The organism is Siphonobacter sp. SORGH_AS_0500, from assembly GCF_031453245.1.
In the GTDB taxonomy this organism is placed as follows: domain Bacteria; phylum Bacteroidota; class Bacteroidia; order Cytophagales; family Spirosomataceae; genus Siphonobacter.
The window spans coordinates 3,548,744-4,010,116 of the sequence record NZ_JAVIYT010000001.1 but is presented as its reverse complement, the minus strand read 5'-3'; the positions used below and the strand labels follow the sequence as shown (position 1 = coordinate 4,010,116).

The following is a 461,373-nucleotide window of genomic DNA, read 5'->3' as shown; positions in this document are numbered from 1 at the left end:
CCGGGCCGGTTACCTAATGCAGAACGAAGGTTACTAGAGACTTGCAGCTAGTTTGAAAAGGTTAGATTTTTTTGGAGTGGATAAGGGCGTTTTCGTTCTCAAACACTCCAACAAAATCTAACCTTTCTAAACACTACTCAAACCTCTCAAACTTCAACTCATTTCTATGGTGTACGCTGGGAAAATCTCTACCTTTACTGGACGAGCTTATTTTCTTTCCCATGATAAAAACCGTGATTTTTGATATGGACGGGGTGATCGTTGACACCGAACCCGTGCACCGTTACGCCTTTTTCAAACATTTTAACGAGTTAGGCATTCACATTACTGACGAAGAATATTCGACGTTTACGGGTTTATCCACCCGAAATGTATATCAGGGTTTAAAAGCAAAATATAACCTGGCCGATGAAGTAGAGGCGATGATTCAGCGGAAGCGGTCTATTTTTAATGATGCTTTTGACGAAAAAGAGGACCTAGACCTGCTTGAAGGCGTACGTACATTGATTGAAGATTTACATCAGCATGATTTTCAGTTAATTCTGGCTTCGTCAGCTTCGAAAGTAACCATTGCCCGTGTCTTCAAACGCTTTGGCTTGTCTCCTTACTTTACGCATATCGTCAGCGGAGAAGATTTCCCAAAATCAAAGCCCGATCCGGCCATCTTCGAGTATGCGGCTTCGCTTTCGGTAGCCCCTAAATCGCAATGCATCATCATTGAAGATTCGACCAACGGTGTAAAAGCCGCCAAAGGAGCGGGGATTTACTGCGTGGGTTATAACAGCGAGCATTCCGAAATGCAGGATTTAAGTCTGGCCGACCAGGTGATTAATCATTTCTCGGAATTAAACGCCGAAAAAATACGAGCTATCGAACCGTAGATGTACAATTCATTACGTCTGTCAAATAACTTCCCGAAAGTTTCAAACTTTCGGGAAGTTCCATTTTTAGCCAAAGCTATTTATGGTATGAACTATTAAAATCTAGGCCTTGGCTGGTGTCCTCACCAGACACTTGATGGCGGCTGGTGAGGACACCAGCCACGGCTTGAGGCTTGAAGAATTACAAAATACCCATTCTTAAAACCCGCGTATTCTTCACCAAAATCAAGGGGAACCCTTATTTTTGATGTATGAAACGCTTCATTCCCCTATGTGCGGCTGTACTGGCTTCACTTACCTCTTACGCTCAAAAACCTTTTCAGACGGGTAATCAACACTGGGCCGATTCGGTTTTTGCCCGCCTGACGCTCGACGAGAAAATCGGGCAGTTGATGATGCCCCGTGCTAATTTTACTAATCAGGCTTACGACCAGGAAAAGCTGAAAGGCTGGGTTCGTGACTATAAAGTCGGTGGATTGGTATGGTTTGCCAATCAGCCCACGCGACAGACGGCCATGATCAACGAGTTACAGGCAATTTCAGCCGTACCGATGATGATGGGAGAGGACCTGGAATGGGGCCTTACCATGCGACTGGACAGTGCTGTTCGGTATCCGTACGCTCTGACGCTCGGAGCCATCCGGCAAAATGACGACTGGTTTTACCGCATGGGGAAACAGATTGGCGAGCAGTGCCGCCGGGCAGGCATACACATTAACTACGCTCCCGTGGCGGATGTAAATAATAATCCGAATAACCCCGTCATCGGTTTTCGTTCGTTTGGGGAAAATCGGGAAGAAGTGCTTCGCAAAGCCAAAGCATACATGCGGGGCATGCAGGATGCCGGGTTAATCACCTCGGCTAAGCACTTTCCTGGTCACGGCGATACGGATGTAGATTCTCACGCAGATTTACCCGTGATTAACCATTCCCGGACCCGACTCGATTCGCTCGAATTATATCCCTTCCGGGAGTTAATTAAGCACGGTCTGAATGGCGTGATGATTGCTCACTTGAGCATTCCTGCTCTTGACTCTACGCCTAATCAGGCCTCGACGCTTTCCAGACCCATCGTAACCGATTTATTACGCAAGCAAATGGGTTTTGAAGGGCTCATTTTTACGGATGCGATGGAGATGCAGGGCGTAGCCAAACATTATCCTCCGGGCGTAGCGGGCGTAAAGGCCTTATTAGCCGGAAATGACGTGCTGGAAACCTTCACGGATGTGCCCGTTATGTTTCAGGCTATTAAAAAAGCTCTGGTTTCAGGAGAAATTTCCCAGGCCGATCTGGACGATAAAGTACATCGCATCTTGCGGGCTAAGGCTTGGTTAGGGCTGGATAAATATCAGGCGGCTCCTTTAACTAACTTACTGCAAGACCTTAACAAGCCCACCGCCGAAGCTTTATCACGCCGAATGTCGGAAGCTAGTTTGACGGTATTGAAAAACGAAAATGGGACATTACCCATCAAAAATCTGGCTACGGCAAAAGTTGCCGCCATTAGTGTAGGAACGCCCGCCCAGGGACCTGTCAAACCAACGGCTTTTCAGGGCATGTTGATGAATTACCTGCCGGTAGATACCTTCCAGGTAGATATAAAATCGTCGGCTCAGCAATTGCAAGCCATTAAAGACAAGCTGGCTGAATATGATCTGGTAGTGGTAGCTCTGCACAGTCCGTTTTTACGCTCAGCCAATGCCTGGCCAGAGGCAAATCTGAAGCTGGCTCAGTCGTTTGTAGGCTTACCCAATGCCGCTTATCTGTTCTTCGGAAATCCTTACGTGTTGAATAAGTTACCCGGCATTGAAAAGTCAAAAGCTTTGGTAGTTACCTATCAGGAAACGACAGTCATGCAAGAGTTGGCTGCTCAGTTAGTAGGAGGGGGTATTGGAGCCAATGGGCAACTTCCAGTTACCGTGAATCAGGAGTTTAAATTTGGAAATGGCTTACGGGTTGAACCACTGGGTCGCTTCAAATATGGAATGCCGGAATTAGCTGGAATAGATTCAAGAATACTGAATACCAAACTGGATTCCATTGTCAATCAGGGGTTACAGGAGAAAGCCTATCCCGGAGCTTCGGTGGTGGTAGCGAAAAACGGAATGGTGATTTTCAAGAAAGCCTACGGAACGCAGACGTATGAAAGCAAACAACCCGTGCGGGAAACGGATTTATACGATCTGGCTTCGGTAACGAAAGTCAGCACGTCTATTCTGGCTCTGATGCGTTTGCAGGATGAGGGTAAATTCAGGCTGGATATGACGCTCGGCGAGTTTTTTCCGAAATGGAAGAACTCAAATAAGGGTAAGCTAAAAATGATTGACATCCTGACCCACCAGTCGGGACTGAAAGCCTGGATTCCGTTCTGGATGACGGCTAGAGATTCAACGCGTGAAAGTGGCTGGAAACCCCGGACGTTTAGTAATGAGCAGAGTCGTCGTTATCCCATCGCCATCGCCGACCATTTATTTCTGCACCGTCGGTATCGTCGGGAGTTAATGCGTCAGATTGAAGAGTCTCCCGTAAATCCAAAACAGGGGTACGTCTACAGCGATCTTTCGTATTACCTCTATCCGCAGATTGTTGAGAAGATTACCGGAGAAAAATGGGAGGATTATCTGAAGAATACTTTCTATCGTCCGATGGGGGCTACGACCTTAACCTATAATCCCCGTGAACTATATGCATTGGATCGAATCGTACCGACGGAATATGATTCTTTATTTCGGAAAGAACTGATTCATGGTCGCGTACATGATGAAGGAGCAACCTTAATGGGAGGTATTTCTGGTCACGCGGGCTTATTTGGAGACGCCAATGATCTGGCGAAGTTATACCAGATGTATCTGAACGGAGGTATATACGGTAACCAGCGTTTTATCAGCGAAAAGACCATAAAACAATGGTCATCGTATCCATTCCCGGTTGAAATTAATAGCCGTCGCGGCATTGGTTTTGATAAACCTGATCGTAACAAACCCGGCCTCTCTGGACCTCCTTCCGCAAGTGCTGAAAGTTTTGGTCACTCAGGTTTCACCGGAACCTTTGTGTGGGTAGAGCCGAAAGAAAAGATGTTATACATTTTCCTGGCAAACCGGGTATATCCCACTCGTAACAACTCCAAAATCAGCAAACTTAATACCCGAACGCAGTTTGGTGAAATGATTTACGAAGCCATTCGTAAGTCGAACGTACCTGGATTTTAGAGGATAGTTAGGGCTTAATGATTAATAAGCATCCCGAAGACTGTATGGTTTTCGGGATGTTTTTTGTTTGAAGCCTTAGAAGAAAAGATGGATTGTAATCAGACTAATACCTTTCGAGAAGTCTTACTGCCGCTGCCATCATGGTCGCTGCCAGCTTTTCCGCTGGCAGCACTATGTTACGTCCTTTGGGAAATTGTAACCTATTGATTCACTAAATAATTAGGTAGGACCAAGGCAAAATGCTGCCAGCGGAAAAGCTGGCAGTAATGGGATTCAGCTTTTTAAAACAGAAATCTCTATAACTAAGTCCCTACCATCATGGCCGGGCCACAGGGGTAGCGGAAAATAACAAGCTCTTGTCTCTACGAATGGGAAGCGAATAGTAACTTTAATTACAGTGAAGAAATCTGAAGCAAACTATAAAGTCGCTCTCTGCCATGTAGTCCAATCAGCTTTTGTGCTAGGGTAAAACACCACACACTCCCTCTAAAAAAGAACTTCCCGAAAGTTTCAAAACTTTCGGGAAGTTGATAAACAACTGACAACACTATTTCACAATCTGGCTGCTTAGTCGGTATAATTCAATTTCAGACACCTTGGCGTTATACTGAGCCTGCAAAAGTCGAATTTCGGCGGCTACGAAATTTCGCTGAGCTTCCCGTAATTCCAGTGGGGCAGCTACGCCAATTTTATACCGTTCCAGAGCAATGTTTACGTTCTGCTGAGCCGTTTTGGTGTTAATAGATTCGAGGTCGAGTAGATTAAGATTATTCCGGTAGTTTTCGTAAGCCTGCCGTAAACCCGACTCGACCTGTACTCGCAGATCTTCTTCCTGAAGCTTAATAATCTCCTCGTTGATTCGGGCTCCCTGAATGCGTCGATGCTGATTCAGCCCATCAAAAATAACGGCTGTTACCTGTACTCCTCCCGTAATGTTACCAACTGTACCACTTCTTACCCCGAAACCAGAACCGCCGTTTCGAAGTCGGTTATAAGTATATCCTCCCAGCAAATTCACATTGGGCCACAGCAGAGCCTTCTGGTTCTTTACGTCCAGATTGGCAATGGTGCTGTTATGACGAGCCAGCATCAACTGAGGATTTTGTGATAGGGTTTGCTCTTTAAGGGTTTCGTAAATGAGGTCCCTGTTTACCAGTAAGGTATCCTGCGGGTTAAAATTGATGTCCAGCGATCGGGCCAGTAGCTGGTTAAGCTGGGTTTTGGTATTGGTAAAGGACAATTGCTGGGCAATCAGGGTGGCCGTGTCGGCGTTGAAGTCAACCTGTGCGGTCAGGTATTCCACTTTTGAACCCTGACCAATATCGTAGCGGTCTTTAGCCAGACGACGACGCTCCCGAGAGATGACCAGTGCATCTTCTAAAAAACGGGTCTGCTGTCCTTGTTGCACGGCGGCATAATACGCATTCGTAACCTGAGCAATCGTACTTTCGATGGTTACCTGAGCCTGAGATTCCCCCGCCCGAACGAGTTCTTCCAACCGATCTTTCGTAATGTACATACTTAAGCCATCAAAGATGGTCCAGGTGGCCGTAAGATTGCCCTGAACGTTACGGTTGAAGACGCCCCGTTGGACAAGTGGAGGGCGTACCGCATCGAAAAATCGCTGATTCGTGTAGTTAATCAAACCATTGGGTTGTACCACGGCTGTGACCAGCGGAAGCATACCCGCATTACCTCTGGTATTGTCATTTTCAGCCAGACGAACCTGGTTTTTAGCTACTTTAATCGCGTAGTTTTTATCTAAAGCGATGGTAATAGCATCTTCCAGCGTAAGATTTTCGGATACGGTCTGAGCAAAGAGAGAGAAATTAATAGCAAAACAGCAGAGGAAATAGGCTATTCTTCGACGCATGGAATTTTAATAGATTCGGGGGTTTCCAGAACGGAAAATAGGTAAATTATTCCCGTTGTTGGTCTCAATTCTCGTATAAAATACGACTACTTCTTACGAAGGTAACCGGGCAATGAGGGCACTTCAGATAATCTGAGATAAATCATGCAAAAGCCGCGACGAAGAAACGAAGCTAAAGGCTGATGGCACAAGAACTTAACTTTTCAGTAATGGGTCCTTCACAGTCCAATCAGGGTAGTGCTTTTTACCTCTTCCATCACGAACGAACTACTCATGTGCGAGACGCTGCTCAGGACGCTCAGTTTACTTTGATAAAAGGTGTTATACGCTTCCATATCAGCGACGATTACTTTCAGTAAATAATCGAAATTACCGGATACGACGCTACATTCCAGCACCTCGGGTAGTTTTCGAATCGCTTCATTGAATTCCTGGAAACTTTCCTGACGCTGTTTATCCAGGGTAACGAAGCAATACACCATCATCCCGCGACCAATCCGTTTCCGATCGACCAGAGCCACGTATTTTTCAATGATCTTCTGGTTTTCCAACTTCTTAATCCGGTCGTGAACGGGGGTAATACTTAAGTGAACACGTTCAGCTAATTCACGAACCGTGAGAAGAGCATTGGCCTGAAGAAGATTAAGTAACTGCCGGTCAATTGCATCCAGTTCCATGGCTTTTACAGATTTTGAAGGTTGAAATAAATGACTGTATTTTTAAAGTAAATCTCTACTGAAAAGTTATGAAATAACAAAAATGACCTGCATCTACAATCTTAAAGTGAGAAATAAATGATTAATAGGAAGCAAATAGGGTAAAAATGAACGTGCCGCTTTAGGGATAGCTGATCGATGCTTTTAAAAAAGGGGTACTGAAGCACAGAAATTTTTTCGGTTTTTAAAAAGGAATAGCTTTGATAACAGTAAAATAAACGAAAATATAATAACAAATCAAAACAAATTTCTTATTTATTTGATGAATAGCGAAATCTATTCTGAATGCATGAATTTTGTAGTCACAACGGGTACTCGTTGCAGCATTCATTTCATTAGCAGACTTCCTCCAAATTAAACTTGTTACGATCATGATTATTGGTGTTCCAAAGGAAATCAAGAACAACGAAAACCGCGTCGCACTAACGCCTGCGGGAGTAGCCGAATTCAAAAAACACGGTCACGAAGTCTACGTGCAGGCTACGGCTGGTGTTGGTAGTGGTATCAGCGACGAGGAATACGTTCAGGCTGGAGCAACCATTCTTCCTACTATCGAAGATGTGTATGACATCGCCGAGATGATTGTGAAGGTGAAAGAACCCATTGCTGCCGAATATCCGCTGATCAAAGCAAATCAATTACTGTTCACCTATTTCCACTTTGCTTCTTCGGAAGAGTTAACCTACGCCATGCTGAAAAGCGGAGCGGTTTGTTTAGCTTATGAAACGGTAGAGAAAAACGATCGTAGTCTGCCCCTGCTCGTTCCGATGAGTGAAGTAGCGGGTCGTATGGCGATTCAGGAAGGTGCAAAATACCTCGAAAAACCAATGGGTGGTCGTGGTATTCTGCTGGGTGGCGTTGCGGGCGTAAAACCTGCCAACGTATTAGTTTTAGGAGGAGGTATCGTAGGAACGCAGTCGGCGAAAATGGCCGCTGGTTTAGGAGCAAACGTAACGATTGTAGACATTAGCCTGCCTCGTCTGCGTTACCTGGAAGACATCATGCCCGCCAACGTAGATACCGTTATTTCCAATGAATATAACATTCGTCAGTTAATCCAGACCACTGATTTGATCATTGGTGGTGTGTTGATTCCTGGAGCTAAAGCTCCTTCGCTGATCACCCGTGATATGTTAAATCTGATGCGTCCCGGAACCGTAATGGTTGACGTAGCTATCGACCAGGGTGGATGTTTTGAAACGTCTCACGCGACTACTCACCAGGATCCTACGTTTGTTGTAGAAGGAATCGTACATTACTGTGTAGCAAACATGCCCGGTGCGGTGCCTTATACGTCTACCTTAGCCTTAACGAATGCGACTTTACCTTATGCAATTCAACTGGCAAATAAAGGCTGGAAAAAAGCCTGTCGTGAAAACGAAGAGCTGAAAAAAGGTCTTAACGTAGTGAATGGCAAGACGGTATACGCTGGCGTAGCGGAAGCCTGGAGTTTACCATTAACTCCTGTAGAAGATGTACTGGGGAAAGTTATCGTCGCTTAGTCTCACTTCTGGGTAAGAATAATAACAAATATCAACAACTGAAAACTGGAAACCGCTCAACGTTTTGAGCGGTTTTTTTATGCCTCAGACGGACGAAACGTATATAAACAAAATTACCGGCCCGCAAAGCAGGCCGGTAATCATCGTTCAACCTTCAACCTATCTGTCTTTTCTTTTTTTTAAGCTTTTTTCCGATTAAAACTTTGTTCAGTGACAGTAATCAAATCATGTACGTTTCGTACTGTCGACAAGGAATGATCGGGAATATTAATGTCGAATTGTTGTTCAATCATTACAACTAACTCGGTCATTTCTAAACTATTAAACCCAAAATCATTTTTAAAAGTTCGATTCAACTGAAAATATTCAGGGTTTATAAAAAAATGCTCCGTAACTACTTTTCGGATCGCCTGAGCGATTGCATTTGTGGTTTTCATGGCTCTATGGGCGACTCAGTTATATAACGTATCTCCTAAGAAAATAGTTTGTATACGTTACATCAAAATTTCATACCAGCGTTAATAACTGTTAAGTTTTGGGTTGTGAGTTTTGTGTTTAGAGTTCACTATAAAAATAGTGTGCTTCGATGAATAGAAATGATCAAATAACTCCCAACTCTAAACTCGCAACCCAAAACTCTACTACCAGATTTTTGTGCCTAGCAGTCGGTTTACTTCTAAACGTGCCAGGGCCTGCTGATATTGGTACTGGATACGTTGAAATTCTGCTTCTTCCAGAGCCGTTTGTGCGGACTGAATTTCCAGTTGGGTAATGACTCCGTTCTGGAAGCGAACGTCCGCCAGTTTCAGACCATACTTGGCTTCTTCTAGCTGGGTTTCTGAAAGTCGCAGTTTCTCAGAGGTTGAACGTAATTCTGATCGAGCCTGATCCAGTTGGGACTGGACAGCCACGGAAGCCGCTTCCGTGCCGTACTGACTCATTTGAAGATTTTTGCGGGCGATGTCTTCCTGAATGATATGACGCTTGCCGGAATAAATCGGAGCGGATAAATGGAAACCCAGGCCACCATTGAAACGGAACTTATCAATTTCGGGCTGGAAACCGTTTTTAAAGCCCGTATTGCCTACGAATGAGAGCGAGGGTAACTTGGCAGCCTTCGCGGCCTCGATGTCCTTCTCAGCGACCATTTCCTTCGTTTTCGAAACCCGAATGTCCCAGTTATTGGCTAGGGAAACGGAATCTTGTGAAGTCAGAGTAGCCAAATCAAAGCTGCCCGTGGTAGGAATGTCAGCGTGAACATCTTTCCCCACCAAAGAACTCAGCAGAATGAATTGACGGTCCAGTTGGTTACGTAAATCAACAATACGGGTTCTTACGTTTTTGTAACGAACGTTCGTAGCCACCAGGTTATAGTCAATTTCATCCCCGCTTTTGATCCGGTTTTCAATAACCTTTGCCGTTTCGCTCACCAGTGATTCCTGGGCTAGCTGAACGGTAATGGCTTTTTGCAGATAGACAATACTGAAGTAAATCTGAGCAACCTGATAGGCTAGCTGATGAGTAGCCTGTTCTACGTTCTGCTCGGATAAAATGCTTTCGATACGAGCTTTATCAATGGCTGCATTCGTTTTTCCCCAGTCATACACGGTTTGACTCACGGAAACGCCTACGTTATAGTTATTCCGGGGAGCAAACTGAATGGCATTGGAACCTAAGCCGGGAATTTCGAAAGCCACTTTCTGCAAAGGCCAGATGTACGTGTAGCTCGCGTCTCCGCTAACAGTGGGCTTATTACCCGATTCAGCTAATTGCGTGCGGCTCTGGCTCAGAGAAACGGCCTGGCGTTGTTGTTTCAGTTGGGGGTAATAGGCAATCGACTGACGAATGAGTCCATTCAGAACCTCGTCATTATTTTGTTGAGCAAAGGCCGCCGTACTCGTCAAAGCTACGAGGGCCAGTACTGGGAAGAATTTCATGATTAGTTGAGAGTTTGGGGTTTTGAGTTTTGAGTTTAGGGTTCGGAGTACATAACTCAAAACCTTCAACTCGAAACTCTAAACCTATTAATGGGCTTCGGCCATGGCGGCTGCGGCTGCGGCGATTTCTTCGGCTGATTTTTTCTTTTTCTGACGTAAGACTATCGTTAAGGGCAGAATAAGGATGAAGAACAGACCAACTACCCGGAACGTGTCCAGATAAGAAAGCAGATAGGCCTGCTTGTCAACGGCGAGTTCAAGCATTCGGTAAGCTCGCATGGTAGCTCCGCCCATGGCCTGCAAACGTTGCGTCAGTAAAGGATTTCCCTCGTATAAATTGGCTACTAAATCCGAGCGGTGCTGAGCATAACGGATGGCTACGAAGTTGTTGGCCAAGGCTACACCGAAGGCTCCCCCTAACTGCCGAATCATGTTATTGATCGCGATGGCATTGGGGTATTCTTTTGGGGTAAGTCCGGCTACTGCCTGGTTAGTCAGGGGCAACTGAAGCAGAGAAATCCCGATTACCCGCATCATGTGAGCGGGGAAAAACTGCCATTGACTCGTGTTATCATCGAAAGTTCCGGCGTAAAAACCGAAGGCAATCATGAACAGAATACCCGTGATAATGAAGGGCAGGGGAGAAGCTCCCGCTGATAACCGTCTTCCTACAATCGGCATCATGAAGACCCCGATCAGCGTCGGCCAAAGTAATGACAAACCCGTCATCGTTGGGGTATATCCGTTAATCCGTTGCACCATTACGGGGTACACAAACATGGCCGTGAATAGACCAATACCCGCCACGAAGCTAAAGATTGTGGTTACTCCCAGTGTTCCTTTAGCCATTACCCGTAAGTCAACGACGGGGTGATCGGTGGTTAATTCCCGCCAGATGAATCCCACCATGCCAATGGTGGCGGTAATGGCTATCATCACAATAAGTCGGGACTCAAACCAGTCTTCTGATTCACCTTTTTCCAGCATAAACTGAAGGGAACCAATACCGACCATCAACAGAATAATACCGATGTAATCAATTTTAATTTGATCTTTCTTCTGGCCTTCGCCTTCTTTCTTATCAATGTAGAGCATGGTTAACACTGCCGCCAGAATACCGACGGGAATGTTCACCAGGAAAATATTGGCCCAGTGGTAATCTTCCACAATAATACCCCCTAATACAGGACCAAAGGTAGGGCCCATGATGATACCCATGGCAAAGATACCAGAAGCAATACCGCGTTTTTCGGGAGGGAAGGCATCAAAAATGATGGCCTGCGAGGTAGAAAGCAAGGCTCCACCCCCCACACCCTGAATGAAACGCCAGAATACTAACTCCCATAAATCCGTAGACTGACCGCAGAAATAGGAAGCAATGGTAAAGATGACAATGGAGGTGAGGTAATAGTTTTTCCGGCCAAAGTACTCGGCCAGGAAGCCCGTCATCGGAATGATAATTACGTTGGCGATGGCGTACGAGGTCACTACCCAGGCAATGTCCTCGATGGTTGCTCCCAGCGATCCGGCCATCTGGTTCAATGCCACGTTCACAATCGTCGTGTCAATCAACTCCATGATGGCAGCGGAAATTGCCGTAGCAACAATAATAGCCCGCTTAAATCCGGTTGGATAGGTTATTGCCATGTCTTTTGGTTTTCAGTTGACAGTTGTCGGTTTTCAGTTGCTCGTGATACTTAATCATTGACTAATAAAAATTGACAACTGTCAACTAGTTGGTTCTCAGTCTTCAGTTTATAATCTTCAGTTAGCCGTGATACGTTTTATCACTGACAACTAAAAACTGACAACCGAAAACTACTTGGTTTTCACGCTAACTTCCACGTTCATACCGGCACGGAGTTGCTGACGGTATTTGGGTAAGTCTTCAATTTCAATTTTCACGGGAATCTTCTGGGTTACTTTTACGAAGTTACCGGAAGCGTTATCGGGAGGTAACAGGGAGAATTTGGCACCGGTGGCTTCACTGAAAGAAACGATTTTACCTTTCATCGGCTGATTAGGGAATGCATCTGCTGTGATGATTGCCTCAGCACCCATGCGTAAATGTTCTACCTGCGTTTCCTTGAAGTTGGCAACCACCCAAAGCGTACTGTCCTGCACAACGGTCATTACCGTTTGTCCATTCTGAATATACTGGCCGGGTTCTACGCTCTTGCGGCCAATCCGGCCTGACGAAGTAGCGTATACTTTAGAATACGTCAGTTTCAGTTTTTGCTGGTCAATCCGGGCTTTCTGAACGTCCAAAGCAGCTTCGGCTTTGTGTAACGCTGAACGTAGTACGTCCAGCCGCGAACGGGAAGCCAGAATATCGGCCTGACCGGCTACATACTGTTGTTCAAGAACGTCCGCAGCGTTGCGGCTGTCGTCCGACTGCTTACGGGTGATGGCTTTATCCGCTAATAGACGAGCGTCGCGTTCGGCGTCTGATTTTGATTTATCCCGACGTAAAGCCGTTGCTTTCAGGTTCGATTCCTGAGCCTTGATTGTCAGCTCGGCGTTGCGTAGGCTGGCTTTAGCGTTTTCTACGTCCGTTTCCATCTGACGATACGTAGCCTCCATTTCCGCCAGTTGCAGTTGATATTCATCAGAGTCAATCTCTAATAACAACTGTCCTTTTTCTACTTTGTCGTAATCATTGACGTTTACTGACTTTACGTATCCAGAGATACGGGGAAGCACGGGAACGAGGTAACTTTCAATCTGAGCGTTGTCGGTTTCTTCGTGTGTTTGAGCATGCTGGTAAGCGGAAAATCCGAACCACGCACCCACACCCAGTACAACGACCAGAATAACGCGGGGTAACATTTTGCGAAGTGAAGATTGTTCTGGCGTAGCCATAATTACGTCTATTTATAAGTGGTTTTAAAATGGGATGCGGACCCGTATACTTTAATGAGATAGTCAACTAAATTGACAATGCAAATGTAAACTTAGTTGACTAAAAAAGTCAAGTAGGTTGACTATTATTTTTTTATAACTATTTTTGCATAGGATTTGTGCCTTAAAGACCAAAGTTCCTCAAAGACTACGGCCTATAATGGCGATTATTATTATTAAATGATTGTAAATCAATTATTTGTGTTTTGGTGATTGATTTTGTAGAAAATGTTCCTAGAAACATAAATTGAAACCTATGATTTGTATTTTGTACTTTTTTAATTAATATTAAATTTACATTAAACTGAAAAAGAAAAGATTTTCGAATATTTTGAAATCTTTTCTGAGCATATAAAGTGATGGACAAGGAATTAAAAGAAAGGCTCGAAGCGTTTAAAGCTCACCGGAACCGGATCATGGGACGGTTACTAAGTAGGGCTTTCAGAATAGTGGTGGATGTTTCAAGCCAGAAATTGGCGGAATCGGGCCATGAGTCGTATCGACTGGGACATTTGGTATTAATGGTACATATTGATTTGGACGGTTCGACTATTAATGAGCTAGCCGCCGTCCTGGGTATTACCAAACAGGCTGTTAGCAAGATTGTGAAGGAGTTGCAGGAGCAGGGATACGTAGAAACGGAAAAGCACCCCGACGATGCTCGTTCGGTATTAGTAAAAATTACCAATAAAGGAGCTCGTTTTACACTGGAATGGCAGTCATGCACGAAGGTGGTTGATCGAAAGTTCGAGGAAATTCTGGGAGCGGAACGATTGGAGATACTAAAGGATATTCTGGTGGATTTGGCTGATTATCACGAAAATAAAATCAAGGAAGAACTAACCGAAGCCTCTGAAGGTCGCCGGACGCAGTGGCTGGAAATATTGCAGCAAAAAACTGTAAACTACCCCCTGCAATCGGTGCCGAAGGGAGACAAGAAAAAATAAATCTTGAAGATTAACTTATGAAAGCGGCGTTTCAGCACGGAAACGCCGCTTTTGTATATACTTCACTTACTCAACCGTAAGTATGGCGATGCTGGTGCCGCCGATATGACGAAGCTTGCGGAATGTTAGATTTCCAGACAGATAGTAGTCATTGAGAGCCCGTCGAACGCCTTCCCAGTTGGTATAGTCATGCCAGAGAATCGTACCGCCTTTGCGAACGAGTTTGAGGGCATTTTCGGTGTCACTCAGTAGGTATTCATACGCGTGCGAACCGTCGATAAAGACCAGATCCATACGATTATGATACGGCGAATAATCAAACGTAGCCGAGTCGCCGAACACCTGTGTAATTTTATACGCCTGTGGGTGGCCTTTGAAACGTTCGCCCGATTCTGATTTCTGTACGTACATTTCTTCCGTTTTTTCAATCTGCATTTGCGTGTTATTCAGGTCTGCGGGGGGAAGATCCAGCGTAATAATGCGGGCGTCTTCGGGACTGTTGAGGGCCATGTTCAGCGTAGTTCTGCCCTGAAAGGTACCAATCTCAAACATACACCGGGGCTGTAACTGGCTGACAATCTGGCTAATTACTTTTACTTCGAACTCGGTAACGTGTCCGAAACCGCATTCGTTAACACCTTGCAGCGTAAGATTTTTGTCCAGGTTGGATAATTCAAGAATATCCGTTTTAGGTAATTTGTACGGATCTTCGGGTAATAGCGAAGCAGCGGCAGGTGGACTGTACAAAGCGTACAACTCTCCGAGTCGGTTGCGTTCATGAGCGTCAAATGGGCTCAGAACAGCGGTTCGGGCCACGCGTTTCAATACTCCCAGATACAAGGTGAAGAGAGCGGTATTCATAAAGTAAAGAATTGGTTGTTAGTGTAGGTTATAAAAGGCAATAGCTAATCTTACAAACGGGCTTTCTGAAAATTAAAAGTCGTTCAGGTGGAGAGAATCAGTGAAGGCTTGAAAGAAGGCAATAGTTTGATTGATAGTTAGTTAAAGGATAGGTGGCTGAAAGATAAAGACGATCGCAAAATAGAAAAAGCCGATTAATAAAAATCGGCTTTCGTAAGAAGTTACTCAAAAAAATCACTGTGAAAATTCACTAGAAACACTTCCAGGCTGGCCCGCGTCATGGCGGTATATAACCATCGGACAAAGTCAGCATTTACCTGTTCCAGCGTCAGGTAACCCTGATCAACAAAAACGGCACTCCACTGGCCGCCCTGCGATTTATGGCAGGTAAGAGCATAGGCAAATTTCACCTGCAAAGCATTCAGATAAGGGTCTTTCCGAATCTCCTGCATCCGCTCGCGTTTGGAAGCAATGTGTTCATAATCGGCAGACACCCCATCGTAAAGCATTTTATTTTCTTCTTTACTCAACGAAGGTAAGGGACTGTCGAGGGTATTAAGGGTAATTTTGGCATCAAACGGCGGTTGATCGGGATAATCCGAAAGTTGCAGCAGACAATTGGCAAAACGTAGACCGTATTGTTCTTCGTAGCCTCTGATTTTCAGAACTTCCACAAAATCGCCATTGGCCAGAAAACCCGCTGGAGAATCTTCGTCCAGCACGGTATAATTATTCCGAACCACCATCAGCCGGTCGCCCGTTGAAATTTCATCTTCCTGATACTTGATCCGGGCTCGAATGTATCGGTTATAAGCTACCGCCGTTTTGTTGGAGCGGGTAATGACAATGGTATTTTCCTCGCCGTATTTCCGATAAGCATAATTCAAACCGTCTTCCAGTTTCTCGCCCGTCATGCGGTAGCAGTCCCGGAAACCTTTAGTGATGAGACGAATTTCAGGAATTTTATCCCAGAGAATTTCCCGTAATCGGGTCGCATTGGCCAGAATTCCCGAATCGTTATCCTGACGCATAACCTCCGTCATTTCCACTTCCATCACGGACATGTGAAAGTTGTCTCGTAAATAGGAAGCATCCAGAGCCGGACTATCATCTTTACCTACGGGAGGTAACTGGGCCAGGTCACCCACAAAGACCAGTTTGTTAGGGTCTCCTTCTTCATTACCAAACGTGTATTCCACCAGGTCAGTTAACAAACCCTGCATGCCGCCAAAATCAGCTTCGTCAGCAATCATGGAGGCCTCATCAACGATGAAAACCGTATTGGTATGGTAGTTATTCTGACGACGAAATTCCAGGCCGCCGCTGTATTTATTCGTGACCTGACGATAGATTTTTTTGTGGATCGTCGTGGCTTTTTTTCGGGAGTACGTCGCCATAACCTTGGCTGCTCGTCCAGTAGGAGCTAGCAATACCGTTCGAAAACCCAGTTTAGGCAGACTTTTCACCAACGTGCTGATGAGCGTGGTTTTCCCCGTACCCGCATATCCTTTCAACAGAAAGGTCTGAGCATCGTCATTGGATAGAAATTTTTCCATCAAATTAAAAAGCTCCAGCTGACCTTTGGTGGGCTGAAAAGGGAACTTCTGCCGAAGCAGAAACGCGGGCGTTGGGGTATCAGATTTCGGTGTATTCACAAAAACAAAGATAAGAAATTTGGGTCGGAAGAATAGGGAACCTTACCAGTAGAGACGCGATTAATCGCGTCTGGTCGGGGAATGAAACTACTTTCAAATCAATCAAAATGTCTTTTACCCAGACGCAATCAACCAGCCTCTCTACTGGAGGCCGTAACCACCGGGTTGAAGTAAGGCTTCCAGCGACTGGTATTTATGGAAAATGGAATGCACATGATCAGCAGGCAGGGCTTTCAGTTCTGACCAGGATAACCAGGCAGCTTCTTCCATAATCTGTTGGGTAAACTCTGGATCATGGCCCAGTAATAAGTTTCCCGAGATAACAGAAACGCGGAAAAATAATTCCAGCGTATGCAAAGGCGAACGGATAAACTCATTCACGAAAAGTAGCTCGCCTGCTTCAACGGTTAACTGCGTTTCTTCCTGAAATTCACGGATTAACGCTTCTGGAATGGACTCCCCAAATTCCAGACTACCACCCGGCGGCGACCAGAATGGACCGTCATGAAATAAGGCTTTATGTTTGATGACCAATACTCGATCTTCCTGCACGGCAATGCCACACACTCGCACCCGCACGTAACCGCCGAATTTTTCTAATACTTCTGTACTCATGATACCTAGCTCAACTTTTTGGACAATATACGTGTTTGAATAGTATAAAGGAAAGCTCAGGAGGTTGCCGGCAGGATTTCGGAAAGAAAGCCTAGAATGTCGCTGGCCAGGCCACGCTGGCAGCGATTCCGTAGAGAGGATATTCACCCGAAAACCTCAGGGAAGCTTTCTAAAAACCGCCTGAAAATCCGTACCTTTGCACTTTGAAAACCAGATACTAGATGCTATCAGTAAGTAATATTTCGCTCCGCTTCGGAAAGCGGGTTTTATTTGAAGACGTAAACTTAAAATTTGTTCCGGGTAACGTGTATGGCCTGATTGGTGCCAACGGAGCTGGAAAATCTACCTTTGTAAAAATCCTTTCGGGGGAAATTGAACCCACCACGGGCTCGGTAACGCTGGATCCCGGTGAGCGGATGTCGTTTCTGAATCAAAACCAGAATGCCTATGATGATCAGACCGTCCTGAACACGGTAATCATGGGTAACGACAGGCTGTATAAAGTAATGATTGAAAAGGATGAAATCTACGCAAAAGCAGATTTCACCGAAGAGGACGGTAACCGGGCGGCTGATCTGGAAGCAGAATTTGCCGAAATGAACGGTTGGGAAGCTGAGTCCGATGCAGCAGCTTTATTATCCGGTCTGGGTATCAAAGAAGACACCCACTACACGCTGATGGCTGACATGAACCCTTCCGAAAAAGTGAAGGTGCTGTTAGCTCAAGCCCTGTTTGGTAACCCTGATATTCTGTTACTCGATGAGCCTACGAACAACTTGGACATTGATTCCATCCTGTGGCTCGAAGAGTTTTTAATGAACTTCAAGAATACGGTAATCGTAGTCAGCCACGACCGTCACTTCCTGGATAACGTTTGTACGTATATTGCTGACCTTGACTTTGGTAAAATCCAGATTTATGGGGGTAACTACACCTTCTGGTACGAATCAAGTCAGTTGGCCGCTCGTCAGAAAGCCGATCAGAATAAAAAGGCTGATGAAAAGCGTAAAGAATTGGAAGAGTTCATCCGCCGTTTCTCGGCCAACGTGGCGAAATCTCGTCAGGCAACGGCTCGTCAGAAGATGTTGGATAAACTTCAGGTGGATGAAATCAAGCCTTCCAGCCGTCGGTATCCTTACATCGGTTTCAAACCCGAACGTGAAATTGGCGATCAGGTATTAAGTGTAGAGAACCTGAGTTATGTACTAGAGGACGGTACGACCCTGTTCAAAAATCTGTCCTTTAATACCCTGAACGATCAGAAAATCGCTTTCCTGAGTAAAGACGGTCTGGCCGTTTCGGCTCTGTTCGACATTCTGATGGGCGAGCGTAAACCCACCACCGGAACGTTCAACTGGGGAGTAACCACCACGCAAAGTTACCTGCCTAACGATAACACGAAGTACTTCTCAGACGGAAGCCTGAACCTCGTGGACTGGTTACGTCAGTATTCGGCAGAAAAAGACGAGACGTTTGTGCGTAGCTTCCTGGGTCGGATGCTCTTCTCGGGTGAAGAAGCCCTGAAGAAGTCTACCGTATTATCCGGGGGTGAAAAACAACGTTGCATGTTCTCGAAAATGATGCTCTCGGGAGCGAACGTACTCTTACTCGATGAACCTACCAACCACTTGGACCTGGAGTCAATTCAGGCCCTGAACAAGGGAATGGAAGACTTCCCTAGTGTGATGTTGTTTGCCTGCCATGACCACCAGTTAACGCAAACCGTAGCCACCCGGATCATCGAGTTAACGCCTAAAGGTTGTCTGGATAAACTCATGACCTTCGATGAGTACTTAACCGATAACCGCATCAAAGAACAACGCGAAGCCCTCTACGGCGAGAAAGTATAATTTTGGGGTTGGTTGTTGTTGGTTAATAGTTGTTAGTAAAACAAAAGACTATCAACCAACAACAACCAACTAACAACTAAAAAAAGATGGCAAAGAAGAACTATACCGGCGTAGTGTATTCAACAGATCCTGATTTTCAGTATCAGTCTGATGAAGCTTCGGAGGCGGCTACCTTGCCACCCCAGCAGCAGAACCTGAAAGTGCAACTGGACAAGAAATTACGCGGGGGTAAACAGGTAACTTTGGTAACGGGTTTCGTTGGAACGGAAGATGATTTAGCGGATTTAGGCAAGAAACTAAAAACGCTTTGTGGCGTAGGCGGTTCGGCCAAAGACGGCGAAATTATCGTGCAGGGAGACCAGCGGGACAAAGCCTTGAAATGGTTACTTGAAAAAGGATATAAAGCCAAACGAGTAGGTTAATCTACCTTTTATAAGTCTTAGAGATCAATTAATAAAAAGCTGTTGATGCAAATCGACAGCTTTTTTAGTTTTGGTAATACGCTATCTATTGGTTTTATGGAATTTGTATTTATAGCCATAATAAGGGTAGGTAAAGAATTGATTAAGATGTTAGGTAGAGTAGTAATGAGCTTGGTATGAATAGATTTTATAAGGGCTGTTATTAGCTATTTATTCTAGTAAATAAGAAAAATGATTTTGTGAGTATAGAGGACATGATGAAACGAATCGAGGGTTATTTTTTGTTGGCAGCCCTAGGTAACCCTTTGTCCTATGAAGCCATACGCGTCATTGAGTATATGGCTGGCAAGTGGGAGCCGGGCAAGCAAAGAGGGCAGGCGGTTAAGTCAAGATATAATCTTCCACTTAGTTTTATGCTTGACTAAGGTTAGAGAGATTTTCTCTTACTTCATTTTACTTGTGAATGATGAAAAATACCAACTACCTAAACAGCTTAAGTGTTTGGATAGTTGGTATAACTTACACATTATCCGTACTCTTCAAAGCCCAATACACCAGTAAAGGTTGGAATAACAAACGGACCAATCGTTTATTATCAGTATCGAGTCCGAAGGCATTACGAGAGTGGGTGTATTGAGCGATATTGCCCGGGAAAACAGCCGTAAAGAAGGACGCAGCAATTTTACCAACGGCCTTTTTATTTTTCTTATTCGTTAAAAGAAGGCTAGCCCCTAAAGCAATTTCGGCGTAACCCGAATACACTACCGTATCGTCTTTTTTGAGAGGGACCCAGTTAGGCACCTGAGCTTTAAAATCTTTTCTGGCAAAGGTTAAGTGACTGATTCCGGCGAAAACGAGGGAACCTCCCAGAAGTAATCGAGCTGCTGTTGTTAATTTTTCATTTTCCATACTAGCGTTGATAAGAGTGAGTATGCGTATAAATCAATAAAAAAACGGGCCTCAGTTCAGTGGCTGAGACCCGTTTTTAGGTAGGGGATTGGTAATGAGTAAATTAACCGCTATAGAGGATTGATTGAAACCTAAGTAATGAAAGGATCGTACGGGGTATTCTTTAGACGGTACGTAACTTACAATTGCAATGAATACGCCATCTTTTCATCAATTTTATCAAGCTTGAAACTGAACGTAGTTCCTTTGTCAACGCGACTCATCACGGTAATTTTCGATTTATGAGCATTGACAATGTGCTTTACAATGGCCAGCCCGAGTCCGGTGCCGCCTTTTTCTTTGGAACGTGACTTTTCTACACGGTAAAAACGTTCGAAAATGCGATTCAGGTGTTCGGGAGGAATGCCCGGGCCGTCATCTTTCACCTCGATGGTCCAGTCCTTTTTATCTTCGGTAAACGTTACATCCACCTTTCCTCCATCGCGACCATACTTAATGGCATTGTCAATAAGGTTGGTCAACGCTTGTGAAATGCGGTAGGCATCGGCCTTGACAAAGATCTGATTATGAAACGTATGAAGCTTTACCTTGATGTTTCGCTGATTGGCTCGCGGTTCCAGCTGTTCAATTACCTCCTGCGTAACCTTAATCACATCTACGCGTTCGCGGTGCATTTTAATTTCACCCGCTTCAATTTGAGAAAGGGTTAACAGGTCAGCTACCAGTACATCCAGGCCATCAAGACTTTTCGCGGCTTTTTGCAGGAATTTATCCCGAACGCGTTCGTCGTCTTTGGCTCCGTCAATTAACGTATGAATGAAGCCTTGAGCGGCAAAAATGGGCGTTTTTAATTCGTGTGAAACATCGGCCAGAAACTCCCGGCGAAATTGTTCCATCCGACGGAGTTCGTCAATTTCCCGCTGCTTCTTAGCGACGTAAACGAAGATGTCGTTGTTAAGCTTTTTCAACGGATTGACGCTCTTGGCTACCTTCTTTTTCGAAAAGCTAAAATCACTGAGTTTCAATCGCTGAATCGTGTCGTAGATTTTATTGATTTCTTCGAAAATCAGATAATCCAGCACGTAAAAAACCAGAATGAGTGTAGCAAAGAAAGAAGTGGCTCCGGCAATGAAGATCGTGCCGCCGGGCGTACCGGGAACGAACCAGAGAAACCCGCTGGTAATCGCCGAAATCAAAACGGCCAGCAGCAAAGAAATTACCTTAGGATTTAGGGGGGACATTCTTTTTAGTTTTCAGTTTTTAGTTTACTGTTTTCAGTTCTTGCTAGGAAGGTTCATGAAGAAGATTAACCACAGAGCTGCTCAGAGTTTAGCACAGAGTAACTCTGCGTAAAACTTGGTGAAACTCTGTGGTTAACAGCAATGGAAAACTGAAAACAGTAAACGGAGAACTAGCCTTATTCGCCCTCGGCGTTGAACATGTAGCCTACGCCTTTTAGGGTTTTGATGTATGTTTCACCAATTTTTTCGCGAAGCTTTCGAATGTGTACGTCTACGGTACGTTCCAGCACATAGATGTCGGCACCCCAGATGCGTTGCAGTAACTCTTCCCGATTGAAAACTTTGTCTGGGTGCTGAGCCAGGAAAAACAGCAGTTCAAATTCTTTTTTAGGCAGAACCACCGAACCAAAGTTACCCGTCACCGTATAGTTTTGTCGGTTAATAGACAAACCAGCCGTTTCGATGCGATCACCGGGATCGGTTTTCTGAGCTTCCCGGCGGAACAGGGCCTTAATCCGGCTCATCAGAGCCCGGGGTTTGATGGGCTTGGTGATGTAGTCGTCGGCTCCAATTTCGAAGGCCGCAATTTCTGAATACTCCTCCGAACGGGCCGTCAGGAAAAGAATGTAACTGCCCTTCATTTCGGCCAGCTCACGCAACTGGCGAGCGGTTTCGATGCCATCCTGCTGGGGCATCATGATATCTAACAATACGAGGTCTGGAGAAAAATTTCGGGCAATTTCAACGGCTTTTTTGCCATCGTAGGCTGATTCAATGTCGTATCCCTCTTTTTCAAGATTATATTGAAGTAATTCAATAATGTCGGGATCATCGTCCACCAAAAGGATTTTGTAGGCGGGCGTAGTGCTCATGGGGAAGTATTTTTAGCTCCATACAAAGTTAAATGAAATTTATGGCTTTAAAAGAGTGTTATCCTTTCATGAAAATTACTTTAAGGTAAGATTAATAATTCCATAACATACGCTTTATGTAATGGTAACAAACGATGATTATCCTTCGTATTTATTCATTGGTAAAGCCTGATTTGATCCCTTCATTACTTTTGAGGGTAAAAATATAAATACCTGATTCACTGATAATAAATTCCACCTAGTCCTATTTGTAAACATAGCTTTTATGTCATTAATGATTTCAACGAAAGAGCAGGTTCTCAAGCAATATTTTGGTTACGATCAGTTCAGACCCCTTCAGGCTGATATTATCGATACGGTTCTGGCGGGAAAAGATTGTCTGGTACTGATGCCCACGGGTGGTGGAAAGTCGGTTTGTTACCAGGTGCCGGCAATGGTGCTGGACGGTCTGACGATTGTCATTTCTCCGCTCATTGCTCTCATGCAGGATCAGGTGCAGGGGCTGGTGGCGAATGGCATTCCGGCGGCTTTTCTGAATTCTACTTTGAGTAACTCCGAGCAGGAATCGGTCATCTGGAAAGTAAAACTTGGCGAGTTGAAATTATTATACGTTTCTCCCGAGCGTTTGTTCGCCGGTAATTTCCTGAATTGGCTGAAAGAGCAGAAAATAAGTCTGTTTGCGGTGGATGAATCACACTGTATTTCCTTCTGGGGGCACGACTTCCGGCCAGAATATACGCAGTTACATCGCATTAAAGAAAGTTTTCCCGAAGTACCCATTATTGCTCTGACAGCCACTGCCGATAAGGTTACCCGGAAGGATATTCTTCATCAATTGGGTATTCCCGACGCTCCTACGTTTCTGGCTAGTTTTGACCGTCCGAATTTGAGTTTGACCGTATTGCCAGGACGTAAACGCCTGCAACAAATTCAGGATTTTCTGGACGAACACCCCAATCAGCCCGGAATTATTTATTGCCTGAGCCGGAAGTCAACCGAAACCGTGGCGGCGAGCTTGCAGAAGGAGGGGTATCAGGTAAAGTATTACCATGCGGGTTGCGATGCAGCTTACCGAACGCAAACCCAGGCAGAGTTTCTGAAAGATGACATTCAGATTATCGTAGCGACGATTGCCTTCGGCATGGGCATTGATAAATCGAACGTACGCTGGATCATTCATTACAACCTGCCCAAAAATGTCGAAAGTTTCTATCAGGAAATTGGCCGGGCGGGGCGAGATGGATTACCTGCCGATACCGTACTTTTTTATAGCTACCAGGACGTTGCCCAACTGACCGAAATGATTATCAAATCGGAACAGAGTACGGAGCAGAAAGACTTGCTCAAAGCAAAGCTGGATCGCATGAAGCAATACGCTCAGGCGGACATTTGCCGACGCCGGATTCTGATTAGTTACTTTAACGAAACTGTTGAAAAAGACTGTGGTAATTGCGATGTATGCCGGAATCCGAGAACGCTCATCGACGGAACCGTTATTGCCCAGAAAGCACTCTCAGCTATTGCCCGAACGGATCAGAAAATTGCGATGGGAATGCTCATTGATATTCTGCGAGGTAGTCACAATCAGAATATTCTTCGTCATGGGTATGATCAGTTGAAAACCTATGGAGTCGGACGGGATTTGAAGACGGAGGAGTGGGTGGAATTCATCGGGCAGTTACTCAATTCGGGGATCATTGACATTGCCTACGACGAAGGCCATGCCTTTAAACTGAATGAGATGAGTACGCAGGTATTACGTGGGAACCGGCCCGTTTCTCTGGTGCAGTTTGTGCCCTTTGAAAAACGTAAAAGTCAGGAAATAGAAGCCGAAGAAAAAGCTTCTAAAACCAAACGCGAAGTGGTTCGGGATGCCCTGTTCGAACGCTTACGTACACTCCGTAAACAAATTGCCGATTCGCTGGGAATGCCGCCTTTCGTGGTTTTTAGTGATGCTACTTTATCCGACATGGCTCAGAAGCGTCCCCTGAACCACGCTCAGTTTTTGCAGATTTCGGGGGTAGGTGAGCAGAAAGATCGGCAGTTTGGCGAGGTTTTTATTAACGAAATTCTGGCGTTTATTCAGGAAAATCCGCAGGCCGTTCGAACCGAGAAAGGGCAAACCTATGCTTTAACCCTGGAGTTATACAAGCGGAATTTATCCATTGAAGAAATGGCTGAGCAACGAAGCCTGGCCATATCTACCATTTTTAGTCACTTACAAAAACTAAAAGCGGAAGGTGAAACCATTGATTTAACGAAGTTTATCTCCGAGCGGACGAAAGAGACCATTCTGGAAGCGGCTCGTCAGCTAGGGATTCCCATTGCTGAAAATGCTCCCATTGGGCCCTTACTTGAAAACTTTGGCGATACCTATCAATCTTGGCAGTTACGTCTGGCCTTTCTCATTGCTGGGGAAGGCGTTCGGATGGATGTAGAAGCCTGGCGGGAAGAACGCGGCTTACCGCCACGTCCGGTAAAAGAATAGGGATTTTTAAGAAAAATTAGGTTATTTACGGCAAACAAACATTCGTGGAAGTGAATCAGACGGTTGTAGCTCAACAGAATACCGTATCTAAAAATCAGACCACTAGGGGAGTCAAAATCATTGGTATTGGTGGAGCGGGATGCTCGGTTTTAAAAAAACTGGCTACGCTGAATTTGCCCGGCGTGGAGCTCATTCCCTGTCATACTGATTTTTCAATGCTGAAGGGTTTCGACCGAACCTTACCGCTCGGTACCATCGGAGCCGGATCGGGCCTGAACGATCAGCAAGTACGTCAATGGGCTTCTACTCAGAAACCCGCCATTCGGGAGTTACTGGATAGCTCCACTGGGGCAGTGATACTCGTGACGGGTTTGGGGGGTGGTACGGGTTCGGGGGCGGCTCCGATTATTGCCGAAATTGCTCGTCAGCAGGATTTGTTGACGGTAGCCTGCGTTACCATGCCCTTTTCTTCGGAGGGGTACGAAACCATTCAGGCTGCCGAAATTGGCCTAAAACATCTGGTGCTTTACTGCGATTCGGTCGTTGCGTTTTCGCTCGATAATCTGGAGAAAACCTTTGCGGATGACTTGAGTATTACCGAATTCTACGCCGCTGCCGATGATTTAGTCTTGCAGGCTGCCCGGATGATTCCCGACATTGTCATTACTTCTGAAGAAATCAATACCGATTTGAACGATGTTCGGGCCGTATTAAGCAAAAGTGGGCCTGCTTTCTTCACGCAAGTAGTTATTGATTCTCCTACGCGTCTGGACGCATGTCTGTCACAGCTAAACCAGACCTTTGAAGGCAGTCGTTCACAGCCCATTCGTCGTATTCTTCTCCTGATCAAAAGCAGCTCTAAAAAGCCTGTGACCATGTTGGAAACTCGAAGCATTGTTCAGGCATTAACGCAACTAATTGGTAGAAAAGCCGAGTTATTTAAAATTGCGTTGGTTACGGATGAAAGTCTGGAAGAACGTCTTCAGTTAACGATTCTCACGGGTGGTTTTATTGAATTGGACGAATTGAAGTAGAAGTAGGATAAATAGGCTTTTATGCTTAATTTTAATAAATATTAATTTAAGGGATTATAGCATAAAATATAATGTTTAGGGCTGTAAAATTTGAGTGATTTTCTATAGTTTTACGGCACTTACTTTTCTCCCCATAACTTTATATTTTACGGCTCTATGTTTCCCATAACTCAGAAGCGTCAGTGTCCTTACTGTCGCTCGACGTCCATTGAACGTCAATCACGACCCGTACTCGTCCGTTTCTTATTCTTTTTCACCGATGCCCGTTATTATCAATGTGAGCGGTGCCGACGTTATTTCGTGAAAGTGAACAATAAAACTTCTAAGCGTGAGTCCAGTCTGAGTCAGTAGACCCTTCTTAAATCGTATATTAGGAAAAACAAGGGTATAAGTTATTTCTTTCGTTAGTCGTTATTTTTTTGGAAATAAGAAAACCGACGTTTAATTACGTAGGGTAGTGAATCGATTTCCCTTTCAAAATGCATTTTGAAAGGGAAATCTTTATTTTTACTCCCGACGTTTCATTTTTTAGGGAAATCCATGTGTATTAAAAAACTCTTTATACTTCTTCTGTTCTCCTCCCGTGTTTGGGGGCAGTGGCAGGTTCAACCCTCGGGAACTGACGCCAGCTTTAGGGCTGTCTGTGCCATTTCTGCCCAGGTATGCTGGGTAGGAGGTACCAAAGGGCAGGTGTTACGAACCCAGGATGGAGGTCAGAGTTGGGAAATACATCACGTTCCCGGAGCAGAATCTCTGGATTTTCGGGACATACACGCTTTCGATTCGGAGGTAGCTGTTGCGATGAGTGCTGGAGACGCTGATAAAGGAGCGGCCCGGATTTACCGAACGGAAGATGCCGGAAAAAGCTGGAAAATGGTTTATCAAACCAATCAGAAAGGTGCTTTTCTGGATGGAATCGAATTCTGGGATAAGGATCGGGGGATTTGCTTCGGCGATCCCATTGACAAAAAATTCTTTGTATTAACCACTACCGACGGCGGCAAAAGCTGGCATGAAGTTGCTCGGGATCATTTTCCTGCCATTCAGGACGGCGAAGCGGCTTTTGCGGCCAGCGGTACGTCAATGGTCATTGCTGGCAAAGGCTGGGCCTGGATCGGTACCGGCGGTTCTCATCATGCCCGTGTCTTTCGCTCGAAGGACTATGGTCTTTCCTGGGAAGTCACAGAAACCCCTCTGAACGCCGGGAAAACCTCGGGTATTTTTGGCCTTCATTTTTATAATCGGCTACGGGGCATTGCCGTTGGGGGTGATTATCTGCATGTGAGTGATTCTACTCAAAATGTAATGACTACTCAGGACGGCGGTAAAACCTGGCAGTTATTAAACTCAACGACGCCCCCCGGTCTAAAAGAAGCCGTCACGGTTTTTCGGCAGGAATACCGCGGCATAGGTGGTGAAGCAACGGGTAATGCCCTTGTAGAACGGCTCATTGCCGTTGGGCCTTCTGGCACGGGATATTCCATGAATGGCGGAAAAAGCTGGCGAAAGCTGGACGATTCTCCCTTTCATGCCGTTAGTTTTGCAGGAAAAGATGGCTGGGCGGTAGGAGCCAAAGGTCTGATTTCCAAATTTGAAGGCTTTCGAACGACGGACCTCAAGAAGAATGCTGGATCAAAAAAGAAGTTCGTTAAGCCCAGAAGATAGTTTTAATAAGCAGGATGAAATGAAGAAAGTAGCGGTGTTTTGTGGAGCCAGTTCCGGCTCCGATCTGATTTATCGGGAGGTAGCAGCAGCGTTGGGCACTTATTTGGCAAATCGTCAACTTACTTTAGTGTACGGAGGAGGAAACGTGGGGCTAATGGGTATAGTGGCAGATGCTGCTCTGGCTGCCGGAGGCGAAGTGATTGGGGTTATTCCTGATTTCCTCAAAAAATGGGAAGTAGGTCACGAAGGAGTAACTGAGCTGATTGTTACCGAAAACATGCATGAACGCAAAGCACGCATGGCTGAACTTTCGGACGGATTTATTACCCTTCCGGGTGGTTTTGGTTCGATGGATGAGTTGTTTGAAATTCTGACCTGGAAGCAATTACAAATCCATAAAAAACCGGTAGGATTACTGAATATTAATGGATTCTATGATCTGCTTATTGCTCAGATGGATCGCATGGTGGAAGCCGGATTCCTTCGGGATTCGAATCGGGATTTATTAGTAATTGCTGATTCCATCGAAGAATTGATAGCCTTGATGCAAACGCACGAACCCATCGTAGCCGAAAAGTGGGTAGATCGGAAGAAAATCTAAGCCTCATTGATGATACTTTCGCGGCTTGTCTTTCGTTCATTTACCTAAGTCTACCGAGCCAGCCCCAATCATACCTAATGAAACGTCTTTTCCCTGCTTTTATACTTTTTATTCTTCATAACTCCGTCTGGGCTCAGGCTCCGGAAAATCTGGGCGATCGAATTAATTCAGAGGTTGCAGAAATACAGCCGGTTATTTCTCCAGATGGTCGTACGCTATATTTCAGCCGGGTTAACCATCCTCAGAACGCTTCACAAAAAAAAGGCAGTCAGGATGTCTGGATGGCGGTTTCCTTATCACCTACGCTCTGGACAAACGCCAGTCGTATGCCTAGCCCGGTAAATGGGGAAGAGCATAATGTCATTTACAGCATCACGCCGGATGGGAATACGATCCTGACGCACTGGGTGGAAAAGGAGGGAGAGGATTTAAGAATCCGTGGTTTTGCGACCATGAAAAAGAATGCCACGGGCTGGGATCGTCCCAAAAAACTGGATATTCCCGGGTTGGAAGGGATGAACAAAGGTTATTATCAGTATGGGTACCTTGCCAACGACGGTAAAACCTTATTGCTGGCCTTTTCAGAGAAAAAAAATAGCCGAGAATCCGATCTTTATGTCAGTCTCCAGGATCGCAGCGGAAAGTGGACGCGGCCTGCTTCATTGGGTAATGACATAAACACCAGCGGTGACGAAACAACGCCCTTTCTGGCGGCAGATGGCGAAACGCTTTATTTTTCAAGTAACCGCGAAGGTGGTTTAGGCTCAAATGACATCTGGATGTCTCGTCGGCTGGACAAAACCTGGAAGAAATGGAGCAAGCCCCAAAACCTGGGAGAGTCAATCAACACTCCTGAATTTGATGCATACTTCACCATCCCTGCTTCCGGCGAATGGGCGTATCTCGTGACGGCTACGGGTGGCAAAGGGAAAGCGGATATTGTGCGGGTGAAATTCCAATCCCAAACCCCACCGCCAACGCAGGTTCCCCCTACGATTGCGGAAACTACTGGTCAGCCCACGCCTCCCCAAACGGCTCAGGTTTCGCCTTCCCAGTCCACGGCTAAGTCAAACTCGGTGGTGTTATTACAGGGAAAACTGCTGGATGCCAAAACTGGGAAAGTGCCCGAAAACGCTCGTATTATCTACGAAAGTTTACCCGATGGAACAGAACTGGGAACGGCCACACCGGACCCAAATACGGGAGAATACAAGATTGTGTTACCCTACGGTAAAAAATACGGAATCCGCCCTGAGATTGATGGATACGTAGGTAAAGCTCAAAACCTGGATTTAAGCAAGCTGGGAAATGGGGGATATCTGGAACTGAAAGATCGGGATTTAATGGTGACTAAAATCGAGCAGGGAGTGAAAGTGGCTCTGAATAACGTATTCTTCGAGACGGCCAAAGCAACCCTGCAAACCGAGTCTTTCCCGGAACTTAACCGGGTGGTAGAGTTAATGAATAAGCAAAAAGCGATGATCGTTGAAATTGATGGTCATACCGACAGCGACGGAACCGAGGAGGCTAACCAGAAGCTGTCTCAGGATCGGGCTGAGTCCGTGCGGACGTACCTGATTTCCAAAGGTATTCCCGAAAATCGCGTCGTTGCGAAAGGCTTTGGTGAAAGCCGACCCATTGCTACGAATGATACGCCCGAGGGCAAGCAGCAAAACCGTCGCGTGGAGTTCGTGATCTTAAAAAATTAATTTGATAAGCAAAGGTTTTTAAAACACTTTAGCTTTGTTCAGCAGTATTAACTTCCGTCAGCATCGACGATGTTAATACTGCTTTTTTATGAACCATCCGAAGAAATAAACAGCATCCATGAATCTCGAAACCCTAGCTATACAAGTCACCCGCTTTCACGACGCCAATGCTTCCGCCGTTACCACGCCGATTTACCTCAGCACTACCTACGAACGAGACTCGGAAGGAAACTTGCCCAAAGGATTCTTATATGCTCGTGGAAATAACCCCAATCGTGATTTACTCGAAAAAAGCATTGCCGTGCTTGAAGGTGGGGCCGTGGGTTTCGCTTTTGGTTCCGGTATGGCTGCTATCGCAGCTTTGTTTCAGGCTCTGAAACCCGGCGACCACGTCATTACCACGCCTTTTGCCTATTACGCAGCTCAGCGATTATTAGTAGACGTGTTTGAACCCTGGGGGCTGGAATTCACGCTGGTTGATACTTCTAGCATTGAAGAAGTTGAAAAAGCCATTCGACCCAATACAAAGCTATTCTGGCTGGAAACGCCAAGTAACCCTTTATTACACCTGACGGATGTAGCAGCTTTAGCGAGACTGGCTCATTCCGTGGGAGCAATGTGTGCAGTGGATAATACCTGGGCTACGCCCGTGCTACAAAACCCGATTGCCCTGGGAGCGGATGTGGTGATGCACTCCACTACCAAATATTTCGGGGGGCACTCTGATGTTCTGGGGGGAGCTCTGGTATTGGCTCAGGAAGGAGAATTATCTCTGAAACTTCGCCAGATTCAGAACTTGACGGGTGGGATACCTTCGCCATTTGATTGTTGGTTAATTACCCGGGGAATTCAAACCATGCCTTTGCGGGTAAAAACGCAGTCGGCGAGTGCCTTACCTATAGCTCAGTGGCTGGAACAACACCCTGCTGTCGAGCGAGTGTATTACCCTGGTCTGGAAAGTCACGCTCAGCATGAACTGGCGGTATCGCAAATGAAGAATGGTTTTGGAGGTATGCTGTCTTTTGAAGTAAAAGGAGGCTTACCCGGAGCAAAAAAAGTAGCGGGAGCTTTGAAGGTATTCACGCAGGCGACTAGTTTGGGTGGGGTGGAAAGCCTGATTGAGCCCCGGAAAATATATGAAGGCCCTGATAGCCCTACACCTGACGGATTACTACGGGTATCTGTAGGGTTAGAGCATACTCAGGACCTGATCGACGATCTGGAACAGGCCTTGGCTCAGGCGTAGGATGCAGAAGTGTTAATAAGTCCTAAAATACTGGCTTACAGGCTACGATGGCTGTTTCTCTGACAATTTCAGGGGAACAGCCATCGTTTTTTTAGTGTTCTATTTATGAATCAAATTCGATTCAAACGCTAAGAATAGGATTCCTTTTAAGCCAGTTGTTTAGATATATGAAAACAGTAAGCAAACTTTTGAGTGCGGTGGCCCTGGTAGGTATGTTGGCTTCCTGTGCCCCTTCCGTGATGGTGCGTTCAGATTATGATCGGACGGCCAATTTTTCAAAATATCGTACGTACGCCATTGCTCCAGTAGCCAATGGTAATAATGACCCAGTAATGGGTAGCCAGTTAATGCAAAAGCGAATCAGCCAGGCTTTGGACGTAGAAATGCAGGCTCGCGGGTATAAAAAAGTGGAAAAAAATGCAGATCTGATTGTAAAGTATGACACCGACGCCCGCAACCTGCAGCAAATTCAGTCGAATAACATGGCTCCCATGTGGGGTTGGTGGTGGTACGGTCCCAATAATAACGTCAGCTCGCGTAATTACGAAGAAAACCGACTGATTGTCAACCTGGTGGATGCCCGAAATAATGAGTTAGTCTGGCAGGGATGGGCAAAAGGAGAATTAAACGCTCGTCGTAAAAATCGGGATGAGCTCATTCAGAAAACAGTAACCAAAGTAATGGCCGAATACCCCCATCGAGCCGGATTAAACCAAACGGAGTTAATCTCCAATGGTGAGTAGTTGAATTAATTTCCTGTTTGCAAGAGTGATGAAAAAGAGGTCGAGCTGTTTCGACCTCTTTTTTGTTGGGACTCTCCGATCGTATTACTTTAGCCCTTAATAAAGAGTTGCGATGGAAAATTTTCTAAAGTCATTCCAGGTATTAACGGAAGCAGAAATTGATCAGTTTCTAAAACTGGGGCAGCATAGAGTACTAAAAAAAGATGAGTTTTTTATTCAGGAAGGACAGGTGTGTAAGAAAGTAGGCTTCGTTACCTCTGGTCTGCTGCGGTCTTTCTATTACAATTCTGCGGGTGAGGAAATTACCTATTGCTTTACCTTTTCAAATGATTTTGTGACGGCTTATTCCTCTTTTATAACTCAAAACACCGCCGCCGAAAGCATCCAGGCCTTAACGGATGTCGAATTATTCATCCTCACCAAAGAAGATATTACTCAAATGGAAGAATCGAGTCTGAACTGGATGAAGTTTTCTAAGATGATGGCCCAACAGGAATACATGACCTTAGAAAAACGAATGTTTCTCTTACAAAAAGAAACCGCCGAGCATAAATACAAAGATCTGCTTGAAAATTATCCTGATTACCTGAAGCTGATTCCATTGAATTACTTGGCCTCTTATTTGGGTATTACGCAGCGTCATTTGTCGAGAATAAAAAAATCATATCCAGCATAGACATTTGTCCTTTCAGCGGCTCATCACTGACTTTTTCTTTGTAATAAAAAAAGAGTGAAGAAAATCTTGATTATAAACGGACATCCAGACCGGGAAAGCTATAATTACGCTCTTTCGGAAGCTTATCGGACCGCGGCCATTCGTGCGGGAGCCGAACTTACGCAAATTAATATTGCTGACTTACAATTTGATCCTAATCTACGGTTTGGTTACCGAAAACGAATGGAACTGGAGCCAGATTTAGTAGAAGCCCTGCAAAAGATAAAAGAAGCTGAGCATATCGTGTGGTTTTTTCCGATGTGGTGGTACAGTTATCCGGCAGTCATGAAAGGTTTCGTTGATCGCTTATTTCTGCCGGGAATAGTGATGAAATTCATAGAAGGAAAACCTTTTCCTGAAAAATTACTAAAGGGAAGAACGGCCCGAATCGTCATTACAGCGGATACGCCCTCGTGGTACGATCGTTTTTTTATGGGCCGTCCAGCGATTAATCAATTCAAAAAAGGAACGCTTGAATTTTGTGGGATTCATCCCGTTTCAGTAACCTATATCGCACCCATTAAAGCATCTAGTGAGCGATTCAGAGAAAAGTGGTTGGCAAAAGTATCTGCACTAGGCTTAGCCTTAAAATGATTTGATATAAATATTCACAAATAACGAGCAGGTCATTTGTGAATATTTATATCAAATCTACCATTTGTAATTTCAACTACTTGACTAGGGTCTTTTACAGAAACCGCTTTAAAACTAAAGGTTCCGGCTATAATGCCGTCTGTATAATGTCCGGAGTGGGTAATCGTAACTTCTCCTGTGTATTTAGTATCAGTTACGAAATACGTATCATTCTTATAATAGTAACCGTAATTTTTGGGAATTCGATTAAATGGCTTTACTGAAGTTTCTTCATTTAGCTTATAATTTCCTTCCTCATCTCCATTAAGAAAAAAAGAAACCCGTTCTCCATTTTTCATAGAGCCTGTTAATTCGATACCTACCCTTGGTGGAGTGTCTGGAATTTCATAGTACCCTCCCGTAATAGCCTTATCCCCCATAAAGCCCGGGCCTCCGTTAGGTATCCAAACTTTTCCATTTACCTTACAGGCAAATGTATTGTTTCCTGACTGCGTTTCAGGAGGAAGTTTCTCCTGATTACAATTAGTTACCAGGAGAAGGATAGCCAAAGCCCAATGATGTTTTATGTCCATATGTATGAAATAGTTATAAATCAATTGATGTTTGAATTCTTTAGAACGAGCTAGCTAACACACTATATACGATATATGTTACTGGATACCTAATTTAGGTATCCAAGATGATTTTTGCTAAAATTAATACTTAATGTAGTAATTATTAGGACTTGTATTAGGTCATATTATGAATAAAATTTAATTATTAGTTATGATGAATAAAAAAATAGGCACTTAAACAAAAAGTATGGAATAAATTATAATAGTCCATTATATTAATGATCTAATTCGATACAGGTAAATAATAGATAGGAAGATTTATAGACTTACAGATTAGTTGAATCTACTAGTGCAATACTAGTTACTTTTTTATAAAAACAATAAATACTAAGTATTTATTGAAAAATAAATGTGCCTTTAGATAGGATTTTGCAGAAGGAATGAAGCTTATGTTTATTTTTAAATATTTTAAAATAAGCTCTGGCTTAGCTTTGATTAGTGCTTGAATAGTCTATAGGATAGGTAGTGCTCATTTTAAACTAAAAGCCAAAGTAAAGATAGGTTTAGATATCGTACGAAATATACTATCTATAATAGACATGCTGCGAATTGATTGCCAATTAATTAACTAGATAAACCCGTTGTGCATATAAACAAAATCGGAGATGGCTGGCGGGCGTTTGGACAGCTAATCGCTGTATTTTATATCAAAATGATCAGCCTATTCGAAAGTTTTGCGAGGGGAAAGGTTTAGATTTAGTCTTGTTTCATGCCTTTATCCTGATGGAATGGTTATATGCACAACGGGTTAGATAAAGATTCTATAAAGTAGCACATACGCCAAGGATCGTATTTAGCCTAGAAGTTAATTTTAAACGATTTCTTTCTACTAACACGATATCGTTTGATTTTACCGATCACATGTTCAATGATTACTTGCTCTTTAGCCTGAATTTTATTGTATTTTTTTGATCATTCGTCAGTAGAATTGATTATCTTTTTTTTTGATCGGAATATGTAGCTCCGCACAAGAATAGGCGTTTAATAACCCTTGGAAACCGCTGTCAACGCTTAGACGAATTTCCTCAAACCAATCCAATGCGGGCGTGAATTCTTGATGAAAGAGAGTTAAGTCAAGACACTTGCCTGGATAGTAAGCACTGATGTAGCGTCTTTTGCAAGACTTATTGCTGATAATCAAATGTTTGTGTGTATGTCTTTTTTCTGCCTGAATAATAATCGGTTTGTACTTGAGTCTGCGAAGGCCGATGGGTAGCCTGCTTACTACCATCAAGAATAATTTCCGTTTCTCCGGCAACACACGCTTTAAATTCATCGACACTAGCAAAATTCCGACAAAGCATAACTCCTTGTCAGTCAAGCGTATATTCTAGTAGCTTGCGAAATTGCCCATAGTTCCGCTGAGCATTAGATCAGTCCGTATGAATCAGTAATCCTAAGTTACCGTAACTCAGGTTATTTTTTATTGGTCAATGATTTAAGTTGTAATAAAGCCAATTTCCTTTTTTCGGAAGAAAAATCTAATTAAATCAGGCCTGCGATGCAGCTGATTAATTTGCTTTAGAACAGCATGTTGCAGTTGGTTCAAGTCAGTAAAGACCAGGTTCTTTAGGCTTCGTTTAAGGTGACTCCAGACTAGTTCTACTGGATTCAGGGTGGGGCTGTAAGCCGGCAGGTATTCTAAATGAACTCGACCAGGCTTGTGGCGTAGGAAAGCTTTAACGGCTTCACTGCGATGGATACTAGCTATATGCTAAATCACCCGTAGATTGCGTTTGCGGTAACGTCGGCAGAGTTGGGTCAGAAAGTCAATAATGTCGTCTCCTGAAAACGGTTGATCTTGCCCAGCCACATAAAGCCGACCCGTGGGAGTATAAGTATAAGATTCGATTGTATATGACTTGCGTTTAATTATATTTTTTTGTTAGTGTACGATTTATTTTCAGTAAAGTACTAATGTTTAAGCGTTTTTTTCTAGTCATCATATTTTGTTTTTTATGTAATCTTATAGAAGGTAATTCGATGAAATGATGAATACATGAACACAAAATAAGTAATGGCAAAACACAACTTACAATGACTAATCCATAAGCAGTGTCAGATAAATGTTTAGTTTTATCAAAACCTAATAAAAATTTAAATACGACGTAAATAAAAAAGCCATGGAATAAATAGATAACATATGTACATTGACCTAAAAATAACGAAAAAGATCTGGTTAATAATCCAAAGATGTCGTTTCCCAAAGCAATAAGGGTAAATACTATTGAAAGTAAAAGTAAGGTGGTCAATGGGTTGGGATTCCTTAGAGAAATAGCTGCTCCGTAGCATCCAAGAATTATAAGTGTGGCTAGCTTACTCCTTGCGAATAGTTTAAATTCAGATTTTTTTACCAAATACACTGCTGGAAGTCCCATAAGAAAGGCAGCTATCAGAACATAGTCAACGTAGTGGGTAGCAGCTATTGAAATGCTTAATCCGGTTGCTAAAATTAGTACTATTCGTGGTACATTAACCTTGAAAAATAGAAATCCAATTAAAGGTAGCATACTATAAAACAACCACTCATAAACTAAAGTCCAGGTTACCCCTGCTAAAATGAGCAGAGTATCATGAACCTGATTAATATACGGAGCTTCATAAAGTGTAAAGAGAACCCAGTTTAAACATTGAGTAGTTACACTAAAAAAGGAATCATGAAGTTCCCCTTGAGATAGGAATGCAACTAATAGGAAGAGAAAACTTATTGCTAAAAGATACACAGGACCTAATCTAAGTAGCCGCCCCCGATAAAAATGAAACCAGTTTATAGATTGCTTTTTACTATCTTTTAGTTTAGAAAAAAATAAAAAGCCTGTTATCATGAAAAAAAGCATGACACTATGGGCTCCTAAGCCAGCGAATAATCTGGACTCAGGAATTTGCCATTGTCCTTTTTGGAGGTAAACTCGCCAACAATAAGTATGATGTAAGAAAACAGAAAAGGCTAGGTAGCCTCTTAACCCATCGATGGACTGATATCGCCCGCTTTCCTGTGAAGAAGGAAACCAACGCTGAATGATCCAGGCCGTAGTAATAGCCGTAAGTAAAGCGTAGAAAATAAATAATAGTGGAGACTGGAGCATAAGGCTAGGCGGATAAAATAGGTTTTTTAAATGAGAGAAGAGCTTAAGCCTACTTCCATTTAAAAATAATGTTATTGGCTGTATAACAGATGTTAGAGCGTTAGATAAGGCTAATGACGGAAAGCCTAATAATAATTTATGAGGATGTTAATGAAGGTCACAAGAGGAATGTATCAAATATGGATTTAGAGGTAGATAATCAGGGTTTGGCATGATCAGTAGATTAGAATGTGCAATTAAACAAGACTTGAATAATTAACATATACAGAGGTTAATAGGCTGAAAATTGCACCAAAGTAATGCATAAAGAATAGCTAATACCGATGTGTCTGGTAATCTTGCTTAATCAAGAAATAGCATTTAACCCATTGATTATTACGCCAGGGTTGAAACCAGCACAGGCCCATGTAAGATGGATGACCGCTCATAAAAATACAGTTTAGCTAGGTATATTGATACAATAATACAGATTTATATGAAGATAAAAAACAGCAACTGCTAAGTAATTAAAAATGAATACAATTGCTTATTATTATGTGCTATATAATGGAAATTTATACTTAAGTTATAAAAAGGCTGAAGAAATTTTTCTAGTTCCAACTAAAAGTTAACAAATGGGTAGTAGTGAACTTTCAAAACTGCAGTCAATTAGAGCCTGGCTAGTAGGATAACGTATTTAAAGATGGACTACGCTCTCTATACGTCTGGGCTGAATGATCGAAAAAGCTGGTTTACTCATGCAGATTATAGGTTCTACCAAATCTTTAGGCCATCGATGAAAGGGTTATACTTCCGTTGGTATAGAAAGGGGCAATGCTGATCCTCTAAAAGCAATACCCTCCTTATAAAACAAATAGTGATTTTATAAGGAGGGTATTTATGAATGAATAACTAACCAAATGATTAACATTCACCTGAACCTAAATCACAGCTATCAGCCTGAGCAATAACTTGTGGTTTAGACTCTTCGATTACCTGCCGTAGGGCATTTACGAACGTTTCGCTGGGCTGAGCCCCTGATAAAGCGTATTTATTATTGAGAATAAAAAAAGGAACCCCTGTCACGCCTAACTGACGAAAATAATCCATTTCCTGTTCTACAGAATCACGGGCGATGTCTGATTTTAAAATCTCCAGGGCTTCTTTTTTGTCCCAACCCGCCGACTCCAGCACCTGTAATAAAACGGCTTCCTGGGTTAAATCAATTCGGTCTACAAAATAGGCTTTCAATAAAGCTTCTTTGGTTTCTGCCTGATTGCCGCGTTCGTATGCTACGGTTAATAAACGGTGCAGATCAAACGTTGAAATGGCTTTAGGAAGCTGACTGAAATCAAAATCAAGACCTACTTCATTGGCAACCTGTTCTACGCGTTGAAACATACTTTCGGAGCGTCCCGGACCGAATTTCTTTTCCATGTGTTCTGAAAAAGAAATACCTTGTTTAGGAACACTCGGATCAAGTTCGTAAGGGTGATAAACAATTTCTGCCTTTACCTCTTCGCCCAGGGTTTGTAAGGCTGACTCCAGCCTTCTTTTTCCAATATAACACCAAGGACAAACAACATCAGAGACAATATCAATACGAATAGGAAGAGCCATAATCGGTTTGTTTATTTTTTAAATATATGCCGTTACACAAAATAATTTTAGACTAATTTCTTAACTTATTAGTGCTGAAAATAATTCCGATTAATCGCATAACTTGGTATCTAGTTCACCCCAACGGAAAACCTTATCCATACCCGCTAATTATATGATTACTGTACCCGCCTGGCTGGAAGAAATGCTTAATTCCACGTATGAGCTTTCTCAAGAAGACTGGATTTTTTTAGCTACCCATTTGCAGAGGGTGACGTTCAAAAAGAAGGAAATTATTCTGGAATACGGGCAGATGGAACAATACATGTATTTTCTAGAAAAAGGGCTGGTTCGCCTATTTACAGAAAAAAATGACCGTGAAGTTTGTCTGGACTTCATTTTTGAAAAGCAGGCATTTAGCTCTTTTATCTCGCTTTCCACCCAGAAGCCTTCTACCTTATGTATACAAACCTTAGTACCTAGCACGGTGATTCGTTTACCCCTTGGAGCAATGCGGCAGTGGCTAGAGGGTTCCGATTCCGCGGAAAGGCTGGTGCGTCGACTGATTGAAAATCGTCTGGTTGACAAACTTCAGAAAGAAATCAAAATGTTAACCATGACAGCAGAAGAAAATTATGAAAGCTTGTTGAACGAATCACCCAATATTGTTCAACAAATACCTATTAAAGACATGGCTTCTTATCTGGGTATTCATCCTGATAGCTTAAGTCGAATTCGTAAGCGGACGATGCTTCCCTGAAATTGAAAATTGGCACTTTTCTGACAATAATCAGAAATTTACTCTGAAGAAATGCTCATTTTTGTGCCTGGCTTTTTTGTAAAGAAAAGCTTTTTTGAACACGAGAGGTGGCGGCCTCCCGTGTTTTTTTATTCTACAATTCGCAGTTTAGCGAAGCTGAGTAATAACGTTTTCTCTCCCTGACTATCAAACTGAATGACGGCCTTCGCTCCGTTCTGATCGTTGGAAATTAATTTTACTATGCCAAAGCCGAATTTTTGATGTTCTACCCGCTGACCAGAAGCTAGCTTTCTAGGATCTGAAGCTTTAAAATCACTGCTCGGTACGTGCGTTGAAATAGGCGTATTAGAACGGGTAGGAGGTGTTTTAGCCTGAGAACCCCCGTTCTGAGCCGCCCGATTGGCTACATTCCGAAGGAAAGCTGCTGGGGTTGGGCGATCGGAATTTCGCTGAGCCTCGGCCATACGCCGAGCGGCCTGCCGACTGATGCGAACGTATTTTTCATCAATTTCATCCATGAACCGGCTAGGCTCACAGGGTTTCAGTCGACCGTATTGGTAGCGGGTTTCAGCATAACTCAGATACAGACGTTTTTCGGCCCGGGTGATCGCTACGTAAAACAAACGCCGCTCTTCTTCCAGATCCTCGCTTGACTGTAACATCATCTGGCTGGGAAATAAATCTTCCTCTAAACCAACAATGTAAACGACTTTGTATTCCAGTCCTTTCGCCTGGTGAATGGTCATCAGCGTTACCCGATCGCTATCACCGTCCTCGTCTTCCTGATCAGCATTGGTTAACAAAGAAACGGTCTGTAGGAACGCTCCGAGCGATTTATCTTCGTTTTCGGGATTGTCTACAAACTGTTTAATGGAGTTCAATAATTCCTGTACGTTTTCGTAACGGCTGAGCCCTTCGACGGTTTTATCATCATATAACTCCTTCAACACGCCCGATGCTTTCGCGACGTGACTAGCCACTTCGTAAGCATCCTTGGTATCAATGAGCAACTTAAATGACTTAATTAGATCGGCGAAGCCTTCAATAGCCGAGCCCGAACGGCCCGTGTTATACTGCTGAATATTAGCGACAACTTCCCAAACTGGAATAGCCTGTTCGGCAGCGGTAACGGCAATTTTTGCAATGGTCTGATCGCCGATGCCACGTTTGGGCAGATTAATGATTCGTTTGAAGGCTTCTTCGTCACTCTGGTTGAGCGTGAAGCGAAGATAGGCCAGTAAGTCCTTGATTTCCCGACGCTGGTAGAAGGATAATCCACCGACAATCCGGTATTTGATATTCAGTTTGCGAAGCGATTCCTCGAACGAACGCGACTGCGAGTTAGTGCGGTAGAGAATCGCGAAATCGTTGTTACTGAGGCCGTGATTCAGTTTTTCTTCGAACAGGGATGTGGCTACCAATCGACCTTCCTCTACGTCGGAAGCGGCTTTAATAACCTCGATGAGATTACCGTTTTCATTTTCTGTGAAAACTTCCTTGCGTAACTGCCGTTTGTTACGGGCAATGACCGAGTTCGCTGCTTCAACAATAATTTTCGTCGAACGATAGTTCTGTTCCAGACGAATCGTAGTCAGATCCGGGTAATCTTTCTCAAAGTTGAGAATGTTCTGAATGTTGGCTCCCCGGAAGGCATAGATTGACTGGGCATCGTCACCCACCACGCAGATATTCTCATGAATGGCCGCTAGTTTCCGGGTAATCAGGTATTGAGAAACGTTGGTATCCTGAAACTCGTCCACCATTACGTACTTGTAACGGTGCTGATACTTATTAAGCACCTCCGGAAAATCCCGAAAGAGAACATTGGTATTGAATAACAGATCGTCAAAGTCCATGGCATTGGCCTTGAAGCAACGATCTACGTATAACTTATACAACCGACCGATTTCGGGCAAGCGGGCTGCCGCGTCATCCGCCTGAATAATAGGATCAGCGATGTAGGCATCCGCCGAAACCAGCCGGTTTTTGGCCCCGGAAATTCGGTTAAAAACGACGTTAGGTTTATAAATTTTATCATCCAGCCCCCGTTCCTTAATAATGGATTTGAGCAAGGACTTGGAGTCATCTGTATCATAAATTGAAAAGTCGGAGGTATAACCCAGCGACTTCGCTTCAAAACGCAGAATCTTCGCGAAGACACTGTGGAACGTACCCATCCAGATGCCCCGAGCTCCGGTTCCTACTACCTTTTCAATCCGGGCCCGCATTTCTCCGGCGGCTTTGTTGGTGAAGGTCAGGAGTAGAATGGAAAAAGGATCCACCCCCTTTTTGATGAGATGAGCCGTACGCTGGGTAAGTACCCGAGTCTTGCCCGAACCTGCTCCGGCAATAATCATCAGGGGGCCTTCGGTATGTAAAACAGCCTGAGCCTGAGGCTCATTAAGGCCTTTTGTGATATCTTCGAACATGGCAATAAGGAAAAAAGAGGGAACGAACTAAGTCCGTTCCCTGAAAGCATAGTCAAAGATAATAAATTGTTGGGGGCTATGGAAGTATCTCTTAAAGTAATGGGATTTGAAGATTGATGGAATAACGTCTGGCATTGTGAGCCCTGCAACGGGCCAGCAGATCAGATAGATGCATGGGTGGTTGCTTTACACAGGGCGAAATGCGGAATATACGTGAAGGGTTGCCCGGCTGGTGAAAAATTTCGAAATTACCTGCCAATTCTTAGCGATCAATGCCATGACTCATTATACACGAACCCTGTTCAGCGTAGGTTTTCTTTCCATAACCTCCTTCACTGCCTTCGCTCAGTCACCTGAGTTGGGGCTGAGAACTACTCAACAGTCTCAGGTAACTTCCGTTAAAAATCAGGGAGGAACAGGTACTTGCTGGTGCTTTTCGTCAACAGCAATGATCGAATCGGAGTGTCTGCGGAAAAATCTCGGCGAATTTGATATTTCGGAGATGTTTACCGTTCGGAATATTTACCTTGAAAAAGCTCGTAATTACGTGCGTCGGCAGGGAAAAGCTCAGTTTGATGAAGGGGGGCTGGGTCACGATGTGCTGAACGCCATTACTTTATACGGTGCCGTTCCCGAATCGATGTATTCCGGTTTGAAAAACGGCGAGACGAATCATAGCCATGGGAAACTGGTAAAAGATTTGAAAGCCTATCTGGCAGAGGTCATGAAAAAGTCACCCATTGACCCGAACTGGGAAGAGGGCTATACGAAGATTCTGGATGAAAAATTCGGAACAGTGCCTGCCTCATTTGACTATAAAGGAAAAACCTATACGCCCCGCGAATTTGCGGATCAGGTATTGCAGTTTAATCCTAACGATTACGTTAGCCTGACCAGCTTTACGCATCATCCTTTTTACAAGTCTTTCGTACTGGAAATTCCCGATAACTGGGCTAACCAACGTTACCTGAACGTACCGCTGGAAGACTTAACTGCCGCAGTAAAACAGTCGCTCAGTCAGGGGTATACCATCATGTGGGATGCTGATATTAGTAATCTGGGCTTCAAACAAGACAAAGGTTTTGCGGTAGCCGTAATTGATAAAAGTGACAAAGCCGATTCGCCGGATGTGAGCGAGAAAAAAATTGATCAGTCGTTTCGTCAGCAGTTATTCGACAGTCAGATTACCGTGGACGACCACCTCATGCAAATTGCCGGAATGGGCACTAACGCAACGGGAAAGAATTTCTATTTAGTGAAGAATTCATGGGGTGACAAAACAGGACCCTACAAAGGATACATCTACGTTTCTGAACCCTATTTTGACCTGAATACCATCAATGTTATTCTGCCGAAAGCGTCCTTGCCCGAGGCTATCAAAAGCAAAGTGAATCTTTCAGAATAAATAGTTGATAGCAATTGCCGCTACGGTTGTCAGTGGTTCGATTGATAGTCAACATTTTATAACAAAAAGTATATTATTCTCTTATTACAAAAACTTAAAAGGAACAAAATCCGATGATTTTGTTCCTTTTTTTGAATGAGGTATTAGTAAGATATATCTTTTGTACTGCTTGCTGCCAGCCAAACACATTCAGTTTTGCTGAAGAGGTAGTTCGCTTATGCCGCTGGCAGCGGTAAATTAGAGACTTTTTTGAGGAATAAATTTATTTGATAAACAACTAACAACCGCAGCCGCTAACAACCACTTACCCCTTAAAATGTTCGTTCCCAGAAGTCAACCGTTTTTCCTAATACATCGATATAAGTAATCGAACTTTCTTCGTCTCCGTATTTCCGAATTTCGGGTAAGGGTGTATGACCGACAATCTGGTGAAAACCTGATATATAATGCCCTGCCGTCTCCCGCTGATCGGCCCAGACTAGCCCGCCCGTAGCACCCGGATTTCCGCCGCGAATGGCTCCGCACTCAAACAAGGCTTCCCGACCAGCAGCCGTTTCCTGTAAGGCATTCAAGGTATCTGCTAAATGGTCGCCTTTAATACCATGCTTACGGGCCCAGAGACGGGATACCCCCGCGTGCGTAAACAAATAATGATCAAGCTGGTAAGCGACCTGAAAAGCCGACTGATGCTCCCGGTAAAAAGCCGTCCATTTCTTTTGCATGTAAAACCGAAAACCCGAGCAGGGATGTTCTGGATAATGCAAATAAGCCACGTCGTGATTTCCCAGTAACAGCACAAACTTCTCCGGTTCAGCTTCTTTTAAAGCTACAATTTGCTTTAAAACCTCATCCGTCTGTTCATCCGAAAACTCTTTGGAATCAACGTAATCGCCCATGAAAATGACCTTATCCGCTGCGGCTATTGGGGCTTGCTGCCAGTTGGTTCGTCCGTGAATATCACCAATCGCTAATACATTCATGAAAGCATAGTAGAAAAGGATGTTCCACTACTTCTTTTTGCGTTGCTCTTTCTGGCGTTTGCGATTATTGTCCAGCAATTTTTTTGCCTCGGCTCGCTGAGACGTTTTCTTGTCCGCAAAACGGATCACTTTTTCGTAATACTGCTTCGCTTCCTCCAGATTTCCTTCGCCATCAGCAATTTTTCCGAGGTTCAAGAGAGCCGACGTATGGTAACCCGATTCGGTAGCTCCATTCATTTCCGCAAAAGCAATTGTGCGTTTGTAATACTCTTTTGCTGCCGGAATATTATGATAAAAAAAGTGATTGTAATACGCCAGAATATACGCGGCGTAACGACCACTGACAGGCTCGTAGCCAAACTGACGGTTGTCATAGCGTTCCAGGATGGCTTTCGATGCCACATCGGCTTCGTTAATATGCCCCGTTACGAAACATTCGCGGGCATACATGCGGTGAAAATAGGGATTCCAGGGATAGGTGATGTGCAGGTAACGAGCCAACTGATACCCCTTTTCGTGCTGATTTTCAGAAGCATAAATCTGAAGTAAAAAGTATTGAGCTTCCGTTCGGCTGTAAAAGGCATTGCGGGAAACCCATTCCAACTGACCGATTCCTTTTTTCTTATCACCCTCGTGGAAAAACCAGAAAATGGGTTTTAAAGCCGAGTAATTTTCCGGTACCCATTGTCGGTAATAATTATACAGACCGTCGCCGAAGGCCATTTCGGGAGAAAAATCTTCGTGACCTTTACATTTTTCAAAATACTTCAATGCGTTTTTTCCGGCATTACTCGCTTTAAGCCATTTTTTCCGCTCAGCGTACATTCGGGATTTGAAGGCATACGAGGCGGCTAGAAAGAAACTGGCTTCAATTTCCTGATTCCCACCCTGATCATACAATTTTTCGGCTTTTTCAATGGCTTCGTCCATGAATAACTCGCACTTCGCATCGTACATATCGTTATCCGTGTTCGGAACGATTTTCCACCATTCTGCCAAGCCAAACAGGAAATAGGGGAGCGGATGCTCAGGGTAACGAGCCCGCAGGTAACCAAACTCCTTCAGAGCTTCTGGAAAGTTATAGTTATACATAGCGTTAATCGCGTCGGTCGCTTCGATCTGCACTTCGGTGCGTTTCAGGAGCATTCCACCCGAGCGGGCCTGCTCATTTTTCTCCGCCGTTTCAAACCAGGATTGTGCCGAAGAAGTAAGGGTAATTAGGACTAAGAAAAAGGTTACTAAATTGATTTTCATGGCTTTGAAAAAAGCTCTCACGGGATTGTACGTTACAGAGTAGCTGTGGTAAGATCAACGGCAATTATTAAAAAGTCGTTTAAATTTAATCTGAATTTTTTTCGTTTTGACACTTACAAAGATAGGAAAGCTAATTTTGGGTTTTCAATGAATGAAAAATTGACTTTTCCTTTGAAGATCAGCGAGCCTTCAGGTAAAGGAAAGCGTACGGTTTTATTGGTTTCTCCCTGAAGTAATTCTTGTTTGCCCCGTGGAAAGGCAGTCTTTATGTACTCAAACTTTCAAACGAAAGCAAACCTGAAACGTACTTCCCTAATCCCAACTCAAGTGATACAGATTCACGATAAACATTTTGACATTTTTATTGATCAGGAAACGCTGGAAGCACGAATTGCGAAGCTAGCCGAGCAGATTGATCACGATTATGCGGGGCGGTGTCCCTTATTGATTGCCGTGCTGAATGGCTCGTTTCTGTTTGTGGCCGAATTGATGAAAAACATCAGGATCGATTGCGAAATTACGTTCATTCGCCTTAATTCTTACGAAGGTACAGGCACGACGGGAAAAGTGAAGCAGATCCTGGGTTTAAGCGAAGAAATCAGCGGTCGTGATGTGATTATTATCGAAGACATCGTAGATACGGGTCATACCATGGCTGAGTTACTGGGTCAGGTAACGGCGAAAAAGCCCCGGTCCATTGAAATTGCAACAATGCTTCACAAGCCCGAAGCGACCCGCATTCCGGTAACATTGAAGTATGTAGGCTTTGCGATTGAAAATAAGTTCGTGCTGGGCTACGGACTGGATTACGACGGTCTTGGCCGGAACCTGCCCTGTATTTATCAACTGGCGGAGTAGATAGAGTGGTTAGTGATGGGTTGAGGGTTGTTAGGAACTTTACTGTGGTCTGTGATTGGTTTCACAGGCCACTTTTGTTATAAAGCAAATGGTAATGAGAGTTGTTAGTCATTGGTTGCTGGTTGTTAAAAAGTACGTAATGCGATGTCATTTTATCTCTAAAACGAACAACTAATCACTAACAACTAAATCACCAGCGTCTTGCCCGTTTGGTAAGGAGCCAGAAGACTGGATTCGGGCGAAAGTTCGGTAACCAGGTAATCGATTTCTCGCAGATCTGCCACTTTCATGGACATAACACTGTTCATTTTCTCAGATATTGCAAGAATTGCAATCTTTTCGGAGGCACGAATCATGGCTTTCTTGGCCTGTACTGTTTCCCAGTTTGAATCGGTTAGCCCTTCTTTAGCGTCTAATGCGTTGGTTCCCATGATACACAGGTCTACGCGAATCTCTGACAACCGTTGATATACGTCGCCGCCCACGGCCATCTGGCTGTAGCGGGAAATGGGGCCGCCAATCATTATAATTTCCAGATTTGGCTTATCCAGTAATTCTACGGCTGTTAATGGATTGACCGTTAGGAAAGTAGCTTTCAGCTCATTCGGGATCATCTTGATAAACTCCCGAATGGTCGTACCACCGCCCATCAAAACCAGCATTCCGTCTTTTAATAAGGAAACTGCTTTTTCTGCAATGAGTTTTTTGCTGTCATGGGCGTAACTCTCTACGGGTTGCGAAGAGTAGTGATAAGCCTTAGACATCGCTCCACCCCGTATTTTAATCAATTTTCCCTCGTCGGCCAGGTCATTAATATCCCGGCGAATGGTATCCTCCGAAACATTAAGGGTATTGGCTAAATCCGTAAGGGTGATACGGGTATGAAGGTTCACTTGGTTTATAATCAGATCCTTACGGTCTTCTTTTAAGAAAACGACTGACATTCGTTAAGTGGATTACTGTTGAATAAACAAAGGTAAAAAAAATCAGCAGGGAGTGGCTACCGTTTGCTGGCTACTAGTGAAATTCCTGAATCTTAAAAAGCATTAATAGTATCGTAATATATCTAAAAATGCATATTTTGCAATTAATAATGCTGTAAAAGTAATATTTTATGGTTGATAATGCATGATAATGGTCATTTTGTAAAATTTTATTTGCAAAGTCGATAAATAAGTGCCTATATTTCGCAAAAAATGCAAATAGCTTGCAAGTTATGCGGATTAACCTGGCAAGTCCATTTGGAAAATCCTTATCCTGTACTTCTATGAAAATTCTACCCTCCTGTTTTCCTGGCCGTTTCGGAAGGCTCTTTGCTTTCTTCTGGCTCATCGGAATTCCTGCGATAGCCCAGACTATCACCGGAAAAGTAACCAATGCTGGTGACGGAGCTCCGTTACCCGGCGTTACGGTTGTCGAGAAAGGTTCTACCAAAGGAACTGTTACTGACGCTCAGGGACAGTTTACCCTGATGGCGGCTGAAAATGCAACATTAGTATTCTCTTATGTAGGATTTCTGTCACAAGAAGTAGCCGTTGGCGGACGGACGAATCTGGAAGTGGCCATGAAAGAAGATACCAAAAGCCTGAACGAAGTAGTCGTAACGGCCTTAGGTATCCAGCGGGATAAAAAAGCTCTGGCTTATTCGGTAACGGAAGTAAAAGGCTCTGAGTTTACCCAGGCTCGTGAAAACAACGTAGCCAATGCCCTTTCTGGTAAAATTGCCGGGGTGAATGCTACGGGTCTTTCGACAGGACCTGGCGGGTCGAGCCGTATTATTATTCGTGGGAATGGTTCATTAACGGGAGCGAACCAGCCCCTTTATGTAATTAACGGGATGCCGATTGATAACACTACTCCTGGTGGAAGTGCGACAGCCAACGGTGGGCAGGGTAACGTGGACCGCGGCGATGGGATTGGCGGAATTAACCCCGACGATATTGAAAGCATGAGTGTTTTGAAAGGTGGTACTGCGGCTGCTTTATACGGCTCACGGGCTGCTAACGGGGTTATCTTGATTACCACCAAGAAAGGGCGTGCTCAAAAAGGCATTGGTGTCGACTTCAATTCAACGTTCACCACAGAAAGCATCGCCGTTGTGCCTGATTGGCAGTACGAATACGGACAAGGAGACGGAGCAGCAAAACCAACTACGCAGGCTCAGGGCATTGCCTGGGGTCGTCGTTCCTGGGGTGCTAAAATTGATGGTTCTGATTTCGTTGCCGCTGATGGCTTAACTCATCCTTACGTTGCCCAGCGGAATAACCTGAAAAACTTCTATCAGACGGGTAAGACTTTTACTAATACGTTAGCCGTCAATGGTGGAAATGAGAATGTTAACTATCGATTCTCCGTATCTGACCTGGACGCTAAAGGCATATTGCCAACGCAGACTTATAATCGTAAAACGGGTAACCTGAACTTGAATGGCCGATTTGGACCTAAAATTGCGGTAGAGGCCTTGGCTCAATACACCATCGAAGCTAACAACAATAAAACGGGGGCGGGGGATGCTTTGGGAAATCCCAACTGGACTCCTTATATGATTGGTAATACCTCAGACATTCGCTGGCTGGCTCCAGGGTATGATGCAAACAATAATGAAATTGCCTGGAATGATGCTTCCATTGCTTCCAATAGCTACTTCGTTATCAATAAATACAAGCAGAACGATACGAAGAACCGTTTTATCGGTCAGTTTGGTTTGACTTACAACATCCTGGATAACCTGTATGTGAAGGGAACGGTTAGCCGCGACTTCTTCAACTATCAGTATAAATACATCCTTCCGACTGGAACTTTATACGTTCCTAACGGCGAGTATAACGAACTGAAGACCGACGTAAGCGAAACCAATGCAATGGTAACGGCAAACTATAATACCAAGATTGCTTCTACTATTGGTCTGTCGGCTCTCGTTGGAGCAAACCGTCGTGATTATAACTACAACCAAATCAATATTGCGGGTAGTAACTACGTACTTCCTTACTTCTACAGCTCTACGAACTTAAGAACGATCACTACTACTCCGCTGAATCAGAGAGTACGTACGAACTCGGTATTTGGATCATTAGATTTAGATTACAAAGGCATTGCGTTCTTAACCATGACGGGTCGTCAGGATTGGTTCTCTACCTTGAGTCCTAAAAACAACTCTATTTTTTACCCATCCATTGGTGGTAGCTTCGTTCTGTCGCAGGCAGTAGAATTACCCCGGGCGATTGACTTTGCCAAGATTCGGGCTTCCTGGGCTCAGGTAGGAGGGGCTACGCCTGATCCTTATGCCATTAATCTGACGTATTCAATGGTACCTAGTTCAGGACAACCCTTGCAGAACGTAACCAGTACGGCTATTACCAATGCAGGGCTGAAACCTTTGACTTCTACCACTTATGAAGTGGGGGTTGACTTACAATTCCTGAACCGCCGGGTAGGGTTAGACCTGACGTATTATAACCGTTCTACTACCAACGACATCGTGCAGACGAGCATTAGCGAAACATCTGGCTATAATTCGGTGTACATGAACGTAGGTAAGATGAGTAACAAGGGTATTGAAGCCTTAGTAACGTATAGCCCTATTCGTCGGAAAAATTTCGGTTGGGACATCAGCTATAACGTAGCCTATAACGACAGTAAAGTAATCAAACTGGCGGATGGTATTACGTCTTTACAAATGGCTACATCGGTAGGAAACTGGGCTTACATCAACTCGATTGAAGGCCGTTCGTACGGAACAATCGTGGGTACGACTCGTCAGCGGGATGCGAATGGTAACATTATCTACGATCCAACGACGGGTTATGCTTTAAAATCAAATCTGCATGAATTAGGCAAAGGGGTACCTCCGTTAACGATGGGATTAACTAACGAATTTCATTACAAAAACTTCTCGTTTAACTTCCTCCTTGATGGTAAGTTTGGTAACAAAATCTTCTCTGTATTAGAGGTATATGCGAACCGAATGGGTAAACTGAAAAGAACCCTTGACGGTCGTGAAAATGGCTTGACGGTAACGGGTGTGACGGCAAGTGGAGATGCCTTTACGAAGACGATTGCTAAGGAAAATCTGCGTCCTTATTATGACAATGATAAAAATTACACGGAACTCTTCCTGCATGATGCCAGCTTTGTTAAGCTTCGTCAGGCCATGGTGAGCTACAACATTCCGGTAAAAAACTTCAAACTCCTGAAACTTCAGTCAGCCAGTATCTCATTTGTTTCACGGAATATTCTGACGCTGTATAAAAACACGGACAATTTTGACCCTGAGCAAAGCTTTACGAACAGTTCGAACCAAGGTTTTGAATCGATTGGCTTGCCCAGAACCAGAAGTTATGGTTTGAATCTTCTCTTGAAATTCTAATTACCGACTACGATGAAAAAAAGATTCTATAAAATATATGCCTGTTTACTGGTATTGACCGCATTGCAAAGCTGCGACAAAGGCTTTGAGGCCTTGAATACCAACCCGGATGCTTCCAGTACGATCAACGGAGATTATGTATTCACGAAAGCTCAGTATGATGCCGTAGGAAACATGATCACGGGTTTACAAGGCACCATGCAATACACGACCAGCTACAATGACGTGGCAGGTTGGGGCTCTAAATACATTTTCAATCAGGGAACGGCCCCCTATGCGGTATTTAGTAGTGCCTATACGAAAGAGCTCAATGAAATGGGCGAAATCGTACGAGCTTTTGAGAAAGATCCAGCTCTAGTTAATAAACTGGCTATTGCTAAAATCTGGCAGGTGTACTGTTTCTCAAAAGTTACCGACTTATACGGTGATATTCCTTATAAAGAGGCTGCTCTTGGTTACGTATCGAGTAATTACAAGCCCATTTACGATTCACAACAAAGCATCTACACCGATCTTCTGGCTCAGTTAGAAACAGCAGTAGGCATGTTTGATGCGACGAAGACGACGTTTGGTGCTGCCGATATGATTTATGGTGGAGACCTGACGAAGTGGAAAAAATTTGCGTACTCTCTGATGTTACGCATGGGTATGCGAATGACTAAAGCCAATAGTACGCTGGCTGAGACCTGGGTGAAGAAGGCGATTGCAGGTGGCGTTATTCGTGATGATGCGGATCTGGCTAAAATCTCGTATCTGGCTTCTGGACAGATCATTAATCAAAATCCGTTGGCCTACTGGATGTTGAACAGTGATTATATCCTGGCTAATGGTAATAGTAACCCTGAAGGGGGCAAGTACGATAAGGTTTTTATTGATTACCTGAAAGCAACGAATGATCCGCGTCTACCCGTAATTTCCGTGGTATACGTGAATGGAAAAGCCAGTAATGACCCCTCCATTCAGAAAGGTATGGCTCACAACATTGCCAACACAAAACCTAGCGATTTCGTGACCTACTCAGAGCCTAACCAGAATACGCTTCTGAAGTTAAGTGCTCCGATGTTGGTATTAACCAATGCAGAAGTAAATTTCTATCTGGCAGAGGCAGCACTTCGGGGTTGGTATACTACTGAAACGGCAGCAAACCTGTATGCTTTGGGAACTCGGGCAGCGTTACGTCAGTGGTCGTTGTATGGTAGCGATGGCGTTATCTCTGATGCAAACATTAATGCTTATGTAACGGCACAAGCTCTGAAAACGGGCACTGTGGCGGCTCAGATGGAACAAATTCATACGCAGTTCTGGGTATCCGTATTTCCTAACTCTCAGGAAGTATTCCTCAACTGGAGACGTACGGGTTACCCCGCTCTGGTGCCGAATAACTACGCGGGTAATATCACCGGAGGACAAATTTTCAGACGAATGTTATACCCCGCAACGGAAGAAAACCTGAACGCTGAAAACTATTATAAAGTAGTGGCAGCTCAGGGAACCAATGAGTTTATGACTCGAATCTGGTTAGATAAGCAGTAATAATTTTGAAGGAGTGAATGATAGAATGAGTGAGTGAATGTAGGCAGCGTATTACCTTGAGGCCTCACTCATTTGAATAGTTCAGGAATGAAATACCTAGTAACCATAGTACTTTTCTTCATTGGTTTTGGAAATGGGTTCGCTCAAAGCGGGCTCATTCCTCAACCGGTAGCCTATCACCGGAACTCGGGCGAATTCACGCTTACGGCCTTAGCGAAACTTTCGTCCGATTCCGGTGTGCCGGCTGCTTTACTGAAACTGACCCAGGAGCAAATCCGCTCGTTGACCGGATTTACCTTGCCTGTGTCCTCTACAAATGCCTCTATTTCCCTGAAAATTGATTCGCTGAAGGTGTCCCATCCGGAAGGTTATCACCTGCGAATTCAACCCAAAAGCATTGAATTGATCGGGCACGATCAGGCCGGACTGTTCTATGGCGTACAATCGCTCGTTCAGTTGATTAGTCAGTCTTCCGACCTGCGATTACCAGCCTGTAGTATTAAGGATTATCCCCGGTTTTCGTACCGGGGTATGCACTTGGATGTCAGCCGCCACTGGTTCCGGGTGCCTTTTATTAAAAAGTATATTGATCTGCTGGCTCAGTATAAGTTCAACACCTTTCACTGGCACCTGACGGACGATCAGGGCTGGCGAATCGAGATCAAGCGTTACCCACAATTGCAGGAAACGGCGGCCTTCCGCAGTCAGACGCTGATCGGTCATAAACGCGAACTTCCTCACCGTTTCGACGGCAAAAAATACGGCGGCTATTACACGCAGGATGAAGTCCGCGAGGTCGTTCGTTATGCGGCCCAACGCCACATTACCATCATTCCCGAAATCGAAATGCCCGGTCACGCACTGGCGGCGTTGTCGGCTTTCCCGGCTCTGGGTTGCACGGGCGGGCCTTATCAGGCTGCTACCTTCTGGGGGATTTTCGATGACGTGTATTGTGCAGGAAACGACAGCACGTTCACTTTTTTACAACATGTTCTGGACGAAGTTGTCGAGTTATTTCCTTCAAAGTACATCCACATCGGTGGTGACGAATGTCCGAAGACCCGCTGGAAAAGCTGTCCGAAATGCCAGGCCCGGATGAAGCACGAAGGGCTGAAAGATGAGCACGAGTTGCAGAGTTATTTCATACAACGAATGGAGAAATACCTGTTGACGAAAAACCGTGAAATCATTGGTTGGGATGAAATTCTGGAAGGGGGCTTGTCGCCCGGAGCGACCGTAATGAGCTGGCGGGGAACCGAAGGAGGTATCGAGGCCATGCGTCAGAAGCATAAGGCCATTATGACACCCGAAATGTTTGTCTACTTCGATTTCTACCAATCCTTATATCCTCAGGAACAAGTAGCCGCTGCCTGGTATACGCCGTTAAGTAAGGTCTATAGTTACGAACCCGTTCCTGATTCATTAACTCAGGAAGAGGCCTCGTATTTACTGGGCGTTCAGGGAAATGTCTGGAGTGAATACTTATCGACAGATGCCAAAGCCGAATACATGATTTTTCCACGGGCACTGGCCGTGGCCGAAATAGCCTGGTCACCGAAAACGGGACGAACGTATACCGATTTTTTAAGACGCTTACGGAAAAATGAATCTTTACTTAAACGACTGAAGGTAAACTATGCGAAGGTTTTCGACGAAATTACGGACACCGTTTTAGTGACGGCACCGGGGAAAATTCAGCTTCGGTTAAAGACCACTTTACCTCAGGCAACCATTCGGTATACCACTGACGGAAGTGAGCCGCAAGCGACGAGTTCGGTCTATACTTCAGCATTATCCATTCCGAAAACGCAGACGATCAGAGCGGCGGTTTTTCAGGGTAAAGTTCAGCAGGGCCGGGTGTTCGAAAAATCATTCACCATTTCCAAATCCACAGGTAAGCCCCTTTTGCTGGCGACGGCTCCGAAGGGTAACTTCATTCCCTCCAGTTCACTCGTAGCGGTCAATGGTGTTCAGGGAACGGCTCGTTACAACACTGGCGAGTGGTTAGGATTCTTGGGTGAGAATGCTGAGTGGACGCTGGATTTACAGAAAACGGAAATGGTTTCCGAAATCAGCATCAACGTCTTAAAATACCACTGGCAGCGGTTTTGGGAACCCACGGCCCTGCACATGCTGGTTTCAGAAGACGGAAAAAATTACCGGGAAGTGTATCAGCACAAAGACTTCCCAATAAACGGAATCAACGAAATCAAAGGACAGTTTCAGCCCACCAGAGCCCGATTCGTCAAAATCAAAGCGGAGAATAAAGGAATTGTCCCCGCAGGCGAATATGGAGCCGGTAATAAGGCCTGGCTTTTGATGGATGAACTGATTGTGAATTGAGTTTAGAGTTTTGGGTTTAGGGTTACTGCCAATGCAGTTTTGAGTTATTCAGAAAACGGAATAGTAACCTTGACAAATCCCCAACACAAAACTCTAAACCCTAAACCCTAAACTAATAATGCGTCGATTATCCTGCTTCCTCTTCCTGTTTTTATTTGCCCTGGCTGGTTACGCTCAGGAAACTGAGAATTTTGGTGCCAACCATAACAAGCCCGAACGTGAGGAGTGGCTGAAAGATGTGGGCTTTGGGATGTTTATTCACTGGAACGTGGATACACAACTTGGCGTCGTCATCAGCCACTCGCTCGTGGGAGCTTCACCGGATTATGTGGAGCGTTACATCAAGGAACTGCCTCAAACCTTCAATCCCAAAGACTGGGATGCTGAAAGGATCGTGATGCTGGCAAAAAATGCGGGCATGAAGTACATCATGTTCACGACCAAACACCACGCCGGATTCTGCATGTGGGACACCAAAACCACGGATTTCAACGTGATGAATACGCCTTACAAAAAGGACATCGTAAAGCAATACGTGGACGCTTGTCGGAAGTGGGGGCTAGCCGTTGGTTTTTATTATTCGCCCGAAGATTTTGTTTTTGCCTACAAGAATGGCATGAAAGACATTACCCGCGATGACCACTGGGAGAAGGCGAAGCCCTTTCAGGCTCAGTACAAGAAATTCGTAGTGGAACAGACGAAGGAATTAATGACCAAATATGGTCCGGTAGACCTGTTCTTTATTGACAGTGATGTGTTGAAAGAAGAGGTTAAAGAAACGGTCTGGAAATACCAGCCGAACTGTCTGATTACTCGCGGAGCCTTACCTACACCTGAGCAGTATTTACCTGGAGAGACGTTAGTGACGGCCTGGGAAAGCAACATGACGATGGGAACAGCCTGGAATTACAAGCCTACCAACGAACACTATAAATCAGGCACGGAGTTACTGAACATTCTGATCGAATCACGGGCAAAAGGGGGTTCTTATCTACTCAATGTAGGACCTACCCAATGGGGCAATCTGAACGAAGGTCAGGAAGGTCGTTTGATGGAAATAGGAGCCTGGCATTTCATTAATCAGGAAGCGGTGCATAACGTTCGCCCCTGGATTGTTCGCACGGAAAATGACATTTGGTTTACGAAGAAGAAAGACGAAAATACTGTTTATGCGTACCTAACGAACATGCCCGATTGGCCTCGCGGCGAGCGTCGGGAATTCTTGATTCGTTCGGTAAAAGCAACGGCGAATACGGAAGTTTCAGTATTAGGACAAACGGGTAATATCGTGGAATATAAACCTAACGTGGATGGTCGGGCTCGCTTCGAGCAAACGCCTGAAGGATTGAAAATCTCAGTTGTTCGGGCTCAGCGGATTTATAACAATCACAAATGGCCTAATCCCATCGTAGTAAAACTCAAAAACGTAGAAGCGGCTGTGACGCCCATGCAGTTCCGTACGGTAAGTGCTGAAAAGCTGAAAAACGGTAACCTGAAATTGACGGCAGATGTCGTAAGAATGGGTTCAGGAAAAGAGTATCGCATTGGCTTCGAGTATCGTCCCGTACAAAGTTCGCTGAACGAAGAATTCAATGAAAAATGGAAGTCAACGGATATTTATCCCGTAACCAATACCGGCAAAATGACGCTGGAATTAGTGAAAGGTAATATTCAGTCATACAACGAAATTGAATACCGGGCGGTGGTCTATCAGGACAACATGCGAATTGAAGGCAATACTCAGAAGATCAGTACCCTGCGTCTCGAATAGCAAAACTAGTGGTTTGGGGTGCCGCCTAACGCTGCCATCAAGGTCGCTGCCAGCTTTTCCGCTGGCAGCAAAAGCCGGGAATTTGGCTTGGTCGGTAGGAATGGAGTAGTGTTGCCAGCGAAGAAGCTGGCCGGGCTACGATGGAAGCTTGAAATAACCGCTGCCAGCAAAAGCCGGGACTTAGGCTTAGTTGGTAGGAATGGAGTAGTGCTGCCAGCAAAAAAGCTGGCCGGGCCACGATGGCAGCGGTGTCGATAATAGTTAACTCTTAAAAACCAAAGGTTACGTTTTCACTGAAAACAGAAAACCGCAAACGGATCGAATGCTTAGTGTTGCTGCCTGTATTGTTTTACTAGTGTTACTTATTGTCTGGGCCAAAGTCAATCCCTTTTTAGCCTTTCTGCTAGTTTCGGTTTTAGCGGGCTGGTTATTAGGTATTCCTCTGATAAAAATCGGACAATCCATACAGAAAGGAGTTGGTGATACCCTGGGTTCGCTGGTATTAATCATTGCCCTCGGAGCCATGCTGGGAAAACTGGTGGCCGAAAGCGGAGCCGCTCAGAAAATTGCCTCAGTGATGATGGGGTTGTTCGGCGAAAAATATATTCACTGGGGACTAGTCTGTACGGGGTTTATCATCGGGATTCCTCTGTTTTACGGCGTTGGCTTCGTGTTGATGGTGCCACTGATTTTTTCGGTAGTGTACCAATACCGTTTGCCCGCCGTGGCCATTGGGTTGCCTATGTTGGCGTCCCTGTCAGTGGCTCATGGGTTTTTACCGCCACACCCTTCGCCAGCGGCCTTAGTTGGCCAGTTTCACGGGGATATGGGACTGACCTTAGTATACGGATTAATCATTGCTGTACCCACTATTATCCTCGCTGGTCCGGTTTATGCTTTAACCCTGAAAGGCATTCATTCAGAGCCATTAGTAACTTTTCAGGCCAGTTTTATTCCTGAAGAAGAGTTACCCAGCGGCTTTAGCAGCTTTTTTACATCGTTACTCCCCGTCGGCTTATTAACCCTGACCACGCTGTCGCATTTTTATCCGGGTAACCCCTTCGAAGGCGTCTTAGGCTTCATCGGAGACCCGACGATTGTGATGTTGATTTCTGTAATCGTAGCCACTTTTACGCTTGGAATCAGTCGGGGGAAAAGCATGACCGGAGTCATGAAAACCTACGAAACTGCCGTTAAGGACATCGCCATGATTGTCCTAATCAGTGGTGGAGCGGGAGCCTTAAAGCAGGTATTAACTGACAGCGGGCTGAGCACCGAAATTGCCAGTCAGCTCCAAAGTCTGGAAATGCCACCGTTATTTTTAGGCTGGCTTATTGCAGCCATCATTCGAGTCTGTATTGGTTCAGCTACGGTCGCCGGACTAACCGCAGCGGGCATTATCGCTCCGTTGATGACTCAGCAGGCGATTAATCCTAACCTGATGGTATTGTCCATCGGAGCGGGAAGTTTAATGTTTTCGCACGTGAATGATCCGGGGTTCTGGATGTTCAAAGAATACTTTAATTTATCCGTCAAAGACACCATTCGTTCCTGGTCCATGATGGAAACCCTCGTCGCCATTGTAGGTTTAGTGGGGGTATTACTTTTGAATCAAATCATATAGCAAATGCCGTTTTGAGTTTAGGGTTGTGAGTTTGGGGTTATTAAAAACGAACTCAAAACTCACAACCCTAAACTCAAAACATCAAAAACTAATAACTAAATTTTAATCTCATGAGCACAGCCGCAACAACTGTTGAATTACTTAGCCCTGAAGCTGCCTTTGCTAAATTAGGACTTTCGTTACCCCCCGCCCCTACGCCGCTAGGGGTTTATAAGCCTTACCTGATTGACGGTAAATACCTTTACGTTTCTGGTCACGGACCCGTGCAGGACGACAAGAGTCTGATCATTGGCCGGATTGGTCGTGAAATTGATGCTGAAGCGGGTAAAATGGCCGCTCGTCAGGTAGGATTAACCATTCTATCCACCATCAAAACGCACGTTGGTAGCCTTGACCGTGTCAAGCGGGTAATCAAGGTATTGGGCATGGTCAACTGCGTTTCCGAATTCGAGCGTCATCCTTATATCATCAACGGTTGCAGTGAGTTATTTGCTCAGGTTTGGGGTGAAGAAAACGGCATCGGCGTTCGCTCCGCCGTAGGTTTCGGCTCCCTCCCCGACAACATCCCCGTCGAGATCGAGGCTTTGTTTGAATTAGTTTAATTTTCCGTTTTCGGTTTACAGTTTTCAATTTTTATTACTTATCAGTAATTCAATCACAGGGTTTCACTAAGTTTTACTCAGAGTTACTCCGTGCCTAACGCCGTGAAACCCTGTGGTTCATTGAAAACTGCAAACTGCAAACTGACAACCGAAAACTGAAGATGTTCATTTTTGATGCTCACCTGGATTTGAGTATGAATGCGATGGAGTGGAACCGTGATTTGCGATTACCCGTCGAGCAGCTCAACGCCAGAGAAAAAGGCTTAACCGATAAGCCCGACCGGGCGAAAGCAACGGTTTCCTTACCCGAACTTCGGAAGGGAAACATTGGAATCGTCGTAGCCACGCAGATTGGTCGTTACGTAGCTCCCGATAACCATCTGCCGGGCTGGCATTCGCCCCAGCAGGCCTGGGCCCAGACGCAGGGCCAGGTTTCGTGGTATAAAGCCATGGAAGATGAGGGTGAAATGACGCAGATTACCGACTGGGCTGGGCTGGAAAAGCATCTGGCTCTCTGGAACGATGGAACTCCCAACGACCAAAAGCCGGTAGGGTATATCCTGAGTCTGGAAGGAGCTGACTCCATTGTTACCATTGACCATGTGGAGCGAGCCTATAACTACGGCCTTCGTGCCATTGGTCCTGCTCATTACGGGCCGGGACGTTACGCTCAGGGAACCGATGCCACGGGCTTCATGGGCAAAGCCGGACAGGACTTACTCAAAGAAATGGAGCGTCTCAACATTATTCTGGATGCAACCCACCTGTGTGACGACAGTTTCTGGGAAGCAATGGATCACTTCAACGGGCCGGTTTGGGCAAGTCATAACCTGTGCCGGACGCTGGTGAACCATAATCGTCAGTTCAGCGATGATCAGATTCGTGAACTTATCAGTCGCGGAGCGGTTATTGGCGGTGCTTTGGATGCCTGGATGATGGTGCCTAACTGGGTCCGTGGCGTGTCTACGCCCGAAGGCATGAACTGTAATCTGGACGTATTAATTGACCACCTCGATCATATCTGTCAGATTGCTGGCAATGCCGACCACATTGGCATTGGAACGGATCTGGACGGAGCTTTCGGTCGGGAGCAGTGTCCGTATGATCTGGAAACGATTGCCGATTTGCAAAACATTCCGGGCTTACTGGCCAAGCGGGGGTATAGCGAAGAAGATATTAAGAAGGTAATGCACGGAAACTTCTTACGTTTCCTGAAGAATGCCTGGAAATAGAAATAGGTTAAGAATACTGTTTTGTTGAAAAGCTCTCACCTGTTAGGTTTGAGCTTTTTTGTTTTACTGCCGTTCCAGCATAAACTCACCCGTTTGTAACGTTCGGTTATCAGTTACTGGATTTAAAATCAGTCGGTTATTATCCAGAAAAGTTGCCTTAAATAACTTGCCACTCAGCGAAGACATGCAGGGAGCTTTGATTAACAAATAGGAATCTTCCAGCGTGAACGTACCATTTCCGCAACCCAGAAAGGCATAATGAATAGGAAGGGTATTCTTGTATTCTTCCTTGAATTCTCCCTTTTGATTGAGATTAAGCAGAACGATTTTATCGTTCGGGACGGCCATGGGCGTGCAGGTTGAGTCAGTCTTAGGCTGGCAATAGGAAATTAGCCGCCAGCTTCCCTGAATGGGCGAGACGGCCTGATGGGAACAGGACATTAAAGCCAGTAAAAAGAGGGCAAGCAGCAGCCCATTCAGAGACAGTCTGACGTTTACCATTTTTTGAAGATAAAAAACACGGCAATAACCAGAAAGATAAAGCCTACAAGGTGATTCCAGGCCAGTTTATCCGTTTTAAAAAGGTACACGGCCATGAGTGTAAATACCGTTAGCGAAACGACTTCCTGAATGATTTTTAGCTGAAAAAGGGTGAAGGGGCCACCCGTTTCTTCGGAGCCAATGCGATTGGCCGGAACCTGAAAAACGTACTCAAACAGAGCCAGGCCCCAGCTTAGAAAAATAACGCCAAAGAGTGAAAGTTTGGCTAACGAAGGCCATTGTTTGACCTGAAGGTGACCGTACCAGGCCAGCGTCATGAAGACGTTGGAGACGATTAAAAGCAAAATGGAATAAATGCCACGCATATAGAAAGAGAGAACCAGCGAAAGGTTAGGCCAGCTATCTCTTGCGAAAATAAAGAAGTTTTACGGAGAAACGAATGACAGAGTTATACAGCTTTAGTCAATCGGGCTGATTAGCTTTCCAATTGGATTTAATGCTTATGGGAGTAACTGAAGCAATCTACACTTCATAAAAAATGCCCCCAAGTAGTAGCTAACTTCTTGGAGGTATTTTAACCCTGCGACTCATTTTATAGAGTCACAGGGTTAATAAAAAGATAGGTTGAAATTTTTAAAAGATGTATTCTTTGTTCCACTACTTCACGTAGGAGGTCATGTTAACAGTAATGGTATTTGAGCCTGCATCATACGTTACATTTCCTTTGACATCTTTATCATTAATGGTCATCGGTAATTTACTTGGATCGAACGTAATGAGCGTTTGCTGCCATTTTTTATCGTAGTAAGCACCTACACTGTAGGTCCCATTCTTAATGATCTGACTTACCCCGTTTCCGGTGTTAACGTACATGTTCACATTAGTTCCGGGCTCCCACCAGTTACCCGTAGTTTTGTTCATATAAACCCATCCTGAAGGTTTGGTTAATATTTTACTACTTGAACTGTATACAGAAAAATTGAAGGTCAGATTTACAAAAGTTGGAGGAGCCGGAGGGTTTACATTTACGGTTACATTATCAATTGAACAAGGATTAAATAAATTCGTTTGTCCAAGCTGCTTAGATCCCCACATATCATACACTACAATTTTTACTTTACTATAAGCTGGAGATTGGGGAAGGGTAACACTAAGCCCATCGTATACCTCTTGACTATGCAAGCCAGCTAAATAGGCCCCGTATTCGGTCTGAAGCTGTACTTCGTAAGTGTTTCCTCTGGTCTTAATTGTATTTGATTTAAAATTTATGGTTAGTTTTTTACGCTTACAATCTTTCATACCATAAAACAATCCCCAATCCAAATTCCAGAATGATAAGTGAGCTGCTTTAAACTGAGCGGTTAATTTTCCGTCTGAGCCAGCACTAATGGTGGCAGTGCCTTCTTCTTTCCATTCGCCCGTTTCTTCATTCAAACTCCAAACGGGTACAATTTCTCCCGCTTTTATGGATTCACCAGTCGTTGGATTAATCAGACTTTCATCTAACCCAATTTTAACGTCTACTGGTTTGGAGAATTTTTTAACTTCGGTACTTCCTGCAAACATATCAACCGCCACAAAACCAGCCGTGATGAAGGTTACTGGATCGGTTGCCTGTCCATTGGCATCGACTACGTTTTCAGCGATAAATCCTCCAGGAAAAGCAACGACTGACTCCTGAGAAGAGGGGGTGTAATGGACGACATTCATCTGAACCTGACCCGAAGGAACGGCCTTTCCTGTCGCATCCTGCATTTGGGTGCCCGGAGCAATGCTAATCGTTGCTACGTCGGGTTTCGTTGCGGTTTGCGGGGCCGTAATGGTTACGGTTGATGACGTTGATCCATTGGCATCAAGATTGGTTTTAACAACTGCGGCAGAGGTACCCTCGGCTGGATTGGCAAACTCCACCAATGGAATCTGAATGGTACTTGCATTGTCATCGGTTAACGTGACGTTGTACGATACGGGGCTAAATCCCGGAACAGTTGCCGAGATTGTAAATTTCAGCGGTGCATCGGCGGTGGGCTTCACTTTCGAACGCATCCCCAGGGGTAATAATCCGTCTGTCACTTTATAATTTTGGGAGCCATCACTCATAAATACTACGCTGGAGTTAGGACCTTCAATAGTTACATTGAACGAGGTAGGCTGGTTGACGGCATCCACATTCGCATTTACGAATTTAATCATCACCGGAGCCACGAAGGGATCTGCGTTGATGGTGAATTTTACGTCTTTTAACGGATCAAGACTCATCATGTCTTTTAAATCCTGACAGGCTATCGCAATACCTCCGATGAACAGCATGCCTAAGCTTCCCCGTAGAAGACGATTCTGTAGAAAAATAGATTTGAAATTCATAACTAGGCGGTTAGTTATTTAACAAGGGGTTATTTATTTAAACGGTACGAAAGACCAAAAACCAGCACAGGATAATACTTCAGAGGCTGTAAGTTTTTTTCAATGACAGGACCCTGATTTTCAGAAGGCTGGAGCATTTTAGTAGCAACCAGCGAAATCATGGGTGATTGTTGATAAAAGAAGCCTATATCAGCATTGAACTTCAGGCGTTTTCTTAAAAAGGGTTGCCCGAATCCGAAGCCTATGTAAGGAGCAACTTTGCTGAATTCAGCTTTACCGGACAGAGAGCCAACTTCCTCTACTGTAAATGATAAGTCTTTAAATTTGACATCTCTGGTGGGAGCACCATCGAAGTTTACTTGATTTAAGTTTACCATTAATCCCCCGGTAAGGCGTAACCCCACTCGTTTAAATGGATAGTAGTCAAGTAATGCGTTGATCGTATTTAATTTGATTTTACCATTCAATCCAATCTGGATATCATCCGTAGCAGAACCTGATACAAAACGAGCATTATAATTGAATGCACTTATCCCCAGACGTGCATCAAAGCGTCGATTGATGGATCGATAAATATCCAATCCCACACCGCTAGTTCCTACCTTTAAGCCCACAGCGAAGCCATTGGTATATTTAGGCAAAGGACGTTCGGGCTCCGGTTGGTCTACGGTCTGCCCCCAGCTTTGAAATGCTATGATTAGCATAACAGGAAATAAAATTTTTCTCATGGACAATGATTAGGTTTAATGGGGTGATAATTGGGAATAAATTAAAATAAACGCTGGCGGTTAAATCATATAGTGGGTTTTGATTTGATTTTTATTGAACTAATGATAGATGAAAATATATAATTACGTGAGTAATGGCGATGGTTTTATGTATGCTTATTAATTTATTTGACTTGTTAAATAAGTAGGTTTTTATTAAATGTTATCTGTATTTGGTAATTAAAAAAAACATGATTAGTATGACAAATGTGTTACTGTATCTGCGTAGATACGTTAACTGACATCGTTTTATATGAATGATAATTAGCTTTCAAAATATTAGGTTTTATGCTATACTACTGCTGGAATTAATAGTGCTTTTATACTAAATGAATTGTAGTATAATGTCCTGCTATTAAGTCGTTTATGATGCAAGGTATAAGTCTCGTATAAATATATAAATACCCATAAATGGGGGTTGATTTTTATTTAAATATTTATATATAAATAAAAAGATATCATTGGTTAATGTTTAATATTTTTAATTTTGTTATATATGATATTTAATAGCATTTTTTATATAAATCATATGTTTACATATTATTTATTATTAAGAATTGTACAGATAATAAATTCTGTTTTTTTAAACTAAATTATTTACTGAAAATTTGTTCTTGATTTTTGATTATATATGTCGTGTATAAGTCGATATTATCTATGATTTGTACTGTTATCGATCTATAATATTATTTTAATAAAGTAGAATAGTATAATGGAAATGTGTGGTTTTCAAGTAGTAAAAAATCGATTAATAACCTTTTAAAAGAGTATGGATGGATATGAAAAGCTAAAGTAGAAGGTAAATCAGAAAGGTATTTTAAAGCCTAATTTCAAAAAGATTCATTAGTGAGAGAGACTAATGCTGAGAGACGCATTTTGTTGAGGCAAGAAGGTTCTACTGAAAAAAAACGTCCCGAAAGTAAGATGCTTTCGGGACGTTAAATAAACCAGAAGGAACAATAAGCCTACAATAAATCAGGCTGATAAACCTTAACGGTTCCGTCGCCTTCGCTGCTTACAACCAGCATGCTACGGCCATTCGGGCTCTTATCTGCTGAAATGAATAAAACACCTTCGGGAGCATCACCCGTGGCAATGAGTTGCAGGAATTTCGGAGCTGTAGGATTGGTTACGTCGTACACCGCGATGGCATCCGCACGTTCCAGACCAACGAAAGCAATCGTCTTCCCATTTACGATACCTATTGTAACGCCTTCAGGTTCAACACCTTTATCGTCTGAACGAGAATCGTCGTATTTGCCTGCTTTGATTACTTCTTCTTCCAGAGCTTTACCAATCTCGAAGACCTGCTGACCCGTTGAAGCGTTGAAAATACTGAAACCACGCCCCCCAAAACCGTACAGTTCTTCGTACAGACCTGCACTGTTTTTTCCCGCAGTCGTCGTAACATTCAAACGGCCCAGGTTTTCATTTTTCTGTAATTCAGTCGCATTCGGGAATTTTGATGGATCAAGTTTCAGCGTGCTGACGCGAGCTTCTTCCTTGAAAGCCGTGTAATCGCGAGCGTCGCCTTCATTGGCAGTAATCAGGTAACCCGTTCCACCGATTTTGAAGTAAGAAATGGCATCGGGCATGTAATAAGATTTTACCGGCCAGGTTTTTAGCTCGATTTTACCATCTGCATTGGACGCATCAATGGCATTCATCGCTACGCTATAATCCTTCGTTCCCAGGGGATTGATTTTTAGAATTGTACCCGAAATCAGATCAACCTCAGCAATAGCATTGTTTTCCTGAAGCGTAACCCAGGCCTTTTTAGAATCTTCTGAAATGGCTACGTATTCAGGCTCAATATCTTTAGAAAAATCGCCCGCATTGGGGCCAAATGTACGGAAGCCACCAGCCACTAACTGTGACTGAAGGCTGGCGAAAGCTGTGAAGTTAACGGTCTTTACGCTGTAATTATTCGTAACGTCAATGATCGAAACAGAACCTTCAGGATCGTTCGTATAAGCTGCGTTTGGTTCTCCTTCGTTGGCCGTAACGATGTATTTCCCATCGGGGCTGAAGATTACCATGTCGGGTAGGGCACCTACCGTAATTTGTTTGAGTTCAGTCAGCGTGCTGGTATTGATAACAATCACTTTACCATTGGCCTGCTTGTTGGTTGCTTCCAGAGCAACGGCCAGTTTACCATCCGAAATGGCTACGCTATTGGCTACGCCGCCCAGAGCAGAAATATCGATAGATTGGATTTTCTTGGCGGGGAAGGAAGAGAAGTCGAGAACGTCTACCAGAGCTTTGGACGCGTTGTTAACCGTAAACAAACGCTTCGTAGCGGGATCATAAGCCGAAATCTCAGCGGCGGCCTCACTACCTAGGGTTGTGGTAGAAACCTCACGGAAGGCGGCGGCGTTTTCGGAAAGAACGGGCTGAGGGTTGTGGTCTTTAATACAGGCGTTTAAAGCCATAGCAAGGACGCCTAAGGCCAGCGTCCATTTGTTCCGTATCATATTCGTTTATAGTTAAGAATTAAACAAAAATAGATGACGGAACTCTGCTTATTCGGGCTCTAAATAAGGGTAATAATTATTTAATAAATAGCCTCTTTTCGTAATAAATGGGTAATAAAGTTTTCAGTTTTCAGTTTTCAGTTTTCAGTTGGCAGTTGGCAGTTGGCAGTTGGCAGTTGGCAGTTGGCAGTTGGCAGTTGGAAAGTGAAAACTAATAAAGGTAGGCAAGACTTTTTGAAATGGGAGGCATAACCCCGGAAGGGTTCAATATGGATAGCCCCGGATGATAATCCGGGTGTTAACCGAGGAGTCCTGTGTTTCCTATGATCCGCAGGTAGGAATTTGAAAAAGGGAAGAACTCTGTAAAATGGAGAAGACGTTTTGAAATGGAAGTAACAACTTCATCTCCTCGCCGTGGCTGGTGTCCTCACCAGCCGTTACTAAAAGCCTATCGTTTGGTGAGGACACCAACCACGGCGGATGAAAAGTCTAGATTTTAAAATATCCTCAAAACCGCCTCTTTCCCAGACACGATGAAGTCGCGTCTGGAAAAGGATGGGTTAATACCGACCCTCGGCTAAGGCAGTTTTGATCTGTTTGATCCGTTCGTTGAAGGAAACGTTAGGATAGTCCACACCTTCTACGGTGGCTATTTTCAAAAAATGGGCAATGTCCTCCTGATGCGTCATGCGTTTGCCATTTAGAACAGAAACGTATTTCATCGTGGACCATAATACATTTTTCAATTCCGTCTTATTCTCATTCGTCATCACGTATTCCGTTACCATCGTATCATCATCGTAATAAATGATACTGGCAATGATGGTCACCCATTCACTAACGCGGGCGGGGCGGACGTAACCAATCTGATGGTTGTACACTACCCAGGCAGATTGATACTTGCGGAAAGGATAATCTATCGTGAAACCGTAAATCGAAAAAAGCTGGTCTTCGCGGGCGTTGAAGTAATAATCTAGATACTTGGCATTATTCAGATGCTGCATTGGGTCGCAATCCTGAAAACGAATAAGGGAATGGGATTCAGTTTTTTTAGGGTAATTGCGGTCGGGGTCGAGTTGAAACATGAGATATTTTGGGTTTTGAGCGGCCGCCGTTGCGGTTTAGCGTTTTGAGTCAAGGCATATACTTAACTCAAAAGGCCAGCCTTCGGGGAGTTATAGCATACAAACCAAGCTAGACCCAACTAAGTTATAAACGTCAAAAGAGAATTCACCAGCAATAACTGAAAATTCCCTACCGGGGCATGGATCGTCAAGAACTATAAATAATTGTGGCTGGTGTCTACACCAGCCACGGTAAATGAAGAACAATAATAACACAAAACCCTACCGATCTACCTCGCCCATTACCAAATCCAGCGAACCAATGATGGCTATTAAATCAGCCATTAAAGCTCCGCGACTGATTTCTGAAATAACCGAAAGATTATGATACGAAGGCCCGCGTGACTTCATACGAATGGGAACGTCCGATTTTCCGTCCGTACGAATATAGAAACCTAGTTCACCTTTGGCTCCTTCGCCGCGAGCGTAGAAATCCATAGCTTTCGGACGAATCTTCTTTGGAACAACCGCCTGAGGATCAAAGTCTTTGGTACGAGTATACTTACCCGTTAGTTGTTCCAGACATTGGTCAATGATTTTAACGGATTCCCAGCATTCCAGCACCCGAACGTAATTCCGATCCCAGCAATCACCGACGGTACCCATTTTTCCCTCACCAATGGGAATATCGAAGTCCAATTCTGGATATACTGAATAGTTATCCACTTTCCGTAAATCCCAGCGTAAGCCCGAACCGCGAAGAACGGGCCCGGTACAACCGTAATCAATCGCTAACGGCAGAGGCAATACCCCTACCTTAGCCGTACGGCGAACGAAGATTTCGCTTTCAATTACCAGTTGCTGTAGCTCAATCAGTTTAGGCTTCACGTAGGTAATAAACTCGCGGCAGCGATCCTCAAAACCCACGGGTAAGTCGTAAAACAAGCCTCCAATCCAAATGTAGTTGTAAAGCATGCGGGCACCCGTCGTCCATTCCAGCATTCGCTGAATGTGTTCGCGGTCCCGCATGAGCCAGAGAAAAGGCGTATAGGCCCCAATATCCAGAGCATACGTACCGATGGCGACAAAATGCGAAGCCAGACGGTTCATTTCCGCTACCAGAACCCGGATGTATTCCACCCGCTTCGGAATATCGTTTTCAATGCCCAGCATTTTTTCGATACCCATCACGTAAACGTGTTCGGAATTCATTGCCGCCAGGTAATCCATCCGATCCACAAAGGGAATGGTCTGGTTAAAGGGCAGGTTTTCCGCGTGTTTTTCAAAGCAGCGATGTAGGTAACCCAGGTGAGGAACCACATCGACGATCACTTCGCCATCACTGATGACTTCAAGACGCAGTACCCCGTGAGTAGAAGGGTGCTGAGGCCCCAGACTCAAAATCATTTCTTCCGATCGCAAATCCTCCAGTTTGTACTTGTTGGGATCAGAGCGAAGGTGATTGTCTGGTTTGTATTCGTATTGGATAGATGACATAACGGGAAGGTCAATACAGGATTCTTCAAAATTAGAAGGAAAGCCCGGAATCAGGCCGAAAAAATCCCAGAAAGCAGTAACGTTTTATTGGGTTTGATTTAGTTAGATAGAGTTTGATTTAGTTAGAAAAGGGTTCAACGTTCGTTGAATTCTTTTTCTACTTTCAAACGCCTCAAACAAAATCAAACTTCAAACCCTTCTAACCACCTCAAACGTTACTCTAATGACCCTATGACGACGCCTTTTCGGCCTGTTTTTTCACGTACCACTGTTTACCTTCGGGATAGTCCTGTTCCAGAAATTCCTCTACCTTACTGACAATTTCTTCCACACTTAGGTTCGAATCAAAACGAATAGGTTCTTTAAAAGTAACCGAAAGCTGAGTGCCCCGTTTTTTGAGCAATAATCCCTTTTTATCGAACGCCCGGCGGAAACCATTAATCACCACCGGAACCACGATGGGATTGTGATCTTTAATCAAATGACCCGTACCTTTTCGGATTGGGGCGTAAGGGCTGGTGGTACCCTGGGGAAAGCTAATAACCCAGCCATCCGAAAGAGCTAAGCCGATTTTGTCAGTGGCCGAATGATCTACCTCTCGTTTGACATCCTGTCCTTTGGCCCGCCAGGAACGGTTAATGGTAATAGCCCCGGCCTGAGCAAAGATCTTTGGGATCAGGCCGCTGTCTTTCATCGTTTCTGATGCCGCCACGTAATACATCCGGGCCCGTGGAGCGAGTAGGTAAATGGGGAGGCCAATCCAGTTCCGAAAGCCCCATTTTACACTGCAAAAGATGTGATAGAGGCAGGTTGCATCGGCAAAGTAGGTTTGATGGTTGGACAAAAACAGAACGCCGTTTTCGGGTAATTTTTCGAGGTATTCTGTTCCTTGAATTTTGGTTTTATTTACCCACATCAGCCGACTCCAGGTTAGGGAACCCAGGCTGGCAATGAGCAGACGTTTGGTAAAAAACAGGTTTCCGAAAGGATCACGTTCGAAAAATCCGAACACGTCGACCATCTTCAGAAATTTCCGAATAATAGATTTCATAGGTTCAGATGATGGAATGGATTAATGTTTTCCGGGCAAAGGTGTACATAAAAACTGTATAAGTCCGTGCCAGTTACTCAGGCAGCGGCGATTTACTTGTCTGAAAGCAGGCGTCTAAATTAATTTCAGATTGTTTCCAGAATTTGAACCCAATTTTAAGCTTTAATTCCAATCCAATGAAACTATTATTGATCGAAGACGAGCCCGGACTATATCAGACGATTTCCAGTTTTTTAATCAACGAAGGTCACGTCTGTGAGCTTGCCACGACCTATGAGGAAGCCGAGGAGAAAATTGGTGTCTACGCCTATGATTGCGTTTTGATTGATATTATGCTTCCCGGCGGTAGTGGGTTGGACTTACTCAAAGAGCTGAAAAAGTTACATAAAACGACGGGAGCCATCGTCATTTCGGCTAAAGATTCGCTCGATGATAAACTAAAGGGACTGGATTTGGGAGCAGACGATTACTTGCCTAAGCCCTTTCATCTATCGGAGTTGAATGCTCGTTTGCGTTCGGTGTTACGTCGTTTAAAATTTGAAGGGTCGGATGAAATGCAGGTCGGCAGTCTAACGATTGATACTACTGCCCGAACCGTTTTTTATGAGGGAAAAGAAGTGATTCTCAATCGTAAGGAATTCGACCTATTACTCTTCTTCGTGACGAACCAGAACCGGGTTATTAAAAAATCAGCACTAGCCGAACACGTTTGGGGCGATAACATCGACCAGGCCGATTCGTATGATTTTATTTATTCACAAATCAAAAATCTGCGTAAGCGTTTTAGTCAGATGGGTTATGAGTTAAATATTCAGACGGTGTATGGGATTGGTTATAAATTTTCGCCCCAGTAAAAACATAGAGACGCAATGGATCGCGTCTGATCCCCTACGATTACCTGTAAACGAGTTCCAATAGATACCCGAACGCGATCAATCGCGTTTCTACAGAGATTTAATATGCGACTATTAACCCGTAGTAATCTGATTAGTACCCTTGTTTTGCTAATGGCTTTGGTTATTAGTGGGCTATATATTTACGATCAGGTAAGCGAAGAAGTACGGGATGAAATTGATGAAGAGCTACAGAACCGAAAGCTGGAAATTCTGGCAAGTTTACCTGCTTCGGGTTACCCTGAAAATTCAACTTTGAAAGCCGATTTTCGCATTAATCCGATTAGTCCTTCGGAATACAAAAAGCTAAAAGAGCATTACGAAGATATTGAAGTCTACGAACTGGTTGAGACCGAAATTGAGCCTCATCGGCAGCTCGTAACCAAATTTGAGCATCAGGGGAAGTATTACCAATTACAGATTGAAACGTCATTGCTGGACTTGGAGGACATGGGTGAGGTGATTACCCGTAGCACAGCCTGGGTTTGTTTAGGACTGGTTCTGTTAGCGTTCATAGTGAATCTTCTCCTGCAAAAAAGGCTTTGGCGATCGTTTTACCAGACGCTTGAGCAACTGAAAAACTTTCGCGTGGATCATCAGGATCATCTACTATTACCCCAAAGCTCAATCTATGAATTTCAGGAATTAACGCAAACCGTAAGCACGCTGGTCGAGGTAAACCGAAAATCTTACCAGCAACAGAAACAGTTTGTTGAGAATGCTTCTCATGAGATTCAGACGCCTCTGGCGATAGCTCTGAATCAAACGGAACAGTTAATCCAAAACCCGGATTTAAAAGAAGAAGATGCCTTAACAATTGGGTTATTAACCGAACAACTCGAACGTTTATCAGCTTTAAATAAGGCTTTGTTATTAATAACGAAGATTAATAATCAGCAGTTTGGGGAGCAGGAATCCGTAGAAGTTAACCCCATGGTGATTCGTCTGATTAATGAATATGAATTTCTGGCGGAAGATAAACAACTGGATATTCAGGTAAAGGATGAGCAATCAATCATTGTTCAGGCTAACGAATATCTGATTGAAATTCTGGTTCGAAATCTTATTCGTAATGCCTATTTGCACACGCCGGAAAGTGGTTTTATTAAAGTTCAGTTGAGTACTAATAAACTGGAAATTCGGAATTCTGCCAAGGCCATTGCTGGTAAAACAGAAGATTTATTTGACCGATTTACCAAGCAAAGTACGCATCGACAATCGTTGGGGTTGGGTTTATCCATCGTCAAATCCATCTGTGATGCGTACGGCTATCAACCCAAAATTTCTTCAGATCATGAAGAATTTATGATCAGTATTCAATTCTAGAATTTATTCCAGATTCGTTCCAGAAACGGGTCTGAGCTTTGGCGGTATAATCGACAAAGCCATGAAAAAGCTACTGACCTTCTTCGCTATCCTTTTTGCCTATCATACCCAAGCTCAAACTTCGGATTCCAGCCGGGTATTACCACCGGTAAAACCCGTTAAAATCTCCCACGCCGAACCTCTATATCTGGATTTGGTACGTGATTTAGGAGCCCGCAAAGGCGAACGGGAATGGAACGTAGGAACCTCCTTCAGCAAGCACGGCGGGGCGGCTCACTGGCATCCTTTCGTCGAATATGAATTTGCTCCCATTAACCGGCTGGGCCTGGAAGTAGAAGTGCCGCTACAGGCTCAGGTACCCATGACAGACGATATCCCGAGCAGTAGTTTGAATATGAAAAGTCTGAAAACCTCCCTGCAATGGACGTACGCGGTGATAGAGCCCTGGCAAACTTCGCTGGCGGTGGGTTATACCAATGAGTTATTAATCAATCACGAGTCGGGAAAGTTGTTTTCGGCTGAATTAGGCTTTCCGTTTATGGTTGCGGCCAAAAAGTGGGGCTCGCAGGTACACACGCTGGTATACGCGGCTCTGGGCGGGGAGAAAAAATGGGGGAAATCACTGGAGCCAACGGGGTATGAAGTAAACCTGGCTTTGCATTACGTTATTCCGCATAGCAAGGCTTTTGTTGGCGTGGAGTTATACCATAGTCAGAATGGTCCCGTCTATGAAAACGCGATTCGTCCGCAGGTACGCGTTGCTCTGAAGAATAATCTATTGGTAGGGTTTGTAAGCAGCTTCTCGCTGAAAAATTCCGATCCGGTAAGTTCTTTCATTCGGATCATCTACGAGCCAAAGAAACGGAAGTAAGGCAGAAAAAGTGGAACGTTGCAATAAGCCCCCTATTCCAGCCTGTCGTCTCAGACGAAGTGAGAGCACTTACTAAGGTTGTGAAAAGTGACTTACTGATAACAAAGATGCTACTAAAAACAATAAGGTTCTTCGCTTTGCTCTGAATGACAAAGAGGGGGCTTATACTGGTAAAAGAACTGCGATAAACCAATAACAAACAACCACAAACTAATCACTAACGAATGGCTGAAACAGGCAAAGTAGGAGCCTGATGCCATTCGATCATAGCGTTGAAAAGGCGGATTTCTTTAAAATAACGCAAATCGTCAGCGGCGAGTCTTTCAGGAATGATAATTCCGCTGGCTAACAGAGCTGCCCGCCGTGTTCCTAACAGCAGAGGCTGGTGCGGCGTATACCATTCCTGCCCGTCGGATAAAGCAATATTTGTGTAGCTCGTATCGGTAATCAACCCATTTTTTACAATCAACACTTCATCAGCTTTGGCCTGAGCAGTTAACGCGTTCAAAGAGGTACGATCAGAAAATTTGTAGTTATACTCCAAGGCATCAGCGGTAACTAATTCCAAACTTTGAATGAAGCGGATGGTGTAAGGAATGAATTCAACCAGCGTAATACCCTCTGACCCGTAAATCACCCGGCACCGATAAGTCCGTTCAGCATCAAGATTTGCAGGAATGGGAATCATCTCCTCTAAATCCCAGCGATCATTCAGACCAAACAATTCCTTCCGACTCCGATGAATCCGTTGCTGGTGGTAATACAGATTTTCCAGTTCTCCCTGATGAAAGCGAATGGTTTCTAGAAGCATTTAGGGTTTAGGGTTTAGGGTTTAGGGTTTAGGGTTTAGGGTTTAGGGTTTAGGGTTTAGGGTTTAGGGTTTAGGGTTTAGGGTTTAGGGTTTAGGGTTTAGGGTTTAGGGTTTGAAAGGGAAAACCCATAAAGGTAAGGGATTTGTTTGAAATGGGAGGTATAACCCCGGAGGGGTTCAATATGGATAGCCCCGGATGATAATCCGGGTGTTTATCTCTTTTTAGGAATCTGCCTTTAAAACGCGGACTCTCCGCCGTGGCTGGTGAGGACACCAACTACGGCGGAGAGATCGCCCTAAATGAATGACAATCTGGGTTTGTATTACCTGTAAACAGAAAATGTCAAACACTAAACTCACCAAATCGGCACGTATACCTTATCAATCAACTCCTGGTATTCCTTCCTCGATTCACTGCGGAAGGTAATGCCACCGCCGGAGCGGAAAAAAGTGCCTGACGAAGTTTGCTCCAGAAAACGAATCATCACACCCGTATCCAGATTTTTACCGTCAAAAATGCCGACAATTCCCGTGTAATACCCACGTGGTTCGGCTTCGGCTTGCTGAATGATCTCTACCGTTTTAGGTTTGGGAGCCCCGGTAATCGAACCGGCAGGTAATAGTCGCAGGAGCAAGGTACCTAACGCGTCGGTCCAGTTTTCGGGTAACCGACCTTTGATTTCCGAGCTTACCTGCAATAGCGTCTTATCGTGCGTTTGCACTTCATCGATGTAGCGAAAGCGTTCTACCCAACGTTCGATTGTTACCTGAGCCAGATCATTCCGAATCAAATCCACGATAGTGGCATGTTCGTAGCGTTCTTTTTCATCGGCTAACAAGTGCTCCCGAGCATTAGGCAGGGCCGCATCCAGCGTTCCTTTCATGGGGTAACTGGAAATGAAATCATCCTGAACACGAACGAAAATTTCCGGCGAAAAACAAACGATTTCCTCTACGTCAGAATCATTCGAAAGACGTAACCACACTTTATACTTCGCCTCACTTCGCTGGAAAATTTCCTGAAAACTCAGATTTGTCTCCACGCGAGTACGAGCCGTTAGGTTCGTCAGAAATGAATTTCCAGCTAATAATTCACGATGTACTTTTTGAAACTTCTGATCAAACTCCTGAAAAGAGAGGGGGAATTTGTGAAAATAAAAATCCGAAGAAGCGGAGATGTTTTCTGAGGTGTTTGAAATTCCGTTCAGATTATACCAAACCGAATCCTGCGGCACTTCGTCCAGGGGCCAGAGTAGAGGCCGCCGAAGCTCAAAATCAAGCACAAACAAACAGGGACGACGCTCGCGACCCCAGATGTTCAATTGCTCTTCAATGGTTTTCATGGTATACACCTAACGCAGATGAAGCAGGATTCCGTTCCGAATACCCTGTTTCATCTGCGTCGGTAATCAGTCTACGTTAAACGCGTTCAGCAGTTTGTTCAGCCAAAATAGCGATGCCTTCGGTAAAGCTACGAGGTTCGTAACCCAGCACATTCCGAGCTTTATCAAGGATGAATCCTGTACGGGGAGGACGCTTCGCGGGTTGCGTGAAGGTGCTCGAATCAGCTTCGGTAATAAATGATTTATCCAGGCCAAAGTAATCTGCCGTGGCAATCGCCATTTCGTAAGGCGTCATTACCTCTTTTCCGGAAATATTATAGATGCCTAAAGCTTCTTTATCTGCAATCAGCCAGCAACCCATCGCCAAGTCTTCAGCCAGCGTTGGAGAGCGGAACTGATCCGTAACTACCTTAATCGTTTTTCCCTCTTCAAGTGATTTTTTCACCCAAAGAATGATATTACTCCGACTCATGTCCGCCGCAATGCCGTAGACGAGAACCGTCCGGGCAATGCCCCAGCGAATATTCGAGCGTTTCACGACTTCTTCAGCCGCATATTTACTCCAGCCGTAGAAACTTAAGGGGCTAGGAATGGCGTCTTCGGGGTAGGGACCGTTTTCACCGTCAAAAATGAAATCGGTAGAGACATGGCACAGGAAGGTATCATACTTTTTACAGGCTTCTACCAGATATTCTACGGCCAGCACGTTCATTTTCCAGCATAATTCTTTCTCGAATTCACACTGGTCCACATTCGTCATCGCTGCCGCATGAATAACCGCGTGGGGCTGAACGGCTTCCATTACTTCAGCTACCTGAGCAGCATCGGTAATGTCCATTTCCCGGTATTCATACCCATCCGTAAAAGGCAGGCGATTGGCTCCACGAGCGGTAGCAATCAGTTGAACATCTGGGTTTTTATGTAAAAGCGTAATCAGTTTTTGACCCAGCAGGCCATTGGTTCCGGTAATTAAAATCTTTTTGGGAGTCATAGTTAAAGACAGCGGAGAAAGACGTACAAAGTAGAGAAGTTAATGGGCAAAAACATAACCATATCGACGGGTTATTTTTTTCTTACTCATTTTTTTAGCTGTAACCTTCATCATCGAAATATCAACGTTAGGACGATCGGCTTCATTTCGGGGTTGAGCTGCAATGCTATCTACGGCGGCCATTCCGTCAATTACTTGTCCGAATACGGTATAATTCCCATCTAACCGGGGAGTGCCTCCTTTGGTTTTATAAACTTCTTTCTGAGCATCAGTAAGAGGACGACCGGCCCGTTTAGCCTGCGTTTCCAGGGTTACCTCATCATAGGTTTTCCCCTGAACAATATAAAAATGACAACCCGAAGAGGCTTTGGCCGGGTTATCTTCCCGGGCAGCACCTACAGCACCCCGTTGATGAAACAATTCGGGCACGAACTCTGCCGGAATGGTATAATCCATATCTCCCGAGCCGAGGATCGCGTCGGGCGTTGCTTTTTTTGACTCAGGATCACCGCCCTGAATCATGAAAGTCGGAATGACACGGTGGAATAATATGCCGTCGTAAAAATGCTCTTTTGTTAACTTCAAAAAGTTGGCTTTATGCTTAGGCGTCTGATCAAACAAAATCAGCCGAATAGGGCCGTATTTGGTTTCAATAGTTACCAGTTTTTCTTTGCGTTGAGCAAAGCTTGGGAGAGCAAGCAACAAAGCTAACCCGAGACCCATCATAGAGGATGATTTTCGCATGGTATTATAAATTGGCTCGTATTTCTCTTACCATATTATTACCTCCCTGAGAGGCGATTTTATCGGCCAGTTTCTGAGCCATACTATTTGCCTGAGCGGTATCAGCAATTTCGGTGCGGCGTAACTCCTTCTGACCATCCAGTGAGACAATCCCAGCCGTTAAGCTAATGCGACCATTCACGTGCGATGCCAGTCCAAACACTGGAATGCTGCAACCGCCCTGTAGGGTAGCCAGAAAAATACGCTCGGCCCGAATGCAGCTTTCCGTTACGGGATCGTTCAGTAACTCACGAATGCGTGCTTTTTTATCTGCGTCCAGGCTAGTAGCACATTCAATGGCTACGCTACCTTGGCCCACGGCGGGAGTGAAGGTTTCCGTTGATAAATGCTCGGCAATGTATTCTTCGTAACCCATGCGGTGCACACCGGCGTAAGCCAGAATGAGGGCATCGCAAACACCGCTTTTCAATTTATCCAGACGAGTTTGCAGGTTACCCCGCATGTCTACTACTTTGATGTGCGGGTAATACCGTTTCAGCGTAGCGATGCGACGCGTGCTGGAAGTACCTACCACAAAAGTTTCACCCGATTCCAGCGATAACTCTGGATTGAAACTGATTAATACATCATTGACGGCTTCGCGGGGTGTGAAGGCGATGATTTCCAGGTCATCTGCCAGCGAAGATTGTAAATCTTTAGCAGAGTGTTGGGCAATATCAATGGCACCCGTTCGGAGTTGTTCTTCCAGCTCTTCCGTAAAAACGCCTTTGGAACCAATTTTAGATAGAGAGCGATCTAGAATTTTATCGCCTTTGGTATCAATCACTACGATTTCGGGTTCCATGCCACCCAGCCGGAGTTGTTCGGCCACGTATTCGGCCTGCCAGAGGGCCAGCTTCGATCCCCGTGATCCAATTCTAACTTTCATACGCGTATGCTATCAAACAGCTCTTACTTCCGAAGAAGTTTGGCCAGTGTTAATGACAAATCCAGAAAAATCATTTTAGCCCGAACATTTCTTTCCAATTGGAAAAAGGCCGTGTTCAACTCCTCTGTAATCAGAGGTAAGCGTTCGGGGGGAATTACTTTCGAAAAATTCTGAACGAAGGTAAGCTCATCGCCTTCCAGTCGCACAAGAGCTTCCACGCCATTTTGCCAGAGCATCAGATCCCGAAAGACGCTCAGGCTATATTCCATCATCCCTTTTTGTTGCTCTTTGGGCTGACTATCAAACTCATCGGCCATTTTTAGCATATCACCAAAGGCTGGAATGCCTCGGTAACAATGCCGCATCCACTGAGCAAACCAGGGATGTTGCTCGTTGCCTTCACCTTTGGCTAGCTCCAGAGCATAACCCAGATTTCCCTCCGAAAGGTACGCTACGTGACGAGCCTGCTTTTCTTCCGTTCCCAGTTTTTGCTGAATATAAGATGATACTTCCGTTTCAGTAAAGGCAGGAACGCCAATGCGTTGGGTACGGGAAATAATGGTGGTGAGTAGACGATTGGCATCGGTGCAAACCAGTAGGAAAATGGTCTTGGCGGGTGGCTCTTCCAGAATTTTCAGCAAAGCATTGGCCGAATAGACATTCAGTAACTCAGGTTGCCACAGAATGAGAATCTTGTATTCACCTTCGTAGGCTTTCAGTGAAATTTTTCGGATAACGTTACGGGCTTCTTCCGCCGAAATATTACCCTGCCGATTCCCTTCTACGCCAATAAACGTCAACCAGTCGGACAGCGTGCCGAAAGGATGAGCGTCGATGAACTCCCGCCACAAGGGCATAAAAGCATCCGATTCATTATCCTTGATTTTCTTGGTTACCGCTACCGGAAAGATATAATGTACATCCGGGTGAGCCAGTTTTTTCATCTTCACGCAGGAAGCACAACGCCCGCAGGAATCGTCTTCCTGCCGGTCTTCGCAGTTCAGGTACGTGGCATAAGCCAGAGCCAGAGCCAGATTCCCACTGCCTAAAGGCCCATGAAATAGCTGGGCGTGGGCAACATGCTGACTCTTGACGGACTGAATCAGGGTGTTTTTTAAATCTGATAAACCGGGGACTTCTCGAAAAAACAAGGATGTAATAAATAGATGATCCCTACAAAGGTAAGGCCTGAAACCCGCATGTCGGCACGGAAAAGGACAAAGAGAAAATCTTAATTTTTTAATAATTACGTAACCAAATAAAAAATAAGGCAACGAAAGCAGTTTAATTAATTATTCCGTTAAATGCTATGAAAAGCCAGTGAAAATAGACGATATTTGCAGCCCTTTGAAGAAAAAGGGCCTTTCTACGCTGAAAATCAAGTTCATAAAGGAAACATATTTGTTTAGTAGATAGCTTTTTTATTGGGATTTTACACTAATTTTTTAGGATTAAAAAAAATTATATTTTACGATTGTGCTTATCCGCGGTATTTTTATGAAATTTGCCAGCGAAAGTCAGGCTATCCACCAAATAATATTTTCGCTTACTGCGTACTACCATATGAACACACTTCAGAAACTGGATCACATTGATCGCAAAGTCCTTGAAATACTGCAATCCAACGCAAAAATTACCAATGCTCAACTCTCGAAAGAAATTGGTTTATCGCCTGCTCCAACGCTGGAACGGGTAAAGAAATTAGAGACGTCAGGGATTATTCAGAGTTACCACGCTCAACTCGATCGTGAGAAAGTAGGGCTGGGAGTAACGACTTTCGTTCAGATTACGCTGGTTGGTCACAAAAAGCAGGTAACAGATTCTTTCGTTGAAAAAATCAATGAAATTCCCGAAGTAGTAGAATGCCACCACATCACGGGTTCTGGCGACTTCCTGTTAAAGGTAATTTCAAAGGATATTGCTTCGTATCAACGCCTGATGCTGGAAAAAATCAACGAAATCGAAGAAGTAGCCAGCACGCAAACCATGGTAATTTTGTCGACATTCAAAGAAAGCAAAGTGTTACCTATTCCTTGATAAGTAAGAGTTTTAGCCTTTTACAAAGTCGTTATCTGAGAGTCAAAATTCAGGTAACGATTTTTTTATACCTCTCAAATCTATAGTCACATGTTATTTCGTTTTCTTTTTATCATAATCTGCTTCACAGGTATGAGTAGGGCTGCTTTTGCTCAGGAGAAATTAGGCATTGTCAAACATAATCACCTGGCTTTGCAAGTGGCTGATCTACCTGCTTCTACCAAATTCTATTCCGAAATTCTGGGTCTTGAGCGGCTGGAAGTCCCTGATAATCTCAAAGCGATCCGCTCCTGGTTTAAAATTGGCCCAGATCAGCAGATACATTTATTGGCCGGTCGTACAGTTCCGGTGAATAATGATCGAAATGGGTCTCACTTTGCCGTCTTTGTGGAGTCGATGGATCAAGCAGAAGCTTTTCTGAAAAGTAAGGGCTTAGCTTATCACGCTCAGGTTCGTTTTGATGGAGTGAAACAGATTTACTTACCCGATCCTGATGGTTACTTGGTAGAATTAAACGAGTGGAAAGACCCCGCGAAGAAATAATTTTCGCTGATATTAACAATCAATTATATACCTAGTACCTGAATTGATTATCCTAAGGTAGTGCTGCCAGCGAAAAAGCTGGCAGCGGCAATGTTAACAATTAAACATCTAGCGTAACCACTATCGGTATAGCCCGCCTTTTATTCTGGTAGCATTGTATTAGATAGGCCTCTGAATCGTTATTGCGAAGTGGTTGCTAGTAACGAATATCCGAAGTGACCGCTGCCAGCTTTTTCGCTGACAGCACTAATTGTAGGCTAACCCATTAATTCAGATGCCCAGACAGATAGTAAAAGGATAGCAAGGGTTACGCTAGACATTTAATCTTTAACCTCAACTAATCTCAGTAAATCCCGGTGAATGCCCGACCAGTGCTGATTTAAGTCCAGCGTTTGCACCTGAATTTGATGGGCTTCGTCGGAAAAGAAAGCGGAAACGGATTGCGTAACCGTTGGATATAATAAAATGCCCCGAAGCTTGCCGGAAGCCGGATAGTTTTTCAGGTAAGCAAACAACTGGTATAAATGCGGCGAATGTACCTTGCGGGATTCAAAATGTCGTTGAAACGTTTCGGCGTAATACTTCGTATCCAGAATGATTTTCTGATCTTTTTGCTCCAGGGTTAAATCGGTTTGCATGAGAGGTAACAACGTGCGATCCTGTTCACTGGCGGTTAATTTCCAGTGAATGGTTTCCCGTCGTACTTTCCATTGTGGTAATTCGTGACGATAGAAATTTCGAACGAATGCTTCAAAAAGAACCGCCATTTGCCGCTCGTCCCGCCAGAAATCCTTGAACTGGTAGGTACCCTTTTCTTCGTTAACTAGTAAGTTTTTGTAAAGTAACTCACACACATTCAGCACAAAACGATAGGTAGAAGGATGCCTTGGAATGCTTGCCTTAGTGAAAATCGTTTCATTAAGTTTGATTTCCTCGACATCCGTCATGCGGATGTGCAGATGACGAATGCGGGACTGTTGTGGTAAAGAGGGGAGACGTAATAAAGAGTTGAGCGTCGTCTTTAGAATCTGATTTACGGGCTGATTCGCTGAATAAACATCCTGCTCACAGATGGCTCTTCCCTGCCGGAATTCATTTTTCTGTAAGCTTTCCGTCAGTAATAACTTCCCACGAATGCCCGCCAGTTGTACTTTTTCGGATTGATACGCATGAAACAAACCTTGCCTGAAAAGACGGTGAGTGGCTGTGATTAATACTTCGATTAGTAAATCCAGCAAACTAATCTGGTCGTCAGCGGCGACATGAACCAGTTCACGTTCGTCGAGTTTGTCCCAGGCGTAACAAAGCAGATAATAGATATTTTGAACCGGAATTTTCATAGGTATGATTCAAAACTAAAAAAAGCTGCCGGATTATCCGGCAGCTTTTGTGGTTTTCGTAATGGGAGTTATTTTTTGAATAGACTCTCGACGAAGGTTTTTTTATTGAATACCTGTAAATCCTCAATTCGCTCACCTACGCCAATATATTTTACAGGAATCTTAAACTGATCAGAAATACCAATCACTACGCCGCCTTTAGCGGTACCGTCTAACTTGGTAATGGCCAGCGAAGTCACTTCCGTAGCTTTCGTAAACTCCTGAGCCTGAATAAATGCATTTTGTCCGGTCGAGCCGTCAAGCACAAGTAATACCTCGTGTGGAGCTTCCACAGAGAATTTCTGCATAACCCGCTTGATTTTCGAAAGCTCGTTCATCAGGTTCACCTTCGTGTGTAAACGTCCGGCGGTATCGACGATTACAACGTCTGCTCCAGTTTCAGTACCCTGTTTCACGGCATCATAAGCTACCGAAGCAGGGTCGGTGTTCATGCCGTGGTCAATTACGGGTACGCCTACGCGTTCACCCCATAATTTTAACTGTTCTACGGCGGCGGCCCGGAAGGTATCACCTGCCCCTAACACCACTTTCTTTCCGGCTTTGTGATATTGGGCGGCCAGTTTACCAATGGTCGTCGTTTTCCCCACACCATTTACACCCACTACCATGATGACGTAGGGTTTGGTGCCCAGGGGCGTTTCAAAATCTCCCGAAATATCGGTAGACTGGTTTTCAGACAGCAAAGCTGCGATTTCCTCCCGAAGGATGGAGTCCAGCTCACTGGTATTCATGAACTTATCTCTGGCAACGCGGGCTTCAATCCGGCGAATAATGTTGACGGTGGTTTCTACCCCCACATCCGAAGAAATCAGAATTTCCTCCAGTTCATCCAGCACTTCGTCATCTACTTTGGATTTTCCGACGACGGCCCGGCTGAGTTTAGAGAAAAAGCCATCTTTGGTTTTTTCCAGACCTTTGTCCAGCGACTCGGCCTGTTCTTCCTGGATTTGCTCCTTTTTCTTCGTGAAAAAATCGAATAAGCCCATTTTTGGTTTGATTATCTATGCTTAGGACCCGGCTATTTTGGTCAACTGAAGTAGTCTGAGTCACTAATACTCCAAATCTACAACAAAAAATCCCCCGAAGAACGTTCGGAGGATCATAATAAGACTTTTGAGTCTCAGCAGACTAGTTTTTCAGAGCTGCTTGAGCTTCGTCCTGAAGAACGATTTCTTCTTTGAAGGTATAAGCACCTGTGGTTGGGTTTTTCACCGCCTTGATGATTTTAGCGTATTTAACGCCACCTTCTTTTTTCAGGGTCGCTACTACTTTCTTTGCCATTTCAGTAAAATGTTATACAGTGGATCACTAACCAGTTGACAGTTATCGCCGGACTAGGAACCACCTAAACAACGAATAACTGGGGTCTGAAATTACTTGATTTCCTTGTGAAGCGTATGCTTTTTAAGGAAAGGGTTGTACTTCTGGAGTTCAATACGAGCCGTAGTATTCTTCCGGTTTTTCATCGTGACATATCGTGACATGCCAGGAACGCCAGAAGTCTTTTGCTCGGTGCACTCGAGGATTACCTGAATGCGGTTGCCTTTCTTAGCCATGAGCTTATTGCGTTATTTAAATCAGTGCTTTTCAAAAATTGGAACGCAAAAGTAGCAATATTTCAGCGAGTGGACAAGCTTACCGTTGAAATTTGTTTTACGTTTCTATTTAGAAGTATCATTATTTAGATTATGGATGACTAAATATTCTGATTTATAGGTTATTAAGTAATGTAAATAATATTAGGAAAAAACCGTACGCAGAATCTCCAGAGACCGAACTTCACCCATACCATCGACGTGAAGCTCATAAAACTTCAAGACCATTTCCAGTAAATAGTTGCGGGATGATCGACCTATGCGGATTTCCGGGTTCACATTCAACTCATCCAATTTCCGTAATTCCGACTCGTCGTGGATGGGATAACCTGCCAGTCTTAACTCCTGAGCCAGTTGCTGGCCCGTTGTGGGTTCGAAACCCAGATAAAAACTCAGCCGAAGCAAAAACCAGAGGTGAAAATTTTCGTATCCTTCGGTTGCCTGATCCAGCCAGATTAGGCTTTCCCGAAGAAATTGAAATAACCGTGGATTACCCGCTTCCTCCTTCAGCGTTTTGCTGAGTACTTCGGTAATAAAAAGGGCAATGGTTGACTTGGTAATATCAAAAGGAATTGTACTGTACGGGTGGTTGACCTTAATTTCGGAAATCCGCTGAATTCCGGCACTGTCTTTGAAATAGACAACTAAATCCAATAAGGTAAGGGGCTGAAAAAGAGCAATTTTGTTTTTGCCTTTACTGCTCCGAACCCCATTTTCGATATACGTCTGAACGCCGAATTCCTCGGTATAAATCTTGACGATGATCGACGTTTCTCGGTAACGCAGGTAATTAAGAACTAAGCCGCGGGTTTTTTGAAGCATGTACAAAAATACGATTTTTTGAGGCGATTTCGAGGAGATTACCCCATTTTCAGACCTGCAAATTTTCGTCCCAAAATTGCTTCTGATGGAACATCCAGCCAGCGATCCAGCAAAGTGGCATATACATCGCGGAAGTCAATGGTATACTTTAAATCTCCCTGATCCGTATCCGTCAGGTTAGGGGAAGCCGTCAGACTGGCGTCTGGTTTCAGCAACGAGCCTGCCAGAAATAGCACATTGGCGGCTCCGTGATCCGTTCCGTTCGATGCATTTTGTTTAATCCTGCGACCAAACTCGCTAAAGGTCATAACGACCACGTTATCAAGCTGACCCTGCGATTTTAAATCCTGTAAGAAGGAGTCGAGAGCTTCGGCGTATTGAGTTAATAAGTTATGCTGCTGAGGTTGTTGATTCACATGCGTATCAAAACTGCCGTGCGATACGTAATAGACACGAGAATCCACGCCCGTGCGAATAAAGTTAGCAATGGTTTTCATTCGACGACCTAATTCGTGGGATGGATAGGTGGTGGAAGAACTGGCAACTTTCGTCTTGGCATGAATATAATCGGCGGAAGAAATCGTTTCAGCCAGCGTTTTATAGAGGTAGTCCACGTTTTCATATTCTTCGTGATTAACCCGGGCCAGTTGCTGATAAAAACTGTTTTGCGTCTGATTGTACAGGCGTTTCGGGTCTGACACTGCTAAGCCTTTTACCTGAGCACCCTTCATGGATAGACTTAATTGATCATCAATTTCCAGAGCCTGATAAGGTTGGCATTGACCAGAACACTGAGAATCGAGGTAACGCCCAATCCAGCCTGTTTTTAGGTATTCATTAGAGTTACTGGCGGTATGCCAGATGTCCATCGACCGGAAGTGCGAACGGTCAGGGTTAGGGTAACCCACATTATTGAGAATGGAAAAACGCCCGTCATCGTACCAACGGCGAAGTTTTTCCAGAGCCGGATGAAAGGCTAACTCATCGTTAATTTTCAGGACCTTACCCTCAGGAATGGCCAGTTTGGGCCGCTCGCGGTAATAAATATCGTTTCGGTAAGGAATGATGGTATTTAGCCCATCATTTCCACCGGAAAACTGAATGATTACCAGCGTCTTCCGGGAAGAAGGCGTCTGTCCCAACTGATGCTGTTCATACGCTTTAACAAAGTCGGGAATAAGCCAGGTGCCTACCGTAGCCAGAGCCGATTGACGAAGAAATTCTTTACGATTCATAAAGCATTATGTCTAGGGGTGGAAAGTTTAACCCAATTGGTACTCCGGCAGGGTAAGTAAAGCCAGCGTATAATCTTTCAATTCCGATTCTTTTTTTCGCTTCAGAATCAGATTTTGCTGAGTTGAGCGAAGCGGACGTTGCAGTAAGTGCGTGCTTAAGGCGGTTACCAAAGCTTCGCCCTGAAGGCCTTCGAAGGCGGTGCCAAAAGCTTGCCAGTTGAGTTCGGCCCGCTCAAACTGTCGTCCTTTTTTCTGCGTGAGGTAATCGGTATTTACATCGCCGTCGGCTTTTGCTTTGAAGTTTAACTCAGCCGAATTGAAGATGACTTCGGGTAACTTCATCCGCAGAAGCAAGCTGGAGGAATCAATCCAAGCCGTGCCACCCGGCCAGCCTGCTACGTTAGGTGGGTAAAATAGTACCTGATCCAGAGCTTTCTGAATGTACAAAACGGACTGCTTGCTACCGTAGGTTAATCCAAACGTGCGTTGCAAGCCGACCAGAAACTCCACGGGAGATTTAATTTTTGTACCAATATTCCTGGGGTCGTAAAACCAGTCGGAAGAAAAAATTTCCTTCATTAGCCAACTGATGTCGTACTCCTTTTGATGAAAACGCGGAGCTAAGTGATTGATAATGGCCTGGTCGGGTTGGTCATTTACAAAAAAGCGATAGATTTTAGTTACCAGAAAAGTAGCCGTTTCGGGTCGTTCCAGTAATAAATTCAGGGTATCTTCTCCGCTGAAGTTTCCGGTTTTTCCGAAGATGGTTTTCGGGCCATCGTCGTGCTGATTTTTCCGAAAAACAAACTCGCCCCGACCATTAAAGCCCCAACCTGTAAAACTGCGGGCGGCTTCCTTAATGTCTTTTTCGGTATAATTACCCCGGCCCAGCGTAAATAACTCCATGACTTCCCGGGCAAAATTTTCGTTTGGACTCTGCTTGCGATTCTGCTGGTTGTTCAGAAACTGAAGCATGGCAGGATCTTTGGAGATGGCTCCGAGCAAGTCCCCAAATTTGCCCAGAGCATTTTCGCGAAGGACATTATTCTGCTTTTGAACATAAGCTGGATTCAGGCTGCGGCAGGCAAAATGGCCGTGCCAGAAAAGCGTCATTTTTTCTCGTAAAGCTTCCTTCCCTGAACCCATTTGATTCACCCATGCGTAGTTAATGTCACCAATCTGCTCCCGATTTTCCCGCAGAATCTGCTGTGCCATCTGTTTTCTCTGATCCTGCGATAAACTATCTCTTTGCATGACCATTTCCAGCAGCGTTTTACGGGTGTAACCCAATTGCTGGGGATCTGCCACATGCAGCGGAGAGCTGGTTTGGGAGTCTTCAAAAAGATGATTCACCGCTTTGGAAAGCGAATGGCGGCTGGCTTCCTGTAACGCTGCCGGGCTGACTCCGAAACCCGCCCGCAGGTATAAATGCTTTAGCTGACTGAGGTTACTTTTCATCGATTTATTAAAAACGAGATGTAGTAAAGAATAAGCTCATAGTCAGGAAGATGGTACGGTATTGAGACTGATTTCCGGCCGAGGAAGTTTAATCAGGGATCTAATTTTAATTTTCAGGAATAGCCAATAAAAAAGGTTACCTCCGTCTCAGGGAAGTAACCTTCATTGCGGTGCCTCTGAACCAAACTAAACCCGTGGGCAACGTTTGAATTCTTTCGTGCGATCAAAGAGGTAACGATAGGTAATGTAACTCTTATCAATGCGGGTGCCTAGTTGCGAAACGAAGCGATTCATACGGGGATTGAAATCACCCACCCAGTTCATATCAATGGTATCGTATTGGTAATCAGGATTGTCACGACCTGCCTGACGGAAACGTAGGGCGATGGCGGATTCTACGCCTTTACCTTGATAATCAGGAATGACGCCGAAAATAAGGCCGCAGGTTCGGGTAACTACTTTCTTCCATTTCAGCAGATACAACAGTTTCAGTTTCTGTAATAACCCAAATTTGCCGTTTAAATGCTTGACAATCTGATTCAAATCAGGAATGACAATGAAGAAAGCAATGGCCTCACCGCCTGCGTAAGCGAACCAGATTAACTGTTCATCAATGATGGGCTTCATCGAATTAACCAGCGAGCGGGCCTGTTCGATGCTCATTTCTTTTACACCCGGAAACTTGGCCCAGGCTTTATTATAGATACTGCGAAAATCTTCGGTGTATTTAGCCAGGTCTTTCTTTTCGATGTGCTGAAAGGTAAACTCGGGGTTTGCATAGACCCGCTGAGCTTTTTCCTCCACATTAGGAGAAACGACTACTTCCCGAATGGGAGAAGTGTAGACAAATTGCTTGAAGTAATCCTGAAAGCCGTACTTCTCGAAGTAGGCGATGTAATACTCCTTCGTCCAGGGCATTTTGTAGGTAGGTTCGAAGTCCCAGCCCTGCACCATTAAGCCCCACCAGGCCTCGCGTTCACCGAAGTTAATGGGGCCGTCCATCGCCTCCATACCTTTGCTTTCGAGCCAGTCTTTGCAAGCCTGGAAGAGCAAAAAGGCGGCTTTTTCATCTTCAATGCACTCAAAAAAGCCCATGCCGCCCGTAGGCTGGTCTTCTTTGTGAGCTTTATCATAATCGATAAAAGCAGCCACGCGACCGATGGTTTGTCCGGCTTCGTTCTGTAAAATCCAGCGAATGCATTCACCGTGTTTGAACATCTTGTTTTTCTTCGGATCGAAAACATCTTCAATGTCCTGATCCAAAGGGCGAATCCAGTTCAAATCATGGCGATACAAACGAACGGGAAACATCAAAAACTTACGTTGGGCACTAGGGTTAGTACCGACTTCAAACAAAAGCATAACGATATCGGGAAAGAAACCTGGGTCAAAGATAGGGGAGTTTTGGGTTTTGGGTTTAGAGTTTTGGGTTTTGCGTTGTGTAGTTGCCAAAGAGAGGTGCGTTGTGCATGAGTTACAATTCTGTAAATGAGCTTAGTATTTCAAATTCTCGTAAACTCTGAACCCAAAACTCAAAACCCTAAACTCTTTTCCTTACTTTTGCAATCAAACCTTTTATGACGTGGCACAAGCTTCTTTTTCTTACCGCGTATTACGATGTTGGAACGGTCTGTAATCTTCGACGGTTCTTATTCGCATGTGCTGATTTTTCAGTACTGATCTCATTCAATTATTTTTTGCATGCAATCCCTGAAAATCTACAATACCCTTAGCCGGGAGAAAGAAGTTTTTCAACCCCTTCATCCGCCACATGTTGGCTTGTATGTCTGCGGTCCAACGGTTTATAATTACGTTCATTTAGGAAACGTTCGCACATTCCTGACGTTCGACACCCTGGTACGTTACCTGCGTCACAGCGGTTATAAAGTTCGTTACGTGCGGAACATCACCGACGTAGGACATTTAACGGGCGATAGTGACGAAGGCGAAGACAAAATTGGTCGCATGGCTCGCCTTGAGCAGATTGAGCCAATGGAAATCGTTCATCGGTATACTGACGACTTTCATAAAGTGCTGGAGCAGTTTAATATTCTGCCTCCTAGCATAGAACCAACCGCTACGGGGCACATTGTCGAGCAGATTGAAGCTGTAAAGACATTACTTGATAAAAATTTAGCTTACGAATCGAATGGTTCGGTCTATTTTGATATTGAACGCTATAATCAGCAACATAAGGATTACGGAAAATTGTCAGGTCGGATTCTGGAGGACTTATTAACCGAAACCCGCGATCTGGATGGGATTGGGGAAAAGAAAAGCCCGCTGGATTTTGCCATCTGGAAAAAAGCCGCTCCCGATCACCTTATGCGTTGGCCTAGTCCCTGGGGGTCCGGTTTTCCCGGCTGGCACTTGGAATGTACCTGCATGAGTACCAAATACTTAGGAAAGCAGTTTGATATTCACGGTGGGGGTATGGACTTGAAATTTCCACACCATGAATGCGAAATCGCTCAGGGCACGGGACTGAATGAAGTATCACCCGTGAAGTATTGGATGCACTCGAATATGCTGACGGTTAATGGTCAGAAAATGTCCAAATCTCTGGGTAACTCGTTTTTACCGAATGAGTTATTTGCGGGAAGTCACCATTTGCTGGAACAGGCTTATTCGCCGATGACGGTTCGCTTTTTCATGTTGCAAAGTCAGTATCGCTCAACGCTGGACTTTTCTAACGAAGCTCTGAAAGCAGCTCAGAAAGGGTATAAGCGTTTAATTAATGGACTGCGGCTGATTCGCGATATGGAATTTGTGGCAGACGAAACCATTGCTGTGGATGTGAAACAGGTTGAAGAAGTAGAGAAGGCCATCGAAGGTGCTTATGAAGGCATGAATGACGACCTGAACACGGCAGTTGCCATTGCTCATTTGTTTGCGTTGCTGAAGAAAATCAATCAGTTATACATGCTTCAGGTGAAGCCCGCTCAGTTAGGCGAAGAGGTTTTCAACAAACTGAAGACTACGTATATGACTTTCCTGGCGGATATTTTGGGTCTGGAGGAAGAACGTAACCAGGCGTTTGAGCCGCTGATTGATGGTCTGCTGGATTTGTATCGTGATTTCAAAACGCAGAAGCAATACGATAAAGTGGATCAGGTTCGTTCCGTATTTAAACAGAATGGTCTGGTTATTAAAGATCTCAAACACAAGATCGACTGGGCTTACGAAGAATAAAGGCATCGGCGTAGAGAAACTCTCTACGCCGATTTTCAAACCATACCTCATGAAACGTTTATCAACTCTGGCTCTGCTCCTTGCTCTTGGGGCAACGGGTTTACTGGTTCAGTCCTGTGACGATAAATCAGGAAAAAGCGAAAGCACTACCAGTACCGAAGAACCTAAATTAGCTCCGGCTCCTACCTTCAACGCCGATTCAGCCTATGCTTTTGTTCAGAAACAGGTAGATTTTGGCCCACGGATTCCTAATTCCAAAGCTCATCAGGCTTGCGGCGACTGGCTGGTTGCCAAGCTGAAAAGCTACGGATTCGCGGTGACCGAACAGAAATTCACCGAAACGGCTTTTGATGGAACCAAGCTTAATGCCCGTAATATCATTGGCAGCATCAACCCCGATGCGGCCAAACGCATTTTGTTGACGGCTCACTGGGATACCCGCCCTTTTGCGGATAAAGACACCGTTGCCCAGTATAAAAACAAACCTTTCGACGGAGCCAATGACGGCGGTAGTGGCGTAGGGGTATTACTGGAAATTGCCCGTAACCTTCAGGCGAAACCGCTACCAAACGTGGGTATTGATATTATCTTCTTTGACATCGAAGACTGGGGTGAAAAAGAAGGAATGCAGCCTTCACAGGAGCGATCAAACTGGGCCTTAGGTTCGCAGTACTGGGCGAAAAATCTGCATAAGCCGGGTTATTCCGCTTACTATGGCATTCTGCTGGATCTGGTAGGAGCGAAAGGGGCTCAATTCCCTCAGGAAAGTTATTCTTTACAGTATGCCCCGAGCATCGTTCAGAATATCTGGAATATAGCCGGACGTTTAGGGTATAACCAATACTTCCTGCCCGTACAAGGCGGCGGCTTAACCGACGATCACGTAGCAGTTAATGAAGTAGCCAAGATTCCGATGGTAGACATTGTGGAAATGAAAGTAAACAATCCGAAGACTTTTGGAGATTATCATCATACACACAAGGATAACATGGAGGTAATCGACAAAAACGTCATGAAAGCCGTCGGCCAAACCGTAACCCAAGTGCTTTATCAGGAAGAATAATGAGTTGTCCGTTTGCAGTTGTCAGTTTTCAGTGAATAATTGACAACTGCAAACAGAAAATTGAAAACTAAAATGCGATTTCGTTCCCATTTTTTGCTTTATCTGGTACTAGCCGTAACGGATGCTTGGTTACTGTCCCATCCTAATCTGATTGGGCGTATTGGCATCTGGTTATATAAATACGCGTATATTAAAACCTTTTCCCGGGCTCTGGTTTTTGTACTGATTCTGGTAGGCCTGTCGATTTTGGTGAGTGAACTCGTCAAAAAATACTTACCCATCCGAACGGGTGTATTAGTACTGGCTTTGATGCTGGTTATTGCCTCAATGGCGTTTATGAATGTTTTTATCCAGTTTTCTTCAGGAACCTACCAGTTCACGGGGAAAGGATTCATCTGGGGAGCTCACTTATTACCCATCATTCTTATTCTCATTTTTGCTCAAAGTCTGTACGAGCTTTTTCGGACGGGTAAATTGGATAGTAAATAAAGCGTAAGAGCCTGCCCGAACATGACTAAAATAGGGCCCTCTCGTTTCTACTCTAACGGCAGGTAGGATCTTACCTTTATTCATTTTAAGTCTATTACTCAGAGCAGAGTGAAGGTCTCTGTTGGTTTGAGTAAACAGGTGACTTTCTCCACTTCATAAGAGGGCTGCCAGCGAAAAAGCTGGCAGCAATAATAGAGTTTTGCACTATTAGTCCGCGTTATCAACGTGGATACGTGAAAAAAGCGTTGGTAATGCTTAGCGTTATAGACGCTTTCTTCAGGTATTTGTGACACAGATCCAACGATTATAAATGTTAGATGATCGTCTTTAAAGTAGGGGCTTTATTTGCCTCCAGCCACTACTTCAACCAAATCTTTCCACTGGAAATGAGTCTGGGCCATGGCCAGTACATCCTCCTTCGTAACGGCTTTAATTCGCTCAATGAATCGTAAATGATAATCATCGGGCAGGTTATTAAGAATGCGAACCTTGTGCCGATCAGCAATTTCAAAAGGCGTATTTAAAGAGCCAATGAATTGCCCAATCATGTAATTCTGAGCCGTTTGTAATTCCGTTTCCGAAACGAGTTCCGTTTGCAGGCGTTCGCTTTCTTTTTTGATTTCGGCCAGCGTCTGGCTGGTAAATTCTTTATTAACATCGGTGCCAATCACTAACTGACTCGCCTGAGCGAAGTTATTCATCTGCGAATAGATACCATAAGTAAAGCCTTTTTCTTCCCGGATATTCTTCATCAGGCGGGAGCCAAAGTAACCCCCAAAGATTTCGTTGGTAACCAGTACTTTATAATAATCAGGATGAACACGATTAATCATACGTTTACCCATGCGAAGAGTCGACTGAGTCTTTTCGGGTAACTCAATGAGGACTTTCGCTGGATTGGCATCAATGGGCAGCTCAAAAGACCGACGTTCGGGTTGGGGAAGAAGTGCCTGCTGACCAAAAATCTCATTCACTAATGCTACTTCTCGTTCGTCAACCTGTCCCGAAATGAAAAGCTGAAAAGCATGACCCGCAATGTGATTTTGGTAGAACGTAACCAAATCTTCCCGGCTGAAAGCCTTCAGGTTCTCCTGTGTCTGGTTCTTGCCATACGGATGATCTTTCCCAAATAAGGCTTCGCGGAAGCCCCGAGAGGCCAGAAATGACGTTTTTTCTTCATTAACCTGAAGATTCTGCAAGGCAATGGTTCGCTGCACTTCCAGTTCTTCGGCCGGGAAAGTAGCTTCCTGTAATAACTCCTGAATGCGGGGTAACAGGACTGGAAGGTGTTTTCGAAGGGCGTACAGGGTTACGGTAGAACGATCAGCAGAAGCACCTAATTCCAGAAATGAGCCGTACTGATCAAAGAATTCGGCTAATTCGGCTCCCGTGTACTGCTGGGTTCCTTCGTTCAGCATCCGTAAAGTAAAGGTTGAAACATTGGGTAACGCTTCATCCCAGCCGCCTGCTTCAAACACCCATTCTACGCGGGTAACGGGCTGTTCACCGGCGTCAATGACATATACCGGAATATGGTTATCAAGGGTATAGGCTTGAACTGGAAGCAGAGAAACGGTATCCGTCAGGTGAAAATCAGGAGCTTGCGTACGATCTAATTGTATCATCATCTTTTATTAATCTCTTCAGGAAGTCAGATAGCTGGTTTTCCTATGGGCGAAAAGCCAAGGTACTACTTCTCTCGAAATAGAAATCATGGGATATAATAAAAAATGGCACCCCGTAGAATGCCATTTAAAAAAATCGGGTAAAAGAATCCTAGAAATCGTCCCGGGGAGCTTCGCCGATGCTTTGTTTTTTATTGAACAGGTAAGATAACGTTACCCGCAGGGTGTTATTGAGCGGATTGATCTGACCGCCGCCCTGGAAAAGGTAAGCAAAATCAAGACCCATTTGCTGGTAGTGAACGCCAAAACCTGCCGTTACGTAGCTACGATTTCCTTTGTTAGGATTTTCGTAAAAGTAACCCAGACGAGCCGCCAGAATTTTGTTCCAGTTGTATTCCAGACCCGCCGAAACGGTTACTTCCTGAAGTTCTTCTTTCAGGCCACCGGGAGCATCCGTGAACGAACCGAATACGCCTTCAAACAAGCTACGGTCCGCCACTGGTTTCTTCCCATCTAAAGGCTTGCCCGTGGTTACGTCGTAACGAGGGGGCGTTGGTACCATTAATTTATTCAAGTCAACCGTGAGGGTTAATGAATTTTTATCGTCCAGACGGTTGGTAATGGCCGTACCTAATTTCAGGTTTGTAGGAATGAAGTAAGGAGCCTGAGCCGTTCCACCGTAGTTAATTTTACCACCGAGGTTTTGGATCATTAATCCGTAGTTGGCAAACCACTTTTTCTCGGGGCTGTAGCCATTGCGGAATAAAGCGATGTCACCCGCGACGGTTTGACCAGGACGTAAAGCCACGCCTGCTACTACCTGATCGCCCGTAAGATTGGAGTTAATGTATTTCAGGTTAATACCCAACGATAACTGATCCGACAGTTTCAGAGCGTAAGAACCCGTGGCTGCGTATTCTTTTGAATCGAAGCTACCCGTAGTTACGCCCTGGTCGTTGGTAAAGATGATATTACCCAGATTAAAATACTGAAGGGAAAGACCAATTACCTGGTTTTTACCAATTTTTTTATAACCAGTAAAATGGCCCAGCCACATATCACCGATCAGGTTACGAAGCCAGGGTGTATAGGAAACAGAAACACCAGCATCCTGTTCAGCATAAACTAATTTTGACACGTTCCAGTACGTTCCGCTAGGATCGGTGGGGCTAAGAGCTACACCCGCATCACCGAGGGCGGCAGAGCGGGCATCGGGTGTAATATTAACAAAAGGAACAGCAGGAATAGGAATTCGATCACTGTTGACTTGCCCAATCACTGTGCTACCGCTTTGAGCCATTGCTAAGGTTGAGGAGCTAATGAAGGCTGCAACGGTCAAAATACGGGTTTTAAGTCTTTTCATCCGAGATTGGGTTAAACGTTGAGGGGCCGGGGCTACGCCTTCCGGTGAAAGTATACTAGAGACAGGACCTGTTTTAAGGCGATGATAACTACGCATTCGTGGGATGTATTTAATCGCAAAACTAACAAAAGTCATTTGATGTAGGAAATCTTTCCGCCTCCAGTTAGGGAACGCCCCGTAGAAAGAGAGCGTACAAAAATACGATAAATGTATAAACCCGTATTCAATTCTGGTTTTTCAAGTACTAAATCTTCGTACGGAGAGGGCGTAACGTAACTTTGAAGGCTCTGTTGATGGAGCAATCGACCGGAAAGATCGTACAGATAGAATGTAATTTCGGTATCATCGTCCTGAAAATCATGTTCGAAGGTAAAACGAGCCTTTTGCGTGAAGGGATTTGGCATAGCCGTAACGTTGCGAAGATACGTTTTCGTACTTGGAACTACGTAAAATTCTATGCTTTGATTAACCCGATTTCCAAATACATCATAGGCCTGCACCTGAAGGCGGTGGGAACCAGGGGGTAAATGCTTGAAAGGATAGATTACCTGACCCAATTTAGTACTTTCCGGGAAGTAATAGGAATTCAGATTGATGGTTAACGTATCATTTAAAACCGCAGAAATAGGGTTTAATTCCGTGTACGAAAGCCCTGAATCGTCCGCTAATTGAGCGAATAATATCGGACTGTCATCCGTTTCTCCACCGTTCTTAAAGTCACTTGTATTCATGAATAAGCTCAAGGTCGGAGCTGTATGATCAGTGATGGGGGTTGAATTTTTACCATTAATGAACGGTCTGGCTATTCCTAAAGCACTTCGTTTTCCGTCAGTGGCCTGAGCGTATACTCGAATCAATGCCCGGCCCGATCCGGTTTCCAATGACGTAGGTAAGATAAAACTGCTGCTGAATTGCTTTTGGGTGATGCTGATTTTGCCCTTATAAAGCAAACTTTTCCGATCCTTATAACTGAATTTCGGATTTTCATCGCCCAGAGTTTGATAAGTTCTTTCCTGATCGTAAACCTCCAGCCAGCCTTCGCCATCAAACGAAGTCGAGCCGGATAGGGTAACCTGCCCGCCGCCTCGTAATGTATCAGGACTTTGGATTTTCAGGGAATCGCTGGCATAAGCTAACCGCATGGAAGGGTCGCCCAGAAGGGCAAAATTGCGATTAATTCGGCCCGCCAGACTATTGTTTTTAGTTTGACGGATGAGATCGCCCAGCCGAGGCAGTACGCCGTTGATGGGCTGAAAGGCGGCTTTCATAAAGGCCTCGCTTACCAGCGAATTAGAACTGGCAAAAACGGGACGAGCAGTGGTGATTAATCCAATAGCACCACCCTGAGCATTCAATAAAGCCAATTCAGCCCCGGAAACGACTCCTGGATCGTCGTAACGACCAAATTCACAGGTGGCAGTTAAAAAGAGTGGTAAATGATCGCGGTTTCGCCAGCCGAGAATATCCCGTAACATCAGAATCTGCTCCTGCGTCCAGCCCGATACACCGCCGTGCCCCGCAAAGGCAACCAGCAGTCGACCATCGTTCATGGCTGAAGTAATAGCCTCATTTGCTTTGGGGCTTTTCTGGTCCAAGCCTGTTCCTATTTGCGGAAAGGCATCCAGGTAGATTTTCTCGGCTTGGTAAGGCGTTTTTTCAAGGAATTGAACCAATCGCTCGGCATCTTCGGCGTGAACGTTGTAATCCCCGTCATCAGCTACGAAAGTACACTTGCTTTGCCAGGTCCCTTGGGTTGCCGGGTCCTCGTAATGCATGAGTTTATCAACAACCTGTTTGGCCTCAGAAAGGTATTTGACTGGCAAACGCCCGATGCCAATGTCAACGGTCTGATCTCCAGCGTAATCTTCCGACCATTCGCCTTCTGCATCTTCCAGAAAGCCAAAGTAATCATCCGAAGAGTAGCTATAAATCGGATGCAGTGATTCCCGGCTTTCGTACACCGGAACGAAAGACTTGCCCTGATTTTCCTTCAGAATATTTCTGTAATCGTAAGTGGCGTCGCCAAACAATAACAGGTACTTTAAGGTACCCGGCTTTTTCTGATAGAGATACCTGGCGTAATCCCGGAGAGCCGTTGGGTCCAGTTTCCCGGAAGAAAACTCATGGAAGACTTCCTCCGTTGAGACTACCAGCACCCGTAATTGATCATTTTTTCGGCGAAAATCAGCCAGTCGTTCAGCTTCTGTTCGTAAAGCCGGAGCTGTGATGATGAGTAAATCTGGCGTTTCCTGCTGGTGTAAATGCTGGTTGGGAATGCTTTGCAAGGAAACAGGCAAAAGACTCTTAGCATACGTGAAGGCCATACATTCGTGTACTTGGCCTCCGGGCTGGTAACTGAAGGTACCGTTCGAAACATTCAGTAACGTTTGGGTACTAAGGTCCCAGACTTGTATATCTGCCGGAGCATTGGCAATGGTCATCTGCACTGCGGGCAAATTTCGACTCGCCAGCGAACGGAATTGAAAGTTATCACCCTGCCAGTGAAGCGAACGCTGCAACTGAATGCCGAGGTAATTCAAAACCCCCTGAGCAGCATTATCTCCATTTCGATTGTAGGTAACCTGAATGGAAAACTTGCCATCTGAAGGCACGCTGTTTAAGGTCGTTTGAAAGGTATTTACGGCATCAATTCCCTTAAAATCATAACGTTCGTAAGTGGTAGCCCGGATGGTTTGAGAACCAATACTTTGACCATTTAAGGAAAAAGTAAAATTCGTTGGAACAGAAGCATAACCCAGGGTGGCCGCGGTAACCCAGAGGGGCTGATTAGGTAAGGCTCCGGGAATGCTGAAGGGAATGGTTCGGTCGGTATAAACATAAAAACTTTCACCGTACCAGACGCGACCCGATTTAACCCGGTTCATTTCTTCTACTTCGTGAAAAATATAATCATCGTAGGTGGTCAGGAGGGGGCCTGACCCAGAGGTCGTCGCTAGCTGAACTCGTTTTCCAGGGGTATTGCCGACGGTAAGAAAGTAAAAAGTAGTATCCGAATAGGGATTAAGCTGGTGTGAAAATCTTCCGGCTAGGGTATCCAGTTTTATTTCGTGAGGACTCTTTCCAATGAAATAAAGAGCATCGCTAATATCGAAAGACCCATCGCTTTCACCCGTTACCAGAATGGAATTTTCCAGTAAATCCATCGGGCGGGGCGATTGGTTAGCCTGAGGCAGCGGGGCTCCTCCGTTGCCATACAATCGCAAATGCTGGGGGTTAATCTGTGTGGGATTCCAACCGGCTTTTCGAAGAGTGGTGGCGTCAATTTTATAAACTCCGTCTTGAGTTACGCCAATTTTTAGCCAGGGACCGTTAGCTAATACGGACGACTGAGCCCTGACCAGAGCACTCAGGAAAAGGATAAAGAATAGGGTAGTAAACAATCGAATCATAAAGGCAGAAAACCGGACGTATCAATAACGTTGATTTTACTCAGGTCGTACATCAGAGAGCTGAACCAGGGCTTCCGCCGGAACGGTGTACTGACGACCGTTTTGCTGATCGGTGCATAAAAACCGGGTTCGGCGTCGCTGGTGTTTCATAAAGGTACGATTCCCCAGCAAGAAAATCTGATTTTCCGGTACCTCTGAAAGCCGTAACGTTCCTTCGGGATGTCGGTCGTATCGTCTCAGAGCCTGGTATAGGGGAGCATGCGAGGCCGTAGCTGCCTTCGGATCGCGGGAATAGTCCAGTAAAGGTGCCAGAATATCAACGGGGAAAATGGATTCCGTTATGACCGGCTTTAGTAATTCCCGAAACGTTTTTTTCCAGGATCTTCCGTGTGGGGCTACGCGGGTTCCCCATTGCAGACACACCCGCTGGTGAGCCACTTCATGGAGATAGGTAATGAGAAAGGCGTAGGCATTCATATTACCGTTCACTGAAATGCGATGGCCTTTGCTGGAGCAATAGCTATAGTCACCAAACTTCGTGCGTCGGGGCCGAGAAACGTGGAAATGAAAAGGATGTTCCTGCCAGAGCTGCAGGCAATAAGAAACGGCAAGGGAGGGAAGATGCTGGCGTAAGAGAGATTCCATCCGGTAAAAAACGACAAAGCCTCACCTGAAGGCAAGGCTTTGGCTGTGTTCCTAATCTACAAAATTATTTTTTTGCAGTGTCAGCAGCAGTAGTGTCAACAGCAAGAACTGTGTCAACAGCAGTAGTAGTATCAACAACTACAGCAGAAGAATCAGCAGATTCAGCAGAATCAGTTTTCTTTTCTTGGCAAGCTGCCAGAGAAACCATTGTGCCAAGAAGGAACAGGGCGAACAATTTTTTCATTTTTGTGATGATTTTAGGGTTTATTGCCGAGACAAAGTTGAACCCGAATTCTGAATAAAGCAAGTGGGCTTTTAAGGTTTTTTTAAGGATTTTAACAAAAAGCACACATTATCTTTATAATGACCTATGAATTCTGTAAATAGTTCTATTAATTGGCTCCTGAAACCTTAAAATTTGATAAATTTTTTTAAAACGCTCATTATGGAAGAGTAACCAGAAGGGCGTTATTCAGGAATACCTTTCAGATAATCCTTGATTCGGTCATAAAAGCCGGTTGATTTGAAAGTAAAGGTTTTATGCAATATGTAGTTACTTACGAAGCTAAGGCCCATCCCAACCAGTAGCCCGCCAAATTCCTTCACATTGATGTTGCGTGATTTTTCAGAAAGAAAATCCAGTGGAATGCGGTAATAGAGATCACCGGGATGGGAAGCATTCAGTAAGTGAAAACCCAGACTTGATCCACCTACAGTAATGAAGAAAGAAACAACCGCAACCAGCCCAAACTTGACCATCTCCCGCCGGGTCTGGCCTGATTTCTTGGCATCAAAGGCAAAAAGTTTAGTTAAGGTAAATCCTACAACGAAAGAGACTACGTAACCGCAGGCAACAGAAGCATTGTAACTCATAAACTCCCGGAAATAACCACCAGCAATAATCTGAACGGCAGCTCCGGTTCCGGCAACTAGAAAGTAAGCAACTAAATCACGAATGTTAAGTAATTTAGACTTTTTTTTCTCCAAAGGTTGAGCGAGGGTTGTTTTCAAGTGTTGAAAATTGACGTTAATACTAAAAGAATCTATTCACCAGGTCCGGGAATAATCCAAATAGGAGCGTCAGAACCGTAGTGAACAGCAAAGTTAGTTTAAATCCACTGCTTACGATAACTCCTTCGTTGTCACTTGGTTTTAAATACATGGCAATTATTACCCTGAAATAATAATAAATGCCGACACATGACATCAATACTGCGATGACTAACAGGGCGGTAAGATTAGCCTGAACCGCTGCGGAAAAGATAAAAAATTTACCCCAGAAACCTGCCGTTAGTGGAATTCCTGCCAGGGAAAGCATCGAAACGGTCATAATAAAAGCTAGTAGTGGATTGGTTTTAGCCAGACCGTTAAACGCATCATAACGTTCGTCGGGATTTCCTTCATAAGGTTTTCGCTCCGAAACAGCGATTAATACTCCAAAGGCAGAAATAGTGGCAAGTGAATAGGCCAGTGAGTAAAAAAGAATAGCCGATTGAGAACTGGGCACTTTAGCAACTACGGCCAGCAGCAGATACCCCGCATGAGAAATGCTGGAATAAGCCATCATGCGTTTGAAACTGATCTGATACGCAGCTGTAATATTTCCGATTAATAAGGTTAAGATGGCTAATACGGCCAATGTCTGGGCCCAGAAACCGTAAGAACTGGCAAAAGCGACGGAAGCGAGTTTGTAAAGAGCCGCAAATCCAGCCGTTTTAACCACGGTTGACATATAAGCCGTAAAGATCGTAGGTGCTCCTTCGTATACGTCTGGGGTCCAGAAGTGGAACGGTGCTACGGACACTTTAAACAACATGCCAAAAAACAGCAGTAATAACCCGATGTAGAGCAGGGGAGAAACCGAGCGATACTGGGTTGCCGTTTGTACGTAAGTAGCGATGGCTCCGAGTTTAAAAGAACCCGTGGCTCCATAGATCATGGCTAATCCGAAGAGTAAAATACCCGTGGCGAATGAGCCCATGAGGAAATATTTTAAAGCGGCTTCGTTGGAACGTAGGTTCCGTTTGTCCGTTCCGGTTAGAACGTACATGGCAACCGAGAGAATTTCAACTCCAATGAAGAGCATGATGAGGTTTTCAAAACCAATCATCATCAAAGCACCCGTGACCGAAAAAAGAATAATGGAATAATATTCGGCTGGGTGCGTATATTCTATATCGTCGCCAAAATTTCTGGAAATCCCGACGACTAATACCGTAGTAAGCAGAACAATGACCGAGAAGCTGACGAACAGGTTATTCACCCGTAGCATATCCGAAAAGTATAGAGCCTGCTGGTTCCATTCCTGCGTAAGTAGAGCCAGAGCTACGAACAGAAAAACAAGCGTAGCAGGCAGCAGAATCCGACGGGATTTCAGGAAACCAAGGAATAAATTTAATATGCCAAAAAGAGACAGAGATATGATCGAGAGCATGTCTTGAATGCTTGAGAGTAAATGAAAAAATACCGCTTCGTCTTACTTCAGGGTGCGTAGCAACTCGGCAACGGCTGGTTCGGTTAGTTTCAGAAATGCATTAGGAAACAGACCAATCCAGAATACAAAAACAGCCAGCGGAAGCAGAACCAGAATTTCATTAAGGTTCAGATCCGTGAATTGCTCGGTAGCGGTGGTTTGCAGTCCAAACATGGATTTCTGAACCATACGAAGCATATAGACTGCACCGAAAATAATGGTCGTTCCGGCCACGATACCGATCCAGGTATTATAAGTAAAGACGCCTTTTAGCAGCAGAAATTCACCAATGAAACCATTCGTCAAAGGCAGGGCTACGCTACCTAATACCATGATGATAAAGAAGACACTCAATACGGGAGAGTTTTGAGTAATGCCTCCTAACTGGCTCAAATCCCGGCTTTGCGTGCGGCTGAAGATGATTTCGATAATGAAAAACAGGCCGACCACATTAATACCGTGAGCAAGCATTTGAATGAGGGAGCCTTGTAACCCGTCGAGGGTTAAGGAGAAAATACCTGCCGCCATCAAACCTACGTGAGCGAAGGATGAATACGCTACGAGTCGTTTCATATCCTGTTGCTGAATGGCAATAATAGAACCGTATACAATGCCCGTTACGGATAAAATCACCGCTACCAGCCCCCATTCCTGAACCCCTTCGGGAACGATAGGTAATACGATTCGGATGAGTCCGTAAGTACCCATTTTTAGCATAATTCCGGCCAGTAGCATAGTCGCTGGCGTGGGCGATTCCACGTACGTATCAGGCTGCCAGGTGTGGAAAGGGAATACGGGCATTTTAATGGCAAAACCAATGAACAAAGCCCAGAATAATACGCTCTGCTGAGCGGCTGAAAGCTTTAACTCATAAAAAGCTGAAAGTAAAGAGCTATGCGAACCAGGCGTCTGGAGGTACAAATAAACCAGGCCCAGTAACATGAATAATGAACCGAAAATGGTATAAATGAAAAACTTGAACGTTACCGGAATTCGATTTTCTCCGCCCCAGGAAGCCGCAATGAAATAAATGGGAATGAGGGCTGCTTCGAAGAAGAAGTAAAACAGAAAGGCATCTTTTGCCACGAAAACCCCAACCAGAGCCGATTGCATCATTAAAATGAGGGCATAAAAGGCGGAAGGATTGCGGTAACTGTGATTAAAAGTGGAAAGAATAATCAGCGGTACCAGTAACGTGCTGAGTAATACCAGCAGTACGCTAATGCCATCGATGCCAATAGCAAACTGAATACCAGCGGATGAAATCCAGTCATAGCTTAAGGAAAACTGACTCGATGTATCGGCTTTAAAGATGGAAAGAACGTAAACGGCTAAGGCTAATTCAACCAGTGAGGCGATCAGAGCCACTCGCTTGACGGCTCCGCCACGTAAACCCAGCAAAACCGCTGCCAGGACCAGAGGAATCAGTATCAGGATGAGGGTAAGCATATCTTTATTTTGCTTATGCGTTGAAAATCAAAGACCGAAGGCTATAAATGAGAATGGCAGCAATACCCGTCACCATGATGAAGAGGTAAAAGCTGGTGGTACCGGTCTGTAATAAGCGGAACTCATTGGAAAGGCCTTTAACAAAATTACCCAGACCTTCAACGCCCCCCTTATTTAAAATGATCTGGTCGGTAACGCGGTAGAAAAAGCCGGATAAGGCCTGCGTTGGTTTGACGAAAACGGCGTTATAAATCTCATCGACGTAGTACTTATGGTAGATGAGTTTCTTAAGGCCCGTAATTTCTTCGTCGGGTTCGGGAACGGCGTTACGACTGACGTATAGGACAAAAGCTACAATGATTGAAAGCACAGCTCCGGCTACTGAAACGCCCATGAGTGTTAACTCCGTTGAATGATCCAGATGAACCCCTGCAAACGCTTCAGGATTAACCCGTTTGGAAAGTTCGAAAATGGGGTCGAGGAAAGCGTCGAGTTTAGCGGAACCACCAAAGATGGCAGGCACATTCAGGAAGCCACCTAATACGGATAAAACTGCCAGCACCATTAACGGTAAGGTCATGGTAAGGGGCGATTCGTGCAGGTGATGTTCCTGTTCGTGCGTTCCTCTGAACTCGCCGAAGAACGTCAGGAAAAGCAGACGGAACATATAAAAGGCCGTCATCATGGAACCAAATACCGCCAGTCCCCACATGAGTGGACTGTGTTCGAATACATGAGCCAGAATCTCATCTTTCGAGAAGAAACCCGCAAAAGGAGGAATCCCGGAGATAGCGATGGTTCCTAATAAAAACGTCAGAAAAGTAATGGGTAGTTTCTTGCGTAATCCTCCCATCGAACGAATGTCCTGCTCGTCGCTCATGGCGTGAATAACCGAGCCTGCACCAAGGAATAACAAAGCTTTGAAGAACGCGTGAGTCATCACGTGGAAGAAGCCCGAACTATACGCTCCAACGCCCAGACCCAGGAACATATACCCTAGTTGAGAGACGGTAGAGTAGGCCAATACTTTCTTAATGTCATTCTGGAAGAGGCCAATTGAAGCCGCTAATAGAGCCGTCGCCAGAGCTACCCAGGCAATGAGGTGAAGCGTATCAGGAGCGAGGGTATAAAGAATGTTGGAGCGAACAATCATGTAAATCCCGGCAGTTACCATCGTGGCTGCGTGGATCAGTGCCGACACGGGCGTTGGACCTGCCATGGCATCGGGTAACCAGGTATACAGTGGAATCTGGGCGGACTTACCCATTGCTCCGATGAACAGACAGATGGTAATCCAGAAAATTCCCTGATCGCCAATGCTTAACTGAGCCGCGGCTGGAAAAACACTGGAAAATTCCAGACTCCCGAATTGGTTAATAATCAGAAAAATCCCAATCAGAAAGCCTAAGTCCCCAATCCGGTTCATCACAAAGGCTTTGCGGGCGGCATAACCGTAGCTTGGATTCTGATTCCAGAAACCAATGAGTAAATACGAGCAAAGGCCCACGCCTTCCCAGCCAATGAACATGATGAGGTAATTAGAACCCATCACCAGCAGGAGCATGAAGAAAAGGAAGAGATTCAGGAAAGCGAAGAACTTGCCAAACCCTTCATCGTGGTGCATGTAACCGATGCTGTAAAGATGAATGAGCGAGCCAATTCCGGTGATAATCAGCATCATAATCAGCGAAAGCTGATCGATCTGAAAAGCAAAGGAAATATTCAGGTTACCAACCGTAAACCAGTCGTAAAGAGGAATGGTCTGAGCTTCGCCCGAAAAATTAAGGAATAGGCTTGCTACGATCACAAAAGAAGCCAGCGAAGCTCCGGTTCCGATGAGGCCTACCAGAGATTTAGGTATCCGGCGGAAGCCTAACCCATTAATTAGGAATCCGAGGAAGGGTAATAAAGGAATGAATAAGGCTAAATTCATAGTTCAGTGGAGGTAAAGACGTACCTGCTTACTCGTTAGTGAAGGGGCCGAAAAACAAAGGATTTACCACTTGATTTTATTCATCAAGCCCACATCCAGCGAACGGATGTTTCGGTACAGCATAACAATAATGGCCAGACCAACGGCCACTTCCGCTGCGGCGACGGCCATAATAAAAAACACAAACACCTGCCCATTCGGATCGGAACGGTACGTTGAGAAAGCGATGAGTAACAAATTAACGGCATTCAGCATTAACTCCACCGACATAAAAATAATGATGGCGTTGCGACGGGTAAGCACTCCAATAATGCCGATAATGAATAAGGCCGAAGCGAGGTAAATGTAATATTGAAGCGGAATTTTCTGGACAACTTCTGGGATCATGCCTTCGCTAATTGAGGTTACGGCGTAGAAAGCTATGAAACACTTCTTTACGTACGCTGTAACGAGTAGAGGTTTTTTCTCAATGAGAAGTTACAAACTGGAAATGTTATAACTACACTTTGAATAGTGATGTGGCAAAAATAGTAGTTTTCCCCAAACCGTCGCAATGCTCTGTGAGCTTATTGGACAGTTTTTTTGCAAAAGAGTAAGAATAGAATGGATATAAATAAGAATTGTACTAAACGCAGAAAATAGCTCAGAAAGGCAAAAAAAGCCGAAGTGGGCACTTGCCTACTTCGGCGTAATAAACATAATTCTATCTAAATCAGGCTCAAATTGGAGAGGTGTTTGTTGATGACACCTATCTCTTCTGGCGATAATGAAATGTGAATCGACTGAGCATTCTGGATGGCTTGTTCCGCATTGCGGGCACCCACCAAAGCAACGGTAATACCGGGTTGTTCGATAGTCCAGCGTATGACTAACTGAGACAAAGTAGCCCCTTTCTCTTGAGCCATCGGACGAATTTCATCGAGAAAAGCGTTGATTTTTGTCAGGTTCTCAGGCTGGTAAAATCTTGATCCCGAGCGGGTATCACCTTCACCAAACTGATGCCCAGGCTTGATTTTACCCGTCAGAATGCCTCGTTGCAGGGGGCTGTAAGCAATGATCGCTTTCTGACGAGCCATGGCATAAGGAACCAGTTCTTTTTCGATGGAACGCTCTACCATGCTGTAAGGTACCTGATTAGAAGCCAGCGAGAGCGTTTCTTCGGCTTCCATAAACTGAGCCGTGGAATAATTACAAACTCCGGCGGCCCGAATTTTTCCCTGTTTTTGTAAAATGTCCAGGGCTTCCATCGTTTCACTGATCGGTGTGGTGCTGTCGGGCCAGTGAATCTGGTACAGGTCGATATAATCCGTTTTCAGACGACGAAGGCTGTTTTCGCACTCCTGAATGACGCTATCCTTGCCAGCGTATTTATAGACGTCAATTTCCTGGCCATCGTTGTTCTGCGTGTGAAAAGCAAAATCGCCCTGCTTCACGTCCCAACGCATGCCAAATTTAGTCAGAATCTGAACCTTATCACGGGCAACGCCCTGAAGTGCTTCTGCAACGATTTCTTCACTAACCCCCATACCGTATACGGGAGCAGTGTCAATGGAGGTAACTCCTTCATCGAGTGAGGCCTTAATGGCTTCTACGGCTTCTTTTCGATCGGCTCCGCCCCACATCCATCCGCCAATGGCCCAGGCACCAAACGTTATGGCTGATACCTGCAAGGCTGATTCGCCTAATTCTCTGTACTTCATGTGACTTGAATTAGTTTGAGGTTTAACGTTTCAAAGGGGAGTAAGGTTTGAGAAAATGTAAATTGCCGTGTTGTGTGGAGTTTAAGGTTTGAGTGTGTTTGATTATGGTTTGATGATGTTTTAGAACTGTTTCGGGAGGTTTGATCTCATGATTAAATTCATCAGTAAAAGAGTTTACCCAACTCTAAAACCCATTGACCAAAGGCATTCAAACCATAATCAAACACACTCAAACTTTATTCCAACAACTCTTTATTTCACTTCTCGTAAATCCAACTGCTGGATTAGGGCCGGGTTTTCGGGGGATAGGGTGAAATACACCAGTACTTTTCCTTGCTCACCTTCCATGATGAAAGTGCCTCGTAGCTGATTTTCAGGAATTAAATCGCCTACTTTTACAATTTTTCCGACTTTGCTGAATAACTCTTCGGAAGCCTTCTTGCGTAAAGCCAGTGATTTGTCAGGAAAGAAGTTTTCGGCAAAAATGGGGTAATGGCTGGCCTGATTCCAGTCTTTCAGCACCGAAACCAGGTCTTTTTTTCGCTGATTCAGGATTTTGGAAACAGGTAATTGTCGTTTCTTCAAATCAGCCGAAGCCAGAAGCGTTTCAATGATTTTGGTATTAATCAGGCCCGCGTTGGCGTAGGTAAGGTTAGCGTAGGTAATGACGCCGATGCCGTATTCGGGTAAAATCCGCCAGTTGCTGCCAAAGCCGGGTAAGCCTCCGCTGTGCCCAACGGTAGTAATCGCGTCTGAATCCCGGGTCCAGCGAAGGCCATAGGCGTAAGCTGAGGAAACGGAGTAAGGCGTGCCATTGGCTTTTAGAGAGGTACTTAAACCAGCAAAATTGGCTGGTTGCTGCATCTCCCGCACCGAACTCCGACGGATCGGGCCGGTGCCGGCTTCACTGCGAGCGGGCCAGGCCGCCAAATGAAAAGAGACATACTTACTGAAATCTTCTATCGAAGTTAATAAACCGCCCATGGCTCCGTAGGCACCATCCGGTAATAGTTTCTCTTCGACAAATTTTTCGTTTTCCCAGCGATACCCGTGAGCCAGTAACTCAGGCTCAACTTTGGAAAAGTCCCATACGGTATGGGTCATACCTAAGGGTTTAAGAATTTCCTTAGTAATGTATTCCTGATAAGGCGTTTGGGTAACGACGGTGATAATGCGGCCTAACATGGCAAAACCCATGTTGCTGTATTCGTACGTTATACCGGGAGGGTTTGACAAAGAAACGCCTTTCCCCAGCATTTTCAGAAAATACGCGTCGGCAATGGCAAGCTGACGATCACCCCAGGGGTTATCTTCGGGGAAACCAGCCGCATGGGTTAGCAAATGCCGGATTGTAATAACCGGAGCATCGACGGTTAACGCAGGCGTTTTTTTGACTTCAGGAATATATTGCTGAACCGGATCATCCAAACGCAGCTTGCCTTCATCGCGAAGTTTAATGATAGCCATGGCCGTAATACTTTTGGTCATGGAGGCAATTCGGAAGAGCGATTTTGAGCTAGCTGCCGTCTTCTGAGCCAGGTTGGTTGAACCGAAACTATGGCTGTCTATCAACTGCCCATCGACAACAATGCCGTAGGTTAAGCCTGGGAAGTTATTTTTCCGAAATTCTTCCTCTACCTGTTTTTCGATGGCAGGTAAAGCACTTTTAATTTTTTCGAGACGGTCTGGGTCCGTAAACACCGGAGGCTGGTATAAAGTCTGAGCCTTGCTGGTAAGAACCGAACCGAAGAGGAGAAGGGTCAGGTATCGTTTTTTCATAAGGGAAGTTTGAATGATAGGCGAATCTACGATCTAAATCTGTTTTATCCGCAATTCCATCAGCTATGGATTCTTTACTAAAAGTTATCGTCGGAACCTGGTTCATTTGCAGTACCAATTTCCCCATGTGGCTGAAAGGCAATAAGCATAACCCCACCTTCACCTATACCCCCGTTCCTGAAAAGCCCGGCGTCTTGCTCGACGAGGTAAAGTATCAGAAAAAAGGAAAGAAAAAAACGATTACGGGTTATGATTATCCTGACGAGAAGAAACCCAATGCCTTTATTTGGCGGGGAAAGGGCTTATTGGGTTTACTGAAAAGCAAATGGGAGGTTCGGTTAATCGACCCTCAAGGGCAATGGGCCGTGATTTACTTTTCAAAGACCTTATTCACGCCCGAAGGTGTGGATATTATCAGTCGGCAACCCCAACTTTCACCGGAGTTACTTCAGGAAATTAAAAGGCAAATGGCCGCTGACTCGTTGCTACGTGCTCAGGTATCTTCACTGAAAGACCTCTAGTAATGTTTAGGGTTGCAAAAGCTGTACTTTACGGTTCATAAGGCACGTGATGAATCACATTTCTGGTGTAAGCTTTCTGTAAATCAAGCACAAACACTAGATAAAAGCGAAGGTTGAACTTCTGCTACGAATCGAAATAGTATTACATCAGGAAGGAATCGTGTTAAGAAAATAAGTCTTACCTCCCTGAATTATTTCGGGATTTAACTCTCTTTTCTTGACGATAATAGTGCTTGGTATCGCTGGATCAAAATCGGTCATAGTTCTGATTCGTTCCAGCTTTATTTTGGTATACATATCGAATTCGAGCAGATTAATGATGTGCTGATCGTCCTGAAAAAAATCACTTTCCAGTAATAATTTCCGACCTAATCCTTCTCTTAATAACTCCGCAAATTTCTGATTAGCAAATAGATTTTCTTTTTTGTGAAAATAATCTTCATTCAGAATAGTGTAGCTGGCTTTGATCCAACGGGCAGACTCTTTGGAAGTTACTACCATTCGGTTTTCATGAACCGATAAGTGGGAAAGAAAAAAATCAATTTCAGTCGAGTTTATTAACTCAGCGTGATACAAATCCCGTAAAGTATAGTCCACCCGGTCGGCACATAATCGGGGCAAAGGCTGTTCAAGTAAGGGAAAATTTTCTTGAATGAATTGCTGGGAAGTATACCCGTTTGCTTGAAGAATAGAAGAAATTTCAGGATAAGAGACAAAGGTTTCGTACCATTCTTCGTGAAAAGATTCGTCCCTAATGTCTAAGACATAATCAATTACGTGCGAGAAAGCCGTATGGGAAATGTCGTGCAAGAGGGCTGCAATCTGTTCTTTTTCGTCACCACCAAGCCTCCTGATTAGTAACATGACACCAATGGAATGCTCATAACGGGTATGCTGTAAGCGGCTGTCTACCAGAAAATTAGCCCCGCCCTGATGAATGGTTTTTAATCGCTGGAATAGTTTACTCTGAATGATTTCTGCACAAACGCCCTCAATTTCATAGGAACCATATATCGCATCTGTATACTGCATATTTTCTCGACTAAGGATAAGATTAAAATTTACGTAAAATGGTGAGAGACAGCTTTACGTCTTTTTCTTCTTGCGTTATATCAATCCATTGTCCAGGGTTTTAGTTCTGTTAACTCCCTGAATGAACGTTCTGGCTAGCATTTTTTGGAAATAAATTCACTGATTCTAAACTATTACTTCTCGTCATGAAAAAGATTTATTTGCTGTGCTTCGCTTTACTAGGTCTGACAACGGTCCATGCTCAGATCCGCCTGGATGTAGAATCAGGGCTGGTTTTAGGAACAAATTATAACAAGATTCGCATACCCAATCAGGGCGGTACACTGGTGGATATTGCCAAAGAACTGAATGTAAAACCTAAAGTATTCTTCCGCCTCCGGGCCGATTACATTATTGATAACCGCCATCATATTTCAGCTTTATATGCTCCGTTGACCGTTCGTTATGACGGGAATTTTTCCCAGGATGTTCGTTTTAATGCTACCACTTTTGCGGCTAATCGTCCCGTTACGGTTGACTATACATTCAATTCCTACCGCCTGACGTACCGCTATGATTTTGTGGCCAATGAACACTGGCGAATAGGGGCGGGTCTGACGGCCAAAATTCGGGATGCGAAGGTGCGTTTTAAGAACGAAGGACAGGATACGTATTTTGATAATTTTGGTTTTGTCCCCCTCATTAACTTTTATGCAGGCTGGAAACCTACCGAACGCTGGGGCTTACTGATTGAAGGCGATGCCTTGGGTTCGAAACAGGGACGGGCGGAAGATATTTTTGGTGGTATTACCTATGCGTTAGGCGAGCAGGCAAACCTGAAACTGGGTTACCGGGTGGTAGAAGGAGGAGCAGATGTAGATCGGGTATATACGTTTAACTGGATTAACTACGCCTCGGTGGGGATTGTGGTAGAATTTTAACGCTCTGCCTCAACGGTGAGAAAGTCTGCACATTTCAAATAGCTCTGGATGACAATCCGGGGCTATTTTTTTGTGTCGTTCGTTAGAAGTATTTCAATATTAAAAGATTATGAAGCCGCTTAACGAAAAAATAACTTGGTTAAGCCTGGATTAACGCTTCAATTTTGTGGGGTAAACACATGCATTACTACGCCATGCTTCCCAAGTTTTTATTATCAATGCCCGCTGATACAGACGTTGATTACGTCCTGCACACGGAACAACCTTCGTTTTTGATTCGCGTTGAAAAAAACGAAGAAGATCAGCCCGTTCTTACCGAAAAAGCCATCGTTCGCTGGTATGATAGCAAGCCTGCCCAGTCGGGTGTGCTCGATGAGATTCTCGAAGAAATGATGGAGTTTCTGCTCGAAGAGTACGACTTTATTTCTGACGAAGAAGACTGGATTGAATAATACGTTCCTCTGATTTCTGAATAAAATTCTATGTTAAATCGACTGATTGCGTGCGGAATTGGTACGCTGTTGTGTGGTTCAGTTTTTGCTCAGGGCCAGGTAAAAGGCTTTGTATACGAAGACCAGAACGGTAACGGCAAGAAGGATAAAAAAGAAGCAGGACTTGCGAAAGTGGCCGTATCTAATGGTCGTGAGGTAGTTTTGACCGATGCTCAGGGTAAATACGAGTTACCCTTAGGTCAGGATCAGACCATTTTCGTGATTAAGCCCTCCGGGTATCGTCTGCCGGTGAATGAGTTTAATCTGCCTCAGTTTTACCGTCATCACAAGCCGCAAGGCTCGCCCAAAACGAAGTTTGCGGGTGTAGCAGCCACGGGAGCCCTTCCTAAGTCAGTGGATTTTGCGTTAATGAAGCAAAACGAACCTACTGATTTCAAAATTCTGGTTTTCGGAGATCCTCAGGTATATTCCGAAGAGCAGGTAAGCTTTTTCAAGAAAGGAATTATCGACGAAGTAAAGACCAAAACCGAAGGTGTTCGTTTCGGCATTAGTCTGGGGGATGAAGTAGGGGATAATCCTGAACTATATCCTTCCTATAAGAAAGCCATCCAGCAGTTGGGGCTGCCCTGGTTCAACGTCATGGGTAATCACGACATGAACTACGATGCTCAGGCGGATAGTTTGTCGGATGAAAGCTTCGAAGCCGCTTTTGGTCCGAATAATTACGCTTTCAACAGCGGAGATGTTCACTTTGTCGTGCTGGATAACATCCTCTATCCCGATCCTCGGGACGGGAAAGGGTATTTGGGCGGTTTGCGTCCCGACCAGTTAGACTTTATTGAAAATGATCTGAAACTGGTTCCTAAAGACAAGCTGATCGTTTTCTGTTACCACATTCCTCCCATTGAAGAGTTTCGCCCGGAAGACCGTCAGCGGATGTTTAACGCTCTGAAGGATTTTCCTCATACGCTCTCCCTTTCCGCACATACGCACTTCCAGTTACACCATTTCTTTGGTAAGGAAGAAGGATTTACCCGTGAAAAACCGCACCACGAGTATAACGTAGGAACAACCTCGGGCGACTGGTATTCCGGTGAAATGAACGAGAAAGGTGTACCCGTTTCAATGATGCGGGATGGCACCCCGAAAGGTTATATGTTCCTTTCATTCAAGGGGAATGAATATGCCTTTGATTACCGCGTGGCAGGACAGCCGGAAGATTATAAGATTGGCATTCATGCTCCGAAAGTGATTGCTCGTCGCCAGTCGGCAAAGGGCGAGGTGTATGCTAACTTCTTTCAGGGCAGTGAAAAAGATCAACTGGAATATCGGCTGGATGATGGAAGTTGGAAAGCCATGACCCAGGTGGCAGAACCCGACCCCATCATGCTGAAAACTCGCTTACGCTGGGATGAGGCTACGGAACCTTTGAAGGGGATGCGTCCATCCAATCCGGTAACCTGTACGCACTTATGGAAGGCAGCTCTGCCCGGTAATATGGCGGAAGGCAATCATACGATTGAGGTTCGGGCGAAAGATGCCTATGGTCGTACGTTCACCAATACACAAAAAATACAGGTTGTCGCTTCGGCTGAATAACCATGGATTGATGTAAAAATTAAAATCCCGGAAGCTCAGCTTTCGGGATTTTAATTTTTAGGAGCGACTGTCTAAACGTGATATGCTAAGTAAAGCAATTTCCCCCGCAGTCGCTCGGCTCCAGCCGAGTGACCACTTAGCTCCAGGCCTCTGGCCGGTAGGATGCGAATCAGTAATGGGTCAGAGAACAACTTCCCTAACAAAAACAGACTTGCCACCATCGGCCAGAGGCCTGCCAAGCTAGATTGTCACTCGGCTAGAGCCGAGCGACTGCGAGGGTCTTGGACGGTCTCTGAAAGGAAAATAGATCAATCATACCCGTACTTTGATTCAATCAAATTACGGGTATGATCAGGAGGTACTTACGAAATCTTCGAATGATGCTGATAGGTCATGTAAGTATGGGGAATGCCGTCTTCGATATATTCCATTCCCGTAGAGATAAAGCCTAAAGAAGTATAGAACTTCACCAGATGGGTCTGAGCTCCAATTTTAATCATGTGTGGACCAAACAGGCGGCGGCAGTAGGCAATGGAAGCTTCCATCAAACGCTTGCCTAAACCTGAACTACGAACGGCAGGAGAGGTAACTACGCGGCCAATGGCTGTATAGCCTTTAAAACAAACGTCGCGATCAAACAGACGGGTGTAAGCAATAAGCTTTCCGGTGTCGTCATCCTTGCCCAGGCAATGCCAGGCTTTGGGGTCGTTTCCGTCAATATCCTGATAAGGGCAATTCTGTTCAACCACAAACACTTCGGAACGAAGTGCTAAAATTTCATACAATTCCTGGACGGTGAGTTCGTGAAATTGCTTTAAGTCAAATTGCATAGATGGAGAAGATACGTTAAGAATAGGGGATTCTAAAAAGACAGTGCCGAAGTATTTTTAATAAGGAGAAGGACTTACGCTGGTCCAGCCGCCGTCTACCACGAGTGTCTGGCCCGTAATATGACCCGCTTCGGGCGAAGTTAAGAACAAAACTGCTGCTGCAATGTCTGCTACCGTAGCGGGTTTTTTCAGAGGCGTAATCCGCGACCAAGTGGAGGTATAATCTGGGTCATCGAGTGTTCGTTCGGTAAGGGTTGCTCCGGGAGCTACGCAGTTGATCGTGATACCATAGGGCGAAAGCTCCGTTACCAGTGACTTCGCCAACATTTGAAGGGCTGCTTTGGTCATGCCATATGCCGCAAGATACGCATGCGACTGTTGTCCTGTTACCGAAGACATCAATAAAATTCGTCCCCCCTGACCTTGGCTTCGCATTTGTAAGGCGGCCTGTTGCGTGAGAAAAAAGTTACCCCGAATATTGAGATCCAGCAGTTTTTGAAGGGATTCGGGCTGGTACTCAAAGAAGTCGCCAAAGGTAGTGATTCCTGCGTTGGCTACTAAAATATCCAGCGATCCAAACTGGGTAACTGCGGTTTGAACCAGTCGTTTGATGAATTCAACATCGGAAGCGTCGCCCGCTAGAATCTGACAATTTCCGCCTTCTGACCGAATTCGGGCCGCCGCATGCTGAGCCATGATTTCGTCAATGTCATTCAGCAAAACGGAAGCTCCGCGAAGAGCCATTTGCCGACAAATTTCAAAACCAATGCCCTGAGCGGCTCCGGTAACAATAACATTCATAGTGTAAAGAGGTATAAAGCGGCTCGTAAAGATAAAGCCTTAACTAAGTAATCATAAAAAGAGACGAGTGTTCACCCGTCTCTTTTACAAACTAAAAACCCGTTTTCTTTTCTGCCGGTTTTTTTACCGGAGCGGCTTCTTCGGTTTCTGAAAGCGAAGTAATCTTTTTGGTTTTGGTAGAATCGCTGGCTACCGGCTTTTTCACCGGAGCCTGCACGATTGCCTTTTTATTCTTCGTTTTGGATTTTTTACTTTTCGGGTCTTCCAGAATTTCTTCTACAGGCTGATCGTCCGATTCTGCGGCTACTTTCTCTTCGCTAACGGCTTCTTTTTTAGCTGCTTTGGGTTTTTCGCCCGTAACCTGTTGAGGGACTTCTGTCGGCTCTGCTTTTTCCTCTTTGGGCTGAGCCGCTACAACGGGTTTCGGTTTACGGGGCTGACTGCTCGAACGAGGGCGATACATGGTGCTGAAACGGTCTACGAAGTTATTTTTATCTTCCTCCGAAGCGATTCTGATTTTATTATCCTTGCCCGTTTTAGCCTGTAACTGTCCGTTGAAATCCTGATCCGAACTATACACTTCCGTAGTGCCCTGAACCAATGCCAGGTAATACCAGACATCTGGATTTAGCTCAAGGTAGAAGAACAAGTCATCCATACCACCCGGATTTTTTCGAATTTCCAAGGCTCCGTCAAACTGCCCGTTAATGTCGGTGGTACCGAGGTTAGATACCCCGATTTTACCAACATTATAAAAGGCCTGATTTTCGGGATTATAACGCATACTCAGATTAGATAACACCGCTGTAGCTGCAAATTTCGGCGAAAGGGAAGCCAGCGGAACGTTCGCTCCATTGGTCGATTTCTGCGTGAATTGTTCGGCAGTTTTGCCACCTGCCACGTTTGCAATTTTCAGTAATAAACGATCAAAGTCGGGCTCGGCGGCTTCCTCGCTAATCTTTTCGTCTAGATTGGTTTTGACAATTTTGTCTCCGGCAATGTTCATCACCGCCGCCGCAATGGACGTATTCAATACTAACAAGGTATTGAAAAGATACTTGGTGGAATCGGGAACGAGCCGTGCGTAACCTGCCGACTGTACGGCTGTAGCCGGCGAGAATAACTGAATAGGCCCTTCAAACGTAATTATCTTTTTATTGTCATTGAGAACGTATTTCGGACCCTCCAGTGTTTCGTCATTCGCCCGAACGTCGCTGGCAATTGTTAACTGATTCGTCTTGACATCATCCCGCAAACGACCACTGGCGGTGAAAATATCCGCATCCTGAGGATTAACTTTTGGTGAAAGGAAACTCAGGTATAAACCTTCGCCACCAAAGTGCAGACCCGTATACAGAGGGGTCTGACCATCTTCGGCTTTCAGGCCATCCACGCTCAAACTCAGACTGTCACCCGTAGAACCTTCGAAGGGAATCCAAGAGGGCTCGGCAATTTTACTTTTCAGGCGTGTTTGAATGGCTCCCTTGAAGGTGAGGCCCGGATTGGCCGCTACCATCGTGATATCGCCTTTGTAAGCCAGTCGGGGCGTGAGCAGGAAGTTATTCTCTTCGCTAACTCCTGAGCGGGCCACTGTTCCATAGCTCAGACCGGAATGAACGGTTTTTTCGGCTTTATTCTTACGACTTGGTTTAGCCGAAGCAACGGCCTGACTGTTAGTGACTTCCCGGAATTCGAAGGCATCAATTTTTAACTTAGTCGTATCGCCTTTGGAACGGATGTATTGGTAAATCGCATCACCTTCGAATTTCTTAGCTGAAAGAATCTGAATATTTCCGTCGGATAAATGGTGGAATTCATTAACCGTATCCGCCACTACGCGAGCCTTTTTCAACGGAATCATCTCTGCATCCTGTTTGATGGATACCAGCCCTTTGTTAGGAATGATCTTGGCATCCGCTGACTTGATGTAAGGAACTCCCTTAATATTCAACGTCATTTTATCAATTTCGTACAGTGCTTCCGCTCCATTAAAGGCCAGCCCCTCCTGCGATGGATTCGTCGAAATGAAAGTCGAACTGTTTACATTACCTTTCATGGTAATTGTCTTTTTGGCAATGTCCCAGTCGGCCCGGTTAATGGTAGTAGTGTAAGCCGCGTAAGGGAAAAACAGACTTGACGAATCTTCCAGCGTCGCGTTTTTGGGCGTTTGAATGAGGGCATTCTGAGCCGCTGTATTGAAGGTGACGTCTACAGCCCGGCCCAACAGGGCAGGTTTCTCCCCAGTGCCAATCTGAATCTGAGCCCGTTGAGCAATAAACTGGTTTTTGTTAAAGGAGAAATTTTCGGAGCTGATTTCCGAATCTTTTCGCTTCATTACCCCTTCGCCAAATAGACCAGTAGAACGCACTAACAAGCTTCCTTTCAGTTGTGAACTTCCATTATAAAAGTCCAGCGAACTTTCTTTTTCTGTAATAACCAGGCTATCTACCTTAGGTAACCATTTCATTTCGTAGGATTTGAAAGCTACTTCGGGGAAATAAGCTTTGCCAACGGTTCCTTCCTTAATACGCCCGGAAGTACCCGTAAAGCTAACGACCGAGTCGGGGGTTAACACAAACTGTTTGCCTTCCAGCGAGGTCGTCAACGTGCTTAAAACACCATCGGCTTTCAGGCCATTATTGTCCATCGTCAGCGTGCCGGTTACTTTCAGATTACCCTTGCCTTCGTACAGTTTCAGGCCCGCTTCGGGGACTTTATAGGCAAAGCCGAGGGAGTTATCGGGCATGGTAATCAACTTCGTCTGAATGGGGGGCAGAACGCCATCGGAGTAGAAGGTTCCTGAAAACTCAATGTCCTTACTTGTTAAGCTGTCCTGATCAATTTTGGGAATTTTGAAGTAAACCTTTCGGTTATACGCTCCGGCGAGTCGGGTGGTATCATCAAAGTAGATGTTAACCCCATCCTGCACAACCAGTCGTGGAGCACTGGGTTTTTTCCCGGATTTATTATTGGGCTTTCCGAGGTAAAGTTTACCCGAACCGTATTTCAAATCCTGACCAATTTCCTTCGAGTTTTTCTTCCCTTTCATCTGTTGAGGAACGAAGGTTACGGTATCAAGTTTATCGAGATTTACGTAAAACTGCTCGTAATTAAAATTAAGATCGCGGCCTTTAAAGCGGAAATTATCCAGCTTCATTTCGCCATTGAAAACAAACGAGCGGTTTTTACCTACCCGAACTACCTTGTCGGCGGGACGAATGAAAATCTTCAGTGAATCACTCACCTTGAAGGGAGCTACACCGCGAATAGTCAGGAAGTTATCTTTGAAATTGATGGAAGCATTGGCTAAACTATCCCGATCAGAACCAGCCTGTGTGGAGAGAATGGCGAGGTTATCAAAATCCTTTTTCGCCAAGGCTACCTGCAAGTAATGTTGACCTTTCGAACTGAGCCTGACCTGATCGGTATCAGGATTATAGTCAATAAAACCTTGCTCAATGGGCGGAATCAAAGCGTCCCGCATAAGCTTGCCATCGCGTTTGTAATGAGCCGCGAGTTCGTCCACGGTAATAGCCGAAACGCCTTTTTGCTTGAGGCAATTAGCCAGAATGGTAACGGGGTGAAAACCCTGCGGACTGGTCAGTTTTTCGTATTGGGTGGATTCATAATAATCCACCGATTCGAATCGGGCAGGGACGGCATTTTGTCCCGAAATAATATCAAACTCCAGGTGTTTGCTGGGTAAACTCCATTTTGCCGCATCGGCCCGAATGGCAAATCCGTGATAACTATCGCTGAAGGATGCACTGCGATACCCCCCGCGTTCCTGACGAGCCAGACGCAACTGCTTGGTCTGCGTGTTATACGTCATGCGAATGGAAGGGTGCGTGAGTGTATCGCCCGTGGGATAATAGCCCGTAAACTGCACTGCGGGGCTGTAAATCAGTGAATCACTTAACTCAAAACCTTTACTCTGTGCTTTGAAGGCTACTTGCCCATCCTGCTGAACGGTAATAATAGCTCGTTTCCCATTGGCGGCAGCACCGTAAGCTTTCGACCCAATGAGAGCAAAGCCTCCGCGATACGTAAGGTCTTTCCCCAGGTTTTTGATTTCTACATCCGCCTCTTCTGACTGAAACTGAGGCTGGGTGACAGGTGCATTCGCGGGACGCTTCCGGCTTTCAAATCGGAAGTTTCCTTTCACGGGGGTACTCAACCGTTCTTTATAGGTCAGTGTGGCTTCATCGGCGAATAATCGTGGCGTCTTTACTAAAATTTTATAGGATTTCAGATCAACGCCCGCCTGATTCAATTCCCCAATATTCCAGGTATAATGACCTGATTTACCGTAAATTAATCCTTCTTTGATCCCTAAACTCAGTGTCGCTTTGTCAACCACAAACGAATCCTGAGCAGTGACCATCGAAAAGGAAGCATCCTGTAAATCAAGTACGGGCCCGGCAGCGAGCGTTTGGGGCTGTGGAAGAGCCTTAACGGCCTCGGTAACGGCTACGGGCGTGTCCCAACTGGAATCATCCCAGCTAGTAGTATTGCCCCAGCCATCATCTGTAGGCTCGTCAGCGGGTTTGTTTTCGGTAGGAGTGGTGGGTTTGGCTGCCTCGTCCGTTTTTGAAGTGCGATAATCGAGCGGCTGGTCAATGAAACGAAAATTAAACTTGCCGCCTGAAGTATAAAGCTTATTAAAGTTTGACGTAAAAAGTTGTCGGGAAGTTAAAAACAGCCGCGAAAAATTGAGGTAACTAAGATAGCCTTTGCTATCGCTGGACTTAAAGGTTTTTTCGGTGACTGTTAGGAAGTTACTTAAATCCGTGCCCTTCATTTGCTGCGTCTGCACGGCTGCGTTCAAAGCCTGAAACCAGGGTAGCAAATAAGGCGGCTGCTTCATATTTTTCGCAATCATAGCTTTAGTAAGAGCCATTACCTGCGTTTTCTGATCTGAACTCATGCTGGCCCAGGCCGTATTGAAGTCGGCTCCCAACTGAGCTTGCCCAAACGAGGTCAGAACAGTCTGAACGTCCTGAGCAAAAGGCTCGGGCTGATCGGAAAATTTAACCTGCTGAGCCAATGAAACATGCATCGTCAGGCAAAAAATAAAAAGTAGTGCTACTCGCATAAGACTAAAGGGTTGGCCTTCCATACCCTGGAAAACAGTCGAAAGCTATTTCTGTTTCCAGTACGATTCTTTTCTTAAACGTGAAACTGAAGGGTTTTCGCCAAGAAGGCAACAAAAAAAGCTTCAATAATACCATTGAAGCTTTTTTTGTATTGATTATGAATGACTTATGTTTGAAAATGGACGGTTAAACCACATACGTGAAACGAGCGGCTGCCCAGCCATTTCGGGTTTTAGTAACGGCTAATTCCAGACCAACGGACTGTGCAACGGTTTCAATCTCAGGCAAATCCTGTTCGTAAAAACCACTGACGACCAAAACCCCACCGGGTTTCATAAACTCCTTGTAGATGGGGATTTCCCGTAAAAGAATATTCCGGTTAATATTGGCCAGAACAACATCATACAAGGCGGCGGGTTCGTCTTCAATAGTGCCCTGACGAACGTGAACGATATCGTTTAAATGGTTGAGAGCTACGTTTTCAATGGCGTTTTCGGTAGCCCATTCTTCAATGTCAAAGGCAGAAACGTAGGACGCTCCGCGTAACCCCGCCATGATAGCCAGAATGCCCGTGCCCGAACCTACGTCCAGCACCAGCTTATCTTCCTGATCAATTTCCAGTTGATGAGCCAGCATCATCCAGGTAGTTTCGTGATGACCCGTGCCGAAAGACATTTTGGGATTAATAACGATCTGATACTCAAAACTAGAGGCATCCAGTTCGTGGAAGCTGGCCCGAACCAGCACGCGGCCCTCGACGTCGATAGGCGTGTAGTTTTTCTCCCACTCCGCATTCCAGTTTTCTTTTTCAATAAACTTGATGGAATACTCCAGCGGGCCGGTAATGGATTCATACCGCTGAATGATCTCCTGAATGGGTTCAGGGTGAAAACCTTCTTCTGGAATGTACGCCAGAATATACGTATCCTCTTCTACGAAGGAATCAAAACCAATTTCTGCCAGTTCAGCCACAAAAATATCCGCAAAACCCGGCGAAACGTGAAGCTGTAGTTCGTAATAGTTCATGAGACAAAGGTAGAAAACGAAAAGCCGTTTGTCGTACTAACGGTTTAATGTTAATACATTATAACAACTGTAAGTACATGCGGTTGTCCTTAGCTGAATAAATGAATTTACAGGATTCAAACTTAGGAGATTTAATCTTAGGACGATAATTCTGTGAAAAGCAGTAGGGTTCTTTGGGTATTCCCAGAAGATTGGTGTTAAGCTTCCCATCCTTATTTTCATCCTGAAAGATGGCCACCGCGTATTCGCCGTAAGGTAGATCGTCGGCAAAAAGCGTTGGAGAGGAGCCGCCGTTCGGTTCAAGCGTGTAGGACTTGAAGGGCTTTTTCAGAAATTCATCAGTCTTCCTGAATACAGCAATTTTAAGTGGAGCACGCGTATTCTTGAGATTGGTAATCGTAATGGCGAGTGGTTCTTGTTTGGGAGGGGATGTCAAACCTAGTGTAAAAACAAACTGACTGAGAATGAGTAAAACTTTCATAGCGGTAAAGTATACTTTTCAAGTGATTTTGGATTAAAAAAAATTGGGCAGTTGCAAAGCCACTGCCCAATAACGTTCAACCTTCAACCTTTGTCTGTTTTGGATTGAATTGAGATCGCTCTCAAATCCAACCAGACATTCAGACGTCGTTAAACATCCGAACATTACAAAAATAGATAAATTTATTAAATAATGTTTACGTGTATTGCGTTGTATGCAAATAACTATGATTCTGTCAATTGAATTATTGTCGGAATATTGTTTTGCTTATTTGCGAATAATTAGTATTATATGCTAATGGATTGCAGTAATAGATTATAAAAATAATATAATTGTTATTACACATAATATAAAATTCTGTGAACCGTTGGATAAATACTTAAGACTTACACCTGAAGTATTCATCCAGGTGTAAGTCCAGGGGTGCTTTGACGAGCAGAATTATTCTTTTGCGGTTCCTGATTTTACTTCCATTTTGGAGAGTGTCTGCTCTACTTCCTGAAGTTTATTTAAAGCTCCTACCAGCATCTGACGCTTTTTATTAAGCTCCATACGGCGAGCCTGTGAAGGCGAATTTTTTAATTCCTGATCCACTGCGTCTAATTGCTGACTTACTCTAGTCATTAAATTATCAGAGCCCGAAGTAGTATTAGCGATAGAGCGTTCGGTATTAACGTTCATGGCCGTCATGGCTTCGGTAGCATTTACGCCATTACGTTGACCGGGTGTCGTCATGGCTTGCGAGCGTTGCAATGAATCAGCAGTAGGAGGAGCTACGCTATTTTCTGGATTATTAGGTAGTGATTTACCCGAAGTGTTTCCTGAACGCGAAGATTGACTTAAGTAACTATTGACTGTCGGAGCCGACTCTTTGCTAACACTATTCGATTCAACCCGGTCTGGCATAGCGGCTGTACGATTCATGGCCGTACTGCTCACGATAGATGAGTTTGAACTCGTAGAGTTATTAACATTAGGCTGACTCGTGGTTGTTTTTTGATCACGGTTGTCGGAGCGGGCAAAAGAGTTATTAGGCACCATTCCTGCTTGTTCGACTACACCCGTATTCGTAGTAGCAGGTGTGCTGGCACCCGGTGCGGTGCTGAAATTACTGCTGTTGTTCATGTTATTCATCTGCGTTGAAGCAGTGGACAACGAGTCTGAACGACGATCGCCTGAAGGAGTTGAACGACTACTTTGACAGGCATTGAGACCCATAAGGGCAAGGGCGGTTGAGAGTACAATTATGTTCTTTTTCATGACTTTAAACGTGAGTTGTATAGTCTATAGAAAAAAGAATATTCCAAAAGTAAGAATGGGGAGGTTTGAGGAAAAAAATAGGTAGAAATGAGTAGCTTTTATCCAGTATAAGCTTTGATAACCAGATCATTAAAGTATGGATTCATGCGTCTTCTCTTCGTTTGTGTAAGTGCTGTCTGTCCTTATAGATCTTTACAGGAGAGAGCATGACCGATGCTTTTTCCGAATTTTTGTAAGTAGAATTTTAAAATTAATAGGCAAGATCTATGGCTTCTATTTAGTGGGTGTTAGTAAGGTTTTAATTTATGATAAAGTGTTGATAAATAGTATAATATGGACGATATTCAGCTATTATCTAAAGGTTAAAGAATACATTTTCTAAAACTCTAAACTCGCTGAATCGTTAAGTATAAAGCCAACCCAGAAAAAACATTTCCATAGAATTATTCATGTTTACTTGTCAATCGCTTGGACAAGGCTACTTTTGCACTTTCTCGTGAAAGCAATCTTTGCCGTATGAATTACCATTTAGATCAAATCCCTGACCGCACCCAGAAGCCCCGCACGCACGGCCTGACTATGGCTATGGATAAAGGGTTAAGTATCAGACAAACAGAAGATTTCCTGGACGTTGCCGCCGACCACGTAGATATTGTAAAGCTGGGTTGGGCAACCTCATACGTTACTCCGAAGCTCAAGGAGAAATTGAAAGTTTACAAGGACGCAGGTATTCCGGTTTATTTTGGCGGAACCCTCTTCGAAGCTTTCGTGATCCGGGGACAATTTGAAGACTACCGCCGTCTGTTGGATAACTTCGATTTATCTCACGCCGAAGTTTCTGATGGATCTATTGATATGCCTCAGGATGAAAAACTTCAGTATATCAGCACCTTATCTAAGCAGGTGACGGTTCTTTCAGAAGTAGGGTCTAAAGATGAAGCCAAAATTATTCCTCCTTATAAATGGATTCAGCTCATGAATGCCGAGCTTGCTGCCGGTGCCTGGAAGGTAATCGGAGAAGCTCGTGAAGGGGGAAATGTAGGTTTATTCCGTTCTTCAGGTGAAGTTCGTCAGGGGCTGGTGGAAGAAATTCTGACTCAGGTTCCCGCTGAAAATGTCATTTGGGAGGCTCCTCAGAAAGCTCAGCAAGTTTGGTTTGTCCAATTGCTGGGAGCCAACGTTAACCTGGGAAACATTGCTCCTAATGAAGTCATTTCAGTAGAAACCATTCGCTTGGGCTTACGCGGAGATACTTTCTCGCATTTTCTCAATCTGGATAAAGATTGCTAATTTCCCATTTCACTAAAATCTGTCTTTCAACTTTATTGTATGGAACTTATTAAAGGACTGCTAGACTTCCTTTTGCACCTGGATCGATACCTGGATGTTTGGATTCAGGAGTACGGATTACTGGTTTACGGAATTCTTTTCCTGATTGTGTTTGTAGAAACGGGCCTGATTGTCATGCCTTTGTTACCCGGCGACTCTTTGTTATTCGCTGCAGGAGCTTTGGCCGCCCGTGATACCAACGATTTATCCGTTTGGGTAATTATTCCGCTTTTAATTTTAGCAGCTCTGTTGGGTGATAACGTCAATTACTTCATAGGAAAGTATTTTTCAGGCATCATCCGTTCCCGCGAACGAATTCTGTTTTTCAAACGGGAATACCTGTACAAAACTGAAGAATACTATGCCAAGTACGGCGGACAAACGGTGATCATTGCCCGTTTTGTACCTATCGTTCGGACGATTGCTCCTTTCGTAGCCGGAGCGGGTAGTATGACGTATGCCCGTTATATTTTCTTCTGTATCTCAGGAGCAGTCCTTTGGGTAACGAGTATTAGTTTGCTGGGTTACTTCTTTGGTAACCTGGAGTTTGTGAAGAAAAACTTTGAAATTGTGGTTTTTGGAATCATTGGACTTTCGGTATTACCCATCCTATGGGGTATTGTGAAGGAAAAATTCCTGACGAAGAAAGCTGCCTAATTAGCACTATTTGAAAGCGTAAAGGCCGGATGTTTCATTCGACTTTACGCTTTTTTATTAACTAGCAAGCAAAACCCTAAACGCATGATGAACTTATACGCCTTGATTGGTTACCCGCTGGGACACTCGTTTTCCAAACGCTACTTTACTGAAAAATTCCAGCGGGAAGGACTTTCGGAGACTCACGTTTACGAACTTTTCGAGCTACCTGAAGCAGATGGCTTACCCGCCTTACTGGCTCAATGGCCCGAACTTAAAGGATTAAACGTAACGATTCCGCATAAAAAAGAGGTATTGCCTTTCTTAACCGAATTGGATCCCTTAGCCGAGCGAATTGGTGCGGTGAATGTAATCAAGGTATTGCCAAATGGCGATTTGAAGGGCTATAACTCTGATTACTGGGGTTTTCGGCAGTCGCTGGAGCAATGGGAGCCTTTTCAGCAGTTACAACCTCACAAAGCCCTGATTTTGGGGGATGGGGGTGCTACCAAAGCGGTTCGAGTTGCACTGGAAGATTTAGGAATTGTCTACAAGACCGTTTCCCGGAAAGATTCCATTGAATTTATCAATTACGCGGATTTAAACGAAGGGTTACTTTCGGAGTATCAGTTGATCATTAACTCTACACCGCTGGGTACGTATCCTAAGGTAGATACGTGCCCAGACTTGCCTTACGAAGGATTAACGGATCGAAACCTCTTGTATGACCTGGTCTATAACCCTGAAGAAACCTTATTCATGAAAAAAGGAGCTGAGCAGGGTGCAGCTACGCATAACGGCTACCGAATGCTGGAGTTACAGGCAGAAAAATCCTGGGAAATCTGGAATAGTTAGCGTTTTGAGCGGCCGCCGCTGCGGTTTTGAGTTTTGAGCGACCGTCGCTACGGTTTTGAGTTTTCAGTTTTCAGTTTTCAGTTTTCAGTTTTGAGTTTTCAGTTTTCAGTTTTGAGTTTTCAGTTTTCAGTTTTCAGTTTTCAGTTTTCAGTTTGAAAGTGAAAACCCGTAAAGGTAGAGGAGAGGTTTGGAAAAGGAAGTGATAACCCCGGAGGGGTTGAACTTGAATAGCCCCGGATGATAATCCGGGGTTTCTTGTTGAGATATTTATTGTTTTGAATCTGAGTTACTCGACAAGGGCAAGCGACTGCCAGAAGTAGAGACGGTCAATGTTACTTTAGGGATTATAAATCCCTAACAGATGGCTTTCGGATTGCAAATCCGAAAGAGCGTAGTAGGGGAGAAGTTTGGAAATGAGAACCATAACCCCGGAGGGGTTCAACATAGATAGCCCCGGGTTTTACCCGGGGTTGCATCGGGGTTACCTACTGGATGGACCCGGTCTGGATGGACCCGGTCTGGATGGATCTGGATTTTAATCCGAGGTTTTCGTTTAGTTAGATGGATTTGAATCCCTTACTTCCACCATTTAGCAGAGCCCAGCTACTACGAGTGCTCTATCCTAGAAAGAATCCTGAAAATAAACCGTTAGCTCATCCTTCAGTAGAAACTCATGGCTGGCGGGTTTGGCTGAAAAAGCGGGAGCCACTATTCCTTCATGAATGCGATTGGGGCTGCGGAAAATCCGAATCTCATCCCAGAGATTTTCGTTGATAAATGATTCCAGTAATCGGGTTCCTCCTTCGACGACCAGGCTTTGAATCGAACGCTTTCGAAGATCCTTCACGACAGAAGAAAGGGTCCATTCTTCTGGCACAACCCACTCCGTAGTAGATGTAGCCTGCCGCTCTGAAGTGCTATAAATCAGCGTGGACTGAGAGTCGTCGAAAAAATGAGCATTGCGAGGTAAACTCAAGGTTCGATCCAGCGTAACCCGAACGGGATCTTTCCCTTTCCAGAGCCGAACATTCAATTGCGGATTATCATAACGAACCGTATTTGTTCCGACCAGAAAGGCATCCTCTTGCGTTCGCCATTTGTGAAGCAACCTTCTAGAAAGAGCATTTGAAATGTGCAGAGGCTGGTAATCGGGCCCGGCCAGAAAACCGTCAGCGGTTTCGGCCCATTTCAGAATAATATACGGTCTGTTTTTCTCAAAATACGTAAAAAATCGACGGTTCATGAGTCGTCCCTGAGCGGCTAATACGCCCGTTGTCACTGCAATACCAGCGTCACGTAATTTTTGAATGCCTCGTCCGGCAACCAGCGGATTGGGATCATCATTACAGATAACCACCCTTTTTACCCCTTCATTTACCAGCCGGTCGGCACAGGGAGGCGTTTTTCCAAAATGGGAACAGGGTTCTAAGGTGACATAAACCGTTGCTTCGGGTAGTAAATGACGTTCCGCTACAGCATTCAAGGCATTCACTTCCGCGTGAGCCTGACCGTATTTTTGATGCCAACCTTCTCCAATAATCCGGTTATTATGAACCACAACGCAACCTACCATCGGATTTGGCGATACCGATCCCTGTCCTAACTGAGCCAGTTCGAGGGCTCGCTGCATGTATAATTCGTCCATCCGATTTATCATCAATAATCACTACGAAGCTAAGGTATAAAACGAAAAAACGCTGAGTCAATGGCAAAACCATGGAATCAGCGTTTTAGTAATGAGGCGTCTGAAAGATTTGATAAAATTTTATTTCATTCAAACACTCAAACATTCAAACATTCAAACATTCAAACATTATCCTATTCTCAAACTATTGTTTCAGTAAAGCCTCCGCCTGACTTTTCGCGGATTTCAGTTCGCTTTGAATCTGCTCAATATTTTTCTTGATTTCTTTCTGAATTTCAAGGTGTTGCTCTGGTGTAGCATCAGGAGCTTTCTTGTGTTCGTGGTGATGGTGTTCGTGCTCGCCGTCTTTATGCTCATGTTCGTGTTCATGCTCAACGCCGGGAACCGTCACCAGATTTTCCTCCCATTCCTTGAAATCAGTTTTGACCTTATTCAGGGACGCGATACTGGCAGCTACCGCAGCAGTATCCGTAACGGCTATTTTTTTGTTAGCTAACTGTGATTGAAGACTATCCAGCGAAGCGATTTCAGGCTCAATGCTTTCCATAATCTCATGGGCTTCATTGTGAATAGCCGCGGCTTCTTTCAATTGTGGATTTTCTTTTTCCTGGCAGGAAGCCATCATAAACCCAATGGTCAGGGCCGAAAGGGGGAGAAGAAGTTTACGCATAATCAGAAGTTCGGATGAGTGAACGATGTATAGCAAGCGAAAATCAAAGCTACGCGGAGATCGCGATTATTGGTAACTTATTTCAGACAACTGCAAACCTTTTCGGCGAAGTTGTTCGAGTAATTCATCTTTACTAATCTGCCGAAAATCATAACGTACCGAAATGACGCCTGCGTTGAGAGGTTTGAGTTGCAGGACACCAGTCACGTTTTCCAGGCTTTGTTCTACCATTTGTGGCGTAGTTTCGTCATCCAGAGCTAAAGTAAGCTTACGAGCATTGAAAACCCGCTGCACCTGGGCCGTTGCCATTTTCTGATCGTTAGACATCAACCATTCGTGAGGGATACTCCAGGCGGCAATGGAGAAAACCAGTAACATCCAGAACGTGGCCTTTTCCCACTTCAGACGCGTATCTGATTTATGCTGAAAATATAAATGATAAAAAGACCAACTCATCAAAATGACTTGCCCTCCCACCAAATACCAGCGGTAATCCAAAGCCCACTTTAAAATCGACGAAGAACCGCTCAGGCCCATGACTGCCGCCATCAAAGGCAATAGGCAGCATAACCAGTGAGCAATAATTGTGACTAAAGACGTGGACGCATATACAATCGATTTCATAGCTTCTGCAACTTGGTTGCAAAATTACAATATTATTCCCCAACAAGTTCCCTTTTTCTAAAAAAATCGGACGAATAGGGTATTTTACAGAAAGAGGATTAGTGGGGAAATTTTGCGGGAAGAAGACAAAAAAGACCTTGTAAAGCATAGTCATCAGTAGCTATCTTTGTTTTCTATCCCATTTTAATTTCGCCCGTTACTACCCTAATGCGGCTAGAACGCTCTTAATTACCCATTATTATGGCTCGTCCAGCGAAGGAAGGTACCGTGAAGCCGGAGAAAGAAACCCCTCTGAATCGTCAGTATAATCAGATCAAAGCCCAGTATCCGGGAGCTATTTTACTTTTCCGGGTGGGTGATTTTTACGAAACGTTTGGCGAGGATGCCGTGCGAGCCAGCAAGATTTTAGGGATTACCCTCACTAAACGAAACAACGGTGGTTCAGGGGAGACGCCACTCGCCGGTTTTCCGCATCATTCCCTCGATACATACTTACCTAAACTGGTACGGGCGGGGCAACGGGTAGCCATTTGTGATCAATTGGAAGACCCGGCAACGGTAAAGGGTATTGTGAAACGGGGCGTAACGGAGCTGGTTACTCCCGGCGTTTCTTTCAACGATAATGTACTGGATGTTCGGCGGAATAACTACCTGGCTGCCGTTCATTTTCACAAAGATATCATTGGCATCGCCTTTCTTGACGTATCAACGGGAGAGTTCCTGACGACCCAGGGAAATGCAGCTTATATTGAGAAGTTACTGCAAAGTTTTAGTCCAGCGGAGGTGTTATTCTGCAAGAAAAACAAAGCGGAATTTCAGGGAAATTTTGGTGACCAGTTTAATACTTATCAGCTTGAAGACTGGGCCTTCACTCAGGATTTTGCCTATCCTTTATTAACCGGGCATTTCAAGACTACAACCTTGAAAGGGTTTGGCGTTGAGAATCTGTCCGAAGGAATTGTGGCGGCGGGTGTTATTCTGCATTACCTGGCCGAAACCGAACACCGGGAAATCAGCCACATTACCAGACTGAATCGCTTAGAAGAAGAAAAATACGTCTGGCTGGATCGCTTTACCATTCGAAATCTGGAATTGGTGTCGGCCCAGCAGGAAAATGGCGTTCCGCTGATTAATATTCTCGATCAGACGCTCACCCCGATGGGTGCCCGGATGCTACGCAAGTGGCTGGTCTTACCGCTCAAGGATTTAAAACCTATTCAGGAACGGCTAAATACGGTCGAACTGTTATTGAACGATAACGAGTTGGCTGAAACACTGGACCTTCATCTGAAACAGATTGGTGATCTGGAGCGTCTCATTTCCAAAGTAGCCGTACGGCGGATTAATCCCCGCGAAATGCAGGCTCTCAAGCGGGCTTTAACACACATCGCTCCGATTCGAAACTGGTTATTACAACAAAGTGCGACGCAGCCGCTACTCAAAAAATATGCTGAGCAGCTTAATCCCTGCGAATTCCTACTGGATAAAATTGAAAAGGAATTACGCGAAGATCCGCCATTGGTAACGAATCTGGGCAACATGATTAAATCCGGTATTGATGAAAAACTGGATGAGTTACATCAGATTGCTTATGCCGGGAAGGATTTTCTGGTCAATATTCAGAATCGGGAGGTTGCCAATACCGGAATTACTTCCCTGAAAATTGCCTATAATAAAGTTTTTGGTTATTACCTAGAAGTAACGAATGCTCATAAAAACCGGGTTCCGGCGGAATGGATTCGAAAGCAAACCTTGGTAAATGCGGAACGTTACATTACGCCTGAACTCAAGGAATACGAAGATCAGATTCTGAATGCAGAAGATAAAATCTTTGTGATTGAACAACGGATTTTCAATGAGTTAATACAAACAGCAAGTGAATATGTGGGTCCCATTCAGCAGAATGCTCAGGTATTGGCCGTGCTGGATGCGTTGCTGAGTTTTTCTAAAACGGCCCGAAAAAATAACTACGTCAAACCATCAGTAAATGACGGAAACGCAATTCAGATTACGGCGGGTCGTCACCCCGTTATTGAACAGCAGTTACCGCTTGGCGAAAGTTATGTTCCTAACGACGTGCGGCTGGATGACGAAGAGCAACAGATCATTATGATTACGGGACCAAACATGGCCGGTAAATCAGCCTTGCTCCGGCAAACGGCTCTGATTGTGCTCATGGCCCAAATGGGAAGTTACGTTCCGGCAACGGCTGCCGAAATCGGTTTGGTGGATAAGGTATTTACACGGGTAGGGGCGTCTGATAACCTGAGTCGGGGCGAAAGCACTTTCATGGTCGAAATGACGGAGACTGCGAGCATTCTTAATAACCTGAGCGATAAAAGCCTGGTATTAATGGATGAGATTGGTCGGGGAACGAGTACCTATGACGGAGTAAGTATTGCCTGGGGAATTACGGAGTACTTGCATAATTTACCCAATGCCCGTCCGAAAACGCTGTTTGCTACGCATTACCATGAGCTGAATCAACTGGCGGAAGATTTTCCAAGAATCAAAAATTTCAATGTTTCGGTGAAGGAGTCAGGAACGAAGGTAATCTTCCTCCGAAAACTAAAACCGGGTGGTTCCGAACATAGCTTTGGCATTCACGTAGCCCAAATGGCGGGTATGCCGGGAGCGGTAGTAAATCGGGCCAATGAAATTCTGGCTCACTTAGAGCAGGATCATATCAAGGAAAAGAACAAAGAATTGATTCGGGACATGCCCAAGGCCATTCCGGCTTATCAGATGAGTCTGTTTGGAGCAGAGAAAGATCCGCGTTTTGAGAAGATCGAAGAGTTATTGTCTCGGGTAGATATCAACGCACTGACGCCGATAGAGGCCTTGCTGAAGCTGAATGAGATTAAGAGGATAATGGAGTAATATTACGTATCGCTGTTTTTTATAAAAGCCGAAGAATAAGCTAAGAAATTATCTTGCATGCCGCTGGCAGCTTGTGTTTATAGGGTAGCTATTTGGTAGAAAGGAGCATTGCTGCCACCGAAAAAGCTGGCAGCGGCGGGAGTAACTTGTGAGTAGCTGATTGAAGTGTTTTATAGAAGCTAAATAAGTGTAAGAATTATCTTGCATGCTGCTGCCAGCTTTTCCGCTGGCAGCTTGTGTTTACAGGGTAGCTATTCTGTAGAAAGGAGCATTGCTGCCAGCGAAAAAGCTGGCAGCGGTGGGAGTAACTTACTGGGTAACTAGTTGAAGCTTCGCAAAAGCTGAATAAGCTAAAAATTATCTTGTATGCCGCTGCCAGCTTTTCCGCTGGCAGCTTGTGTTTGTAGGGTAACTATTTGGTTGGAAAGAAGTATTGCTGCCAGCAAAAAGCTGACAACGGTGCGAGAAACTATTAAATAAATAACGCTCAAAATTTAGCAAGCGGTATAATCTTAACCTGGGATGATGAGTATTTTTATCTAAAAAAGATGATCATACCTAAAATAGATTATTACCCTCCCATGCTTGCGGGGCAATTCTATCATATCTACAACCGAGGGAATAATCATGAAAACCTATTTTATTCCCACGAGAACTATCGGTATTTTCTGGAGAAGTGGCAGCAGTATCTAACTGATTACGTTGATACTTACGCGTATTGCCTATTACCGAATCACTTTCATTTCTTGATACACGTCAAAGACTTTAAAGACTATTCGCCTGCTAGTTTATCAGGGAAGTTTAGAAGTCTTTTTCCGAACTATGCCGAGAAGATTGATAAAGAGGAAGGCAGACAGGGAAGCCTGTTTCAGAAAAACTTTAGAAGAAAAATTGTAGTAACGGATCGGTACTTGACAGAATTAGTCTATTACATCCACGCTAATCCTCAAAAGCATGGGTTTTGCTCCGATTTTAAAACCTACAGCTATAGTTCTTACCTTAAGATCCTCGAACAAACTAAAACCTCCTTGCAGAAAGAATATGTGCTGAAGTGGTTTGGAAGAAGGCAGGAATATTTAAAATGCCATCATCAGTATGAGCCCACCCAAGGTTGGCCTAATTGGATACTTGATTAATAAATGGGTCGTAATCTAATAAAAAAGCTGCCAGCTTTTCTGCTGGCAGCAATACATAACTTATACTAGAAGCATAGGTTACTTCCGAGCCTTATTCCAGGCGAAGAAAGCTAATCCTGCTGCTGCTCCATAAAGCAAACCTTTGGCTACCCAATAGGAAACGGGCTTGGGCATGGAAACAATACCATTTTCATCGGTATGAGCCGGGTTATTGATATAACGACTTCTCCAGGGTAAGGCACGGGTGTCAAATTCATCGGATAACTCCTGAATTTTGGCCCGCCATTCTTTTCCGTGCAGGGCTTTTCCGTGTCCTGTTCCAACGGCACTGGGCTTAAGTTCTGCCAGTTTCCGAACGGATTTTTTAGCCGCTCGCCAGTCACAGGTAAAGTACGTTGGAGGTCCGTGCAGCGTAAGCTTCTGCGTCATGACACTAATGGCCGAACTTTGATCGGTGGTGACAAATGCATCACCTGCAATGAGGACTTTATCTTTATCCCGGAATAATGATACGTGTCCGGGTGAATGACCTGGGGTGTGAATAAACCGCCAATCGGGTAATTCATCAATAAAGCCATTGTGAGGAATCGGTTTAACCTTATCCTTCAGGTTGAGGGGACTCGTTGGGAAAAGAAACGAAAATGCTGACATCGCTCCATTACCCGCTGTTGGATCTGGTGGTGGGTAGTGCGACTTACCTGTTAGGAAGGGCATTTCCAGGGGGTGAGCGTACACCGGAACGTTCCACACTTTCAACAAGTCTTCCAAAGAACCCCGGTGGTCAAAGTGGCCATGCGTCAAGACAATGGCTTGTGGCGGATTGTCTTTACCAAACCGTGCCTCAGCCTCTTTAATAATTCGGTCTGCTGAGTTGGGAATGGCTGCATCCACTAATACCCAGGGGCTGCCTTCTTCCTGCTTGCCAATCATGTAAATGTTGACGAAGGCAAACTTCAACCCGGCCACATCTTCTGCGACATCGTACTCCGACGACATCGTAAGACTTTGTTTTTCAATCAGTTCTTGTTCCATAGGTTGGATATTTGGGAAGCATCTCTGAAAAAGCTGTTCCATTCCAACCTTTGAATCAGTTGATTCCAGGAATAGGAAAGTCGGTGGTCTGATATGGGGATGAACCACTACAAACCGCCGACTTTTATTCCTTATTAATTAAAAATCAGAGTATTACTTCTTTTTCAAAGCTTCGGCCATTTCCAGGGGCCGATCGGTGGACATGATGTCGGCACCGTTTTGGGCGAAATTAACGTATACCTGATCTCCTTTAGCCTGAGCCATTTTATCCAGGTTACCCAGCGTGCCCAGAATGCAGGGAATACCTTTCTGGTGTAAAAACTGGTAATGCTCAGTCGAGGGTTCTCTGGTTCCTACGAACGCTACCATCCGGTTATCAGGAATGCCTAATTCATGATGACGCTGGTACTCGGCTTCATTCCGAATACTTACCGAAATCATCAGGTTTGGGTCCAGCTTATACACTTTTGCCGCATCCTGGGCATTATAGGTAATGATGACGCTAACGTCTTCAGTGTGCGTTTGATGAACCATATCAACCACTTTCTCGAAAGGAACGCTGCGTTTTACATCCAGCGTATACACTACCTTGCCCTTACCCCAGCGAAGAACTTTTTCCAGGGTAGGCATGCGGAATTTAGTCACCGTTCCAGCATTATCCTTCAGGAAGAGACTTTGGGTATAATCATAAGTAATCGCATTCAGTTTGCCTTTCCCGGTCGTTGTACGGTCCAGCACATCATCGTGTAACATGACCAATACGCTGTCTTTCGTCAGTCCAATGTCACACTCAATAATCATGGCTGCTTTATTGGCCAGATACGCGAAAGATTCTATGCAATTTTCAGGATAACCCGGATAATCGCCACCGCCCCGGTGAGCACTGATCAAAGTAGGTTTACCCGCTTGAGGTTTCAGAAACTCAGTCAACCCGTTCTTCGGAACGCGGAGGTATGTTTTAGAACTACTACAGCCTAATACAAAGGCCAGGCAAAGGCTTAACAAGCCGAGACGTTTAAACATCATTTAGTTTTCAGTTTGCGGTTTATAGTTTTCAGTTGAGAAGAATACCAATTCTGGATAACCCAAAACTGAAAACGGACGACTGAAAACTGTAAACTGAAAAATCCCCGCTCTAGCGTTACCAGAGTCGGGGATTTGTTCTTGAGTATGGTTTGAGGACTAGACGTCTAATAATAAACGAGTAGGCTCTTCTAATAACTGCTTCACGCGAACTAGGAAGCTTACGGATTCTTTACCGTCAATGATGCGGTGGTCATAGCTTAACGCGATGTACATCATCGGGCGAATCACGATTTCCTTATTTACTACTACGGGACGCTCAATGATGTTGTGCATACCCAAAATAGCTACCTGAGGAGCGTTAATGATAGGCGTAGACATCATCGAACCGAATACGCCACCATTGGTGATGGTAAACGTTCCTCCGTTCATGTCTTCGATGGTCAGTTTGTTGTCACGAGCTTTTACGGCCAGATCAACAATGCCTTTTTCGATACCCGCGAAAGTTAAGTCACCTACGTTACGTAACACAGGAACCACTAAACCGCGAGGCGTAGAAACGGCTACGGAGATATCTACGTAATCGTGGTAAACAATTTCATCACCGTCAATGGAAGCGTTCACCGCTTCGAATTCTTTCAGAGCCACGGTAACGGCTTTCGCAAAGAAGGACATGAAGCCTAAGCCTACGCCGTGTTTCTCCTTGAAGCGATCTTTGTATTTCGAACGCAGATCCATGATCGGCTGCATGTCTACTTCGTTGAAAGTAGTCAGCATGGCCGTTTCATTTTTCACCGCTACCAGACGACGGGCAATCGTTTTACGAAGCGAAGTCATGCGTTGACGACGTACGCCACGCTCTTCGGTAGATGCTGGTTTAGCAGCAGGAGCGGCTTTAGGAGCTTCAGCCTTGGCAGGAGCAGGAGCCGTAGATGCTTTCAGGGCGTCAGCTTTCATGATTTTGCCACCTTCACCTGAACCCTGAATATCTTTAGGATTAATACCTTTATCCGCTAAAATCGCAGCAGCTACGGGAGTAACGCCACTGGCTTTATCAGCCACAGGGGCCGATGCAGTAGCCGCTGGTGCTGCTGCGGGAGCTGGGCTAGAGGCAGGAGCAGAAGCACCCGCACCTACTGTAATGGTAGCAATGACAGCACCAATTTCCAGCGTAGAACCAGGTTCCGCAATGATATGTAACGTTCCGGCAGCCTCAGCGGGTAACTCAAACGTAGCTTTGTCAGATTCCAGTTCGCAAAGGATCTCGTCCATTTTCACGACGTCACCTTCTTTTTTATTCCAGTTTGCAATGGTAGCTTCGGTTACCGACTCACCCATTACCGGAATTTTAACTTCAATGGTTTTGGTCTCTTCCGATTTGGCTTCCGCAGCAGGAGCAGCCTGAGGGGCAGCTTCAACAGCAGGAGCGGCTTCCGCTTTAGGAGCTTCTGCGGCAGGGGCAGAACCTGCATCACCATCCGTAGAGATAGAACAGATAGGAGCTCCGATCGCCAGCGTATCGCCTTCTTTAGCCAGAATACGCAGAATACCTGCGGCTTCAGCCGGAAGTTCAAATGTAGCCTTGTCAGACTCTAATTCACATAATACCTCATCCATTGCTACCGTATCGCCGTCTTTTTTGTTCCAGGTGGCGATGGTAACCTCAGTGACGGATTCCCCTACAACGGGGACTTTCATTTCGATGATTGCCATGATTAGGTACTTCCCCGAAGGGAGGATTCGTTCTTATTATATAATCAAAATGGCCGGATTCAGAAGTTTCCCTGAATCCGGCTCGTTAGTTATTAAGCAAAAGCTTCCTGAATTAAGGCGGCCTGTTCTTCGCTGTGGGTCTTTAAGAAACCTGTAGCGGGTGAAGCCGAAGTTTTACGCGAAATTACGTCTAACTGGCCACAACCAAATTCACGTAAAATATAAGTCCAGTAACCCATATTTTTAGGCTCTTCCTGAACCCAGTAAATTTTGGCTTTCGAGAACTTCGCCAACTCCTGCTGAATTTGTTTTAACGGTAGCGGGTGCAGTTGTTCAACCCGAATGATGGCTACATCGTTGCGACCATCTTTCTGTTGTTTGTCCAGCAGATCGTAATAGATTTTACCCGTACAGAGTAATACCTTTTTCACTTTCTTCGGATCAACAAAGGTATCGCCGATTACTTCTTTGAAACCACCTGTAGTCAGATCTTCAATCGGAGAAACGTTCAGCGGGTGACGTAACATCGACTTGGGTGACATGATAACCAGCGGCTTACGGAAGTCCCAGGTTAATTGTCTCCGCATCAGGTGGAAGATGTTCGCTGGCGTCGTTACGTTTGCGACTACCATGTTGTAATCGCCGCACAACTGCAGGAAGCGTTCGGGGCGGGCATTTGAGTGCTCGGGACCCTGACCTTCGTACCCGTGAGGTAATAACATCACCAGACCATTTTGCAGACCCCACTTCGATTCGCAGGAACTTACAAATTGGTCAATAATAATCTGAGCACCGTTAGCAAAATCACCAAACTGAGCTTCCCAGATGACCAGAGCGTGAGCGTTGGCCATGGAATAACCAAACTCAAAACCTAAAACACCGTACTCAGAAAGCAGGGAGTTGAAGATTTCCATCTGCTCCTGACCTTCCTGAATATTATTAATCTGCGTATACGTCTTGTTCGTTTCGGCATCGTGAAGAACGGCATGACGGTGACTAAACGTACCGCGTTGCACATCCTGACCCGTCATCCGAACGTTTTTACCTTCCAGTAATAGGGAGCCGTAGGCCATTAATTCAGCCGTAGCCCAGTTAACCTGACCGTTATCCTGTAACAGTTTTTTACGGTCGGTAATGAGTTTATCAATCTGTTTCAGGGGCTTGAAACCTTCGGGAAGCGTGGTCAAGGCCGTGAAAATTTTATCGACTGTTTCGCGGGAAATAGCAGTTACGGGCGATTGCTCGAAATCTTCCGCCGAACCATAGCGAAGTTTCTTCCACTCTTCGTCTAATTTCAACGGATGGAAAACGGGAGCTTCAGCCTGTTTCACCCCATCCAGACGATCCTGGAGGAATTGCTTGAATTCCGCTTCCATGCTCTTCGCCAGCTTCGCGTCTACTTTGCCACGGCTCACGAGTTGTTCGTTATATAACTCCAGAACGTTCTTGTGCAGTTTGATCTGAGAGTACATCGTGGGCTGCGTGAACGAAGGCTCGTCCGACTCATTATGACCCCAGCGACGGTAGCAAATCATGTTAATGAAAACGTCCTGGTTGAATTCCTGACGGTATTCAACGGCCATTTTCGAAACGAACATAACGGCTTCTGGATCGTCACCATTCACGTGGAAAACGGGAGCATCGATGATTTTCGCGATGTCCGTACAGTAAATAGCCGAACGGCCTTCTACCGAGTCCGTGGTGAAACCAATCTGGTTATTAATCACGAAGTGAATGGTACCACCCGTTTTGTAGGCGGGAAGTTTCGCCATTTGGGTTACTTCGTAAACAATGCCCTGACCAGCAACGGCGGCGTCTCCGTGAATCAGGATCGGCATTACTTTATCGTAATCACCTGCGAAAATTCCATCCGCCCGGCTACGTACGAAACCTTCTACTACAGGGTTAACCGTTTCTAAGTGAGAAGGGTTAGGAGCCAGCTTTAAGCTTACATCTTTACCCGATGGCGTTCTGTGCGTGCTGGAATAACCCAAGTGATACTTTACGTCACCGCCGAAGTTAATATCGTTAGGCAGGGTATCTTCCAGCTCCGGCACTTGTCCCACGAAACCACTGATGATCTCGTCGTACGACTTGTGCATGATGTTCACCAGGACGTTCAGACGGCCCCGGTGGGCCATCCCGATCATTACTTCTTCTACACCCAGATCGGCGGAAGTATTAATGATCGTATCGAGCGAAGGAATCGTTGCCTCGCCACCTTCCAGCGAGAAACGTTTCTGGCCTAAAAACTTGGTATGAAGAAACTGCTCGAAGGTTACTGCTTCGTTTAGTTTCTTTAGAATACGTTCTTTTTCTTCTTTTGTAGGATCGAAAACCAGAGCTGCTTTTTCAATTTTATTACGCAGCCACTCTTTTTCAACCATGTTCCGAACGTACATGTACTCGAAACCGATGTTACCCGCGTAAATTTTTTCGAGGGCAGCCATGATCTCGCGAAGTGTCGCCGAACGGCCTAAAAGAAAATGACCTGCTTCAAAAACGGTATCGAGGTCTTTTTCAGAAAGTTTATAGTCTTCTAAAGTTAAGCGGGCTTCCAGGTCACGCTCGTAACCCAGAGGGTTAGTTTTAGCCAATAAGTGACCGCGAGAGCGATAGGCTTTGATCAGGCTTAAAACGGAACCTTCCTTTGCAATAATACCTGCGTCGGCGGGTTTGGCTTGTCCGTTGCCGTTTGAAGAAGGAGCTACGGCGGCAGAATCACCTTTTTCACCGTAAAGAACAGAGAAATCGTAGCCTTTGAAGAAGTTTTGCCAACTGGTGTCTACACTGGTTGGGTCTTGTTGGTATTTATCGTACAAGTCGGAAATGTAATCCACGTCCGCATTGGCGATATAAGAATATTGGTCCATATCAGAAAAACTGCTCGAATAATTGGGCAAAGTTAGGGGTTGCAAAAGACTGAGACGGAAAATTTTCTGAATTTTCCTGAAAATTTCCGCCAAAAAAGTATAGCTATAGAAAACGCGATTTCCAATTGTAAGAAAAACGGCCTGAAAAGAGCTTGCTCAACGGGCTAAGGGTAATGCATAACGAATGAGTGATTGGATGAATAAAGAACAGGTTTAGATAGATTTATCGGGTCATTTTCAGCGTAATGAATCTTTTCATGTTCTAACGTTATGGCTAGACTTTTGTTCATTATTTGTTGGATTCCTGAAACGGCCCTTGTCGAAACCCCAACGAAGCAGTAGGACAGTTCATTTTCTTTTACTGGTAACGCAGGTATACTTCATGGTTCATTGAATTACTAGTTCAACGTATCAAATGAAGAGGCTGGTAAAAGAATCGCTCAAAAAAATGAAAAAGCCTTACGGAATAGACGATCTTATTCAGGACATCCCTACCCAAAATTGAATCGCTTCACTTCAGGAACTTATCTTCATACTTTCGGGAATGATCGATATGCTCATGTGGCTAAGTTCATACCTCGCAGAATATTATTACATTGCTGATGAAATTTGCGATATAGTTATACACTTTTTTCCCAACGAATATGAAGAAGATTTTCCTTGCGTTGCCGCTGGTGTGCCTTGGTCAGACCTTATGGGCTCAAGATGATGCCAAGCTCATCGAAAAAGCCAAGAAGATTCACGCTAAGGTTTTCACACTCGACACACACGCCGATACGCCCATGCGGATGGTGGGGAAAGATTTTGATATTTCGAAGGATAATAGCAAAGATGGGAAACTGCCCGATTCTAAAATCGACTTTCCCCGCATGAAAAAGGGTAGTGTAGATGGTATCTTCTTTGCGGTATATCAGGGACAGGGACCACGCACGCCGGAGGCAAACGCGAAAGTTCAGAAGATGGCGATGACCATTCTGGATTCCATGTACGCCCAGATCAACCGTCACCCGGAAATGGGTAAGATTGTAACGACGCAGGAAGAGGCCTTGGCTCTGGAAAAAGCGGGAAAAAGCTCGATTTTTATCGGCGTTGAAAACGGGTATCAGATTGGTAACGATCTATCTTATATTCAGAAATTTTACGATCGCGGAGCTCGGTACATGACGCTCTGCCACTCTTCCAATAATGACATTTGCGATTCATCAACGGACCCCAAAGGACCGGAGTTTAACGGCCTGAGTCCTTTCGGAGAAAAGGTGGTTGCTGAAATGAATCGTCTGGGCATGATGATCGACATTTCTCACTTGTCCGACAGCACCGTTTGGGATTTGATTAAGTTATCTAAAGCTCCCATTGTAGCAACGCACTCGGATGCTTACGCCGTGCTGGATCATCCCCGGAATTTGAATGACGATTTACTCCGGGCTATTGCTAAAAAGGGGGGCGTGGTGCAACTGAATTTATTAAGCAGTTACATTAAAGCAAGTCCTAAAAATCCCGAACGCGAAGCAGCAGTAGCGGATATTCGGAAGAAGTATACTTCGGGCGGAGCCATGTCAGACGAACAGATGAAGGCCATGCGTACTGAAATGCGGGAATTGAACAAGAAGTTTCCAGTACCGCTGGCGACAGTGAAAGACGCGATTGACCATTTGGATCATTTCGTGAAAATCATGGGTGTTGACCACGTAGGGATCGGTGGTGATTATGATGGGGGAGGGTATCTGGCTGATTGCTTTGATATTGCCGAATACCCAAACCTGACTATCGAAATGGTTCGTCGGGGTTATACGGAGAAAGATTTGAAGAAAATCTGGGGCGAAAACTTCTTCCGGGTAATGAAGGATGTACAGAAAGTAGGAGCGAAAATTCGTGCGGGTGATATGGCTATGAAATAGTTGTTAGGAGATGGGTTTTAGAAGAGACATCCCTTGTGCACGACGGCCTCTTCTAATGGCCGCTTCCAGCTTTTCCGCTGGAAGCAACCAGCCTACTAGTAAATATGTAGAGAGGTCCATTAATAGCTTCTACCACGTTCTGATTTAGATGGCTATGTTGTTGGTAAGTAATTAGCTAATCCTGAAAATTGTCATAATCCGAGTAGGAGACGCGATAAATCGACGTCTCTACCATAAAAAAATAAAAAGGTACAGCACTAGTAATGCTGTACCTTTTTATTTTTTAGTAACCATTAGTAGGCATACGTACATTAACGGCTTATACCACGCTATGATCCACATAATTACGTGGTTGGGAAGTGGTTAGCTAATCCTGAAAATTATCATAATCCGAGTAGGAGACGCGATAAATCGACGTCTCTACCATAAAAAAATAAAAAAGGTACAGCACTAGTAATGCTGTACCTTTTTATTTTTTGTAACTAACAACTAACAACTAACAACTAACAACTAACAACTAAATCAACTTATCAGGCGTAATAGGTAATTCTCTAATCCGTTTCCCGGTGGCGTTATAAACGGCATTGGCGATAGCCGGAGCCATGCCAATAATGGCGATTTCGCCCAGACCTTTCGAACCCATAGGTGTGGTATACGGATCTTTTTTATCCACGAATAATACATCTACCTCAGGAACGTCGGCATTGACGGGGACGTGGTAATCGGCGAAGTTATTATTGACGTAACGTCCAAAACGGTGGTCAATCACGGCCTCTTCGGTTAACGCCATGCCAATGCCACCGACGGCTCCGCCCATCATCTGGCTGCTGGCTGTTTTATGGTTTACGATGGTTCCCGCATCGGCCAGAGCTACGGCGTGTTTTACTTTTACAACGCCAGTGGTGGGATGCACATGTACTTTCACGAAATGGACTGAAAAGGAATACATCGCAAATTTCTTCTGCTGGTCTTCGCTCAGTTTGGACTCTTTGATTACTTCCAGTTTCGGTAAGTTATTTCGCTTCAATACTTCAGCATACGTAATGCTGGCCGAGCGGTCTTTGGGTGAACTGATTTTTCCATCCTCGTAGACCAACGTATCGACTTTCGCATTTTTCAAGGCATTCCCTGAAAGTTCCACCAGCTTTTGCCGTAACTCCATACAGGCTTCGTGTACGGCTGAACCTACGGAAGCCACTGTTGCCGAACCACCCTGAATCGGGGCATCGGGTAAATTGGATTCCCCCAGTTCGAATTTGATTCGATTAGCTGGAATGCCCATCACATCTGCCGCAATCTGAACCATAGCCGTTCCAGTACCGGGACCAATATCACTGGCGGCACTCTGCACTAGTAACGTTCCGTTGGCATTTAGGCAGGCTCGGGCCGTGGCGGGCCGACGATGGGCTCCAAAGGTGCCCGTGGCCATGCCATAACCCACCCACATGCCATCTTCCATTTTGGCTTTTGGTTGATTACTTCGATTTGACCAGCCAATTTTATCCGCCCCCATTTTATACGCTTCTCGAACGTAGTTACTTGACCAGGGTAAATCCCGTTCCGGATCTTTTTCCGGATAATTCATGATACGTAATTCAATGGGATCGACATCCAGAGCATAGGATAACTCATCAATGGCCGATTCCAGGGCAAATGCCCCCGTTGCTTCGCCGGGACCACGCATGGGAATGGGCGAGCAAATATCCAGTGGCACTACGCGATAAGTCGTATTTACGTTCGGGATCTGGTACATGAACTTGGTCATGGCTACCGTCGCTTCCGTAAACTCCTCGTAATTACTATTCTGCACATTCGCCCAATGCGAAATGCCTACTATTTTTCCTTCTTTCGTCGCTCCAATACCAATCTTCTGATGCGTATGGGGACGATAACCGGCAATGGTGAACATTTCATTGCGAGTTATAACCAGCTTTACCGGACGGTTCACCTTTTTCGCGGCCAGAATCGTAGCGATTTCGTGGGGCCATACCCGAAGAGACATCCCAAAGGCTCCGCCTACAAATTGCGAATGCACCTGCACGTTTTCTTTCGGTAGCTTAAAGGTTTCTGCAATGACCTGCTGCGTCATCTTTACACCTTGCGTTTTGGCGTAAACGGTAAGTTTGTCCGGCCCATCCCACTGAGCCAGAATCCCGTGTAACTCCATGGGGTTATGAACCTCGCTAGGTAGGACATATTCTTCTTCCAGATTTACCGGAGCGGTTTTGTACGCATCTTTCTCGCCCCGCTGGTAATCCTGCAAAGACTTGTTGGTCTTGGGTACATTACCTTTGGCGAGGTTCGCTTTTAAGTCGGTCTGGTGTTTTTGTTCCTGATACTCAGCCTTCACTAAGGACGCCGCGTAAGTTGCCCGTTCAAATGTATCGGCAACGACCATCGCAATAGGCTGACCGTTGAAATGGATTTCATCATTGTGAAAAGCCATCATGCCCGGCCCACGACCCGAGCTGGTCTTGCTGGGCTCTTTCGCTTCATAGGCTGGAACTTTGGGTGCGTTTACATGCGTAAGTACGGCTAGAACACCCGGAGCACTTTCGGCTTTTTTTGTATCAATATTTTTAATCCGACCTCGGGTTATGGTGCTGGGTACCAGCACGCCATAAGTCAGATTCGGGACTTCGTATTCAGCAAAATAAGTAGCTCCTCCAGTTACTTTCAACACAGCATCGACGCGACTCATACGTCCGCCGATCTTTTCGTCTTTATTTTTCATACGATCATGCGGTTAAGCCAGCGGCGATTTTGAGTGCTTCGACTATGGAATTGGGGGCTAGTTTCAGTTTAAATGAGTTGTACTCATAGCCTTTAGCTCCAGTCATGGCGACTTCAGCCGCTTTCTGGAACGTGGCTTCCGATACGGTTTGACCTACCAAAGCCTTTTCTGCTTCCAGCAATCGCCAGGGCTTATGAGCGACGCCGCCCATGGCCAGCCGGGCCGACTTAATCGTTTTTCCATCTAGCTCCAGAGCCGCCGCAACAGATACCAAAGCAAAGGCGTAAGACGTACGGTCGCGGACTTTGAGGTAATGAACGTTCTTGGCATAGGGCGAGTCGGGGAGGGTGACAGCAGTTATTAACTCTCCCTTTTCCAGCGTATTATCTTTTTCAGGATGATCGCCGGGAAGGCGGTGAAAGTCGGCAAATGGAATTTTACGTTCGCCTTTAGGCCCCTGTACAATAACGGTGGCATCCAGAGCGGCCAGGGCAATGCACATGTCGCTGGGATGTACGGCAATGCAATGTTCGCTGGTACCAAAAATGGCGTGCATTCGGTTATAGCCTTCTTTGGCTCCGCAGCCTGAGCCGGGCTGACGTTTGTTGCAATCCATTTCAGTATCATAAAAATAGCCACAGCGGGTTCGCTGTAGCATATTTCCACCTACCGTCGCCTTATTGCGTAACTGAGCCGACGCTCCGGCGTTCAGAGCCAGCGAAAGTAAAGGCCATTTTTCCTGAATCAGCTTATCATCGGCAACCTGACTATTCAATGCCATCGCTCCGATGCGAACGCCCGAACTTTCTTTTTCAATTTTAGTATAGGGTAACCGACTGATGTCAATCAGTTTATCTGGCTCGGTAACCCCGCGTTTCATTAAATCGACCAGATTGGTTCCTCCGGCGAGAAACATGGCTGAGGGGTCTTTGGCTAAGGCCTCGATGGCCGATTTGGCCGTGGTGCTTCGGACGTATTGAAAGGCTTTCATACCGTTTGTCCTCCTTTCTTCACTTCCATAATCGCATCGACGATGTTGGGATAAGCTCCACAGCGGCAAATATTTCCGCTCATGTATTCCCGAATTTCATCTTCGGTATCAGCATGCCCTTCGCGAATGCAGGCAATGCCGGACATGATCTGACCCGGGGTGCAATACCCACACTGAAAACCATCGTGTTTGATGAAGGCTTCCTGCATGGGGTGTAAGTCATCCCCTTTCGAAATGCCTTCAATGGTAGTGATCTTCTTTCCGTCTTCAGTAACGGCTAATGTCAGGCAGGAATTGACTCGCTGACCATCTGAATGAACTGTACAGGCTCCGCATTGACCAAAATCGCAGCCTTTTTTGGTGCCCGTCAGGTGTAACTGCTCGCGTAATAAATCCAGTAGAGTGGTGCGAGGCTCAACGCTAAGGTTGTGTTTTACACCGTTCACTTCCAGTTTTAACGCGACTTTTTCGAAAGGGGCGGCCACTTTTTCATCCCATTCGGGATCTTGTACGGCTTTGCCCGGAGAAAGAACTAATGCAGACAGCACGGACGATTGCTTGAGGAAATCACGCCGGGCTTCGTTTTCAACCTTTTTTTTGCTCGTTTTCATAAAAAAGGATTATGTAAGACAATTCTTCAGTGCGGGAAGAGATTCATTTCAAGCACAAAGAGGACTTGAAATGGGTTTTACTTAATAAATTCAACGGATTAGCGTAGGTAATGTTTATTCAAAATTTGGCCTTTAAAGTTGCAGGTGAAGCTTCGCTAAACATTAATAGTAGAGACGCCAATTGATCGCGTCTAGTCTCTATTGACAAACTGGTTACTTGTTAACGTATAACCATGCTGATTTGGGAAACGCGGTAAATCGACAATTCTTATTAACCACCGAAAGAGGCAGACTTTCTGCCTCTTTCGGTGGTTATGATGTTACGCGGAAAGCGTTTGAAATTCGTCGTCGGTTAACTCAATTTCTGAAGCCTTCAGGTTTTCCAGTAAGTGTTCAACTGAACTCGTTCCCGGAATTAATAGAATATTCGGGGCTCGTTTCAGTAACCAGGCCAAAGCGATTTGGGCGGTAGTTGCTTCGTGTTTCTGAGCGATTTCCTGAATTTTCTCTTTCATTTTATCCGGTCCCGAAGCTAATGGAAACCAGGGGATAAAAGCCATGTTGCGTTCGGTAGTATAGTCCAGTACATCCTCCCAATGGCGGTCACCGAGGTTATACAAATTTTGAACAGAGACAATAGGAACCACCTTCTCTGCCTGCTTGATCTGATCAATGCCTACTTCGGATAAACCGACGTGCTTGATTTTTCCCGCCTTGACCGCGTCTACAACTGGCCCGAGCGTTTCTTCTACGGGAACTTTGGGGTCAAAACGGTGCAATTGCCAGAGGTCAATCACGTCCAGTTTCAGGCGTTGCAAACTGCCCTCAATTGCTTCCCGAATATGATCCGGGTGGCCATTGACGGGCCATTGGTTAGGACCGGTTCGTTCCAGTCCGCCTTTAGTGGCGATTACTAAGCCTTCTTTGTACGGATACAGAGCCTCCGCAATAAGCACTTCGTTGGTGTGCGGCCCGTATGAATCAGCCGTATCAATAAAGTTAAGACCGGATTCAACCGCAGTTTGTAATACTTTTTTAGCTTTTTCACGGTCAGGAGCATCGCCCCAGACGCCGCTGCCTGTTAATTGCATTCCGCCGTAGCCCAGGCGATTCACTTCAAATTCACCTCCGATTTTGAAGGTATGTTTTGTGGTATTGGAAGTCATGATCTCAAAAACGATGAATAGTAGATTTGATTACTGATTAACCCAAGTTGAATAACTCAGGAAGCGTTGCCCCGAACGAGTTTAACTCAGGAAACTTTCAGGTATAACACTTCATACGGGTAGATACTAAAAGAATATGCCGCCCTAGATTTCATGATAGGCTAAAAGAAGAGCCGTGAAACTAAAAAAGCCGATGAACAGGAACGCTCATCGGCTTTTCAGGACAATTTCTCATGAATTACTTCACTACATACGTTTTTTTATCAACGCCTATTCCTTTCAACGTAAGTGATTTCCAATGTTTGGGAAGTCGCGTTTTCAGTTGAATAATACCCTTGTCGGTAATATCCAAGCCTCCAAAGCCCGCTAACAGCGTCTGAAGATAGCCACCTGCACCCGTTGCGAAATACGGATTGGTGCCACCCGCCGTTTCGGCTAATACACCAAACGGAGGAACCTCATTGGGTTTGTAACTATCCATGTATAACTCGTAAGCTTTATCCGTTTCTCCCAGTCGGTTATAAAGAATAGAGAAAATGCCGTGAGCCATGGCTGGCGATTGCCCCTTACGTCCCGGTTGGTTATCGGCTAAAACTTTCCAGTAATAATCTAAATCCTTTTTAATGTCCTTCGGATCCGTTACTTGTTTCATGGGATAAGCCAGCAGGTTTACGTCTCCCTGCTTGATGATCTCTCCATTGTAGGTAGCGTATTCTTTCGTTACGCCATCTGGGAATTTATAAATGACCAACCCTTCTGCTACTTCTTTCCAGCGGCTGTTTTCTGGGAAGCCTAGTTCGCGGGCAGCCTGATTGGCAAAGCTTAACACTTCACGGGCCATGCCGTTCGTGTACGCATTGTCATCCACGTTTTCAGCCCATTCATCCGCACAGACTACATTGATAATGTGATACTTGCCATCCTTTCCTTTTTCCGCCCGACTCACCCAGAAGTCAGCTACTTCTTTTAAAAGTGGGTAGCCTCTGTCTTTTAGCCAGGCTTTATCCTGGGTAACTTGATAGTATTTCCAGAATGCAAAACCTACGTCGCCAGTAATGTGGTGTTGAAAAGGTCCCGTAAGAGCCCAGACGGGTGTAGCTTCCTGTCCTTTATCGTCGGATTCCCAGGGGAACATTACTCCCTGATACCCGTGTGACTTTGCATTCTGCCGGGCGGCATCCATTCGTTCAAATCGATACTCGAGCAGAGATTTGGCAATTTCTGGGTGCATGAGTAAAACGGGGGGATACATCCAGATTTCGGTATCCCAGAATACATGTCCGTTATAACCCAGACCCGAAAGGCCCATGGGAGATAAACTGTAGGCCTGACCTTCCCGGCAAAAAGAATAAAGATGATAAAGCGAGAAACGAGCGGCCCGCTGAGCTTCTGGATCGCCTTCGATGATAATGTCCGACTCCCAAAGCTTATCCCAGGCTTCGTTATGACGCTGGACTAGCCGATCCCGCCGTTCAAGAGCTGCAAAAATGGTTAGTCGTTCTGCCTCGTTATGCGGGTCTGGAGTATGTTCGGTGGAGATAACAGACCCTACAATGCTAAACCGATAAGTTTCACCGGCTTTCAGCTTTTTACTGAACTTGAGCCGATGAAGCCCTGAATCCCATTCTTCGTGAATCAAAGCGGGTTCTTTACCCCGAGGCTCGTTGAAAATGATGCTGTTGGAAGCCGCTACCAAGTGCTTTCCCGTGGGCGATTTGGCTACCGAAGTCATCAAAGGAATTAGCGAATGGGGGCGGTCAATGGTATGATAGAAGTTTTCAACGTCCCTTAATAAATCCGGGGAGGATAGTACGCTGTGCGGAGTAATTTCAACATCAGCTTTCGCCTGAATTTCAACATCAATTAAAGCCGTATGAGGTAAATGCCGGAGAGCCCTAATGGACTCTTTTACGACTACCTTATTGCCGAAAGTAAAGCTGGTGGTAAGGGTAGCGTGTTTCATATCCAGCTCTTGCTGATAATGCTGAATGCCGGTTCGATCCACTCGCTGACCATCAACTTCCAGGTCCATATTGGCAAAATCAAACACCTTTAGAATGTTAGAAACACGTCCTCTTCCGTAGCTGTCGAAAGTCCCATTCAGAACGACATCATTCACTTTCAGAGGAGTGGCCGAAGAAACAATGCCAATCATTCCATTGGCTACACTAACGCCGTAGTAACGGTTCGGGTTAATATCCTGAGCTGTAATAGTCCAGCCCGGGTCTTGTGCCTGTAGCCAGGAAGAACTGAGAGCTGTACAAAAGAGAAGTAATGATTTGGTTATATTCATATATTTTATTGAAATAAATAAAGAAGTAAAGTAAATAAAATCTGATTACATACGAGTGGATGAGTGTAAATACTTAGGTAACTATTTAGTAACTGGCTTATCAGCTCTGGCATTAGGAGTTGAATTTGTGTTTTCCTAAAAGAAACCCTAAGGCAAATCAGGGCAGGAGTAAGTCTACTGTTTGGGTAGAAATGAGAGGGAATTTTTAGAGGTTGAAAAGAGTAACTTCTACCTCTGTCATCTCGAACGTAGTGAGAGACCTTAGGTAGAATGGGGCGGGTTTGAGGTTATTGATGATACTTCTGTTCCTAACATTGTTCCGGGATGAAATCCGGGGAAGCACCAAGTAAGGTCCTTCGCTTCGCTCTGGATGACAGGCTCTGATGATGAAGTAATTATGTATCCTTAGAGTTTATCTATCGCAAACCTGTTTTAACAATAACCCCAGCGGGGTTCAATGTAGATAGCCCCGGATGAAATCCGGGGAACACAAGTAAGATCCTTCGCTTCGCTCTGGATGAAAGGTTGTGGGTAGTAATCTAAAATGCCATTCATACACAGCCTGAAGGGCATCTAAAAACGCAATGCAGAAACCTTTCATCTCATTTGTATAGCAGAAGTGCCCGAAAGCGTTTAATTTTAGAGATTTGATTTCCATAGATTCACTTCATGAAAAAACTCCTTACCCTGTTGGCAATGAGTCCGCTGGCGTTTGCTCAGGCTCAGAATCCAACGAAATTTGCCGCATCTATTACGGCAGCAGACCTCAAAAAACACCTGAGCTATCTGGCATCGGATGAGCTGGAAGGTCGCGGAACCGGAACGCGTGGTCAGCACAAAGCTGCTGAATACATTGCCAATCATTTTAAGAGCTTAGGACTCAAAGGCATTGGCCCTAACGGTAGTTACCTCCAGCCCGTGGAATTAGTTGAATTAGGCTGGGGAGACGTATACGTGAAGACGACCAGCGGAACAAAAGAACTCCTCAAGGATTTCTACGTGACGGGATCAAGTAACTTCTCAAAGGAAGAAACACTCGACATCGTTTTTGTTGGATACGGCATTGACGACGAGAAATACTCTGATCTTAAAGGTCTGGATTTAAAGGGTAAAGCCGTATTAATGCTACCCGGCGAGCCCAAAAAAGAAGATGGGACTTACCTGATTTCGGGCACGTCTCAAGCTTCTTCCTGGTCAAAAAATCCCGAAGCTTCCCGCAAGAAAATGGCTTTGCTTCAGGAAAAAGGAGCTCGTTGCGTGGTCACCATCGCTCCCGGTTCGGATGAACAAACGGATAAATTATACGCTCGGATGCGGGCCTACTCGCCCCGAATGAACCGTCTGACATTCAAGGATGAAGAGCGTCCGGCTTCAACTTTATTAACCGTTCAGTTAAAACAGGGCTTAGCCAAAGAAATTTTAGGTCTGGATGATCAGCAACTGGCTGATTTAATGGCGGGTAAGACGCAAGCAAGGGATCTCAACCATACCATTACCCTGAAAGCAGTTGAAAAACAGACGCCGATTGAGACTTCTAACGTGGTTGGTTTTCTGGAAGGGACGGACAAGAAAAATGAAGTACTGGTAGTAACGGCTCACTACGATCACATTGGTATTTCGGAAGATGGCAAAATCAATAATGGAGCGAATGACGACGGTTCGGGTACGGTAAGCGTTATGGAACTGGCTGAAGCATTTTCAAAAGCAGCAAAGTCAGGAGCCCGTCCGCGTCGGAGCATTCTGTTCATGACCGTAACGGGTGAAGAAAAAGGCCTGCTAGGTTCAGAATATTACGTAAATCATCCGCTGATTCCGCTCGAAAATACTATTGCCGATTTAAACATTGACATGGTGGGCCGGGTTGACAAGGCTCATGAAGGCAAGCCTGATTACATTTACGTGATTGGCTCGGATAAGCTTTCTTCGGAATTGCACGCCATTAACGAAGAGGCTAACAAAAAGTACATTAAAATGGATCTGGATTATACCTTCAACGATCCTAACGATGTAAATCGGTTCTATTACCGTTCCGATCACTACAACTTCGCGGCGAAGAAAATCCCCATCATTTTCTACTTCAATGGGGTTCACGATGATTACCACCGGCCAACGGATGACGTAGAAAAAATCGAATTCGATAAGGCTGAAAAAACGGCTCGATTGGTATTCTATACCGCCTGGGATTTAGTCAACCGTGATAAACGCATTGTGGTAGACTCTAATAAGCCTTAATTCAGTAGTACCTGAAAAATGAATCCAGCCGTTTGTCTAACAAAGCGGCTGGATTTTTTGTAAACACTTGTAGGTTGGACTGGTAATGATTTTTGACGGAGCATGCCGTAAAAACAAAAGCTTCAAAAAGGCTGAGTTGAAATTAAAAAATGATATTAACCAAGCAAAAAGATACCAAACAAGCGTAAGCCATTCGTATGAATAAACAACTATTCAAAACTTCTCAATTCATTAAATCCTTTTCTGAAAACGGACAATTAGGAGGTATTTTACTGCTGTTGGCGACGACGGTTTCGTTAGTAATCACTAATTCCAGTCAGGGAGAATCTTATCTGCACTTTTGGGAAACAACGATAGGAACGGGGTCTTTAGCTTTGTCGGTTGAAGCGTGGGTAAATGATGCCTTAATGGTCGTTTTTTTCTTTCTTGTGGGAATAGAAATCAAGCGGGAATTGCAGGTAGGGGAGCTTTCGAGTATGAAGCAAGCTCTATTACCCATCGTAGCGGCCCTTGGAGGATTAATCACGCCTGCTCTGATTTTTCTGGCGTTCAATCATGGAACGTCAGCAGCCAGCGGCTGGGCTATTCCCACCTCTACGGACATTGCTTTTTCACTGGCCGTGCTCTCGTTAGTAGGAAATCGGGTGCCGCTAGGGTTGAAGGTCTTTCTAACGGCTCTGGCTATTATTGACGACCTCGGAGCCATTCTGATTATTGCTTTTTTCTACACTGAACAATTGCAATGGGTCTATCTAGCCCTTGCTGCGGCTATTACTACGGTTTTGATTGTATTAAGTCGACTGAAAATCAGAACCTTATATGCTCACTGGTTTTTGGGAATTATACTATGGTACTGCATTCTTCAGTCAGGAATCCACGCTACGCTGGCAGGTGTTATTCTGGCTTTTACCATTCCGCTGGAGGCTATTTCGGGGCTGGAACATCGTTTGAACAAACCCGTTAACTACTTATTACTGCCCCTTTTTGCTCTGGCTAATACCACGATCCATTTATCAGCCGAAGCTTTTCAATCCTTGCTGGAGCCGATGGAATTAGGCATTTTTCTGGGTTTATTACTGGGAAAGCCGCTGGGTATCAGTCTGGCATCTTTTCTATTAATTCAGTCGAAAGCGGCTGCTTTGCCCTTGCATACCAACTGGAAACAAATGACAGGAGCGGGAGTAGTCGCAGGTATTGGGTTCACGATGTCCATCTTTTTGACTAACCTTTCTTTCAGCAATCCTGAATTTTTAAATGGAGCCAAATTATCCATTATTCTGACCTCATTTACAGCAGGACTACTTGGGTTTATACTCCTGAGATGGGCAACGAAACCAATGCCTTATGAGGGGTCTTTCCGCAAAAAGTAAATGGTTAACTCCCGACTGGGCTGATATTCATGGTAGACTTCGAAGCCTTTATGTTGATAAAGGCTTACGTTTTGAAGGGTACTGGTTTCCAGCAAAACCGGGATTTCTTCATTCTGGGCTTCCAGTAATAGGGGGTCAAGTAATGAACTAGCAAAGCCTTTTCCCTGAAATTGAGGATGAACGCCCAGCATCCACAGGTAGAGGTAAGGGTATTGGGAGCGTTGCTTCTCGACGTAAGCTTCCGTTTTCAAAATGCGGGGAATGGGTGCTAGCCCTAGCTGACTCACTAATTGAAGACTCAAAAGCGAATCCCGCAAAAAATCCCCTTTCGCTGGGTATCGTTTCCAGATGGCTACGCCTTCCTGCTGGGGTGTAGAAAAGACTTTTCCGTGCCGAATGCCATAATCAAAAGTGTAAGCAACGAGCGGCTGAATCCGTTTGGAAGCCTGCGTTTTTCCGGTTGCCAGCCAGTTTAAATGATTATTGGTATAGAAAGCCTGATTTAAGGTTTCAAGGATTTCTCTTCGGTTTTGGGGGGTAGCCAGTAACATGAGGTTTCCAGTTGTAAGTCCAAAAATAAAAGTATTTCTACCTAATTTGACTTAAAATCCTGAAAACAATACTTAACAAAAGATGCCAGCTAAGCTAGCTGGCATCTACGCAATCAGGCACATCTATGATGAACTATATACACACTATTTATTCCAGGTAATTTTCGCCGTTTTCACTTCGCTGGAGTTCGTTCCAATGTGAACGTGAAATTCACCGGCTTCCCAATCGTACTTCAAATCGCTGTTATAGAATTTAAGCTGTTCGGGAGTAATGTCAAATGTTACGTCTTTGCTTTCGCCGGGTTTTAAACTGATTTTCTGAAAACCTTTCAAATCTTTAACCGCCCGGGTCACACTCGCAACAGGATCGCTGAGGTAAAGCTGAACGACTTCTTCTCCGGCATATTTTCCTGTATTAGCGACGGTTACGGTAGCTTTCAGCGTTTCGTTTCCTTTCAAGGTTGATTTACTTAGCTTGACATCGCTGTAACTGAAAGTTGTATAACTCAAACCGTAACCGAAAGGAAAGAGTGGATCATTGGAAACGTCCAGGTAACGCGACTTGAACTTGTCCAGTAACACGCCTTCGTAGGGACGACCCGTGTTTTTATGGTTGTAATAAATCGGAATCTGACCGACGTTGCGGGGGAAAGTGGCCGTGAGTTTTCCCGAAGGGTTATAGTTGCCAAACAGCACGTCCGCCACGGCATTACCCGATTCCGTTCCACCAAACCAGGCTTCCAGCATAGCATCCGCGTTTTCGTTTTCCCAGGTTAAGGTCAAGGGACGACCACTCATTAACACCACCACCAGAGGCTTACCCGTCTTTTTCAAAGCTTTCAATAAGTCTTTCTGATTATCGGGAATACCGATGTCCGAACGGCTGGAGGCCTCGCCTGACATTTCCTGGGCTTCCCCAACAACCGCTACAATAATATCCGACTTCTGAGCCGCCTGAACCGCTTCTTCAATCATGGCTTCAGGGGAACGGGGATCTACGTCTACCAAACCATTCTGAGCGTTCAACCGCTGAATCAATAGCGTATCCGTCGTGAAATTGGCTCCCTTGGCGTAGTTAATCTTTACCTTTTCGCCCGCTACATTCGTAATACCTTCGGCTACGGTAACGGCTTTTTTCCAGTCGCCCGCGATGTTCCAGGTACCGAGCATATTCTTACGATCATTCGCTAAAGGTCCAACCAGAGCAATGGAGCCCGACTTTTTCAGCGGTAAGGTCTGATGGGCGTTTTTCAATAATACCTGACTCCGAACGGCCAGTTCGCGGGCAAAGGCCCGGTTTTCAGCCGTGAAAATATCTTTGGCCGGACGTTTTTCGTCGAGGTAACGATAGGGATCATCAAACAAACCCAACTTGTACTTGGCTTCCAGAATCCGGCGGCAGGCGAGGTCAATTTCCTTCTGAGTAACCTTCCCTTCTTTCAGGGATTTTTTCAGCGTGGTTAAATACCCTTCACCCACCATGTCCATATCCGTTCCGGCATTAAGAGCTTTCGCAGATACCTGTTGCAAATCACCCAAACCGTGAGCCGTCATTTCATTAATAGCCGTGTAATCGGTTACCACCAGCCCTTTGAAGCCCCACTGCTTGCGAAGTAAATCCGTCATTAGCCATTTGTTAGCTGTAGCAGGAATGGCATCAATTTCGTTAAATGAAGTCATTACACTCGCCACGCCCGCATCAACAGCGGCTTTGTAAGGCGGCAGGTAATACTCAAACATCTTGATCCGGCTCATGTCGGTAGTGTTATAATCACGTCCGGCTTCGACTGCTCCGTACAGAGCAAAGTGTTTGACGCAGGCTAATACCGTGTTGGTACTTTTCCAGTCTTTACCCTGATACCCCCGCACCATCGCTTTGGCAATCAGTGAACCGAGGTAGTGATCTTCCCCGGAGCTTTCTGAAATACGGCCCCAGCGGGGATCGCGGGCGATGTCAACCATTGGTGAAAAGACCCAGTTCAGACCGTCAGCCGTAGCTTCGGTAGCGGCAATTCGGGCACTTTTTTCAATGCGTTCCAAATCCCAGCTCGTTGAAATAGCCAGGGGAATGGGGAAGCTGGTTTTATGTCCATGAATAACATCCAAGCCAAAAAGCAGTGGGATATGCAGGCGGGAGTTCTTAACAGCGAGTTCCTGCGGCTTACGAACCAGAGCTGGATCATAAATCCCAAACAGGCCACCTACTTTACCAGATTTAATATTTTCTTCCACGTTCTGAGAAACCGTAGCTCCCGTCGCGGTGAAACCTCCGGGCGTAACCAGATTCAACTGACCGATTTTTTCGTCGATCGTCATCTGGCCCATGAGTTTGTTAATGAAAGCGTCCATTTTGGCATCCTGAGCCTGCACTTGCAGACTGAACAGTCCTGCCAGTATCAAAAGGGAAGTTTTTTTCATAGGTATTATTGTTAAAACCGGGTAACTGATATTAACCAGTTACCCGGTCCTTGTCATACTTATCGCAGAAGCAGCGTCAGCGTTTTCTTTACGGAACCCTGCGTAAGTGTGGCGGTGTATTTGCCAAAGGGAGCATCAAATGAATGCGTATGCGTACCGGGGGTTAAAACCTTATTATCCAGTAATTTAATAACGGTTCCCGAAGCATTCTTCAATTCTAGGCTTACTGGTTCGGCCCCCTGAACGGCAAAATCCAGAGGAAATAATCCTGAATCGGTGTGCTTTAATAAGCTCCATTCGCCCGTTTTAGGGTGGGGCTGATAGGCGTAAAACCCAGTAGGGTAGTAGGGCTTTTCAATACCCATCTTCTGCAAGCCCTGTTTGATCTCCTGAATACGTTCGCCTACTTTCCAGATCAGTCCTGTTCGGTAGTTTTCCATCATGACCACAATCGGTCCCTGATCAATGGCGAGGTATTGGTTAGAAAACCAGTTCTTAGAAGCATTAAATGCATCATAAAACCCATATTCCCCGAAGAGACGATTCCCCTGTTTCAAATAGAAATACCGCAGAGCCTGCCAGGACTCATAAGGCGAGTAGGGGAAAGCGGAAAGAGCGGCGGTCGGCGTAATGGTACCGTTATCGTTCGTGGGTGAGTGAGCGTCGTAGAAGTTATAATCGTCACTCGCAGTCAGTCCCCAGTTTTCTTCGGAATAACCGTAAGCTTTTGGAGCTTTCTCGGCACAGTACGCCCAGTTCATCAGGGTGTGAGCCTGATTCATTTGCCAGTAATTGGTATGCTTGTCCTCCATTTGGCGAGGGTCCATACTTAAGTACGAGTAGTGGGTAAAGAACAGAGGCCCGCCGTAGGGAAAACCAATCTTCAACTTGTAGCCCATGTACTCATTACCATTGGTAAAATGGTTGGACTGCTTCCAGGTGTTCGCGTATACTTCTGGCTTAATAGGGTGCGTAGGTGAACCCAGGGCCAGCACGTAGGTAACTAAACACTCATTATAACCTTCGATGGGCATATTCATTTCCCATCCGTATTGCTTGGACCAGTGCCAGCGTAGTTTGCCATCATGCACGTACCAGTCCCATTCTACGCCTTCGTATAATTGGGTAATCTGATTGCGAAGTTTTTTCTCGGCTGCATTCGTACCATTGAAGTACTCGCGAGCTACTAACAAACCGTTCGTGAGAAAAGCCGTTTCAACGAGATCTCCGCCGTTATCTTTTTGTCCGAAGGGCACTACCTTGCCCGTATTGCCGTCCAGCCAGTGGGACCAGGCTCCGTGAAAACGGTCGGATTTTTCCAGAAAGTCAGCGATTTTCTGAACCCGGGCTACCGCCTGTTCGCGAGTAATCCACTGGCGTTCGGCGGCTACGACGATGCCCATAATTCCAAAGCCAGTCCCGCCAGTAGTAACAATGTTAGGCGTTGCAGTACGTTCGGGAGCCATGCCGGAAATCGGATGAGCGAAATCCCAGAAATACTTAAATGTAGCTTTCTGAACTACATTCATGTATTCATTTTTTTCAGTGGGAGGAGTTGTTGATGAAGTGTTTGAAGTGGCAGGAATCGACTTCGTACAAGAAACGGTAGACAAAGCCAATGCCAGAACTCCCCAGGAAAGAGTTTTCAGTAGCGTCATAAAGCAGGAATGATTGGGCGGAGATGAGAAGAATAAAGACCGTAATCCAGTAAATGGATTACTGAATTACGGTCCAGTCCAATAGCGATTAATAGCCAGGATTTTGAGTTAAAGCCTTACCACTCAAATCGATTTGCGTTTGAGGAATGGGAAACAAATCGTGTTTACCATCTACGTAAGGAAGGCCCAAAGCCCGGAGAACCGTACCCGCACGACCCTGACGGCGTAAATCAAACATACGGTCATGTTCAAAAGCTAATTCTACACGACGCTCGTTCCAGATTTTCATGCGTAAGTCGGTTTGAGTGGTCGTCGTTAAAGCCGCCAGACCTGCCCGAACGCGTACTTTGTTCAATGAAATCAAAGCATTAGCTGGCTGACCCAGCTCATTAGCCGCTTCGGCATTCATTAATAACACTTCTGCAAAACGCAGGATACGCATGTTTTTATTTGTTTCTGAATCATTACCGTTATACGTTTCAGCCACGCGGCTTACGTAAGCTTTCTGGTTGTAAGCCCGGTTAGGTGCCGAGGCTAACACTTTCTGACCATCCCAAAGCGTCTCACCAGGGTACATAAAGGTAGCGTCTTTTCGCTTGTCACCAGCCTCATACGCTTTCTCTAAATCAGCCGATGGCGTATTAAAACCCCAACCCCATTGACCACGTACGCTCTGACAGGTAGAGTAGTTATTGATGCCTTTGTTAGGCGTAGTTCCCTGAGCCTGAACTTCAAAGATAGACTCAGCATTGTTTTCGCCTACTTCACGCCAGATCGTTGAATAATCTTCCACCAACGAGTATTTACCACCCGCTATGATCGTATTCGTCAGCTCCAGTACTTTGTCCCATTTCTTCTGATACATGGAAACTTTAGCCAGCAGAGCCTGGGCAGCACCTTTCGTGACACGACCTACAGGCGTGTTCCCTTTTTCAGGAAGGTTATTGATAGCAGTAGTCAAATCGGCTTCAATCAACGCATAAATTTGCGTTGCCGCTACCCGGGTACGTCCTGCTTTCAGATCATCCTCATTGGTAGGATCGGGAACCTTGGTAATCAGAGGAACGCCACCAAACGTACGAACCAGATTGAAGTAAAAATACGCCCGTAAAAAGCTCGATTCACCGATCAGACGATTTTTCGTAGCCTCTTCAATGGTCAGGTTAGGCAGGTAGGTAAGGGCCTGATTAGCTCGGGCAATACCCTGATAGTTTCCTTGCCAGATGTCATTGAACGAACCACTCGTTGCCGAGAAGGTGAAACCATCCAGTTCGTTTTTATCGGAACCCGTATCTCCGGGATCGCTGCCTTTATCGGCATCATCCGAAGCAATGCTGGTGATCCCAATCCACGAGAAAGAGTGGATATTCCAGTCCAGCATTTTGTTATAAATCGCCGTTACAATCCCTTCTGAAGCCTCTGGGTCAATAGAAAGGTAATCGGGAGTAAGTTCGCCCTGAGGCTTTACTTCCAGGAAATCCTTACAAGCCGTTCCGCTCAGGGTAAGTCCCGCGAAAAGTCCAGCTCTTAAAATATATTTATTGATTTTCATTGTATCGTATCTTTTGTGTCTTCAGGACTAGACCGGGATGAATGAAGTCTAGTCCTTCGAGGTCGTACCTTAGAAATTAACGGTTAAGCCTAACAGGAATGTACGTGGCGTTGGATACGCATCCAGTTCAATACCTGAGGATAATGTACCTGCGGTCTGATCAGTGCTATTCGCTAGTGTTCTTCCGGGAAGCTCAGGAGTAAAGCCTGAGAATTTCTGGAAGGTTACCAGGTTTTGAGCCGTAGCGTACACGCGAATACCCTGCATTTTCCAGCTATCTGTTAACGTTTTAGGTAAAGTGTACCCTAACGAAATGTTATTCAGTCGCAGGTAGGAACCTGATTCGATGTAATAATCAGAAGCCAGAGCTACGTCGTTTGAAGGACGAGGGTTCGTGCTGGAGGTATTGGATGGCGACCACCAGTTCGTTACCGAAGCTTCGATGTTTTCATTACCAAAACGCTGGGCTTTCTTACCGTTGTAAATCTGGTTACCCAGGTTACCCGCAGCCGTTATGCTCAAATCGAAGTTTTTGTAACTTAAACCACCCGTCAAACCGAAGTAATATTTAGGCTGATACGAACCTTTGTACACCCGGTCATTGCCATTGATGATGCCGTCACCGTTGGTATCTACGTAACGAAGATCACCTACTTTCGCTGATGAAATGTGCGGGTAGGCATCTAACTCAGCCTGTGACTGGAAAATACCATTGGTCTGATATACATAGAAGCTACCGATGGGCTGTCCTTCAGCGGTTTGAGTTGTGATCTGACCGTTACCTAAGCTACCCGCTTGGATGGGAAGACCGCCGTTCACACGTTCAATTTTGTTATTATTAATCGTTAAGTTAACGCCAACGTTGTAACGGAAATCGCCTTTCTTTTCATTCCAGTTCAAGCCAAACTCAATACCACGGTTACGGATGTCAGCCGCGTTGGTTAAGTATTGTGAATCATTATCACCGAAAATGGCGTCAATAGGCTTGTAAATCAAAGCGTCACGGGTAAGCTTATCGTAGTAGTTTACTTCTCCCGTCAGACGGTTATTCAGCAAACCAAATTCCAGTCCTAAATCTTTCTCCGTTGTTACTTCCCAACGCAGGTTCAAATCCTTGATATCCTGAATCGTATAACCAGAAGCTAACTGACCATCAATTTGGTAATCCAGGTTAGAAGTCAGCGTATATAAGAAGGCGTTCGGAACGATTTTGTCATTACCTACCTGACCCCAGCTAGCCCGCAGTTTCAGCGTAGAGAATAGGTTCTGACCTTTCATGAACTCCTCGTTACCAATTTGCCACGCCGCACCAACGGATGGGAAAATGCTGGAGCGGTTATTGGAAGGAAACTTGCTCGAACCATCCTGACGAATCGTAGCGGTTAATAGGTAACGATCATCGTAGTTATAGTTTAAGCGACCGTAGTAGGACAAACGTCTTTCCAGCCCCATGCCGTTTTCATTCGTAGCCGTAGCCTGCGTACCCAAATTCAGCACCCAATAATTCGGATCATTCGGAACATTCAGACGAGAACCACCGAAGAAACTGGTTTTGTAACGTTCGCCCGTGAAACCCACCAGAGCATTGAAGTTATGCTTCTCGCCGAACGTTTTGGTATATGTTAACGTGTTATCCCAAACCCAGCGGTTGGCGTTATCATCGCGAAGCGTCAGTTGGCTGGTATTGTTCTGCTGATTACCCGATACTACATAAACCGGATTGTATTTGCGGTTATTGAAAGAACGGTTTTCAACGGCGAAGTTAGAGCGGAATTTCAGATCATCGGTAAGGTTCCATTCGGCGAATAAAACCCCCTGTAAACGTAAGCTAGTGGTATGATCGTTCGTGTAATTCAACTGAGCTACGGGGTTGGCTACGTTGTTCCGAAGGGTATAACCATAGCTGCCATCTTCATTATAAACCGGAACGATAGGAGCCTGCTTGTAAGCACTGGTAAAAGCGGAGTAAGGCTTGTTTTCGTTATTCTCCTGAGCCAGGTTAAGCGAAGCTCCAATTTTGAAGGACTTGCTGATCTGATAATCGTTGCTGGCACGGAGGCTTAAACGGCGGTAACCGTTTCCTTTCAGAATCCCATCATCGTAGAGGTAACCCCCACTCAGAAAATACGTACTTTTTTCAGAACCACCCGCTAAAGAGATGTTGTGGTTATGAACCAAAGCCGTGCGGGTAATGGCATCAAACCAGTTGGTATTCGCCTTAATATCAGCACTCGTGAAAGAAGGTTGCTGACCGGCCCGAATTAATGCCTCGTTTGAGAAATCAATGTATTGCTGAGAACCCGCCATAGGCACTTTACGCGAAGCCTGACGAACCCCAACGTAACCATCGTACGTCACACGAATAGCACCCGACTGACCGCGTTTGGTGGTTACTAAAACCACCCCATTTGCTGCACGCATCCCGTAAATGGCCGTTGCCGAAGCATCCTTTAGTACGTCCATTGAAGTGATATCCTGAGGGTTGATGTTCCGAATATCATCCGTAATTACTCCATCCACTACGTATAAAGGATCTGCACCAGCGAGCAACGTACCCGTTCCGCGGATACGAAGGGTAGGTACGCTACCAGGTTCCCCGGAAGAAGTAACCTGAACCCCCGCCAATTTACCCTGCATGGCTTGTGTTGCCGAAGCTACGGGTTGATTGACCAGATCGGCCGTTTTTAGGGAAGCTACTGCTCCGGTTAAATCTTTTTTACGAGCCGTACCGTAACCGATGGCTACTACTTCGTTTAAAGTAGAAGCGTCCGATTCCAGCGTGATCGTTACGTCAGTCGTTGCATTAGTTACGGTAACTTCTTTTGGTTTCATTCCTACGAAACTTACCGTTAGAACATCTCCTGCATTGGCATTAATGGAGAAACGTCCTTCAGCATCTGAGTTGGTACCACGGGTTGTACCCTTTATAGCGATAGTAGCACCGGGCAAAGCCTGATTGTCGTCGGCACTGGTTACTCGGCCAGTGATGCGACGTGCCTCCTGAGCATGACCTTGAGTCAGGATTAGGAATAGCATACAAAGCAACAAGTAATAAGCTTTCTTCATGTTAAGGAATTGTATTATTTGATGAGCAAAATTAAAATATCCAAGTAGGTGACCCCAAATAAAGCACCACATCATTACCACATCATTTTGATTCCTGGACTTGTATAGACCACATCATTCTTTCATATTTGTACTTATTGATGAGAAAATTGTTTTCAGAATTGGCTATAAATAGCATTCAGATAGTGAAAGAATGGATTAGAGAAAGAATGAGAGCGAATCAGGCCGTGCGGTGGTTCATCATTCTATGGTGTTGGAGTATAAGTGGCTACGGACAGGGATATATCGATCAGTTACAAAAGCTATGCCTTCCAGCAGTGCTCCATTTTTCGGCCAATGATTATCAGGCCCAGCGTCAAAACTGGAGTATTGCCCAAAATTCGGCCACTCGATTCATGTATGTGGGTAATTCCAAAGGCTTGCTGGAATACGATGGTCATACCTGGAAAAACTATGTACTTCCTCAGCGTCAGATCATTCGCTCTGTTGCGGTGGCCGATAATCGGATTTATACCGGAGCTTTGGGGGAGTTTGGGTATTGGCTGGCAGACTCGTTAGGAAGTTTAAAGTATCATTCGTTAACCCCTTTGCAGAAAGACAAGCGTTCCCGGCAGGAAGAAATCTGGAATATCTTACCGATGCAGGATGCCGTCTATTTTCATTCTTTTGCTTTTTTGTATCGTTATCAGAACAACCAGATAACTACCCTGCGAACACCCGGAAATGTGTTTTATGCCTTTCAGATTGACAATCGTCTGTTCGTTCAGATTTTTGAGAAAGGCCTCTATGAATGGATTGACGAACAATTTGTATTTGTAAAAGGTAGCGAGTTTCTGGGAAAAGAATGGGTGAGAAGTATACTCAAGGCTGGGGGCAATACGCTACAAATTGGTACGGATCGGGCCATGTATAGCTATGAGCAGGGGCAATTCGTTCGCCAGCATACGCCGGCGAGTCAGTTTCTGGCAGTAAATCAATTGAATAAAGCCATTCGAATTGATGAACATACGTATCTCTACGGTTCGGTGCTGAATGGGGCCATTATTACCGATGAAAACGGTCAGATTCGCTCGTATCTGAATCAAAAATCAGGACTTCAGAATAATACCATTCTAGCCTTACATCTGGATGCCGACGGGAATGTCTGGACGGGAACCGATAATGGAATTGATGCCATTCTGTTTAGTTCGCCGGTTCGTCATTATCAGGATCAGTATGGTTTGCTGGGAACGGTCTATGATGCGGCCCTTTACGAAAATGAAGTATACGTAGGGACTAATCACGGGGTATTTAAGGTAAAGAATGGCTCAAATGGGCCTGATATACAAATGGTTTCCGGGAGCCAGGGACAGGTTTGGGATCTGGAAGTAATTGATGGGAAGTTATTCTGTGGTCATAATGAAGGGACGTTCGTGCTGGAAGGCAACGCTTTTCGTCAGTTGTCCCATCTGACGGGTGGACTGGTGCTTCACGCCTTTGCTCAACATCCAGACGTATTAATTCAGGGAACGTACACCGATTTAGTGATTTACCGCAAGGAAAACGGACAGTGGAAATTCAGTCATACGCTATCGGGTGATTTTGCTTTAACTGATAACATCCTGGAATTAAAAGATGGTACACTTTGGCTAAAGCAGAAATACCGGGGCATTCGGGCCATCAAGTTGTCTGCTGATTTCAGGAAAGTAATCAGTAATATTTCCATCAAAGGTTTTCAGGATGCCGTTTTATCTGAAGTAGAAGGAGAGCCAGTGGTTAGCACGCAACGGCGGGCGTATTATCTTCAGAAATTCAGTCTGAGTACGATTCCTATTCTCGGTAATCAGGGGATTAAAAACATTTTTCCCATTGATTATAAATCGTACATGGTGTTGCGGTCGAACGGGTCGTTGGCTTATTGGGTACCCGGACAGCGAATCTCTGAGTTATACTTAAAGCACGTGCAGTGGGTGGAAGGCTACGAAAATGTGGTAAGCCTGGACCCGAAAACCCTGTTGATTTGTGGGGATGATGGCTTTTCCATTGTGCCCGTTTCCTACATCAATCATGGCAATAAGTTGCCGTATGCCCGGCCTAACATTCGGAAAGTAGCAGCGGAGAAATTTCTCAGCCGTTTTTATCCCAATCAGCCTGCGAATGAGCTTATACTTAAGTATTGGCAGAACAACCTCTCAGTTACCTATGCTTCCACTCAATTTGAAGCCGATATTTCCTATCAGTATCTGATCGAAGGAAAAATGCAGAACTGGTCGGCTTTGACGAAAAGTAATGAGCTGAATACCGGCCCTTTGGAACCGGGCTCTTACGTGTTAAAGGTGCGTTCGTCGGTTTCGGGGGAAGAGACAGCCTTACCCTTCGAAATTCGCCCGCCCTGGTACTGGAATATCTGGAGTCAGCTGGTTTACTTACTGATCATTACCATTGGCGTTTGGGTAACTTATCAGATTTATCTGAAGCGAATTCAAACGCATCAGCAGCGAATTCAGTCTAAAATGCAGAAGCAACTGGAAGACGAACAACGGCGTAATGAGCAGACGCTAACCGAAATTCGAAATGAACAGTTAAAAAAAGATGTAGATCGGAAATCAGAAGAGCTGGCGAATTCAGCCATGAACTTGTTACATAAAAACGAGTTACTCGAAACCATCAAAGAGGAACTGGATAAGCTACGGAAAGAAATGGGTCCTGATTTGGGCACAAAGCAGTATCGATCTTTAGTGCAGCTCATTGACCGAAATCTGGCTGACGAGCATAGCTGGGACATCTTCGAGTCGAATTTCAATGATGTGCACGACTACTTCTTCAAGAAATTGCTTGCCTCGTATCCCAATCTGACCTCTGGTGATTTAAAGCTGGCGGCTTATCTCCGCATGAATCTATCCAGTAAAGAAATTGCTCGCTTATTGAACATTACCGTAAGAAGTGTAGAACTGAAGCGGTATCGGTTGCGAGGCAAACTGGATTTGCCAACTGAACAAAATCTGAATGAATTTCTGATTAAGATCTAAATCAAAAAAGCCTGATGAAATCATTTCATCAGGCTTTTTTATACTTGAAACGTGATTACCGAAGTTTCAGCGTAACCAGCGTAAAGACGGCCAGAATAATGCTGATGATCAGAAAACGCATGACAATTTTAGGTTCTGGAATGTTCGATTTCTGATAGTGGTGGTGTAAAGGCGACATCTTAAAAAGCCGGTGCAACTTGGCATATTCCAGCCCATGACGCCGCTTTTGGTACTTAAAGTAACTCACCTGTAAAATAACCGACAGCGATTCAATCAGGAAAACGCCGCATAAAATCGGAATTAATAGCTCTTTCCGTAAAACAATGGCCAGCGTAGCAATCACACTACCCAGCATCAAACTGCCGGTATCTCCCATGAAAACCTGGGCCGGATAGGTATTGTACCAAAGGAAGCCGACGCAGGCTCCCACAAAGGCTCCGCAAAAGACGACGAGTTCGCCCGAAAGCGGAATGTAATATATGTTCAGGTATTGAGAGAAAATCTTGTTCCCTGATAAATAAGCCAGAATCCCCAGGGTCAGGCCGATAATGATGGAGTTACCCGCCGCCAGACCATCAATTCCATCCGTAATGTTTGCTCCATTGGAAACCGCCGTTACAATGACGATGACGATGAGGGTGTATAAAATCCAGGTGTATTCGTCGGGAAGAATCGAGTCGGGCAGGATTTTTGAATAATCAATTTCGTTGTTTTTGAAAAAAGGAACGTTCGTCAGGAATTCCTTGGTATCCGTAAATTTCCGAAGTTCGGCAAAGCCCGTCGGGGTGTTAATCCGTGCTTCTTCATAGACCCGAATTTTAATATCCGGGGAATAATGCATGGTCAACCCAATGAGAAGCCCGATTCCAACCTGACCCACAATTTTGAAGCGGCCCGGTAAGCCTTCTTTATTTTTTCTGAAAACCTTAATGTAATCATCCACGAAGCCAATTAGACAAGTCCAGACGGCAGAGATAAGCAAGAGGATGACGTATATGTTATCGAGCTTGGAAAACAACAGTACCGGAACGACAATGGCTAGCAGGATAATGAAACCACCCATCGTAGGGGTTCCTTTTTTCTGCATTTGTCCTTCGAGGCCCAAATCACGAATGGATTCACCGATTTGCAGGCGTTGCAAATACCAGATGATTCGTTTTCCAAAAACAATTCCAATAATTAATGACGTAACTGTAGCCGCTGCCGTCCGGAAAGTTAAAAATTGAAAAACCCCCGCTCCCGGAAAATTGAAGGTTTTATCGAGATAGTCGAAAAGATAGTAAAGCATACTAGGCTACAAAATGATAATGTGGGTACTAAGTTCTGTAAAACGCGGCAAATCGCCTTACTCAACTTTTAAAATACCCGAATTTTGGCAGATTTATACAAAAAAAGCCCGCACTTGCGGGCTTTTTCAGGAGATAAAAAGGACTATTCTACGTCAAGATGAGTGATTTTGTACACGTAACGGTCGATTTGGAAGCGACCCGTGCCTTCTTCGCCAATAACGTCGAAGAGTTCCAAGGCACGACGAGCGTTGATTTCTTCTTCTACTTGTTCTTTCACAAACCACTGTAAGAAGTTCTCTGTTGCGTAATCTTCAACCCGGCGGCAAAGGGTAACCAGACGGTTGATGGAATGCGTAACGTTGATTTCGCTTTGCAGAGCCGCTTCGAAAATGCTACGGAACGAAGGGTAATCGTGAGGAACGGGTCCTACTTCTGGTGAATAAGCCATCACGCCTTGGTCTGCCAGATAGTGGAAAATCTTTAACATGTGCTCACGCTCTTCTTCAGCTTGTTTGTAGAAGTATTTCGCAGAGTACAGGTAACCATTTACTTCACACCATGAAGCCATGGCCAAATATTTTGAAGAAGCCTCAGCTTCCATTTTTACTTGTGCATTTAATGCTAATTCAACTTCCTCTTTTAATGAGGTACGGAGGCGTTGCAAATCTTTCATGGGTACTTTATTATGTTTCTAATGAGATAGTTCAAAAAAGTATGCTCGTTGCTATGGTCTTGTGCTTTTTTAAGAAGTGTGCAAGACTTTCTACACCACAAAAGTAGGGGTGCAAGGACAGAAAGCAATACTAACTAGTTGAAAAAGAGTAATTTAGAAAGAATCTCATTATAAAACTAAATAAGGCCCGATTGAACGAATCCAATCGGGCCTTATCTTAAAATCAAGTATGTCTTTCTAGCTTAGGAAGCGTAGGTATACAAAGCTTCGTGAAGCATAGAGTTTAAATCTAAAGCAAACTGAGTGCCTGAAAGTAAGTCACGTAACTGAACCAGATCACAGAGCGTCAACACTAATTGCTGATTGGATTTGGGAGCTTCGATTACTTCGAAATCATAGGCATCATCCAGATTGAAAATCATGTCGTGCAGATTCACGCGGTCTACTTTACGACGGAACGAGACAAAATCAAGGTAACGAAAAGCGATAACCTGTTCTCCAAAAGTTAAAATAATCCGATTAGTCAAATCACATTGTTGCGTAAAGCCTTTAGCCGTACGGTACAGTTCATGAAGGGTAAAAGAATCTTTCAAGGAAGTACTGATTTAATCGTGCGTGAAAATCTTCTACAAAGATAGGTCACAAATCCTGATCAGAACAAATTATTTAGATTGAATAAAAATTATTTCAAAATTATTTGGATTGAATCTAAATAATATACTTCCTTTGTGGTGTCTAAGATGGACTAATGGTTAGGGGACAGCTTTTACATCTTAAGCACTCCATCGTTTTTTTGCTCGTTGTTATTAGGAAAAAGCCTTCGCTCTGCGAGGGCTTTTTTTATGAAGGCCCCTTGGTTGCCCTCTTTCTTTCTTAATCATCTAGCGATTTTATAGATCCCATGAACAACAACTACCTTTTGTCTTTAATGCTGTTGCTATGCAGTACGGGACTTTGGGCACAATCTGGCCGCATTCAGGGTGTAATTACCAGTTCGGATGGAAAACCTTCAGAGCAGGTAACGGTCACCATTAAAGGTCGTTCCAACGGAGTTACTACGGACGAGTCAGGGCGTTATGCCTTCGAAAAAATAAAAGTAGGTACGTATACGCTCAGGGTTAGTTTTATCGGCTTAAAGACGCAGGAACGTCAGGTGGAAGTTCGTGAAAACGAAACCACGCAGGCCGACTTTACCCTGGAAGAAACGTCGGAGCAATTGCAGGAGGTAATCGTCACGGCTGCTAACAAATACGGTAAAAAGGAGAGTGAATTTGTGGCTCGTCTTCCTATCAAAAACCTGGAAAACCCGCAGGTCTATTCCACGATTTCGAAAGAGTTACTAAAGGAGCAGGTCATTACCAACTTTGATGACGCTTTGAAAAATGCTCCCGGTATTGACAAGCTCTGGACTTCAACCGGACGTGGGGGAGATGGTGCGGCGTATTTTACCATGCGTGGCTTTACCCTTCAGGCCAGCATGATTAACGGAATTGCGGGTTTGTCGAACGGTGGGCTGGACCCTGCCAATATCGAACGGATTGAACTCATCAAAGGTCCTTCGAGTACGCTTTTCGGCGGAAGCCTGGTTAATTTTGGCGGATTAATCAATATGGTTACCAAAAAACCTTACGAAACGAAAGGCGGTGAAATTACGTATACCGGCGGAAGTTTTGGTTTGAACCGTCTCACGGCTGATATTAACACTCCTCTGACAGATAAGGTATTATTCCGTTTCAACGGAGCCTATCACTATGAAGGAAGCTTCCAGGATGCTGGTTTTAAACGTACGGGTTTTGTTGCTCCCTCAATTATTTATAAAGTTTCTGATCGCCTGACTTTCCACCTGAATACTGAATTATATACATCGGAAGCTACCAATCCTCTGATGGTATTTCTAAATCGTTCACGTCAACTAATTGCCAGAACTCCTCAGGAATTAAATATTGACTGGAATCGCTCATTCACTGCCAACGATATTACCGTTAAGACGCCGACGCTTAACGTCTATGGTCAGATGAACTATAAATTGTCGGATCAGTGGACTTCCCAAACGAATGTTTCCAGGAGCGTTCGCCGTTCGGTTGGTGTGTATTCTTACGTAATGTTCCTGGATGCAACGAGAGTTCCAACGGATACGCTGTTGAGTCGTTACGTGGGTGATCAGAATTCTACGAGTACCACCACGGATATTCAGCAAAACTTCATTGGTGATTTCAAGATTGGAAGCCTCAGAAATCGTCTGGTCGCTGGTTTGGATTACCTGAACGTGAAGTCAAATAATTATTCATCTTATGTTTTATTTGACAACGTGAATAGCGTTCGGGTGAATGATCCTCGTTACGGGCGTCTGACCCGCTCGGCTATCGATGCAAAACTGGCTACCGGAACTCCTTCCAGAAGTACTACAGATGCCTCTACCTACAGCGTATATGCCTCCGACGTATTAAACATCACGGATCAGTTACTGGTCATGGCGAGTCTGCGTTTTGATCACTTTGATAATAAAGGAAGCTATAATGTAAGCACCGGAGTTACCTCAGGAGCCTATACCCAAAACGCCGTTTCTCCTAAACTAGGGGTGATTTATCAAATTCTGAAAGATCGCCTCTCCGTTTTTGGTAACTACATGAATGGCTTTCGTAACGTGGGCAATACCACTCAGCCCGACGGAACAGTGAGTGTATTCAAACCTCAGCAGGCGAATCAGTGGGAAGGTGGTTTGAAAATGGAGATTTTGAAAGGCAAACTATCAGGTAATGTGAGCTACTATGACATCTACGTAACTAACGTAACTCGCCCCGATCCTGATCGTGTAAGCTATACGATTCAGGACGGTAACGTTTCTAGCAAAGGGGTTGAGGTAGATATTACGGCAAACCTATTACCCGGACTGAATCTTATTACGGGTTATAGTCACAATGATAGCAAAAACGAGAAAACTGATGCTGGAAGTGTGGGGCGAAGACCTGTAGGAGCAGGCCCCGCCGATCTGGTAAATGCTTGGATTAGTTACAGCCCCACAAAAGGAGCTTTGAAAGGTTTTGGGATTGGCGTAGGCGGTAACTACGCCGGAAAAAATAGAATAACCAATTCTGCGGCAACGGGTGTTTTCACAATCCCTGCGTATACGGTTCTGAATGCTTCTCTGTTCTACAATACGCCTGCGTTCCGTTTTGCATTGAAGGCTGATAACTTTACAAACCAGCAATATTGGAGAGGCTGGACGACGGTTGAAGTACAGAAACCTGCCAGCGTTTCGGCTAGCATTGCTTTTAAATACTAGGCTACTTTTTTCGGACAGAAAAAACTTCCTGAATAAATATAATACCTATCTTAAAAACCCTGCCCGACTAGGCGGGGTTTTACTTTATATTAGCCATCCATACGGGTTTTTGTTCGCTCAAATGGCTTTTATGCGAGTTAGGCATCAATTCAGTTGTACTTTCATAAAATTCCGAACAAGTTCGCGTCGTTCTCTAGTTCGGGAGTTTAGAAACCCTCCACAAGCATTTTGAAATCTATGCGTATTCTCTGGTTACGAACCTTCTATTTTTCAGCATTATCAGCTTCGGTACTTTTATTAACCCAGTGCAATAACGACGGTGGTCGTAAAAGGGGGAATCAAGGGGTCGAATCTGACCCTGTTACCGAAACAGCGTCAGTGACGGAAGCTCCGGCTGATAAACCCGCCCCTAAAAACTTAAAAGCCAAGTTATACCTCGAAGCCAGTGGCAGCATGTTTCCTTACGATGCGGCGGGTAGTACGGGTGAATTTGACGAAGCTTTACAGAATTTATTAACGCCTTTCGAAGCCCAGAAACCCGGCTCGACGGAATTGTTCGTGGTGAATGATAACGTGTACCCAATGGGCGTTAACTTCCAGCAGTTAGTAGAACAGCCGAATGTTTTTACGCTGGCAAAAGACAAAGGCGATTCTCGCCACACCGACTTTAGTCTGATTTTCAAGACCATTCTTTCGGATTTGAAAGAAGGAGAAGTAGGCGTATTATTCTCGGATCTGATTTATTCGACGGAATCAACGGCGGCTCAGTCTTCCGCTAAAATTCTGGCGGATGTCGAGACCTTAATGCAAACGACTTTTGCCGGAAAAACGAAAGATAAATCGTTATTGATCCTGAAGTTAAGCGGAGCCTTCAAAGGAACTTATTACCCGCACAACGGGGGTGGCAAGCCTTACAATGGTTCTCGTCCGTATTACATCGCTTTGATGGCGAATAATGCTACGATGAAAGCCTTACTGTCGGATGAAAAGTTTGAGTCTTTAGCCCGTTTCAAAGACCTTCCCGGCTTTGAGTCGTTTCATTACTTCACCAGTGCAAGCGATAATGTTCCTTTCTATACCATTCTGTTGAAAGATGCCGAACAGGCCGGACAGTTTGAGCAAAGTCGTCAGGAACGAAAAGAAAGCAAAGAGGCTATTCACACGATTGAAAATATTGAGGCCGACCGCAAAACTCGCGGCTTAACCCTGGCCGTTGGCGTTGATCTGGGAGGTTTTTATCTACCTGATTCCTATAAAACAGACCCTAAGTCGTACGAAATAGAATCAGATGAAGGGTTTAAAATTCAGAAAATTGCAGCCGAAAAGGGCCCGGAAGGGTACACGCACAAGTTTTTACTAACTACCGCAGAACCACAGGGTGGGGGAAAACGGGAAATTACGCTCCGACTGAAACGCAAGTTTCCACCCAGCTGGATTACCCAAACCACTACGCAGGATGATAGTAACCCTAAGTCGGATGATTTCTCGGAAAAGACTTTTGGAATCCTGAACTTTACCCGGGGTATCGAGAAAGCCTATAACCCTCAGCAAGCCAATACCTACTTTACGATTACGCTCAATCTACACTAATGGAAAATCTGCTTTACGACTTTTACGCTCTCTTTACCGAACGCTCGCTTCTGGATGATTTGTATGACGAGCATTTGTTAACCTCCCTGACTACCACCCTGGTGGTGTTTGTGCTGATTGGGATTGGAGCTTATTACTTTGGCATGAACAAAGTTCGTTATGCCAAAGCATCGACCTGGTTACTCGTTTTGGGTAGCAGTGCGGTATTAACCATGATTGTAGCGATTGTTACCTGCTCCCAGAAAGCAGATCAGGAAATTCCCCGCCGCAAAGGCCATCCCGAACTGGGACGCTACTTTGATCAGGGCGGAAGTGTGTTTTTTGGCTTTGGGTTTGAAATGTTTTTACTGGCTGCGGTACTCTTTTTCATACTATCACTAGCCGTAAAAAACCTAAGCACCAACAACCGAAAAATTCCATTTTAGAGTTTAATGTTTTGCGTTTGGGGTTTTGAGTTTAGGGTTTTGCTAAATAAGTTAAATTACAAATCCAGAACCACTATCATAGGATAGCTTAACACAAAATCACTACAACAGGAACGAGTAAAGAGTTTGGTTCGAAGTGTTACGAGGTATATTAACTCAAAACCCCAAACTCAAAACGACAAAAGAACTCCTATGTCTCGACTTTTTTTATTTGCGATTGGCGGTACTGGAGCTCGGGTGGTCAAGTCGTTGACTTACCTGCTGGCTTCAGGGGTAAAACTCCGCAATACCACGCAGGTGGTTCCTATTTTGATGGACCCACACGCTGAAAATAAAGATCTGAAACGAACGAAAGAAATTCTGAATTATTACCAGAATGTTCGTTCCTCGCTCCAGAATCCTCCGGCTGCGGGATTGTTCGGCACGGATATACAAACCCTGAAACGTCAATTACCCAGTGCGGCCATTTCCGATTCGTTTCAGTATGAACTGAAGGGAGTAAGCGATGAAAAATACGGCAACTACATTGGTTACGACTCGCTCGATGAAGCGAACGAAGCCCTGGCCGGATTGCTTTTCTCCAGAGAACAACTCGATACCAAAATGGATATTGGCTTTGTCGGTAATCCTAACATCGGGTCGGTAGTATTGAACCAGTTTCGGGAATCTGAGGAGTTCAAAGCTTTTGTAAGTTCGTACAAGAAAGAGGATAAAGTCTTTATCGTCAGTTCTATTTTCGGCGGAACGGGAGCTTCAGGGTTTCCCCTGATCCTGAAAAACATTCGGGGATATGGCGGGTCGGATGCTAAAGACGTTCGCGAAGCCCGGATTGGAGCCGTGTCGGTACAGCCTTATTTTGACGTGTATTCGGCGGGTGCTCAGGATAAAGCGATTGATAATGCTACGTTTATTTCAAAAACCAAAGCAGCTCTGGGGTATTACCAGAATAGTCTTTCCAACAAGGAATACCCGAAACTGAACGCCCTGTATTACATCGCTGAAAGTTACCGCAGTCCTAATGAGTATGATCCCGGAGCGGGTGGGCAGCAAAACGACGCTCATTACGTGGAAATGATCTCGGCTTTATCGATTGTCGATTTTTGCGAACATACCAGTGAGATGGAGTGTACCGTTCGGGACGGACAGATCATTGCCCGGAACCCTCGCTATGCCGAATTTGGACTCAACACCAGCAACTCCCGACTCAACTTCACGGATTTCGTGGATCGGTCCCGGCAGGTTTTTGCCCAGCCTTTAACCAAGCTGGCCATTTTAAGTCAATACCTGAAAACCCGCGTCGAACGGGATAGCATTCTGGGTAGTAACAGTGCTCCCTGGACAAGTAAGGAAGCTCCGAAAATTGGTTCTGATTTTAAGCAAACGAAGTTCTACCGGAATCTGCACGATTTCAATGAAAACTTCCGGGCGTGGTTATCGGAAATGAATGATCAGGATCGGAATATCTTCAATAAGCGAACCTTCAGACCTTTTAATCTGGCGACGGAAGATCTGGGTAAATTTATACCAGGCTTTGAGCGAACGAAGAAAAACTTTATTGGTAAGACCGTTGATGTTCAGATTGAAATGAACAAGGGTGATTTTGATGAGTATCTCAATGCCGAATCGAAAGGAAAAACCTTTGTTACGGCAGAAGATAAATTCCTGAGTCTGATGAATACCTGCACGGAGCAGTTCGTGCAAAAAGAATACCCACAACTAGCCGCTAATTAACAGAGCCGCTGCCAACGTGGCCCGGCCCGCTTTTTCGCGGGTAGCCCAGGATTTTGATTCAGCAAAACCCCGCTAGTTGTTGCACGAAAATAGATTGAGACTTCAATTTGAAAGAAGCTATGGCTGATCAGTCACTTAAACGCGAACTTAACCTGCATGATCGTTCGGCTTCGGTCGATGGTCACTGGTTCGTGTCGCAACCTTATACTACGGATTTAATCGAAGCCATTGAAGACAAAGCCAAGGGCGATACCGAGAAAGATCCGACGTCGATTCCCAGTCCATTCGCTCGTTTCGATCTGGTAAAATCGGCCTTTCGTAATTTGATTTTATACAGCGATCTCAAGGGTTCCCTGAATGACGAACGTCTGGTTTCGGCTTGTTTTGACGTGGGAGAAATCTTCTTCAATTTCGATAAATTCAAGTCGCCCAAAGGCCCGCTTCGCATCATTACCTGGGATCGGGAGCAGGCTCTTCGAACCTTACAGAATGGTTCACGTAACCATCAGCGGTTAGGTTCGGCTCTGGATTTATACCTGCGGGAAGATGCCGCCAGTTATAACTTCACGGGTTTACGCAAGCTCTTTATTTTGCAATACCAAAGCCGCGAAGGAACGGGGGTAATCGGAGGAACTTCTCCAGCTACACTCTTTTTCAACGCTCCTAATCACCTGGAATTTGTGAACATTCATTTCGGTAATCACCGGGTGTTTGATCGCAATAATCCCGTTCCTCTGCATGATCGGGACGTTGAATATCAGGTGTTTTGGCATGGATTGAAACGCTTTATGCCGGGTTTCCGGGAAATGTATCCAGAAGTTTCAGAATACCTGAGCCGTAGTCTGGAATTACTGCACGCCCGCGATTACGAAACCTGGCAACGCATTGGAGCCAATGGTCAGAACCTACGGGAAGAGGCCTGGAACTCCGATTTCCCTGAACTGGAATTCGATACTAATTCCATTGTTGAATTTGCTTCGTTGTCTTCAGGGCCAGCGTTCAAAATGCGGAAAGCCGCGTCAGGACCAGAAGTTATTCAAGGCTTAAGCCATTTCCTGATCAGCCCGACCGAGGAACTCGACGAATACGGGGTTCGTAAACAACGATATACCGATCGGCCTGCTCCGATGGTGTTATCGAAAGACTTTTTCGAACCTATTCCTTACACCCGAATCCCGTGGCGGGATTCGATTGAGGTGAAACATTATGTACCGGAAGACTGGCGAACCAATCAGCGGCAGTTACCCGGACAGGCAGATTTTTATCCGTACCTGACTACCAGCGATTTCCTGGAGCCCCATTTGATTCGTCTGGTGTATCCTATTAACTCGCAACGCTTTTTCGACGGCGGTTTACGACACGTTCAGAAAAGTTATTTATTACCTCTGAAACCCGATTTCTTCGAGTTTTTCTCGGCTCAGGATTTAATGCGGGGTGGGGAAGTAAGCATTCAGATGGAAGAGCGGGCCGGAGGTTCGGTGCGGGTTACGCTTCAGATTCCATTAGGTAAATGGGATGCCTCTCAGCAGAAAGTAATTTCTACGGGTCGTTTCCTGAAGCTTTCGCGGATGTATTACGATGATCCGACCAAAACGCCGAGTGAAGAGAAAAACGAAGGGGTTATTGCGGAACATCAGTTTGGATTAACGGTATTCCCTTTTGTGAAAATGAAGCGGGTAACCATGCCGAACTTCAAACCGATGTACCGGGTACATCTGGTGGACCGCGATGTATCGGCTCAAAGCTTCAAAAACGAGTATAAACTAAGTTTTTACGACGAAAAAAATAAGCTAATTACGGTTCCTCAAAATCGGATTCGTCCGCGTAGTCAGAAGGATTTGAATAAGGGGGCAAAGTCAGAAATTCAGGTGATTGAATCTGATTTTGAGCGGATAACCGTGGAAGTAGCCGGACATCGGGGCGTTATATTACCGAAGTTTGAAGTGCGGGAAATGAAGGATACCTTCTTCCGCTTTGCCGTTGACTTTGGGACTACCAACACACACGTAGAGTTCACCACTTCGGAAGATTTTCAGCCCCGGCCCTTTACTATCGACGATGACGTTCAAATCGCTACCCTCATCGATCCCGGCAGTACGGAGGCTCTGAATAGCCTAAGGGCCAACGACATTACGGAGCTGGTTCCGCAGGAGCTGATACCCGAGCATTTGGGCGATGCATATTTGTGTAAATTCCCGCAACGCACGGCTCTGATTGAAAACCGCCCTAATTTCTCAGGTGAAAATCTGTATGGCTTTGGGGACTTTAATATTGGATTCCTGTACGAAAAACGGAATATTCCAAAGGACGATTACACGGTTTCAACGAACCTGAAATGGTCGGATTTTAGCAAGAACATCAAGGCTCAGAAGCGGATTGAAGGCTTCCTGCAATCGCTGTTATTACTCATCCGTAATAAGGTTCTGATTAACGGTGGTAACCTGGCTCATACGGAATTACTCTGGTTTTATCCGTTGAGTATGCTTGAAAATCAGCGTAATTACTTCGAAGGTCTTTGGAACAAGCTCTATGCCGAAACCATTACGCAGGAGCGAATGCCACGAAAAGTGCCTGAAAGTATTGCTCCTTTTTACTGGTACAGTCGGGGCGGCGGAAGTAGCCAATCTATTGATTCTAACATTTACCCCACGGCCCTGATTGACATCGGAGGGGGTACGGCAGACGTGGTAGTTTTTGAGAAAAATCAACCTAATGTGCTCACATCGGTACGTTTTGCGGGTAATGCGGTGTTCGGCGACGGTTTTGCCCGGGACGGAGCAGCGGCCCGAAATGGATATGTCAAAAAGTATGATCCTGAAGTAACCGCTCACCTGTCTGCTAACTTTAGCAACCTGGGGGCGGCATACAAGGCAATCAAGGATAATAACCGTTCGGAAGATATTGTAGCGTTTTATTTCTCGTTGAAAAACAATCGTGATTTAAGCGAAAGAGCGGCTTATGATTTCAACGACCGTCTAGCGAACGACTCTGATCTGAAGATTGTGCCGCTGGTGTTTTACACGGCTCAGATTTATCACCTGGCCCGATTAATGAAAGCTAAAGGCAAAGACATGCCCCGGTACATTGCTTTCAGCGGAACGGGTTCCAAGATCCTGGATATTCTGACGCCTCGAAATGTAGCACTGTCTGATCTGGCCATGTTAATCTTCGAGAAAGTGTACGGACAGCCGTACCATGCCGATGGGCTGGACATTGTTCGGGAGCGTAATTCTCCCAAAGAATCGACCTGTAAAGGAGGTCTCAAAATGCCGGGCTTAAGCTTTATCCGCGAAGATGACGGACGATTGGAAGCGGATATGGATAAGATTAAAACGGTATTGCTCGGTACTAAAGAAGATCGCTTGATTGTGAGAGGAGATACGTACCAGAAGATTGATAATGAGGTATTGCAAGGCGTAGCCGATGAGGTTCGGGAATTCGTGGAAATGCTCTTTGGCCTTGAATTCTCCTTCAGTGGAAAATTTGGGGTAAATGAGGGCCGACTCGAACAATACAAGAGCACGTTGTTAAGAAATCTTCTGCAAAATGTACACAGTGGCTGGGAGATGCGACGCGAAGGACTGGAAAACCCTAACACTCCGATTGAAGAAACGCTCTTCTTCTATCCGCTGGTTGGGGCCCTGAACCAGCTCGCCTGGGAAGCTGCCAATTAATGTAGTTTTCAGTTTTCTGTTTACCGTTTGGAAGTTAACCACAGAGTTTCACGAAGTTTTACACGGAGTAACTCTGAGCAATACTTTGTGAAACTCTGTGGTTAATATATTCCTTTACACAAATCATAATAGAAAACTAAACGAACAACCTCAATTCTTAGAAAATATGCGTCGATTATTGTTATTAACCTTGGCTTTGTGCTACACGACCTTAGCCTTTGCCCAAACCCCTCTGGCTACTCAGAAAGATATATTTAAGGAAGCAGGAGGTAAAAATACAACGGCCACGTACGGTGAATTTCACAAAAAGTTGAGTACTTTCTTTAACGGAAGTAAAGCATTACCCAATGTCTCTGGCCTGCTTGATCAACTGAAACCCTACCTGCAAAAGCCTCTGGATGATCAGGATAAACTTAAAGTGGAGAAAATTCTGAACGATCTGGAAAACCTGACAGAAAAAGATGCCAAGGGCCAGAAGGTGTCTATCTTACAAACGCGGGTGGCTCTGGGCAGTTTCGTCGAAAACCTGCGGAACAACCTGGATGGGCAGGATGCCATGATGGACAGTGATACTACTTTATCCGACGGAACGGAAGTAATGCCTGATACGGCGGCCCATGCGGCCCTCGACGGCGTTCCTTTCATTGTGGGTAAGTCTCAAGACTCACCCTGGGTTTGGTGGATTGTTTCAGGCGTGAGCATTCTGGCCGCTATTGGATTAGGCTATCTCTATTGGGATGAGAAGAAAAAACGTGACCATCTGGAGCGGCAAATGCTGAATACTTCCAGTCAGGCCAGCCAGAGCTTCGTAAAAATGCAGCAACTGGAAAAACAGGTTCCACAGTTAATTTCCAAGATCAAAGAATATGAAAAGGCCCTGGCCGAATACGACCGGGCTTTGAAAGAAAGTCAGGAAAGAGGCGAAAACGAACGGAAACGCTGGTTGCAGGAAATACAGAACCTTCAGGCCGCTATGACACCGCCGCCGGTTCATCCTACACCCACACCGCCTGCCTTTACATCGGTGCCGCCGGTTTCACCCGTGCCTCCGATTGTGGAAAAACAACCCGAAGAAATACCGCCAGTGATAGAGCCTCAACAGGAGCCTTTGCCTGACGAAGATCCAACGTTGGAAGAAACATGGGCAGAAGATGTGCGTAAAGAGCCGGAAGCCTTTTATCTTTCTACTCCGAATAAAGATGGTTCGTTCCGGGATGTCAGAAGCGTTCAGTTTGACCCTTCTCAATCTTTGTATCACGTTCGCATCACAAGTCCTTATAACGCAGAGTTTGAATTCGTGAACGATCCTGCCTTGGTCAGTGAAGCTCTACGGTATCCCGAAACGTTTCTGGACCCGGTTTGTGAGTACGGCGGAGGCATTGAATTCGGAGCCCGTAATATTACCACAATCCAGAAAGGAAAATTAGTGAAAACCGACTTCGATTCCGATCGCTGGGAACTACAACATAAAGCAATCATTCGCTTTGAAAATTAGAGGCGTTTAGGGTTTTGAGTTGGGCGTTTAGGGTTGATGATCTATAAGATTCACTCCTCGAACAAAAACTCAAAACTCTCAACGCTAAACTCAAAACACATCATGGTTCAAATTATTGAAATCGTTATTATTCTGGGAATTCTGGCGGCTCAGGGCTGGGTCTGGCAGAATACACGGGGGAAGATTAAACGATTTCGTGAGTTAATACCCGAAGGCTCCGCTTTTACGTTACGACGGTTTCGGGTTTTACGTCAGGATTTAGAACAACTTTCTACGCGTGAAGTACTGACGCAGATAGATAGTCTTTCCCAACGGACGCAGGTAACTAGTCTGCAACTCGAAGAATTGACCCGTCGGGAAGATCAGTTAGTGGTTTTATTATCGAAAGAGCTACATGACGTGATGCGTCAGGAGGCGGAAGAGGAGCTACGGCAAATTCGGGAAGACATCTGGAATTTCAAGACCATGCATCCGAGCCGTGAAACCATTGAAGTGCCTTTGATTCTTTCCAAGGATAAGTCGGCAGGCATCAGCAAGATTCTGGAGAGCATGAATACCTACCTCATTCGGAACCGAACTTCACTGGCAGATTTTAACCTTCTGCGTGACATCACAGATCGAAACCTGGATGCTGAAGAGGAGGGAATCAGCCTGACCATGCCCATTCCGCTTTACCTGGGCCTGATGGGAACAATGGCCGGGATTGTCATTGGTTTGTTTGCCATGCCCAACGTAGGTTCCGCGAGTTTTCTGGATGGCGATGGACTGAATAACCTGATTGGCGGTGTGAAAATCGCGATGCTGGCGAGCTTGGCAGGTTTGTTGTTAACGGTGTTGAATAACTGGTCTTTTCGGGATGCGAAATCTACACTGGAAGCTCAGAAACAGACGTTTTTCTCTTTTCTGCAAACGGAATTATTACCTATTTTATCGGAAGGCGTTAATACTGGTATTTTCACGACGCTGAACCGAAGTATCCAGGAGTTTAGTACGTCCTTCCGGGACAACGTACAGGAACTAAGTGGCATGGTCGACAAAAACCATGCATCGCTCATGGCTCAGCAAAAAGCTCTGGATATGTTACAACAGGTAGACCTGAATCGGGTAGCGAGCTTTAATGTGCAAGTATTGAGTCAACTGGATCAGAGTTTGAGTGCCCTTGAAAAATTTGGGTATTACCTCAATCAGTTGAACGGACTGGTGGATAATACGCAAAAAATTGTGGAGCGGACTCAGAATGTAGAAGACATATCCGTTCAGATTTCCAAATCATTACAACAATCTCAGGATTTATATCTGTATCTGACGAGCCATTTTAAACACCTCGATCAGCACGGCCAGGCCTTCAACAACAAAGTAGGGCAATACGATGATTTGATTGATCAGAGTTTGAAATCGCTGGATCGTACGATTCACAGCCAGTTGAAAAGCATTGAGGATATTAAAATCCGGGAGATTAATGCGACGGACGAATACTTCAGTCAAAACCGCGATAAACTTAGCAAGCTGGATTATCTGGAGTTACTGGAACGAAATGCTACCGATTATCAACGCAAAGATTCCATTCGTCAGGAGCAGATCCAACAGCAACTGGAATCCCTGGGTCGCCAGCAGGCTCAGACGTTACAACTGCTGGAGCGGATGGCTAAACGTCTGGAAAAAGGAACGTGGGGACGAATGTTTTCGGCTAAAAGTTAAGTAGTTGATTGTTTTTAGCGGCTGCGGTTGTCGGTTGATAGAATACTAAAAACTATCAATTACTTAACTCAGGTAGCTCCCTACTGATTTACAAAGAATGTATCCTGGCCGTTCTATGGAAGCAATAGAGGCCGCATTGAATTATCTTTCGTGAAAACCAAACATCCCGACTTCTTCTGGCCTAGTTATACGGACTTAATGACGAGTCTCTTTTTCGTCATGCTGGTGCTGTATGTGCTGACGGTGGCGATCCTGAAATCCAAAGAACGGGGTTATTTGAGCGACGCTCTGAAATACCAGCGGATTCAAACCATTGAGCGGGCCTTGCAGGAGCTAAACGGTACATATTTCAAGTACGACGAGAATAACAAACGCTTTCGCCTGGGAGTAGACGTCAATTTCCGCCCTAATAAAGCCGATATGGAGGAACTGGATTCCCGTACCCGTCGGGAGTTACTGGAAGCCGGAAGGGTATTATTCGGTAAAATTAAAAAGGTCGCGAGGGAAAACCCTGATGTTAGTTACATGGTGGTAGTAGAGGGAAATGCCCAGCGAGCCAACGATAACTGGCAAAGTGCTTTTGGCCGACAAAATGGCTACGAGTTGAGTTACCGAAGAGCTCTGGCTCTGGTGGATTTCTGGAAACGGAACGGAATTAATTTCGACCAGTTTAAAAATTGTGAAGTATTAATTGTAGGCAGCGGCCACTTTGGAAAATCACGTGATCCACGGAACGAAAATGCGAACCGTCGGTTTACCATACAAATCACCTCCAAAGTCGGTAAGTCCCTATGAAAATCTATTACCTTTCGCTGCTGTTACTGGCAGGATTAACCAGTTGTGCGGGCTGTTCAAAAACGGGTAACCACCGTCACCGACCTGATTCGACCCAGCGGAATTAACGCTCCAGAACCTTATTGGAGGGCTCGGGGGCTAACGCCGCTAATCGTCTTTACCATGATTTCATTCCCAAACGCAAAAATTAATTTAGGCTTATACATCACCGAAAAACGGCCTGATCGGTTTCATAATCTGGAATCTGTATTCGTGCCCGTGGGCTGGACAGATGTATTGGAAATCCTTCCCGCAGAAGAAACCAGTTTTCGTAGTTCGGGCATTCCCATTCCCGGCGATGCTTCTACTAATCTGTGTCTGAAGGCCTACGAAAGCCTGAAAGAAGACTTTTCATTACCGCCCGTGTGGATTCATCTCCATAAAGTAGTACCCATCGGAGCGGGTCTGGGAGGAGGTTCCTCGGATGCTGCCTTTACGCTTAAAATGTTGAATGAGCTTTTTGACTTAAAGCTTACAAATGATCAGCTAGAGGCTTATGCTCGCCCTTTAGGGAGCGATTGTGCCTTTTTTATTCGAAATGAAGCAAAATTCTGCTCTGGTAAAGGAGACGAATTCTCGGAAATCATGCTTAATTTAGCTGGAAAGTCAATTATTCTGATTTATCCGAATATTCATAGTTCAACGGCGGAAGCCTATGCCAGCGTTACCCCAAAGGCAGCTCCAACTGACTGGCAAGAAGTTTTGCAACAATCCGTTGATACCTGGAAAGACGTGGTTCATAATGATTTTGAAACGTCCTTATTTCCTCTATATCCAACCCTGGAACAACTTAAGCAACAGCTTTACGAAGCGGGGGCTAGCTATGCAAGTATGTCTGGATCAGGTTCAACGGTATTCGGTATTTTTGACAATGATATTCCAGACGGTCTGGGAATGGGTTATACCTGCTGGAAAGGAAAGTTGTAAGATATTACCACTGAATGATTCTTTATTTTTCAAGAGGGAATTTGCATAAAACCGCCAGCTGCCCATGAAAGACGAGAAAAAACAACTAAAAGCCAAAGACGGTAAACGTTCAAATGATTCGATGAACTGGCTTACCAAACGAAGAGAACCCATGGGATTTATGCTCCGTCTGTCAATGATGGGGAGCGTACTATTCTTTCTCTTTATTATTATTGCCTATATGCTTCGCCGTCATGGCGACGAACAGTGGAGTGAGGTAACCTTGCCTCGTATTTTCTGGTTTTCAACCACCGTTATATTAACCAGTAGCCTGACTTTACATTCGGCGGTGAAAGCCTTCCAGAAAGAACATTTTCTCAATTACCGAATTATGCTCGGGCTGACGCTGGCTTTGGGAATCGCATTTGTCGTTTTTCAGATCATAGGCTGGCGGCAAATGTTCGTTCGGAATACGTCGATTCAGGATAATGTAGCAGAGGGATTTATTTATATTATCTCTGGTTTACACGTATTACACATTCTGGGTGGATTGTTTTTTATGCTTCGTAATTTCATACAGGCCATTCGTAACCACAAGTATCTGGATTCTTACGTGTATAGCGTTAATCCTCCCAATCAGTTAAAAATCCGGCTGATGACTTACTACTGGCATTTTGTCGATGTCCTTTGGATATTGCTGTTTGCTTTTATGGTTTATAATCACCGACGATAATAGAAAAGGTTCGCTTCCCAAAGCGGACCTTTTTCATAAATCAGGGTCTTAAAAGGGCATAGATATGTTCATCACACACCTTTTTATTTTTGATAACTGCTTGCTTTAAGATGGCTTCTTTCTGAAAGCCTGCTTTTTCCAGCACTCGCATGGAAGGTTCGTTATAAGCCAGCACGCCAGCCCATAAACGACGAGCGTCGGGAGCAATAATCCATACCTGTTCGATCCATTGTTGTAAGGCCTGGGTCATGATTCCTTTTCCCCAGAAAGGCTCGCCGAGCCAGTACCCCACCTCTACGCTAATGCGGTGAATGTCATTACCCACCGCCGCTCCGATACAACCCGCCAGTTTTCCATTGACAACGATGGCCTGATTGGTGTGAGGCTTTTTCTTACTGGTAGCAAATTCAATCCAGGCACGGGCGTCGTCGAGGGTATAGGGAGAAGGAAAGATATCCCGAACATTTCTAAAAATACGGGGATTATCCGCCAGTTTAGCCAATTGTACTTCATCTTCAGCAAGAAAAGATCGGATACAAACATCCATAAACTTAGATTCAAAAAGTAGAGCTTATATAGTGGATAGTAACTCATGCGATTTAGAAAAGATCAGGCATTTCCCGAGTAGCTGGCTTAACTTTTTTTTGAGAAAAGTAATCTAGAACTCATCCATATGCCCGAATCGCAACTCTTTTCTACAGCTCAGTTAGGAGCAATTGAACTTTCCAACCGAATCGTGATGTCACCTATGACGCGTAGTCGGGCAACGGTTGACCATGTCCCGACGGAAGCGATGGCCGTCTATTATGCTCAGCGGGCTTCGGCAGGATTAATCATTACAGAAGGAACGGGTCCTTCGATCAACGGAACCGGTTATGCCAGAATTCCGGGGATTTGGAATGAAGAGCAAATTCTGGCCTGGCGAACGGTTACGGAAGCAGTACACGACCGGGGTGGTAAGATCTTCCTTCAGCTCATGCACACGGGTCGGGCTTCGCACGCCCTGAACATGCCGGAAGGTGGATTGATTGTAGCCCCTTCGGCGATTCAGGCAAAAGGGAGTATTCAAACCGACCAGGAAGGATTACAGGCATTTGTGGTCCCCAACGAAATGACGGTAGGGGAAATTCAGGATGCCATTAAAGAATTTGTACAGGCGGCCACTAATGCCATTACCGCTGGTTTTGACGGTGTCGAATTGCACGGAGCCAACGGGTATCTGATTGAGGAATTCATCCGTCCCAGCAGTAATAAACGAACAGATGCGTACGGGGGAAGTACGGAAAATTACGCTCGTTTTTTACTGGAAGTAGCGAAAAAAATAGCGGAGGTTATTGGCAAAGATCGGTTAGGAGTAAAGTTATCGCCTTATGGGGAAGGAAATGACATGCCTTACGACCAGTCTTATGACGAGATCTATAAATACCTGGCTGACCAGTTAACGGAACACGTTACGTACGTTCATCTCATTAGTAAAGGAGAAGAAACACAGGCCTTAGAAAGCTATTTTCGTCAGCACTTCAACGGAACTCTGATTCTTAACGGAGGGTATACCAAAGAAAAGGCGGAAGAGGATATAGCGAAAAACAACGCCGACCTGATTTCCTTTGGGCAGTTATTCATCGCCAATCCTGATTTACCGGAACGTTTCCTGCAAAATGCTCCGCTAGCCGAGGCTGATCCGACTACTTTTTACACCCCCGGTGAAAAAGGCTATACCGATTACCCCAAGATGGACGAGGAGTAATAATTGTCAAATGAATTGACAATAGGAATCATGCCGATTTTTACTTAGGTCTGCTTAGACCGCTAGTCCTATTTTTCGTTCATTTTAGTCTTTTCAGCCAGAGAATACCTCCAAACTTAGGGGAGTATCTTAACTACTAAGTTCAGGAGGTATTCTCGTTTGATAAGCCTTCCTGAAATTCTCCCGCAGTCGCTCGGCTCTGGCCGAGTGACTACCTGGCTCTAGGCCTCTGGCCGGTAGAGTTCGAAATAGTAGAAGGCCAGAGAACAACTTTTCCCAACCCAAAACAGGCTTGTTAATAGCGGACAGAGGCCTACCAGACTACCTCGTTACTCAGCTCTAGCCGAGCAACGGCGAGGGAATCTTATGATGTAGTAAACGCCGTTTAACCCGAAATTTTGGTTTTGAAAGGGTAGAGGTGCGACTTTATCGCGTCTGCCTCTTCCCGCCATGGTTGGTGGGACACCAACCACGGTTTGCGTATAAATAGGCTTTTTCTACGGTTGTCAATCCTACGCTAACTATTTATTGTTTTGATTACATATTCTTAATGATTGGCTACTTATCGTAATAGATCGTTCATACTTTCTTCAATTTCAGCTAAAAGTTGATGCAGAACTTTGTGGGGCAAATTATAGCTCCAAACAACTTCCCTCATGCAACATCTTTTATTTAAGCCCCAGCGATCATTGGGTTTTTTATCCCTTCTGATTGCTTTGTGGTTTGGTCTTTCGTTGCCTACGCAGGCTCAGGATCTAACCATCACCGGAACCGTAATCAGTAAAGACGATCAGAAACCTCTGGTTGGCGTAGCGGTACGAGTTAAAAATTACAATAAAGGAACCACTACCAATTCGGATGGTACCTACCGACTGTCCGTTCCTGCCGAAAGTAAAACGCTTATCTTCACCTTTGTAGGCTACACTACGCAGGAAGAAACGATTGGTAATCGTACGCAGATTGATGTTACGCTGGCCAATGACGAACGATTGCTGGAAGAAGTAGTCGTAACTTCCTTAGGGATTACTAAAGCCAAGCGGGATATTGCTTACGCGACTCAATCCATCAAAGCACAGGATCTGGTAAAAGCTCGTGAACCCAACCCGGTCAATGCTTTAGTTGGAAAAATAGCAGGTCTGAACATCGGGGCCAGTGCTGAACTACTGCGTGCACCACAGGTATTGCTTCGTGGAGGTCGCCCTTTGTTTGTCGTAGATGGAGTACCCATTATATCAGATACTTATAACATCAATCCTGACGACATTGAAACGTACGATGTCATCAAAGGACCCTCAGGCTCGGCTCTGTATGGTTCTCGGGCTACCAATGGGGTTATTATTATTACGACGAAAAAAGGTTCGAAAGATAAACGTGGTTTTTCTGTAGAAGTCAATTCCAGTACTATGGTGGAAAATGGCTTTCTGGCCATTCCCAAAGTACAGGATGAATACGGCCCCGGTAACAAAGGTACGTACTCGTTCGTGGACGGACGTGGAGGTGGAATCAACGACGGTGACTACGATGTATGGGGACCGAAGTTTGAAGGTCAACTGATTGCTCAATACGACAGCCCTATCGATCCTAAAACGGGTCAGCGGATTCCTACTCCCTGGATTGCTCGCGGTAAAGATAATCTGAAGCGTTTCTTACGTCCCGGAATATTATCTACTAATAGCGTTGCGGTTTCTGCTACTTCTGGAAAAAGCAACCTGCGTTTCGGCATTACCAATCAGTATCAGCAGGGAATGGTACCTAACACTGAACTGAACAGTACTACCTTCAGTGCTACGCTGGGGCAGCAGATTTCAGATCGTGTACGTTTTGAATCGAATTTCAATTTCAGCCGTCAGGCTTCTGCCAACTATCCTGACGTAAACTATGGGCCTAACTCTCTGATTTATAATACGGTTATTTGGGCCGGAGCTGATTGGAGCGTGGACGACATGAAGCAAATCTGGCAACCGGGCAAAGAAGGTATTCAGCAGATTTACGCTGAATACCAACGCTATAACAACCCCTGGTTTGTTTCGAAAGAATGGTTGCGGGGTCATTACAACAATACGTACAATGGCTACGCTTTGATGAAATTCGATATTCTCAAAAATCTGGAACTCCAAGCTCGTACACAGGTAACGGGTTACGAACTGTTCCGAAATGAGAAAATGCCTTATTCGGCCACTACCTATGGTCGCGAACAGGCGAAAGGTGACTACCGCGAAGACCGTCGTTCACTTTTGGAGAATAATACCGATGTCCTGTTAAATTATAACAAGACGTTTGCTCACGACATCAGCGTTCGGGCTGTGGGTGGTTTTTCAGGTCGGTTTTTCAAGTACAACGGAAACTATGCCTCAACGGATTATCTAAGTGTTCCTGGGGTGTATAGCTTCGACAACTCACTTAACCCCACTCGGGCCTATAGCTTCAATTCCAGTATGCAGGTATTAAGTGGTTTGTATAGCTTAGATGTAAGCTTAAGCCGCTATGCTACGCTTTCGACGACGGGTCGCTGGGATAAAAACTCCACCTTACCTGCGGACCGAAACGTTTATTTTTATCCATCTGCTGGGGTGAGTTCGGTAGTATCTGACTTTGTTCAGATGCCTACTGCGGTTTCATTCGTGAAGCTGCGTGCTTCGTATGCTAACGTGAAAGAAGCCTTTACCCAACAAAATGTATACACGGCGTATGCTCCGCTGGGCGGAAGCAACCCCATGGGATACGGTCAGACATTTGCCTCTCCTTACGACGGTCCTTCTTACGGAACTACAGTAGCTTATGCTATTAGCCGTCCGTATAATAATGAAGCTGCGGCTGATTACTCCGACGCTCTGGTGGATCCCAATTTGAAGCCTTCCTCGCGGACAAGCTTTGAAACAGGGCTGGATATTCGTTTCCTCAAAAACCGGATTGGTTTGGACGTTGCCTACTTCAGTTACCTGGATGGTCCCCGAATTTTTGGCCTGACTTTACCGGAAGCTACGGGTTATAATTCGCTAACAACGAATGGTATTAAATCGCAAAAACGCGGTCTGGAGATAGCCCTGACGGGTACGGCTTTGAAAAGTGCTCGTGGTTTGAACTGGGATGTCACGCTGAACTGGAGCACGTTCCAGGAGTATCTGCGGGAGATTTATGGTTCACAAACCCGACTAAGCCAGTTCTATAAAGTAGGTGATCGTCTGGATGCTTATTACGGCAGAGCGTTTGCCCGTACTCGTGATGGACAAATTATTAATGATGCCAGTGGTCGGCCGATCTATAACCCTGTAAGTCAGTTCCTCGGATACACGAATGCAAACTTCGCTTTTGGTTTCATCAATAAGTTTAACTACCGCAATTTCTTCCTGAATGTTCAGGTTGATGGCCGCGTAGGTGGTGTTATCGAAGATTATATCCAGAAACAAACGTTTCGCGGAGGTCGGCACATTGCTACGGTAGAAGGTAAAATGGGCGAAGCCCGCTATCAGGATTACAAAGGCGTAGCCTCCTGGGTGGGTCCCGGTGTAGTACTGACTAAAGGCTCGATTCAATATGACGTGGATGGCAATATCACTAATTACGATGCTTTGTCATTCAGCCCTATGTCAGACGCTAACAAAACTTACCTTCAGGATTGGATCAGTAGGTATTATAACTCCAACGAAGCCAACATGATTAGCCGAAGCTTTGTCAAGTTACGCGAAGTGACCTTTGGTTATCAGGTACCAGAGCGTTTGTTGCAGGGACGTATGGGCTTTGTGAAGTCTGCCAGTATTTCCTTCGTCGGACGGAATCTGTTGTACTGGGCCGAGAAGAAAGACTTGGATGTAGAGCAATTTGTAAGCTACAGTGACCGGGGGTCAAGTCTGCAAACGCCTACGACACGTCGGTACGGGGTAAACATCAATCTGATTTTTTAATCATTAGCTACCAATGAAAAAGATACTTTATAGTCTGGCATTGTTGATCAGCTTGGGAAGCTGCCAGAAATTCGAAGAACTCGAGAAAAACCCCAACCTGCCCGTGCAGGTACCCGCCGATCTGGTACTGAAAAATGTATTGATGGACATGTATGAAGGGACCTGGAATAAGGATTCCCGCTACAACCAGTATTACACGGTCAATTACAACTACTACGGCAATAACGAATACGATTGGACTACGGCTTCGCTTCGTTACACAACGTTGAAGAACGTAGTGAAAATGGAAGAAGAAGCTAAGAAAAATCTGAACACCGACACGAATGCATATGCAGCGTTGGGTAAGTTTTTCCGGGCCTACTTCTGGTTCTGGATGACCGAACGCGTAGGAGATGTACCTTTAAAAGACGCTCTGAAAGGCGAGGCTAACATTACACCCCGCTACGATACTCAGAAAGAGGTTCTGTTGCAAGTTTTGACCTGGCTGGATGAAGCCAATGCTGATCTGGCAAGCTTGCAGGCGGCGGGGCAAATGACGTTACCGCTCAAAGGAGACATTTATTTAAATAATAGTTTGAACGCCTGGCAGAAGACCGTTAATTCGTTTAAACTTCGGGTGTTGATTAACCTGAGTAAACGTACCGACGATGCCGATTTAAAAGTGGTAAGCCGTTTTGCGGAAGTCATCAATAACCCAACCAAGTTTCCGTTGTTTAGCAGCAATGCCGACAATCTGCAATTCATTTACAATGCGGTTTATAATAAATACCCCACTAATCCAGATAATTTCGGTAATGACGCAACCCGTCAGGAAATGTCGGCGACACACGTGGATTTGCTTAAACGTTTCCAGGATCCTCGCTTATTCGTAACCGCCGAACCTGCTGAGGCCCAACTGAAAAAAGGGATAGCAGTGACAGATTTCAATGCTTACGTAGCCCCAAGTCCGGGGTTAAGTCTGGATTTGATGTCAACGGGAGCCAACAATGGAGAATATTCATTTTTGAATCGAAACCGGTATTACAAAAGCTACACGGCTGAACCTACGGTCATTTTAGGTTATTCTGAGCAGTCCTTTACGATTGCCGAGGCCATTAATTTAGGCTGGGTAGCAGGCAATGCCGACGATTATTACAAAAAAGGAATTATGGCTAACATGGATTTCTTTGGTATTAAATCCGGTACCAACACAGTAGTGTTTGAAATCAAGAACAATGGAATTCCTACGTCGCAATCCTTCACAATCACGTTCGATCCAACTACGTATATGAACCAATCGTTGGTTAAATACGCCGGAAATAATGCCGATGGACGTAAGCAAATCCTTAGTCAGAAATACCTGGCGATGTTCATGACTTCAGGTATGGAGCCTTTCTTTAATTGGCGACGGACGGGCTACCCCGATACCTTTGCTACTTCGGGAGCTGGCATCGGTTCGCGTTCCATTCCCCGTCGCTGGCAATATCCAGTATCGGATCGTCTGTATAACGAAACTAATTACAAAGAAGCCTTGAATCGTCAGTTTGGTTCTGCCACTCGAGATCAAGTAGAAGATGAACTTTGGATGCTGAAGTAACCTCTAGCAAGAAACCAGAGCCTGTCCTGATTGGGGCAGGCTCTTTTCTTTTGAAGACATATACGTGAAAGCTATTGAGCGAATAATTTGCTTGAAGCACTTTTATACCCCACCAATGAATATTCTGGCATCTGGATTGAAACACTTCTTAACTAGGTCGGAAGTAAAACGAATGCCCTTAAGGGACATGTAAACGGGCGTTAATCAAGCTCTTGTAGGCCATGAGTAAGAACGCGATTGCTATTAAAAAAGGTAAGCAACACCAGAAAGTCCTCGTGTTGCTTACCTAAATCCGAATTTTTCTCGGTTTTATCTTTCAGAGCTTCGGTATACTTCCTCTAATAACCCAGCACTCGAAAGGCCAAACAATTAAGGATTACTGAGCCATTAAGCTAGCCTGATGAGCCATTTCCAGCGAACGTAAGCCATTTTCTTCGGTACTTCTGCGTTTGTCTATGCGGCCCCGGAGGTAATCAGATTGTTCCGTGAAAAAGTTACGTAATAACTCACCGTATAAATGCTGCTTATCGGTTTCGTGACCGAAGTGTAATTCAATCTTCTGAAAGGCTTCAAAGTCCTGATGCCGTCCGCGTTGCTTACGGTCTGGCCCACCATAGACCGCTGAAATGTCAAACCCTGCTCCCGGAAAGATGTCCAGTAGTTGTTGCATCTGTTCTTCATTCACAATACCCCGAAGCTTCAATCGCGTCGGCACCCATTCCTCCAGGGTAATGTCACCATGCTCAAAGACAATCCGTAACTCCTGTCGATCCAATCGACCGGGTTGCGTGAAGCCGTGGTAAAAGTTAACGAGTACGTCATTTTCATAACGAACAGTCGCCTGTACCTGTTCTTCCAGTCCACTGCCCGGACGCAACACCCGTTGAGCTCCCACTACATGGCCCGAACCTAGCCAGTATTCGAATAAATCGAAAAAGTGAACCCCGTGTTCAATAAAAATACCTCCGCTGATTTCCCGATTCCAGAACCAGTGCGAAGGGCTTAATCCTTCATCGCTGGCGTAGTTTTCAAAGTAACCGTGAAGGGGCTTACCCAAAAGATTTCGCTTGATGATTTGCTGCACCCGGCCAATCATGGGATTATACCGTTGCATAAGATTAGTAATTACCAATAAGCCCTTTTCTTGGGCAAGGGCCAACATTTCTCTTCCCTGGTCGGGCGTTAATGCCAGTGGCTTTTCACAAATCACGTGTTTGCCATGATTCAGGCATAATAAAGCCTGCTGGTAATGCAGGGAAGGTGGCGTAGCCAAATATACGACATCGATGTCATCCCGGCTAGCAAGCTCTTCCGGCGTTTCGAGGATATCTGCTTTGAATCGGTGAGCGGCCTGCTGGGACTGTTCACGAAAGGTTCCGGCAATAGCAATAAGCTGAGTATCTGGAACCTGTAAAAAATGTTGAGTAGCGAAGAGGCCGAAACCGCCCATGCCGATAACGCCGAGCCGGAGGGTCTCATAGGGAAGGGAAAGCATGTATTGTCAAGATTGTTGATGGGTAAACTTCGAAAAAAGCCGTACCCATCAACCTTTACACCAATTCTTCGATGGATACAATGGCATCCCGATTGAGCGGGCCATAGAGGTGCGGGAAAAGCTCGCCGCCAGTAGAGGGCTCAAATTTTAACAGAGCTTTAAAGCGGGTTTCGTCCAGGTGTAGCAGCAGTAAGGGACGTACGTTTGGGTAGTAGCGTTCCAGTACACCAGCGACTTGCGACTGAGTACTCAAATGAATAAATCCTTCTTCAGAGAAAGTCTCGGGGGTATAAGCTTCCTGAATTTCGTGCGATTGCCAGTAATCTGGCTTAACAATGTGATAGAGCATGGTGGGAGTTTTGAGCGGCCGCCGCTGCGGTTTTGGGTTTTGGGTTTTGGGTTTTGGGTTTTGGGTTTTGGGTTTTGGGTTTTGGGTTTTGGGTTTTGGGTTTTGGGTTTTGGGTTTTGGGTTTTGGGTTTTGGGTTTTGGGTTGAAAAGAGAAAACCTATAAAGGTAGGGGAGAAGTTTGAAAAGGGAACAATAACCCCGGAGGGGTTGAATATGGATAGCCCCGGGTAAAACCCGGGGTTACTTATGGGATTACTTAATGGATGGACCCGGTCTGGATGGCCTCTAACAGGCACTTCAACGGAATTTCTCCCGCCCTGGCTGGTGTCTTCACCAGCCATTACTACAAAGCATAGAGGTTGGTGAGGACACCAACCAGGGCGGAGTTTTTGAGTTTACAATTCCCAATAACAGGCGATCATTCACGTAGAGACGCGATGAAGTTGCATCTGGGTAAAAGGCGGTAGGGATTATAAATCCCTTACAGAGGGCTTTCGGATTACAAATCCGAAAGAGCGTCGGATGTTTTAAAATAGAAGATACAACCCGGGGTTTTATGCCATATACCAAAAACTTGGATGACAACTCAACACGCAAAAACCTTCAAAACTTCACAGTTAAGTACTTTTTAAGGATTCATTAAGGTGAGGCTAAGGCTTGGGACGTAGATTTGTTAATAGCACCAAACCAGTACACCATGATAGTTGAACCGATTCATGTATTAGCCTGGTCTAGGCTTCGCCGTCGTAAAATACGCCATTTACGTCTGCTTCCCACTTCTGAAAGCTCGCCCTTATTAGGCGTTATTACCTTAGTAGCAGGTATCCTGTATCTGCTGATTATGGAAGGAATAGCTTGATAGTTTCTTCTTCGCTCCAGATTAGAAATGCCTAATCTGAATGAATTAGCCTGGCTAAGATGCATGCCAGAGCATTTAATAAGTAATCTTGTCAAACCGGGTGGAACGACATTCTTGAAGGATGTATGGAATGACTCGATTAGACAGGTTATCTCATATAACTAACTCTTTAAAAGGATACAACCATACCTTTAAAAATTAGGAAAGTATTCCTCATTTTTTCCCAATATGCCTGCGGAGTGGGCATTAAATGGTCGTGTAGCCTTGGAACTCAATCCGCATTTGAAAATATGAAACGACTTATCATTGTATCGAATAGGCTACCTATTCAACTCCTGCGTCAGGAATCCGGTGTGCAGTTACTGGAAAGTGCAGGAGGACTCGCCACCGCCCTGAAAAGTTATTTACAAGCTCAGGATCGGTCTTCCTTCAATCCTGAAGAAGTAATATGGGTAGGAAACGCCGATTTTTCTCCAGAGTTATGGGAAGAATTCAACGAGACGAAGCAGTCGACAGGTACATTTAAAATTGCTCCTCTCTGGCTGGATAATGAAGTAAACGATGGCTTTTATAATGGTCTGTCCAATTCAACGATCTGGCCTTTATTTCATTACTTCCCAACCTTTGCGACCTATAAAGATTCTGATTGGCAGGCTTACCAACAAGCCAATGAAGTTTTCGCCGATCGTTTAGCTGAACTCTATCAACCTGGTGACGTTCTATGGATTCACGACTACCACTTGATGTTATTACCTAAATTAGTTCGGAGCCGTCGTCCCGATGCAACCATAGGATTTTTTCTGCATATCCCTTTTCCGTCCTTCGAGATTTATCGGATGTTACCCGGCCCCTGGCGGGAAGGATTACTGAATGGGATGCTCGGCTCGGATTTAATCGGTTTTCACACGAACGATTACGTACAGCATTTCGAAAAATCAGTACACCGGCTCATTGGTAACGAAAGCAAGCTGCGTTCCATTCAGGTAGGAAACCGTCCGGTAAAGGTTGATCTCTTTCCCATTAGTATTGACTACGAACGATTCAACTCGGCTTATACGCTCCCTGAGGTAGTAGAAGAACGTAACAAGATTCGAGAGCAATTGCAGGACAATAAGCTCCTCTTTTCCGTAGATCGTCTGGATTACACCAAAGGTGTGCTGAACCGATTACAAGGGTACGAGAAATTCCTGGAGAGACACCCTGAATGGCATGGACGCATCTCTTTTGTCATGGTGGTCGTTCCTTCACGGAGTGAAATTTCTTCGTACGGAGAACGGAAACAGATGATCGAGGAAAACACGGGCCGTATCAACGGACGTTTTGCCACGATGAGCTGGCAACCCGTTGTTTATCAGTATCGTAGTCTTTCCTTTGAGCAATTATGTGCCTACTATACCGCTTGCGATGTGGCTTTAATTACCCCCATTCGGGATGGTATGAATCTGGTTGCAAAAGAGTTTGTAGCCACACGTCAGGACGAGCAGGGGGTATTGATCCTCAGTGAAGTAGCCGGAGCGGCGGCAGAGTTGGGAGAAGCCTTACTTATCAATCCAACGGATCGTGAAGGCATGGCTCAGGCTATTGAACGGGCTTTATCTATGTCCCCGCAAAACCAGAGCGAACGTATGCGTCTGATGCAGACCCGAATTCGGGAATATGACGTGGTCCAATGGGCAGATGACTTTTTAACTCAACTATTCAACGCGAAATCGCAGCAACATCAATGGGAGGTTAGAATATTAAATGTTGCCCTGCGAAAACAAATTATGGAAAAGTACCAAAACGCTCAGAAGCGACTTTTACTCCTTGATTATGACGGAACGCTCGTTCCATTTGCTAAATTCCCGGAACTGGCCCGTCCAAGCGAGCGGGTAGTGGAGTTGCTGAATGAACTGGCTGCCGTACCCCAAAATCAGGTGGTGATCATTAGTGGCCGGGATAAAAAAACACTGGAAAACTGGTTTGGATCATTGGCGATTCAACTCGTGGCCGAACACGGAGCAGCCGTTCGTCAACCGGACGGAATCTGGCAGGAGAATCCTGACGCTTTTCACCCCGAGTGGCGAGCTAATATCCAGCAGGCTATGAATCTGGCGGTACAGCGGTGTCCAGGTACTTTTGTTGAAGAAAAAACGCATTCGCTGGCCTGGCATTATCGCAATACGGCCGATGATTTAGGCTTTGCCCGTTCTCGTGATCTGATTGACACGCTTCATGGATTAACGGGGCACCAGTTACAGGTAATCGACGGAAATAAAGTGGTGGAAGTACGGGTAGCAGGGGTGGATAAAGGCAGTGTAGCCAGCCGCATCGCATCCGAAAGTAATTATGATTTCATTATGGCCATTGGCGATGATCGTACCGATGAAGATATGTTCCGGGCCTTATCGGATCGGGCTTTGACGATAAAAGTAGGGCAGCAAAAGACGCTGGCCCGCTACAGCCTGCCCGATACCGGAGCGGTGTTGTCATTCCTGCAACGTTTTACGGGAATGGAAAACAACGGCGAGAATATTGATCTCACACCCAATACTGAATTAACTTCTGCCTAGCCTAAACTAGTACATTTTTGAGAAGGGGAAAAGTCGTACTTTCCCCTTTTTTGATACCCTTATTAATCACAGTTTCAGCGTTAAGCAGGCGGTAATACTTCTATCAGAAATAATACCCTTCGTCGCTTTTTCCGGCGGAAGTTGGATTTATTCGGGTCCATTTCTTGAAATTCTAATGAAAATTTAATTCCTTTGGACTGTTTTGTTACTGAAATTTCATTAAAGAAGGCTAAGCCGACAGAACAATAATGAGACTACTGCTTTGTTTAACCTTATTTATTCTATGCGTACAGACAGCATTTTCGATTCCGGTTTGGGTAGAAAATAATTGTACTTTAGATAGAAATATTTCGATTATTAAAGCAGATGAAACTTCCGGTAGCCTCAAAATTAAGTCTTTACAAAGTGATGACTCCGACGATGAATTCTACTTCGAGGCGGACCCTCAGGATGACCATCACACGCATCACGAATGGTATCCACAACATCTGGATGCAACCTTACCTGCTCATACCGATCGGAATTTCTGGATCTGGTATTTACTAAAGCCTTTTCATTTCCCTCCCCGCAATTTCTATCAGTCTATTGAGGCCATTCTAAACACGCCACCTCCTCAGTTGTAGTACCATGTCTTTCCTGAATTTCAGATCCTTACTCTGAAAGATTGCTCTATTTACCTACTATAAACTGTCGGTAAACAGTGGTTTGTTGCTGCTGTTTGACCCAAAACTGCTATGATTGATAAGCTAATTGCATTTAGCGTCCGAAGTCCGTTTACCATCGGTCTTCTCGTGCTGGTAATGGCGATTTGGGGAGGTTACTCACTGAAAACACTTCCCATTGATGCCGTACCTGACGTTACCCAACCAACAGGTAGACGTCATTACGAACTCCCCTAATTTATCGTCGCTTGAAATTGAACGCTACATTACGACCCCGCTGGAAATGGCTATGGCTAATATTCCGGGTCTGGTGGAAGCTCGTTCGTACTCCAAATTTGGCTCTTCCGTGGTCAAACTCATTTTCACGGATGACACCGACATCTACTGGGCTCGTCAGCAGGTGTTTGAACGCCTCACTCAGGTGCAGGCCGAGATTCCAGAGGGAGCGGGTACCCCCATCCTGGGACCGGTTTCAACGGGTTTAGGTGAGATTTATCAGTATGTGATTCGTCCCAAAGACTTAAACAATAGTCCTTACACACTTACCGAAATCCGCACGATTCAGGATTGGGTCGTTCGTCGCAAGTTATTAGGCTTACCGGGCGTAGCTGACGTGAGTGGGTATGGTGGATACGCCAAAGAATACCAGGCTCAGATCAAGACCGATCGCATGAAAGCTCTGGGTGTGAGCGTAGATGAATTATACGAAGCCCTGAACAAAGGCAACAGCAATACCGGCGGTGCTTACATCGAAAAAGATAATAAAGCCTTTACCATCCGAGGCATTGGTTTGGCTCAATCGCTGGAGGATATTGAAAATGCCGTAATCAAGAAAAATGGGAGTGTACCCATTTTAATAAGAGACGTGGCCGATGTGGAGTTTGGTCATGCCCTGCGTTTTGGTGCCTTGTCAAATAATGGCGAAGGCGAAGTGGTGGGTGGCTCAATCCTGATGATGAAAGGGGCGAATGGTAACGAAGTCATTACCCGATTGAAAGAAAGATTCGCTGAAATTCAGAAAGAGTTACCTCCAGGGTTAACCATCGAACCATTCCTGGATCGCTCGAAACTGGTAAACGCCGCTATTTCAACGGTAGCTAAAAACCTGATCGAAGGGGCCGTTATCGTTATGATTGTCATTCTGGTGTTTCTGGGTAACTGGCGGGCCAGTTTACTAGCGGCTTCGGTTATTCCGTTAGCGATGCTTTTCGCTTTCATCTGGATGAAACAATTTGACGTAGTGGGTAACGTCATGAGTCTTGGAGCCATTGACTTCGGGCTGTTAGTTGATCCGGCCATTATCGTCGTCGAGTCCGCCGTGCTTTTGCTGGCCCTTTCGCTCAGCAAATTTGCGGGTAAGAAAATGACCTATAAGGATCGTCAGGAAGTAGTCATTTCGGCGGCAGCAGAAGTAAAAAAATCCGTGATTTTCGGGGGATTAATCATTCTGATCGTATACGTTCCCATTCTGACGCTTCAGGGAATTGAAGGAAAAATGTTCTCGCCAATGGCCAAAACGGTAGCTTTTGCCATCATCGGAGCCTTGATTCTGGCCGTTACGTATGTCCCCATGATGTGTGCGGTATTACTGCGTCCACCCAAGTCGGTGCATCACGATGGATTCTCTGAAAAGATTGTTCAGTTCTTCCTCAAGGGTTTACGTCCCGTGATCCGTTTAGGCCTGCGATATAAGATCGTAGTTATTGCGTTTGCACTGGTGGTATTAGCCGCTGGAATCATTGGCTTTGGAAGAATTGGTGGTGAATTTATGCCTCAGATTCAGGAAGGCGATATGGTAGTCGATATGGATTTACCCGTGGGAACAACGTTGTCAGAATCCATTCGGCAAAGCCAGATCTTCCAGGAGGGAATCATGAAGGAATTCCCGGATGAAGTAGAAGGAATTGTTTCTAAAATCGGTACGTCTGAGGTAAAGGTCGATCCATTACCACTGGAGTCTCAGGAAGTGTACGTTGAATTAAAAGATAAAAAATACTGGACGAAAGCCCACGATCAGCAGGAGTTAGCCATCAAGGTTAATGAATACATGGCTCAGTTCCCAGGTCCTTTATATGCCATTTCCCAACCCATTGAAAGCCGGGTGAATGACATGATTTCCGGGGCCCGGACGCAGGTGGTGGTGCAATTGTACGGAACGGACCTAGATACGCTGGTAGCAAAAACCAAGCAGATCATTCAAATTGTTCGGAATGTAGACGGAGCCGTTGATGTAAAAGGAAGCAAAGTGTTTGGCTTACCGCAACTGAATATTAATTACGATCGCCAGCGAATGGCCGTGCACGGAATTAAAGTTGAGCAGGTGAACCGGGCCATTCAAATGGCTTTTGGAGGAGCAACCGCAGGGGTGGTTTATGAAGGCGATCGGCGTTTTGATGTAACGCTTCGCTTGACGGGAGAAGACCGGACGCGTCCTGAAAATATTGAAAACCTGTTAATTAACGATCAGAATAATAACCCGATTCCACTGCGTGAAATAGCGAAAATTACGGAAAGCGTTGGACCTTCTGAAATCGTTCACGAAAACATGAAACGGGTGGTTAACCTCGGCTTCAATGTTCGCGGTCGTGATTTACAGTCGGTGGTGGACGATGTAATTAAACAGGTGGATGCGAAAGTGAAATTGCCCAAAGGGTATGAGATAAACTACGGAGGAGATTTTGAAAACTTTGGTCGGGCGAAGGCTCGTTTATCCATTGTTGTTCCAATTGCCCTCCTGGTCATCTTCGGATTACTCTTTTTAACCTTCCGCAATTTCCGCGATAGTTTTCTCATTTATGCCGTTGTTCCTCTGTCAGCCGTAGGAGGGGTGTTCTCGCTGCTTTTACGCGACATGAACTTCAGTATCTCGGCGGGGGTCGGTTTCATTGCTCTGTTCGGGGTAGCCGTATTGAACGGAATTTTATTAATCAGTCACTTTAATACTCTGGGCGACGAAGGCATGGATGATCCGAACGAGCGGGTCATGAAAGGAATTGAGGAACGTTTCCGCCCGATTCTGATGACTTCGTTTGTAGCTGCTTTGGGCTTTATGCCCATGGCCTTATCCACCAGCGTAGGTTCAGAGGTACAGAAACCTCTGGCAACGGTGGTAATCGGTGGATTGTTAACGGCTACTATTCTGACCTTACTCGTATTACCCATTCTTTACGCCATTTTCGCGGGTAAATCAAAAAAAGGCGGGTCTGTAAAGAATAGTGCGATTCCCGCTACTGCCGTAGTTGCCCTGCTCATCGGAGCGTCTTTCCTGACTACTAACGCCTCTGCTCAGACGAAACCGGAAGTTCCCGAAGTGGAGGATGTCCGGGAGTTAACGCTGGAAAAAGCGTTAGAATTAACGAAACGAGGGAATCCGCAGACGCGTCTGGCGGATTTACGGATTGAGAAGGAAAGAGTATTACTTCCCGCTACGTTCAATCTGGATGCTCCGCGTATTTATACCCAGGCTCCCAGTGGTACGGATTACCGCCTCGGTTTTTTCCAGAACTTACAATTTCCTACAGTTTATACCAACCAACGGAAAGCCCAGCGTCAACAGATTAAACTCAATGAAGCGGAGAAGGGGGTAGTCTTCAACGACTTGTCTTATCAGGTGCGTTCGATTTATAATGACATTTTGTATTACAATCGGATGATCACCAATTACCAGCAGCAGGATAGCTTACTGGCTAATTTTGTGAGAGTAACGGATGTTCGGCTGAATGTAGGACAGATTTCCAGAATCGAGCGACTCAATGCCGAGGCTCAATACCGGGAGAATGCCATCTACCTGAAGCAGTCGAAAGCCCGCTTGCGGGGAGCCCGGATACAGTTATGGATTCTGACGGGTTTAGCCCCCGATAGTAGCCGAGTGATTTTAGGGGATTTCAAACGATTAACCTATGGGTCAGCCATTTCGGCTGCGGATACTTCCTTCTCGTCAAATCCGCGACTGGCTTTTTATGAACAAAACCGAAAGCTCAATGAAAGCATGCTGAAGGTTGAAAGAAGTCGTGCCCTGCCCGGCATTTCTTTTGGGTACATGAACCAGGGGGACCGCGAAACGAATGTGCGTTACCGCTGGGAGTTTGGCTTAACGGTGCCACTCTGGCAATGGCAGTATAAATCACGTCAGGCCGGAGCGAGAAAGGATATTGAAATTGCTCAGCAGCAGATTTCGCTCAACAGCTACGAACTGCGGGGAGCTTACGACAAAGCTGCTTCCGACTACCGGGCTTACAGCGAAGCTCTGGATTATTACGAATCATTTGGGCTAAACCAGGCCAACGAGATTATCAAGGCTGCTCAGGATAGTTACCGTCTCGGAAGCATTGGTTACTACAACTTCCTGTTAAACCTACAGGAAGCCTTCCGCATTCGGGCTGAGCACCTGGAAGCGATCCATAACGTGAATAATTCGATCATTACGATTCAATATCTCAAAGGAGAATAAATCAATGAAAAAGACATTTTTGCCCCTGCTGGCACTTGCTATATTAAGTGTATCCTTATCCAGTTGTTCCGAAAGCGAAGCGGAATCGAAAGAAAAAGGGGAAGGTAAACGGGAAGTCGCCAAGAGTGCAGATTCGCTGAATCTGTCCCTGCAACAATTGCAATCGGTAAACGTAGAGTTGGTAAGTTTTGAAGACCGCCAGCTTCGTCCGGTTATTAACGCGAATGGAAAGATTAAAATATTACCTGACAGTAAATCAGAAGTTCATAGCGAAGTAGAAGGTCACGTAGATGCGATTTATGTTCGGGAAGGTCAGTTCGTCAAAAAAGGTCAGCCTTTACTGAAGCTGACAAGTATGGAATTTCTGGAACTACAAAACCAGTACATCGCTGCTAAAAGCGAAGCCGACTTCCTGGAAATTGAGTTCAAACGACAAACCGAACTGAAAAAAAGTAACGTCGGTGTGCTGGCGGATTTTCAGGCAACCGAGTCTAAACTCAATGCTGCTATTGGTAAAGAAAAAGCACTGAAAGCAAAGCTGGGTTTACTGAGTTTCAATACCGATCATTTGAGTAATATCCGCAAGGCAGAGATTTCACCCGTGGTGATCATTCGGGCTCCCATCAGTGGTTCTGTTTTTAAAGTGTATCAAAATCTGGGAAAACTGGCTAATCCAGCGGATCCTCTGGTGGACATTATTAGTACCGAACAGCTTCAAGCCCAGGTATATGTCTATGAAAAAGATGTCGATATGATTCAGGAAGGACAGTCTGTGGAGTTAACCTTTCCCAGTCAGGCTATTCCGGCAGTTCAGGGGAAAGTAGCAAGCGTAGCTCGGGCCCTGGATACGGAAAACGGAGCCATTACCCTCTACGTGAACTTCAAAAGACCCCAGACGAAAGAAACCATTTTCTCGGATATGAACGTACGGGCTCGCGTAGTCGGTTCGACGGAAACGAAAAGCTCCAATACCTTGCCCCGCACGGCCATTCTGGATGATGGCGAAGGCCTATACATCTTTGCAACGAGCCAGCCGAATGCTCCTAAAATTCCTTTACGCAAAACAAAAGTGGAGATCGAGCGGGAAGGAGAAGACTACGTTCAGGTAAAAATTCTGGAAAAATTGCCTAAAGGAATGAAAGTAGCCAATAAAAACATCCTGGCTCTGGAAGCCGAACGGAAGAAAAACGAGTAGAATTTTTGATGATTTATTGCTAGATAAAAAGCTCGTCCATTTGGACGAGCTTTTATTACATTAAGGATCCAAATGAGAATGGCCCCATAGAATTTAATGCAGATTCAACGAGCCATATAAATAAAAAAATCATTATTGCGTAGTATAAAACAGACACAATTCCAATATTAGCCCACATCTTTCCTTTGTACCTATTAATGTTTAAACGTAGTCTGACTAGTGATAATATACCTGTAGTCATGGCTATGATAAATGCTATTCCAAATACCGTAGAGCTACTCAATAATAAAGCTAACGGCAGAGACGAAACGCCAACAATTGTGCTGGTAATAGCAAGAGGCTCTAACTTTCGGGAATCTTTTTGGCCACTTACCTTTTTCTGAAACTTCCGAATGCTCTTATTAACTTGTTTATGAAGTAAGAGAGTAGTCTTTTTCTGAAAAGAAGAAAAAGTTAATTCTTTAGGACTAAGTAAAGGAGGTTTATCAATGTAAACCGGAATACTAGGATCTGATACTAGAGATGTTTGTAAGGCGGATGAGTCTGAGTGAGCAGTAAGGTATTTTTGATGCTCTCTTACAGGAGTTAATGATGTATTGGACTTTAAAAAAGGAGTGTAGGTGAGTTTACGGCATGAAGTGAAAAGTAAAGCTCCTAAGAATAGATAAAGAATAAATTTCATAAGTCAGGTCGTTTAAGTTCATGGATAGAAATATAGAAGGAATGAAAGGATAGTAGTACCTAATATGATGAATTAGCAGCAACATTTATTAAGATAATAATAAAAACAAGTAACTCCAGAAAACCTAGTACTAACCCGGCAATGGCTAGTCCGCGACCTTCGAATTCTCTCGGACGCCGGTTGATTTTACTCAGAGCGACAAATCCCCCAATAATGGCTAGAAGCATACCTACAAGAAACAGAATACCCGTATGAAAGGCAATTAGGTCAAAGAGGGCTATTAACCCCGCAATAGTAGCGAGGGTAGCAATGGGATCCGTTTTTCGCTCAGCGGTACGCTGAGCTTTTGCCTGCATTTTCGCAACCTTTTTTGCGACCAGTTTTGTAACAAACTTATGTTTGAAATTTTGCTGATGTTTCGTTTGCAGGTAAGAGGGAGCAGGTACTAGCTTTTCTTCAAACGTACGGCCTGGCAAGGAAGGCCCTTCCACTAAAGATGCCGTTAATGCGGAAGAGTGAAGGTTCGTATCCGCGATACTAACTGAATTTTGGACTGGCGAAGCGAGGTTTACTTTTTTGCGTTCAAAAGAAGGAGCAGTGGATTTCGCAAAATAGGGATAAGAAGATTTCTGACAGGCAGAAAGCCCTAACAGACCCAATAGGGCCAGTGTAAATAATTTTTTCATGAAAATGGACAGGGGGTCGTCGCTTTTGCTTAGGTTTTTTACTCTTGTTAATTAAACTCTACTACACTCAGAACTTGCGAACTCAGATAGGGCTTCAATACGATAAGCAGTACGAGGAAGTCCTCGTACCGCTTTACCGAATTATTTCCAAATCATAGTCTGGAAAATGGATTACTTATAAGGACCAGGAGGCAAGGACGATGATAGCAATAATCAGAATCAAAAGTTCGAGGAAACCCAACACAAGACCTGCAATGGCAAACCCGCGACCTTTAAGATCTCTTTCATGACGATTGATTCGACCTAAACCAACAAATCCGCAGATGATTGCGGTTAACATTCCCAGAAGGAAAAGTACTCCAGTTCCAATCAGAATACCATCCAGTAAAGCCAGAGCACCCGCCGCAAAAGCGATAACCGCAATGGTATCATTCTTTCGGTAATCACCGGCACGTCTGATTTTTTTCTCTAGTCTCTGAGACTTTTTGAGAACTAGCTTAGTGATTAGTTTTTGCTGGAAACTTGTTCTTTTACGAGTAATGCTACCTGAAGTAACCTTAGTAGTCGAAGCATTTTCCAGTGGAGTTACCGAAGTAGCAAGAGGTAAACTGTTCGCAGAAGAAGCTGTAAATGAATGCTCAACCGTACTGGAATCGGAGCTGAAGGAAATAGGCTTAGCTTCTGTAGCTGTTACCTGTTTACGCTCAAAAGCAGGTGCCGTAGACTTAGCAAAATAAGTGTAAGAAGGTTTGTGACAGGCCGAAAGACCTAAAAAGCAAAGTAAACCAAGGGTAAATAATTTTTTCATAAAATTGGACAATGGTGGAGTATAAACTTGGTTGAAGCACGAAGATGTAAATCAGCGTTGTTATTTCCTAGTTTAGCAATGTTAAAAACAGGTAACTACGCGACTTCATCGCTTCCAGACTAAAAATACGAATGTTGGGCTTGCCTAATAAGGTAAGTTTGTCAATTAACAATAAATAATTAATCAAAAAAAAGACGCGATAAAGTCGCGTCTCAATGGGAAGTAATTTACTTTAAAGCCCGTTTTATTTCCTGAATTGTGCTGCTATACTCTGCCAGTTTCTGGGCTTTCTGGTAATAATCTTTCGCCTGTTTATTTTGGCCATTTCGCTCTGCAATTCGAGCGAGCCCGCAGTAGGCCATTGCGTGATAATCCTGCGTGTATTGTTCACTCATTTTATTGAGCACTGCCTTCTGGTAATAGGTATGGGCAGCGGCGTCATTTTTCTTCGCTTTTTCAAGAATTAATCCAATGAATACTTCTCCAGCGGTTTTGAATACGTAATGTTTTTTCTGAGCTAGCTGTTGAGCTAGAGGTTCCGCTTCGTTGTAACGCCCAGCCAGCGTTAGGGCTTCGGCATGGCGGGTCATATAAACCGGGTTATTCGAATATTCTTTGTATAAAGGCGTAGAATAACTTAGTGCTTTTAACGGATTATTCTCGTGCTTAATTAACACATAAGTCAAATAATAGGCCGCTTCGGTTTTGGTAAAAATTCCCTTTTGATAACCCGTTTCCATCTGCTTTAAACCCAGGTTTTTATTGCCATCCTGAAAAAAGAACATGATAGGTTTCACCACGGGATGATCCTGCGGATACTGCTCCCGGTAATAGTTGTAAAGTCCGGTTGAAAAGTAGAATTCTGGGTTTTGCTCCATTAACTTAAAACCTTTACGCATGTAACCGTAGGTACGTTTGGCTTCGGCCCCGGCTTTCATGAACTCACCCCGATCAGACTCCAGCATGGCGAGGTAACTATGCGTCGCCAATAAAAAAAACGTAGCCTCAGTGTCGTGCTTGTTAGCCGCCTTCATTTTTTCAGCTAAGTCTAACGACTGATTTAGGTAAGACTGGTACCGACTGGCAGCAGAGCCATTTTCAACTACGGGCAGGTATTGCCAGAACGTTTGAATGGCTTCAAGCAGCGGGTTAACCGGGTGAGCCGGGTAACGGGTCTTGATGCGTTGCTGGTAAGGTTCGGCTTCCTTAAACTCAAAATTATAAATGTGCTTTAACGCATGAATAACCTGTTCTTTCGTTTCAGCGTCATTTAAAATCTGAGCTTTTAAGCTAAACGGAAGGATAAAACAAAACAGAATTGAAATCAGGAAGGTTGAATAGAAACGAGTTTTCATGGCTGGTGTATGCGACGATTCGAATGAATCGTTGTAAAATTAACGAATATTGAAGCCTTAAAGATAGGAAGCTTTTCAAGCAGTGCCGTAGATTTGCCGGAATGAAACGGATGATTTGGCCGTTGGCTCTGAAAAAGTAGATCCGTATCCTGACTATGATTCACTATCAAACCTTTACATTGGATAACGGCCTTCGGGTATACGTGCATGAAGATGCCACGACTCCCATGGCAGCCGTTAACATCTTATATAACGTAGGATCCCGAGACGAAAACCCTGAGAAAACCGGCTTTGCTCACTTGTTTGAACATTTGATGTTTGGCGGGTCTCAACATATTCCCGATTACGACACCCCACTGCAACGCGTAGGCGGAGAAAATAACGCCTTCACTTCGGCAGATATTACGAATTATTACATCACCCTTCCGTCTTCAAATCTGGAAACGGCTTTCTGGCTGGAATCAGACCGAATGCTGTCGCTTTCCTTTGATCCGCAAGTGCTGGAAGTACAGCGAAATGTAGTGATCGAAGAGTTCAAGCAACGGTACCTGAACCAGCCCTACGGCGATGTCTGGCTAAAATTACGACCGCTGGCGTATCACACCCATGCGTATAGCTGGGCTACGATAGGGAAGGAAATCAAACACATCGAAGAGGCAACGCTGGAAGATGTTCGGGATTTCTTTTTCCGGTATTACGTGCCCAATAATGCCTTGCTGGTGGTAGCGGGAAACGTAACAGTGGAGCAGATTAAGGAACTGAGCAAAAAGTGGTTTGAACCCATTCCGGCGGGTGAGCCTTACCAACGGAACCTGCCGCAAGAGCCTTTGCAAACCGAAGCCCGTTTTCTGGAAGTATCAGCCAAAGTTCCGCTGGATGCTTTGTATAAAGCCTATCACATGCCCGGACGTTACGAAGCAGGTTATTATCCAGCCGATTTAATGGCGGATATTCTGGGTCGTGGTAAATCTTCCCGATTATACCGGAAACTGGTCAAAGAAAAAGCTCTGTTTAACTCCATTAACGCTTATCCAACGGGAAACCTCGAACCGGGTTTATTTATCGTTCAGGGTAATCTGAACAAAGGAGTAAGCATTGAAGAAGGCGAGGCCGCCGTGCAGGAAATTATTGATGAGTTACTGGGAAAAGGTCCGCTGGAGTCGGAAGTGCTGAAAGTGAAAAATCAGGCCGAAGCCACGCTCGCTTTTTCGGAAGTGGAGTTACTGAACCGAGCCATGAATCTGGCCTTTGCCGCTAACGCGGGTAATGCTGAATGGGCTAATCTGGAAGCCGAACGTATTCAGTCGGTAACGTCTGAGTTGATCCAGGCCGCTGCCCGCAATATACTTCGTCCCGAAAACTGTTCAACCTTATATTACCGGGCTTCAGCTTAAGGTGGTTGAGCCGCAAGGTTCGCAAAACTGCCCACTGAAGACTGCAAACTGAAAACCGAAAATGTTAGAATCTATTATTCGTCAGGAATTAACGGAAGCCCAGCAGGTATTGGACCACTTTTTATCAGACGAAAAACACGTAAAAGCTATTGAAGCGGCGGCACAATTAATGTCCGAAGCCATTCAGAATAATAAGAAGATTATCTCCTGTGGAAACGGGGGGTCCCACTGTGACGCGATGCACTTTGCCGAGGAGTTAACGGGCCGTTATCGTAACGAACGCCGTTCTCTACCCGCCATTGCCATTTCGGACGTGAGCCATTTATCCTGTGTCTCTAATGATTATGGATACGAATACGTGTTCAGTCGTTTTGTGGAAGGCATGGGCTTTGAAGGCGATGTATTACTGGGAATCAGTACGTCAGGTAATTCTGGTAATGTGATTAAGGCCGTAGAGGCAGCTCGTGCCAAAGGAATGAAAGTAGTTATCCTGACTGGAAAGGATGGAGGTAAACTAGCGGGCCAAGCCGATGTAGAAATCTGCGTTCCTCATTTTGGTTACGCCGACCGCATCCAGGAAATTCACATCAAAGTCATTCACATCCTGATTTTATTAATCGAAAAACTGGTGGTGAATGTGAATTACTAGGGTTTTGAGTTAGATTGTTTTGGGTTTTGAGTTAATAATAAGCACAGAGTCACACTAAAATCCCGGTGTAGGCTCTGTGTTTTCGTTTGAATACGCTTTCTTGCAAAAATTATAGTATTACTACTCTAAACACTAAACGAGAAACATAAAAACTCTGATGGAGGAGAAAAGAAGATATCGCTCGCAGGACTGGTTTGGCAAGACCGGAAAAGATGGATTCATTTACCGGGCCTGGATGAAAAACCAGGGGTTCCCGCACCATGAATTCACGGGCAAACCAGTCATTGGCATTTGTAATACCTGGTCTGAGTTAACGCCTTGTAACGCTCACTTTCGGGAATTGGCCGAATGTGTGAAACGCGGCGTTTGGGAAGCGGGTGGGTTTCCGGTAGAATTTCCGGTCATGTCGCTGGGCGAAACACTAATGAAGCCCACCGCCATGCTGTATCGAAATCTGGCGAGTATGGATGTGGAGGAATCCATTCGGGGTAATCCCATTGACGGCGTTGTGCTGATGTGCGGTTGTGATAAAACAACGCCTTCGTTAGTAATGGGAGCCGCCAGTGTAGACTTACCCAGTATTGTGATCTCCGGTGGACCGATGTTGGCAGGGCACTTCAAAGGCCGGAAGATTGGTACTTCCGACGTATGGCGTTTTGCCGAGGCCTATAAAATGGGTGAGCTGTCGCAGGAAGAATTCATTGTAGCTGAAGGATGCATGGCTCGAAGTGCGGGGCACTGTGCCGTCATGGGTACAGCGTCAACAATGGCTTCGATGGTAGAGTCTTTGGGCTTAACCTTACCCGACAATGCTTCGATTCCGGCAGCCGATTCACGTCGGAAAACGATGGCTCACATGACGGGTCGCCGCATTGTGGAGATGGTTCGGGAAGATTTAACCATGTCTAAAATCCTGACTCGCAAAGCCTTCGAAAACGCGATTATGGTAAATGCTGCCATTGGGGGTTCAACTAATTTTGTAATTCACCTCATGGCCATTGCGGGCCGAATGGGAGTGGAGCTGGACCTAGAAGATTTTGATCGCCTGTCAGAAAACATCCCGTTCATTGCTAATATTCAGCCTTCAGGAGAACACTTCTTCGAGGATTTATATTACGCGGGCGGACTTCCAGCGGTGATGAAAGAGTTATCCAACTTCCTCAACCTGGATGCATTAACCGCAACGGGGCAAGTCCTGGGTGAAAATATTGTCCTTTCCAATGCACATGACCGGGAGATTATTGCTTCGGTGGACGAGCCTTTCAAACCCAGCACCGGTTTGGCAGTATTGAAGGGAAATCTGGCAGTAAATGGAGCGGTGTTGAAACCCTCTGCAGCCAGTCCGCATTTGATGACGCACACCGGGCGGGCGGTGGTTTTTGAAGATATTGACGACTACAAAGCCCGCGTCGATGATCCTGATCTGGATATTGATGAAACCTGCGTGATGGTCTTGAAATACGTAGGACCCAAAGGTTACCCTGGCATGCCTGAAGTAGGAAACATGGTATTACCCAAGAAGATTCTGGAGAAAGGCGTGCATGACATGGTTCGTATTTCGGATGGTCGGATGAGTGGAACGGGCTTTGGAACGGTGGTCTTACACGTTTCACCCGAGGCCGCCATTGGGGGTACCCTGGCTCTGGTAGAAAATGGCGATTTAATTACCCTGGACGTTCCAAACCGCAGTCTTCACCTGCATGTATCAGACGAAGAGTTAGCCGCTCGTAAAGCCAACTGGAAACCGCTGGAGTTAGGTTATGATCGGGGATATACCAATTTATATCTGAACCACGTTCAGCAATCTCATCAGGGAGCTGATATGGATTTTCTGGTGGGTAAGTCCGGTACCTGGAAACTGCGGGAATCGCATTGATTTTCTTTAGTTGTTAGTTTAGTTATTAGTTGATGGTTGTTAGTTCAATAATACTGTCACAAGCCCCCTATACCGCCGCTGCCAGCTTTTTCGCTGGCAGCAATAGCTAAGCTGTTGATAATAAGTTTGCTTAATAGTTAACCAAGTGCTGCCAGCGAAAATGCTGGCGGGGCCACGCTGGCAGCGGTTATATGGGGTAGAGCAGCAATAAAATACAAATCCCGGCCTTCGCAGGTCGGGATTTGTATTTTATTGACTTTGTGACGATTCGGGACGATCTTCCGGTCGGGCTGGTAAGTGAATCGTTTTTTTGGGTTCGAAGAGGGTATCTCCAGTAATCGTATCAGAAGCGACGGTACCGGGGTACATCGTGCTTTTCTTGTCTTTTATAAAAATCAGACTGCCACCAATGGCAACGGTCATTAGTACGACTAATAGTATAATTGCCCATCTAAACAGGGAGCCAATCCTCCACCATTGCTTCATTTTTGACCAATTGCTTTCCTTATTGTTAGTAGAATCCATAGCTGTTTCATGTTTGAACACATACTGAAGTAATCAAAAGAATTATCCCCTTGAGTGTCATTCATAATCGTGGGGTTTGCCGACCCTATTTGCGGACGTTATACCCCTGATTGTGATTAGAAAATGATTAGAAAAAGCTAGTTACCTACCTAAAAGAGCCGTGAGTGGAATGAGCTTTTCACAAGATTAACCAGAAGGGTTATTCGATCCTTTAAATGGGTTAACCATTTGTTGTAACCACAGTCCTCACACGCCTTATGAACACACCTGCCTCACGCTTCCCTCTGATTGCTAAAGTAATTTTCGGAGTTTTATTCTTTTGTTTACTGGTGGTCATATCGCTTTGGGTCGTAGGTGTTTATTTTCTTAAGCCTATGGTAGGCGACAAACTAAGCAAGAGCGTATATGAGAATTCCGATCAGTTGTATCAGCTTACGTTTGAAGATATAACCTATAATCCTTTTTCGGGACGGGGAAGTATTCGGGGGCTAAGCATTCAGGCCGATTCGGCTCGGCGACGGCAATTGATTTCTTCCAAAGACATAACGGATCTAACGCTGGATGCCACCATCCCTGAGATTAGTCTGCAGGGAGCAGAGTTATTTACGTACCTTCTGCATAAAAAGCTCTTTATTGACGAAATAGCCATTAATCAGCCTCGTCTGACTATCCGGCAGTACCCCTCTTCGGGACCGAAGAAAAGTGAAGAGAAAAAGACCTTACATGAACTGCTGCAAAAGCAGTTTAAGGAGGTAGAGATTGGTAAGATCAGACTAATAGAAGCGAAGATTACGCACGATAATCAGACCAGTGAAAAACCAATCACGAATTCAATCCAGCAGCTTTCCATTGAAGTTCAGCAGATGCTGGTAAACCCGGAGAGTTACCGGGACTCAAGCCGGGTTTTTTATGCAAAAAATATAGAAGTACAGCTCGATTCTTTGACTATGCCTAGCAAGGACCAGTTATCGAATCTTCAGGTTGGCAAACTCAACGTATCAACCCAGACGCGGACCTTAACTATAGAGAACCTCGGGACAATTCCAGCTTACCCACGTCAGGAATACGTTAAACGTTCGGGTGGTGGTAGTTATACCAAAGCAGTTTTATCGCATTTGCACGTGACGGGGATGGACCTCTCGCAACTGGAACAAAAACAGAAGGTCCGCATTAATAAAGTGGAACTGGAAGGAGGACGAGTGGATGCGTTTGAAGTGCGAAATCGGAGTAGCAAAATGTCAGGACCCCGGAAACCTTTTCCCCACGAACAATTTCAGAAAATTCCGTTTGAATTAACCATTGATTCGGTCATAACCCGGAAAATTGACCTTTACTACGATGAGTTAAACCCTAAGACCGAGCAAATTGGAGGAATTAATTTCCGTAACATTCAGGGGGTAATCACCAACCTAACCAATGACTCACTGACATTACTAAAATCGCCCACGGCAAAAGCTCATTTTCAAACGATGTTCATGGGAGCCAATGCTCTAAACACGCATTTTACATTTAACATGGCGGCCAATAACGGTGAATATACCTGCCAGGCCGAGTTAGGGCCAACGAATTTAGTAACCCTGAATGCTACGTTTAAGCCGCTGGCCTTAATGGAAATCGAATCGGGACGAGTTAATAATTTGAAATTCAAATTCTCTGGTAATAATGTGCAGAGCTGGGGTAGTGGCGTCATACTTTATCAGGATCTGAAAATCAACATTCTAAAAAAGGATGAGGAAAAGAAACGGTTCCGCATTCGTGATCTATTCACCTTTGCGGCTAACAAAATTCTTACTTACGATAGTAACCCCATGCCGAAAAAAGAAGTGCGGACTGGGAAAATAGAATATAAACGGGTTCCGGGAGAAAGTTTTTTTGGCATTCTCTGGCGAAGTATTCGCTCCTGTCTTTCCGATTCTGTTTTGAAAACCTAGATCTATTCAGGTTTATGCTTGGTAAATAAATATTTACTAGTTCTAAAAAAAGTCAATTTAAAAATCAGTATAAAAATATTTTGATACCCCTGAAAACCAGGGGTATCAAAATATCGTATGTGTATATATAATAAGTAATGAATAGCCCCGCTTTTAAACAATTAACCCCATTGTTTACTTTACCTTCTATCATGAGCCTCTGGGTGAACTCTTAAAAACTTCTTAATTTTTTAATTATTACAAGAAGAGAAGTATCTAGAGAGGCAATAGCCAGTATCTTTGTTTTTCACGCCAGTAGAAAATTGTCTTACAATTTTTCCATTCAATTTGGGTTATTAATCATCTGAAATGACATTAAGCGTATTATTAGCAGGTCTTTTGGCCTACCTGTTAGGTTCTGTTCCCACGTCCGTTTGGTATGGACAGGCATTTTTTGGTATCGATGTTCGACAACACGGAAGTGGTAACGCCGGTGCAACTAATACGTTTCGTACATTAGGAAAAAAGGCCGGAACCATTGTTCTGTTGATTGATGTGTTGAAAGGCTGGTTAGCAGCCAACCTGGCTCTGATTCTTTTTTACCTGAATGAGATTACGCTGGACGAACGTGTAGGCATGAAGCTGGCGTTTGGAATTATCGCAGTTATTGGGCACCTGTTTCCGGTTTTTGCCAATTTTAAAGGTGGAAAAGGCGTAGCAACTTTACTGGGGATGGTCTTAAGTATTCACCCGGAAGCGGCGGGCGTTTGTATCGCTGTTTTCTTATTAGTGATGCTTTCGTCGCGATACATTTCGCTGAGTTCAATTGTTGCCTCGCTGGCTTTTCCGCTGATTATGGTTTTCAAGCTTTTCGGCCCAGAAAGTAACTTACTGACGATCTTCGGATTTATTCTTTTCGGATTGATTGTCTATACACACCAGAAAAATATTGGACGTTTACTTCGCGGCGAAGAATCCCGAGTTCCCATTGGTCGTCGTCGCAGCAGATAATACGTTTTTGATTCATAACTAAAGAAAACCCGGACTTCCGTTCGGGTTTTTTCTTTTGCATCCGTGCTTTCCTTTACTTTTGTACGAGAAATCCTGATAATGATATTTCTATGCAAGATTATTTAGAGGCCAATAAAGGCCGCTTCCTCGACGAACTCCTTGATTTATTACGTATTCCTTCGGTAAGTGCTGATTCGAAATTTAAAGGCGATGTGCGGAAAGCCGCAGAATTTGTCCGTGAAAGTCTGGAAAAAGCTGGTGCGGATGTAGCTGAAATTCACGAAACCAAAGGCCATCCGATTGTATATGGCGAAAAGATAGTGGATGCCAGCAAGCCAACGGTATTGGTTTATGGTCACTATGACGTTCAACCTGCGGATCCTTACGAACTCTGGACTTCGCCTCCGTTTGAACCTGTGATTAAGGACGAAAAAATCTACGCTCGTGGTTCAGCCGATGATAAAGGCCAGTTCTTCATGCACGTGAAGGCGTTTGAAGCCATGATGGCTACCGATTCGCTGCCCTGCAACGTAAAGTTCATGATTGAAGGGGAAGAAGAAGTAGGTTCTGACAACCTCGGGACATTTGTAGCCGAGAATCGCGAAAAGCTGAAAGCGGATGTCATTCTGATTTCAGATACGGCGATGATTGCCAATGATGTACCCTCCATTGATACGGGTTTACGCGGCCTGAGTTATGTAGAAGTAGAGGTAACCGGCCCCAATCGTGATCTTCACTCGGGGGTTTACGGTGGGGCGGTAGCGAACCCCATCAATGCTTTGGCAAAAATGATTTCTAGTTTGCACGATGAAAACGGACACATCACAATTCCGAATTTTTACGATGACGTCATTGAACTTTCAGCGGAAGAGCGGGCGATGCTGGAAGCAGCTCCCTTCGAACTGGAAGAATACAAATCAGATTTAGCGATTGAAGACGTACAGGGCGAAGCGGGTTATACCACCCGCGAGCGGGCCAGTATCCGTCCTACGCTGGACTGTAACGGTATCTGGGGTGGTTACATTGGCGAAGGAGCCAAAACGGTATTACCCTCGAAAGCTTACGCTAAAATCTCCATGCGTCTGGTGCCTAATCAGGACTGGAACAAAATTACGGAACTGTTCAGCAAGCATTTTCTGAGCATCGCTCCTAAATCGGTAAAGGTAAAAGTAACGCCTCACCACGGCGGCCAGCCTTACCTGACTCCGCTGGAATCTGCCGCTTATAAGGCTGCTGAAGCGGCTTTGGCGGAAAGCTTTGGTAAGAAGCCCGTTCCGACGCGGGGTGGTGGAAGTATCCCCATCGTGGCTTTATTCGAAAAAGAGTTGGGATTAAAAACCGTATTAATGGGCTTCGGTCTGGATTCTGACTCGATTCACTCGCCCAATGAACATTACGGACTGTTTAATTTCTACAAAGGTATTGAGACGATTCCTTTGTTCTTCAAACATTTCGCTGAGTTATCTAAGTAATGGTTTTAGCCGGAGTTTAGGTAACTAAGCTCCGGTTTTTTAACTTTCTCTATGCGTTCGATCTTTACCCTGACTGGGGCTTTCTTCCTGTTGATCACTGGAGCGTTTGCTCAAACCAAAACTGAATTTCTTCCTAAAGGTCGTTTGTTTGATCCGATCTTGCTGGACCCATTGGAGGCTAAAACCAGTGCGTTTCTCATCCGACGGACGGAAGATGGTGTTAGCAAAAAAGGACTTTTTGCTCCCTTCTCCATTGGGATTCAGAAAAGTTTTTTCCGCTGGAGTAAAGACGAAGGGCACGCTTCCGAGCTGGCTTTGGATGTGGTAGCAAACACGCAGTTCGAGATGTTTCACGACAGTAAGGAAGATCGTTTTCGTCGCTACATGTATAACGTCGATTACCGCGTCGGATTGATGTATAACCTCAGACGAGACCAATCCAGCTGGCGTTTTCGGATTTTCCACCTGTCTTCGCACCTTGGCGATGATTACCTGATTCGAAATCAGTTGATTTACTTTACACCAAATGCGGTGAACTATGAGCAAATAGATGCTTTGTATTCTAGAAATATTCAATCCGTTCGACTTTACGGGGGGGCAGGAATGAGCTTACGTCCCTCCTCGGAGCGGAAGCGGTTGTATACGCAATTGGGTTTGGTCTGGAAACAGCCCTACCGTCAAAAATCTCGCTGGTGGGCGGGATTGGATGCCCGCATGATTGAACAAACGAATTTTCATCCGGGGATAACGGCTGCATTTGGTATCGAGCTGGGAGAAGCCGAACGGGGCCCCTTGAGCATTGCTATACAGGCCTTTCACGGTCCATTACCTTTCAGTGCTTACGAACAACGTATTAATAACTGGGTTGGTCTTGGCTTTTATCTCAATCCTTTTTAAACGGGTTTGGTTTTGATTTGAGATATTTTGGGCTGGATTCTGTCTGGTCATAACAGGTAAATAAGTAGTGAGTTAGCCTCCCGAAAGTTTTAAAACTTTTGGGAGGTTTTTTATAGGTTTAGAACAACTTAGAGTAGGCCGTTGCCAGCTTTTCTGCTGGCAACAATTAAGCTGCCTGCCACACCTATCAGCAAGTTTACCGCATTATTCAATCAACAAGATTTCCACTCGTCGATCTTTCTGCCGATCTGCTTCGGGACGATTGGGGTTAACCTGAGCTTGAGAGCTGCCTAACGATTCCAGCTCAATCGGGACATTAACTTTCCCTTCCTGCATTAAAAATAACTTGACCCTGGCCGCTCTCTTTTGAGAGAGTAATAAGTTCGGCTCGGATTCTCCCACCGCATCAGCATACCCTATTATACGAATTCGCGAAGGTTTTTCCTGACTCATGTGCTGAAGTAAACGTTGCAACACTTCCTGCGATTCTGTCGATAAGTCAAAGGAGCGGTAATCAAAAAAAAGGGTACTTCTTCTTAAAATAACGGGTTGATTAGTGGTGGTAAGTGGGGCCGTGGAAGTGAGGGAATCAATGGAGTTCGTTTTTCTGAAAAGCTTACCAAGAGAAGTAACCATCAAGTCACTGTGCACGGAATCTACGGAAGCCTGCACGTAGTAAACCGTTGAATCTTTAGGGTGAACGGAGAAATAGGCTTCAAAGCCCGCCGTATTAATACCCGTCAATGGTTCGGGTTCTGACCAGTTTTCCCAGGAATTATCCAAACGTTTGCTTCGATATACGTCTGCATTACCAGAACGGTCACTCGAAAAATATAAGTAAGGAGCCAGCCAGAATGGAGCGAAATCGTGGCTCGATGAATTGATTTTTTTGCCTAAAGCGATGGGCTCCCTCCATTCACCAAACGTATTTTTTCGGGTAATGAATAAATCATCATCCAGCCGCCGGGAATCGGGCATGGCCAGGAGTAATAGCGAATCATGAACCAGGTGAAAGCCAATATGCCCGGAAGAGCTATTTAAAGCCGGAATGGGTACGGATTCTGGAGATGCCCAGGTATTTCCCTGACGCGTAGTAACTGATAAACCCGGTCGGACTTTCTTTCGGAAGTATTGATTGGCCAAATAAAGTTGCGAGCCCCTTTGAGCGACGATACCGTCATCGGCATTCGTATTCAGGGGAAAAGCTTGCGGAGTTTGCCAGTAACCCTGCGGTGAGCGAATACTAAACCAGCTATCCTGTTTTCGCTGATCGTGGTAATCCCGAACGAAGTATAAGGTATCTCCACTGGGAGAAAAAACCGGAGCTAATTCATCAGCGGAGGAATTGGGAAGCTGAGCCTGAGTAACAAAAGAAACAGGCAGTAAAATCACCATTAAATACCGAATGATTCTACTGCCCATTGTTTTGCTGAAACCCATTATAGCTTAGGGAATTTCATTTTATAATCTACCCGCACATCACCTTTAGTAATGTTGGAAAGCTTCTTTTTCAATAAAGTACGTTTCAGCGGAGGCATGTAATCCGTGAAAAGAATCCCTTCGATGTGATCATATTCATGCTGAATAATGCGAGCCGCAATACCGTCATATTCTTCCACGTGCTGATTCCAGTCCAGATCGTAATACTGAATTTTTACGCGTTCGGGACGATTCACCTCCGAACGAATGCCGGGAATGGAAAGGCAACCTTCCTCGTAAGCCCATTCTTCGCCGTCTTCTTCCAGTATTTCGGGGTTAATAAACGCCTTCTTGAAACCAACCAGACTAGGGTCAAAATCCTCGCTGTCTTCCTCTTCACCGTCAATAATAGGGGTACCATCCACGACAAACAAACGCAGACTCAGACCCACCTGGGGGGCGGCCAGTCCAACGCCGGAGGCTTTGTACATGGTTTCAAACATGTTATCGACCAATTGCTTGAGGTCGAGATCGGTATCTTTAGGAATGTCGGCGGCTTCTTTCCGTAAAACGGGGTCACCGTAAGCGACGATCGGCAGAATCATAATCGATTATAAATTTCCGTTTCAGTACTAAACGGACTGATAAACGGTTTGTTGAGAATAGAAAGTACAAAATTCGTGAAAGGAGACGGCTTTTCCGAACCTGATTTTGGGATTGTAAATTTTTGAAGAAAAGGGAAGGCCCCTTCGCTGGAATTTTGTGACTGATAATGAGGCAATGGTGCACTGAAATAGCATCTTGTTTTTACTTTTGTTATTGAATTTCTCCATTGTTGAATCTATCTATGAATCGCCGTAAAGCTATTAGCCAACTTTCGTTGGCTTCGGTCGCTATGTGCACAGGCTGGGCTTTTAACCGAACCCGCGTTATACACTCGCCGAGTCAGGATCAAACGTTTCCAATTGTTATTCAAAAAGGCTCGGTCTTTACGGAGGGGAGCTTGCAGAAACTCAATGTAGGCGTGACCGAAAAGGGAACGCTTCATCTGAGTCCGCTGGAATTATCGGGAACTCAGGTTATTAATGCGGAAGGTAAAATTGTTAGTCCGGGATTTATCGATATACTAGCCGATGGCCCGAAAAATTTGACTAACGATTACCACGTTTTCGAGCGATTTAAACTAACCGACGGCGTTACGACGACTCTGCAATTGCACGGTGGTCGGGAAAATCCCGGGGAGTACCATCGCTTCTTTGATCCGAAGCCGCATTACACGAATTATGGCGTTGGTATTTACGTCATGGGTATTCGATTGGCCGAAGATCTGCCCCACCGCCTGAAACACGTAGAGAAAATGCTGGCGGAGGGAGCCTTGAGTGTCTCACACAGCCTGGAATATCAGCCCACGCCTTATTGGGAAGTGAAAGCATACGCTAAGCTGGCTAAGCGGTACGAGCGGCCCATGTTTCTGCACTTACGTTACTCCAATAAGGAAAATGAGTTAATGGGGGTGAAAGAAGCCATTCGGCTGGCTCAGGAGACGGGTGTTCACCTGCACATTGACCATCTTCATTCCACCGGCGGAACGTTCCACATGCCCGAAGCTCTGGATCTGATCGACAAAGCCCGGCAGTCAGGTCTTGCCATCACGACTTGCGTCTATCCTTATACCTACTGGGCAACCTATTTGCATTCTAAGCGATTTGATGAGGGCTGGCAGCAGCGGTATGGTCTGGATTATAATGACTTACAGTTAGTAGGGACGAACCAACGCATTACTCCAGAATCCTTTCAGTATTACCGCAAACATCCGGGGTATCTGGTGGCGGTTCCCGAAGGAGCGATGCCTTTCGAAAGTACCATTGATCTGGCTCTACAAACGGATTTCTGTATGATTGGCTCAGACGGAGGCATGGCCTCGATGGAAGCGGCCAACTCACATCCTCGGGGAGCGGGGTGCTTTGCTACTGCTATTCAGCACGCCCAGTCAATTGGTTTACCTTTGGAAAAAATACTACCCAAGATCACACAAATGCCTGCCGATCTGATTCATCCGGCGGTTCGAAATCGGGGAGAAATCAAGGAAGGAGCTATGGCCGATGTCACCATTTTCGACCCTAAGACCATTCAGGGCCGGGCTACCGTAGAATTTCCTAATCGTGATTCAGCAGGAATTGAAGCTGTTATCCTGAACGGAAAAGTAGCTTATCTACAAGGTCAAATTCTAGCCGAAAACGGATTGCCGATTCGAAACACGGCTGTTTAATTTTAAATGAGTGAATGATAGAATGAGTGAATGCATGTATCATACCTGCTTACGTTTAGCACAAGATGCATAGCTCGTACTAATAGTGATTTACCAGGCCGCTGCCAGCTTTTTCGCTGGTAGCGGGCTATACGAACCATAAGGGATTATAGACTATCCATAAAATAAATGAGTGAACAGGTTATCACACCTATTCACTCATTCTATCATTCGCTCATTCAATATTGAGTATCATTCTCTCACTCAAAACTAACTAAGCTACCGTGAAGCCAGAGAGCTTAACGAATTGTTGAATGCGAGCGTCTACTTCTTCTTTGGAAAGACCCAATAAACGTTCGGTACCAAATTTTTCTACGCAAAACGAAGCCATGGCCGAACCGTAAATAATGGCACGTTTCATATTCTCGAAACTAATATCATCCGTTGCCGCCAGGTAACCGATGAAGCCACCCGCGAAGGTATCACCCGCTCCGGTAGGATCGAATACTTCTTCCAACGGCAGGGCAGGAGCGAAGAATACCTCTTCTCCCTGGAATAATAAAGCACCGTGTTCGCCTTTTTTGATAATCAGGGTTTTAGGACCCATCTCCATAATCTTGCGAGCGGCTTTACGTAAGCTATATTCCCCCGAAAGCAACCGGGCTTCTTCGTCGTTGATGCTTAGGACATCCACTTTTTTCATTACTTCTTTGAGATCGTCCATCGCAATTTCCATCCAGAAATTCATGGTGTCCATCACCACCAGTTTCGGACGATTTTTCAGACGGTTCAGTACCGTCATCTGCACCTGAGGCGTCAGGTTACCCAACATCAGGTATTCGCAATTCTGGTACGATTCGGGGATAATCGGATCAAAATCAGCCAGTACGTTCAGTTCAGTAACCAGCGTATCACGGGTGTTCATGTCGTTATGGTACTTACCCGACCAGAAGAACGATTTTTCACCGGCTTTGATCTGTAAGCCTTCGGTATCAACGCCCTGATTCTGGAGTAACTCGATGTATTCCTGAGGAAAGTCATCACCCACTACCGCCACCACATTGATAGGTTTGGTGAAGTAAGAAGCGGATAATGAAATATAAGTACAGGCACCACCGATAATTTTATCCGTTTTTCCGAAGGGAGATTCCAGGGCATCAAAGGCCACCGTACCGATTGCTAAGAGACTCATTTATTGAAGTTTACAGTTTATTCAGTTTGTTATGGGATCATCATTTTACTGAAAATCAGGCAAAAATACGCAATGATGAGCATATCCACGAAAAAGCCCCGACCTTAATCAGGATCGGGGCTTCTGGAATGAGTAATCGGTTACTTATTTCTTCTTGGCAGTACCATTTAAAGAAACAATCCACTTCGCGATTTTCATAGCCTCATCTTTAGGAACCTGGGTCATCGGTGCCATTGGAGGGTAACCGGGCCAATGGGAAGGCTCAGGCTTATAAATCAGAGCTACAATTTGCTCGGGTTTGTATTTCTTCTTAGCCACGTCCGTATAGGCAGGACCTACTAAACGTTCGTTAACTTTGTGGCAGGTAAGGCAAATGTTTTTTTGCAATAAAGCCTGAATCTCAGCGGGCGGATCGTTTTTACTCTGTGCGGAAGCCTCCGTGCCAATGAATAGGGCGGCAAGCAGACCTACCATGGGAAAAAGCGTTTTTTTCATAGTAAGCGTATAAAAATTAAAAAATTTGCTCGTTGTATTTAATCGTTAGAACGCAAAAGTAAATAAAATTATACCGACGTTCTGTTAATAAATGCAAAAGAATCGACTGAAATAACCCGAAATGCTTACTTATTGTTGTCCGGCTTCTACTGCTTTTCTAACGCTGCCGTGACGGGCCAGTAAATCTTCCGCTATTTCCCGGGTTGTATGCAGTTCATCTATTACCATCTGAATGGCCCGGTTCACCAGCTTATAGTTGGATAGCTGCATATCCACCATTCGGTTACCCTTCACGCGGCCCAGTTGAATCATGGTGCTGGTTGAAATCATATTCAGAGCCAGTTTCTGAGCCGTACCGGATTTCATACGAGTACTGCCCGTAACGAACTCGGGCCCCACTATCAATTCCACCGGATATTCAACGGCAGCCGCTACGGGGCTTCCCGCGTTACACACGATGCAACCCGTTAGGATGCCTTTTTCGCGGGCCGTTTTCACCCCACCAATTACGTAAGGCGTGGTGCCCGAAGCCGCGATACCGACCAGGGAATCCAGCTCGTTAATATCATATTCCAGTAAATCCTTCCAGGCCTGTTCGGCGTCGTCTTCGGCGTTTTCAACGGCTTTGCGAATGGCCGTGTCACCTCCGGCAATGAGGCCTACTACTAATCCGAAAGGAACGCCGTAGGTAGGAGGGCACTCCGAAGCATCCAGAATGCCGAGGCGACCGCTCGTGCCGGCACCGATGTAAAACAGGCGACCGCCTTGTTTCATACGGGCCACAATTTCAGTAACCAGGGCTTCAATTTGAGGTAAAGCTTTTTCAACGGCGAGCGGAACCGTTTTATCTTCATTGTTAATTCCCTCCAGTAACTGGCGGACCGTCATTTGTTCCAGATGGTCGTAGTGTGATGAGGATTCAGTCGTAAGCATATGACAGTACGAAGGCGAAAATCATTAAATATTAAACGCTAAAGTTAGCGGATATTCCTGGACTCATCTCAGTGTTTAGGGGTCTATCTACAGAAAAGAGACTTCCCGCTGGCCGCTGGAAGTCTCTTCACTACTGAACAATTACAGCAAAATTTATTTAAACCAGTATCCAAAACGAATGACCAGCGGGCTTCCGCTGGAAGAATATACATTAATATCATCGTAATTGACCTGATAAAGCAGAGTGATCTGGAAACCGGGCTCACCAGCAGGAACTCCGTAACCACCCCCGACTAAGAAACCGGTGTTATACTGCCCTCGGCCCTGTTTAACTCCGGCTAGCTTATAAGAGAGGATCTGAAATTGTTCAGCTTCGCCCCATAAAAACAGACCCGGAATTGTGTTTTGTAAGAAATTGAGGTGTTGCTGAACAAATAATCGACCCCCTAACAAACTGGCTTTCAAACGAGCACTTCCCTGATTAGTAAAAACGGGCTGACTAAAATAACTGTAAGTAGCACCTATACCAGCGGTAGTACTGGGCGTTACCCGAATGCCAGCCATTGGAGAAATATCAAAACTGAAATAGCTATTACCTCCGAAAAAACTCAGGGAAGGGGTAGTAATATTTAAACCATAGCGAAGTTTATCCTTAAATGGACGAGCATTCCAGGGAAGCTCCTGCTGACGTTGATAACTCTCATCGAGCGGTTGTTGCTGGATAATAACCGGACGGTCGGTGGGACGTGGAATGGTATCGTATTGAGCGGAAGCAAAGGGGGTAGCGGCAACCACAAATAATAAAGCAGCCAGTACGGATCGAATCATGGATGTAGTGTTCATGGACAACTTAAAAGAAGTTGTATAGTAAAGAACTCGATGGCGAAAATAGTGGTTATTACCCTAGCACCAACCGAATTCCCTTCTTACGTTTTCAAAAGTAACGGTCTTTGCCACAAATTCTTGTATATCGACCTTATTCCCGCGATGGAACGGGTCTTTTTTATCGACGTTAACGGTTTAATACCTCGGATTAGAAAACATTAAAACCATCTTTTCTTCCCAGCCCGGAGAGAATTATCTTTGTAGAATGAATCCAATCGAAACGCTAGGACGCCCATCGGTCGAATCTTTAGACCCCAAGCAGTATATTCTTATTAAAGGAGCTCGTGTTAATAACCTTAAAAATATAGACGTTTCGATTCCCCGTAATAAGCTGGTGGTTATCACGGGTTTATCAGGCAGTGGCAAATCTTCACTGGCTTTTGATACCCTGTTTGCTGAAGGACAGCGGATGTACGTGGAAAGTTTAAGTAGTTACGCCCGTCAGTTTCTGGGCCGGATGGAAAAGCCGGAAGTAGACTGGATTAAAGGCGTTTCGCCCGCCATTGCCATCGAGCAAAAGGTAAGCACCAAAAACCCACGTTCGACGGTCGGTACTACCACTGAAATTTACGATTACCTCAAGTTATTATTCGCCCGCATCGGGAAAACGTATTCGCCCATTTCCGGTCAGGAAGTGCGGAAAGATACCGTTACCGATGTTGTTGATTTCATTCTTTCGCAGGAAGAATCGACCCGGGTTTTGATTACCACACCTTTTTTACGTAAAGGGGGCCGAAGTCTGGTGGAAGAGCTGAACGTATTACTTCAGAAAGGCTTCACCCGGATTGTAGCAAATGACGAAACGATTCAGATCGAAGACGTTTTAACGGATACCGAACTAGCGAGTCGGATAGATCAGCAGCCGCTTCATATTCTTATTGACCGTCTGGCGGTGAAGAAAGAGGATGAAGAAACGCAGTTCCGCTTGGGAGATTCGGTGCAAACGGCTTTTTTTGAAGGCGAAGGGGTTTGTTTCGTCCAGATTCTGGGAGGCGAACGCCGCGAGTTTTCGGATCGGTTTGAGCTGGACGGCATTGTCTTTGAAGAACCCAGCGTTAACCTGTTTAGCTTCAATAACCCCTACGGAGCCTGCAAGCGTTGCGAAGGTTTCGGAACGATCCTGGGGATTGACCCTGATCTGGTTTTCCCAGATCGGAATCTTTCCGTTTTTGAAGGAGCCATTGCTCCCTGGCGGACGGAGAAAATGGGCGAGTGGTTAACGCCTTTGTTACGCAACGGCATTCGTTTTGACTTCCCTATTCATCGGGCCTATAAAGAACTAAGTCCCGAAGAAAAAGACTTGCTCTGGAAGGGTAATAAATTCTTCGGCGGTCTGGATGACTTCTTTAAAATGCTCGAAGGAGAATCCTATAAGATTCAGTATCGGGTATTGTTGAGCCGCTACCGAGGTCGTACGGCTTGTCCAGAGTGTCGCGGTTCTCGTTTACGGAAGGATGCCAGTTTTGTGAAAATTGCGGATAAATCGATTGTAGATCTGGTATTACGTCCGATTTCAGAAATTGCTGAGTTTTTCCGAAACTTAGAGTTACCTGATTATCAGGAAAAAGTAGCCCGCCGGATTCTGACCGAAATTCAGAACCGCCTGGATTACATGGAGCGGGTTGGTTTAGGGTATTTAACACTGAACCGATTAACTAACTCTCTGTCAGGTGGTGAGTTTCAGCGAATTAAATTGGCGACTTCCCTGGGAAGTGCCCTGGTTGGTTCGATGTATATTCTGGATGAACCCAGTATTGGGCTTCACCCCCGCGATACCCAGCGACTCATTTCGGTGCTTAAATCCCTGCGTGATTTAGGGAATACCGTAATCGTTGTAGAGCACGAAGAGGAGGTAATGAAGGCCGCCGATGAAATCATTGACATTGGCCCGGATGCCGGAACGGGTGGAGGCCAAGTAGTCTTCCACGGCGACTGGAATACCATTGAAGATTTACGCGGGGAAGCCTCTGTTGAAGGTGAGCTGCATTCCCATACGCTGGCTTTCCTGACGGGACAGGACCAGATTCCCATTCCCAAATTTCGTCGTCGCCCCACGGGTTGGATCGAACTGAAAGGGGCTCGTGAGAATAACTTACGGGAGATTAATGCCCGTTTCCCTTTGGGTAATCTGACGGTTGTCACGGGTGTGAGTGGTTCGGGTAAATCAACATTAATTCGAAAAATTCTGTATCCGGCTTTGGGTAAAATGCTGGGGACGTATTCAGATGAATCGGGCAAGTACTCCGAACTGGTAGGAGATTTGAAAGGACTGGCGGCGGTAGAAATGGTCGACCAAAATCCAATTGGTAAATCAAGCCGTTCGAATCCAGTTACTTATGTGAAAGCGTATGATCACATCCGTCAGCTCATGAGTGATCAGCCTTTAGCCAAAGCCCGGACGTATAAACCTAGTCATTTTTCTTTCAACGTTGACGGCGGTCGTTGCGAAACCTGTCAGGGGGAAGGGCAGGTAAAGATAGAAATGCAGTTCATGGCGGATATTTACCTGACCTGTGAATCTTGCCACGGCAAGCGTTTCAAACACGAAATTCTGGAAGTAAAGTATCAGGATAAAGATGTTTCGGAAATTCTGGACATGACGGTAGACGAAGCGGTCGTTTTCTTCCAGGGCAATCCGAAAATTTACGAAAAACTGGTGCCTTTGCAGGAAGTAGGGCTGGGATATGTAACCCTCGGCCAGTCTTCCAGTTCGCTTTCAGGAGGGGAGGCCCAACGGGTGAAACTGGCCAGTTTCCTCGGAAAAGGAAATCCAAACGTAGGGAAGACTTTATTCATTTTTGATGAACCTACCACGGGCTTACACTTCCACGATATTCGGAAGTTATTGAAATCCATCAACGCTTTGGTAAATCAGGGCGATTCAGTGATTATCATTGAACATAACACCGAAGTAATCAAATGTGCTGATTACATCATTGATATTGGCCCGGATGGGGGAGAAGCCGGGGGCTTAATCACGTTCACGGGAACGCCAGAAGAAATGATTGAAATCGGTGACGAAAACCATACCGCCCGATTCCTGAAAGAGAAAATGCAGGAGTAATAAAGCACGAAGAAGCCCGGAATAATCCGGGCTTCTTCCATTTAAGTAATCAATGAAAAACGCTTAAGAAGCGTCGGTAGAGCGTTTTCGCTTTGGCGGCTAAGGGTAACTCCGGCTCTCGTAGCGGTCCGTCGAAAGGTTGCCCCCGGCGGAGGTAATACTTCGACATGGTCCCTGATGTTATTTTCCATTTATTAACGAAGACATAATAACCATCGTTTTTCTTGATCCGGTTTACAGAGATGGAGCCGAAATGATAAACCCGACTGGCTGAAACGCCTTTAAATAACCGGATACCGACCTGCCAGAGTTTCATGGAAAAATCGGGATCTGAATACATGCCAGGCGAAAACTCTACGCTATACCCACCCACTAAATCCCAGATTTCTTTGTGTACAATATTGGGTGGCCAGGTTGAACCCTGCCAGTCGCCAATGGGTAATGTGGAAAACTCCTTGAGTAATTTTTCTTCGTTGAAGGTATGAATATCCTTGCCAAAGTCCTGAAGAATAGAACAGGTGGTTTCGGCAGTGGCCTCAATGGTGGTAGCTGAAATAAAGAAGCGATTGTGGCCGATTTCCTGAATGGTATCGTATAAGGCCTTATCCCAGTCGGGGCAAACGTACATATCATCATTAATGAAGAGGATGTAATTCGTCGTTGCCAGGGAAGCCGAGATATTCAGGGCATAACAAACGCCAATGTTCTCAGAGCTAACCGAGTAATCAATATCCGTTTGTTGGCGAATCCAGTCCAGCGTTCCATCGGTTCCTTCGTTAACGTGAACAATAATCTGATGCGGAAAGTGAGAGTTCTTACGAATACTTTCTACGCATAAGCGGAGGTAAGGCAGATTATTCCAGGAAGGAATCAGGATGGAAAAGAGGGCTTGGTCGTTTTTAGTTGCTTTGACAATAGAAATGGGTTCTTCAATCATGTATCAAGAAGTACTTGTCAGGAAAATTGGGTTGGACAAAGATATTTAGGAAAGCCCATACAACCAGATGGGATGATCCTAAGAAGGAGAGAAAGAGAGGTAAAAGACAGGAAATGAGGCGAGGAAGAGAAAAACTTGGATAGGTTGATTTTTTCAGAGCGAAATTATGAATGGATTTTTTCTGTTTTTTCAAATAAACCTTTGATATACAGGAATAAACCAGCTATATTTGCACTCCCTTTTTCAGCTATGATGCCCAAAAGTATCTGAAAATCAAGAGGAAACAATCAAAGACAATTAATCGTGGATCAGTTAAGCTACAAAACTATCTCGGCAAACGCAGCGACCGTAACTAAGGAGTGGGTCGTTGTTGACGCTGAAAACGCGATCTTAGGTCGTCTGACCAGCCAGATCGCCGCTATCCTGCGGGGTAAGCACAAAACGAACTACACTCCTCACGTCGATTGTGGTGACAATGTTATCGTAATCAACGCAGACAAAATCCGTTTAACGGGTAACAAACTGACCGACAAGCAGTACGTTCGTCACACCGGTCACCCTGGTGGACAACGTTTTGCGACGCCTCGTGAAGTTCTGGAAAAGATCCCTGCTCGGGTAATCGAATATGCCGTAAAAGGTATGTTACCTAAAACTCGTCTGGGTCGTCGTCTTTTTACGAACCTGCACGTGTACGCTGGACCTAACCATCCACACGAATCACAACAACCGAAGAAAATCGAATTGTAATCATTCGTTGTTCGTGAATGGTTCGTGGGGTTTTAGTGAAGATCTACTAACACTTCCAGAAACTAGGTTACGATTAACGGTTAACGAATACCAAAAATGGCAGAAGTAATTAATACTCTCGGTCGCCGGAAAACTGCCGTAGCTCGCGTTTATTTAACGCCAGGCAACGGAGCGATCACGGTTAATGGCCGCGATTTCAAGGAGTACTTCCCTTCTGAAGTTCTTCAAATCATTGTAAATCAGCCTTTCACTACTACTAACACGGTAGGTGCTTACGATATCAAAGCAAACCTTGATGGTGGTGGAATCGCTGGTCAGGCAGAAGCTCTGCGTATGGGTATTTCCCGTGCGTTAGACAAACTGAACCCTGAGCACCACACGCCGCTGAAGAAAGTTGGCTTCCTTACTCGTGATGACCGTATGGTTGAACGTAAGAAACCAGGTCGTCGCAAGGCACGTCGTCGTTTCCAATTCAGCAAGCGTTAATAATGTGGTTCTTAGTTGTTGGTTCTTAGTTTTTCGAACGAGCAACCATCAACTAAAAACTGACAATAATTACTCGCCTCTGATTCATGCTTGTAGTGTCCGACGCAGAATCAAGCACTTTTCATCATCCTTTTTGACTTAACAACAAAATGGCACAAGTATCATATAAAGAACTCCTCGATGCCGGCGTACACTTTGGTCACTTGACTCGTAAGTGGGATCCGAAGATGGCTCCTTACATCTTCATGGAGAAAAACGGCATCCATATTATCGATTTGAACAAAACGGTAACCCTTCTTGATGAAGCGTCTACCGCCATCAAATCAATCGTTCGTTCAGGCCGCAAAATCATGTTCGTAGCTACGAAAAAGCAGGCTCAGGAGATCGTTTCAGAAGAAGCACGTCGCCTGAAAATGCCTTACGTAACCGATCGTTGGTTAGGTGGTATGCTGACTAACTTCGCGACGATTCGCAAGTCGCTGAAGAAAATGACTCAACTTGAGAAAATGCTTAAGGATGAGACTACGTCTGCGAACCTGAACAAAAAAGAAAAACTGGTCCTTACTCGCGAAAAAGATAAATTGGAGCGTGTATTAGGTGGTATTGCTGATCTGACTCGTCTGCCTGCGGCTCTGTTCGTAATCGACGTAAAGCGTGAGCATATTGCCGTTGCTGAAGCTCAACGTTTAGGTATTCCAGTATTCGCTATGTGCGATACTAACTCTAACCCCGAGTTAGTTGACTTCCCTATTCCTGCTAACGACGATGCCTACAAATCAATCAGCCTGATCACTTTGGCTATTGGTAAGGCTATCGAAGAAGGTTTGATGGAGCGTAAGCAAGATAAAGACGATGCTCGCGTTCAGGAAGAAGAAGAAGCTAAACGGGCAGTTGACTCTGGAGCTGAAGTAGCTGAAGCTCCTGCGGCAACTACAGAGGATGAAGCCTAATCTTTTATTAGATCTTTGATCCTATTGTGAATAGCCCGGAGCTTTGCTTTGGGCTATTCCGTTTAGAAAAATTTGAGCAGGTTTGATGAAATAGTTAGAGTCGATTCGCTAACGTTTGAATGGTAATAAAATACATTTCCAAACGTCTAAGCTTCAAACCTCAAACGCTCAAAGACTTCTTAACAAAAGCTTAATTTTCTTATTTGGGGGATTACCCCCAACTTCACGATAAATAAACAAACTCACTACAATGGCTGCAATTACCGCTGCTGACGTGAATAAACTCCGCCAAATGACTGGTGCGGGTATGATGGATTGTAAGAAGGCTTTGTCTGAAGCTGATGGCGATTTCGAAAAAGCAATCGAAGTGTTACGCAAAGCAGGCCAGAAAGTGGCTGCTAAACGTGCTGACAACGCTACTTCAGAAGGTCTGATCCTGGTTAAATTAAGCGAAGACGGTTCTAATGGTAAACTGATTGCTTTAGCTTGCGAAACGGAGCCCGTTTCTAAAGTTGAAGACTTCCGTAACCTGGCGAACGCGATCATCGACACGGCAGTTGAGAAAAACCCTGCTTCAATCGAAGAATTATCAGCTTTACCTTTAGCGGATGGCCGTACCATTCAGGAAACCATCACTGAACTGGTTGGTAAAATTGGTGAGAAAATCATCATCGCTACTTACGAAAACATTAACGCTGAGCAAGTAGTTAGCTACATCCACTCTAACGGTAAGTTAGGTGTATTGTTAGCGTTCAACAACGTACAAGGTGCTGACGTTCAGGAAGTAGGTAAAGACATCGCTATGCAAATTGCGGCTATGAAACCCGTAGCTGTAAGCAAAGACGAAGTAGATCCTGCTTTAGCAGAGAAAGAACTCGAAATTGGTCGTGAGCAAGCTCGTGCGGAAGGTAAGCCTGAGGCTATCCTGGATCGTATCGCTCAAGGTCGTCTGGAGAAATTCTACAAAGAAAACACCCTGCTTTCTCAGGAGTTCGTGAAAGATAACTCGATCACAATCGCTCAGTTATTAGAGAAAACGCAGAAAGGATTAACTGTAAAAGAATTCAAGCGTGTTGCTTTAGCTTAGTCTTTTATCGTTTTGATATAAATGGAAGTAATGTACGATACCCGTATGTTACTTCCATTTTTTATTGGCATGCATCGTCAAAGCTGTACTCAACTTCGCTTATTTTAGACCTAAGGGTAATTTATTAACCTATGGATTGTGCTTTCATAGTATTATAAGTAATTTTGCCTATCATTCTATCCGACGACTTATATGGTATCAAAAAAACTACTTCTTTCCATTTTACCCTTTTTATTTTTCTCTGTTGTTTCATTTGCTCAAACCACACCTTCAGCAACGCCTGCCATTAAAGACACCACTTATTGGAAGACCAAGAAAGAGTTTGGTCTGAATTTTAATCAGGGCTCATTCAGTGATAACTGGCAGGGCGGGGGTGTTAATAACCTGGGTTTAGGATCTTTCTTTAATGCCAAAGGCGAATACCGTAAGGACCGCGACAGTTGGGTTAATGACTTTCAAAGTCAGTTTGGTTTTCAGAAAATTAAAGGACAGGAATTTCGTAAAAGTATTGACCGTTTATTTTTTGATTCGAAATACGGCAGAAAATTAGGAGCTAAAGCCGATACGCAATGGTCTTTTATTGGTAGCCTTAACGTTCTGACGCAGTTTGCTAATGGTTTTGATTATAATTATCGATACAGCAATCAAACGTCTCCTTTGATTTCTGGATTATTCACTCCGATATACATCACAGAAGGGATTGGTTTTGAATGGCGTCCGGAAACGTTCTTTACTATGAGTTTCTATCCAGGTGCAGTTCGTCACACTATTCTGGGTAATAAAAATTTATATCAGGCTATTGATGCCCGGAATGCTTCCGAATTAGAAGCGGGAAATAAACCTTACGAATTTCTGAATTATGGGATTGCCAAAGGTAAAAGAGCGTTAACGGAAGTAGCGATTATGCAGTTAGTAGCCAACTTTGATCGCGATATTGCCAAAAACGTTAACCTGAAATTTCGTTACCAGGCGTTTGCCAGTTTCAGAGACTTAGCGGCTATTGATAACCGTATTGATGCCAAATTAACGGCAAAAATTAACCGTTATCTGAATTTTAATTTCGACCTTATTGCTCTTTACGATCAGGATCAGGTGATGAAAATTCAATATGCTCAGTCGATGGGTTTAGGATTTTTGTATACATTCAAATAACTTACCATTTATTAAGTATATTATTTTGTTTCATATCCAAAACCCTTTTGACATGCTAAAAGAATTCAGACAGTTTATCGCTCAGGGTAATGTCCTTGACCTGGCAATTGGTGTTGTAATTGGTGCCGCTTTTGGAAAAATTACAACGGCTTTGGTCAACAATATTATCATGCCTCCCATTGGCTTATTACTGGCAGGTGTGGACTTTAAGGATGCAAAATGGGTACTAAAGGCTGCCGACGAAGCCACTAAACAACCCGAAGTTGCCATTACTTATGGAGCATTCTTTCAGGTAGTTATAGAGTTTTTAATTATTGCATGGGTATTATTTCTGGTCGTAAAAGCAGCCAATCATTCTGGATTAACAGCTAAAAGAGCCGACGAAAAAGCATAATAGTTTATAAGAATTTTGAAGGGTTTGACTGAAAAGTCAAACCCTTTTTTGTTTTCATTTAGGCTGGCCCAATTGTTTTTTGTTGTTTCGCAGTTTTTATATTCTAAATGATTTGAATTCGTATGATTAAGAGCTTTTTCTCGTTCATCAAACGTGGAAATGTCATTGATTTGGCAGTTGGGGTCATTATTGGTGCTGCCTTTGGTAAAATTGTAGATTCAGTAGTGAAAGACCTGATCATGCCCCTGGTTAGCATTCCAGGCGACGTGGATTTCAGCAATCTGTATGTACCCCTTTCAAGTAAAGTTCCGAAAGGACTAGCCTTAGTCGACGCCCGCAACATTGGCCCTGTTTTTGCCTGGGGTAACTTCGTAACCGTGGTCATTAACTTTTTTATTCTGGCATTCATCGTTTTTGTGTTGAGTTCGCTTGTGCAGAAGCTGGTGAAGAAACAGGAGGCCGAAGCCAAAGCAGAGCCACCCACGCTCAGCAAAGAAGAAATCCTGCTGACTGAAATTCGGGATGCTCTACGCGAACAGAATCAGCGATTGAAATAGCTGAAATAAGGGGTATAGCCCTTAAATTCGCCCCAAACAGATGTAACTCTAGACATGGCACAAAAGATAGTGGTGTTGGGTGGGGGCGAAAGCGGCGTAGGAGCGGCCTTGCTGGCTCAGGCTAAAGGATTTGAAGTATTCCTTTCAGATAAAAGCGAACTTGGTGAAAAATACCGTCAACAGTTGGTGGATAACAAGATCGAGTTTGAAGAAAAACAGCATACGGAATCCCGGATTTTTGAGGCGGATGAAGTCATCAAAAGTCCGGGTATTCCCGATCAGGTGCCTTTGATTAAAGCTCTTCGGGAAAAAGGAATTCCGGTGATTGGGGAAATCGAATTTGCCGCTCGCTATACCAAAGCTAAATTAATTGCCATTACGGGTTCGAATGGAAAAACGACGACCACCTTACTCACCTACCATTTACTGAAAACGGCAGGCTTGAATGTAGGTTTGGCTGGCAATATTGGGGATAGCTTTGCGAAACAGGTTATTGCAGATGCATACGATTATTACGTTCTGGAGATCAGTAGCTTTATGCTGGATTCCATGTTTGATTTTAAAGCAGACATTGCCTTATTAACTAACATTACACCTGACCACCTCGATCGTTACGGCTACAATTTCCAGAATTACATTGATTCCAAATTCCGTATTCTTCAGAATATGGATGCTGCCGGAACCTTCATTTACTGGCAGGAAAGTGAAGCTATTCACCAGGAGTTAAGCAAACGAACCATCGTTCCCCAAACCTTACCCATTTCTACGGAGGTTGTGTTGGAGAAAGGGGGCTCTATTCGTAATCAGAAAATTCAGGCTCAAACACCGAACGGTTCTTTCGAAATTTCGCTGGATGAGTTACCCATCGCCGGAACCCACAATGCTCTGAATGCAACTAGTGCGATTCTCGCGGCATTGTCCGTAGGCGTTTCCCCCGAAAAATTGAAAGAAGGGTTATTGTCCTTCAAAAATGCCCCGCATCGACTGGAACCCGTGGGCGAAATTAATGGCATCCGTTTTGTAAACGATTCGAAAGCCACGAATGTTGATTCTGTTTTCTTTGCTCTGGGCAGTTATACGGATCCACTGATTCTAATCATTGGCGGCGTAGACAAGGGCAATGATTACACCCAGATTGAGAAACTGGTGGAAGAAAAAGTCAGAGTTATGATTTGCTTGGGTACGGATAATGAGAAGCTCAAAAGTTTTTTTGCAGGTAAAGTTCCGCTCATTCTGGAAACCCAAGACGTTGCTCAGGCTGTTCAATGGGGTTTTGAATACGGAATAAGCGGGAATATAGTATTACTTTCTCCAGCCTGTGCAAGTTTCGATCTGTTCAAAAACTACGAAGACCGAGGCAATCAATTCCGAACGCAGGTGCAGGAATTAATCTTGCGGGAGCAGCCGAAAGAAATCTAGTTAGATGGTCATTAGGAAAGTTTTGGAAACACACGGCTGATTTTAGCCCCTGATACAAAGCATCATGAAAAAATACGCTCTAATCTTTTCCTGTCTGATCACTGGGACGCTCTCGGCTCAGGTAAATACGAATCAGTTTGGGACAAACCAGATTGAAGGTAGCAATCAGATTGCGGTAGGCACTTACACGGAATATGAAAACCAACCCTACGTTTCTGCGGATTGGAGCAAAGGAATCCTGTTAGCTGCCGATGGAAAACGCTATATGGTGCAAAAACTGAATTACAATGCCTATAACGACCGACCGGAATACCAGGAGCAGGAGAAAACCTTTCAACCTAGGTTTGAGGTAAAGGCTTTTGTATTAGGGGATACCATTACAGGGGCCAAGTATCGGAAAGGTTTCGCGGCCATCGATCAGCAATCGCCGAAAAGTTTTTATGAAGTTCTGGTAGATCGTCAGGTAAAACTTTTAAAGTATACGAAAGCTAGTTTATTGGACGTAACTAGTTTTAACTCAGCCACCAGGCAGAAAAAATTTGATTTCAACACCATGTATTACCTCGTAAAACCCGATCAGAGTATTGTTCGGATTAAGAAGGATAAAAAGTCAATTTTGGAAGCGTTACCTGAGCAGGCCGAGCGAATTGAAGAAATTGCGAAAGAGCGTAAATCGAAAATGAAAAGCTGGGAAGATATTCAACAGGTACTAGCTGAGTTATAAGAAGATGTTTTTATGTTAGTAAAGCCGTAAAGCTCCACCGTCGTGGAGCTTTACGGCTTTGTAGAGATAGTTGCTTCTAAAAAAGGGCAGGAGATCAAAGTCAGCTTGGACTGAAAGCAAAAAAAAGAAGAGGAAAGTCCTCTCCTTTTTAAGTAATCTGCTCTATTATTATGAAACTGCTTTTACTAAATGTATGAGTATGTGGGAGATGAATAGACCAACGTATGGTTTAAATGAGCTAGTGATTTTTGAAAAAGGGAACTAAAAAACCAACTTCTAAAGGTTGGGATAAAGGGGGACCCGAAGGCAATTTTTTACTATTGGTGTTATTTATAGTAAGGATGGGCAATAGGTTCGTTTCGGTAGCTGATAGGAGCTAGGCTAACGATGGACTGCCCGGAAAATTCGTTGAAATAATAATCGCTCTGGCTTGTAATCAAACGCTGAGGAATAGTAGAAACCCAAAGGCTGATTGAGTTGAGTCTGCTCAGAAAGGCAGTAGTCACCAGGCGGAAATCAGAGGGAAATAGTTTCATATTGATGTGGAGCAATAGGATTATTTAGAGCAAAGTCAGCATTGGCACATAAAAAGAATGCTCTGGCATTTTTTGCCTTTCGACCCCTCAAAGATGGGGGGTACAACATGACCATTGATTTAAATTCGATCAAGTGTATAAAAAACCAGGTAATTGGTTTAGGTAGGAGGTTAAATGAAAACCAGGGATTATTCAGAAGCTGACTAAACTGTACAAAATGACGCTTTCCCAGTAAAAACAATCAGATAATTCAGGTAGGTTCTATTTATTTTCCGGGTACCTACCTGAGTAACTGTTCAACGAAAACGAGGAGTAATAAGGCGAAAAGGGCGGAAGAAATTTCAGCCGACGGCTTCGCGAGGCTAGGCTCTCATGCAGTCACTCGGCTAGAGCCGAGCGACTGCGAGTAACTGCATGAGTTTCGCTCTGGATGGCAGGCTTATTCTGTCAACTGTCATCTCGAACGAAATGAGAAAACCTCTGTAGAAGGGAAAGGGGTAAGGTTAGTAAAGTTTCCCAGAAGCCAAGTAATCTGGTGAAGTCAATAAGATCCTTCGCTTCGCTCTGGATGACAGATCGGAAGTGGGTTAGATAGAACGAGATGGAGTCTCCCACCACGAATGAAATAGGCTGTTAGTTAAGGCTAGCAACTTTACCTTCCAACAAAAAAGAGGAGCCTTACCGCTCCTCTTTTGTAGTTAGTAATAAGCAAACTATTTATTAGACGTCGCAGATTAAAACCCCCTGCTTTAAGGATGCTAGCATTCCTTCTTTATCCTTCGGCGTAGGCACAAATTCCTGACCGATGTAACCCTTATACCCCGTTGCTACAATTGCCTTTACAATGGCAGGATAATAGATTTCCTGACGATCATCAATCTCTGTCCGGTTAGGCATTCCACCCGTGTGGTAATGACTGATGTACTGGCCATAACGTTGAGCATTACGAATATGATCTCCATGCATAGACTGCATATGGAAAATGTCATAAAGAAGCTTAAATCGTTCTGAACCAACGGCTTCGCAAAGTGCGGCTCCCCATTGTACCGTATCGCACTGATAATCGGGGTGCGAATGGCGGGAACTTAATAACTCCATCGTAAGCGTCACCCCGTTTTTCTCGGCTGTGGGCATGATACGCTTTAATACTTTCTGGCAATTTAGAATGCCCTGATAATCATCAAGTCCGTTACGGTTTCCTGAAAAACAGATCAGGTTGGTAACGCCCGCCGCTTTTGCCTGAGGGATAAGCTCTTCGTATAAAGCAACGAGTTTATCGTGATTTCTGGGATTATTAAAGAAACTGGTCAAACCTGTACCGTCAGGCCATCTATCAGCCTGACCCAGAGCAGAGGTTAAGCCATATTTAGCTAACGTAGGCCACTCGCTGGGGCCGGTCAATTCAATAGATTCGATGCCAATGTTTTTGCAGGCCTGAGCAAACTCATCCAGAGGAATGGAGCCGAAGCACCAGCGGGAAACTGAATGCTTGATATTACCTTTTAACTTAAGAGGAGCGGAAGCCGAAGCATCCAACGCCGATCCGATCGTGGGAAGTGCTGCCACGGTAGCTGCTGAAGCCGTTTTCTTCAGCATGGAGCGTCTGTTCATAAATAGGTTATAAAAAGTAAAAACAATGGACTTAAGTTCGCTATATATAGCATAGAGTAATAAAGGACATTTATACCCTTCATGCGTAGAGGTTAATCAGCAATTTTAAGCATCTGCCTTGATTAAGAACCGATTTAATGGGTTTAATGCCTACTCAGAATGAGTAACGTTTTATAAGTAATAAATCGCATATCCAAGTAAAAAACAATTATAGAATGGCTTCCCTAAAGGGTTTGATTTCAACGCGATCCCATACGTTTTGTGTTAAATAAGGTTCAGTTTCGAGCCATTTCATGAGTTGAAATTCTTCGGGGAAATTCATGATAACAACGGAACCGATCATTTGACCCGCTTCCGATAATAAAGCTCCTCCGAATAGAAAATTTCCGCTCGCTTTTAACTCCCGCATCCGGTCTAAATGAGCGGGACGGGCCTGTAAACGTCGTTCGGGAGCCTGCTCGTCAGTAAAGTCATAGGCTTGAATATGATACTGCATATTATTCCAGATTAACCTTGATCCGCTCTGCAATGGCTGCCATTTCCTCCGCAGGAAGCTGAAGTTTAGGGTTAGCAAAATTCATATCCCGCATGGACTGCATTGGCACGAGGTGGACATGTGTATGCGGAACTTCCAGTCCGATCACGGTGACGCCCAAACGCAAACAGGGGCAAGCCTTTTTGATGGCCGGAGCAATTTTCTTGGCTACCAGCATCAAGCCCGCCAGCGTGTCGTCGTCAAGGTCAAAAATATAATCAACTTCTTTTTTCGGAACGACCAGTGTATGGCCCGGAACCAGAGGAAAAACGTCCAGAAAAGCTATAAATTGATCGTCTTCGTAGACTTTATGAGCGGGGATTTCTCCCTGAATAATACGGGTGAAGATAGAAGCCATAGCTAAAATGTTTTACGTGACAGAGCATCACATGATCTCAAAAGTAAGGAGAAGAAGTTCAGAAAAATAGTAGGGACACAAAAAACGAGGCCCAACGTAATGTCGGGCCTCGTGCGTATTTCAAATCGTTAGGATTAACGAGTGATTTCTAATACTTCAAATTCAGCTTTACCATTAGGTAAAAGAATCTCAGCGAATTCGCCTACCTGTTTTCCTAACAAACCTTTACCAATGGGTGACTGAACGGAGATTTTACCCGTTTTTACGTCAGCTTCCGTTTCGGCAACTAATGTGTAGGTAGCAACCATATTGTTCCGCTTGTTTTTAATCTTCACGGTTGACATGATGGCCACTTTAGAGCTATCAATAATGGACTCGTCCAGAATTCGGGCGTTGGCCAGTAATTGTTCCAGTTTAGAAATTTTCAATTCGTGCAGACCCTGAGCTTCTTTGGCTGCATCGTACTCAGCATTCTCTGATAAATCTCCTTTATCGCGAGCTTCGGCAATTTGGTGGGCAATATGTGACCGACCTTTTGTTTTCAGTTCGTGTAATTCTGCTTTTAGCTTATTCAGCCCTTCCTCGGTATAATAGGCTATATTTCCCATATCCAGTAATCTAAATTTATAGGTTTGACTTTAGTAATGGCCTTATCATCCTCAGCCACAGATGAAATTAGAAAGCGGAAGCACAGGAAAAAAAACAGGTAGTTGTGATGGTAACAGCCTGTTTTTCAGTGTTCCTGTGCTTCGGTACTTCTAACGTAATGACAAAAAAAAAGAACGGTGACAAGACCGCTCTGGTTACTCAAAAAAATTTTATGAGTGCAGAATCAATCTTCTCGCCGAAAAGTTCCTTCCCTACAGATTCCGTAGAGATTGGTTGAACAAAGTTAGCACATTCTACAGCAAAAGCAAGCAAAAATGAAAGTCTTTTCCCGGCAGAAAGGGTAACTCGATGAGTCTTAACGTCAGAAAGTATTTAAGTTTGCATTTCTGCATGGTAACAACAGGGTAGCATCCCTTTCGTTGACTTATCTTTAGAACAAGTAAAGGAACTTATGCGAATTATATTTTTAGGAACGCCTGAATTTGCGGTAGAAAGCCTACGGGTCTTAGTCGAAAATCAGTGCAATGTCGTAGCCGTAGTAACGGCTCCCGACAAACCCGCTGGACGCGGACAGCAGCTTCAGCAGTCGCCCGTAAAGCAATATGCGGTTTCTGCTGGAATCCCAGTATTGCAGCCTGAAAAACTGAAAAATCCTGAATTTCTGGAAGAACTGAAAAATTACCAGGCTGACTTACAGGTGATTGTTGCTTTTCGGATGTTGCCGGAAGTGGTCTGGAATATGCCACGGCTGGGAACGTTCAATTTACACGCTTCTTTATTACCTCAGTACCGGGGAGCTGCTCCAATTAACTGGGCCATTATGAATGGTGAAACGGAAACAGGAGTAACCACGTTTTTTCTGCAACACGAGATTGATACCGGTCCACTGATTTTTCAGGAAAAAGAGCCGATTTCGTACAATGATACCGTCGGTGAAGTGTATGAACGTTTAATGAATTTGGGCGGAACGCTGGTGTTAAAGACCGTGCGGGCTATTGAATCAGGCGAGTATCCGCAAATTCCGCAGTCGGAGACAGAAGAAATCAAAATGGCTCCCAAGATTTTCCGGGAAACCTGTGAAATTCAATGGAATAAACCATCCGAACAAGTACGTAACCACATTCGGGGATTATCGCCTTACCCCGCCGCCTGGACGACTTTACTTGGAAAAACCTGCAAAATTTACCGGGCTTCGGTCGCGGAAGTAAACGAAATTGCCGAACCGGGAACGTACCGTACCGATCACAAAACCTATTTGCAGTTTAAAACGAAGGAGGGTTGGTTAGCCATTGATGAGTTACAACTGGAAGGCAAAAAACGAATGGGTATCGAAGAGTTCCTGCGAGGTATGCAGGGGAAACTTTAGAGGCTGGTCTGAGTGTTAAGAGGTAGGATACCTTTTCTGAAAAAAGCAGGTTAAAAAGCAGGTTAATTTGATTTGTTTTTAGAAATAGGTAACTATTAATTGAGAGTTAGTAATTTTCTTCATCAGCATCTATAAATGAGCGGCGAACAGCCATGATCACCACCTCTGTTTTTGACCTATTTAAAGTAGGACCGGGTCCCTCCAGTTCTCACACCATCGGGCCCATGAAGGCCGCTTATGATTTTTTGCAGGAGATCAAAAATCACCCGCAGCCGGGCCAGCACGTCGAGATTCACTTGTATGGCTCACTATCGGCCACGGGTAAGGGGCACGGAACGGATAAGGCCATTTTAGGCGGCCTACTGGGATGGTTACCCGACACGGTTGATCCGAAAGCTTTGCTGGATCTAATGAAATTGCCCGAGCAAACCTATGAGTTACCCGTAGGAGGCATATGGACGGGAGAAAAGGATTTTATCTACCATCGGGGTAAAACCGATTTCCCGCATCCCAATACCATGATTCTCAAGCTGACGGATGGCGAACATAACGTCTTGCTGGAACACGAATACTACTCGGTAGGTGGAGGCTTTATTCAGCGAAAAGGCCAGCCAATGGAAGGTACCCGCAGTACGCAGCCTCTTTTTCCGTACGAACACATGGACGAGCTGAAGAGTCAGTTAAAAACCTCGGGACTTACGCTGGCAGCTCTGATGATTCAGAATGAAAAGTCTTTAACGGGTTTGAGTGAAAAGGAGATTAACCGCAAGCTTGACTTTATTCTGGAAGCGATGGAAAAGGCCGTGAAACGCGGCCTGCGGGCGAAGGGAAACCTACCCGGCAAAATTCAGTTGAAAAGAAAAGCACCAGCGGTCTACGAGCAAGCCAAAAAACACTCCTTAACGTCCGACAGTTTTCTGATGTTTCTGAATGCTTATTGTCTGGCGGCTTCAGAAGAAAATGCAGCCGGTAGTATCGTCGTGACGGCTCCTACCTCGGGAGCTTCGGGCGTTTTTCCGGGGCTTACCTATCTAATGAAACATCACTTTCATTACTCGCCTCAGAAAATGCGGGAAGGGATGCTGGCGGCGGCGGCGGTTGGTTTTCTTGTGAAACATAATGCCAGTATTTCAGGAGCTGAAATGGGCTGTATGGGTGAAATCGGTTCGGCTTCGGCGATGGGTGCGGCTATGCTGGTATACGCTGCTGGCGGAAGTATTAATCAGGTGGAAGCTGCCGCTGAAATTGGTATTGAACATCACTTGGGCATGACCTGCGATCCCATTGGGGGTTACGTACAAATTCCCTGTATTGAGCGAAATGCGATGGGAGCAGTAAAGGCCTATAATGCTTACTTATTGGCCTTGTCCAGCGACGCTTCGTATCAAAAAATATCCTTAGACAGCGTCCTGAAAGTAATGCGGGCCACGGGCCGGGACATGTCTCAGAAATACAAAGAAACCTCCGAAGCCGGACTAGCTCTGAGCATGACGGAATGTTAAACGAGTTGTCAGTTTGTGGTTGTCAGTTGTCAGTTTTGTAAGAGGAACCAACTGAAAACTAAAAACTGACAACTGACAACTAAAAATACATGGTACATCTAGTAGTGGCTGTAGCGGAAAATGGGGCTATTGGTAAGGATAATCAGTTGATTTGGCATCTGCCGGATGATCTGAAGCAGTTTAAAAAAATTACCTCGGGTCATACCATTGTGATGGGACGGAAAACCTATGAGTCCATTGGAAAACCATTACCGAATCGCACCAATGTAATCATTACCCGAAATCCGGCCTATCAGGTGGAAGGCTGTCTGGTCGTTACTTCTTTGCAGGAAGCGATGGAAAAGGATACTGATATTTATGTAATTGGCGGGGCTGAAATCTACGCTCAGGCCTTACCTGCTACTGACGTTATTCACTTGACGGAAGTGCATATGGCTGTAGATGGCGATGCCTTTTTTCCGAAATTAGACGCTGGCGAGTGGGTAGAAGTAAGCCGGGAAAGTCACTCAGCCGATGAAAAACATGCTTATTCCTTCGATTTTGTAGAATTGAGAAGGAGCGAAGTAGAAAAAATACAGGCGTAATGGTTCGTCCTTAAGTTGATTATGTAGTGGAGATTGCAGAACAAAGTTTAATCCTGAAGGCTTTTCCTTAACTTTGCGAAGAATCAATGCAGAAGCATTAGCCGGAAAGCCATTAATTAAAGGAACTCGTCTTTCTGTGCAGTTGGTAGTGGGTTTGTTAGCTAGTGGGTCAGATATTTGAAGAAATAAAAGAAGAGTATCCCTACGTTACTAAGGAAGACATTTGAGTTTGCAAAAATGCTATAAAATCTACTGATTTCGTTTTTAAGTCGGAAGCTTTTTAAAGACTTTCGAATAACCCATAACGCAAAAGCATTTTATGGTTTTAACCGAAAAGTGGCTCGCGTTATTCATATCCGTTCAAAAGAAAAAACTGATGCTTAGTATCAACCATTTTCTTTTGGATTTCATTAATGAAGATTCCGTTTTAGCAAGAAAATCATGTCACAAAAAATTGTTCGCGTCGGGGATATTGAATGTGGATCAGACGAGTTGTTTCTGATCTCGGGTCCCTGCGTTATTGAAGACGAAAAAATCATGATGACCGTTGCCGAGAAACTCAAAGAGATCTCGGAACGCCTGAACATCAAAATCATTTATAAATCGTCTTTCCAGAAGGATAACCGTTCCAGCCTGGATTACTATTCGGGTCCTGGTCTGGACGCAGGTATCAAAATTCTGGCGAAAGTGAAGGAGCAGTTCGGCTTCCCACTCTTGACGGATATTCATTACCCCGATCAGGCGGCTCCCGTGGCTGACGTGGTAGACGTACTCCAGATTCCAGCGTATCTGTGTATGCAGACCACGCTAACGGTTGCAGCGGCTCAGACGGGTCGGGTAGTGAACGTAAAACACGGTCAGTTCCTGGCACCTGAAAACATGAAGCACCCGGTGAAGAAAATTGAAGATGCGGGTAATGACCAAATCATTCTGACGGAACGCGGCTATTCATTTGGTTACAATGACCTCATCGTCGATCCTCGTAGCTTCTATCACATGGCCCGTACGGGTTATCCCGTAGTGTTCGACGTAACGCACGCCATTCGTAAATATGGTATACCTTCTAAAGATTCTAAAGGGGGTGCTCGCGAGTATCTACCCGTATTAGCCCGGGCAGGTGTCGCTGCGGGTGTGGATGGTTTATTCGTAGAGGCTCATACCTGTCCCAGCGAGGCTCTTTGCGACGCAGCTAGCCAACTGGACATCACGCTGCTCGAAGAATTCCTGAAGCCATTGATCGAGCTGCACGCCGTTGAAGTGAAATATCGCCATTCCTTACCCGAACTGGCATAACAATTTTGAACGTTTTCTGACTCCCCGAGTCAGTCATTTAAACCTCGGAGCGATCTCCGAGGTTTTTTTGTGCGGAGCCCATTCTTAAGAAAAACGGTACGTCTATGGCACATCCATCCAGCATACGGCCCGTTCTGGAGAAAATTTCCCGGAACCTTACGCCGAATTTTTATATCACGAATGATGATGAAGAAATTATTGATGCCTTAGTCGATAATGGAAAGATGATGCAGGATTTCTCTGTAAGTCAGGTTACTTCTTTTCTGGCTGATCAAGACTTTTGTCTGGCTTTTTATTTCGCCGACGAAGTAGATCGGGGTTTCAGTATGTACATCATCCGTGATTTTTCGGTGAACATTCGGGAAATGATTCAATTGGAATACGTTCTCGATCAAATCATGGATCATGGTTACAACTATCATCTTTTTCACGCCGCCCGTAGCAAAGTCGATGAAATGCTATACATGGCCCCCACTTTCCGGGCCATGTGGGAGAAAAAAGATAAAACAGAGGAGGAGTGATCTTAAGAGTCTATCTTAAAAGTAGGAAGATCGTGAGTAGGCCTCTCGCGGCGTTTGAGACAGTTTAGGAGTTAATGGCAGGGTTAGTTCGCGTTACAAACGCAGATTCTCGAAAAAAGCGTTTGATAACGCCAAGCGTCGCAAAAGCTTTTCTCAGGCATCCGCAACATGGTCGCGGACAAACGATATTGCGTTTACTTACTTATACCCTGATCTGTCATCCAGAGCGAAGCGAAGGACCTTACTTAGCCTCGGGAAGGTTTGTAATTGACATGCATGTTGCGTCCCCGGATGAAATCCGGGGACACTTTTTTATGACCTTTTTCTAACGTATTAGGTCATGAGGTATTAGTAATAACCTAAGACCCGCCCATTCCACAGAAGGTCTCTCCCTACGTTCGAGATGACAGTTTAGCGAACGATTAGTTATAAAGGTTTACATCAGCTTTCCCCGGATTATCATCCAGAGCTATTAAAAACTGGCCTATAGGTAATCTTTCTTATCAAACCACAGCGGGGTTAAATTCGAATGGAGCCAAGGAACTTACTTGCCTTGCGATTGTAAATTTTAGACGATCGATAAGTCTGTAAAAAAAAACAGTCGGATGCTTTGAGACACCCGACTGTTTTTAGTAATAAAAGCTTCTTAGGATCATCCCCATTTAGCCTTCTGAATATTATCAATACTGGTTTTGATACATTCCAGCGGTGGACGTTTGCAAACATCCTGCTCTACAAAGTACTGTTTCAGACCCGCTTTCTTGGCATCCTTGAAGATTGCACCGAAGTCAATGCTTCCCGTACCCACTTCTGCGAATTCCTGCTGAGGCGTTTTCGCCATGTCTTTCACGTGCCATAAAGGGAAACGACCGGGATATTTGGCGAAGTATTCGGATGGTTTTTCTCCGGCCTTCGCTACCCAATATAAATCCATTTCCATTTGCACAGGCGTGTTTTTCAGCAGTAAATCGTAGGGTTTTTCACCATCTATTTTTTGCGTAAACTCAAAATCATGGTTATGGTAACCCATAATCAGGCCTGCTTTCTTGGCCGTCTCGGTGCTTTTATTGAGAATACCAAAGAGGTTTTTATAATCTTCTGCCGAACGTTCATCGTCTACCAGGTAAGCTAATACCACGTATTTCTGACCAATCGCAGCGGCATCATCTACTGCCTTATCCCAGTTTTTAGTCAGGCCATCGCCCGCTCCGAACTTTTGGGAACGTGCCGTCATGTAGTGACCACTGAAAGCCGTCAGGCCATTATCTTTCAGGATTTTAGTATACTCAGCGGGCGTTTTGCCGAAGAATTTACCCTGGTTATAGCCGAAATTTTCAACCTTCTTGTAACCCAGTTTGGCGACTTGTTCCAACACTTTTTCGATACCCTGTTTCTGAATATCGTCACGTACAGTATATAGTTGTAAGCCAACTGATTTGGCTTGCGTGGCGGCTAAAGCATCAAGACCAGCCAGTGAAAGAGCTCCAAGTCCCAGTGAGGTATGGAGAAAATTTCTGCGATTCATAAAAAGCTAGCGTATTAAGTCTAAAATGGACTTTCGTATCAATCCTCTGATGTCAACGAACGGGCTAATGTATGAATCGCAGGTTAAAAAATGGAAATATGACAATAATAAATTTAATTATTAATCTAATACTCTGATGCTCAATCAGGCTTGCCCCAGCAGGCGTTTCACGTATTTCCCAACAATATCAAATTCAAGGTTAACCGAGTCGCCCACTTTTAATTGGGAAAAGGTAGTATGCGTATAGGTATAAGGGATAATGGCAACGCGGAAAGAAGAGGCTTCTGAATTAAAAACCGTCAGACTAACGCCGTTAATACAGATCGAACCCTTTTCTACGGTAACGTTTCCAACGGAGGCATCGTACTCAAAATCAAATAACCAGCTTCCATTCTCGTCCTGAATCTGCGTACAAATGGCGGTTTGATCAACATGGCCCTGCACGATATGCCCATCAAAACGACCATTTGCCTGCATGCAACGTTCAAGATTAACCAGTGACCCGACTTGCAAATGCCCCAGGTTACTTTTCTTCAAGGTCTCATCTATGGCCGTTACCTGATGCACGCCATCACCCAGGGCTATTACGGTTAGACAAACGCCATTGTGCGAAACGCTCTGGTCAATTTTTAACTCATGGGAAATCGGAGACTCGATACTGAAGGTGACATTAGTACCTTCCGTGTGTAATTCTGTAATCACTCCCGTGGCTTCGATAATTCCGGTAAACATATTTTATTGGCTTTTGCCGTTAAGTTGTAGATTTTTGCAGGATAACACCATTGCATCGCAATTTGCACCCGGAAATAGTTAATTGTCGATAGTTTTTTGGTTTTAGTTGTTTGTTGTCTGATAATTAACGAGTCATGATCAGAATTCGAGCAGTAACTCAAAATCCTAAACCCCAAACTCAAAACCAATAATGAATAGTCGAAAATTACTTTTAGTAGCCATTGCTGTACTGATTGTCGGTATTGTAGTGTATTCCCTAAGTACGGGTAAAACGACTTCCTATGCTGATGATCTGCGGGCGGAGCGGGCAGAAAAAGATGAGAATTACCGTACTTCAGCCGAATCTCCGATTAAGGACAAAGCCAACTTCAAAGGCCTGAATTACTTCCCGGCGGATTCGAGTTATGAAGTATTCGCAAAAATTGAAGAGCTGGATGAAACGAAGACCTTTGCCGTACAAATGACGGGCGGCCAGACCGAAAACTATACGCTTTTTGGTAAGGCAACCTTTGAGTTACAGGGTAAAACCTGTACGTTGCTGGTCTTTGAAAGCAACGAAGCCCGAACGCTGTTCATTCCCTTCAAAGATGTAACGGCGGGAAAAGAAACCTACGGCGGTGGCCGTTATCTGGATATCCCTGAGGGAGATATTACCGGAAATCGGGTTACGATTGATTTTAACAAAGCCTATAATCCTTTCTGTGCGTATTCGCCGGAATACACGTGTCCGGTGCCTCCGAAGGAAAACAACCTGCCCATTGCCATTCGGGCAGGGGAGCAGAATTTCCATGAATAAACGTAACCTGCTATGAAAACAACCTATCAGATTAAATCAAGTAACGCTGGATTTGAAATTTATAATGAACACGAGAAGTTACTGACGACGTTTCGTTACGATGGCTGGTTTTCGAGTAATGGGAAAGCCGAATTGCCGGATAAACAACTGTTTCTGAAACCTAAAAATATCTGGGCTTCGAAGTTTGATATTTTTATAAATGAGATTGATAAGGGAGATATCGTCTTTAACTGGAAAGGACAGATTATTATTAGAATTGATTATGATGGAAAAGAAAAGATATTCCTGCTAAAAGGGCGGGGTTTGATGAACCATCATTTTATCCTTGAAAATGAAATGGGAATCGTTACGCTGGCTTTCATGCCCAGGTTCAACTGGACCTCATTCAGGTATGAATATCAGGTGGAGGTAGAGCCCAATCAGGAATCGCCTTTGGAGTTACTGATTTCCTGTCAGTTTGCCATTAACCTGTACATGACCATGACTACAGCCGCTGCCGTTTAGAGAAGGGGACCATAAAAAAGCTCTGCAACCATCGTTGCAGAGCTTTTTTATGGCATTAAGCAATCTTTTAATACTTGAAGACTTTGTTACCCGCCATAACTTCCTGCGTTTTTTCGTCGAACGTAACCCGAAGGCCCGTGCGGTACGCTGCGTTGGACATGATGGTGGCAATGGAGTGCTGGTAACCCGCTTCAATCGGAGCGTTTGGCGTTTTACGACTCCGTACGCATTCCATCCAGTTTTTAATGTGGTTGAACGTCAGTACGTCGCCGCCAGTGTTCGCCCCCGTTTCTACTTTAGGTCCTTCCAGTTTGGCAGAAGCCAGCAGATTGGCTTGCATTTTCATGTCTGCTGCATCCCGAGCCGTTAACCCACCCGTAGGTGAAATCATGTTGGTGTCGAGGTTCAGCTCTCCACCGTTGGAGTAATAAATCTCTTTTGTGCCTCCTGCCGAGTTACTGAAACGGCTGGCAAACGATACCTGGAAACCAGTCGTAGGGTCGGTTAGCGGGCCGTAATCGAATACTACCGTCAGGGTATCGGCGTTTTTACGACCGTCTTTCCACTGGTAAATGCCTCCATTCGCTACGGCTGAACGGGGGTGAGGCAGGCCGGTAAACCAGTGCACCGTGTCAATCTGGTGACTCATCCATTGACCGGGAATTCCCGAAGAATAAGGCCAGAATAGGCGGTACTCCAGGTATTTACGAGGATCAAAAGCTTCTTTTGGACGGTTGAGTAAGTAACGGTTCCAATCCAGATCTTCCTGCTTACACTGAGCTACCAGCTCAGGGCGACGCCAGCGACCGGGCTGGTTTACGTTCCACATTAATTCAACCATAGTAATAGGACCGAATTTACCGGATTTGATGAATTCTTCCGCCGCGTGATAATTCGCACCACTGCGACGTTGCGAACCAATCTGAACGATTTTACCCGAGGCTTTTACGGCTTTCAATACCGCACGGGCATCTTCCATGGTTTCGGCCAGTGGTTTTTCGGTATAGGTATCGCAGCCCGCTTTTACCGCATCAATCGTGTGGATGGCGTGCTGGAAATCGGCTGTGCTGATGAATACGGCATCAACCGCTTTGGCATCGTAGAGTTCGTCGTTATTGCGATAATCTTTAATGGTTCCGCCTAATTGTTTTTCCAGGAAAGCTTTACCTTCTTCCCGGCGACGCTTCCAGATGTCAGAAACCCCCACCATCTCGAAGTTCATTTCCTTCGCCAGAGCTTTAAACGGAGGGACGTGTGAAGCCCGGAAACGATCGGAGAATCCTACACAACCCACACGAACGCGGTCGTTAGCTCCGAGGATTTTACGATAACTGGCTGCAGACATCGCATTCACGCTCAAAGCCGTGCCCGCAGCAGCCAATGATACTTTCTTAAGAAACTCTCGACGATTTTCCATAGTCTAAACCGAAGGTTAATCGGCTTTTTTATTAGGTTATTAATTGAGTTTGTGAGTTTGGTGTTTAGCGTTTGGGGTTTAGAGTGATTGCTGTTGTAAGCGAATACGTTACGTCAACCTTATAACTCAAAACCATAAACGCCCAACCCCAAACTTATTTTAATTCCCGAATCTTTATACTTCTGAAATTGACGATGTCGTGGTGATCCTGAAGGAGGATGGGGCCTTTTTCGGCTGCACCAAAACCTTTGAATGGAGCGTATTTCGAACGTTCGATCAGAGCTTTAAAAAGTGGGGAGTTTCGCTCGTATTCCAGCACTTTAAACCCATTCAGCCAGTGCTCCACGTGATTGTTGGGATATACAATCACCCGGCCTTCATTCCATTCCCCAATTTTCTTGACGGCGGCTTTGTTAGGGCCTGTCTTATCCGCTGGAATCAGGTCATATAACGAACCAATCTTGCGGTTACCACCCGCTCCGAGTTTAGCATCAGGGTGTTTTTCGTCATCTAACACCTGAAATTCCGGCCCAACCGTTGCTACACTTTTTAGGGCATCCGCAGGGATGGTAGTAGGCGATTGATTAGGCTGGTATTCGTAGGTATCAGTTACCCATTCATTCACAAAGTATTTGACTCCGGCATTGGCTGCTTCCGTTAACTTGAACTGGAAGGTCAGCTCAAACGCTCCGAATTTTTCAGTAGTCAGGATGTCTCCACCACCGCCGGAAGCTACATCCAGCGTTAACTCCCCATCCTTCATAATCCATCCTTTGGTAGGAAAATTAGGTTTACCTGCCCCACGCCAGCCATTGGATGTTTTCCCATCCCACAAAAGTTTGAAACCTAACGCTTTTTCCTGTTCAGAAATGGTGTTGGGAATCAGGTTAATAACAGGAGTGTTGTCAACAGGAGAGGGCTGTAGATGATCCGTCTGGATACGAATGTTTTTCCAGCGAATGGTCTTTCCTTCATGCGAAGCATCTTTACCAATGCTATGCACCTGTAAAGCAATGTATCCTTTAGGAGTTACATCATCCACCAGATTTGAAACGGGAACGCCATTGACGAAGGTGCGGATGGAGTTACCTATGGCTTCAATGCGGTATTTATTCCATTCGCCTCTTTTGAAAGCCGCTTTACCAGCCGGATTATTATTAGGATTACACAGCCAGCCTCGACGAGCTTCGTCATAAATGCCGCCGCTCCAGCTACGTTCGGCGGGGTCAATCTCCATCTGATAGCCATTGACGCGGCCATCGCCTTCGCGTTGCAGGCTGCGGAACTGAATACCGGAATTGAGATCGTTATCAATTTTTACGTCACATTCAAAAATGAAATCGCCGTACTGCTGTTCAGTAAGAAGAAAGGTATTGGGCGTATTCATCTGAGAAATACCGATGATTTCTCCGTTTTTGATTTCATAGTTAGCCTTACCCGAAGCCGATCCGTCAGCTATCTTCCAGCCTTTCAGGGTTTTTCCGTCAAATAAATTTTTCCAGGTGCCCTTGGGAGGATTGGTGGCATACGTTAGGGTATGACTGGAAAGTGCCAGCGTTACTAAAAGTACTGATAATCTTTTCATGTTTAATGGTTTAATGGTCCACACGGGGAAGGTGATCCAACCGCTCAGAATCATTCAGGCACACTTCATTTAAATGACCCCGTTTTTTGGATTTACCCTGAAAAATAGAGTTCATTTATAGAGAAAGCTTACCGTTTCGAAGAAAGTAGGCCGGGATTATCCCTATTGAACTCCTCTGGGGTTAGCTAGAGTAGCCACGCTCCGCTCTTTCGGATTGCAAATCCAGAGTAGTTAAGAACGGTCATTAGGTAGAGACGCGACTCTATCGTGTCTGGGTAAGAGGCGGTTTTTATGACTAGTTAGTTTTTCTCATCTCCCCGCCAGATGCGATGGGTCTTTTGTTCTTTAATGAATTTAGTAGGTTAGAACGGGTTATTAGGTTTACTATTGACTCATGCTGCCAGCTTTTTCGCTGGCAGCGGTCTATAAGCTAGTACGTCGGTAGGTAGTAAAGGCGTTAAGTAGTGTAACTGAGAACCAACAACGGAAAACTAGCTTAGCTGATGGCAATCTTTTGCTCCTGCAAAAACTTTTTGCTGGTTTCGGCACAGGAAAGAGCGGTTTTCCCCTGGTCGGGAACGCCGTCCAGTTCGATGATTCCCCAGCCTTTGAAATGAATCTCGTTTAAGGCTTTGAAAACCGCTGGAAGGTTAACGTTTCCCTGACCCAGTTCAACGAATTTATAGGCTTTCGGATCGGGATTACCGGGTAAAGGACAGCGAACGTCTTTCAAATGCAGAGCATGAATCCGGTCTTTGTATTGATGAATTGCTTTGGCCGGATCGCCACCGCCCTGGTGATAATGGGCTACATCAAGTAATAATTTTACATACTTCGGATTCATCTCCTGAACGATAATATCCACTTCCTCTGGCGTTTCGCCCAACTGGTGCATGTGGTTATGATACGTGGCTTGAATGCCCATGGCAGCCGTTTGTTTGCCAATTTCGTTCATAACCTGTGCTAGTCGCTTCAATTCTTCTGTCGTTGGTTTCCGGTCTTTCGGTCGAGCATTATTGGTTAACTGGATGCTGCTTCCACCCAATGCCTTCACAAAGCTGGCGTGAGCCGTATGCATGTTGATGGTGCTTTCTTCTTTATCCGGGTCAATTTCTACGTTGCCACTAGAAAACATGACCAGTTTCAGTTGATGAGCGTCGAGCTCAGCTTTAAGTTCACTGGGTTTGTTACGATAGGGGCCAAAGGCATTGGCTCGAAGCTGAATGCCCTGAAAACCGAGGGAGGAGATATCCTTGATAGCATCGGTATCCTTACCTCCCCAGGTAATGGCCGAATAACCAATCTGTAATCCTGATTTTTTGAAAGCAAAAAGGCCAAGAGAGGAGCCTAAAACAGTGGCCGATGTAAGTAATCCGGCCTGTTGTAAGAACGACCGGCGGGAAAGCGAAGATTTCATAGATGTCAGAGGTTTTTCTCAAGACGGAAATTTAGTCTGAAACCCCTGACTTTCTGAAGATTTACTTTAAAACTAAGGGATTTGACTCGATTTTTCGGAAAGCTCCTGAAGTTGACGTTTAGCTTTACGATGACGAACCCGCTGACCAATATCCAGCCTGATTTTTGTTTCTGAACCTTCGTCTTTAGCCCTTAAGTTGAGCGTCCAGCCGGGCGTATGTTCTTCATCGTAACGCACCAATTCATAATCTTTATCCCGTTTGCGAAGGTTACGCAGAGGAATCTGAACGAATAAATCCGTCTGATTCCCAAAGCTGTAAGTTCCTCCAACAAATAAGGTCAGGGCCGTTGACTCAATGGCCATTTTATCCATTTCAATTTCACGTCCTTTAAAACGGAACTGACTCGTTAATGGAGCAAATTTGATATGGTCAAAATCCCGATTTTTAAAGATGAATTTCTGAATGCCTTTAATAGGTTTGAAACCAATTAATTCCCCATTCCGAAGGTTGAAATTAAGGTAACCTGAAAACGTACCCGGAATTGGGGTGTAATCCCGGCGTAATTTCATTTCAATTTTCCCTTCCGAATTCCATAAGCCTCGAATGTTTCGATGCGTAATGGTTTGTTGCTGAAAGTCGTCAAAAGCCCAGAATAGCTCCTGAATATTGGTATTTCGCAGAGCACAGGCCACACTCAGTCGAGCAGGGTTGCTCTGCACATAATCAATTTGACCATTGAAATTGAAGTTTCCTCTAAAGGCATTCATCGCCAATGACTTGATTTGCATTTTTTTATTCGTCAGGTTAAGCTTTCCACTGACCTGACTGGCTTTGAAATGGCGATACTGGAATTGGTCAAATCGTACATCAATATCGGTTTCTAACTGGTCAATGATCCGATCTACTTTAGCGATTAACTGCTTGCGGGCTTGTTTCCGGGCCAGAGCAGAGCCTTTGGGCTTCAAAGGCATAATTTTAATCGCATTGAAGTTCAAATTAGGCGAATAAATAGAAGCGTTAGCGTACAACCGAACATTGGAGGAAGTAAGAAAAGGGATTAACCTTTTAATTTGCCCCTTCACCGTTAACGGACTTTTGTTGAGACGTGTGTTGATGTGATGAATCAATAAATCTTTTTCATTAAAGCTGGCTTTCATGTTTAACTGATCGAAAATCAACTGACGATTCAGGTAACGAAAACTGCCGTTTTCAACTTTCACAAAACCAGTTAATAAGCCTGATAAATCACCCGTTTTAGGGTCAATAACGTTTACAACGCCCCCTCTATACTGAGCATCGAGGTAAATTTTACCGTTTTCAAGTACAAAGTTACTTGCGTTGATATTATCGTTTAATCTTGAAAAATCGGTATCAATATGGGCGGTGATATAGGCTCTGGATTTAATGAAATTATGAATAATCATCTTGCCACTGACGGGCAGACCATCGTCCCAGTTGGCGGTGTATTCATCAAAAAATACTCGGGAATTTTCATTACCCGTGGGGAGTGAACCGCTGGCATGATTGGTAAAATGCCCCTTTACCCGCAGATTCGTTAATAAACCCAGCTTGGATTCAAAACGGCCCGGTCCTGTGGCAAAGCGAACGTCAATTTGGGGTTCGATACCCGCTCCGGTCGAACCGTTCACCCGAACAACAGCACTTTCAATTTCCGGGTAATATTCAAATTTCCCGATGGACGCTGCCAACTGACGGGGCATTAAGTCGAGAGCTTTGGTAAGAGGAAGCCGATTCAGATGAAGATAGATATTCATATTCGGCGGACGTTTCACAAAAAACTGAAAACGGCCATGAGCCCGCAGGGTATCTTTTTTCTCGAAAACCAGGCGGGAAGGCTCAAGGGTTAAGACTCGAGTAGCCGTATCAATGCGAAGGTTCAGCTTGAGTTCCGTTTCCTGATTGGTACCAAAGCTACCCTTATTGGGATTAAAGGCCAGCCCATCCAGATGCATAGGTCCCCGAACGCCGATTTTGAACTGATTTTTTTTATGGGAAATCTGGCAGACGATGTCTTTGAATAAACCACCGTACCATTTATGATGAAGCGAATCAGCGAAGTGCACCTGAATATTTTCGAGGCGAACCTGCTTAATATCTACCAGAAAACCTTTTTTTCGGGCCTGAGCCGTTTTTTTAGCGGGATCTTTCGGCTCAAATATGCTCCAGTTGGCGTAACCATCCTTGAGTTTAAGAGCATTAACCGTTCCATCTACCAAACGAATGTGGCGAATCTGAACCTGCCGCCGGAAAAGATCGATTAGGTCAAGTCGAACGCGTACCTGCCGGACGGTCAGAAAATCAACATGATGCAGATCGTGTTTTAAATCTTCAAGCCTGACGTTTTCCAGCGTTATGGTTAAGCCCGGAACGCCACCTTCCCAGAAAACGATGTTGAAGTTATCTGCATAAAAGTTGCCCTTGATCTGATGACTGACTTCGTGCTTGATACGGTCAAAAATCCGATCCCTGTAACTATAAATAGCCGCCATTAGTATAAGCCCTAGAACGAAGAAAAGGGCGAATACTCGTAAAAAAATACGTTTAAGGCGTTTGAAATTCATAGAGTTTTAGGGCAATAAGGCGGTAAATAAATGGTTTGGGGTACGGGCACCAATGTACTCAGATTTTTAAAAATCAGCCGCGGGATTAAACGAATTTAATGCGAAGGATTTTATCTGGTATTAGGGCAAGGTGACTGGGCGTAACGACCTGAAAGGTAGTGAAAAAGATCTTGCCAGCTTGAAAGTGAAGGGAAACTGAGAAAGCGAAAAAACCAGACTTAGTGAAAGTCTGGTTTTAAAAAAAGAAATCATCAGGCGGGTTCTTCCCGAAACATTTCATCAATAATCTGAGGTACGTTGGTTTCCCGGACTTCGCCAAGCCAGAGGTTAGCGGGCTGAATGGCGATTACGGGACCCTGTTTGCAGCGACTGGTACATTCCATCTCCACTAGTTCAACTTCCCGCTTCAGACCTCGCTCTTTCAGTTCACTTTTAAAGGTGCGTCGCAGATCTTTCTGGAGTCGGCTGCATTTACTTCCCTCGCAAATCATAATGACCCAGGGACAGGTATCATGTAATTCTCTCATGGCTGTTACGGATAATAACCAAAGCTATAAATGATCTTTTGTGATTGTGTAGTGAAATGTTGGAAGTGCAGGAACAAATTACCCACCGATGGTGGTCATGGATTCATGGACGGAAGTGCTTCGCAACTGTTCTGCTTCGTATCCATCTTTGGGCCGATTTCGGAAGGCCTGAATAAACTTAAGGGTGAGTTCTTCGTCCGAAATATCTTTCCGTAACAAATCCCGAACGTCCATTACCCCATCGTCGTAAAGGCAGGTTTTCAGCGTTCCCTGTGCCGTCATTCGAATGCGGTTGCAGGTGCCGCAGAAAGTCCGGGAAAAAGCGGCGATGATGCCAATGTTTCCTTCAAAACCCGGAATCTGGTAATGATAAGCCGTAGAATTGAGCGGATCGATTTGTTTCTGAATATCAGGAAATTCAGTTTTCAAATGATCCAGAATTCGACGATAAGTCCAATGAAGAATAGGATAATGGGAACCTTCGCCATTAAAAGGCATTTCTTCAATAAATCGAACCGAAACGGGATATTTCTCGGTAAGCTGGGCTAGTGGAATCAGGTCTTCAATGTTACGGCCTTCCATGACCACGGCGTTGACTTTTACTTCAAAGCCCGCTTCCAGTAACTCGTATAGGCAGGCTTCTACTTTGGTAAATTCATCCCGACGAGTAATGTCATAAAATCGCTGCCGATCCAGCGAATCCAGGCTGAGGTTAATCGTTTTAACGCCTATTTTTTTTAAGTCTGGAATGTATTTTTGAGTGAGAACACCATTGGTAGTAATGGCGATTTCCTCAATACCTTCGATGTCGGATAACTGATAGAGAAACTTCGTTAGATCGTGCCGAACGAAAGGTTCACCACCCGTAATACGAACTTTCCGAACGCCCAAGCCTGCCAGCACGGTTGAAATGCGTAACATTTCTTCGTAACTCAGCAGTTGTTTTTTGGGCAGATAGGGGATACCCTCTTCGGGCATGCAGTAGAAGCAGCGAAGATTGCAACGATCGGTAACCGCCAGTCGTAAATACTGGATGGGCCGCCCGTGGTTATCATAAATGAGAGGGTGAGTTGTTGACATCTTATACAAATAAACGAAAAAAAGCCTCGCTTGTTCCCGAAGCTTTATCAACTTTGAAATATGGAATTGACAATACATTTATACGGCATTACCCGTGATATTATGGGAAGCTCAAAAAAAAGCGTCCAGCTTCCCGAAGGTGCCCGCGTGCAGGATTTATTAGAATTGATTCGCCGGGACTATCCCTCACTGGCTGAACTGAAATCATTGCTAGTAGCGGTAAACGAAGATTATGCTGAAACGGATGTAGTACTGACCGAACGCGATGAAATTGCTCTGATTCCCCCCGTGAGTGGAGGATAGCCTTTGGGGTTTAAAGTTTTGAGATCAGTGTTAGACGGATCATCCTTTGGGCTTACCTCTAATTTCGACACTGATCGCTAGCAACCAACAACGATTAATAGCAATAAAATGATAGAAATAACCGATCAGCCTATTGAGGTTCAGAGCTGTATTGACGCGGTTCAATCCGAGCGGGCCGGGGCCGTTGATGTTTTCATTGGCACCGTTCGGAATCATAATAAAAACAAAGAAGTCGTTCGACTGGAATTTGAGGCTTTCGATACGATGGCGGTGAAGAAAATGAAGGAACTGGCAGATGAGGCGTCCCGCCGCTGGCCAGTAGAAAAAATTGCTATTGTTCACCGCAAAGGCGTTTTGGAAATCGGAGCCATTGCGGTGGTAATTGCCGTAGCCACCCCACACCGCAAAGATGCTTTCGACGCTTGCCGTTGGGTGATTGATACCCTGAAAGAAGTAGTACCGATCTGGAAAAAAGAGATTTATGAAAATGGAGAAGAATGGCTGGAGGCCCACCCATAGTTTAGTTGTTGGTCAATAGGTATTGGCTTTAGGACCATCGGAGACCGCTCAGCGAGCGGTCTTTTTTGTTACCAGTAATCTTAAATTTTTTAGGAAACTCTTGTCAGTTCCAAATCATTTTTACCTTTGTATGAAATTAGATTAAATCTAAATAAATATAATTTGCTCAATTCGTACCTCCGTGGCTGTCCATTCAATCATTCGATATGTATTCTTCTTTAGCCTGACGATGGGTCACGTCTGGGCTCAAATGGGCCGTGTGGTAGGTAAAGTAACCGACGAAAAAGGGGAGGCGGTTGAGGCGGCTTCCCTCGTTGTGAAAGGCACTACATACGGCGTCATTTCTGATGAGCAGGGGCGTTATCTTTTCAAAGACTTAAAACCCGGGGCTTACAAAATCCGGGTGAGTCGGGTGGGAATGAGTAGTCTTGAATTGCCCGTGAAAGTTGAAGGAGGGCAGACCCAAACGCTGGATATTCAACTCAAATCCGAGTATACAAATTTTCAGGAAGTGGTTGTAACGGGCCAATTTGAGCCTCAGTCACTCAAGCAATCCGTTTTTCAGGTACGAACCATCGATCTGGAACGAATTCAGGCCCGGGCGGCTACTTCGCTCGTGGGGGTTTTGAATACCGAGCTTGGTATTCGTTTCTCCAATGACATGGCTCTGGGCACGTCCGACATTCAGTTGATGGGTATGACGGGTCGTAACGTCAAAATTCTGTTGGACGGCGTACCCATGCTTGACCGGGGTGATACCCGCGAAAGCCTCAATCAGATTGATATTAATACCATTGCTCGCATCGAAATCGTAGAAGGTCCCATGTCGGTATCGTATGGTTCAGATGCACTGGCGGGAGTTATTAATATTATTACCAAAAAACCGGGAGCTGAGAAATTATCCGTGATGGCTCGGGTGCAGGAAGAAAGTGTGGGGAAAGAATACGAGTTAGGCCGGGGCCAAGGTTCGCATTTAAATAGCTTTGGGGTAACGTGGCAACGAAAAGGCTGGTTTGCGTCCGTAGGCGGAAGCCGCAATGATTTTGGCGGCTGGCAGGGATATTCTCAAACCCGCATGCCCGATTGGCAGGCTAAAAATCAGTGGTTAGGGAATGGAACCCTCGGCTACCGGAACGATAACTTCAGCATTCGCTATCGGCTGGATGGGTTACAGGAAACCATCCAGGCTTTGGGAGCCGCGAATGCTAACACAAATGTCGCTCGTGACCAGAACTTCATTACCAAACGCCTCATGCATCAGGGGCAAGCCGAATGGAAGGCTAACGACCGTTTGAGTTTGAATGCCATAGCCGCCTATACGGATTACAGCCGCCGTACCCAAACGACTCAAATTGATTTAAACACAGGTCGCCGGACGCTTTCGCTTGGGGAAGGGGAACAGGACGTAGCCAGTTTCGATAACTTCATGTTCCGGGCTACGGCTCAATATCGGCTGAATAATCAGTGGTCGTTTCAGCCGGGCGTAGAGTTGAATCGTGATCAGTCTGCCGGAGCCCGAATTTCAGCGAATGATGGAATATCCGATCTGGCTTTTTACGTTTCTTCGGAATGGAAACCCGTGGAAGCAATAGTCATTCGACCCGGGTTACGCTTCATTCATAACTCCGTGTATCAGGCTCCGCCCGTCATTCCTTCCATTAATACCAAGTTTGCCCTCACGAAAAAATTGGACTTTCGGGCTTCGTACGCACGTGGCTTCCGGTCGCCAGCTTTGCGGGAATTGTACTTCAATTTTTTTGACGCCAGCCATTCCATTCAGGGTAATCCCAATCTGAAAGCAGAATACTCGAACAGCTTTAATGGATCATTTTCCTGGGAAATGCTGCGTAGCAAAGCGGGTTATCTAAATCTGGTTCCGGGATTTTTCTATAACGATTTCCATAATCTGATTTCCTACGGTAATGATCCGGTTGATCCTCGCATCATGCGTACGGTTAATATCGACCGTTTCAAAACTGCTGGAGGAACCCTGAATACGGTATTGCAATGGAAAGATCTGCAAGGCTCTGTGGGTTACTCTTACATCGGTCGTTTCAATCAGCTTTCGACAGATGCCCGCATTCCCGAATTCAACTGGGCTTCTGAATTTAATGCAAACCTGATTTACATGGTCAAAAGCATTCATACCAAACTTAACCTCTTCTATAAATACACCGGAAAACGTACCAGTTACCAAACGGCCGCCGATCTCAGTGTGCAACTGGCCGAAACGGCTGCTTTTCACTGGATGGATTTCTCCATCAGTAAGCCTTTGTTCCGCGTATTGACTCTTAATGCCGGGGTGAAAAATATCCTCGATGTAACCCGACTCAATAATACCGCTACTGATTCTGGTAGTGCTCACAGCAGTAGCGGTCCGATACCTCAGAGTTATGGACGTTCGTACTTCTTAGGCTTGACCTTTAACTGGAGTAACTAACGCCTCATCAAAAGCTAGTGACCACATCAAAATTCCTCCTATTTAAAACCCAATGAAGCTCATGAAGAAGCAGTTTTTATCTCTATTATTCGTAGTAAGCATGGCAGCATTGATTCCGGCCTGTAAAACCGACGAACCTCCGCTGCCCGATAACACCGTTCAGTTTGAATCGGCTGAAAAAGGTTTTTCTTCAGATTCTTCTTCCGTTACGGTTCATTTAAATCTGGATCGTGCCGTAACGGCGGCTACCAATGTAGTGGTGGACCTAACCCCAACGGGTGTTACCTATGGCACGCATTTCACGACGGCCCCGGCAGCAACCAATAACTCGATTACCGTAACGGTTCCAGCGAACAGTAAAACAGCTTCGATCAAGGTTACGAAAGTAGCGAACATTTTCCTGACGGGTTCAGAAACGATTGATTTCACCATTAAATCGGCGAATAACTCGGTCGTAAATGGTGCTACCGCTACGCAAAAACTGAAGTTCTCTTCCATCATTTCCAGCGGTTCAGCTCTGAAACTGAACGGTGGAGCAGGGGGAGCCAGTGCGGTTAACTCGGTATTCGTTGATTTTAGCTCGAATAGCCAGACGGCTGTAGCTCGCAATAGTTGGGATTTAGGGTTTTACAACGGAACGGACTTCCGCGTAATTCTGAATGCTACGACTGGAGCTACCGCGAAAGCACTAACCAAAACCGATTTAACGCAGGTAACCGCCGCCGATACTACCGCTCTAGCCAGCGTATTAATTTTAGGAACGGGGCAGGGCACGTTTGATTTGGTAGATAACATCGACGGTGATCTGAGTAAAACGGTCATCAAAGCCGTGTCCGCTACGGATGCCGAAAATCCGGTATATATCGTGAACCCTGGTAACGCTGGAACGACGCAGAAACCCTGGTATAAAATTCGAGTGCTTCGCAAAGGGACAGGTTATACCGTGCAATATGCTCGTATCACAGAAACGACGTTCAAAACGCTGGATATTACCAAAGATTCAAACCTGAATTTTAGCTACATGTCTTTCGCACAGGCCAAAGCGGTTTCTGTAGAACCCACGAAAGCAAACTGGGATCTGGTTTGGAGCTTAACGACGTATAAGGCTACCGAGACGATTCCTTATACCTACTCAGATTTCGTTCAGATTAACTATCTGGCGGGCGTAGAGGCAGCTGAAGTGCTGACCAGTACAGTTAGCTACGATGCCTATGCAGAAGCTAATATTGCCAGCTCTTCTTTCAAGAAAGAACGTAACGTCATTGGTAGCAACTGGCGTACGTCAGCGGGGCCTGGAGGAGCGGCAGCAGGCGTAAAAACGGATCGTTTCTACGTAGTGAAAGACGCTTCGGGTAACGTTTACAAGCTGAAATTCGTGAATTATACTTCAACGGACGGCGGCGAACGCGGTTACCCAAACATCGAATATAAACTGGTAAAGAAGGGAAGCTGAGTGTCTTTTCAGTATGATTAATAAAACAAAAGTCCACTGCACCTTCCTATGCAGTGGACTTTTGTTTTATTAATCTACTATCAATAGGCATATTCTACCTCAACCGGAAAGTGATCGGAGCCTTTAATATCTCGGCGAACCTTGTGACTCAAGACTTTAAAGTGATTGCTATGAAACTGATTATCGATTCGAATAAACCAGGGGCTACGATTAAGGGTAAAGCCAAATCCGCGGCCAGCCTCTTCAAAACTGTTTTTCAGGTAACGACGGGTTTTTCCGTAGGCAATTCCCGTAGGTACTTCGTTGTAATCTCCACAAAGAATAACGGGATAAGGACTGTTTTTAACTATTTTAAGGACTTCTTCAATCTCAGAATTATGAGCAATGAATCCCTCTTTAAGCTTATGTAGAATGGACCTGGTTTCTGCTTTGGCAACCTTGGAATTTTTGGCCCGAGCTACATTTCCTACCCGAACGCCCATCGAGTAGAGATGAATACTAATAACCCGAATGGTATCCGAATCTTTTTTAATGTCCGCCATAACGAATCCATTATGCCCGCCAGCATTCTCAAAAACGTGGTAACTCTGATTAACAATGGGATATTTTGAAAACAAAACGGGCCCTAAAAACCCCTGGTCGCTTTTCCGAAGATCGCCGCTATACCAATTCAATTCTTTAAAGATCACTTTATACCGATAACCCCTTGTCCGAAGCTGGTCATTCAATTTAAATTCGTCAGGTAAATACGAATAATCCCAGCTATAGTATTCCTGCAAGCATAAGATATCTGCATTTGAAGATTTAAGCCAGTTTAGCATGGAGTGTAAAGGGCGAATATCCTTATTCTCCATGTATTCACTGACTCCAAAGGCTGTGGTATTAAACGTAGAAACTCGTAGGGAATGAGAAAGATCCCCGGGCTGATGACTGGTGTGGAAACCAATGGTGCGAAGCCAGAACGGCCAACCGGCCAGAAGGAAAATCAGGGGAATCCAGGCCTTTCGAACATTTCTGAAAAACCAGAAGACTGTCAGTAAAGCCAGCAACATCATTACCCAAGGCAGAACTAATAATAAAAAGCCAGTGATCCAGTGCGTCCACCAGAGCGTATAACCCAAGGTGTACCCAATGATCAGGTAAAGACAGAGAGCATAGGTAATCAAAGAAAAAAGAGAGGTGAAAAATCCACCGGTATGATTTCGGGAAGTCATGGAACTCTTTTTCAAATACAATGAAGGTTGTTTGGAGTGCGTGTAAAAATGGGCGATAAACTTAAAACTCTCGATAGAAAACGAATATAATATTGCTTATGATAAGAAAAAAGTGTTAATTTGCATTAGATTTCAACGGAAAGAAGAGGGGCCTATCACTCCTCTTCTTTGTTTATACGAGTTTTTCGTTGAAAATAACAGGTTTAGCCGAAGGGTAAACGTATCCTGAAAGCCGCCTACTGCTGATGTGGTATGAATCTGAAAGAAAAAATTACAGAGCTGGCTGCGGCCTTATTACCAGACGAAAGTTATTATCTGGTAGATGTGCAGGTGAGTGAGTCTCGTATCAAGTCAAAAATAACCATTTTGGTAGATAGCGACGCAGGCATCAGCATTGATGAATGTGCCGCTTTGAGTCGTGAATTAGGGCATCAGATTGAGGAACTGAATTTAATTGAAAATGCTTATACATTAGAAGTATCCTCTCCTGGTGTTGATTTTCCACTGACCCAAACTCGCCAATACCAACGGAATATCGGCCGGAAACTTCGTGTTCAGTTCAAAGACGGAAGTGAGAAAATCGGCTTGCTGAATATCGTAAGTGATTCAGACATTTCGATTACCACGGATGGGACCAAGAAAGAACCAGCCGTAACGCTCGTTATTCCGTATGTCGAGATAAAGAAAGCTCAAGTGCTGGTATCATTTAAATAATCCTTAAGTGGGCATTTCGCCAGCTGGGCAAGTCTAATGAAGTTAGGTAGGAATGAACCAAGGCTTCGTGACTGGAAACCAACAAAAACTATGACGAACCGATGAACAGTGCAGAACTGATCTCTTCCTTCGCCGATTTTGCGAGAGAGAAGAACATTGACCGTCCGACGATGATCAAAATTCTGGAAGATGTCTTCCGGACGATGATTCGTAAGAAATTCGGTACTGATGAGAACTTTGACGTAATCATTAACCCTGACAACGGCGATTTGGAAATGTTCCGGACGCGGGAAATCGTGGATGATGATTCTGAAGATATTTGGGATTACGATAAAATTCCACTGGCGGACGCCAAGAAAATCGAGAAGGATTTCGAGGTTGGCGAAGAGGTAGTGGAAGAAGTGAAGCTGGAAGACTTTGGTCGCCGGATCGTGCAGACGGCTCGTCAGACGCTGATTCAGAAAGTAAAGGATATGGAGAAGGAATTGCTCTATTATCGTTACAAAGATCAGGTAGGTGAACTGTTAACGGTTGAGGTATACCAGGTGCTGGGTCGTGAGATTATTTGTCTGGACTCGCAGGGCAATGAATTAAGCTTACCCCGCGACCAGCAGATTCCCCGTGACCGCTTCAAGAAAGGTGATTCAACGAAAGCCGTTATTCACAAGGTGGAAATGAACAATGGTACACCTAAAATTTCGCTTTCACGGACTTCACCCGTTTTTCTGGAACGTTTGTTTGAGCAGGAGATTCCTGAAGTTACGGATGGCCTGATTATGGTTCGCAAAGTAGTACGCGAGCCCGGTGAACGAGCCAAAGTAGCCGTAGAATCGTACGATGATCGGATTGATCCCGTAGGTGCCTGCGTAGGTATGAAAGGTAGCCGGATTCACACGATTGTCCGGGAAATGAACAACGAAAATATTGACGTGATTAACTTCACAGATAATATTGAGTTATTGATTGCCCGTGCCCTGAGTCCTGCGAAAATCAGCCGCATGAGTATTAACAAGGACGACAAGCGGGTATCAGCCTGGTTGAAGCCCGATCAGATTTCACTGGCCATCGGAAAAGGCGGTCAGAACATTAAATTAGCAGGTAAATTAGTCGGAATGGAAATCGACGTCTTCCGGGAAACCGAAGGGCCGGTAGATGACGATGACGTTGAACTCAATGAGTTCTCCGACGAAATCGAACAGTGGGTACTCGACGAACTACACCGCGTCGGTCTGGATACAGCCAAGAGTGTTCTTGCTATGGGCAAGGAAGATCTGGTTCGCCGGACTGAATTGGAGGAAGAAACCGTAGATGACGTACTGGAGATCTTGAGTCAGGAATTCGATTAATGCAAACGCAGGTTTATTAGGTTACGAACCAGGGGATATGGTGCGTAACCCAAGAACAAAGACCGTTATGCATCATATCTAATTCTACAAACACCCTAAACTCGTACATTATAAACCACTCGTTTTGACGAATTCAGACAGTAAAGCATCCAACATGGCAGAAGAGATCCAAACAATGCGTTTAAATGTGGCGGCACGAAAGATCAACGTGGGCATGGGAACCATTGTGGATCGACTTTCGGCCAAAGGATTTAAAATTGACAGTAACCCGAATACCAAGCTAACTGGCGAACAGTTGCAGGTATTAGCGAAAGAATTCAGTGCCCCTGATCTTGTGAAAGAAGGGCCTAAACCTTCCGAACCCGCCGCGACGGCCCGTCCGAAAGGTGACGACGACCTGCCTCTGTATTTCCGTCAGAAATCAGAAGAGGCAGCAGCTCCTGCTGAAGTAAAAGCAGTAGAAGAAAAGACTGAACCTGCGAAAGACGAGAGTCGCTTGCAGGGATTAAAAGTACTTGGAAAAATCGACCTAACTACTGGTAAGCCCATCGTGCCCGTTCAGGAAGCTCCTAAAGCTCCCGTTGCAGAAGCACCCAAAGTGGAGACTCCCAAAGTAGAGCCACCCGTCGCTGAACCTGTGAAAGCAGCAGCCCCTGTGGTGGAAGCACCGAAGGCCGAGCCGGTAGCTGAAAAGCCCGTAGCTCCTCAGCCCGTAGTGACTCCTCCAGTGGTAGAAGCGAAAGTGGAACCCAAAGTAGAAGTACCGGCTCAACCCGCGAAGCCCGAAGTGAAGGCAGAGCCTGTTGCCGAACCTAAACCAGAACCTACTGTCGTAGCGACTCCCCCGGTGGCTACTGTGGTAGAGCCCGCACCCGTTGCGGCCGCTCCGAAGCAGGAGCCTGAAATAAAAGCTCAAACGCCTCAGCCGAAAGAAGAACCTTCGAAGCAACCACAGCAGGCCAATCGTCCCGCTGACCAGCAGAAGAACTTCCAGAAGCCAAGGCATGAACAGAAACAAGAACCAAAGCCAGAGCCAAAACCGGAAGTGAAGACAGAAACACCTTCAGCTACGCCCCCTGAACTGATCGAAGCGAAAGCCGATCGATTGAAAGGGTTGACCGTACTGGGCAAAATTGAATTACCCTCGAAGAACGATAACCGCGGCAATAATAACCGTGATAATCGGGGTGGTAACTCAAACAATGAGAAAAAGAAACGCAAGCGTATTAAGCCCGTAGAGCAGGACCGTAATCAGGCCCGTTCTAATGGTAATGCTAACAACGCGAACAATAACGAACCTAATAACCGTCAGAATAATAACCAAAATCGTCAGGGCGGAAATCAGGGGAATCAGAATTCCAATAACCAGGAAAGAAATCAGGGACAGGATCGCAATCATAACAACACGAATGCGAACAACAACCAGTCTCAGAATAACAACCAGGGCGGAGGTAATAACAACAACAACAATCGCAACAATAACAATCGGAATAATAACAACCGAGGTGGTAACCGTCGCGATGAGCCTTCGAAAACGGAAGTACGTGACAATGTAAAAAATACGATGGCCCAGATGGGCGGTGGTGGTGCCAAGAAGCAAAACTTTGGTGCAGACCGTCGTCGGGAGCGTCGCCAGGATCGGGCCCGTCGTCGGGAGGAAGCCGAACAGCACGAACTGGAACAAGAAAAAATCCTCAAGGTAACCGAGTTCGTATCGGCCAGCGATCTTGCTTCGTTAATGGATGTTTCCATCAACGACATTATCCAGACCTGTATGAACATGGGTATGTTCGTATCGATCAACCAGCGTCTGGATGCAGAGGCAATCGCGATCATCGCGGATGAATTTGGATTTGATGTTCAATTCATCTCTGCTGAAGAAGAAGTGGAATCTGCTCTGATCGAAGAAGAGGATGCTCCAGAAAGCTTAGTGCCCCGTGCTCCGGTTGTTACAATCATGGGTCACGTTGACCACGGTAAAACCTCCTTACTTGATTACATCCGTAAAACGAAAGTTGCTTCGGGTGAGGCCGGTGGTATCACGCAGCACATTGGTTCTTATAAAGTAAAAACGAACGACGGTCGCGAAATCGCTTTCCTTGATACACCTGGTCACGAAGCCTTTACCGCTATGCGTGCTCGGGGAGCCAAGTTAACGGACGTAGCCATTATCGTTATTGCAGCGGACGACAGCGTGATGCCTCAAACTCGCGAGGCTATTAACCACGCCCAGAATGCGGGTGTACCGATGGTATTTGCGTTCTCGAAAGTAGATAAGCCCGGTGCTAATACAGAGAAAATCCGCGAAGGACTTTCTCAAATGAATATCCTGGTTGAAGAATGGGGTGGACGTTACCAAACGCAGGAGATCTCTTCGAAAAGTGGTTTAGGTATCGACGAATTGCTGGAAAAAGTATTGCTCGAAGCCGAGTTACTTGATCTGAAAGCAAACCCCAACAAACGTGGAGTGGGTACTGTCGTAGAAGCTTCGCTGGATAAAGGTCGCGGTTATGTAGCAAACATTCTGGTACAAAATGGTACGATGAGTGTGGGTGACGTAATGCTGGCTGGACCTTTCTTTGGTAAGGTGAAAGCCATGTTTGACGACAAAGGTCAACGCGTAAAATCAGTTGGCCCCTCAACGCCCGTACAGGTGTTAGGTCTGAGTGGTGCTCCTACGGCTGGGGATAAAGTGAATATGATGGAAACGGAGCGTGACGCCCGTGAAATTGCTAACAAACGTGAGCAATTACTGCGTGAACAGTCACTCCGTACCCGTAAGCACATTACACTCGAAGAAATTGGTCGCCGGAAAGCCATTGGAAACTTCAAAGAGCTTAACGTCATCGTTAAAGGGGACGTGGATGGTTCTGTGGAAGCACTTTCCGATTCGCTGCTTAAACTCTCGACGGCTGAGGTTAATGTTAACATTATCCATAAGGGCGTAGGTCAGGTAACTGAATCCGACGTAATGTTAGCATCTGCCGGGGATGCCGTAGTAGTAGCCTTCCAGGTTCGTCCTTCGCTCAACGCTCGCCGTCTGGCCGAACAGGAGCAAATCGAGATTCGGAATTACTCCATCATCTACCAGGCAATCGAGGACATCAAGAAAGCCATGGAAGGTCTGCTGGAACCCGAATTCCAGGAAGTGGTTACGGCCAACATCGACATCCGCGAAGTGTTCAGGATTTCGAAAGTGGGTACCGTTGCGGGTTGCTATGTAACCGAAGGTACGGTGAAACGGAACAACAAAATCCGCGTGATCCGCGACTTTATCGTGATCCACGAAGGAGAGATTCAGGCCCTGAAGCGTTTCAAAGACGATGTTGCCGAAGTGAAATTCGGTTACGAATGCGGTCTGAGCATCAAGAACTTCAACGATCTGGAAGTAGGCGACACTATCGAATGCTTCGAGTTACAGGAAGTAAAACGTAAGTTATAAGTTGAGTTAATCGTTGCTGGTTATAAGTTGATAAGTAGTAGCGAATATCCATAGAAAGAAGCCTTCATTCAGTTTTGGATGAAGGCTTCTTTGTTATACACCAGAATTAATAACGGCTTATGTGCTCACTGGAGAAGGATAATCACTAACAAGCAACTATTAACCCACAACCGATCAACTAAAAGGCTCTTTTTTCGTTTATAAGGTAGATTTTCGTTTATTTAGGAATTATAGCGAGTTTGCGGCACCTAGCTCATCCACGTTTCATCATTCGCCTGTAAGAAATTCATGCAGTTCCTCTATCCTGCCTTTCTATGGGGGCTTCTGGCCGCTGCCATTCCGGTTTTGATTCACTTGTTTAATTTCCGGCGAATCAAACGGGTTTATTTTACCAATGTTAGCTTTCTCAAACAGGTTAATACGACTACCAGTAGCTTCCGTCGGTTGAAACACTGGCTGATTATGGCGGCTCGTATAGGGGCTCTGGTGTGCTTGGCTCTGGCCTTTGCCCAGCCCTTTATTCCGGCCAGCAAAAGCATGGGTGTTAGTCGCGATGGTATTACCAGTATTTATCTGGATAATTCCTTATCCATGCAAAATCTGGTGGACAACCGCCGTTTGCTGGATGTGGGCGTTAGCAAAATCGAAGAATTATTGAATTCCTTTCCTAATGCCCCAACGCTGCAACTGGTTACGAATGATTTTGGAGCCCAGGAGCACGCTTTACAGGGAAGTCAGAAAATTCGGGATCGGTTGGCTACTGTCGATTTTTCGCCGTCCGCCCGTTCGTTGGAAAGCATTTACCGTCGACAACAGCAGTTAGCTTCAGCTCATAGTGCTGGCAAAAATCAACTATTCTGGTTATCCGATTTTCAGAAATCTACCGTTGGCGATTTACAGAAAATTAAACCAGATTCCAGCACGCAGCTTTTTCTAGTGCCCGTTCAGGGAACAACAACGCAAAACGTTTTTGTCGATACGCTTTGGCTGAATACGCCTTTTATCCGTGAAATGCAGTCGAATGTAGTAACCGTTCGGTTACGAAATTCAGGGACAAATCCAGTGGAAAATCTGAGTGTGAAGTTATTACTGGACGATAAACAGGTGGCCTCACAGATCGTATCGATTCCAGCGGAGAATTACGTGCAGACAGCGTTTAACTTTACCGTTCGCGGGAAAGGATTCAAGAAAGGGCGGATAACTTTCGAAGATTCTCCGGTCACTTTTGACAACGATTATTACTTCGTTCTCAACGCAGCTCCGCGTATCGACGTTCTGCACGTTTATGGCCAGAAAACAAAAGACTACGTACAGAACGTTTTCTCCAATGACAGCTTGTTCCGTGAACAAAGCTTCTCCGTGAACAATGTTGACATTGGCACTTTCCAGTCGGCTAACCTGATTGTACTCGAAGGAGTAGAGCGAGTGGAGGGAAGTTTAAGGGCGGAATTACAACGTTTTGTTGATAAAGGAGGAAGCCTGTTAGTCATTCCTCCGGCACGGGTTAGCGATGCCTCCTGGTTAACTGCTTTGGGGATTCAGAATATCAGTAGTGTGCAGGGCGAACCCTCGACACCCACCATTCTGGCTGAACCTTCGAGACAAAATCCATTTTTCAGTGATATTTTTGACGAAACCACGCAGAAGGAACAGTTAATCATGCCAGCGGCTTCGTCCGTCTGGAGTTGGCGAATGGTTGGGGAGAAGCTTCTGAATTTTAAATCTGGCGAACCCTTCCTGACTTCTTCCAAAGCTGGGCAGGGGAGAGTTTACCTCATGGCTTCATCGCTTGATCCAAGCTTAGGTGATTTTGCCCAGCATGCTTTATTCCTGCCTATTCTTTACAAAATAGCTTCGCTGAGTGTGCGTCAGGAGCCTATTGCGTATTCCTTTGAAAGTCCTGACATTCAGATTGATGCCCCAGGCTCGCCGAAAAATGCCGTATTTAAACTCCGAAAGGATAAGTTGGAGCTGATCCCTATTCAGCGGATGAATGGTAATCAATTAACTTTCGAGTTACCCAAAGCAGAACAGCTTACCAATGGTCAGCCCCTTGAATCAGGGTACTATGAACTAATATTGAATGGAAAAGTAACCCAGTTATTGGCATTCAACCATGATGATAAAGAATCAAACATGCAGGTGTACTCCCCACAGGAGCTTCGGGATTTGTTTAAAGGTAACCGCAATGTTCAGGTTTTTGATAATGTGAATCGGGCTGATGTAGCTACGGCCTACAAAGAGCAGCACGTAGGAAAAGACCTTTGGAAGTATTTTATCATAACGGCTTTGGTTTTCCTATTATGTGAAATTGCCATCGTCCGATTAATGAAAGCGTAATACACAGAGACAACAAATACAAAAAGCCCATACTTTCTGGTGCTTGGGATTGCGTTCTCTAATCAAGCTTACAGAACCTCGAGAGATACATAAGTTCCTTCGCTCTGGAGGACAGATACAGATAGCAGAGGTAACCCCAACTACTTCAGCCCAACCGATGCCAGCGAAAAGGCTGGCATCATTCGTCTAACGCTTCATACCTACACCCGTAGTTGTTCGGCTAGAGTCCAGCGACTGCGGGTGGAAGCTGATTTGAATGAACTGCTAGCTAGAAAGTGTTATTCAATCCTAAGTAAGGTCCTTCGCTTCGCTCTGGATGACAGGAGGGAAGGGCGTTATTGCTGCCAGCTTTTTCGCTGGCAGCCCTTGACTATCACCTCGCTTACTATCCTAACTACATAAAGGCCTTATTTGGAATAGAAACGCGTTCGGTAATGGACGTAAATTCCTTTTGCTCTAACTATTCTCCAAACACAAATAAGGTCCTTCGCTCTGAATGGCAGAGCTCGGTATAAACTAATTCTTCCAACGGTTATCTCGAACAAAGTAATAGATAAACGCACGGATGCTCGTTCCTGTCAAAAGGAAGACTCTGACCGTTAAATCTTATTTATTTAATTATTCAGATAAATAATTTATGATACATCCGATTTGCTAAAATTATTTCTTGAAATTATTCAAAATTAATAGGGGTAAAGGTGTTTGGTTCAGGTCCTGTATTTGATACTGACTTATTCTACGAAAAACTTGAACAAAACCATTACATCTATGAGAAACTTATTACTAAGTCTTTTCTTTTTGGGGCTTGGTTGGAGTGCTTTCGCTCAGGATCGTCTCATTAACGGACGAGTCACTGGAGACGACCAGCAGCCCATTCCTGGAGCCAGTGTAGCAGTAAAAGGAACGACACGCGGGGCGGTTACCAATGCCGAGGGGAAGTTCTCATTAAGCGTTCCTGAAAACACTATTCTGGTAGTGTCGTCAGTGGGGTATCAGACCCTTGAATTCCCCGTAGGAAATCAGAATTATCTAGAATTAGTGATCCCTTCCAGCACGTCTGCCTTAACGGAAGTCGTCGTCGTAGGTTATGGTACCCAGAAGAAGAGTCAGTTAACAGGGGCCATTTCATCCGTAAGTTCCAAAGAAATTGCGGAGTTACCAATTACCAACGCCCGTCAGGCCTTGCAGGGCCGAGCTGCCGGGGTGGATGTAGTTCAGGCTGGGAGTAAGCCAGGTTCTGGTGTTACCGTCAGGATTCGCGGACGTCGCTCTATCAATGCTTCTAATGATCCCCTGTATGTAGTAGATGGAATTCCATTAGCAGGAGGAATTGATGATATTAACCCCAATGACATTCAGTCCATGGAGGTTTTAAAAGATGCTTCGGCCACGGCCATCTATGGTTCAAGAGGAGCCAATGGGGTAGTCATTGTCACGACTCGTCGTGGAACTACGGGTAAAACGATTGTAAGCTATGACGGATATTATGGCGTTTCAAAAGCTCTCGGCCGTATTGAAGTCATGAACGGGGCTCAGTTTGCGGAATACAAACGGGAATCACGCCGAGCGGTGGGTCGTTATGATGATGCCGATCCTAATGCGGATAGTAAGATCTTCGAAGCCGTTGAGTTGGATGGCATCGCTACTGGTCGTTCAACGGATTACCAGTCATACATCTATCGTACGGGACATATTCAAAGCCATCAGATAGGGGTTCAGGGGGGTAGTGAGAAAACTCAGTTTTCTATTTCGGGTAACTTCTTTCAGGATAAGGGAATCATTAAGACTCAGGACTTTACTCGTTATAGCTTTCGGGTTAACCTGGATCACCAAATTGGTAAACGTGTAAAAGTAGGTACGTCAACCTTCGCTGTTTATAGTGTTAATAATGGCGGAGATACTTTCTATCCAGGCGGTGGGAATGGTTTTAACCCCTTAGGGTTAACGCTGCGTGAAAATCCGCTGGGTAAGCCTTATGATGATAACGGTAACCTGATTTTCCTGCCTACCTCGGATGGACTTCAATCCAATCCTGCGGCTGAAGTAGTACCCGGTGCGAATATTGCCGAAACCAAAACCATCCGGGTTTTCAATAGCTTGTATGGCGAATGGAATATCACAGACGGTTTGAAGTATCGCCTGAACTTCGGACCTGATTTTACGAATCGCCGTTTTGGACGATTTTGGGGAACGTTTACGAACGACCGTCGCGGTGGTGATCCCCGGGGTATGACGGATTACTCGCAGGGCTTCAACTATACCATTGAGAATATCCTGACGTATACCAAGAAATTTCGTGAAATTCATAACCTGAATATTACGGCTCTGCACTCGATTCAGCGGGACAATTATGAAACGGCTCGAATCAGTGTGAATGGTATTCCTGCGGCAACTCAGGAGTTCTACAGCTTAGGCCAGGCTCAAACCATCAATAGCGTTGCTACGGGATTGACTCAGTGGACTTTACAATCCTTCATGGCTCGCTTTAATTACGACTATAATGAGAAATATCTACTGACTTTAACGGGCCGTTACGATGGTTCTTCGCGTTTTGGTCGCAATAATAAATATGGTTTCTTTCCTTCAGTAGCAGCGGGCTGGAATATCAGTAATGAAGACTTCCTGAAAGGAGTAAGCTGGCTCGATCAACTGAAATTGCGGGCTAGCTGGGGTTCGATTGGTAATACTGCTATTGACCCCTATCAGACACAGACGCTACTTTCACGTACCGTTTATGCCTGGAACACAACGGCGGCCTATGGTTACCGTCCTAACTCGATTGGAAATCCTAACTTACGCTGGGAAACGACTTCAACCGCTAATATCGGGTTGGATTATAGCTTCTTCCGGGGCAGACTGGCGGGTTCGCTGGAAGTCTATCAGGCGGATACCCGTGATTTGTTGCTCAATGACCAATTGCCTTATACGAGTGGGTACGGAAGCGTACTACGTAACGTTGGTAAAACTCGCAATCAGGGGCTGGAAATTACCCTTTCTACCATTAACATAGACGCATCTAATGGTTTCCGCTGGAGTACGGATCTTCAGTTTACGAAAAACAAAGAGCAGATTCGTGAACTCTTCAACGGAAAAGTAGACGACATCGGCAACGCTCGTTTCATCGGTCAGCCGATTACTGCCATTTATGATTACAAAAAGATAGGAATCTGGCAAACCAGCGAAAGTGATGAAGCCAAGCGATATGGACAGAATGTAGGAGAGGTAAAACTGCTGGATATCAACGGCGATGGTAAAATTGATGCCGACCATGACCGGATGATTATTGGTTCGCAGATTCCTAAATTCACTGCCGGGATGACCAACCGTTTTAGCTTTAAAGGACTGGACTTATCCTTTTTCCTGTATGCTCGCGTCGGCAGTACCATTACCAGCGGGTTCCACCAGACTTTCAATACGCTGGCGGGACGTTATAATAACCTGAACATCAATTACTGGACTCCCAATAACCCAACGAACGATTTTCCGCGTCCAAACCAGAATCAGGAAACGCCGATCTATTCCAGCACGCTGCGTTACTTCAGCGGTACTTTCCTGAAAGTACGGAACATCAATCTGGGGTACAACGTACCAGAAAATGTAGCAAAACGAGTGGGCATGACCAGTCTGCGGGTCTATCTGGCAGCTCAGCAGCCTTTTATTTTCTCTGAATATCGTTCGAAATACAAAGGTATTGACAACGAAACAGTAGACAGCATTTCTGAAAGCCAGACGCCTTCTACACGCCAGATTATCTTCGGTATTAACGCGAAATTCTAGCAAGTATTTGGAAAACCATTTCAGGATAAAGACTTAGACATTCATGAAAAAAATAGTGTATACCTTATTGATCGCCAGTCTGATGCTGACGAATCAGTCGTGTAAAAATCTTCTGGAGGAGACGCCCATTTCTTCGGTTGGGGCGGATTATTTCAATTCTCAGGCTGGTTTCGAAGCGGGAGTGAAAGCAGCCTATTCTTCACTCCGGGATTATTACGGTCGTGAAATTGGAACGAATCTGACCGTTTTTGGAACAGACACTTACACCATGGGTGCTGATGGCAGTTACAAATACATGAATCAGTATACCACGCAATTTGGCTCCAACGTAGATATCCTTCGGGATTTATGGAATAACTTCTACGTGGCAATTAATACGATGAACGTGCTCATCGACAAAGCCAATGCAGGTACGGTGACGGGTTTAACGGACGCTAACAAAAACCTGAGGATTGCTGAGCTACGATTTTTTGCGTGCCCACCATTACTTCATTCTGGTTCAAAACTGGGGACCCGTAGCCTTAACGTTAACGGGTAACCTGGAACCCAAAAAGGATTTTACCCGAGCATCGGTTAAGGAAGTCTATGCAGCGATTACCGCTGACCTAGAAGCATCTCTGGCTGTGTTACCTAATACAACGACGGATTACGGTCGGGCTACCAAGGGAGCTTGTGAACATTTGCTGGCTAGGGTTTACTTGACAAAGGCGACCTCAGAAGCGGCTGCATCCGACGACTATGCCAAGGCGGCTACGTATGCTCAGAACGTTACTAAAAATTATGGGTATGCCTTATTATCGGATTTCGCGAACGTATATAATCAGGCCAATCAGATTAATAGTGAGGTGATTTTTGCGGTTCAGTATACGAATGATGCTTTGACGGATATTGGCCCCAGTGGTACAGGAGCCACTGTAAACGGGAATCAGACCCACTTATTTTTCGGAAATGAATATGACGTTCAGGCCGGAATGAAACGTGATCTGGCTAACGGTCGTCCTTGGAAGCGTTATATGCCAACGTCTTATTTGTTAAACGTTGTTTTTAATCCAGCGGATCGGACAAAAGATTCCCGGTACAAAAAGACGTTCAAGGATACCTGGTATACTAACAATCCCGGAACATTCACAAACGTTTTTGACAACTCGAAATCGAAGGTAACCCTGGCTCAGGGCGATACGGCGATTTATATTCCTGGAGTGGAATGGACAACGGCTCAACGAGCCGCCAAACCTTATCAGGTATTGGTGCCAAGTCTTTATAAGCCTAATTTATTTCCTGTACTTAACAAGTTTCTGGATCCACTTCGTCAGGATGTTACCGCAGAATGGGGAAATCGTGACTGGTTTGTAATGCGTTTAGCAGAAACGTACCTGATTCTGGCAGAGGCCAATCTGAAGCTTGGTAAAATGCAGGAAGCCGCTGATGCTATTAACATGGTGCGGGTGCGGGCAGCCTGGCCGGGTCAGCAGGAGGCCATGAAAGTCAGTGCTTCCAGCCTAACCATGGAATTTATTATGGAGGAACGCGAAAGAGAGCTGCTCGGAGAAATGTTCCGCTGGTACGATTTGAAACGGTGGGGTATATTGGTAGATCGGGTGAAAAAATACAACACCGACGCTGCCGCTGGAATTCAGGCTTTCCATAACCTGCGTCCGATTCCTCAAACTCAAATTGACCGGACTACGGGCGGTGCTTCTGCATTCCCCCAAAATCCTGGCTATTAATTCATTGAGCAACAAAACCAGAAAAGGGCTTTCTTCGCAAGAAGAAAGTCCTTTTTGTACGAACAACAACTAACGAACCACCACTCACTAACTTAATCCTTTTTCCTGGCCGCAATTTTCGCCTGTTTGCGGAAGTAAGCTTCACGTTCGAGACGTTGACGCTTCCGGGTTTCTAATTGAGAAGCTTCGTAATCTTCAATAGGCTCATGGAGTAAGTCCCGGATGACAACCGAAGCACACACAGCTCCGAAGGTGGCGGGTAAGTAAGAAATCGTTCCGTACGCAGAACGTTTGAAATTGGAGCCGTCCGTATGCATCAGCGAATCGGTGCGTACCAGTTCCGTAGAATAAACGGCTTTTATTCCCGATTGAATTCCGTACCGGCGAAGACGTTTACGCACGTAATGAGCTAATGTACAAGATTTTGTGTCAAATAAATCGGCTACCTGTACCTGCGTAGGATCAAGCTTGCCACCTGCCCCCATAGAGCTGATAATGCGGTAACCCTTTTCGTGAGCCGTGGCTAATAAGGTTAGTTTGGGGGTAATGGAGTCAATACAATCCATTACGTAAGCAAATGGTTGCGTAAGGATTTCACGGCAGGCTTCGGGTGAAAGGAAGTCTTTACGAACGTGTAACTTTAAGTCAGGATTAATACTGAGCAAACGTTCAGCCATCAAATCAGCTTTGGATAACCCGTGCGTGGTGGCAAGGGCGGGTAACTGTCGGTTTCGGTTGGATGGATCCACCACGTCGCCGTCCACAATCGTCATTTCACCCACGCCCGAACGAGCAATAAATTCGGCGGCAAAGGAGCCCACGCCGCCCAAACCAATGACTAATACGTGTGCCTGGTTTAATAGATCGAGCCCTTCTGGCCCGATGAGTAATTCTGTTCTGGATAACCAACTCATAATCAATATGGATACTGCTTGTCAGGGGATGGGGGCCATTCGGTGAAAATTCCGCCAAATCTGATCTTTTAATGTAGAAACAGGAATATTCAAGTGCTTCGATGCGGCTGCAAAGATACTACTTATCGAAATCTCCTGATCATCCGTTTCGAGAAATAGCCGATCTAAAGAGATCATTTTCAGGCATTTTACGGCGTTGGAGTCGTCTTGCAATAAGGCTTTACCCAAAGAGAAATAGAAATCATACTTCTGGAGCTGCTGAACAATTTCCGGTTTATTATTAAAACCATGGACGATTAAAGGTGTTTTGATTTTCAGTCGTTTAACTAGCTGGGTCAACTCAGGAAAAGCCCGGACGCAATGAATCGTTACCGGAATTTGATGCTGCTGGGCCAGCATTAACTGACGTTCAAAAATGGACTCCTGAAGGGAAAGAGGGGCCTTGGTCAACCGATCCAGCCCGCATTCCCCCAAAGTTGTAATTCGTCTGGTTTGAATGGCTCTTTCAATGCCTTGTAATTGTTCCTCTACCTCGTTTTCCTCAATGTACCAGGGGTGAATACCCAAGCTGATTCGCTGTGTTTCGGGCAAAGTATCGAACTCCGAAAAACGGGCATTATAAATGCTTTCTGAATTCTCGCCAGAATTCAGTTGATGCGTATGAAAGTCCAGAAACGAAACGTCTTCCCTCATGCTACAAAAATCTTATCGCTAAAAATATCAATTTATTACCCTCAATGAGCCATCAAAAAACTTCAGCCATCCATTGAAAACGCAAAACAGCCAACGGAAAACTCCCAACTCAAAACCCTAAACGAAGTAAAAGGAGTAACTTTGCGGCATCCAATGGAGCAGAGAATATCCGGGCAACAGGGTTACGGGTGTAAACCAGCGTAATCATAGGCTCAACTCCAAAATTAATCTTATGTCATCAACTCAAGTTCGCGTACGTTTTGCTCCTAGTCCGACGGGAGCCTTACACATCGGCGGAGTTCGCACCGCACTTTATAATTACCTCTTTGCTCGTCAGATGGGCGGAAAAATGTTGCTTCGTATTGAAGATACGGATCAGAATCGTTTTGTTCCCGGAGCAGAAGATTACATTCTTGAAGCCCTTCAATGGGTAGGTATTACCATCGACGAAGGAGTAGGTGTCGGTGGCCCGCACGCTCCGTATCGTCAGTCAGAGCGGATGCACATGTACCGTGATTTCGCCGAAACATTAATTGCGGCAGATAAAGCGTATTACGCGTTTGATACTACCGAAGAACTGGACGAAATGCGTCAGACCTTTGAAAAACAGGGCTCTACCTTTCAATATAACAGCATTACCCGTACGCGACTGAAAAATTCGCTGACCTTGCCAGCCGAAGAGGTGCAGGCTCGTATCGCGGCGGGTGAACCTCACGTGATCCGTTTGAAAGTACCCGCGAAAGAAGAAATTCGTTTCCGGGATTTGATTCGGGATTGGGTAAACGTTCACTCCTCACAGATTGACGATAAGGTATTATTGAAAGCCGACGGAATGCCTACGTATCACCTGGCTAACGTGGTGGATGATCATTTAATGGAAATTACGCACGTGATTCGGGGGGAAGAATGGTTGCCGTCTGCCCCGCTACACGTGTTATTGTATCAGGCTTTTGGCTGGGAACGTCCCGAATTTGCTCACCTTCCTTTGTTATTAAAGCCCGAAGGAAACGGTAAATTATCCAAACGTGATGCCGATTTGGGTGGTTTTCCCGTATTCCCACTGGAATGGGAAGACCCTGCCAGTGGAGTCGTGGCACGCGGATTTCGGGAAGATGGGTATCTGCCCGAAGCGGTAATCAATTTCCTGGCCTTCCTGGGCTGGAATCCCGGAACAGAACAGGAAATGTTCACGATGGATGAGTTAATTGCTGCGTTCAGTCTGGATAAAATTCATAAAGGAGGAGCCCGTTTTGACATAGCCAAAGCGAAATGGTTCAATCAGCAGTATCTCAAACAGCACTCGGATGCTTCAGTAGCCGAGTCATTAAAGGAGTCATTTGCAGAAAGTAGTCCTGAAAAAATTGAGAAGATTGTTCACTTGCTGAAAGACCGGGTGACCTTCCCGCAGGAAATCGTCGAGCAGTCAAAATTCCTTTTTGAAGCACCTACGCAGTACGACGAGCAGGTAATGACGACGAAATGGAATGCCGACGTAGCAGCTGTAGTCGAACAGTACGCAAAGGTATTACCCGAAGTAGAGCCTTTCACGGCTGAGACGGCCAAGGAAGCATTACATAAAGTTACCGACGAAAAAGGCATTAAATTAGGAAAAGTAATGCAGCCACTCCGCGTCGTACTAACTGGAGCCCCCGCCGGCCCCGACCTGATGTTATCCATGGAAATCATGGGCAAAGCAGAGGTAGTAGATCGGTTGAAGAAAGTATTATAAGCGTTTTGGGTTTGGGGTTTTGAGTTTAGAGTTATGAAAAGAATCATTAAGCCAGACTGGCGGAATGATAAAATTTTTGATTCGCAGAAACTCAAAACCTTAAACTCAAAACTCAAAACATAAAAGTCATGGCAAAGAAATCAGCGAAAAAGCCCGCTCAACCCGAAAAGCCGCGAGTTCATAAAGACTTAGACGGACTCGATATTACGATTAATAATTTTGGGGAACTGAATATGTCTTTGCCGATCGATAAAATCAACGAGTTTTTGAACCGTACGGTGGACGATAAAAAACTACGTCACCGCGATGATCTCGAAGCTTTACCCGGTCGGAAAAAAGAAGATTCAGAAGAAGAGGAAGACGATTTCGATTTACCGGATGATCTCAAACGCGAACTGGGCGAGTAGTTTAGAAGGGTTTGAGCCGTTTATGAGTCGATATTGAAATGTTACCTTATCAAACGAAACAAACCCTTACAAACCTTCCAAGCTATGCGTAGCCACGAAATTGATTACAAAATCATCGGTGAAGATATTCAGATCGTAGAAATTGAACTGGATCCTAACGAAACCGTAGTTGCCGAAGCCGGTTCCATGCTTTTCATGGAAGATGGTATTCAGTTTGAAACGAAAATGGGAGATGGCTCGGAGCCGGATCGTGGCTTGTTTGGTAAGCTCATGCAGGCGGGTAGTCGGGTTCTGATGGGTGAATCACTCTTCATTACGCACTTCACAAACCGGGGTTACCGAAAAAGTAAGGTAGCTTTTGCCGCTCCTTATCCCGGTACGGTTATTCCCATTAATCTGGCTTCTTTACCTGGACAAACACTGATTGCTCAGAAAGACAGCTTTCTCTGTGCTGCCTTGGGTACAAAAATTGCCGTTACATTCAATCAGAAAATCGGGTCAGGATTATTTGGGGGTGAAGGATTCATTCTCCAACGACTACAGGGCGATGGACTAGCTTTCGTACATGCCGGTGGCGTAGTGATTGAACGCTATCTGAATAACGAAAGCCTCCGCATTGATACGGGTTGTATCGTTGCTTTTGAGCAACAGATTAATTATTCTATCCAGCGTTCAGGGGGTCTGAAATCGATGGTTTTTGGTGGGGAAGGCATCTTCTTGGCTACGTTGTCAGGAACGGGTCGCGTCTGGATTCAGTCCATGCCGATTGTGAAATTGGCAAATACGCTCAGTTCAATGACTAGCGTTACTGGTAGCGGTCGGGAAAGCGGTTCGGTATTAGGTGGCTTAGGTAACTTGTTTGAGTAATGAATAGATGCCGCTGGTAGTTTTTCTGCTGGCAGCTTTTTCGCTGGCAGGTCCAGCAGGTCGGTAGCGTTGTTCAATAAAAGCTAACTACGAAAAACACAGATTCACGAAAGAATCTTCGTACTTAGAAAATAATCATAAATTCGCGGGAATCCCATCACAAGGGGTTCCCGTTTTCGTTTATTCAGTTGTCAGCTTGCCCTTTTCAGTTTGGAATCTACTAAGAACTGTAGCACAATTAAAACTGAAAACAGACAATGGTAAACTGAAAACGAATAACAGACCACTAAAAAAGATGCTTCGAACGATTTTTTATAGCTTGATTACGCTTCTGATGACTAGCTTTTTGCTGGCTTGCAATGAAGATTATACTCCTAAACCCAAAGGTTTTCAACGCATTGATCTGCCACCGCATAGTTACCAGCAGCTTACGGAAGATCATCCCTATACTTTTGAATATTCCAAAGCCGCGGTTATCAAACCCGATACCTTTCTGAATGCCGAACCCCACTGGATTTTCATTCATTATCCGGCCCTAAAAGCAAATATTCAGCTGACCTATAAACCCATCCTGGGTAGTAAAGACCGGCTTCGGGGATTCATTGCCGATGCCTATAAACTCGCTTCCAAGCACCAGGAAAAGGCATATGCTGTAAAAGATGCCATGGCCCTGGGGAAAACGGGACAAAAATTTGTCATTCTGGAAATTGCCGGAGATGTGCCCAGTCATATGCAGTTTTATACCACCGATTCCACGAAAAATTTCCTTCGGGGAGCGATGTATCTGCAAACGGCTACTGAGAACGATTCGCTCACGCCCGTTGTAGAATACCTCAAAAAAGACGTGATGCATTTGGTGAATACAATGAAATGGAAGAAATAATTGAGTTTACCACCGTTCAAACCGAAGCGGAACTGCAACAGCTTTATACCTTAATGCAGGCGAATTTGCTTGCGAATATAACCGCAGCCGTTGCTCAGGATCAGGGCTTTGTTACCATTCCTTACGAACTGGATTTATTGCGGGACATGAATACGCAGGCTCCGCATATCATTGCAAAGGATGGAGATCAGGTAGTGGGTTATGCCTTAACGGCAAGTCCGAGGGTAAAGCATCCTTTTTTTGATCCCTTGCTGGAAACCTTATCTACGTTAACGTATAAGAATAAGCCGCTTTCTGAATCTTCTTATTACCTCATGGGTCAGGTTTGTGTGGCGGAAGGTTACCGGGGCAGAGGAATTTTTGATGGGATGTACCAGCAGCACCGTAAAACCTATAGTGCTGACTTTGATTACCTTATTACTGATATTTCCGTGCGGAATACCCGTTCGCAGGCGGCTCACCGTCGCGTGGGATTCCAGCCCATTCATACTTTTACAGACTCTACCGCCACGCACGATACCTGGGTTGTTGTGCTGTGGGACTGGACTTGCTAGTGCTTATGTCAACATTATTTAAACTGGAAAATGCCAGCATTGGCTGGGAACGGGAAACCATTATCCGGGGGTTAAACCTCACTATTCAAGCGGGCGAACACTGGGCTCTGGTGGGACCAACGGGTTCGGGGAAATCTTTATTATTGTCAGTATTAGCCGAAAAACGAAGCATCCTGAATGGAACATTTCAGGCTATTCCCGCTAAAAAAGACATCGAACTCGTAGCCAGCGATTTCAGCTTTAATCGAAACATTGCCGCAACCGCTACCTTTTATCAGCAACGCTTCAATAGTTATGCTTCCGAAGAAAGCCCGACGGTTTGGGAGGTTTTGCAGGAACAGGTAAAACCCGCCGGAACCGTAGACGCTCATTCGGTTGAATTACCACCGCTGGCTTATGACGAAGATTACCTGCAACAGGTGGCTACGCAATTACGGGTAAGCCATTTGCTGGAACGACACGTTACCTCACTTTCCAATGGCGAAACCCGTCGGACTTTATTAACCCGGAGTTTCCTCAAAAAGCCCAAAGTTCTGATTCTGGATAATCCTTTTGTTGGACTGGATGTAACCAGCCGGGCTTCTTTGCATGAAATTCTGAATCATATCGCCGAATCAGGAACGACACTTCTTATGGTGGCTCCGCCTAAGGATATTCCGGCGGCGATTACGAATGTGTTAGTCTTACCACAGGGTACTTCGGTAACTCGTGAAAATTACGTTCCGACTCAAGACTTGACGGAACGTAAGGTCATCGAGTTACCCAAACCATTGACCGAGCATGTGGATTTCTCCTACGCCATTCACATGCGTAATATTTCGATTCGTTACGGAGAAACACAGGTGCTTGATCATGTGAACTGGGCGGTGAAAAGAGGAGAGAAGTGGGCCTTACTAGGACCCAACGGTTCTGGAAAATCAACTTTATTAAGCTTGATTACAGGCGATAACCCCCAGGCATACGCAAACGACTTTGACCTGTTTGACCGCAAACGCGGCACGGGTGAAAGTATCTGGGACATTAAGAAGAAAATTGGTTTTGTTTCACCGGAGCTCCATCTGTATTTCCCAAGAGACCAGAACGTCTGGAAAGTGATTGCTTCGGGGCTATTTGACACGATGGGTTTATTTAAAGTACTGAAACCCGACCTGGTTGAATACCTGGAAGCGTACATCGCAGCCTTTGAATTGCAGGATTTGAAAGAAAAGAAGCTGTCGCAGCTTTCAACGGGGCAACAGCGACTGGTATTACTGGCGAGAGCTTTAGTCAAAAATCCACCCTTACTGATTCTCGACGAGCCCTGTCAGGGACTGGATACAGACCAAATGACTCGTTTCCGGGATACCGTAGACGCCCTTTCCGAAACTTCAGAACGAACTTTAGTATATGTATCGCATTATACGGAAGAAATTCCTACCTGCGTAACCCATACCATTCGGCTGAATCAGGGAAAAGTGGTGGAGATGGTATAAAACTATAGCTAGCCATAACTTTCTGAAAGCAGCGAGGCTCGGTTTAAAACCGGGCCTCGCTGCTTTCAGAAAGCTAAAAATGACTTACCAGTTTTCGAGTTTCAACATCATCAGGGTATTATTTTTTTAGTAAATCCGACGTTGAGATTCCCAACATTCGATTTTATGAAAAAAAGTACCTTCCTGACTTTTCTGGGAATGGCGGTAACGGGCGTTTCTCAGGCCCAAGATTACCCCATTCAGCCTGTTCCTTTTACTGATGTAAAAATCTCCTCGGCCTTCTGGCAGCCTCGCATCGAAACCAACCGTACCCGTACGATTCCTTTCGCCTTTGAAAAATGCGAAGAAACGGGTCGGATCGATAATTTTGCCATTGCCGGAAAACTCAAAAAAGGCGAATTCAGAGGGCAGCGGTTTGATGACTCTGATGTCTTTAAGGTAATAGAAGGAGCTTCTTATTCCCTGGCTAGCCATCCTGACCCGAAGCTGGAAGCTTACCTGGATACGGTTATTACCAAAATTGCCGCCGCCCAGGAACCGGATGGTTACCTCTATACCATCCGTACCATTCTCGGTGATCGGATTATGGAGAAAGACTGGCGGGCAGGTTATACCCGTTTCAATTTCATAAATGGCTCGCATGAGTTGTACAACGTAGGCCATATGTACGAAGCCGCAGTAGCTCACTACCAGGCAACTGGTAAAAAGAATTTGCTGAATGTAGCTACCAAAAATGCCGACTACTTACTGACTGTTTTTGGGCCAGATAAACTGCTCGAAGTTCCCGGCCATGAAGAAATCGAAATAGGTCTGGTGAAGTTATATCGGGCTACAAAGAAGAAAGAATACCTTGATTTAGCGAAGTTTTTCATCGACATGCGGGGTCGGAAAGACCTGCGTCGCATTCTGATCGTTCAAAAACCAGACGGCAGTGCCACGCACGCCGATAGCATGTATTTTCAGGATCATCTACCCGTTACTCAACAGACGGAAGTCGTAGGCCATTCCGTTCGGGCGGGTTATCTCTATGCCGGAATGACGGATGTAGATGCCATGATGGGTTCTAAAACCTACAGCAAAGCCTTACAGAAACTATGGCATAATGCCGCTGACCAGCGGATGTACCTGACGGGCGGGGTAGGTTCGGACCGCTCGAATGAAGGGTTTGGCGAAAATTATCACTTACCTAATAAAGAAGCTTACGCTGAAACCTGTGCTTCGGTGGCTCAGATGTTGTGGAATTACCGAATGTTCCTGGAGTCTGGCGAAGGGGCTTATCTGGATATATTTGAGCGAATCATGTATAATGGTTTTCTCTCCGGCGTTTCGCTGGACGGGACCCATTTCTTTTACCCAAATCCGCTGGAAGCGGACGGCGTTACCAAATTTAACGGGGAAGCCACGCGGGTCGAATGGTTCGCCACCTCCTGCTGCCCTACTAATGTTACCCGGGTCATGCCTTCGTTGCCGGGTTACGTGTATGCTACAAAAGATAACAATCTGTATCTGAATTTATTAATGGGTGGAACGGCTAAAGTATCCGTCAAAAATACACCCGTAGAGTTAATTCAGGAGACGAATTATCCCTGGAATGGCTTCATGAAACTGACCGTAAATCCCGAAAGATCAATGGACTTTGCTTTGCAGCTTCGCCTGCCGGGCTGGTCGCAGGGAAAACCTGTGCCGGGAGATTTATATCGGTATCAAAATGCGGAGGTTCAACCTGTGGTAATTAAAGTAAATGGGAAAAAGATTAAGTATGAAGTCACTAAAGGATTTGCAACGCTGACTCGAAACTGGAAAAAAGGGGATGTCGTAGAAATGGAGTTACCAATGCCCATTCGAAAAGTGCTGGCGAATGAACAAGTGGAGGCCGATCGGGGGAAAGTAGCTTTGGAACGCGGTCCGCTGGTGTATTGCGTTGAAGGCGTGGATAACGGCGGAGATGTAAATGAGATTTCAGTCAGTGATCAGACCAAACTGAAGTTTGTGAATGACCCGGATTTTATCACCACAAGTGTATTAATTAAAGGCGAAAACGCAGATGGCAAGAAGTTTACAGCCATTCCTTACCACTTGTGGAGTCATCGCGGTGTGGGTAAAATGGCCGTTTGGGTACCCAAAAAGTAGTTAAAATAAGGATTGAAAGTTTTTAATTGATAGTCTAATGCTTACTAGTCGTCAAAGTAGACTATTAAATAATGATAAGAACTTATGTTTGAGCGTTTGAATTGTTAGAGGAGGGTAAGGTTTTGACTGGTGGTAAAGCTCTGTTCAGAACCTTACCCTTCTTTGATTACTTTTTCGTAAAAAGCTAAGAGCTTTTGTTGTTCCCCGGCCCAGTTGTAATGCTTTTGCACGGCTGTTTTACCCCTTTCACCCATCTGTGTTCTTTCGTTCGGGTTTTCAATGAAAAACTTCAGGCTTTCGTACAGAGCCCCGGCATCCGTTGGATTCACGCAATGCCCACAGCTATGATGCTCTACGACAGACTGATACAAAGGGAAATTTGACGTTATCACGGGTAAGCCTAACGCCATATATTCAAAAATTTTAGTCGGGTAGGAACCCTCAAAGTCACCGATGGGTTTGAGTAAAGCAATTCCAGCCAGGCATTTCGCTCCCTTCTGATATGCTTCCCTGGCGGGTGTATACCCATAAAATATCAGGTTCTCTTTCACCTGAGCATAACCCGGCATCTGTTCTACCTCTTCCATCGAGCTTAAGTCAAAACCGACTTTCCCGAAAATATGCCAGCGAAAAGTAGGATAATCTTTACGAAGCAAACCTGCCGCTTCAATCATCACATCCAGGCAACGGGCTTTACTCAATTGCCCCAGGTAAAAAAAAGCAGGTTCTTTAGGATGAGCCTGTCCTACGGGAATTGAGGTTAAGTCAGGGAAATTATGAATAACAACGCTTGATTTTGCCAAATCTGAATACGATTCCCGATACGAATCTTCGGCAAAAATGAAGTGGAATTTCTTACGAGCGATGTGGTCAAAAAGCTTGAAAAAACTCCGAAACAGTAGATTATTGTTTACTTGCTTACCTTTCAATTGCTTCCCCATATTCTCATACACGTCAAAAATGACGGTAGCTCCCAGCCAGTGATGCACTAAAGCAATGGGCAGAGCCTCTGGAGCGTGCACATGAACGATGTCCGGTCTTAAACGAAGACTCTTCCATAAAGCCAGCGGATGAACCAGCCCTAAACGTTTAATCAGCGAAGAATGATAAGGTAAGAAATGATACTCAAGGTCCGCGTTTGGCAAGCACTGCTGGGTAACCAAAGCCAGCGTTCGATACCGAAGAGCGGTAGTAAAAGCCATTTTTAGAATCATTCGGGAATCATCGCCCCGGTGGAGGGTACTTAGGTGGAGTACTTTACTTTTCATAACTCCTATACTCCGAAATTTCGATAAATGAGGATATATGCCTGATCAAAACTAGACAATGGGTAGTGCAGAAGCCTAGTATTTACAAAGATAGTATAAACTCCTAGTGTATAGATGAGGGCAATTAGATGATTCTTGGAAGGGTTATGGGTTGTACAAGTAAAATAAAATAATGGTTAAATTATATAAAAGGGCATTGGATGCTATTCGTTCTATTAAATTTGTAGTAATTTATTGAAATAAAATTATACTATAGTAAGATTCAGATGAAGAGAATTTTCCTTGCATTGATTGTCAATATGCTGATTTTCAGCAGTTGCCAGAAAAATAAGAATGAATACACCTTACTGACTAATAACCCTGACTTTTTAAGAAAGGCAGAGCGTAAGCTTACCCAAGTTATTATACACGATGTGTTTGGCCCACCTGTGGCAGCCCGCATTTATGCCTATTCCAGTTTGGCAGCGTACGAAGCTTTACTCCCCATGTATCCTCAGTACCAAAGCATGGCAGGGCAGTTAAATGAATACACGGCTACACCTAAACCTGAAGCCAATCAGGAGTATTGTTACCCATTGGCAAGCAGTAGGGCCTTTCTGATGGTAGGGCGGCAGTGGACTTTTTCAGGCGATATAATTGATGATTTCGAAAAAGACTTTTATAAATCGTTTGAAGAGGCTTTGCCCTCAGATGTATACGAACGTTCCATGGCGTACGGTGAAGCGGTTGCTAAACACGTCATTGCCTATTCTTTAAAGGATCGCTATAAAGAAACCCGGGGATTTCGTTATACCGTAACCAACCATAAAGGGAGCTGGGTGCCTACGCCGCCCGCATACATGGATGCTTTGGAACCCTTCTGGGCTAAAATCCGACCCATGGTACTGGACTCTGCCGCACAATTTCGGATTGAAGGTTTTCCGGCCTACAGTACCAATTCCAATAGCGATTGTTTCAAAGAGGCAAAAGAGGTTTATGAGGCTGTCAAATTCGGTACAGAAGAGCAAAAAGAAATTGCAAATTTCTGGGATTGTAATCCTTTTAAAATGAATATTCAGGGGCATGCTGCTTTTGCGACCAAAAAAATGTCTCCGGGTGGCCATTGGATGAGTATCGTAGGGCTAACCACTCGTCAAGCTCATAAAGATTTTATGCAGACCGCCGAAGCGTATCTGCTTACTTCCATTGCTCTATTTGACGGTTTCATTGCTTGCTGGGATGAAAAGTACCACTCCGTTCGTATTCGCCCAGAAACATATATTAATAATGTAATAGATGATCAATGGCAACCTTTATTACAGACTCCCCCTTTTCCTGAATATCCTTCTGGTCACAGCGTCATTTCAGCTTCTTCTGCGGTTGTCTTAACAGCCCTCATGGGTGATCATTTAAACTTTGCCGACTCTTCCGAAATAGCCTATGGGCTACCCGTGCGTCAATATCCCTCTTTCAAAGCCGCTGCAACTGAAGCAGCCATTAGCCGACTCTACGGTGGAATCCATTTCAAGTCTGGAATCGACCATGGCTTTAGCCAGGGCCAGTCCGTGGGAGAATGGATATTACATCATATACAAACAAAACGATAAAAACGGTTGTCTCAGAGGGTTAACGTAGGTATAATTTTGAAATGGGTGGCTATTTTGCTCATATGTTAATGTTGAGTATATGTGCTTAAAATGTTTTTTTTAAAAACTTCAATATTAAATTGTATTATATGAATTAATTATTGTAGTTTGCACGCCTGGAGAGCTATAAAATGTATTTATCTAATAAAATAATAGACGAATTTGATTTCAATTCACCCCTATTTTTTGATTAGATATGGATATATTTTTCTTTTCATGTTACTGATACAATACATAACCCTTACAGATGATGAAACAGACTTACTTGCAACGTAGCTCGTTGGGTCAAAAAAGTAAGCTTAGACATGGCTTCGCTGGATGTCTAGGTCTTTTAATGATTCTTCTCAGCATGACGACTTGGGCTCAGCAACGTATCCTTTCAGGAAAGGTTACTTCAGCAGAGGACGGAAGTGATTTACCTGGGGTGAGCGTTTTGGTAGTTGGTACTTCCAATGGTACACAGACTGCCGCAGATGGTACGTATAAGATTAGCGTTACCTCTGGATCTAAAGTTCGCTTTACCTCGGTAGGTATGATTTCCCAGGAGATTGACATTACGAACCAAACCACGCTTAACGTAATCTTACAGCCTAATTCACAAGCCCTGTCGGAAGTAGTCGTAGTAGGCTATGGTACCCAGCGGAAAGCGGACGTAACCGGAGCTACGGCAACCGTTACGGCCAAGGATTTCAACGCCGGGGTACTTAACAACCCTTTACAGGCTGTCCAAGGAAAAGTATCGGGCTTGGTAATCAGTGCTCCAAACAGTGACCCCACGAATAACCGCCCAACCATTCGTTTACGCGGAACGTCTTCGCTTTCGGCTAACTCAGAGCCTCTGATTGTGATTGACGGCGTAGCGGGTGCTCCGTTGAATAGTGTGGCTCCCGAAGATATTCAGTCGGTTGACGTACTGAAAGATGCTTCTGCTGCCGCAATTTACGGTTCAAGGGGAGCGAACGGGGTAATCATTGTTACTACTAAAAAAGGAACGGCAGGTCGTACTTCGGTCGAATACAGTGGATACATCTCCATGGGTAAAGAAGTACGCCGTCCTGGTTTCCTGACACCAGACGAGTTCCGGGCCAAATTAGTTGAACAAAACGTTACTGGCCAGGATTATGGTTCGTCTACGAACTGGATTGATCAGGTAACGCAGACTTCATGGACGCAAAACCACTCGGTTGCCGTTAGTGGAGGAGCTGAGAAATTTAGTTACCGTGGTTCGCTGATCTATTTGGATCAGCCAGGTATCGTGAAAAATTCAGGTTTCAACCGGATTAATGCTCGTTTGAACTTGGTGCAGAAAGCCCTCAATGATCGTTTGGAACTGCAACTTTTGCTCTCACACCAGACGAATAATAAGAAGTTTGTGGACTATGGAGCCCTGCGTTCAGCCGTACGTTTCAATCCAACACAACCTATTTATAACGCTGATGGCACGTTTAACCAGCCGCAGGGACAGTTTGAAGTAGAAAACCCACTAGCTCGTCTCGTGCAGTTGACTAATCAAGGAAAGGAGCGTCAGACGTTGTTGAATGCTAAAGCCAGCTACGAAATCGTGAAAGGATTAAAAGTTGGCGTAAATGCTTCGCAAAGTACATTTGACTATCTCTATGGCTTTTTCATCCCCAGCTATTTCCGGGGTAGTGGCAATAGCATTTCAAGAGGTCGCCGCGAAACCCAGGAAGTTCTGGATCGCCTGATTGAAAGCACTATTAACTACACCAACACTATTGATAAGCACAATTTTAGTGTTTTGTTGGGGCACACTTATCAGAAGGTGAGTAATGAAGGATTTGGTGCAGAAAACTCAAACTTCCCTGATGCCTTTGGATACAATAACCTGGGAGCTGGAAATAGTAACGCCGATGGTTCGACTAACCGTCAGGTGAATTCCTATAAATCTGAAGCTATTCTGGTAGGTCTCATTGGTCGTATCAACTATTCGTACAACGAAAAATACCTCTTGACTGCGAATATTCGTCGGGATGGTTCTTCTCGGTTCGGGGTAAACAATCGTTGGGGTTGGTTTCCTTCGGTATCAGCAGGATGGCGTTTGATCGAAGAGGATTTTATTAAAAGTGGGAATGTATTTAGCGACCTGAAATTGCGGGCTGGGTATGGTGTAACGGGTAACCAGGATGGTATCGCCGATTATGCCGCTCGTATGTTGTACGGTTCTCAAGGGTCTTACTTTACCAACGGTGGTTTCCAGACAGCGTATTTTTATTCACAAAATGCGAACCCAGATCTAAAATGGGAAACTTCAGCGATGACCAACATCGGTGTGGACTTTGGCTTAATGAAGGGCCGTTTGACGGGATCAGTGGAAGTTTACTACAAAGACACGCGTGACTTGTTGTTCAATTACCCCGTTGCAATCGGTTCTAAATACGGCTCGCAGCAACTAACAGCCGTAACGAACAACGTACTGGCAAACGTAGGTCGGGTATCCAACAAAGGAATCGAGTTGTCGCTGGACTATCAGGCCATCAGCACGAAAGATTTTGAGTGGCGTACCTCATTGAACCTGGCTCATAATACCAACAAAATCATTTCCTTAAGCAATGGCCTATTCCAATACAATACCAATAACCCCATTTTATATGGAGGATTTGGTAGTGGACAGGGAGGAATTGCTTCGCCTATCGTACTGCAGGAAGGGTATGCAATTGGTACCTTCTACGGTCCCCGCGTGATAGGTTTCAACGACAAAGGCGAGTACATTTATCAGGATTTTGGAGGTGGGGGAACGCAACCCGCTGGTGCAGACCGTACGTACCTGGGCAATGCTCAACCGAAGTTAACCTTTGGCTGGCAAAACAACTTTACCTACAAGAACTGGGATTTGTCCTTTTTCTTCCGTGGAAGTGTAGGCCAGAAAGTAGCAAATGGGATGTACATCTACTTTGCAAACCCCAACCGATTCCCTGGCGAGAACTTGCTGAAGGATGCATTTTCAACTGGTATTGGCAAAGGGGTTTCTTCGGCCTGGTCTGATTTGTGGTTAGAAAATGCTTCTTTTGTTCGTCTAGATAACTTCCGCTTAGGATACCGAATTCCAGGAATGAAGAAGGTTCTGCAAAATGCTCAGGTCTACCTTTCAGGTCAAAACATCTTCGTATTCACAAAATATCGTGGTGCTGATCCTGAAGTGCGTACGGGTGATTCGCGGAGCCAATACGGATCCATCAGCGATGATAACCGGGCTGTAAACCTGTCACCGGGAGTTGATCCTATTTCCTATTATCCCCGAGCACGTACGTTAGTGGCAGGTATTTCACTGACGTTCTAGCCGATAGAGTACTTTCATTATATAAGCAATCAGTTGTAAGCTTTATGCTTATTTTAGAATACTATACTTTCTTATGAAAACGCTTAAAATTTTATACGGACTCGGACTAACAGGATTGATGGTATTCAATCAGTCCTGTACAAATCTGGATTCTACGGTATATGACCAGGCTGACGCGGGAACGTTTCCCGCTACTGAGTCGGATCTGAATTCGGTGATTGGCTCTTCGTATGGAACCTTACGATCTTTCGTCGATGACCCCTTCGTATTGCAGGAAACGACTACGGACGAAGTCGTAGTACCGACGCGGGGACCTGACTGGTACGATGATGGGCGTTGGCAGCAACTGGCTAAACATCAGTTTACGCCTTTGATTCCAACGAACATCAATGGAGCCTGGGAAGCATTCTATCGTAGTATTGCCAACGTAAACATCAATGTCGCTACGTTGAAAGCTTCTTCACTAGCAAGCAAACAGACGACCATTGCTGAATTAAGGGCCATTCGAGCCTTGAATTACTACTATTTAGTGGATCTTTTCGGGAATGTACCCATTCTGACTGAAGACTCGCCCGCCGGTAATCCGGTCCAAAGTCCACGAGTGGATGTGTATAATTTCATCGTAAAAGAGCTCAAGGAGGCGATTCCTCAGATGCGGAACGAGAGTAGTATTACCATGTACGGACGAATGTCTCGGGGTGCTGGACATGCCTTGCTTGCTCACGTGTATCTGAATGCAGAGGTGTTCACGGGTACGCCCCGGTGGACGGAAGCATCTGCAGAATGCGATTCGGTCATTAACTCGAAGCTGTATTCATTGTCGTCTAATTTTCTGGACAATTTTGCCGTCAATAATGACAAGAACGGGTCAATGCGTGAAAACATCTTCGTGATTCCTTATGACAAAACGTTTGCTACTGGTAACACTTTCCAGTTACGTACGCTACACTATGCTCTGCAACAGAAGTATGGATTAGCTAACAGTCCCTGGAACGGATACTGTACCTACGCAGATTTCTACTCAACGTTCAGCGATCAGGATGCTCGGAAAAAGATGTGGCTGGCAGGTCCGCAAACGGGTTCAGATGGCAAGGTAATTCAGTATGATGACCGCGTAGATGGCTTACGGCATGATGTAAACTTTACACCGGAAATCAGTGCACTTGAGCGAGCCTTGGCCTATCAGGGGGTGCGTTTTCAAAAGTTTGAAATTCAAACTGGAAACCTGGTTACCAGCCAGGATAACGACTTCCCAATCTTCCGTTATTCATCTGTGTTGATGGCTAAAGCCGAAGCACTGGTTCGTTTAGGGAAAGCAGCCGAAGCTTTATCTTACATCAACCAGGTACGCAAGCGGGCAGGAGTATCTGATTTTACCACGGCTGATCTAACGTTGGACAACTTGCTGAAAGAGTATGGGCGGGAGTTTGCCTTCGAAGGTCGTCGTCGGACTGATTTGATTCGTTTCAAATCTTTCACCCAGAAAGCCTGGCAGTTCAAACCTGTGACGGATTCCAAGTATAATCTGATGCCTATTCCATCGGTACAGATTTCGAGTAACCCCAACTTGAAACAGAATCCTGGTTATAACTAACCATTGATCTTATTTCTTTGCAACAGGCTCCTTTCCAGCATTGGGAAGGGGCCTGTGTTGATACTAGCCTAAGTAAAACAGAAGTCAATGCATCATTCGTTTCGCGTATTCCTAAAAGGAACCAGTATCGTAATCGGCTTCTTGCTGGGCTTGACCGCTTGTACGTCTTCCGATGAAAAACCCCTATTTGAAACGTTAGATTCCACTCAAACAGGTATTACATTCCAGAATAGCGTCCTGGATGATGACAGTCTGAACATTGTAGAATATCTGTATTTCTACAATGGAGGAGGGGTAGCGGCGGGTGACATTAATAAAGATGGTCTGACGGACGTATACTTTGTCAGTAACCGTGGCAAGAATAAATTATACCTCAATAAAGGAAATTGGAAATTTGAAGATATTACCGAACAGGCGGGCGTAGGCGGCTTTGCCGACTGGCAGACGGGTGTAAGTATGGTCGATATTAACGGCGATGGTTGGCTGGACATTTATGTGTGTGCTGTAGGCAATTACCGAGGGCTGGAAGGCTCAAACGAACTTTACATCAACAATCACGACGGAACCTTTACAGAAAAAGCAGCGGAGTACGGACTGGATTTTACGGGTTTTTCAACACAGGCGGCCTTTTTTGACTATGATCACGATGGTGATCTGGATTGTTATTTGCTTAATCATGCTATTCATAAAGCCATTTCCTATAATAACGTGAATGCCCGGTTTTTACGGGATAACGAAGCAGGGGATTACCTGTTTGAAAATAAACTCATTGATAAAGGCACTCAGACTAAACCCTTATTCGTAAATGTATCCGAAAAAGCGGGTATCTACGGAGCTCCGATGGGTTATGGTCTTGGAATCGCCGTAGGCGATCTGGATAACGACGGCTGGGAAGATATTTACGTTTCCAACGATTTTCACGAAGACGATTACTACTACCATAATAATGGAAACGGCACCTTTACCGAAAAGCTGAAAGAGGTTTTTGCACATACCAGCCGCTTCTCGATGGGGAACGACATGGCCGACATCAACAATGATGGTTGGCTGGATGTCATGACGTTAGATATGTATCCCGAAGATGAAACCGTAGAAAAATCATCGGCGGGTGAAGACCCATTCGACGTCTTTTCGTTCAAACTCAGTTACGGGTACCATTACCAATACGCCCGCAATTGCTTGCAACTGAATTTACAGGGCAAACGGTTTGTGGACCTTGCCGCCCAACTAGGCATGGCTGCCACCGACTGGAGCTGGGCACCCCTCTGGGCTGACTATGACGGCGATGGCGTGAAGGATGTATTCATCACCAACGGCATTGTACGGCGACCCAACAACATGGATTACATCAAGTATGTATTTCAGGATTCAGTATATGCGGCTTTGGACAAGCGAGTGAAAGAGGTGGTCCGAAAATCCATTACTCACATGCCCGAGGGAAAAACACATAATTACCTCTATCAGGGTATCGCGAAAGGACCCTTCGATTTTACGTTCAAAGACCGTTCGAAAGACTGGGGATTTGAAAAAGAAAACATCAACAATGGAGCTATTTATGCCGATCTGGACAATGATGGTGACTTGGATTTAGTAAGTAATGCCATTAACGAGGCAGCGGGCGTATATCGAAACAATGCTCGGCAAACGTTGGGTAACCATTACCTGAAAGTGAATTTTATAGGTGATAAAGCCAATGTTTTGGGGGTGGGAGCAAAGGTGTTACTGAAAGACAGTACCCAACTTTTTTATCAGCAGAATAGCCCGGTGCGGGGTTTTGAATCCTCCGTGGAGCCTACATTGACTTTTGGCGTGGGTAAGCAACCCCTTATTGATAGCGTATTAGTAATCTGGCCGGATGGGAAATCACAAACCCTCCGCAATGTAAAAGCCGATCAGACGCTGACCGTTCAATATACGGCTGCTAAAGATCAGCCTATTACTTCCTGGTGGAGTACCAGCCAAATGCCAGTTCTGGAAGAGGTACAGCCTAATCCGATTACCTATACCCATCAGGAGAACAAGGATTATTTTGACTTTAGTCGCGAACCCTTGATGCCTTTTCAGCTTTCGACGGAAGGACCGCGGCTGGCCAAGGGTGACGTGAACGGGGATGGCCTGGAAGATGCCTACATCCCTGGAGCCAAGTTTAAGGTAGGTCAGTTGTTTTTGCAGAAACCCGACGGCCAATTTGTACGTAGTTCGCAGCCCGGATTTGACGCTGATTCGACGGCTGAACACGTAGCTGCTACGTTTTTTGATGCCGATGGGGATGGTGATCTGGATTTATACGTTGTCGCTGGTGGGAATGAATACTATGGCGAAATGGACCAGTTACAGGATCTCTTATACTTTAACGACGGCAAAGGCACCTTTACCAAACGCAGTACGGCATTACCAAAAATGCTGGAAAACAAGTCGGGTGTATACCCAACGGACTTTGATAAAGACGGGGATCTAGATTTGTTTGTTTCGGGTCGGGTAACGGCTTATGCCTACGGTAAACCGCCTCGGTCTTTCCTGCTTGTCAACGATGGCAAGGGTAATTTCCAGGATCAAACGGATCGACTGGCCCCTGAACTACGTTTGGCAGGCTTACTGACGGATGCCCACTGGAGCGACTTTGACGGAGATCAGAAACCCGATCTACTAGTCATTGGAGATTGGATAGAGCCGCAACTTTTTGTGCAAAAAGGCGGGAAATTTAGCCGCAAACCCATGCGTTTGGAGGAAGCTGATGGTACTGAGTCCACGCGTATGAAGGGATTCTGGAGTCGTATGATCTGGGCTGACCTGAACAAAGACGGGCGGGAAGATGCCGTGCTGGGTAACTTGGGTCTGAATAGCCGTCTTCGCCGAAAGGGATCCAACCATTTGAAAATGTGGGTCAAAGACATTGACTCGAATGGACAGGCAGAACAAATTCTGGCTTATGAAGATCAGTCTGGCTCATACTATCCCCTAGCGGGCAAGGATGAACTCGGCAAACAGCTTCCTTCGGTCATCAACAAGAAATTTACTACCTATGCCGATTTTGCCGGAAAAACCGTAGAGGATATCTTCGATAAAGGCGAGTTAAACGGAGCGACTGAATTTGAAATCAATCGTTACAGTTCCGTATGGCTGGAGAACAAAGGTGGCCTTCGGTTTGTCATTCACGAACTGCCGGCTCCGGCCCAGTGGTCAAAACTCTACGCTTTCGCGATTGGCGACGTAGATAGCAACGGTACGCCGGATGTATTGGCAGGTGGAAACCTCTACAGCGTTAATCCGGCTCAGGGGCAGTACAATGCAAACCCCGGCCTGGTATTACTCAACGATGGCAAAGGTAACTTCCGACCTAGCCCGGGACCTTTTTCCGGTTTTTCGGTATCCGGCGAAATCCGGGATATACAGGCCCTTCGAACGGCAGCGGGCACCCGCTGGCTGGTCAGCCGGAATAATGATCGGCTCTTGGTATTTCAAACCCATACGCACCCCATTCAGTGAATTCCCTATACCCCATGAAACAGTATATTCTGATAACGGCCTTGGCTCTGGTTTTGGCCGCGTGCGGAAAGAAGCAGGAAGAAACCCTGTTTGAGTCGCTCCCAGCGGAACAAACGGGTATTACGTTCGTCAACGAAGTAAAAGACGACAAGGAACTGAACATTTTCAATTACCGGAATTTCTATAATGGTGGCGGCGTAGCCATCGGTGACATCAACAATGATAGTCTTCCCGATGTGTTTCTAACGTCCAATATGGGCGATAACAAGCTGTACCTGAATAAAGGTAATTTCAAGTTTGAGGATATTTCCGAGAAAGCTGGAATCAAAGGAAAGCATGCCTGGAGTACCGGAGCCACCTTCGCGGATGTAAACGGCGATGGTCGCCTGGATTTGTACGTCTGCAACGCAGGGAACCGACCCAATGACGATCGGGCCAACGAACTGTTTATCAACAACGGAAACCTGACCTTTACCGAAAAAGCCAAAGAATATGGGTTGGATGACCGGGGGGTATCGACGCACGCTGCCTTTTTCGACTATGACCGCGATGGAGATCTGGATATGTTTCTGCTCAATAACAGTTTCATGCCGGTTGGACGATTGGGCTATAAAAACTTGCGAAGTCAACGCGATTACGACGGCGGTCACAAGTTTTTTGAAAACCGGATTATTCACAAAGATACTGCTCCGGTAACGACGCAGTTCGTGGATATTTCGGAGAAGGCTGGCATTTATGGAAGTGTCATTGGGTTCGGATTAGGCATCACCGTGGGGGACGTGAACGATGACGATTGGCCGGACATTTACGTTTCCAATGATTTCTACGAACATGATTATCTATACCTAAACAATCAGGATGGGACCTTCCGAGAATCTCTGAAAGAAACCTTTCCGCATATCAGCCTGTCCTCAATGGGAGCGGATGTAGCCGACGTGAACAACGACGGACGCCTGGATATTTTCGTGACGGAAATGTTACCTGGAACCGACCGCCGACTGAAAACGACTACGCTGTTTGAAAGCTACGAGCTGGAACAGTTCAAGCTCAGTCAGGATTACCATCACCAGTACATGCGAAACATGCTGCATCTAAACAATGGTTTGGACGCGAAGGGAAAATTGACATTCAGCGATGTTGGGCAGTACGCGGGGGTAGCCGCGACCGACTGGAGCTGGGGAGCCCTGCTTTTTGATATGGACAATGACGGACAAAAGGATATTTTCGTCGCTAACGGCTTATATAAAACCATCTCGGATCAGGATTTTATCTCCTTCTTTTCCGACGACAATACCATGCAGCAAGTCGTGACACAGGGGTTCAATTTTGCGGAATTTCTAACCAAGATGCCTTCGGAACCAATTCCCAATTATGCTTTTCGTAACGAAGGAAATCTAAAATTCAGTAATCAGGCCCAGGCATGGGGACTGGCTGAACCTAACTTCTCGAATGGATCGGCTTACGGCGATTTGGATAGTGACGGAGATCTGGATCTGATTGTCAGTAATGTCAATCAACCCTTGTCGGTATACCGCAATCACGCCAGTGACCGGAATCACCAGCATTTTTTACGCGTAAAGTTAAAAGGAACGGACCAGAACCGGAATGGAATTGGAGCGAAAGTTCGGGTACATCAGCCTAATCGTACGATACTCCTGCAACAAATGCCGAACCGGGGTTTTCAGTCTTCCGTGGATTTGACACTGGTGTTTGGCTTGGGAACAGAAACGGCGATTGATTCTGTAACGGTTGTTTGGCCGGATGGTCAGCAACAGGCAATCCCGAAGGTAAAAGCGGATACGGAACTTGTTCTGGATTATCGTCAATCGAAAGCTGGTACTCCTCGAGTGGGAGCAAAGCCAGCGTCTTACTTCACCGATGCAACGGCTTCCTCTCGCTTAGACTATACCCACGTAGAAAATGCGTTCGTGGACTACAACCGTGATCCGCTGCTCAAGCAGATGTATTCCACGCAGGGGCCGTCGCTGGCCGTGGGGGATGTCAATGGAGACGGTCTGGATGACGTGTACCTCGGCGGAGCTTCCGGCTCGCCCAAAAAATTATTTGTGCAACAGTCCAATGGCACGTTTAAGGGTCAGGAGCTGATCATACTCGATACCGAACGCCTGTACGAGGACGTAGCGGCTACCTTCTTCGACGCGGATCAGGATGGGGACCAAGACTTGTACGTAGTGAGCGGGGGCAATGAATTTATCGACGGTTCCGCTGAACTCGAAGACCGGCTATACCTGAATGATGGAAAGGGGACTTTTACCAGAGATCGTCGACTGCCCTTGCTCTATCTGAATGGATCGAGTGTTACGGCGGCTGATTTCGATCACGATGGCGATCAGGATTTATTTGTGGGAAGTCGAATGGTATCTGGGCAGTACGGCCTATCGCCACAGAGTCAGTTACTCGTCAATAATGGTCGGGGTGAATTCAAAGTAATGACCAAACGGTATATGCCGGAATTTTCAAAAATGGGAATGGTAACCGATGCAGTTTGGGCGGACGTCAACCACGATTCATGGCCCGATCTCATTATCAGTGAAGACTGGGGACCCGTTACTATTTTCCTGAATGAGAAAGGTCAACGTCTGGCAAGATCGCCTCAGCTAGCAGAGTTAACGGGCTGGTGGAACCGCTTGTACGTGCGGGATCTCGACGGGGATGGCGATCTGGATCTGGTGGCTGGAAATTTAGGTAGCAATAACCGCTATCATGCTTCGGCGGAACACCCGGCAGAGCTGTACGTCAACGATTTTGACCGCAACGGGACGATGGAACAAATCATCAATTGCTGGACCGAAACCGGTAAAAGCTATCCGATGGTACTCAAACAGGATTTACAGAAAGCGGTGCCTTCCATCAAAAAGAAATTCCTAAAATTTACGGATTATGCCGAAAAAACGGTCGAAGATCTATTTGATGCAAGCTCCCGTGAGGGCATGCTCAAGCGTTCGGCTGTAGAAGATCGGACGGGCGTATTCTGGAACGATGGGAAGGGAAATTTCCGCTTTGAAGCCTTACCTAGGGAAGTTCAGTTTTCACCCATTTATGGAATCAGCAGCGTAGATTATGATCAGGATGGAAAACTGGATTTGATTTTGACGGGCAATTTCTTCGAGTGTCTGCCCGAGCTGGGCCGCTACGATGCTAACCGGGGAGTTGTGCTGAAAGGTATGGGACAACAAAAATTTAACGTCGTACCTTCCGCCCAGACGGGTTTGGTCATTGAAGGGCAGGTACGACGTTCGGCAGAACTAAAAACTCCGCAGGGAGCCGGACTAGTTTTCGCCAAAAATGGAGCAGCGGCTCAGTTGGTGCGTTCGAAAACTAATTAATGGGCAGTTTCAGCAAAAATCTATTTTCTGAACGATACCCTTCCCGAATGTGATGTATACTGCTGGGGGTATTCAGGTCAGCTTCACTATACATAGGTCCAAAGAGGTAACGGCCATCCATATTTTCAACCTGAGAAGCATAAAAAGGCGTATCAATATGAAATTCCGTCCGAAATTGAGCGTCAGTGGAAAGCGTTAGGTAATTACGGAAACTCAGAGGGGTATTCTTGTTCGAGAACTCATAACGAACCAGTGCTGTCTTCTTTTTATGGTTGGATTCCGAAGAGGGTAGTTCCACTTCCTCTATGGTACTTTCAAATGTGGGTAATTGCCAGCCTTTGCCTGGAGCCACCATGAAGCGGGACTGGTTAATCTCTGTTTTAGGTGGAATAAATGACACTTGCTCTTCTTTTCGAATGATTCCCTGAAAAGAACCCCAAGTATAGCCGTAAAGAAATTGATTGTAACGGTTGAGTGAAGGCCGAAGGTCCGTGCCTGTTGTACCATTGTATTGTCCCTGGAAATAGGCCTCATCTACCCAATAATCAAACTTTTCGGTTCCTTTTATAAATGCCGACCGTTTCCAGTCCACATATAGCGGTACTCCCAGTTTGTTATAAATATTCATTCGGATAACTCCGTTTTCTCCCTGAAAGTTATACGTGATCCGTAGGGTGTCCGTATCGTAAACGAACTTATTATCTTGCAGGGTTACGTTATCGCTTTGCAAAGTCACCACTTGGACTTTGGGCGAGCAGGCATACAATAAAAAGGCGAGGATAAAAATGGATACAATTTTCATAATCGGTTGATTTTAATAGCAACCTATATAAAATGCTCTATAAAACAGTGTTAAAACTTCTTAAGAGTAGCCATTTGGGCAAAAATTTCCTGTAGTCTCACCTCATGAAGATAATTGCAAGGAAACCTTTGTCTAATTTTGAATTATTCGTAATTATATTAATTTTATAGTTTAGTTGAACTAGAGCTAGATAATTCGTAACCTCTTAACACTGAAGCAGGTAAAAGCCTCCAAAGTGTTATAATCTGGCATTATTTTTTAGCCCTAGAGGGTGCCATTCTTACAAGTCTTACAATACCATTTATTTCATTTTAATTTGGCTTAGCGGCCTTTCACGTTTATGAAACAGTCTTTACTCGTTTTTGCTGTTATGGTCGTGCTATGCTCGGCCTGCAACCCTAAAAATCTCGTTATTCATTCCGGGTACGCTCCGAATTATACGCACTTGTATAATACGTATTGCATTGCCTTTGATCCCATTACTGCAGAAGATACCACGCTTCAACACGATGTGATTACTGCTGAAATTAATCGCCAGATGCAATTAAGAGGTTTTCAGTATACTACTCAAAATCCTGATGTATTGGTTTTTTATTCCCTGCACCCTGATAAAATTAAATTGAATACTTACGTAAAAAGTTATCGTTCTCCTGAAGTGGATTATGTGGTGGATAAAACGTTTTTGCGGAAGGGCACTTTGCTGATTCAATTTCAGGACACATTCATGAACAAAACCGTCTGGCAGGGGTATGCGGCCCGGGTTTCGCCAGAAGGATTTTTTGATAAGAAAGCGGTTCGAACGGCAGCCCGAAATGTGCTTCTGGGTTACCATACTTTCTCCCTGACGTATCAGGCCCAAAACCGATCTTCTTCTTATTAGTTGGCAGTTGTCTGTTTACAGTTTTCAGTGAAGTGAACGGGCTGGTTATTAACCAGCCCGTTTCTTTTAGGTAAAGACGCGATTGATTGCTTCTGGGTAGAGCAAGATAATCCGACTTGAAATATAAAAAGACGCGATGAAATCGCGTCTCTACTAATAACCAATAACTAACAACCATCAACTATTAATAGCCCGCTCAATCACCACGGGAAAATATTCATATTCGAGAGCATGACATTTTTTAGCAACGTCTGCTGGCGTATCCGTAGGCTCTACAACGAAAGATTTCTGGAAAAGAATGTTTCCTTCGTCGTAATGCTCGTCCACGTAATGAATGGTAATACCTGACTCGGTCTCTTTAGCGTCTACCACGGCTTCGTGTACAAAACTGCCGTACATTCCTTTGCCGCCGTATTTGGGTAATAAAGCAGGGTGAATATTCAAAATCCGGTTAGGATAGGCTGCCACCAGATTTTTAGGAATGAGCCAGAGAAAACCCGCCAATATTACCCAGTCGATCTGAGCTTCCTGAAGCCAGCTTAATACTTCGCCCGAACGAAATTGTTCGCGATTAAACAGTTTCAAAGGAATACCGAGGCGATGGGCTCGTTCAATAACACCCGCAGCAGGGTTATTGCAAAGAACCATTTCCACGGAAATCGTTTCGTGATTTTTAAAATACTTGGCGATATTCTCGACGTTCGTACCCGAGCCCGAGGCAAAAAGAGCAATACGTTTCAAAAGAATGCTGAATTAAATCAATAGTAAATCGAGAGTATTATTGCAGATAAACACCCATTTCTGGCCCTTCCAGAATCACATCAATGTGATCATTGAGCGTAGTCATCAGGGCATACCCTACAAAGTCGGCTGAGACGGGGTAACGACGGTAATTACGATCTACCAGAACCGATACCTGAAGGCGTTTGACTTTTGTCTGAAAAAAAGGAAGAAGACTATACGCCAGTGTCCGGCCCGTGTATAAAACATCATCACAAACGATGACACATTTGCCCATTAACATCTCGGAATCAGTATTCAATTTGATTGAACTGGGCGATGGATCGGTTTTCTGAATTTGAATGTCAATCTGTTGTACTTTCAGCGGAGAGATGGCTTCCAGTTGCTCTTTCAGCAACGAAGCCATAATCACTCCCTGACCAACGATTCCCGCCAGTACAATTTCTTTTTCTTCGAAATTGGTTTCGTAAACCTCAAAGGCAATCCGGCGAATCTTTTGTTTGAGCTGTTCGGGGTTCAGAAGCAGCGTTTTTTCAGTTGAAATCATGGACGAATGTACAGCGACAATAGCTTTTGAAAATGATTCTGAATCGTAAAATTCCGAAAAGTGCCCGAATCGACCGAGGAAAACGAGATTTAATTAATAAATAATCAGAGCAATGCGAGAATATCGGAGCGGGATTTTACAGTACTACGTCGTTTTCGTATTTTTGTACTCCATCTAGAAAAACACGCGTTGTTTTTCGCTCAGAAGTCACTCTATTAACATAAAATGGCAAAAGTTCCGGTAAATCGCTACCAGCAGCCCTACATTAACAGTGGTCAGGCGGGAATGCCCCAGGGCGTTCGCACGAAAAAATACGGCCTGGACCCCAAAAAGTACATTAACCTGGCCTTACGGGACTGGATCAAACAGGAATGGTTCTGGTTTTTGATTCCCGTAGGGGTGATCGTTCTGAACGTCGTTCTGAACGTAACGAAAGTCTATCCAAACTGGTGGATTTACCTCGTAGCCGTACTCGGTGGGGTAGGTTTCGCTCTCTTCCGCGGTATGCAGTTTACGGCTACGACGCAGGTAGAACAGAATAAGCAGATGTTCGAAAAATTTGTGTATGAATTTGATAACCGTCAGATTTTTGTCTGGAAAAATCGCGAGAAAAAAGAAGGCGGCCAGTTACCCTGGAATATGATTCAGTCGGTTCAGAAAGAGAAAGACGCGTATTTGTTCAATCTGGGCAAGTATCAGTATCTCTATCTGCCATTCGACATTTTTAATTCAGAACATGACATTAAAATGTTCGAGACTATCCTCACTCGCAAAGAATTGCTGAAGTGAGTAATAGGGTTAGTACAAAAATTTAATTTGAGGTCGGTGGGTTGCTACCGACCTTTTTGCGTTTTTACTAATAAGTACCTCATAACTTGATCAACAGTGACTAATAATCCTTTGGAAGTACTCGAAGCTCGTCTGAACCCGCTGCGTCAGGAATTAATCGACCATTCCGTTTACAATCACATCAACTCGCTGGAGGCTTTACAGCTTTTTACCCAAAGCCACGTTTTTGCTGTCTGGGACTTCATGTCTCTGCTAAAGGCTCTGCAACGGCAGCTTACCTGCGTACAAGTGCCCTGGTTACCCGCTGCATCCGGGTCGACGGCGTATCTAATTAATGAAATCGTTACTGGTGAAGAAAGCGATGTAGATCAGCATGGCGTTCGGATGAGCCATTACGAGTTATACCTCCGGGCGATGAAAGAGCTAGAGGCGGATACATCGGTCATTGAGCAATTTGTTGCAGACCTGCGAGCGGGCCAATCGGTGAGGGAAGCTCTGGAAAATGCTGATATTCCCGCCGGAGCGAAGGCTTTTGTGAGTTATACGTTTTCAGTAATTGAGCGAAATCGTCCGCATGAAATTGCGGCGGCCTTTACCTATGGTCGCGAAGACTTGATTCCCGAATTATTCATTGAACTGGTTCGTAACCTGAACGCCCGATTCCCTAATCAACTCGATACATTCCGCTATTACCTGGAGCGTCACATCGAAGTAGACGGTGGGCATCATGGCCATTTGGCGGAAGAAATGGTTCGTGAATTGTGTGGCAATGACGCTCAAAAATGGGAAGAGACCATTTCTACGGCGGAGGAGTCGATCCGCCAAAGAATTTACCTCTGGAATTCGATTACCAGTTGCTTAAACGGAGGAGCTTTAGTTAATTCGTAAAATTTTTAATTAATTAAAGCGTTGATCTATATTCATAGCAGTTACTAAAAAAGCGTAAGTTTTTAATTAAAAAGTTATATAATTAATAAAAATTATTCATTTGTAGTAACGATTGGAGTGACCATAAACATAACAACGAGTCTTTACCTATTTTCCTAAAGTATGAACAGTTATCAAATCCAGGAGACCCCTGAAGTCTTTGACGTGGTTATCGTTGGGTCTGGAGCAGGCGGCGGTATGGCGGCTTATCAGCTATCCAAAGCGGGTGCCAAAGTTTGCTTACTGGAAGCTGGAGGTTACTATGACCCGGCTGATCCCAAGTATATCACTCAACTAAAGAATCCCTGGGAGTCTCCTCGTCGTGGGGCCAGCACTACGCGTCCTTTCGGTGATTTTGACGCCGCCTGGGGAGGCTGGCAGCTCGAAGGTGAGCCTTACTCTGCTGCTCCCGGAACAGAATTTCACTGGTTCAGAAGCCGGATGCTGGGTGGGCGTACCAACCACTGGGGCCGTATTTCCCTTCGTTTTGGTCCCGACGATTTTCGTCGCGGCAGCATGACGGGTATCGGGGATGACTGGCCAATTACGTACGACGACGTATCGCCCTATTACGATAAGGTAGATAAACTCCTGGGAATTTTTGGCTCAAAAGAAGGGCTTCGCAACGAACCCGACGGCCATTTCTTACCCCCACCAAAACCCCGTTTGCACGAGTTAATGCTGAAAAAAGCGGGTAAGAATCTGGGTATCCCGGTTATTCCTTCCCGTCTGGCGATTCTGACAAAAGCGATTAATAACGAACGTGGGCAGTGTTTTTACTGCTCGCAGTGCGGTCGGGCCTGTCAGGTTTACGCGGATTTTTCTTCGTCTTCCTGTCTTTGTAAACCTGCCGTTAAAACGGGTAACACAAGGCTGATCAACGGAGCGATGGTTCGCGAAGTATTAACCGACCAGAAAACCGGACTTTGCACGGGCGTTTCGTACGTCGATACCGCAACTTTACAGGAAAAAACGGTTCGGGCTAAAATTGTGGTGGTGGCGGCTAGTGCCTGTGAATCGGCCCGTCTGTTACTGAACTCCAAGTCGGCCCGGTTCCCAAATGGGCTGGCTAACTCCAGCGGAGTGATTGGTAAATACCTGAACGACTCCACCGGAGCCAGCCGCTCAGCCTTCGTTCCAGCTTTGATGAACCGGAAACGTTACAACGAAGACGGGGTAGGTGGAATGCACGTATACACGCCCTGGTGGCTAGATAACAAAAAACTGGACTTCCCTCGGGGGTATCACATTGAATACGGCGGGGGCATGGGCATGCCCAGCTACGGGTTTGGCATGGGCATTCAGGGCATGAACGGTAAGTATGCCTATGGCGATGGAAAAACGCAACCCGCAGGTGGATATGGATCACGTCTGAAAGAAGATGTACGTCGCTTCTACGGAGCTTACGTGGGCATGGCGGGTCGTGGAGAACCTATACCTTTGGAAAGTAACTATTGCGAAATCGACCCCAATAATGTCGATAAATACGGTATTCCGACGCTTCGTTTTCACTACAAATGGTCTGAAAACGAGGTTAAGCAGGCGAAACACATGCAGGATACCTTCGAGGAAATAATCCACGAAATGGGCGGTATTGCTCTGGGCTCCAAACCGGGTAAAGAGCAAAACTACGGATTAGAGGCTCCCGGAAAGATCATTCACGAAATCGGAACGGTACGCATGGGCAGCGATCCCAAAAAATCAGCTCTGAATTCTTTCATGCAGGGCCACGATGTCAAAAACCTGTTCGTAGTAGACGCCGCTCCTTTCGTAACGCAAGGCGACAAAAACGTAACCTGGACCATCCTAGCCATGTCCATGCGAACCAGTGATTACATCATTGATGAAGTGAAGAAGAAGAATCTGTAAAAGAGTTGTCTGTTTTCTGTTTACCATTTTCAGTGATGGCTACCATTCAACGTTTTGAGGATTTGAAAATTTGGCAAAAAGCTCGCTTGTATTCTCTGTCTATTTTTGAATTAACTGGGAGTGGGGAGTTTTATGCAGACTATGACCATCGCAGGCAAATCAGACGGTCGGCAGATTCTGTAATGGATAATATTGCAGAAGGTTTTGGAAGAGGAAGTCGAGGTGAATTTATTCAATTTCTGGGTATTGCTAAGGGCTCATTAACGGAAGTAAAATCACAGCTATACAGAGCTCTGGATCGTAAATATCTTTCATTACAAGCTTTTGAAAAGACTTATGAAGAAGCCGATGAGCTGGGAAAAATGATTGCTGGATTTATTTCCTACCTATCCAGAACACAGATTAAAGGAAGTAAGTATAAGCAAGTTTCTGAGAAAAGCGAAGTAAAGGAGCCTGAGATAAATTACGAAAATTGGTTCGAATCAACTGTAAACAGAAAACAGTTAACTGAAAACTGAACAAAATGAAACGTCGCGATACACTTAAGTCGATTGCCTTGGGGTCGTTGGGCATGGCTACGGTTCCTTCTACGGATCTGATAGCGGCTCCGCCCGAAAAACCGCTGGTGGTGCCCGGCGGACGGCAGAAATCGGAAGCCATCCGGGATGCCAAACTCATGGCTGATAAGTTCTTTACACCTCAGGAAATGAAAACCCTCACCGTTTTGTGCGACATTATTCTTCCGGCGGACGAGAAGTCGGGCAGTGCCTCGCAAGCGGGTGTACCGGCTTTCATTGAATTTATGGTGAAAGATCAACCCGTACACCAGATTCCTCTTCGTGGAGGGCTGGCCTGGTTAGATAATGAAAGCCGAAAACGCTTCAGCAAGAAATTTGTGGAGCTTACAAAAGCTCAGCAGATAGAAATCGTGGATGACATTGCCTATCCTGAACAAGCGAAACCTCAGTTCTCCCAAGGCGTTGCGTTCTTTAACAAAATGCGGGACATGACCTTAACCGGTTTTTATACCACCCGCATAGGCTTCAACGATTTGGGTTACGTAGGAAATACTCCCAACAACTGGGAAGGAGTGCCCGAAGAGGTACTGAAGCAATACGGCCTGAGTTATGAGTAATGGGGTTTGAGAAGGTTAGAATTAGGTGTGAGAAGTTTGATTTAGTTTGAGAAAGTAAGATAAATGAGAGGTTTTCATCAAACTCCTCACACCTAATTCTAACTTCTTCTAACTAAATTAAATCTCTCAAACTACTGCTAACCTTCTCAAACGTAGTAGAACGAAAGGTATACTTAATGCTGATTCGGTAAAAGACCGGGTCAGCATTAAGTATTTTTTATACTTTTGCCCACGTTTTAGGTTTCAGCAGAAACTCTGTTGAATGAAAAGGGAACACCGGTGTAAATCCGGGGCTATCCCCGTAGCTGTAAGTTTTAATGAGTTTAGAGTGGTAAGTTTTGAGTTTAGGGTTAAGATTGTAAAGTTGACAGCCTTCATAACTCAAAACACTAAACTCCAAACTCAAACACAACTTCCAAAAGCCACTGTACACACGTATGGGAAGGTGGGGGTTGAGATGAAACGAGCCAGAAGACCTGCCTGAAATGGTATACTTTTCGAGCTTTCGGGTGAAAAGCCGTGAATGAATTTCAACGCACTGGATGGTAACACCCAGCCGGATTTCTATTCACTTTTCTACGAAAGACTCCTTACTTAATCATTAGTGGAGTCATGAACACATTTACCAGAATTACCTTTCTTCTCCTGATTACAACTTTGCAGGTCTGGGCTCAAAAACCGGATACCCAACTGGAAGAAGTAACCATCACCGCCAATCGTACCGGACAAAAATTATCCCAAACGGGTAAAGTAGTTACCGTTCTTACCGATTCAACTTTACAAAAATACGCTACTCAATCGCTTGGCGAGTTATTAACCCGTCAGGCCGGGGTTATGATCGTTGGGGCTCAGGGGCCGCTGGGAACCAATCAGACCGTCTCATTACGCGGAGCCGGTGGAGGAAACACCCTGATTTTACTCGATGGCTTACCCATCTATGATCCCTCTCAGATTAATAACACGTTTGATCTCAATCTGCTTTCGGTTGGGGAATGCGAACGAATTGAGATCATTCGGGGAGCTCAGTCTACCCTGTACGGTTCGGATGCGGTAGCTGGGGTAATTAACATTTTTACTAAAAAAGAAGGGTATCGACCCATCGGAGGCCATGCCACCGTTCAGGCCGGAAGTTATGGTACTTTCCGGGGAACCGTCGGTGTGAATGGAGCTTCAAAAGTAGGTTACTTCAATGCTCAATATACCCGATTGCGTTCCGATGGATTTTCGGCGGCATATGATGCGAAAGGAAATCAGAACTTTGATAACGATGGTTTCTGGCAGGATAACGTTCTCTTAAACGGCGGTATTAATCTTTCTCCCAATCTAATCTGGAAGGTACGGGGCCTGTATTCGGGGTATAAAAATGAAATTGACGCCGGAGCCCTAACCGATGATCCCAGCTATAATTACCGTAACACCTTCAAACTGGCCGGAACAGGGATAGATTATAGTTATGCTTCTGGAAAACTGACGGCAAATTATGCGTTCTCGGCTTTCCAACGTAATTCTGTTCAGGACAAGTCCACGTTTGAGGGAAATAGTCATTTTGCAGAAATCTATAATAGCTGGCGGACTACTAGCTGGTTAACTCTCGTTACCGGGGTTGATCTGCGGACTCAGAATACAGCTCAAACCAATCCTTATGCTCCACCTTTAGAGAAAAATCTAGCGAAAACAACTTTATTCAGTGCGTATGCCACGGCTTTGATTCGAACCGATTCCAGCTTTGCTCTGGAACTGGGCGGACGCTATAACCATCATTCCCTATACGGTAGTAACGCAACTTATTCCATCAATCCTTCTTATCTTTTAAGCAATCAGGTAAAATTCTTTGCTAACCTTTCCAGTGGATTCCGGGCCCCAAGCTTGTATCAGTTGTATTCGCCGTATGGTAACAAAGATTTGAAGCCCGAAATGAGTCGTTCGCTGGAGGCTGGTGTTCAGTTATTTGCTACGGATAAACGATCATTTATACGAGCTCTTTATTTCGATCGGGCTATTAAAGACGTGATTGCTTTTCAGTCATTAAGCGTTGAACCTTACGGTAAGTACGTGAATTATAGTCGTCAGAATGATCATGGGCTGGAATTTGAAGTATCGAGTCGCTTTAAAAATTTAGTGGTTTCGGGTAATTTAACGTATGTAACGGGTCGGGTGACTCAAACGGTTAATGGTCGAGACTCCAGCTCATTTAATCTCTTCCGAATTCCGAAGTGCATGGGAAATACAACCATTGGTTATCAGTTCACGAAACACTTTTTTAGTTCTTTGTCAATGCGGAGTGTGGGTAATCGTCAAGATAAAGTATATGGTCTAGGCATTGTGAATCTTAATGCATACACGACGCTTGACGCTTATGCCGAATATCAGTTCAATGCTTTCGTCAAACTATACGGTGACGTTCGTAACCTTACGGATAAGCAGTATTTTGAGGTTTACGGGTATAACACCCGTCGGCGTAATTTCAACATAGGCTTAAAGTTTGATTTTTAGCAGATTAGATAATCGATCCTATGTCCTTCGAAGAAAGAGTACAATATAAAATTGACCATAAAACCAAGCCTTTAGGAGCTTTAGGCCAGTTGGAAACTCTGGCATTCCGCATGGCCTGTATACAGCAAACCGAAACGCCAGAGTTACGAAAAGCCGCCCTGGTAGTCTTCGCGGCAGATCACGGCATTGCTCAGGAAGGGGTAAGTGCGTATCCCGCAGAAGTAACTTATCAGATGGTGCTCAATTTTCTGGCGGGTGGAGCCGCTATTAACGTATTCTGCCGCCAGAATGAGCTGGAGTTATACGTGGTTGATGCGGGTGTGAATGCCGAATTCTCAGAAGAAACACAATTGATTCACGCCAAAGCTGGTTACGGTACAAATAGTTACTTGAAAGGGCCAGCGATGAGTTCAGAACAGCTTCGGTTTTGTCTGGAGAAAGGAGCCATGATTGTGAATGAACTGCACGATAAAGGCTCCAATGTGATTGGTTTTGGGGAAATGGGAATCGGTAATACGTCTTCATCGAGTGTATTGATGAGCATGGCTACTGGCCTTCCCATTGAAAGTTGCGTAGGGAAAGGGACTGGCGTTAATCCCGAACAATTACAACGAAAAGTAACGGTTCTGAAGGAAGCCATCCGGGTAAATGGGAGTTGCAGTGACCCTTACCAAATGCTTCAAACGTACGGTGGGTTTGAAATTGCTCAAATGGTGGGAGCCATTCGGGCGGCCCGTTCGAGAAAAATGATAATCTTAGTCGACGGATTTATTTCTACCGTTGCTCTGCTGATTGCCAGCCAGATGCAGCCTGATGTACTGGAAAATGCGATTTATTGTCATCAGTCGGCTGAACAGGGACATCGCCTTCTGCTTGATTTTTTGCGAGCGAAGCCGCTTCTTCGTATGAACTTACGGTTGGGAGAAGGCACGGGCTGTGCGTTGGCATATCCTTTATTGAAAAGTGCAGTAGCTTTCCTGAATCAGATGTCCACCTTTAACGAAGCAGGCATTTCTTCGCACAAGAATGATACATGAGTTACGAATCCTATTAACGGCGGTACTTTTTTATACCCGGATTCCATGCCCCGCCTGGGTGGGGCATGGACCCGAACAAATGCGGCAGTCTCGTAAATATTTTCCAATGATTGGGGGAATCGTTGGAGCCATTATGCTCGCCGTTTATTTCAGTAGTACGCTTATCTTTCCCAAAAACATCAGCCTTCTCTTAAGCATGGGTGCGGGTGTACTAACGACCGGAGCTTTCCATGAAGATGGCTTTGCTGACGTGTGCGATGGCTTTGGCGGCGGCTGGAGTAAAGAGCAGATTCTCCAAATCATGAAAGACAGCCGGGTGGGGACATTCGGTGTCGTGGGTATTGGGCTGTTATTGAGTCTCAAATACCTGATCCTGGTAGAAATTGCTACCCTTTCCGAGCCTCTCATCTGGAGTACCATCTTTTGTGGGCAAATTAGTAGCCGATTAATAGCCTCTATAGCCGCTGAAACGCACGAATACGTTCGTGATGAAGCCAGTAGTAAATCAGGGGCCGCAACATCGAGTCGTATAGGCTGGAAGGGCTTGATCCCAGGCGTTTTATTTACGGGCCTAACCTTCTTTTTACTGCCTAGTTATTGGCTTGCTCTGGCTGTTTTAGGGGCTTATGGCTCGAAAGTAATGCTGAGCTGGTTTTTTAAGAAATGGATTGGCGGTTACACGGGCGATTGCCTCGGGGCGATTCAGCAGGTTAGCGAAGTAGTTTTTTATCTGGGTATATACGCCATATGGATTTGTTTGTAATGCGGCACACTTCCGTGCATAATACCAAAGGAATGTGTTACGGTCAACGGGAGGTGGATTTATCAGAAAATTATTATCAGGAAATTCAGCAGATTACCAGGCAGTTCACAAAGCCATTTGATGTCGTTTATACTAGTCCGTTAAAGCGTTGTCTAACACTCGCTGAGCAGATTCCCGGTTCTTTATTACTTGAAGAGAAGCGATTAATGGAAATCAATTTCGGCGATTGGGAAGGGCAGTTATGGAATGATTTACAGGGAAAGGAAGTAACCGACTGGATGAATGATTTTGTTCGGGTTCAACCGCCCGGAGGAGAAAGCCTGGAAATGGTCTGTAACCGGGTTCAGGCCTTTCTGGAAGAATTACGCCAACAATCTTACGAACGCGTAGCAATCGTTACGCATGCGGGGGTATTACGCTGCATCTGGGCCAATCTGATTGGCGTTCCACTGCCGAATATTTTCAAAATTAAGGTTGATTACGGTCAGGTTGACCAGTTTATCCTACACCCGAATCCTGCTCTTGACCAATGGGTAGGACGAATTTTATAGCATTTATGTAGTAGATAATTGTGTTTATTAGTGTTATTGCAGACATAATTATTACCTACTACAACTATGAATAAACGTCTGTATCTTATTTTATTCGTTGGGATTTCACTCGGAGCCTGTCGAAATGCTACTCAAAAAACAGAATCAACTGCTACCGATTCATTAACCGTTTCGGACTGGGCCTTACTGCCCTTCGAAAAAGTTGATAGTCTCAATCCGGTGCTGGTTCCAACGCCCAATGAAACGTTCTTTGATCCCATCTGGAAGAAAGAAGTGAAGTGGGAAGAAAAAGACGTGTTTAATCCGGCGGCAGTCGTGCGGGACGGAAAAGTGCATTTGATCTATCGGGCTGAGGATAAACTGGGGAAATATGCCGGGGTTTCACGACTGGGATTAGCCATTAGTGAAGATGGGTTACACTTTAAAAAAGAAAAACACCCCATTTTTTATCCCAGCAATGACGCTCAGAAAAAATACGAATGGGAAGGCGGTACGGAAGACCCCCGCATTGTTGAAAGCCCGCAGGGTGGTTATATAATGACCTACACGGCTTACGATGGTAAAACAGCCCGGATGATGCTGGCTACGTCCAAAGATTTGCGAAACTGGACTAAACACGGCCCGGTTCTGGGCGAAGGAAAGCACCTGAACACATGGTCAAAATCGGGAGCCATTGTCGCCCGGCAAAAAGGAGATCAGGTGATTGCCGAAAAAATAAATGGAAAGTTTTGGATGTACTTTGGCGACACCAACCTGTTTCTGGCTCAATCCGATGATCTGATTCACTGGGAACCTCTAACCGAAGCGGATGGAACGTTGAAGCCCATTGTACGGCCCCGTCCTGATAAGTTTGATGGTCAGTTAGTAGAACCCGGTCCTTATGGGTTAATAACTGACAAGGGCATTCTCCTGATCTACAACGCCGCCCGACCCATGCCTGAAAAGAAAAATGCATTGGTATATAAGGCAGGTCAGATCTTAATGAACGGACAGGATCCGACGCAGATTCTGGCCCGAACGGACGAACCCTTTTTCGTTCCTGATAAACCTTACGAGTTAACTGGGCAGGTAAATAACGTCGTGTTTCTGGAAGGATTGGTATACTTCAAAAAGAAGTGGTTTTTATACTATGGGACGGCTGACTCGAAAATTGCAGTAGCCGTTCATTAACCCTTACACAACGGCATACGCCTGTAAGCCCCCTTCCAGGTTATGGATATTCGTAAAACCCTGTTTGGCTAATACTCGAGCGGCGATGGCACTTTGTAGCCCCGTTCCGCAAACCACTACGATTTCTTCATTCTTCCAGGAATCGGGAATATCATGCACGCGTAAGAGTAACTCATCCAGCGGAATGTGTAGACCGCCGATGGAAAAATTCTCCCGTTCGTAAGGCGTGCGAATGTCCAGAATCTGAAGGGGATCGCCTGCCTGAAGCCGGCTTTTCAAGGTAGAGGCATTGATAGGTTCCATCCTTATGTGCGTAAAGAAAAATACCTCTCTAGAGTCGTCTAAAGAGGTATCAAATTATTAATCATAATTATTTAGATTCCAGCTCATTATAAGCTAAGATTCCCCCTAAAACGTTACGAACGTTCGTGAAACCCTGGCTTTCGAGAAACTGCTGAGCCCGTCCTGAACGTGCCCCTGAACGACAATGAATAATGATTTCTTCGTTTTTTAAAGGCTCTAGCTCGTCCAGATGATCGGGTAGATCGCCTAAAGTAATTAGTCTGCCGCCTAAGTTTTGCTCTTCGTATTCATCGGGATTACGAACGTCGATCAGGTTGATTTTTTCTCCTTTGTCGAGACGCTCCTTGAGCTCCTGCACTGAAATATCCATTTGTTCGTCAGTTAATTGTTGAATGAGAAAAGGGGTTTTAAGCCTGTTCAGATTCAAAACAGCTGTGAGAGGTATAAAGTGCAAAGCAAGCAAAATGTTTCAAAAACCAGAAATAAGATAAGGAAAGGTTTAGAACTTATTTTGGCTTATGTGAGAGCGATGAATGAAAGTAAGTTGGGTAATGCTTTGGGACAAGTAAAGGTAATGAACGCTCCGGTTTTCGTTCTCTAAAGCGATTACCCTTAGGATGGACTGCCAGCGAAAAAACGGCTTTGGATGAAAGACGATTAATTCTCTATCACGAGTTTCTTCACAAATGATTGCCGACCATTGGATAAACGGATCAGGTAGAGTCCTCTTCGTAAACCGGAAAGATCCGCCGTTGAATCCGTAGCGTTAGAGTTGGCGTACAATCGACGTCCAGAAACGTCAAAAACTTCGATGGACCGAAATGCACTTAAATTCCAGCGAATGGGTCCAGCCGAAGGGTTAGGATGAATCATGAGCTGGTCTTCCGAAATGTCTTCCACCCCCGTTATCAGTTCACTGGATTGCCCTCCCATTACCGGTCGAAGCAGTAGGGTTCCTGCCAGCGTGGTATTACCGACCCATTCATTGCCAAGGTTGTAATAAATCTGATTGGCAAACTGAGGGGTATTTTTGTCCAGTCCAATGGCTACTACATCATCCGATAGCTGTTGATAAGCCAGCCAGAACGTGTCCTTTACGGCAGGAGGGTATTGAAATTTCATTTCCACAAACCCCCGTGGATCAGATGGATACCGAATAGCAAAAGACTGTCGAGTCATCGTTTGACCGGGCTTATTGCCTTGGTTTTGAAGAACATAAACGGCTATCGACTGATTGGTAATATCGGTTTTGTAGCGAATGGGCTGAAAGCGAATGCCCGAAACTACGTCTTCTTTGCGAAGAATAAACCGCACCGCCACGTAACCGTATTTCTGATTAATGCCAGCGGCATATTCGGCAGTGCCGTCGTCGTAGGCAAAGTAATTGGAAAGTTCGGTGGTGGAAGATAACGTATCGTTTCTCCGTAAATCGACCCCAGGAATGCTGGGATTCTGGTCGTCAGTGGTAAGAATGTCAAACGTAGTACGAATAACGGCCCGGGTTCCGCCAAAAGCAGGTAAGGGGGTGGGACGAACGAATTTTTCCTGCGAACGTAATTGGGGAATATTTTCGGAAATGGTCTGCGTGAAATTCTGAATCTGCTGATTCGTGGTCATTTCCTGAGCCCGAAAACGTAAGGTCGTAAAGTTATTGTTATTAAAAAGATTCGTGATGTCTGTTGAAATGGTGTCTGCCGTTTCGGCTGCCGGATTGATCAGGTAATGAGCCAGTGGCATCGTTCGGTAATGTTTCAGATACGAGCTAATGGAGCGGCGAATGGAGACGTCTTTAATGTAACGGTCATTACTATTTCTACCCCGATTCAGATAAACGTAATCTACGTGCCAGGCATCAAATGGCCCGGATTTCCGACCAAAGGCTTCGATTCTGAACTGAAAACCAGTGTGCAGATAAAGAGCGGCTTTCACCGGAATCATGGCTATGGCAAACTCGTTCATGACCTGTCCGCCCTTCATAACCCAGACCGTTTGCCATAAGTTACCGTTGGTTAGGAATTGCACCCGCAGGGAATCATCCGAGTCTGGCTGATCGCCCAGCCCTTTACTCAACCAATGAAAACTCAGGTAAAGCGAGTCTCTGATGGAGTACGAGGAAAGGTCGATGGGCAGGGAGGTAAGTGAATCACTCAATCCTTGAGCGTACTGGTTACTAAAATCGTAAGGAGTACCGTCGCGTCTCAGGCCGTCGAAGGTCACCATGTTTAAAGAAGGATGGGTTGTGGCCATGGTATTATTCACCACCGTACCACCACCCGATGCCCATAAAGCCGGGTCTGGAATGCCCGTTCGGGTAATCGAAAAATCATCAAAAAAAGGTAAGCTTACGGCCTGTGTGCGAGCTCCCCGTAGGCTGCCATTTTCCTGAGCCTGCGTGAGGGGGAAAACCTGAAAAGGAGCCTGGGCAAGGCTCCTGATCCCGGATAAAAGAGGTATGATAAGCAGCAGGACACGGCCTATTTTTAAAAATAAATTCATAGCTGAAACGTATTGCCGGGTTGAGGGCAAAAGATAACTTAAGGATTTTCAGGGGTGGTTGCTCCTTCACCAGTGTCCATGTCAGGTTTGCCCGCAATCCAGAGGTCAATGATTTCGCCCACGTGAATTTTGCCACCAATACCGGGGGCGGGGCGTTGCTCAACTACGGTTCCGCGAACGGCTCCGGGAACGTCTTTATACAAGACAGTTCCCACCCGTAAATCAGAGCCTTTAATGATTAACTCCGCTTCATCGAGGGAAACACCGATGAGATTAGGCACGTCAAGTTCGGTATTGCCAATGCCATTACCCACTACAAGTTCAATTTTAGAGCCTTTAGGAATAAGGGTGCCGGGTTCAATTTTCTGCCCATTATATCGCTGTTCCAGTACGGCGTTTTCGGCAATATCAGGGATGTAACGAATATTACCTTCCTGTAAGCCTTCACTTCTTAGAAGAGACAAGGCACTTCGCAGACTCGTGTTGGTTGAAACCAGATCCGGCATCCGAATCATGGGAGCCGTGGCCATCGTCACCGTGAGGTAAATGTTACGGCCTTCTTTAACCAGTGAGTTAGGAAAAGGATACTGCGAGAGAACCGTAAAAGGTGGAACTCCGGGAACGAAAGTGCAATCGGAGACGATATACTCCAGCTTCCGCTCGCTGAGCGTGTTTTTTACATCTTCCAGATTTGACTTCCGCAAATCGGGTACGGTAATACTCTGGCCGTGATTGGTGGACCAAGGCAGATACAGAAAAAAGAATCCAAGAAATAAAGTCAGGACAATACCAATCACCAGTAAGATGTGTATAATCAGGTCTTTTCGGGATCGGGTATTAATGTAAATGGCCATAGAAAATATAAAGCGTGTTGAAGCATCACTCGGACAGCCGAACGGACTAGTAACGAAAAAAGGAGCTTCTATTGGGATACAAGTTTACGGAAAATCGCAGGATTTTTTGATTAATCTCATTTACCGTCGGACTTCCTGTTATGAAAATCAGATTTTAACCCAAAAGGTTTAGGTAGTTTAGATGGATGAAATTAGTTTCAGGTTTGAAATTTGGGTAAGGTTTGAGGGAATATCTATTACTTTTCAAGCCATCAAACCTGAAACGATCAAACTTTAGAATGGTAAAATGAAAGTACGTCCTGCGATTGTTATTGTAGAAAATGAACACGTGTTATTAACCCGCTATCGTTACGGAGCGGAAGATGTATTTCAGTTGCCCGGCGGAAATCCAGATCCCGGCGAGACGATGCCTGAAACGCTCATTCGGGAACTGAGCGAGGAATTAGGCATTGAGATTGAAGTGCAGGGGCTATTAGTGATGGGCGAAGTATTAGTACCCCAGTTGAAACAGGGCGTTCTGCATTGCGTTTTCGCCGGAACACTCGTAGGTGGAATCCCGATCATTAATCCTGCTGAAACCACAGCTCAGGAAGTGGTCTGGAAGCCTTTGAGGGAAATCGCCGCGTTAAATCTATATCCCAACGTAGGAACCGAACTGCTGGAACTGGTCAGTGGCCTTAGAACCTCGCCTTATCTGGGCAAAATCAATCAGCAATGGTTTGGGTAGGTTTGAGCAAAAAGAATCGTTTTAAAGGGCTTTTGGCACGTTAATTTTGAGAAAGCCCTGTGTTAGGCAATGCCTTCTAACTATTGTGTCACCCTTTAAAACGATTTTTATGAAAATCTTACCCGTAACCGCAGGGGTTGTAGTAGCCCTTTCCGGAGCCCTGATTTATACCTGGAACAAGTACCTGAGACAGCGTCCCAGCCAACGTCTGCAACCCATATCAAGAGAAACGGCATTAAGTACCGAAAGACCATAGGAAAACTCAGGTGAATGCCTGAGTTTTCCTATAATGTAAGCCAATTAAAAACTACCTCAAATTAAGTTCTGATGGGGTTTTCTGATATTAATCCTGGCGAATCGCTTATCACTATGTGATGCCAGAGACTTGCCACAGACATACAAAATTATTGACTGGCGAGTGGAACTTTTTCCAAATCAATCGGTCTTAGCAAGACCGATTGATTTGGAAAAGAGCTTTAGCCTGACTATCCCTGGAAATCCAGATCCAGCCAGTTCCATTCGTTCAGCTGAAATTTGTTTCGAAACCCTTATAATTCGATCGAGACGATGAATTGGCTTGAATCCCTGTCTTTCAGTTTTTGAGCTTACCAGGAGATTTACTCCACTCAGAGCCAGTTAGGAGTTTGCGTCTGGTACCGAGATTAGATCGGCTCGCAGATATGTCGTTACGGATAACCTACTTATGATGTGGTACGGGGCTCAAATTCCAACAAATTACTATACATCTGATTCTACTATTCAGATCAATTCTGGCAATCTAGTTCCATACGATCTAGAAAAACCTCATAACTGTAAGTGCTTTCGATGAATGACTCCTCAAACCTAGGCCATGATTAAGTTAGAACCAACGTAAAAATCGTTATAAGGTCTTATGGCTTGCCAATAAACAGCAGTACATTACGACTTTGAAACTTAGAATTGCACTGGAGCTGTTCGTGGAGGCTTCTGGGGAAGTGGGTCAGTTTGCCGTGCCTTATTCTTATGAAACGCAATATTAATGTTTCTCATAATACAGATAGAAGCTGGCCCCATAATCATTTTAAGGACTACCAACACGATTGTTTTTTTGCCTTTACTATGATTTCTGAACGCACTTTGATTCTGGGAGAGCATTTTATGGTCAGTGGATCAGATATAAATAATTTCTGAAGAAACGTTCGATATATTTCTATTCGGGTGAGAAAATCGCTTATACATAGAACTTGAAGGGGTGAGATTAAGTTTCAGGTCCCCAAATTAAAATTCAGGAAATAAACGGCGAGGAAAAATATGGCTGGCAATATCCCGACGATCCCAACTCCCTAATGGTGATTGCAGGAGTGAATTTTGAACCCCAGCAAGGTTACTGTTGTCGTTAATGTTAGTAATGGCATTCTCGTCGAACACAATACTCGAATCGATGTCCTAACTCCTGAAAACAGACCCGTCTCTTTTGTCTCCGCTTTTCCCGTGGATACTACTCACGTTCAATTAGAAATGCCTGAAGGTGAGACGTTTCCTGTAAAACTTTTAATCTCCGCTTACCCCCAATCCCAATAAACACAGAAAACCAACGACCCATGAAAAAACTCCTTTTTCTTTTAGTGCTTTTGCCTACGCTACTGAAAGCACAATACCCTAAAACAATCAAAACTACCAGAGATACTTCAAAGGGAGCCTCCGTTAAGGGGCGAATGGCCCTTAACGGAGGCTGGGATGGTACATTGGTTGGAAAAGATGTGAATGGAAAATCTTACATCGCTGCTTCAGCACATTTCGAAAGTTACGCTCAACTCAGAAGTATGGTTGCGTTACGTTCGGGCGTTCGTTATTTCCTCGATAGCGAAGGGAAAGAGGGTGAATTTCGAGCAGATTTTAGCGACAAGACTACGCCCGACGATGGTGGGGTTACGCTGGTAACCGTGACTGGGATCAGGCTCAAACGCGTAATTTCCAAAGGATCGATTGAAGTGAGCTGGTATGGCAATACCCAACAAGCTTTAGTCAAAGCTCTGGCTGCCGCACAAGGAAAGTACAAAGTAGGCATCACGGGTAAACTAACCCTGGCCTCTAGTGTACTCCTTCCCGATAACGCCTACTTAAGAGGGGATGGGGATTCAGCAGTCATTTATTTTAGTAACTCGGCTCTACTTCGTCCCGGCAATCGATCCATTATTGAAGGCTTGCGACTAACGGGAGTGGATGGGCTCAATTATGCAATTGCCACACCCACGGATGACGTGGTATACGACTGGGAAATCCGTAGCTGTTTTTTTGATAGCACGTTTGTAAATCCTGTCTATATCCAGGGTACTACGAATAATGGAACGCATCGGGGAAAAATAGTAAATAATACATTCTTTTACCCGAAGGGCAATGCTACCCTTATTATTCGTCTGATCGATAGTCAGATCAACGGCAATACGGTTTACAACCGAAGTAGTAGTCGGGGGTTGATGTTTTTCGGAGGTAAACGAAATGAAATTGCTTACAATAAAATTTACAATGGAATTGTGGGGATTTCATTTGCTTACCAGAAGTCAACGGCTGGGGCCAGCGGCATCGTGGAAGAAAATATTATCCACGACAACTATATCAGGGGTGTTACCGAGGAGTCCATCAGTTTTGACGGTCGCTATAACGAACCTGCCAATATGGCTGCTATGGAGTATGCGGCTATTACGGATAAAAGCCTTTCCGGTCAAAATAAGTATATTAATCTTTCTGGAAACTGGAACGCCACTTCTCCTAATTACTATAACTTCTTTGTTTGCTTTACCAAGGGGGCACTTTCAGGCGAATGTGCCAGGATTCTGGCCCATAGCAATAACCGCATGGCCCTTCAGTTGACTACTGCTCAGTACAAACTTCTTCAGGTAGGGGATTCGTTGGCCGTAGGAGCTCCATTCCTTAAAAACAAAGTAGAACGAAATATCATTGAAAGTAACACCAAAACTACCGCTATATACGGGTACGGAATGTGCTTTAACAATGATTTTCTAAGCAATACGGTTACTTATGTAGGCGATGGGACTCAGGCTCAAGGCAACCTACCGCTGGCGGGTATTGCCTTTGCTTCTGTCAATGGGATTAACCCTGCTGGATCTGCTACAGGAGTGAGAAAAGCTCCTTCCATGCGTAACCGGATTGGCTATTCATCTACTTACAATTGTGGTATTCAGATGAATATGGTTGCTTACGGAAATGCTATTCCTTACCGCTCGTATGGGAATCGAGTTGAAAATAGCACGGTTATTGGTTCCTCTATCGTGTATGACTACAATGAAGACAACATTGCAACCAACAATTATGCTTCCCAGGGCATTCAGGTGAAGAATGCCCCTAAAAGCCGTCGCACTGGAAGCTTAGCGGGCCAGGACTCTAGCAGCGTCAATATAACAGGAGGAAAAATTTCAGGAGTGACGCTTGCTGCTCAGGGAGTAAACGCTCCCTTAAATCACCTGGAAAATTATTCTGCAATGTATAGCAGTCGAAATTTGGTCGATAAAGCCTATGTAGATGCGGGCTTTTTGAAGCGGAAAGGAGTCGTCGATCCTGATCAGGTCTTCTCTAGTGGTCATTTTCTGGTGGCGGGTACTAACGCGAATAATCCTTTTGCCCCCGTAGGAGCAAGAGGTTTTGCTTCGGTGGAAGGGAATGGAAAACAGGGATGGATGATGCTGGGAAAAAATTCAAACGCATCGATTCTTAAAATCAGGCTTCTATCGAACGGGGTTTGGGAGCCATGGAAGGATCTGGAGACGAGAAACAACCGGACGATTAGCATCAATACTTCATCCACGGATAGTCAATATCCGACTGCATTAGCGGTAAAAAAATATGTGGATGGAGCCCGAGCCACAGCAGCTTATTCAGCAGGTACGATTGCTTCGGGAAGCCGGGTTTCTCAGGTTTTGCCTGTCTTGGCGAGCTTGGGACAATACGCTCAGGCTTCTTTTTCAGCTAACCTGCAAAACGTTAAAATGTGGGCAGAAGTTACCGCTGCTAACCAGGTTACGGTCTACTTTGAGAACAACACGGGTTCAGAGAAGACCCCTTCAGGAACCATCACCGTTCGAGTGAATCCGTAAAGCGAAGCTAATACTTGTGAGCGGCCTTTGGCCCCTAATGATTCCACCACCCCACACCTGAGATATGTACACCGAGTATCCCCTGATTCATCTTGAAAAAGTGGAGCCGGGACCGGGCGAGAAATCGACCCGGTTCCGCGTTCTAATCGATTGCCAGTTTGAACATCTAGGCAGGATTTACACACCATCTTAGAGTGTTTTAAAAATGACCTATTAGTATAATACAACTAATCTGGATGCTCTTCCTTCGACTAAGTCTGATTATCTATATAATCTTCAAATCGGAGAGCAAGAAATCGGCATGAAACAATCCCATTAGGCAGCAATCAGATTTTTTTATCTGATTTATTGGAGGAGATCATAAGCCTACGTCATGCCCAACTGATATACAAAATGGTTTCGACTATTCTGACAGACGTTCTGGATTAACTAAGTAATTCATCCATCCCTAAAATAAAACAACCCCATGAAAAAGTTTATCATCCTGGCCGGAGTACTGGCCGCTACTAAATTCTCTTTCGCTCAGATTGAGCCTGTTACTCAATCAACATCAGGGCCAATACGCTCATGATCCAGACCGTTTACGTCAATCGGCAGAACGTGCATTGATGGAGCCCGTCTCCTGACCCGTGCGGTTTTTGGAGATGATCCGCACGGGTCAGGAGACGGGCTACTATGCCCTTGATCCTCAAATTGAAATGAGGGTTCGCAAGAGGATTATACAAGCTCTAGAGAAGTTCCAATCTCTCATTTTACCTATCCACACCCCTTGAAATATAAAAAAGTATCTAATAACCTGACTTTTGGGCCTAGTATTGTTGCTTTCCTTTGCTTAGGGCGATACATCGAATTGTGAACAAAAGCACGAAAATCAGGGATCGTAAACGGGATTAATAGCAGAAAACCCCTTCAGGATGCTCCTAAAGGGGTTTTCTTTTAATCTAAAAATTTTCGTTGACCGACAAGTAAACACACCCTTATTGATAATCAAATAGTTAGATAGTGATTGTGAACAGATTAGTTCTCTTTTTCAGGTTCGTAATCGGTTAGGATGTTTCCCGCCTTGATTAACTCTGCTCCGCCGATGATAGCTAGTAGGGTTCCTACTACAGCTGTTGCCGCCGTTATCGTTGTGGTGTTGGTATTGCCATTACTTGCCATTATCGTACTAACAGCTGAGCCTCCTAATCCAATTAGTAGTCCCCCCAGCATCAACCCACCACCAGACTTTAAGGCATACCCGGCACGCTGTATAGTGATAGTAGATTCCCTTCTTCGATCAATATCCTTTTGCATATTGACTCCGGTTCTTTCCTGAAAACGCTCCTGTTTTTTACGCTTATTATTCTCGAACTCTAAGCGATCACTTTCAGCTGCTTGATTCAATCGCTCGTTTCGGCGATCTATCCATTTGCGAAGACCAGATTTTTGAGTGGAATCGGTCTGGCTAAACCCTGTTATTGAAAGAGTAAGTAGTAATACGGCAGTAAAGAGTAGACGCATAATAGGTAGTGATCTTGATTTAGGTTAATTCAAAGCTTATTATTGTACTGTCCCTAGTTATTTCTCGTCAGAAACATCGCCAGATTTTTTGAGCTGTTCAATCTCCCTTTTCTGATACTTCAGTAATTCTTCTTGAATAGAAATTAGCCTTTGCTCCATCTCATCATATTTCTGTCTTGATACATATCCTTCTACAAAAACTGGATTGTCACCACCTTTTCCTAGTAGAAGCCATTCTAATGAAACTTTAAAATGTTCGGCTATAATGCCTACAGAATCCATGGTGAGATCAGCTGTAGGGTCACCTTCTTCAAATCGGTAATACTTGCTTTTTGAAATCCCAATAAGCTGAGCAAACTGAAGTTTGCTCATTCCAACTTTCTCACGTAAAAGTATAACTCGTTCTCTCTGAGACATTTAAATATAAATTTCCTTTTAAGGGAAAAATATTTCCTTAAAAAGTATTGTTATTTCCTTTTATGGGAAATAATTTAGCATGACAATTAAGACGTGCTAAAAATAACACGCCTTTCGCGGAAGGCAATAGAAAAATTAATCAACGGTATATGAGGGCTACAAACGAGCTAAAACAACGGTTTAGCGAACTCAAAGAAAAGTTAGGTGATGACTGGAAAGTGAAGATTTATCGCACTTACCCCCAGATGCCAGTAGAGCAGGCAGATATAGTGATTAGCAGAGTTACGCGGATGGGTTTAGGAAGGTTAGCTCCAACATTGACAGAATTAGAACAATATGGCCAGCTCACCGAGCAGGCATAATAGATAGTACGCTTACCCAGTGAAATCCAAGTTAAACCAGTTCAAACGACCAAGAAAATGAACTTTTACACCTTTGCTTTTGAAGCCTTCCTGAATGGAACGTTAGGCTTTCGCGATGAATCAAAAGATGAGCTTGAAGTCGCTCTCTTTGACTGCACAAAAAAGCTGGAATGGCTTGAATTAATCCGCCCCCTCTGGACTGATCACCACGTCGCAGTGAATGACGTGCTTCTTGATCTGAAAAATTTCCTTGAACAACTGATTGCTTTGAGACTATGAATGAGATTCTGAAAGACTTGCTCAAACGCCACCTGGAAGGTGCTGAGTTGGTGGCTCCTGAATTGGAGTCCCAGCAAAAACTCAATCGGCTAGAATTCGCCCTGCGTGATGTAAATGCCTGGGTTAGTAGCATAGCCCTAATTAAGCCTAACGAAACTCATGTGAGCAGTCACATAAAATTGCTGACAGTCTTCGAAACGCTTGCAGTCTCCATTCTGGATGAACTCAATCAGTTGAAATAACCCGTCCATACTATGAAAATCTCTGAACTAAGTCGTCTGTTTTCATCCATTCGTCACGAATTCCGAAGCACCCAACGCCCATCAGTCGCTATGGAGGAATATCAATCTTCTAACGTGGTTCTGCTAACCTATCAGGATTTGCTGCTAATGTCAGCAGCTGAAGCTCTCACTTCTGAAGATCCTGATATCAAAGAGTTACAACCTGTAATTCTGAATGCTTTCAAGCGAATCGAAAGCCAAATGGAGTGCATTGTGCGTGATGGTAAGCAATTCTCAGGTGAAAAATTCCTGCTCGTTCTTTCAAAAAATCAGGCAGATGCCCTCCGGGCCGTTCTGCTCAGCTTTCAGTCCTGGTGTGGTGATACAGTAGCATGTATGAAGGCTACTAACAGAATAAAAAATATGACGGATAACGCTGAGCAAGCCAGACAGATTTCTCAGACTATCCATACTGCCTTTAGTAAATAGCTAATTACCCTAACTGCTATCCAAGTGATTGAGATTGATGACATAATGCGAGAGGATGGAGGATTGAGATTCATCCTCTCACGCTACCCTGACGCTAACGAAAAGAAGGCTTTTAAAGTCAGAGGTGAAGAAAAGACCGCATCCGCCCGGATGAAGTGTCTGGAAGACGGAGTTTATGTAGTTACGGATTTTGGAAGTGATTCAAAGCCACGTAATGCTATTGCCATTTGTGAGCTGGAAGATCGTGTAGACTATGGTACGGCCATTAAGACTGTTGCTGCATTTTACGGAGTTGTACCTGAGAAACAGGCATTGCCTAAACCAGACGTAGAAAGCCGCCCTGCTGGGCCTGAAGAGCCGGAGGGTTACTTTGATTTCGAAGAGAAAGAATTCGATCTGCACGAGTTGTTAACGATCTATTCTCGTTACGCCTGGGAAGCTTTAGGAGCTAACGATGATAAGCGAATTGATAACGGTCGTAAAAACCTGCATTACTATCGCTGGAAGTGCCTTAAGTCGTTTACTAAGACAAAAAAGGACGAAAAGACGGGAAAGCTGGTTACCCGCAAAATCTCCAGTAACGAACGCTTTCCCATCTTCATGATTGACGAAGGGAAGTTTAAGAAGATCTATAAGCCGAAGGATGATAAGAAATATCGGTTTCAGTATGAGCCTGAAGGTAATTATGAAAAGGATTACATCCACGGCCTCGATCAACACCGCAAGTTTCTTATCGATCTGAATGCAAAAGCCGATCAGGATTATGATAAGGCCGACGAAGAAGGTAAAGAGGAAAAGAGGAAAGATGCCAAACTTCAGGAGATTATCATCTGCTCTGGGGGGTCTGACGCGGTTAATGTCGCTGCTTTAGGATTCAAGGTGATTTGGATGAACTCTGAAACCGCATTCCTGCGTCCTGAGCTATACCGGGAACTCATGAAAATGGCGGATGCAGTGTATTTGCTCAACGACATTGACCCAACCGGTATCAAGGCCACTCATAATACCTGCATGCACTATCTCGAACTGAGAGGGGTGTTTCTGCCGGATTCTTTACGCGAAAAGCGGGACCAGCGAGGCAATCCCTGTAAGGACGTGCGGGATTACCTGAAGTATTACAATCAGTCTGCTTTCCGTCGTCTCTTATCAACTTCTTATCCCTATCAGTTCTGGGACGTAGAGCAGGCTGTCGATGCGAAAACGGGTAAGGTTAAATACAAGTACGGACGGCCTATGATGGAGTTCAAACCTAACCCGCTGCGTATCTATAATTTTCTACACCGGAATGGGTTTTCACGTCTGAAATGGGAGTCTGCTAATGACGGGAAGATTTTTGTTCGAGCTGAGAATAATATCGTTCGGGTGGTTAACGAGTCGGATTTACGCGATTTTATCAATGATTTTCTGGAAGAACGCATGGAGTCGGAAGACCTCCGTAACACGTTCTACCGAGCAACTTCGGGTACACTGGCCAATCAATCCTTAGCAAACCTTCCCTTCAAAGACCTCGATTTTCAGAATTACGGTCAGGATTATCAGTATTACTTTTTTGACAAAAAGACCTGGAAGGTTACGGCTAAAGCAATCGAGGAAGTAAAGCAGTCGGAATCAGAATGTTACGTGTGGCAGGACAAAGTAATGCGTCCGACCGTGAAAGTAAACCGCGAAGAACGCCCGGTAAAGGTTGAGATTCTGCCTGATATGTTCAGGGTGAAACACATGCCGAACGGAAAGTATGATATCGACATCCTTGATAACGATTGCATTTTCTTCAATTACCTGATTCAAACCTGCCGGATCCACTGGCGGCGGGAATGGGAGGAACGGATCGATATCATGACCCGTCTTAATAAGACCCAACAAGCGGAATACTTCGAAGGCTCTTTTATGTCACCGGAGGAAGCCAAACGTATTATGGCGGTTCGGACTCCAAAAGAAATCGCTGACTATAAGGAAAAACATCAATTCGATATTGCAGGGCCCTTGCTGACGATGGCTGAGCAGGAAGAACAGAAGCAGCATCTGGTGAATCGGCTTTTTGTGATTGGTTACGTTTTGCATCGATACAAGTTTGCCAGCCGTCCCTGGGTAGTGTATTCCATGGATGGGAAACTGGCAGAAGACGGAGAATCGCACGGTGGTACCGGAAAATCGATTCTGACGAAGGCCATCAAGAAATTTCTGAAGGTAACGCCCTTGCCTGGCACTGGAGACGCAATTAACGAGAATGATTTCGTCTTCGAAAAGGTGAAAGAAGATACAGATCTGGTACTGATTGATGATATGGATTCCTATGTGCGTTTCCGTAAATTCTACGAACCCGCCACTTCTGATTGGGTCATTAACCGGAAGGGTAGGGAGTCGAATGTGCTGGATTTTCAGCGATCGCCTAAAATCTGGATGAACTCCAATTTCGGTGATCGATATACTGAACCGTCAGATATACGTCGTAAAATCTACACGGTGTTTTCTGACTGGTACCACGAAGACGATGGTTCTGGAGAGTATAACGGATCCCACTCACCTAAAATCGAATTCGGCGTTCAGAATATTCTTGAAGATGTCTCTGAGGTACAATGTCTCAAGTTTTATAATCTAATGATTCAATGTGTGAAATTTTACCTGAGTTGTGAAGATAAAATTGACCCCCCACTTGATAATGTGAACAGGCGAAATCTGCTTTCAGAAATGGGCGAAAACTTCCATAACTGGGCCGAAGTCTATTTTCATCCAGCCTCCGGGAATCTAAATCAGAATGTCGTTAGGACGGACGCTCAGGAATCTTATTGGGCAGACAGTAGAGCAAAAGGAACCCCGCAGCTTTTCAAAAAGAAAATGCAGGCTTGGTGTCGGTATAACGGGTATGAGTTGAATCCTTCCGATTTGATCGATAAGCAAGGGCGAATCATGTACAACAATAAGGAATGCTTTCACGTCCGTACGCCAAAGCCAGCTACTAACTCTGATATACCCTTTTAATATGGAAACTATTCGGTATGTGGATTCAATGATGGCTAAAGTCTTAATCGTAGGAAATAAGACTATCGTAGCTCGAAAAGCTATGGTTTTAGATGATAACTATGAAGAAACAGATGGTGGAGAAATCCACGCAATCATTTATTACTCAGAGCAAATTGGAGCCAGCTTAACAATGGGTTATGGAAAGAATAGTGAACGTCGAGATAGCTATTTTGAAAACCTTGATATTGAAAAAATGGAGCGGATTAAAATGCTATTGGAGTCAATCATTGAAGGTTCACAGAAATCAAGTTTACCATTTTAATGTAATGGAAAGCTATCCCCAGTACTACAAACTTCCAGCGACGGAAAGTTACTGGAAGATCGAGAGTCCCAATAAAGGTCGATACCTCCGGGCTCTCACCCGCGAAAAGGGTATGTACGACTATTGTGCGGCCAGCCTCTGTAAAACTGACATTGATACGTTGATAAAGATGCCAGGCCTTGAAAAAAGTGATTACATGGAATTCAGGCAGGCCTACGAGAAAGTATCTAACTACTGGGAGCGAGTTAAATCAACTATTATTCAATAAATCAATCAGTTAAACCACAAAACGACCAAGTCAATGGACATCAATTCAGCTGAAACTTTAAAAGACGAAATCAAGCGGCTTTTACCTCGTTACGAAGACAAAGTGAAAGTGAGTAAAGACTTTAATTCCGAAAATGCACATTGCGTTCGGATTATAAGCAAGCAGATTGTATTAACTCCTAAAGAATGGAATGAGGTTTGTAAACTCCTTCTTCTTTCAGAATCTATTATAAGTCTTTATAGATCTGGAGAAAACGCTGTTTTATCTATCAATTAATCTTTCTAAAGCCCGGCATTCGTCCGGGCCTTTCTTCCCCTTCCTTAATGATAGTTATTGCCTTCCTAGTATTTGGGTTAGCCCCTGCTATTAAATGGATTTTAGAACAAATCTCGAAAGAGGCTAAAAAATCAAATAAATGAAACTCGGATTTCTTGATAAGTACTCTGACAACACCAAAACGCGATTCCCAGAAAAGATTTGGGCTGGTATTCCCAGAGGTGAAGCAAAGATGAATTTTGGCATATATGTGCCTAACCTTCGAACTCAATTCCCTCCCAAAATTCACACACTCCGGGAAGACAGGGAACAGTTATGGCAGTCAGGCAAAGAGATAACCTGTGTACTACACAAAGGCAAACCAAACGAGTATGAGTTTGCTAAGCTCGTTTGCAGAAGTATTCAAAACGTCGAAATTATACCCTTTGGACTTAATAGGATGCCTGAAGTTTATGTAGACGGACGTCTCTTATCTGATGCAGAAACCGAGGCTTTTATTAAAAACGATGGGTTTGATTCGGTGTTACAATTTCGTCTTTGGTTCTCCAGTAACTGGACTGGAAGACTTATTCATTGGACTGATAAACGCTACTAATCATGGATAATCAAGAAAAACACCCCTTTCTCACTGATGCATTCTACGCCTGGGATTATGAAACAATCTCAGTATTAAATGAGCTTATCTCCCAAAAACTACATACTACAAACGACCACTACGGAAGTGGTGAATTTTTATTTCTTTCAGTAAAAGATTGCCCTGAAACTAGGGAGATTGTATCTAGGGTAATTTCTGATATAGATCAATATCAGAAAGCAATTGAAGGAATGTACTGGGAGCCAGAAAAAGGATCGATTGGAATGCTAGGCCTTTACGAAATGCATTCAAAATATTTTGGGGCACGTCAAACAATTATGTGGCATGAGGAAAGTAAAAGTTTTATGTCTTGTGCAGCTTTCTATTCTGACGATGATAGCGAAGAAGAATATGATATTGAAAGTTTACTCTAAGCACTTACAATTATGAAATACATCATCCTAGTAAACAGTAACAAAATTGGTAGAAATAATCTCCAAACGGATATCCAGGACCATTTAAACAGGATAGATCGCAAAACTATCGAAGAGCCCAATCAGCTCTTTTTAAGCTTAGTAGACAAGGTAGGTGAGCTTAATGCAAATAATCCCAGATGCACTCCGGTAACAATCTCCAGAAGTCTCAAAACCCTCTTTCATTTCGAAGAACGCTCCAAAGTCGAATCTATCTTCAGTAGCGTTAAACTGGTTGAAATAGGTGAGCCTCTTGAACTTAACCCTGAATACAAATGATACTGAAGGAAAACACAAGAAGTATTAAAAAGCTTACTTGGATAGCTGGTAATGCTGTTGCTGCATCAGGCTTGGTAAGGTCTATGAGTATGTTTTTGGACCCCAAGAAGGTATTAACTATTCATGCTTCTGATTATAGAAATGAAGATATAGAGGTTGAATACCTTCTTGTATCTAGGGTTATTGAAAAAGCCCTGAAACGTAAGCGTATTAAACTTATTAACGTCTTAGGGCTACGTTATAATGAAAAATGGGGTATACCAGACTGCCTAATTAATCACATCTACTATCCTGATATAGAGTTCCCTCATGTGATTATTACAGCTGATGTTACTCCATCGATGCAGCCTTCTGATTTAGTCAGAACTAATGTTTTCTGGGATCCCTGGAAACAGACTAATATTATCGTCAAATAAATAACTCTCACATCATGTTCGTAAGATTCTATACCGAAAAGAAACCCTATGTATTTGCAAACCGTGAAAACATAGAATACATTGAAGTTGAAGATGATAAGTATATTATTCACTTTGCTTCAGGTAAGTTTTTAGAAGCTCCCAGGTCATCTGACATGAATAAACGAACAGTAGGTCAAATAGAGCAGGAAACTATTCACAACTTATATTAAGCCCCGTGGCCAGCCTATTGTTAATAGGCTGGCCACTTACATTAGATAGCCCTAATCCCCCCTATATAGAAACCTTTTAACGCGTATATTTAAAACTAAAAAATTAGTTTCATAGTTCGTTGATTTTTAGCACGTATTTAGTTTTGCGTCAGTAGGATAGGATTGACAAGGGAAACCAGTACAATCCTCGATGAACTATATAAACATAACCCTTCCTTTCTTCCTTTTATTCAATTCTAAGCTTCGTTTTCGCGAAGCTTTTTTTATGACCGGGGCCGTAATTGCCTTTCCCTTGCAACCCCCTCCAAAAATTCACAGGGAATTTTTGTATTTTTTGTATTTAGAGACGTATTACTAGTATAATACTCTCAAATTCAATTATTTATAACTATATAAAAAATATAAAGAGTTTATATAAAATAATACAAAAAATACAAACTAACGAGTTAGTTGATAGTGGACGGGTTTTTCAAAATCAGTGGGAGTGAGCCGAAATCAGCCAAATACAAATTCTATACAAACTCAAATACAGTTTTTTTTCTGTTTGTATAAAGATTTGTATAATGTAAGGTTCACATTTTCAGAGACTTACTTCCGAAAAATACAGAAATACAAAAAATATAAAAAAATCGGCCTCCAGCGTCCGGGTGCTGTAGAAAATTCACTCGGTATTTTCAGAAGAATTTGGGGAATTGAAAAAAAAGTGGTAAGTTGTGCTATTGGATTAGTACAAAAAAAGCCTAACCAATTGGCTAGGCTTTTTCTCCAAAATTTTGAGACATTAGTTTCTGGCAGTGAATTTACTAAAAAAAGCTCCAGAATATGAATACCGCCCCCCTTTCAAAAACGAGCCTGCGTAGAAGTAAAAAAGATGAATCAGTGACCAGTAACACGGTAAAGATTCCGGTCAGTCCCTTAACAAAGGCCTGGTTGATTAAAAACTATGGGAAGGAGCCTATTCGCTGCATTGATCCCCTGTTGCAAAGCCTAATGGAGTTATCGGTCGAGCGTGTGCCTGCTACCCGTGCAGTGCAGCTATCCGAACGGATGAAAGTCGTATGTGTTGAGTTTGAAAAGCCTGCAAAAATCAAAGGGTTTCCTGTTCTTAAACGCCATCTCTTTCCGATCGGTAAACTGCTGGATTGTGTAGCTAACCTAGCTCACACTAATTTTATGTTAGGAGCTGCGATTTTCACGAAGCCCGGTACTGCGGCTACCACCTACCGGAACGTCAACGATTTTGACGAACTGCATGATTACAATCTTCAAAAAATGTCGATGCGTACCTACAAAAAATTTGTCTCAAATGACAACGAAGCAAGGGTCGAACAGGCTTTAGATGAAGATCATTGATTATCAATTGATTATGCGAGTATTTTTAAGCTTTGTCCAGTAGATTAGTTCGCTGTCCAGGACAAAACTATTTTGTCTATTTCAAGTGCTGTTTGTCCTCTATTTGGAGGGATTTTCCACTAGAATACTACTTTGTCAGATACTAGTAGCTTTTGTCTTTTCTTAAGTATCTGAATGTTAGGTAATTAAAATTTGTAAACGGCCTAATTATTAAAATTAGGCCGTTTCTGTGTCCAGCCGTTCACACCTGTTTTGGCCCCAACTTCGGGGCTCTATGACATCTTCTGTTGTTTCGTTAACTCCGGCGTGTAGCCAGGCCGAGTTCTTCGGTCTGGTGAATCGCTTATTACTATGCGACGCCAGAGACTTGCCACAGAGCTACAAAATCATTCGCTGGCGGGCGGAACGTTTCCCCAATCAATCGGTCTTCCTGAGTCCGATTGATTTTTTTCCTGAGAGTTGTAGTCTGACTATCCCCGAAAATCCAGATCCGGCTGGCTCTGTTCGCTCCGCCGAAATTCGTTTCGAAACCCTGAATGATTCTATTGAAACGATGGATTGGCTGGAATCCCTGTCTTATCGGGATTTATACGCATTCTGTGATTTAACTGGATCTGGCTTGACTAGGGGATTTACTCCACTCCGAGCCAGTTGGGAGTTTGTCTCTGGTACCGAGATTGGTTCGGCTCGCAGGTATGCCGTTACTCTTCGCAGTAAAGGGCAGACCGTAAAAATGTGGTACGGGGCTCAGGTTCCAGCGAATTACTATCCTTCCGATCCGTCTATCCCGATTAATCCTGGCAATCCAGTCCCATACGACCCACAAAATCCCCCTAACCTGAATGCTTTCGATGAAGGATTCGATAATGGATTTAGAAAACCATGAGCTGGAGTAGCACCCTTAAACAGCAGATTTTAAACCTGTTGCCTGATAATATCAGTCAACTCATTACCCCTGGGCGAGTAAGAACCGCGATGGGGCTAATGCTGGATTTTTTGGAAAAGTCTATTCAATTCGCTGTTCCTGAACCTCAGAAACGTACGATTACTGTTTTTCGTGGTACAGATCGAAGCTGGCCCATTACCCTTTCCGGGTCTGCTAATACTATCGGCCTTTTTGCTTTTACTACGGTAACCAGACGTACGCTTATCCTGGGAGAACATTTTGTAGTTACTGGATCTGGCGTGAATAGAATCTTTTCCATTTCGGAAGAAACGTTCGATGATCTCTATCCGGGTGAGAAAATTATCTATCAGGAAAATGTGAAAGGTGGCCAGATCGAATTCAAAATCCCCCAAATCGGAATTCAGCAGGTGAACGGCGAGGAAAAATATGTCTGGCAATATCCCGAAGAACCCGACTCCCTAACGGTGATTGCAGGAGTGAATTTTGACCCCAGGAAGGTTACCGTGGTCGTTAATGCCAGTAATGGCATACTCGTCGAGCATAGCCTTAATTCTATGAATCTTCGAATTGATGTGCTGACGCCTGAAAACAGACCCGTCTCTTTTGTCTCCGCTTTTCCCGTGGACGCTACTCATGTTCAATTAGAAATGCCTGAAGGTGAGACGTTTCCCGTAAAACTTTTAATCTCCGCTTACCCCCAATCCCAATAAACACCCAACAACAACCCATGAAAAAACTCCTTTTTCTTTTAGTGCTTTTGCCTACGCTACTCAAAGCACAATACCCTCGAACCATCGAGACCACCAGAGACACGACAGAGGGAGCCTCCGTTAAGGGGCGAATGGCCCTTTCCACGCCAGGCCCCTTGTCAGGAGGCTGGGATGGTACGCTGGTCGGAAAAGATGTGAATGGAAAATCTTACATCGCTGCTTCAGCACATTTCGAAAGTTACGCTCAACTCAGAAGTATGGTTGCGTTACGTTCGGGCGTTCGTTATTTCCTCGATAGCGAAGGGAAAGAGGGTGAATTTCGAGCAGATTTTAGCGACAAGACTACGCCCGACGATGGTGGGGTTACGCTGGTAACCGTGACTGGGATCAGGCTCAAACGCGTCATTTCCAAAGGATCGATTGAAGTGAGCTGGTATGGCAATACCCAACAAGCGTTAGTCAAAGCTCTGGCCGCCGCACAGGGAGGAAAATACAAAGTAAACATCACGGGTAAACTAACCCTGGCCTCTAGCGTACTCCTTCCCGATAACGCCTACTTAAGAGGGGATGGGGATTCAGCAGTCGTTTATTTTAGTAACTCGGCTCTACTTCGTCCCGGCAATCGATCCATTATTGAAGGCTTGCGACTAACGGGAGTGGATGGGCTCAATTATGCAATTGCCACGCCCACGGATGCCGTGGTGAACGACTGGGAAATCCGTAGCTGTTTTTTTGATAGCACGTTTGTAAATCCTGTTTACATCCAGGGTACGACGAGTAATGGAACGCATCGGGGAAAAATAGTAAATAATACGTTCTTTTACCCGAAAGGCAATGCTACCCTTATTATTCGTCTGATCGATAGTCAGATCAACGGCAATACGGTTTACAACCGAAGTAGTAGTCGGGGGTTGATGTTTTTCGGAGGTAAACGAAATGAAATTGCTTACAATAAAATTTACAATGGAATTGTGGGGATTTCATTTGCTTACCAGAAGTCAACGGCTGGGGCCAGCGGCATCGTGGAAGAAAATATTATCCACGACAACTATATCAGGGGTGTTACCGAGGAGTCCATCAGTTTTGACGGTCGCTATAACGAACCTGCCAATATGGCTGCTATGGAATATGCGGCTATTACGGATAAAAGCCTTTCCGGTCCCACCAAATACATCAATCTTTCGGGAAGCTGGAACGCCACTTCTCCTAACTACTATAACTTTTTTGTTTGCTTTACCAAGGGGGCACTTGCAGGCGAATGTGCCAGGATTCTGGCCCATAGCAATAACCGCATGGCCCTTCAGTTGACTACTGCTCAGTACGAACTTCTTCAAATAGGGGATTCGCTGGCCGTAGGAGCTCCATTCCTTAAAAACAAAGTAGAACGAAATATCATTGAAAGTAACACCAAAACTACCGCTATATACGGGTATGGCATGTGCTTTAATAATGATTTTCTAAGCAACACAGTTACTTACGTGGGTGATGGGACTCAGGCTCAGGGCAACCTACCGCTGGCGGGTATTGCCTTTGCCTCTGTCAATGGGATTAATCCTGCTGGATCTGCCACAGGCGTGAGAAAAGCTCCTTCCATGCGTAACCAGATTGCCTATTCATCTACTTACAATTGTGGTATTCAGATGAATATGGTTGCTTACGGGAATGCTATTCCTTACCGCTCGTATGGGAATCGAATTGAAAATAGCACGGTTATTGGTTCCTCTATCGTGTATGACTACAATGAAGACAACATTGCCACCAACAATTATGCTTCCCAGGGCATTCAGGTGAAGAACGCCCCTAAAGCTCGTCGTACTACAGGAAGTTTAGCGGGTCAGGACTCTAGCAGCGTCACTATAACAGGAGGAAAGATTTCAGGAGTAACGCTTTCAGGAGTAACGCTGGCGGCTCAGGGAGTGAATGCTCCTCTGAACTACCTTGCTAATTACGCTAGTTCCTATACGAGTCGAAGTCTTGTCGATAAAGCCTATGTAGATGCAGGCTTTTTGGAGCGGAAAGGAGTCGTCGATCCTGATCAGGTCTTCTCTAGTGGGCATTTTCTGGTGGCGGGTGATCACGCCAATAACCCTTTTGCCCCCGTAGGGGCGAGTGGGTTTGCTTCGGTGGAAGGAAATGGAAAACAGGGATGGATGTTGCTGGGACAAAATTCAAACGCATCGATTCTTAAAATCAGGCTTCTATCGAACGGGGTTTGGGATTCCTGGAAGGATCTGGAGACGAGAAATAACCGGACGATTAGCATCAATACTTCATCCACGGATAGTCAATATCCGACTGCATTAGCGGTAAAAAAATATGTGGATGGAGCCCGAGCCACAGCAGCTTATTCAGCAGGTACGATTGCTTCGGGAAGCCGGGTTTCTCAGGTTTTGCCTGTCTTGGCAAGTTTGGGACAATACGCTCAAGCCTCCCTGTCAACGAATCTGCAAGGTGTACGGATATGGGCGGAAGTTACCGCTGCTAACCAGGTCACGGTGTACTTTGAGAACAACACGGGTTCAGAGAAGACCCCTTCGGGGACCATTACCGTTCGAGTGAATCCGTAAGGCGAAGCTAGTACTAGTGAGCGGCCTTTGGCCCCTAATGATTCCACCACCCCACACCTGAGATATGTACACCGAGTATCCCCTGATTCATCTTGAAAAAGTGGAGCCGGGACCGGGCGAGAAATCGACCCGGTTCCGCGTTCGCATCGACTGTCAGTTTGAACATTTAGGCAGGATTTACACGATCCCAGCGGGTTTCAAGACCGATTTTTCGAGCGTTCCCCGCCCGGTTTGGCCCCTGATCCCGCCGCACGGCCTAGCGACTGTACCCTCTATTAAGCATGACTTTCTCTACGATTACCAGATCGGTGAAAAAGAGATCGGCAGAAAACGAGCCCGCTGGGAAGTCGATCAGGCCTTTCTTCGGGATCTATTGGCCGAAGGCATGAAGCCTTTCCAGGCCCGGCTCATGTACGGCATGGTTCGCCTGTTTGGCCGTCCGTACTGGATTAACTAAGTATCCACCCACACCCTAAAACACAATGAAAAAGTATCTTATCCTGGCTGGCCTACTAGCTGCCGCTGAATTCTCTTTCGCTCAAAGTGAGCCTGCTCCTAAGTCTAACATCACGATCGATACGCTCATGATCCAGACGGTCTACATCAATTCTCAAGGCGTAGAACTCATGGAGCCCGTCAAAACCGTTCGCATCATCTCGAAAAACCGCAGCGGTCAGGAGACGGTCTATTTCGCCCTAGATCCTCACATTGAAACCAGGGTTCGCAGGCGGATCATTCAAGTTTCCGAGAAGTTCTAAGTTTCTATTTTACCTACCCACACCCCTTAAGAACGATGAAAAAGTACCTAATGACCTGGCTTTTGGGCCTGGTATCGCTCCTGAGCTTTGCCCAGGGCGATATTCCCATCAAACAGGACGTAGTTCCCCCCAGTGCTGATTTTATTCGCCCGGTCTACGTGCCAAACGAGGGGCTGAAGTATAGAAAATCGGATGGCTCCTACATCAATGGCCGCACAACCCGCGACCCCCGCTTATTCTTAACCTGGCCTGCCTACCTGATTCAAAACCCCGTTTTAGGGGATCATGCGATGGGTCCGAGTTTGACAGCGGATACAACTCAGCGTCAACACGCGATTTTCAATGGCAATCGCTGGGTGATCTTGGATAAACCCATCGAATTAATTTTCGGAAGTGCCTTTTCCAAGACGGGCACGACGGTAAATCTGAATCAGTACCCGAATTCGATTGGCAATATTCACGCCAATCAGATCAGTCTTGCTTCCGCACCTGCCAAGCCCGCTAACCCCCAGCAGCACACCTTCCTGCTCTATAACCCCCTGACGGGAAAGTTTGAGGGGATGCCCTATGCGGACGTGGTTTCGGCAATGGGTGTGGTGCAGTGGCCATCGGGCTCGATTGGTCACATCGGTGTGGATGGGCTGTACTGGCAAACGCTTCCCCAATTGCTCTCCGCATCGAATCTCGATGAGATGAATGCGAGCTTTCTCGTGTCCTTCGGCAATAACACCTTTCGAATGTCGCTGGGAGATTACCTGAATCTCGTTCGCACGCGGTTAGGTCCTACCAGCGGTTTTGGAGGGTTGATCTGGGGTAATACTCCGCCCGCTAATCAGGATAGTCCCGGAGCTACGAACGAGGCCCGGTTCTATCAAGGGAAGATCTATCTAAAAACCCCCACGAAATGGCTTCGGATTAATAATGTGGATTCCGTTTTTACAACGGATTACCAGCCGCCATCCGCTGATCCAGTACCCCTTTTAACGGGACAATACGACCAGTCTAAAAGCAAAATCGGTACAACCTGGAACTATACCGCTTCGGATGTAACGAGCTGGGATCTGTTTGCTAGTTTCAACCAGGATAATAAGTATGAGCTGCTCAAATCGGGAATTGCCGCGGGTGATCGCAGTTACAGTTTCGATGTGGCCGGAGGAGTGACTACCTATTTTCTTCAGGTCAGGGGTCAGAAAACGAACGGTTTAATCACGCCGTTTTCTAATACAGCGACCGTCACGGTTACCCAGCAAGCTGCCTGGAGTCCCTTTGTCGAAGTCTCGACGGCGGCGATGAATGACGCGGGATCGATTCAGGTCCGCTTCTATAATACGCAGGCGGGCGGTAAGGCTTACTTGCAAATTACTACGAACGCTAACGCATCGGCTACGTCGGATGAAGGCTGGACTTCCCTGGCTACCCTGGACCTGCCTAACGAGGGTCAATACGCCTATACGTTCACGGGGATCGGGGATACAAAGGCCCGCTACATTCGACTCTGGAAAGAAGGCACACCCCGCACGCCGTCGGCTAAGCAAAAGGTAGGCCCCGTAGCCCTGCAAAGTATTCCCGTTCAAATCAATGCTCCGATCGTTACTAGCGTCACAAATGTGACCAGCACGTCGGCTACGTTCAATTTTAACTGGAATAATACGAATGTAGTCAAGGGTTTCATTTATCAGTCCCTTGCCCAGCCTCAGGATTATACCCGCACGGAATTAGCCGCGAACGCGACTAGCTATACGGCTACCAATCTCAAGCCCGGCACGAAGTATCTGTTCCACTTCCAGGCCGTCAAACAGGGGGATCTCTATTCACCTTATAGCACCCCTGAAACGGAGGTTACCACGACGGGAACGGCAGAAGATGTGTTTCCAGCTCCGTCGATGGATTACTACGAGAACGGGACCCGGTTTAGTAATCCATCGAAGGATTACGTAATGTTTAAAAAGCCGCAGGGCATTCCTGATCAACCCGGCCAGTGGGATTACCGCGTCGGTGATGGAGCGTGGACGTTTGGCGATAAGGAAACGAATGCTGCTTCTTCGGGCTACACGCCTTCGCCGGGCTGGGGAAGTAATTTCTTTTTCCACGATAAGTTTCAGGCTGGGCAAACGGTACGATTCCGGGTTCGCTTGTGGGATTATAACAACAATAAACCCAATCGGTACAGTATCTATTCGGACATATTGAAGGTCGTGTATGGCCCTAATTACCGGGTCAATGGCAATGTAACGGATTTTACCGTAACGAAGGAAGCTGCCGATCAAACACCAACCGGACAGATTCCCCCGACTTCTCAACCCCTAAGCGTATCGATCCTTTCACAGACCGCCTCTCAGATTACGCTTTCGATTGCCAATCCCAAACAGTCGGGTACGGTAAGCTACAACATGAGTGTCTACAAGCGAGGGGATCCCAACATTTCAGGCTCGTATCAATGCTCGAAGGGATCACGTCCGGGAACGAGTACAATCACTTACGATCTGTCGGATTGTCCGATCGTTACGGGCGGGGAATACACGCTCTACATCGCCGAAGATAACGGAAACCAGCCCCAAACGCGGCAATCGTCCGTCAATTTCGTGCAGCAGGGTTCGGGCGGCACTTCTACTCAGGCCATTCGCGGGATCGTTTTTGGGAACTCGATTCTTAGCCACGGAGAGGATCTTAGCCAAGGCTGGACCCCGAAGGACGGTCGCGGAATGGCGGCTACGGCAGCCGATAAGGATTTCTTCTCGATTATCCAGGCCCGCATGAAGGCCCTGAACCCGTCGTCAACCCTGGCAAAAGGTGGGTCATTCGACTTTGAGCGGAATTATTGGAATGATGGCTATTATGCCAATGGCATTCAGCAACAGTGCTACGATAAGGACCTGGTTATTATCCGGTTAGGGGAAAACGTCGATTCCTCACTCATCGAGTCGAAGAATCTGTACGCCAAGTACAGTGAAATGATCGATCTGATTCGAGCGGCTAACCCCTCGATGCGTATAGCCGTTACGACGGCTTTCTGGAGTAATACCGGATACGATGCCGTGGTGCGGCAGCTCGTGCTTAACAAGCAGTCTACCCAGAGTCCGATTGTCCTGGCTGATTTTTCTTCGTTTGCCAATCAGTACAACCTGAAAGCGTATTCGGACTGGCCTAATGCCTCCCAGGGAGTGAAGGAACACCCAGGAGACGCGGGGCATTTAATGATCGCAAACAAAATCTGGGAGTCGTTCAATACGCTCTACGCGGGTAATTCAGGCGATCCGGGTAATGGTGAAATTGTTATTGGGCAAGTGCCCGCTGGGGTGAGAACCGATGTGCCTTCAGGGACGAAGATTTACACCACCCCTTACTACCGGATTGGTGTTGACTACCAGGCGGGCGGTTCATTCCGTCAGCTCTATTCGCCTGCCTCCAGTACCGAAAACATGATTAACAATCATGATTTAGGCAGACAATTGCAATGGGCAATCTACGGCTGGGATATTCCCTGGCTATCCTTCCAGCAGCCACATCCGTACTGGTTAGGCATTGGCTGGGACCCGATCCAGACCGGGGATATGTCTACGCCAAGTCGCGTTACCCAGTGGTATGAAAGCTCAGACGGTAAAAGTATCTACTTCCGCACGGTTCCCCAGATGTGGGGATACTTCGACCTGGCTTGCGAATGTCACGTAGATAACTACGTCAAGATCAAAGATAAGGTCGTCGAGCAAACGCAGATTCTCTATAATAAGCGGACGGATTCCTTCCAGAATTTGCCACGTGGACAGGACGTGGGCGGCGGTTTTTTGAACTCTCCTTATTACAAGATTAAATTCTATGAAGGGGACCAACCCTGGACTTCAGGAGCTCTGACGGATTGGGACTTAACCAGCGACGTACCCGCAGGCATCAAGGATTCGGATAAGAACAATGCTCATTTCTGGACTCCAGAAAACTGGATGTATCTCTATAGCCCCGCAAAAGGGAACGGAGTAGGCGTTTGGGGTCAGGAAGCGAAGTTTTCAGCGACCTACGAGGGTCGTAAGGATGAACCAGGCTGGACGGAGTATTCGGGCGATTACGGTACGTTTGGGACGCACATTCGAAACGACCACATCGATCGCAATGTGGTCTATAAGTTCGAATCCGCCTTTGTCTTTGGCTCAGCAGAAGACACCCGGGCGTATGCCTACACCCGTCGAAACGATACGAGAAAAATCGATGCGGATTTCTCGAAGGATAAGCAGCACTGGTGGGCGAACGTAGCCTATGCGGAAAATGAGATGACTCAGTATCCGCACCCAGGGTATTGGGGGGTAGACTTTACCAGCAAGGTTACCAACTTTGCTTCACCGACGCTTTCCGTACCCGCTTCAAGTTACACGAAGCTGGAGATTGTAGCAGCGGTAACGGGTCAACAGGTTCCCGCGACCATTACCCTGCTCAAACACCGCAACAATGCCCGGCAGTATAACAATCAGTACGGTACGGCCTACGATGACTTATACTACAGTTTCCAGCCGGTTGCTGACGGTCAGTTTAGAACCTACACGATTGATTTATCGACGAATCCGCAGTACGGCGGCATTTTAAGTCAGATGTATCTCGATTTTAACATGCAACCGGGTGCGGGTCGGGGCGTGAAGATCAAATCAATTAAGGGCCTGCCTTAATCAAATTAAGCTGCCTATTTACAAAGCCGGATCACCCCGGCTTTGTCTTTTTTTAGCCTGAATGTAGAGTAGTATTTCGTCATCGAATATGATACGCCCCACTAAACTACTCTCCGAAATCCTTCAGGCGAACCTGGCCATGAGTCAGGCTGGAGTAGAATCTTATCTACCCATCGTAGCCGCTTTAATGCGTGGTGAAGCTCCAACCAATCCAGATGAAAAGGCAGAAACTAATATTTCTGCAATCCTTCAAATGGCAGGGGCTACACCTTATCTGAAGGACTCGGGCAATTATGATTATGAACCTCTCAAGATTGGTTCTACACTCGTAATTCCTATTCAGGGAGCTGTTATGCAGAATGACGTTTGCTGGTCTGCTGGCACAAAAACGATTGAGGCCTGGTACCAAATGGGATTTCAGGATCCTGAAATTACTTCCTTCTTAGAGGTAATGAATACCCCCGGAGGTAGTGTGTTCGGTACTGAGGAACTAGCTCGTTCCAAACGTAAAATTCGGGCAACTAAGCCCATTTATACGCTGATTGAAGGCTTAGGCTGTTCTGCTGGTATTTATATCGCCGTTAGTTCTACTAAAATCTGGGCAACTTCAAACAATGTAATCGTTGGTTCAGTAGGGGTTTATACAACGTATCGTGATTATTCTGAGTACTACAGTAAAATGGGAGTTAAGATTATTGAAATCTACTCCGAAACTTCACCTGGCAAGAATAAAGGCTCACGGGATGCTAAAGACGGTAAGCCCGAAACCCTTTCCAAAGGCGAGCTTTTCCAGCTCGATAAAAACTTCATGGAGTTCGTCAAGGAAGATCGCCCTTCCATTACTGAACGTGTCAAAGATGGCTTTGAATTCACAGCCCGCGAAGGCATTGCTGAAGGCCTGATTGATCAAATCGGATCGTTCGACGAATGCTTGGCCGCCTTACAATCTTCTGCCTCAGGCACTACTAAACTCGCACCCCAAAACTCTAATAAATCAATGAAAAATGCTCTTATCACTGCTCTGGGATGGGCAGGGATCGCAACTACTGCAACCTCTGACGAGCAGGTAGGTATTGAAGAATTAACTACCCTGAAAGCGAAGCTACAGGGGATAGCTCAGCTGGAAACTGACAAGACAGATCTCAAAGCCCAGGTTACTAAGCTGGAAGGTGAAAAAACTGACCTGCAAACCAAGCTTACCGCAGCTGAAGGCAAAGTAAAAAACCTGCCGGGAAATTTGGCTACTACCAAAACAGGCGAAGAGAAAGATAAGGACGTAGATAAGGATGAATCAGATGAATTCGAGCATAATGCTTTCGCTGATTCATATCTAAAACGTTTCGGACTCTAGTAAGTCTTTGATTTAATCAAGTTAAACTGTACCAAACGACCAGCCCTACTTTAAGATTTTCCAACCCACACTCATTGTTTTATGATTAATGCTGCACAGGTAATCACTGAAGCTGGTCCCTACTTCCGCGATGGAGGCCAGGGAATTAAAGACGTAATGACTCGCATTATGCGTTCGTCCGTTACGGATAAGTTTTTTACCGATATTCAGTTGGGGGATGATACGTTGTTGATGAAAGCAACCGCTCAAATCAGTGATGTTCTCCAGGCCTTTCAACAAGCTTTTACTCCGAAGTCAACTACGACGTTCGAACTCGTTAAGATTCCTTTATTTAACTTCAAAATTGATTTAAAGGAAACACCTGATACTTTGGTTAAAAGCTGGTTAGGATTCTTAACGTCCAATAATTTGAACCGTAAAGAATGGCCTTTTATTCGTTGGTGGATTTCTGCTTTAGTAATGCAAAAGCATGAGGAAAACTATGAAATGAAGGAAGTTTTCAAGGGCATTTATCAGGCTCCTGTTGCGGGAACGGCATCGGCTACGGGTGCCAGTATGAACGGAATTCGTAAAGTTCAGGATGACCATATCGCTTCGGCCCGTCTTGCTCCTTTTGACTTAGGTCCAGTTCCTACCGACGCTAAACTGGTAGTTGAATATGTTCAGGAGTTTGTGAACATGATTCCAAAACAGTACTGGCCTTATCTGGAACCAATTAAAATGAGTACCGATGTCGGTACTTTATTCGTGGACGGTCAGGATGCATTGTACAACATCAATTACAATCGTATCAATGAATTGTTCCGCGTTAAGAATCGCCCCGTAACGATTGCAAGTCATGAAGTAAAAGCCGATGACGGTACTTCCATGAGAATTGCAGGGTTACCCTCTCACGAAGGCTCTAGCCGGATCTGGACTACCATTAAAGGTAACTCTGTTCTGGGTATTCGGGGAGCTGAAAACGTAGGTAAGTTTGAATTCGAGCAGGAAGATCGCTCGGTTAAGGCCTGGACGGATTACTGGAAAGGCGTTGGCTTCTGGATTCCTGAATACGTGTTTATGGCCGACGACGTACAATAGGCTCCGTTAAAATTTATCCCCCACCTAATCATCCAATTGCCGGGCAGGGTTTTCCTGCTCGGTTTCTTCTCCGAATTTTCATTTTATCCTTAATATGGCTGAAAAAACTAAAGCCGAACTCCAGGAGGAACTGGATTCGGCAATCGTTCAGATTAATTCTTTAACTTCTTTAGTGAATGCTAAAGACGACAAGATTGCCTCACTTACTTCTGATCTGGACAAAGTGACCTCTGAAAAGAATAATCTTTCTACGTCCCTAGACGTCGCAAATGTTCAGATTAAAAGCCTCGAAGCCACTAACAGTGAATATGAAACTTTGTTAGAGGAAGCAGCTACTGAAACAAAAGTAATTGCTGTTACGGATCCTGTTATCGAATACGAAGGAAAGCAGTATCGGGCACTTAGAAAGGCCTTCTGGTTAGCTGGTGAAAGCCTTCCTGTTCGTTTTGATAAGCTCTCTGAAAGTCAAAAATTAATTCTGATCGAGGCGGGCAAATTAGAATTGCTCAAATAACTAGGCTATTCTATCAGGTTTTTAAGTGTATCCAACCCACCACCTTTTAAATTAATCGAGCTACATGGCTTGCGTTGAAACAATTTTTGATGATGTGATCTCTTGTCCAACTGCGACGGAAGGTCAATCCGGTTTTGCGGGAACCGTCTTAGCTATCCGTACCCATGACATTACCGCTGAACCTATTGTTCCTGTCCTGGGGGCAACGACTACAGCTGAAGATTACGTTACTGCAACAGGGGCTTTTACTTTTAAAGCAAATAAGAAACCCGCAGTTCTGGAGGTGATCTCTGAATATCTTGAAGCCCCTGGAACATCGATCGGATCCATGGGGAACTTGGGTGCTTCTTATTCACCCAAACTGCGTTTGCAGAATACTGCACAATCGACGGGCTGGATCAAGAAAAACGCCAATATACCCATGATCCTGGGTACTGAAAAGCCCGGTGGAAAGAAGAAACTCTACGGTTCCCGGAAATTTCCCGTCTGGATTGAGTCGTGGAATGTCGTAGAAACGGGTACTGATAACTACATCGAAGTAACGTTCAAAAGCCAACCGACCTATGTGGCTTTCTACGAAGGTGATATTCCTTTAACGCCAGGGGTTTAACATGGCCAAGAATATTTCACCAGCACTGGAAGGGGAATTCGAAATGGTCGGAATCGAACCTGGTCCGGTGGACGTCTACGGAATTGGTGTGGTTGATTTCAGTAATACCTCGTTGGAGATGGCTCAAAAAGTTTTTAAAGAACGCCTGCCAACGTATCTGCGTCGTGTGAAAAAGACGCAGACTGATCGACCACCAATTAAACCGGACAAAGAATAATTTCCATCGATGTTTAAAGCAAAGGGCTGGGCCGCACTGGCCCAGCCCTTTGCTTTTCTTATGCTCTTATGCAGGATATTAAAAAATGGCTCAATGGAGCTAAAGACTTTCAGCAGGGGAGGCAGCTCTACGATCAGTACGGGGATAGCAATGTGCTCAAAAAACTATTTGCGATCGGTGATACGCTATTAGGTCGCAAGAAAATGGAAACTGCTCTCTTGGAGCTGCTTTCTAATTCGACCCCGGACGTGGTTACGCACGAAGCTCCTTCACTCCAGCTTCGTAAGATCGATGGTGTTCCTGAAGAATTAAAGCCCTACATCGAGAAGCGTAAGAAGCTACATAATCAACGCAGGGAGCTACACGCTCAGCTCCGCATGATGTTGCTGCACCAGATTAAAAAATACACAGATCAGGATCGCTTCGTCATTCAGATGAATATCTACGAAATCGGGCGTGAAATCGATGAAATCTGGCGGATTGAGCGGTATTACGCCGAAACCAAAACACTGCCGGTTCCCAAACCAGCTACCCCTGTTGTCGTGGATCCTGATACTTCGCCGGAAATTATGTACAAGCGTATCCATACCCTTCGCACGTATTTGACTCCCAGCTACCAAAAACGTCTCAAGCCATCTCGAATTGAGGAATACAGAACTGAACTCGAAACTCTGCAACGATACATAGCCGATGATCCGCCTACCGTATGACCAAATCACTTCTTCAGTAACGGCCAGCCTCGAACCTCCGGGGGGAGCTGAAGGTTTGGAAACTGCTATCGATGCGTATGCCGTTTCGCAACATCCTTCTTTACCTGAAATCGCTGGCTTGGTTGACATGGGCAAAGCGGTAAGTTTTTATTCGGATGGCCGCTGGAGTCAGCATGATCTACTCACCTGGCTATTAAAAGTAACCGGGCCAGCCTGCGTTCATATCGTATCCTGGGCAATGACTGAACAGCCCGTTCGGCAGTTACTCAATCTCAAGAATGCTGGTCAGATCACGCACCTGGCTGGTGTTTTCAATCCCCGCGTTGAACATCGTAACCCGAATGCTTATCAACTAGCTACTACCACGTTTGATTCTCTTCAATTCTACGAATCACACTCTAAACTGCTTATTATCGAAAACGACACCTGGGCTCTGGCTGTCGTTAGTAGTCAGAATTTTTCGAATAATCCCCGACTGGAGACAGGGGTAATTATGGGTGACCGTGCAACAGCGATTTTTTACCGTAACCTATTAACGACCAAGATCAAATGACGGAAGAACAGAAAAAGAACGTGGCTTACTATGCCAGTTTACATTATTCTGAAAATGATATAACCTTCCTGACTGGAGTAGAGCGTACCGATCCTGAATTCAAAGATTTAGTACGCATCGAATACCTGCGTAGGGAGGCCAAAGTTCGTGAAAGCATTTTTCGCCTGGCTGAATCGGGGAGTAGCCCTGCCCAGGCAATGGCTTTACGCATTGTCGAAACTAAAAAACTAAGCACAATATGACGGCTGCTAAAAGTTTGCAGGATGCTATCAAACTTACCCTGGAGGGGAAGGATTTTTCCTTGTCTGAACCGCTTAAAAAGAAAGTTGAGCGAGTCCTATTCCTTAAAGATCAGATCGATTCTGGACTCACTCGACGCCGAATGTGTCATATGCTGGTTTCAGACTGGGGAGTAGGCTATTCAACTGCCTATGAGGAATACACCTTCACTATCGAGTTTTTTAACACCGGAACAGCTCTGGACGTGATGGATTTTCATCCCAGGCTATTGCTCGATAACATCTTGGAGGATCGGGAACGCATCATTAATGCGGGCGAATTTCGTGCCTTGCCCAACATTAACAAAGTCCATAAGGAAGTCTTGAAAGACCTCATGCAGAAGCGTCAGGAAATTGACTGGGCTAATGTCCCTATTCCTGTCCCTGTTTTCATTTTCGATCCTAAGCTGGTGGGTTCTACCATCTCAGGGGATTTGGAAGTATTTGAGGAAATGAAAGAGAAGTATACCAAAATGATTATTAACCAAAAGGCGATTAATAGCCTGCCTGAAACTCCTTTTGAAGATGTTACAAGCTGATGTTAATGAAGATCTGCATAAGCTGATTCATAGAAATGTACCGCAGTTAATGATGTACATGGTACGTGCGTCGATCAACGTAGCAATCTGGGGACGGGCGACGGGTAAGACTGAAGGCGTTACTTCCGTACTGGCCTTGCACAACGTTGTCACCATGCCTGGCTCCGTGGGTGCAATCGGTTGTACTAGTTATACGCACCTAATTGGTGAGATCATCCCTGAGTTGATTGGTGTCTGGAAAGAAAAGATAGGTCTAAGAGAAGGTGTTCATTTTTGGGTGCGGGAGTTTCCCCCTAAGGAGCTGAATGTACCCCAGGCAAAGCGTCCCCTTCAGGAATGCAATCATGCAATTTTTTTTTGTAACGGATCCGCCATAAAGTTTTTCTCAATTAACCACCAGGCGTTAAAGAATGGTGACTCGATTGACTGGATGATCGTGGAAGAAGCCCGTTTGGCTAAATATGCTAAACTGAAAGAAATGTTTCTGTGTCTCCGGGGGAACAAACAGTTTTTTGGACATCTGCCCCAGCACGGTAGTTTAACGCTCGTTACCGATATGCCCAGGACTCCAGAAGATGCCTGGATTATGGAATACCGTAAGCAAATGAATGATGTGCAGGTACAGTACATTTTAGAGTTGGAACAGCAAATTTCTTTACGATACTGGAAGTTACAGAAGACCCGAACGCAATCTGCCCGTGAACGTCTGGAGAAAGAAATGCAACAGTTTAAAGCTGAAGCTGACAAGGTGCGTAAAGATACTGTATATGTGTCTTTTGCGTCTACGCTAGACAATATGCACGCCCTGGGAGATCAGACAATCAAAATGTTTATTCGTAGTTCTACTAGTCGTCTGGATTCCGAGCTTTCGATTCTAAACCGCATTCAGGAACGGGTGAAGAACTGTTTTTATCCTTCTCTATCACAAACAAAACAAGGTAGAGACGCAGTGAATTATACGTATGTCTCCAAGCTAAGGGGGGACGTGAAGAAAGATAGCCGCTGGCAGTCTGATATAGATTTGACTCTGCCCCTTGAAATAAGCCTTGACTATAACGCTATCTTCAGCTCTATGCTAATAGGACAGTTCCATGACCATGAGAACCGCCTGCACTTCTGTAAGAACCTGTACGTAAATCACCCTGATCGTCTGAGTAAGTTAGTACATAACTTTTGTGATTACTTTGAACATCACCCAACTAAGGAAGTGATTTATTACTTTGACCATACCGCTACAGGGGAAGATGCTGAGAAACGACGTGAAGAAGGAGAGACGTTTGACCAAATCGTTATTAAGGTCTTGGAAGAAAGGGGATGGCTCGTAACACCTGTCTACACGGGCCAGCCATGGGGCCATAAGACTCGCTATGAAGAGATAGCAAAGATTATGGAAGGGGATCAAGATGCTCAGTACACTTTCACTTTTAATATAGAAGAGTGCCGCGAATGGATGGAAGCTTGTCAGGATGCTATGGCAATAAGGAAGACGACGGAGCGAGGGGGAACGGTCACGGCTAAGGATAAAACTAGTGAGCGTCCAAACTCCCCAGTTGCCCCAGTCAAGGCAACCCACTTGACCGAGGCCGGAGACGGTCTTTACTATGGTCGTGCCTGCTATGGCCCTGCCGTGTCTACATTCCTGCCCGGATTAGGTGATTAGTCTATAAGTTGCATAGGTTTTTAAAGCTCGACCTACTGACAGTCAGTAGGTCGAGCTTTTTTATAAAGCCGCGACCCCTCAGATGTCACGCCGGCCACCCTATGCAACTGCATTTACTACTCAGGGCGTGCCACGCAGTGAGGCTTGCAGCCAGCTTCGCTCCGCCGAAAAAATAATATTGTTAAAGTACTGATAATCAGATACTTATAAACTGTAAAATATGGAAAATAATACTCCAAAATTTTGGAGTATTAGAATAAAATCCCTATATTTGAATAGATAATCAAGGTGATTATCAGCAAGTTAAACCATAATAAACGACCAAAATGCAAAACGCAAACAACACCCAAAAACCAACCGAAAAGGCCCAAACTCCTGCCGTTTCTGAGAAAATTGTTACTGTTCAGGCCGAAGAAGTACCCGCCAAACGCGATTTTGCTACCGTAGTAGATCGGGTTAAAAACCTGTCTGGTATGATTGCTAACCGTGACGCTTTTAAAATTAAACTTGAAAACGTTGAGAAATTCAGACGTGAAGCCGAAGCCGAACAAATTTCCTGTACTGTTTTAATCAGTCCCCATAATTTTATTGAGCTAATGAGTAAAGATGATATACTCGAATTTTTAGATAAGCAGATTGTAAAAGGTCGCTTACATCTTGCCAAACTCGAAGCCGAAATTTTAGAAATCAAATTCTAGTGCAAGTATGAAGAATATCATTTGCACAGGCCGGGAAGAAGGCGAAGCATTCGAGGCAATAGACAAAGAAATAAATGAAGAAACTGCCCGGAAAGTTGCCGCCGTACCCGGAGCCGAACATTTCGGAGTTTGGACCGCTGTTTTTATTAATGGGGAATTTCTTTTGTTAAGTAATTATGAGCTTGATGAACAAATGAAAAAAGCCCTTAGAGAAGCCTAACAAAAAACCCGGTGCTACTAAAAGCACCGGGTCAAGTTAAACCGAGTAAACGACCAAGTAAACCCGATTCAGATCACAAAGAAATGCTAACACATCCAGAGTTCCAAGCCCTTTTTAATTTTGAACCTGTCGCTCCGAGTATCGAGGTTGCAGAATTGAAAGTAAGTTATACCCCAAGTCCCAAGCAGTTTGAAACCCCGGTTATAACTACCTCTCACCATATCTTTAAACTCTGCCAAATCTATTTTAATCAGGAGGAAATAGCCTACCGTGAATCATTTTACGCCTTTTTTCTCAATCGGGCGAATCGTTGTTTCGCTTATTGCATGATTTCTCAGGGTGGAACCCATGGAACAGTTGCAGACCCTAAATTGATTTTTCAGGCCGCACTTTTGGCTAACGCCAGTAACATTGTTCTTGCTCATAACCACCCATCAGGGAGCTTGAAACCAAGTCTAGCCGATAAAATGCTGACTACTAGACTGATAGACGGGGGTAAACTTTTGGAAATTCCAGTATTAGATCATCTCATTATTACGCCCGATGACAAGTACTTTTCCTTTGCTGATGAAGGGTATTTGTAGATTCTTTTAGGTGAGTTCCTTTCTAGGGACTCCCTTTTTTTCGCTTCACCCGGCGTTTTCACCCACCCGAAAAAGGTGGGATCAATCGCCGGGGTTGCCATTCACAAAAAATCCATCACGCGAAATCGCACCTGTTTATGAAAAATTCGAAAGTAATACCCTACCATTTACTCCAGCTCCGGGAATGGCTTCAGGAACGTACCATTCTCCGTGAGAAAAATTTGATCTCTGTTTCGGCTATCGAAGCTGAAGCCGGAATGCCAAAATATTCTTTACATGACTTCATTACCGGTAAGAAGTCGAATATTGAAGAGTATGTGCCAAAACTTATAGAGGTACTTTTTTTGCTAGGCTATCAGGTCGATACAGAGAAGGGTTCCTAGCTCTGTAAAGTGGTATAAAATAATTGTAAAAATATTTGGTAGATCAAAATAAAAGAAAGAGTATGAGTCGATAATCTAATCTTACCGAATTACTAACACTTCTAAGTAAATCATGGAAAAAGTTATAGTTAACAACCGCGAAATTTTTGTCAAGTTCGATTATGAGGGTAAAGATTCAGATGAGAACCCTTCGGAATGCCCTGCTTTTCAAGCCAATGGAGAAAATCTGGATTATATCGGAACTTACAATGAAATAACGAAACAGTTGACGCTTGAAAACCCAGAGCAAAAAAGGTCTGAAATTCATAATACAGATCGGGGGGGTAAAATTGCTCCAGGTGTGGTACTAGAAATTACTGCCAATAGTGAGAAGGAAGCAATAACGTTGGTAGAAATATATTTAGACGCTAATATTTCAAGTCTCCGTTGGAACCCTCAGATTCCTGAAAAAAATGGAGTCTATTACTTCACCTTAGCAGAGCAATAAACAACTGATCTAACAGTCAATGTTAGTAAAAGACAGCCCTGGCTTATAGCCAGGGCTGTCTTTTTTTGGCTTTTAAGGGTGGAATAGCTTCGTTGCTATGAACCCACTACCGCAAATTTCAGTCCAGCAAATGCTGGAAAAAATGGACGCCTTTGATGCTGCTGGCGAAGCAATTCCCTTCAGCATCGTCTATAGTTCATTTTCCCTGAAGCGTAAGTCTGGAGGCAAACCTATTTCTATCCGCCGTGCGATCCTGTATAAAAACCTGTCAATCGTACCTCAGATTTTTCGCAAAGACTTCATTCCCAGTAGCCGTCTAGAGATTCCTAATAAGAAACTTCGCTCGGAAGTCAAACGGCTCTACTGTCTCGATACCCGCAAAATTTACCCCTGTTATTTCCGCTTTGTCTGCCTGTTTAATGGGCAGGAAGTAACCTATTAACCCACCATGAACACGTACCAAAAAGTCGGCTCTGCCGAAATTCACATCACCAGTGGCACTTCTCAGTACGCTTTTGTGATGAGTACCCCGGCCCGGGATCTGATGACCCGGCCCGCAACCAACCGCGTCAAAAAAGAAATGGCCTCCGGCGATATTTATCCCTGGGGAACCTCAAATACCTGGCCACAACTTCTGCAAAAAATCATCGGCAAGAATACCCGCCTCAAAGCAGGTCTAGGCTTTACGGCTGCTCAGTTGCTAGGGGGTGGTATCCAGGCAATTTCTTCGAAAATGGGAACGGATGGTGAGCCGGAAGCATGGAAAGTTTTTTGCCGCAAAGGATCTTTCGCCCGGCAATACGAAGGCTTGGCCGCCCGCGATCTAAAAACCTTCTATCTCTCTTTTGTCTCGGTCGTTCTCAATGAAAAAGGAGATCGAATTTCTTACGTAAAAACACAGCCCACCCCCTTTTGTCGCTTCTCAAAACCCAATGAGAAAGGTATTTCCGAGTTTGTTTATGTGTGTGCATCCTGGGATGAAGTATCCTCTGAAAACGATGAACGGGTTTCTAAAATACGCATCATCCCTAACTATTACTCACCTGCCGACGCCTTACGGGGGTTCTCTGAACAGTACGAAGAACGCGAGTTTATATACGTTCTTCGGATTCCTACCGATGAATCAATCTATCCCGTTCCTGACTACTATTCCGTAATTGATCACGGATGGGTTGATGTATCAAACGACGTACCTGAGTCTAAAAAATGGCTGTTTAAGAATCTGACACACGTGAATTATGTGATATATATCGCATCGTGGTACTGGCGTAAACGCTATCCAGACTGGATAACGCTGGAGCGTTCTCAAAAACCTGAAGACATAGCTATCCTTCGACAACGCCGTCAGGATGAAGTAAAAAAAATTAATGATTATCTCACTAAGAAGGAAAACAACGGAAAGCTGATCGTAGCCGACCTGTTTGCTGATTACGACCGGGGAATTCTCGACAAAGACGCGGATTATCGGAAGGCTTTCACCCTTGAAGCCGTTCCCCAGGCAAAGCTGGAGGGCAATTTTCTTCCCGATCAACAGGAAGCAGACAACCAAATTTCCTTTGCCATCGGGCTTGATCCGTCTACACTGGGAGCTGCACCGGGCCAGAGCCGACAAGGGGGATCAGACAAACGCGAATCCTTCAATATATCCCAGGTAATCAATTACATCTTCGAGCAGATACTCCTTGAGGTTCCTTATCTCATTGCAGAATACAACCATATGCCTGACGATATCGCCTTTGAAATACGCCGGGTAACCATGCAAACCCAGGATAAAATCAATCCTGAGGATCGCCAGACTGCTTTTGCCGAAAAAAAGACTACCCCAAAGAATCCTAAGAAAGATGTTAATTGATACAATCGAATTATTCGAAGAATACATCCCTTTATCGCAAGGGTTTACAAAAATTGATCGTCTGAGAAGCTATCTCCGACAGGCTCAACAGGATTATCTATACCGATTCGTCGGTAAAAAAATGGTGCTGGATATTCAGGCCAATCCCGACGCATTTGATGCTGATCTGGTGGATTGCCTGCGTCGTTCATTGGCTCATTTCGCCTTTTATCTGTATGCTCCGTTCGGTAATATACAGTTTACTGACGCAGGTTGGCTTCAGGCAAAAACAGAAACGCAGCAGGGAGCTACTTCATCCGCTATTGAGGAAGCTCAATTACGGCTTATTCAGGTTGGTTATTCTGAACTAGAAAAAGTTCTTCGCATACTCGATGCTGGTAGTAACGAAGCTAAATATGAAGCGTTCCGGCAATCAGAAGCGTATACACAGTTAAGTACCTGCCTGTTTCGTGACCTGGCTACATACGCCAGCTACGAGCCGTCTGTTCGTTCCCTGCGGTTATTTTCTCTGCTGAAAGCTAGTCTTATGGATGTACAGCAGACCTATATCCAGCAAACTATCACAGAAAGTTTGCTTAACCGCCTACTTGCCAACCCATTAGACCTGAAGACAAAAATTCTGTTGAAAAATGGATTAGGTAAAGCCCTGGCAAAGCTGGCCCTTTCAGATGCTCTTCCATCGCTGGCAATGTCTATCGGAGAATATGATACCATCCTATTGTTCGACAATACCACCGCAGGTACTACTAAGGGTAAAAAATCAGCCCCATCCGGTCAGATTGATGCTTTAGCTGAAACGCTTCATAAGCAGGGAGAAGCCGCATTAACTCAGGCTGTCGCTTTTATCCAGGCCAATCCGATTGACTATCCCGAATATCCCGTTTCACCCACCATCTCAGCTGATTACGGTGTTCAGAATGATCCTAGCTGGGGTTTATACGCTTTTATGTAGCCATGCAAGCTTTATTTATCGAAGGTCGCGAAATACTTATTGCCAGCTCATTAAACGAGTTATCTGCACGTCAGTTACGTCAGTTTGTAGTCTGGCAGGATCATTCTTCCAGAGAAGACAACCTCTGGCAATTACTGTTTATCCTGATGGGTACACAGTCAATCTGGTTTCGTTGGTGGTTGTTTGTGCAGTACCGACTCAAACCTTTTTTGGGTGCAATCGGATTCAATTTGACTGTCCGACAGCTCAATGAGGAACAGATAGAGGATATATTGGAAATACCACTCCAGCTTTTGCGTTCGGAAGCCAGATTAGCCAGGCAAAAACAACCGACCATTTGGGTTCGCCTCTGGGGTATTCTACCTATGCCGCTCCACGGCCCAACTGAACTGCTTACTTCCTGTACATACCGCCAATACCGACGAGCTGAAGTCGCTTTGGCACGCCTTAATCCAAATCCTTTTCACCGTCGAAATTTTTGCAGCTTCGTAGCAACTCTCTATACGCGTCCGCGATGGGCCTCTTTCGCTTCAGAAAAAGCCATTGAAAAGGCTCTGTTTCATATCAGCTATACGCGACTGGAAGCCGTCCGGTTATTCTATTTAGGAAGCAGACACTACATGATTCAGCAACACAAGGAATTGTTTCCCAGCCGTGGTAATCAACCCACTCAGAAAAATCCTACTCCAGCTGAAATCACTGAAGACTATGCAACAATCCGACGCAACCTGGCTATACAGATCGTCAACGAAGAAACCGTCGATGAAAAGGCTCTTTGGGATGTCATGGGCTGGGCTAATTACGAAGCTCGAAAACACCGCGAGGAAAAAGAATACTGGGAAAAGCAAAAACAGAAAAAATGAACGGCCAGAACTACGTCGATTTCTTTGAAGATATCGCCAGAAAAAACAAGAAAATCGCTCATTCCGATACTCGCAAACAGTTCTCAACTTATCAACCCGAGGATATTATGCAGTTAGGTAGATACGAACTGAAGTTGCGTAACTGGTGCATGTGCCTAGAATGGTACACACTCAATCTACGCAAAAACGGATCAGGACAGTTCCGGGATTTATATCCAGGAGGCTTTTTGCTCCTGAAGGTTCCTAGTGATTTGAACAGTATCGATCAGCATCAAAACGAGGCAGAAACGTTGGCTCGTCAGATCTGGGCTCGTATTTACAAAATGCAGTATAACCAGAATGGTTACCTGAAAATTCAAGGTCGTCCATACAAGTTTGATGATACTAATTTCGAAATATACCGGGTGCGTGGATTGACCGAAAATGCGGCTGGTGTGCGGGTGGAATTCACCCTGGCTGGGCAAACTACCTTTTGTGAAGAATACGATCAAGAGCAATGGCTAGACCTTTAAATAGCTCCGACCGCACCCGTCGTCATTCCTACGTACTCGGAGGCTCTGGCTACGGGCGTTTGCTGGATTCTCAAAGGGATTTTCAACAAGAAGATGTAGATCCTCTGGGTCCTGTATTCGACTTGGTGAGTGAATGGGCAAACTATACCAAAGAGCGATTGCTCAAACAGCTGGATCGCAAGAAAATTGGGATTACAGACGAACTCAAACGCTCTATTGATTATAAGATCAGAGTCGAAGGTGACCAAATTACGGCCACCTTCAGCTTTTTACTGTACGGTCGCTTCGTCGATATGGGAGTTTCCAACGGTATTAAGGCCTCTGACCGTAGTGCATATCGGGAAGCTTCTGCCGGAGCAGAAAAAAAGCGAGTGGCGAAAAAATGGTTTAATAAACCCTTTTATGGCCGGGTATACTGGCTGATGGAGGCCATTCCCCTGCAAACTACCGAGCGAATCTTAAACACATTTGCTGGCGTATCCAACCCCCCAATCATACTGGAATGAGCTTAAAAAAAGAAACCGCTGAAGTGGCCGTCGTCGCAAACATGAACGACGCGATTGCTAAGCTCGGATTGATGGAACGAAAAGTCTACGAGCTAAATCAGCGATACAATGAAATGGGCCGTACCACGAAGAAAAATCGTGAAGAAAAAAAGGCTCTTAAAAAAGAATTGGACGAAGCCAGGTTAGCAGCTGATGCTGAGCGTAAAGCAGTAGGAGCCCTGGCTATGTCTAGTAATGCTCTGCGTCGGGAAATCAAGAACGTTGGCAAAGAGATCAGTTCTCTTTCACCAACGATGATTGATTATGAGAAACGATTGGAAGCACTCAAGGCAAAAGAGAAAGAGTATACCGAGGAACTCAAAAGACGTAATACGGTAGTTGAACCCAATAAGTCCTTTTTTCAAAAAATGAAGGGACAGTTCGATAATATCAAAAACCAGATCCCTTCCGCAATCGCTGGAGGCGTGGGGGGAGCTTTGGTAGGCGTAGCCGCGGATATGTTGGGTGGAATGATTAGCAGTATCGAGCAGAAAATTGAAAAGCTGGCTAAACGTTCGGATGAAATGACAGATCTGGCTCAGGCCTTTGGAATGACAACCGAACAGGCAAAGCAGCTTAACAAGGAAGTAGGTGATATCGACAACCGATTAGGGCCTAAGAAAATGAGAGAAATTGCTACGGAGGCTGGGAAACTGGGAATTCCTACTCAGGAAGTAAAAGCCTACACCGAAGCAGTTGGACAAGCCGCTGTCGCTATGGAATCTGATTTTCCCGGTGGAGTGGCCGTTCTTACTCAGGATTTTACAAAAGTAAAGGGCCTTTTTTCTGACACAAAAGAGATGAAATATGCGGACTCAATCTATTCGATTGGATCCGCTATGAAAGCATTAGCTGATGAAGGGACTGCGACGGCTGGTTTTCAGGTTGATTTTTTGAAGCGGATGGGACAGATTCCTGAAACTTTAAGGCCTGGCATTAAAGAATTAATGGGGTATGCTGCTGTAATGGAGGAAGCTGGCTTGACATCAGAAATAGCTTCGTCAGGATTAGCAGACGTCTTAATGGTTGCTGCGACCAAATCTGGTGGTTTTGCGAAACTGTTTAATATGTCAAAAGAGTCCTTTGAAAAGTTTCTCAATACCAAACCCAATGAATTTTTGATTGAGCTGACTAAAAAGCTGGCGAAAATGAGTGGTACGCAAGCGGGTCAAACTCTTGATGAATTAGGGGTATCGTCTAAAGAAACGGTTAAGGCTCTGGGATCTCTTACCAATGATTTGGGAAAACTGGAAACCAAGCAATTATCTGTTAATAAAGCTTTCGGTGATGCGTCAAGACTAACCGAGATTTTCTCAGAAAAAAATGATAACCTGGCTGGAAAGCTGGAGCGTGCAGGTAATGCTCTATCGAAAGCTTTTAATGAATCCTGGATAGCTGACGGCCTGGGAGCAATTGCTGAAGGCTTTTCCGACCTGGTTCTATCCATGGATACGGCGGAAGGACGAATTGAAAAGTTGAACCGTGAAGTGGATTCTCAGACCAAAGTAGTAGGTACTTTAGATAAAGAACTTATTCCTTTGCTTGATAAATACGATCAGATTTCGGCTTCCGATGCTCCAGATAAACAAAAACAGTTAAAGGAACTGACCGCCCAGATTTCTGAAATCATGCCCACGGCTGTGGCCCACTGGGATGCCTACGGTAATGCTTTATCCATTTCAACAGGGAAAGCTCGTGAGCTTATTGAGGCTCAGCGTTTACTTCTTCAGCAGAAAAATAAGGAGCAAATTGATCAAAATCTTAACCTCTTTAATGACTATGCGGCCAGACTGGAGAAAGCTCAGAAGCGTCTCCATGGAATGGAAACGCTCCAGTATGAAAAAGATGGTCAACTTCTTCGTAGTGGTCAGTATCGGCAACGATTGTTACGGGAAGGAATCATTACCGCTCAACAGCTTCAGAAAGGTACTGTAACAGATAAGGATTTAAATAACCTACGTGATGAAATAAAACTTCTGGACCGTCAGAAAGAAGCCTATCGGGATGCCGCCCTGGCCGCTAAAGGCATGACGGAATATGTTGGAAATCGCGGTCGGAAAGGTGGTGTCAAACCCGAAACGGAAGAACCTAAAAAGCCTAAAAATGGTCTGGAAAATTTTGATCCGTCCACACTGGGAGACGATGATAAATCAGCCAAATCAAAGGCAGAGCAACTGGCAAAAGATCGCCTCGATAATGAGGTAAAGGTTCAGCATGACATCGTAATGTTTCGCTTGGAGGCCATCAAGGATGAACGAGAAAAGGAAATTGCTCAAGCTGATTGGAAAAGAGAATTGGAGCGTCAGTCCATGGCTCAACTCGTAAAAGAGAAGAAAATGAGCCAAACTGATTATGACCGATGGCTCAAAGCTTCTGATCAGGCCCTGATTAACGAAATCAATAAGATTGAGGCCAAATTCGATAAGAAGGAAAAGGAAGAAGCTGAAAAAGCCACCAAGAAAGTTGCTGAAGCTGCTCTGGAGGAAACTGTTAAACTTGCTCAGGCTAAACTCGAAGTTGCCAAGGCTGGCGAAGATTTACTGGCTGAATATCGGGCCGAACTCGATGTACTTACCGCTCAGCAGGAACTTGAAAATTTCAAAGCTACTGCCGAGCAAAAGCTGGAGATTGAAAAACGGTATCTCGAACTTCGTAATGCGGCCTATGCGAAGTATCAGGAGAAGCAGGGGAAAGCCGATAAAAAGGACGATAAAGAACAGGATAAAGAGGAAAAAAAATCCCGCGAGCGAATCGCTAAACAGATTGATTTGTATGTCGATTATGCCAATGCCGCTGGGAAATTCAGTTATGATCTTTTTTCAAGTAACCTGGCTCAGCAGGATAAAGACAACCAGATTGCTACTGCCAAACGCCTGAAACAATTAGAAGCTGAATACGAATCCGGTAAACTTTCGAAAGAGCAGTATGAATCTGCTAAAACGAATATCGAACGTGAATCTGCCCGTAGATCAGCAGAAATTAAGCGTAAACAGCTGGCAGCTGAAAAAACCGCCGCTATTTTCTCAGCTACGTTAAACGCTATTTCTGCGGGGTTGAAAGCCTGGGCTCAGGGTGGGGGTATTGGTGGATCTATACTGGCCGGACTTGTTTCCCTGGCTACGTCCGGTCTTATTGCAAAAATGAAAGAAACGCCTGAACCTGAAATTGAACTTGCTGAAGGTGGCCGGGTAGAAGGAAAACGCGGGGATGGAATTATTGCTAAGATAGGAGAAGCGGGTATAGAACAGGTTACTCCAAACTGGCAGATGAATGACCCTGTAACTCGTCCTTACCTGGACTGGCTTCAGATGCGAAATGACCAGGGTTATTCCGGTAATCAGGGCCCGGCAGCTCCTTCAGTGGCCTCTCCTGTTTCTCCAATCGTAATTCAGCAAAGCGATCCTAATTTGACGAAAGCAGTGGATAAGCTTTCTACGAAGCTTGATAACATTCAGGTTAAGTTAAGTACCGATCGATTAGATGAATATTTGGACTGGAAAGATGTCTCCAGACGTGATGCAGAAGCTTTATAATTGTGTATTTTTAAAAGAAAATACCTATGGATACAGACTTTCAGCAAGAGCCTTCCGATCATAATTCAGATGTGACTTACACATTATTAAAGGCATTTTCCGGGATAGCAGCTGGTGCAATTCCTATTGCTGGGCCACTTGCACATGAATTGGTTTTTTCTGTACTATCAAGCCCAGCTGAAAAACGTAAGGAAAAAGCGATAGATCTAATGGCCAATGCAATCAAAGAGATTGAACAGAAAATGGAGGGCATGACGCTTCAATCTTTATCTGAAAATGAAGAATTTATTACCATTCTGATGGAAGCTATTAGGATGGCAATGCGAACTGCTGATGAAGAAAAATTGAAAGCTATCAAAAATTCAGTGGTGAATTCAGTTGTCAATATTGATGCTAAAGAGTCAAAAAAGTTAATGTTTTTAAATATGTTAGATGGATTTACATCATTACATATGTTAACATTTGAAGCCTTCTGTTCTTCTCATTTTAGATTTCACAATACAGATTTCTCTGAGAGACTTATTAGCAAATTTGGAGAGGAAGGAAAGTATTTCCTATATAGAAATTTAAGTAGGGAAGATAGAAAATTGGTTGAATTAATTGTTAAAGATTTTGATAAGTTAGGCCTTTTAGAATTAACTGAAGGAGACAAAAAAAGGTTATTGAAATTCAGGACCAATACAACTAAGGGGGTAGAACAACAAATTTATGATGGAACAAGAGAAGCTGACTCTTACAGTTATCGGGTTTCTTCTCTTGGGGAAGAATTCTTTAGGTTCATATTTATTTAAACCATAAGCTCTTATATTTGAGCAGTTTAGAAAATAGATCTCTATAATCCTCTGGCACTAAGGCTAGGGGATTTTTTTATTTAGTACCTGTCTTTTTTTAGCCTTCTGGGGTAGATAATCTTTGATTCAAGTTTATCCACCCCACACTAATGAATCGACATTACTCTTTCCCTGATCTACTCATGAACTGGTCTCCAGTGCTAGGTAGTGTATTCGGAACCATTTCCGGCTTTCTACTTCATTCTCTTCTACCTGTAATTATCGGCCTCGCTACAACTGCTGGTAGCCATTTCTTATCTCGCTACCTCAAAAAGAAATACCCATGAACACCAACAAAAAACGGGTATTCTTTAACACGTACTGGAGAATTGTCAAAGTGGCTGCTGATAAGTACGGAATTTACCCTGAAATTCTAATGGCCATCATGGCCCATGAAACGGCCTGGGGGCGATCTGACAATCTTCTAAAAGGCAACAATCCAGGTGGTATAACCACCGCTAAGGGCCGCAAAACGCCGTACTGGAGTCCCGCAGATGGAACACGTCCACGCCCGGAAAGTGAAGGAGGGACGTATAACGTCTATAAAACCCTTGAATTAGGACTGTTAGACAACGCCTATCTATTGACGTACCCTCGTTATAATTCTTCATTCAAAGTTCAGAATATCACTGAAGAATTCACTAAGCGATTCGTTAAAACGGGCTACTTCACGGGTGACCCGGAAGCCTATCGAAAGTCTCTCAATTTCAATATCCCCCTAATTAAAAAAGCCTATGAGTCAGTTACAAAGTAACCTAACCCAAAACTGGAATCGCTACCTGGTAGTGATTGCATTAATTGCCCTGGCGATTCTCAAGAATCGTAATGTGCTAACTGCTGAAGATGTAATCAACATTCAGTACGCCCTTTACACGCTTGGTATCATGCCTAGTAATCCACGAACTATTTTTTCGCGTTCCCGGAAGGTAGCTCCATTCCTGCTCCTTTTTTTCTTATTCTACTGTAAGCCTAAGACTGATAATCTGGAAAAAGTGACCAGAGATCAGCTCGATCGTAAACTCCAAAACAACCATGAAAAAATTGTTGATACTGTGGCTACTATGCCTAAGTCTACCGTTGATCGGAAACTCGCAGACGACAATGAATTCCTCGAACTCTGGGACTACTATTCAAAAATTGCCGACCCGGCAAATCCCTAGTGCCTGTCAGAACATCGATGAAACCTGGTCGCGTATCTATTTAGTGGTCAGAACCGAGCGGGATTTGAATGCTACTATGCTGAAGGATACAACAGTTGCCCTGGTGAAAATGAGAGTAGAACAGCCAGGGAAACTGGCAGTGGCTGAGAAGAAAGGCCGCAAAGAAGGCTTTAAATCAGGGGTCAAATTAGGCTTATTTATTCCTCCAGCTCTTTTTGGTACTATCAAACTGCTTCCAATTCTATTTAAATGAGTAGTCTTCATTTAATCGCTCCCAGTCTCGATCAACGGGTTCCCGTCGTAATGGCCGGGAACCCGTATGAGTCAAAACTACCTTACTCTGTTCCTGAAGGGATTGTTGAAGGTTTTCCGGCTGGAGTAGCCAGGTCCGGGCCCGCCCTGGGAACGGAGCTTTCGAAACTCTTCGATTTCGATTTTGAACGCGATCCTGCGTCTGGATTCATCATACTCGATCTGGAAGAGATTCTGCCTCATTTGCCCGGCCTCGAAGTTGCTTGCCCAGATCCGGGCCTTTTAATGGTAGCTCCCCTGACAATGATTCAAAAACTAAAGCTATCGCTAGAATGGATCATCGACGTGGAGCGGGAAGATAATTTGATAATGTCCCAGGATGAGATCTTTGTTATAGGTGCAGGTACGGCTGGCAGATTAGCGGCAAAGTATGGTCAGGATTATCTGGTGTCTGGAGGTTTTGCGGAGCAGATGCAGTTTTTAACCCATCAACCGGACGAAAAACCAATTCTACCGGAGCAGCCTGAGTTTTTGTATTACCTACATAATTTCGAAAGCTCGGAACTGGTTAAAGTGGCCGTAAACTGTTACGACGATCAATTAAATGAGACTCTTCTAGATACCTTATCCTTTCAGGCTGAGCCCTACGGGGTTTACTGCATCCCCTGCGGGCCTTCGCAGTTGCAACTACCTGAATCGGTAAAAACGTATGAGATAGCCCTTATTGATGAAGCAGGGAGTCGGAAAACGCAGGTTCGTACGTATCACATCGACCGAAGCCCTTATGAACGTCCTACCATTGTTGTTTTTCAAAATAGCTTTGGTGTTTTTGATGTAATTAGCCTGGTTGGTGAGTATGTGACTAATGCAACGTTTGAGGGCGATACTGGCCAGCTTATGAAGGCAGCTCATAACAGTCCTCAGATTCGTACCCAGCGTCGGGAAGAAACCGACGAAACCACATTTAAAACGGGGCTTTATCCGCCTGGCTGGTTACCCTATTTTACAGAGTTACTTCGCTCGAAAAAAGTGGCTATTTTGAAAGATCAGGCCTATTATTTTGTTAGAGCTTCGTCTTCAGGAGCTGAAATAGAAAACTCTTTTGAGCCTGCTTATTCGCTAGATATCACTCTTTCTTCAGAAGTAGCAAATTCCTTTTACAGCTTATGAAACTATTCGTATCTGGACAGCTACTTCAGCTGAATCAGGACACTGAAATAAGAATGCAACTAAAGAGCCCCCTGTTTTCTGATGAACAGACGGGCTCTTTGAGTTATCAGTTCAATGTTCCTGTTTGTCCCGAAAATGCTCAGATTTTCGGGTTTACGCATTTGCCGGGATCTCGTACGGATCGAAGAAAAGATTACCCGGTTGAATTAACCCTGGGAGCTTTTCGACTGGTGGGTAGATTACAGGCTCGTAAGGTTACCAGAAGCTTTTATGAATGCGATATCGTCATTCCCGCTGCTAACGTTTCAGCTCAGGTCTGGAAGCGAAAACTCAAACAGTTTGATTGGGGTACAGTGACCTATTCAACTTTCCCTGCATCGCTGTTTCTCTTTGGAGCGGAACTGCCTGACTTTGGTGGATCCCAATTTCAAACTACAATCAAGATTTTAAAGGGGGCGGAAACGCTCTTTAGCTATACCTATTCAGGTATATCGCAATCGCTTACAGGTGAATATCTTCCCAGGCCCTTTTGGAATGATTTTGCACATAAGTTCATGACTGAAGTGGCAAAAATGCCTACGGATGACAAACCATGGGCGTACTATCAGGCATTCGGGATGACGGGTCCTGATTTGAGAGGCTATCGAGCGGAAGGGACTGCAACAGGATTTGCGATGTATACTCCTGTTTCCGGGGATTTTAAGATTAGTTACCAGATTGCTATAGATGGAAGGGCACAAGCCAGGATAACAACAGTAAACCTGACGGCTGCTGAAACCAGAGTTATTAATCAAATACCCGCTGGTGAGAATATCATGCGTAACGATGAACGTTATTGCATGCCTGTTATTAAAAATTTAGGCTGGTACGATGAATCAAACAAGGCTTGGAATGGCTATATAAATGCTTTGGTGCAAACAATTTCAGGTGATTTGGGTGGATACGCTCTTAATTTTGAAGCTGGAACTCGTTACTCTCTAGCTCCAGCTATTTATCTTCAGTGGGCAATCAAGAAAACTTGCGAAATATTAGGGTATCGCCTTATAGATAAGGTATTTACCGATGATGAACTCAAAAAATTAATTATCTGGGTGAATCGTAGCCTCGATATGAAAATACCGAATACAGTTTCTACCTGGAATCAGTATGTCGATAGTTGGAAGATAGGAGATCACTTGCCGGATCTTACCATGAAAGAATGGGTGAACCGGTTCGGTCAAAACCTTTTTTTTAAGCCCGTTTTTTATCCTGGACGAAAAGAGTGTGTGATCGTTTTCCTGCGTGATGTGGTCAATAGTCGTAACGTCACTGACTGGACTTCCAAAATGCTTAAAAGTAGACAAATTGAAACGGCTGATTTGGCTCCGGTGCAGGCTTCGTTTTCACTTGATTCAGCTGACGAGCTATCGAAAAAAGAAACGTCTTTATTTACTCCAGTACCGACCGATGCAATCGTCGATGCTCAGGAAGATAAGCTCTATCAGAAACTCGAAATGCCTTTTTCTCCCATGCTGGTTGAGAAAAAGACAGTTTTTATTAATAAAACTGATCCTAATAGCCCCTACTATTCGAGACAGTGGAATCGTGAAACGATGGAAATATCAATAAATCCCATAGTGAAACAGAAAGGTATTTCTCCTTTGTATGAACAACAGGAAGTATCTCTGAGTCCTGGTCGTATCATGTTCTATGTGCCTGATCGCACAATTCCCAACCCCTTAGCTCCAGTGCGTGGGGGAGATGATTATCCCGCGTACCGCATCACAACAGCAGATATTGAGACAGAGAACTATTCCCTTCAGTTAGACGGTAAAAAGGGCGTAATCGAGACGTTTGGACGTTCCTGGATGCAGTTTCTTGAAAAACCACAAACTGAAAAATACCAGCTGATGCTAGATAGTCTTGACCTGGCTAATTTCAGGTGGGAACAGAAGTATTACATGAACGGCTTTCAGTACTTGGTTGAAATGATCGACGTAACCTTCACCCAAAAAGGGATAGTGTCTGCTTCTGAAGTGACATGCAGGCGGGTCCCATCCCAAATATAAAATACAAAAAATACAAAAATTCCGGGCTTCTAACCCCGGTGGCCCTGGAGTAGCGGTACTACTTCAGGGCTTTTTATTGCGGGAAAGTGGAGACGAGCTTCGGAATTGCTGGTAATACTCGGTTAATCGGAGCATTTCTTCGTCTTTGTCATCTTCTACGATATGTACATAGATCATTGTCGTTTCGAGACTGGTATGACCTAGTATCTGCTGAAGGTTATGAATCTTTCCTCCAGCCCTTAGAAAATTGGTTGCAAACGTGTGCCTGGCAGTATGAAAGCCCATTCCTGTAGTGATTCCAGCTCGATGAGCTAACTTTTTTAGGACTTTCCGACCGTAGGGCTCAGTTACCTTTAATTGTTCTTTCTCGGCAGCGTGCTGTAAGTCTATACAATCCTGAAGGTAGGAGAATGTAATATCGTCGATCGGAAGAAATACCGTTTTCAGCTTTTTCTGAATCTGCTGTTTTACAGGATAGAAAATTAATCTTCTGGTTTGAAGGTATATGTTAAGCTTATAGGTATCCAAAGCCATGACGTCTGAAATTCGTAGGCTTAACTGGCAAGAGATTAAAAATCGGCAAAGCGTTAGCTTTTCTCCGATCGGCAACGGGTCCCGCTCATACATATCCATCAAACGGGCTACTTCGTCAGGCAGAAGAAATTCCACCATCTTGCGGTCATTCGTAGTTTTTACGTCTGCATTTCCGAACGGATTAGTGATGGGAATTTCGTCTTCAATAGCCAGGTTAATGTAGGCTTTAGTAAATTTTAGGATATTGGAGATGGTATTCCTATCTAGGGGCTTCTCAGAAATGTGGCTGTCGCGTCTGGAGTGTTGACGTTGTAACCATCCCTCAAAGGACTCGATTAGCTTTTTATTCAGATCCTGAAAAAGTATGACGGGCTTGAAGAGTTTGAGCCAGATCAGCGTATTTACATGCGACTTCTTCGTACCCTCTGATATCTTTTTACGTCGGTAGCGATCCTCAATTTTCTTTTCCATGTAGGATAGAAAATCTTTACGCTTCTCAAACTGATTATAGTCGTGTAAGAATTCTTTGAGTGTAACCTCTCTGCCTTTTAGTCTGTATTCGACTAGAAGTTCGTTACAGCGAGCTATCGCCTGCCCTGTAATGAGATTATAGTCCTGGCAAAGTTTATCTGCTTTCTGACGGGATTTAAGAAGATTATTGCTTGTATCGAGTAATTCAGGGGGCCAGTGGAACCCTAAAGGAATCTGATCTTTTTCTTTATCGATGCGAATGTATAGGTAAACGGAACCATATCCGTCAGACTTTCGAACGTAGTCTTTTCTGACTCTTAACTGCACTAAAACGTCCATTTTTTTGGGTACGAATTGTGAACAAAAGCACGAAAAATCAGGGATTGTAAACGTATTGTGAACGGGATTAATAGCAGAAAACCCCTTTAGGAGCGTCCTAAAGGGGTTTTTCTTTTAATCTAAAAATTTTCGTTGACCGACAAGGATTCGAACCCTGAATAAGAGAACCAAAATCTCCTGTGTTACCATTACACCATCGGTCATTTCCGTTTTGGTGGTGCAAAGATAAGGGCATTTTTTCACCCTTGTCAAGTCCTTACTAAAAATAATTTCACATTCAAATGATCATTTTTGGTTAACTCACTGAATACGAATGTTTTTTAGTCTGAATTTTTTTTTACACGCCAGCCGTTTCCGCAGAAGCGTCAATTTTTTTAACTAAACCCTGCAATACTTTGCCTGGACCGCATTCTACGAACAGAGTTGCTCCGTCGGCACGCATGGCCTGAATGGACTGGGTCCAGCGTACGGGGGCCGTTAATTGGGCAATGAGGTTGGCTTTAATAGCGTCGATTTGAGTCGCAGGCAGGGCATTTACGTTTTGGTAAATGGGGAATTTTGCGGTGTGGAAAGGCGTCACTTCAATGGCGGCTGCTAGTTCCTCACGGGCGGGTTCCATGATGGGTGAGTGGAAGGCTCCGCCAACGGGCAGGGGCAACACGCGTTTAGCTCCGGCTTCCTTCAGTTTTTCACCGGCGATACGAACGCCTTCCTGCGAGCCGGAAATAACCAACTGGCCGGGACAGTTATAGTTAGCGGCAACCACTACTTCACCCGTTTCCTTCATCACCTGCTCACAAATACCCGCTACCTGTTCATCAGGAAGCGAACTTAATACGGCTGCCATCGTTGAAGAGGCCGTGATTTCACAGGCTCTCTGCATGGCTAAAGCCCGTTTCGAAACCAGTGATACGCCGTCTTCAAATGATAAAACACCCGCCGTTACCAGAGCAGAGAACTCACCCAGAGAGTGACCTGCCACCATATCAGGCTTTAGGTCGGGCGTGATGGCTGCCAGAATAACGGAATGAAGGAAAATAGCCGGTTGTGTTACTTTCGTTTGCTTCAGTTCCTCATCGGTACCATTGAACATGATATCTGTAATGCGGAAACCTAAAATATCGTTGGCTTTTTCGAAAAGAATACGGGCTTCTTCTGAAGATTCATAGAGGTCTTTCCCCATTCCCGAAAATTGCGATCCCTGACCCGGGAAAACATAAGCTTTCATGCTGATAAGTTTGTTCTGACCGCAAAAATAGGATGAACTGGGCTTATCCAACAAAACGGGCCCGTTCTTCGAGACTGGGAAGTCGGCAGGCTTCGCGTTTTCCGAACCAGGTGTAACGATTTCGGGCTATTAAATTATAAACCCCATTCCGGAGGAAAAGGGGTAAAAACCGGAACGCCCAGAGCCATTTCCAGCCTTTTACATGTTTAGCAATGCGTAAGGCCGCTTCTGATTTTTCGTATAAACAGCCGTCTTCCCAAAGAATAACACTGTCAAAATTGGTAATGGAACGCTTGTTCTTTTTCAGTAACTCCTGCCCAAATTCCGACTGTAAGGAAGCAAACCGATGCCGACCCTCGTCGTGGTCAATGATGTAATTAATGGTGGAATTACAAAAGTTACAAACGCCATCGAAAAGAATTACCGCCATAAGGAATGCATCATTTCTTATGGGACAATTTCGGCAAAAGAATCGTTCGCTAATGAAAAAAGGAACCGCCCAGCAGTTCCTTTTTCGTTACTAAATTATGAATCAGATTAGCGAATGATTTGCACCCAGCTCTTCAATGTTACGGGGCGATCTTCTTCGGATTTATTCAGGCGTTCGTACCGAACCTGAGCCTCGAAGTAATACGTTCCAGCGGCTAGTTCTTTACCGCTATCCGTACGGCCATCCCACTGGATCAGAGGATTATCGTTGCTTTCATAGACTTTCACACCCCAGCGATTAAACACCCGGAAGCGAACTTCTTTCACGAAGCGAGGACAACGGATGGGCTCAAAGGTATCGTTTTTGCCGTCATTATTAGGCGTGATTACATTCGGTAAGGTAAAGTCAGGACAGTTGTCTTTACAAACCGTGTTACTGGGTAATGATTCCACGCCAAACCGGTTCACGGTTGTCACGTAATAGCAACCCGCGTAACTGCTCAGGTTTTCGTGCAGATAGGTGCGGCTTGGGAAAGGCACTTCTCCAATTTTAGCAAAATCACCCGTGTCTTCGTAGCGTTTGTAATAAACGTTGTAATGTACGATGTTGGGATCACAAGCTGCTCCGTTGGGCCCTGTTGTGGCATCAGTCCAATTTAGCGTATTGCGGAAAGGAGCTTCCTCACAAGTGCCCTGAACATAGCTGGCACAATCGAGCAGATTCAGCGAAAGTACCGGCGGACAAGGACGAGTAGTATCCGTTGGTGTCAGACACAGACGTTGTGAGAAGTTATACAACAAGCCCGGATGAATGCTATTATCGTTGTAAGAGCCTACCGTTTCAACGCGGTAACAATACGTCGAATCCGGTGAAAGCGTAGTACTGATGTCGCCATCAGAAGTAACATTGTCGCGGCCATTATCAGTATAGGTATAAGAACCAGAGCCGGTGACTGCTACCTGCTGAATCAGGTTAAACACGCCGGGTCTTACCTGACGGTAGACACGGTGCGTCTGGTTGTCGTTACTCCAGGGAACATTAGCCTGCCAGCTCAATTGAACGGACCGCGATTGAGGCGTTCCACTCAAACGAACGCTACTGGCCGCCTGCGAAGAATCTGAACGTACCCCTGCTGTTGTATATAAATCCACCCGATACCGGTAGGCATTCGCTTCCGTATTCAAACCCTGATCTACGAAAACGGTGTCTGCTGTTTTAGGAGCTGATAAATTAGTCGTAATCGTGCCTACTCTGGTATAACCCGTACCATTTAAACCCGTAGCCCGGAAAATACGATACTCACGCGTACCTGTCACTTCTGGGCGAGTCCATTTTACGGTGATCTGTCCGGCAGTAGTACTGGTTTCATCAACGGTAACGTTCGTGATGTAAATTGCCTGTTTAGGTAAAGCCTGACAAGACTCATTCGAGTAAGTACTACTGAAACGGGTCAGGTTATTGGGGCCGGGGAATGAAACAGCGATCCGATAACTATAGACTGTATTAGGACGTAAACTGGTTGAGTTATCCGTATACGAGGTCTGTGTAGCAGGTACGCGAGCTACTTCGGTATAACCCGGGGGTGGTCCAGGGCTACAGAGGTTGGGCGTAAGGGCAGTACATCCCACTTTTCGATAAATAACAATTTCTGCACCAGCTACCTGACAGGGATAGGCTGCCCAGGTTAAGTTATACGCTGTTCCGTTGGCTACTGCCTGTAAGTTTGTTGGAGCGGGGGCTACTACGCGAATGTTAACCGTTTTGCTATCTACCAGATAGGGTTGCACCGAACCGGGCTGATCGGCTACTTTAAACAAGACTTCATACGGCAAGGCCCGGATGTGATCGCAACTGGTTTGCCAACTGAATGATCCCGTTCCGGGTGAACTCTGAATGGTAGAAGGAACGGTAAACGTAGCAAAAGGAGCAGTAATGAGAGCTGGATTTTGTTGATAAACGGCTCCGGTAGAGGAAATGATGACGCGGTTATTGTCAGGATCGGTTCCGCGAACGGTAAAGTTTACCACTTTTCCTGCTTCAATACAGATGTCTCCGGGTACTTCAATGGTAGGACGTTTGTTCTGACAATCTCGCACGGTAATCTGCATGTCACGGGTTATTTCACCGATTTTAATACCGTTTCGCCACTCTTCAATGACAAACGCCAGGTTGTACTGACCGACGCAGCGGGGGGCATCCCAAACCAGATCACCCGTCACAGGATTGATGCTATAAGTAGCGGCTCCGGTTCCGGCTTCGTTTTGGGCATTACAACCAGGCACCTGATTAGGATAAACAATACTGGGAACCAGGAAACCGCGGCAGGATTCACCTACGTTAGTAGTTTTATTCTGAGTAATTCTGTACGCTAAACTATCTCCGTCTGCATCTACTGCATTGGGGTTGTGAATGTAACGCTGACCCACGCAGGCATTGAAATCTACGGGTGGGTTTAACATGACGGGCGTGCTGTTTAAGCCCAGAAATGAGTTAATAGCCAGAGTAGATTCAACGTAGAAAGGATATTGCGAAGAGTTTCCATTCGTGATATTGATGGTACCCGTATTTCGGTTATCAATACCAACAGATATGGTATAGGTATTGGGAGCATTGAACGTATGAATGACCTTGAAAATTAGTCGCCGGGTGTCATTTCCTACATCTACCACACCGCCATTGGGTAAGCCCTGAGTAAATAAAGGCGTATTCTGCACCGGAGTACCATCACCAAAACAGAAATTAACACCCGAACCGGCAGTATTTCGCGTGGCATCTGCTCCGTTAGCCCAGTCGCAATAAATCGTTAAGGTAAGTTCATAGGTAAGGGCTGTAGATGAAATACGGCGGGAGGTAATCTCACCGGCCCGAACGTGAGTAGCCCAGGCTGAGTGAGCTAGTCCACAGATAGTAATGGCCAGTAATACAAAATAACGGTAAAGGGTTCTCATGCTACGCAGGTATAATCAAGATCGATACGGATACTTAGGATAAAGGGGTACAAACAATAGAATACAACACAACAAGTGAACAAAGGTAAAGCTTCCAACGAGGTTGTAAAGGTCTATTTTAAGGAGTAGATATTTTGCAAAATACTCCTCGTCCTAACAACTTTTTCAACACCGTATAGGTTTAACTTAAGAGCAAATAGTTCCCGATATCAGTCCTCTAAATGGAGCCCGCCTCGAGTTGGATACGATGCCAATTTCAACATCTGAACGCTTTTCACGAGCAAAAGGTATTTTTAATTAGCAAAAAATCAAGAATCCACTTTGGCGGCCTACCGTTTGTGCCGTAGTTTTGAGGGCTAATTAGGGATAGTTCCCTCTATTTTTAACTGTTCTTCGAGTCAAAAAACGATGTCCTGGGTCACACAAACTTTTTCTAGTACGCTGGGCCGCAAGCTTATCATGTCTTTGACGGGGCTTTTCTTAAGCGTCTTCCTCATTGTACACGTGAGCGGTAACTTTCAATTGTTCCATAGCGATGAAGGATTAGGCTTTAACAAGTATGCCGTTTTCATGACGACATTTCCTCCGATTAAAGTAGTATCCTACGGCTTGTACGCGTTCATTCTTCTCCACGCCATTGATGGTCTGATGCTGGCGGCTAAAAACCGCAAAGCTCGTGGTCCTCAGCGTTACGTGGTGGTACACAACCAGAGCTCCTGGGCTAGCCGTAACATGGCTATTCTCGGAACGATCCTGCTGCTTTACATCGTCGTTCACATGCACGATTTCTGGTGGCAGTACAAGTTTGGCGAGGTGCCTTACCGTCAGTACGAGCAAAGTATGACTACGGGTGAAGTAACGTCATCTGCCTACAATGGTCCCGCCATCAAGGGTAAAATGGAAGAATTCGTACGCGAGGATACGCAAACACGGGTAACGATTGTTAAAGACCTGTACGCAGAAACCAAAGCCGCTTTCGCCAATCCTTTGCTGGTAGCCTTTTACCTGTTAGGAATGTGGGCATTGGCGTATCACTTGGTACACGGTTTCCAAAGTGCCTTCCAAACCTTGGGCTGGAATCACCCCAAATACAATCCCCTGATCCGTTTCGTGGGGGTGTGGGTATTTGGTATTGGTATTCCCCTGGCGTTTGCCGCAATGCCTGTTTATTTCTACATTAAAAGTTTGGGAGCATAAGTTCTCGCTTCTGAACTCCGATTCCTTTAGAACTCAGACCGGAGCTTTTTTCCGGAGTATATAAACTGAACTAATTCCATGGCAACATCACCTAAATTGGATGCCAAAATACCCGACGGGCCGTTGGAATCGAAGTGGACGAAATACCGCTCGACTGTACCGCTCGTTAACCCCGCTAACAAACGTAGCATTGAAGTAATCATCATTGGTACGGGTTTAGCTGGTGCTTCGGCTGCTTCAACACTAGCCGAACTAGGTTACAAAGTAAAAGCTTTTTGCTTCCAGGATTCTGCTCGCCGGGCTCACTCTATTGCGGCTCAGGGTGGTATCAATGCGGCAAAAAACTATCAAAATGACGGTGACTCTGTTTACCGTTTATTCTACGATACCATTAAAGGTGGTGATTATCGGGCTCGTGAAGCAAACGTATACCGTTTAGCTGAAGTTTCTGGTAACATCATTGACCAATGTGTAGCGGCTGGTGTGCCTTTCGCTCGTGAATACGGCGGTTTGTTATCCAACCGTTCGTTCGGGGGGACCCAGGTACAGCGGACGTTCTACGCAGCAGGTCAGACAGGTCAGCAGTTGTTACTTGGTGCTTACTCTGGCTTACAACGTCAGGTAGGAGCGGGTACGGTTGAAATGTATACCCGTCATGAGATGCTGGACATTGTCATGATCGATGGTAAATGTCGTGGTATCATTGCCCGTAACCTGGTAACAGGTGAATTAGAGCGTCACTTCGGTCACGCGGTATTACTTTGTACAGGTGGATATGGTAACGTATTCTATCTGTCAACGAATGCCATGGGCTCTAACGTAACGGCTGCCTGGAAAGCTCACCGTAAAGGTGCATTCTTCGGTAACCCTTGCTTTACCCAAATTCACCCTACTTGTATTCCCGTTTCAGGAGACCATCAGTCGAAACTGACACTGATGTCAGAGTCGTTGCGTAACGATGGTCGGATCTGGGTTCCTAAAAAACAGAATGATAATCGCCCCGCCGATCAGATTCCTGAAGACGAGCGTGATTATTACCTGGAGCGTCGTTACCCAGCGTTTGGTAACCTCGTGCCTCGTGACATTGCGAGCCGGGCTGCCAAAGAGCGTTGCGATGCGGGTTATGGCGTAGGTACTTCTAAAATGGCCGTTTACCTGGATTACTATGCCGCTTACGAGCGTTATGGTAAAGGAGAGGTTAATAAAAGAGGTATTCACAATGCTTCCCATGACCAGATTCTGGAATTGGGTAAAGCCGTTGTCAAAGAAAAATACGGTAACCTTTTTGATATGTATAAGCAGATCACGGGTGAAGATCCCTACGTGGTGCCTATGCGTATCTATCCTGCCGTTCACTATACCATGGGTGGTTTATGGGTTGATTATAACCTCATGACTACCGTTCCTGGTCTTTACGCCTTAGGTGAAGCCAACTTCTCGGATCACGGTGCCAACCGTCTCGGAGCCTCTGCTTTGATGCAGGGTCTGGCTGATGGATACTTCGTTATTCCTTACACCATTGGTGCTTACTTGGCTAACGAAATCCGCACAAAGGCGATCTCAGTAGATCACCCAGCTTTCGTAGAAGCTGAGAAAGAGGTTAAAGATCGTATCACGAAACTGCTGGCTATCAAAGGAACCAAGTCTCCAGAAGCTTACCACAAAGAATTAGGTAAGATCATGTGGGATAAGTGTGGTATGGCTCGTAACGAGCAAGGACTGAAGGAAGCTATTCAGGAAATCAGAGCTCTGAAAAAAGAATTCTGGTCGAATGTAAAAGTAATGGGTGACGCGGATGAGTTCAATCCTGAACTGGACAAAGCAAACCGCGTTGCTGATTTTATTGAGTTAGGAGAGCTGATGTGTCTGGATGCTCTGAACCGTAATGAATCTTGTGGAGGTCACTTCCGCGAAGAATACCAGACGGAAGAAGGCGAAGCCAGACGTGATGACGAAGGATACATGTACGTATCAGCCTGGGAATACCAGGGAGATTCGGCTTGGGAACTTCACAAAGAAGAACTCAACTACGAGAACATTAAGATTGCTCAGCGTTCCTACAAATAATCTGGTTAACAGAAAAAGTTAACGAAACAATGGAAGGTAACATGAATCTGACGCTCCAGGTGTGGCGTCAAAAAAATAGCAGAACAGAAGGCCGTATGGAATCATACAAGCTTTCTGGCATTTCCGAAGATATGTCGTTCCTGGAAATGTTCGACGTATTGAATGAACAACTGATCGTAGAAGGAAAAGAGCCCGTAGCTTTTGATCACGATTGCCGCGAAGGTATTTGCGGAGCTTGTTCTATGTACATTAACGGTCGTCCTCACGGACCATTACAGGGAGTAACCACTTGTCAGCTACACATGCGTAGCTTCAAGGATGGCGATACCATCGTAGTGGAACCCTGGCGTGCACAGGCTTTCCCTGTTATCAAAGACTTAGTAACCGACCGTAGTTCTTTTGATCGCATTATTTCTGCGGGTGGATTCATTTCGGTGAATACTGGTAATGCTCAGGATGCTAACTCCATCCCCATTCCAAAAGAGAATGCAGATGCTTCCTTCATGGCAGCAGCCTGTATCGGTTGTGGGGCCTGCGTAGCGGCTTGTAAGAATGCTTCGGCTATGTTGTTCACTTCGGCTAAAATTTCTCAGTTGGCTTTATTACCACAGGGAGAAGCGGAAAGTGCTACCCGTGCCAAGAAAATGATTGCCCAGATGGATGAAGAAGGTTTTGGAGCCTGTACCAACACAGGAGCCTGTGCCGCTGAGTGTCCTAAAGGAATCAGTATGGAAAATATTGCCCGTATGAACCGGGAATATTTTGTAGCTGAGATGGGTACAAAAGAATAATTTAAAAAATAATAAACCAGTACTTGAGCATTAACACGCTTAGGTACTGGTTTTTAATTCAATATATTTATCAGAAGTTCTATATAGAAAAGTAGCTCATCCTGAATAACTTATAATACTGGCACGCTTATTATAGAAAATAGCCTGAAGATTTTTCTTGAAGAAATATTGCGTTCGGTTGAACATTGTACCTTTTCCTTAGTTTACTTTGTGAAGCTTTACTGTAGTTTACAGTGAGAACTGAATGTGAAATTTCTCCGTATATTTGAGAAAGTACTTCATTGCTGTTGTTTAGCGACTTATCAAACAAAAACACACAAACTATGAGAAGTATCTACCGCTCGTTGTGCATGGGGTGGGGGATTTTAGCAATCTTATTTTGTTCAACCCAATTCAAAGCCACAGCTCAGACCAATCCTACTCCTAAAAATGATCGTATCAGCTTACGTGAGTGGAGAAAACAGGCTTTAAAAAATCAATCATCTATCACGATGGTAAATGCAGACACGTTAAGTGCTTGCGATACCGTTACTTACTTTCCTGTATTAAGTAAATCTCCTTGGCGTATATCGCTTCCGTTCGGACCTGGTATTGCCTATTGCGGAACTTGGGACGGAACGTTTGTTGATCCCCGTGACAAATCACTTTTTAATGGATTTGGTTTAAACGTAGCCGTTGGAGCAGATTACTTCTTCAAACCCGAAAACCGTTTCAAATTCGGTTTAGGAGCTGAACTAGGATGGCAAACATTCTTCGTTCGTGGTTCTTACAAAGATTTTCTTTACAACGCTCACCCAACTGTTCCTCGGGAATCGATGGATTTGAGAAAACGTCGTTCAGAAGATTACTTCTTGGTAGTGGGTCCTGTTATTTCTTACGATCTGACTAAAAAGCCACAAAGTAGCTTCATCGAGGCTGCTGCTCGTGTAGGTGTGTTCCGTACAGAGTCTGCGGTTATTGGTGCAATCGATACAAGATCTAACACTCTTTTAACGATGTTCCATCCAACTGATAACCTGGTTCACCCTGGTATCAGAGGTCACATAGGTGCGTACTTCCCCTTAGGTAACAACTGGTATGGCGGTGGTCAAATCAGCGGTTTCTATACGAAGGTAGATTACTTCACTCGTGGTGACTACAGCGGAAACGTAGCTCGTATTTATGAATTCCAGCGTAAGCATGGTGGCTGGGCTCTTCAATTATCTCTGAAGAAATCTTTCAACCGTACCGAACTGGTTAAAGTGGCTCCTGCGGAATGTCCTACCTGCGTTGCTCCAACGACTCCTAGCGTAATGTTAGGCGATCAGAAAATCAACGGTTTGACTATCGTAGATTCTAACAGAACAGCTGGCGTTTATCCTAAAATTTCTTGGGAAAGCGGAAGCTCACAGCCTGGCGAAACTTACACGGTAAATGTTCACAAGAAGTCAGCCGTTTCTGACGAGATCGTTTACTCGCTGAAAAACACGTCAGAAAGAAGCTTCGAATGGCCTGAAGAATTGAAATGGCCTGGTGACAGCTTATCTGAAACTACACTGTATTACGTAACAGTTCACTCAGAGCGTGATAACAAATGCGGACGTTGTATCTCAGAAGTAGCTACTGCTAGCTTCGGTTTCGAGAAACCAGCCGTTGTTGAAGTTGCTGAGAAAACTCGTTTCCGTCACCGTTTAGTTGAAGTTTCTGCTTATTACTCGACAGTGGTAGGTCGTGATTCAGTTCAGTGCTATTGCTACTGCGACGGAACTCGTCAGCCAAGCGGAACGTACCGCAAACGTACGCTCTACGGAACTTACACTGCTGAGCTTGAGCAAGCGAAACTGAACGCTTTCGAAGAACTGAAAGACGATATCGAAATCGCAGTGCCATCTCAATTCGATGCTCTGGTAGCTGAAATGAAGCGTCCTAAATACTTCAAAGCTATCTACGAAATCGATGAGGTTAACTCTAAAGGTGAAGTGGTTCGTCACTTAGGTGATTACCAAGTAAACATCACCCGTTCGAAAGGCAAATACATCATCTCTAAAACCAGCATTCGTCAGATTACTGAAGAAGAGAAACAACGTATCATCGAACAAGAAGGCCGTAAAGCGAAAAAAGGTAAGCCTAGAAGAAGATAGTAACTAGTCTTATTTGATAAGTAAAAAGGCTCTGCTAGCAATAGCAGAGCCTTTTTTAGTTTTGAATGAGTGAAGAATGTAATAAATAGGCTAGAGAGTAGATAGCTGTTTTTGCTATCTCAAAGGCTGAAGGTGAGGCTAAGAGCTGGTGTATTGTAGGTAATTCTACTTTAATGATCGATCTATTATAAAAAAGTGAGGAACTGGTTATAAACCAGTTCCTCACTTTTTTATTCACTCCTTCTATCCTTCACTCCTTCAAAATTCCCTACAGTTCTCTACGAATTTTAGCAATAGGAATATTCATTTGTTCCCGGTACTTGGCAACTGTACGTCTGGCAACGGGATAACCTTTTTCAGCCAACACCTCCTGAATTTGCTGATCGGTATAGGGGGATTGTTTATCTTCCTTTTCAATGATTTCAACGATGGCCTGTTGAATTTCCCGGTTAGATACTTCTTCCCCTTCGTCGTTTTTGACCCCTTCGGTAAATAAGTCCTTCAGGTGGATAATCCCGAAAGGCGTTTGAGCATATTTGCCTGAAGTAACCCGGGAAATAGTGGAAATGTCCATCCCGATTCGATCCGCAATATCTTTGAGAATCATGGGTTTAAGCTGACGAACGTCCCCGGTAAGGAAATAATCTTTTTGAAATTCGATGATGGCCCGCATGGTATTAAGCATGGTCTGTTCGCGTTGTTTTAACGCATCAATGAACCAGCGGGCGGAGGCTAATTTACTTTTTACAAACTGCGAAGTAGCCCGGTCGTTTTTATTCCGGGACTCAGCCATTTCAATCACCGATTTACTTAGACGGATACTGGGTAAATCCCTACCGTTCAGATTGACTTCAAAATGACCGCCATCATTCGTTACAAAATATTCCGGGAGAATGTTTTCATTCACCTGTAGAGAGCTATTCTGCCCACCAACGATGGGTTTCGGATTGAGATGAGCAATAATGGACAGCACTTCCTTGAGCTGTTCATTATCAAGATCCATCACCCGCATGATCTTCTCATAATTACGCCCCGCCAGTTCATGCATGTGTTTCCTCACTACATCAAGGCTCAGTTGATTTTCGGGCGTATGAGGCTTGCGTTCCAGTTGTAATAACAGGCAGTCCTGTAAGTCACGAGCAGCGATACCCGCTGGCTCCAAAGCCCTGATAAGGGGAATGATTTCCTCGATTTCTGACTCTTCTACCCATATATTATTGGTAAAGCTGATATCATCGGCCAGATTGTAAGCGTCGTACTTGAGAAAACCGTCGTCATCGAGCGAATCAATAATGAATTCAGCAATCAGCCTTTGACGTTCATTCAGATCAATGGTACTGACTTGTTCTTTCAACTCATCTCGCCAGGTGTTTTGCTGAACCATGGGAGAGGTATAAAAATCTTCGTCTGCGGCAAAATTATCTGAACGAGTTTTATATTCTGGAATATCATCATCGGCAAATTCATCCCAGTCCCGAAAATCGTCGGTGGGCAAGTCGCTCGAATCTGTTTGAAATTCATCTGAGTTATCAACCCCGTCCTCGGTATTCTCTGGAGTTTCCACACCTTCTTCGAGAACCGGATTTTCTTCCAGTTCATCTTTGATTCGTTGTTCCAGTTCCAGTGTATTTAGTCCCAGTAAATTCAGCATCTGAATTTGCAAAGGAGAAAACTTCAGAGTCTGGCGTTGCGTTTGGGTCAGTCGCTGCATATCTCTTCCTAATATAAAAGAATACCAGTTACGTCAAAATGACGGCTTAAGTAGTGCTTTTTACAAATCTAATGCTAGTTAAAAGTAATAGAAACAATAAAACCTTAAAATTGGCCTAAAGGTTATGTCGACAGACTAGCAGTCAAGTGTTATTTTTGCATTTCATCCAAGAGATGAGCTCATTGTTAACGGCTCCATTGGGGGGCCAATTAGAGAACATGCAACTTTCTGAACAAGAATTACTCCGTCGGCAGAAACGGGAAGAATTATACCGATTAGGTATTGACCCTTATCCAGCTGAGAGTTTTGAGGTTAATGCAACGGCAGCCGATATTCATCAGAATTACGAACGGAATAAAACCGATTACAAAACTATATCAATTGCGGGGCGTCTGATGAGCTTCCGTATCATGGGTTCGGCCAGTTTTGCGGAACTTCAGGATTCTACGGGACGCATTCAGTTATACTTCCGTCGGGATGATTTATGCCCAGACGAAGATAAGACCCTTTATAATACGGTATTCAAGAAGTTACTGGATATTGGTGATATCATCGGTGTGAAGGGATATGTCTTTACGACTCAGACGGGTGAAATCTCGATTCATGTTCAGGAGTTTAAGATTCTTACTAAATCACTGCGTCCATTGCCCATCGTTAAACGGGATGACGAAGGAAATACGTATGATGGTTTTACTGATCCTGAATTACGTTACCGTCAGCGGTACGTGGATTTGATCGTTAACCCGGAAGTAAAAGACATTTTCGTAAAGCGGGCAAAAATCATTTCGACCATGCGTCGGATTTTTGATGATCGTGGCTGGCTGGAAGTGGAAACACCTGTGTTGCAACCCATTCATGGTGGTGCTGCCGCTCGCCCATTCAAGACGCACCATAATACGCTGGATATGCCTTTGTATCTGCGGATTGCGAATGAATTATACCTGAAACGCCTCATTGTGGGTGGTTTTGAAGGCGTATACGAGTTCGGCAAAATGTTCCGTAATGAAGGGATGGACCGCACGCATAACCCGGAATTTACTTCGCTGGAATTCTATGTAGCTTATAAAGACTACAACTGGATGATGGATATTACTGAGGAAATTCTGGAGAAAGTAGCGGTTGCCACGAATGGCCAAACGAAAGTTCAGATTGGTGATAATCTTGTTGATTTCCAGGGCCCTTATACTCGCATGACGATTTCGGAAGCGATTCTGAAGCAAACGGGTATTAACGTAGATACCTTGAGCGAAACAGAACTGCTGGAAGAAGCAAAGAAGCTGGGTATCGAAGTAGATGCTACGATGGGTAAGGGTAAACTGATTGATGAAATCTTCGGTGAAACCGTGGAAAGTAACCTCATTCAGCCGACGTTCATTACGGATTACCCGCTGGAAATGTCTCCCTTAACCAAGAAACACCGTTCGAAATCCGGGTTGGTGGAACGTTTTGAAATCTACGTAAATGGAAAAGAAATTGCTAATGCTTATTCGGAGCTAAACGATCCGATTGATCAGCGGGAGCGTTTTGAAGATCAGTTACGTCTGGCGGAACGTGGGGACGAAGAGGCGATGGCTCTGGATGAGGATTTCATTCGCTCGCTGGAATACGGAATGCCACCAACCGCCGGTATTGGCTTTGGTATTGATCGTCTGACCATGATGATGACCAATAATGCCAGCATTCAGGAAGTATTATTCTTCCCCCAAATGCGTCCTGAGAAAAAAGTGGAAGTATCTACCGAAGCTGATTACGTAGCGGCTGGTATTCCCGCAGAGTGGGTACCCGCCATCCAGAAAATGGGCTTTGTTACCGTTGAGGCTTTGAAAGGAGCTAATGCTAATAAAGTATTCAACGATTTAGGTGGATTACGTAAAAAATTGAAAATCGAAGCGAAAATGCCAAGCCTGGATGAAGTAAAAACCTGGGTTTAGATAAATGGGTTGTTCACCGTTTTTAGGGCAACCTTACTAAAAGAAACGGAGACCTGATTTCAGGTCTCCGTTTCTTTTATAGCTTAATTACTCTGGTATTGGTCCATTGGTCATGCCAGGGAATGAGATCAAACACAGCGGAGAACAGTTCAAAGGGAACGCAACGGCTGAAGTTTCGTTTCAAAAAACTAAGGGTAGATGGCGTTTCACCGTCTTCCGTGAGCACTTTCGTTTTGGTAATCCATTTGCCCAGTGAACGGCCTTTCGTAAGTGTTTCCTGAAAAGTCATGAATAAGGCATACACCAGCGTTGCTATTAATCTGTGCAAAAACTCATATTTGCCTTCGAAGGAGTTAGCAAAGGTGTCAGCGGTTTGTTCATCCGTGAAACTTAATACAATAGAGAAGATAACGACTATTACAAAGTAGAAAATCAGAAAAAAAAGGCTGTCAATGATGAAGTTCCAGAAGCGAGCCCATTTAGAGGCAAGCGATTGTTCAACCGTTTCAAAAGGTGAGTAAAAGAGTTGTTTCATAGAGCAGAACATAAAAGTTATTAGGTGGAGCATTAGCCTTCACAATTACTTAATAGAAAAGGTGAGGGCTGATATTTTTTAAAAGATAATCTTTGCTTTCTCTAACCTCGTTAGGAGATTAGGTAATTATAAAAAGGAAATCCCGAACTCAGAAGAGTCCGGGACCGGAGTTGAGAAATTACTTATGAATTAAGCTAACTTCTGAACGTTCACTGCGTTCACGCCTTTTTTACCGCTGATCGTTTCGTAAGAAACGCGATCATCCTGACTGATTTGCAGACCATTTAATCCAGTGACGTGAACGAAAATGTCCTGTCCCGTGGCGTCGTCAACAATAAAACCGAAGCCTTTGCTTTCGTTGTAAAACTTAACTGTACCTGTGTTCATAACAAATTAAATATTGAAACGGAAGATTTACCCGAAATAAAAGATAATTTTTATAGGATAATACAGTTTAGCTAAAAAAAATTTTTTGTTAAAAGCTGGAATGAATTTTTCACTATCATTTTAGATTGCTAATTTCGAACATAAAACAACCGTCCAACCATGAACCGCTTTCGATATATTATTGAAAATCAAGCATTTGGTGTTTGTTCAGTGATCGGAGAGCGTTTGGGCATATCCGCGAGCAGCATTCGAATTTATTTTATCTATACTTCCTGTCTTACCATGGGCTCGCCGCTAGTCCTTTACCTAATTATGGCCTTTTGGATGAATTTCAGTAAACACCTTCGTCGCCACCAGAACCCAACCGTTTGGGAATTATAGCTTAGAAATTAGTCAACGAACAGGTTTTTACCCTGATAATAATCCAGAATTTTCACGCGAAATAAGTAATCGTACCGAGCCTGTACCTGATTGAGTTTAGCCCGATCGAGGTTCGTTTTGGCAATGTTATACTCCACGACATTTAGCGTTCCGGCCTGAAAACGGCTCTCGGCTGCATTCAGTGTTTCCGTGAAACTCACTACCTGATTTTCCAGGGCTTCGTAACGCATTTTAGCAACTTCCAGGTTTGCATAAGCCTGTTCAATACCCTGTTTCACCTGGACTTGGGCATTATAAACCTGTACTTCCGCTTTTTTCTTATCCACAATGGCATTCTGGATCCGGTTTTTGTAAAGCCAGCTTCTGAAAATAGGAATAGACAAATCCAGCGAGAAATTCCGGTTGAAGTTATTACCAAGCTGGTCGGCGTAATTGATACTGGCGGTAGAAGAATACCGGGTACTGATGAATGAATTCAGAGAAAGCTGCGGCGTAAGTAGTCCTTTTTGGGCTCGAACCAGTTGCTCCATGCTTAAAACCCGATACTTGGCCGCTTTAATAACCGCCAGATTCTGATCAGCCGATTCATAAATCTTGGTAGCGGATGTCTCATAACCCATCTCTCCTTCGGGAGCCAGACGTTCCAGTGTAAAATCCAGCGGTGTTTGGGGGCTGTTTAGCGTTTGCCAGAAAGTTAATCGATTCAATTTTAACTGACCCTGTGCGTTAACCAGACTTAACTGATCGTTAGCAACCTGAGATCCCAGCGTATACTCGTCGGAGGGAGCTAAATTTCCAGCTTTTACTAACTCTGCGGTACGTTCAAGCTGCATTTTAGAAGCTTCCAATTGTTGCGTAGCCAGGTTTACCTGATCTTCACTGCTTAATACCTGCAAATAAGCCAGAATGGTATTGATGGTAATGACGTCTTTAGCCTGTTGCACGTCCTGTTCGGTTGCTTTTACCAGTAAATCATTCTGACGAATCATGTTTCGATAATACAGACCGTTGTATAAAATCAGGCTTGCCGACAGACTGAAGTTAGAGGCATTAAGTTGCTGATTGACATATCCGTTTGTATAAGGGTCAATGCTGCGACCGTAGTTGAGTGACTGCGAAGCATTGGCCTGAGCCGAAGGTAACAACGCTAACTTCGACTGTAGCAGGTTGTTACGACTTGTTTCTACGGTTAGTTCGTTTTGCCGTACGTTGAGGTTATTGCGAATGGCAATGCTAACGGCCTCTTTGAGGGTCATAGGTGTCTGAGCCTGTAGCATACCGCTAAGGAGCAGGAAACCTCCGAGAATAAGTTTTTTCATACGCTTGACTGGCTTTCTTTGAAGAATGGGGGAAGGTTAGGTTAGATCATAGATTCGACCCGAATGTCTTCAACGATTTTACCATCGTTCAGGTGAAGAATTCGATTGCCGTATGAAGCATTCTTTTCAGAGTGAGTTACCTGAATGATCGTGATACCTTCCTGATTCAATTGCTTGAAAATCTGCATGATTTCTTCCGCCTGAGCCGATTGAAGATTACCCGTCGGTTCATCGGCAAGAATGATTTTGGGCTGACCAATTAGTGCCCGGGCAATGCCTACCAGTTGCTGCTGTCCGCCGGAAAGCTGATTTGGGAAAAGGTCTTTTTTGGCGACCATATTAAACCGATCCAGAATATCAGCGATACGACTTTTGCGTTCGGAGCTGGGCACGTTCTTGTATAAAAGTGGCGTTTCCAGGTTTTCGTAAACGGTTAATTCATCAATTAAATGATAGGCCTGAAATACGAAACCAATGTAAGCTTTGTATAACTCCGAACGTTTCTTTTCGCTCAGTTTCTGGACGGGTTGATCCAGAAATAAATACTCGCCGGAAGTAGGCTGGTCCAGCAAGCCAATGATATTCAGTAAGGTCGATTTCCCGGCTCCCGAAGGCCCCATGATGCTTACAAATTCGCCTTCTTTGATTTCAGTAGAAACGTGGCGAAGAATATAGGTTTTGGTGAAACCGTTCTGGAAATATCGTTCAATGTCGTTCAGTACAATCATGGTAAAACTGTTTGGTATCTTTAATTTCTAAAGGTGTGCCAAACTTTAAAATATTGAAAAATTGCTTAATAATCACATGGTTATAAAATAAATATGTCCGAAAACGAACAACCGGGTGTACGCTTTCGGACATCAAATTAAGCAGGATTCTTACTGAATTGAAACGTGGTTAGTAGCACTAATAGTGACAGGAATTACGCCACCGTTCAGTTTGCCATTCACGTGATATTCATCGGCTTCACCCCGAAAACCAGCCAGGGGAAATTTCACGCGGTTACCCCGAATGGTCAAATCTACACTAGGGTTTTCAGGCAGGCGAACCCTCACACTACCTGCGGATGACCGCAGTCTCAGATACTTGTTAAGCTGTTTTACGTCTACGTCTACGCTTCCGGCACTGCTTTCCGCGTCGAGAGCGGCTGTCATTTCGGATAGACGAATGCTGCCTCCTGAAGTTCGGGTATGCAACTCGCCCGCAATGGCTTCACCGTTAATGCTTCCCCCGCTAGTGATAGCGTCAATCATGCCATTGAGGTGATTCATGCGGAGACTGCCGCCGGATGTTCTGAGATTGATTTTTCCGGTCAGGTCTTCGGCATGAATGCTTCCGCCTGAGGTTTGCAGATCCATTTCGTCGCTGCATTTTTCCAAGTGAATGCTTCCGCCGCTGGTACGTCCGTGGATTTTGCCGGCAACGTCTGTCATGTGCAGACTCCCGCCGCTAGTTTGAAATTGTTGGGAACCTTTCAGGTGCGATAGTCGAATACTTCCTCCACTGGTTCTCAGATCGGTAGTGAAATTTTGTGGCGTGAAGACTTTGAAGGAAATACTAATCGAACGCTTTGAATCCCATTCTACGTCTGATTTACGACGGGAAGAAAGAACGACAGAAGAGCCTTCCGTTTTCATCACCAAATCATAGTCAGACAGGCGTTTTTCTATTTCTGCTTTATCCAGTTTATTGGCAGGCCAGTTATTAAGCGTTACATACATTTCCACTTTTACGTCCTTATCCGTACCGCCATGCACTTGAATACTTCCGCCGGAGATATCCACCCGAACCTCGGAAAGGTTACCCGTGAAAGTTTTGGTTTGATAAGGTTCGTCCTGATTAGACTGAGCTGCCAGCGAGCCAGTAGCCAGCAGAAGTACAGAAAAAAGTAAATGACGTTTCATAGTAAAGTTTTTTACGTTTGGGGTAAAGACGTAAACAGAGCCTTAAACGTTGCATCGATGAGGATTTGCCTGCAAAGAGAAAGTGGCCTTGAGTGCACTAGGAAAGTTTTACAAGCTTACTTGAACAATAGAAACCTACATTTGTCTTTTCAGCAGTGGTCGTTGGACGAAACTAGTTAATGCATATGCCTAAAATATTGTTGGTAGAGGATGATAGTCGGGTGGCTTCTTTTGTGGAAAAAGGCCTTCGGGAAAAGTTATTTCAGGTGAAGCACGTGGAGAAAGGTTATGAGGCCGTTGAAGAATGTCTTCATCAGGAATATGATGCAATCATTCTGGATATTATGCTGCCTGATCTGGACGGGTTTGATGTGTGTCGGACCATTCGCCGCCGGGAAATCAATGTGCCCGTGATTATGCTGAGTGCTCTGAATACGCCCGAAGAAAAAATTCAGGGGCTGGAAGCTGGAGCGGATGATTACCTGGGGAAGCCCTTCAATTTTTTGGAGTTAATTGCCCGGATTAATGCTCAGTTGCGTCGAAAATCATTCGAAAAGGGAAATTTCGATCAGTATGTGTATCATGATTTAACGATTAATCTGGATCGGCATATCGTAAAACGAGGTGATACGGAAATTACCTTATCGCCCCGTGAGTTTAAGTTACTTTTGTTCTTTATGCAAAATAAAGAACGCGTGGTGACGCGGGCAGAAATTGCCGAAGCAGCCTGGGACTTAAACTTTGATACCAATACTAACGTTGTCGATGTATATATTAATTATTTGAGAAATAAACTCGATAAAGGATACGATGCCAAGTTTATTCAAACGATTAAAGGGAGAGGCTATTTGTTTGAGAAATATGAGGAAAGTTAGTTGTGAGTTTGAAGTTGTTATGACTTTTTCATTGCTAACTTTTTTCTGCCACATGCTAAGAAAGTTAATTGTAATAGAGCCCTAAAATAAGTATAATATTTGTTGTTATAGTATTGTAATCAGAAATGAGACTTCGATTTAAACTTACTTTACAATCTACCTTAATATTCGCTTTAACCCTGGCGATTGTCTTTGTGGGAACATACGTCATTTTTAAACAATATACGACTAATATATTCTTTAATAAACTTACAGATCGGGCTTTAATTGCGGGATTTGTTTACTTTGAAAAAGACGAAGCAACCAAGTTAAATTACAGCAAACAGGAGTCTATTTACCGGGTTCCTCTAGTGGATGAAATTGTGCAGGTGTATGATACCACAGGGAAATTAATCTTCGTTGATCATGGTCCAGCCTTAGCTGTTAGTGAACAGCGAGTGAATGAAATATTTCATAAAAAAGAGGTTGATTTTTATCAGGATGGCCGACAGTGTGCCGGGATTTATTATCAGGATAATCAGGGGGATTTCGTTATCATCAGTTCTGGTATAAACGTCACCGGGCAGGAACGGCTGCGGAATCTGGGTATTACCATGATCTGCTTTTTCTTTGGAGGAATCGCTATTAATTTTCTTTTAAACGCCTGGCTATCCAAGCGAACGTTTCGGCCTTTCACGGAAGTCATCAATCAGGTTAATAGTATTACGGCGGAAAACCTGCACTTGAGATTACCCCAGCAAAACGGATCGAAGGAGGATGAGTTACAAAAGGTAATCGCGACTTTTAATTACTTTCTGGAGCGATTGGAAGTGAGTGTAAAGAGTCAGAAACATTTTTTGAAACACGCTTCTCACGAATTAAAAACTCCCTTGGCAGCTCTGATTGGAGAGTTGCAAGTGAACCTTCAGGAAAAAAGAACAGAAGAGGAATACCAACATTTGCTCGTTAACCTGCTGGACGATGCTCAGCATTTGAAAGCCATTATGGAAGGGTTATTAACCTTATCTGGGCTGGAATCAAATCGTACATTCCCTATCCATAAAATTCAGATGGATGATGTATTGTGGGATGTGTTAGGTAAAATAAAAATCACGCATCCTCATTCTATTATTACCGTTGAAGTAGTAGCCGAACAGGAAGATACGAACTGGTTAATCGTCGAAGGAAATGAAGTTTTACTTTCGATGGTATTAACCAACCTTATTGAAAATGCGATTAAATTTTCTAAAAATGAACCGGTCGTTATTGCCTTGAATTATACGCGTCATTTACAGATTAGTATTAAAGATCAGGGAATAGGAATTATCCACGAGGATAAGGATCGGATTTTTGATTTATTTTACCGGGGTACCAATGTGAATGCGGTGACGGGTCATGGCATGGGTCTTCACTTAACCAAACGAATTCTGGATTTACACGGTTTTCATTTAAGCTATCAATCCGTAATAAATCAGGGGTCTACTTTTGTAATTGATTTTAGCTAGTTTATTTAGTGAACTAACGTTTTGAGTACAAAGAATTTCTAATGAAATAACTTCTCAGAAGTTTTAAATTTTCTGGAGCTACCGTTAATGGCTACTTTCATAATATAAACCTGACATCCAGAGTAAAGCGAAGGACCCTCTGTAAGAATGGGAAACGTTTCTTTGCAAAGAGTAACCATAACCAAGCATTAGGGTTGACAGACGGGGCGTAATAGGTTACTTATTAGATACTCTCAAACGCTACAAACCAGACTAGATTAAAGAACTCTAATCTACTTCCAATCCACTTCTAATACTCCCGTTAATTTCGCCTTAATGTTGCCGATGCTGTTTTGTACTGATATTGTAATCGGTACACCATGCGTTTCCTCTTTTTTTTCTTTTTTCTACTCACGATAGGCAACAGTTGGGCTCAGACGGTTCCGGTAGATACCATGCGTGTGTCCCGGAGCCAGGCTGAACAGCTTTTTCTGACTAAAAACCTGCGTCTCATCGCTGAAAAGCTAACGATTTCACAGGCGGAAGCTCAGATACTACAGGCGAAAGCCTGGCCCAACCCTAACTTTTCTATTGATCAGGTTAATCTTTGGGCTACTCAGCGACAAACGCGGGGCGAAGAAGTCGTGCCGCCCCTAGGGAAAAACTTTGGTCGGAATCAGCAGTTCGCTTTTGATCTGGAGCAACTCATCCTGACGGCGGGCAAACGTCGCAAGATGGTAGCCATTGAAAAAGTGAACCGCGATCGTTCGGAGCAGTATTTCCTTGATTTACTGGTTTCGCTCAAAGCAGAATTCCGTAATCTGCTGACCGAATTAACCTACGATCAGCAGGAAAAACAGTTATTGAACAACCAGTTAACGATTCTTTCCGAGGTGCTTCGGGCTCAGGAACGGCAATACCAGAACGGTAACTTGTCCAAGGCTGAATACTTCAGAATTAAGTCTCTGGAGCTGGAACTAATGGATGATGTGCGGGAGCGGGAAAACGAAATACAGCAATCCCAGCAGCAGCTCAAAACGCTAATGGCCTTGCCTGCAGAAACGTATCTGATTATTAATGATGGGTCTGCTCTACCGGCCTATGCCGCATTGAAGCAGGGCGGTTTTCAGTTTTTCAAACAGCGGGTAAGTGAAGATCCCCCACGCTTGCGGGCGGCTCAAAGCGAGGTGGACTACGCGAAAGCTCAACATTACTACGAACAAGCCAGGAAGACACCGGACTTAACGCTAAAGGCAGGGTATGACCGCAACGGCAATACCATGCTGGATTTTCTCGGCTTTGGCGTTTCAGCAGATATACCCGTTTTCGACCGGAACAAAGGCAATATTCTTTCCAGCAAAATTGAAATCGAAAAGACCAGTCACCAGTTACAGGAGGCTCGGAATGAGTGGCAAAATCAACTCTTTAAAGCCTACGCCAATTTCGTAGCATCGAGTGATTTCTACGAACGGCTGGATGCCCGTTACGCTACCGAACTCAACGATTTGAGCGAATCCGTCAGTCGGAATTTTCAGAAGAAAAACATTAGTCTGCTGGAGTTCCTCAACTACTTCGAAGCCTTTCGGGCCAACCGCGAAACGCTGCTGAAGGCCAATAAAAATCTACGAAACTCATTGGAAGAACTTAATTATTTAGCTGGAACAGACCTACCATGAAGCTAATGTATTCTACACTCAATGGCCTGATAGTAGCTCTGTTAGGCGGGCTGGTTCTGAGTTGCCACCAAAAACCAGAACCACAGACCCAAACGGCTGCTCCAAAGGCAGACTCTACGAATTGTTTCGCCAAAGAAGTAACGGCACAAACTACAGAAGTTCATGCTTCGACGCCAATTCAGAAAATCTCACTGACGGGTAAAGTCAACTATAACCCCGACAGAGTGGTGAAGTTCGTGCCTTTGCTGGATGGCGTAGTCAGTAAGGTAAACTTTGCTCTGGGCGACTATGTGAAACAAGGCCAGGTATTACTGGAACTGCGGAGTTCGGAATTAACGAATCTGAGTTCGGAGTTAAAAACGGCTCAGGCTACGCTGCGAACGGCAGAGCGAAATCTATCCTCCGTGAAGGATATGTATGAGGACAAACTGGCAACAGAGAAAGAACTCGTGCAGGCGGAAAGTGAAGTAGACGTAGCCAAGCAAAGCATCATTAAAGCCCAGGAAACCCTGAATCTTTACGGTGGAAGTCTGGAAAAAGGCGTATTAGTAGTTCGGGCCGCCAGCAATGGATATATCGTTGAAAAAAACATCGTGGTCGGGCAACAGGTAGAAGCCGGAACGGAAGCCTTATTCACCATTTCTGACCTGAAACAGGTATGGGTGACGGCCAATATATACGCCGGGCAACTGGATCAGGTAAAAGAAGGAATGCCCGTAGAAATTACGACGACGGCGTATCCGAACACCGTTTTTCACGGAAAAATCAGCCGTTTTGCGAATGTCTTCGATCCAAATGAACGCGTGCTGAAAGCCCAGATTTTTCTGGATAATCCCGGCCTATTACTCAAACCTGAAATGTTTGTGATTATTCGGGTTCAGAAAACGGGCAAAGAAACGACCCTGGCAGTGCCGACCAAAGCCGTAGTATTTGATGACGATCGCTACTTCGTGGTTCAGTATGAGGATGAATGCCACCTCAAACTTGTCCATCTGACGCCACTTTTTCAAAACGCTGACTCTACCTATTTCCAGGGGGGCATTCAGGTTGGAGAAAAAATCCTAGTAAAGAATCAACTGCTGGTGTATAACCAATTGAAGCAAATTAAAGCCGCAAATTGAGGCTCGTAGCGTTATGTCCAAATTTGTCGAAAAGATTGTAGCCTTTTCCCTCAAAAACCACATTCTGGTCTTTTTTATGACCTTTTTGCTGGTAGGAGCAGGGGTCATTAGCTACATAAATACTCCCATTGAAGCCTTCCCCGACGTAACCAATACACGGGTACGGATCATTACTCAGTGGCCCGGACGCAGTGCGGAGGAGGTAGAAAAATTCGTAACATTGCCCATTACCCGGGAAATGAATACGATTCCGAAAAAGACTGAAGTACGTTCCGTTTCACTATTCGGGTTATCAGTAGTAACGGTACTGTTTGATGAACGCGTCGATGATTTTTACGCTCAGCAATATGCTTCCAACCGGATTAATAACGTCAATTTACCCGAAGGAGCCAATGCCGGAATTGAACCTCCCGCCGGAGCTACGGGTGAGATTTTTCGTTACGTGCTGAAAGGTGATTTACCCATTCGGGAGCTTTCTGCTTTACAGGAATGGGTTGTTGAACGCGAATTAGTAGGCGTGCCCGGTGTGGCTCAGGTTGTGAGTTTTGGCGGTGAAGAAAAGATCTATGAAATTCAGGTAGATCCCGTCGAATTAGCCAACTATAACCTGACTTCGCTAGATGTTTTCGAAGCCGTCTCCAAGAGTAATATCAACGTTGGGGGCGATGTCATCACCAAAGGCAATCAGGCTTATGCCGTTCGGGGCGTAGGTTTGCTGGAAAGTACGGCGGATATTGAGAACATCCTTATCGAAAACGTAAACGGCACCCCCGTAACCGTTGGTAATGTGGCGAAAGTATCCATTACGGCCAAGCCGCGTTTGGGGCAGGTGGGTTTACAGGATGAAGATGATCTGGTGGAGGGCGTAGTGATTATGTTACGCGGCGAAAACCCAAGCAAGGTGATTGAAAATCTGAAGTTGAAAATTGAAGATCTCAACCATCGGATTTTACCCAAAGGCGTAAAAATTGAGCCTTTCCACGATCGTTCTGAATTGGTAAGTACAACGGTGGATACCGTGACGCATAACCTCGTTGAAGGAATCGTGCTGGTTTCGGTGTTCGTTTTCATCTTTCTGGTCAACTGGCGAACCACAGTAATCGTCGCTTCGGTCATTCCGCTGGCTTTCCTCTTCGCCATCATTATGCTACGCGTTCAGGGCATTCCAGCCAACCTGATTTCCATTGGGGCGGTCGATTTTGGCTTGCTGTTGGAAGGGACGATGGTGATCGTAGAAACCGTCTTTGTGGGGCTGGACAGGCGGGCTCACGAATTGGGCATGGAACGATTTAATAAAATCTCCAAACTAGGGATTATCAAGCAAAGTGCCCGTACGGTAGCCAAGTCCATCTTCTTCGCTCAGATTATCCTGATTGTAGCCCTGTTACCCATTTTCACGTTTCAGAAAGTGGAAGGCAAGATGTTTACACCACTGGCTTTCACGCTGGGTTATGCCCTGATTGGTTCGGCCCTGTTGAGCTTGACTTATGTGCCTGCCATGTGTAAGGTATTGTTGACGAAAAACATCAAAGACCCCGAAAACCCGATTACTGATTTCTTCCGCAATGGCATTTATAAACTCTTTGCGGGAGCATTCAAAATGCCTAAAACAACCATCTCCATTTTTATTGGAGCATTTGCCATCTGTGTATTAAGTTTTGGTCGGTTGGGCTCTGAATTCATCCCCAAACTCAACGAAGGAGCTTTGTACATTCGAGCTACTTTACCCAATAGCGTCAGCCTTCAGGAATCAGTAAAGCTAACCAAAGAAATGAAGGCGAAATTTCGCTCGTTTGAAGAGGTTCGCTTCGTATTAACGCAGACGGGCCGCCCCAATGACGGAACCGATCCAACCGGATTTTTCAACGTAGAATTCCACGTGCAGTTGCACCCGAAGGATCACTGGAAACGGAAAATTTCCAAGGAAGAGTTATTAGAAGAAATGGAAAAATCACTCAGTATCTATCCCGGAACCATTTTTAGTTTTAGTCAGCCGATTATGGATAACGTCGAGGAATACGTGGCAGGTGTGAAAAGTTCACTGGTGGTGAAAGTGTTTGGAGACGATTTATTCCAGCTCGAAAAAACGGCTGACCAGATTGCGGCAGCGATTAAAGATGTGCCCGGCGTGCAGGATTTGAACGTATTTCGAAACATTGGTTCGCCCGAATTACGCGTCAAGTTCGATGAAAAACGCATGGGCCGTTACGGGGTAAGCATGGCCGATGCCCAGTCCGTGATCGAAATGGCCATTGGCGGAAAAGGGGCCTCCCATTTTTACGAAAATGAACGCCTGTTTGACATTCGGATTCGCTACGCAGAGTCGTTCCGGCAGTCAGAAAAAGAGATTGCTAACATTCTGGTGCCAGCGAACGGAACTTCGAAGGTGCCACTGTATGAAATTGCGGATATTTCTTTCCATACGGGACCCGCCTTTATTTACCGAGAAGGCAGTAGTCGTTACATTGCTATTGGTTTCTCCGTTCGGGGCCGCGATTTGGGAAGCACCATCCAAGAGGCTCAGCAGAAGGTAAAAGAAAAGGTAACCTTGCCCGATTCGTATCAGATGAGTTGGGCGGGGGAATTTGAAAGTCAGCAGCGGGCCACGGGTCGTTTAGCAGTCATCGTTCCCATTTCGTTGTTAATGATTTTCTTTCTGTTGTACATCAACTTCGGAAATCTCAAAGACACAATGATTTCGCTGGTAACCATTCCGTTTGCCTTTGTCGGCGGATTCCTTTCGCTTTATTTGACGAACACCATTTTTGGAATCTCGGCAGGAATCGGTTTCATCATTCTTTTTGGGGTAGGAACCATCGACGGAATTATTCTCATCGGGGTTATGAAAGATCTATTACGAAGGGGATATACACTGAAAAAAGCCATTAAAGAAGGCGTTTTTTCGCGGATTCGTCCAGTCTTTATGATTGCCGTAATGGGTTCGGCGGGGCTATTACCAGCAGCCATGTCCACCGGTATGGGCTCCGAAATTCAGAAACCGCTGGCCATTATGATCGTAGGGGGATTGATCATCTGTATGATTCTTTCGCTGATTGTATTGCCGCAGGTATTCTATCTGGCCTACCGACCCGGACTGCGAAAACGCGGGATCGCTGATGAGTAAAAACCAATAAGAGTGCCTTTTAAATCTGGGTGGCTGGACTAGTCTAACACCCAGATTTTTTATGTCTAAAACTGGATAGAGCAATAGGAGTGAATGTCTACTTTTTAGGTAATGGGTGACTTACCTGACCGCTGCCATCGTGGCCCGGCTAGCTTTTTGCTGGCAGCAGGAGTTAGGGATTATAGAGTTAGTATGGTTAGGTTGTTGCTGTCAGCGGAAAAAGTTGGTTGGGGCACGATGACCGCTGCTGAGTTGGGGCAACCGTGTTAAAATTTATCTTGGGCCGGTTTTTTTCATAAATTGAGGGAAGCTAATGTCTACCTAAAATTCTACCAATCTTTGAACCTGGCTTGTATGTGTAACCAACCTCATCGTCACTCCATTCATTGTATTGTGCCGCCTTACATGACGGATCAACTGGTTCGGTCATCAAATCCTGAAATACGGGACCGGGCTCTGGCTACGCTCAAAATTTCGGCGGCTTTTCGGGCGGAGCGTAAATTTGCTCAGTCTTTTCCTAGTTTAATGGTTTATGCCTTATCTGCCGAGCAGGGCAAAAATCGTTTGATTTATGATGCCCGTCAGACGGATAATCTGATGAATACCATTGTCCGAAAAGAAGGCGAGCCCGCTGGAGAAGATGTGGCGGTAAATGAGGCGTACGATTACTCGGGGGACACGTATGACTTCTTTGAAAAGCTGTTTCAACGCAATTCACTCGATGACAAAGGCATGACGCTGATTTCTACCGTTCACGTCGCTGAATCGGACTATCGGGGTGGTTACGTACCCATGAGTAATGCTTTTTGGAACGGGGAGTTGATGGCCTACGGTGATGGAGATGGAATTATCTTTAACCGGTTTACGCAATCCCTGGACGTGGTAGGGCATGAGTTAACGCATGGCGTTCAGTCGTTTACCAGCAACCTGAATTATTACGGTCAGCCGGGAGCATTGAACGAGCACTTCTCGGACGTTTTTGGCATTCTGATTCGTCAATGGAAAAAGCAGGAAAGTGCCGCAACTGCCAACTGGACGATTGGCTCAGAAGTATTAGTTCCAGCAGAAACACGTCGCGGCATCCGTGATATGCTGAATCCGGGCAAAGCTTACGTAGATGACCCCGATTTAGGCACCGATCCACAGCCTGGGCACATGAATAACTTATATACTGGACCTTACGATAACAATGGCGTTCATATCAACTCGGGTATTCCAAACCGGGTTTTTGCGTTGGTAGCTACTGAATTGGGAGGTAACGCCTGGGAAGTAGCGGGCCGCATCTGGTATGATACCCTGCTGCAATTAACCAGCTCCAGTCAGTTTAAAGACTGTGCCCGATTAACGATTCAGAATGCAGGGAGTCTTTTTGGCGAAGCTGAGAAAAAAGTAGTTCAGAATGCTTGGAAAACGGTAGGATTGACGGTATAGAAGCATGAAAGTTCAGCTCAAACAGTCTGGCGGCTTTATGGGGGCATTGAAAGAATGCACGCTGGACACGCACGCACTCGAACCCGAAGAGGCGGATACCATTCGGGATTCTGTCCAAAGAACGGACTGGAATCAGGCGGATCAGGATTCTGGAAAGCACCGGGACGGCTACCATTATTATTTGCTAGTGGAAGACCAGCAGCAAACGTATACCGCTGAATACACCGATCAAACTTTACCCGAATCGCTAAAACCACTGATTGGGATTTTGAAAAGGTATCTAAAGGCAGGTCGGTTTTAAGACAAAAATGATTCTAGTTCAGTCATCGCCATCGTGGCCGGGCCACGATGGTAGCGGTGGAGGTAGCCGTATAAAAATCAGAAAGCGGTTAGTAAGCTTGATTTGCTTACTAACCGCTTCTTAAACTTCTCTGAAACTTATTTTAGGTTATTCAAACCTTACTGAGCCAGATAACCACCGTCTACTGGATAATAAGCACCTGTTACAAATGATGCTTTATCTGAACTTAACCAGAGGACAATTTCTGCTACTTCTTCGGGCGTACCCAGGCGATTCATGGCGTGTTTGGCCGATAAAGCATCAATGGCGTCCTGATTCATATTCTGGGAAATCAGCGGAGTATTAATAAAGGCAGGACCTACGGCATTCACCCGAACCCCTTTCGTACCGTACTCCAGACCCGCATTTTTGGTCAGACCTACCACGCCGTGTTTGGCCGCTACATAGGCGGAAGAATTTGCAAAACCCACCTGTCCTAAAATCGAGGCAATGTTTACAACCGAACCACCACCTGATTGCAGAATAGCCGGAATCTGGTAACGCATGCCATAAAAAACACCCGAAAGGTTAATGCTGATGACCTTATCCCAGGCTGCAATATCATACTCGCCCACGGGAGCCGAAGGTCCGCCTACTCCGGCGTTATTACAACTGATGTGTAGAGCACCGTATGTATCCAGCGTTTGTTTGACCAGGGCTTCGTTCTCTTCGGGCTTGGACGTATCGGCTTTCACGAAAAAAGCATCGCCGCCCGCCTGCTGGATGAGTGAAACGGTTTCATTACCGCCGTTTTCATTAATATCTGAAACGACTACTTTGGCTCCTTCTTTAGCATAGGAAAGAGCAATGGCACGACCAATGCCCGAACCAGCACCCGTTACTAAAGCAACTTTATTTTCTAATGTTTTCATGGTATCAAGTACTTAAAGTAAATAAACGAACACTTAATAAGTGTACTTATATACTGAACAGTAATTAAACCCGAGTAGTGCCGTAAATGTTATTTCTTAGCAAAGAAATTTCCCGCTGAAGCGATTCCACCTTCTCAATCAGATTGGCGATGACGTCCAGCCCTTCGAGGTTAATGTTCAGGTCGTAATGCAGCCGGATGAACTTCTCCAGCCGGGGAATAGTATCTTCATGGATGTAAGTAACTTCCTGAATATTCGTTAATTCGAGTAAGCCGTAATCCTGTAACGATTCCACAAAAGTGATTTCGATATCGTAATGCGAGCAGCAGTCGCGGAGGGTAATCCATTCTGTTGTTGCCATCTTACAATTGAGCTATTTCCTTAAACAATTCCTTTTGTCGGTCCGTCAGGTTCGTAGGTATTTTGATATTCCAGGTAATAATCAAATCACCAAACTCACCTTCTTTTTTGTACACGGGAAAGCCCTTGCCCCGCAACCGGACTTTCGTTCCGTTCTGCGTTTCTGGCTTAATGGGAATTTTAACCTTGCCATTGAGCGTCTCAATCGTTACATCACCGCCCAGAATAGCCGTGTATAAGTCCAGGTCAAAAGTGGCTTGTAAGTCATTACCCTGACGTTTGAAAACGGGGTCTTCGGCAATTTTAAAAGTAATGTACAGATCGCCGTCCGGCCCGCCATTTTGTCCTGGAGCACCGTACCCCTTAAGCTTAATGACCTGTTCATGAGCAACGCCCGCCGGAATGGTAATGCGAATATTCTTGCCATTGACGGTAAGGGTTTGCTTGTGCGTTTCATAAACGTCCCGGAGATTTAACTGGAGTTCGGCGTTATAATCCTGTCCACGGAAACGCGACTGCGTCCGGCGGCTACTTCCACCCTGATTGCCAAACATCGACTGGAAGAAGTCAGAGAAATTATCTCCCGTAAATTCGGAATAGTCACCAGCGTCACCGCCAAACCAGCTACCGCCGCCCCCTCCAGAACCACCACTAGCTCCGGCGTTGGCTCCCTGAGCTCGTCGGGCCTGTTCGTAGGCTTCGTATTGCTCGGCTTGCTGCCAGTTCTCCCCGTACTTGTCGTATTTTTTTCTTTTCTCAGGATCGCTCAAAACCTCATTCGCTTCATTTACCTGCTGAAATTTAAGCGTAGCTTCGGCGTCGTTAGGGTTAACGTCAGGATGGTATTTTCGGGCCAGTTTCCGATACGCTTTCTTAATGGCGTCGTCGGAAGCAGATTTATCCAGACCCAAAATCTGATAATAATCAATGAAGGCCATATACTTTTTTCTTTCGGTTGAATACACGACTGCTGTAATGACAAAGTGTCAAATAGACAGGTGTAGTATTTATAAAATTAGCGAAAAATATATGCCAATTGGATGGGTAGCGGCTGATTATTGGTGAGAAATGGAATCAAATAAATAGGTCATAAAATAGTCTCTCACTTCAACGAGCCAAGTAGTAGAGACGCGATTAATCGCGTCTGGGTAGAGGCGGTTTTTGTTATCCGTCAGATTTCTACTGCCCAAGTTGGTATCCCCACTCAACCATTATGCTTTTATGAATGTCTGGTGGAGACACCAGCCATGGCGAGAAATAGGTAATGAAATGGTTTATCCCCCCAACAAACGTTCAGCTACACTAGTGATTTCTTAGCATCAGACGGCCAGAGGTCTACAGCCAGGTTGTCACTCGGCAGAGCCGAGCGACTGCGGACGATGCAGTCGCGTCTGGATAGAAGTAATGTGCTGTCCGGTATCGAACTACTGACTGTTCATTATCGAACAACAAAATCCTTTTTTAAATATTAAATTACTGATAATCAGATTATTGTATAGAAATATAGGATTGCGGCATAAAAATTGAACACCCCTGGCAAAAGAATCGCGAGTTATGCTTAGAAACTACTTCATCGTTGCCTGGCGGAATTTGGTTCGGAATCGGGCCTTCACGCTGATTAATATTACGGGGTTGGCTTTAGGGCTGGCCACCTGTCTGCTGATTATGCTTTTTGTAACGGATGAGCTAAGTTATGATCGCTTTCACGAAAAAGCAGATCGCATCGTTCGGGTGGTATTTAGGGGAAATACCCAGGGCGGAGCCATCAAAGACGCTCACGTCATGCCTCCAACGGCTCGTACGCTGAGAAGTACCTTTCCTGAGGTGGAACAGGCCACTCGCTTCCGCATGGCCGGAAAGCCTTTCGTAAGTTATGGGAACAAGAGTCTGCGGGAAAGTGTACTGGTTTATGCCGATTCAAACATTTTTCAGGTCTTTACTTTGCCTCTTTTAAAAGGTAATCCGAAGACGGCTCTGATTAAACCTTCGTCGATAGTAATCTCGGAGACGGTGGCTCGAAAATATTTCGGTGAGGCCGACCCCGTTGGAAAAGTGCTGGAAATAAAAGACTGGAAAAGCTCTTTTCAGGTAACGGGTGTCATGCAGGACATTCCCGAAAATTCACACGTTCATTTCGACATGCTGGCTTCAATGGCAGGTTTGGCCGAAGCTCAGTCTAACTCCTGGATGACCTCCGAGTTTTTTACCTATCTCGTCCTCCGGGAAGGATCGGACTACAAAAAGCTGGAAGCCAAATTACCAAAGGTCGTTGCTTCAAAACTCGGGCCGCAATTGGAAAAAGCCTTTGGCATGAGCTATGCAGATTTCTGGAAAAAGGGTAACTCAGTGGGGCTGTTTCTGCAACCCATCACCGACATTCACCTGCATTCTGATTTTCCCTACGATCTTTCTGCTCCCGGAAATGCCCAGACGGTGTACATCGCCGGGGCCATCGCTCTGTTGATGTTACTCGTTGCCTGCATCAACTTTATGAATTTGTCTTCGGCAGGGGCCTCCAAGCGAGCTCGCGAAGTAGGCATTCGCAAGGTATTAGGCTCGGCTCAGTCGGAGTTAATGCGTCAGTTTTTGTTTGAATCCATTTTACTGACGGGTATTGCCTTATTTCTGGCGTTATGGATGGTCGATCTGGCTCTACCCGCCTTTAACCAACTGTCAGGGAAGCATTTAGGAATCCCACTTCTAATTAACCCACTTATCTTACTGGGCTTGGTCTTACTGGTAGTAGTAGTGGGTTTACTGGCGGGCAGTTACCCCGCGTTTTTCCTTTCTTCCTTTAAGCCTTTATCCGTTTTGAAAGGTGGAGGGAATACGATTAAAATGGGGCAGGGAAGTCTGAGTTTTAGAAATGGACTTGTCGTGTTTCAGTTCTTCATATCCATTGCCCTGATGATTTGCACAACGGTGGTCTATCGTCAGCTCTCGTTTATTGAACATAAGGAACTGGGCTATCAGAAAGAAGAAGTAATCATTCTGCCCGAAACCTGGGCTTTACATCAGAACCAGGCGGCGTTTCGTCAGCGATTATCAGGCGATTCACGCATACAGTCCATTAGCTCTTCCGAATTTATTCCGGCAGGACCCAGCAGTAATAATAACTTCTTTGTAGCTCCCGATCGTAACCCCGACTTGCTCGTTAAAACCCTGCGGTACGATGTTGATCCACAGTACATTCCAACATTGGGTATTCAGGTCGTAGAAGGGCGGAATTTTTCCGAAAAGTTCGCTACCGATTCATCGGGTATTATTCTTAACGAAGCGGCCGTTCGCTCGCTGGGCTGGAAAGGTAATGTGCTTGGTCGTACGGTAACGAGCCGGGAAAATAATGGAATAGCTACCACCTATCGGGTTATTGGTGTGGTGAAAGACTTTCATTTTCGGTCCTTACACGAGCTTATTACTCCGCTGGTTATGATTCAGAATAGCCAGGCAGGGAACCTGATTATCAAAACGAAAACCAGAGATCTGGCGGGCTTACTGCAAACCATGCAACGGGAATGGAACCGTTACCCTTCGGAGGTGCCTTTCAGTTATTCTTTCCTGAATGATCGTTTTTCGAATACGTATCAGGAGGAACAGAAAACGGGAACGATCCTGAGCATTTTTGCGGGTTTAACCATCTTCGTAGCTTGCCTGGGACTCTTTGGCTTAGCCACGTTCACTGCCCAGCAACGGACGAAAGAGATTGGCGTTCGTAAAGTATTAGGGGCTTCAACGGGGAGTATTCTGGCCCTGCTCTCCCGCGATTTTCTTAAACTGGTAGGTATTGCCTTTCTGATGGCTATTCCGCTGGCCTGGTACGCCATGAACGAATGGCTTCAGGATTTTGCCTACCGCATTTCGCTGGAATGGTGGGTGTTTGCGGTGGCAGGTTTGCTGGCCATTGCCATTGCTCTCATTACAGTAAGTTTTCAGAGCGTCAAGGCGGCTTTGGTTAATCCGGTGAAAAGTCTGAAATCGGAATAAACGTAAGTAAACGTAGCGTTACTCAGATTCGCTGCAAGTAATTGTCGATAGATACCTGATTGAAACAGTCTAACCACTCCTAGTAACGCTGGGGTTAAAAATCAATACTATGCTACGTAACTACTTCCTCATCGCCATTCGTAACCTGTTAAAAAATAAGGTATATTCCTTTATTAACGTCGGTGGATTAGCCGTGGGAATGTCCGTTGCTTTGCTGATCGGCTTGTGGATTCACGATGAGCTTTCGTATGATACCCATCAACAGAATTATGATCGGGTAGGGCAAGTCATGCAGCAGCAAACGCTTAACGGTGAAGTAGGTACGCAAATGGCTATTCCTTTTCCTTTAGAGAAAGAACTACGGGATACTTACGGGGGGTATTTCAAGTATCTCGCTTCAGCTTCCTGGGAAGGCAGTCATATTCTGACGTATGGCGATAAAAAACTGTCGCCTTCGGGCTTGTACATGGGGATTGATGCTCCCAAGATCTTGTCGCTACGAATGAAGCGTGGTACGCTGGAGGGATTAAAAGACCCGCATTCCATTCTCCTCTCAGAATCAACGGCTCAATCCTTATTTGGGAATATGGATCCTATAAATAAGGTTTTAAGAATCGATAATAAGTTGGAAGTTAAAGTAACGGGCGTTTACGAAAACGTACCTAACCATTCCCGGTTTCGGGAAGTAAACTTCATAGCTCCCTGGGATTTGTATGTAACAAGCGAACACTGGCTGCAACGGGCAAAAACGCAATGGGGTAATAATTCCTTTCAACTCTTCGTCCAAATCGCTGATCATACCGATTTTGAAACCGTGAGCCGGGCTATTGTCAATGTTAAATTCAATAAAGTAAGTAAGGAGGATCAAAGGTACAAAGCCGCCATTTTTGTACATCCTATGACCCAATGGCACTTGTACTCGAATTGGGATAAGAAAGGATACCAAACGGGCGGAGCTATCGAATACGTCTGGTTATTTGCCATCATTGGTGTTTTCGTATTACTACTGGCTTGCATTAATTTTATGAACCTGAGCACGGCCCGGAGCGAAAAACGAGCCAAAGAAGTAGGCATTCGCAAAGCCATTGGATCGATTCGTCAGCAGCTAATTACTCAGTTTTTCACGGAATCCCTGCTGGTGGTTCTGTTGGCTTTTGCCTTAGCCATTTTGATAGTGGAAATTTCGCTGCCCTGGTTCAATCAGGTCGCTAATAAGGAAATTACCTTTCTTTGGAAAAATCCCTATTTCTGGCTCTTTAGTATTGGATTTATGCTCCTCACCAGCTTACTAGCGGGGAGTTACCCGGCCTTATATCTATCCTCCTTCCAGCCCGTGAAAGTGTTAAAGGGTACCTTTCGGGTGGGGCAGATGGCCGCTTTACCGCGTAAGGTGCTGGTGGTATTGCAGTTTACGGTTTCCATTACACTAATGATCGGAACCGTCATTGTTTATCAGCAAGTTCAGTATTCCAAGAGCCGTCCGGCGGGCTTTAAGCGGGAAGGGTTAGTGATGATTCAGATGAAATCGCCTGACTTTTTCGGTAAATATGATGTGCTGCGAAACGAGCTCAAAAGGATAGGAGCGATTGAGGAAATGACGGAATCTTCCAGCCCTTTAACCGATGTTTGGTCGAACAGTTCAGCCTTCTCCTGGCAGGGAAAAGATCCTAATATGGATGTAGAATTCGCCACAATTTTCATCACGCATGACTATGGAAAAACAGTAGGCTGGCAGTTTCTTGAAGGTCGGGACTTGTCTACCGCTCACGCTACGGATTCTTCTGCCATTATCCTTAATGAATCCGCTGCCCAATTTACCGGAATCAAAGATCCGGTCGGTAAAGTAATAACCTGGGGTAGTAAAGGAGAGGCGAAGGACTATACGATTATTGGTGTCGTGAAAGATATGGTCGTTAGTTCACCCTATGCTCCTGTGAAGCCAGCCATCTATTTCCCACACATCGATAATTTCAACTGGATGATTTTCAGACTCAATTCGGAAAAGAGTACCCATGAATCCCTTGCGAAGCTGGAAGCCGTTTTCAAACGAATCATTCCAGCGGCTCCCTTTGATTATCAATTTGCGGATGCAAGTTATGGTCAAAAATTTGCTGCTGAGGAGCAAGTCGGAACACTGGCGGGTTTGTTTGCCATCTTGGCGATTCTGATTTCCTGTTTAGGTCTATTCGGGTTAGCATCCTTCGTTGCCGAACAGCGAACCAAAGAAATCGGCGTTCGGAAAGTATTGGGAGCTTCGGTGCTGAGTCTGTGGCAACTATTGTCAAAAGATTTTATAGTGCTGGTGTTACTTTCCTGCGGAATTGCCATTCCGATGGCCTATTACTTCATGGCCGACTGGCTCGAAAAATATGAGTATCGTACGACCATTCACTGGTGGGTGTTTATCGTCGCAGGTATGGGAGCCTTGATTATTACCCTAATCACAGTGAGTTACCAGGCCATTACTGCCGCTCTGATGAATCCGGTGAAAAGTCTGAAGTCAGAGTAAAGCCTATAAAGTCACGGAGTAATGCAGCGTTGGATAGAGTTCCGCTGGGTTACTCCGTGACTTTTTGTCCCGTTTAATTTATTAATTCCCCTTAACCATATGATCAGGAACTATATCAAAATTGCCTTTCGAAACTTCTGGCGAAATCGACTGACGAGTAGCATTAATGTCTTGGGATTATCCATCGGCATATCAGCTTGTATCGTTATTTTTCTATTGGTTGATTTAGAATTCAGCTATGATCGCCACCATCCCGATCATGAACGTATGTATCGATTGGTAACCGATTTGAAATTTGGTGGTGAGGAAGGACACAGTAGTGGCTTACCAGCACCCGTTCCTGAGATTATTAAAAAAGCAATTCCGGGTATTGAAGTGGTTTCTGCTTTTCATAAGGTAATTCCTGCCATGACTACTGTCAAGCACGGGAAACAGGCTACTATCAACTTTAAAAATTCCTTTGATTCTGGAGAATTTTCTGTAGTTGTAGATGAAAATTTTTTCAAAATAATGCCTGCTCAGTGGCTTATTGGGTCACCCGAGACTGCTCTGACGAAACCGAATCAGATTGTGTTGACCGAAAGTGAAGCCAAACGTTTGTATGGATTGGCTTCACCATGGGTTATTGGTCAGGAATTACAGATGGTAATCTATTCTGATACGCTTCAACTTCAGGTTTCAGGCCTGATCAAGGATCCGGTAGTGCATAGCGATTTCCAATTTCCTTCCTATATCTCTTTAGCTACCTACAGGAATGTGGCTCCTTCGCGGGACGTTTTAGGATTAACACTCTGGAGTGGGGTAAATTCTTCTTCTCAGTGTCTGGTTAAAGTTCAACCTGAGGCCAACCTGGATCGGATAACTAAAAACATGAACACTTTTGTGGCAGCTCACACCCCAAAAAATGCTGTTAGTTTTGATATTTTCTATCGGCTTCAATCACTAAGCGATGTCCATTTTAATCAGAATTATCCCTCTGGACACCGGATTGCTCACCGGCCTACACTCGTGGGGTTGAGTGTGGTTGGTGTAGCTTTATTACTTTTAGCCTGTATCAATTTTGTCAATCTCAATACTGCTCACGCTAGCCAGCGTGCCAAAGAAATAGGCATTCGTAAAACGCTGGGAAGTCGTCGAAGGAATCTGATTTTCCAATCCTTAGGCGAGACGCTGCTAGTGACGCTCATAGGAGTAGGGTTATCGGTCTTTGGGGCCGAAGTGGGTTTGATTTATCTGAGCGATCTGTTACCCGAAGGGTTACAATTACCCTTAGGTGAACTGAAATTCTGGCTGTTCCTGATAGGTATTACTCTTCTTACCTCACTTTTAGCGGGTTTTTATCCCGGTCTGGTTATTTCCGGTTTTTCTCCAGTAATAGCTTTAAAAAATCAATGGGCCTTGGCTTCGTCGCAGAGAATGGGCCTTCGGCGGGGACTCATTGTCGGACAATTTACAATAGCTCAGGCATTCATCATTGCCGCTTTATTCATGGGAAGGCAATTGCATTTTATGATTTATTCGGATCTCGGATTTAGTAAGGATGCAATCATTCGGGTAAACTTACCGGATGAAGCCTTCAGGTATAAGCAGGAAAAAGGGCAGCGATATACTTTAGCGGACCGTATTCGAAAGCTTGCCGGAGTTGAAGGCGTTAGCCTGTCAAACGAGTCACCTCTGCAAGATGGCAAGTCGTTTATGCTCCTGGATTTTGTAACTGGAAAAGAGAAAAAGTCACTTATTGTTGGGTTGAAGCCAGGGGATATTCATTACATCTCTGTTTACGGTTTTAAGTTTTTGGCAGGGCGTAATTTTGTGAAAAGTGATACTATCAATGAGTTTGTAATTAACAAAACCATGTCCAGAAACCTGGGCTTCAAGCACCCGCAGGAGGCGATTGGGAAATTTGTGACAGTTGATAATAAGCCTGTTCCCATTGTGGGAGTCATTCAGGATTTTCACTTTGAGACCTTACACAAAGAAATAGGATCTGTAGCGTTAATGAATGATAAAAGTGCTCAAAGAGATTTTCATATCAAGCTAAGCAACCTGCAAACCGCAGCAGCAACCCTCGCTCAGATCAAACAATTGTGGTTGGAAACGTACCCAGCTTATAGTTTTGATTATAAGTTTTTTGATGAATCTATCGCTAAGCTTTACGAGAAAGAACAGAACCTTAGTAAGTTGGTCAATCTCTTCACCGGAATTGCGATTCTGATCAGTTGTCTGGGATTGTTCGGGTTGATTACTTTTTCAGCCGAGCGTCGGACCAAAGAAATAGGGATTCGAAAAGTGTTGGGAGCCTCGGTTCTTCAAATTGTTACTTTATTATCTAAAGAGTTTCTGCTCTTGTTAGGGCTGGCCTTCGTTCTGTCCGTTCCGGCTGCCTGGTATTTTCTGCACGAGTGGTTAACGAGCTTCGCTTACCGAACGGAACTAAGCTGGTGGATATTCGCTGGAGCAGGCGTAATGGCTGTGTGCATAGCTTTCTTAACGGTGAGCAGTCAGGCCATCCGAGCAGCCAATGCCGATCCGGTGAAGAGTCTGAAATCAGAGTAATAACCCGATTTTTCAACGTAGAGACGCGACTTCATCGCGTCTGGGAAGAGGCGATAATTCGTTAGGTGAACCTGATTTGCATTGGGTTTGAATAATGAGGTAGTTTTAGTAGCCTCTGTATGGCTTTCATTTTCCTGCCAGACGCAATAAAGTCGCGTCTCTACATTTGATGGTTGTGGTAGAGACGCGACTTCATCGAGTCTGGGTAGAGGCGATTATTCGTTACGTGAACCTTATTTGCATTGGGGAAGAGGTGGTTTTATTAACCTCTGTATGGCTTTCATTTCCCTGCCAGACGCGATGAAGTCGCGTCTCTACAAGGTTACTCATGAGCTACGGACGCGGGTCGGGCGGTCATCATGGAGCCGATGCCAAATTTATCGCGGTATTCCTTCGGGGTTAACCCGGTCAGGTTTTTAAACAGTAATCGAAAATTCTTCATATCGTTATAACCCGACGCGACCATTACTTCAACCATATCTTTATGGGTTGTTTCGAGCATACCTTTCGCCGCTTCAATTTTTGTTTTTTGCAAATAACGAATGGGTGTCATGCCCGTGGCCTGCTTAAATCGGCGGATGATATTTCGACGACTCGAAGGTACTTCGTCCAGGGCTTCTTCTACATTTTTGATTTCACCGAAACGTTTATTAATGGTCAGTTGAACCGTTCGAACAAGAGCATCATCATTGGTAATCGAGGGTTTGAAATGCTCAAAATATAACTGGTTGTTTCGATCCATATCAATGGCGAATGTCTTGGCAATTCGTACCGCCATTTCCCGTCCGCAATGTTGCTGAATGAGTAACAGCTTCATGTGAAAACTGCTCGTTGCTCCGCCACTGGTATAAATATTCTCGCTTTGAGTAATGATCGCGTGCGGTTGAAGCTGTACCGACGGAAATAACTGAGCAAAGGCATCAACGGCTTCAATGTGCGTCGTGGCCTGACGACCGTTGAGTAAGCCTCCCGCAGCCAAGAGAAAGGAGCCCGTGCAAAGACTGATGAGGTTGGCTCCCATCTGAAACTGGCGATGCAGAAAGCCAATAAATTCAGCGTTTTCCTGAATGGTTTGGGCCATATCATCCGATCTGAAAGCTGGAATAAAGATCAGATCGCTCTTTTCACGGACTTCCGAAAGGACACGATAGGGGTATTGGCTGAAACTAGAAGGCAATTCAGGATTAAGTCCAATGAACTGAATGTCAAACTGACGATCCAGCTTTTCTTCTTCCAGAAAACGATTGGTCGTTTCGAATACATCAATGATGGCTGCTACACTGAGCAGGCGGTGGTTCTGGGTAAGTAGAATGGATAATTGCATGAAAACCTTTGGGTTGAACGGATAAATGTCACAAATACCCCTGCTAATTGGCACTTTGTACCCCCTTCTCTTTTCTTCCACCAAAGTAAGTTTGCCAGGGCTAATAACAAAGGCCAAGGCTCTTTAACACGCAGAAAATCTGCTTCCTACGCAACAGGCAGTCCGGCAAATCAATCCTAAATGAATCAACCATGTTACAACTGAATCCTTATCTCAACTTCGATGGCCAGACGGAAAAAGCGTTCCAGTTTTATCAATCTGTGTTTGGCGGTGAATTAGTTATTCAAAAAATGCGTGAGGCTCCGGGCGTAGAAAATTTTACGGAGGAAGAGAAAAACCTGATCATGCATGCCAGTATTCTTTTAAGTAACGGTCAGGTTTTGATGGGCTCAGATATTATCAAATCCTACGGGCATTCATTCACGCAGGGAACAAACCATTACATTTCACTGCACGCCGAAAGTAGAGCAGAAGCCGATCATCTGTTTGCTGCTCTCTCTGAGGGCGGGGAGGTAGAAATGCCTCTGGCTGATATGTTTTGGGGTGATTATTTCGGCAGCTTCAAAGACCAATACGGGGTATGCTGGATGATTAATTATGCATTGAAATTCTGAAAAAACACTAAACGAAGCAGGCTACAGCCTAACTACCTCAATTCCTATGAACGAAAACATCATTTGCTGGTTTGAGATCTACACAAAAGACATCGAGCGGGCCAAGAAATTTTACAGTGAAGTAATAGGTACGAAATTTACGGATGCTCCGGCTCCGGGCGACGCAGGAGAAATGAAAATGGCTTTCTTTTCGCCCATGGAAAATCAGGGGGTCAGCGGTGCCCTGATCGAAATGCCGGGAACCAAGGAAGGCGATGGCCATTGCGTGAATACGATGGTATACTTCCCAACGCAGAATTGTACGGAAGAAGAAAGCCGGGTGGAACAAGCGGGTGGTCAGGTCATTCGATCAAAATTTTCGATTGGAGAATTTGGCTTTTGCTCCATCTGTACCGATACGGAAGGAAATCCGTTTGGCTTTTTTTCGATGCAGTAAATCTACTTTGAGGTTTCGTAATGTGTATGGAACAGGCTACGAAACGCTTTTCTTAATCTCAAACAGTCATGGCTATGAAAACTCAGCAGTATAAAATAGATATTAACGCCAGTGCCAGTCGGGTCTATGATTTGATGCTTAATCAGGAATCCTATAAACTCTGGACGGCGGAATTTGGCCCTACCTCAGACTTTGATGGTAGTTGGGCGAAAGGAGCAAAGATCATTTTTACGGCCATAGGTGAAGATGGAAAAAAACAAGGAATGGTCGCTAAAATCCGGGAAAACATTCCTGCTACATTTGTTTCCATTGAGCATTATGGGGTTCTTTCAGAAGGAGAGGAAGTCAACGAAGGCCCAGCGGTAGAAGAATGGGCTGGATCGCTGGAGAATTATACCTTTGACGAAAAAGATGGAGTAACTACCCTTACCGTCGATGTGGATACAACCGAAAAATACATCGATTACTTCAATGAAACCTGGCCCCGAGCTCTGAAAAAATTAAAGGACATTTGCGAAGCCTCTAGCTAGAAACGTATGAAACCAGCCCTGTATCCCTGTCTTTGGTTTGACGGAAAGGCCCAGGAGGCCGCCGAGTTATATGTGTCTCTGTTCAGGAATTCTTCCATAAAAAGTAGTAACCCTATGGTTAGTTATTTTGAGCTGGACGGGAATCCTTTCATGGCTTTGAATGGAGGGCCTGAATACCAGCCCAATGCCTCAATTTCGTTTTACGTAACGCTCGAAGATCCCGAGGAGCTTGAAAACATCTGGAACGAATTGATGGTGGAAGGCGAAGCGTTTATTCCTCTGGGGAGTTACGACTGGAGTGAAGTATACGGCTGGGTGCAGGATCGGTACGGAGTTACCTGGCAATTATCCCTGGGTAAAGTAGCAGAAGTGGGACAAAGTATCGTGCCTTTATTCATGTTTTGCGGCGATCAGCAGGGCAAAGCCGAAGAGGCTATCTCGTTTTATAGGGATGTCTTTAACGGTACTGAAGAAGTATTCATTGCTCGTTATGAACCCGGTCAGGTAAAGCTGGATGCTAGCGTAGTTCACGCCCGTTTTAAACTGAACGATCAGTTATTTATGGCCATGGATAGTGCGGTTCCGCAGCCGTTTACTTTCAATGAAGGTATTTCGATGGTCATTAGTTGTGACACGCAGGAAGAAATTGATCATTACTGGAATCATTTCACCGAGAAAGGTCAGGAAGGCGTATGCGGCTGGTGTAAGGATCCGTTTGGTGTCTCGTGGCAGGTGATTCCATCCATGCTAGGGCAACTGATGTCCAATCCGGAAAAGGCTCCCAGGGTTGGAGCCGCCTTTATGAAAATGAAGAAAATGGAGATTGAAACGCTGGTAAATGCGTAAGGACAATACCATAAGCTGTTTTGGGTTTGTAATCCAAATCTGTCTGTGGAGGATCTGTGATCCATCATTGGGATTGTAAATCCCTTACAGAATACCAATCTGAAACAGCAGCTTTATGGAGAATTTGGCTGGGACCATTGGGCATAGCGAAGACAGAAACAGCCTCCTACCCAGACGCGATTTTATTGCGTCTCTACGGAAAAGGAAATCTTTTAGAATTGAAAAAGCAGGCCGGGTTTTACGTCCGGCCTGCTTTTCATTAATACCCGAAAATCTCTTCCAGAGTTACCTTCTTCACTTTACCGTATTTATTTAAAGAAGCCAGCGGCACTTTATTTTCCGAGGCTACAATACAGTAGGTGTAGGGTTTGTTCGCTAATTCTTTCTCGCTAAACTTCTTCAGATCGGCAAAAGTGAGTTGATCCAAAGCGGCGTATATCTTTTCCCGTTCGTCGTAATTCAGCCCTTTTTCCTGAGCGGCCAGGTAATTGTAAATCACTCCGTCCTGAAGAACGCGTTCCGTTTCCAGTGACTTCTTCATTCCTTTTTTCGCCGATTCCAGAGCTACGGGAGATTCAGGAAGTTTATTCAGTAATTCATTCATGCCCGCAACGGCTTCGGGTAATTTATCAGCCTGACAACCGATGTAGGCAATGAGTGTATAGTCATCATTTTTCTTGGCTGGCGTGTTGTAGTACGCATACGTAGAGTAGGCCAGAGCCTTCGATTCCCGAAGCGTCTGGAACACCACCGAAGCCATTCCTCCACCAAAATAGTTATTGAAAAACTCAATCGTTGGCGTCTCGGCAGGGTTATACGTCTCCGTGTTCCGAATCCAGGAAATTTCCGACTGAACCATGTCATAATCGGCGAATAATACCTCGTTTGCTGACTGTTTCAATTGTTTGAATTCCTGCTTGGCCGGAACCGCCGCAAATGAGGCTGGTAATGCGTGCAGAGCTACGATTTGTTGTTCAAACTGAGGTAACGTCAGCGGACCGTAATAGATGATTTGATGAGGCATCGTTACCAGTGAATGAATGAAATTCACGAGCTCAGTAGCCGTTACCTTTTCCAGTTCTTCATTACTCAACTGGTTATTAAACGGATTTTTCGCACCGTATTCGGCATACTGCATCAAACCCTGCATGATACTACCCTTGTTGAGTTTATTATCTGCTCGTTGTTTCAGCAGGCGACCTTTCAGTTCTTCCAGAGCTTTCTCATCGGGTTTACAGGTGCGGAGCAATTGTTCAAGCAGTTGGGTGGCAGGGGTGAAGTTCCCCTGCAAGCCCGTCAGACGGATGGTAGTGTACTCATTCCCCGGCTGAATCGTGTAACTACAGGCCAGATTATAAAACTCCGTGCTGATCTGGTCGGCGGTCATTTGGTCGGTGCTTAACAAACCGATATACTGCGTGGCCAGTCCTAATAATTTGCTGTGATAGGTGCCGAGTTTCAGGCGGTATCCCAGACGGAAAATTTCGTTTTCGGTATTCGCGGCGTACAGTACCTCGGCGATTCCCGCTTTACCCTGTTTTACGTCTTTTTGATAATCCAGCCAAACGGGTTTGATCGCCGCCATGGGCATGTTATCAATCTTTTTCAGGAAGGGTGATTCTTTGTCGGTATTGGTAGCCACGGGCGTGATCGTGGGCTTGTCTACTTTCTGAATGCTCTTGTCTTCGCCCTTGCGTTTGTAGACAATCACATAGTTATCCTTCAGCCATTCATTCGCAAAAGCTACTACTTCCGCTTTCGTAACCTTCGACATTGCGTCCAGCCGATCGGTATAGGCCAGCCAGCTTTCGCCTTTGTCATTCGTGAATGATTCCAGCAAAGGATACACGCGGCTGTAGTTGTTTTCCAGTTCGCGAATGGCGTTGAGTTTATAATTATTGACGATGGAACGCAGGATTTTTTCGTCAAACTCACCTTTCTTCAATTTCGCTACCTGACCCATCAATAAATCCTTCACTTCTTCCAGCGATTGCCCTTTTTTCGGACGTCCCGACATGGACCAAACCGAGTAATCTTTCAGTTTTTCAATAGTCGAGCCGCCACCCAGAATTTTCTGGCCTTTGTTCAGATTCAAGTCAATCAGACCAGCCGCTGAGTTGGACATAACCTCATCCATCAGCGTTTCCAGAATGGATGCTTTGGCATCGAGAACGCCGGGTAACCGAAATCCAATTCTCACCGATTCGGGCGTGGGGCCATACACTTCTTTGGTTTGGATACTCGTTAGCGGAGCCTCTTTGGGCGGGTTATACAGGCTAACGGGTTTCGGTTTCCAGAAGCTGAATTTCTGATCAATCATCTTAACCAGTTCATCCGGGTTGAAATCTCCGGCCATGATGACAGCCATGTTATTCGGCACATAATACTTATCGAAATACTTCCGAATTTCAATCAGTGAAGGATTTTTCAGGTGCTCAACGGTTCCGATGGTGGTCTGCTGTCCGTAGTTGTGCGTAGGAAACAAAGCGGCCATCATTACCTCTTCCACCTTCCAGGGGTCGTTATCCAGGCTACGATTTTTTTCTTCGTAAACGGCCTCTAACTCCGTGTGGAAAATGCGGAAAACGGGTTTGCGGAAACGCTCGGCCTGCAAGCTCAAATACCGATCCAGAGCATTGGAAGGAATGTCTTCCATGTAGGCTGTTACCTCATAACTCGTAAATGCGTTGGAATTCTGACCGCCCATGCTGGCAATCATTTTATCGTATTCGTTTGCAATGGCAAACTTGGCCGCTTCGCCCGATTTCTGGTCAATCTGGCGGTAAATGGCCTTCCGTTGTGCCGTATCAGTGGTGCTGTGATACTTTTCGTAAAGAGCATTAATTTCATCCAGCAACGGTTTCTCCTTGGCCCAGTTTAGCGTTCCATATTGATCAGTGCCTTTAAAAAGCATGTGTTCCAGGTAGTGAGCCAAACCCGTATTGGTGCGGGGATCGGTGTTGGAACCTGCCCGTGTGGGCATGAAAGAGAAAATGCGGGGTTCTTTTTTATTAACCGTCAAAATAACCGTCAGTCCGTTTTTGAGAGTATAAAAACGGGTTTTCATGGGGTCATTCGCGACGTAACGGTAGGTATAACCTCCGCTGGAGGCTGTTTCCCAGGCGTGTTTTTTCTGAGCTTGAGAGGTGGAAGGCACGAGGGCAAACAATAGGAATGCCCCCCAAAGGAGTCGTTTCATGTAGTAAAATCAATGGTTTGATATGGATGTCACTAATGTAGCTAAATCAGCATTATGATGCTTAGTATCCGGCTCAGGAATACAAACAAAATATCCCGAAAAATCGATTTTTTCGGGATAAGCTAAGCGGCTGTTTAAAACTGAGATTTAAATACAAATTAAGTAGACCTTTCCCTGCGTTCGAGAAGTAATAGCAGAAAAAGTCTACACCGCGATTTGCCATTCAGAACTATCCCGTTCCCGCAACAAGTTGCTCGGCTCTAACCGAGTGATTGCGAAAATATTATAATCACTAATGATGACGTTATCGGTAGCGTTACCTTCGACTATTAATATTGGAATAACGGTAAAATTACTAATTGGGAAAAAGAATATTGGACGTTAGTGAAAATGAATGGTACGTGGGAAATTGTGAACGTTGCTTTTTCAATAGCTGAATAAGTGAATTCACGAGACAAGAGAATACTAAGATAAATAATTAACTGTCTGCCTGGAAAATTAGACGTTTGATCGATCAGAGACTTGTGTACTACTTGTAGTTACGTGTATACAAAAAAACTCACAAGCAATTGTGAGTCTTTGAGTCTTGCTAATGGAAATACTATTCCACCTTTAATGATTTTACCGGATTTGCATTCGCCGCCCGGATTGCTTGGGTACTCACCGTCAGCAGGGCAACCAGCAACGCTAACGTACCCGCCGCCGCAAACAGCCACCAGCTTAGCTCCGTGCGGTAGGCAAAACCATTGAGCCATTCCCGGAGCAAATACCAGGCCGCCGGGGCTGCCAGCAGGAAGGCTAGTCCGACCAGAATCAGAAATTCTTTGGAGAGTAAAGCCACCAGCTGAGTAACTGATGCTCCCAGCACTTTCCGGATACCAATTTCTTTGGTACGCCGTTCAGCGGTAAAAGTTACCAATCCAAATAAGCCCAGACAACTGATAAAAATGGCGATTCCCGTGGCTAGGTTGGTGAGCTTTACCAGATTTCGTTCTTTATTGTAGAGCTTGGCAATTTCATCGTCGAAGAAGGTGTACGAAAAATCCTCCCCGCGGTACGTTTCATTCCAGAGTTGTTTGATCTGAGCCAGTGTAGCATCGAACGCCTGAGCACTGCCCGTTTGTAACCGCACGTTAAATTGGGATAGACTACTAGGGCTATTGTTCATCAAGGCCGTAGGCTGGATGGATTCGTGCAATGAACGACCATGAAAATCTTGTACAACCCCCACCACCGGAATCTGGGCCCCATTCCCGTATTGCAGGAATTGACCAATGGCCTCCGTGGGTTGGCGGAAACCCATCTGTCGGGCCAGGGTTTCGTTGATAACCAGTTCGCTCGTGGTATCGCTTTCGGCGAAATTTCTCCCCGCCAGCAGATGAAACCCGAAGAGACTTAAGTACTGCGTATCGCCATCTTTGCGGTACACATTGATCGCTACTTTCTGTTTGTTGCGAACGGCATTCATCATGGATGAACTGTAGCCCGAAGAAATAGGCGACTGATTCGCCAAACTCACCTGTTTGACGCCCGAAAGTTTTCGGATACGGTCGGCCAGCGTAATGCGTTGGTTCTGATCACTGATCCAGAAGTATTTAGTCGGTACGCGAAAAGTAACGATAGCTTCCCGGTTAAAACCCAGGTCTTTCTGAATCATGTACTGCAATTGCCGACTAACGAATAAGGCTCCAATAATGAACATTTGGGCAATCACAAACTGCGAAATGATGAGTACCCGACGAAGACCGATTTTTCCCGGCTGAACAAAAAGGTTGGTACCACGAAGGGTAAGAATGGGCATAAAACGCGAGATCAGTAAACCGGGGTAGATACCGGCTAGCAAAGCCGTAAGCAGTGCCATGGCCAGCAGGAATAGCCAGAAGGTAGGCTGGCTTAAGTCCAGTTCCACGCCCGACGGTATCAGTTCACTCAGGTAGATCAGACCCAGTTCGGCCAGAGCAATGGAGAACAAAACGGCTACGACGGTTACCAGCAGCGTTTCGCCGAGCAACTGCGAGATGAGGTGACTGCGGCGACTGCCTAGGGTTTTACGAATACCGATTTCCTTGCCTCGCTGACTGGCGTGAGCCGTAGACAGATTCACAAAATTGATGGAGGCCAGCAGCAGTAAAAATACACCCACTGCGGCCAGCCCATACAGGGTAGGCTTGTGGGCTATTCGCAAGCCATTGGCGTAGGTTTGATTGAAATGAACGTCAGATAAAGGCTGAAAACTAAACCAGCGTTTCCACTCGATGGAAGAATCTCCGGAATGACTATCAATCAGTTTTGTAACCTTCTGGGCCAGTTGATCAGGATTGGCACCGGGCTTGATTTTTATCAGGCATTGGGACGCTCCATTGGTGTTCGTCCAGGCGTCAAAACCGTAGTTTTCGCGACGTTTTTTACTGCTTGTCAGGGTAGCCAAGGATAGGTAGGCCGGATACGAAAAGTCACTTCGCTCAACGGCATTTTTTACAAGGCCCGATACCGTTAATTCCAGGGTATCCTGGTAGGAAACGGCCCGTAACGTTCGACCCAGTACCTTGGACGAGGCTTCGCCAAAATAACGTTCAGCCAGACGTTGCGTCAGGACGATCTGATTGGGTTTGGCGAGCGACGTCTGAGGCGAGCCTGCGATCCACTCCGCTGGCAAGATCTTAAAGAATTGAGCATCCGTAAAGATCATGTGAGAAGAGGATTCCTTCGCTGCCGGAAAAAGGATGGGTGCTTGCCCCAAGCGAGGCACTTCAATTTGCTCAAAACTTTCCTGGTGAAAAGCAGCGACGGTCTCCAAACCCGTTACTTCCCGCCGAATACTTTCGGGAATGGGAGCAGAAACGCCGGCGTTGTGTCCCGGATCGTCGCCAAATTTGAACTCCGTCACGAGCCGATAAATCCGATCGGCGTCGGGTGGATGTCGGTCAAAGCTAAATTCATAATTAACCAGTAAAAAAATAACGATACAGGCCGAAAGCCCTACTGCCAAACCCAGGACATTAATGCTAGTCGTCAGGCGATTTCGCCAAAGCGTGCGAAGAGCGATTTTAAGATAATTCTTGAACATGATAGTAAGGTTGGGAAGGGGGCTTCCTGATGAAAAGATGTAAACTCGTTACTCACTTTTGAGACTCTTCACCGGATCGGCATTGGCTGCCCGAATGGCCTGCGTAGAAACGGTCACAAGGGCAATCACCAGAGCAATCAATCCACCTATGCCAAACGTAAGCCCGCCCAGGCTGGCCCTGTAGGCAAAGCCCTCCAGCCAGCGATCAAGGGCATACCAGGCCAGGGGCGAGGCCATGGCAAAAGCGATGAGTACAAGGACAACGAAATCTTTGGAAATGAGGCTTGAAATATGAAAAACACTGGCTCCTAATACCTTTCGAATACCGATTTCTTTGGTTCGAACTTCTACGGTATACGTAGCCAATCCAAAAAGACCTAAACAGGAAATAAGAATAGCGATCGTAGCGAACAGGTTGAAAAGTATTCCGGTCTGTTGTTCTTGCTCGTGTAGCCGCTGAAAGCTTTCTTCCATAAAATGATACCCAAAGGGCTGGTCTGGATACAAGCGTTTCCAGATTTTCTCCGTTTCTGCCAGAGCCCGCGAGGTATTGGCCAGCGAGGCTTTTACGTAAAACGTACGTTGCCAGGAAAGATCATAGAATAAAACGGCCGGAGCAATGGCTTCGTGAAAATTGCGGAAATGAAAATCTTTAACAATCCCAATGATTTGTCCGGCTCTACCATTAAACGTGATGGATTGTCCGACATAGGGCGGTTTCAATCCCAGGGTTTTTACGGCTTTTTCATTAAGAATCACGTTAGCCGTATCCATTCGTACGGCATGACTGAACCAACGGCCTTCCAGTAGCTTAAGGTTGAATATAGGCTGGAACTCAGGTTCAACTGACAACGCCGAAACAGTAGGATTGAAGTCTTCTGCCTTGCCTTTCCACTGCAGACCGCCCGACATACTGTTGGGGTTATTTTCGAGCGGAAGACTGGTGGCAGTTACGCCATCAATAGAAGTCAGAGTACGAAGCTGAGTTTTGAACGCTTCCCGATCCTTGCGGTTTCTGAACTCGTCGGAAGGAAGTTCCAGGCTGAAAACACCTTCCCGGGAATACCCCGGATCGTGTGTCTGAATGAAATGAAGTTGTTTGAAAATGCCCAGCGTGCCAATGATTAGGGTAATGGAAATGGTAAACTGAAGAACCACCAGTGCTTTTCGGAAGTGCGTTGTTTTCGTTCCTAGCAGCTGATTGCCTTTCAGAACCTGAATGGGCTGAAAGGAAGAAAGTAGCAGGGCCGGATAAATGCCCGACAGGAAAATGGTCACCAGCATTGTTCCCAGTAGTATGCTCGCTACGCCGGGGTCGCTGAGGGTAAACACAAAGTGTTTTTTCGTGAAGTCATTAAAAAAGGGTAACAGCAACTCTACTAACGCGAGCGTCAGGCCAAGAGCTAGTAACGTAAAGACCAGTGATTCCGTGAGAAACTGCCCAAATAATCGGCCCCGTTCGGCCCCAATCAACTTTTTAACACCTACCTCCTTGGACCGCGTACTTGCTCGGGCGGTGGACAGGTTTACGTAGTTGATGCAGGCAATGATGAGAATCAGTAAGCCGACGATACCCAAAATCTGCGTAGTGCGTTCATTGCCGCTGGCTAACTCATCCCGCTGAAATCCTTTGGCAAAGTGGATGTCAGTAAGGGGGAGCAGGCTGGCAATGGTATGCGTGTCTTTTTTGTAGGTACGAAAGAGATTCGTCAATTTAGCTCCGACGGCCTTGGTACTGGAGCCAGGCACCAGTTGTAGGAACAGTTGATAATTAAAGTTTCCCCACTGGCGATCGTTGGCGGCGTCTTCAGGATTTTTCAACAGGGCCGCAATGGGCAACATCAGATCGAACTGAAAGCTGGACTGGGCCGGATTATCCCTGACGATGCCTTTGACGACGTAGTCTGTGGAATCGAGTCGAATGGTCTGACCGATAGCCGAAGCGGCATCGCCGAAAAACGTTTTTGCTTTTGACTGGGTTAAAACGATGCTATTGTAGTCCTTGAAAACGATTTTGGGACTGCCTATGACGAACTGGTAATCAAAGACTTCAAACCAGGTGGAGTCGACATACGCAGCGTTTGGTTCCTTGAAAAGCTCATGGTTTATCCGAACAACGAGTGGACTCCAGGGCTTCTGAAAACGAGCTACTTTTTCAACTTCTGGAATTTGCTTTTGGGCAAAATCTCCCAGGACGAGTGGCGAATTAGACCATACCCACGAATCCTGCGGACTGATTTGGAGCGTATTGGTCACCCGATAAATCCGATCTGCCCGTTGGTGATAGGCATCGAAACGCAGTTCATTCTGCACCCATAACAAAAGCAGAATCGAGGCCGTCATACCAAGGGCCAGGCCCCCGATATTGAGTCCCGAATACATTTTGTTTCGCCATAAATTGCGGAAGGTAATTTTGATGTGGTTTTTCAGCATAGGGGTAAGGTATTAGGAAAACCAGGTAGGAATAGGTAATCTTTACTCACTTTTCAAACTCTTCACCGGATTGGCATTAGCTGCCCGAATGGCCTGACTACTTACCGTGATAAACGCAATCAACAGAGCGATGAAACCCGACAAGGCGAAGGCTACCCAGCCCATCTGAATACGGGTGGCGTAGGCTTGTAGCCAGTCTTGCATGAAATACCAGGCCAGCGGAAACGCGATGGCGTTAGCAATCAGTACCAGTTTTAAAAATTCTTTGGATAAAAGTAGCGTAATGCTTGATAAGGTGGCCCCCAGTACTTTACGTATGCCAATTTCTTTACGACGGGTTTCAACGGCAAACGTAGCCAGTCCGAACAGTCCAAGGCAGGCAATCAGAATAGCCAGACCGGTAAAGGCTGCCAGCATGGTGCCCAGTTTACTTTCGGCTTTGTACAGAGCATCGTAGGCTTCGTCGAGGAAGTAATACTCGAAAGGATACTCCGTCTCGTATTTTTTGAATACCGATTCTATCGTTGCCAGTCGGGAAGTCACGTTACCACCAGCGGCCAGCTTCAGGTACAGACAGCCTCCGTAAGTCATCAGTTCCCGCGTCGTATCGGCTACTACAGAGATACCCAGTCCGCCCTGTGGGTGCTTGCTGGAAAAGAGGTTGAAATTTTTCACGACTCCCACCACTTCAGAAGCCTGGTTGCCCAACTGAATTTTTTCGCCAATCGGTCTTTCCGTAAATCCAAAATCTTTTAAAGCCGATTCATTCAGAATCAATGACGGTGGATTGGACGAGTAGGGGCGGGTAGGCTTGATTTTCCAGGGTACATTCATAGTCTGGAAAAAGGAATTGTCTACAGCCGTAATCTGAAGAGAAATATCCTTTTTAGTAACCGGCGACTGCGTAAAGAACATACTCACACCACCCTTGAACAGTGGCCAGCTCGCCGCCGCTACGTTTTGAATACCAGCCTGTTGCCGGAGTTCCTGCTTGAATGCGGCGTAGTGAGCAACCATCGTTTGTGGAACGGTAATTACCACAATGCCTTCACGATCCAGTCCGATATTCTGCTGACGGAGAAAGTCAAGCTGATTTTTGACAATCAGACTGCACACAATCAAACCAATGGAAACGGAAAATTGAAAAATGGTCAGGATGCGGCGAATGTTAATGCCGTTTGCCTTGGAAAACCGTCCTTTCAGAACTTCGGCCGGAGCAAATTGGGAGAGGAGCAGGGCCGGATAACTGCCCGCCAACAGTGTACAAATCAGAAGCAGACCAGCCAGTAACCCGATGAAGAGTGGCGTACTCAGGAAGGTATCGCTAATGTGAAGATCCAGCCACTGAAAGAAAAAGGGCCGTAAAGCTTCAACCAGCAGTAGACTTAGCCCAAAGGAAATCAGGGTAATCAGTACGGATTCGGTGTAAAACTGAGCGGCTAGGTTACTGCGTAAGCCACCGAGTACTTTCCGCACGCCTACTTCTTTGGCCCGTTGCGTAGCCCGGGCCGTGGTCAGGTTCATGTAGTTGATCAGGGCTAGCAGCAAAATACCCAAGGCAATACCCGTGAACAAGCCATGGTATTGCTGGGAATGATCCACCAGGATGCCGTGCAGGTGAAGATCAGTGAAGGGCTCTAAAATGAACTCCTCGGGTTTCTCACCTTTTTTGACGGGTTGATCCTTCAGGTGCAGTTGACTGATTAACCGTTCCACCTTTGGTCGGTGTTCGGCTTTTGTCAGCAGAAAATACGTATAAAAAGCCCCGCCGCCAACGTGGCTGTATTCCAATTGCTGTCGTAAGCCATCGTCGTAGGAAGCCAGATTTTTCTGCGTAGCAAAGGAAATAAGTGCGGAGAAGGAAATCGTACTGTGGGAAGGCAGGCTTTCCAGCACGCCGGTTACTTCCAGCGGTACTTTATTGTCGTAGACCAGGGTTTTCCCCAGCGGATTGGCCGCTCCGAAATATTTCTGGGCTAATTCTGGGGAAAGTACAATCGTATTGGGACGGGTTAAGGCAGTAGCTGCGTTTCCCTTCTGAAGGGGATACGTAAAGACGCTCAAAAAGGAAGGGTCGGCAAAGAGAAGCTCATCCTCAAAGGAGTGGAAGTTAGTGACCGTTTTCAACACTGTTCGCACGGAAGGTCGCGTACGAACCGTCGCTTCCACCAGATCCGGGCGGGCGTCTTGTGTACGCGGTCCCAGTTGTGGCGACATGGACTGCGTCTGGATGTGCGTGTCGCCGTAAGGCATCCGGTCCATCGTTTGAAAAATCCGACTGCCTTTCTGATGAAACGTATCGTAACTGTATTCGTGGACAACGTACAGCAAAATCAGAATACTGACGGCCAATCCAGCGGCTAACCCGCCAATGTTGAGCAGGCTGTACAGGGGATTCCGTCGGAGGTTACGCAAGGCTATTTGCAGGTAGTTCTTCAGCATACGTTCAGGGATCCAGGATGTTGAGGCGGTGCCTAGAAAGTCGTGCCCTATCGCTTGAAAAATAAAAAGTATCTGATTTATAGGGAATTGAATAAAAGCTTATGTCCATTTACGTACAGTTCACTGTACGTAAATGGACATAAGTACCTATTTAAATCAACTCTCCCTAATCAACCCGAAGCTGGTTATCCGCAGCGAAACTTGCTTTTCGATTCTCAATCAGAAGCCATGATTCGCACTGGAAATTATAAATGTTAGACCGTCTATTAAAAGCTGTCTGAAAGTTATAATCGAAGCCCTTCATGCAAATCAGAATGCGATCCTTTGTTTTGTTAGGGCTAATAGGCTTGGGATAACGGTAGGTAGAACCTGCCTCTTTGTAGGAGCGAGAGGGAATCTCGCAGCAGTGGGTTTTAGTTAGTTCAACCAAAATCCTTGAGTAAAGCGACCTACATCACACGTACGTAGTTTAACTCAAAATTTTGGTTTTGAAAGGGTATAGACGCGACTTCATCGCATTTGCCTTTCCCGTGATGACTGGTGTCTCATCAGTCATCTGTACGCAAACAGTGGTTGGTGGGACACCAGTCATCACGGCGTAACTGCGAGAAAATGAAAGGGACAAATCCATAGACTTCAGGCCGACCGATGCCAGCGAAAAAGCTGGCATCATTCGTCTACCATCCAATTGTTGATGCCCCCGTCACTGTCACTAGGCCAGAGCCGAGCGACGGGGGAGCCAATTTTTCCTGCCTGTCCTCTAGAACGTAGCGAGAGACCTTCTCAGGAATGGGGCGGGGCTGGTTTCATTAAGTTACTGCCTGACCCAATAAGCTTGAAAAAGGTCATACGCTTCTTCGCTTTGCTCTGAATGACAGACGCTGATGATCAAGTAATGATGTCTCCTTCAGGTATGAAATAGCCCTAAATACCAACCGTGTCTCCAGATGAAATCCCGGGACTTACTAAAATCTTATTTTTAGCCCTTCTTTAAAGAATGAGCTTATGGCTGTCAATTTTTTGCTTACGACTTTGTCCAACCTCTTTTGAGGCGATGGGTAAAGTATTTTCTTAACGGAATATCCAGTAGGACCATGACTGCGTAGGCAAAGAGGATTAACCAAATAACACCAGCAATCATGACGACAACCATCTCTTGAACGGACGGTTTCTTTACATCCATATAACTCAGCACCAGCCAGATGAAAGGGTAGTGCGTCATGTATAAAGGGTAAGAAATATCGCCCAGGAACTTACAGATTTTCTGATACACTAAATGATGCGTAGCCCCAGCCCCAAGAGCTACCAGAAAAGGCAGGTAAAAGATAAGCACCAGAGGATCTACCAGCCCACTGGTGTGCTTCGAGAAAGGGATCAGAAAGCTGAGTAATAACAGGATACTCAATGAAACTAATCCGAGTTTCGATGGAATGATCCACTGGGAACGGTACACAAGGATTCCGGCCAGGAAGGAATACAACATTCGATACCCACCACCCATCACGTTATCTCCCCCAAAACCTACGCCTAAAAAGTTCGAACGATGGGCTTCAAAAGCCAGGGCAACAGCGGCAGCAATGGTTAATAGCCAGAGAATTTTATGATTGATTTTAACCAGAAATAAAACGTAAACAAGGTTGGCTATGTATTCCCAGAATAAAGACCAGGTGGGTGGATTTAAATGAAAAAGATTAAAGTAACGCTCTTTGACCAGTGGGTACGGAATCATCAGGCAGGAGGTAATAAACATGGGGATGATTCGGTCGGCGTACTTCTGGTAAAGATTACTAAAAGGATCAAAAACGAAAGCGAGTAATCCAATGACCGAACCGATGACGACGAGCGGATGTAAACGAATGAGTCGTAGTTTTAAAAAGGTACTAATGCCCATTTGCCGGACTCGCTGATCGTAGGCATAGGCAATCACAAAACCCGATAAACAGAAGAAAAAGTCAACGGCAAAGTAGGCGTGAGCAATGAAATTGTCATGGTAATCGGGCTTGATGAGTTCCATGAAATGAAAAATGACTACCGCAACGGCAGCCACTCCACGCAGGCCATCCAGCACTTCAAAGTGTTGCCTGGTTTGTAACAGGGTAGGGTTTGTTTCTTGGGTAAGCATGGTTTTCGGTTAAGCATCGGTGATTTGCTATGAACCCGCCCGGAAGCGGGTTCATAGCAAATAGCACATTACTCGGTTTTTAAACTCTTCACCGGGTTCATTAATGCTGCCGAAATGGCCTGGTAACTTACCGTAGCCAGGGTAACAATCAGGGCTCCGATACCCGCACTGGCGAAAATCCACCAGCTAAGGTCTGAATGGTATTCATAACGAGAGAGCCAGTTATTCATTAAATAATAGGCAATGGGAACGGAAATGCAGAATGAGATAATCACCAGCCCGACAAAATCCTTGGAGAGAAGGCCCCAAAGGTTGAAAACCGAGGCTCCCAACACTTTCCGAACACCAATCTCCTTGATGCGTTGCTCGGCCACGAAGGAAGCCAAGCCAAACAGGCCCAGACAGGAAATAAAGATGGCGAGACAGGCAAAGAACGTAGCGAGTTTACCCACACGAACCTCCGAAGCAAATTTCCGAGCGTATTCTTCGCTAGAGAATTTATAGTCGAATGGGGCACCGGGGTCGTGCTTCCGGTAAATTTCTTCAATGCGACTTAACGCCCGACTCACGCCCGTTTGCGGAGCAATTTTGATGGTAATGATGCCTGACCAGCCGGGATTATAGGTGAAAATAGTGGACATGGCGGGTCGATAGGGAGAATCCATAATGACATCTTTCACCACACCAATGACGGTATAAGCCTTATCGTTCCATTTGATCGTTTCCCCAACCACATTCTTCATGCCGGTGTACTTGGCCGCCGATTCATTCAGAATCAATGCACTGGAATCTGTAGCAAATTTGGTTGAAAAGTCACGTCCACTGACGAATTGTAATCCTACCGTTTTTCCAAAATCTTCACTCACGGCAACCGTACCAAACAGGGCTTGTTTATTGGGATCTTTGCCCTTCCAGTCGAAACCAATCTGATTGGAATAGAGCTGGGTAATCGGGCTTGAAGATTTAGTGACATTCGCTACCACACCGCTGGAAAGTAACTCCGTCCGGAAAGCTTGGTAGTTTTTGTAACTTTCCTCCGTGTTCATATTCAGGTAGATAAGTCCTTCGCGGTTAAAACCTACGGGACGATCTTTGGCAAACTGTACCTGACGGAATACCGCAATAGTGCCGATAATCAGCGTTACGGAAACAGTAAATTGCAGAACAACCAGCACCTTTCGGGGTAAGGAAGCGTAACGCCCCACGCGGAAGGTGCCTTTTAATACCTTCACGGGTTGAAAAGAAGAGAGGTAAAAAGCGGGGTAACTGCCTGAAATCAAACCCGTAAACACGGTAAAGCCAACGGCCATTAACCAGAAAACCGGACTTTGCCAGGGTAAGGCTAAATGCTTGCTGGAGAGATCGTTGAAGAAGGGTAAAGACGCTTCAACCAATAAAATACTCAGGGCCAGAGCCAGAAACGAAACTAGCAACGATTCACTCAAAAATTGACCGACCAACTGGGTCCGAACGGAGCCAATGGCTTTTCGAATGCCTACTTCTTTGGCTCGTTTTTCGCTGCGGGCCGTGCTGAGATTCATGAAGTTAATACAGGCCAGTAGCAATACAAAAGCTCCAATGCAGCCAAATAACCAGACAAATTCAATCCGTCCGCCGGCAATGACTCCGTTTTTAAACTCAGAATACAAATGCCACTTCGACATGGGATGCAGGAAGACCTCTGGTTTGGCTGCATCCTTGGGGTTATGATTAAGAATGGTATTCTTGATTTTGGCGGAAACCTTTTCAAAGTCGGCGGTTGGCTGGAGCTGAACGTAAGTCTGAAAGGAGTTATTTCCCCAACTCTCGCGGCTTTCCTTCACCCAGGGTTCTGCAATCAGATATAACTCCCAGGGTAAGAGGTAATGCACTTCATTGAGTTCAGTGTTGTTGGGGAGGTCTTTATAAACACCTGTTACTTTTACTTCCGATTTGTTATCGATCTTAACGATCTTATTGATGGGGTCTTCATCCCGAAAAAGAGCCTTCGCTAGTGACTCATCAATAATTATGGAATGCGGATCTTTCAGGCCCATTCTGGTGCCTTTCAGCATTTCAAGCGAGAGCATATGGGGGCCGTCTGCACCCATGTAGTTGCCGGTTTTATTAAGCTTCGTGCCTTTATAAGCCAGAATATGCCCGAACGTCCAGGAGCTGGGAACGACGTATTTAAAATCTGAATATTTTTCTTTTAACTCATGATGTAACGGAACGGGCACTGCGGTCTGCGTGCCTTTACGACCGTCCCAGCTTTGGTGCATCATGACCTGAGCAATGCGATCATGGTTTTGATGATAGCGGTCGTAGGTCAACTCATCCCAGATCCAGAGACCAATCAGCATGGTTACAGCCATCCCTAAAGCCAGCCCAACGATATTAATGAGGGAATAAACCTTGTTTTTCAGTAAGGCCCGAATGGCTACTTTAAAGTAATTACGTATCATGAGGTAAAGGTTTAACAGCGTATAATTCAAAGATGAAAAAGCCGAAATTTTCGTTGCATCGTTTTTGAAAATGTTTGTCAAAACTAAACTTCCAGAAAGTTTAGAACTTTCTGGAAGTCAGCTAAGAGAAGTACCGTATTAGTTAAATCATTACTCCGACTTCAAACTCTTCACCGGGTTGGCCAGAGCTGCCCGGATGGCCTGGGTACTGATGGTAATCAAAGCAATCAGTAAGGCCACGCCAGCCGCCGCCAGGAATACCCATCCCTGCAACTCAATGCGATAGGCAAAGTCTTCGAGCCAGCGATGCATGGTGTACCAGGCCATGGGAAAGGCAATCAGTGAGGCAATGCCGATCAGGATCATGAAATCCTTTGAGATCATTCCGACGATGCTGGTAACGCTGGCTCCCAATACTTTGCGGATGCCAATTTCTTTGGTACGTTGTTCGGCTGTGAAAGTTACCAGTCCAAACAGACCGAGGCAGGCAATGAAGATCGTCAGGAGGGTAAACGTTACCAGCAAACGGCCCTGTTTGATTTCTGCTTCGTACTGATGAGCGAAATTCTGATCCAAAAAGCTGTATTCAAACGCATGGTCGGGGTCGAATTTTTGATAAACCTTTTCAATATACGCCAGCGTCGCCTGGGTGTTTTCGGGTCGAATTCGTACGTAAAGATTATCTTGTTGAAAATCGAGCGGCATTTGCATGACCAGCGGTTCAATTGTATGCTGGAGTGAATAGACATGGAAATCTTTCACCACACCAACGACCTGCGAATGACCACGAATTTCATTATTCTGCCCTGCGTTGAATTCTACCCGTTTTCCGATGGGGTTTTTCCAGCCAAGTTTTTTTACCAGTGTTTCATTCACCAGAACAGATTCATAAAGGTCTGTTTTGCGACTTTTGTCAAAATTCCGTCCGGCTACGAGTTTCATTTCCAGTGTGTTGAGAAAATCTTCATCCACATCAATTCGCTTGGTAATCACGCTGGATTCGGAAATTTCTCCATTATTCTCGAAGTAGAATCCTTTACCCCCCAGGTCATTATTCCCAATCGGGTTACCCGCCGCCGAAACCCCTTCGATCAATGGATTTTTTAGTAACTCATCTTTAAGCTGTGGAATCTGTTTGCGAACCTCCGTTTTATGGACATGAAAAGTTAATACCTGATTGCGGTTGAAACCCAGGTCTTTTGAGGAGGTATAATGCATTTGCTGGTAAATAACCGCCGAGCCAATCAGCATACTGATGGTAACCATAAACTGGAAAACCACCAGCGATTGACGAAAACGTTTGTTGGTAGCGGTATTACCTAATTGTCCTTTTAAAGCCGGAATAGTACGGAAACCGGAGAGAAAAAAGGCGGGATAACTGCCACTTAAACCCCCCATAATCAGACAGAAAACGAGTAATAAAGCCAGCGTGGGAAGAACGCCTAGCTGCCAGAGTGATAGCTCTTTTCCTGAAAAATCATTAAAGAAAGGAAGACCCAATTCAACTATTAAAATGCCTAACAAAGAAGCGGCCAGGGTTAAAATGATTGATTCGGCCAGAAACAGACTAACCAGTTGATTGCGGTCTGATCCAATGGCTTTTCGGACGCCCACTTCCCGCACTCGCAAAGCGGAATGGGCCGTGGAAAGATTCATGTAGTTGATCGCCGCAATGAGTAGAATTAATACTGCTATAATGCTGAAGACTACAATGTATTTCACATCGCCATTCGCACTAATTTCATAATCCAGATGGGAGTAAAGGTGAATGTCTGTGAGTGGCTGAAGATGAAGTTTGTAATCGACATTCCCCATTTCCTTCTGTAAATGATCGGGGAAAAAGCGAGTTAACTTCTTTTCCAGCGAAGCTACATGCGTATGGGGTTTAAGTAATATATAGGTGTAAATCGAGAAATTCTGCCAACCGTCCGTATAATCTGCTGGTAACGAACGCAGAGCTTTAAAGTGAAGGTGAGAGTGGGTAGGAGCGTCTTTGATAACTCCGGTAACCAGATTCTCATAATTATTTTCCAGATAAACCGTTTGATTCAGAGCACGTTTCGCATCGCCAAAGAGCTTCTTAGCCATACCTTCGGTCAGTACGATGGACTTGGGTTTGGATAGGGCAGTTTTAGGATTGCCGTACAAGAAAGGGAAATCGAAAACCTCAAAAACGTTAGCATCGGTAAAACAGATTGCTTTTTCTGTATACTGCTTGTCACCGACCCGAATTGGGCCGCCGCCTTCCGGAGAAAACCGAACGGTTTCCTGAATTTCGGGGTAATCTTTTTTTAAGGTGGGAGCAAAAGGTGCGGAAGTGATGGCCAGATCAAAATGCCCATTATCCCAATTAGCCGAATGTACGACCCGATAAATGCGATCCGATTTTTCGTGGAAGCGGTCGTAGGTGAGTTCATCAAGAATAAATAGTCCAATCATCCAGAACGCTGCCAAACCTACCGCCAGGCCGAGCAGATTAATCACTGAAAACATCCGGTTTTTCAGTAGATTACGTAAAGCAACTTTCAAATGATTTTTCAGCATAGCTTTTTAGGTTGCTGGTTGTTAGTTACGGGTTGTTAGTTTTTGTAACGACTTCAACTAACAACTCATCTTCCTACTCTGATTTCAAACTTCTGATCGGATTCATTAAGGCCGCTTTTACGGCCTGATAACTAACCGTCAGCAATGTTACCACTAACGTAGACAGACCTGCCAGAGCAAAAACCCACCAGGATAATGAAACGCGGTAGGCGTATTCTTCCAGCCACTTACTCATGGCAAACCAGGCCAGTGGGAAGGCAATCAGGGCCGCAACCAGCACCAGTTGAACGAACCCTTTGGAGAGCAAAAGAAAAATGTTACCGACGGAAGCCCCCAGCACTTTTCGAATACCAATTTCTTTAATTCGCTGTTGTACTACGTAGGAAGTCAATCCGAATAAACCCAGACAGGCCAGAATGATGGATAGTGTAGTGAAAATATTCATGAGTCTACCCAGCCGAATTTCAGAGTCGTAGAGGAGCTTGTAGGTATCATCCAGAAACGTATATTCAAAGGGCTGGGAAGGAACCAGTTTTTTCCAGGTAGCTTCCAGAAAAGCCAGCGTTTGAGGCACGTTGTGACCACTAAGTTTAATGAACAAACGATGCCCCTGTTTTTCCGGGAAAAGAACCAGGGGTTTAATCTTTTCGTGTAAACTGGCAAAGTGAAAGTCTTTGATGACGGCTTTGACATAACCTGGCCGGGAAGCGTCCAGAAACATGCGTTTGCCAATCGCTTCCTTAGGTGTCCATCCGAGCTGGCGGGCGGCACTTTCATTCAGAATAAACTGATAAACAGACTGATTGGCATCGGGAAGGTCGGTATTCGTAATATCCTGTTGAGTTAAATCCTGACCCGCAATCAACTGAACGCCAATGGTTTTTAAATAATCTTCATCAATAGGGTTGGCATTGACTGAAATCTGATTGGATTCAGGCATATCTGCCGACCGCATACTATACCCACTGACAATATTAGCCGGGTTGTTTGCACTGCGGGACGCATATAAAATATCAGGATTCTTTTTTAGTTCATCCTTGATCGTAAGGATCTTATGCTGAGCTTCTCTATTAAGAAAGAGTTGCACCAACTGGTGACGATCAAAGCCCAGATTCTTATTTTGAATGTAATGAAGCTGGTTTTGAATAATTAACGTTGCCGCAATCAGAAAAATAGAAATAGTAAACTGGAAAACGATGAGTGACTGCTGTACCCGCTTCCCGGAACTGGTGTGTTTGAATGCTCCTTTGAGTACTTTAATGGGCTGAAAACCGGAAATAATCAGGGCTGGATAAGTTCCTGCCAACAAACTAATGGCAATGGTAATGCCTAACGTAAAGGCTATAAAGGGAGCGGTGAAAAGGGCACTGTAGTGCAGGGAAGTGGCCGCTACTTCATTGAAATAGGGAAGCAAAAGCACCACTACGTCAAGGCTAAGTAATACAGCAACCACGCAAACAATAAAAGATTCCCCGATAAACTGCCAGAAGAGTTGTGAATTATCCGCTCCAATTACTTTTCGAATGCCTACTTCTTTAGCCCTTTCGACGGAGCGTGCTGTACTTAGATTAATATACGTAAAGCAAACAATCATCAGAATCAATCCTGCGATAGCAGCCAGAATATACAGATAGGTTACTGGGGTATTCGCCACCAGGCCACCATAGGGAGAATGCAAATGGATCTCTGAAAACCGTTCCAGGTAATAATCAATGGTCGCTCCAGAGCCTGCCATTTCTTTTTTCATGAAAGGCGAAATCTTGGCCTGAAGGAAAGCCAGGTCTTCTGGTTTTCTCAGTAACAGGTACGTAGTGTAGTTAGCGTTGAAATACGAAGTTTCCTGATTGGCTCCCAATGAAGAGAATGAGGCCAGAAAATCGAACTTCAACTGGGAGTTGGCAGGGTAATCTTTAATAACCCCGGTTACCTGATAGGATATGGTATCAGCGGCGGTTAACAGCAATTTCCCAACCGGATTGGCCGAGCCAAAGTATTTTTTGGACGCAGATTCCGTAAGTACCACCTTGAAGGGGCCATCCAGGGCATGGGCTGAACTTCCGTGAATAAAGTCCGCCTGAAACACTTTGAAAAAGCTGGAGTCAGCGTAGACAAATTTCTGTTCTGAAACCAAGGTATTGTTTAACCTTAGAGTGGCCGTAGAACCCGAGAGCCGAACCGCAGACTCTACTTCTGGAAAGGTTCGCTGAAAAACGGGAGCGACTTTTGTACTGGTAAAATTACCCTTCTGAGCCTTGTCGTTGCTGCCAAAGCTATACTCCATAATAACCCGTGCAATCCGATCGCCCTTGGGCTGAAAACGGTCAAAGCTCACTTCGTTCTGAATGTAAAGACCAATCAGAAGACAGCCGCTTAAACCAATCATGAGTCCGAAGATGTTGATGAAAGAGGAGGTCCGGTTTTTCCAGAGATTTCGAAAAGCAATGGTGAAATAACTTTTAAGCATGGCGTTTGGGGTGCTTAGTGACTACTGCTGCGGTTAATGGATTGCTGATTGTTAGAAGACTCTAACAATCAGCAACTAAAAACTACTCACTTTTCAGACTCTTGGCTGGGTTAGCCGTAGCTGCCCGGAAAGATTGGTAACCAACCGTGAGAATGGCGATGAAGGCTGTAATAACGATAGCAAGTACAAAGACCGTCCAGCCGATGCTGATGCGGTAACTGTAATCTTCCAGCCATTTGGTCATGACCCACCAGCTTAACGGAGCGGCTACGACGAAGGCAATTAAGACCAGCTTGCCAAATTCCATCCCGAAAAGCCCCAGAATCTGACTCACGCTGGCTCCAAGTACTTTTCGAACCCCAATTTCTTTGGTTTTCTGGGCAGCCATGAAGCTGACGAGTCCGTACAGTCCCAGGCAACCAATAATGATGGCAATGCAAGAAAAGACACGAACGAATTGCAGAATAAGATTTTCCGTTTGATAAAACTTAGCGATTCGTTCGTCCAGAAAGTATTGAGAATAGAGGAAATCCGGGAAGGTTTCGTTCCAGACCTGCTCAATGCCAGCCAGGGTTTGAGGCAAATGGGCCGTGTTAACTTTCAAGCCAGCACTGTAATAGCGTTTGTGATCAGAGAAAATAGCTATGGGCTGAATCTGACTGTGTAAAGAAAGATTATTCCAGTCTTTAATCACGCCATAAATGGGAGCACTGATATTCCAGAGCTTTAAGTTTCTGCCAATAACATCGGCAGGCTTGATGTTTTTACCCAACCGTTTGACATAGGTTTCATTGACCAGGTAACCGCGAGTACTGTCGCTTTCGGGCAGATTTTTACCGGCTACCAGCTTCAGGCCGTACGTTTCAAGGTAATGGGGATCGGCGAGTTTGGTATTAACGGACCATTTTTCATTTTCCTGACGGGTATCGAAACGGTGGCTGGTTTCATTGTTCGACTGACTACTGGGGGCATGCGACTGAAAGGTAACCTGGCTGACTCCGGGAACCCGCTGTAATTGGGTCCGAAATGCTTCGGTTGCTTTTTCTGGTAAAGGAATATCAATCAGAACGATAGCTGAGGGGTTATAACCAATGTCTTTTCCCCGGAAAAAATCCATTTGCTGGGTAACCACGATAGCTCCAATGATGAGTAGCTGCGTGAGTACGAACTGTACAATAACCAGACTACGCCGAACGGATAATCCACCCACTTGCTGGGTGTTTATTTTCCCTTTCAGGGCTGCTACGGGCTGAAAACCAGCCAGCACGATTCCCGGGTAAGAGCCCGACAACAGAGTAACCGTTACCAGAAGAAAAGCCAGAAACAGCAGCATGGGGGCATCGGTAAAGAGACTCAGACTACCAAACAGGTTGAGCCCCGTTGACTCATGAACCCAGTGGTTGACTGTTGGCATAATCAGCTCGACCAGCAGGACGGCCAGGAGAATGGAAATGAGCGTAATCAGGCCTGTTTCAGAGATAAACTGCCAGAAAAGCTGTGGTTTCGTTCCACCAATGACCTTTCTTACGCCTACTTCTTTGGACCGTTTCAGGGCCTGTGCCGTGGCCAGGTTGATGAAATTAATACAGGCTGTGACCACGAGGAATAAGCCAATCACTCCCAGAGCATAGAGTTGAGAATAACCAATTTCAGCATCATAATCGGTATTAAAGCTAACCTCACGCAGAGAAAGAATAGGGTGAGCCATCTCTTTATAATCATCAGGCTTATATTTCTTCAGAAATCCCTTCAGGGCCTGCTCAACGGTTGATTGCTTCGTTCCTTCTCTCAGCAGAATGAAACAATGGGTGCTGGAATTGATGCTGCCCCAATCCTCAAGGTTTTTCCCCGGACCGTTTTGGTAATTTTTAAGCGTAGACCATGAAATAAGGATTTCCTGCCGAACCCTCGTGTTTTCGGGTAAGTCGGCCAGTATTCCTGTGACTTTTACATCCAGCTCATTATTAATTCGGAGTCGTTTGCCGATAGGATCTTCAGAACCAAAGAATTTCTCCGCCATTTTGCGGGTCAATACCACATTATTGGGTTGGGTAAGCGATAGTTTCGGATTGCCCGTTACCCACTGATAATCAAGAATGTCAAAAAGGTCGGGTTCAACGTAAGCAACGGTGCTTTCTTCACTGAACTTTTTCTGCGGAAGCCCTTTCGATTGAGGGATGGTTACGAGCTGGCTGTGTCGGTCGTAAATCAGGGCTACCTTTTCCAGGAAAGAAAAGTCAGCCCGCAGGGCTTTGCTCATAGGCATGGGCACGCCGGGTGTATGAAAGACTTGATCGCCGTGAAATTCAGTCATTACTCGGTAAATGCGGTCTTTTTGGGCGTGATATGCATCAAAACTGGTCTGGAATTTAAGGGTCTGAAAGATCAGAATACCGCAGGTAAGTCCCAACGTAAGACCAATGACATTGAGCAGGGTATATCCTTTATAACGCAATAAGGTGCGGTAAGCAACGAGGAAGTAGTTACGTAGCATAAGTGAAGCGATCTGTTACAAAAGCTAATTCCAAAGTTATGCCGTTGTAAAGGGGTAATGTGTAAGTTGTTGATTATCAGTTAAGGTAAGGAAACAAATTGTCCGAAAACGAACAGTGTTTCGTTCGCTTTCGGACAGAGTCCGTAGAGACGCGATTGATCTCGTCTGGTAGAGGCGATTTTGTTATCCCTGCCATGGCTGGTGTCTCACCAGCCATTTGTACGCAAACGGTGTTTGGTGAGACACCAACCACGGCATAGGAGCTTCAAACGAGGGCTAGCCTTTTATACTACTAATCAATGCCTATTCTTTCTTTTGGTAGAGACGCGATTGATCGCGTCTGGGTAGAGGCGATTTTGTTATCTCTGTCGTGGCTGGTGTCTTATCAGCCATCTTATGCAAACGGTGTTTGGTGAGACACCAAACACGGCGTAAATTGTAATTACTCACTTTATTAATATGAAAAACTTTTTTTTAGTCATTCTGATTACTTTGATTTCTACTTCTCTTGCTGCTCAAAATAAGAAGATAAAGTGGTGGGAATCCATGAATAATGCAGATGAAATCGTTTCAGAATACATTCGCTATATCAATCAGGAGCAATATGCTGTACCTGCGTTAAGCATTCAGACTTCAGGAGATTCCACCTGGATATACTTAACCGGATTAGTTTTGCATAGTGAGATTAAAGATTATCCACCTGATTTTATATTAAATCATCCTTTGGGAAAAGTGGCTTGTTATACAGGTTTTAGAAAATCTGTTAGTTTAACTATAGATTGGTTTGAAGTAGCCAAGAAGGAAATAGGTAGTAAGCTATGCGATGACTTACATGGAAAAGACATTAAGAATAAGGATGGGTCTATTAGTATTGATATGAGATGTTCATTCAAATATGACCCCTATCAATTGAAAATAGTCATTTTTAAAAATAAAGTAGTTAAAACAGTTTTTTCAGATCGTCCTTTTCCTTATTAATGAAATTAAGAGATTCAAAGTATTTCAATAATAAAGGTATTTAGATACTATTTTCCCGCCCTGGCTGGCGTCTCACCAGCCATTTTATGCAAACGGTGATTGGTGAGACTCCAACCACGACGTAAAGGTAAAAATCGCCTCTTACCCAGCCGCGATTCATCGCGTCCCTATCTGAAGCGGTGATTTAATTAAGGGCGAGCAGTTAAAGTGTTATGAAGTACGTAGAAATGCTCCCAAACAGAAAGATCAAAGCTTCAATCGCATCATCAGATCAACCTGCTCGTCGGTTCCGAGAACGAAGACGTGTTGATCAAAGGTTTCGAAGCCATTTTTCTTATAAAAGTGAATGGCCTTTTCATTCTTCTCCCAAACCCCCAGCCAGAGGTATTCGAAGTTACGTTCGCGAGCAACAGAAAGAGCTTTGTTGTATAAAAGCTGACCTACTTTCCTGCCCTGAAATTCCTGTAAGACGTAAATCCGTTCAATTTCGAGCGAGTTTAAATCTTTGATTTCTGTCTGAGCCTGACCAGAATTAATTTTTAAATACCCAATTACTCGATTTCCCTCAAGAGCAAAATAAAATGCAGATTCGGGATTGGTTAACTCACTGGTTACTTTTTCATCACTGAAACTTTTAGCCAAGTAATCCTGCATGTCTTCTGCTGTATTCGTCTCTGCGAACGTTTCGTAAAACGTTTCTTTTCCAATTTGTTGAAGTTTACTTAGATCGTCAAGTGTTACGGGAGTTATTACAATAGCTGTCATGGTAAGGGTTATCAACTGTCTGGGTTCATCAGAATTCAGACAAATATAGAGAACAGCCGCAGACTTTTCTTGTATTTTAATAGTAGGAATATATCGGTGCTATTACCTTTACTAACAAAATAATTTATAACAAAACCAAAAGGTAACATACAGCTAATGGGAGCACCTTTAACAGATATAACTATTTACGAAGGATTAATAAAACGTGAAAAAGAAGCATTACGTGACCGATTTAGGGAAATAAGTGTTTTTGTATGTGATCTTTATCACTATAGATTGAACGGGTATAAACCCCCTAAAACGAGTCGGATATGCCTTACAGTAGAAGAAGATTTACCGGATGTTGGATTCTCTTTTGGAAGTATTCATTCGATGAGCATTAGAATAAATGGACAAGATTTTTTTAATAGAAATACGCAGGAGCAATTAGATATGGTACTTGATACTGTTCACAGGTCTTGTCTACTCTTGTCTGATCAGTTTGGTTGGGATAAGAGGCCATTTCAGAATGCTTATCAATCAATCTTGAATGATAACTATAATTTTATTATTCGATACCCGCCTAAAAAGTCCAGAGACAGAAAGGTAAATTTGACTGTTGTGGTAGAGAAAAATATCACTGAGTCTGTATTGAAATTAGAAGTTCAAACAGCCAATGGAACAGTGATAGATAAGATAGTTAGCAAACTAAATGGAGGCTGTTGTGATTCTATTTATGTTTTGGCTAAAAACACAAAATGGATTAACTCTGATACAATAGGATTCTTCTTACTTGATAAAAAAAGATATATCAGCTACTCATTGACAGAAAGAACAACTACGTTTAACTTCAATATTGCTTATGTACCAGTTTCGTGGTTTTAAATATTAGTTAGACTATTCAATTAATTGTAAATTAAATTTAGTTATTGAATGGTTATTTACTTAAATAGGTAAGTTGCCACAAGTAAGAAATAATGAAATTAGGTCTGGGTAAAAAGAAGTCCATTACCTGAAGAAATGGACTCAAATGGTTATAGGTTAGTAGTGATTACATAAACATCTCCAGAATTACTAAAAACCATAAAATAGAGCCTATAACGATGAGAACAATTTGCCGGGTATTGAAAGATTCCTGTTCAATATTTACAAATTCATTGCACTGAAGTTTGGCGTAATTCAAAGCTTCAAAAGGTGGAATAAAGAAAAAAACACTCAGGAATGATACAATAAAATAAGGCTCAGGTAAAGCAGAAAATAGTTCAAAAAACAATGATCCAATAAATAATAGAAAAGGATTGAATCTGGGATGATACCCTTCTTTTTTTGAAAAATCTTTAATTCTACTGAATAAGGGCCAAAGAAAAAACAGACCAAAAAGAGCTCTTAAAGCGGGTTTAATAGCTAGATCCTGTTTTTTGTTTGAAGAAACGCCAGGCCTTGTAGGACCACCAAAGCTGATAGAGGCCGGCAGTGATAAAGCATAAGAAGACAAACTTTCCTACGCTAATCGTGTATTGATCTTCTACAGGAGAAGGATGAGTGAAAGAGGTACTCGTAGTGGAATGCATGGAGGATAGGTGTAGTTAGTAATGCCTTTAAAATTAGCCTTGAAATGGGTACAATCAAAAGGCGAAGCAGAAGTGGTTTATTCAGATAAAATGCTCATACCTGCTAAATTATTGACCCAGAATGAATTATTTCTATCCGATTTTCATTCTCTATTAAAATTATATGTATCGACATATATTACTAAATGCATAGACCTATGGAACTTGGAATTTCCAGTTTTGGCGAAGTAAACCCGGATCATGTATCTGGGGGTGCGAAGAATGCTCACCTGCGGGTGCAGCAACTCCTGGAAGAGATAAAACTGGCTGATGAAGTTGGACTGGATGTCTTCGCTTTGGGCGAGCATCACCGCCCGGATTATGTGGTTTCGGCTCCTGAGATAATCCTTTCGGCAGCGGCGGCAACTACCAAAAATATTAAACTTTCGAGTGCGGTTACTGTTCTCAGTTCGGCTGATCCGGTGCGGGTGTTTCAAAATTTTTCTTCGCTGGATTTGGTCTCGAACGGTCGGGCGGAAATCATGGCCGGACGTGGTTCGTTCATCGAATCATTCCCGCTTTTTGGTTATGACCTTAGCGATTATGACGCTCTGTTTTCAGAAAAACTGGAGCTGCTTTTGAAACTAAATGAGAGCGAGAAGATAAACTGGCAGGGCCATTTCCGACCTTCGATTGATAATCGTGGCGTTTATCCACGACCCTTGCAGGAGAAACTACCCATCTGGTTGGCTGTGGGCGGTACGCCTGCTTCAGCGGCTCGGGCCGGAGCGTTAAATATCCCGATGACGGTTGCAATCATTGGCGGAACGCCCGAGCGGTTTGTTCCCTTTATCCAACTTTTTCGTCAGTCAGCCGAGAAAGCCGGGCATGACGTATCGAAGTTACCCTTGGCGATTAACTCTCACTTCTATACGTCCGACACCTACGAAAAGGCCATGGACGAATTTTTCCCGCCTTATGAATTAACCATGAATCGGGTAGGGAGAGAACGGGGCTGGTCGCCCATTGGCCGGGACTACGTGGAGTTCATGCAGAAAAGCGGTCCGCTGATGGTAGGAAGCCCACAGCAGATTATTGATAAAATCATGTACTTCTACGAGTTATTCCAGCAAACGCGTTACCTGGCTCAACTCGTCGGTGGACACATGATTCCCCACACCAAAGTACTGCGGGCCATTGAGTTATTCGGTACTGAAGTAGCTCCAGTCGTGCGGAAGGAAATTGCTAAGAAACAGGCCGTTTAAGTTTCGTTGCAACGGTGATGAACTACCCGGGAATTCTAAAATTTCGGGTAGTTCCAACCTACTAATCAAAGCATCTGTTCCATGAAAGCTAACCCGAAATCCCCTTCATTGCTTTCAGTTCAAAAATCGCTTCAACGGCTTTAGGGTAACCCCCTGCTTCTTTAAACGACTGATTGATTTTCTGCATATTTTCCAGGTAAGACGGATCGTCTTTTACCCGATTAACTGCCGCCCGTAAGCTCTCTGCAGTTAAGGTTTGAGCCTCTAGCGAGATGGTCGCCCCTAATGCTGCGGCCCGCTGAGCTAATAAAGGCTGGTCAGCCCCGAGCGGAATAGCCACGAAAGGGACCATGTGCGAAACCAAATCGCTAATGCTGTTCATTCCGGCATGGGTAATCGCCACATCGGTATAATTCAAAAGGGCATTCTGTGGCACGTAATCCCGGATAATGAAATTTGCAGGAATCGTGAATCCCGAGAGATCTACCTGATGAGCAGCCATTACTACTACGGCATCCGTATGGGCAAAAGCCTGGAAGAAAATGGGGTATAGATCTGTGTTGAAACTGCCAAAGACGGTTCCCAGAGAGATGTAAATCACCAGTTTGTTACGCAGGCGTTCAAAGGGAAAGTTCAAGTCTTCTTTACGATCATACTCGGGCGGTCCCACGAAACGGTAGGTCTCGTCACACTGAGCTAAATCTTCCGGTGCAATGAAATATCGAGAGGTATAAATCAGGTTAAGGTCACTTTTATTCAGCAATAACTGAAGTGGCTGGTCGGGTAAAGATACGCCGTATTTTTTCTGAATAGATTTCATTACCTCTGCGTATGCTTCCTGTTTGCTTTGCAGAACCTGTTGTTTCTTTTTGAAAAATTTATTCAATCCCGCAAAAACGGCAAGCGAAGAAATAGCAGGAATTCGGAGAATCTGAGAGATAATGCGGGTAAAGGGGAAGGCGGCGGAGTGAATCATATAATCAAAGGGGATACGCTGGTTTTCAGATAAAATAGGGTCGATGACCGTTTCAGTAGAACGGAAAATGCTCAAGAAGGGAGACTCGTCCGAAGAAGGTTGGGCTTTAAAAATATTTAAATCGGCGGCGTAGCTTTTGAAGGTTGCTCCGGTCGCTTCGATTTTCTCCCGGAACTCTTCCGAGGCGAAGTAAGTCACCTCCTCCCCGTGTTTGATTAACTCATGTACCAAACCCAGCGTAGGGTTGATATGCCCATGAGAAGGCATTCCTAAAAAAAGTACGTTTGACATCGTCTTCAATGGCGTTACTAATGATCAATAAACGAAGTCGATCCTGGGCTTCGCGTTTCGTTTCTGATCTGGAAGACGGGCTACGTTCGTTTTTACTTTAACGGTATAAAAAAATCCCGAAAACTTAGAGCTTTCGGGAAGTCAAAAAGAGGTAATATACTAGTGAGATTGTTCAAACTCCTTAATAACCTGATTCACCATTTTACGCTTTTCAGATTCGCTCTTGCCTTCCGTGTTCATGGATTTCTGAACGGTTTTTCGTTTCCCATTTTCCATGCGTTCTACCTTAACCGTCATATGCTTGTCATCTTCATCAACGGTGAGGGAGGCATTCGTAGGAATCTTATAATTCGGACTGTTCGGCGGTGATAGTGGCGTCGGCGGGGGAGCCGAGGGTGACGACGGAGGGGAGGGAGGGGTAGGAGGTACTGGAGCTTCAGGAGCGTCCAGACCAATAGAACGGTACGCATCAGCCACTAACCGATCACGCTCCGCTTTACTGAGGTTGGAGACCTCATACGTGTGCTGAAATTCAACCGCTTTGCCGTCTACTTTTCCCTGAATATCAATACTCAGTTTCTTCCCGTCATCGTGAATGGACGAATGAATACGTTGCTGAGCCAGAGCGGGAAAGCTCAGTAAACTTGCCAATAGAATAAGTTTTTTCATGGAGTAACAAAGCATTGAGTTTGAAGTGCCTATTCAGAACGGAGCGAGTTAACGGGGTTAGCTAGTGCCGTCCGGATGGTGTTGAAACTGATTGTTACTAAAGCAATAAGGGTTGTTAATAATGCCGCTACTGCAAAGATCTGCCAACTGATTTCGATTCGATATGCAAAGTTTTCGAGCCAGAGATGGGTAGCATACCAGGCCGCCGGAATGGCAATGACAAAGGCAAATAGCACGAGCGTCAGGAAGTTTTGACTCAGTAACTGAGAAAGCTGGAGAACGGAAGCTCCCATCACTTTCCGAATACCAATTTCCTTGGTTCGTTGCTGCATGGAAAGACTGGCCAGACCAAACAGACCGATGCAGGAAATAAAAATGGTTAGCACCGCTCCGAGGGTAATAATCTGTTTCCATTGAGCCTCTTCTTTGTAATTTTTGTAATTCAGCTGTTCCATGAAATCGTATTGGAACGGTCGATACGGATTTAGTTTCCGATAGGTCCTTTCAATAGAAGCCAATGCCTGGGGCAGTTGATCCGGCTGAATGCGGATGAGGAATCTACCAAAGGGTAAACTAGGATTGGGGCTGAATAACACGGGGCCAATTTTTTCTTTCAGCGAACCATAGTGGTAATCTTTCACCACCCCAACGATGGCAAGTTTGGTATCATTTCCATTCAGAAAATCTATGGTTCGACCAATGGCTGATCCTTTCCAGCCCGCTTTCTTTACAAAAGCTTCGTTCACGATGACCGACTGTGTAGAATCGGCAGGGTAGGCGGGTGAAAAGTTTCTTCCTTCCACCAAAGGAATTTGCATGGTTGACAAAAAATGCTCGTCAATGTGTTTATAAGCCACATCCAGATCAACCCCGTTGGCTTTCGAAATCGTTAACCAATCGCCGTCCATAATCGGGGCGACGTGCGTGACTCCGGGAGCGTGACGAAATTCATTCGTGAACGTTTGTTGCCGCAGGGACGTAGGGCTGTCTTCTTGGGAACTCCAGCCGACGGTAAGCGACAACAGGTTTTTATCATTGTACCCGAGGTCTTTGTGCGTTAGATAATCGAATTGGGAGTAAATGAATAAGGTAGTGATGATAAGGAAAGTAGCCAGTGAAAACTGTAACACCACCAACCCCTTCGCCATGGAGTTTTTACCCGAAAACCGGAAGCGATTATTCAGCGTTTTGAGCGGATCGAAGCCGGATAAAACCAGGGCTGGATAAAAGCCCGCGGCAAAACCAGTGATAAGAAACAAAGCGATAATTCCGAGAACTAGCTTATAGTCAAAGAGGTAACTCAGGCTTAGCTGTTTATTGGCTAATTCGTTGAAGAAAGGCAAACTGGCTTCGGCCAAAATAATGGCTAAAACAAAGGCAACAAAACACAGCAGAAATGATTCCCCTAAAAATTGCCGCATGAGTTGAGAACGTTGGCCACCCACTACTTTTCGGATGCCAATCTCCTTACGGCGACGCAGCGATTGTGCTACCGTCAAATTCACGAAATTAATGCAGGCAATGATGAGAACGAAAGCTGCAATACCCAGCAAAATGTAGGAATACATAGGGTTACCCGCCCGAGGCGTATATTCCGTTCCGGTATCCAGATGCATGGCCATAAACGGCTGCAAACCCCAGTGAAAGTGATCTTTGAAACCGTGTTTGCGGGCTTCGTTGCGTTCTTTTTGCGAAAAACGCAGATAGGCCTGATTCAGCTTTTTTTCTACCGCCTGAAGGTTAGCCGAGGGATGCAATAAAATATACGTAGGATACGACAACCAGAGCCAGCTCGCGTCTTTCTCGTGAACTTCCTGATAGAGAAAAGGCAGTAGCATTTTGAACTGAATCGTCGAGTTTTGTGGGGCATTTTTAGCTACGCCCGTAACCACAAAAGTTTCAAATGTATGGTTGATTTCGAACTCCAGTTTCTTTCCTAAAGCCTGCGTCGTACCGAAGTATTTCTCGGCCATCTCTTCAGTTAATACCAGCGAATGTAGATCAGAAAGAACAGTTTTGGGATTACCTTGCAGTAAGGGAAAAGAAAAGAGCGTAAAGAAGTTTTTATCTGCCCAGGAAGCTTTTTCATGAAAAGTTTCACTGCCTGATCGTACAATAAAGTTACGCTCCTGAACTCTTGAAAAGTCCTGGACTTCAGGAATGTTAGCCTTAAAGACTGGCCCTTGCACCATAGCCGCAATGCCGAGTTTATTACGCGTTCCATCCGTTTGCTGAATGGTGCAGGTAACGCGATAAAGCTGGTCTTTTTTTGCCTGAAAGGCATCGAAAGATACCTCATCTTTCGTGTAAAGGATAATGAGCATGCAACAGGCTAAACCAATGCTCAGACCAGCGATATTAATAATCGAAAATACCTTACTCCGAAGGAGATTTCGCAGGGCGATTTTGAGGTAATTAAAGAGCATGTTATAGATAGTTACGTTCTACTCGCTTTTGAGACTCCGCACCGGATCGGCCTGTGCGGCACGAATGGCCTGATAACTTACCGTAATAAGGGTTACCCCCAGGGCAATGGTGCCAGCGGCAGCAAAAACAACCCATCCAATTTCGATGCGAATGGTGTATTTCTGAAGCCACTGATTCATGTAGTAATAAGCCAGCGGCGAGGCAATCAGAAAAGAAATAACAACCAGCACAACAAAGTCTTTCGATAGTAAGCCCCAGAGATTAGTAACGGTGGCTCCCAGTACTTTACGAACGCCAATTTCTTTGCGACGCTGTTCGGCCATAAAAGAGGCTAGTCCAAAAAGACCCAGACAGGAAATAAAAATGGCCAGTCCGCCGAAGGTAAAGGCAAGGGCTCCTAACTGTTGTTCGGCCTGAAAACGTCGCTCAAAATCCGTATCCATGAAATGATGATCAAAGGGTACATCACGACCATATTTCTGGTAGATATGCTGGATTTTTTCAAGACTCGCTGAGGCCGCCTGATTGCCTTTGAGGCGAACCACCATCGTAGACATATTGCCACCCTGAACGGTCAGGTTAATAAACATCGGATCGGTCACCTCGTAAGGTGAACCGTAAGAGAAGTTTTTCACAACTCCCACGACGGTATAGCGTTCATAGTAAGGATTATCGGCATCACCACGAGTAATGGTTTCTCCAATTGGATTTTTGAATCCCAGCGTTTTAACGGCAGATTCGTTGATGATGACTGCTCGCGAAGTATCTCCGGGAAAGGCCGGGGAGAAATCCCGACCGGCCACCAGTTGTACGCCCGTTGTTTTTAAAAAGTCGTAACTCACCCGCATGAATTCAAAGACCTGATTGGCTTGTTCCGGGCGGCGACCCCGCCAGTTGAAACCCCAACCATTGCTACCGCCCGAAGAACCGGGAACGGAGCTGGTACAATAGACATTTTCAGCGACTCCGGTGGCCATGATTTCATTCCGAAGCGTCTGCCAGTGATTAGCAGCATCGCCCTCCATCGAGAAATACATCAGGTTTTCCTGGTTATAACCCAGCGGCTGGTTTTTCGCAAACTGAACCTGCTGATAGACCAGTAGGGTAGAAATAATCAGAGCAATGGAGAATGAAAACTGAAGAACTACCAGCACTTTCCGGGGTATAGAAGCCGAGCGTCCCACCCGCATGGTGCCTTTTAATACGGTTACCGGATTGAAAGCGGAAAGGTAAAAGGCAGGGTAACTTCCTGCTAACACACCCGTAATGATCACGATACCCAGGGCCGCGGCCCAGTAAATGGGTTGGGCTAGTTCGAGGTTCAACTGCTTTTCTACCAGATTATTAAACCAGGGTAAGCTTAACTCCACCAGACCAATGGCTACCAAAAGGCCTAAGAAAGCGAGTATTAAAGATTCGCCGAGGAATTGACTAATCAGGCCGCTTCGCATGGCTCCTGAAGTCTTACGAATGCCCACTTCACGGGCTCGTTTTTCACTGCGAGCCGTACTTAAATTCATGAAGTTGATACAGGCAATCAGTAGTACAAAACTGGCAATGATGCTGAATAACTGGACATTTTCGATACGACCACCCACGGGAACGCCATTTTCAAAGCGACCATACAGACGTGATTTGGTAAGAGGGTACAGGAAAATATCTCCATTACTATCTTTCTTTTCCTGAGCGGTGTAAATGTTCTTGATCTTGGCATTGACTGCCGCTAAATTGGCTTTGGGGTCTAGTTCTACGTAAATCTGATAATTGTTCGAACTCCAGCCATAAAAAGTCCAGCCGATGCTGTCAAGAAACTTCATCGGAACCAGAGCTTCAAATGCAAAACGGGAGTGTTTAGGGTAATCTTTTAGAACCGCCGATACCTTTAAATCGTACTTGCCGTAATACCGAACGATTTTATTAATGGGTTCTTCATCGCCGAACAAAGCTTTGGCTGTTGACTCAGTAAGAATGATAGATTTAGGATCTTTAAAAGCCGTTTTCAAGGAACCTTTCACTGCTTCGAAAGAAAAAATATCCAGAAAATCGGGTTCTACACCCATCACCGTCTTTTTCAGAGCTTTATCCTGATAAGCCAGAGCAATAGGGTTCTCCCAATCGGTCAGGGTGACGCGTTTGATTTCGGGAATATTTTTTCGGAGGTAATCACCTAATAAACCGCCCTGTGAAGAAGAAGTCCAGGTTTTGGTTTCGGATTCTTTGAAATTCCGCATCACCCGGTATACCTGGTCTTTCTTTTGGTGGAAGGTATCATAACTGAATTCATCCAGTACCCACAGCATAATCATGATACTGGCGGCCATGCCTACGGCCAAACCCATGATATTAATGAAGCTGTACACCGGATTTTTAATCAAATTCCGCAAGGCGATTTTTAGGTAATTCTGAAGCATGATAAAACAGGGAAAGTGGCCGTTGCTGAGCTTTAGAAAGTTATGCCAAACGGAAGGTTATTGGGTAAGTTATTGATTGTTAGCGTTTTGTATAAATGTAAATGTCCGTAATCGGACAGATTCTGTTCAATTACGGACATTACTTAGACTTGAATTATAGTAAAGAAGAAACCCCTAAAATTACTCTGTCAGCTTCCCTAAATTACCGGCTTTCCCATCTCGAAGAGCTCTTTTGATTAAGCTGAAAAAGCGTTTTTTATTTGATTCTGCCAGGATGATTTTAAAGATATTACTGCGTAGTTCTTTATAAAAACGTCGCTTATAACGTTCAGGAATAATATCTGCATCGCGGTTTAGAATGTATGTTCCGTTTCTGAATTTATAATACAAGCGGATGGGGTTATGCGAACGCCAGCGATAGGGGATAAAGCCTAATAGATAGGTTTTTTTCTTAATACCTAAGCGGTGAAAAACCCGGATTTGAGGATTAGTCAATAGAATGTATCCATGACGGGAAAGTCGGAAACTGTATTCTAGATCTACCCAGTCGATAAAGAGTTCATCCTGAAAAGGCCCAGCTTTCTGATAGGCTTCTAGTTTAAGAATACTACCTGCGGTAATTAGCGTTAATTCTTGTCGAATCTCGGGACGTTTAGGGGGACGTTTGGCTTTCTTCGAATGGGGATCAACGATACCCCCGGCCACCATACCAATGTTATCAGCTGAATTTATCGTAGCCAATAATTGCTCAACGGCTCCCGCTGGTAACGAAGAATCATCGTCCATCGTCAGTAAATGCTTAAACCCCTCAGTAATTGCTTGTTGAGCCGCCCGATTTAGAGCCACTGCCAATCCTTCATTGCCTCGACTGGGTAGGCAAACAATAGCAGGTGAAATGGCCTGAAGTTCATGGATTAACTCCAGATCAGGCGATTCGGAATTATCAACAACATAGAGTTTCCCGACCTGATTGATATACGATCTTACGTTTGCAAGGACAGTTCTCTCAGAATGGTAAATGGTTACCATTCCGGCAACGTTTGAGGTAGACATGGAAAGGCGATTCAGGAATTAAAATTGAGGTTATGACAGCAAATTTGCTGTCATAACCTCATGAAATTAATAAGTTACAACTGCAGATTCGCAGATATACGTTGGAATAATCCCCGAAGAAGAAATGCGGGCAGCGGCATCTTCAGCCTGGGTATTACCCGTAAGCACAAGAGCCGTGTCCAGTCCGAATTTATTACCACCCAGAATATCCGTATGAAGGGTATCGCCCACCATAAGAATTTCATGCTTCATGACGGGTTGAATACTTCGGATGTAATCGTAGGCATAAATAAAAAGTTGCGTTTCAGGTTTTCCGAAACGAATGAATTGCTTGCCAACCGAATTTTCAATCATCTTGGCAATGCCGCCAATCGCCATGGCCACCTGATTCTTCGAAACTGGATAGGTGGCGTCGGTATTAGAAACGATTACTGGAATATTGCGTTTGCGAAGTAAGTTAATGGTTTTATTCAAGTCCGTTTTCCAGTCAAAACCTTCGTCGTCCAGGAAAACAAGGGCCTCCACATGGTCGCAGTCGTCAATATCAAGTTCGCTGATGGGCAGGGGGGTTAAGGTTCCTGTATCAATGTAAGAAGCCGAATCGGGCGTGCCCAGATAGGCAACGGTACCACGACGAACTTTCTGGGTTAGAAACTCCTGAGCCAGCAAACCGGAAGAAATGATATGTTCGGCTTTGATCTCCGAAACCCCAAGTCGGTGATAGGATTCGGCAAGCTGCAATGGGCTTCTGGAGGCGTCGTTGGTTAAAATATAATAATCAATATGCTGTTCTTTCAGGTATTGAAATGTATTCTCAATGCCAGGAATCAGGCCTTTATGGTTTTTAAGTACACCATAAGCATCAAAAAAAATGACTTTATACGTAGAAATGATAGTGCGAAATTCGTCGAGGTTCATGGGAGATTAAAGATTTCCTGAAAAATCAGGCGATACATGGGCTTATAAAAGTCCTGCTCATGTGTCGATTAGCGAACCGAACCCATGAGCAGGAAAAATGACCGGAGTCACGTATGAATTAACGATTGATTTCTTGCTGGATTTTTTCTACAAATGAAAGAGGTACATCCGCAAGAGCAGCAATTTTAGAAAAAGTAAAGTCGGTGTTTTGCAAAAGGTTTTTTACAAAGGTGGTCTTTGCTTCTTCAAGGCCTTTTTCCCGCCCCTCTTCTTGAGTCAGCATTTGAATAGTTTCGATGATTCCCATGGCAGAAGTATTACCTGTTAATAAATCGATTTCATAATCAAAGGTATCGTTTATTTCAGAATTACCAATGTAAATAAACGTCTTTAAGAAATACAAAAATCGTTTAATTCGTTCATTATCATATCGTTTACTAGCAATCAGAGCCCGGGCAATGGTTAATCGGTGTTTGGCTAGCTCGTGTTCAGGAATTCTATTCATGAGTAAAGCCTTTTGAGCTGCCAGAACGATCAGTGCAAAGGGGTTATTCATGCTCAGTAACTGTTCTTCCGTATGCTCCAGAATGTGATAAGCGTTGTATGTATAATGAATTTCGGTGCCTAAAAAGTGATAATGGAAGCCATCACTCTTCACTGGTTTCTGATGGCCCGTGAAAACAGCAATGGCCGTAATCGGTACATCATATCGATCATAAATTCGGTAGAAATACTGAAACATTCGTCGGGAAAACTGGCGGTCGTGCTGAGCCTGAATCTCCAGATGAATCAGTAACCATTCTTCCTGACCTTCGCTGGAATAGACTTTCACCAGCATATCTACCAATCGATTACCGCCTTTCTTTTCAAGTTCCGGGAAAAGCTCCATTAACTCTTTGTCCATGAACTCGAAGCCGCGTTGCATGTCAAAAAGCTGATCGGCATCTTTGAAAAAGAAACGTAATAAATCAGGAAAGGCTTCTTCGAAGGCACTTTTCAGCAGAATATCATTCTTCCGTCTCAGCATGCGTTATAAATTCAAAGCCCGAAGAATTTTATCCGCATCAAATTGCTTGTCAATCGAGGGGAAATACGTTTCGTAAGCTTCTTTCTGCAATTTTGTAGCATAGGTACGGTGGAAGAAATACCGACCATATTTAATTACATACGTCAGAATAAAGAAACGATACGCTTCTTTCATGAACCGAACTTCAGGCTCAGTTAAGGGATATACTTTATGATATTCCTGAAGAAATAAAATAAAGCGGTCTTCCATTAACGGTCCAATTACGTAACTGAACACGGTGCGATCACCAATGTCAGAAACAACGCGACTGAAGAAGTAAAAATCCATAAACCCGATAACTGACTCGGAACCAGTCGTAATCCCAGCGGGAGAATAATTCGAGATGGTCATTGACTGAGAAATTGCCAATATTCCAGTCTACGAAAACGGGCATGGTTTCTACGGATTGCTCCACTAGTTGCTGCCGATTTTCCAGGAAAATCTCACATTGTTTTCGCAGGTCATTAATGTGCATACGATGTTCAAATTTACCCGTTTCTGTTTCCAGAATTCGTAGTAAATCATTGACATCCGAACGTAGCGTTTTGGAAGATTTAGGTAATACTGGACTGACCTTCGCACAGGCTTTATGAAAACGGGCAATTTCCCGACCTAACTTGCGAATGTGTTCCTCATCCAGCCGACGTGGCATTTTATGCATCGCCCGGATGGGATTATAAAGCACAACCCAGGCATCAATAAAACCGTCACTGTAGCGATACGTGTAGACTTCGTTGTCTTTAACTAAGGAACGAGCCAGCACGTTTTCAAAAGGATAAAGTAAATTATTCGAAAGCGTATGAATAATTTTATGGTCTTCTTTAAACTGTTCGTACGAACCAAAGTAAGATAACTTGGCGATGATGATATCATCATCGTCGAAAGTAACCCGAAAGACGTGATTAGTCGATACCCGGGCACTGATGTCCTCAACTTTGGCAATGATTTTTGAATCATCAAATCCAGCCAGAGCCTGTTTAATAATAGCTGGATAATCTACTATTTTCATGGTAACCTTTTAGTTGATAGTTGTTGGTTGATAGTTATTGTTTTACTAGCAACCAATAACTATCAACCAACAACTAAAATTAAATGATTTCGAAGTACCGTTTTAATTCCCATTCGCTGACCTGCCGGGCATATTGCCGCCATTCCCAGTCACGCGTTTGAGTGAAGTGCTCAACGAAGCCTTCCCCAAATAATTCTTTTGCAAGCGAAGAATGTTTCATAACCTCAGTAGCCTGACGCAAATTGGCGGGTATAATGCCGTTTGTTTGATTGGTATAACCGTTGCCAACCGTAGGCGGAACGTCGAGCGAAAGCTGATGTTTAATGCCGTATAAACCCGAAGCCAGCGAAGCGGCAATGGCCAGATAGGGATTAGAGTCCGAACCCGGAACCCGGTTTTCCAAGCGTGTGTAGGCTTCTCCGTTGTTAAGTACCCGAAGGGCCGTGGTTCGGTTATCAATGGCCCAGGTGAGGGTAGTGGGGGCCCAGGCTCCTTCCACGAGTCGTTTATAGCTGTTGATCGTCGGGGCGTACATGGGTAACACGTGCGGCAGGCAGTGCAGTTGCCCGGCCAGGTAGTGCTTCATGAGCGGACTCATGCGATCTGCCGATGACTCGTCATAAAACAGATTTTTCGTCTGTTCAGGATTCCACAAACTCTGGTGAATATGTCCACTACAGCCGGGTAACTCAGCATTCCATTTCGCCATGAACGTCGCTATAATGCCGTGACGGTACCCAATTTCCTTAACGGCTGTTTTAAACAAAGCGGCTTTGTCGGCGGCCCGTAGTACTTCGTCGTGCTTGATGGCTGCTTCATAAACGCCCGGTCCGGTTTCAGTGTGCAGACCCTCCAGCGGAATATCAAAGGCTGTCAGCAAATCGAAGAGATCATTATTAAACGAGCTTTCAAGCGAAGGCCGCAGGATGGAATACCCAAACATGCCGGGCGTAAGCGGCTCCAGATTGCGGAACCCCTTCTGTTGCAGACTTTGGGGCGTTTCCCGAAAATTGAACCATTCGAACTCCTGAGCAAATTCCGCGTGAAAGCCCATTGCCTCGCATTGGTGTTTGATGCGTCGCAACAAACTTCGCGGACAAGCGGGCAAGTCTTCGCCGTTAGGGTTACTAAAATCTGCCAGAAAAAAAGGCATATTGTCCTCCCAGGGAATGGTACGAAGCGTGTCTGTATCAATGCGAACGGGCGTGTCAGGATAACCTGAATGCCAGCCAGTTAAAGTTGCATTATCGTAAGCCGTATCGTTGCTATCCCAGCCAAAAACGACGTTACAGAAACCGTATCCTTCTTCCCAGCCCTTTTCAAATTTTTCGCGACTAATGATTTTTCCCCGCATGATACCATCGATATCGGCGAAGGCAAATTTTACTTTCTGAGTATGTGGATCAAGAATTGGATTCATAGATCGATAAATAAGACTTTTACAAGAAGGGATGCAAAAGTAAGCGGCTTTTTCAGGAACTGATGTGTAAGGTAAGAGAAAGATTTATGAATCTCAGCGGGACGAAGGAGGGGTTATTCTTGATTATGGCTTGTAGAATCCATTATCTCTAAATATTTGACAACTATTTTGTTGTCAAAATAGTGTGACAATAAAAATATTGTTAAAAAAGAATACAGCTTGGCAAAAGCTGAAGATCATTATAGGGAATACAGCTACTGGTAACTGTTACTATCCTCGTCCGCAAATTATCGAAGACATAGGGGGCATAAGAATACTACCTGCAAGCGAAGGGGCAATTATTACGAGAAAAATATATATTTCTATAGTATGCTCTTCGTTGCTGACCAATCACGTTGAAGGTAACCTTAAACTACGCATAACTCCCGAAGTGCAACCAACGGTAGATGAGATTGTCGCTGATATTAGAGAAAATCAATGTTTTTACGCGTAAAGCAATCATTCGAATAACTGGGTAAAGCTCATTTTATGATCATTTATTTAAATGCTGTGTAGGTGGATTTTACAGATCAATCGAATAAAGTTTACATCTTTGACCTAAATCTACCTAACACTAAAACAATGGAAAATTTTTTCTGGGAAAGCATTGAAAAATCAAATCAATGGACGGGCGAAAATTGGAAAGAATACGACCCTAATGAGCATATCAAAAGTTTAACGAATCTATTGTCTACGAGTGATAAAGAATCACTAATTAAATTTGAGAAAACCTTACAGGAGAAGTTAAATGTTCTCTATACCAAAGAAATTGCCGAGTTGTATTTTATTCTAGATGGAATCAGAAATACAATAAATTTTGACGGATACCTTTCCGAAGATGGTTTTATTTACTTTCGGTGTTGGCTATTATTAAAAGGGAAAGATTTCTTCAAAGAAATAACGAAAGATATAAATCTGGCCATAAGTGAGCGATACCCATTTCCCATTGAAGAAATTTGGGCCGAAGGTTTATTATACATTAGTGATAAAGCTTATGCACTTCATCATGATAATGAGGATCTGTATGCAATTCAGGATGCTGTAGAAGAACTTTATCCCGACGTAATACACTTTGATTCTATGGATAATGAAATGAAAGATGAACCTGCTTATGGGGAGGAACTCGAAGCAAAATATCCAGAATTAATTGCTAAAGCTATAGCGAGAAAAGGTAACTAAAGTAGTAGGGAGTTTTGATGCTGTTAAAGTTCAGAACTCCCTACTATTATTACTTCACCTCATACCCCAACTTCTTCAACTCCGAAGCACTCAGGTTAATCACGTTGACGTCGATTTTAATGGGCGTTAAAGGCGTGTCGGTGCTGTCTCTTTTTACGTTTACGATGGCGTCTACCACGTCCATGCCTTTGAAGACCTGACCGTAAATGGTGTATTTATCGTCCAAACGAGCAAGACCATTTTTGTTTTGAACGATGTAAAGCTGACAACCTGCTGAGAGCATTTCAGGGTTATCGTCCCGTCCGGCTCCCACGGCTCCGTACACGTGGCGAATACTTTTCACAAATTCCGGTTTGAGTAGGTAAGGGGAATCCGAAAAACCTTCGGGAGTATCGGGGCAACCGCCCTGAGCTACGAAATTGGGGATCACCCGATTGAACGTATACGAATCCCAATAGCCTTGTTTGGCCAGTTTCAGAAAGCTGGCTTTGTGGTTAGGCGTTTCATCGTACAACCAGAAAAGAATTTCGCCTTTATCCGTCTTGATCTGCCCAATCGGATACGTTTTTTCGGGTTTGGAGGCTGTTAACAAAAAGGCCAGTAGCGGAAGAAATAGTAACCCTTGTTTCATAGTTAGGATGTAATAAATTTTGGGGAAGTTAAAGATCAGGATAAATTCTCTTTAAAAAATGCCAGCGTGCGTTCCCAGGCTAGTTTTGCAGCCGCTTCGTTGTAACGCGTAGGAGCCGTGTCGTTATTAAAAGCGTGCTGAGCACCATCATACACGTACAGTTCATACTTGATCTTATGGGTTTTCAGAGCTTCTTCGTAAGCGGGAATGCCCTTATTCACACCCTCGTCCAGACCGCCGTAATGCAGCTGAACAGCCGCTTTAATTTGAGGAACTTCAGCAGTTTCGGGCTGGCGACCATAAAAAGCCACGGCTGCTTTCAGGTCAGGATCATGTATTGCCAACTGATTTGCCAGAGCACCGCCCCAGCAAAAACCTACACAACCCGTTTTGCCATTACTGTTCTTCAGGGTTTTCCCATAAATAAAGCCTTTCAGGAAGTTATGGAGATTCTGCTGTTTATCCAGTTTAGCGAAAAGCCCACGGGCTTCGTCTTCGTTGGCTGGAGTCCCGCCGAAAGGCGATAAAGCATCGGGAGCAAGGGCAATATAACCTGCCTTCGCTACCCGGCGGGCTACGTCACGAATGTGTGGATTCAATCCCCGGTTTTCGTGTATAACGAGTACGACCCCTCGCTTGCCTGCCGATTTGGGTTGAGCGAGATAAGCCTTCATGTCCAGTCCGTCGCCGGGGTAGGTGACGTCTTCAAGCAGTAAATCTGGATCATCTTCGGCGATGGTGGTAGCATGAGCGTAATTCACTTCCAGCAGGGGTAATACTGCCATGGCTGCCGTCATACTGCCCGTTAGTTTAGCCAGTTTTCCCAGAAAATCCTGACGGGTAAGAGGCTTGTGGGTGTATTCGTCAAAGAGGTTAATAATTCGCTGATCCATTGGGCTTCTGGTCTACAAAGTGTTTGTGGCTAGTGCTGTCGAAAGATGCCTAATAAAGATGCTTAATTTTGAATGAAGACGGAAATACTAGGCTTAATCTTTTTTGCTGACATAAGGTTGTCACCAGAGTCTGTTAGTTTGCGTTCAGAATTTTAACTCAGCCTATGAATGCTTCTGAATTACTTCGATACAGACTGGCTAGCCAGCAAATCAGTGCGTCAAAATTCGTATCGTCGGGTGAAGCAGCCCGCTGGATGGGAATAATTCAGGCTCAGGATTTTGCCGGAGGAAAATGGGCCCTGGCTTTACGAACGCAACAGGCTACAGAAGTGATGATAGAACAAGCCATTGCTGATCGAAGCTTAATCCGAACCTGGTCTGCTCGCGGGACCTTGCATTTTATGGCTCCTGAAGATGTTCATTGGGTAAACGATCTCATCCGACCAAGGTTACTGGCGAGTCTGCAAACGCATCATCGAAGAGATGGCCTGGATGATGGACAGGCTCTGAAGGGGTTGAATGTATTAAGCAGCCTTTTAGCAGAGCCTGTTAAAAGAACCGCTTTGAAAACCCAGCTTGAACAATCCGGTTTTTCCTGCGAAGGACTTCGCTTTAATCATTTACTGGTTCGGGCTGCTATCGAAGGACTAATTTGTTTAGGGCCACGCGAAGGAAAGGAATTTACTTACGTCTTGAGGGATGAATGGATTTCAGGAAAACACATTAAAACCAGGGAAGAGGCTTTAGCCGAATGGGCTTTTCGATATTTCACGAGTCATGGCCCAGCCACTATAGCCGATTTTGCATGGTGGTCGGGCCTGACTATGAATGAGGCGAAAATGGGCTTAGCGAGTGTAGAACCTGAGTTAGCCCGAATCATATTTAACCATGAAACGTATTGGATGTCGCCCAAAATGGAGCCTGCTCCGGCTCATACCGTTCATTTATTACCCAGCTTCGATGAGTTTTTACTGGGGTATAGAGATCGGAGTCTGGCCTTAGCTAAGGAGCATTTATTCAGTGTAGTAGGAAGTAATAATGGATTGTTTAAGCCGATTATTGTAAAAAATGGACAGGTAATAGGTATCTGGAAGCGAGTAATGATAAAAAAAGAATATCAGATTGAAACCCGATTTTTCGACGGAAAAGAAGTAAATATTAAAGATGCGATTCAGGCTGTTTTAACCTATGCAAACTAAAAGTGGACGAATTTCCATCCGCCCACCTTTAGAAAACTTTATTCCGTTTTTAAACTCTTGACGGGATTCGCCGTGGCGGCTTTGATCGTGAGCGAACTCACCGTTACTAAGGCTATTCCCAGAGCAAGCAGACCCGCCAGCGGAAATACCCAGATGGGCATGGCCGCTCGGTAATGAAAGTCTTCGAGCCAACGTGTCATGGCGTACCAGGCAATGGGACTCGCAATCAAAACGGCAATGAAAACCAGTTTCAGGAAATCTTTGGAAAGTAAGGTAGTAACCTGCCAGGCACTCGCTCCCAGCACTTTCCGAACGCCAATTTCTTTGGTTCGCTGAAAGGTAGCATAAGACGTTAAGCCGATTAGCCCCAGACAGGCAATGAAAATGGCGATGCTGGCGAAGTAAATGAACAGCTTTCCAAATTGCTCTTCGCCTTTGTATTTATCATTGAAAGACTGGTCGATGAAAAAGTAGTCGAAAGGTCGTTCGGGAACGGCCTGCTTCCAGAGCTGCTCAACCGCCGCCAGCGTTTCAGGAATGTGCTGAGCTTTAATTTTTATCGAAATCTGTTGAAATTCATTCGGATTGATTCGGAAGCTAGCCGGGCTGATTTCATCCCGAAGGGAGACATCATGGAAGTTTTTCACTACGCCAATAATCATCCCTTTACGGCCCCACTGATCAAACTTTTTACCAATAATTTGTTCGGGCGAAGTATAGCCCAAACTACGAACTGCGGCTTCATTAACCAATAAAGCCTGCGTAGAATCGGTGGAAAATTTTGTAGAAAAGCTTCTTCCAGCGATGATCGGAATCTGATACTGATCGAAGAAGTTATAATCAATCGAGTAGAGACTAATGTTGGAGGCCTGTAACTCACCCTTCTGGTTTTCCAAATGAGTATAAGCTCCCAAAGATCCGCTACCGGGAACGGTAGAAGATTCAGTTACGGATTCCACGCCCGGAATTTTAGAAAACTGAGCTTTAAGCGTAGCTCCGTGCCGAGCCATGTATTGCGGATCGTTCAGGTTTAAAATGAGCATCTGATCTTTCGAAAAGCCCAGGGACTGCTGACGCATATAGGCCAGTTGATGATACACCACAAAGGTGCAGACCATCAGACTTACCGAAATAACAAACTGAAAAACCACCAGCGATTTTCGAAGAATCAGGCCCTGTCGGCTGGTCGCAAAACGTCCTTTTAAAACGGTTATCGCTTTCATTCCCGATAAAACCAGGGCAGGGTATAGACCTGCCATAACTCCTACCAGCAAGGCCAGACCGAGCAGGATCAGCCAGAAGGTTGGGTTACTGAACGTGCTGTCAAGGACCGTTTTTCCGGAAAACGCATTGAAGGAAGGAAGCAGTAACTCGCAGAGTAATACAGCAAGCCCGAACGCGAATGTACTTAGTAATACGTATTCACTCAGAAACTGGAAGGTAAGCTGTTGCCGACCGGCTCCTACCACTTTTCTTACGCCGACTTCTTTGGCCCGCTCGCTGGCTCGGGCGATGGTCAGGTTAATGAAATTGATGCAGGCCAGAACCAGGATAAATCCGGCGATTACCGAAAAAATATAGACGTTTTTCAAACTTCCCTGTTGGGGTGCCCCGCGATCCGATTTCAGGTAAAGTTCCTGCAAAGGTTCCAGGTGCAGGATATACCACATCTGATCTTTCGACATTGCCTTGCCAATCAAGCGATCTATTTCACCTCGGATTTTGGTTTCCAGGGCCTGAGGATTGGTATTTCCTTTGAGTACAAAATAAGAATAAAACCCAAAATTACCCCATTGTTCGTCCAGACCCGGCTGCATATGTTTAGTCAGCGTGGACATGGATAGGAGCAGGTCAAAAGGAATATGGCTGGCTTCAGGAATGTCTTTTAATACACCCGTTACTTTTACTGGAAATTGCCCTTCCATCCGTAGCGTCTGGCCCATCGGGTCCTGTTCGCCGAAGTATTTTTTTGCCGTCTTCTGAGTTAATACTACGCTAAAAGGAGCTTTCAACGCAGTGCGGGCATCGCCCTTCAGAAGCGGAAATGTGAAGACATTAAAAACGGTGGAATCGGCCAGGTAAAGATCATTCTCCTGAAATTTCTGATCCTTATACGCAACAACCGCATTTCGCTTCCAAAGACGTGTATACGCCTCTATTTCTGGTAGTCGTTCGCCCAACTGCGGTGCCATCGGAGCAGAAGTAACATTGGAATGGATGGTTTCGGTGGGCGTTTTGATGTCAGTGACCAGTCGGTAAATCTGATTGCCTTTTTCATGAAAAGTATCGTAACTCAGTTCATGTCGAACGTAGAGGCTAATAAGCAGACATGCCACTAACCCAACGGATAATCCGGCGAGGTTAATGATAGTGAAGAGCCGATGTTTCAGCAGGCTACGAAGGGCTATCTTGAAATAATTTTTTAGCATACGATGGAGAGCATTAGGCGAGTTGGGTAACGGCCCGCATTTGGCTTAAATCTTCTTTTTTAACGAAAGTAATCGGAACAAAATCGTCCGTGGGGGCACCGATGTAATACAGCGACCATTCCTGATCGTAAGTCGTCAGCATTTCCCGCAGGCATTCCACCCGATTGAAAGAGGGCGTAGAGCAGTCGTCCCAGCGAAACAGCTCGACCCGGTAATGCAAATCCTGTTTTTGACCGTTAATAACCACCGAAATTTCAATTTCATGTTTTCCCGGTAACGAAGGCAGAGGTATTGCAATATATGACATAGTTCTGGCTGGTTATGAAGTAACTGTATCAGGGTAAGCTCTACATTTTAAAAGTATGCCAGCTTTATTGGTAGGTTAATAGTTGTCTGATTATCAGTGAGATATGAAAAAATAAATGTCCGAAACTGAACGGTTCATGTACAGTTTCGGACATACCGTAGAGACGCCATCCATCGGCGTCTCTACGGTTGGGAGTAGCCTTTACTAGTTATTCGCTTTTTAGACTCTTAACAGGATTTACCATCGCCGCCCGAATGGTTTGGCTACTTACGGTAACCAGGGCAATCAGAAAGGCGATTAATCCGGCTCCCGCAAAAAGCCACCAGCTTAACTCGGTGCGATAGGCAAATTCTTCGAGCCATTTATTCATCAGAAACCAGCTTGTAGGCACGGCAATGAAATAGGCAATCATGACGAGTTTTATAAAATCACGCGAAAGTAAGCCCACGATGCTGGTGATGCTGGCTCCGAGAACTTTACGCACCCCGATTTCTTTGATTTTCTGTTCAGCAGTAAAAGCCGCCAAACCATATAACCCCAGGCACGCAATGAGAATGGCAACGGTGGTAAAGTAACTGATTAGGGTACCCATTTTCTGCTCCGTTTCGTAATTTCGCTGGAAATCCTGATCCAGAAAACTATACTCGAAAGGCTCCTCTGGGTTAAATGTTTTCCAGGTATTTTCCAGGGAAGTCAGTAAGCGGCTTACCTTGGTAGTATTCGTTCGAACGATCATGTAGTTCAAGCCCCAGGGAGCCAGAATGAAGCCAAAATTATCAATGGGTTGCTGTAACCCGGCAAAATTAAAATCTTTTACCACACCCACTACCTGATAATCAAGCCGTCCTTCCGAACCATTCCAGTGCAGCGTTTTGCCAAGGATACTTTGGGGCGTATAGCCCAGTTTTGCTACGGCGTGTTCGTTAATGATGATTCGCTGGGCCGTGTCGGCTGGAAATTGAGGCGAGAAGAAACGACCACTGATTTTATGAAACCCCATGGTTTCCATGAAGTCATAATTAACGTGATTCATGCGGAGGGTAACCCCGTTTTCTACCGTTTTTCCTTCCCGGTAAAAGGTCTGATCGCCCGCTACGAAAATGCCAGGATAACTCGTGGCGGCGGCGGCCGAAACTACCTCCGAGTTTTTCTCAATGGCCTGTTTGAAGGTCGCATAATGATCTTTGGCCAGATTGGTTCGAAGAGGAATAACCAATTGCTGGTCTTTCACAAAACCTAAGTCCTGGTGTTGCAGAAAATCCATTTGACGCCAGATGACAAGTGAGCCCAGAATTAGTATAATGGACAAGGCAAACTGAAATACCACCAGAGCTTTACGAAGATTAATAGCTGCCAGACTATTGCTAGCTTTGTTTTTCAGAACCTGAGCCGGATTAAAGGAAGAAAGGTAAAAGGCTGGGTAACTACCCGCCAGTATTCCCGTAATTAAAGCCAGTCCTAAAAAGAGGAAAAGTTTGGTATAATCTTTGGTAAACGAGATACTTAAATCAGTTCCGGCAATGCTGTTGAAAAGCGGTAAACTTACTTCAACCAGAAAAATAGCGATGACCAGAGCCAGCAAACTAATGATCATGGATTCGCCGAGAAACTGACCGATCAGGGTTTCTTTTTCGGCTCCCATGACTTTACGAATCCCCACTTCAGCCGCCCGCTTACCGGAACGGGCCGTACTGAGATTCATGAAGTTAATGCAAGCAATAACCAGTGTGAATAAGGCAACGGTAATCAGGATATAGACAAACTGAATGTTTCCTTTTTTATTAAAAATCGTTTCGGCATCGGTGTATAAATGGATGCTGGGAACAGACTCCAGATATTGGTTTTTCTTGAATGCCACCCGTTTCAAATCTTTACCCATGTACTTTTCGATGAAAGCCGGAAACTTGGCTTCCAGACTTTTGGCCTCTGATCCGGGACGGAGTTTGAGGTAAGTAAAGAACATGTTGTTACTGGCAAAATCCTGCGTATTGCGAACAAAGTCGCCAATATCTCCACTGCTTAACGACATAAAGTAGTGACTGTCGATATGGGAAGGACCAACAGATCGAAACACACCCGTGATTTTAAAATCCAGATCGCCATTGGAACTGCTAATGCGAATAACCTGATTGAGAGCGGAGTTGGTGCCATACAGCTTTTGGGCAATCTCTTCGGAAATCACCACGGAATTCGGTAGATCCAGTGCATGTTTGGGAGAACCTTCGAGAAATTCGTATGCGAACAGATCAAAAAAAGTGGGATCGGCAAAGACACCTTTGGATTCATAAAAGCTTTGCAGGGCTTTCCCATGAGCCATGCGTTTGAAAATGGCTTTATCTTCCGAGAAAGGAATAAATACTCGGGTCACTTCTTCTACCTCTGGAAATTCATTCTTCACGGCCGCTGCCACCGGTGCTGCACAGGTAGGAGCTTTTTCAGTTTTAGCCTCCGTAACGAATTCGGTAACCAAACGGTAGAGGTCTTTCGAACGATCATTGTGTGTATCGTAACTTAATTCATGCTGAACGTAAAGCAGAATGAGTAAACAGCAGGCCATTCCTACGGCCAGGCCAATGATGTTAATGAGGGAAAAAACCTTGTTTTTCCAGAGGGTTCGCAGGGCGATTTGAATATAATTGCGGAGCATGGCTTCAGCGTTTGCGGGTATAGTTATTCACTTTTCAGGCTTCGAACGGGATTCATTAAGGCCGCCCGCAGGGCCTGACTGCTCACCGTCAGCAGAGCAATCAGCAGGGCCAGCAGCCCGGCAGCCAAGAATATCCACCCGCTAATCTGGATGCGATATGCAAAGCTGTTTAGCCACTCGTTCATCATCCACCACGCCAGCGGCGAGGCCATCAGGAAGGCCAGTCCCACGAGTTTGAGAAAATCGCGGGATAACAAGGTGATTAGTTGAAATTCATTGGCTCCCAGTACTTTACGTACGCCGATTTCTTTCGTCCGTTGCTCTGCCGCATACGCAGCTAGTCCGAACAAACCGAGGCAGGCAACGAGGATGGTCAGGATGGAGAAAACCAGTACAACCTGGGCCGTCCGCTGTTCAGTCTGGTAAAGGTTGTTCAGGTGCTGGTCCAGAAAAGTATATTCAAAAGCCGACTGCGGCAGGCTTTCCGAAAAAACGTTTTCGAGTTGCGACATGGTCTGCGTCAGTCGCTGGGTCCGAAGTTTCACCAGCAGGTAGCGATACGATTCGGTATTGGCGTTATGAAAAGCATAACCGCCGATGGGTTGATGGAAATTTTCAAAATGAAAGTCCTCCACTACGCCAACGATTTCCGAGTTATTATCACCAAAAAGCCCGTAAGCTTTCCGGCCAATGGCATTTTCGGGAGTATAGCCAAGAAAAGTTACGGCATTGCGGTTCAACACTACCTGAACCGTCGTGTCTTTGGCGTCTTTGGCCACGGAGGGAAGGGTTTTCCCAGCGATCAGTTTCAGTCCTAGCACCTGTACAAAATCCGGCGTGGCATGATTGGTCGTCATTTTGAATTCTTCCGAAGACTGTAGATTCTTTCGTAGGGAACGCCCACTGCCACCGTTGGCAGGAAACGTCTGGCTCCGGCATACCTCCACCACGTCGGGCAGAGAAAGGACGCGGTTCATCAGTCCGTCAATCTGCGGTTTGGACTCCGCCGCCACCGTCGTAATCGCTACCACCTGTTCAGGCTGATAGCCCAGTTTCTGATGCTGCACAAACCGGAGCTGCTGGTAAAAAATGATGCTGCTGATAATGAGCACAATGGAAGCCGTAAACTGAATGACAACCAGACTGCGACGAAACAGGCCGGCTCCCGTGCTGGACCGGAAATTGGTTTGCAGCAGGTTTTTAGGGGAGTACGATGACAGGTACAAAGCGGGGTACGAACCAGCAATCAGGGTAACGAGGGTTCCCGTCAGCAGTAATCCGGCCAGAACCTCGGGCGACAGCAGGGCATAGGCCGTCAGATGCCGAGAGGCAAGGCGATTGAATATCGGTAAAAAGGCTTCCAGCAGAGCCACACTAAGAAGAATGGACAGCAAGACCAGAATCGCCGTTTCTATATAAAATCGACGGGCCATCAGATTTCGGGAGGCTCCCAATGCTTTATTGATACCTACCTCCCGAAAACGTTGCTGGGAGCGGGCCGTACTCAGATTCATGTAATTGATACAGGCAATCACCAGTACCACCAATGCAAGGATAACCAGAATTCGTACCTGCTGCGGATCGCCGATTTTGCTAGTGTAGACATGGGCGACGTCTTCGGAGTGCAGATGAATGTCCGTTAACGGTTGCAGGTAAGCGGTATAATAACGGTTCTCGGCGGAAACATTTTGTTTAATCAGCTTATCCAGCTGCCGTTCTACCGAAGCGGGTTGGGTTTGAGGATTCAACACTACGTACGTTTCAAAACTGGCATTGCTCCAGGAAAGGTTTTTATACGCCCAGGTTTCCGTGGCGAAAGAACCAATCAGGTTGGCATCGAAGGAGGAATGATCCGGAAAATCGGCGTAAACCCCCGTAACCTCAAGAGTGGTCCGGTTATCGACTTTTAGAACTTTCCCGACCGGATTTTCGTCTCCGAAATAGCGTTCAGCCGTACGCTGACTGATCAGCACCTGATTTGGTTTGTCCAATGCCGTTTGGGGATTACCCTGAATGAGCGGAATATCGAATACCCGAAAAAGCGTGGAATCGGCCCAGTACAGGTTTTTTTCCACGAATTTTTTTTCGCCCGTTGTAATAAAAGCTGATTCGCCAAAGTTGTGTTTCAGAAACCGAACCTGCTGCTTCACCCCGGGAATTTTCTCCAGCATGGTGGGACCGATGATGTTCGGAGCCGTTGCCCATTTCTCCTGCTTTCCGTCAAAAGAGACCGCTAGATTCACCCGGTAAATCTGTTCTGCCTGCTTATGATACTGATCGAAGACCAACTCATCCTTGATGTATAAAAACAGCAGTAACGAAATCGTAAGGCCCAGAGAAAGGCCCAGCATATTCAGGCCGGTAAATAAGCGACTCTTCCAGAGGTTGCGGAGGGCAATTTTGAAATAGTTCTGAAACATAAGTGCGGATGCAAAGGAGTTAACAACAAGTCAATGACGAAGGAAACCCTACGGCAGAGCCTCTGCCGTAGGGTTAGGAAATTATTCCGTTTTCAGACTTTTGACCGGATTGGTCAGCGAAGCCCGGATGGCCTGGCTACTCACGGTTAGCAGAGCGACCAGCAAGGATAATCCGCCCGCCAGCAGAAATAACCAGACATTCAACGTAATGCGGTAGGCAAAACCTTCCAGCCACCGATTCATTACGTACCAGGCCAGGGGCGAGGCAATGAGAAAGGCAATGCCAATTAAACGGATAAAATCGCTGGATAATAGTGTAATCAATTGAATTTCTGTTGCTCCCAGCACTTTTCGAACGCCAATTTCTTTGGTGCGGCGTTCGGCTGAGTAAGCCGCCAGACCGAATAAACCCAGACAGGCAATTACGATGGCCGTAATGGCGAAGGCCATGAACACTTTCCCGATGCGTTGTTCACTTCGATAAATACTGTCGAAGGCTTCATCCATAAACTGAGACTGAAATGGCTGACCCGGCATCACTTTATTCCAAACCTGTTCAATCTGACCTACGGTTTCGGATAGGTTTTGCGTCTTGAGTCTGAAATTGGCCCATCCTGCTGGTTTTGAACTCAGTTGCAGGGACAACGCCCCAACGTTTTCCCGCAGGGATTCGTAATTAAAGTTTTTAACGACGCCAATGACCGTTAATTCTCGGGTTTGGCCCGTTCGCATATCTTCAAGGACCGAAATCTTTTTACCAATTGGATCTTTATATCCGAAAAGTTTGACGGCTGTTTCGTTGAGAATAATGCCGGAAGAGTCGGTAGCCATGTGAGGCGAAAAGTTACGCCCGGCAATAATTTTCAATCCCAGTGTTTTCGTATAATCTGGGTCAATGTACCACTCCTGCATTTGGACGGCCCGTTCCTGCACTACTTCTCCTTCTGGAAAAAACGAGTTATCGCCCCGCCAGGATGGAATGGGTAAATACCCCGTTACGGTACCATTCTGAACGCCGGGAATTCGCAGGATTTCGTTTTTCAGGGTTTGTACCTGAGGACCGTACACGCCATTCAGCATCAAAACCTGATCCCGGTTGAAGCCTACTTTTTCCTTCTGAATGAATGTTAGCTGGTAATAAATGGCCAGGGTGCAGATGATGAGAAATACCGAAGAAAAAAACTGGAAAACGACCAGCGAACTTCGCAACCAGCCGCTTCGCATACCCGTTGTTAACGTTCCTTTCAGCACTTTGGCAGGCTCAAAGGCAGATAAGTAAAAAGCCGGATAGCTGCCCGCCAATATGCCCACTAGTAAGGCAAAAAGCAGTAATACGGGAAGGAGATACCAGTCTTTGAAAAAGCTGAGTGATAACTGTTTATCCGCAAGAGTATTGAAAGCGGGCAATGCCAATTCGGCCATGACCAGGGCAATGGCAAAGGCCATCAGGCTTAGCAAAACCGATTCGGTAAGAAATTGACCAATCAGATTTCCATTACCCGAACCCAGCACTTTCCGAACGCCAACTTCCTTCGCCCGGTGAGCCGAACGGGCCGTAGCCAGATTCATGAAATTGATACAGGCGATCAGGAGAATGAAAATAGCAATGGCTGAAAAAATATACACGTACTGAATGTTACTCTGCGGGTTCATCTCATCCACCCGATCCGAATACAGATGAATAGCAGTAACGGGGATGAGTGAGTAACGAATGTAACTGCCGGCAGCTTCCAGCTCAGCCATGCTTTTACCCAGCGTTTGCTGGATTAACGGCCCCGCCTGACGCGTGAAAAGTTCCTGCATTTGTCGTTCTACTTTTTTCGGGGAAACGCCGGGTTTGAGCAACAGGTAGGTACACAAATTATGACTCAACCAGTAGTCTTCCTTGCTTCTGGCGTTATCCAGCATTGTAAAAAACAAATCAGTCTTTAGGTGAGAAGTAGTGGGAAGGTCTTCGATAACTCCGGTCACTTTGTAATCGTCGGAACCATTGACGCGTAAGGTCTTTCCCAGTGCTTCAACGGTATCAAAATACTTCAGAGCCATTTTACGGGTAATAACCACCGTGTGCGGCTGATTGAGAGCCGTCTTCGGATTACCGGAAAGCATCGGGATACCCAGTACTTCGAAAATTCCTGAATCGGCATAAACTTCTTTTTCCTGAATCTTTTCTGTGCCTTTCCAGATCATGCCGGGAGCCTGATTGAGAATGCGGGCAGCCGCTTCGATTTCAGGGTAATTCTGAACCAAAGCCGCAGCCATCGGTGCCGAACTATTGGACGTATGCGTATCTGAGCCCCCAAATCGAATGTCTGAGTTAATGCGATAAACCCGGTCGGCATGATTCAGGAAACGATCATAACTCAACTCATCCAGAATGTAG

Annotated in this window: 362 protein-coding genes, 1 tRNA gene, 1 pseudogene and 1 riboswitch (2 of these 365 only partly in view); of the genes and pseudogenes, 200 read left to right on the top strand and 164 right to left on the bottom strand. The window is 45.0% G+C overall.

The genetic code is table 11. The features are described from left to right. The 3 genes from QE357_RS17030 to QE357_RS17020 form a co-directional block, all read left to right on the top strand. Positions 1-37 carry the 3' end of a RagB/SusD family nutrient uptake outer membrane protein gene (locus QE357_RS17030; RefSeq protein ID WP_309709963.1) on the top strand. It extends 1,658 nt beyond the left edge of the window, so only the last 37 of its 1,695 coding nucleotides appear in the window; the start codon falls outside the window, past its left edge; its stop codon occupies positions 35-37. Positions 38-221: 184 nt separating this feature from the next. Beyond that, positions 222-881, top strand: coding sequence for an HAD family phosphatase (locus QE357_RS17025; protein ID WP_106637898.1), 660 nt, complete (start codon positions 222-224; stop codon positions 879-881). Positions 882-1,132: 251 nt separating this feature from the next. After that, positions 1,133-4,090 (top strand): glycoside hydrolase family 3 N-terminal domain-containing protein, encoded by a 2,958-nt coding sequence (locus tag QE357_RS17020; protein ID WP_309709958.1) that lies wholly within the window; start codon positions 1,133-1,135, stop codon positions 4,088-4,090. Positions 4,091-4,637: 547 nt separating this feature from the next. Here the strand turns inward: QE357_RS17020 and QE357_RS17015 are convergent. Both QE357_RS17015 and QE357_RS17010 read right to left on the bottom strand, forming a co-directional pair. Beyond that, positions 4,638-5,963, bottom strand: a complete 1,326-nt coding sequence (locus tag QE357_RS17015) for a TolC family protein (RefSeq protein ID WP_106637900.1) — start codon at positions 5,961-5,963, stop codon at positions 4,638-4,640. Between the two features lie 218 nt (positions 5,964-6,181). Further along, positions 6,182-6,640, bottom strand: coding sequence for an Lrp/AsnC family transcriptional regulator (locus QE357_RS17010; protein WP_309709953.1), 459 nt, complete (start codon positions 6,638-6,640; stop codon positions 6,182-6,184). A 410-nt stretch (positions 6,641-7,050) separates the two neighbouring features. On the opposite strand from QE357_RS17010, the gene ald reads away from it, so the two are divergent. Then, positions 7,051-8,181 carry an alanine dehydrogenase gene (gene ald / locus QE357_RS17005; RefSeq protein ID WP_307141061.1) on the top strand — a complete coding sequence of 377 codons (1,131 nt, stop codon included), beginning with the start codon at positions 7,051-7,053 and terminating at the stop codon, positions 8,179-8,181. Between the two features lie 179 nt (positions 8,182-8,360). Here ald and QE357_RS17000 read toward each other — a convergent pair whose 3' ends face one another. The 4 genes from QE357_RS17000 to QE357_RS16985 all read right to left on the bottom strand — a co-directional run bounded on the left by QE357_RS17000 (position 8,361) and on the right by QE357_RS16985 (position 12,980). Further along, the gene (locus tag QE357_RS17000; RefSeq protein ID WP_106637904.1) at positions 8,361-8,618 is read right to left on the bottom strand and encodes an acyl carrier protein; all 258 of its coding nucleotides are present in this window, start codon (positions 8,616-8,618) and stop codon (positions 8,361-8,363) included. Positions 8,619-8,822: 204 nt separating this feature from the next. After that, positions 8,823-10,118: a TolC family protein gene (locus QE357_RS16995; protein WP_307141060.1), complete on the bottom strand. Its 1,296-nt coding sequence runs from the start codon at positions 10,116-10,118 to the stop codon at positions 8,823-8,825. 87 nt (positions 10,119-10,205) lie between these two features. Further along, entirely contained in the window at positions 10,206-11,765 is a 1,560-nt protein-coding gene (locus tag QE357_RS16990) for a DHA2 family efflux MFS transporter permease subunit (protein WP_309709948.1), read from the bottom strand. Between the two features lie 171 nt (positions 11,766-11,936). Further along, positions 11,937-12,980: an HlyD family secretion protein gene (locus tag QE357_RS16985; protein WP_106637907.1), complete on the bottom strand. Its 1,044-nt coding sequence runs from the start codon at positions 12,978-12,980 to the stop codon at positions 11,937-11,939. A gap of 398 nt (positions 12,981-13,378) precedes the next feature. Between QE357_RS16985 and QE357_RS16980 the strand changes: the two genes are divergently transcribed. Further along, complete coding sequence (locus QE357_RS16980; RefSeq protein ID WP_106637908.1) at positions 13,379-13,966, top strand: MarR family winged helix-turn-helix transcriptional regulator; 588 nt, start codon at positions 13,379-13,381, stop codon at positions 13,964-13,966. Between the two features lie 66 nt (positions 13,967-14,032). Here QE357_RS16980 and QE357_RS16975 read toward each other — a convergent pair whose 3' ends face one another. From QE357_RS16975 to QE357_RS16965, 3 genes are all read right to left on the bottom strand, one after another. After that, positions 14,033-14,827: a class I SAM-dependent methyltransferase gene (locus QE357_RS16975; protein ID WP_309709943.1), complete on the bottom strand. Its 795-nt coding sequence runs from the start codon at positions 14,825-14,827 to the stop codon at positions 14,033-14,035. Positions 14,828-15,048: 221 nt separating this feature from the next. Continuing rightward, a complete protein-coding gene (locus tag QE357_RS16970) occupies positions 15,049-16,482 on the bottom strand; it encodes an ATP-dependent RecD-like DNA helicase (RefSeq protein WP_106637910.1) in 1,434 nt (477 codons plus the stop codon). A gap of 141 nt (positions 16,483-16,623) precedes the next feature. After that, positions 16,624-17,097: an NUDIX hydrolase gene (locus QE357_RS16965; protein ID WP_106637911.1), complete on the bottom strand. Its 474-nt coding sequence runs from the start codon at positions 17,095-17,097 to the stop codon at positions 16,624-16,626. A 221-nt stretch (positions 17,098-17,318) separates the two neighbouring features. On the opposite strand from QE357_RS16965, the gene QE357_RS16960 reads away from it, so the two are divergent. Together QE357_RS16960 and QE357_RS16955 are read left to right on the top strand one after the other, a co-directional pair. After that, positions 17,319-18,947, top strand: coding sequence for an ABC-F family ATP-binding cassette domain-containing protein (locus tag QE357_RS16960; protein ID WP_106637912.1), 1,629 nt, complete (start codon positions 17,319-17,321; stop codon positions 18,945-18,947). Between the two features lie 86 nt (positions 18,948-19,033). Then, positions 19,034-19,369 carry a translation initiation factor gene (locus QE357_RS16955; RefSeq protein ID WP_307141056.1) on the top strand — a complete coding sequence of 112 codons (336 nt, stop codon included), beginning with the start codon at positions 19,034-19,036 and terminating at the stop codon, positions 19,367-19,369. A gap of 519 nt (positions 19,370-19,888) precedes the next feature. On the opposite strand, the gene QE357_RS16950 is transcribed toward QE357_RS16955, so the two are convergent. From QE357_RS16950 to QE357_RS16940, 3 genes are all read right to left on the bottom strand, one after another. After that, a complete protein-coding gene (locus QE357_RS16950; RefSeq protein ID WP_309709933.1) occupies positions 19,889-20,278 on the bottom strand; it encodes a hypothetical protein in 390 nt (129 codons plus the stop codon). 179 nt (positions 20,279-20,457) lie between these two features. Beyond that, a complete protein-coding gene (locus QE357_RS16945) occupies positions 20,458-21,519 on the bottom strand; it encodes a cell wall metabolism sensor histidine kinase WalK (RefSeq protein ID WP_106637916.1) in 1,062 nt (353 codons plus the stop codon). 176 nt (positions 21,520-21,695) lie between these two features. Further along, the gene (locus QE357_RS16940) at positions 21,696-22,391 is read right to left on the bottom strand and encodes a response regulator transcription factor (protein ID WP_106637917.1); all 696 of its coding nucleotides are present in this window, start codon (positions 22,389-22,391) and stop codon (positions 21,696-21,698) included. Positions 22,392-22,656: 265 nt separating this feature from the next. On the opposite strand from QE357_RS16940, the gene recQ reads away from it, so the two are divergent. The 9 genes from recQ (at position 22,657) to QE357_RS16895 (ending at position 33,186) form a co-directional block, all read left to right on the top strand. Continuing rightward, positions 22,657-24,879 carry a DNA helicase RecQ gene (recQ, locus tag QE357_RS16935; RefSeq protein WP_309709928.1) on the top strand — a complete coding sequence of 741 codons (2,223 nt, stop codon included), beginning with the start codon at positions 22,657-22,659 and terminating at the stop codon, positions 24,877-24,879. Positions 24,880-24,929: 50 nt separating this feature from the next. Then, positions 24,930-25,913, top strand: coding sequence for a hypothetical protein (locus tag QE357_RS16930; protein WP_309709925.1), 984 nt, complete (start codon positions 24,930-24,932; stop codon positions 25,911-25,913). 540 nt (positions 25,914-26,453) lie between these two features. Then, on the top strand, positions 26,454-27,578 hold the full coding sequence (locus QE357_RS16925) for an oxidoreductase (protein WP_198555295.1): 1,125 nt from the start codon (positions 26,454-26,456) through the stop codon (positions 27,576-27,578). 19 nt (positions 27,579-27,597) lie between these two features. Further along, positions 27,598-28,179 (top strand): TIGR00730 family Rossman fold protein, encoded by a 582-nt coding sequence (locus QE357_RS16920; protein ID WP_106637950.1) that lies wholly within the window; start codon positions 27,598-27,600, stop codon positions 28,177-28,179. 77 nt (positions 28,180-28,256) lie between these two features. Continuing rightward, positions 28,257-29,888: an OmpA family protein gene (locus QE357_RS16915; protein ID WP_309709914.1), complete on the top strand. Its 1,632-nt coding sequence runs from the start codon at positions 28,257-28,259 to the stop codon at positions 29,886-29,888. A gap of 118 nt (positions 29,889-30,006) precedes the next feature. Beyond that, on the top strand, positions 30,007-31,134 hold the full coding sequence (locus tag QE357_RS16910) for an aminotransferase class V-fold PLP-dependent enzyme (RefSeq protein WP_309709911.1): 1,128 nt from the start codon (positions 30,007-30,009) through the stop codon (positions 31,132-31,134). 167 nt (positions 31,135-31,301) lie between these two features. Further along, positions 31,302-31,877, top strand: a complete 576-nt coding sequence (locus QE357_RS16905) for a DUF4136 domain-containing protein (RefSeq protein ID WP_307141049.1) — start codon at positions 31,302-31,304, stop codon at positions 31,875-31,877. A gap of 112 nt (positions 31,878-31,989) precedes the next feature. Further along, entirely contained in the window at positions 31,990-32,553 is a 564-nt protein-coding gene (locus QE357_RS16900; protein ID WP_309709908.1) for a Crp/Fnr family transcriptional regulator, read from the top strand. Between the two features lie 54 nt (positions 32,554-32,607). After that, positions 32,608-33,186 carry an NAD(P)H-dependent oxidoreductase gene (locus QE357_RS16895; RefSeq protein ID WP_309709905.1) on the top strand — a complete coding sequence of 193 codons (579 nt, stop codon included), beginning with the start codon at positions 32,608-32,610 and terminating at the stop codon, positions 33,184-33,186. Positions 33,187-33,218: 32 nt separating this feature from the next. Here QE357_RS16895 and QE357_RS16890 read toward each other — a convergent pair whose 3' ends face one another. From QE357_RS16890 to QE357_RS16880, 4 genes are all read right to left on the bottom strand, one after another. After that, positions 33,219-33,758, bottom strand: a complete 540-nt coding sequence (locus tag QE357_RS16890) for a DUF6252 family protein (RefSeq protein WP_309709902.1) — start codon at positions 33,756-33,758, stop codon at positions 33,219-33,221. 1,480 nt (positions 33,759-35,238) lie between these two features. After that, positions 35,239-35,502: a transposase gene (locus tag QE357_RS25055; protein WP_409050270.1), complete on the bottom strand. Its 264-nt coding sequence runs from the start codon at positions 35,500-35,502 to the stop codon at positions 35,239-35,241. A 166-nt stretch (positions 35,503-35,668) separates the two neighbouring features. After that, on the bottom strand, positions 35,669-36,886 hold the full coding sequence (locus QE357_RS16885; protein ID WP_309709899.1) for an acyltransferase: 1,218 nt from the start codon (positions 36,884-36,886) through the stop codon (positions 35,669-35,671). 903 nt (positions 36,887-37,789) lie between these two features. Further along, on the bottom strand, positions 37,790-38,485 hold the full coding sequence (locus QE357_RS16880) for a DsbA family oxidoreductase (protein ID WP_309709896.1): 696 nt from the start codon (positions 38,483-38,485) through the stop codon (positions 37,790-37,792). A 154-nt stretch (positions 38,486-38,639) separates the two neighbouring features. Here QE357_RS16880 and QE357_RS16875 point away from each other — a divergent pair, with 154 nt between their 5' ends. Beyond that, complete coding sequence (locus tag QE357_RS16875; protein ID WP_309709893.1) at positions 38,640-39,224, top strand: Crp/Fnr family transcriptional regulator; 585 nt, start codon at positions 38,640-38,642, stop codon at positions 39,222-39,224. A 128-nt stretch (positions 39,225-39,352) separates the two neighbouring features. Here the strand turns inward: QE357_RS16875 and QE357_RS16870 are convergent, their stop codons facing one another. After that, positions 39,353-41,653: a UvrD-helicase domain-containing protein gene (locus tag QE357_RS16870; RefSeq protein WP_309709890.1), complete on the bottom strand. Its 2,301-nt coding sequence runs from the start codon at positions 41,651-41,653 to the stop codon at positions 39,353-39,355. 277 nt (positions 41,654-41,930) lie between these two features. Between QE357_RS16870 and QE357_RS16865 the strand changes: the two genes are divergently transcribed. Beyond that, a complete protein-coding gene (locus QE357_RS16865; protein ID WP_309709887.1) occupies positions 41,931-43,058 on the top strand; it encodes a C1 family peptidase in 1,128 nt (375 codons plus the stop codon). 311 nt (positions 43,059-43,369) lie between these two features. Here the strand turns inward: QE357_RS16865 and QE357_RS16860 are convergent, their stop codons facing one another. Continuing rightward, on the bottom strand, positions 43,370-44,038 hold the full coding sequence (locus QE357_RS16860; RefSeq protein ID WP_309709884.1) for a metallophosphoesterase: 669 nt from the start codon (positions 44,036-44,038) through the stop codon (positions 43,370-43,372). A gap of 27 nt (positions 44,039-44,065) precedes the next feature. Then, the gene (locus QE357_RS16855) at positions 44,066-45,292 is read right to left on the bottom strand and encodes a tetratricopeptide repeat protein (RefSeq protein WP_309709881.1); all 1,227 of its coding nucleotides are present in this window, start codon (positions 45,290-45,292) and stop codon (positions 44,066-44,068) included. A gap of 327 nt (positions 45,293-45,619) precedes the next feature. Here QE357_RS16855 and hpt point away from each other — a divergent pair, with 327 nt between their 5' ends. After that, complete coding sequence (gene hpt / locus QE357_RS16850; protein WP_309709879.1) at positions 45,620-46,150, top strand: hypoxanthine phosphoribosyltransferase; 531 nt, start codon at positions 45,620-45,622, stop codon at positions 46,148-46,150. 185 nt (positions 46,151-46,335) lie between these two features. Here hpt and QE357_RS16845 read toward each other — a convergent pair whose 3' ends face one another. After that, positions 46,336-47,094: a DeoR/GlpR family DNA-binding transcription regulator gene (locus QE357_RS16845; RefSeq protein ID WP_106637933.1), complete on the bottom strand. Its 759-nt coding sequence runs from the start codon at positions 47,092-47,094 to the stop codon at positions 46,336-46,338. Positions 47,095-47,417: 323 nt separating this feature from the next. Here QE357_RS16845 and QE357_RS16840 point away from each other — a divergent pair, with 323 nt between their 5' ends. The 7 genes from QE357_RS16840 (at position 47,418) to QE357_RS16810 (ending at position 59,621) form a co-directional block, all read left to right on the top strand. Next, complete coding sequence (locus QE357_RS16840) at positions 47,418-50,516, top strand: SusC/RagA family TonB-linked outer membrane protein (RefSeq protein WP_198555296.1); 3,099 nt, start codon at positions 47,418-47,420, stop codon at positions 50,514-50,516. 12 nt (positions 50,517-50,528) lie between these two features. After that, entirely contained in the window at positions 50,529-52,049 is a 1,521-nt protein-coding gene (locus QE357_RS16835) for a SusD/RagB family nutrient-binding outer membrane lipoprotein (RefSeq protein ID WP_309709874.1), read from the top strand. Between the two features lie 87 nt (positions 52,050-52,136). After that, positions 52,137-54,392: a family 20 glycosylhydrolase gene (locus tag QE357_RS16830; protein ID WP_309709869.1), complete on the top strand. Its 2,256-nt coding sequence runs from the start codon at positions 52,137-52,139 to the stop codon at positions 54,390-54,392. 118 nt (positions 54,393-54,510) lie between these two features. After that, a complete protein-coding gene (locus QE357_RS16825; protein WP_309709867.1) occupies positions 54,511-56,163 on the top strand; it encodes an alpha-L-fucosidase in 1,653 nt (550 codons plus the stop codon). Positions 56,164-56,485: 322 nt separating this feature from the next. After that, a complete protein-coding gene (locus QE357_RS16820; protein WP_106637937.1) occupies positions 56,486-57,787 on the top strand; it encodes a gluconate:H+ symporter in 1,302 nt (433 codons plus the stop codon). Positions 57,788-57,897: 110 nt separating this feature from the next. Beyond that, entirely contained in the window at positions 57,898-58,389 is a 492-nt protein-coding gene (locus tag QE357_RS16815) for a RidA family protein (protein WP_106637938.1), read from the top strand. A 161-nt stretch (positions 58,390-58,550) separates the two neighbouring features. Then, positions 58,551-59,621: a dipeptidase gene (locus QE357_RS16810; protein ID WP_106637939.1), complete on the top strand. Its 1,071-nt coding sequence runs from the start codon at positions 58,551-58,553 to the stop codon at positions 59,619-59,621. Between the two features lie 63 nt (positions 59,622-59,684). Here QE357_RS16810 and QE357_RS16805 read toward each other — a convergent pair whose 3' ends face one another. The 8 genes from QE357_RS16805 to QE357_RS16770 all read right to left on the bottom strand — a co-directional run bounded on the left by QE357_RS16805 (position 59,685) and on the right by QE357_RS16770 (position 69,339). Beyond that, complete coding sequence (locus QE357_RS16805) at positions 59,685-60,122, bottom strand: hypothetical protein (RefSeq protein ID WP_309709862.1); 438 nt, start codon at positions 60,120-60,122, stop codon at positions 59,685-59,687. Continuing rightward, complete coding sequence (locus tag QE357_RS16800) at positions 60,116-60,487, bottom strand: DMT family protein (RefSeq protein WP_106637941.1); 372 nt, start codon at positions 60,485-60,487, stop codon at positions 60,116-60,118. Before QE357_RS16800 ends, QE357_RS16805 begins: the two co-directional genes overlap by 7 nt. Before the next feature lie 292 nt (positions 60,488-60,779). Continuing rightward, complete coding sequence (locus QE357_RS16795; protein WP_106637942.1) at positions 60,780-62,486, bottom strand: hypothetical protein; 1,707 nt, start codon at positions 62,484-62,486, stop codon at positions 60,780-60,782. A gap of 29 nt (positions 62,487-62,515) precedes the next feature. Then, positions 62,516-63,214, bottom strand: a complete 699-nt coding sequence (locus QE357_RS16790) for a hypothetical protein (RefSeq protein WP_309709857.1) — start codon at positions 63,212-63,214, stop codon at positions 62,516-62,518. A 1,004-nt stretch (positions 63,215-64,218) separates the two neighbouring features. Further along, positions 64,219-65,727: a choice-of-anchor I family protein gene (locus QE357_RS16785; RefSeq protein WP_309709854.1), complete on the bottom strand. Its 1,509-nt coding sequence runs from the start codon at positions 65,725-65,727 to the stop codon at positions 64,219-64,221. A gap of 560 nt (positions 65,728-66,287) precedes the next feature. Then, on the bottom strand, positions 66,288-66,812 hold the full coding sequence (locus QE357_RS16780) for a thioesterase family protein (RefSeq protein ID WP_307141023.1): 525 nt from the start codon (positions 66,810-66,812) through the stop codon (positions 66,288-66,290). 261 nt (positions 66,813-67,073) lie between these two features. Then, a complete protein-coding gene (locus QE357_RS16775; protein WP_309709850.1) occupies positions 67,074-68,288 on the bottom strand; it encodes an NADH-quinone oxidoreductase subunit D in 1,215 nt (404 codons plus the stop codon). Positions 68,289-68,517: 229 nt separating this feature from the next. Continuing rightward, positions 68,518-69,339, bottom strand: a complete 822-nt coding sequence (locus QE357_RS16770; RefSeq protein WP_307141021.1) for a 1-acyl-sn-glycerol-3-phosphate acyltransferase — start codon at positions 69,337-69,339, stop codon at positions 68,518-68,520. Positions 69,340-69,515: 176 nt separating this feature from the next. Between QE357_RS16770 and QE357_RS16765 the strand changes: the two genes are divergently transcribed. From QE357_RS16765 to QE357_RS16755, 3 genes are all read left to right on the top strand, one after another. After that, entirely contained in the window at positions 69,516-70,193 is a 678-nt protein-coding gene (locus QE357_RS16765) for a response regulator transcription factor (protein ID WP_309709843.1), read from the top strand. A 105-nt stretch (positions 70,194-70,298) separates the two neighbouring features. Next, the gene (locus tag QE357_RS16760) at positions 70,299-71,558 is read left to right on the top strand and encodes a HAMP domain-containing sensor histidine kinase (protein WP_309709840.1); all 1,260 of its coding nucleotides are present in this window, start codon (positions 70,299-70,301) and stop codon (positions 71,556-71,558) included. A gap of 61 nt (positions 71,559-71,619) precedes the next feature. After that, positions 71,620-72,429 (top strand): HAEPLYID family protein, encoded by an 810-nt coding sequence (locus QE357_RS16755; protein WP_309709837.1) that lies wholly within the window; start codon positions 71,620-71,622, stop codon positions 72,427-72,429. 217 nt (positions 72,430-72,646) lie between these two features. On the opposite strand, the gene QE357_RS16750 is transcribed toward QE357_RS16755, so the two are convergent. The 6 genes from QE357_RS16750 to QE357_RS16725 form a co-directional block, all read right to left on the bottom strand. Continuing rightward, complete coding sequence (locus tag QE357_RS16750) at positions 72,647-73,240, bottom strand: aminotransferase class IV (protein WP_309709834.1); 594 nt, start codon at positions 73,238-73,240, stop codon at positions 72,647-72,649. A 356-nt stretch (positions 73,241-73,596) separates the two neighbouring features. Beyond that, a complete protein-coding gene (locus QE357_RS16745) occupies positions 73,597-74,583 on the bottom strand; it encodes an aminodeoxychorismate synthase component I (protein ID WP_309709831.1) in 987 nt (328 codons plus the stop codon). A 76-nt stretch (positions 74,584-74,659) separates the two neighbouring features. Next, positions 74,660-75,574: an SDR family oxidoreductase gene (locus tag QE357_RS16740; protein WP_106635165.1), complete on the bottom strand. Its 915-nt coding sequence runs from the start codon at positions 75,572-75,574 to the stop codon at positions 74,660-74,662. A gap of 39 nt (positions 75,575-75,613) precedes the next feature. Next, on the bottom strand, positions 75,614-76,318 hold the full coding sequence (locus QE357_RS16735) for a peptidylprolyl isomerase (RefSeq protein ID WP_309709828.1): 705 nt from the start codon (positions 76,316-76,318) through the stop codon (positions 75,614-75,616). 4 nt (positions 76,319-76,322) lie between these two features. Further along, a complete protein-coding gene (hemC, locus tag QE357_RS16730) occupies positions 76,323-77,246 on the bottom strand; it encodes a hydroxymethylbilane synthase (protein WP_309709826.1) in 924 nt (307 codons plus the stop codon). A gap of 23 nt (positions 77,247-77,269) precedes the next feature. Beyond that, on the bottom strand, positions 77,270-78,397 hold the full coding sequence (locus QE357_RS16725) for a DNA polymerase III subunit delta' (protein WP_106635168.1): 1,128 nt from the start codon (positions 78,395-78,397) through the stop codon (positions 77,270-77,272). Between the two features lie 412 nt (positions 78,398-78,809). Between QE357_RS16725 and QE357_RS16720 the strand changes: the two genes are divergently transcribed. Next, the gene (locus QE357_RS16720) at positions 78,810-79,283 is read left to right on the top strand and encodes an Lrp/AsnC family transcriptional regulator (protein ID WP_094808287.1); all 474 of its coding nucleotides are present in this window, start codon (positions 78,810-78,812) and stop codon (positions 79,281-79,283) included. A 132-nt stretch (positions 79,284-79,415) separates the two neighbouring features. Continuing rightward, positions 79,416-79,826 carry a VOC family protein gene (locus QE357_RS16715; RefSeq protein WP_232793550.1) on the top strand — a complete coding sequence of 137 codons (411 nt, stop codon included), beginning with the start codon at positions 79,416-79,418 and terminating at the stop codon, positions 79,824-79,826. Between the two features lie 320 nt (positions 79,827-80,146). On the opposite strand, the gene QE357_RS16710 is transcribed toward QE357_RS16715, so the two are convergent. The 8 genes from QE357_RS16710 to QE357_RS16675 all read right to left on the bottom strand — a co-directional run bounded on the left by QE357_RS16710 (position 80,147) and on the right by QE357_RS16675 (position 87,698). Beyond that, a complete protein-coding gene (locus QE357_RS16710; RefSeq protein ID WP_106635170.1) occupies positions 80,147-81,166 on the bottom strand; it encodes a 5-methylcytosine restriction system specificity protein McrC in 1,020 nt (339 codons plus the stop codon). A gap of 68 nt (positions 81,167-81,234) precedes the next feature. Further along, positions 81,235-82,212, bottom strand: coding sequence for a signal recognition particle-docking protein FtsY (gene ftsY, locus QE357_RS16705; protein ID WP_106635171.1), 978 nt, complete (start codon positions 82,210-82,212; stop codon positions 81,235-81,237). Between the two features lie 142 nt (positions 82,213-82,354). Continuing rightward, complete coding sequence (locus QE357_RS16700; RefSeq protein WP_106635172.1) at positions 82,355-82,507, bottom strand: DUF4295 domain-containing protein; 153 nt, start codon at positions 82,505-82,507, stop codon at positions 82,355-82,357. A 92-nt stretch (positions 82,508-82,599) separates the two neighbouring features. Next, positions 82,600-82,782 carry a 50S ribosomal protein L33 gene (gene rpmG / locus QE357_RS16695; protein WP_106635173.1) on the bottom strand — a complete coding sequence of 61 codons (183 nt, stop codon included), beginning with the start codon at positions 82,780-82,782 and terminating at the stop codon, positions 82,600-82,602. Between the two features lie 183 nt (positions 82,783-82,965). Continuing rightward, positions 82,966-83,643, bottom strand: a complete 678-nt coding sequence (recO, locus tag QE357_RS16690) for a DNA repair protein RecO (RefSeq protein WP_106635174.1) — start codon at positions 83,641-83,643, stop codon at positions 82,966-82,968. Positions 83,644-83,681: 38 nt separating this feature from the next. After that, positions 83,682-84,878, bottom strand: a complete 1,197-nt coding sequence (locus QE357_RS16685) for a DUF1501 domain-containing protein (RefSeq protein ID WP_309709811.1) — start codon at positions 84,876-84,878, stop codon at positions 83,682-83,684. A 27-nt stretch (positions 84,879-84,905) separates the two neighbouring features. Then, entirely contained in the window at positions 84,906-86,336 is a 1,431-nt protein-coding gene (locus QE357_RS16680; protein ID WP_309709808.1) for a DUF1800 domain-containing protein, read from the bottom strand. A 186-nt stretch (positions 86,337-86,522) separates the two neighbouring features. Further along, complete coding sequence (locus QE357_RS16675) at positions 86,523-87,698, bottom strand: hypothetical protein (RefSeq protein ID WP_309709805.1); 1,176 nt, start codon at positions 87,696-87,698, stop codon at positions 86,523-86,525. A gap of 339 nt (positions 87,699-88,037) precedes the next feature. Between QE357_RS16675 and cysS the strand changes: the two genes are divergently transcribed. From cysS to QE357_RS16660, 3 genes are all read left to right on the top strand, one after another. Continuing rightward, positions 88,038-89,528, top strand: coding sequence for a cysteine--tRNA ligase (cysS, locus tag QE357_RS16670; protein WP_309709802.1), 1,491 nt, complete (start codon positions 88,038-88,040; stop codon positions 89,526-89,528). A gap of 49 nt (positions 89,529-89,577) precedes the next feature. Further along, on the top strand, positions 89,578-90,591 hold the full coding sequence (locus QE357_RS16665) for a M28 family peptidase (protein WP_106635177.1): 1,014 nt from the start codon (positions 89,578-89,580) through the stop codon (positions 90,589-90,591). A gap of 72 nt (positions 90,592-90,663) precedes the next feature. After that, a complete protein-coding gene (locus tag QE357_RS16660) occupies positions 90,664-91,080 on the top strand; it encodes a hypothetical protein (protein ID WP_106635178.1) in 417 nt (138 codons plus the stop codon). A gap of 341 nt (positions 91,081-91,421) precedes the next feature. Here QE357_RS16660 and QE357_RS16655 read toward each other — a convergent pair whose 3' ends face one another. The 12 genes from QE357_RS16655 to QE357_RS16600 all read right to left on the bottom strand — a co-directional run bounded on the left by QE357_RS16655 (position 91,422) and on the right by QE357_RS16600 (position 107,457). Beyond that, positions 91,422-92,708, bottom strand: coding sequence for a pitrilysin family protein (locus QE357_RS16655; RefSeq protein WP_309709798.1), 1,287 nt, complete (start codon positions 92,706-92,708; stop codon positions 91,422-91,424). A 148-nt stretch (positions 92,709-92,856) separates the two neighbouring features. Then, positions 92,857-94,068 (bottom strand): type IX secretion system outer membrane channel protein PorV, encoded by a 1,212-nt coding sequence (gene porV / locus QE357_RS16650; protein ID WP_307141004.1) that lies wholly within the window; start codon positions 94,066-94,068, stop codon positions 92,857-92,859. 131 nt (positions 94,069-94,199) lie between these two features. Next, complete coding sequence (gene porU, locus QE357_RS16645) at positions 94,200-97,478, bottom strand: type IX secretion system sortase PorU (protein ID WP_309709793.1); 3,279 nt, start codon at positions 97,476-97,478, stop codon at positions 94,200-94,202. Positions 97,479-97,514: 36 nt separating this feature from the next. Then, positions 97,515-98,123 carry a hypothetical protein gene (locus tag QE357_RS16640; RefSeq protein ID WP_309709790.1) on the bottom strand — a complete coding sequence of 203 codons (609 nt, stop codon included), beginning with the start codon at positions 98,121-98,123 and terminating at the stop codon, positions 97,515-97,517. A gap of 64 nt (positions 98,124-98,187) precedes the next feature. Next, positions 98,188-98,367: a hypothetical protein gene (locus QE357_RS16635; protein WP_309709787.1), complete on the bottom strand. Its 180-nt coding sequence runs from the start codon at positions 98,365-98,367 to the stop codon at positions 98,188-98,190. 224 nt (positions 98,368-98,591) lie between these two features. Then, positions 98,592-99,134 (bottom strand): GtrA family protein, encoded by a 543-nt coding sequence (locus QE357_RS16630; RefSeq protein WP_307141000.1) that lies wholly within the window; start codon positions 99,132-99,134, stop codon positions 98,592-98,594. A gap of 22 nt (positions 99,135-99,156) precedes the next feature. Continuing rightward, the gene (locus QE357_RS16625; protein ID WP_307140999.1) at positions 99,157-100,557 is read right to left on the bottom strand and encodes an NADH-quinone oxidoreductase subunit N; all 1,401 of its coding nucleotides are present in this window, start codon (positions 100,555-100,557) and stop codon (positions 99,157-99,159) included. Positions 100,558-100,599: 42 nt separating this feature from the next. Continuing rightward, the gene (locus tag QE357_RS16620) at positions 100,600-102,045 is read right to left on the bottom strand and encodes a NuoM family protein (RefSeq protein ID WP_307140998.1); all 1,446 of its coding nucleotides are present in this window, start codon (positions 102,043-102,045) and stop codon (positions 100,600-100,602) included. Between the two features lie 13 nt (positions 102,046-102,058). Then, entirely contained in the window at positions 102,059-103,978 is a 1,920-nt protein-coding gene (gene nuoL / locus QE357_RS16615) for an NADH-quinone oxidoreductase subunit L (RefSeq protein ID WP_106635186.1), read from the bottom strand. 63 nt (positions 103,979-104,041) lie between these two features. Beyond that, on the bottom strand, positions 104,042-104,365 hold the full coding sequence (gene nuoK / locus QE357_RS16610; protein ID WP_106635187.1) for an NADH-quinone oxidoreductase subunit NuoK: 324 nt from the start codon (positions 104,363-104,365) through the stop codon (positions 104,042-104,044). Between the two features lie 320 nt (positions 104,366-104,685). Further along, entirely contained in the window at positions 104,686-105,678 is a 993-nt protein-coding gene (locus QE357_RS16605) for an aldo/keto reductase (RefSeq protein ID WP_309709778.1), read from the bottom strand. A 252-nt stretch (positions 105,679-105,930) separates the two neighbouring features. Further along, entirely contained in the window at positions 105,931-107,457 is a 1,527-nt protein-coding gene (locus tag QE357_RS16600) for a serine hydrolase domain-containing protein (protein ID WP_309709773.1), read from the bottom strand. 65 nt (positions 107,458-107,522) lie between these two features. On the opposite strand from QE357_RS16600, the gene QE357_RS16595 reads away from it, so the two are divergent. Next, entirely contained in the window at positions 107,523-107,978 is a 456-nt protein-coding gene (locus QE357_RS16595; RefSeq protein ID WP_106635190.1) for a lipocalin family protein, read from the top strand. A gap of 147 nt (positions 107,979-108,125) precedes the next feature. On the opposite strand, the gene QE357_RS16590 is transcribed toward QE357_RS16595, so the two are convergent. Beyond that, positions 108,126-109,010, bottom strand: coding sequence for an HD domain-containing protein (locus QE357_RS16590; RefSeq protein ID WP_106635191.1), 885 nt, complete (start codon positions 109,008-109,010; stop codon positions 108,126-108,128). Between the two features lie 185 nt (positions 109,011-109,195). On the opposite strand from QE357_RS16590, the gene QE357_RS16585 reads away from it, so the two are divergent. The 3 genes from QE357_RS16585 to QE357_RS16575 all read left to right on the top strand — a co-directional run bounded on the left by QE357_RS16585 (position 109,196) and on the right by QE357_RS16575 (position 111,981). Then, positions 109,196-109,930, top strand: a complete 735-nt coding sequence (locus tag QE357_RS16585) for a hypothetical protein (RefSeq protein WP_307140993.1) — start codon at positions 109,196-109,198, stop codon at positions 109,928-109,930. A gap of 179 nt (positions 109,931-110,109) precedes the next feature. Next, positions 110,110-110,382, top strand: a complete 273-nt coding sequence (locus QE357_RS16580; protein ID WP_106635193.1) for a hypothetical protein — start codon at positions 110,110-110,112, stop codon at positions 110,380-110,382. A 30-nt stretch (positions 110,383-110,412) separates the two neighbouring features. Further along, complete coding sequence (locus tag QE357_RS16575) at positions 110,413-111,981, top strand: calcineurin-like phosphoesterase family protein (RefSeq protein WP_309709764.1); 1,569 nt, start codon at positions 110,413-110,415, stop codon at positions 111,979-111,981. Positions 111,982-112,343: 362 nt separating this feature from the next. Here QE357_RS16575 and QE357_RS16570 read toward each other — a convergent pair whose 3' ends face one another. From QE357_RS16570 to QE357_RS16545, 6 genes are all read right to left on the bottom strand, one after another. Further along, positions 112,344-112,811, bottom strand: a complete 468-nt coding sequence (locus QE357_RS16570) for a GNAT family N-acetyltransferase (RefSeq protein ID WP_106635195.1) — start codon at positions 112,809-112,811, stop codon at positions 112,344-112,346. A gap of 57 nt (positions 112,812-112,868) precedes the next feature. Then, positions 112,869-113,612, bottom strand: coding sequence for an SDR family NAD(P)-dependent oxidoreductase (locus tag QE357_RS16565; RefSeq protein WP_309709759.1), 744 nt, complete (start codon positions 113,610-113,612; stop codon positions 112,869-112,871). A gap of 91 nt (positions 113,613-113,703) precedes the next feature. Next, positions 113,704-118,707, bottom strand: a complete 5,004-nt coding sequence (locus QE357_RS16560; protein WP_309709756.1) for a hypothetical protein — start codon at positions 118,705-118,707, stop codon at positions 113,704-113,706. A gap of 187 nt (positions 118,708-118,894) precedes the next feature. Further along, complete coding sequence (gene prmA, locus QE357_RS16555; protein WP_106635198.1) at positions 118,895-119,734, bottom strand: 50S ribosomal protein L11 methyltransferase; 840 nt, start codon at positions 119,732-119,734, stop codon at positions 118,895-118,897. 58 nt (positions 119,735-119,792) lie between these two features. Next, positions 119,793-120,215 carry a DUF2141 domain-containing protein gene (locus tag QE357_RS16550; RefSeq protein ID WP_106635199.1) on the bottom strand — a complete coding sequence of 141 codons (423 nt, stop codon included), beginning with the start codon at positions 120,213-120,215 and terminating at the stop codon, positions 119,793-119,795. Between the two features lie 441 nt (positions 120,216-120,656). After that, complete coding sequence (locus QE357_RS16545; RefSeq protein WP_309709751.1) at positions 120,657-121,475, bottom strand: hypothetical protein; 819 nt, start codon at positions 121,473-121,475, stop codon at positions 120,657-120,659. Positions 121,476-121,991: 516 nt separating this feature from the next. Between QE357_RS16545 and QE357_RS16540 the strand changes: the two genes are divergently transcribed. The 3 genes from QE357_RS16540 (at position 121,992) to QE357_RS16530 (ending at position 124,295) form a co-directional block, all read left to right on the top strand. Continuing rightward, the gene (locus QE357_RS16540; protein WP_106635201.1) at positions 121,992-122,765 is read left to right on the top strand and encodes a phosphosulfolactate synthase; all 774 of its coding nucleotides are present in this window, start codon (positions 121,992-121,994) and stop codon (positions 122,763-122,765) included. Positions 122,766-122,804: 39 nt separating this feature from the next. Next, positions 122,805-123,461, top strand: coding sequence for a DedA family protein (locus tag QE357_RS16535; protein ID WP_106635202.1), 657 nt, complete (start codon positions 122,805-122,807; stop codon positions 123,459-123,461). A gap of 87 nt (positions 123,462-123,548) precedes the next feature. Next, positions 123,549-124,295: a shikimate dehydrogenase gene (locus tag QE357_RS16530; RefSeq protein WP_106635203.1), complete on the top strand. Its 747-nt coding sequence runs from the start codon at positions 123,549-123,551 to the stop codon at positions 124,293-124,295. Positions 124,296-124,917: 622 nt separating this feature from the next. Here QE357_RS16530 and ribD read toward each other — a convergent pair. The 3 genes from ribD to QE357_RS16515 all read right to left on the bottom strand — a co-directional run bounded on the left by ribD (position 124,918) and on the right by QE357_RS16515 (position 127,234). Then, on the bottom strand, positions 124,918-125,940 hold the full coding sequence (gene ribD / locus QE357_RS16525; protein ID WP_309709747.1) for a bifunctional diaminohydroxyphosphoribosylaminopyrimidine deaminase/5-amino-6-(5-phosphoribosylamino)uracil reductase RibD: 1,023 nt from the start codon (positions 125,938-125,940) through the stop codon (positions 124,918-124,920). A 184-nt stretch (positions 125,941-126,124) separates the two neighbouring features. Further along, positions 126,125-126,610 carry a hypothetical protein gene (locus QE357_RS16520; RefSeq protein ID WP_309709745.1) on the bottom strand — a complete coding sequence of 162 codons (486 nt, stop codon included), beginning with the start codon at positions 126,608-126,610 and terminating at the stop codon, positions 126,125-126,127. A 66-nt stretch (positions 126,611-126,676) separates the two neighbouring features. Then, on the bottom strand, positions 126,677-127,234 hold the full coding sequence (locus QE357_RS16515; protein ID WP_157830195.1) for a hypothetical protein: 558 nt from the start codon (positions 127,232-127,234) through the stop codon (positions 126,677-126,679). Positions 127,235-127,474: 240 nt separating this feature from the next. Here QE357_RS16515 and mutS point away from each other — a divergent pair, with 240 nt between their 5' ends. Continuing rightward, positions 127,475-130,114: a DNA mismatch repair protein MutS gene (gene mutS / locus QE357_RS16510; protein WP_106635208.1), complete on the top strand. Its 2,640-nt coding sequence runs from the start codon at positions 127,475-127,477 to the stop codon at positions 130,112-130,114. A 548-nt stretch (positions 130,115-130,662) separates the two neighbouring features. Next, positions 130,663-131,250, top strand: coding sequence for a transposase (locus tag QE357_RS16505; protein WP_309709738.1), 588 nt, complete (start codon positions 130,663-130,665; stop codon positions 131,248-131,250). A 78-nt stretch (positions 131,251-131,328) separates the two neighbouring features. Here QE357_RS16505 and QE357_RS16500 read toward each other — a convergent pair whose 3' ends face one another. From QE357_RS16500 to QE357_RS16485, 4 genes are all read right to left on the bottom strand, one after another. Beyond that, on the bottom strand, positions 131,329-132,282 hold the full coding sequence (locus QE357_RS16500) for an MBL fold metallo-hydrolase (RefSeq protein WP_106635210.1): 954 nt from the start codon (positions 132,280-132,282) through the stop codon (positions 131,329-131,331). 153 nt (positions 132,283-132,435) lie between these two features. Then, positions 132,436-133,308 carry a glycerophosphodiester phosphodiesterase family protein gene (locus QE357_RS16495; protein WP_309709733.1) on the bottom strand — a complete coding sequence of 291 codons (873 nt, stop codon included), beginning with the start codon at positions 133,306-133,308 and terminating at the stop codon, positions 132,436-132,438. A 156-nt stretch (positions 133,309-133,464) separates the two neighbouring features. Beyond that, entirely contained in the window at positions 133,465-135,018 is a 1,554-nt protein-coding gene (odhB, locus tag QE357_RS16490) for a 2-oxoglutarate dehydrogenase complex dihydrolipoyllysine-residue succinyltransferase (RefSeq protein ID WP_106635212.1), read from the bottom strand. A 92-nt stretch (positions 135,019-135,110) separates the two neighbouring features. Next, entirely contained in the window at positions 135,111-137,891 is a 2,781-nt protein-coding gene (locus QE357_RS16485) for a 2-oxoglutarate dehydrogenase E1 component (protein ID WP_307140979.1), read from the bottom strand. Positions 137,892-138,535: 644 nt separating this feature from the next. On the opposite strand from QE357_RS16485, the gene QE357_RS16480 reads away from it, so the two are divergent. After that, the gene (locus QE357_RS16480; RefSeq protein ID WP_309709726.1) at positions 138,536-139,789 is read left to right on the top strand and encodes a dipeptidase; all 1,254 of its coding nucleotides are present in this window, start codon (positions 138,536-138,538) and stop codon (positions 139,787-139,789) included. A 517-nt stretch (positions 139,790-140,306) separates the two neighbouring features. Here the strand turns inward: QE357_RS16480 and QE357_RS16475 are convergent. The 5 genes from QE357_RS16475 to QE357_RS16455 form a co-directional block, all read right to left on the bottom strand. Beyond that, complete coding sequence (locus tag QE357_RS16475) at positions 140,307-142,523, bottom strand: xanthine dehydrogenase family protein molybdopterin-binding subunit (protein ID WP_309709722.1); 2,217 nt, start codon at positions 142,521-142,523, stop codon at positions 140,307-140,309. Positions 142,524-142,527: 4 nt separating this feature from the next. After that, a complete protein-coding gene (locus QE357_RS16470; protein WP_106635215.1) occupies positions 142,528-143,514 on the bottom strand; it encodes a xanthine dehydrogenase family protein subunit M in 987 nt (328 codons plus the stop codon). Further along, positions 143,511-144,125 (bottom strand): (2Fe-2S)-binding protein, encoded by a 615-nt coding sequence (locus QE357_RS16465; protein ID WP_307140976.1) that lies wholly within the window; start codon positions 144,123-144,125, stop codon positions 143,511-143,513. Before QE357_RS16465 ends, QE357_RS16470 begins: the two co-directional genes overlap by 4 nt. A gap of 320 nt (positions 144,126-144,445) precedes the next feature. After that, positions 144,446-145,291: an aldo/keto reductase gene (locus QE357_RS16460; RefSeq protein ID WP_309709716.1), complete on the bottom strand. Its 846-nt coding sequence runs from the start codon at positions 145,289-145,291 to the stop codon at positions 144,446-144,448. Positions 145,292-145,529: 238 nt separating this feature from the next. Continuing rightward, on the bottom strand, positions 145,530-147,584 hold the full coding sequence (locus QE357_RS16455; protein ID WP_309709713.1) for a glycosyl hydrolase family 95 catalytic domain-containing protein: 2,055 nt from the start codon (positions 147,582-147,584) through the stop codon (positions 145,530-145,532). 669 nt (positions 147,585-148,253) lie between these two features. Between QE357_RS16455 and QE357_RS16450 the strand changes: the two genes are divergently transcribed. Together QE357_RS16450 and nhaA are read left to right on the top strand one after the other, a co-directional pair. Next, positions 148,254-149,816, top strand: a complete 1,563-nt coding sequence (locus QE357_RS16450; protein WP_106635219.1) for a M28 family peptidase — start codon at positions 148,254-148,256, stop codon at positions 149,814-149,816. 197 nt (positions 149,817-150,013) lie between these two features. Then, positions 150,014-151,186, top strand: coding sequence for a Na+/H+ antiporter NhaA (gene nhaA / locus QE357_RS16445; protein ID WP_309709708.1), 1,173 nt, complete (start codon positions 150,014-150,016; stop codon positions 151,184-151,186). On the opposite strand, the gene QE357_RS16440 is transcribed toward nhaA, so the two are convergent. The 5 genes from QE357_RS16440 to QE357_RS16420 form a co-directional block, all read right to left on the bottom strand. Further along, the gene (locus tag QE357_RS16440) at positions 151,159-151,737 is read right to left on the bottom strand and encodes a GNAT family N-acetyltransferase (RefSeq protein ID WP_309709705.1); all 579 of its coding nucleotides are present in this window, start codon (positions 151,735-151,737) and stop codon (positions 151,159-151,161) included. The genes nhaA and QE357_RS16440 overlap by 28 nt on opposite strands. Positions 151,738-151,881: 144 nt before the next feature. After that, on the bottom strand, positions 151,882-154,155 hold the full coding sequence (gene bglX, locus QE357_RS16435; RefSeq protein ID WP_309709702.1) for a beta-glucosidase BglX: 2,274 nt from the start codon (positions 154,153-154,155) through the stop codon (positions 151,882-151,884). Positions 154,156-154,214: 59 nt separating this feature from the next. Continuing rightward, entirely contained in the window at positions 154,215-155,813 is a 1,599-nt protein-coding gene (locus tag QE357_RS16430; RefSeq protein ID WP_309709699.1) for a glucoamylase family protein, read from the bottom strand. Between the two features lie 88 nt (positions 155,814-155,901). Continuing rightward, a complete protein-coding gene (locus tag QE357_RS16425) occupies positions 155,902-157,365 on the bottom strand; it encodes a RagB/SusD family nutrient uptake outer membrane protein (RefSeq protein WP_106635225.1) in 1,464 nt (487 codons plus the stop codon). 69 nt (positions 157,366-157,434) lie between these two features. Then, positions 157,435-160,431: a TonB-dependent receptor gene (locus tag QE357_RS16420; protein WP_309709694.1), complete on the bottom strand. Its 2,997-nt coding sequence runs from the start codon at positions 160,429-160,431 to the stop codon at positions 157,435-157,437. Between the two features lie 209 nt (positions 160,432-160,640). Between QE357_RS16420 and QE357_RS16415 the strand changes: the two genes are divergently transcribed. Further along, positions 160,641-163,439 carry a two-component regulator propeller domain-containing protein gene (locus QE357_RS16415; protein ID WP_309709691.1) on the top strand — a complete coding sequence of 933 codons (2,799 nt, stop codon included), beginning with the start codon at positions 160,641-160,643 and terminating at the stop codon, positions 163,437-163,439. A gap of 55 nt (positions 163,440-163,494) precedes the next feature. On the opposite strand, the gene mraY is transcribed toward QE357_RS16415, so the two are convergent. The 3 genes from mraY to QE357_RS16400 form a co-directional block, all read right to left on the bottom strand. After that, a complete protein-coding gene (mraY, locus tag QE357_RS16410; RefSeq protein WP_106635230.1) occupies positions 163,495-164,727 on the bottom strand; it encodes a phospho-N-acetylmuramoyl-pentapeptide-transferase in 1,233 nt (410 codons plus the stop codon). Positions 164,728-164,870: 143 nt separating this feature from the next. Further along, positions 164,871-165,401 carry a ferritin gene (locus QE357_RS16405; RefSeq protein WP_106635231.1) on the bottom strand — a complete coding sequence of 177 codons (531 nt, stop codon included), beginning with the start codon at positions 165,399-165,401 and terminating at the stop codon, positions 164,871-164,873. 242 nt (positions 165,402-165,643) lie between these two features. After that, entirely contained in the window at positions 165,644-165,994 is a 351-nt protein-coding gene (locus tag QE357_RS16400; RefSeq protein ID WP_106635232.1) for a hypothetical protein, read from the bottom strand. Between the two features lie 308 nt (positions 165,995-166,302). Between QE357_RS16400 and QE357_RS16395 the strand changes: the two genes are divergently transcribed. The 10 genes from QE357_RS16395 (at position 166,303) to QE357_RS16350 (ending at position 181,770) form a co-directional block, all read left to right on the top strand. Continuing rightward, positions 166,303-168,684, top strand: coding sequence for a TonB-dependent receptor (locus tag QE357_RS16395; protein ID WP_309709686.1), 2,382 nt, complete (start codon positions 166,303-166,305; stop codon positions 168,682-168,684). Positions 168,685-168,921: 237 nt separating this feature from the next. Continuing rightward, on the top strand, positions 168,922-170,274 hold the full coding sequence (locus QE357_RS16390; RefSeq protein ID WP_309709683.1) for a hypothetical protein: 1,353 nt from the start codon (positions 168,922-168,924) through the stop codon (positions 170,272-170,274). Then, positions 170,274-170,699, top strand: a complete 426-nt coding sequence (locus QE357_RS16385) for a hypothetical protein (RefSeq protein WP_309709680.1) — start codon at positions 170,274-170,276, stop codon at positions 170,697-170,699. Before QE357_RS16390 ends, QE357_RS16385 begins: the two co-directional genes overlap by 1 nt. Before the next feature lie 192 nt (positions 170,700-170,891). Continuing rightward, positions 170,892-172,430, top strand: a complete 1,539-nt coding sequence (locus QE357_RS16380) for a hypothetical protein (RefSeq protein WP_307140962.1) — start codon at positions 170,892-170,894, stop codon at positions 172,428-172,430. A 119-nt stretch (positions 172,431-172,549) separates the two neighbouring features. Beyond that, positions 172,550-176,104 carry a cell division protein FtsA gene (locus QE357_RS16375; protein ID WP_309709675.1) on the top strand — a complete coding sequence of 1,185 codons (3,555 nt, stop codon included), beginning with the start codon at positions 172,550-172,552 and terminating at the stop codon, positions 176,102-176,104. A 166-nt stretch (positions 176,105-176,270) separates the two neighbouring features. Then, positions 176,271-177,599 carry a hypothetical protein gene (locus QE357_RS16370; protein ID WP_309709672.1) on the top strand — a complete coding sequence of 443 codons (1,329 nt, stop codon included), beginning with the start codon at positions 176,271-176,273 and terminating at the stop codon, positions 177,597-177,599. Between the two features lie 102 nt (positions 177,600-177,701). After that, positions 177,702-179,297 (top strand): hypothetical protein, encoded by a 1,596-nt coding sequence (locus QE357_RS16365; protein WP_309709668.1) that lies wholly within the window; start codon positions 177,702-177,704, stop codon positions 179,295-179,297. 150 nt (positions 179,298-179,447) lie between these two features. Continuing rightward, complete coding sequence (locus QE357_RS16360) at positions 179,448-180,092, top strand: hypothetical protein (RefSeq protein ID WP_232793553.1); 645 nt, start codon at positions 179,448-179,450, stop codon at positions 180,090-180,092. A gap of 162 nt (positions 180,093-180,254) precedes the next feature. Then, the gene (ispE, locus tag QE357_RS16355) at positions 180,255-181,058 is read left to right on the top strand and encodes a 4-(cytidine 5'-diphospho)-2-C-methyl-D-erythritol kinase (protein WP_309709665.1); all 804 of its coding nucleotides are present in this window, start codon (positions 180,255-180,257) and stop codon (positions 181,056-181,058) included. A 64-nt stretch (positions 181,059-181,122) separates the two neighbouring features. Beyond that, positions 181,123-181,770 carry a cytochrome c oxidase subunit 3 gene (locus QE357_RS16350; protein ID WP_232793554.1) on the top strand — a complete coding sequence of 216 codons (648 nt, stop codon included), beginning with the start codon at positions 181,123-181,125 and terminating at the stop codon, positions 181,768-181,770. 40 nt (positions 181,771-181,810) lie between these two features. Here QE357_RS16350 and QE357_RS16345 read toward each other — a convergent pair whose 3' ends face one another. Continuing rightward, positions 181,811-182,317, bottom strand: a complete 507-nt coding sequence (locus tag QE357_RS16345; RefSeq protein ID WP_309709658.1) for a GNAT family protein — start codon at positions 182,315-182,317, stop codon at positions 181,811-181,813. Positions 182,318-182,443: 126 nt separating this feature from the next. Here QE357_RS16345 and QE357_RS16340 point away from each other — a divergent pair, with 126 nt between their 5' ends. From QE357_RS16340 to QE357_RS16330, 3 genes are all read left to right on the top strand, one after another. Then, positions 182,444-183,517 (top strand): alkene reductase, encoded by a 1,074-nt coding sequence (locus QE357_RS16340; protein WP_309709655.1) that lies wholly within the window; start codon positions 182,444-182,446, stop codon positions 183,515-183,517. A 656-nt stretch (positions 183,518-184,173) separates the two neighbouring features. Next, complete coding sequence (locus QE357_RS16335; protein WP_106635245.1) at positions 184,174-187,419, top strand: SusC/RagA family TonB-linked outer membrane protein; 3,246 nt, start codon at positions 184,174-184,176, stop codon at positions 187,417-187,419. A 13-nt stretch (positions 187,420-187,432) separates the two neighbouring features. After that, entirely contained in the window at positions 187,433-188,995 is a 1,563-nt protein-coding gene (locus tag QE357_RS16330; protein WP_309709650.1) for a SusD/RagB family nutrient-binding outer membrane lipoprotein, read from the top strand. A 376-nt stretch (positions 188,996-189,371) separates the two neighbouring features. Here QE357_RS16330 and QE357_RS16325 read toward each other — a convergent pair whose 3' ends face one another. Both QE357_RS16325 and QE357_RS16320 read right to left on the bottom strand, forming a co-directional pair. Continuing rightward, complete coding sequence (locus tag QE357_RS16325) at positions 189,372-190,490, bottom strand: Gfo/Idh/MocA family oxidoreductase (protein ID WP_309709647.1); 1,119 nt, start codon at positions 190,488-190,490, stop codon at positions 189,372-189,374. 55 nt (positions 190,491-190,545) lie between these two features. Continuing rightward, positions 190,546-190,839, bottom strand: coding sequence for a DUF952 domain-containing protein (locus QE357_RS16320; protein WP_106635247.1), 294 nt, complete (start codon positions 190,837-190,839; stop codon positions 190,546-190,548). 697 nt (positions 190,840-191,536) lie between these two features. On the opposite strand from QE357_RS16320, the gene QE357_RS16315 reads away from it, so the two are divergent. The 5 genes from QE357_RS16315 to QE357_RS16295 all read left to right on the top strand — a co-directional run bounded on the left by QE357_RS16315 (position 191,537) and on the right by QE357_RS16295 (position 200,557). Further along, positions 191,537-191,698, top strand: a complete 162-nt coding sequence (locus QE357_RS16315) for a hypothetical protein (protein ID WP_157830199.1) — start codon at positions 191,537-191,539, stop codon at positions 191,696-191,698. A 290-nt stretch (positions 191,699-191,988) separates the two neighbouring features. Continuing rightward, complete coding sequence (locus QE357_RS16310; RefSeq protein ID WP_106635248.1) at positions 191,989-194,250, top strand: bifunctional alpha,alpha-trehalose-phosphate synthase (UDP-forming)/trehalose-phosphatase; 2,262 nt, start codon at positions 191,989-191,991, stop codon at positions 194,248-194,250. A 248-nt stretch (positions 194,251-194,498) separates the two neighbouring features. Next, positions 194,499-194,873: a hypothetical protein gene (locus tag QE357_RS16305; protein ID WP_106635249.1), complete on the top strand. Its 375-nt coding sequence runs from the start codon at positions 194,499-194,501 to the stop codon at positions 194,871-194,873. A 220-nt stretch (positions 194,874-195,093) separates the two neighbouring features. Then, entirely contained in the window at positions 195,094-199,362 is a 4,269-nt protein-coding gene (locus QE357_RS16300; protein ID WP_309709637.1) for a CusA/CzcA family heavy metal efflux RND transporter, read from the top strand. A gap of 4 nt (positions 199,363-199,366) precedes the next feature. Then, positions 199,367-200,557 carry an efflux RND transporter periplasmic adaptor subunit gene (locus QE357_RS16295; protein ID WP_309709634.1) on the top strand — a complete coding sequence of 397 codons (1,191 nt, stop codon included), beginning with the start codon at positions 199,367-199,369 and terminating at the stop codon, positions 200,555-200,557. Positions 200,558-200,612: 55 nt separating this feature from the next. On the opposite strand, the gene QE357_RS16290 is transcribed toward QE357_RS16295, so the two are convergent. The 4 genes from QE357_RS16290 to QE357_RS16275 all read right to left on the bottom strand — a co-directional run bounded on the left by QE357_RS16290 (position 200,613) and on the right by QE357_RS16275 (position 204,088). After that, positions 200,613-201,239 (bottom strand): hypothetical protein, encoded by a 627-nt coding sequence (locus QE357_RS16290; protein WP_309709631.1) that lies wholly within the window; start codon positions 201,237-201,239, stop codon positions 200,613-200,615. Positions 201,240-201,298: 59 nt separating this feature from the next. Next, positions 201,299-201,925 (bottom strand): DUF4190 domain-containing protein, encoded by a 627-nt coding sequence (locus QE357_RS16285; RefSeq protein ID WP_309709628.1) that lies wholly within the window; start codon positions 201,923-201,925, stop codon positions 201,299-201,301. A 175-nt stretch (positions 201,926-202,100) separates the two neighbouring features. Beyond that, positions 202,101-202,733: a DUF4190 domain-containing protein gene (locus QE357_RS16280; RefSeq protein ID WP_309709625.1), complete on the bottom strand. Its 633-nt coding sequence runs from the start codon at positions 202,731-202,733 to the stop codon at positions 202,101-202,103. Positions 202,734-202,960: 227 nt separating this feature from the next. Next, positions 202,961-204,088, bottom strand: a complete 1,128-nt coding sequence (locus QE357_RS16275) for a lipopolysaccharide assembly protein LapB (protein WP_106635255.1) — start codon at positions 204,086-204,088, stop codon at positions 202,961-202,963. A gap of 155 nt (positions 204,089-204,243) precedes the next feature. On the opposite strand from QE357_RS16275, the gene QE357_RS16270 reads away from it, so the two are divergent. The 3 genes from QE357_RS16270 (at position 204,244) to QE357_RS16260 (ending at position 208,007) form a co-directional block, all read left to right on the top strand. Further along, positions 204,244-205,482: a pitrilysin family protein gene (locus QE357_RS16270; RefSeq protein WP_106635256.1), complete on the top strand. Its 1,239-nt coding sequence runs from the start codon at positions 204,244-204,246 to the stop codon at positions 205,480-205,482. 61 nt (positions 205,483-205,543) lie between these two features. Continuing rightward, positions 205,544-206,131 (top strand): D-sedoheptulose 7-phosphate isomerase, encoded by a 588-nt coding sequence (lpcA, locus tag QE357_RS16265; protein WP_309709620.1) that lies wholly within the window; start codon positions 205,544-205,546, stop codon positions 206,129-206,131. Between the two features lie 157 nt (positions 206,132-206,288). Then, a complete protein-coding gene (locus tag QE357_RS16260; protein ID WP_106635258.1) occupies positions 206,289-208,007 on the top strand; it encodes an IlvD/Edd family dehydratase in 1,719 nt (572 codons plus the stop codon). Between the two features lie 249 nt (positions 208,008-208,256). On the opposite strand, the gene QE357_RS16255 is transcribed toward QE357_RS16260, so the two are convergent. Next, positions 208,257-208,532 carry a hypothetical protein gene (locus QE357_RS16255; protein ID WP_309709615.1) on the bottom strand — a complete coding sequence of 92 codons (276 nt, stop codon included), beginning with the start codon at positions 208,530-208,532 and terminating at the stop codon, positions 208,257-208,259. A 257-nt stretch (positions 208,533-208,789) separates the two neighbouring features. Here QE357_RS16255 and QE357_RS16250 point away from each other — a divergent pair, with 257 nt between their 5' ends. From QE357_RS16250 to QE357_RS16235, 4 genes are all read left to right on the top strand, one after another. After that, the gene (locus tag QE357_RS16250) at positions 208,790-210,463 is read left to right on the top strand and encodes a hypothetical protein (RefSeq protein WP_309709612.1); all 1,674 of its coding nucleotides are present in this window, start codon (positions 208,790-208,792) and stop codon (positions 210,461-210,463) included. Between the two features lie 348 nt (positions 210,464-210,811). Next, entirely contained in the window at positions 210,812-211,453 is a 642-nt protein-coding gene (plsY, locus tag QE357_RS16245) for a glycerol-3-phosphate 1-O-acyltransferase PlsY (RefSeq protein ID WP_106635261.1), read from the top strand. Positions 211,454-211,563: 110 nt separating this feature from the next. Next, positions 211,564-212,925, top strand: coding sequence for a dipeptidase (locus QE357_RS16240; RefSeq protein WP_309709607.1), 1,362 nt, complete (start codon positions 211,564-211,566; stop codon positions 212,923-212,925). A 51-nt stretch (positions 212,926-212,976) separates the two neighbouring features. After that, positions 212,977-213,822: a DUF1207 domain-containing protein gene (locus QE357_RS16235; RefSeq protein WP_309709604.1), complete on the top strand. Its 846-nt coding sequence runs from the start codon at positions 212,977-212,979 to the stop codon at positions 213,820-213,822. A 204-nt stretch (positions 213,823-214,026) separates the two neighbouring features. Here QE357_RS16235 and QE357_RS16230 read toward each other — a convergent pair whose 3' ends face one another. Together QE357_RS16230 and def are read right to left on the bottom strand one after the other, a co-directional pair. Beyond that, on the bottom strand, positions 214,027-215,244 hold the full coding sequence (locus QE357_RS16230) for an OmpA family protein (protein WP_309709601.1): 1,218 nt from the start codon (positions 215,242-215,244) through the stop codon (positions 214,027-214,029). Between the two features lie 17 nt (positions 215,245-215,261). Continuing rightward, positions 215,262-215,846, bottom strand: a complete 585-nt coding sequence (def, locus tag QE357_RS16225; protein WP_106635265.1) for a peptide deformylase — start codon at positions 215,844-215,846, stop codon at positions 215,262-215,264. A 242-nt stretch (positions 215,847-216,088) separates the two neighbouring features. Between def and QE357_RS16220 the strand changes: the two genes are divergently transcribed. Next, the gene (locus tag QE357_RS16220; protein ID WP_309709596.1) at positions 216,089-217,510 is read left to right on the top strand and encodes an amidohydrolase family protein; all 1,422 of its coding nucleotides are present in this window, start codon (positions 216,089-216,091) and stop codon (positions 217,508-217,510) included. Positions 217,511-217,763: 253 nt separating this feature from the next. On the opposite strand, the gene QE357_RS16215 is transcribed toward QE357_RS16220, so the two are convergent. From QE357_RS16215 to QE357_RS16200, 4 genes are all read right to left on the bottom strand, one after another. After that, entirely contained in the window at positions 217,764-218,681 is a 918-nt protein-coding gene (locus QE357_RS16215; protein WP_309709593.1) for a PfkB family carbohydrate kinase, read from the bottom strand. 144 nt (positions 218,682-218,825) lie between these two features. After that, positions 218,826-219,176, bottom strand: a complete 351-nt coding sequence (locus QE357_RS16210) for a c-type cytochrome (RefSeq protein ID WP_106635270.1) — start codon at positions 219,174-219,176, stop codon at positions 218,826-218,828. Positions 219,177-219,305: 129 nt separating this feature from the next. After that, entirely contained in the window at positions 219,306-220,109 is an 804-nt protein-coding gene (gene murQ, locus QE357_RS16205; protein ID WP_106635271.1) for an N-acetylmuramic acid 6-phosphate etherase, read from the bottom strand. 153 nt (positions 220,110-220,262) lie between these two features. Continuing rightward, positions 220,263-220,937 carry a hypothetical protein gene (locus QE357_RS16200; RefSeq protein WP_106635272.1) on the bottom strand — a complete coding sequence of 225 codons (675 nt, stop codon included), beginning with the start codon at positions 220,935-220,937 and terminating at the stop codon, positions 220,263-220,265. Positions 220,938-221,199: 262 nt separating this feature from the next. Here QE357_RS16200 and uvrA point away from each other — a divergent pair, with 262 nt between their 5' ends. Continuing rightward, entirely contained in the window at positions 221,200-224,058 is a 2,859-nt protein-coding gene (uvrA, locus tag QE357_RS16195) for an excinuclease ABC subunit UvrA (protein ID WP_106635273.1), read from the top strand. Positions 224,059-224,107: 49 nt separating this feature from the next. Here uvrA and QE357_RS16190 read toward each other — a convergent pair whose 3' ends face one another. Then, the gene (locus QE357_RS16190; RefSeq protein WP_309709585.1) at positions 224,108-224,995 is read right to left on the bottom strand and encodes a glycosyltransferase; all 888 of its coding nucleotides are present in this window, start codon (positions 224,993-224,995) and stop codon (positions 224,108-224,110) included. Positions 224,996-225,298: 303 nt separating this feature from the next. On the opposite strand from QE357_RS16190, the gene rplM reads away from it, so the two are divergent. The 9 genes from rplM to QE357_RS16145 all read left to right on the top strand — a co-directional run bounded on the left by rplM (position 225,299) and on the right by QE357_RS16145 (position 232,511). After that, positions 225,299-225,742, top strand: a complete 444-nt coding sequence (gene rplM / locus QE357_RS16185) for a 50S ribosomal protein L13 (RefSeq protein ID WP_106635275.1) — start codon at positions 225,299-225,301, stop codon at positions 225,740-225,742. Between the two features lie 96 nt (positions 225,743-225,838). Continuing rightward, on the top strand, positions 225,839-226,228 hold the full coding sequence (rpsI, locus tag QE357_RS16180; RefSeq protein ID WP_106635276.1) for a 30S ribosomal protein S9: 390 nt from the start codon (positions 225,839-225,841) through the stop codon (positions 226,226-226,228). Between the two features lie 149 nt (positions 226,229-226,377). Continuing rightward, positions 226,378-227,178 carry a 30S ribosomal protein S2 gene (gene rpsB / locus QE357_RS16175; RefSeq protein WP_106635277.1) on the top strand — a complete coding sequence of 267 codons (801 nt, stop codon included), beginning with the start codon at positions 226,378-226,380 and terminating at the stop codon, positions 227,176-227,178. Positions 227,179-227,428: 250 nt separating this feature from the next. Then, complete coding sequence (gene tsf / locus QE357_RS16170; RefSeq protein WP_106635278.1) at positions 227,429-228,265, top strand: translation elongation factor Ts; 837 nt, start codon at positions 227,429-227,431, stop codon at positions 228,263-228,265. 192 nt (positions 228,266-228,457) lie between these two features. Further along, positions 228,458-229,417, top strand: a complete 960-nt coding sequence (locus QE357_RS16165) for a DUF3078 domain-containing protein (RefSeq protein WP_309709579.1) — start codon at positions 228,458-228,460, stop codon at positions 229,415-229,417. 52 nt (positions 229,418-229,469) lie between these two features. Then, entirely contained in the window at positions 229,470-229,811 is a 342-nt protein-coding gene (mscL, locus tag QE357_RS16160; protein ID WP_106635280.1) for a large conductance mechanosensitive channel protein MscL, read from the top strand. 122 nt (positions 229,812-229,933) lie between these two features. After that, positions 229,934-230,368 (top strand): large conductance mechanosensitive channel protein MscL, encoded by a 435-nt coding sequence (mscL, locus tag QE357_RS16155; RefSeq protein WP_309709576.1) that lies wholly within the window; start codon positions 229,934-229,936, stop codon positions 230,366-230,368. 54 nt (positions 230,369-230,422) lie between these two features. After that, positions 230,423-231,787, top strand: a complete 1,365-nt coding sequence (murD, locus tag QE357_RS16150; RefSeq protein ID WP_309709573.1) for a UDP-N-acetylmuramoyl-L-alanine--D-glutamate ligase — start codon at positions 230,423-230,425, stop codon at positions 231,785-231,787. Positions 231,788-231,851: 64 nt separating this feature from the next. Beyond that, a complete protein-coding gene (locus QE357_RS16145) occupies positions 231,852-232,511 on the top strand; it encodes a hypothetical protein (RefSeq protein ID WP_309709570.1) in 660 nt (219 codons plus the stop codon). A 326-nt stretch (positions 232,512-232,837) separates the two neighbouring features. Here the strand turns inward: QE357_RS16145 and QE357_RS16140 are convergent, their stop codons facing one another. The 5 genes from QE357_RS16140 to greA all read right to left on the bottom strand — a co-directional run bounded on the left by QE357_RS16140 (position 232,838) and on the right by greA (position 236,159). Beyond that, complete coding sequence (locus QE357_RS16140; RefSeq protein WP_106635284.1) at positions 232,838-233,047, bottom strand: hypothetical protein; 210 nt, start codon at positions 233,045-233,047, stop codon at positions 232,838-232,840. A 720-nt stretch (positions 233,048-233,767) separates the two neighbouring features. Next, the gene (locus QE357_RS16135; RefSeq protein WP_106635285.1) at positions 233,768-234,658 is read right to left on the bottom strand and encodes a hydroxypyruvate isomerase family protein; all 891 of its coding nucleotides are present in this window, start codon (positions 234,656-234,658) and stop codon (positions 233,768-233,770) included. A 208-nt stretch (positions 234,659-234,866) separates the two neighbouring features. Continuing rightward, on the bottom strand, positions 234,867-235,154 hold the full coding sequence (locus tag QE357_RS16130; protein WP_106635286.1) for a YciI family protein: 288 nt from the start codon (positions 235,152-235,154) through the stop codon (positions 234,867-234,869). A gap of 1 nt (position 235,155) precedes the next feature. Further along, on the bottom strand, positions 235,156-235,551 hold the full coding sequence (locus QE357_RS16125; RefSeq protein ID WP_309709561.1) for an HIT family protein: 396 nt from the start codon (positions 235,549-235,551) through the stop codon (positions 235,156-235,158). A 134-nt stretch (positions 235,552-235,685) separates the two neighbouring features. Beyond that, entirely contained in the window at positions 235,686-236,159 is a 474-nt protein-coding gene (greA, locus tag QE357_RS16120) for a transcription elongation factor GreA (RefSeq protein WP_106635288.1), read from the bottom strand. Between the two features lie 452 nt (positions 236,160-236,611). Here greA and fmt point away from each other — a divergent pair, with 452 nt between their 5' ends. From fmt to QE357_RS16095, 6 genes are all read left to right on the top strand, one after another. Beyond that, the gene (fmt, locus tag QE357_RS16115; protein ID WP_309709555.1) at positions 236,612-237,526 is read left to right on the top strand and encodes a methionyl-tRNA formyltransferase; all 915 of its coding nucleotides are present in this window, start codon (positions 236,612-236,614) and stop codon (positions 237,524-237,526) included. A 152-nt stretch (positions 237,527-237,678) separates the two neighbouring features. Then, positions 237,679-239,028, top strand: a complete 1,350-nt coding sequence (locus QE357_RS16110) for an L-serine ammonia-lyase (protein ID WP_309709552.1) — start codon at positions 237,679-237,681, stop codon at positions 239,026-239,028. 89 nt (positions 239,029-239,117) lie between these two features. Beyond that, the gene (locus QE357_RS16105) at positions 239,118-239,612 is read left to right on the top strand and encodes a dihydrofolate reductase (protein ID WP_309709549.1); all 495 of its coding nucleotides are present in this window, start codon (positions 239,118-239,120) and stop codon (positions 239,610-239,612) included. A gap of 73 nt (positions 239,613-239,685) precedes the next feature. Then, positions 239,686-239,793, top strand: coding sequence for a DUF433 domain-containing protein (locus QE357_RS25050; RefSeq protein ID WP_409050249.1), 108 nt, complete (start codon positions 239,686-239,688; stop codon positions 239,791-239,793). A 260-nt stretch (positions 239,794-240,053) separates the two neighbouring features. Then, positions 240,054-240,905: a 3-deoxy-8-phosphooctulonate synthase gene (gene kdsA, locus QE357_RS16100; protein ID WP_106635293.1), complete on the top strand. Its 852-nt coding sequence runs from the start codon at positions 240,054-240,056 to the stop codon at positions 240,903-240,905. Positions 240,906-241,009: 104 nt separating this feature from the next. Further along, the gene (locus QE357_RS16095) at positions 241,010-241,426 is read left to right on the top strand and encodes a hypothetical protein (RefSeq protein WP_106635294.1); all 417 of its coding nucleotides are present in this window, start codon (positions 241,010-241,012) and stop codon (positions 241,424-241,426) included. A 652-nt stretch (positions 241,427-242,078) separates the two neighbouring features. Here QE357_RS16095 and QE357_RS16090 read toward each other — a convergent pair. Together QE357_RS16090 and QE357_RS16085 are read right to left on the bottom strand one after the other, a co-directional pair. Then, on the bottom strand, positions 242,079-242,951 hold the full coding sequence (locus tag QE357_RS16090; RefSeq protein WP_106635295.1) for a sugar phosphate isomerase/epimerase: 873 nt from the start codon (positions 242,949-242,951) through the stop codon (positions 242,079-242,081). A 144-nt stretch (positions 242,952-243,095) separates the two neighbouring features. Then, positions 243,096-243,683: a riboflavin synthase gene (locus QE357_RS16085; RefSeq protein WP_106635296.1), complete on the bottom strand. Its 588-nt coding sequence runs from the start codon at positions 243,681-243,683 to the stop codon at positions 243,096-243,098. A gap of 190 nt (positions 243,684-243,873) precedes the next feature. Between QE357_RS16085 and QE357_RS16080 the strand changes: the two genes are divergently transcribed. Next, positions 243,874-244,479: a DUF1684 domain-containing protein gene (locus QE357_RS16080; protein ID WP_106635297.1), complete on the top strand. Its 606-nt coding sequence runs from the start codon at positions 243,874-243,876 to the stop codon at positions 244,477-244,479. Positions 244,480-244,491: 12 nt separating this feature from the next. After that, complete coding sequence (locus QE357_RS16075; protein ID WP_106635298.1) at positions 244,492-244,983, top strand: aminotransferase; 492 nt, start codon at positions 244,492-244,494, stop codon at positions 244,981-244,983. Between the two features lie 67 nt (positions 244,984-245,050). Here QE357_RS16075 and QE357_RS16070 read toward each other — a convergent pair whose 3' ends face one another. The 6 genes from QE357_RS16070 to moaA all read right to left on the bottom strand — a co-directional run bounded on the left by QE357_RS16070 (position 245,051) and on the right by moaA (position 253,592). Next, positions 245,051-246,400 carry a Gfo/Idh/MocA family oxidoreductase gene (locus tag QE357_RS16070; RefSeq protein WP_309709537.1) on the bottom strand — a complete coding sequence of 450 codons (1,350 nt, stop codon included), beginning with the start codon at positions 246,398-246,400 and terminating at the stop codon, positions 245,051-245,053. Between the two features lie 154 nt (positions 246,401-246,554). After that, positions 246,555-247,985, bottom strand: coding sequence for a DUF1080 domain-containing protein (locus QE357_RS16065; protein WP_307140923.1), 1,431 nt, complete (start codon positions 247,983-247,985; stop codon positions 246,555-246,557). 496 nt (positions 247,986-248,481) lie between these two features. Further along, positions 248,482-249,402 carry a sugar phosphate isomerase/epimerase gene (locus QE357_RS16060; protein ID WP_309709532.1) on the bottom strand — a complete coding sequence of 307 codons (921 nt, stop codon included), beginning with the start codon at positions 249,400-249,402 and terminating at the stop codon, positions 248,482-248,484. Between the two features lie 72 nt (positions 249,403-249,474). Beyond that, positions 249,475-251,985, bottom strand: a complete 2,511-nt coding sequence (locus tag QE357_RS16055; RefSeq protein ID WP_309709529.1) for an AsmA family protein — start codon at positions 251,983-251,985, stop codon at positions 249,475-249,477. Between the two features lie 251 nt (positions 251,986-252,236). Continuing rightward, on the bottom strand, positions 252,237-252,512 hold the full coding sequence (locus QE357_RS16050) for a (2Fe-2S) ferredoxin domain-containing protein (RefSeq protein ID WP_106635303.1): 276 nt from the start codon (positions 252,510-252,512) through the stop codon (positions 252,237-252,239). A gap of 78 nt (positions 252,513-252,590) precedes the next feature. After that, positions 252,591-253,592, bottom strand: coding sequence for a GTP 3',8-cyclase MoaA (gene moaA, locus QE357_RS16045; RefSeq protein WP_309709526.1), 1,002 nt, complete (start codon positions 253,590-253,592; stop codon positions 252,591-252,593). Between the two features lie 60 nt (positions 253,593-253,652). Here moaA and QE357_RS16040 point away from each other — a divergent pair, with 60 nt between their 5' ends. From QE357_RS16040 to QE357_RS16025, 4 genes are all read left to right on the top strand, one after another. Then, positions 253,653-253,895 (top strand): MoaD/ThiS family protein, encoded by a 243-nt coding sequence (locus tag QE357_RS16040; protein ID WP_106635305.1) that lies wholly within the window; start codon positions 253,653-253,655, stop codon positions 253,893-253,895. Positions 253,896-254,003: 108 nt separating this feature from the next. After that, the gene (locus tag QE357_RS16035; protein WP_106635306.1) at positions 254,004-254,414 is read left to right on the top strand and encodes a molybdenum cofactor biosynthesis protein MoaE; all 411 of its coding nucleotides are present in this window, start codon (positions 254,004-254,006) and stop codon (positions 254,412-254,414) included. 181 nt (positions 254,415-254,595) lie between these two features. Beyond that, positions 254,596-256,854 (top strand): TonB-dependent receptor, encoded by a 2,259-nt coding sequence (locus QE357_RS16030; RefSeq protein WP_309709519.1) that lies wholly within the window; start codon positions 254,596-254,598, stop codon positions 256,852-256,854. Positions 256,855-256,915: 61 nt separating this feature from the next. After that, positions 256,916-258,307: an HmuY family protein gene (locus QE357_RS16025; RefSeq protein WP_309709516.1), complete on the top strand. Its 1,392-nt coding sequence runs from the start codon at positions 256,916-256,918 to the stop codon at positions 258,305-258,307. Positions 258,308-258,387: 80 nt separating this feature from the next. Here the strand turns inward: QE357_RS16025 and QE357_RS16020 are convergent, their stop codons facing one another. Further along, positions 258,388-259,536: an endonuclease/exonuclease/phosphatase family protein gene (locus QE357_RS16020; protein WP_309709513.1), complete on the bottom strand. Its 1,149-nt coding sequence runs from the start codon at positions 259,534-259,536 to the stop codon at positions 258,388-258,390. A gap of 237 nt (positions 259,537-259,773) precedes the next feature. On the opposite strand from QE357_RS16020, the gene rimP reads away from it, so the two are divergent. The 7 genes from rimP to QE357_RS15985 all read left to right on the top strand — a co-directional run bounded on the left by rimP (position 259,774) and on the right by QE357_RS15985 (position 272,867). Further along, positions 259,774-260,235, top strand: a complete 462-nt coding sequence (gene rimP, locus QE357_RS16015; RefSeq protein ID WP_309709509.1) for a ribosome maturation factor RimP — start codon at positions 259,774-259,776, stop codon at positions 260,233-260,235. A 101-nt stretch (positions 260,236-260,336) separates the two neighbouring features. After that, positions 260,337-261,581 (top strand): transcription termination factor NusA, encoded by a 1,245-nt coding sequence (nusA, locus tag QE357_RS16010; protein WP_106635309.1) that lies wholly within the window; start codon positions 260,337-260,339, stop codon positions 261,579-261,581. 175 nt (positions 261,582-261,756) lie between these two features. Then, the gene (gene infB / locus QE357_RS16005; RefSeq protein WP_309709505.1) at positions 261,757-265,023 is read left to right on the top strand and encodes a translation initiation factor IF-2; all 3,267 of its coding nucleotides are present in this window, start codon (positions 261,757-261,759) and stop codon (positions 265,021-265,023) included. Between the two features lie 288 nt (positions 265,024-265,311). Continuing rightward, on the top strand, positions 265,312-267,363 hold the full coding sequence (locus tag QE357_RS16000; protein ID WP_309709501.1) for a BatA domain-containing protein: 2,052 nt from the start codon (positions 265,312-265,314) through the stop codon (positions 267,361-267,363). A 768-nt stretch (positions 267,364-268,131) separates the two neighbouring features. Beyond that, the gene (locus QE357_RS15995) at positions 268,132-271,140 is read left to right on the top strand and encodes a TonB-dependent receptor (RefSeq protein ID WP_106635360.1); all 3,009 of its coding nucleotides are present in this window, start codon (positions 268,132-268,134) and stop codon (positions 271,138-271,140) included. Positions 271,141-271,183: 43 nt separating this feature from the next. Further along, entirely contained in the window at positions 271,184-271,678 is a 495-nt protein-coding gene (locus tag QE357_RS15990; RefSeq protein WP_309709496.1) for a hypothetical protein, read from the top strand. Continuing rightward, positions 271,611-272,867: a RagB/SusD family nutrient uptake outer membrane protein gene (locus QE357_RS15985; protein WP_309709495.1), complete on the top strand. Its 1,257-nt coding sequence runs from the start codon at positions 271,611-271,613 to the stop codon at positions 272,865-272,867. Before QE357_RS15990 ends, QE357_RS15985 begins: the two co-directional genes overlap by 68 nt. 92 nt (positions 272,868-272,959) lie before the next feature. Here QE357_RS15985 and QE357_RS15980 read toward each other — a convergent pair whose 3' ends face one another. Both QE357_RS15980 and QE357_RS15975 read right to left on the bottom strand, forming a co-directional pair. Further along, entirely contained in the window at positions 272,960-273,781 is an 822-nt protein-coding gene (locus tag QE357_RS15980) for a tRNA threonylcarbamoyladenosine dehydratase (protein ID WP_307140910.1), read from the bottom strand. A gap of 21 nt (positions 273,782-273,802) precedes the next feature. After that, complete coding sequence (locus tag QE357_RS15975; RefSeq protein WP_309709490.1) at positions 273,803-274,474, bottom strand: TatD family hydrolase; 672 nt, start codon at positions 274,472-274,474, stop codon at positions 273,803-273,805. Positions 274,475-274,706: 232 nt separating this feature from the next. Here QE357_RS15975 and gltX point away from each other — a divergent pair, with 232 nt between their 5' ends. The 7 genes from gltX to QE357_RS15940 all read left to right on the top strand — a co-directional run bounded on the left by gltX (position 274,707) and on the right by QE357_RS15940 (position 282,516). Continuing rightward, entirely contained in the window at positions 274,707-276,203 is a 1,497-nt protein-coding gene (gltX, locus tag QE357_RS15970) for a glutamate--tRNA ligase (RefSeq protein ID WP_106635314.1), read from the top strand. Positions 276,204-276,331: 128 nt separating this feature from the next. Continuing rightward, positions 276,332-276,610, top strand: a complete 279-nt coding sequence (locus QE357_RS15965) for a hypothetical protein (protein ID WP_106635315.1) — start codon at positions 276,332-276,334, stop codon at positions 276,608-276,610. An 84-nt stretch (positions 276,611-276,694) separates the two neighbouring features. Continuing rightward, positions 276,695-277,477: a TIGR00266 family protein gene (locus QE357_RS15960; RefSeq protein WP_106635316.1), complete on the top strand. Its 783-nt coding sequence runs from the start codon at positions 276,695-276,697 to the stop codon at positions 277,475-277,477. Positions 277,478-277,772: 295 nt separating this feature from the next. Next, entirely contained in the window at positions 277,773-278,360 is a 588-nt protein-coding gene (gene gldD, locus QE357_RS15955; protein WP_106635317.1) for a gliding motility lipoprotein GldD, read from the top strand. Next, positions 278,348-278,914, top strand: a complete 567-nt coding sequence (locus QE357_RS15950) for a GNAT family N-acetyltransferase (protein ID WP_232793558.1) — start codon at positions 278,348-278,350, stop codon at positions 278,912-278,914. The genes gldD and QE357_RS15950 overlap by 13 nt, the downstream gene beginning before the upstream one ends. Before the next feature lie 5 nt (positions 278,915-278,919). Next, positions 278,920-280,386, top strand: coding sequence for an ATP-binding cassette domain-containing protein (locus QE357_RS15945; protein WP_106635318.1), 1,467 nt, complete (start codon positions 278,920-278,922; stop codon positions 280,384-280,386). 165 nt (positions 280,387-280,551) lie between these two features. After that, positions 280,552-282,516, top strand: coding sequence for a glycoside hydrolase family 127 protein (locus tag QE357_RS15940; protein ID WP_307140905.1), 1,965 nt, complete (start codon positions 280,552-280,554; stop codon positions 282,514-282,516). A gap of 152 nt (positions 282,517-282,668) precedes the next feature. Here QE357_RS15940 and QE357_RS15935 read toward each other — a convergent pair whose 3' ends face one another. Next, complete coding sequence (locus tag QE357_RS15935; RefSeq protein ID WP_106635320.1) at positions 282,669-283,784, bottom strand: glycosyltransferase; 1,116 nt, start codon at positions 283,782-283,784, stop codon at positions 282,669-282,671. Between the two features lie 266 nt (positions 283,785-284,050). On the opposite strand from QE357_RS15935, the gene QE357_RS15930 reads away from it, so the two are divergent. The 5 genes from QE357_RS15930 (at position 284,051) to QE357_RS15910 (ending at position 297,134) form a co-directional block, all read left to right on the top strand. Beyond that, positions 284,051-285,370, top strand: a complete 1,320-nt coding sequence (locus QE357_RS15930) for a vanadium-dependent haloperoxidase (protein WP_309709474.1) — start codon at positions 284,051-284,053, stop codon at positions 285,368-285,370. A gap of 388 nt (positions 285,371-285,758) precedes the next feature. Beyond that, positions 285,759-288,707, top strand: a complete 2,949-nt coding sequence (locus QE357_RS15925; RefSeq protein WP_157830201.1) for a TonB-dependent receptor — start codon at positions 285,759-285,761, stop codon at positions 288,705-288,707. 73 nt (positions 288,708-288,780) lie between these two features. Further along, the gene (locus tag QE357_RS15920) at positions 288,781-290,301 is read left to right on the top strand and encodes a RagB/SusD family nutrient uptake outer membrane protein (protein ID WP_309709468.1); all 1,521 of its coding nucleotides are present in this window, start codon (positions 288,781-288,783) and stop codon (positions 290,299-290,301) included. Positions 290,302-290,388: 87 nt separating this feature from the next. Next, entirely contained in the window at positions 290,389-293,787 is a 3,399-nt protein-coding gene (locus tag QE357_RS15915; RefSeq protein ID WP_309709465.1) for a VCBS repeat-containing protein, read from the top strand. Positions 293,788-293,801: 14 nt separating this feature from the next. Next, on the top strand, positions 293,802-297,134 hold the full coding sequence (locus QE357_RS15910; protein WP_106635362.1) for a VCBS repeat-containing protein: 3,333 nt from the start codon (positions 293,802-293,804) through the stop codon (positions 297,132-297,134). Here QE357_RS15910 and QE357_RS15905 read toward each other — a convergent pair. Beyond that, positions 297,127-297,936, bottom strand: coding sequence for a hypothetical protein (locus QE357_RS15905; RefSeq protein ID WP_106635323.1), 810 nt, complete (start codon positions 297,934-297,936; stop codon positions 297,127-297,129). The genes QE357_RS15910 and QE357_RS15905 overlap by 8 nt on opposite strands. Positions 297,937-298,276: 340 nt before the next feature. On the opposite strand from QE357_RS15905, the gene QE357_RS15900 reads away from it, so the two are divergent. Next, positions 298,277-298,816 carry a DUF4136 domain-containing protein gene (locus QE357_RS15900; protein WP_307140899.1) on the top strand — a complete coding sequence of 180 codons (540 nt, stop codon included), beginning with the start codon at positions 298,277-298,279 and terminating at the stop codon, positions 298,814-298,816. A 177-nt stretch (positions 298,817-298,993) separates the two neighbouring features. Here the strand turns inward: QE357_RS15900 and QE357_RS15895 are convergent, their stop codons facing one another. Then, entirely contained in the window at positions 298,994-299,557 is a 564-nt protein-coding gene (locus QE357_RS15895) for a phosphoribosylglycinamide formyltransferase (RefSeq protein WP_309709459.1), read from the bottom strand. 37 nt (positions 299,558-299,594) lie between these two features. Beyond that, on the bottom strand, positions 299,595-300,104 hold the full coding sequence (locus QE357_RS15890; protein WP_307140897.1) for a phosphoribosyltransferase family protein: 510 nt from the start codon (positions 300,102-300,104) through the stop codon (positions 299,595-299,597). Positions 300,105-300,329: 225 nt separating this feature from the next. Between QE357_RS15890 and QE357_RS15885 the strand changes: the two genes are divergently transcribed. From QE357_RS15885 to QE357_RS15840, 10 genes are all read left to right on the top strand, one after another. Then, entirely contained in the window at positions 300,330-300,893 is a 564-nt protein-coding gene (locus QE357_RS15885) for a YcxB family protein (protein WP_106635326.1), read from the top strand. Between the two features lie 96 nt (positions 300,894-300,989). Beyond that, the gene (locus QE357_RS15880) at positions 300,990-301,781 is read left to right on the top strand and encodes a DUF3050 domain-containing protein (protein WP_106635327.1); all 792 of its coding nucleotides are present in this window, start codon (positions 300,990-300,992) and stop codon (positions 301,779-301,781) included. Positions 301,782-301,943: 162 nt separating this feature from the next. Then, positions 301,944-303,689 (top strand): GMC oxidoreductase, encoded by a 1,746-nt coding sequence (locus tag QE357_RS15875; protein WP_106635328.1) that lies wholly within the window; start codon positions 301,944-301,946, stop codon positions 303,687-303,689. 35 nt (positions 303,690-303,724) lie between these two features. After that, positions 303,725-304,207, top strand: coding sequence for a four helix bundle protein (locus tag QE357_RS15870; protein WP_106635329.1), 483 nt, complete (start codon positions 303,725-303,727; stop codon positions 304,205-304,207). A gap of 5 nt (positions 304,208-304,212) precedes the next feature. After that, positions 304,213-304,824 carry a gluconate 2-dehydrogenase subunit 3 family protein gene (locus tag QE357_RS15865; RefSeq protein WP_106635330.1) on the top strand — a complete coding sequence of 204 codons (612 nt, stop codon included), beginning with the start codon at positions 304,213-304,215 and terminating at the stop codon, positions 304,822-304,824. A gap of 221 nt (positions 304,825-305,045) precedes the next feature. Beyond that, positions 305,046-305,323, top strand: a riboswitch (cobalamin riboswitch). A 113-nt stretch (positions 305,324-305,436) separates the two neighbouring features. Further along, on the top strand, positions 305,437-307,317 hold the full coding sequence (locus QE357_RS15860; RefSeq protein WP_309709446.1) for a TonB-dependent receptor domain-containing protein: 1,881 nt from the start codon (positions 305,437-305,439) through the stop codon (positions 307,315-307,317). A gap of 20 nt (positions 307,318-307,337) precedes the next feature. Continuing rightward, the gene (gene cobT / locus QE357_RS15855) at positions 307,338-308,354 is read left to right on the top strand and encodes a nicotinate-nucleotide--dimethylbenzimidazole phosphoribosyltransferase (RefSeq protein ID WP_309709443.1); all 1,017 of its coding nucleotides are present in this window, start codon (positions 307,338-307,340) and stop codon (positions 308,352-308,354) included. Then, complete coding sequence (locus tag QE357_RS15850) at positions 308,344-309,117, top strand: adenosylcobinamide-GDP ribazoletransferase (RefSeq protein WP_309709440.1); 774 nt, start codon at positions 308,344-308,346, stop codon at positions 309,115-309,117. The genes cobT and QE357_RS15850 overlap by 11 nt, the downstream gene beginning before the upstream one ends. Continuing rightward, a complete protein-coding gene (cobC, locus tag QE357_RS15845; protein WP_309709438.1) occupies positions 309,102-309,668 on the top strand; it encodes an alpha-ribazole phosphatase in 567 nt (188 codons plus the stop codon). Before QE357_RS15850 ends, cobC begins: the two co-directional genes overlap by 16 nt. A gap of 66 nt (positions 309,669-309,734) precedes the next feature. Continuing rightward, positions 309,735-310,838 carry a glycoside hydrolase family 130 protein gene (locus QE357_RS15840; RefSeq protein ID WP_106635335.1) on the top strand — a complete coding sequence of 368 codons (1,104 nt, stop codon included), beginning with the start codon at positions 309,735-309,737 and terminating at the stop codon, positions 310,836-310,838. Positions 310,839-310,841: 3 nt separating this feature from the next. On the opposite strand, the gene QE357_RS15835 is transcribed toward QE357_RS15840, so the two are convergent. From QE357_RS15835 to QE357_RS15820, 4 genes are all read right to left on the bottom strand, one after another. Further along, entirely contained in the window at positions 310,842-311,141 is a 300-nt protein-coding gene (locus QE357_RS15835) for a rhodanese-like domain-containing protein (protein ID WP_106635336.1), read from the bottom strand. Positions 311,142-311,208: 67 nt separating this feature from the next. Then, a complete protein-coding gene (locus QE357_RS15830; RefSeq protein ID WP_106635337.1) occupies positions 311,209-311,511 on the bottom strand; it encodes a rhodanese-like domain-containing protein in 303 nt (100 codons plus the stop codon). A 287-nt stretch (positions 311,512-311,798) separates the two neighbouring features. Beyond that, on the bottom strand, positions 311,799-313,637 hold the full coding sequence (locus tag QE357_RS15825) for a T9SS type A sorting domain-containing protein (protein ID WP_309709427.1): 1,839 nt from the start codon (positions 313,635-313,637) through the stop codon (positions 311,799-311,801). 38 nt (positions 313,638-313,675) lie between these two features. Then, complete coding sequence (locus QE357_RS15820) at positions 313,676-314,491, bottom strand: PASTA domain-containing protein (protein WP_106635340.1); 816 nt, start codon at positions 314,489-314,491, stop codon at positions 313,676-313,678. 286 nt (positions 314,492-314,777) lie between these two features. Here QE357_RS15820 and QE357_RS15815 point away from each other — a divergent pair, with 286 nt between their 5' ends. The 3 genes from QE357_RS15815 (at position 314,778) to QE357_RS15805 (ending at position 319,309) form a co-directional block, all read left to right on the top strand. Further along, positions 314,778-315,218 carry an NUDIX domain-containing protein gene (locus QE357_RS15815; protein ID WP_106635342.1) on the top strand — a complete coding sequence of 147 codons (441 nt, stop codon included), beginning with the start codon at positions 314,778-314,780 and terminating at the stop codon, positions 315,216-315,218. A gap of 109 nt (positions 315,219-315,327) precedes the next feature. After that, positions 315,328-315,474, top strand: a complete 147-nt coding sequence (locus tag QE357_RS15810; protein ID WP_157830203.1) for a hypothetical protein — start codon at positions 315,328-315,330, stop codon at positions 315,472-315,474. 1,324 nt (positions 315,475-316,798) lie between these two features. Continuing rightward, on the top strand, positions 316,799-319,309 hold the full coding sequence (locus tag QE357_RS15805; RefSeq protein ID WP_309709421.1) for a hypothetical protein: 2,511 nt from the start codon (positions 316,799-316,801) through the stop codon (positions 319,307-319,309). A 1,017-nt stretch (positions 319,310-320,326) separates the two neighbouring features. On the opposite strand, the gene QE357_RS15800 is transcribed toward QE357_RS15805, so the two are convergent. Together QE357_RS15800 and QE357_RS15795 are read right to left on the bottom strand one after the other, a co-directional pair. Continuing rightward, a complete protein-coding gene (locus tag QE357_RS15800) occupies positions 320,327-320,812 on the bottom strand; it encodes a hypothetical protein (protein WP_309709418.1) in 486 nt (161 codons plus the stop codon). A 57-nt stretch (positions 320,813-320,869) separates the two neighbouring features. Further along, a complete protein-coding gene (locus tag QE357_RS15795; protein WP_309709415.1) occupies positions 320,870-321,229 on the bottom strand; it encodes a helix-turn-helix transcriptional regulator in 360 nt (119 codons plus the stop codon). A gap of 149 nt (positions 321,230-321,378) precedes the next feature. Here QE357_RS15795 and QE357_RS15790 point away from each other — a divergent pair, with 149 nt between their 5' ends. From QE357_RS15790 to QE357_RS15560, 47 genes are all read left to right on the top strand, one after another. Next, on the top strand, positions 321,379-321,591 hold the full coding sequence (locus QE357_RS15790) for a hypothetical protein (protein WP_309709412.1): 213 nt from the start codon (positions 321,379-321,381) through the stop codon (positions 321,589-321,591). 57 nt (positions 321,592-321,648) lie between these two features. Then, positions 321,649-321,870: a hypothetical protein gene (locus QE357_RS15785; protein ID WP_309709410.1), complete on the top strand. Its 222-nt coding sequence runs from the start codon at positions 321,649-321,651 to the stop codon at positions 321,868-321,870. Next, positions 321,867-322,112, top strand: coding sequence for a hypothetical protein (locus tag QE357_RS15780; protein ID WP_309709407.1), 246 nt, complete (start codon positions 321,867-321,869; stop codon positions 322,110-322,112). Before QE357_RS15785 ends, QE357_RS15780 begins: the two co-directional genes overlap by 4 nt. Before the next feature lie 12 nt (positions 322,113-322,124). Beyond that, positions 322,125-322,580, top strand: coding sequence for a hypothetical protein (locus tag QE357_RS15775; protein ID WP_309709404.1), 456 nt, complete (start codon positions 322,125-322,127; stop codon positions 322,578-322,580). A 24-nt stretch (positions 322,581-322,604) separates the two neighbouring features. Beyond that, on the top strand, positions 322,605-325,559 hold the full coding sequence (locus tag QE357_RS15770) for a hypothetical protein (RefSeq protein WP_309709401.1): 2,955 nt from the start codon (positions 322,605-322,607) through the stop codon (positions 325,557-325,559). A 1-nt stretch (position 325,560) separates the two neighbouring features. Next, positions 325,561-325,863, top strand: a complete 303-nt coding sequence (locus QE357_RS15765; protein ID WP_309709398.1) for a hypothetical protein — start codon at positions 325,561-325,563, stop codon at positions 325,861-325,863. A 4-nt stretch (positions 325,864-325,867) separates the two neighbouring features. After that, positions 325,868-326,131: a hypothetical protein gene (locus tag QE357_RS15760; RefSeq protein WP_309709395.1), complete on the top strand. Its 264-nt coding sequence runs from the start codon at positions 325,868-325,870 to the stop codon at positions 326,129-326,131. 33 nt (positions 326,132-326,164) lie between these two features. After that, on the top strand, positions 326,165-326,407 hold the full coding sequence (locus QE357_RS15755) for a hypothetical protein (RefSeq protein WP_309709392.1): 243 nt from the start codon (positions 326,165-326,167) through the stop codon (positions 326,405-326,407). Positions 326,408-326,546: 139 nt separating this feature from the next. Next, a complete protein-coding gene (locus tag QE357_RS15750; protein ID WP_309709389.1) occupies positions 326,547-327,002 on the top strand; it encodes a hypothetical protein in 456 nt (151 codons plus the stop codon). 2 nt (positions 327,003-327,004) lie between these two features. Beyond that, on the top strand, positions 327,005-327,415 hold the full coding sequence (locus QE357_RS15745) for a hypothetical protein (protein WP_309709386.1): 411 nt from the start codon (positions 327,005-327,007) through the stop codon (positions 327,413-327,415). 12 nt (positions 327,416-327,427) lie between these two features. Next, on the top strand, positions 327,428-327,733 hold the full coding sequence (locus tag QE357_RS15740) for a hypothetical protein (protein ID WP_309709384.1): 306 nt from the start codon (positions 327,428-327,430) through the stop codon (positions 327,731-327,733). After that, complete coding sequence (locus QE357_RS15735) at positions 327,730-328,149, top strand: hypothetical protein (RefSeq protein ID WP_309709379.1); 420 nt, start codon at positions 327,730-327,732, stop codon at positions 328,147-328,149. The genes QE357_RS15740 and QE357_RS15735 overlap by 4 nt, the downstream gene beginning before the upstream one ends. Positions 328,150-329,183: 1,034 nt before the next feature. Then, positions 329,184-329,714 carry a hypothetical protein gene (locus QE357_RS15730; protein ID WP_309709378.1) on the top strand — a complete coding sequence of 177 codons (531 nt, stop codon included), beginning with the start codon at positions 329,184-329,186 and terminating at the stop codon, positions 329,712-329,714. 274 nt (positions 329,715-329,988) lie between these two features. Next, positions 329,989-330,600 carry a hypothetical protein gene (locus QE357_RS15725; RefSeq protein WP_309709376.1) on the top strand — a complete coding sequence of 204 codons (612 nt, stop codon included), beginning with the start codon at positions 329,989-329,991 and terminating at the stop codon, positions 330,598-330,600. Next, a complete protein-coding gene (locus tag QE357_RS15720; RefSeq protein WP_309709373.1) occupies positions 330,597-331,331 on the top strand; it encodes a hypothetical protein in 735 nt (244 codons plus the stop codon). Before QE357_RS15725 ends, QE357_RS15720 begins: the two co-directional genes overlap by 4 nt. Before the next feature lie 17 nt (positions 331,332-331,348). Continuing rightward, positions 331,349-333,898: a hypothetical protein gene (locus QE357_RS15715; RefSeq protein ID WP_309709370.1), complete on the top strand. Its 2,550-nt coding sequence runs from the start codon at positions 331,349-331,351 to the stop codon at positions 333,896-333,898. A gap of 64 nt (positions 333,899-333,962) precedes the next feature. Beyond that, positions 333,963-334,355 (top strand): DUF1353 domain-containing protein, encoded by a 393-nt coding sequence (locus tag QE357_RS15710; RefSeq protein ID WP_309709365.1) that lies wholly within the window; start codon positions 333,963-333,965, stop codon positions 334,353-334,355. A 25-nt stretch (positions 334,356-334,380) separates the two neighbouring features. Then, the gene (locus tag QE357_RS15705; protein WP_309709363.1) at positions 334,381-334,656 is read left to right on the top strand and encodes a hypothetical protein; all 276 of its coding nucleotides are present in this window, start codon (positions 334,381-334,383) and stop codon (positions 334,654-334,656) included. Positions 334,657-334,691: 35 nt separating this feature from the next. Beyond that, the gene (locus QE357_RS15700; protein WP_309709360.1) at positions 334,692-339,305 is read left to right on the top strand and encodes a fibronectin type III domain-containing protein; all 4,614 of its coding nucleotides are present in this window, start codon (positions 334,692-334,694) and stop codon (positions 339,303-339,305) included. Between the two features lie 88 nt (positions 339,306-339,393). Continuing rightward, complete coding sequence (locus QE357_RS15695) at positions 339,394-340,656, top strand: S49 family peptidase (protein WP_309709358.1); 1,263 nt, start codon at positions 339,394-339,396, stop codon at positions 340,654-340,656. Between the two features lie 81 nt (positions 340,657-340,737). Continuing rightward, positions 340,738-341,736 carry a hypothetical protein gene (locus tag QE357_RS15690; protein WP_309709355.1) on the top strand — a complete coding sequence of 333 codons (999 nt, stop codon included), beginning with the start codon at positions 340,738-340,740 and terminating at the stop codon, positions 341,734-341,736. Between the two features lie 94 nt (positions 341,737-341,830). Further along, the gene (locus QE357_RS15685) at positions 341,831-342,250 is read left to right on the top strand and encodes a hypothetical protein (protein ID WP_309709351.1); all 420 of its coding nucleotides are present in this window, start codon (positions 341,831-341,833) and stop codon (positions 342,248-342,250) included. Positions 342,251-342,314: 64 nt separating this feature from the next. Beyond that, on the top strand, positions 342,315-342,860 hold the full coding sequence (locus tag QE357_RS15680; protein WP_309709348.1) for a hypothetical protein: 546 nt from the start codon (positions 342,315-342,317) through the stop codon (positions 342,858-342,860). A gap of 1 nt (position 342,861) precedes the next feature. Then, positions 342,862-343,077 (top strand): hypothetical protein, encoded by a 216-nt coding sequence (locus tag QE357_RS15675; protein ID WP_309709346.1) that lies wholly within the window; start codon positions 342,862-342,864, stop codon positions 343,075-343,077. Between the two features lie 68 nt (positions 343,078-343,145). Next, positions 343,146-343,787, top strand: a complete 642-nt coding sequence (locus tag QE357_RS15670; protein ID WP_309709343.1) for a hypothetical protein — start codon at positions 343,146-343,148, stop codon at positions 343,785-343,787. Then, the gene (locus QE357_RS15665; RefSeq protein WP_309709340.1) at positions 343,768-344,340 is read left to right on the top strand and encodes a hypothetical protein; all 573 of its coding nucleotides are present in this window, start codon (positions 343,768-343,770) and stop codon (positions 344,338-344,340) included. Before QE357_RS15670 ends, QE357_RS15665 begins: the two co-directional genes overlap by 20 nt. Then, positions 344,337-344,582, top strand: coding sequence for a hypothetical protein (locus QE357_RS15660; RefSeq protein WP_309709337.1), 246 nt, complete (start codon positions 344,337-344,339; stop codon positions 344,580-344,582). Before QE357_RS15665 ends, QE357_RS15660 begins: the two co-directional genes overlap by 4 nt. Then, complete coding sequence (locus tag QE357_RS15655; RefSeq protein WP_309709334.1) at positions 344,579-345,157, top strand: hypothetical protein; 579 nt, start codon at positions 344,579-344,581, stop codon at positions 345,155-345,157. Before QE357_RS15660 ends, QE357_RS15655 begins: the two co-directional genes overlap by 4 nt. After that, positions 345,144-346,817, top strand: coding sequence for a hypothetical protein (locus QE357_RS15650; RefSeq protein ID WP_309709331.1), 1,674 nt, complete (start codon positions 345,144-345,146; stop codon positions 346,815-346,817). The genes QE357_RS15655 and QE357_RS15650 overlap by 14 nt, the downstream gene beginning before the upstream one ends. Positions 346,818-347,143: 326 nt before the next feature. After that, the gene (locus QE357_RS15645; protein ID WP_309709328.1) at positions 347,144-347,515 is read left to right on the top strand and encodes a hypothetical protein; all 372 of its coding nucleotides are present in this window, start codon (positions 347,144-347,146) and stop codon (positions 347,513-347,515) included. A gap of 7 nt (positions 347,516-347,522) precedes the next feature. Beyond that, a complete protein-coding gene (locus QE357_RS15640) occupies positions 347,523-347,735 on the top strand; it encodes a hypothetical protein (RefSeq protein WP_309709326.1) in 213 nt (70 codons plus the stop codon). Between the two features lie 11 nt (positions 347,736-347,746). Next, entirely contained in the window at positions 347,747-348,319 is a 573-nt protein-coding gene (locus tag QE357_RS15635; RefSeq protein ID WP_309709322.1) for a JAB domain-containing protein, read from the top strand. A 137-nt stretch (positions 348,320-348,456) separates the two neighbouring features. After that, the gene (locus tag QE357_RS15630) at positions 348,457-348,702 is read left to right on the top strand and encodes a hypothetical protein (protein WP_309709319.1); all 246 of its coding nucleotides are present in this window, start codon (positions 348,457-348,459) and stop codon (positions 348,700-348,702) included. A 112-nt stretch (positions 348,703-348,814) separates the two neighbouring features. Then, positions 348,815-349,189 carry a hypothetical protein gene (locus QE357_RS15625; protein ID WP_309709316.1) on the top strand — a complete coding sequence of 125 codons (375 nt, stop codon included), beginning with the start codon at positions 348,815-348,817 and terminating at the stop codon, positions 349,187-349,189. A 97-nt stretch (positions 349,190-349,286) separates the two neighbouring features. After that, a complete protein-coding gene (locus tag QE357_RS15620; protein WP_309709313.1) occupies positions 349,287-349,631 on the top strand; it encodes a hypothetical protein in 345 nt (114 codons plus the stop codon). A 6-nt stretch (positions 349,632-349,637) separates the two neighbouring features. Beyond that, the gene (locus QE357_RS15615; protein ID WP_309709310.1) at positions 349,638-351,041 is read left to right on the top strand and encodes a hypothetical protein; all 1,404 of its coding nucleotides are present in this window, start codon (positions 349,638-349,640) and stop codon (positions 351,039-351,041) included. Next, the gene (locus tag QE357_RS15610) at positions 351,031-351,993 is read left to right on the top strand and encodes a DUF6712 family protein (RefSeq protein ID WP_309709308.1); all 963 of its coding nucleotides are present in this window, start codon (positions 351,031-351,033) and stop codon (positions 351,991-351,993) included. The genes QE357_RS15615 and QE357_RS15610 overlap by 11 nt, the downstream gene beginning before the upstream one ends. Positions 351,994-351,995: 2 nt before the next feature. Next, positions 351,996-352,856 (top strand): hypothetical protein, encoded by an 861-nt coding sequence (locus tag QE357_RS15605; RefSeq protein ID WP_309709305.1) that lies wholly within the window; start codon positions 351,996-351,998, stop codon positions 352,854-352,856. Next, complete coding sequence (locus QE357_RS15600; protein WP_309709302.1) at positions 352,853-353,368, top strand: hypothetical protein; 516 nt, start codon at positions 352,853-352,855, stop codon at positions 353,366-353,368. The genes QE357_RS15605 and QE357_RS15600 overlap by 4 nt, the downstream gene beginning before the upstream one ends. Continuing rightward, entirely contained in the window at positions 353,353-353,874 is a 522-nt protein-coding gene (locus QE357_RS15595) for a hypothetical protein (RefSeq protein WP_309709298.1), read from the top strand. The genes QE357_RS15600 and QE357_RS15595 overlap by 16 nt, the downstream gene beginning before the upstream one ends. Beyond that, positions 353,871-357,446 carry a phage tail tape measure protein gene (locus QE357_RS15590; protein ID WP_309709296.1) on the top strand — a complete coding sequence of 1,192 codons (3,576 nt, stop codon included), beginning with the start codon at positions 353,871-353,873 and terminating at the stop codon, positions 357,444-357,446. The genes QE357_RS15595 and QE357_RS15590 overlap by 4 nt, the downstream gene beginning before the upstream one ends. 26 nt (positions 357,447-357,472) lie before the next feature. Beyond that, positions 357,473-358,237 carry a hypothetical protein gene (locus tag QE357_RS15585; RefSeq protein WP_309709293.1) on the top strand — a complete coding sequence of 255 codons (765 nt, stop codon included), beginning with the start codon at positions 357,473-357,475 and terminating at the stop codon, positions 358,235-358,237. Between the two features lie 322 nt (positions 358,238-358,559). Beyond that, on the top strand, positions 358,560-359,030 hold the full coding sequence (locus QE357_RS15580; protein ID WP_309709288.1) for a glucosaminidase domain-containing protein: 471 nt from the start codon (positions 358,560-358,562) through the stop codon (positions 359,028-359,030). After that, the gene (locus QE357_RS15575) at positions 359,011-359,436 is read left to right on the top strand and encodes a hypothetical protein (protein WP_309709285.1); all 426 of its coding nucleotides are present in this window, start codon (positions 359,011-359,013) and stop codon (positions 359,434-359,436) included. The genes QE357_RS15580 and QE357_RS15575 overlap by 20 nt, the downstream gene beginning before the upstream one ends. 76 nt (positions 359,437-359,512) lie before the next feature. Beyond that, the gene (locus QE357_RS15570; protein ID WP_309709282.1) at positions 359,513-359,689 is read left to right on the top strand and encodes a hypothetical protein; all 177 of its coding nucleotides are present in this window, start codon (positions 359,513-359,515) and stop codon (positions 359,687-359,689) included. Further along, the gene (locus tag QE357_RS15565) at positions 359,686-360,858 is read left to right on the top strand and encodes a hypothetical protein (RefSeq protein WP_309709279.1); all 1,173 of its coding nucleotides are present in this window, start codon (positions 359,686-359,688) and stop codon (positions 360,856-360,858) included. Before QE357_RS15570 ends, QE357_RS15565 begins: the two co-directional genes overlap by 4 nt. Next, positions 360,855-362,906, top strand: coding sequence for a hypothetical protein (locus tag QE357_RS15560; RefSeq protein WP_309709276.1), 2,052 nt, complete (start codon positions 360,855-360,857; stop codon positions 362,904-362,906). The genes QE357_RS15565 and QE357_RS15560 overlap by 4 nt, the downstream gene beginning before the upstream one ends. 63 nt (positions 362,907-362,969) lie before the next feature. Here the strand turns inward: QE357_RS15560 and QE357_RS15555 are convergent, their stop codons facing one another. From QE357_RS15555 to QE357_RS15535, 5 genes are all read right to left on the bottom strand, one after another. Continuing rightward, positions 362,970-364,250: a site-specific integrase gene (locus tag QE357_RS15555; protein ID WP_309709273.1), complete on the bottom strand. Its 1,281-nt coding sequence runs from the start codon at positions 364,248-364,250 to the stop codon at positions 362,970-362,972. A gap of 132 nt (positions 364,251-364,382) precedes the next feature. Continuing rightward, positions 364,383-364,453 (bottom strand) — tRNA-Gln (locus QE357_RS15550). 134 nt (positions 364,454-364,587) lie between these two features. Next, positions 364,588-365,478, bottom strand: coding sequence for an ACP S-malonyltransferase (fabD, locus tag QE357_RS15545; RefSeq protein WP_106638523.1), 891 nt, complete (start codon positions 365,476-365,478; stop codon positions 364,588-364,590). Positions 365,479-365,521: 43 nt separating this feature from the next. Continuing rightward, on the bottom strand, positions 365,522-365,908 hold the full coding sequence (locus tag QE357_RS15540) for a thiol-disulfide oxidoreductase DCC family protein (protein WP_106638524.1): 387 nt from the start codon (positions 365,906-365,908) through the stop codon (positions 365,522-365,524). A gap of 107 nt (positions 365,909-366,015) precedes the next feature. Beyond that, complete coding sequence (locus QE357_RS15535; RefSeq protein WP_106638525.1) at positions 366,016-368,856, bottom strand: gliding motility-associated C-terminal domain-containing protein; 2,841 nt, start codon at positions 368,854-368,856, stop codon at positions 366,016-366,018. A 408-nt stretch (positions 368,857-369,264) separates the two neighbouring features. Between QE357_RS15535 and QE357_RS15530 the strand changes: the two genes are divergently transcribed. The 4 genes from QE357_RS15530 (at position 369,265) to QE357_RS15515 (ending at position 375,031) form a co-directional block, all read left to right on the top strand. Continuing rightward, on the top strand, positions 369,265-370,053 hold the full coding sequence (locus tag QE357_RS15530; RefSeq protein WP_106638526.1) for a succinate dehydrogenase cytochrome b subunit: 789 nt from the start codon (positions 369,265-369,267) through the stop codon (positions 370,051-370,053). A 78-nt stretch (positions 370,054-370,131) separates the two neighbouring features. Beyond that, a complete protein-coding gene (locus QE357_RS15525; protein ID WP_307140885.1) occupies positions 370,132-372,120 on the top strand; it encodes a fumarate reductase/succinate dehydrogenase flavoprotein subunit in 1,989 nt (662 codons plus the stop codon). Between the two features lie 41 nt (positions 372,121-372,161). Continuing rightward, complete coding sequence (locus QE357_RS15520) at positions 372,162-372,911, top strand: succinate dehydrogenase/fumarate reductase iron-sulfur subunit (RefSeq protein ID WP_307140884.1); 750 nt, start codon at positions 372,162-372,164, stop codon at positions 372,909-372,911. 323 nt (positions 372,912-373,234) lie between these two features. Continuing rightward, the gene (locus tag QE357_RS15515) at positions 373,235-375,031 is read left to right on the top strand and encodes a hypothetical protein (protein WP_307140883.1); all 1,797 of its coding nucleotides are present in this window, start codon (positions 373,235-373,237) and stop codon (positions 375,029-375,031) included. A 268-nt stretch (positions 375,032-375,299) separates the two neighbouring features. Here QE357_RS15515 and rpoN read toward each other — a convergent pair whose 3' ends face one another. After that, positions 375,300-376,742: an RNA polymerase factor sigma-54 gene (rpoN, locus tag QE357_RS15510; RefSeq protein WP_307140882.1), complete on the bottom strand. Its 1,443-nt coding sequence runs from the start codon at positions 376,740-376,742 to the stop codon at positions 375,300-375,302. Positions 376,743-376,960: 218 nt separating this feature from the next. Between rpoN and lysS the strand changes: the two genes are divergently transcribed. Further along, positions 376,961-378,673: a lysine--tRNA ligase gene (gene lysS / locus QE357_RS15505; protein WP_307143527.1), complete on the top strand. Its 1,713-nt coding sequence runs from the start codon at positions 376,961-376,963 to the stop codon at positions 378,671-378,673. 76 nt (positions 378,674-378,749) lie between these two features. Here the strand turns inward: lysS and QE357_RS15500 are convergent, their stop codons facing one another. Further along, the gene (locus tag QE357_RS15500) at positions 378,750-379,208 is read right to left on the bottom strand and encodes an RDD family protein (RefSeq protein ID WP_309709257.1); all 459 of its coding nucleotides are present in this window, start codon (positions 379,206-379,208) and stop codon (positions 378,750-378,752) included. A gap of 189 nt (positions 379,209-379,397) precedes the next feature. Further along, the gene (locus QE357_RS15495; RefSeq protein ID WP_307140880.1) at positions 379,398-379,595 is read right to left on the bottom strand and encodes a cold-shock protein; all 198 of its coding nucleotides are present in this window, start codon (positions 379,593-379,595) and stop codon (positions 379,398-379,400) included. A gap of 159 nt (positions 379,596-379,754) precedes the next feature. Between QE357_RS15495 and QE357_RS15490 the strand changes: the two genes are divergently transcribed. Beyond that, positions 379,755-379,976, top strand: a complete 222-nt coding sequence (locus tag QE357_RS15490; RefSeq protein WP_307140879.1) for a PspC domain-containing protein — start codon at positions 379,755-379,757, stop codon at positions 379,974-379,976. An 8-nt stretch (positions 379,977-379,984) separates the two neighbouring features. Here the strand turns inward: QE357_RS15490 and QE357_RS15485 are convergent, their stop codons facing one another. The 3 genes from QE357_RS15485 to QE357_RS15475 form a co-directional block, all read right to left on the bottom strand. Further along, the gene (locus QE357_RS15485; RefSeq protein ID WP_307140878.1) at positions 379,985-381,295 is read right to left on the bottom strand and encodes a TolC family protein; all 1,311 of its coding nucleotides are present in this window, start codon (positions 381,293-381,295) and stop codon (positions 379,985-379,987) included. Positions 381,296-381,336: 41 nt separating this feature from the next. Beyond that, positions 381,337-382,023: an ABC transporter ATP-binding protein gene (locus QE357_RS15480; RefSeq protein WP_309709247.1), complete on the bottom strand. Its 687-nt coding sequence runs from the start codon at positions 382,021-382,023 to the stop codon at positions 381,337-381,339. A gap of 150 nt (positions 382,024-382,173) precedes the next feature. Beyond that, on the bottom strand, positions 382,174-383,199 hold the full coding sequence (locus QE357_RS15475; RefSeq protein ID WP_309709246.1) for a DUF4097 family beta strand repeat-containing protein: 1,026 nt from the start codon (positions 383,197-383,199) through the stop codon (positions 382,174-382,176). Positions 383,200-383,384: 185 nt separating this feature from the next. Between QE357_RS15475 and QE357_RS15470 the strand changes: the two genes are divergently transcribed. The 7 genes from QE357_RS15470 to QE357_RS15440 all read left to right on the top strand — a co-directional run bounded on the left by QE357_RS15470 (position 383,385) and on the right by QE357_RS15440 (position 393,190). Further along, positions 383,385-384,074, top strand: coding sequence for a response regulator transcription factor (locus QE357_RS15470; protein WP_307140875.1), 690 nt, complete (start codon positions 383,385-383,387; stop codon positions 384,072-384,074). A gap of 125 nt (positions 384,075-384,199) precedes the next feature. Beyond that, on the top strand, positions 384,200-385,558 hold the full coding sequence (locus QE357_RS15465; RefSeq protein ID WP_309709242.1) for a HAMP domain-containing sensor histidine kinase: 1,359 nt from the start codon (positions 384,200-384,202) through the stop codon (positions 385,556-385,558). Positions 385,559-385,917: 359 nt separating this feature from the next. Beyond that, entirely contained in the window at positions 385,918-387,213 is a 1,296-nt protein-coding gene (locus QE357_RS15460; protein ID WP_309709238.1) for a TolC family protein, read from the top strand. After that, positions 387,210-388,334, top strand: a complete 1,125-nt coding sequence (locus QE357_RS15455) for an efflux RND transporter periplasmic adaptor subunit (RefSeq protein WP_309709235.1) — start codon at positions 387,210-387,212, stop codon at positions 388,332-388,334. The genes QE357_RS15460 and QE357_RS15455 overlap by 4 nt, the downstream gene beginning before the upstream one ends. A gap of 13 nt (positions 388,335-388,347) precedes the next feature. Further along, positions 388,348-391,458 (top strand): CusA/CzcA family heavy metal efflux RND transporter, encoded by a 3,111-nt coding sequence (locus tag QE357_RS15450; RefSeq protein ID WP_309709232.1) that lies wholly within the window; start codon positions 388,348-388,350, stop codon positions 391,456-391,458. 354 nt (positions 391,459-391,812) lie between these two features. After that, complete coding sequence (locus tag QE357_RS15445; RefSeq protein WP_309709229.1) at positions 391,813-392,889, top strand: M4 family metallopeptidase; 1,077 nt, start codon at positions 391,813-391,815, stop codon at positions 392,887-392,889. Between the two features lie 4 nt (positions 392,890-392,893). Continuing rightward, positions 392,894-393,190 (top strand): protealysin inhibitor emfourin, encoded by a 297-nt coding sequence (locus QE357_RS15440; RefSeq protein WP_307140869.1) that lies wholly within the window; start codon positions 392,894-392,896, stop codon positions 393,188-393,190. A gap of 158 nt (positions 393,191-393,348) precedes the next feature. Here QE357_RS15440 and QE357_RS15435 read toward each other — a convergent pair whose 3' ends face one another. The 3 genes from QE357_RS15435 to QE357_RS15425 form a co-directional block, all read right to left on the bottom strand. Next, positions 393,349-394,101, bottom strand: coding sequence for a glucose 1-dehydrogenase (locus QE357_RS15435; RefSeq protein WP_309709226.1), 753 nt, complete (start codon positions 394,099-394,101; stop codon positions 393,349-393,351). 64 nt (positions 394,102-394,165) lie between these two features. Beyond that, complete coding sequence (locus QE357_RS15430; protein ID WP_307140867.1) at positions 394,166-394,462, bottom strand: chaperone modulator CbpM; 297 nt, start codon at positions 394,460-394,462, stop codon at positions 394,166-394,168. A gap of 1 nt (position 394,463) precedes the next feature. After that, a complete protein-coding gene (locus QE357_RS15425; protein ID WP_307140866.1) occupies positions 394,464-395,399 on the bottom strand; it encodes a J domain-containing protein in 936 nt (311 codons plus the stop codon). A gap of 616 nt (positions 395,400-396,015) precedes the next feature. Between QE357_RS15425 and QE357_RS15420 the strand changes: the two genes are divergently transcribed. From QE357_RS15420 to QE357_RS15410, 3 genes are all read left to right on the top strand, one after another. Continuing rightward, positions 396,016-398,445 (top strand): ABC transporter permease, encoded by a 2,430-nt coding sequence (locus QE357_RS15420; RefSeq protein WP_309709221.1) that lies wholly within the window; start codon positions 396,016-396,018, stop codon positions 398,443-398,445. 109 nt (positions 398,446-398,554) lie between these two features. Further along, positions 398,555-400,954: an ABC transporter permease gene (locus tag QE357_RS15415; protein ID WP_309709218.1), complete on the top strand. Its 2,400-nt coding sequence runs from the start codon at positions 398,555-398,557 to the stop codon at positions 400,952-400,954. Between the two features lie 99 nt (positions 400,955-401,053). Further along, positions 401,054-403,510: an ABC transporter permease gene (locus tag QE357_RS15410; RefSeq protein WP_309709215.1), complete on the top strand. Its 2,457-nt coding sequence runs from the start codon at positions 401,054-401,056 to the stop codon at positions 403,508-403,510. A gap of 322 nt (positions 403,511-403,832) precedes the next feature. Here the strand turns inward: QE357_RS15410 and QE357_RS15405 are convergent, their stop codons facing one another. Further along, a complete protein-coding gene (locus tag QE357_RS15405) occupies positions 403,833-404,834 on the bottom strand; it encodes a helix-turn-helix domain-containing protein (protein ID WP_309709210.1) in 1,002 nt (333 codons plus the stop codon). A 191-nt stretch (positions 404,835-405,025) separates the two neighbouring features. Between QE357_RS15405 and QE357_RS15400 the strand changes: the two genes are divergently transcribed. The 4 genes from QE357_RS15400 to QE357_RS15385 all read left to right on the top strand — a co-directional run bounded on the left by QE357_RS15400 (position 405,026) and on the right by QE357_RS15385 (position 407,260). Beyond that, positions 405,026-405,448: a VOC family protein gene (locus QE357_RS15400; RefSeq protein ID WP_106637525.1), complete on the top strand. Its 423-nt coding sequence runs from the start codon at positions 405,026-405,028 to the stop codon at positions 405,446-405,448. Between the two features lie 46 nt (positions 405,449-405,494). Beyond that, complete coding sequence (locus tag QE357_RS15395) at positions 405,495-405,884, top strand: VOC family protein (protein ID WP_106637526.1); 390 nt, start codon at positions 405,495-405,497, stop codon at positions 405,882-405,884. A 68-nt stretch (positions 405,885-405,952) separates the two neighbouring features. Beyond that, a complete protein-coding gene (locus QE357_RS15390) occupies positions 405,953-406,414 on the top strand; it encodes an SRPBCC domain-containing protein (protein WP_309709198.1) in 462 nt (153 codons plus the stop codon). Between the two features lie 6 nt (positions 406,415-406,420). Next, on the top strand, positions 406,421-407,260 hold the full coding sequence (locus tag QE357_RS15385; RefSeq protein WP_309709195.1) for a VOC family protein: 840 nt from the start codon (positions 406,421-406,423) through the stop codon (positions 407,258-407,260). Positions 407,261-407,519: 259 nt separating this feature from the next. Here QE357_RS15385 and QE357_RS15380 read toward each other — a convergent pair whose 3' ends face one another. The 9 genes from QE357_RS15380 to QE357_RS15340 all read right to left on the bottom strand — a co-directional run bounded on the left by QE357_RS15380 (position 407,520) and on the right by QE357_RS15340 (position 430,469). After that, on the bottom strand, positions 407,520-410,459 hold the full coding sequence (locus QE357_RS15380) for an insulinase family protein (protein ID WP_309709192.1): 2,940 nt from the start codon (positions 410,457-410,459) through the stop codon (positions 407,520-407,522). Positions 410,460-411,060: 601 nt separating this feature from the next. After that, the gene (locus tag QE357_RS15375; RefSeq protein WP_106637529.1) at positions 411,061-413,526 is read right to left on the bottom strand and encodes an ABC transporter permease; all 2,466 of its coding nucleotides are present in this window, start codon (positions 413,524-413,526) and stop codon (positions 411,061-411,063) included. Between the two features lie 48 nt (positions 413,527-413,574). Then, positions 413,575-415,959 carry an ABC transporter permease gene (locus QE357_RS15370; RefSeq protein WP_309709189.1) on the bottom strand — a complete coding sequence of 795 codons (2,385 nt, stop codon included), beginning with the start codon at positions 415,957-415,959 and terminating at the stop codon, positions 413,575-413,577. A gap of 42 nt (positions 415,960-416,001) precedes the next feature. Next, positions 416,002-418,401: an ABC transporter permease gene (locus QE357_RS15365; RefSeq protein WP_309709186.1), complete on the bottom strand. Its 2,400-nt coding sequence runs from the start codon at positions 418,399-418,401 to the stop codon at positions 416,002-416,004. 1,024 nt (positions 418,402-419,425) lie between these two features. Then, the gene (locus QE357_RS15360; RefSeq protein WP_309709184.1) at positions 419,426-420,523 is read right to left on the bottom strand and encodes an acyltransferase; all 1,098 of its coding nucleotides are present in this window, start codon (positions 420,521-420,523) and stop codon (positions 419,426-419,428) included. A 68-nt stretch (positions 420,524-420,591) separates the two neighbouring features. Continuing rightward, complete coding sequence (locus tag QE357_RS15355; protein WP_309709181.1) at positions 420,592-422,967, bottom strand: ABC transporter permease; 2,376 nt, start codon at positions 422,965-422,967, stop codon at positions 420,592-420,594. 150 nt (positions 422,968-423,117) lie between these two features. Next, complete coding sequence (locus QE357_RS15350; protein ID WP_309709178.1) at positions 423,118-425,511, bottom strand: ABC transporter permease; 2,394 nt, start codon at positions 425,509-425,511, stop codon at positions 423,118-423,120. A gap of 73 nt (positions 425,512-425,584) precedes the next feature. Then, positions 425,585-427,975 (bottom strand): ABC transporter permease, encoded by a 2,391-nt coding sequence (locus QE357_RS15345; protein ID WP_309709175.1) that lies wholly within the window; start codon positions 427,973-427,975, stop codon positions 425,585-425,587. An 82-nt stretch (positions 427,976-428,057) separates the two neighbouring features. Continuing rightward, positions 428,058-430,469, bottom strand: a complete 2,412-nt coding sequence (locus QE357_RS15340; RefSeq protein ID WP_309709172.1) for an ABC transporter permease — start codon at positions 430,467-430,469, stop codon at positions 428,058-428,060. A gap of 459 nt (positions 430,470-430,928) precedes the next feature. On the opposite strand from QE357_RS15340, the gene QE357_RS15335 reads away from it, so the two are divergent. Next, a complete protein-coding gene (locus tag QE357_RS15335; RefSeq protein WP_309709170.1) occupies positions 430,929-431,447 on the top strand; it encodes a hypothetical protein in 519 nt (172 codons plus the stop codon). 246 nt (positions 431,448-431,693) lie between these two features. On the opposite strand, the gene QE357_RS15330 is transcribed toward QE357_RS15335, so the two are convergent. Continuing rightward, complete coding sequence (locus QE357_RS15330; protein ID WP_309709167.1) at positions 431,694-432,212, bottom strand: GNAT family N-acetyltransferase; 519 nt, start codon at positions 432,210-432,212, stop codon at positions 431,694-431,696. A gap of 156 nt (positions 432,213-432,368) precedes the next feature. Here QE357_RS15330 and QE357_RS15325 point away from each other — a divergent pair, with 156 nt between their 5' ends. Next, positions 432,369-433,076 carry a hypothetical protein gene (locus tag QE357_RS15325; protein WP_309709164.1) on the top strand — a complete coding sequence of 236 codons (708 nt, stop codon included), beginning with the start codon at positions 432,369-432,371 and terminating at the stop codon, positions 433,074-433,076. 166 nt (positions 433,077-433,242) lie between these two features. Here QE357_RS15325 and QE357_RS15320 read toward each other — a convergent pair whose 3' ends face one another. Continuing rightward, a complete protein-coding gene (locus QE357_RS15320; RefSeq protein WP_309709161.1) occupies positions 433,243-433,686 on the bottom strand; it encodes a hypothetical protein in 444 nt (147 codons plus the stop codon). A 273-nt stretch (positions 433,687-433,959) separates the two neighbouring features. On the opposite strand from QE357_RS15320, the gene QE357_RS15315 reads away from it, so the two are divergent. Then, the gene (locus QE357_RS15315) at positions 433,960-435,006 is read left to right on the top strand and encodes an Atu2307/SP_0267 family LLM class monooxygenase (protein WP_309709158.1); all 1,047 of its coding nucleotides are present in this window, start codon (positions 433,960-433,962) and stop codon (positions 435,004-435,006) included. Positions 435,007-435,094: 88 nt separating this feature from the next. On the opposite strand, the gene QE357_RS15310 is transcribed toward QE357_RS15315, so the two are convergent. From QE357_RS15310 to QE357_RS15270, 9 genes and pseudogenes are all read right to left on the bottom strand, one after another. Further along, on the bottom strand, positions 435,095-436,273 hold the full coding sequence (locus QE357_RS15310; protein ID WP_309709154.1) for a macrolide family glycosyltransferase: 1,179 nt from the start codon (positions 436,271-436,273) through the stop codon (positions 435,095-435,097). 159 nt (positions 436,274-436,432) lie between these two features. Next, on the bottom strand, positions 436,433-436,942 hold the full coding sequence (locus QE357_RS15305) for a hypothetical protein (protein WP_309709152.1): 510 nt from the start codon (positions 436,940-436,942) through the stop codon (positions 436,433-436,435). Positions 436,943-436,971: 29 nt separating this feature from the next. Beyond that, positions 436,972-439,368, bottom strand: coding sequence for an ABC transporter permease (locus tag QE357_RS15300; RefSeq protein WP_309709149.1), 2,397 nt, complete (start codon positions 439,366-439,368; stop codon positions 436,972-436,974). 18 nt (positions 439,369-439,386) lie between these two features. Further along, positions 439,387-441,780, bottom strand: coding sequence for an ABC transporter permease (locus tag QE357_RS15295; RefSeq protein ID WP_309709145.1), 2,394 nt, complete (start codon positions 441,778-441,780; stop codon positions 439,387-439,389). Between the two features lie 180 nt (positions 441,781-441,960). Then, the gene (locus tag QE357_RS15290; RefSeq protein ID WP_309709142.1) at positions 441,961-442,833 is read right to left on the bottom strand and encodes a glycosyltransferase; all 873 of its coding nucleotides are present in this window, start codon (positions 442,831-442,833) and stop codon (positions 441,961-441,963) included. 66 nt (positions 442,834-442,899) lie between these two features. After that, entirely contained in the window at positions 442,900-443,751 is an 852-nt protein-coding gene (locus tag QE357_RS15285; protein WP_309709139.1) for an HAD-IIA family hydrolase, read from the bottom strand. Positions 443,752-443,869: 118 nt separating this feature from the next. Then, positions 443,870-444,778 carry a hypothetical protein gene (locus QE357_RS15280; protein WP_309709134.1) on the bottom strand — a complete coding sequence of 303 codons (909 nt, stop codon included), beginning with the start codon at positions 444,776-444,778 and terminating at the stop codon, positions 443,870-443,872. 3 nt (positions 444,779-444,781) lie between these two features. Next, positions 444,782-445,826 (bottom strand): annotated as a pseudogene (locus QE357_RS15275) (hypothetical protein). Positions 445,827-445,905: 79 nt separating this feature from the next. Then, positions 445,906-447,246: a glutamine synthetase family protein gene (locus QE357_RS15270; RefSeq protein WP_309709131.1), complete on the bottom strand. Its 1,341-nt coding sequence runs from the start codon at positions 447,244-447,246 to the stop codon at positions 445,906-445,908. A gap of 621 nt (positions 447,247-447,867) precedes the next feature. On the opposite strand from QE357_RS15270, the gene QE357_RS15265 reads away from it, so the two are divergent. After that, positions 447,868-448,464, top strand: a complete 597-nt coding sequence (locus tag QE357_RS15265) for a DUF4240 domain-containing protein (RefSeq protein ID WP_309709128.1) — start codon at positions 447,868-447,870, stop codon at positions 448,462-448,464. A 49-nt stretch (positions 448,465-448,513) separates the two neighbouring features. On the opposite strand, the gene QE357_RS15260 is transcribed toward QE357_RS15265, so the two are convergent. Next, a complete protein-coding gene (locus QE357_RS15260) occupies positions 448,514-449,095 on the bottom strand; it encodes a peptidylprolyl isomerase (protein WP_106637550.1) in 582 nt (193 codons plus the stop codon). A 35-nt stretch (positions 449,096-449,130) separates the two neighbouring features. Continuing rightward, positions 449,131-449,988, bottom strand: coding sequence for a dienelactone hydrolase family protein (locus QE357_RS15255; protein WP_309709125.1), 858 nt, complete (start codon positions 449,986-449,988; stop codon positions 449,131-449,133). 164 nt (positions 449,989-450,152) lie between these two features. Between QE357_RS15255 and QE357_RS15250 the strand changes: the two genes are divergently transcribed. Next, positions 450,153-451,187, top strand: coding sequence for a winged helix DNA-binding domain-containing protein (locus QE357_RS15250; protein WP_309709123.1), 1,035 nt, complete (start codon positions 450,153-450,155; stop codon positions 451,185-451,187). A gap of 38 nt (positions 451,188-451,225) precedes the next feature. Here QE357_RS15250 and QE357_RS15245 read toward each other — a convergent pair whose 3' ends face one another. The 5 genes from QE357_RS15245 to QE357_RS15225 all read right to left on the bottom strand — a co-directional run. Further along, on the bottom strand, positions 451,226-453,616 hold the full coding sequence (locus QE357_RS15245; protein ID WP_309709117.1) for an ABC transporter permease: 2,391 nt from the start codon (positions 453,614-453,616) through the stop codon (positions 451,226-451,228). Positions 453,617-453,629: 13 nt separating this feature from the next. Then, the gene (locus QE357_RS15240) at positions 453,630-453,923 is read right to left on the bottom strand and encodes a hypothetical protein (RefSeq protein ID WP_106637555.1); all 294 of its coding nucleotides are present in this window, start codon (positions 453,921-453,923) and stop codon (positions 453,630-453,632) included. A 208-nt stretch (positions 453,924-454,131) separates the two neighbouring features. Then, positions 454,132-456,570 carry an ABC transporter permease gene (locus QE357_RS15235; RefSeq protein WP_309709113.1) on the bottom strand — a complete coding sequence of 813 codons (2,439 nt, stop codon included), beginning with the start codon at positions 456,568-456,570 and terminating at the stop codon, positions 454,132-454,134. Between the two features lie 23 nt (positions 456,571-456,593). Beyond that, positions 456,594-458,990 (bottom strand): ABC transporter permease, encoded by a 2,397-nt coding sequence (locus QE357_RS15230; RefSeq protein WP_309709110.1) that lies wholly within the window; start codon positions 458,988-458,990, stop codon positions 456,594-456,596. Between the two features lie 81 nt (positions 458,991-459,071). After that, positions 459,072-461,373, bottom strand: the 3' portion of a protein-coding gene (locus QE357_RS15225) for an ABC transporter permease (protein ID WP_309709106.1). Its footprint extends 116 nt past the window's final position; the window shows 2,302 of its 2,418 coding nt (coding positions 117-2,418); the start codon falls outside the window, past its right edge; its stop codon occupies positions 459,072-459,074.

What these genes read in the sequence shown, in the direction of transcription:
- QE357_RS17025 (WP_106637898.1), top strand. Translation starts at nt 222, where the DNA reads ATGATAAAAACCGTGATTTTTGATATGGACGGGGTGATCGTTGACACC.
- QE357_RS17020 (WP_309709958.1), top strand. Translation starts at nt 1,133, where the DNA reads ATGAAACGCTTCATTCCCCTATGTGCGGCTGTACTGGCTTCACTTACC.
- QE357_RS17015 (WP_106637900.1), bottom strand. Translation starts at nt 5,963, where the DNA reads ATGCGTCGAAGAATAGCCTATTTCCTCTGCTGTTTTGCTATTAATTTC.
- QE357_RS17010 (WP_309709953.1), bottom strand. Translation starts at nt 6,640, where the DNA reads ATGGAACTGGATGCAATTGACCGGCAGTTACTTAATCTTCTTCAGGCC.
- ald (WP_307141061.1), top strand. Translation starts at nt 7,051, where the DNA reads ATGATTATTGGTGTTCCAAAGGAAATCAAGAACAACGAAAACCGCGTC.
- QE357_RS17000 (WP_106637904.1), bottom strand. Translation starts at nt 8,618, where the DNA reads ATGAAAACCACAAATGCAATCGCTCAGGCGATCCGAAAAGTAGTTACG.
- QE357_RS16995 (WP_307141060.1), bottom strand. Translation starts at nt 10,118, where the DNA reads ATGAAATTCTTCCCAGTACTGGCCCTCGTAGCTTTGACGAGTACGGCG.
- QE357_RS16990 (WP_309709948.1), bottom strand. Translation starts at nt 11,765, where the DNA reads ATGGCAATAACCTATCCAACCGGATTTAAGCGGGCTATTATTGTTGCT.
- QE357_RS16985 (WP_106637907.1), bottom strand. Translation starts at nt 12,980, where the DNA reads ATGGCTACGCCAGAACAATCTTCACTTCGCAAAATGTTACCCCGCGTT.
- QE357_RS16980 (WP_106637908.1), top strand. Translation starts at nt 13,379, where the DNA reads ATGGACAAGGAATTAAAAGAAAGGCTCGAAGCGTTTAAAGCTCACCGG.
- QE357_RS16975 (WP_309709943.1), bottom strand. Translation starts at nt 14,827, where the DNA reads ATGAATACCGCTCTCTTCACCTTGTATCTGGGAGTATTGAAACGCGTG.
- QE357_RS16965 (WP_106637911.1), bottom strand. Translation starts at nt 17,097, where the DNA reads ATGAGTACAGAAGTATTAGAAAAATTCGGCGGTTACGTGCGGGTGCGA.
- QE357_RS16960 (WP_106637912.1), top strand. Translation starts at nt 17,319, where the DNA reads ATGCTATCAGTAAGTAATATTTCGCTCCGCTTCGGAAAGCGGGTTTTA.
- QE357_RS16955 (WP_307141056.1), top strand. Translation starts at nt 19,034, where the DNA reads ATGGCAAAGAAGAACTATACCGGCGTAGTGTATTCAACAGATCCTGAT.
- QE357_RS16950 (WP_309709933.1), bottom strand. Translation starts at nt 20,278, where the DNA reads ATGGAAAATGAAAAATTAACAACAGCAGCTCGATTACTTCTGGGAGGT.
- QE357_RS16945 (WP_106637916.1), bottom strand. Translation starts at nt 21,519, where the DNA reads ATGTCCCCCCTAAATCCTAAGGTAATTTCTTTGCTGCTGGCCGTTTTG.
- QE357_RS16940 (WP_106637917.1), bottom strand. Translation starts at nt 22,391, where the DNA reads ATGAGCACTACGCCCGCCTACAAAATCCTTTTGGTGGACGATGATCCC.
- recQ (WP_309709928.1), top strand. Translation starts at nt 22,657, where the DNA reads ATGTCATTAATGATTTCAACGAAAGAGCAGGTTCTCAAGCAATATTTT.
- QE357_RS16925 (WP_198555295.1), top strand. Translation starts at nt 26,454, where the DNA reads ATGTGTATTAAAAAACTCTTTATACTTCTTCTGTTCTCCTCCCGTGTT.
- QE357_RS16920 (WP_106637950.1), top strand. Translation starts at nt 27,598, where the DNA reads ATGAAGAAAGTAGCGGTGTTTTGTGGAGCCAGTTCCGGCTCCGATCTG.
- QE357_RS16915 (WP_309709914.1), top strand. Translation starts at nt 28,257, where the DNA reads ATGAAACGTCTTTTCCCTGCTTTTATACTTTTTATTCTTCATAACTCC.
- QE357_RS16910 (WP_309709911.1), top strand. Translation starts at nt 30,007, where the DNA reads ATGAATCTCGAAACCCTAGCTATACAAGTCACCCGCTTTCACGACGCC.
- QE357_RS16905 (WP_307141049.1), top strand. Translation starts at nt 31,302, where the DNA reads ATGAAAACAGTAAGCAAACTTTTGAGTGCGGTGGCCCTGGTAGGTATG.
- QE357_RS16900 (WP_309709908.1), top strand. Translation starts at nt 31,990, where the DNA reads ATGGAAAATTTTCTAAAGTCATTCCAGGTATTAACGGAAGCAGAAATT.
- QE357_RS16890 (WP_309709902.1), bottom strand. Translation starts at nt 33,758, where the DNA reads ATGGACATAAAACATCATTGGGCTTTGGCTATCCTTCTCCTGGTAACT.
- QE357_RS16885 (WP_309709899.1), bottom strand. Translation starts at nt 36,886, where the DNA reads ATGCTCCAGTCTCCACTATTATTTATTTTCTACGCTTTACTTACGGCT.
- QE357_RS16880 (WP_309709896.1), bottom strand. Translation starts at nt 38,485, where the DNA reads ATGGCTCTTCCTATTCGTATTGATATTGTCTCTGATGTTGTTTGTCCT.
- QE357_RS16875 (WP_309709893.1), top strand. Translation starts at nt 38,640, where the DNA reads ATGATTACTGTACCCGCCTGGCTGGAAGAAATGCTTAATTCCACGTAT.
- QE357_RS16870 (WP_309709890.1), bottom strand. Translation starts at nt 41,653, where the DNA reads ATGTTCGAAGATATCACAAAAGGCCTTAATGAGCCTCAGGCTCAGGCT.
- QE357_RS16865 (WP_309709887.1), top strand. Translation starts at nt 41,931, where the DNA reads ATGACTCATTATACACGAACCCTGTTCAGCGTAGGTTTTCTTTCCATA.
- QE357_RS16860 (WP_309709884.1), bottom strand. Translation starts at nt 44,038, where the DNA reads ATGAATGTATTAGCGATTGGTGATATTCACGGACGAACCAACTGGCAG.
- QE357_RS16855 (WP_309709881.1), bottom strand. Translation starts at nt 45,292, where the DNA reads ATGAAAATCAATTTAGTAACCTTTTTCTTAGTCCTAATTACCCTTACT.
- QE357_RS16845 (WP_106637933.1), bottom strand. Translation starts at nt 47,094, where the DNA reads ATGTCAGTCGTTTTCTTAAAAGAAGACCGTAAGGATCTGATTATAAAC.
- QE357_RS16840 (WP_198555296.1), top strand. Translation starts at nt 47,418, where the DNA reads ATGAAAATTCTACCCTCCTGTTTTCCTGGCCGTTTCGGAAGGCTCTTT.
- QE357_RS16835 (WP_309709874.1), top strand. Translation starts at nt 50,529, where the DNA reads ATGAAAAAAAGATTCTATAAAATATATGCCTGTTTACTGGTATTGACC.
- QE357_RS16830 (WP_309709869.1), top strand. Translation starts at nt 52,137, where the DNA reads ATGAAATACCTAGTAACCATAGTACTTTTCTTCATTGGTTTTGGAAAT.
- QE357_RS16825 (WP_309709867.1), top strand. Translation starts at nt 54,511, where the DNA reads ATGCGTCGATTATCCTGCTTCCTCTTCCTGTTTTTATTTGCCCTGGCT.
- QE357_RS16820 (WP_106637937.1), top strand. Translation starts at nt 56,486, where the DNA reads ATGCTTAGTGTTGCTGCCTGTATTGTTTTACTAGTGTTACTTATTGTC.
- QE357_RS16815 (WP_106637938.1), top strand. Translation starts at nt 57,898, where the DNA reads ATGAGCACAGCCGCAACAACTGTTGAATTACTTAGCCCTGAAGCTGCC.
- QE357_RS16810 (WP_106637939.1), top strand. Translation starts at nt 58,551, where the DNA reads ATGTTCATTTTTGATGCTCACCTGGATTTGAGTATGAATGCGATGGAG.
- QE357_RS16805 (WP_309709862.1), bottom strand. Translation starts at nt 60,122, where the DNA reads ATGGTAAACGTCAGACTGTCTCTGAATGGGCTGCTGCTTGCCCTCTTT.
- QE357_RS16800 (WP_106637941.1), bottom strand. Translation starts at nt 60,487, where the DNA reads ATGCGTGGCATTTATTCCATTTTGCTTTTAATCGTCTCCAACGTCTTC.
- QE357_RS16795 (WP_106637942.1), bottom strand. Translation starts at nt 62,486, where the DNA reads ATGAATTTCAAATCTATTTTTCTACAGAATCGTCTTCTACGGGGAAGC.
- QE357_RS16790 (WP_309709857.1), bottom strand. Translation starts at nt 63,214, where the DNA reads ATGAGAAAAATTTTATTTCCTGTTATGCTAATCATAGCATTTCAAAGC.
- QE357_RS16785 (WP_309709854.1), bottom strand. Translation starts at nt 65,727, where the DNA reads ATGATACGGAACAAATGGACGCTGGCCTTAGGCGTCCTTGCTATGGCT.
- QE357_RS16780 (WP_307141023.1), bottom strand. Translation starts at nt 66,812, where the DNA reads ATGTTTCAACTCGACCCCGACCGCAATTACCCTAAAAAAACTGAATCC.
- QE357_RS16775 (WP_309709850.1), bottom strand. Translation starts at nt 68,288, where the DNA reads ATGTCATCTATCCAATACGAATACAAACCAGACAATCACCTTCGCTCT.
- QE357_RS16770 (WP_307141021.1), bottom strand. Translation starts at nt 69,339, where the DNA reads ATGAAATCTATTATTCGGAAATTTCTGAAGATGGTCGACGTGTTCGGA.
- QE357_RS16765 (WP_309709843.1), top strand. Translation starts at nt 69,516, where the DNA reads ATGAAACTATTATTGATCGAAGACGAGCCCGGACTATATCAGACGATT.
- QE357_RS16760 (WP_309709840.1), top strand. Translation starts at nt 70,299, where the DNA reads ATGCGACTATTAACCCGTAGTAATCTGATTAGTACCCTTGTTTTGCTA.
- QE357_RS16755 (WP_309709837.1), top strand. Translation starts at nt 71,620, where the DNA reads ATGAAAAAGCTACTGACCTTCTTCGCTATCCTTTTTGCCTATCATACC.
- QE357_RS16750 (WP_309709834.1), bottom strand. Translation starts at nt 73,240, where the DNA reads ATGCTTCTAGAAACCATTCGCTTTCATCAGGGAGAACTGGAAAATCTG.
- QE357_RS16745 (WP_309709831.1), bottom strand. Translation starts at nt 74,583, where the DNA reads ATGAAAACCATTGAAGAGCAATTGAACATCTGGGGTCGCGAGCGTCGT.
- QE357_RS16740 (WP_106635165.1), bottom strand. Translation starts at nt 75,574, where the DNA reads ATGACTCCCAAAAAGATTTTAATTACCGGAACCAATGGCCTGCTGGGT.
- QE357_RS16735 (WP_309709828.1), bottom strand. Translation starts at nt 76,318, where the DNA reads ATGCGAAAATCATCCTCTATGATGGGTCTCGGGTTAGCTTTGTTGCTT.
- hemC (WP_309709826.1), bottom strand. Translation starts at nt 77,246, where the DNA reads ATGAAAGTTAGAATTGGATCACGGGGATCGAAGCTGGCCCTCTGGCAG.
- QE357_RS16720 (WP_094808287.1), top strand. Translation starts at nt 78,810, where the DNA reads ATGAACACACTTCAGAAACTGGATCACATTGATCGCAAAGTCCTTGAA.
- QE357_RS16715 (WP_232793550.1), top strand. Translation starts at nt 79,416, where the DNA reads ATGAGTAGGGCTGCTTTTGCTCAGGAGAAATTAGGCATTGTCAAACAT.
- QE357_RS16710 (WP_106635170.1), bottom strand. Translation starts at nt 81,166, where the DNA reads ATGAAAATTCCGGTTCAAAATATCTATTATCTGCTTTGTTACGCCTGG.
- ftsY (WP_106635171.1), bottom strand. Translation starts at nt 82,212, where the DNA reads ATGGGCTTATTCGATTTTTTCACGAAGAAAAAGGAGCAAATCCAGGAA.
- QE357_RS16700 (WP_106635172.1), bottom strand. Translation starts at nt 82,507, where the DNA reads ATGGCAAAGAAAGTAGTAGCGACCCTGAAAAAAGAAGGTGGCGTTAAA.
- rpmG (WP_106635173.1), bottom strand. Translation starts at nt 82,782, where the DNA reads ATGGCTAAGAAAGGCAACCGCATTCAGGTAATCCTCGAGTGCACCGAG.
- recO (WP_106635174.1), bottom strand. Translation starts at nt 83,643, where the DNA reads ATGCTTCAAAAAACCCGCGGCTTAGTTCTTAATTACCTGCGTTACCGA.
- QE357_RS16685 (WP_309709811.1), bottom strand. Translation starts at nt 84,878, where the DNA reads ATGAATCGTAAAGAATTTCTTCGTCAATCGGCTCTGGCTACGGTAGGC.
- QE357_RS16680 (WP_309709808.1), bottom strand. Translation starts at nt 86,336, where the DNA reads ATGAAAAGTAACCTCAGTCAGCTAAAGCATTTATACCTGCGGGCGGGT.
- QE357_RS16675 (WP_309709805.1), bottom strand. Translation starts at nt 87,698, where the DNA reads ATGCTTTTGTTTGAAGTCGGTACTAACCCTAGTGCCCAACGTAAGTTT.
- cysS (WP_309709802.1), top strand. Translation starts at nt 88,038, where the DNA reads ATGCAATCCCTGAAAATCTACAATACCCTTAGCCGGGAGAAAGAAGTT.
- QE357_RS16665 (WP_106635177.1), top strand. Translation starts at nt 89,578, where the DNA reads ATGAAACGTTTATCAACTCTGGCTCTGCTCCTTGCTCTTGGGGCAACG.
- QE357_RS16660 (WP_106635178.1), top strand. Translation starts at nt 90,664, where the DNA reads ATGCGATTTCGTTCCCATTTTTTGCTTTATCTGGTACTAGCCGTAACG.
- QE357_RS16655 (WP_309709798.1), bottom strand. Translation starts at nt 92,708, where the DNA reads ATGATGATACAATTAGATCGTACGCAAGCTCCTGATTTTCACCTGACG.
- porV (WP_307141004.1), bottom strand. Translation starts at nt 94,068, where the DNA reads ATGAAAAGACTTAAAACCCGTATTTTGACCGTTGCAGCCTTCATTAGC.
- porU (WP_309709793.1), bottom strand. Translation starts at nt 97,478, where the DNA reads ATGATTCGATTGTTTACTACCCTATTCTTTATCCTTTTCCTGAGTGCT.
- QE357_RS16640 (WP_309709790.1), bottom strand. Translation starts at nt 98,123, where the DNA reads ATGGAATCTCTCTTACGCCAGCATCTTCCCTCCCTTGCCGTTTCTTAT.
- QE357_RS16635 (WP_309709787.1), bottom strand. Translation starts at nt 98,367, where the DNA reads ATGAAAAAATTGTTCGCCCTGTTCCTTCTTGGCACAATGGTTTCTCTG.
- QE357_RS16625 (WP_307140999.1), bottom strand. Translation starts at nt 100,557, where the DNA reads ATGCTCTCGATCATATCTCTGTCTCTTTTTGGCATATTAAATTTATTC.
- QE357_RS16620 (WP_307140998.1), bottom strand. Translation starts at nt 102,045, where the DNA reads ATGCTTACCCTCATCCTGATACTGATTCCTCTGGTCCTGGCAGCGGTT.
- nuoL (WP_106635186.1), bottom strand. Translation starts at nt 103,978, where the DNA reads ATGAATTTAGCCTTATTCATTCCTTTATTACCCTTCCTCGGATTCCTA.
- nuoK (WP_106635187.1), bottom strand. Translation starts at nt 104,365, where the DNA reads ATGATCCCAGAAGTTGTCCAGAAAATTCCGCTTCAATATTACATTTAC.
- QE357_RS16605 (WP_309709778.1), bottom strand. Translation starts at nt 105,678, where the DNA reads ATGAAGTACAGAGAATTAGGCGAATCAGCCTTGCAGGTATCAGCCATA.
- QE357_RS16600 (WP_309709773.1), bottom strand. Translation starts at nt 107,457, where the DNA reads ATGAAAAAACGATACCTGACCCTTCTCCTCTTCGGTTCGGTTCTTACC.
- QE357_RS16595 (WP_106635190.1), top strand. Translation starts at nt 107,523, where the DNA reads ATGGATTCTTTACTAAAAGTTATCGTCGGAACCTGGTTCATTTGCAGT.
- QE357_RS16590 (WP_106635191.1), bottom strand. Translation starts at nt 109,010, where the DNA reads ATGCAGTATACAGATGCGATATATGGTTCCTATGAAATTGAGGGCGTT.
- QE357_RS16585 (WP_307140993.1), top strand. Translation starts at nt 109,196, where the DNA reads ATGAAAAAGATTTATTTGCTGTGCTTCGCTTTACTAGGTCTGACAACG.
- QE357_RS16580 (WP_106635193.1), top strand. Translation starts at nt 110,110, where the DNA reads ATGCATTACTACGCCATGCTTCCCAAGTTTTTATTATCAATGCCCGCT.
- QE357_RS16575 (WP_309709764.1), top strand. Translation starts at nt 110,413, where the DNA reads ATGTTAAATCGACTGATTGCGTGCGGAATTGGTACGCTGTTGTGTGGT.
- QE357_RS16570 (WP_106635195.1), bottom strand. Translation starts at nt 112,811, where the DNA reads ATGCAATTTGACTTAAAGCAATTTCACGAACTCACCGTCCAGGAATTG.
- QE357_RS16565 (WP_309709759.1), bottom strand. Translation starts at nt 113,612, where the DNA reads ATGAATGTTATTGTTACCGGAGCCGCTCAGGGCATTGGTTTTGAAATT.
- QE357_RS16560 (WP_309709756.1), bottom strand. Translation starts at nt 118,707, where the DNA reads ATGCGAGTAGCACTACTTTTTATTTTTTGCCTGACGATGCATGTTTCA.
- prmA (WP_106635198.1), bottom strand. Translation starts at nt 119,734, where the DNA reads ATGAACTATTACGAACTACAGCTTCACGTTTCGCCGGGTTTTGCGGAT.
- QE357_RS16550 (WP_106635199.1), bottom strand. Translation starts at nt 120,215, where the DNA reads ATGAAAGTTTTACTCATTCTCAGTCAGTTTGTTTTTACACTAGGTTTG.
- QE357_RS16545 (WP_309709751.1), bottom strand. Translation starts at nt 121,475, where the DNA reads ATGAAAAAGAACATAATTGTACTCTCAACCGCCCTTGCCCTTATGGGT.
- QE357_RS16540 (WP_106635201.1), top strand. Translation starts at nt 121,992, where the DNA reads ATGAATTACCATTTAGATCAAATCCCTGACCGCACCCAGAAGCCCCGC.
- QE357_RS16535 (WP_106635202.1), top strand. Translation starts at nt 122,805, where the DNA reads ATGGAACTTATTAAAGGACTGCTAGACTTCCTTTTGCACCTGGATCGA.
- QE357_RS16530 (WP_106635203.1), top strand. Translation starts at nt 123,549, where the DNA reads ATGAACTTATACGCCTTGATTGGTTACCCGCTGGGACACTCGTTTTCC.
- ribD (WP_309709747.1), bottom strand. Translation starts at nt 125,940, where the DNA reads ATGGACGAATTATACATGCAGCGAGCCCTCGAACTGGCTCAGTTAGGA.
- QE357_RS16520 (WP_309709745.1), bottom strand. Translation starts at nt 126,610, where the DNA reads ATGCGTAAACTTCTTCTCCCCCTTTCGGCCCTGACCATTGGGTTTATG.
- QE357_RS16515 (WP_157830195.1), bottom strand. Translation starts at nt 127,234, where the DNA reads ATGAAATCGATTGTATATGCGTCCACGTCTTTAGTCACAATTATTGCT.
- mutS (WP_106635208.1), top strand. Translation starts at nt 127,475, where the DNA reads ATGGCTCGTCCAGCGAAGGAAGGTACCGTGAAGCCGGAGAAAGAAACC.
- QE357_RS16505 (WP_309709738.1), top strand. Translation starts at nt 130,663, where the DNA reads ATGATCATACCTAAAATAGATTATTACCCTCCCATGCTTGCGGGGCAA.
- QE357_RS16500 (WP_106635210.1), bottom strand. Translation starts at nt 132,282, where the DNA reads ATGGAACAAGAACTGATTGAAAAACAAAGTCTTACGATGTCGTCGGAG.
- QE357_RS16495 (WP_309709733.1), bottom strand. Translation starts at nt 133,308, where the DNA reads ATGATGTTTAAACGTCTCGGCTTGTTAAGCCTTTGCCTGGCCTTTGTA.
- odhB (WP_106635212.1), bottom strand. Translation starts at nt 135,018, where the DNA reads ATGGCAATCATCGAAATGAAAGTCCCCGTTGTAGGGGAATCCGTCACT.
- QE357_RS16485 (WP_307140979.1), bottom strand. Translation starts at nt 137,891, where the DNA reads ATGGACCAATATTCTTATATCGCCAATGCGGACGTGGATTACATTTCC.
- QE357_RS16480 (WP_309709726.1), top strand. Translation starts at nt 138,536, where the DNA reads ATGAAGAAGATTTTCCTTGCGTTGCCGCTGGTGTGCCTTGGTCAGACC.
- QE357_RS16475 (WP_309709722.1), bottom strand. Translation starts at nt 142,523, where the DNA reads ATGAAAAATAAAGACGAAAAGATCGGCGGACGTATGAGTCGCGTCGAT.
- QE357_RS16470 (WP_106635215.1), bottom strand. Translation starts at nt 143,514, where the DNA reads ATGAAAGCCTTTCAATACGTCCGAAGCACCACGGCCAAATCGGCCATC.
- QE357_RS16465 (WP_307140976.1), bottom strand. Translation starts at nt 144,125, where the DNA reads ATGAAAACGAGCAAAAAAAAGGTTGAAAACGAAGCCCGGCGTGATTTC.
- QE357_RS16460 (WP_309709716.1), bottom strand. Translation starts at nt 145,291, where the DNA reads ATGACTTCCAATACCACAAAACATACCTTCAAAATCGGAGGTGAATTT.
- QE357_RS16455 (WP_309709713.1), bottom strand. Translation starts at nt 147,584, where the DNA reads ATGAATATAACCAAATCATTACTTCTCTTTTGTACAGCTCTCAGTTCT.
- QE357_RS16450 (WP_106635219.1), top strand. Translation starts at nt 148,254, where the DNA reads ATGAAAAAACTCCTTACCCTGTTGGCAATGAGTCCGCTGGCGTTTGCT.
- nhaA (WP_309709708.1), top strand. Translation starts at nt 150,014, where the DNA reads ATGAATAAACAACTATTCAAAACTTCTCAATTCATTAAATCCTTTTCT.
- QE357_RS16440 (WP_309709705.1), bottom strand. Translation starts at nt 151,737, where the DNA reads ATGTTACTGGCTACCCCCCAAAACCGAAGAGAAATCCTTGAAACCTTA.
- bglX (WP_309709702.1), bottom strand. Translation starts at nt 154,155, where the DNA reads ATGAAAAAAACTTCCCTTTTGATACTGGCAGGACTGTTCAGTCTGCAA.
- QE357_RS16430 (WP_309709699.1), bottom strand. Translation starts at nt 155,813, where the DNA reads ATGACGCTACTGAAAACTCTTTCCTGGGGAGTTCTGGCATTGGCTTTG.
- QE357_RS16425 (WP_106635225.1), bottom strand. Translation starts at nt 157,365, where the DNA reads ATGAAAATCAATAAATATATTTTAAGAGCTGGACTTTTCGCGGGACTT.
- QE357_RS16420 (WP_309709694.1), bottom strand. Translation starts at nt 160,431, where the DNA reads ATGAAGAAAGCTTATTACTTGTTGCTTTGTATGCTATTCCTAATCCTG.
- QE357_RS16415 (WP_309709691.1), top strand. Translation starts at nt 160,641, where the DNA reads ATGAGAGCGAATCAGGCCGTGCGGTGGTTCATCATTCTATGGTGTTGG.
- mraY (WP_106635230.1), bottom strand. Translation starts at nt 164,727, where the DNA reads ATGCTTTACTATCTTTTCGACTATCTCGATAAAACCTTCAATTTTCCG.
- QE357_RS16405 (WP_106635231.1), bottom strand. Translation starts at nt 165,401, where the DNA reads ATGAAAGATTTGCAACGCCTCCGTACCTCATTAAAAGAGGAAGTTGAA.
- QE357_RS16395 (WP_309709686.1), top strand. Translation starts at nt 166,303, where the DNA reads ATGAACAACAACTACCTTTTGTCTTTAATGCTGTTGCTATGCAGTACG.
- QE357_RS16390 (WP_309709683.1), top strand. Translation starts at nt 168,922, where the DNA reads ATGCGTATTCTCTGGTTACGAACCTTCTATTTTTCAGCATTATCAGCT.
- QE357_RS16385 (WP_309709680.1), top strand. Translation starts at nt 170,274, where the DNA reads ATGGAAAATCTGCTTTACGACTTTTACGCTCTCTTTACCGAACGCTCG.
- QE357_RS16380 (WP_307140962.1), top strand. Translation starts at nt 170,892, where the DNA reads ATGTCTCGACTTTTTTTATTTGCGATTGGCGGTACTGGAGCTCGGGTG.
- QE357_RS16375 (WP_309709675.1), top strand. Translation starts at nt 172,550, where the DNA reads ATGGCTGATCAGTCACTTAAACGCGAACTTAACCTGCATGATCGTTCG.
- QE357_RS16370 (WP_309709672.1), top strand. Translation starts at nt 176,271, where the DNA reads ATGCGTCGATTATTGTTATTAACCTTGGCTTTGTGCTACACGACCTTA.
- QE357_RS16365 (WP_309709668.1), top strand. Translation starts at nt 177,702, where the DNA reads ATGGTTCAAATTATTGAAATCGTTATTATTCTGGGAATTCTGGCGGCT.
- ispE (WP_309709665.1), top strand. Translation starts at nt 180,255, where the DNA reads ATGATTTCATTCCCAAACGCAAAAATTAATTTAGGCTTATACATCACC.
- QE357_RS16350 (WP_232793554.1), top strand. Translation starts at nt 181,123, where the DNA reads ATGAAAGACGAGAAAAAACAACTAAAAGCCAAAGACGGTAAACGTTCA.
- QE357_RS16345 (WP_309709658.1), bottom strand. Translation starts at nt 182,317, where the DNA reads ATGGATGTTTGTATCCGATCTTTTCTTGCTGAAGATGAAGTACAATTG.
- QE357_RS16340 (WP_309709655.1), top strand. Translation starts at nt 182,444, where the DNA reads ATGCCCGAATCGCAACTCTTTTCTACAGCTCAGTTAGGAGCAATTGAA.
- QE357_RS16335 (WP_106635245.1), top strand. Translation starts at nt 184,174, where the DNA reads ATGCAACATCTTTTATTTAAGCCCCAGCGATCATTGGGTTTTTTATCC.
- QE357_RS16330 (WP_309709650.1), top strand. Translation starts at nt 187,433, where the DNA reads ATGAAAAAGATACTTTATAGTCTGGCATTGTTGATCAGCTTGGGAAGC.
- QE357_RS16325 (WP_309709647.1), bottom strand. Translation starts at nt 190,490, where the DNA reads ATGCTTTCCCTTCCCTATGAGACCCTCCGGCTCGGCGTTATCGGCATG.
- QE357_RS16320 (WP_106635247.1), bottom strand. Translation starts at nt 190,839, where the DNA reads ATGCTCTATCACATTGTTAAGCCAGATTACTGGCAATCGCACGAAATT.
- QE357_RS16315 (WP_157830199.1), top strand. Translation starts at nt 191,537, where the DNA reads ATGATAGTTGAACCGATTCATGTATTAGCCTGGTCTAGGCTTCGCCGT.
- QE357_RS16310 (WP_106635248.1), top strand. Translation starts at nt 191,989, where the DNA reads ATGAAACGACTTATCATTGTATCGAATAGGCTACCTATTCAACTCCTG.
- QE357_RS16305 (WP_106635249.1), top strand. Translation starts at nt 194,499, where the DNA reads ATGAGACTACTGCTTTGTTTAACCTTATTTATTCTATGCGTACAGACA.
- QE357_RS16300 (WP_309709637.1), top strand. Translation starts at nt 195,094, where the DNA reads ATGCCGTACCTGACGTTACCCAACCAACAGGTAGACGTCATTACGAAC.
- QE357_RS16295 (WP_309709634.1), top strand. Translation starts at nt 199,367, where the DNA reads ATGAAAAAGACATTTTTGCCCCTGCTGGCACTTGCTATATTAAGTGTA.
- QE357_RS16290 (WP_309709631.1), bottom strand. Translation starts at nt 201,239, where the DNA reads ATGAAATTTATTCTTTATCTATTCTTAGGAGCTTTACTTTTCACTTCA.
- QE357_RS16285 (WP_309709628.1), bottom strand. Translation starts at nt 201,925, where the DNA reads ATGAAAAAATTATTTACACTGGCCCTATTGGGTCTGTTAGGGCTTTCT.
- QE357_RS16280 (WP_309709625.1), bottom strand. Translation starts at nt 202,733, where the DNA reads ATGAAAAAATTATTTACCCTTGGTTTACTTTGCTTTTTAGGTCTTTCG.
- QE357_RS16275 (WP_106635255.1), bottom strand. Translation starts at nt 204,088, where the DNA reads ATGAAAACTCGTTTCTATTCAACCTTCCTGATTTCAATTCTGTTTTGT.
- QE357_RS16270 (WP_106635256.1), top strand. Translation starts at nt 204,244, where the DNA reads ATGATTCACTATCAAACCTTTACATTGGATAACGGCCTTCGGGTATAC.
- lpcA (WP_309709620.1), top strand. Translation starts at nt 205,544, where the DNA reads ATGTTAGAATCTATTATTCGTCAGGAATTAACGGAAGCCCAGCAGGTA.
- QE357_RS16260 (WP_106635258.1), top strand. Translation starts at nt 206,289, where the DNA reads ATGGAGGAGAAAAGAAGATATCGCTCGCAGGACTGGTTTGGCAAGACC.
- QE357_RS16255 (WP_309709615.1), bottom strand. Translation starts at nt 208,532, where the DNA reads ATGGATTCTACTAACAATAAGGAAAGCAATTGGTCAAAAATGAAGCAA.
- QE357_RS16250 (WP_309709612.1), top strand. Translation starts at nt 208,790, where the DNA reads ATGAACACACCTGCCTCACGCTTCCCTCTGATTGCTAAAGTAATTTTC.
- plsY (WP_106635261.1), top strand. Translation starts at nt 210,812, where the DNA reads ATGACATTAAGCGTATTATTAGCAGGTCTTTTGGCCTACCTGTTAGGT.
- QE357_RS16240 (WP_309709607.1), top strand. Translation starts at nt 211,564, where the DNA reads ATGCAAGATTATTTAGAGGCCAATAAAGGCCGCTTCCTCGACGAACTC.
- QE357_RS16235 (WP_309709604.1), top strand. Translation starts at nt 212,977, where the DNA reads ATGCGTTCGATCTTTACCCTGACTGGGGCTTTCTTCCTGTTGATCACT.
- QE357_RS16230 (WP_309709601.1), bottom strand. Translation starts at nt 215,244, where the DNA reads ATGGGCAGTAGAATCATTCGGTATTTAATGGTGATTTTACTGCCTGTT.
- def (WP_106635265.1), bottom strand. Translation starts at nt 215,846, where the DNA reads ATGATTCTGCCGATCGTCGCTTACGGTGACCCCGTTTTACGGAAAGAA.
- QE357_RS16220 (WP_309709596.1), top strand. Translation starts at nt 216,089, where the DNA reads ATGAATCGCCGTAAAGCTATTAGCCAACTTTCGTTGGCTTCGGTCGCT.
- QE357_RS16215 (WP_309709593.1), bottom strand. Translation starts at nt 218,681, where the DNA reads ATGAGTCTCTTAGCAATCGGTACGGTGGCCTTTGATGCCCTGGAATCT.
- QE357_RS16210 (WP_106635270.1), bottom strand. Translation starts at nt 219,176, where the DNA reads ATGAAAAAAACGCTTTTTCCCATGGTAGGTCTGCTTGCCGCCCTATTC.
- murQ (WP_106635271.1), bottom strand. Translation starts at nt 220,109, where the DNA reads ATGCTTACGACTGAATCCTCATCACACTACGACCATCTGGAACAAATG.
- QE357_RS16200 (WP_106635272.1), bottom strand. Translation starts at nt 220,937, where the DNA reads ATGATTCGATCCGTACTGGCTGCTTTATTATTTGTGGTTGCCGCTACC.
- uvrA (WP_106635273.1), top strand. Translation starts at nt 221,200, where the DNA reads ATGAATCCAATCGAAACGCTAGGACGCCCATCGGTCGAATCTTTAGAC.
- QE357_RS16190 (WP_309709585.1), bottom strand. Translation starts at nt 224,995, where the DNA reads ATGATTGAAGAACCCATTTCTATTGTCAAAGCAACTAAAAACGACCAA.
- rpsI (WP_106635276.1), top strand. Translation starts at nt 225,839, where the DNA reads ATGGCAGAAGTAATTAATACTCTCGGTCGCCGGAAAACTGCCGTAGCT.
- rpsB (WP_106635277.1), top strand. Translation starts at nt 226,378, where the DNA reads ATGGCACAAGTATCATATAAAGAACTCCTCGATGCCGGCGTACACTTT.
- tsf (WP_106635278.1), top strand. Translation starts at nt 227,429, where the DNA reads ATGGCTGCAATTACCGCTGCTGACGTGAATAAACTCCGCCAAATGACT.
- QE357_RS16165 (WP_309709579.1), top strand. Translation starts at nt 228,458, where the DNA reads ATGGTATCAAAAAAACTACTTCTTTCCATTTTACCCTTTTTATTTTTC.
- mscL (WP_106635280.1), top strand. Translation starts at nt 229,470, where the DNA reads ATGCTAAAAGAATTCAGACAGTTTATCGCTCAGGGTAATGTCCTTGAC.
- mscL (WP_309709576.1), top strand. Translation starts at nt 229,934, where the DNA reads ATGATTAAGAGCTTTTTCTCGTTCATCAAACGTGGAAATGTCATTGAT.
- murD (WP_309709573.1), top strand. Translation starts at nt 230,423, where the DNA reads ATGGCACAAAAGATAGTGGTGTTGGGTGGGGGCGAAAGCGGCGTAGGA.
- QE357_RS16145 (WP_309709570.1), top strand. Translation starts at nt 231,852, where the DNA reads ATGAAAAAATACGCTCTAATCTTTTCCTGTCTGATCACTGGGACGCTC.
- QE357_RS16140 (WP_106635284.1), bottom strand. Translation starts at nt 233,047, where the DNA reads ATGAAACTATTTCCCTCTGATTTCCGCCTGGTGACTACTGCCTTTCTG.
- QE357_RS16135 (WP_106635285.1), bottom strand. Translation starts at nt 234,658, where the DNA reads ATGAACAGACGCTCCATGCTGAAGAAAACGGCTTCAGCAGCTACCGTG.
- QE357_RS16130 (WP_106635286.1), bottom strand. Translation starts at nt 235,154, where the DNA reads ATGCAGTATCATATTCAAGCCTATGACTTTACTGACGAGCAGGCTCCC.
- QE357_RS16125 (WP_309709561.1), bottom strand. Translation starts at nt 235,551, where the DNA reads ATGGCTTCTATCTTCACCCGTATTATTCAGGGAGAAATCCCCGCTCAT.
- greA (WP_106635288.1), bottom strand. Translation starts at nt 236,159, where the DNA reads ATGGGAAATATAGCCTATTATACCGAGGAAGGGCTGAATAAGCTAAAA.
- fmt (WP_309709555.1), top strand. Translation starts at nt 236,612, where the DNA reads ATGCGAATTATATTTTTAGGAACGCCTGAATTTGCGGTAGAAAGCCTA.
- QE357_RS16110 (WP_309709552.1), top strand. Translation starts at nt 237,679, where the DNA reads ATGATCACCACCTCTGTTTTTGACCTATTTAAAGTAGGACCGGGTCCC.
- QE357_RS16105 (WP_309709549.1), top strand. Translation starts at nt 239,118, where the DNA reads ATGGTACATCTAGTAGTGGCTGTAGCGGAAAATGGGGCTATTGGTAAG.
- kdsA (WP_106635293.1), top strand. Translation starts at nt 240,054, where the DNA reads ATGTCACAAAAAATTGTTCGCGTCGGGGATATTGAATGTGGATCAGAC.
- QE357_RS16095 (WP_106635294.1), top strand. Translation starts at nt 241,010, where the DNA reads ATGGCACATCCATCCAGCATACGGCCCGTTCTGGAGAAAATTTCCCGG.
- QE357_RS16090 (WP_106635295.1), bottom strand. Translation starts at nt 242,951, where the DNA reads ATGAATCGCAGAAATTTTCTCCATACCTCACTGGGACTTGGAGCTCTT.
- QE357_RS16085 (WP_106635296.1), bottom strand. Translation starts at nt 243,683, where the DNA reads ATGTTTACCGGAATTATCGAAGCCACGGGAGTGATTACAGAATTACAC.
- QE357_RS16080 (WP_106635297.1), top strand. Translation starts at nt 243,874, where the DNA reads ATGAATAGTCGAAAATTACTTTTAGTAGCCATTGCTGTACTGATTGTC.
- QE357_RS16075 (WP_106635298.1), top strand. Translation starts at nt 244,492, where the DNA reads ATGAAAACAACCTATCAGATTAAATCAAGTAACGCTGGATTTGAAATT.
- QE357_RS16070 (WP_309709537.1), bottom strand. Translation starts at nt 246,400, where the DNA reads ATGGAAAATCGTCGAGAGTTTCTTAAGAAAGTATCATTGGCTGCTGCG.
- QE357_RS16065 (WP_307140923.1), bottom strand. Translation starts at nt 247,985, where the DNA reads ATGAAAAGATTATCAGTACTTTTAGTAACGCTGGCACTTTCCAGTCAT.
- QE357_RS16060 (WP_309709532.1), bottom strand. Translation starts at nt 249,402, where the DNA reads ATGAAATCTTCGCTTTCCCGCCGGTCGTTCTTACAACAGGCCGGATTA.
- QE357_RS16055 (WP_309709529.1), bottom strand. Translation starts at nt 251,985, where the DNA reads ATGAATTTCAAACGCCTTAAACGTATTTTTTTACGAGTATTCGCCCTT.
- QE357_RS16050 (WP_106635303.1), bottom strand. Translation starts at nt 252,512, where the DNA reads ATGAGAGAATTACATGATACCTGTCCCTGGGTCATTATGATTTGCGAG.
- moaA (WP_309709526.1), bottom strand. Translation starts at nt 253,592, where the DNA reads ATGTCAACAACTCACCCTCTCATTTATGATAACCACGGGCGGCCCATC.
- QE357_RS16040 (WP_106635305.1), top strand. Translation starts at nt 253,653, where the DNA reads ATGGAATTGACAATACATTTATACGGCATTACCCGTGATATTATGGGA.
- QE357_RS16035 (WP_106635306.1), top strand. Translation starts at nt 254,004, where the DNA reads ATGATAGAAATAACCGATCAGCCTATTGAGGTTCAGAGCTGTATTGAC.
- QE357_RS16025 (WP_309709516.1), top strand. Translation starts at nt 256,916, where the DNA reads ATGAAGAAGCAGTTTTTATCTCTATTATTCGTAGTAAGCATGGCAGCA.
- rimP (WP_309709509.1), top strand. Translation starts at nt 259,774, where the DNA reads ATGAATCTGAAAGAAAAAATTACAGAGCTGGCTGCGGCCTTATTACCA.
- nusA (WP_106635309.1), top strand. Translation starts at nt 260,337, where the DNA reads ATGAACAGTGCAGAACTGATCTCTTCCTTCGCCGATTTTGCGAGAGAG.
- infB (WP_309709505.1), top strand. Translation starts at nt 261,757, where the DNA reads ATGCGTTTAAATGTGGCGGCACGAAAGATCAACGTGGGCATGGGAACC.
- QE357_RS16000 (WP_309709501.1), top strand. Translation starts at nt 265,312, where the DNA reads ATGCAGTTCCTCTATCCTGCCTTTCTATGGGGGCTTCTGGCCGCTGCC.
- QE357_RS15995 (WP_106635360.1), top strand. Translation starts at nt 268,132, where the DNA reads ATGAGAAACTTATTACTAAGTCTTTTCTTTTTGGGGCTTGGTTGGAGT.
- QE357_RS15990 (WP_309709496.1), top strand. Translation starts at nt 271,184, where the DNA reads ATGAAAAAAATAGTGTATACCTTATTGATCGCCAGTCTGATGCTGACG.
- QE357_RS15980 (WP_307140910.1), bottom strand. Translation starts at nt 273,781, where the DNA reads ATGAGTTGGTTATCCAGAACAGAATTACTCATCGGGCCAGAAGGGCTC.
- QE357_RS15975 (WP_309709490.1), bottom strand. Translation starts at nt 274,474, where the DNA reads ATGAGGGAAGACGTTTCGTTTCTGGACTTTCATACGCATCAACTGAAT.
- gltX (WP_106635314.1), top strand. Translation starts at nt 274,707, where the DNA reads ATGTCATCAACTCAAGTTCGCGTACGTTTTGCTCCTAGTCCGACGGGA.
- QE357_RS15965 (WP_106635315.1), top strand. Translation starts at nt 276,332, where the DNA reads ATGGCAAAGAAATCAGCGAAAAAGCCCGCTCAACCCGAAAAGCCGCGA.
- QE357_RS15960 (WP_106635316.1), top strand. Translation starts at nt 276,695, where the DNA reads ATGCGTAGCCACGAAATTGATTACAAAATCATCGGTGAAGATATTCAG.
- gldD (WP_106635317.1), top strand. Translation starts at nt 277,773, where the DNA reads ATGCTTCGAACGATTTTTTATAGCTTGATTACGCTTCTGATGACTAGC.
- QE357_RS15950 (WP_232793558.1), top strand. Translation starts at nt 278,348, where the DNA reads ATGGAAGAAATAATTGAGTTTACCACCGTTCAAACCGAAGCGGAACTG.
- QE357_RS15945 (WP_106635318.1), top strand. Translation starts at nt 278,920, where the DNA reads ATGTCAACATTATTTAAACTGGAAAATGCCAGCATTGGCTGGGAACGG.
- QE357_RS15940 (WP_307140905.1), top strand. Translation starts at nt 280,552, where the DNA reads ATGAAAAAAAGTACCTTCCTGACTTTTCTGGGAATGGCGGTAACGGGC.
- QE357_RS15935 (WP_106635320.1), bottom strand. Translation starts at nt 283,784, where the DNA reads ATGAAAAGTAAAGTACTCCACCTAAGTACCCTCCACCGGGGCGATGAT.
- QE357_RS15930 (WP_309709474.1), top strand. Translation starts at nt 284,051, where the DNA reads ATGAAGAGAATTTTCCTTGCATTGATTGTCAATATGCTGATTTTCAGC.
- QE357_RS15925 (WP_157830201.1), top strand. Translation starts at nt 285,759, where the DNA reads ATGACGACTTGGGCTCAGCAACGTATCCTTTCAGGAAAGGTTACTTCA.
- QE357_RS15920 (WP_309709468.1), top strand. Translation starts at nt 288,781, where the DNA reads ATGAAAACGCTTAAAATTTTATACGGACTCGGACTAACAGGATTGATG.
- QE357_RS15915 (WP_309709465.1), top strand. Translation starts at nt 290,389, where the DNA reads ATGCATCATTCGTTTCGCGTATTCCTAAAAGGAACCAGTATCGTAATC.
- QE357_RS15910 (WP_106635362.1), top strand. Translation starts at nt 293,802, where the DNA reads ATGAAACAGTATATTCTGATAACGGCCTTGGCTCTGGTTTTGGCCGCG.
- QE357_RS15905 (WP_106635323.1), bottom strand. Translation starts at nt 297,936, where the DNA reads ATGAAAATTGTATCCATTTTTATCCTCGCCTTTTTATTGTATGCCTGC.
- QE357_RS15900 (WP_307140899.1), top strand. Translation starts at nt 298,277, where the DNA reads ATGAAACAGTCTTTACTCGTTTTTGCTGTTATGGTCGTGCTATGCTCG.
- QE357_RS15890 (WP_307140897.1), bottom strand. Translation starts at nt 300,104, where the DNA reads ATGATTTCAACTGAAAAAACGCTGCTTCTGAACCCCGAACAGCTCAAA.
- QE357_RS15885 (WP_106635326.1), top strand. Translation starts at nt 300,330, where the DNA reads ATGGCAAAAGTTCCGGTAAATCGCTACCAGCAGCCCTACATTAACAGT.
- QE357_RS15875 (WP_106635328.1), top strand. Translation starts at nt 301,944, where the DNA reads ATGAACAGTTATCAAATCCAGGAGACCCCTGAAGTCTTTGACGTGGTT.
- QE357_RS15870 (WP_106635329.1), top strand. Translation starts at nt 303,725, where the DNA reads ATGGCTACCATTCAACGTTTTGAGGATTTGAAAATTTGGCAAAAAGCT.
- QE357_RS15865 (WP_106635330.1), top strand. Translation starts at nt 304,213, where the DNA reads ATGAAACGTCGCGATACACTTAAGTCGATTGCCTTGGGGTCGTTGGGC.
- QE357_RS15860 (WP_309709446.1), top strand. Translation starts at nt 305,437, where the DNA reads ATGAACACATTTACCAGAATTACCTTTCTTCTCCTGATTACAACTTTG.
- cobT (WP_309709443.1), top strand. Translation starts at nt 307,338, where the DNA reads ATGTCCTTCGAAGAAAGAGTACAATATAAAATTGACCATAAAACCAAG.
- QE357_RS15850 (WP_309709440.1), top strand. Translation starts at nt 308,344, where the DNA reads ATGATACATGAGTTACGAATCCTATTAACGGCGGTACTTTTTTATACC.
- cobC (WP_309709438.1), top strand. Translation starts at nt 309,102, where the DNA reads ATGGATTTGTTTGTAATGCGGCACACTTCCGTGCATAATACCAAAGGA.
- QE357_RS15840 (WP_106635335.1), top strand. Translation starts at nt 309,735, where the DNA reads ATGAATAAACGTCTGTATCTTATTTTATTCGTTGGGATTTCACTCGGA.
- QE357_RS15835 (WP_106635336.1), bottom strand. Translation starts at nt 311,141, where the DNA reads ATGGAACCTATCAATGCCTCTACCTTGAAAAGCCGGCTTCAGGCAGGC.
- QE357_RS15830 (WP_106635337.1), bottom strand. Translation starts at nt 311,511, where the DNA reads ATGGATATTTCAGTGCAGGAGCTCAAGGAGCGTCTCGACAAAGGAGAA.
- QE357_RS15825 (WP_309709427.1), bottom strand. Translation starts at nt 313,637, where the DNA reads ATGAATTTATTTTTAAAAATAGGCCGTGTCCTGCTGCTTATCATACCT.
- QE357_RS15820 (WP_106635340.1), bottom strand. Translation starts at nt 314,491, where the DNA reads ATGGCCATTTACATTAATACCCGATCCCGAAAAGACCTGATTATACAC.
- QE357_RS15815 (WP_106635342.1), top strand. Translation starts at nt 314,778, where the DNA reads ATGAAAGTACGTCCTGCGATTGTTATTGTAGAAAATGAACACGTGTTA.
- QE357_RS15810 (WP_157830203.1), top strand. Translation starts at nt 315,328, where the DNA reads ATGAAAATCTTACCCGTAACCGCAGGGGTTGTAGTAGCCCTTTCCGGA.
- QE357_RS15805 (WP_309709421.1), top strand. Translation starts at nt 316,799, where the DNA reads ATGAAAAAACTCCTTTTTCTTTTAGTGCTTTTGCCTACGCTACTGAAA.
- QE357_RS15800 (WP_309709418.1), bottom strand. Translation starts at nt 320,812, where the DNA reads ATGCGTCTACTCTTTACTGCCGTATTACTACTTACTCTTTCAATAACA.
- QE357_RS15795 (WP_309709415.1), bottom strand. Translation starts at nt 321,229, where the DNA reads ATGTCTCAGAGAGAACGAGTTATACTTTTACGTGAGAAAGTTGGAATG.
- QE357_RS15790 (WP_309709412.1), top strand. Translation starts at nt 321,379, where the DNA reads ATGAGGGCTACAAACGAGCTAAAACAACGGTTTAGCGAACTCAAAGAA.
- QE357_RS15785 (WP_309709410.1), top strand. Translation starts at nt 321,649, where the DNA reads ATGAACTTTTACACCTTTGCTTTTGAAGCCTTCCTGAATGGAACGTTA.
- QE357_RS15780 (WP_309709407.1), top strand. Translation starts at nt 321,867, where the DNA reads ATGAATGAGATTCTGAAAGACTTGCTCAAACGCCACCTGGAAGGTGCT.
- QE357_RS15775 (WP_309709404.1), top strand. Translation starts at nt 322,125, where the DNA reads ATGAAAATCTCTGAACTAAGTCGTCTGTTTTCATCCATTCGTCACGAA.
- QE357_RS15765 (WP_309709398.1), top strand. Translation starts at nt 325,561, where the DNA reads ATGGAAACTATTCGGTATGTGGATTCAATGATGGCTAAAGTCTTAATC.
- QE357_RS15760 (WP_309709395.1), top strand. Translation starts at nt 325,868, where the DNA reads ATGGAAAGCTATCCCCAGTACTACAAACTTCCAGCGACGGAAAGTTAC.
- QE357_RS15755 (WP_309709392.1), top strand. Translation starts at nt 326,165, where the DNA reads ATGGACATCAATTCAGCTGAAACTTTAAAAGACGAAATCAAGCGGCTT.
- QE357_RS15750 (WP_309709389.1), top strand. Translation starts at nt 326,547, where the DNA reads ATGAAACTCGGATTTCTTGATAAGTACTCTGACAACACCAAAACGCGA.
- QE357_RS15745 (WP_309709386.1), top strand. Translation starts at nt 327,005, where the DNA reads ATGGATAATCAAGAAAAACACCCCTTTCTCACTGATGCATTCTACGCC.
- QE357_RS15740 (WP_309709384.1), top strand. Translation starts at nt 327,428, where the DNA reads ATGAAATACATCATCCTAGTAAACAGTAACAAAATTGGTAGAAATAAT.
- QE357_RS15735 (WP_309709379.1), top strand. Translation starts at nt 327,730, where the DNA reads ATGATACTGAAGGAAAACACAAGAAGTATTAAAAAGCTTACTTGGATA.
- QE357_RS15730 (WP_309709378.1), top strand. Translation starts at nt 329,184, where the DNA reads ATGAATACCGCCCCCCTTTCAAAAACGAGCCTGCGTAGAAGTAAAAAA.
- QE357_RS15725 (WP_309709376.1), top strand. Translation starts at nt 329,989, where the DNA reads ATGACATCTTCTGTTGTTTCGTTAACTCCGGCGTGTAGCCAGGCCGAG.
- QE357_RS15720 (WP_309709373.1), top strand. Translation starts at nt 330,597, where the DNA reads ATGAGCTGGAGTAGCACCCTTAAACAGCAGATTTTAAACCTGTTGCCT.
- QE357_RS15715 (WP_309709370.1), top strand. Translation starts at nt 331,349, where the DNA reads ATGAAAAAACTCCTTTTTCTTTTAGTGCTTTTGCCTACGCTACTCAAA.
- QE357_RS15710 (WP_309709365.1), top strand. Translation starts at nt 333,963, where the DNA reads ATGTACACCGAGTATCCCCTGATTCATCTTGAAAAAGTGGAGCCGGGA.
- QE357_RS15705 (WP_309709363.1), top strand. Translation starts at nt 334,381, where the DNA reads ATGAAAAAGTATCTTATCCTGGCTGGCCTACTAGCTGCCGCTGAATTC.
- QE357_RS15700 (WP_309709360.1), top strand. Translation starts at nt 334,692, where the DNA reads ATGAAAAAGTACCTAATGACCTGGCTTTTGGGCCTGGTATCGCTCCTG.
- QE357_RS15695 (WP_309709358.1), top strand. Translation starts at nt 339,394, where the DNA reads ATGATACGCCCCACTAAACTACTCTCCGAAATCCTTCAGGCGAACCTG.
- QE357_RS15690 (WP_309709355.1), top strand. Translation starts at nt 340,738, where the DNA reads ATGATTAATGCTGCACAGGTAATCACTGAAGCTGGTCCCTACTTCCGC.
- QE357_RS15685 (WP_309709351.1), top strand. Translation starts at nt 341,831, where the DNA reads ATGGCTGAAAAAACTAAAGCCGAACTCCAGGAGGAACTGGATTCGGCA.
- QE357_RS15680 (WP_309709348.1), top strand. Translation starts at nt 342,315, where the DNA reads ATGGCTTGCGTTGAAACAATTTTTGATGATGTGATCTCTTGTCCAACT.
- QE357_RS15675 (WP_309709346.1), top strand. Translation starts at nt 342,862, where the DNA reads ATGGCCAAGAATATTTCACCAGCACTGGAAGGGGAATTCGAAATGGTC.
- QE357_RS15670 (WP_309709343.1), top strand. Translation starts at nt 343,146, where the DNA reads ATGCAGGATATTAAAAAATGGCTCAATGGAGCTAAAGACTTTCAGCAG.
- QE357_RS15665 (WP_309709340.1), top strand. Translation starts at nt 343,768, where the DNA reads ATGATCCGCCTACCGTATGACCAAATCACTTCTTCAGTAACGGCCAGC.
- QE357_RS15660 (WP_309709337.1), top strand. Translation starts at nt 344,337, where the DNA reads ATGACGGAAGAACAGAAAAAGAACGTGGCTTACTATGCCAGTTTACAT.
- QE357_RS15655 (WP_309709334.1), top strand. Translation starts at nt 344,579, where the DNA reads ATGACGGCTGCTAAAAGTTTGCAGGATGCTATCAAACTTACCCTGGAG.
- QE357_RS15650 (WP_309709331.1), top strand. Translation starts at nt 345,144, where the DNA reads ATGTTACAAGCTGATGTTAATGAAGATCTGCATAAGCTGATTCATAGA.
- QE357_RS15645 (WP_309709328.1), top strand. Translation starts at nt 347,144, where the DNA reads ATGCAAAACGCAAACAACACCCAAAAACCAACCGAAAAGGCCCAAACT.
- QE357_RS15640 (WP_309709326.1), top strand. Translation starts at nt 347,523, where the DNA reads ATGAAGAATATCATTTGCACAGGCCGGGAAGAAGGCGAAGCATTCGAG.
- QE357_RS15630 (WP_309709319.1), top strand. Translation starts at nt 348,457, where the DNA reads ATGAAAAATTCGAAAGTAATACCCTACCATTTACTCCAGCTCCGGGAA.
- QE357_RS15625 (WP_309709316.1), top strand. Translation starts at nt 348,815, where the DNA reads ATGGAAAAAGTTATAGTTAACAACCGCGAAATTTTTGTCAAGTTCGAT.
- QE357_RS15620 (WP_309709313.1), top strand. Translation starts at nt 349,287, where the DNA reads ATGAACCCACTACCGCAAATTTCAGTCCAGCAAATGCTGGAAAAAATG.
- QE357_RS15615 (WP_309709310.1), top strand. Translation starts at nt 349,638, where the DNA reads ATGAACACGTACCAAAAAGTCGGCTCTGCCGAAATTCACATCACCAGT.
- QE357_RS15610 (WP_309709308.1), top strand. Translation starts at nt 351,031, where the DNA reads ATGTTAATTGATACAATCGAATTATTCGAAGAATACATCCCTTTATCG.
- QE357_RS15605 (WP_309709305.1), top strand. Translation starts at nt 351,996, where the DNA reads ATGCAAGCTTTATTTATCGAAGGTCGCGAAATACTTATTGCCAGCTCA.
- QE357_RS15600 (WP_309709302.1), top strand. Translation starts at nt 352,853, where the DNA reads ATGAACGGCCAGAACTACGTCGATTTCTTTGAAGATATCGCCAGAAAA.
- QE357_RS15595 (WP_309709298.1), top strand. Translation starts at nt 353,353, where the DNA reads ATGGCTAGACCTTTAAATAGCTCCGACCGCACCCGTCGTCATTCCTAC.
- QE357_RS15590 (WP_309709296.1), top strand. Translation starts at nt 353,871, where the DNA reads ATGAGCTTAAAAAAAGAAACCGCTGAAGTGGCCGTCGTCGCAAACATG.
- QE357_RS15585 (WP_309709293.1), top strand. Translation starts at nt 357,473, where the DNA reads ATGGATACAGACTTTCAGCAAGAGCCTTCCGATCATAATTCAGATGTG.
- QE357_RS15580 (WP_309709288.1), top strand. Translation starts at nt 358,560, where the DNA reads ATGAACACCAACAAAAAACGGGTATTCTTTAACACGTACTGGAGAATT.
- QE357_RS15575 (WP_309709285.1), top strand. Translation starts at nt 359,011, where the DNA reads ATGAGTCAGTTACAAAGTAACCTAACCCAAAACTGGAATCGCTACCTG.
- QE357_RS15570 (WP_309709282.1), top strand. Translation starts at nt 359,513, where the DNA reads ATGCTGAAGGATACAACAGTTGCCCTGGTGAAAATGAGAGTAGAACAG.
- QE357_RS15565 (WP_309709279.1), top strand. Translation starts at nt 359,686, where the DNA reads ATGAGTAGTCTTCATTTAATCGCTCCCAGTCTCGATCAACGGGTTCCC.
- QE357_RS15560 (WP_309709276.1), top strand. Translation starts at nt 360,855, where the DNA reads ATGAAACTATTCGTATCTGGACAGCTACTTCAGCTGAATCAGGACACT.
- QE357_RS15555 (WP_309709273.1), bottom strand. Translation starts at nt 364,250, where the DNA reads ATGGACGTTTTAGTGCAGTTAAGAGTCAGAAAAGACTACGTTCGAAAG.
- fabD (WP_106638523.1), bottom strand. Translation starts at nt 365,478, where the DNA reads ATGAAAGCTTATGTTTTCCCGGGTCAGGGATCGCAATTTTCGGGAATG.
- QE357_RS15540 (WP_106638524.1), bottom strand. Translation starts at nt 365,908, where the DNA reads ATGGCGGTAATTCTTTTCGATGGCGTTTGTAACTTTTGTAATTCCACC.
- QE357_RS15535 (WP_106638525.1), bottom strand. Translation starts at nt 368,856, where the DNA reads ATGAGAACCCTTTACCGTTATTTTGTATTACTGGCCATTACTATCTGT.
- QE357_RS15530 (WP_106638526.1), top strand. Translation starts at nt 369,265, where the DNA reads ATGTCCTGGGTCACACAAACTTTTTCTAGTACGCTGGGCCGCAAGCTT.
- QE357_RS15525 (WP_307140885.1), top strand. Translation starts at nt 370,132, where the DNA reads ATGGCAACATCACCTAAATTGGATGCCAAAATACCCGACGGGCCGTTG.
- QE357_RS15520 (WP_307140884.1), top strand. Translation starts at nt 372,162, where the DNA reads ATGAATCTGACGCTCCAGGTGTGGCGTCAAAAAAATAGCAGAACAGAA.
- QE357_RS15515 (WP_307140883.1), top strand. Translation starts at nt 373,235, where the DNA reads ATGAGAAGTATCTACCGCTCGTTGTGCATGGGGTGGGGGATTTTAGCA.
- rpoN (WP_307140882.1), bottom strand. Translation starts at nt 376,742, where the DNA reads ATGCAGCGACTGACCCAAACGCAACGCCAGACTCTGAAGTTTTCTCCT.
- lysS (WP_307143527.1), top strand. Translation starts at nt 376,961, where the DNA reads ATGCAACTTTCTGAACAAGAATTACTCCGTCGGCAGAAACGGGAAGAA.
- QE357_RS15500 (WP_309709257.1), bottom strand. Translation starts at nt 379,208, where the DNA reads ATGAAACAACTCTTTTACTCACCTTTTGAAACGGTTGAACAATCGCTT.
- QE357_RS15495 (WP_307140880.1), bottom strand. Translation starts at nt 379,595, where the DNA reads ATGAACACAGGTACAGTTAAGTTTTACAACGAAAGCAAAGGCTTCGGT.
- QE357_RS15490 (WP_307140879.1), top strand. Translation starts at nt 379,755, where the DNA reads ATGAACCGCTTTCGATATATTATTGAAAATCAAGCATTTGGTGTTTGT.
- QE357_RS15485 (WP_307140878.1), bottom strand. Translation starts at nt 381,295, where the DNA reads ATGAAAAAACTTATTCTCGGAGGTTTCCTGCTCCTTAGCGGTATGCTA.
- QE357_RS15480 (WP_309709247.1), bottom strand. Translation starts at nt 382,023, where the DNA reads ATGATTGTACTGAACGACATTGAACGATATTTCCAGAACGGTTTCACC.
- QE357_RS15475 (WP_309709246.1), bottom strand. Translation starts at nt 383,199, where the DNA reads ATGAAACGTCATTTACTTTTTTCTGTACTTCTGCTGGCTACTGGCTCG.
- QE357_RS15470 (WP_307140875.1), top strand. Translation starts at nt 383,385, where the DNA reads ATGCCTAAAATATTGTTGGTAGAGGATGATAGTCGGGTGGCTTCTTTT.
- QE357_RS15465 (WP_309709242.1), top strand. Translation starts at nt 384,200, where the DNA reads ATGAGACTTCGATTTAAACTTACTTTACAATCTACCTTAATATTCGCT.
- QE357_RS15460 (WP_309709238.1), top strand. Translation starts at nt 385,918, where the DNA reads ATGCGTTTCCTCTTTTTTTTCTTTTTTCTACTCACGATAGGCAACAGT.
- QE357_RS15455 (WP_309709235.1), top strand. Translation starts at nt 387,210, where the DNA reads ATGAAGCTAATGTATTCTACACTCAATGGCCTGATAGTAGCTCTGTTA.
- QE357_RS15450 (WP_309709232.1), top strand. Translation starts at nt 388,348, where the DNA reads ATGTCCAAATTTGTCGAAAAGATTGTAGCCTTTTCCCTCAAAAACCAC.
- QE357_RS15445 (WP_309709229.1), top strand. Translation starts at nt 391,813, where the DNA reads ATGTGTAACCAACCTCATCGTCACTCCATTCATTGTATTGTGCCGCCT.
- QE357_RS15440 (WP_307140869.1), top strand. Translation starts at nt 392,894, where the DNA reads ATGAAAGTTCAGCTCAAACAGTCTGGCGGCTTTATGGGGGCATTGAAA.
- QE357_RS15435 (WP_309709226.1), bottom strand. Translation starts at nt 394,101, where the DNA reads ATGAAAACATTAGAAAATAAAGTTGCTTTAGTAACGGGTGCTGGTTCG.
- QE357_RS15430 (WP_307140867.1), bottom strand. Translation starts at nt 394,462, where the DNA reads ATGGCAACAACAGAATGGATTACCCTCCGCGACTGCTGCTCGCATTAC.
- QE357_RS15425 (WP_307140866.1), bottom strand. Translation starts at nt 395,399, where the DNA reads ATGGCCTTCATTGATTATTATCAGATTTTGGGTCTGGATAAATCTGCT.
- QE357_RS15420 (WP_309709221.1), top strand. Translation starts at nt 396,016, where the DNA reads ATGCTTAGAAACTACTTCATCGTTGCCTGGCGGAATTTGGTTCGGAAT.
- QE357_RS15415 (WP_309709218.1), top strand. Translation starts at nt 398,555, where the DNA reads ATGCTACGTAACTACTTCCTCATCGCCATTCGTAACCTGTTAAAAAAT.
- QE357_RS15410 (WP_309709215.1), top strand. Translation starts at nt 401,054, where the DNA reads ATGATCAGGAACTATATCAAAATTGCCTTTCGAAACTTCTGGCGAAAT.
- QE357_RS15405 (WP_309709210.1), bottom strand. Translation starts at nt 404,834, where the DNA reads ATGCAATTATCCATTCTACTTACCCAGAACCACCGCCTGCTCAGTGTA.
- QE357_RS15400 (WP_106637525.1), top strand. Translation starts at nt 405,026, where the DNA reads ATGTTACAACTGAATCCTTATCTCAACTTCGATGGCCAGACGGAAAAA.
- QE357_RS15395 (WP_106637526.1), top strand. Translation starts at nt 405,495, where the DNA reads ATGAACGAAAACATCATTTGCTGGTTTGAGATCTACACAAAAGACATC.
- QE357_RS15390 (WP_309709198.1), top strand. Translation starts at nt 405,953, where the DNA reads ATGGCTATGAAAACTCAGCAGTATAAAATAGATATTAACGCCAGTGCC.
- QE357_RS15385 (WP_309709195.1), top strand. Translation starts at nt 406,421, where the DNA reads ATGAAACCAGCCCTGTATCCCTGTCTTTGGTTTGACGGAAAGGCCCAG.
- QE357_RS15380 (WP_309709192.1), bottom strand. Translation starts at nt 410,459, where the DNA reads ATGAAACGACTCCTTTGGGGGGCATTCCTATTGTTTGCCCTCGTGCCT.
- QE357_RS15375 (WP_106637529.1), bottom strand. Translation starts at nt 413,526, where the DNA reads ATGTTCAAGAATTATCTTAAAATCGCTCTTCGCACGCTTTGGCGAAAT.
- QE357_RS15370 (WP_309709189.1), bottom strand. Translation starts at nt 415,959, where the DNA reads ATGCTGAAAAACCACATCAAAATTACCTTCCGCAATTTATGGCGAAAC.
- QE357_RS15365 (WP_309709186.1), bottom strand. Translation starts at nt 418,401, where the DNA reads ATGCTGAAGAACTACCTGCAAATAGCCTTGCGTAACCTCCGACGGAAT.
- QE357_RS15360 (WP_309709184.1), bottom strand. Translation starts at nt 420,523, where the DNA reads ATGCTTACCCAAGAAACAAACCCTACCCTGTTACAAACCAGGCAACAC.
- QE357_RS15355 (WP_309709181.1), bottom strand. Translation starts at nt 422,967, where the DNA reads ATGATACGTAATTACTTTAAAGTAGCCATTCGGGCCTTACTGAAAAAC.
- QE357_RS15350 (WP_309709178.1), bottom strand. Translation starts at nt 425,511, where the DNA reads ATGCTGAAAAATCATTTGAAAGTTGCTTTACGTAATCTACTGAAAAAC.
- QE357_RS15345 (WP_309709175.1), bottom strand. Translation starts at nt 427,975, where the DNA reads ATGCTTAAAAGTTATTTCACCATTGCTTTTCGAAATCTCTGGAAAAAC.
- QE357_RS15340 (WP_309709172.1), bottom strand. Translation starts at nt 430,469, where the DNA reads ATGCTACGTAACTACTTCCTCGTTGCTTACCGCACCTTATTGCGTTAT.
- QE357_RS15335 (WP_309709170.1), top strand. Translation starts at nt 430,929, where the DNA reads ATGAAAAACTTTTTTTTAGTCATTCTGATTACTTTGATTTCTACTTCT.
- QE357_RS15330 (WP_309709167.1), bottom strand. Translation starts at nt 432,212, where the DNA reads ATGACAGCTATTGTAATAACTCCCGTAACACTTGACGATCTAAGTAAA.
- QE357_RS15325 (WP_309709164.1), top strand. Translation starts at nt 432,369, where the DNA reads ATGGGAGCACCTTTAACAGATATAACTATTTACGAAGGATTAATAAAA.
- QE357_RS15315 (WP_309709158.1), top strand. Translation starts at nt 433,960, where the DNA reads ATGGAACTTGGAATTTCCAGTTTTGGCGAAGTAAACCCGGATCATGTA.
- QE357_RS15310 (WP_309709154.1), bottom strand. Translation starts at nt 436,273, where the DNA reads ATGTCAAACGTACTTTTTTTAGGAATGCCTTCTCATGGGCATATCAAC.
- QE357_RS15305 (WP_309709152.1), bottom strand. Translation starts at nt 436,942, where the DNA reads ATGAAAAAACTTATTCTATTGGCAAGTTTACTGAGCTTTCCCGCTCTG.
- QE357_RS15300 (WP_309709149.1), bottom strand. Translation starts at nt 439,368, where the DNA reads ATGCTCTTTAATTACCTCAAAATCGCCCTGCGAAATCTCCTTCGGAGT.
- QE357_RS15295 (WP_309709145.1), bottom strand. Translation starts at nt 441,780, where the DNA reads ATGCTTCAGAATTACCTAAAAATCGCCTTGCGGAATTTGATTAAAAAT.
- QE357_RS15290 (WP_309709142.1), bottom strand. Translation starts at nt 442,833, where the DNA reads ATGTCTACCTCAAACGTTGCCGGAATGGTAACCATTTACCATTCTGAG.
- QE357_RS15285 (WP_309709139.1), bottom strand. Translation starts at nt 443,751, where the DNA reads ATGAACCTCGACGAATTTCGCACTATCATTTCTACGTATAAAGTCATT.
- QE357_RS15280 (WP_309709134.1), bottom strand. Translation starts at nt 444,778, where the DNA reads ATGCTGAGACGGAAGAATGATATTCTGCTGAAAAGTGCCTTCGAAGAA.
- QE357_RS15270 (WP_309709131.1), bottom strand. Translation starts at nt 447,246, where the DNA reads ATGAATCCAATTCTTGATCCACATACTCAGAAAGTAAAATTTGCCTTC.
- QE357_RS15265 (WP_309709128.1), top strand. Translation starts at nt 447,868, where the DNA reads ATGGAAAATTTTTTCTGGGAAAGCATTGAAAAATCAAATCAATGGACG.
- QE357_RS15260 (WP_106637550.1), bottom strand. Translation starts at nt 449,095, where the DNA reads ATGAAACAAGGGTTACTATTTCTTCCGCTACTGGCCTTTTTGTTAACA.
- QE357_RS15255 (WP_309709125.1), bottom strand. Translation starts at nt 449,988, where the DNA reads ATGGATCAGCGAATTATTAACCTCTTTGACGAATACACCCACAAGCCT.
- QE357_RS15250 (WP_309709123.1), top strand. Translation starts at nt 450,153, where the DNA reads ATGAATGCTTCTGAATTACTTCGATACAGACTGGCTAGCCAGCAAATC.
- QE357_RS15245 (WP_309709117.1), bottom strand. Translation starts at nt 453,616, where the DNA reads ATGCTAAAAAATTATTTCAAGATAGCCCTTCGTAGCCTGCTGAAACAT.
- QE357_RS15240 (WP_106637555.1), bottom strand. Translation starts at nt 453,923, where the DNA reads ATGTCATATATTGCAATACCTCTGCCTTCGTTACCGGGAAAACATGAA.
- QE357_RS15235 (WP_309709113.1), bottom strand. Translation starts at nt 456,570, where the DNA reads ATGCTCCGCAATTATATTCAAATCGCCCTGCGAACCCTCTGGAAAAAC.
- QE357_RS15230 (WP_309709110.1), bottom strand. Translation starts at nt 458,990, where the DNA reads ATGTTTCAGAACTATTTCAAAATTGCCCTCCGCAACCTCTGGAAGAGT.